The organism is Micromonospora sp. WMMA1947, from assembly GCF_027497355.1.
Classification (GTDB): domain Bacteria; phylum Actinomycetota; class Actinomycetes; order Mycobacteriales; family Micromonosporaceae; genus Micromonospora.
Map to the genome: position 1 here is coordinate 1,648,046 of NZ_CP114909.1, position 449,808 is coordinate 2,097,853.

General features: G+C 72.6%; 440 protein-coding genes, 8 tRNA genes, 5 pseudogenes and 1 riboswitch (2 of these 454 only partly in view). Of the genes and pseudogenes, 197 read left to right on the forward strand and 256 right to left on the reverse strand.

All coding sequences use genetic code 11. From position 1 onward, the window contains the following. Nucleotides 1-725, reverse strand: the 5' portion of a protein-coding gene (mqnE, locus tag O7604_RS07890; protein ID WP_269702886.1) for an aminofutalosine synthase MqnE. 445 nt of this gene lie to the left of the window's left edge; only the first 725 of its 1,170 coding nucleotides appear in the window; its start codon is at nt 723-725; its stop codon lies off the left edge, out of view. A 222-nt stretch (nt 726-947) separates the two neighbouring features. On the opposite strand from mqnE, the gene O7604_RS07895 reads away from it, so the two are divergent. The 3 genes from O7604_RS07895 to O7604_RS07905 all read left to right on the forward strand — a co-directional run bounded on the left by O7604_RS07895 (nt 948) and on the right by O7604_RS07905 (nt 6,614). Then, on the forward strand, nt 948-2,597 hold the full coding sequence (locus O7604_RS07895) for a C40 family peptidase (RefSeq protein ID WP_281579272.1): 1,650 nt from the start codon (nt 948-950) through the stop codon (nt 2,595-2,597). Nucleotides 2,598-2,706: 109 nt separating this feature from the next. Further along, nucleotides 2,707-4,440, forward strand: coding sequence for a hypothetical protein (locus tag O7604_RS07900; RefSeq protein ID WP_281579273.1), 1,734 nt, complete (start codon nt 2,707-2,709; stop codon nt 4,438-4,440). Between the two features lie 212 nt (nt 4,441-4,652). Further along, entirely contained in the window at nt 4,653-6,614 is a 1,962-nt protein-coding gene (locus tag O7604_RS07905) for a DEAD/DEAH box helicase (protein WP_281579274.1), read from the forward strand. Nucleotides 6,615-6,690: 76 nt separating this feature from the next. Here the strand turns inward: O7604_RS07905 and O7604_RS07910 are convergent, their stop codons facing one another. Both O7604_RS07910 and O7604_RS07915 read right to left on the reverse strand, forming a co-directional pair. Continuing rightward, nucleotides 6,691-6,912 carry a hypothetical protein gene (locus O7604_RS07910; protein ID WP_269702891.1) on the reverse strand — a complete coding sequence of 74 codons (222 nt, stop codon included), beginning with the start codon at nt 6,910-6,912 and terminating at the stop codon, nt 6,691-6,693. Continuing rightward, on the reverse strand, nt 6,905-7,156 hold the full coding sequence (locus tag O7604_RS07915) for a flavin reductase (RefSeq protein ID WP_269702893.1): 252 nt from the start codon (nt 7,154-7,156) through the stop codon (nt 6,905-6,907). Before O7604_RS07915 ends, O7604_RS07910 begins: the two co-directional genes overlap by 8 nt. A 187-nt stretch (nt 7,157-7,343) precedes the next feature. Here O7604_RS07915 and O7604_RS07920 point away from each other — a divergent pair, with 187 nt between their 5' ends. The 3 genes from O7604_RS07920 to O7604_RS07930 all read left to right on the forward strand — a co-directional run bounded on the left by O7604_RS07920 (nt 7,344) and on the right by O7604_RS07930 (nt 8,501). Then, nucleotides 7,344-7,559: a hypothetical protein gene (locus O7604_RS07920; RefSeq protein ID WP_281579275.1), complete on the forward strand. Its 216-nt coding sequence runs from the start codon at nt 7,344-7,346 to the stop codon at nt 7,557-7,559. Nucleotides 7,560-7,574: 15 nt separating this feature from the next. Then, the gene (locus O7604_RS07925; RefSeq protein WP_281579276.1) at nt 7,575-7,805 is read left to right on the forward strand and encodes a DNA-binding protein; all 231 of its coding nucleotides are present in this window, start codon (nt 7,575-7,577) and stop codon (nt 7,803-7,805) included. Nucleotides 7,806-7,880: 75 nt separating this feature from the next. Then, a complete protein-coding gene (locus O7604_RS07930) occupies nt 7,881-8,501 on the forward strand; it encodes a putative glycolipid-binding domain-containing protein (RefSeq protein WP_269702895.1) in 621 nt (206 codons plus the stop codon). A 9-nt stretch (nt 8,502-8,510) separates the two neighbouring features. Here O7604_RS07930 and O7604_RS07935 read toward each other — a convergent pair whose 3' ends face one another. From O7604_RS07935 to O7604_RS07945, 3 genes are read right to left on the reverse strand one after another with little or no spacing between them, the layout of a single operon-like run. Beyond that, complete coding sequence (locus O7604_RS07935) at nt 8,511-9,605, reverse strand: PLP-dependent cysteine synthase family protein (protein WP_269702896.1); 1,095 nt, start codon at nt 9,603-9,605, stop codon at nt 8,511-8,513. A 22-nt stretch (nt 9,606-9,627) separates the two neighbouring features. Further along, nucleotides 9,628-10,458, reverse strand: coding sequence for an SDR family oxidoreductase (locus O7604_RS07940; RefSeq protein WP_281579277.1), 831 nt, complete (start codon nt 10,456-10,458; stop codon nt 9,628-9,630). Between the two features lie 41 nt (nt 10,459-10,499). Then, a complete protein-coding gene (locus O7604_RS07945; RefSeq protein ID WP_018787850.1) occupies nt 10,500-10,958 on the reverse strand; it encodes an Lrp/AsnC family transcriptional regulator in 459 nt (152 codons plus the stop codon). Nucleotides 10,959-11,215: 257 nt separating this feature from the next. Here O7604_RS07945 and O7604_RS07950 point away from each other — a divergent pair, with 257 nt between their 5' ends. Continuing rightward, the gene (locus O7604_RS07950) at nt 11,216-11,482 is read left to right on the forward strand and encodes a BldC family transcriptional regulator (RefSeq protein WP_013473529.1); all 267 of its coding nucleotides are present in this window, start codon (nt 11,216-11,218) and stop codon (nt 11,480-11,482) included. 57 nt (nt 11,483-11,539) lie between these two features. Here the strand turns inward: O7604_RS07950 and O7604_RS07955 are convergent, their stop codons facing one another. Continuing rightward, the gene (locus O7604_RS07955) at nt 11,540-12,184 is read right to left on the reverse strand and encodes a UbiX family flavin prenyltransferase (RefSeq protein ID WP_281579278.1); all 645 of its coding nucleotides are present in this window, start codon (nt 12,182-12,184) and stop codon (nt 11,540-11,542) included. 144 nt (nt 12,185-12,328) lie between these two features. Between O7604_RS07955 and O7604_RS07960 the strand changes: the two genes are divergently transcribed. Beyond that, nucleotides 12,329-13,294 carry a terpene synthase gene (locus O7604_RS07960; RefSeq protein WP_281579279.1) on the forward strand — a complete coding sequence of 322 codons (966 nt, stop codon included), beginning with the start codon at nt 12,329-12,331 and terminating at the stop codon, nt 13,292-13,294. Nucleotides 13,295-13,345: 51 nt separating this feature from the next. Here the strand turns inward: O7604_RS07960 and mqnP are convergent, their stop codons facing one another. The 3 genes from mqnP to O7604_RS07975 form a co-directional block, all read right to left on the reverse strand. Next, nucleotides 13,346-14,248 carry a menaquinone biosynthesis prenyltransferase MqnP gene (gene mqnP, locus O7604_RS07965; protein WP_269702899.1) on the reverse strand — a complete coding sequence of 301 codons (903 nt, stop codon included), beginning with the start codon at nt 14,246-14,248 and terminating at the stop codon, nt 13,346-13,348. Continuing rightward, nucleotides 14,248-15,705, reverse strand: a complete 1,458-nt coding sequence (locus O7604_RS07970) for a menaquinone biosynthesis decarboxylase (RefSeq protein ID WP_281579280.1) — start codon at nt 15,703-15,705, stop codon at nt 14,248-14,250. The genes mqnP and O7604_RS07970 overlap by 1 nt, the downstream gene beginning before the upstream one ends. A 93-nt stretch (nt 15,706-15,798) precedes the next feature. Continuing rightward, complete coding sequence (locus O7604_RS07975; protein WP_281579281.1) at nt 15,799-16,353, reverse strand: carboxymuconolactone decarboxylase family protein; 555 nt, start codon at nt 16,351-16,353, stop codon at nt 15,799-15,801. 63 nt (nt 16,354-16,416) lie between these two features. Here O7604_RS07975 and O7604_RS07980 point away from each other — a divergent pair, with 63 nt between their 5' ends. Together O7604_RS07980 and O7604_RS07985 are read left to right on the forward strand one after the other, a co-directional pair. Beyond that, nucleotides 16,417-16,887 carry a MarR family winged helix-turn-helix transcriptional regulator gene (locus tag O7604_RS07980; protein ID WP_269702904.1) on the forward strand — a complete coding sequence of 157 codons (471 nt, stop codon included), beginning with the start codon at nt 16,417-16,419 and terminating at the stop codon, nt 16,885-16,887. A gap of 44 nt (nt 16,888-16,931) precedes the next feature. Next, on the forward strand, nt 16,932-17,156 hold the full coding sequence (locus O7604_RS07985; protein WP_269702905.1) for a hypothetical protein: 225 nt from the start codon (nt 16,932-16,934) through the stop codon (nt 17,154-17,156). Here the strand turns inward: O7604_RS07985 and ccsB are convergent. The 6 genes from ccsB to hemL are packed head-to-tail and all read right to left on the reverse strand — an operon-like array spanning nt 17,122 to nt 23,141. Further along, entirely contained in the window at nt 17,122-18,099 is a 978-nt protein-coding gene (gene ccsB / locus O7604_RS07990) for a c-type cytochrome biogenesis protein CcsB (RefSeq protein ID WP_269702907.1), read from the reverse strand. The genes O7604_RS07985 and ccsB overlap by 35 nt on opposite strands. Then, the gene (locus O7604_RS07995) at nt 18,099-19,718 is read right to left on the reverse strand and encodes a cytochrome c biogenesis protein ResB (protein WP_281579282.1); all 1,620 of its coding nucleotides are present in this window, start codon (nt 19,716-19,718) and stop codon (nt 18,099-18,101) included. The genes ccsB and O7604_RS07995 overlap by 1 nt, the downstream gene beginning before the upstream one ends. Further along, nucleotides 19,718-20,578, reverse strand: coding sequence for a cytochrome c biogenesis protein CcdA (locus tag O7604_RS08000; RefSeq protein ID WP_281579283.1), 861 nt, complete (start codon nt 20,576-20,578; stop codon nt 19,718-19,720). The genes O7604_RS07995 and O7604_RS08000 overlap by 1 nt, the downstream gene beginning before the upstream one ends. Beyond that, the gene (locus O7604_RS08005) at nt 20,578-21,153 is read right to left on the reverse strand and encodes a TlpA disulfide reductase family protein (RefSeq protein ID WP_281579284.1); all 576 of its coding nucleotides are present in this window, start codon (nt 21,151-21,153) and stop codon (nt 20,578-20,580) included. The genes O7604_RS08000 and O7604_RS08005 overlap by 1 nt, the downstream gene beginning before the upstream one ends. Continuing rightward, a complete protein-coding gene (locus O7604_RS08010) occupies nt 21,153-21,800 on the reverse strand; it encodes a histidine phosphatase family protein (RefSeq protein ID WP_281579285.1) in 648 nt (215 codons plus the stop codon). The genes O7604_RS08005 and O7604_RS08010 overlap by 1 nt, the downstream gene beginning before the upstream one ends. 3 nt (nt 21,801-21,803) lie before the next feature. Further along, nucleotides 21,804-23,141: a glutamate-1-semialdehyde 2,1-aminomutase gene (gene hemL / locus O7604_RS08015; protein ID WP_269702915.1), complete on the reverse strand. Its 1,338-nt coding sequence runs from the start codon at nt 23,139-23,141 to the stop codon at nt 21,804-21,806. Nucleotides 23,142-23,287: 146 nt separating this feature from the next. Here hemL and O7604_RS08020 point away from each other — a divergent pair, with 146 nt between their 5' ends. Further along, a complete protein-coding gene (locus tag O7604_RS08020; RefSeq protein WP_013283540.1) occupies nt 23,288-23,620 on the forward strand; it encodes an STAS domain-containing protein in 333 nt (110 codons plus the stop codon). A 96-nt stretch (nt 23,621-23,716) separates the two neighbouring features. On the opposite strand, the gene O7604_RS08025 is transcribed toward O7604_RS08020, so the two are convergent. Both O7604_RS08025 and O7604_RS08030 read right to left on the reverse strand, forming a co-directional pair. After that, nucleotides 23,717-25,309: an ABC transporter permease gene (locus O7604_RS08025; protein WP_281579286.1), complete on the reverse strand. Its 1,593-nt coding sequence runs from the start codon at nt 25,307-25,309 to the stop codon at nt 23,717-23,719. After that, a complete protein-coding gene (locus O7604_RS08030; RefSeq protein ID WP_269702919.1) occupies nt 25,306-26,268 on the reverse strand; it encodes an ABC transporter ATP-binding protein in 963 nt (320 codons plus the stop codon). Before O7604_RS08030 ends, O7604_RS08025 begins: the two co-directional genes overlap by 4 nt. Before the next feature lie 53 nt (nt 26,269-26,321). On the opposite strand from O7604_RS08030, the gene O7604_RS08035 reads away from it, so the two are divergent. Next, nucleotides 26,322-26,846, forward strand: coding sequence for a MarR family transcriptional regulator (locus tag O7604_RS08035; protein ID WP_269702921.1), 525 nt, complete (start codon nt 26,322-26,324; stop codon nt 26,844-26,846). Between the two features lie 4 nt (nt 26,847-26,850). Here O7604_RS08035 and O7604_RS08040 read toward each other — a convergent pair whose 3' ends face one another. Both O7604_RS08040 and O7604_RS08045 read right to left on the reverse strand, forming a co-directional pair. Continuing rightward, nucleotides 26,851-27,408 carry a response regulator gene (locus O7604_RS08040; RefSeq protein WP_269702923.1) on the reverse strand — a complete coding sequence of 186 codons (558 nt, stop codon included), beginning with the start codon at nt 27,406-27,408 and terminating at the stop codon, nt 26,851-26,853. Beyond that, entirely contained in the window at nt 27,405-31,769 is a 4,365-nt protein-coding gene (locus O7604_RS08045; protein ID WP_269702924.1) for a HAMP domain-containing protein, read from the reverse strand. Before O7604_RS08045 ends, O7604_RS08040 begins: the two co-directional genes overlap by 4 nt. A gap of 170 nt (nt 31,770-31,939) precedes the next feature. Here O7604_RS08045 and O7604_RS08050 point away from each other — a divergent pair, with 170 nt between their 5' ends. Further along, the gene (locus O7604_RS08050; protein WP_281579287.1) at nt 31,940-34,000 is read left to right on the forward strand and encodes a SpoIIE family protein phosphatase; all 2,061 of its coding nucleotides are present in this window, start codon (nt 31,940-31,942) and stop codon (nt 33,998-34,000) included. A 542-nt stretch (nt 34,001-34,542) separates the two neighbouring features. On the opposite strand, the gene O7604_RS08055 is transcribed toward O7604_RS08050, so the two are convergent. Next, the gene (locus tag O7604_RS08055; RefSeq protein WP_281579288.1) at nt 34,543-36,126 is read right to left on the reverse strand and encodes an FAD-binding oxidoreductase; all 1,584 of its coding nucleotides are present in this window, start codon (nt 36,124-36,126) and stop codon (nt 34,543-34,545) included. 100 nt (nt 36,127-36,226) lie between these two features. On the opposite strand from O7604_RS08055, the gene O7604_RS08060 reads away from it, so the two are divergent. After that, the gene (locus tag O7604_RS08060; protein ID WP_281579289.1) at nt 36,227-38,323 is read left to right on the forward strand and encodes a S9 family peptidase; all 2,097 of its coding nucleotides are present in this window, start codon (nt 36,227-36,229) and stop codon (nt 38,321-38,323) included. A 35-nt stretch (nt 38,324-38,358) separates the two neighbouring features. On the opposite strand, the gene O7604_RS08065 is transcribed toward O7604_RS08060, so the two are convergent. From O7604_RS08065 to O7604_RS08080, 4 genes are all read right to left on the reverse strand, one after another. Next, complete coding sequence (locus O7604_RS08065; RefSeq protein WP_281579290.1) at nt 38,359-39,870, reverse strand: FtsX-like permease family protein; 1,512 nt, start codon at nt 39,868-39,870, stop codon at nt 38,359-38,361. Then, complete coding sequence (locus O7604_RS08070; protein WP_269702934.1) at nt 39,867-40,568, reverse strand: ABC transporter ATP-binding protein; 702 nt, start codon at nt 40,566-40,568, stop codon at nt 39,867-39,869. The genes O7604_RS08065 and O7604_RS08070 overlap by 4 nt, the downstream gene beginning before the upstream one ends. After that, nucleotides 40,565-41,101 carry a PadR family transcriptional regulator gene (locus O7604_RS08075; RefSeq protein ID WP_269702936.1) on the reverse strand — a complete coding sequence of 179 codons (537 nt, stop codon included), beginning with the start codon at nt 41,099-41,101 and terminating at the stop codon, nt 40,565-40,567. The genes O7604_RS08070 and O7604_RS08075 overlap by 4 nt, the downstream gene beginning before the upstream one ends. Before the next feature lie 69 nt (nt 41,102-41,170). Continuing rightward, entirely contained in the window at nt 41,171-41,737 is a 567-nt protein-coding gene (locus tag O7604_RS08080; RefSeq protein WP_281579291.1) for a TIGR03086 family metal-binding protein, read from the reverse strand. A gap of 31 nt (nt 41,738-41,768) precedes the next feature. Here O7604_RS08080 and O7604_RS08085 point away from each other — a divergent pair, with 31 nt between their 5' ends. Next, the gene (locus tag O7604_RS08085; RefSeq protein ID WP_281579292.1) at nt 41,769-42,557 is read left to right on the forward strand and encodes an AraC family transcriptional regulator; all 789 of its coding nucleotides are present in this window, start codon (nt 41,769-41,771) and stop codon (nt 42,555-42,557) included. A 304-nt stretch (nt 42,558-42,861) separates the two neighbouring features. Here O7604_RS08085 and O7604_RS08090 read toward each other — a convergent pair whose 3' ends face one another. Genes O7604_RS08090 through O7604_RS08115 form a run of 6 tightly spaced genes read right to left on the reverse strand, consistent with a single transcriptional unit; the run spans nt 42,862 to nt 48,442 of the window. Further along, nucleotides 42,862-44,400, reverse strand: a complete 1,539-nt coding sequence (locus O7604_RS08090) for a SpoIIE family protein phosphatase (protein WP_269702942.1) — start codon at nt 44,398-44,400, stop codon at nt 42,862-42,864. A gap of 2 nt (nt 44,401-44,402) precedes the next feature. Then, nucleotides 44,403-45,749, reverse strand: a complete 1,347-nt coding sequence (locus O7604_RS08095; protein WP_281579293.1) for a sensor histidine kinase — start codon at nt 45,747-45,749, stop codon at nt 44,403-44,405. Further along, nucleotides 45,746-46,759 (reverse strand): SpoIIE family protein phosphatase, encoded by a 1,014-nt coding sequence (locus tag O7604_RS08100; protein WP_281579294.1) that lies wholly within the window; start codon nt 46,757-46,759, stop codon nt 45,746-45,748. Before O7604_RS08100 ends, O7604_RS08095 begins: the two co-directional genes overlap by 4 nt. Beyond that, nucleotides 46,756-47,175, reverse strand: coding sequence for an ATP-binding protein (locus tag O7604_RS08105; protein ID WP_121684395.1), 420 nt, complete (start codon nt 47,173-47,175; stop codon nt 46,756-46,758). Before O7604_RS08105 ends, O7604_RS08100 begins: the two co-directional genes overlap by 4 nt. Then, nucleotides 47,172-47,582: an STAS domain-containing protein gene (locus O7604_RS08110; protein WP_281579295.1), complete on the reverse strand. Its 411-nt coding sequence runs from the start codon at nt 47,580-47,582 to the stop codon at nt 47,172-47,174. The genes O7604_RS08105 and O7604_RS08110 overlap by 4 nt, the downstream gene beginning before the upstream one ends. After that, the gene (locus tag O7604_RS08115) at nt 47,582-48,442 is read right to left on the reverse strand and encodes an STAS domain-containing protein (protein ID WP_269702949.1); all 861 of its coding nucleotides are present in this window, start codon (nt 48,440-48,442) and stop codon (nt 47,582-47,584) included. Before O7604_RS08115 ends, O7604_RS08110 begins: the two co-directional genes overlap by 1 nt. Nucleotides 48,443-48,601: 159 nt before the next feature. On the opposite strand from O7604_RS08115, the gene O7604_RS08120 reads away from it, so the two are divergent. Then, nucleotides 48,602-48,958: an STAS domain-containing protein gene (locus O7604_RS08120; protein WP_018789120.1), complete on the forward strand. Its 357-nt coding sequence runs from the start codon at nt 48,602-48,604 to the stop codon at nt 48,956-48,958. A 10-nt stretch (nt 48,959-48,968) separates the two neighbouring features. On the opposite strand, the gene O7604_RS08125 is transcribed toward O7604_RS08120, so the two are convergent. After that, nucleotides 48,969-50,237, reverse strand: coding sequence for an MFS transporter (locus O7604_RS08125; RefSeq protein WP_281579296.1), 1,269 nt, complete (start codon nt 50,235-50,237; stop codon nt 48,969-48,971). Nucleotides 50,238-50,286: 49 nt separating this feature from the next. On the opposite strand from O7604_RS08125, the gene O7604_RS08130 reads away from it, so the two are divergent. The 4 genes from O7604_RS08130 to O7604_RS08145 all read left to right on the forward strand — a co-directional run bounded on the left by O7604_RS08130 (nt 50,287) and on the right by O7604_RS08145 (nt 52,201). Further along, a complete protein-coding gene (locus O7604_RS08130) occupies nt 50,287-50,970 on the forward strand; it encodes an FCD domain-containing protein (RefSeq protein ID WP_281579297.1) in 684 nt (227 codons plus the stop codon). Between the two features lie 40 nt (nt 50,971-51,010). Then, nucleotides 51,011-51,481 (forward strand): large conductance mechanosensitive channel protein MscL, encoded by a 471-nt coding sequence (gene mscL / locus O7604_RS08135; protein WP_187690944.1) that lies wholly within the window; start codon nt 51,011-51,013, stop codon nt 51,479-51,481. 76 nt (nt 51,482-51,557) lie between these two features. After that, a complete protein-coding gene (locus O7604_RS08140; protein ID WP_026268772.1) occupies nt 51,558-51,806 on the forward strand; it encodes a hypothetical protein in 249 nt (82 codons plus the stop codon). A gap of 29 nt (nt 51,807-51,835) precedes the next feature. Then, nucleotides 51,836-52,201 (forward strand): hypothetical protein, encoded by a 366-nt coding sequence (locus O7604_RS08145; protein WP_281579298.1) that lies wholly within the window; start codon nt 51,836-51,838, stop codon nt 52,199-52,201. Between the two features lie 4 nt (nt 52,202-52,205). Here the strand turns inward: O7604_RS08145 and O7604_RS08150 are convergent, their stop codons facing one another. After that, entirely contained in the window at nt 52,206-53,417 is a 1,212-nt protein-coding gene (locus O7604_RS08150) for a benzoate/H(+) symporter BenE family transporter (protein ID WP_281579299.1), read from the reverse strand. A 59-nt stretch (nt 53,418-53,476) separates the two neighbouring features. Here O7604_RS08150 and O7604_RS08155 point away from each other — a divergent pair, with 59 nt between their 5' ends. From O7604_RS08155 to O7604_RS08175, 5 genes are all read left to right on the forward strand, one after another. Beyond that, nucleotides 53,477-54,040 carry an XRE family transcriptional regulator gene (locus O7604_RS08155; RefSeq protein ID WP_281579300.1) on the forward strand — a complete coding sequence of 188 codons (564 nt, stop codon included), beginning with the start codon at nt 53,477-53,479 and terminating at the stop codon, nt 54,038-54,040. 93 nt (nt 54,041-54,133) lie between these two features. Beyond that, a complete protein-coding gene (locus tag O7604_RS08160; RefSeq protein ID WP_269702961.1) occupies nt 54,134-54,853 on the forward strand; it encodes a protein phosphatase 2C domain-containing protein in 720 nt (239 codons plus the stop codon). 52 nt (nt 54,854-54,905) lie between these two features. Further along, the gene (locus O7604_RS08165; protein WP_281579301.1) at nt 54,906-56,105 is read left to right on the forward strand and encodes a GNAT family N-acetyltransferase; all 1,200 of its coding nucleotides are present in this window, start codon (nt 54,906-54,908) and stop codon (nt 56,103-56,105) included. A gap of 39 nt (nt 56,106-56,144) precedes the next feature. Beyond that, a complete protein-coding gene (locus O7604_RS08170) occupies nt 56,145-56,894 on the forward strand; it encodes a ZIP family zinc transporter (RefSeq protein ID WP_269702965.1) in 750 nt (249 codons plus the stop codon). Nucleotides 56,895-57,010: 116 nt separating this feature from the next. Beyond that, on the forward strand, nt 57,011-58,159 hold the full coding sequence (locus O7604_RS08175; protein ID WP_281579932.1) for a hypothetical protein: 1,149 nt from the start codon (nt 57,011-57,013) through the stop codon (nt 58,157-58,159). Between the two features lie 441 nt (nt 58,160-58,600). Here the strand turns inward: O7604_RS08175 and O7604_RS08180 are convergent, their stop codons facing one another. Beyond that, entirely contained in the window at nt 58,601-59,683 is a 1,083-nt protein-coding gene (locus O7604_RS08180) for an NAD-dependent epimerase/dehydratase family protein (protein WP_281579302.1), read from the reverse strand. 36 nt (nt 59,684-59,719) lie between these two features. Beyond that, entirely contained in the window at nt 59,720-60,019 is a 300-nt protein-coding gene (locus tag O7604_RS08185) for a hypothetical protein (RefSeq protein WP_281579303.1), read from the reverse strand. A gap of 182 nt (nt 60,020-60,201) precedes the next feature. On the opposite strand from O7604_RS08185, the gene O7604_RS08190 reads away from it, so the two are divergent. Beyond that, nucleotides 60,202-60,585 (forward strand): DUF6223 family protein, encoded by a 384-nt coding sequence (locus tag O7604_RS08190; RefSeq protein ID WP_269702969.1) that lies wholly within the window; start codon nt 60,202-60,204, stop codon nt 60,583-60,585. 48 nt (nt 60,586-60,633) lie between these two features. Here O7604_RS08190 and O7604_RS08195 read toward each other — a convergent pair whose 3' ends face one another. Then, nucleotides 60,634-61,296 (reverse strand): response regulator transcription factor, encoded by a 663-nt coding sequence (locus O7604_RS08195; RefSeq protein ID WP_269702970.1) that lies wholly within the window; start codon nt 61,294-61,296, stop codon nt 60,634-60,636. Further along, entirely contained in the window at nt 61,293-62,459 is a 1,167-nt protein-coding gene (locus O7604_RS08200; protein WP_281579304.1) for a sensor histidine kinase, read from the reverse strand. Before O7604_RS08200 ends, O7604_RS08195 begins: the two co-directional genes overlap by 4 nt. Before the next feature lie 132 nt (nt 62,460-62,591). Between O7604_RS08200 and O7604_RS08205 the strand changes: the two genes are divergently transcribed. After that, nucleotides 62,592-62,663 (forward strand) — tRNA-Lys (locus O7604_RS08205). A 631-nt stretch (nt 62,664-63,294) separates the two neighbouring features. Here O7604_RS08205 and O7604_RS08210 read toward each other — a convergent pair. Continuing rightward, entirely contained in the window at nt 63,295-64,707 is a 1,413-nt protein-coding gene (locus O7604_RS08210) for a hypothetical protein (protein ID WP_281579305.1), read from the reverse strand. A gap of 1 nt (nt 64,708) precedes the next feature. Next, entirely contained in the window at nt 64,709-65,311 is a 603-nt protein-coding gene (locus O7604_RS08215; protein WP_281579306.1) for a hypothetical protein, read from the reverse strand. Between the two features lie 366 nt (nt 65,312-65,677). On the opposite strand from O7604_RS08215, the gene O7604_RS08220 reads away from it, so the two are divergent. Further along, nucleotides 65,678-66,244, forward strand: coding sequence for an NUDIX hydrolase (locus tag O7604_RS08220; protein ID WP_281579307.1), 567 nt, complete (start codon nt 65,678-65,680; stop codon nt 66,242-66,244). Here the strand turns inward: O7604_RS08220 and O7604_RS08225 are convergent, their stop codons facing one another. Beyond that, complete coding sequence (locus O7604_RS08225; protein WP_281579308.1) at nt 66,245-67,666, reverse strand: helix-turn-helix transcriptional regulator; 1,422 nt, start codon at nt 67,664-67,666, stop codon at nt 66,245-66,247. 228 nt (nt 67,667-67,894) lie between these two features. Here O7604_RS08225 and O7604_RS08230 point away from each other — a divergent pair, with 228 nt between their 5' ends. From O7604_RS08230 to O7604_RS08245, 5 genes and pseudogenes are all read left to right on the forward strand, one after another. Next, nucleotides 67,895-68,092 carry a hypothetical protein gene (locus O7604_RS08230; RefSeq protein ID WP_281579309.1) on the forward strand — a complete coding sequence of 66 codons (198 nt, stop codon included), beginning with the start codon at nt 67,895-67,897 and terminating at the stop codon, nt 68,090-68,092. A 91-nt stretch (nt 68,093-68,183) separates the two neighbouring features. Further along, nucleotides 68,184-68,495 (forward strand): annotated as a pseudogene (locus O7604_RS29570) (hypothetical protein); the annotation flags it as partial. Continuing rightward, a pseudogene (locus O7604_RS29575) lies at nt 68,492-68,710 on the forward strand (hypothetical protein); the annotation flags it as partial. The pseudogenes O7604_RS29570 and O7604_RS29575, both read left to right, overlap by 4 nt. Nucleotides 68,711-68,805: 95 nt before the next feature. Further along, the gene (locus O7604_RS08240; RefSeq protein WP_281579311.1) at nt 68,806-68,991 is read left to right on the forward strand and encodes a hypothetical protein; all 186 of its coding nucleotides are present in this window, start codon (nt 68,806-68,808) and stop codon (nt 68,989-68,991) included. 61 nt (nt 68,992-69,052) lie between these two features. Next, the gene (locus O7604_RS08245; RefSeq protein ID WP_281579312.1) at nt 69,053-69,571 is read left to right on the forward strand and encodes a cupin domain-containing protein; all 519 of its coding nucleotides are present in this window, start codon (nt 69,053-69,055) and stop codon (nt 69,569-69,571) included. Between the two features lie 81 nt (nt 69,572-69,652). Here O7604_RS08245 and O7604_RS08250 read toward each other — a convergent pair whose 3' ends face one another. After that, nucleotides 69,653-71,113, reverse strand: a complete 1,461-nt coding sequence (locus tag O7604_RS08250) for an endo-1,4-beta-xylanase (protein WP_281579313.1) — start codon at nt 71,111-71,113, stop codon at nt 69,653-69,655. Between the two features lie 287 nt (nt 71,114-71,400). Further along, nucleotides 71,401-71,832, reverse strand: coding sequence for a helix-turn-helix domain-containing protein (locus O7604_RS08255; protein WP_269702985.1), 432 nt, complete (start codon nt 71,830-71,832; stop codon nt 71,401-71,403). Nucleotides 71,833-71,946: 114 nt separating this feature from the next. Between O7604_RS08255 and O7604_RS08260 the strand changes: the two genes are divergently transcribed. After that, nucleotides 71,947-72,861 carry an NADP-dependent oxidoreductase gene (locus tag O7604_RS08260; RefSeq protein WP_281579314.1) on the forward strand — a complete coding sequence of 305 codons (915 nt, stop codon included), beginning with the start codon at nt 71,947-71,949 and terminating at the stop codon, nt 72,859-72,861. Between the two features lie 104 nt (nt 72,862-72,965). Here the strand turns inward: O7604_RS08260 and O7604_RS08265 are convergent, their stop codons facing one another. From O7604_RS08265 to O7604_RS08285, 5 genes are all read right to left on the reverse strand, one after another. Further along, nucleotides 72,966-73,760, reverse strand: a complete 795-nt coding sequence (locus O7604_RS08265) for an ABC transporter permease (protein WP_269702987.1) — start codon at nt 73,758-73,760, stop codon at nt 72,966-72,968. After that, nucleotides 73,757-74,662 (reverse strand): ATP-binding cassette domain-containing protein, encoded by a 906-nt coding sequence (locus tag O7604_RS08270; RefSeq protein WP_269702989.1) that lies wholly within the window; start codon nt 74,660-74,662, stop codon nt 73,757-73,759. The genes O7604_RS08265 and O7604_RS08270 overlap by 4 nt, the downstream gene beginning before the upstream one ends. Then, on the reverse strand, nt 74,659-75,030 hold the full coding sequence (locus O7604_RS08275; RefSeq protein WP_269702991.1) for a hypothetical protein: 372 nt from the start codon (nt 75,028-75,030) through the stop codon (nt 74,659-74,661). Before O7604_RS08275 ends, O7604_RS08270 begins: the two co-directional genes overlap by 4 nt. Further along, nucleotides 75,030-75,632, reverse strand: coding sequence for a helix-turn-helix domain-containing protein (locus tag O7604_RS08280; protein WP_281579315.1), 603 nt, complete (start codon nt 75,630-75,632; stop codon nt 75,030-75,032). Before O7604_RS08280 ends, O7604_RS08275 begins: the two co-directional genes overlap by 1 nt. Nucleotides 75,633-75,702: 70 nt before the next feature. Continuing rightward, nucleotides 75,703-76,164, reverse strand: a complete 462-nt coding sequence (locus tag O7604_RS08285; protein ID WP_281579316.1) for a MarR family transcriptional regulator — start codon at nt 76,162-76,164, stop codon at nt 75,703-75,705. A 93-nt stretch (nt 76,165-76,257) separates the two neighbouring features. On the opposite strand from O7604_RS08285, the gene O7604_RS08290 reads away from it, so the two are divergent. Further along, nucleotides 76,258-77,349 carry an epoxide hydrolase family protein gene (locus tag O7604_RS08290; RefSeq protein WP_281579317.1) on the forward strand — a complete coding sequence of 364 codons (1,092 nt, stop codon included), beginning with the start codon at nt 76,258-76,260 and terminating at the stop codon, nt 77,347-77,349. Nucleotides 77,350-77,358: 9 nt separating this feature from the next. On the opposite strand, the gene O7604_RS08295 is transcribed toward O7604_RS08290, so the two are convergent. Next, the gene (locus O7604_RS08295; protein ID WP_281579318.1) at nt 77,359-77,841 is read right to left on the reverse strand and encodes a carboxymuconolactone decarboxylase family protein; all 483 of its coding nucleotides are present in this window, start codon (nt 77,839-77,841) and stop codon (nt 77,359-77,361) included. Nucleotides 77,842-78,008: 167 nt separating this feature from the next. Between O7604_RS08295 and O7604_RS08300 the strand changes: the two genes are divergently transcribed. Then, a complete protein-coding gene (locus O7604_RS08300) occupies nt 78,009-78,890 on the forward strand; it encodes an RNA polymerase sigma-70 factor (protein ID WP_281579319.1) in 882 nt (293 codons plus the stop codon). 50 nt (nt 78,891-78,940) lie between these two features. On the opposite strand, the gene O7604_RS08305 is transcribed toward O7604_RS08300, so the two are convergent. Continuing rightward, on the reverse strand, nt 78,941-79,714 hold the full coding sequence (locus tag O7604_RS08305; RefSeq protein ID WP_269702998.1) for an SAM-dependent methyltransferase: 774 nt from the start codon (nt 79,712-79,714) through the stop codon (nt 78,941-78,943). A gap of 115 nt (nt 79,715-79,829) precedes the next feature. Between O7604_RS08305 and O7604_RS08310 the strand changes: the two genes are divergently transcribed. Further along, on the forward strand, nt 79,830-80,312 hold the full coding sequence (locus tag O7604_RS08310; protein WP_281579320.1) for a hypothetical protein: 483 nt from the start codon (nt 79,830-79,832) through the stop codon (nt 80,310-80,312). On the opposite strand, the gene O7604_RS08315 is transcribed toward O7604_RS08310, so the two are convergent. Continuing rightward, nucleotides 80,285-82,660 carry a glycosyl hydrolase family 65 protein gene (locus tag O7604_RS08315; RefSeq protein ID WP_281579321.1) on the reverse strand — a complete coding sequence of 792 codons (2,376 nt, stop codon included), beginning with the start codon at nt 82,658-82,660 and terminating at the stop codon, nt 80,285-80,287. The genes O7604_RS08310 and O7604_RS08315 overlap by 28 nt on opposite strands. A gap of 108 nt (nt 82,661-82,768) precedes the next feature. After that, nucleotides 82,769-83,545 carry an A24 family peptidase gene (locus tag O7604_RS08320; protein WP_281579322.1) on the reverse strand — a complete coding sequence of 259 codons (777 nt, stop codon included), beginning with the start codon at nt 83,543-83,545 and terminating at the stop codon, nt 82,769-82,771. 664 nt (nt 83,546-84,209) lie between these two features. Here O7604_RS08320 and O7604_RS08325 point away from each other — a divergent pair. From O7604_RS08325 to O7604_RS08380, 12 genes are read left to right on the forward strand one after another with little or no spacing between them, the layout of a single operon-like run. Next, a complete protein-coding gene (locus tag O7604_RS08325; RefSeq protein WP_269706945.1) occupies nt 84,210-84,671 on the forward strand; it encodes a hypothetical protein in 462 nt (153 codons plus the stop codon). Beyond that, on the forward strand, nt 84,665-85,618 hold the full coding sequence (locus O7604_RS08330) for a hypothetical protein (protein WP_281579323.1): 954 nt from the start codon (nt 84,665-84,667) through the stop codon (nt 85,616-85,618). Before O7604_RS08325 ends, O7604_RS08330 begins: the two co-directional genes overlap by 7 nt. Continuing rightward, a complete protein-coding gene (locus O7604_RS08335; protein WP_281579324.1) occupies nt 85,615-86,283 on the forward strand; it encodes an SAF domain-containing protein in 669 nt (222 codons plus the stop codon). The genes O7604_RS08330 and O7604_RS08335 overlap by 4 nt, the downstream gene beginning before the upstream one ends. After that, the gene (locus O7604_RS08340) at nt 86,283-87,116 is read left to right on the forward strand and encodes a ParA family protein (protein ID WP_269703007.1); all 834 of its coding nucleotides are present in this window, start codon (nt 86,283-86,285) and stop codon (nt 87,114-87,116) included. The genes O7604_RS08335 and O7604_RS08340 overlap by 1 nt, the downstream gene beginning before the upstream one ends. Next, on the forward strand, nt 87,106-88,644 hold the full coding sequence (locus O7604_RS08345) for a CpaF/VirB11 family protein (RefSeq protein WP_281579325.1): 1,539 nt from the start codon (nt 87,106-87,108) through the stop codon (nt 88,642-88,644). The genes O7604_RS08340 and O7604_RS08345 overlap by 11 nt, the downstream gene beginning before the upstream one ends. Next, a complete protein-coding gene (locus O7604_RS08350; protein WP_281579326.1) occupies nt 88,641-89,540 on the forward strand; it encodes a type II secretion system F family protein in 900 nt (299 codons plus the stop codon). The genes O7604_RS08345 and O7604_RS08350 overlap by 4 nt, the downstream gene beginning before the upstream one ends. Beyond that, entirely contained in the window at nt 89,537-90,400 is an 864-nt protein-coding gene (locus tag O7604_RS08355) for a type II secretion system F family protein (protein WP_281579327.1), read from the forward strand. The genes O7604_RS08350 and O7604_RS08355 overlap by 4 nt, the downstream gene beginning before the upstream one ends. Before the next feature lie 25 nt (nt 90,401-90,425). Beyond that, on the forward strand, nt 90,426-90,635 hold the full coding sequence (locus O7604_RS08360) for a hypothetical protein (protein ID WP_013283462.1): 210 nt from the start codon (nt 90,426-90,428) through the stop codon (nt 90,633-90,635). Continuing rightward, nucleotides 90,635-91,117: a TadE family protein gene (locus O7604_RS08365; protein WP_269703015.1), complete on the forward strand. Its 483-nt coding sequence runs from the start codon at nt 90,635-90,637 to the stop codon at nt 91,115-91,117. Before O7604_RS08360 ends, O7604_RS08365 begins: the two co-directional genes overlap by 1 nt. Further along, a complete protein-coding gene (locus tag O7604_RS08370; protein WP_269703016.1) occupies nt 91,114-91,587 on the forward strand; it encodes a TadE/TadG family type IV pilus assembly protein in 474 nt (157 codons plus the stop codon). The genes O7604_RS08365 and O7604_RS08370 overlap by 4 nt, the downstream gene beginning before the upstream one ends. Further along, nucleotides 91,584-92,015 (forward strand): hypothetical protein, encoded by a 432-nt coding sequence (locus O7604_RS08375; RefSeq protein ID WP_281579328.1) that lies wholly within the window; start codon nt 91,584-91,586, stop codon nt 92,013-92,015. Before O7604_RS08370 ends, O7604_RS08375 begins: the two co-directional genes overlap by 4 nt. 14 nt (nt 92,016-92,029) lie before the next feature. Next, complete coding sequence (locus O7604_RS08380; RefSeq protein ID WP_269703020.1) at nt 92,030-93,046, forward strand: LysM domain-containing protein; 1,017 nt, start codon at nt 92,030-92,032, stop codon at nt 93,044-93,046. A gap of 1 nt (nt 93,047) precedes the next feature. Here O7604_RS08380 and O7604_RS08385 read toward each other — a convergent pair whose 3' ends face one another. Then, nucleotides 93,048-93,899: a Rieske 2Fe-2S domain-containing protein gene (locus O7604_RS08385; RefSeq protein ID WP_281579329.1), complete on the reverse strand. Its 852-nt coding sequence runs from the start codon at nt 93,897-93,899 to the stop codon at nt 93,048-93,050. A gap of 83 nt (nt 93,900-93,982) precedes the next feature. On the opposite strand from O7604_RS08385, the gene O7604_RS08390 reads away from it, so the two are divergent. Then, the gene (locus tag O7604_RS08390; protein WP_281579330.1) at nt 93,983-94,747 is read left to right on the forward strand and encodes a crotonase/enoyl-CoA hydratase family protein; all 765 of its coding nucleotides are present in this window, start codon (nt 93,983-93,985) and stop codon (nt 94,745-94,747) included. A gap of 4 nt (nt 94,748-94,751) precedes the next feature. Here the strand turns inward: O7604_RS08390 and O7604_RS08395 are convergent, their stop codons facing one another. Next, nucleotides 94,752-96,236, reverse strand: coding sequence for an FAD-dependent oxidoreductase (locus tag O7604_RS08395; RefSeq protein ID WP_281579331.1), 1,485 nt, complete (start codon nt 96,234-96,236; stop codon nt 94,752-94,754). 92 nt (nt 96,237-96,328) lie between these two features. Between O7604_RS08395 and O7604_RS08400 the strand changes: the two genes are divergently transcribed. Further along, nucleotides 96,329-97,429: a serine hydrolase domain-containing protein gene (locus O7604_RS08400; RefSeq protein WP_281579332.1), complete on the forward strand. Its 1,101-nt coding sequence runs from the start codon at nt 96,329-96,331 to the stop codon at nt 97,427-97,429. 428 nt (nt 97,430-97,857) lie between these two features. On the opposite strand, the gene O7604_RS08405 is transcribed toward O7604_RS08400, so the two are convergent. After that, nucleotides 97,858-99,180 (reverse strand): deoxyribodipyrimidine photo-lyase, encoded by a 1,323-nt coding sequence (locus O7604_RS08405; RefSeq protein ID WP_281579333.1) that lies wholly within the window; start codon nt 99,178-99,180, stop codon nt 97,858-97,860. After that, nucleotides 99,177-100,103 carry a phytoene/squalene synthase family protein gene (locus O7604_RS08410; protein ID WP_281579334.1) on the reverse strand — a complete coding sequence of 309 codons (927 nt, stop codon included), beginning with the start codon at nt 100,101-100,103 and terminating at the stop codon, nt 99,177-99,179. The genes O7604_RS08405 and O7604_RS08410 overlap by 4 nt, the downstream gene beginning before the upstream one ends. A 64-nt stretch (nt 100,104-100,167) precedes the next feature. On the opposite strand from O7604_RS08410, the gene O7604_RS08415 reads away from it, so the two are divergent. The 8 genes from O7604_RS08415 (at nt 100,168) to O7604_RS08450 (ending at nt 105,695) form a co-directional block, all read left to right on the forward strand. Continuing rightward, nucleotides 100,168-101,322 carry a polyprenyl synthetase family protein gene (locus tag O7604_RS08415; protein ID WP_269703032.1) on the forward strand — a complete coding sequence of 385 codons (1,155 nt, stop codon included), beginning with the start codon at nt 100,168-100,170 and terminating at the stop codon, nt 101,320-101,322. A 29-nt stretch (nt 101,323-101,351) separates the two neighbouring features. Further along, the gene (gene crtI, locus O7604_RS08420) at nt 101,352-102,833 is read left to right on the forward strand and encodes a phytoene desaturase family protein (protein WP_281579335.1); all 1,482 of its coding nucleotides are present in this window, start codon (nt 101,352-101,354) and stop codon (nt 102,831-102,833) included. Beyond that, nucleotides 102,830-103,423: an isopentenyl-diphosphate Delta-isomerase gene (idi, locus tag O7604_RS08425; RefSeq protein ID WP_269703036.1), complete on the forward strand. Its 594-nt coding sequence runs from the start codon at nt 102,830-102,832 to the stop codon at nt 103,421-103,423. Before crtI ends, idi begins: the two co-directional genes overlap by 4 nt. Further along, a complete protein-coding gene (locus O7604_RS08430; protein ID WP_281579336.1) occupies nt 103,413-104,360 on the forward strand; it encodes a MerR family transcriptional regulator in 948 nt (315 codons plus the stop codon). The genes idi and O7604_RS08430 overlap by 11 nt, the downstream gene beginning before the upstream one ends. 76 nt (nt 104,361-104,436) lie before the next feature. After that, nucleotides 104,437-105,222 (forward strand): polysaccharide deacetylase family protein, encoded by a 786-nt coding sequence (locus O7604_RS08435; RefSeq protein ID WP_269703040.1) that lies wholly within the window; start codon nt 104,437-104,439, stop codon nt 105,220-105,222. Between the two features lie 143 nt (nt 105,223-105,365). After that, nucleotides 105,366-105,438: transfer RNA gene (locus O7604_RS08440), tRNA-Glu, on the forward strand. Nucleotides 105,439-105,471: 33 nt separating this feature from the next. Further along, nucleotides 105,472-105,545, forward strand: a tRNA-Asp gene (locus O7604_RS08445). Nucleotides 105,546-105,621: 76 nt separating this feature from the next. Beyond that, nucleotides 105,622-105,695: transfer RNA gene (locus O7604_RS08450), tRNA-Phe, on the forward strand. 63 nt (nt 105,696-105,758) lie between these two features. Here the strand turns inward: O7604_RS08450 and O7604_RS08455 are convergent. Then, a complete protein-coding gene (locus O7604_RS08455) occupies nt 105,759-106,655 on the reverse strand; it encodes a LysR family transcriptional regulator (RefSeq protein WP_281579337.1) in 897 nt (298 codons plus the stop codon). A 79-nt stretch (nt 106,656-106,734) separates the two neighbouring features. Here O7604_RS08455 and O7604_RS08460 point away from each other — a divergent pair, with 79 nt between their 5' ends. Both O7604_RS08460 and O7604_RS08465 read left to right on the forward strand, forming a co-directional pair. Continuing rightward, the gene (locus O7604_RS08460; RefSeq protein ID WP_281579338.1) at nt 106,735-107,559 is read left to right on the forward strand and encodes an NAD(P)-dependent oxidoreductase; all 825 of its coding nucleotides are present in this window, start codon (nt 106,735-106,737) and stop codon (nt 107,557-107,559) included. Continuing rightward, nucleotides 107,553-107,969 (forward strand): RidA family protein, encoded by a 417-nt coding sequence (locus O7604_RS08465; RefSeq protein WP_281579339.1) that lies wholly within the window; start codon nt 107,553-107,555, stop codon nt 107,967-107,969. The genes O7604_RS08460 and O7604_RS08465 overlap by 7 nt, the downstream gene beginning before the upstream one ends. A gap of 86 nt (nt 107,970-108,055) precedes the next feature. Here the strand turns inward: O7604_RS08465 and O7604_RS08470 are convergent, their stop codons facing one another. Next, the gene (locus tag O7604_RS08470) at nt 108,056-108,493 is read right to left on the reverse strand and encodes an ArsI/CadI family heavy metal resistance metalloenzyme (protein ID WP_269703046.1); all 438 of its coding nucleotides are present in this window, start codon (nt 108,491-108,493) and stop codon (nt 108,056-108,058) included. A 76-nt stretch (nt 108,494-108,569) separates the two neighbouring features. Here O7604_RS08470 and O7604_RS08475 point away from each other — a divergent pair, with 76 nt between their 5' ends. From O7604_RS08475 to O7604_RS08485, 3 genes are read left to right on the forward strand one after another with little or no spacing between them, the layout of a single operon-like run. Further along, the gene (locus O7604_RS08475; protein ID WP_269703049.1) at nt 108,570-108,929 is read left to right on the forward strand and encodes a metalloregulator ArsR/SmtB family transcription factor; all 360 of its coding nucleotides are present in this window, start codon (nt 108,570-108,572) and stop codon (nt 108,927-108,929) included. After that, the gene (locus O7604_RS08480) at nt 108,926-109,663 is read left to right on the forward strand and encodes an MIP/aquaporin family protein (protein ID WP_281579340.1); all 738 of its coding nucleotides are present in this window, start codon (nt 108,926-108,928) and stop codon (nt 109,661-109,663) included. The genes O7604_RS08475 and O7604_RS08480 overlap by 4 nt, the downstream gene beginning before the upstream one ends. Beyond that, nucleotides 109,660-110,070 carry an arsenate reductase ArsC gene (locus O7604_RS08485; RefSeq protein WP_281579341.1) on the forward strand — a complete coding sequence of 137 codons (411 nt, stop codon included), beginning with the start codon at nt 109,660-109,662 and terminating at the stop codon, nt 110,068-110,070. The genes O7604_RS08480 and O7604_RS08485 overlap by 4 nt, the downstream gene beginning before the upstream one ends. Nucleotides 110,071-110,190: 120 nt before the next feature. Here O7604_RS08485 and O7604_RS08490 read toward each other — a convergent pair whose 3' ends face one another. After that, nucleotides 110,191-111,102 carry a hypothetical protein gene (locus O7604_RS08490; RefSeq protein WP_281579342.1) on the reverse strand — a complete coding sequence of 304 codons (912 nt, stop codon included), beginning with the start codon at nt 111,100-111,102 and terminating at the stop codon, nt 110,191-110,193. Nucleotides 111,103-111,298: 196 nt separating this feature from the next. On the opposite strand from O7604_RS08490, the gene O7604_RS08495 reads away from it, so the two are divergent. After that, nucleotides 111,299-111,814 carry an SRPBCC family protein gene (locus O7604_RS08495; RefSeq protein ID WP_269703056.1) on the forward strand — a complete coding sequence of 172 codons (516 nt, stop codon included), beginning with the start codon at nt 111,299-111,301 and terminating at the stop codon, nt 111,812-111,814. Between the two features lie 45 nt (nt 111,815-111,859). Here O7604_RS08495 and O7604_RS08500 read toward each other — a convergent pair whose 3' ends face one another. Together O7604_RS08500 and O7604_RS08505 are read right to left on the reverse strand one after the other, a co-directional pair. After that, on the reverse strand, nt 111,860-112,564 hold the full coding sequence (locus O7604_RS08500; protein WP_281579343.1) for a DUF2786 domain-containing protein: 705 nt from the start codon (nt 112,562-112,564) through the stop codon (nt 111,860-111,862). A gap of 46 nt (nt 112,565-112,610) precedes the next feature. Continuing rightward, nucleotides 112,611-113,000 (reverse strand): hypothetical protein, encoded by a 390-nt coding sequence (locus tag O7604_RS08505; RefSeq protein WP_043327529.1) that lies wholly within the window; start codon nt 112,998-113,000, stop codon nt 112,611-112,613. Nucleotides 113,001-113,166: 166 nt separating this feature from the next. Between O7604_RS08505 and O7604_RS08510 the strand changes: the two genes are divergently transcribed. Then, on the forward strand, nt 113,167-114,504 hold the full coding sequence (locus O7604_RS08510) for an ABC transporter substrate-binding protein (protein ID WP_269703061.1): 1,338 nt from the start codon (nt 113,167-113,169) through the stop codon (nt 114,502-114,504). Nucleotides 114,505-114,561: 57 nt separating this feature from the next. On the opposite strand, the gene O7604_RS08515 is transcribed toward O7604_RS08510, so the two are convergent. Together O7604_RS08515 and O7604_RS08520 are read right to left on the reverse strand one after the other, a co-directional pair. Next, nucleotides 114,562-115,305 carry an enoyl-CoA hydratase/isomerase family protein gene (locus O7604_RS08515; RefSeq protein ID WP_281579344.1) on the reverse strand — a complete coding sequence of 248 codons (744 nt, stop codon included), beginning with the start codon at nt 115,303-115,305 and terminating at the stop codon, nt 114,562-114,564. Then, nucleotides 115,302-116,159 (reverse strand): 3-hydroxyacyl-CoA dehydrogenase family protein, encoded by an 858-nt coding sequence (locus O7604_RS08520; RefSeq protein ID WP_281579345.1) that lies wholly within the window; start codon nt 116,157-116,159, stop codon nt 115,302-115,304. The genes O7604_RS08515 and O7604_RS08520 overlap by 4 nt, the downstream gene beginning before the upstream one ends. A gap of 162 nt (nt 116,160-116,321) precedes the next feature. On the opposite strand from O7604_RS08520, the gene O7604_RS08525 reads away from it, so the two are divergent. Continuing rightward, on the forward strand, nt 116,322-116,609 hold the full coding sequence (locus O7604_RS08525; protein WP_043327533.1) for a hypothetical protein: 288 nt from the start codon (nt 116,322-116,324) through the stop codon (nt 116,607-116,609). A 53-nt stretch (nt 116,610-116,662) separates the two neighbouring features. On the opposite strand, the gene O7604_RS08530 is transcribed toward O7604_RS08525, so the two are convergent. Further along, the gene (locus tag O7604_RS08530; RefSeq protein ID WP_281579346.1) at nt 116,663-117,442 is read right to left on the reverse strand and encodes a class I SAM-dependent methyltransferase; all 780 of its coding nucleotides are present in this window, start codon (nt 117,440-117,442) and stop codon (nt 116,663-116,665) included. A gap of 54 nt (nt 117,443-117,496) precedes the next feature. On the opposite strand from O7604_RS08530, the gene O7604_RS08535 reads away from it, so the two are divergent. Beyond that, nucleotides 117,497-117,895, forward strand: coding sequence for a PPOX class F420-dependent oxidoreductase (locus tag O7604_RS08535; protein ID WP_269703065.1), 399 nt, complete (start codon nt 117,497-117,499; stop codon nt 117,893-117,895). 55 nt (nt 117,896-117,950) lie between these two features. On the opposite strand, the gene O7604_RS08540 is transcribed toward O7604_RS08535, so the two are convergent. Beyond that, nucleotides 117,951-118,160 carry a BldC family transcriptional regulator gene (locus tag O7604_RS08540; protein ID WP_007073996.1) on the reverse strand — a complete coding sequence of 70 codons (210 nt, stop codon included), beginning with the start codon at nt 118,158-118,160 and terminating at the stop codon, nt 117,951-117,953. A 256-nt stretch (nt 118,161-118,416) separates the two neighbouring features. Next, a complete protein-coding gene (locus tag O7604_RS08545; protein WP_269703066.1) occupies nt 118,417-119,256 on the reverse strand; it encodes a hypothetical protein in 840 nt (279 codons plus the stop codon). A gap of 175 nt (nt 119,257-119,431) precedes the next feature. On the opposite strand from O7604_RS08545, the gene O7604_RS08550 reads away from it, so the two are divergent. Both O7604_RS08550 and O7604_RS08555 read left to right on the forward strand, forming a co-directional pair. After that, nucleotides 119,432-120,514, forward strand: a complete 1,083-nt coding sequence (locus O7604_RS08550; RefSeq protein ID WP_281579347.1) for a Glu/Leu/Phe/Val dehydrogenase — start codon at nt 119,432-119,434, stop codon at nt 120,512-120,514. Nucleotides 120,515-120,804: 290 nt separating this feature from the next. Further along, nucleotides 120,805-121,020, forward strand: coding sequence for a DUF3073 domain-containing protein (locus tag O7604_RS08555; RefSeq protein WP_013283429.1), 216 nt, complete (start codon nt 120,805-120,807; stop codon nt 121,018-121,020). Between the two features lie 149 nt (nt 121,021-121,169). Here the strand turns inward: O7604_RS08555 and amcA are convergent, their stop codons facing one another. From amcA to O7604_RS08580, 5 genes are all read right to left on the reverse strand, one after another. After that, nucleotides 121,170-121,382: a multiple cyclophane-containing RiPP AmcA gene (gene amcA, locus O7604_RS08560; RefSeq protein WP_269703069.1), complete on the reverse strand. Its 213-nt coding sequence runs from the start codon at nt 121,380-121,382 to the stop codon at nt 121,170-121,172. After that, entirely contained in the window at nt 121,363-122,454 is a 1,092-nt protein-coding gene (gene amcB / locus O7604_RS08565) for a cyclophane-forming radical SAM peptide maturase AmcB (protein WP_269706946.1), read from the reverse strand. The genes amcA and amcB overlap by 20 nt, the downstream gene beginning before the upstream one ends. Nucleotides 122,455-122,581: 127 nt before the next feature. Continuing rightward, nucleotides 122,582-123,736, reverse strand: coding sequence for a phosphoribosylformylglycinamidine cyclo-ligase (gene purM, locus O7604_RS08570; protein ID WP_281579348.1), 1,155 nt, complete (start codon nt 123,734-123,736; stop codon nt 122,582-122,584). Nucleotides 123,737-123,793: 57 nt separating this feature from the next. Further along, nucleotides 123,794-125,311, reverse strand: a complete 1,518-nt coding sequence (gene purF, locus O7604_RS08575; protein ID WP_269703073.1) for an amidophosphoribosyltransferase — start codon at nt 125,309-125,311, stop codon at nt 123,794-123,796. A gap of 168 nt (nt 125,312-125,479) precedes the next feature. After that, the gene (locus tag O7604_RS08580) at nt 125,480-125,833 is read right to left on the reverse strand and encodes a sterol carrier family protein (RefSeq protein WP_269703075.1); all 354 of its coding nucleotides are present in this window, start codon (nt 125,831-125,833) and stop codon (nt 125,480-125,482) included. Nucleotides 125,834-125,993: 160 nt separating this feature from the next. Here O7604_RS08580 and O7604_RS08585 point away from each other — a divergent pair, with 160 nt between their 5' ends. After that, nucleotides 125,994-128,300, forward strand: a complete 2,307-nt coding sequence (locus tag O7604_RS08585; RefSeq protein WP_281579349.1) for a carboxypeptidase-like regulatory domain-containing protein — start codon at nt 125,994-125,996, stop codon at nt 128,298-128,300. A gap of 68 nt (nt 128,301-128,368) precedes the next feature. On the opposite strand, the gene O7604_RS08590 is transcribed toward O7604_RS08585, so the two are convergent. The 4 genes from O7604_RS08590 to purS all read right to left on the reverse strand — a co-directional run bounded on the left by O7604_RS08590 (nt 128,369) and on the right by purS (nt 132,830). Continuing rightward, complete coding sequence (locus tag O7604_RS08590) at nt 128,369-129,118, reverse strand: 2-phosphosulfolactate phosphatase (RefSeq protein ID WP_269706947.1); 750 nt, start codon at nt 129,116-129,118, stop codon at nt 128,369-128,371. 10 nt (nt 129,119-129,128) lie between these two features. Beyond that, the gene (purL, locus tag O7604_RS08595; protein WP_281579350.1) at nt 129,129-131,822 is read right to left on the reverse strand and encodes a phosphoribosylformylglycinamidine synthase subunit PurL; all 2,694 of its coding nucleotides are present in this window, start codon (nt 131,820-131,822) and stop codon (nt 129,129-129,131) included. A 64-nt stretch (nt 131,823-131,886) separates the two neighbouring features. Next, nucleotides 131,887-132,570, reverse strand: a complete 684-nt coding sequence (purQ, locus tag O7604_RS08600) for a phosphoribosylformylglycinamidine synthase subunit PurQ (RefSeq protein ID WP_018785472.1) — start codon at nt 132,568-132,570, stop codon at nt 131,887-131,889. Continuing rightward, nucleotides 132,567-132,830 (reverse strand): phosphoribosylformylglycinamidine synthase subunit PurS, encoded by a 264-nt coding sequence (purS, locus tag O7604_RS08605; protein WP_013473439.1) that lies wholly within the window; start codon nt 132,828-132,830, stop codon nt 132,567-132,569. Before purS ends, purQ begins: the two co-directional genes overlap by 4 nt. A 472-nt stretch (nt 132,831-133,302) precedes the next feature. Between purS and O7604_RS08610 the strand changes: the two genes are divergently transcribed. Next, a complete protein-coding gene (locus tag O7604_RS08610) occupies nt 133,303-133,986 on the forward strand; it encodes a trypsin-like serine protease (RefSeq protein WP_269703080.1) in 684 nt (227 codons plus the stop codon). 12 nt (nt 133,987-133,998) lie between these two features. Continuing rightward, nucleotides 133,999-134,574, forward strand: coding sequence for a YbjQ family protein (locus O7604_RS08615; RefSeq protein ID WP_252452122.1), 576 nt, complete (start codon nt 133,999-134,001; stop codon nt 134,572-134,574). Between the two features lie 86 nt (nt 134,575-134,660). Here the strand turns inward: O7604_RS08615 and purB are convergent, their stop codons facing one another. The 4 genes from purB to O7604_RS08635 all read right to left on the reverse strand — a co-directional run bounded on the left by purB (nt 134,661) and on the right by O7604_RS08635 (nt 138,820). Further along, a complete protein-coding gene (purB, locus tag O7604_RS08620) occupies nt 134,661-136,085 on the reverse strand; it encodes an adenylosuccinate lyase (protein ID WP_281579351.1) in 1,425 nt (474 codons plus the stop codon). 86 nt (nt 136,086-136,171) lie between these two features. Further along, on the reverse strand, nt 136,172-136,921 hold the full coding sequence (locus tag O7604_RS08625; protein ID WP_281579352.1) for a hypothetical protein: 750 nt from the start codon (nt 136,919-136,921) through the stop codon (nt 136,172-136,174). Further along, nucleotides 136,918-137,433 carry a SigE family RNA polymerase sigma factor gene (locus O7604_RS08630; protein WP_281579353.1) on the reverse strand — a complete coding sequence of 172 codons (516 nt, stop codon included), beginning with the start codon at nt 137,431-137,433 and terminating at the stop codon, nt 136,918-136,920. The genes O7604_RS08625 and O7604_RS08630 overlap by 4 nt, the downstream gene beginning before the upstream one ends. Before the next feature lie 94 nt (nt 137,434-137,527). Further along, nucleotides 137,528-138,820: an acetyl-CoA C-acetyltransferase gene (locus O7604_RS08635; RefSeq protein ID WP_269703088.1), complete on the reverse strand. Its 1,293-nt coding sequence runs from the start codon at nt 138,818-138,820 to the stop codon at nt 137,528-137,530. Nucleotides 138,821-138,875: 55 nt separating this feature from the next. On the opposite strand from O7604_RS08635, the gene O7604_RS08640 reads away from it, so the two are divergent. The 7 genes from O7604_RS08640 (at nt 138,876) to O7604_RS08670 (ending at nt 145,934) form a co-directional block, all read left to right on the forward strand. After that, entirely contained in the window at nt 138,876-140,234 is a 1,359-nt protein-coding gene (locus O7604_RS08640; protein WP_135242738.1) for a 3-oxoacyl-ACP reductase, read from the forward strand. Beyond that, complete coding sequence (locus O7604_RS08645; protein ID WP_281579354.1) at nt 140,234-141,283, forward strand: MaoC/PaaZ C-terminal domain-containing protein; 1,050 nt, start codon at nt 140,234-140,236, stop codon at nt 141,281-141,283. The genes O7604_RS08640 and O7604_RS08645 overlap by 1 nt, the downstream gene beginning before the upstream one ends. An 86-nt stretch (nt 141,284-141,369) precedes the next feature. Then, nucleotides 141,370-142,122 (forward strand): NUDIX domain-containing protein, encoded by a 753-nt coding sequence (locus O7604_RS08650; protein ID WP_121684963.1) that lies wholly within the window; start codon nt 141,370-141,372, stop codon nt 142,120-142,122. After that, entirely contained in the window at nt 142,119-143,060 is a 942-nt protein-coding gene (locus tag O7604_RS08655; protein WP_281579355.1) for a serine/threonine protein kinase, read from the forward strand. Before O7604_RS08650 ends, O7604_RS08655 begins: the two co-directional genes overlap by 4 nt. A gap of 10 nt (nt 143,061-143,070) precedes the next feature. Then, complete coding sequence (locus tag O7604_RS08660; RefSeq protein WP_281579356.1) at nt 143,071-144,030, forward strand: hypothetical protein; 960 nt, start codon at nt 143,071-143,073, stop codon at nt 144,028-144,030. Then, nucleotides 144,027-145,286, forward strand: coding sequence for an adenylosuccinate synthetase (locus O7604_RS08665; RefSeq protein ID WP_281579357.1), 1,260 nt, complete (start codon nt 144,027-144,029; stop codon nt 145,284-145,286). The genes O7604_RS08660 and O7604_RS08665 overlap by 4 nt, the downstream gene beginning before the upstream one ends. Nucleotides 145,287-145,310: 24 nt before the next feature. Beyond that, complete coding sequence (locus O7604_RS08670) at nt 145,311-145,934, forward strand: DedA family protein (RefSeq protein WP_281579358.1); 624 nt, start codon at nt 145,311-145,313, stop codon at nt 145,932-145,934. A gap of 21 nt (nt 145,935-145,955) precedes the next feature. Here O7604_RS08670 and O7604_RS08675 read toward each other — a convergent pair whose 3' ends face one another. Both O7604_RS08675 and O7604_RS08680 read right to left on the reverse strand, forming a co-directional pair. Then, entirely contained in the window at nt 145,956-146,864 is a 909-nt protein-coding gene (locus O7604_RS08675) for an IS5 family transposase (protein WP_281579359.1), read from the reverse strand. 156 nt (nt 146,865-147,020) lie between these two features. Then, entirely contained in the window at nt 147,021-147,662 is a 642-nt protein-coding gene (locus O7604_RS08680; RefSeq protein ID WP_281579360.1) for a TetR/AcrR family transcriptional regulator, read from the reverse strand. Nucleotides 147,663-147,740: 78 nt separating this feature from the next. Here O7604_RS08680 and O7604_RS08685 point away from each other — a divergent pair, with 78 nt between their 5' ends. From O7604_RS08685 to O7604_RS08700, 4 genes are all read left to right on the forward strand, one after another. After that, on the forward strand, nt 147,741-148,193 hold the full coding sequence (locus tag O7604_RS08685; protein ID WP_013283405.1) for an SCP2 sterol-binding domain-containing protein: 453 nt from the start codon (nt 147,741-147,743) through the stop codon (nt 148,191-148,193). Nucleotide 148,194: 1 nt separating this feature from the next. Then, nucleotides 148,195-149,409: an acyl-CoA dehydrogenase family protein gene (locus O7604_RS08690; protein ID WP_281579361.1), complete on the forward strand. Its 1,215-nt coding sequence runs from the start codon at nt 148,195-148,197 to the stop codon at nt 149,407-149,409. Nucleotides 149,410-149,575: 166 nt separating this feature from the next. Next, a complete protein-coding gene (locus O7604_RS08695) occupies nt 149,576-151,141 on the forward strand; it encodes an AMP-binding protein (protein WP_281579362.1) in 1,566 nt (521 codons plus the stop codon). 78 nt (nt 151,142-151,219) lie between these two features. Beyond that, entirely contained in the window at nt 151,220-152,707 is a 1,488-nt protein-coding gene (locus tag O7604_RS08700; protein ID WP_281579363.1) for a N,N-dimethylformamidase beta subunit family domain-containing protein, read from the forward strand. On the opposite strand, the gene purD is transcribed toward O7604_RS08700, so the two are convergent. The 3 genes from purD to O7604_RS08715 all read right to left on the reverse strand — a co-directional run bounded on the left by purD (nt 152,691) and on the right by O7604_RS08715 (nt 156,459). Then, nucleotides 152,691-153,938 (reverse strand): phosphoribosylamine--glycine ligase, encoded by a 1,248-nt coding sequence (gene purD, locus O7604_RS08705; protein ID WP_281579364.1) that lies wholly within the window; start codon nt 153,936-153,938, stop codon nt 152,691-152,693. The two genes, O7604_RS08700 and purD, sit on opposite strands and share 17 nt — an antisense overlap. Before the next feature lie 90 nt (nt 153,939-154,028). Then, nucleotides 154,029-154,958, reverse strand: coding sequence for a type IV toxin-antitoxin system AbiEi family antitoxin domain-containing protein (locus O7604_RS08710; RefSeq protein ID WP_281579365.1), 930 nt, complete (start codon nt 154,956-154,958; stop codon nt 154,029-154,031). 211 nt (nt 154,959-155,169) lie between these two features. Continuing rightward, the gene (locus O7604_RS08715) at nt 155,170-156,459 is read right to left on the reverse strand and encodes an adenylosuccinate synthase (RefSeq protein WP_120572356.1); all 1,290 of its coding nucleotides are present in this window, start codon (nt 156,457-156,459) and stop codon (nt 155,170-155,172) included. A 121-nt stretch (nt 156,460-156,580) separates the two neighbouring features. Between O7604_RS08715 and O7604_RS08720 the strand changes: the two genes are divergently transcribed. Continuing rightward, the gene (locus tag O7604_RS08720) at nt 156,581-157,579 is read left to right on the forward strand and encodes a diacylglycerol kinase family protein (RefSeq protein WP_281579366.1); all 999 of its coding nucleotides are present in this window, start codon (nt 156,581-156,583) and stop codon (nt 157,577-157,579) included. Between the two features lie 74 nt (nt 157,580-157,653). Then, a complete protein-coding gene (locus tag O7604_RS08725) occupies nt 157,654-159,585 on the forward strand; it encodes a chromosome partitioning protein (protein ID WP_281579367.1) in 1,932 nt (643 codons plus the stop codon). Nucleotides 159,586-159,636: 51 nt separating this feature from the next. Here O7604_RS08725 and O7604_RS08730 read toward each other — a convergent pair whose 3' ends face one another. Then, nucleotides 159,637-160,065: a DUF3151 domain-containing protein gene (locus O7604_RS08730; RefSeq protein WP_269703120.1), complete on the reverse strand. Its 429-nt coding sequence runs from the start codon at nt 160,063-160,065 to the stop codon at nt 159,637-159,639. Nucleotides 160,066-160,327: 262 nt separating this feature from the next. Here O7604_RS08730 and O7604_RS08735 point away from each other — a divergent pair, with 262 nt between their 5' ends. Continuing rightward, a complete protein-coding gene (locus O7604_RS08735) occupies nt 160,328-161,539 on the forward strand; it encodes a hypothetical protein (RefSeq protein ID WP_269703122.1) in 1,212 nt (403 codons plus the stop codon). Between the two features lie 92 nt (nt 161,540-161,631). Here the strand turns inward: O7604_RS08735 and fbaA are convergent, their stop codons facing one another. Together fbaA and O7604_RS08745 are read right to left on the reverse strand one after the other, a co-directional pair. Then, on the reverse strand, nt 161,632-162,654 hold the full coding sequence (gene fbaA, locus O7604_RS08740) for a class II fructose-bisphosphate aldolase (RefSeq protein WP_281579368.1): 1,023 nt from the start codon (nt 162,652-162,654) through the stop codon (nt 161,632-161,634). A 131-nt stretch (nt 162,655-162,785) separates the two neighbouring features. Next, nucleotides 162,786-163,169, reverse strand: a complete 384-nt coding sequence (locus tag O7604_RS08745) for a phage holin family protein (RefSeq protein ID WP_030500566.1) — start codon at nt 163,167-163,169, stop codon at nt 162,786-162,788. Nucleotides 163,170-163,306: 137 nt separating this feature from the next. Between O7604_RS08745 and O7604_RS08750 the strand changes: the two genes are divergently transcribed. Next, entirely contained in the window at nt 163,307-163,516 is a 210-nt protein-coding gene (locus O7604_RS08750) for a hypothetical protein (RefSeq protein ID WP_018785499.1), read from the forward strand. Nucleotides 163,517-163,528: 12 nt separating this feature from the next. Here O7604_RS08750 and O7604_RS08755 read toward each other — a convergent pair whose 3' ends face one another. Both O7604_RS08755 and O7604_RS08760 read right to left on the reverse strand, forming a co-directional pair. Then, nucleotides 163,529-164,584, reverse strand: coding sequence for an LCP family protein (locus O7604_RS08755; RefSeq protein ID WP_281579369.1), 1,056 nt, complete (start codon nt 164,582-164,584; stop codon nt 163,529-163,531). Next, nucleotides 164,584-165,066: a SigE family RNA polymerase sigma factor gene (locus O7604_RS08760; protein ID WP_281579370.1), complete on the reverse strand. Its 483-nt coding sequence runs from the start codon at nt 165,064-165,066 to the stop codon at nt 164,584-164,586. Before O7604_RS08760 ends, O7604_RS08755 begins: the two co-directional genes overlap by 1 nt. 166 nt (nt 165,067-165,232) lie before the next feature. Here O7604_RS08760 and O7604_RS08765 point away from each other — a divergent pair, with 166 nt between their 5' ends. The 4 genes and pseudogenes from O7604_RS08765 (at nt 165,233) to O7604_RS08780 (ending at nt 171,916) form a co-directional block, all read left to right on the forward strand. After that, on the forward strand, nt 165,233-166,807 hold the full coding sequence (locus O7604_RS08765; protein ID WP_269703127.1) for an LPXTG cell wall anchor domain-containing protein: 1,575 nt from the start codon (nt 165,233-165,235) through the stop codon (nt 166,805-166,807). Nucleotides 166,808-167,024: 217 nt separating this feature from the next. Then, the gene (locus O7604_RS08770; protein WP_281579371.1) at nt 167,025-168,545 is read left to right on the forward strand and encodes a 3' terminal RNA ribose 2'-O-methyltransferase Hen1; all 1,521 of its coding nucleotides are present in this window, start codon (nt 167,025-167,027) and stop codon (nt 168,543-168,545) included. Beyond that, a pseudogene (locus tag O7604_RS08775) lies at nt 168,542-171,059 on the forward strand (polynucleotide kinase-phosphatase). The gene O7604_RS08770 and the pseudogene O7604_RS08775 overlap by 4 nt, the downstream one beginning before the upstream one ends. A 23-nt stretch (nt 171,060-171,082) precedes the next feature. Beyond that, the gene (locus O7604_RS08780) at nt 171,083-171,916 is read left to right on the forward strand and encodes a VTT domain-containing protein (RefSeq protein ID WP_269706948.1); all 834 of its coding nucleotides are present in this window, start codon (nt 171,083-171,085) and stop codon (nt 171,914-171,916) included. A gap of 176 nt (nt 171,917-172,092) precedes the next feature. Here the strand turns inward: O7604_RS08780 and O7604_RS08785 are convergent, their stop codons facing one another. The 17 genes from O7604_RS08785 to O7604_RS08865 all read right to left on the reverse strand — a co-directional run bounded on the left by O7604_RS08785 (nt 172,093) and on the right by O7604_RS08865 (nt 186,419). Further along, nucleotides 172,093-172,470, reverse strand: coding sequence for a metalloregulator ArsR/SmtB family transcription factor (locus tag O7604_RS08785; protein ID WP_007454255.1), 378 nt, complete (start codon nt 172,468-172,470; stop codon nt 172,093-172,095). A gap of 57 nt (nt 172,471-172,527) precedes the next feature. Continuing rightward, entirely contained in the window at nt 172,528-173,067 is a 540-nt protein-coding gene (gene pyrE, locus O7604_RS08790) for an orotate phosphoribosyltransferase (RefSeq protein ID WP_091413808.1), read from the reverse strand. Nucleotides 173,068-173,230: 163 nt separating this feature from the next. Continuing rightward, a complete protein-coding gene (locus tag O7604_RS08795; protein ID WP_281579372.1) occupies nt 173,231-174,031 on the reverse strand; it encodes an SDR family NAD(P)-dependent oxidoreductase in 801 nt (266 codons plus the stop codon). Further along, the gene (locus O7604_RS08800) at nt 174,028-174,750 is read right to left on the reverse strand and encodes a hypothetical protein (protein WP_281579373.1); all 723 of its coding nucleotides are present in this window, start codon (nt 174,748-174,750) and stop codon (nt 174,028-174,030) included. The genes O7604_RS08795 and O7604_RS08800 overlap by 4 nt, the downstream gene beginning before the upstream one ends. Before the next feature lie 72 nt (nt 174,751-174,822). Then, nucleotides 174,823-175,593, reverse strand: coding sequence for a hypothetical protein (locus O7604_RS08805; RefSeq protein ID WP_281579374.1), 771 nt, complete (start codon nt 175,591-175,593; stop codon nt 174,823-174,825). 67 nt (nt 175,594-175,660) lie between these two features. Beyond that, nucleotides 175,661-176,659, reverse strand: a complete 999-nt coding sequence (locus O7604_RS08810; protein ID WP_281579933.1) for a hypothetical protein — start codon at nt 176,657-176,659, stop codon at nt 175,661-175,663. Nucleotides 176,660-176,723: 64 nt separating this feature from the next. Further along, a complete protein-coding gene (locus O7604_RS08815) occupies nt 176,724-178,292 on the reverse strand; it encodes a polyamine aminopropyltransferase (protein ID WP_281579375.1) in 1,569 nt (522 codons plus the stop codon). Then, nucleotides 178,289-179,062, reverse strand: coding sequence for a hypothetical protein (locus O7604_RS08820; RefSeq protein ID WP_281579376.1), 774 nt, complete (start codon nt 179,060-179,062; stop codon nt 178,289-178,291). Before O7604_RS08820 ends, O7604_RS08815 begins: the two co-directional genes overlap by 4 nt. After that, nucleotides 179,062-179,484: a DUF350 domain-containing protein gene (locus O7604_RS08825; protein WP_269703136.1), complete on the reverse strand. Its 423-nt coding sequence runs from the start codon at nt 179,482-179,484 to the stop codon at nt 179,062-179,064. The genes O7604_RS08820 and O7604_RS08825 overlap by 1 nt, the downstream gene beginning before the upstream one ends. A gap of 31 nt (nt 179,485-179,515) precedes the next feature. Beyond that, nucleotides 179,516-179,941 (reverse strand): DUF4247 domain-containing protein, encoded by a 426-nt coding sequence (locus O7604_RS08830; RefSeq protein ID WP_281579377.1) that lies wholly within the window; start codon nt 179,939-179,941, stop codon nt 179,516-179,518. Then, the gene (locus tag O7604_RS08835; RefSeq protein WP_281579378.1) at nt 179,938-180,432 is read right to left on the reverse strand and encodes a DUF2617 family protein; all 495 of its coding nucleotides are present in this window, start codon (nt 180,430-180,432) and stop codon (nt 179,938-179,940) included. The genes O7604_RS08830 and O7604_RS08835 overlap by 4 nt, the downstream gene beginning before the upstream one ends. Before the next feature lies 1 nt (nt 180,433). Next, on the reverse strand, nt 180,434-181,072 hold the full coding sequence (locus tag O7604_RS08840) for a DUF4178 domain-containing protein (protein ID WP_281579379.1): 639 nt from the start codon (nt 181,070-181,072) through the stop codon (nt 180,434-180,436). An 85-nt stretch (nt 181,073-181,157) separates the two neighbouring features. After that, nucleotides 181,158-181,532, reverse strand: a complete 375-nt coding sequence (locus tag O7604_RS08845) for a hypothetical protein (protein WP_281579380.1) — start codon at nt 181,530-181,532, stop codon at nt 181,158-181,160. Nucleotides 181,533-181,630: 98 nt separating this feature from the next. Beyond that, nucleotides 181,631-182,842, reverse strand: a complete 1,212-nt coding sequence (locus O7604_RS08850; protein WP_194800185.1) for an MFS transporter — start codon at nt 182,840-182,842, stop codon at nt 181,631-181,633. Between the two features lie 269 nt (nt 182,843-183,111). Continuing rightward, nucleotides 183,112-185,703 (reverse strand): ATP-dependent chaperone ClpB, encoded by a 2,592-nt coding sequence (gene clpB / locus O7604_RS08855; protein ID WP_269703143.1) that lies wholly within the window; start codon nt 185,701-185,703, stop codon nt 183,112-183,114. 159 nt (nt 185,704-185,862) lie between these two features. Then, the gene (locus O7604_RS08860) at nt 185,863-186,117 is read right to left on the reverse strand and encodes a hypothetical protein (protein ID WP_120572377.1); all 255 of its coding nucleotides are present in this window, start codon (nt 186,115-186,117) and stop codon (nt 185,863-185,865) included. Continuing rightward, nucleotides 186,114-186,419, reverse strand: a complete 306-nt coding sequence (locus O7604_RS08865; RefSeq protein WP_281579934.1) for a DivIVA domain-containing protein — start codon at nt 186,417-186,419, stop codon at nt 186,114-186,116. Before O7604_RS08865 ends, O7604_RS08860 begins: the two co-directional genes overlap by 4 nt. 264 nt (nt 186,420-186,683) lie before the next feature. Between O7604_RS08865 and O7604_RS08870 the strand changes: the two genes are divergently transcribed. The 4 genes from O7604_RS08870 (at nt 186,684) to O7604_RS08885 (ending at nt 189,300) form a co-directional block, all read left to right on the forward strand. After that, nucleotides 186,684-186,914, forward strand: a complete 231-nt coding sequence (locus tag O7604_RS08870; protein WP_281579381.1) for a winged helix-turn-helix domain-containing protein — start codon at nt 186,684-186,686, stop codon at nt 186,912-186,914. A 68-nt stretch (nt 186,915-186,982) separates the two neighbouring features. After that, nucleotides 186,983-187,483 carry a cation:proton antiporter regulatory subunit gene (locus O7604_RS08875; protein ID WP_269703145.1) on the forward strand — a complete coding sequence of 167 codons (501 nt, stop codon included), beginning with the start codon at nt 186,983-186,985 and terminating at the stop codon, nt 187,481-187,483. Nucleotides 187,484-187,488: 5 nt separating this feature from the next. After that, nucleotides 187,489-188,706 carry a cation:proton antiporter gene (locus O7604_RS08880; protein ID WP_281579382.1) on the forward strand — a complete coding sequence of 406 codons (1,218 nt, stop codon included), beginning with the start codon at nt 187,489-187,491 and terminating at the stop codon, nt 188,704-188,706. Nucleotides 188,707-188,871: 165 nt separating this feature from the next. Then, nucleotides 188,872-189,300, forward strand: coding sequence for a hypothetical protein (locus O7604_RS08885; protein ID WP_135242700.1), 429 nt, complete (start codon nt 188,872-188,874; stop codon nt 189,298-189,300). 59 nt (nt 189,301-189,359) lie between these two features. Here the strand turns inward: O7604_RS08885 and O7604_RS08890 are convergent, their stop codons facing one another. The 5 genes from O7604_RS08890 to dnaK all read right to left on the reverse strand — a co-directional run bounded on the left by O7604_RS08890 (nt 189,360) and on the right by dnaK (nt 194,127). Then, nucleotides 189,360-189,566, reverse strand: a complete 207-nt coding sequence (locus tag O7604_RS08890) for a hypothetical protein (RefSeq protein ID WP_043327580.1) — start codon at nt 189,564-189,566, stop codon at nt 189,360-189,362. Between the two features lie 177 nt (nt 189,567-189,743). Beyond that, entirely contained in the window at nt 189,744-190,184 is a 441-nt protein-coding gene (locus O7604_RS08895; RefSeq protein ID WP_120572381.1) for a MerR family transcriptional regulator, read from the reverse strand. Between the two features lie 24 nt (nt 190,185-190,208). Beyond that, nucleotides 190,209-191,396 (reverse strand): molecular chaperone DnaJ, encoded by a 1,188-nt coding sequence (gene dnaJ / locus O7604_RS08900; RefSeq protein ID WP_281579383.1) that lies wholly within the window; start codon nt 191,394-191,396, stop codon nt 190,209-190,211. Nucleotides 191,397-191,475: 79 nt separating this feature from the next. Then, nucleotides 191,476-192,210, reverse strand: coding sequence for a nucleotide exchange factor GrpE (gene grpE / locus O7604_RS08905; RefSeq protein ID WP_269703150.1), 735 nt, complete (start codon nt 192,208-192,210; stop codon nt 191,476-191,478). A gap of 48 nt (nt 192,211-192,258) precedes the next feature. Further along, nucleotides 192,259-194,127 carry a molecular chaperone DnaK gene (gene dnaK, locus O7604_RS08910; protein ID WP_216931468.1) on the reverse strand — a complete coding sequence of 623 codons (1,869 nt, stop codon included), beginning with the start codon at nt 194,125-194,127 and terminating at the stop codon, nt 192,259-192,261. 210 nt (nt 194,128-194,337) lie between these two features. On the opposite strand from dnaK, the gene O7604_RS08915 reads away from it, so the two are divergent. The 11 genes from O7604_RS08915 to O7604_RS08965 all read left to right on the forward strand — a co-directional run bounded on the left by O7604_RS08915 (nt 194,338) and on the right by O7604_RS08965 (nt 210,623). Next, nucleotides 194,338-196,158 carry an ABC transporter gene (locus O7604_RS08915; protein ID WP_281579384.1) on the forward strand — a complete coding sequence of 607 codons (1,821 nt, stop codon included), beginning with the start codon at nt 194,338-194,340 and terminating at the stop codon, nt 196,156-196,158. Between the two features lie 17 nt (nt 196,159-196,175). Continuing rightward, nucleotides 196,176-197,834, forward strand: coding sequence for a GTPase (locus tag O7604_RS08920; protein WP_281579935.1), 1,659 nt, complete (start codon nt 196,176-196,178; stop codon nt 197,832-197,834). 51 nt (nt 197,835-197,885) lie between these two features. Then, nucleotides 197,886-199,112 (forward strand): hypothetical protein, encoded by a 1,227-nt coding sequence (locus tag O7604_RS08925; protein ID WP_269703153.1) that lies wholly within the window; start codon nt 197,886-197,888, stop codon nt 199,110-199,112. A gap of 273 nt (nt 199,113-199,385) precedes the next feature. Then, complete coding sequence (locus tag O7604_RS08930) at nt 199,386-199,841, forward strand: hypothetical protein (protein ID WP_281579385.1); 456 nt, start codon at nt 199,386-199,388, stop codon at nt 199,839-199,841. Between the two features lie 609 nt (nt 199,842-200,450). Next, nucleotides 200,451-201,629 (forward strand): pyruvate dehydrogenase (acetyl-transferring) E1 component subunit alpha, encoded by a 1,179-nt coding sequence (gene pdhA / locus O7604_RS08935; protein WP_281579386.1) that lies wholly within the window; start codon nt 200,451-200,453, stop codon nt 201,627-201,629. Continuing rightward, nucleotides 201,629-202,618, forward strand: coding sequence for an alpha-ketoacid dehydrogenase subunit beta (locus O7604_RS08940; protein WP_128138856.1), 990 nt, complete (start codon nt 201,629-201,631; stop codon nt 202,616-202,618). Before pdhA ends, O7604_RS08940 begins: the two co-directional genes overlap by 1 nt. Nucleotides 202,619-202,623: 5 nt before the next feature. After that, nucleotides 202,624-204,087: a dihydrolipoamide acetyltransferase family protein gene (locus O7604_RS08945; RefSeq protein WP_281579936.1), complete on the forward strand. Its 1,464-nt coding sequence runs from the start codon at nt 202,624-202,626 to the stop codon at nt 204,085-204,087. Between the two features lie 282 nt (nt 204,088-204,369). After that, nucleotides 204,370-205,278: an IS5 family transposase gene (locus O7604_RS08950; protein WP_281579359.1), complete on the forward strand. Its 909-nt coding sequence runs from the start codon at nt 204,370-204,372 to the stop codon at nt 205,276-205,278. 76 nt (nt 205,279-205,354) lie between these two features. After that, a complete protein-coding gene (locus O7604_RS08955; protein ID WP_013283356.1) occupies nt 205,355-205,492 on the forward strand; it encodes a hypothetical protein in 138 nt (45 codons plus the stop codon). Between the two features lie 347 nt (nt 205,493-205,839). Beyond that, complete coding sequence (locus O7604_RS08960; RefSeq protein WP_281579387.1) at nt 205,840-208,671, forward strand: hypothetical protein; 2,832 nt, start codon at nt 205,840-205,842, stop codon at nt 208,669-208,671. A gap of 119 nt (nt 208,672-208,790) precedes the next feature. Continuing rightward, nucleotides 208,791-210,623 carry an NHL domain-containing thioredoxin family protein gene (locus O7604_RS08965; protein ID WP_281579388.1) on the forward strand — a complete coding sequence of 611 codons (1,833 nt, stop codon included), beginning with the start codon at nt 208,791-208,793 and terminating at the stop codon, nt 210,621-210,623. A gap of 60 nt (nt 210,624-210,683) precedes the next feature. On the opposite strand, the gene O7604_RS08970 is transcribed toward O7604_RS08965, so the two are convergent. Genes O7604_RS08970 through O7604_RS08980 form a run of 3 tightly spaced genes read right to left on the reverse strand, consistent with a single transcriptional unit; the run spans nt 210,684 to nt 212,891 of the window. Beyond that, nucleotides 210,684-211,433 carry a 5-oxoprolinase subunit PxpA gene (locus O7604_RS08970; RefSeq protein WP_281579389.1) on the reverse strand — a complete coding sequence of 250 codons (750 nt, stop codon included), beginning with the start codon at nt 211,431-211,433 and terminating at the stop codon, nt 210,684-210,686. Further along, nucleotides 211,417-212,280, reverse strand: coding sequence for a biotin-dependent carboxyltransferase family protein (locus O7604_RS08975; protein ID WP_281579390.1), 864 nt, complete (start codon nt 212,278-212,280; stop codon nt 211,417-211,419). Before O7604_RS08975 ends, O7604_RS08970 begins: the two co-directional genes overlap by 17 nt. Then, the gene (locus tag O7604_RS08980) at nt 212,277-212,891 is read right to left on the reverse strand and encodes an allophanate hydrolase subunit 1 (protein ID WP_281579391.1); all 615 of its coding nucleotides are present in this window, start codon (nt 212,889-212,891) and stop codon (nt 212,277-212,279) included. The genes O7604_RS08975 and O7604_RS08980 overlap by 4 nt, the downstream gene beginning before the upstream one ends. Before the next feature lie 75 nt (nt 212,892-212,966). On the opposite strand from O7604_RS08980, the gene O7604_RS08985 reads away from it, so the two are divergent. After that, entirely contained in the window at nt 212,967-213,644 is a 678-nt protein-coding gene (locus O7604_RS08985; protein WP_091413751.1) for a hemolysin III family protein, read from the forward strand. Between the two features lie 70 nt (nt 213,645-213,714). On the opposite strand, the gene O7604_RS08990 is transcribed toward O7604_RS08985, so the two are convergent. Next, entirely contained in the window at nt 213,715-214,005 is a 291-nt protein-coding gene (locus O7604_RS08990) for a DUF6458 family protein (protein ID WP_091413749.1), read from the reverse strand. Between the two features lie 117 nt (nt 214,006-214,122). Here O7604_RS08990 and O7604_RS08995 point away from each other — a divergent pair, with 117 nt between their 5' ends. Next, nucleotides 214,123-214,659, forward strand: coding sequence for a histidine phosphatase family protein (locus tag O7604_RS08995; protein WP_281579392.1), 537 nt, complete (start codon nt 214,123-214,125; stop codon nt 214,657-214,659). 10 nt (nt 214,660-214,669) lie between these two features. Here the strand turns inward: O7604_RS08995 and O7604_RS09000 are convergent, their stop codons facing one another. Continuing rightward, nucleotides 214,670-215,080 carry a helix-turn-helix domain-containing protein gene (locus O7604_RS09000; RefSeq protein WP_281579393.1) on the reverse strand — a complete coding sequence of 137 codons (411 nt, stop codon included), beginning with the start codon at nt 215,078-215,080 and terminating at the stop codon, nt 214,670-214,672. A 129-nt stretch (nt 215,081-215,209) separates the two neighbouring features. Between O7604_RS09000 and O7604_RS09005 the strand changes: the two genes are divergently transcribed. After that, nucleotides 215,210-216,076 carry an aldo/keto reductase family oxidoreductase gene (locus tag O7604_RS09005; RefSeq protein WP_281579394.1) on the forward strand — a complete coding sequence of 289 codons (867 nt, stop codon included), beginning with the start codon at nt 215,210-215,212 and terminating at the stop codon, nt 216,074-216,076. A 6-nt stretch (nt 216,077-216,082) separates the two neighbouring features. Here O7604_RS09005 and O7604_RS09010 read toward each other — a convergent pair whose 3' ends face one another. From O7604_RS09010 to O7604_RS09030, 5 genes are all read right to left on the reverse strand, one after another. Next, complete coding sequence (locus O7604_RS09010; RefSeq protein WP_013283345.1) at nt 216,083-216,352, reverse strand: DUF6458 family protein; 270 nt, start codon at nt 216,350-216,352, stop codon at nt 216,083-216,085. A gap of 184 nt (nt 216,353-216,536) precedes the next feature. Next, nucleotides 216,537-218,393, reverse strand: a complete 1,857-nt coding sequence (locus O7604_RS09015) for an acyl-CoA dehydrogenase (RefSeq protein WP_281579395.1) — start codon at nt 218,391-218,393, stop codon at nt 216,537-216,539. A gap of 116 nt (nt 218,394-218,509) precedes the next feature. Then, nucleotides 218,510-219,637 carry a PP2C family protein-serine/threonine phosphatase gene (locus O7604_RS09020; RefSeq protein WP_269703178.1) on the reverse strand — a complete coding sequence of 376 codons (1,128 nt, stop codon included), beginning with the start codon at nt 219,635-219,637 and terminating at the stop codon, nt 218,510-218,512. Nucleotides 219,638-219,711: 74 nt separating this feature from the next. After that, nucleotides 219,712-220,773, reverse strand: a complete 1,062-nt coding sequence (locus O7604_RS09025) for an IS110 family transposase (protein ID WP_120572001.1) — start codon at nt 220,771-220,773, stop codon at nt 219,712-219,714. A gap of 251 nt (nt 220,774-221,024) precedes the next feature. Beyond that, nucleotides 221,025-221,657: a septal ring lytic transglycosylase RlpA family protein gene (locus tag O7604_RS09030; RefSeq protein WP_281579396.1), complete on the reverse strand. Its 633-nt coding sequence runs from the start codon at nt 221,655-221,657 to the stop codon at nt 221,025-221,027. A gap of 190 nt (nt 221,658-221,847) precedes the next feature. On the opposite strand from O7604_RS09030, the gene O7604_RS09035 reads away from it, so the two are divergent. After that, complete coding sequence (locus O7604_RS09035; RefSeq protein WP_281579397.1) at nt 221,848-222,387, forward strand: phosphoribosyltransferase family protein; 540 nt, start codon at nt 221,848-221,850, stop codon at nt 222,385-222,387. Nucleotides 222,388-222,440: 53 nt separating this feature from the next. Beyond that, nucleotides 222,441-222,854, forward strand: coding sequence for an ASCH domain-containing protein (locus O7604_RS09040; protein ID WP_269703181.1), 414 nt, complete (start codon nt 222,441-222,443; stop codon nt 222,852-222,854). On the opposite strand, the gene O7604_RS09045 is transcribed toward O7604_RS09040, so the two are convergent. The 4 genes from O7604_RS09045 to O7604_RS09060 all read right to left on the reverse strand — a co-directional run bounded on the left by O7604_RS09045 (nt 222,851) and on the right by O7604_RS09060 (nt 226,404). Then, complete coding sequence (locus O7604_RS09045) at nt 222,851-223,762, reverse strand: LLM class flavin-dependent oxidoreductase (protein ID WP_269706953.1); 912 nt, start codon at nt 223,760-223,762, stop codon at nt 222,851-222,853. The two genes, O7604_RS09040 and O7604_RS09045, sit on opposite strands and share 4 nt — an antisense overlap. A gap of 20 nt (nt 223,763-223,782) precedes the next feature. Beyond that, nucleotides 223,783-224,835, reverse strand: coding sequence for a MerR family transcriptional regulator (locus O7604_RS09050; protein ID WP_281579398.1), 1,053 nt, complete (start codon nt 224,833-224,835; stop codon nt 223,783-223,785). 76 nt (nt 224,836-224,911) lie between these two features. Beyond that, complete coding sequence (locus tag O7604_RS09055; protein ID WP_281579399.1) at nt 224,912-225,478, reverse strand: NUDIX domain-containing protein; 567 nt, start codon at nt 225,476-225,478, stop codon at nt 224,912-224,914. Nucleotides 225,479-225,510: 32 nt separating this feature from the next. Next, complete coding sequence (locus tag O7604_RS09060; RefSeq protein ID WP_281579400.1) at nt 225,511-226,404, reverse strand: LysR substrate-binding domain-containing protein; 894 nt, start codon at nt 226,402-226,404, stop codon at nt 225,511-225,513. Nucleotides 226,405-226,491: 87 nt separating this feature from the next. Here O7604_RS09060 and O7604_RS09065 point away from each other — a divergent pair, with 87 nt between their 5' ends. Beyond that, complete coding sequence (locus tag O7604_RS09065) at nt 226,492-226,887, forward strand: VOC family protein (RefSeq protein ID WP_269703186.1); 396 nt, start codon at nt 226,492-226,494, stop codon at nt 226,885-226,887. A gap of 9 nt (nt 226,888-226,896) precedes the next feature. Continuing rightward, nucleotides 226,897-227,403 carry a GNAT family N-acetyltransferase gene (locus O7604_RS09070; RefSeq protein WP_269703187.1) on the forward strand — a complete coding sequence of 169 codons (507 nt, stop codon included), beginning with the start codon at nt 226,897-226,899 and terminating at the stop codon, nt 227,401-227,403. On the opposite strand, the gene O7604_RS09075 is transcribed toward O7604_RS09070, so the two are convergent. Beyond that, on the reverse strand, nt 227,382-227,993 hold the full coding sequence (locus O7604_RS09075) for a dihydrofolate reductase family protein (RefSeq protein WP_281579401.1): 612 nt from the start codon (nt 227,991-227,993) through the stop codon (nt 227,382-227,384). The genes O7604_RS09070 and O7604_RS09075 overlap by 22 nt on opposite strands. Nucleotides 227,994-228,070: 77 nt before the next feature. On the opposite strand from O7604_RS09075, the gene O7604_RS09080 reads away from it, so the two are divergent. Beyond that, a complete protein-coding gene (locus tag O7604_RS09080) occupies nt 228,071-228,373 on the forward strand; it encodes a hypothetical protein (protein WP_269703189.1) in 303 nt (100 codons plus the stop codon). Nucleotides 228,374-228,427: 54 nt separating this feature from the next. On the opposite strand, the pseudogene O7604_RS09085 reads toward O7604_RS09080, so the two are convergent. Next, nucleotides 228,428-228,732, reverse strand: a pseudogene (locus O7604_RS09085) (transposase family protein); the annotation flags it as partial. A 498-nt stretch (nt 228,733-229,230) separates the two neighbouring features. Between O7604_RS09085 and O7604_RS09090 the strand changes: the two are divergent. Continuing rightward, nucleotides 229,231-229,449 carry a hypothetical protein gene (locus O7604_RS09090; RefSeq protein WP_269703190.1) on the forward strand — a complete coding sequence of 73 codons (219 nt, stop codon included), beginning with the start codon at nt 229,231-229,233 and terminating at the stop codon, nt 229,447-229,449. A gap of 194 nt (nt 229,450-229,643) precedes the next feature. Here O7604_RS09090 and O7604_RS09095 read toward each other — a convergent pair. Next, nucleotides 229,644-229,717, reverse strand: a tRNA-Gly gene (locus O7604_RS09095). A gap of 270 nt (nt 229,718-229,987) precedes the next feature. Between O7604_RS09095 and O7604_RS09100 the strand changes: the two genes are divergently transcribed. Further along, nucleotides 229,988-230,980: a zinc metalloprotease gene (locus tag O7604_RS09100; RefSeq protein WP_269703191.1), complete on the forward strand. Its 993-nt coding sequence runs from the start codon at nt 229,988-229,990 to the stop codon at nt 230,978-230,980. Between the two features lie 67 nt (nt 230,981-231,047). Here O7604_RS09100 and O7604_RS09105 read toward each other — a convergent pair whose 3' ends face one another. Then, nucleotides 231,048-231,593 carry a pyridoxamine 5'-phosphate oxidase family protein gene (locus O7604_RS09105; RefSeq protein WP_269703192.1) on the reverse strand — a complete coding sequence of 182 codons (546 nt, stop codon included), beginning with the start codon at nt 231,591-231,593 and terminating at the stop codon, nt 231,048-231,050. Nucleotides 231,594-231,671: 78 nt separating this feature from the next. On the opposite strand from O7604_RS09105, the gene dcd reads away from it, so the two are divergent. Next, on the forward strand, nt 231,672-232,250 hold the full coding sequence (gene dcd / locus O7604_RS09110; protein ID WP_269703193.1) for a dCTP deaminase: 579 nt from the start codon (nt 231,672-231,674) through the stop codon (nt 232,248-232,250). A 64-nt stretch (nt 232,251-232,314) separates the two neighbouring features. On the opposite strand, the gene O7604_RS09115 is transcribed toward dcd, so the two are convergent. After that, the gene (locus O7604_RS09115) at nt 232,315-233,346 is read right to left on the reverse strand and encodes a C40 family peptidase (protein ID WP_269703194.1); all 1,032 of its coding nucleotides are present in this window, start codon (nt 233,344-233,346) and stop codon (nt 232,315-232,317) included. A gap of 13 nt (nt 233,347-233,359) precedes the next feature. Next, nucleotides 233,360-233,494, reverse strand: a riboswitch (cyclic di-AMP (ydaO/yuaA leader). Between the two features lie 238 nt (nt 233,495-233,732). On the opposite strand from O7604_RS09115, the gene O7604_RS09120 reads away from it, so the two are divergent. Then, nucleotides 233,733-235,766 carry a peptidoglycan recognition family protein gene (locus tag O7604_RS09120; protein WP_281579402.1) on the forward strand — a complete coding sequence of 678 codons (2,034 nt, stop codon included), beginning with the start codon at nt 233,733-233,735 and terminating at the stop codon, nt 235,764-235,766. A gap of 65 nt (nt 235,767-235,831) precedes the next feature. Here O7604_RS09120 and O7604_RS09125 read toward each other — a convergent pair whose 3' ends face one another. From O7604_RS09125 to O7604_RS09135, 3 genes are all read right to left on the reverse strand, one after another. Further along, nucleotides 235,832-236,842 carry a C40 family peptidase gene (locus tag O7604_RS09125; RefSeq protein WP_269703197.1) on the reverse strand — a complete coding sequence of 337 codons (1,011 nt, stop codon included), beginning with the start codon at nt 236,840-236,842 and terminating at the stop codon, nt 235,832-235,834. Between the two features lie 170 nt (nt 236,843-237,012). Then, entirely contained in the window at nt 237,013-238,017 is a 1,005-nt protein-coding gene (locus O7604_RS09130) for a hemolysin family protein (protein ID WP_269703199.1), read from the reverse strand. Beyond that, on the reverse strand, nt 238,010-239,317 hold the full coding sequence (locus tag O7604_RS09135) for a hemolysin family protein (RefSeq protein ID WP_281579403.1): 1,308 nt from the start codon (nt 239,315-239,317) through the stop codon (nt 238,010-238,012). Before O7604_RS09135 ends, O7604_RS09130 begins: the two co-directional genes overlap by 8 nt. A gap of 82 nt (nt 239,318-239,399) precedes the next feature. On the opposite strand from O7604_RS09135, the gene O7604_RS09140 reads away from it, so the two are divergent. Next, nucleotides 239,400-240,077, forward strand: a complete 678-nt coding sequence (locus O7604_RS09140; RefSeq protein ID WP_269703203.1) for a GPP34 family phosphoprotein — start codon at nt 239,400-239,402, stop codon at nt 240,075-240,077. 67 nt (nt 240,078-240,144) lie between these two features. Here O7604_RS09140 and O7604_RS09145 read toward each other — a convergent pair whose 3' ends face one another. Together O7604_RS09145 and O7604_RS09150 are read right to left on the reverse strand one after the other, a co-directional pair. Continuing rightward, entirely contained in the window at nt 240,145-242,343 is a 2,199-nt protein-coding gene (locus tag O7604_RS09145) for a (Fe-S)-binding protein (protein WP_269703205.1), read from the reverse strand. 179 nt (nt 242,344-242,522) lie between these two features. Beyond that, a complete protein-coding gene (locus O7604_RS09150; protein ID WP_269703207.1) occupies nt 242,523-242,786 on the reverse strand; it encodes a cell division protein CrgA in 264 nt (87 codons plus the stop codon). A 230-nt stretch (nt 242,787-243,016) separates the two neighbouring features. On the opposite strand from O7604_RS09150, the gene O7604_RS09155 reads away from it, so the two are divergent. From O7604_RS09155 to O7604_RS09170, 4 genes are read left to right on the forward strand one after another with little or no spacing between them, the layout of a single operon-like run. Further along, nucleotides 243,017-243,823, forward strand: coding sequence for a DUF881 domain-containing protein (locus tag O7604_RS09155; protein WP_269703208.1), 807 nt, complete (start codon nt 243,017-243,019; stop codon nt 243,821-243,823). Next, a complete protein-coding gene (locus O7604_RS09160; RefSeq protein ID WP_281579404.1) occupies nt 243,820-245,577 on the forward strand; it encodes a class E sortase in 1,758 nt (585 codons plus the stop codon). The genes O7604_RS09155 and O7604_RS09160 overlap by 4 nt, the downstream gene beginning before the upstream one ends. A gap of 3 nt (nt 245,578-245,580) precedes the next feature. Beyond that, nucleotides 245,581-245,853 carry a hypothetical protein gene (locus O7604_RS09165; RefSeq protein ID WP_269703211.1) on the forward strand — a complete coding sequence of 91 codons (273 nt, stop codon included), beginning with the start codon at nt 245,581-245,583 and terminating at the stop codon, nt 245,851-245,853. Between the two features lie 5 nt (nt 245,854-245,858). After that, nucleotides 245,859-246,509: an aminodeoxychorismate/anthranilate synthase component II gene (locus tag O7604_RS09170; RefSeq protein WP_281579405.1), complete on the forward strand. Its 651-nt coding sequence runs from the start codon at nt 245,859-245,861 to the stop codon at nt 246,507-246,509. 192 nt (nt 246,510-246,701) lie between these two features. Here the strand turns inward: O7604_RS09170 and pknB are convergent, their stop codons facing one another. From pknB to O7604_RS09205, 7 genes are all read right to left on the reverse strand, one after another. Further along, nucleotides 246,702-248,540: a Stk1 family PASTA domain-containing Ser/Thr kinase gene (pknB, locus tag O7604_RS09175; RefSeq protein ID WP_281579406.1), complete on the reverse strand. Its 1,839-nt coding sequence runs from the start codon at nt 248,538-248,540 to the stop codon at nt 246,702-246,704. Beyond that, on the reverse strand, nt 248,537-249,913 hold the full coding sequence (locus O7604_RS09180) for a serine/threonine-protein kinase (protein WP_269703214.1): 1,377 nt from the start codon (nt 249,911-249,913) through the stop codon (nt 248,537-248,539). The genes pknB and O7604_RS09180 overlap by 4 nt, the downstream gene beginning before the upstream one ends. A gap of 1 nt (nt 249,914) precedes the next feature. Continuing rightward, nucleotides 249,915-251,423 (reverse strand): penicillin-binding transpeptidase domain-containing protein, encoded by a 1,509-nt coding sequence (locus tag O7604_RS09185; RefSeq protein ID WP_269703216.1) that lies wholly within the window; start codon nt 251,421-251,423, stop codon nt 249,915-249,917. Beyond that, nucleotides 251,420-252,802, reverse strand: coding sequence for an FtsW/RodA/SpoVE family cell cycle protein (locus tag O7604_RS09190; protein WP_269706954.1), 1,383 nt, complete (start codon nt 252,800-252,802; stop codon nt 251,420-251,422). Before O7604_RS09190 ends, O7604_RS09185 begins: the two co-directional genes overlap by 4 nt. 139 nt (nt 252,803-252,941) lie before the next feature. Further along, entirely contained in the window at nt 252,942-254,387 is a 1,446-nt protein-coding gene (locus O7604_RS09195) for a protein phosphatase 2C domain-containing protein (RefSeq protein ID WP_269703218.1), read from the reverse strand. Beyond that, the gene (locus O7604_RS09200; RefSeq protein ID WP_269703220.1) at nt 254,384-254,869 is read right to left on the reverse strand and encodes an FHA domain-containing protein; all 486 of its coding nucleotides are present in this window, start codon (nt 254,867-254,869) and stop codon (nt 254,384-254,386) included. Before O7604_RS09200 ends, O7604_RS09195 begins: the two co-directional genes overlap by 4 nt. Nucleotides 254,870-254,875: 6 nt before the next feature. Further along, entirely contained in the window at nt 254,876-255,664 is a 789-nt protein-coding gene (locus tag O7604_RS09205; RefSeq protein ID WP_026267912.1) for a DUF3662 and FHA domain-containing protein, read from the reverse strand. 209 nt (nt 255,665-255,873) lie between these two features. Between O7604_RS09205 and O7604_RS09210 the strand changes: the two genes are divergently transcribed. From O7604_RS09210 to O7604_RS09225, 4 genes are all read left to right on the forward strand, one after another. Next, nucleotides 255,874-255,959, forward strand: a tRNA-Leu gene (locus tag O7604_RS09210). 71 nt (nt 255,960-256,030) lie between these two features. After that, nucleotides 256,031-257,140 carry an NAD-dependent epimerase/dehydratase family protein gene (locus tag O7604_RS09215; protein ID WP_269703222.1) on the forward strand — a complete coding sequence of 370 codons (1,110 nt, stop codon included), beginning with the start codon at nt 256,031-256,033 and terminating at the stop codon, nt 257,138-257,140. Then, the gene (locus tag O7604_RS09220) at nt 257,137-257,943 is read left to right on the forward strand and encodes a WecB/TagA/CpsF family glycosyltransferase (RefSeq protein ID WP_269703223.1); all 807 of its coding nucleotides are present in this window, start codon (nt 257,137-257,139) and stop codon (nt 257,941-257,943) included. The genes O7604_RS09215 and O7604_RS09220 overlap by 4 nt, the downstream gene beginning before the upstream one ends. Nucleotides 257,944-258,033: 90 nt before the next feature. Beyond that, nucleotides 258,034-258,636, forward strand: a complete 603-nt coding sequence (locus O7604_RS09225) for a hypothetical protein (protein WP_281579407.1) — start codon at nt 258,034-258,036, stop codon at nt 258,634-258,636. Here O7604_RS09225 and O7604_RS09230 read toward each other — a convergent pair. The 3 genes from O7604_RS09230 to O7604_RS09240 form a co-directional block, all read right to left on the reverse strand. Further along, nucleotides 258,604-259,002 (reverse strand): hypothetical protein, encoded by a 399-nt coding sequence (locus O7604_RS09230; protein ID WP_262012857.1) that lies wholly within the window; start codon nt 259,000-259,002, stop codon nt 258,604-258,606. The two genes, O7604_RS09225 and O7604_RS09230, sit on opposite strands and share 33 nt — an antisense overlap. Nucleotides 259,003-259,149: 147 nt before the next feature. Further along, a complete protein-coding gene (locus O7604_RS09235; protein ID WP_013283299.1) occupies nt 259,150-259,371 on the reverse strand; it encodes a DUF397 domain-containing protein in 222 nt (73 codons plus the stop codon). Then, nucleotides 259,341-260,222, reverse strand: coding sequence for a helix-turn-helix transcriptional regulator (locus O7604_RS09240; RefSeq protein WP_269703227.1), 882 nt, complete (start codon nt 260,220-260,222; stop codon nt 259,341-259,343). Before O7604_RS09240 ends, O7604_RS09235 begins: the two co-directional genes overlap by 31 nt. Before the next feature lie 731 nt (nt 260,223-260,953). On the opposite strand from O7604_RS09240, the gene O7604_RS09245 reads away from it, so the two are divergent. Both O7604_RS09245 and O7604_RS09250 read left to right on the forward strand, forming a co-directional pair. Next, a complete protein-coding gene (locus O7604_RS09245; protein WP_281579408.1) occupies nt 260,954-261,241 on the forward strand; it encodes a hypothetical protein in 288 nt (95 codons plus the stop codon). Between the two features lie 104 nt (nt 261,242-261,345). Next, on the forward strand, nt 261,346-261,822 hold the full coding sequence (locus tag O7604_RS09250; RefSeq protein ID WP_281579409.1) for a hypothetical protein: 477 nt from the start codon (nt 261,346-261,348) through the stop codon (nt 261,820-261,822). Nucleotides 261,823-261,825: 3 nt separating this feature from the next. On the opposite strand, the gene O7604_RS09255 is transcribed toward O7604_RS09250, so the two are convergent. Both O7604_RS09255 and O7604_RS09260 read right to left on the reverse strand, forming a co-directional pair. Then, a complete protein-coding gene (locus tag O7604_RS09255; RefSeq protein WP_281579410.1) occupies nt 261,826-262,629 on the reverse strand; it encodes a PASTA domain-containing protein in 804 nt (267 codons plus the stop codon). Nucleotides 262,630-262,728: 99 nt separating this feature from the next. Then, complete coding sequence (locus tag O7604_RS09260; protein WP_281579411.1) at nt 262,729-263,400, reverse strand: PASTA domain-containing protein; 672 nt, start codon at nt 263,398-263,400, stop codon at nt 262,729-262,731. Between the two features lie 103 nt (nt 263,401-263,503). On the opposite strand from O7604_RS09260, the pseudogene O7604_RS29580 reads away from it, so the two are divergent. Both O7604_RS29580 and O7604_RS09270 read left to right on the forward strand, forming a co-directional pair. After that, nucleotides 263,504-264,379: pseudogene (locus O7604_RS29580) on the forward strand (hypothetical protein); the annotation flags it as partial. A 799-nt stretch (nt 264,380-265,178) separates the two neighbouring features. After that, nucleotides 265,179-266,417 (forward strand): IS110 family transposase, encoded by a 1,239-nt coding sequence (locus O7604_RS09270; RefSeq protein WP_281578005.1) that lies wholly within the window; start codon nt 265,179-265,181, stop codon nt 266,415-266,417. A 62-nt stretch (nt 266,418-266,479) separates the two neighbouring features. Here the strand turns inward: O7604_RS09270 and O7604_RS09275 are convergent, their stop codons facing one another. Together O7604_RS09275 and O7604_RS09280 are read right to left on the reverse strand one after the other, a co-directional pair. Next, the gene (locus O7604_RS09275; RefSeq protein WP_281579413.1) at nt 266,480-267,958 is read right to left on the reverse strand and encodes a glutamate--cysteine ligase; all 1,479 of its coding nucleotides are present in this window, start codon (nt 267,956-267,958) and stop codon (nt 266,480-266,482) included. A gap of 255 nt (nt 267,959-268,213) precedes the next feature. Continuing rightward, on the reverse strand, nt 268,214-268,795 hold the full coding sequence (locus O7604_RS09280) for a YceI family protein (protein ID WP_281579414.1): 582 nt from the start codon (nt 268,793-268,795) through the stop codon (nt 268,214-268,216). A 101-nt stretch (nt 268,796-268,896) separates the two neighbouring features. Here O7604_RS09280 and O7604_RS09285 point away from each other — a divergent pair, with 101 nt between their 5' ends. Next, a complete protein-coding gene (locus O7604_RS09285; protein WP_269703237.1) occupies nt 268,897-269,388 on the forward strand; it encodes a MarR family transcriptional regulator in 492 nt (163 codons plus the stop codon). Between the two features lie 232 nt (nt 269,389-269,620). Here the strand turns inward: O7604_RS09285 and O7604_RS09290 are convergent, their stop codons facing one another. From O7604_RS09290 to O7604_RS09330, 9 genes are all read right to left on the reverse strand, one after another. Beyond that, nucleotides 269,621-272,155 carry a helix-turn-helix domain-containing protein gene (locus tag O7604_RS09290; protein WP_281579415.1) on the reverse strand — a complete coding sequence of 845 codons (2,535 nt, stop codon included), beginning with the start codon at nt 272,153-272,155 and terminating at the stop codon, nt 269,621-269,623. A gap of 100 nt (nt 272,156-272,255) precedes the next feature. Further along, the gene (locus O7604_RS09295; protein WP_269703241.1) at nt 272,256-273,404 is read right to left on the reverse strand and encodes an acyl-CoA dehydrogenase family protein; all 1,149 of its coding nucleotides are present in this window, start codon (nt 273,402-273,404) and stop codon (nt 272,256-272,258) included. A gap of 118 nt (nt 273,405-273,522) precedes the next feature. Continuing rightward, entirely contained in the window at nt 273,523-275,055 is a 1,533-nt protein-coding gene (locus O7604_RS09300; protein ID WP_269703242.1) for an acyl-CoA carboxylase subunit beta, read from the reverse strand. Between the two features lie 195 nt (nt 275,056-275,250). Next, nucleotides 275,251-276,171 (reverse strand): hydroxymethylglutaryl-CoA lyase, encoded by a 921-nt coding sequence (locus O7604_RS09305; protein WP_269703245.1) that lies wholly within the window; start codon nt 276,169-276,171, stop codon nt 275,251-275,253. Nucleotides 276,172-276,196: 25 nt separating this feature from the next. Then, nucleotides 276,197-277,534, reverse strand: coding sequence for a biotin carboxylase N-terminal domain-containing protein (locus O7604_RS09310; RefSeq protein WP_281579937.1), 1,338 nt, complete (start codon nt 277,532-277,534; stop codon nt 276,197-276,199). A gap of 77 nt (nt 277,535-277,611) precedes the next feature. Then, on the reverse strand, nt 277,612-278,226 hold the full coding sequence (locus tag O7604_RS09315; RefSeq protein ID WP_120572441.1) for a TetR/AcrR family transcriptional regulator: 615 nt from the start codon (nt 278,224-278,226) through the stop codon (nt 277,612-277,614). Between the two features lie 71 nt (nt 278,227-278,297). Next, entirely contained in the window at nt 278,298-281,141 is a 2,844-nt protein-coding gene (locus tag O7604_RS09320) for a hypothetical protein (protein ID WP_281579416.1), read from the reverse strand. Continuing rightward, a complete protein-coding gene (locus O7604_RS09325; protein WP_281579417.1) occupies nt 281,134-282,927 on the reverse strand; it encodes an HSP90 family protein in 1,794 nt (597 codons plus the stop codon). The genes O7604_RS09320 and O7604_RS09325 overlap by 8 nt, the downstream gene beginning before the upstream one ends. 164 nt (nt 282,928-283,091) lie before the next feature. Then, nucleotides 283,092-284,231: an FAD-dependent monooxygenase gene (locus tag O7604_RS09330; protein WP_281579418.1), complete on the reverse strand. Its 1,140-nt coding sequence runs from the start codon at nt 284,229-284,231 to the stop codon at nt 283,092-283,094. A 92-nt stretch (nt 284,232-284,323) separates the two neighbouring features. On the opposite strand from O7604_RS09330, the gene O7604_RS09335 reads away from it, so the two are divergent. From O7604_RS09335 to O7604_RS09345, 3 genes are read left to right on the forward strand one after another with little or no spacing between them, the layout of a single operon-like run. After that, a complete protein-coding gene (locus O7604_RS09335) occupies nt 284,324-284,923 on the forward strand; it encodes a TetR family transcriptional regulator (RefSeq protein ID WP_281579419.1) in 600 nt (199 codons plus the stop codon). Between the two features lie 15 nt (nt 284,924-284,938). Further along, a complete protein-coding gene (locus tag O7604_RS09340) occupies nt 284,939-285,469 on the forward strand; it encodes a SigE family RNA polymerase sigma factor (RefSeq protein WP_281579420.1) in 531 nt (176 codons plus the stop codon). Then, nucleotides 285,466-286,659, forward strand: a complete 1,194-nt coding sequence (locus O7604_RS09345; RefSeq protein ID WP_281579421.1) for a hypothetical protein — start codon at nt 285,466-285,468, stop codon at nt 286,657-286,659. The genes O7604_RS09340 and O7604_RS09345 overlap by 4 nt, the downstream gene beginning before the upstream one ends. Nucleotides 286,660-286,703: 44 nt before the next feature. On the opposite strand, the gene O7604_RS09350 is transcribed toward O7604_RS09345, so the two are convergent. The 4 genes from O7604_RS09350 to O7604_RS09365 form a co-directional block, all read right to left on the reverse strand. Next, nucleotides 286,704-287,606 (reverse strand): sulfurtransferase, encoded by a 903-nt coding sequence (locus O7604_RS09350; protein WP_281579422.1) that lies wholly within the window; start codon nt 287,604-287,606, stop codon nt 286,704-286,706. An 89-nt stretch (nt 287,607-287,695) separates the two neighbouring features. Continuing rightward, nucleotides 287,696-290,629, reverse strand: a complete 2,934-nt coding sequence (locus O7604_RS09355) for a hypothetical protein (protein ID WP_281579423.1) — start codon at nt 290,627-290,629, stop codon at nt 287,696-287,698. 157 nt (nt 290,630-290,786) lie between these two features. Further along, nucleotides 290,787-291,233 carry a hypothetical protein gene (locus tag O7604_RS09360; RefSeq protein WP_281579424.1) on the reverse strand — a complete coding sequence of 149 codons (447 nt, stop codon included), beginning with the start codon at nt 291,231-291,233 and terminating at the stop codon, nt 290,787-290,789. 2 nt (nt 291,234-291,235) lie between these two features. Then, nucleotides 291,236-292,006 (reverse strand): SGNH/GDSL hydrolase family protein, encoded by a 771-nt coding sequence (locus O7604_RS09365; RefSeq protein ID WP_174534630.1) that lies wholly within the window; start codon nt 292,004-292,006, stop codon nt 291,236-291,238. A 254-nt stretch (nt 292,007-292,260) separates the two neighbouring features. Between O7604_RS09365 and O7604_RS09370 the strand changes: the two genes are divergently transcribed. Beyond that, nucleotides 292,261-293,745, forward strand: a complete 1,485-nt coding sequence (locus O7604_RS09370; RefSeq protein WP_281579425.1) for a hypothetical protein — start codon at nt 292,261-292,263, stop codon at nt 293,743-293,745. A 19-nt stretch (nt 293,746-293,764) separates the two neighbouring features. Beyond that, on the forward strand, nt 293,765-295,168 hold the full coding sequence (locus O7604_RS09375; RefSeq protein WP_281579426.1) for a PQQ-binding-like beta-propeller repeat protein: 1,404 nt from the start codon (nt 293,765-293,767) through the stop codon (nt 295,166-295,168). A gap of 12 nt (nt 295,169-295,180) precedes the next feature. Here O7604_RS09375 and O7604_RS09380 read toward each other — a convergent pair whose 3' ends face one another. The 3 genes from O7604_RS09380 to O7604_RS09390 are packed head-to-tail and all read right to left on the reverse strand — an operon-like array spanning nt 295,181 to nt 296,591. Then, nucleotides 295,181-295,696 carry a putative immunity protein gene (locus O7604_RS09380; RefSeq protein WP_281579427.1) on the reverse strand — a complete coding sequence of 172 codons (516 nt, stop codon included), beginning with the start codon at nt 295,694-295,696 and terminating at the stop codon, nt 295,181-295,183. Next, nucleotides 295,693-296,250 carry a putative immunity protein gene (locus O7604_RS09385; protein ID WP_281579428.1) on the reverse strand — a complete coding sequence of 186 codons (558 nt, stop codon included), beginning with the start codon at nt 296,248-296,250 and terminating at the stop codon, nt 295,693-295,695. The genes O7604_RS09380 and O7604_RS09385 overlap by 4 nt, the downstream gene beginning before the upstream one ends. Continuing rightward, the gene (locus tag O7604_RS09390) at nt 296,247-296,591 is read right to left on the reverse strand and encodes a hypothetical protein (RefSeq protein WP_281579429.1); all 345 of its coding nucleotides are present in this window, start codon (nt 296,589-296,591) and stop codon (nt 296,247-296,249) included. The genes O7604_RS09385 and O7604_RS09390 overlap by 4 nt, the downstream gene beginning before the upstream one ends. Before the next feature lie 86 nt (nt 296,592-296,677). Here O7604_RS09390 and O7604_RS09395 point away from each other — a divergent pair, with 86 nt between their 5' ends. Then, nucleotides 296,678-297,481, forward strand: coding sequence for a helix-turn-helix transcriptional regulator (locus O7604_RS09395; protein WP_269703277.1), 804 nt, complete (start codon nt 296,678-296,680; stop codon nt 297,479-297,481). After that, nucleotides 297,472-297,666, forward strand: a complete 195-nt coding sequence (locus O7604_RS09400) for a DUF397 domain-containing protein (protein ID WP_269703279.1) — start codon at nt 297,472-297,474, stop codon at nt 297,664-297,666. Before O7604_RS09395 ends, O7604_RS09400 begins: the two co-directional genes overlap by 10 nt. On the opposite strand, the gene O7604_RS09405 is transcribed toward O7604_RS09400, so the two are convergent. Continuing rightward, the gene (locus O7604_RS09405; protein ID WP_281579430.1) at nt 297,641-298,414 is read right to left on the reverse strand and encodes a methyltransferase domain-containing protein; all 774 of its coding nucleotides are present in this window, start codon (nt 298,412-298,414) and stop codon (nt 297,641-297,643) included. The genes O7604_RS09400 and O7604_RS09405 overlap by 26 nt on opposite strands. Beyond that, nucleotides 298,411-298,788 carry a VOC family protein gene (locus tag O7604_RS09410; protein WP_281579431.1) on the reverse strand — a complete coding sequence of 126 codons (378 nt, stop codon included), beginning with the start codon at nt 298,786-298,788 and terminating at the stop codon, nt 298,411-298,413. The genes O7604_RS09405 and O7604_RS09410 overlap by 4 nt, the downstream gene beginning before the upstream one ends. A gap of 174 nt (nt 298,789-298,962) precedes the next feature. Between O7604_RS09410 and O7604_RS09415 the strand changes: the two genes are divergently transcribed. The 4 genes from O7604_RS09415 to O7604_RS09430 all read left to right on the forward strand — a co-directional run bounded on the left by O7604_RS09415 (nt 298,963) and on the right by O7604_RS09430 (nt 302,365). After that, nucleotides 298,963-300,732: a proline--tRNA ligase gene (locus O7604_RS09415; RefSeq protein ID WP_281579432.1), complete on the forward strand. Its 1,770-nt coding sequence runs from the start codon at nt 298,963-298,965 to the stop codon at nt 300,730-300,732. Between the two features lie 54 nt (nt 300,733-300,786). Continuing rightward, complete coding sequence (locus tag O7604_RS09420; protein ID WP_269703286.1) at nt 300,787-301,206, forward strand: CBS domain-containing protein; 420 nt, start codon at nt 300,787-300,789, stop codon at nt 301,204-301,206. 80 nt (nt 301,207-301,286) lie between these two features. Continuing rightward, nucleotides 301,287-301,712: a SufE family protein gene (locus O7604_RS09425; RefSeq protein WP_013283255.1), complete on the forward strand. Its 426-nt coding sequence runs from the start codon at nt 301,287-301,289 to the stop codon at nt 301,710-301,712. Between the two features lie 20 nt (nt 301,713-301,732). After that, a complete protein-coding gene (locus O7604_RS09430) occupies nt 301,733-302,365 on the forward strand; it encodes a DsbA family oxidoreductase (RefSeq protein WP_128137990.1) in 633 nt (210 codons plus the stop codon). Between the two features lie 36 nt (nt 302,366-302,401). Here O7604_RS09430 and O7604_RS09435 read toward each other — a convergent pair whose 3' ends face one another. The 4 genes from O7604_RS09435 to O7604_RS09450 all read right to left on the reverse strand — a co-directional run bounded on the left by O7604_RS09435 (nt 302,402) and on the right by O7604_RS09450 (nt 305,712). Beyond that, nucleotides 302,402-302,950 (reverse strand): YbaK/EbsC family protein, encoded by a 549-nt coding sequence (locus tag O7604_RS09435; protein WP_281579938.1) that lies wholly within the window; start codon nt 302,948-302,950, stop codon nt 302,402-302,404. A gap of 59 nt (nt 302,951-303,009) precedes the next feature. Further along, nucleotides 303,010-303,207 (reverse strand): hypothetical protein, encoded by a 198-nt coding sequence (locus O7604_RS09440; RefSeq protein WP_269703290.1) that lies wholly within the window; start codon nt 303,205-303,207, stop codon nt 303,010-303,012. 36 nt (nt 303,208-303,243) lie between these two features. Next, a complete protein-coding gene (locus O7604_RS09445) occupies nt 303,244-304,023 on the reverse strand; it encodes an NAD(P)H-binding protein (RefSeq protein ID WP_281579433.1) in 780 nt (259 codons plus the stop codon). A 312-nt stretch (nt 304,024-304,335) separates the two neighbouring features. Continuing rightward, nucleotides 304,336-305,712, reverse strand: coding sequence for an MFS transporter (locus O7604_RS09450; RefSeq protein ID WP_281579434.1), 1,377 nt, complete (start codon nt 305,710-305,712; stop codon nt 304,336-304,338). 159 nt (nt 305,713-305,871) lie between these two features. On the opposite strand from O7604_RS09450, the gene O7604_RS09455 reads away from it, so the two are divergent. Continuing rightward, nucleotides 305,872-310,383, forward strand: coding sequence for a cation-translocating P-type ATPase (locus O7604_RS09455; protein WP_281579435.1), 4,512 nt, complete (start codon nt 305,872-305,874; stop codon nt 310,381-310,383). Beyond that, nucleotides 310,373-311,161 carry an MBL fold metallo-hydrolase gene (locus tag O7604_RS09460; protein WP_281579436.1) on the forward strand — a complete coding sequence of 263 codons (789 nt, stop codon included), beginning with the start codon at nt 310,373-310,375 and terminating at the stop codon, nt 311,159-311,161. Before O7604_RS09455 ends, O7604_RS09460 begins: the two co-directional genes overlap by 11 nt. Nucleotides 311,162-311,190: 29 nt before the next feature. Here the strand turns inward: O7604_RS09460 and O7604_RS09465 are convergent, their stop codons facing one another. Further along, on the reverse strand, nt 311,191-312,138 hold the full coding sequence (locus tag O7604_RS09465) for an L-threonylcarbamoyladenylate synthase (protein ID WP_281579939.1): 948 nt from the start codon (nt 312,136-312,138) through the stop codon (nt 311,191-311,193). Between the two features lie 87 nt (nt 312,139-312,225). Beyond that, nucleotides 312,226-312,816 (reverse strand): helix-turn-helix domain-containing protein, encoded by a 591-nt coding sequence (locus O7604_RS09470; RefSeq protein ID WP_281579437.1) that lies wholly within the window; start codon nt 312,814-312,816, stop codon nt 312,226-312,228. A 65-nt stretch (nt 312,817-312,881) separates the two neighbouring features. On the opposite strand from O7604_RS09470, the gene O7604_RS09475 reads away from it, so the two are divergent. Beyond that, nucleotides 312,882-313,472: a dienelactone hydrolase family protein gene (locus O7604_RS09475; protein ID WP_281579438.1), complete on the forward strand. Its 591-nt coding sequence runs from the start codon at nt 312,882-312,884 to the stop codon at nt 313,470-313,472. A 5-nt stretch (nt 313,473-313,477) separates the two neighbouring features. Here O7604_RS09475 and O7604_RS09480 read toward each other — a convergent pair whose 3' ends face one another. Genes O7604_RS09480 through O7604_RS09495 form a run of 4 tightly spaced genes read right to left on the reverse strand, consistent with a single transcriptional unit; the run spans nt 313,478 to nt 315,450 of the window. Then, nucleotides 313,478-314,161, reverse strand: coding sequence for a PH domain-containing protein (locus O7604_RS09480; protein WP_281579439.1), 684 nt, complete (start codon nt 314,159-314,161; stop codon nt 313,478-313,480). Nucleotides 314,162-314,203: 42 nt separating this feature from the next. Continuing rightward, nucleotides 314,204-314,752 carry a hypothetical protein gene (locus O7604_RS09485; RefSeq protein ID WP_281579440.1) on the reverse strand — a complete coding sequence of 183 codons (549 nt, stop codon included), beginning with the start codon at nt 314,750-314,752 and terminating at the stop codon, nt 314,204-314,206. 9 nt (nt 314,753-314,761) lie between these two features. Continuing rightward, on the reverse strand, nt 314,762-315,148 hold the full coding sequence (locus tag O7604_RS09490) for a VOC family protein (protein ID WP_281579441.1): 387 nt from the start codon (nt 315,146-315,148) through the stop codon (nt 314,762-314,764). After that, the gene (locus O7604_RS09495) at nt 315,145-315,450 is read right to left on the reverse strand and encodes a metalloregulator ArsR/SmtB family transcription factor (protein WP_281579442.1); all 306 of its coding nucleotides are present in this window, start codon (nt 315,448-315,450) and stop codon (nt 315,145-315,147) included. The genes O7604_RS09490 and O7604_RS09495 overlap by 4 nt, the downstream gene beginning before the upstream one ends. Nucleotides 315,451-315,501: 51 nt before the next feature. On the opposite strand from O7604_RS09495, the gene O7604_RS09500 reads away from it, so the two are divergent. Then, nucleotides 315,502-316,038, forward strand: coding sequence for an ATP-binding protein (locus tag O7604_RS09500; RefSeq protein WP_281579443.1), 537 nt, complete (start codon nt 315,502-315,504; stop codon nt 316,036-316,038). A 79-nt stretch (nt 316,039-316,117) separates the two neighbouring features. Next, a complete protein-coding gene (locus tag O7604_RS09505; RefSeq protein WP_281579444.1) occupies nt 316,118-316,864 on the forward strand; it encodes an LPXTG cell wall anchor domain-containing protein in 747 nt (248 codons plus the stop codon). Between the two features lie 65 nt (nt 316,865-316,929). On the opposite strand, the gene O7604_RS09510 is transcribed toward O7604_RS09505, so the two are convergent. Next, entirely contained in the window at nt 316,930-317,322 is a 393-nt protein-coding gene (locus O7604_RS09510) for an ester cyclase (RefSeq protein ID WP_281579445.1), read from the reverse strand. A 310-nt stretch (nt 317,323-317,632) separates the two neighbouring features. Between O7604_RS09510 and O7604_RS09515 the strand changes: the two genes are divergently transcribed. Both O7604_RS09515 and O7604_RS09520 read left to right on the forward strand, forming a co-directional pair. Further along, nucleotides 317,633-318,085: an NUDIX domain-containing protein gene (locus O7604_RS09515; RefSeq protein WP_281579446.1), complete on the forward strand. Its 453-nt coding sequence runs from the start codon at nt 317,633-317,635 to the stop codon at nt 318,083-318,085. A 400-nt stretch (nt 318,086-318,485) separates the two neighbouring features. After that, nucleotides 318,486-318,863, forward strand: coding sequence for a carboxymuconolactone decarboxylase family protein (locus O7604_RS09520; RefSeq protein ID WP_281579447.1), 378 nt, complete (start codon nt 318,486-318,488; stop codon nt 318,861-318,863). Between the two features lie 47 nt (nt 318,864-318,910). Here the strand turns inward: O7604_RS09520 and O7604_RS09525 are convergent. From O7604_RS09525 to gyrB, 6 genes are all read right to left on the reverse strand, one after another. Beyond that, nucleotides 318,911-318,986: transfer RNA gene (locus tag O7604_RS09525), tRNA-Ala, on the reverse strand. A gap of 10 nt (nt 318,987-318,996) precedes the next feature. Beyond that, a complete protein-coding gene (locus tag O7604_RS09530) occupies nt 318,997-319,125 on the reverse strand; it encodes a DLW-39 family protein (RefSeq protein WP_013283222.1) in 129 nt (42 codons plus the stop codon). A gap of 43 nt (nt 319,126-319,168) precedes the next feature. Further along, nucleotides 319,169-319,242: transfer RNA gene (locus O7604_RS09535), tRNA-Ile, on the reverse strand. Between the two features lie 144 nt (nt 319,243-319,386). After that, a complete protein-coding gene (locus O7604_RS09540) occupies nt 319,387-320,316 on the reverse strand; it encodes a DUF3566 domain-containing protein (protein ID WP_281579448.1) in 930 nt (309 codons plus the stop codon). Between the two features lie 3 nt (nt 320,317-320,319). Continuing rightward, on the reverse strand, nt 320,320-324,099 hold the full coding sequence (gyrA, locus tag O7604_RS09545; protein ID WP_281579449.1) for an intein-containing DNA gyrase subunit A: 3,780 nt from the start codon (nt 324,097-324,099) through the stop codon (nt 320,320-320,322). A gap of 131 nt (nt 324,100-324,230) precedes the next feature. Then, a complete protein-coding gene (gene gyrB, locus O7604_RS09550) occupies nt 324,231-326,177 on the reverse strand; it encodes a DNA topoisomerase (ATP-hydrolyzing) subunit B (RefSeq protein WP_269703316.1) in 1,947 nt (648 codons plus the stop codon). A gap of 547 nt (nt 326,178-326,724) precedes the next feature. Between gyrB and O7604_RS09555 the strand changes: the two genes are divergently transcribed. Continuing rightward, on the forward strand, nt 326,725-327,279 hold the full coding sequence (locus tag O7604_RS09555; protein WP_269703319.1) for a hypothetical protein: 555 nt from the start codon (nt 326,725-326,727) through the stop codon (nt 327,277-327,279). Here O7604_RS09555 and O7604_RS09560 read toward each other — a convergent pair. Further along, nucleotides 327,264-327,752: a MarR family transcriptional regulator gene (locus O7604_RS09560; protein WP_269703321.1), complete on the reverse strand. Its 489-nt coding sequence runs from the start codon at nt 327,750-327,752 to the stop codon at nt 327,264-327,266. The genes O7604_RS09555 and O7604_RS09560 overlap by 16 nt on opposite strands. 82 nt (nt 327,753-327,834) lie before the next feature. Here O7604_RS09560 and O7604_RS09565 point away from each other — a divergent pair, with 82 nt between their 5' ends. Beyond that, nucleotides 327,835-328,074, forward strand: coding sequence for a hypothetical protein (locus O7604_RS09565; RefSeq protein WP_281579450.1), 240 nt, complete (start codon nt 327,835-327,837; stop codon nt 328,072-328,074). Here O7604_RS09565 and O7604_RS09570 read toward each other — a convergent pair. The 6 genes from O7604_RS09570 to dnaA form a co-directional block, all read right to left on the reverse strand. Continuing rightward, nucleotides 328,065-328,571 carry a DciA family protein gene (locus O7604_RS09570; protein ID WP_269706959.1) on the reverse strand — a complete coding sequence of 169 codons (507 nt, stop codon included), beginning with the start codon at nt 328,569-328,571 and terminating at the stop codon, nt 328,065-328,067. The genes O7604_RS09565 and O7604_RS09570 overlap by 10 nt on opposite strands. 88 nt (nt 328,572-328,659) lie before the next feature. Then, a complete protein-coding gene (gene recF, locus O7604_RS09575) occupies nt 328,660-329,793 on the reverse strand; it encodes a DNA replication/repair protein RecF (RefSeq protein WP_269703325.1) in 1,134 nt (377 codons plus the stop codon). Between the two features lie 16 nt (nt 329,794-329,809). Next, entirely contained in the window at nt 329,810-330,682 is an 873-nt protein-coding gene (gene gnd / locus O7604_RS09580; RefSeq protein ID WP_281579451.1) for a phosphogluconate dehydrogenase (NAD(+)-dependent, decarboxylating), read from the reverse strand. A 40-nt stretch (nt 330,683-330,722) separates the two neighbouring features. Then, the gene (gene dnaN / locus O7604_RS09585) at nt 330,723-331,856 is read right to left on the reverse strand and encodes a DNA polymerase III subunit beta (protein WP_281579452.1); all 1,134 of its coding nucleotides are present in this window, start codon (nt 331,854-331,856) and stop codon (nt 330,723-330,725) included. Nucleotides 331,857-332,543: 687 nt separating this feature from the next. After that, nucleotides 332,544-332,675, reverse strand: a complete 132-nt coding sequence (locus tag O7604_RS09590) for a hypothetical protein (RefSeq protein WP_281579453.1) — start codon at nt 332,673-332,675, stop codon at nt 332,544-332,546. 249 nt (nt 332,676-332,924) lie between these two features. Then, nucleotides 332,925-334,802, reverse strand: coding sequence for a chromosomal replication initiator protein DnaA (dnaA, locus tag O7604_RS09595; protein WP_281579454.1), 1,878 nt, complete (start codon nt 334,800-334,802; stop codon nt 332,925-332,927). Nucleotides 334,803-335,378: 576 nt separating this feature from the next. Between dnaA and rpmH the strand changes: the two genes are divergently transcribed. The 9 genes from rpmH to O7604_RS09640 all read left to right on the forward strand — a co-directional run bounded on the left by rpmH (nt 335,379) and on the right by O7604_RS09640 (nt 344,532). Next, nucleotides 335,379-335,516: a 50S ribosomal protein L34 gene (rpmH, locus tag O7604_RS09600; RefSeq protein WP_184680567.1), complete on the forward strand. Its 138-nt coding sequence runs from the start codon at nt 335,379-335,381 to the stop codon at nt 335,514-335,516. Nucleotides 335,517-335,550: 34 nt separating this feature from the next. Next, nucleotides 335,551-335,964: a ribonuclease P protein component gene (gene rnpA, locus O7604_RS09605; protein WP_281579455.1), complete on the forward strand. Its 414-nt coding sequence runs from the start codon at nt 335,551-335,553 to the stop codon at nt 335,962-335,964. A gap of 44 nt (nt 335,965-336,008) precedes the next feature. Beyond that, nucleotides 336,009-336,248: a membrane protein insertion efficiency factor YidD gene (gene yidD / locus O7604_RS09610; RefSeq protein WP_013477538.1), complete on the forward strand. Its 240-nt coding sequence runs from the start codon at nt 336,009-336,011 to the stop codon at nt 336,246-336,248. Continuing rightward, the gene (yidC, locus tag O7604_RS09615) at nt 336,249-337,250 is read left to right on the forward strand and encodes a membrane protein insertase YidC (RefSeq protein ID WP_269703334.1); all 1,002 of its coding nucleotides are present in this window, start codon (nt 336,249-336,251) and stop codon (nt 337,248-337,250) included. A gap of 208 nt (nt 337,251-337,458) precedes the next feature. Next, entirely contained in the window at nt 337,459-338,049 is a 591-nt protein-coding gene (locus O7604_RS09620; protein ID WP_269703336.1) for a R3H domain-containing nucleic acid-binding protein, read from the forward strand. 380 nt (nt 338,050-338,429) lie between these two features. Beyond that, nucleotides 338,430-339,143, forward strand: a complete 714-nt coding sequence (rsmG, locus tag O7604_RS09625; protein WP_281579940.1) for a 16S rRNA (guanine(527)-N(7))-methyltransferase RsmG — start codon at nt 338,430-338,432, stop codon at nt 339,141-339,143. A gap of 245 nt (nt 339,144-339,388) precedes the next feature. Further along, nucleotides 339,389-340,726, forward strand: a complete 1,338-nt coding sequence (locus O7604_RS09630) for an AAA family ATPase (protein ID WP_269703338.1) — start codon at nt 339,389-339,391, stop codon at nt 340,724-340,726. A 27-nt stretch (nt 340,727-340,753) separates the two neighbouring features. After that, nucleotides 340,754-341,794, forward strand: coding sequence for a ParB/RepB/Spo0J family partition protein (locus O7604_RS09635; RefSeq protein WP_281579456.1), 1,041 nt, complete (start codon nt 340,754-340,756; stop codon nt 341,792-341,794). A gap of 1,808 nt (nt 341,795-343,602) precedes the next feature. Beyond that, nucleotides 343,603-344,532, forward strand: a complete 930-nt coding sequence (locus O7604_RS09640) for a hypothetical protein (protein ID WP_281579457.1) — start codon at nt 343,603-343,605, stop codon at nt 344,530-344,532. A 3-nt stretch (nt 344,533-344,535) separates the two neighbouring features. Here O7604_RS09640 and O7604_RS09645 read toward each other — a convergent pair whose 3' ends face one another. Beyond that, complete coding sequence (locus O7604_RS09645; protein WP_281579458.1) at nt 344,536-345,531, reverse strand: D-alanine--D-alanine ligase; 996 nt, start codon at nt 345,529-345,531, stop codon at nt 344,536-344,538. A gap of 7 nt (nt 345,532-345,538) precedes the next feature. Then, nucleotides 345,539-346,852, reverse strand: coding sequence for a PLP-dependent aminotransferase family protein (locus O7604_RS09650; RefSeq protein ID WP_269703345.1), 1,314 nt, complete (start codon nt 346,850-346,852; stop codon nt 345,539-345,541). A 283-nt stretch (nt 346,853-347,135) separates the two neighbouring features. Here O7604_RS09650 and O7604_RS09655 point away from each other — a divergent pair, with 283 nt between their 5' ends. Continuing rightward, entirely contained in the window at nt 347,136-347,801 is a 666-nt protein-coding gene (locus O7604_RS09655) for a GNAT family N-acetyltransferase (protein WP_120572526.1), read from the forward strand. Nucleotides 347,802-347,809: 8 nt separating this feature from the next. Here the strand turns inward: O7604_RS09655 and O7604_RS09660 are convergent, their stop codons facing one another. From O7604_RS09660 to murJ, 7 genes are all read right to left on the reverse strand, one after another. After that, the gene (locus tag O7604_RS09660; RefSeq protein ID WP_281579459.1) at nt 347,810-348,970 is read right to left on the reverse strand and encodes an N-acetylmuramoyl-L-alanine amidase; all 1,161 of its coding nucleotides are present in this window, start codon (nt 348,968-348,970) and stop codon (nt 347,810-347,812) included. A gap of 163 nt (nt 348,971-349,133) precedes the next feature. Beyond that, entirely contained in the window at nt 349,134-349,457 is a 324-nt protein-coding gene (gene trxA / locus O7604_RS09665; RefSeq protein WP_013289375.1) for a thioredoxin, read from the reverse strand. Between the two features lie 38 nt (nt 349,458-349,495). Further along, nucleotides 349,496-350,449, reverse strand: coding sequence for a thioredoxin-disulfide reductase (gene trxB, locus O7604_RS09670; RefSeq protein ID WP_030499494.1), 954 nt, complete (start codon nt 350,447-350,449; stop codon nt 349,496-349,498). Between the two features lie 177 nt (nt 350,450-350,626). Further along, entirely contained in the window at nt 350,627-351,574 is a 948-nt protein-coding gene (locus tag O7604_RS09675) for a hypothetical protein (RefSeq protein WP_281579460.1), read from the reverse strand. Then, the gene (gene sigM / locus O7604_RS09680; protein ID WP_269703350.1) at nt 351,571-352,275 is read right to left on the reverse strand and encodes an RNA polymerase sigma factor SigM; all 705 of its coding nucleotides are present in this window, start codon (nt 352,273-352,275) and stop codon (nt 351,571-351,573) included. The genes O7604_RS09675 and sigM overlap by 4 nt, the downstream gene beginning before the upstream one ends. 43 nt (nt 352,276-352,318) lie before the next feature. Continuing rightward, the gene (locus O7604_RS09685) at nt 352,319-353,929 is read right to left on the reverse strand and encodes a protein kinase family protein (protein WP_269703353.1); all 1,611 of its coding nucleotides are present in this window, start codon (nt 353,927-353,929) and stop codon (nt 352,319-352,321) included. 409 nt (nt 353,930-354,338) lie between these two features. After that, entirely contained in the window at nt 354,339-356,087 is a 1,749-nt protein-coding gene (murJ, locus tag O7604_RS09690) for a murein biosynthesis integral membrane protein MurJ (protein WP_281579461.1), read from the reverse strand. A gap of 133 nt (nt 356,088-356,220) precedes the next feature. Between murJ and O7604_RS09695 the strand changes: the two genes are divergently transcribed. Next, a complete protein-coding gene (locus tag O7604_RS09695) occupies nt 356,221-357,681 on the forward strand; it encodes a CCA tRNA nucleotidyltransferase (protein WP_269703355.1) in 1,461 nt (486 codons plus the stop codon). Nucleotides 357,682-357,858: 177 nt separating this feature from the next. Continuing rightward, a complete protein-coding gene (locus O7604_RS09700; protein WP_269703357.1) occupies nt 357,859-359,895 on the forward strand; it encodes a S8 family serine peptidase in 2,037 nt (678 codons plus the stop codon). Between the two features lie 57 nt (nt 359,896-359,952). Here the strand turns inward: O7604_RS09700 and O7604_RS09705 are convergent, their stop codons facing one another. Both O7604_RS09705 and O7604_RS09710 read right to left on the reverse strand, forming a co-directional pair. Further along, nucleotides 359,953-361,461 carry a flotillin family protein gene (locus O7604_RS09705; RefSeq protein ID WP_269703359.1) on the reverse strand — a complete coding sequence of 503 codons (1,509 nt, stop codon included), beginning with the start codon at nt 361,459-361,461 and terminating at the stop codon, nt 359,953-359,955. A gap of 25 nt (nt 361,462-361,486) precedes the next feature. After that, entirely contained in the window at nt 361,487-362,029 is a 543-nt protein-coding gene (locus O7604_RS09710) for an NfeD family protein (protein ID WP_281579462.1), read from the reverse strand. 81 nt (nt 362,030-362,110) lie between these two features. On the opposite strand from O7604_RS09710, the gene O7604_RS09715 reads away from it, so the two are divergent. Continuing rightward, nucleotides 362,111-362,590: a methylated-DNA--[protein]-cysteine S-methyltransferase gene (locus O7604_RS09715; protein WP_269703362.1), complete on the forward strand. Its 480-nt coding sequence runs from the start codon at nt 362,111-362,113 to the stop codon at nt 362,588-362,590. A 65-nt stretch (nt 362,591-362,655) separates the two neighbouring features. Here the strand turns inward: O7604_RS09715 and O7604_RS09720 are convergent, their stop codons facing one another. Together O7604_RS09720 and O7604_RS09725 are read right to left on the reverse strand one after the other, a co-directional pair. Continuing rightward, nucleotides 362,656-363,735, reverse strand: coding sequence for an inositol-3-phosphate synthase (locus O7604_RS09720; protein WP_269703364.1), 1,080 nt, complete (start codon nt 363,733-363,735; stop codon nt 362,656-362,658). Nucleotides 363,736-363,758: 23 nt separating this feature from the next. Then, nucleotides 363,759-364,397 (reverse strand): PadR family transcriptional regulator, encoded by a 639-nt coding sequence (locus O7604_RS09725; protein ID WP_269703365.1) that lies wholly within the window; start codon nt 364,395-364,397, stop codon nt 363,759-363,761. Between the two features lie 175 nt (nt 364,398-364,572). Between O7604_RS09725 and O7604_RS09730 the strand changes: the two genes are divergently transcribed. From O7604_RS09730 to O7604_RS09740, 3 genes are all read left to right on the forward strand, one after another. Then, nucleotides 364,573-365,019, forward strand: coding sequence for a DUF5318 domain-containing protein (locus O7604_RS09730; protein ID WP_281579463.1), 447 nt, complete (start codon nt 364,573-364,575; stop codon nt 365,017-365,019). A gap of 194 nt (nt 365,020-365,213) precedes the next feature. Continuing rightward, complete coding sequence (locus tag O7604_RS09735; RefSeq protein WP_281579464.1) at nt 365,214-368,045, forward strand: transglycosylase domain-containing protein; 2,832 nt, start codon at nt 365,214-365,216, stop codon at nt 368,043-368,045. Nucleotides 368,046-368,165: 120 nt separating this feature from the next. After that, a complete protein-coding gene (locus O7604_RS09740; protein WP_281579465.1) occupies nt 368,166-369,722 on the forward strand; it encodes a glycosyltransferase 87 family protein in 1,557 nt (518 codons plus the stop codon). Nucleotides 369,723-369,743: 21 nt separating this feature from the next. Here O7604_RS09740 and O7604_RS09745 read toward each other — a convergent pair whose 3' ends face one another. Further along, the gene (locus O7604_RS09745) at nt 369,744-371,768 is read right to left on the reverse strand and encodes a hypothetical protein (RefSeq protein WP_281579466.1); all 2,025 of its coding nucleotides are present in this window, start codon (nt 371,766-371,768) and stop codon (nt 369,744-369,746) included. Beyond that, on the reverse strand, nt 371,765-372,547 hold the full coding sequence (locus O7604_RS09750; RefSeq protein WP_281579467.1) for a deoxyribonuclease IV: 783 nt from the start codon (nt 372,545-372,547) through the stop codon (nt 371,765-371,767). Before O7604_RS09750 ends, O7604_RS09745 begins: the two co-directional genes overlap by 4 nt. Before the next feature lie 637 nt (nt 372,548-373,184). On the opposite strand from O7604_RS09750, the gene rpsF reads away from it, so the two are divergent. The 4 genes from rpsF to rplI all read left to right on the forward strand — a co-directional run bounded on the left by rpsF (nt 373,185) and on the right by rplI (nt 374,827). Next, entirely contained in the window at nt 373,185-373,475 is a 291-nt protein-coding gene (gene rpsF / locus O7604_RS09755) for a 30S ribosomal protein S6 (protein WP_013289357.1), read from the forward strand. Nucleotides 373,476-373,557: 82 nt separating this feature from the next. After that, nucleotides 373,558-374,085 carry a single-stranded DNA-binding protein gene (locus tag O7604_RS09760; RefSeq protein ID WP_018788497.1) on the forward strand — a complete coding sequence of 176 codons (528 nt, stop codon included), beginning with the start codon at nt 373,558-373,560 and terminating at the stop codon, nt 374,083-374,085. A 41-nt stretch (nt 374,086-374,126) separates the two neighbouring features. Further along, nucleotides 374,127-374,366: a 30S ribosomal protein S18 gene (gene rpsR, locus O7604_RS09765; protein ID WP_013289355.1), complete on the forward strand. Its 240-nt coding sequence runs from the start codon at nt 374,127-374,129 to the stop codon at nt 374,364-374,366. A 14-nt stretch (nt 374,367-374,380) separates the two neighbouring features. Then, nucleotides 374,381-374,827, forward strand: a complete 447-nt coding sequence (rplI, locus tag O7604_RS09770) for a 50S ribosomal protein L9 (protein ID WP_018788496.1) — start codon at nt 374,381-374,383, stop codon at nt 374,825-374,827. 78 nt (nt 374,828-374,905) lie between these two features. Here the strand turns inward: rplI and O7604_RS09775 are convergent, their stop codons facing one another. Further along, nucleotides 374,906-375,733: a hypothetical protein gene (locus O7604_RS09775; RefSeq protein WP_269703374.1), complete on the reverse strand. Its 828-nt coding sequence runs from the start codon at nt 375,731-375,733 to the stop codon at nt 374,906-374,908. Between the two features lie 1,260 nt (nt 375,734-376,993). Here O7604_RS09775 and dnaB point away from each other — a divergent pair. Further along, entirely contained in the window at nt 376,994-379,813 is a 2,820-nt protein-coding gene (dnaB, locus tag O7604_RS09780; protein WP_281579468.1) for a replicative DNA helicase, read from the forward strand. A 6-nt stretch (nt 379,814-379,819) separates the two neighbouring features. Here dnaB and O7604_RS09785 read toward each other — a convergent pair whose 3' ends face one another. From O7604_RS09785 to O7604_RS09805, 5 genes are all read right to left on the reverse strand, one after another. Further along, nucleotides 379,820-380,500 (reverse strand): maleylpyruvate isomerase N-terminal domain-containing protein, encoded by a 681-nt coding sequence (locus O7604_RS09785; RefSeq protein ID WP_281579469.1) that lies wholly within the window; start codon nt 380,498-380,500, stop codon nt 379,820-379,822. Between the two features lie 94 nt (nt 380,501-380,594). Next, nucleotides 380,595-380,990: a zf-TFIIB domain-containing protein gene (locus O7604_RS09790; RefSeq protein WP_281579470.1), complete on the reverse strand. Its 396-nt coding sequence runs from the start codon at nt 380,988-380,990 to the stop codon at nt 380,595-380,597. Between the two features lie 23 nt (nt 380,991-381,013). Beyond that, nucleotides 381,014-381,646: a phosphoribosyltransferase gene (locus O7604_RS09795; RefSeq protein ID WP_281579471.1), complete on the reverse strand. Its 633-nt coding sequence runs from the start codon at nt 381,644-381,646 to the stop codon at nt 381,014-381,016. Then, a complete protein-coding gene (locus O7604_RS09800) occupies nt 381,643-382,986 on the reverse strand; it encodes a glycosyltransferase 87 family protein (RefSeq protein ID WP_281579472.1) in 1,344 nt (447 codons plus the stop codon). Before O7604_RS09800 ends, O7604_RS09795 begins: the two co-directional genes overlap by 4 nt. Before the next feature lie 40 nt (nt 382,987-383,026). Beyond that, the gene (locus O7604_RS09805; protein WP_281579941.1) at nt 383,027-385,513 is read right to left on the reverse strand and encodes a bifunctional diguanylate cyclase/phosphodiesterase; all 2,487 of its coding nucleotides are present in this window, start codon (nt 385,511-385,513) and stop codon (nt 383,027-383,029) included. A gap of 642 nt (nt 385,514-386,155) precedes the next feature. On the opposite strand from O7604_RS09805, the gene O7604_RS09810 reads away from it, so the two are divergent. The 5 genes from O7604_RS09810 to O7604_RS09830 are packed head-to-tail and all read left to right on the forward strand — an operon-like array spanning nt 386,156 to nt 390,039. After that, nucleotides 386,156-387,313, forward strand: a complete 1,158-nt coding sequence (locus O7604_RS09810) for a BTAD domain-containing putative transcriptional regulator (RefSeq protein WP_281579473.1) — start codon at nt 386,156-386,158, stop codon at nt 387,311-387,313. A 9-nt stretch (nt 387,314-387,322) separates the two neighbouring features. Next, a complete protein-coding gene (moaC, locus tag O7604_RS09815) occupies nt 387,323-387,814 on the forward strand; it encodes a cyclic pyranopterin monophosphate synthase MoaC (RefSeq protein WP_013289345.1) in 492 nt (163 codons plus the stop codon). Further along, nucleotides 387,811-388,281 carry a MogA/MoaB family molybdenum cofactor biosynthesis protein gene (locus O7604_RS09820; RefSeq protein WP_269703386.1) on the forward strand — a complete coding sequence of 157 codons (471 nt, stop codon included), beginning with the start codon at nt 387,811-387,813 and terminating at the stop codon, nt 388,279-388,281. Before moaC ends, O7604_RS09820 begins: the two co-directional genes overlap by 4 nt. A gap of 37 nt (nt 388,282-388,318) precedes the next feature. Next, complete coding sequence (locus O7604_RS09825; protein WP_269703388.1) at nt 388,319-389,578, forward strand: molybdopterin molybdotransferase MoeA; 1,260 nt, start codon at nt 388,319-388,321, stop codon at nt 389,576-389,578. Between the two features lie 47 nt (nt 389,579-389,625). Beyond that, complete coding sequence (locus tag O7604_RS09830) at nt 389,626-390,039, forward strand: molybdenum cofactor biosynthesis protein MoaE (protein ID WP_269706962.1); 414 nt, start codon at nt 389,626-389,628, stop codon at nt 390,037-390,039. Between the two features lie 4 nt (nt 390,040-390,043). Here O7604_RS09830 and O7604_RS09835 read toward each other — a convergent pair whose 3' ends face one another. Both O7604_RS09835 and O7604_RS09840 read right to left on the reverse strand, forming a co-directional pair. After that, nucleotides 390,044-391,468 (reverse strand): glycosyltransferase 87 family protein, encoded by a 1,425-nt coding sequence (locus O7604_RS09835; protein ID WP_269703390.1) that lies wholly within the window; start codon nt 391,466-391,468, stop codon nt 390,044-390,046. Nucleotides 391,469-391,675: 207 nt separating this feature from the next. Next, on the reverse strand, nt 391,676-392,221 hold the full coding sequence (locus O7604_RS09840; protein ID WP_281579474.1) for a DoxX family protein: 546 nt from the start codon (nt 392,219-392,221) through the stop codon (nt 391,676-391,678). A gap of 135 nt (nt 392,222-392,356) precedes the next feature. Here O7604_RS09840 and O7604_RS09845 point away from each other — a divergent pair, with 135 nt between their 5' ends. Beyond that, nucleotides 392,357-392,905, forward strand: a complete 549-nt coding sequence (locus O7604_RS09845) for an N-acetyltransferase (RefSeq protein ID WP_281579475.1) — start codon at nt 392,357-392,359, stop codon at nt 392,903-392,905. Nucleotides 392,906-392,924: 19 nt separating this feature from the next. On the opposite strand, the gene O7604_RS09850 is transcribed toward O7604_RS09845, so the two are convergent. After that, nucleotides 392,925-394,160 (reverse strand): ATP-binding protein, encoded by a 1,236-nt coding sequence (locus O7604_RS09850; protein WP_269703393.1) that lies wholly within the window; start codon nt 394,158-394,160, stop codon nt 392,925-392,927. 143 nt (nt 394,161-394,303) lie between these two features. Beyond that, nucleotides 394,304-395,149 (reverse strand): flagellar basal body protein FliL, encoded by an 846-nt coding sequence (locus tag O7604_RS09855; RefSeq protein ID WP_269703394.1) that lies wholly within the window; start codon nt 395,147-395,149, stop codon nt 394,304-394,306. An 85-nt stretch (nt 395,150-395,234) separates the two neighbouring features. On the opposite strand from O7604_RS09855, the gene O7604_RS09860 reads away from it, so the two are divergent. Beyond that, nucleotides 395,235-396,242, forward strand: coding sequence for an EamA family transporter (locus O7604_RS09860; RefSeq protein ID WP_269703396.1), 1,008 nt, complete (start codon nt 395,235-395,237; stop codon nt 396,240-396,242). Between the two features lie 10 nt (nt 396,243-396,252). Beyond that, nucleotides 396,253-396,882 (forward strand): A24 family peptidase, encoded by a 630-nt coding sequence (locus O7604_RS09865; RefSeq protein WP_281579476.1) that lies wholly within the window; start codon nt 396,253-396,255, stop codon nt 396,880-396,882. A gap of 51 nt (nt 396,883-396,933) precedes the next feature. Here O7604_RS09865 and O7604_RS09870 read toward each other — a convergent pair whose 3' ends face one another. The 5 genes from O7604_RS09870 to O7604_RS09890 form a co-directional block, all read right to left on the reverse strand. After that, a complete protein-coding gene (locus tag O7604_RS09870) occupies nt 396,934-400,119 on the reverse strand; it encodes a UvrD-helicase domain-containing protein (protein ID WP_281579477.1) in 3,186 nt (1,061 codons plus the stop codon). Nucleotides 400,120-400,213: 94 nt separating this feature from the next. Then, entirely contained in the window at nt 400,214-401,476 is a 1,263-nt protein-coding gene (locus O7604_RS09875; protein ID WP_281579478.1) for a metallophosphoesterase, read from the reverse strand. Between the two features lie 20 nt (nt 401,477-401,496). Continuing rightward, the gene (locus O7604_RS09880; RefSeq protein WP_281579479.1) at nt 401,497-401,742 is read right to left on the reverse strand and encodes a MoaD/ThiS family protein; all 246 of its coding nucleotides are present in this window, start codon (nt 401,740-401,742) and stop codon (nt 401,497-401,499) included. Between the two features lie 2 nt (nt 401,743-401,744). Next, complete coding sequence (gene moaA, locus O7604_RS09885; RefSeq protein WP_281579480.1) at nt 401,745-402,758, reverse strand: GTP 3',8-cyclase MoaA; 1,014 nt, start codon at nt 402,756-402,758, stop codon at nt 401,745-401,747. Next, nucleotides 402,755-403,669, reverse strand: coding sequence for a fructosamine kinase family protein (locus O7604_RS09890; protein WP_281579481.1), 915 nt, complete (start codon nt 403,667-403,669; stop codon nt 402,755-402,757). The genes moaA and O7604_RS09890 overlap by 4 nt, the downstream gene beginning before the upstream one ends. Nucleotides 403,670-403,821: 152 nt before the next feature. Here O7604_RS09890 and O7604_RS09895 point away from each other — a divergent pair, with 152 nt between their 5' ends. Further along, nucleotides 403,822-404,982, forward strand: a complete 1,161-nt coding sequence (locus O7604_RS09895) for a DUF4192 domain-containing protein (RefSeq protein ID WP_281579482.1) — start codon at nt 403,822-403,824, stop codon at nt 404,980-404,982. Nucleotides 404,983-405,029: 47 nt separating this feature from the next. Here the strand turns inward: O7604_RS09895 and fdhD are convergent, their stop codons facing one another. Continuing rightward, complete coding sequence (gene fdhD, locus O7604_RS09900) at nt 405,030-405,884, reverse strand: formate dehydrogenase accessory sulfurtransferase FdhD (RefSeq protein WP_269703408.1); 855 nt, start codon at nt 405,882-405,884, stop codon at nt 405,030-405,032. Nucleotides 405,885-406,151: 267 nt separating this feature from the next. Here fdhD and O7604_RS09905 point away from each other — a divergent pair, with 267 nt between their 5' ends. The 3 genes from O7604_RS09905 (at nt 406,152) to O7604_RS09915 (ending at nt 408,237) form a co-directional block, all read left to right on the forward strand. After that, on the forward strand, nt 406,152-406,790 hold the full coding sequence (locus tag O7604_RS09905; RefSeq protein WP_281579483.1) for an NTP transferase domain-containing protein: 639 nt from the start codon (nt 406,152-406,154) through the stop codon (nt 406,788-406,790). Then, entirely contained in the window at nt 406,787-407,044 is a 258-nt protein-coding gene (locus O7604_RS09910; RefSeq protein WP_091415945.1) for a DUF6457 domain-containing protein, read from the forward strand. The genes O7604_RS09905 and O7604_RS09910 overlap by 4 nt, the downstream gene beginning before the upstream one ends. A gap of 65 nt (nt 407,045-407,109) precedes the next feature. Next, a complete protein-coding gene (locus O7604_RS09915; RefSeq protein WP_281579484.1) occupies nt 407,110-408,237 on the forward strand; it encodes a hypothetical protein in 1,128 nt (375 codons plus the stop codon). Between the two features lie 7 nt (nt 408,238-408,244). Here O7604_RS09915 and O7604_RS09920 read toward each other — a convergent pair whose 3' ends face one another. Next, a complete protein-coding gene (locus tag O7604_RS09920) occupies nt 408,245-409,201 on the reverse strand; it encodes a zinc-binding dehydrogenase (protein WP_281579485.1) in 957 nt (318 codons plus the stop codon). Nucleotides 409,202-409,256: 55 nt separating this feature from the next. Next, nucleotides 409,257-409,715: an Lrp/AsnC family transcriptional regulator gene (locus O7604_RS09925; RefSeq protein WP_091413428.1), complete on the reverse strand. Its 459-nt coding sequence runs from the start codon at nt 409,713-409,715 to the stop codon at nt 409,257-409,259. A 59-nt stretch (nt 409,716-409,774) separates the two neighbouring features. Between O7604_RS09925 and ddaH the strand changes: the two genes are divergently transcribed. Then, entirely contained in the window at nt 409,775-410,608 is an 834-nt protein-coding gene (ddaH, locus tag O7604_RS09930) for a dimethylargininase (RefSeq protein WP_269703417.1), read from the forward strand. Between the two features lie 67 nt (nt 410,609-410,675). On the opposite strand, the gene O7604_RS09935 is transcribed toward ddaH, so the two are convergent. Beyond that, a complete protein-coding gene (locus O7604_RS09935; protein WP_281579486.1) occupies nt 410,676-411,896 on the reverse strand; it encodes an ABC transporter substrate-binding protein in 1,221 nt (406 codons plus the stop codon). 48 nt (nt 411,897-411,944) lie between these two features. Beyond that, a complete protein-coding gene (locus tag O7604_RS09940; protein WP_281579487.1) occupies nt 411,945-412,772 on the reverse strand; it encodes an alpha/beta hydrolase in 828 nt (275 codons plus the stop codon). A gap of 58 nt (nt 412,773-412,830) precedes the next feature. On the opposite strand from O7604_RS09940, the gene O7604_RS09945 reads away from it, so the two are divergent. Further along, nucleotides 412,831-413,421: a bacterial proteasome activator family protein gene (locus O7604_RS09945; RefSeq protein WP_269703423.1), complete on the forward strand. Its 591-nt coding sequence runs from the start codon at nt 412,831-412,833 to the stop codon at nt 413,419-413,421. Between the two features lie 37 nt (nt 413,422-413,458). On the opposite strand, the gene O7604_RS09950 is transcribed toward O7604_RS09945, so the two are convergent. From O7604_RS09950 to O7604_RS09960, 3 genes are all read right to left on the reverse strand, one after another. Continuing rightward, entirely contained in the window at nt 413,459-414,271 is an 813-nt protein-coding gene (locus O7604_RS09950) for an HAD family hydrolase (protein ID WP_269703424.1), read from the reverse strand. Further along, on the reverse strand, nt 414,271-415,092 hold the full coding sequence (locus O7604_RS09955; protein WP_269703425.1) for an HAD family hydrolase: 822 nt from the start codon (nt 415,090-415,092) through the stop codon (nt 414,271-414,273). Before O7604_RS09955 ends, O7604_RS09950 begins: the two co-directional genes overlap by 1 nt. Before the next feature lie 167 nt (nt 415,093-415,259). Then, nucleotides 415,260-415,994 (reverse strand): hypothetical protein, encoded by a 735-nt coding sequence (locus O7604_RS09960; protein WP_269703426.1) that lies wholly within the window; start codon nt 415,992-415,994, stop codon nt 415,260-415,262. Nucleotides 415,995-416,112: 118 nt separating this feature from the next. On the opposite strand from O7604_RS09960, the gene O7604_RS09965 reads away from it, so the two are divergent. The 3 genes from O7604_RS09965 (at nt 416,113) to O7604_RS09975 (ending at nt 417,789) form a co-directional block, all read left to right on the forward strand. Next, nucleotides 416,113-416,541 carry an OsmC family protein gene (locus tag O7604_RS09965; protein ID WP_013289315.1) on the forward strand — a complete coding sequence of 143 codons (429 nt, stop codon included), beginning with the start codon at nt 416,113-416,115 and terminating at the stop codon, nt 416,539-416,541. An 88-nt stretch (nt 416,542-416,629) separates the two neighbouring features. Beyond that, on the forward strand, nt 416,630-416,974 hold the full coding sequence (locus O7604_RS09970; RefSeq protein WP_181726620.1) for a metallopeptidase family protein: 345 nt from the start codon (nt 416,630-416,632) through the stop codon (nt 416,972-416,974). 95 nt (nt 416,975-417,069) lie between these two features. Next, nucleotides 417,070-417,789: an AIM24 family protein gene (locus tag O7604_RS09975; RefSeq protein WP_281579488.1), complete on the forward strand. Its 720-nt coding sequence runs from the start codon at nt 417,070-417,072 to the stop codon at nt 417,787-417,789. Between the two features lie 43 nt (nt 417,790-417,832). Here the strand turns inward: O7604_RS09975 and pheA are convergent, their stop codons facing one another. From pheA to O7604_RS09995, 4 genes are all read right to left on the reverse strand, one after another. Further along, a complete protein-coding gene (gene pheA / locus O7604_RS09980; RefSeq protein ID WP_281579489.1) occupies nt 417,833-418,789 on the reverse strand; it encodes a prephenate dehydratase in 957 nt (318 codons plus the stop codon). Between the two features lie 10 nt (nt 418,790-418,799). Then, nucleotides 418,800-419,375 carry a hypothetical protein gene (locus O7604_RS09985; RefSeq protein ID WP_281579490.1) on the reverse strand — a complete coding sequence of 192 codons (576 nt, stop codon included), beginning with the start codon at nt 419,373-419,375 and terminating at the stop codon, nt 418,800-418,802. 37 nt (nt 419,376-419,412) lie between these two features. Further along, a complete protein-coding gene (locus O7604_RS09990) occupies nt 419,413-419,862 on the reverse strand; it encodes a hypothetical protein (RefSeq protein ID WP_281579491.1) in 450 nt (149 codons plus the stop codon). Nucleotides 419,863-420,006: 144 nt separating this feature from the next. Continuing rightward, on the reverse strand, nt 420,007-420,744 hold the full coding sequence (locus O7604_RS09995; RefSeq protein ID WP_281579492.1) for a hypothetical protein: 738 nt from the start codon (nt 420,742-420,744) through the stop codon (nt 420,007-420,009). Between the two features lie 162 nt (nt 420,745-420,906). Here O7604_RS09995 and O7604_RS10000 point away from each other — a divergent pair, with 162 nt between their 5' ends. Further along, on the forward strand, nt 420,907-422,121 hold the full coding sequence (locus O7604_RS10000; protein WP_269703435.1) for an arginine deiminase: 1,215 nt from the start codon (nt 420,907-420,909) through the stop codon (nt 422,119-422,121). Between the two features lie 10 nt (nt 422,122-422,131). Here the strand turns inward: O7604_RS10000 and O7604_RS10005 are convergent, their stop codons facing one another. From O7604_RS10005 to O7604_RS10060, 12 genes are all read right to left on the reverse strand, one after another. Continuing rightward, the gene (locus O7604_RS10005) at nt 422,132-423,016 is read right to left on the reverse strand and encodes a DUF5926 family protein (protein WP_281579493.1); all 885 of its coding nucleotides are present in this window, start codon (nt 423,014-423,016) and stop codon (nt 422,132-422,134) included. A gap of 86 nt (nt 423,017-423,102) precedes the next feature. After that, complete coding sequence (locus O7604_RS10010; RefSeq protein WP_269703438.1) at nt 423,103-423,552, reverse strand: ATP-binding protein; 450 nt, start codon at nt 423,550-423,552, stop codon at nt 423,103-423,105. A 31-nt stretch (nt 423,553-423,583) separates the two neighbouring features. After that, nucleotides 423,584-425,038, reverse strand: a complete 1,455-nt coding sequence (locus O7604_RS10015) for an ATP-binding protein (RefSeq protein ID WP_269703440.1) — start codon at nt 425,036-425,038, stop codon at nt 423,584-423,586. 76 nt (nt 425,039-425,114) lie between these two features. Then, nucleotides 425,115-425,909 (reverse strand): glycerophosphodiester phosphodiesterase family protein, encoded by a 795-nt coding sequence (locus tag O7604_RS10020; RefSeq protein WP_269703441.1) that lies wholly within the window; start codon nt 425,907-425,909, stop codon nt 425,115-425,117. A gap of 16 nt (nt 425,910-425,925) precedes the next feature. Further along, a complete protein-coding gene (locus O7604_RS10025) occupies nt 425,926-426,261 on the reverse strand; it encodes a rhodanese-like domain-containing protein (RefSeq protein ID WP_013289303.1) in 336 nt (111 codons plus the stop codon). 28 nt (nt 426,262-426,289) lie between these two features. Continuing rightward, a complete protein-coding gene (locus O7604_RS10030) occupies nt 426,290-427,225 on the reverse strand; it encodes an LCP family protein (protein WP_269706964.1) in 936 nt (311 codons plus the stop codon). A 179-nt stretch (nt 427,226-427,404) separates the two neighbouring features. Continuing rightward, nucleotides 427,405-428,619 carry an LCP family protein gene (locus O7604_RS10035; RefSeq protein WP_269703443.1) on the reverse strand — a complete coding sequence of 405 codons (1,215 nt, stop codon included), beginning with the start codon at nt 428,617-428,619 and terminating at the stop codon, nt 427,405-427,407. Between the two features lie 203 nt (nt 428,620-428,822). Then, nucleotides 428,823-430,070 (reverse strand): LCP family protein, encoded by a 1,248-nt coding sequence (locus O7604_RS10040; RefSeq protein ID WP_269703444.1) that lies wholly within the window; start codon nt 430,068-430,070, stop codon nt 428,823-428,825. 74 nt (nt 430,071-430,144) lie between these two features. After that, nucleotides 430,145-431,122 (reverse strand): NAD-dependent epimerase/dehydratase family protein, encoded by a 978-nt coding sequence (locus O7604_RS10045; RefSeq protein WP_269703445.1) that lies wholly within the window; start codon nt 431,120-431,122, stop codon nt 430,145-430,147. Between the two features lie 67 nt (nt 431,123-431,189). After that, a complete protein-coding gene (locus O7604_RS10050) occupies nt 431,190-432,863 on the reverse strand; it encodes a cation acetate symporter (protein ID WP_269703447.1) in 1,674 nt (557 codons plus the stop codon). Next, on the reverse strand, nt 432,841-433,209 hold the full coding sequence (locus O7604_RS10055) for a DUF485 domain-containing protein (protein WP_269703448.1): 369 nt from the start codon (nt 433,207-433,209) through the stop codon (nt 432,841-432,843). Before O7604_RS10055 ends, O7604_RS10050 begins: the two co-directional genes overlap by 23 nt. 237 nt (nt 433,210-433,446) lie before the next feature. Continuing rightward, complete coding sequence (locus tag O7604_RS10060; RefSeq protein ID WP_332367309.1) at nt 433,447-434,034, reverse strand: flavin reductase family protein; 588 nt, start codon at nt 434,032-434,034, stop codon at nt 433,447-433,449. Between O7604_RS10060 and O7604_RS10065 the strand changes: the two genes are divergently transcribed. Beyond that, the gene (locus O7604_RS10065; protein ID WP_269703451.1) at nt 434,033-434,290 is read left to right on the forward strand and encodes a hypothetical protein; all 258 of its coding nucleotides are present in this window, start codon (nt 434,033-434,035) and stop codon (nt 434,288-434,290) included. The two genes, O7604_RS10060 and O7604_RS10065, sit on opposite strands and share 2 nt — an antisense overlap. Before the next feature lie 21 nt (nt 434,291-434,311). Here O7604_RS10065 and O7604_RS10070 read toward each other — a convergent pair whose 3' ends face one another. From O7604_RS10070 to O7604_RS10080, 3 genes are read right to left on the reverse strand one after another with little or no spacing between them, the layout of a single operon-like run. After that, entirely contained in the window at nt 434,312-434,803 is a 492-nt protein-coding gene (locus O7604_RS10070) for an SRPBCC family protein (protein WP_269703452.1), read from the reverse strand. Beyond that, a complete protein-coding gene (locus O7604_RS10075; protein WP_269703453.1) occupies nt 434,803-436,497 on the reverse strand; it encodes an ABC transporter permease in 1,695 nt (564 codons plus the stop codon). Before O7604_RS10075 ends, O7604_RS10070 begins: the two co-directional genes overlap by 1 nt. Beyond that, a complete protein-coding gene (locus O7604_RS10080) occupies nt 436,482-437,246 on the reverse strand; it encodes an ABC transporter ATP-binding protein (protein WP_269703454.1) in 765 nt (254 codons plus the stop codon). The genes O7604_RS10075 and O7604_RS10080 overlap by 16 nt, the downstream gene beginning before the upstream one ends. Nucleotides 437,247-437,397: 151 nt before the next feature. Here O7604_RS10080 and O7604_RS10085 point away from each other — a divergent pair, with 151 nt between their 5' ends. Both O7604_RS10085 and O7604_RS10090 read left to right on the forward strand, forming a co-directional pair. Continuing rightward, nucleotides 437,398-437,898: a SigE family RNA polymerase sigma factor gene (locus O7604_RS10085; RefSeq protein WP_269703455.1), complete on the forward strand. Its 501-nt coding sequence runs from the start codon at nt 437,398-437,400 to the stop codon at nt 437,896-437,898. Further along, entirely contained in the window at nt 437,891-438,748 is an 858-nt protein-coding gene (locus O7604_RS10090) for a hypothetical protein (protein ID WP_269703457.1), read from the forward strand. Before O7604_RS10085 ends, O7604_RS10090 begins: the two co-directional genes overlap by 8 nt. A 44-nt stretch (nt 438,749-438,792) precedes the next feature. Here O7604_RS10090 and O7604_RS10095 read toward each other — a convergent pair whose 3' ends face one another. After that, nucleotides 438,793-440,433 (reverse strand): cation acetate symporter, encoded by a 1,641-nt coding sequence (locus O7604_RS10095; protein WP_269703458.1) that lies wholly within the window; start codon nt 440,431-440,433, stop codon nt 438,793-438,795. After that, nucleotides 440,433-440,840: a hypothetical protein gene (locus O7604_RS10100; RefSeq protein WP_269703460.1), complete on the reverse strand. Its 408-nt coding sequence runs from the start codon at nt 440,838-440,840 to the stop codon at nt 440,433-440,435. The genes O7604_RS10095 and O7604_RS10100 overlap by 1 nt, the downstream gene beginning before the upstream one ends. A 169-nt stretch (nt 440,841-441,009) precedes the next feature. Here O7604_RS10100 and O7604_RS10105 point away from each other — a divergent pair, with 169 nt between their 5' ends. Then, entirely contained in the window at nt 441,010-441,561 is a 552-nt protein-coding gene (locus tag O7604_RS10105; protein ID WP_269703462.1) for a Uma2 family endonuclease, read from the forward strand. 22 nt (nt 441,562-441,583) lie between these two features. Here the strand turns inward: O7604_RS10105 and O7604_RS10110 are convergent, their stop codons facing one another. From O7604_RS10110 to O7604_RS10130, 5 genes are all read right to left on the reverse strand, one after another. After that, on the reverse strand, nt 441,584-442,246 hold the full coding sequence (locus O7604_RS10110; protein WP_269703463.1) for a DUF5701 family protein: 663 nt from the start codon (nt 442,244-442,246) through the stop codon (nt 441,584-441,586). 66 nt (nt 442,247-442,312) lie between these two features. Beyond that, nucleotides 442,313-443,080 carry a LytTR family DNA-binding domain-containing protein gene (locus O7604_RS10115; RefSeq protein WP_269703464.1) on the reverse strand — a complete coding sequence of 256 codons (768 nt, stop codon included), beginning with the start codon at nt 443,078-443,080 and terminating at the stop codon, nt 442,313-442,315. After that, complete coding sequence (locus tag O7604_RS10120) at nt 443,077-444,300, reverse strand: histidine kinase (RefSeq protein ID WP_269703465.1); 1,224 nt, start codon at nt 444,298-444,300, stop codon at nt 443,077-443,079. Before O7604_RS10120 ends, O7604_RS10115 begins: the two co-directional genes overlap by 4 nt. 33 nt (nt 444,301-444,333) lie before the next feature. Continuing rightward, nucleotides 444,334-445,842 carry a sugar transferase gene (locus tag O7604_RS10125; RefSeq protein WP_064448099.1) on the reverse strand — a complete coding sequence of 503 codons (1,509 nt, stop codon included), beginning with the start codon at nt 445,840-445,842 and terminating at the stop codon, nt 444,334-444,336. A 324-nt stretch (nt 445,843-446,166) separates the two neighbouring features. After that, nucleotides 446,167-447,027, reverse strand: coding sequence for a DNA-formamidopyrimidine glycosylase family protein (locus tag O7604_RS10130; protein WP_269703468.1), 861 nt, complete (start codon nt 447,025-447,027; stop codon nt 446,167-446,169). A gap of 80 nt (nt 447,028-447,107) precedes the next feature. Between O7604_RS10130 and O7604_RS10135 the strand changes: the two genes are divergently transcribed. Continuing rightward, nucleotides 447,108-448,367: a glycosyltransferase family 4 protein gene (locus O7604_RS10135; protein WP_269703470.1), complete on the forward strand. Its 1,260-nt coding sequence runs from the start codon at nt 447,108-447,110 to the stop codon at nt 448,365-448,367. A gap of 392 nt (nt 448,368-448,759) precedes the next feature. On the opposite strand, the gene O7604_RS10140 is transcribed toward O7604_RS10135, so the two are convergent. Next, on the reverse strand, nt 448,760-449,482 hold the full coding sequence (locus tag O7604_RS10140; protein ID WP_269703472.1) for a CDP-alcohol phosphatidyltransferase family protein: 723 nt from the start codon (nt 449,480-449,482) through the stop codon (nt 448,760-448,762). After that, nucleotides 449,457-449,808, reverse strand: the end of a protein-coding gene (locus O7604_RS10145) for an iron-containing alcohol dehydrogenase family protein (protein WP_269703473.1). The gene runs 716 nt beyond the window's last position; the window shows 352 of its 1,068 coding nt (coding positions 717-1,068); its start codon lies beyond the right edge, outside the window; it ends in the stop codon at nt 449,457-449,459. The genes O7604_RS10140 and O7604_RS10145 overlap by 26 nt, the downstream gene beginning before the upstream one ends.

Sequence of the window (449,808 nt, forward strand, 5' to 3'; positions counted from 1 at the left end):
CCGGTCTCGTCCTGCAGCTCACGCAGCCGCAGCACGTGGTCGACGCGGTGCCGGGGCTCCTCGATGTGGCCGTAGAGCATCGTCGACGGCGTCTTCATGCCCTTCGAGTGGGCCAGCCGGTGGATGCGCGACCAGTCCTCCCAGTGGCAGTTGTGGTCGACGATGTGCTGCCGGATCTCCCAGTCGAAGATCTCCGCGCCGCCGCCGGTGAGCGACTCCAGGCCGGCGTCCATCAGCTCGTCGAGGATCGCGTCGGCGCTGAGCCCGCTGATCTTCTCGAACCACTGCACCTCGGTCGCGGTGAACGCCTTGAGGTTGACGTTCGGCAGCGCGGCCTTCAGCTCGCGCAGCACCTTCGGGTAGTAGCGCCAGGGCAGCGTGGGGTGCAGGCCGTTGACGATGTGCAGCTCGGTGAGCTGCTCGTCCTCCATCTCCTTGGCCTTGCGGACCGCCTCGTCGATGCGCATCGTGTAGGCGTCCTTCTCGCCCGGCTTGCGCTGGAACGAGCAGTACGCGCACGACGCCGAGCAGACGTTCGTCAGGTTCAGGTGACGGTTGACGTTGAACATCACCCGGTCACCGTTGAGCTCCGTACGCCTGTGGTGGGCCAGCCGGCCCAGCCAGGTCAGGTCGTCGCTGTCGTAGAGGGCGATGCCGTCCTCGCGGGTCAGCCGCTCCCCCGCGTACACCTTCGCCTCGAGTTCGCGCTTGAGTCCGGCGTCCATCCGAAAGCCACGTCCTTCCACCTGGGTTCCCGATCGAGCGTACGTCGCGGGTCCGACCGGCCGCCGACGTGGTCACGGCGGTTCACCCGTCGTCACGCTCCGCACATCGACATCGTCGCAACCGTGAGGTAAGACAGGGTGGGGCGGAACACACACCAGGGCCGTCCTGTCCCGACACGCCCCAACCACGCGTGACGGACCCCAGACCGGACGGGGAGCGGTATGGCTCACAGCACCAAGGCCCGACGGCGACGAGGACGGCAGCCGGTGATCTCACCGATCCTGCGCCCGGCGCTCTGGTCCGCCCTGCTGGGGGCGGTCGCGGCCGCGGCGCTCGCCACACCCGCCTGGGCCGACCCGCTGCCCGACGTGGTGCCCGACACCGGCTCCCGGCCCCAGGTAACCGGCCCCCTGCAGCTCCCCGGCGCGTCCGGCTCCGGTCGCGGCGCACCCGGCACCGTTCCCGGCGTACCGGGCACCGTCCCCGGCCTGCCCGGCACCGTCCCCGGTCTGCCCGGTGTCACCGTCCCGGGTCTGCCCGGCGCGGGTGCCACCACCGGCGTGACCAACCCGGCCGACGGCCCGCTGATCGCGCAGATCAACCAGCTCGACGTCCGGGTCACCCAGCTCGGCGAGGCGCTGCTCCGGATCAAGACCGAGCGGGACGCCGCACAGACCGAGCTGACCCAGTCCGCCGCCCGCCTCAAGGAGGCCCAGGACGCGCTCGCCCGCGCCCAGGACAACGCCAAGAGCGCCGCCGCCGACGCGGTCAAGGCCGACGCGGCGCTGCCGCCGGGCGAGTTCGGCGCCAGCCTGCGTGATTTCGCCAACCTCCAGCGAATCACCCGCGGCGACAAGGCCGAGGGCGCCACCACGTCGGTCACCGGCGAACTCCTCCGCGCCACCAGCGCCGAACAGGTCGCCCGGGAGGCACACGAGTCGGCCCGGCGCCGGGCCACCGAGAAGGGCGCGGAGTACACCCGCGCCGAGGCCGACCTGCGCAAGCAGGAGACCGCGCTCGTCGCGCTGCGCAAGGAGAACGCGGCGAAGCTGCTGGAGATCGAGCGGCTGGCGGACGCCGCCGAGCAGCAGCTCGGCACCTCGTACGTCGACCAGAGCATCGACGGCCTGGTGGCGGACCCGAAGGCGCTCGCCGCCGTGCGCTACGCCCTCGCCCAGCTCGGCGACCCCTACCTGTGGGCCGCGGAGGGCCCGGACCGGTTCGACTGCTCCGGCCTGATGCTCGCCTCCTACCAGGCGGCCGGCTACCGGGGCCTGCCCCGCGTCGCCAAGGACCAGTACTTCGCCACCCGTTCCCGCACCGTCTCGCCGAACGCCCTGCTCCCCGGTGACCTGCTGTTCTTCGCCTCGGGCAGCAGCTGGACCAGCGTCCACCACGTCGCCATGTACATCGGCAACGGCAAGATGGTCGAGGCACCGCGGACCGGTGACGTCGTCAAGATCTCGGTGGTCCGCTGGTCGCGGCTCTACGCGGCGACCCGGGTGATCGGTGCGGTACCCGCCCCGGCCACTCCCGCCCCGCCGCCCACGGTGCCGGCCACGCCGAAGCCGTCGACCACCCCCAAGCCGACGCCCACCACGCCGAAGCCGTCGACCACGCCCAAGCCGACACCGACTACGCCGAAGCCCACCACGCCGACGCCGGATCCGACGACGTCCAGCCCGGCGCCCAGCTCGCCGCCGCCCAGCGAGTCGGCGGAGCCGGAGCCGAGCCAGAGCGCGAGCGCCGAGCCGGACACCAGCAGCGCCGCGCCGAGCAGCAGCAGCGTCGCCCCGAGCACCAGCAGCGCCGCCCCGTCGAACAGCACGTCCGGCAGCGGCTCCGCCAGCCCGAGCAGCAGCGCCGACTGACCCAACCGCCACTCCGGCTGTGCTCCCGGGCCGGAATATGGCACGGTGAGATCCAGGCACTTCCGGTCGACGCCACGGCCGGAGGCGAGCGTGGGTGCGGAGGGGCGAGATGGGCGAGCAGGACGTTCCGGCGGAGAAGGTCCACCCGGGACCGACGCCCGACCCCGCCGACCCGGCCGGCGACGACGACCGCGGTTCGGCCCCGGCGGTAGCCGTGGCGCGGGCACGCGTGTCGGTCGCCGGCGCGGCCGTGCCGCCGCCCTCCGGTGACGAGCAGCCGCTTCCGCAGGCCGGCCCCACGACGTACCGGGCGGCCACCCCGGCGGACACCCCACCGCCGCTGGATCGGCGCCTCCCCGGCGCCACCGTGCCACCGTCCAGTTGGTCCGCCTTCGCGGTGGCCGAACGCCAGGCGCCGCCCCAGCCCGCCACCGCGCCGCCCGCCTCGGCCGGCACGGCAGCCACGCCCGCCGCCGAGGTGAAGCCGGACGGCGACGCCTTCCCGGGTACGCCCGGCAGCGCTCCGGCGGCCATCCCGGCACCCCGCGTCTCCGGTTCCGCACGCGTGCCCGCATCCGCTCCGCCCGCCGCCCCGGACGCGGCGGTCGTGGACGCCGCCGCACCGGCCGTCACCGCCCCGGACCGCGACACCGCACCGGCCCGGCAGGCGGACGCGGCCGACGGGACGGCCTCGGAGCCGGACGACGACTCCCCGGCCGGGACCGCCGATTCGCTTCCGCGCGAGCCTGCCGACTCCCCGCCGGAAGCGGCACCGGTCTCCACCACCGACCGCCCCGCCGCGCTCACCGGCGGTACCGGAGCGGCATCCGCCCGGGCCAGCGCGTCGGTGCCCGGCCTGAGCCGCGTCTCGGCCGAGGAGGTCGCCGCCTCCGTGGTGGCCGCTCCGCCCGCCGCCGCCACCGTCTACCGGGCCGGGCCGGTGAACCCGGAACCGCCGGAGCCGGTCCAGCCGCCGGAGCCGGCGCAGCCTCCGGCGCCGAACGGCCCGGAGCCCGAGCCGGCACCCACGCCGGTGCCCGGTCCGACGCCGCCGTCGCCCGCGCCGCCGGTACCCGAACCGGAGCCTCCGCTGCGGCCCACGCCACCGCTGCCCGCGCCGCCGACGCCGACGCCCGGACCGGTGCCGCCGATCCCCGGCCCACCCGTCCCGCCGCCGGGTCCGCCCGTACCCCCGCCGCCGCCCCCGCCGGGCCCGATGCCCGCGCCGCCGTTCCCGCCGCCACCGGCGATGACCGGCGGGGCGGACCCGCTGCCCGCGCCGCTGTTCCCGGCCCCGTCGGCCGCCCCGGCGTTCCCGCCCGCGCGGGCCGCCGTCCCGAGCCCGCCGGCCGCGCCACCGCCGCCGGCCCCGCTCGTCGCACCGCCGCCGGCCCCGCTCGTCGCACCGCCGGTCGGCGCCACGCCGCCGTCGTGGGCTGCCGCGCCCGTGTCGGACCCGCCTCCGCCGGTGGTGCCGGCCCCGGCGCTGCCGACCTGGCCGCCGTCGGCCACGCCCGCCCGCGACGCCGACACGACCCGTCCGGTACGTCCGCAGCCCGCCGGCCCGGATCTCGCCACCGCCGCGTACGGCGGAACCGACGGGCCCGGTTTCGCCACCGTGTCGTTCCCGCAGGGCAACCCGCTGGAGAACTCCGGATCGCTGACCGGGCACATCCTGGCCCAGGGCTGGTCCGAGGAGAGCCCGGCGGCCCGGGGTGGCAACACCAAGGTGATCATCGTGCTGGCCGTCGCGCTGACCATGTTGATCGCGATCAGTCTGCTCGTGGTCTTCCTGGCCAACGATGCGTTGAGCGGGCTGACCGGGGCGATGCCGACCGAGTGACGGGGTGAGCCCGCCCACTACGATCTCGCGTCGCCGTGGCGGAGCGGGCTTTGCGCCGTACACTTGTCTCTGATCACTGACCTGGCGCGCCCGATGCGCGCGCCCATGGGCGATCTTGCGGGCGATTCGGCGGCGTGACAGGCCGCGGCGGGCCATCGCGAAGATGCGCCCCGCTCGAGAGGTATTTCTTGACCACCTTCGCTGAATCCAGCATGTCCCCGTCCGTCGACCCGACGCCCGAGACCGTCGACTTCGCCTCGCTCGGCCTGCCCCGGCAGCTCGTCGAGGCGCTCGCCCGGCAGGGCATCACCACCCCGTTCGAAATCCAGCGGGCCACCCTGCCCGACTCGCTCGCGGGCCGCGACGTGCTCGGCCGGGGCCAGACCGGCTCGGGCAAGACGCTCGCCTTCGGCCTGCCGGTGATCGCCCGGCTCGCCGACCGCAACCGGGCCCGGCCGCTGCACCCGCGCGCCCTGGTCCTGGTCCCCACCCGGGAACTGGCCATGCAGGTCAACGACGCGCTCGTGCCGCTCGGCAAGGCGGCGGGCGTGTTCCTGAAGACCGCCGTCGGCGGCGTGCCGTACGACAGGCAGATCGACGCGCTGCGGCGCGGCGTGGAGATCGTCGTGGCCACCCCCGGGCGGCTGGGCGACCTGATCGAGCGCGGCGTGTGCCGCCTCGACGACGTCGAGATCACCGTGCTGGACGAGGCCGACCAGATGGCCGACATGGGCTTCCTGCCCGAGGTCACCCAGCTGCTGTCGAAGACCCCGGCGGACGCGCAGCGGCTGCTGTTCTCGGCCACTCTGGACAACGACGTCGACACGCTCGTCAAGCGGTTCATGACCGACCCGGTCACCCACTCGACCGCACCGGCCACCGCCGCCGTGTCCACCATGGATCACCACATGCTGCTGATCCCGCCGCACGATAAGTTCGCTGTCGCCGCGTCCATCGCCGCCCGTGAGGGCCGCACCATGCTGTTCGCCCGTACGCAGCTCGGCGTGGACCGGCTCGTCGAGCAGCTCGCGGCCGTCGGCGTACGCGCCGGTGGGCTGCACGGCGGCAAGACGCAGCGCATGCGTACCAAGACGCTCGCCGAGTTCCGCGAGGGCCGCACGCCCGTGCTGGTCGCGACCGACGTGGCGGCCCGCGGCATCCACGTCGACGGCGTCTCGCTGGTGCTGCACGTGGACCCGCCGAAGGACCCGAAGGACTACCTGCACCGGGCCGGCCGTACGGCCCGCGCCGGCGAGTCGGGCGCGGTGGCGACACTCGTGCTGCCCAAGCAGCGCCGCACCACGCTGGCCATGATGGAGAAGGCGGGCGTCGAGCCGGCCGAGACCCGGGTCCGGGCGGGCGACGAGGCGCTGGCCGAGCTGACCGGCGCGCGTGAGCCCAGCGGCGTACCGGTGCGGGACGAGCCGGAGCCGCGACGTGGTGGCGGCTCGCGCCGCTTCGGCGACCGCGACGGCCGGGGCTTCGACCGTGGCGGGCGCGGCTTCTCCGACCGGGGCGGACGCGACTTCTCCGACCGTGGCGAGCGCCGGTTCGGCGACCGTGACGGTCGTGGCGAGCGCCGCTTCGGTGACCGGCCCACGGGCGAGCGCCGCTTCGGCGACCGGCCTGCGGGCGAGCGGTCCGGGGACCGGTTCGCGGACCGCGGCGGTGACCGCCGATTCGGCGACCGGCCGGCCGGCGAGCGCTACTCGGGCGAGCGGTCCGGCGGCGAGCGCCGCTTCGACCGGCCCGAGCGTCGCGACGACCGGAGCTACGGTGACCGGAGCTACGGTGACCGGAGCTACGGCGACCGGCGGCCCGACGACCGGCGCTTCGGCGAGCAGCGGTCCGACGACCGCGGCCAGCGCTTCGGCGGCCAGCGCGGCGACGACCGGCGCTTCGGCGACCGGGCCGACCGGCCGTACGGCGACCGGCAGCGGCCGGCGGCCGGACGCGGGTACGACCGCGACGAGCGGCGGTACGACGACCGGCCGGGCGGCTCGCGCGGCTTCGGTGACCGGCGCCAGGACGACCGCCCGCAGGCCGAGCGGCGTTTCGGTGACCGGGGCGACGCACGACCGGCCGAGCGCCGGAGCGGCGGTTTCCGGGCCGAGGGGCGAGGCCGGGACGACAGGCGTGGCTTCGGCGGGCGCCCGCCGGCACGTACCCACTGATCTGAGCGCACCCACCGCCGCCGCCGAGCATCCGCTCGGCGGCGGCGGTGCGTCTGGGGTGATGTCGGCTCCCGGTCTAGCTGCGCGGTGTGAGGACGGGATACCGCCGGGTCGGCTCATTCCACAGCGACAGGCGATGACGAGGCTGCCAGTCGGGCGGCGGCGTCGGGATGGTCTTGTCGATGGTCTGCCGCAGGCTGCGGCGAGCGGATCGGCCCCACGACCAGGCGACCCAGCAGCCGAACGCCTGGGCGATGACGGCGGCCAGCAGCAGGCCGGTGCCGATCGGGTCAGACATTGCGCACCGACCGCAGCCAGCCCAGGAACCGGATGTGCATCTCGGCGGGATCCGGCGGCTCGGAGTAAAGCCGGGTCAGGTCATGGGTTGCCTGCCGCATCAGGGCGGCCAGATCGACGGCGAGGTGACGCCGGTCGTGCTCGTAGTCAGCGACCAACTCGACCTTGGCGTTCTCGCACGGCCAGTTGAGCAGGTCTGCCGTACAGACCCAAAGGGGTTTCAGCGGAGCGTGGCGCTGGGTCACTCGGGCCTCCTGCAACGGGTTCAAGCGTCAAGGTGGCACCCCCGTCCGCCGCGAATCGCCACCGGGCGGGGGGCCTGATCCATCAGATCGCTCACTTGCCCCCCTGTCAACATTGACGGGTCCACGTAGGTGCGATTATTTGTTCGCGTCGTCGTAGGCGGGCAAGCCCGCTCCTACCTTCGAAGTCGTGACCAAGGAGACGGGACCGGGTGAACTCGTCGCGGCCGGTGAGATCTTGAAGATGCTCGGCGTGGGCAGATCGAGATTCCGCGAGATCCGGCGGCATCCCGCATTCCCCGCGCCGTATCAAGAGCTGTCCGTCGGCGCGGTCTGGCTGAAGCGGGACGTGGAGCGGTACATCCGGGAGCACCGGCCGCCCCGGCTGGCGGACGACGACGAGTAGCCCGACGAGGCCTCTGTGGCCACCCTCAAGCGAGAGCCCCGGCCGCCACGCCTGTACGGGCCCGGCGAGCTGGCCGCCCTGTTCGGCGTTTCGCGTCAGCGGGTCCTCCAGATCACCCGCCGCCCCGGGTTCCCCGAGCCGCTCGCCCGACTGATCGGCATGAACGTCTGGGACGCTGATGAGGTCGACGAGTGGGCCCGCCACAACCGGCCGCCGCGCCCCACGGAGGGCGACGAGCAGGGGTAGTCAGTGGCCATCCGGGCGGCGGCGGCGTTCGCGCATCCGCTGCCGTCGACGGCCGGGTCGCGTAACGTCCGGACCATGCCGAAGTCGCTCTTCTGGGCCCGGACCGACACCGCCGGCTCCGAGCACGTCGTGCTCGGCGACGGTCCGGGGCTGACCGCGCAGGGTGCGGCGCTCGCCGTGGATCCGATCCCGTACACGTGCCGGTACCGGCTGGAGGTCGGGCCTGACTGGTCGACGAACCGGCTTGAGGTCGAGTCCGAGGGCGCGGGCTGGTCGCGGAGCGTACGCCTGGAGCGGGGCCGGGACGGGTGGCGCGTGCGTACCGGTGAGGAGGGCGACCTGGACGCGGCGCTGAGCGCGGCGGGCCACCCACCGGCGGGCCTGCCTGGTACCGACGACCCGGGCCGGCTGGCCGAGGCGCTCGACGTGGACCTGGGCGGCTCGCCGCTGACCAACACGCTGCCGATCCGCCGGATCGGGCTGGGGCGGCTGCCCGCCGACCTGGCGACGGCCGTGAACGTGGCCTGGGTGCTGCTGCCCGGCCTGGCCGTGGTGCCCGCCGAGCAGGTCTACACCTCGCTGGGTCCGGGCCGGGTCCGGTACGCGAGCGGCACGTTCACCGCTGACCTGGAGGTCGACCCGGACGGCTTCGTGGTGCGTTACCCGGGGCTGGCTGAGCGGGTCGATCCGCGCTGACCGCCCGGTTCAGGCCGCCGGCCAGGTGCCGTCGGTCAGGAAGCGGTCGATGGTGGCGAGGTGCGGGGCGAGGTCGAGGCCCTGCGCGGCCACCCACTCGTCCGAGTAGTAGGTGTCGGCGTACCGGTCGCCCGGGTCGCAGATCAGCGTGACCACCGAGCCGGTACGCCCGGCCGCGCGCATCTGCGCGATCAGCCCGAACGCGCCCCACAGGTTGGTGCCGGTGGAGCCGCCCACGCGGCGGCCGAGCACCGCCGAGCCGGCCCGCATCGCGGCCAGCGACGCGGCGTCCGGCACCTGCACCATCCGGTCCACCACGCTGGGCAGGAAGGACGCCTCGACGGTGGGCCGCCCGATGCCCTCGATCCGGGAGCCGCGGTCGGTGCGTACCGACCAGTCACCGGCCTGCCAGGCGGGGTAGAACGCGGAGTTCTCCGGGTCCACCACGCAGAGCTTGGTGGGCAGCCGGCGATACCGGGCGTAGCGGCCGATGGTGGCGCTGGTGCCGCCGGTGCCGGCGCCGACCACGATCCAGGCGGGCACCGGGTGCCGTTCCAGCGCGAGCTGGGCGTAGATCGACTCGGCGATGTTGTTGTTGCCCCGCCAGTCGGTGGCCCGCTCGGCGTAGGTGAACTGGTCCATGAACCGGCCGCCGCTGTCCTCGGCGAGCCAGCGCGCCTCCACCACGACCTTGGACGGGTCGTCCACCAGGTGGCAGCGCCCGCCCTGGAACTCGATCTGGGCGATCTTTTCCGGCGACGTGGAGGCGGGCATGACCGCGATGAACGGCAGCCCGAGCATCCGGGCGAAGTACGCCTCGGAGACCGCCGTCGAGCCGGACGACGCCTCGACGATCGTGGTGTCCGGGCCGATCCAGCCGTTGCAGAGGCCGTAGAGGAACAGCGACCGGGCGAGCCGGTGCTTCAGCGAGCCGGTGGGGTGCACCGACTCGTCCTTGAGGTAGAGGTCGATCCCCCACTCGCGGGGCAGCGGGAACGGCAGCAGGTGGGTGTCGGCGGAACGGTTGGCGTCGGCCTCGACAGTGGCGATCGCCTCGGTCACCCAGCGCCGGCTGGCCTCGTCGCACCTGTCGAAGTGAGTCACGTCGGCAACGTTACAAGCGAGGTCAGCTCGGGTTTCCCCGGACCCGGCGGGCCTGCCGCCGCTGACCGGCCCGCCCGGTGGCCCGGATCACCGGCGTGAGGGCCAGGGCGAGCCGGGGGAATGCGTCCAGGAGCCGTACCTGGGCGCCGCGCCAGCGCGGCAGGCTGACCACCGGCCGGGGCCGCCGGGCCAGCCGGACGGCCCGCGCGGCCACCAGCTCCGGCGTGAGCAGCGCGCCGGTGAAGGACGCCAGCGCGCCCGGGTCGTCCAGCTTGTCGTGCAGCATCGGCGTCCAGATCCCGTCCGGGCACAGGCACGACACGTGTACGCCCCGAACGCCGGCCATCCGCAGGTCACTCAGGGTGCCGAGGCTGAACGCGAGCAGGGCGTGCTTGCTGGCCGCGTACACCGTCTCGCCGGGCGCGGCGATCAGCCCGGCCAGCGAGACGACGTTGAGCACGTGGCCGCGGCCCTGCTCGCGCATCACCGCGACGGCGGCGAGCGTGCCGTTCATCGCGCCGAGCGCGTTCACCTCGACCACCGTGCGGCGGGTCCGGGCGTCGTGCGCCCAGGCCGGGCCGGTGGCCAGGATGCCCGCGTTGTTCACCCAGAGCCCGAGGCCGCCGGGTGCGGCCGCCGCCTCGGCGGCGACGTCCGCGCAGGCGGCTTCGTCGCGTACGTCGAGCGGGCGGGACCAGCCACCCAGCGGCGCGGCGGCGGCCGACGCGGCCCCGGCGTCGACGTCGGTGAGCAGCACGTTCCAGCCGTCGGCGTGCAGCGCGGCGGCGATGGCCCGGCCCAGCCCGCCGGCCGCTCCGGTGACCACTGCGGCGCCGCGTCCCGAGGTCGTCATCGGCGCACGGTAACCGCAATGCCGCCGCGGGGCCAGAGGCGTCAGGCGGTGGGCGGTTCCAGCGGCTGCGGGCGGTTCTCCCACTTGGTCGACAGGGCGATGCTGGTACGGGTGGACGCCACGCCCGCCGTCCGGTTCAGCCGGACGATCAACTGCTCCAGCTCGGCGATCGTGCCGACCCGCGCCTTGAGCAGGAAGGACTCGACGCCGGCCATGAAGTAGCAGGACTCGATCTCGGGGATGCGGCGGAACGACTCCAGCACGTCGTCGGTGTCCGCGTCGGAGTCCTCGATGATGCCGATGAGTGCGGTGACCCCGAGCCCGATCGACTCCGGCTCGACCTCGGCCCGGTACGCCCGGATCACGCCGCTGGACTCCAGCTTGCCGACCCGCTCGTGCACGGCCGGGGCGGAGAGGCCGACCTGACGGGCCAGCTCGGCGTACGACAGACGGGCGTTGCCCCGCAACAGCTCCACGAGGCTCAGGTCGATCGTGTCCACGGAGAGTGACCCTATCCGTTCGGCGACCACGGAATACGGTCGGTACCCGTGGACCGGCCCTTCACAAACGTACGATCACGGGGGTTCTCCGCCGGTACCATTTCCTATCCTTCCCAGTGTGTGCGTTTTTCGCGTTTGGCGGACACGTCCGGTAGCCGGTGCTGTAATTGCCATACGTCCCTCATGACGGCTCTGGGCTCGCACCGGCCGGGGGCAGTGTGTTCAGCCGGGGGCTTCGTCGACGCGAGGAGGGGGCTGTGGACACTGGAGATCGCCTGCTGACACCGGGTGAGGTCGCTGCGCTGTTTCGGGTTGACCCGAAGACCGTGACCAGATGGGCAGCGGCCGGCCGGATCGGCAGTATCCGGACTCCAGGAGGGCACCGCCGGTTTCGGGAATCCGAGGTGCGGGCCCTGCTCGAGGGGGAGGGCATGCTGGACGAGGCGGAGGACATGGGCAAGGCCCGCAACATGGGCCCGACCGCTTCCACCGGCCCCGGACCGGCGAACGCCGGCATGTACTGAACGTGCGGGGCGCGGTCCGGTCGAGGGCCGCGCCCCCGCACGTCGGCCACGGGTCCGTCAGGCCGGATCCGCCTCCCGGCGACCGGCCGCCAGCTCACCGGACCATCGCCGGAACAGCGTGTGCTCGACGCCCAGCGCGTCGAGCACCTTTCCGGCCACGAAGTCCACGAGCTGCCCGGCGGACGCCGACGCGCCGGCGCCGTAGAAGCCCGGACTGGCCGGCAGCACCACCGCACCGGCGTCGTGCAGCGCGATGAGATGTTCCAGGTGACTGCGGGTCACCGGCGTCTCCCGGGGCACCACGACGACCGGCCGGCGCTCCTTGAGGTTCACCTCGGCGGCGCGCTGGAGCAGGTCCTTCGACAGCCCGATGGCGATGCCCGCGCACGCGGCGGTGCTCGCCGGCACCACCGCCATGCCGCGTACCGGGTAGGAGCCGCTGCTCGGGCCGGCGGCCAGGTCACCGGCCGGCCAGTGCCGGATGTCCGCGCCGGTGAGGTCGCGGTCGAGCCAGGCGGCCAGGTCCTCGGCCCAGTGCGCGTCCCGGAACGGCCGGCCGGTCTCGTCCAGCACGGTGAGCCGGGCCGCCCGGGAGACGATCAGGTCCACCGCCTGGCCGGCGTCGAGCAGGCCCCGGACGACAGCCGCCGCGTACGGCGTCCCGGACGCGCCGGAGACACCCACCACCCATGGTTCGCGCATGCCCTCCAGCGTGCCTGGTCGGCGCGGGCGGCGGGCGACGACCCCCGTTCGGTCGGCCCGCCCGGGATGTCCAGACGGTTCACGGAACGTCCCGCGGCATGAAATTCTTCGATCGGCGATCCCACTTTCACGGAGGGGCCGGTGATGACGGCGGCGGTGCTGCGGGCGCTCCGCTCCGGCTGCCCCATTCCGCCCCGCCTCTCCCCGTACGCCGACGACGTGCAGGGCTGGCTGGTGGAACACATCGACCGGCTCGGCCTGCCGGCTGACCCGGCCACCCGGCGACGGCTGGCGGCGGCCGGTTTCGCCCGGTACGCGGGCCGCCTCTACCCGGACGCCACCGAGCCCGACCTGCGGGTGCTGACCGCGCTGTTCACCTGGTTCTTCCTCGTCGACGACGCCTGCGACGGGCGGGACGGGCTGACGCCGCCGCAGATCCGCGCGTTGCGCGACGGCGCGCTCGCCCTGCTGCGCGAGGGCCCGCGCGCCCGCCACCCGGGCTTCTCCGGCCCGCTGCGCCGCCTCCTCGTGCAGGCGTGGCGGGAGCCGCGCCGCCGGATGCCGGCCCGCTGGCGGCTGCGCTTCGCCGACGCGGTCGCCGACCACCTCGACGGCGTCCACCGGGAGGCCACCGCCACCGGGTCCGGCCGTCCACCGGGCGTCGCCGAGTACGTGCGGCTGCGCCGGGCCACGTCGGCGGCCTACGTGTCGTACCCGCTGATCGAGTTCGCGTCCGGGCGTCCGCTGCCCGACGCGGTCTACCACCATCCGGCGCTGCGGCGGCTCGCCGGCCTCGCCAACGACCTGCTCTCCTGGTTCAACGACATCGCCTCGCTGGAGCGCGACCGGGCCACCGGCGGCGGGCACAACCTGGTGCTCGCGACGGCCGCCGAGCGGGGCGTGCCGGTGCCGGCGGCGGTCGACCTGGTGGCCGCGCACTGGCGTGCCGAGATGGACCGGTTCGCGGCGCTCCGGGCGGCGGCGCCGTCGTTCGGGCCCACACTCGACGACGCCGTCGCCATCCACCTCGACGGGCTGGCCGCCGCCGTGCGCGGCACCGTCGACTGGACGCTGGAGAGCGCCCGCTACCCGGTCGCCGCGGCGTCCTGACCGGGGTGCGGCCCGGCGTCCTGACCGTCACCGGCGCCCCGGCGTCCCTGCTCAGGGCCGCAGGCCGAGCCGGACCACCAGGTCGAGCAGTGCGAGGACGAACAACGCGATGCCGACGAAGCCGTTCGCGGTGAAGAACGCCCGGTTGACCTTGCTCAGGTCGGTGGGGCTGACCACCATGTGCTGATAGGCGAAGGCGACGGCGGTGAGCGCCAGCCCGATCCACCACAGCCAGCCGAAGCCGACCCAGGCGCCGAACCAGATGAACAGCGCGAACGTCACCACGTGCGCGACGGTGGAGGCGTGCAGCGCGAAGCGCCGGCCGTACCGGGCGGGGACGCTGTGCACCCCGATCTCCCGGTCGATCTCCGAGTCCTGGCAGGCGTAGATCAGGTCGAAGCCGCCGATCCACAGGCCGACGGCGGCACCGAGCAGCCAGGCCGGGCCGGAGCCGTCGAGCGTGCCGGTGACCGCCAGCCAGGCGCCGACCGGGCCGACCGCCTGGGCCACCGCGAGGATGGCGTGCGGCCAGTTGGTGAACCGCTTGCCGTACGGGTAGACCACCAGCGGCACCACGGCGAGCGGCGCGAGCACCAGGCAGAGCGGGTTGAGCAGGGCGGCGGCGGCCAGGAACACCACGAGCGCGACCGCCGCGCCGGTCCAGGCCGTCCGCACGCTCACCGCGCCGGTGACCAGTTCCCGGTTCGCGGTACGCGGGTTCCGCGCGTCGATCCGCCGGTCCAGGATCCGGTTCGCGGCCATGGCGAACGTCCGCGCGCCGACCATCGCCACGGTGATCAGCAGCAGGTCCAGCCAGCGCACCCGGCCGCCGTTGAGCTGCATCGCGGTCAGCGCCGACAGGTACGCGAACGGCAGCGCGAAGACCGAGTGCTCGATGGCGACGAGCTTGAGGAAGGACGAGACCCGGCCGGGACGTTCCTGCACCGCCGTCATCAGATTCCGTATTCCTTCCAGCGCTTGTCGACGAGCGAGACCACCTCGAGCGACATACGCATCTCCTCCGGCCAGCCCCGGGTGTAGCCCTCCTCGGGCAGCTTGCGGGTCGCGTCGATGCCCGCCTTGCCACCCCAGAACTGCTGGTACGAGGCGTGGTCGAGGTGGTCCACCGGGCCCTCGGTGAGCAGCAGGTCGCGGGCGTAGTCGACGTTGCCGAAGGCGCGGAACGCTACCTCGTTGTAGTCGTGCACGTCGCAGTCCTCGTCGACGATCACGATCAGCTTGGTCAGCGACATCATGTGCGCGCCCCAGATCGCGTTCATGACCTTCTGCGCGTGCTTCGGGTAGCGCTTGCGGATCGACACGATCGCGCAGTTGTGGAAGACACCGGCGGCGGGCAGGTCGTAGTCGACGATGTCCGGGATCAGGAAACGCAGCAGCGGCGCGAAGATCCGCTCGGTGGCCTTGCCGAGTCCGTGGTCCTCCTGCGGCGGCTGGGACGTGACGATCGAGTGGTAGACCGGGTCGCGCTGCATGGTCATGCACTCGATGTGCATGACCGGGAACGGCTCGACCGGCGTGTAGAAGCCGGTGTGGTCGCCGAAGGGCCCCTCGGGCAGTCGCTCGCCCGGCTCGATGTAGCCCTCCAGCACGATCTGCGCGTGCGCCGGCACCTGCAGCGGGACGGTCAGGCAGTCGACCATCTCGACCCGCTCACCGGCGAGGAACCCGGCGAACAGGTACTCGTCGATGTCGGCGGGCAGCGGTGCGCTGGCCGAGTACGCCACCACCGGGTCCGCGCCGATCGCGATCGCCACCGGCAGCCGCTGGCCGAGCCGCTCGGCGACCGCGTGGTGCGCGGTCGAGTTCTTGTGGATCTGCCAGTGCATGCCGATGGTGTTGTGGCTGTGCTGCTGGAGCCGGTAGAGCCCGAGGTTGCGCTTGCCGGTCTCCGGGTGCTTGGTGTGGGTCAGCCCGAAGTTGTGGAAGATCCCGCCGTCACCGGGCCACACCTGCAACCCGGGCAGCCGGTTCAGGTCGACGTCGTCGCCCCGGTAGACCACCTGCTGGCAGGGGGCGGTCTTCACCTTCTTCGGCGGCATCGACTTGAGCTGCATGACCTTGCCCAGGCCGCCCATCATCCCGGAGAAGCCCTGCGGCAGTTCCGGCTTGAGCATGTCGCCGATCCGCTCGCCGATCTCGTCGAGGTTCTCCACCCCGAGCGCCATCGCCATCCGCTTCTCGGTGCCGAACAGGTTGATCGCCACCGGCATCTCACCCCGGGTGGGGCGCTCGAACAGCAGCGCGGGCCCGCCGGCCCGTACGGTGCGGGTGACGATCTCGCTGATCTCCAGCGTGGGGTCGACCGGCGCGCTCACCCGCCGCAGCTCGCCCGCACGCTCCAGCGCCGCGAGGAAGTCCTTCAGATCGGTGTACGGGAAGCGAGCCGCCATACCGCCATCCTCCCGTACCCTCCTGCGGAGGTAAGGACGGGCCCCCTCTTAACGCCTCCGGTAGAGGAGGGGCCCCTTCTTAACACCCGCAGCTCAGGCGGCGGGCATCCAGGCGTACGCGGCCAGGGGCTCGTCGAGCGGGGCCTCGGTGAGCCGGTTGGCGAACGTGGAGATCGTGTACGTGCCGACGCCGAGCACCACGTCCAGCGCGTGCCGGCGCTGCCATCCGGCGGCCAGCAGCGCGTCCAGGTCGGCGTCGGGGACCGCGCCCCGGTGGTCGAGGACGGCGACGGTGAACCGGCGCAGCGCCTCCAGCCGGGGATCGGGCAGCGCAGCACCGGTCCGCAGCGCCTCGATCAGCTCCGGCGCGGCTCCGTGCCGGACCGACGTCGCGGTGTGCATGGCCACGCAGAGGTGGCAGCCGTTGCGGGTGGCGACGGTGAGCACGACCGCCTCCCGGGCGACCGGATCCAGGTCGGTGGCCTCGAACGCGGCGTTGGCGGCGAGGAAGCCCTTGAGCAGTTCGGGCGAGCCGGCCATCAGGCTCACGGCGGCGGGCAGGTGGCCCAGCGTGCGGCGTACTCCGGCCATGACCGGGCGGGCGGCGGCGGGTGCGGTGTCCGGCTCGTACGCGGTGAAGCGAGACATTACTGCGCCCCTCTCGTAAGGTAGTCAACGTGGTTGACAAAATAGTAAACGTGGTTGTCGAACATGGCAACGCCTGACCGCCCCGGCTTCGCGCTGCCGCTGCTCCTGCTCGCCGGTTTCCGTACGCTCGTCGACGACCTGCACGCCGAACTGGCCCGCCAGGGGCACCCCGACCTGCGCCCGGCCCACGGGTTCGTCCTGCAGGCCGTCGGCCCGGACGGCACCACCGCCTCCGACCTCGGGCAACGGCTCGGCGTCTCGAAGCAGGCCGCCGGCAAGACGGTGGACCGGCTGGTCGCGCTCGGCTACCTGGAACGCGTGGACGACCCCGCCGACGCCCGCCGCAAGCTGGTCCGGATGACCGCGAAGGGCCGCGACGGACTGCACCGGTCGGCGGTGGTCTTCGACGAGCTACGCGACCGCTGGGCGTCCACGCTCGGCGCGGACCGCGTCGCCGCCATCGAGGACGACCTGCGCCAGGTGGTCCCCGCCGACGTGTTCCGCCTCGACGTCCCCGGCTGGTTCGGCGGATGAATTCGTCACTGACAGCCACGCCGGCGGCGGTTCATCATCGACGGATGGACGACGCATACGTGGTGGGTGACCCGGACGGCCTCAGCCCGCTCCAGTCAGAGATCCGCGACGCGGTGGCCCGCGAGCTGCACGCCCAGTTCGCGCTGCGGGCGGACCGCCTCGAACTGGCCGACCTGCCGGAGGTGGCCTACCAGATCACGCGCCGGGTGGACGAGGTGCTGAGCGCGCGCCCGGTCACTCCACCCCGGCGTACGAGTGCAGACCGGTGAAGAAGAAGTTGACCCCGAACAGGTTCATCATCACGGTCAGGAAGCCCACGATGGCGATCCAGGTGGCCACGTTGCGCTTCACGCTCGGCGTGGCCCGGGCGTGCAGGTAACCCGCGTACACCACCCAGGAGATGAACGCCCAGGTCTCCTTCGGGTCCCAGCCCCAGGCGCGACCCCAGGCCGCCTCGGCCCAGATCGCCCCCGCGATCACCGCGAAGGTGAAGATCGGGAACGAGAAGGCGTGCAGCATGAAGGTCAGCCGCTCCAGCCCGGCCGCCTCCGGGAGGCGGCGGGCCAGGGTGTACGGGAAGCTGCGCCGCCCCTGCTCCCAGCCGGCCCGCATCAGGTACGCGGCGGCGGGCACCACGCCCAGCAGGAAGATGCCCGAGGCGAAGATGATCGTCGAGACGTGGATGATGAACCACCACGACTGCAGCGCCGGCATCAGCGGCTCGATCGGCACGTAGAGCTTCAGCTCGGCGAACGCCAGCAGCAGCACCATGACCAGCGTCAGGAACAGCCCGAGCCGGCGCAGCCACGGCTGCTTCCAGAGCACCACGAGCCAGGCCGCCATGCCGATCCAGGTGCCGGTCAGCACGAACTCGTACATGTTGCCCCAGGGCATCCGGTCGGCGGCGAGGCCCCGGGTGACCACGGCGCCCAAGTGCACGGCGGCGGCCAGCACGGTGAGCCAGGCGGCGATCCGGCCGGCCAGCACTGCCCGGGCGCCGGTGCGGTCCGGCCTCGGCGGCGTAGCCGCGACGGCCGGCTCGTCGACGGTGCCACCGGCGCCGCCGACGCCCGCGCCCACCAGCTCACGCGCCGGCGCGGCCGCGGGCACCCTCCGCGCGTTGCCCAGCGCGAACTCCACGGCGTGGCTGATCATCGCGATCAGGTACGCCAGGATCGCGAACGCGACCAACTGGTCGGAGAGTGCGGACATCACTCGTCTCCTTCTCGCGCCCGCCGCGCGTCCGGCGCGTCACCGCTCACCGCGGCGACGAGCTGCGCGAACTCGTCGGCGAACCCTGGGTGCTCGGTGCGCGGCAGCCCACCGGCCTCCACCAAACTACTACCGCCCGTCGGAGATCCGCCCTCGGGGGGCGAAACCCGGAACCACACCCGGCGCCGCCGGGCGAACAGCGAGCCCATCAGGCCGAGCAGCAGCGTGCCGCTCGCCACCAGCAGCAACGTCTGCCCAGGCGCGTGCCGGACCGCGAGCGTGACGTACGGCTTGGTGCCGACGAACTCCAGCGTGCTGCCGTCGTCCAGGGTCCACTTCTCCCCCGGCCGCAGCAGCTTGGTGCCGATCTCCTTGAGCTTGCCGTCGTCGATCTGGCTCCGGTCCAGCGCGTAGACCGAGCCGGGGATGCCCGCGTCCAGCCCGAGATTGCCCCGGTACGCGGTCAGGTTCACCATCGGGTTGCGCTCGGCCGGGTACTGCGACGCCACGTACGGCGCGCTCTCCGGCGCGGTGGGCAGGTAGAGCCCGTCGAAGGCGATCTGCTGGTCCGGGGCGCGCGCGCCGGTCTTCGGGTCGACGTTGGCATCCGGGAAGATCGCCACGCCCTCCTCGGTCGCGTTCGAGTCGCCGGTACGCAGGAACGGCGCCTCGCTGGTCTGGCTGCGGCCGTACTTGTCGGTGTACTTCAGCAGCGGCGCGTAGCCGTTGCCGAGCAGGTAGACGTTCGCCGAGCCGAGCCGCAGCGGCGAGTTGACCGAGAATCCGGCGGTCCGCTCCGCGCCACCCGGCTCGTCCACGGTGACGGTGGCCCAGTAGCGGGACGCCTGCCCGGACAGCAGGTAGTCGGCCTCGAACTTCTCCAGCGTCAGGCAGAACGGAGGCAGGTCGGAGCTGTCCACGCGCGGGCCGAGCGACGCCTCGGCGTACTGCTGGCGGGTGTTGCAGAACGCGTTGTCCTCGCCGGCGACCAGGATGCGGTTGCCGTGCCATCCGTACCAGGAACCGAGCGCGACCCCGAGCAGGACGGCGACCAGCGACACGTGGAAGAGCAGGTTGCCGGTCTCCTTGAGGTAGCCCTTCTCGGCGGAGACCTCGTTGCCGCGCACGGTGACCCGCCACCGGCGACGGCGCAGCACCGCCGCGATCGCCTCGGGATCGGCGGCGGCCGGGGCCTCCAGCACCGCGTGCTGCGGCAGCCGGTCGAACCGCCTCGGCGCGGCCGGCGGCCTCATCCGCAGCGCGCGGACGTGGTCCCGGGCGCGGGGCAGGATGCAGCCGATCAGCGAGGTGAACAGCAGCAGGTAGATCGCGGAGAACCAGACCGAGCCGAAGACCTCGAACGCGCCGATCTGGTCCAGCCGGGGCGCGAGGTCGGGGTGGTCGAGGAACCACTGGTTGACGCGTTCCGGGTTGACGCCGCGCTGGGGCAGCACCGAGCCGGGGATGGCCGCGATTGCGAGCAGGAACAGCAGGATCAGCGCCGTACGCATGCTGGTGAGCTGCCGCCACGAGTTGCGCAGCAGGGCCAGCACCGGGTTGACCCGCCGCCGGGGCGCCTGCGCGGGTGGGGTCGACGGCCGGTCGTCCACGGTCGTCATCAGATGCTCACCTCGCCCACGCCCACGTTCGTCTGCAGCCAGATCACCACGTTCACCCAGCCGCCGGTGATCAGCGCGAGGCCGATCGCGATCAGCAGCGCGCCGCCGATCCGGGTGACCCAGCGGCTGTTGCGCCGGACGGCGCGGAACACCCCGAGCAGGCGCTGGAAGCCCAGCCCGAAGACGACGAACGGTATCCCCAGCCCGAGGCAGTACGCCACGGCGAGCAGCACCGCGCGATCGGTGCCGCCCTCGGTGGCCGCCATGCCGAGCACCGCGCCGAGCGTCGGGCCGGTGCAGGGCAGCCAGCTGAGCGCGAAGACCGCGCCGAGCACCGGCGCGCCGAGCAGGCCGGCGGCGGGCAGCCAGCGGATGCGGAACTCGCGCTGCATGCCGGGGATCACACCGAGGTAGCCGAGGCCGAGCACCACCACCAGCGCACCGATGACGATCTCCAGCGTGCGCTCGTACCGGAAGAAGAGCTTGCCGACGCCGGAGAAGAGGATCGCGGTGGCGACGAACACGACTGTGAAGCCGGCGATGAACAGCAGCGTGCCGGCGAGCACGCGGCCCTTGACGGCGGCGGTGGTGCGCTCCGGCGCCGCCCGCTCGGCGACGCTCACGCCGCCGGTGCCGGTGTTAAGAAGGGGCCCTTCCTCTACCGGAGGCGTTAACAAGGGGCCCTTCCTTGCACCGCCCTCCAGGTCGGAGCCGGCCAAGCCCGTCACGTACGACAGGTAACCGGGCATCAGCGGGAGCACACACGGGGACAGGAAGCTGACCAGTCCGGCCAGTGCGGCCGCACCGACCGCGAGCAGCAGCGGGCCGGACTCGGCGAGCTGCCGGAACGTCTCGCCCATCAGCGGGCGCCGTTCGGCGGTGGCGACTCGGCGGCGATGTCCTCGACGATCGGCCGCAGCTCGGCCTGGGTGACGGCCCGCCGGATCACCACGGCGATCCGGCCCTCGCGGTCGAGCACAAGGGTGGCCGGGGTGGTGTTCGGCGGGATGTCGAAGTTCAGCGCCTGCCGGCTGGCCGGGTCGAAGATGCTCGGGTACGTGACCCGGCCCTCCTCGAAGGCGATCGCCTTGTCCTTGCTGTCCTGCACGTTGATGCCGAGGAACGTCACGCCGGAGCCCTTGGTGGCCTGGTAGGTGGCCTCCAGGTCGTCGGCCTCGGCGCGGCAGGGCGCGCACCAGGAGCCCCAGAAGTTGACCACGACGACCTGGCCGCGGTCCCGGGAGATGTCGTAGCTGCCGCCGGTGAGCAGGTCACCGCTCACCTTCGGCGTCTTGGAGCGCTGGTCCGGGGCGCAGGTGACGGTGGAGCCGTCGGCGGCGCACCGGCTCTCCTGGCTGTCGGAGGAGCAGCCGACCAGCGCCGTACCGGCGGCGACGGCGGCGAGCAGGGCGGCGGCGAGCCTCCGGGTGAGCATCAGGCCCCCTTGGCCGTCCGGGCGGTCGGCGAGATCGAGACGAGGTGGGCCGCCGGCTCGGAGTACCCGATACCGACGATCTTGGCGCCGTCGAAGTGGAACGAGGTGAGGCTGGCCAGGCCGCACTGGCGGCGGCGCGGGTCGTGCCAGAGCCGCTTGCGCTCGACGTGCCGGCGCAGCGTCCAGATCGGGAGCTGGTGCGACACGAGCACCGCCTCGCGCCCCTCGGCGGCGACGCGGGCGGCGTGCAGCGCGGCGAACATGCGCTCGGCGATGACCCGGTACGCCTCGCCCCAGGACGGGGTCACCGGGTCGCGCAGCACCCACCAGTTGCGCGGGTCGCGGAACGAGCCGTCACCGGGCGAGACCTTCTTGCCCTCGAACCAGTTCGCGCTCTCGATCAGGCGCTCGTCGACGCCGATGGAGAGGCCGAACTGCGCCGCGATCGGCTCGGCGGTCTGCTGGGCGCGCTCCAGCGGGCTGGCCACCACGTGCACGACGGTCCGGTCGGCGAGCGCCTGTGCCGCCGCCTTGGCCATCTGCACGCCCAGCTCGGAGAGGCGGAACCCGGGCAGGCGGCCGTAGAGGATGCCGTCCGGGTTGTGCACCTCACCGTGCCGCAGCACGTGCACCACTGTCTCCGCCATGAGTTATCCCCCGCTTCCCGCCGCTGCCGCCGCCCGCGCCGCCACCGGCAGGGCGGCGGCGATCTGCTCCCACGCCGCGTCGTCGATCGCGGTCGAGACGAACCACGACTCGAACGCGCTCGGCGGCAGGTAGACGCCGGCGGCGAGCATCGCGTGGAAGAACGCCTTGAACGCCGGCACCACCTGGGTGCGGGCGCTGTCGTAGTCGTGCACGTCCGCGTCGGTGAAGAAGACCGAGAACATGTTGCCCGCGGTGGAGAGCCGGTGCGGCACTCCCGCCGCGGACAGCGCCTCGGTGGTGAGCTTGCCGAGCGCGGCGGCGGTCTCGTCGAGCCGCCGGTAGAGCGCGTCGTCGGCCAGCCGCAGCGTGGCCAGCCCGGCCGCGCAGGCCAGCGGGTTACCGGAGAGCGTGCCGGCCTGGTAGACCGGGCCGGCCGGGGCGAGTCTCGCCATGATCTCCGCGCGCCCGCCGAACGCCGCCGCGGGCAGGCCACCACCCATGACCTTCCCGTACGTCCACAGATCCGCGTCCGACGGGTCGAGGCCGTGCCATCCGGCGCGGGACACCCGGAACCCGGTCATCACCTCGTCGACGATGAGCAGCGCGCCGTTGGCGTGGGCGATCCGGGCCAGCTCGGCGTTGAAGCCGTCGCGGGGCGCGATCACACCCATGTTGCCAGCGGCTGCCTCGGTGATGATCGCCGCGATGTGCTGCCCCTCGGCGGCGAACGCCTCCTCGACCGCGCGCAGGTCGTTGTACGGCAGCACGATGGTGTCGCCCGCTGCCGCGCCGGTCACGCCGGGCGAGTCGGGGAGGCCGAAGGTGGCCACGCCGGAACCGGCGGCGGCGAGCAGCGCGTCCGAGTGGCCGTGGTAGCAGCCGGAGAACTTGATGATCTTGGCGCGGCCGGTGAAGCCGCGGGCCAGCCGGATCGCCGACATGGTCGCCTCGGTGCCGGAGTTGACCAGGCGCACCTGCTCCACCGGCGTCCGCGCGATGATCTCCTCGGCCAGGTCGACCTCACCCGGCGTCGGCGTGCCGAAGCTGGTGCCGAGCGCCGCCGCCTCGCGCAGCGCCTCCACCACCGCCGGGTGCGCGTGGCCGAGGATCAGCGGGCCCCAGGAGCAGACCAGGTCGACGTAGCGACGACCGTCGGCGTCGAAGAGCCACGGACCCTCCCCCCGGACCATGAAGCGCGGCGTGCCGCCGACGGCACGGAACGCGCGCACGGGAGAGTTGACCCCGCCGGGCACGACGGCCTTGGCGCGGTCGAACAGGGCCTCGGAGGCCGGGGCGTCGGCCGGGTAGCGGCCGGATCCGGCGGAATGCGTCTCGGTCACGATGAGGCCATTGTGTCAGCGCCGGAGTGCTGCCTGGCAGGCACCCCGCGGCGGGGGTTACCAGGCTCACCCGCCTGAGCGGCGCGACGGGCCGACGGCGATCCGCTCGACAGGCCCGCTGGTCGAGATCGCGATAGGCTGACCGGGTGGATCGTGCCGAACTGTCCATCACCGTACACCGGACGGGTGACGAAGCCGTGCTTCGCCTGGCCGGTGAGATCGACATGCTCACGGCCGCCCAGCTCTCGACGGTGGTCAACGAGGTGCTGGCGGATCCGCCCCCGCGCATCGTGCTCGACCTGGCCGGGGTCACGTTCTGTGACTCGCAGGGCCTCGGCACGCTGGTGGTGCTCAGCCGCAAGGCCAGTCACACCCAGTGCCTGCTGATGCTCACCAACGTCGGTGACTTCCTGATCCGCGTCCTGGACATCACCGGCCTCCGCAGCGCCCTGATGATCCGCAACGAGGCCACCCCGTAGCTCCGCCCCGGCCCTCCCCCGCGATCTTGCACTTGCGGCCCTCGGCGAGGGTGATTCACCCCTTTCGCCGGGGCCACAAGTGCAAGATCAACGCGTTCAGAGGACGGGGATGTCGCGGCGGCGGAACGTCAGCAGGCCCGCTGTGGCCAGGGTCACCGCCAGGGCCGTGAGGACGTAGAGCGGGGTGGCGGTCCAGGAATCACGCAGCACCTGGGGGGTGTGCGTGAACGGGGACACGTCCAGCAGCCACTGGTCCAGCTCCAGCACGGCGCCGAGCTGCCCGAGCAGCACGCAGACCGCCAGCACCACCCACGCGGCCGACGCGAGCCGGGGCAGCAGGCCGTAGAGCAGCACGGCGAGCCCGGCCAGCACCCATGCCGCCGGCACCTGAGCCAGCCCGGCGGCGAGCATCCGGCCCAGCTGGCGGGGCACGTCGCCGGTGCTCACGCCGTACGTGAGGCCGGTCGCCAACCCGGTCACCGCGAGCACCACCACCGGGCCGAGCAGCGCGAACGTCACGTGGGAGAGCAGCCAGGTCGAGCGCCGCGTACCGGTGGCGAGCACCGGCTCCGCGTGCCCGGCGGACTCCTCCGCGCGCATCCGCAGCGCCGCCTGGATGCCGTACCCGGCGGCGGCGAGCCCGGCCAGGCTCAACGTGACCCCCAGGTACGCGTCGGCCATGCCGGACGCCCCGCCGAGCCGGGCCACGATCTCCTCCATCCGCGGGCTCCCCTCGACCGACCGGCCGGCCGCCTCGGCGGCGCCCCCGAGGATCAGCCCGAGCAGGCCGAACCCGACCGACCACCAGAGGATCTGCCCCCGGTGCAGCCGCCAGGCCAGCCCGAACGGACCGGACAACGCGCCGCCCGCGCCGGCCGGGCCGAGCCGGGGCGGCAGCACGCCCGCGCCCAGGTCGCGGCGGACCGAGATCGGGTACGCGAGCACGGCGAGCAGCACCGTCGCGGCCAGCGGCAGCAGCAGCACCCACCACCGCTCCCCCTCGTACGGCCGGACGCGCGCGGCCCAGCCCAGCGGGGACAGCCAGCTCGGCCAGTCGTTGCCGGCGGTGTCCCCGGCCAGGCGCAGCCCGAACGCGGCGCCGAGACCGGCGAGGCCGATGCCCCGCGCCCCACCCGCGGTCTCGGTGAGCTGGGCGGCCAGCCCGCCGAGCGTGGCGAAGACCACGCCGGTCAGCACGGTGACCAGCCCGTACGCGAGCGAGCCACCGACCGGCAGCCCGGTCGAGATCAGCCCGGCGGCGGTGAGCAGCCCGAGCACCAGGTCTGCGGCGTACGTGACGAGCAGCGCGGCGGTCAGCCCGGCGTGCCGCCCGAGAACGCTGCCGCCGAGCAGTTCCCGCCGCCCTGCTTCTTCCTCGGTGCGGGTGTGCCGGATGACCGTGAGCAGGCTCGCCAGCGCGACGATGAGCAGCAGGAAGCCGCTGCGCTGGGCGGTCAGCCCGCCGATGCTGTCGCCGTACGCCGGGCCGAGCAGCGCGACGATGGACGGGTTGCGGGCGGTGCCCTCCAGGTACGCGGCCCGATCGGCGGCGGTCGGGAACAGCTCGAAGTAGCTGGCCGCGTACGTCGTCGGCAGCACCGCGAGGATCAGCACCCACAGCGGCAGCAGGAGGCGGTCCCGGCGCAGGATCAGCCGGACCAGGTGACGCGTGCCGGTGAGCGTGCTCATGACCGGTCCGCCGTCTCGGGGCGCGCCACGCCGGAGGAGGGCGTCGCGTCGGAGGAGGGCGTCGCGTCGGAGGAGGACGCCGTCTCGTAGTGCCGCAGGAACAGCTCCTCGAGCGTCGGCGGCGTGCTGACCAGGCTGCGGACGCCGAGTTCGGTGAGCCGGCGCAGCGCGGCGTCGAGCGACGCGGTGTCGACGTCGAACCGGACCCGCTGCCCGTCCACCCGCAGGTCGTGCACGCCGGGCAGGTCGGCCAGGCCGTCGAGTGGCGCGGTGACCTCGGCGTCGATCGCGGTGCGGTGCAGGTGGCGCAGGTCGCCGAGCGTGCCGGACTCCACCGTCCGGCCGGCCCGGATGATCGTCACCCGGTCGCAGAGCGCCTCCACCTCGGCCAGGATGTGGCTGGACAGCAGCACCGTGCGCCCGTCCTGGACGGCCCGGCGGACCCAGTGCTGGAAGACCTCCTCCATCAACGGGTCGAGCCCGGAGGTCGGCTCGTCGAGGATGAGCAGGTCGACGTCGGAGGCCAGCGCGGCGACCAGGCCGACCTTCTGCCGGTTGCCCTTGGAGTAGGTGCGGCCCTTCTTGCGCGGGTCCAGCTCGAACGACTCCAGCAGCTCGGCGCGGCGTTTCGGGTCGAGCCCGCCGCGCAGCCGGCCGAGCAGGTCGATCACCTCGCCGCCGCTGAGGCCGGGCCAGAGCGTGACGTCGCCGGGCACGTACGCGAGGCGGCGGTGCAGCGCCACCGCGTCCCGCCAGGGGTCGCCGCCCAGCAGTCGGGCGGCCCCCGCGTCCGCCCGCAGCAGGCCGAGCAGCACCCGGATGGTGGTCGACTTGCCGGAGCCGTTCGGGCCCAGGAAGCCGTGCACCTCCCCGGTGCGGACGGTCAGGTCGAGCCCGTCGAGGGCCCGGGTGCGGCCGAAGGTCTTCACCAGGCCGGACACATCGATTGCCGTTTCCATACTTCAGAAGTTACGCTCGTTTCACAAAGTTGTGAAGACTGTAAGGTCACGGCGTGAGTGTCGAGGAGCCGACCATGAACGTGCCGTCCCGTCACGACGAGGAGGAGGTCCACCTCTTCATCGAGCGGATGGCGATGGCCTTCGCCGACGTGGGCTTCCCCCGGATGGCCGCCCGGGTCCTGTTCACGGTGATGAGCGCCGACGACCCGCTCACCGCCGGCGAGATCGCCGAGCGGCTCGGCGTCAGCGCGGCGGCGGTCAGCGGCGCGGTGCGCTACCTGACCCAGTTCGCCATGCTGGTCCGCGAGCCGGTCAAGGGCTCCCGGCGCGACCGCTACCGGATGCCGGACAACCCCTGGTACGAGGCGACGATCACCAAGACCACGCTCTACAAGAACTTCATCGACATCGCCGCCGGCGGGGTCGACGCGCTGCACGGCCGCAGCACCCCGGCCGGTGAACGGGTGGCCGAGATGCGCGACTTCTTCCTCTTCGTACAGGAGGAACTGGAGTCGCTCGGCGACCGCTGGCGTGCCCGGCGGGCCGCGACCGGGCACGGCGGCCCGGCCGGCGGCTGAACCGTCAGCGGGTGTTGCCCCAGCGCGCCTGCTCCAGCAACTCCACCGCGCGGTCCCGGGTGGACGGGTCGTCGTCGGCGCGCAGCATCGCTGTCGCCTCGTCCACCGCGTCGGTCAGGTGCCGCCACTGCAGGTCCCGCTCCCGCACCAGGTCCGACTGGGCGGCGAGCTGCCGCGTCTTCACCCACAGGTCGACGAAGACCGTCACCTTGGCCCGCAGCACCCACGGGTCGAACGGCTTGGTGAGGTAGTCGACCGCGCCGGCCGCGTAGCCGCGCAGCGCGAGCTGGGCGTCCTTGTCCGCGGCGGTCAGGAAGATGATCGGTACGTGCCGGGTCCGCTCGCGCCGCTTGATGTGGGTGGCGGTCTCGAACCCGTCCATGTCCGGCATCTGGGCGTCCAGCAGGATCACCGCGAAGTCGTCCACCAGGAGCTGCTTGAGCGCCGCCTCGCCGCTCTCCACCGCGACCGACTGCACCGGGAGGCCCTGGAGGATCGCCTCCAGGGCCATCAGGTTCTCCCGCCGGTCGTCCACCAGCAGGGCCTTGGCCGTCTGCGTCACGCGTTCTCCTCGCCTCGGCTCCGGCCGATCCAGGACGCCATCAGTTCGATCAGCTCGTCCAGGTCCACCGGCTTGGTGATGTAGTCGCTGCCGCCGGCGCCGAGCGCCGACTCCCGGTCGCCGGGCATCGCCTTGGCGGTCAGGAAGACGATCGGCAGGTCCGCGAACCGGTGGTTGCGGCGGATCTGCGCTGTCGTCTCGTACCCGTCCTGGTCCGGCATCATGGCGTCCATCAGGACGATGTCCACCTCCGGGTGCTCGGCGAGCTGGCGGACGCCGTCCGCCCCGTTGTCCGAGTACAACACGGTCATCCCGTGCAGTTCCAACGCGGACGTCAGCGCGAACACGTTCCGCACGTCGTCGTCGATGATCAACACGGTCACGCCGTCCAGGCGTCGGGTGGCGGGCGTCTCCTGCGGCTGCGGCAGCTCCATGGGCATGAGCAGCGACGACGGCAGGCCCGCGCGGCTCGGCGACGGTGGCGCCGGTGCCACCACCGCGTCCGGCGCCAGCACGTCGGGTACGAACAGAGTGAACGTCGAACCCTGACCGGGCGCGGACGAGACGGTGATCGTGCCACCGAGCAGGCGGGCCAGGTCACGGCTGATGGACAGCCCGAGACCGGTGCCGCCGTAACGCCGGCTGGTGGTGCCGTCCGCCTGCTGGAACGCCTCGAAGATCAGCGACAGCTTGTCGTCGGAGATCCCGATGCCGGTGTCTATCACGGTGAACGCGATCACCCGCTGCGCGTTCGTCAGCGCCGGCACGTCGAAGACGGCGTTCTCGGCAGCCGGACCGATCCGCAGCGTCACCGCGCCGTTGTCGGTGAACTTCACCGCGTTGGACAGCAGGTTGCGCAGGATCTGCTGCAACCGCTGGGCGTCGGTGACCAGCGCGGGCGGCAGGTCCTGGCTCACCCGTACCTGGAAGTCCAGGCCCTTCTCCTCGGCCTGCGGCGCGAACGCCTGCTCGACGTAGCTCCGGATCTCGGCGAACTGGATCTCCGTGGGCTCCACGTCCATCCGGCCCGCCTCGATCTTCGACAGGTCGAGGATGTCGTCGATCAGCGACAGCAGGTCCGACCCGGCGCCGTGGATGGTCCGGGCGAACTCGATCTGCTTCGCGCTGAGGTTGCGCTCCGGGTTCTCGGCGAGCAGCCGGGCCAGCAGGAGCAGCGAGTTCAGCGGCGTCCGCAGCTCGTGGCTCATGTTCGCCAGGAACTCCGACTTGTACGCCGACGCCCGGGTGAGCTGCTGCGCCTTCTCCTCCAGGCCGAGGCGGGCCAGCTCGATCTCCCGGTTCTGCGTCTCGATGTTGGCCTTCTGCTCGGACAGGAGCTTCGCCTTGTCCTCCAGCTCGGCGTTGGTGCGCTGCAACTCGGCCGACTGGTCCTGCATCTCGTGCGCCAGCCGCTGCGACTGCGCCAGCAGCTCCTCCGTACGCCGGTTGGCCTGGATGGTGTTCACCGCCACGCCAATGGTGAGCACCAGCCGCTCCAGGAACGCCAGGTGCAGCTCGGAGAAGGTGGCCACACCGGCGAACTCGATCACGCCGAGCAGCTCGCCCTCGAACTGGACCGGCAGCACCACCAGATCGGCCGGGGGCGTGTCGGCCAGCCCGGACCGGACGACGAGGCGCCCGTCCGGCTGCGCCTTGACCCGGATCGTCCGGCGCGACAGGGCGGCCTGCCCGACCAGCCCCTCACCCGGGCCGAACGTGACGTCGTGGCCGCGTGCCACGTAACCGTAGGAGGCGGTGAGCCGCAGCCGCATGCTGCCCTCGGAGCTGTCCGCCAGGAAGAACGCGCCGAGCTGCGCGTCCACCAGCGGCGTCACCTCCTGCATGATCATGCGGCAGACCTCGCCCAGGTCGCGCTGGCCCTGCAGTAGACCACCGATCCGGGCCAGGTTCGAGTCGAGCCAGCCCTGCTCGGCGTTCTTCTTCGTCGTCTCCCGGAGGGTGACGATCATCTGGTTGATGTTGTCCTTCAGCTCGGCGACCTCGCCCTGCGCCTTCACGTTGATCCGCTGGGTCAGGTCGCCGCGGGTCACCGACGTGGAGACCTGCGCGATCGCGCGCAACTGCGTGGTGAGGGTCGAGGCGAGCTGGTTGACGTTCTCGGTGAGGTCACGCCACGTACCGGAGACGCCCTTGACCTGGGCCTGACCACCCAGCTTGCCCTCGGTACCCACCTCGCGCGCCACGCGCGTCACCTCGTCGGCGAACGACGACAGCTGGTCCACCATCGTGTTCACGGTGTTCTTCAGCTCGAGGATCTCGCCCTGCGCGTCCACTGTGATCTTCTGACCGAGGTCGCCGTTCGCCACGGCGGTGGTGACCGAGGCGATGTTCCGCACCTGGCTGGTCAGGTTCGACGCCATCGAGTTCACGTTGTCGGTCAGATCCCGCCACGTACCCGAGACGCCCTTGACCTGGGCCTGACCACCCAGCTTGCCCTCGGTACCCACCTCGCGCGCCACCCGCGTCACCTCGTCGGCGAACGACGACAGCTGGTCCACCATCGTGTTGACAGTGGACTTCAGCTCCAGGATCTCGCCCTGCGCGTCCACGGTGATCTTCTGCGACAGGTCGCCCTTGGCGACAGCTGTCGACACCTGGGCGATGTTGCGCACCTGCGCGGTCAGGTTCGACGCCATCGAGTTCACGTTGTCGGTCAGATCCCGCCAGGTGCCGGCGACGCCGCGTACCTGGGCCTGGCCGCCGAGCTTGCCCTCGGTGCCCACCTCGCGCGCCACGCGCGTGACCTCGTCGGCGAACGACGACAGCTGGTCCACCATCGTGTTGACAGTGGACTTCAGCTCCAGGATCTCGCCCCGGGCGTCCACGGTGATCTTCTGACCGAGGTCGCCCTTCGCCACCGCCGTGGTGACCGACGCGATGTTCCGCACCTGGCTGGTCAGGTTCGACGCCATCGAGTTCACGTTGTCGGTCAGGTCACGCCACGTACCCGAGACGCCCTTGACCTGGGCCTGACCACCCAGCTTGCCCTCGGTACCCACCTCACGCGCCACCCGCGTGACCTCGTCGGCGAACGACGACAGCTGGTCCACCATCGTGTTCACGGTGTTCTTCAGCTCGAGGATCTCGCCCTGCGCGTCCACGGTGATCTTCTGCGACAGGTCGCCCTTCGCCACCGCCGTGGAGACCTGGGAGATGTTGCGGACCTGGCTGGTCAGGTTGCCGGCGAGCTGGTTGACGTTCTCGGTGAGGTCACGCCACGTGCCGGAGACGCCGCGTACCTGCGCCTGGCCGCCCAGCTTGCCCTCGATGCCCACCTCACGGGCCACCCGGGTGACCTCGTCGGCGAACGACGACAGCTGGTCCACCATCGTGTTCACGGTGTCCTTCAGCTCCAGGATCTCGCCCTGGGCCGCCACCGTGATCTTCTGCGACAGGTCGCCCTTCGCGACCGCCGTCGACACCTGGGCGATGTTGCGCACCTGCGCGGTCAGGTTCGACGCCATCGAGTTCACGTTGTCGGTCAGGTCCTTCCAGGTGCCGGCCACGCCCGGCACCTCGGCCTGCCCGCCCAGCTTGCCCTCGGTGCCCACCTCGCGGGCCACCCGGGTGACCTGCTCGGCGAACAGCCGCAGCGTGTCGGTGAGCGAGTTCATCGTGTCGGCCAGCTCGGCCACCTCGCCGCGCGCCCCGACCGTGATCTTCTGCGACAGGTCGCCCTTCGCGACGGCTGTCGCCACCTGGGAGATCGACCGCACCTGCCCGGTGAGGTTCGACGCCATGGTGTTCACCGAGTCGGTGAGGTCCTTCCAGGTGCCGGCCACCCCGCGTACGTCGGCCTGCCCGCCCAGCTTGCCCTCGGTGCCCACCTCGCGGGCCACCCGGGTCACCTCGTCGGCGAACGACGACAGCTGGTCCACCATCGTGTTCACGGTCCGGCCGATGCGCAGGTACTCACCGCGCAACGGACGCCCGTCGATCTCCAGCGCCATGTGCTGGGACAGGTCGCCGTCGGCCACCGCCACGATGACCCGGGCGATCTCGGTGGTCGGCCGGCCCAGGTCGTCGATGAGCGAGTTGACCGCCCGCTGCCCCTCCGCCCACGAGCCGTCCAGGCCCTCGTCGTCCAGGCGCTCGGTGAGCCGGCCGTCGCGGCCGACGATCCGGCTGATCCGCCGCAGGTCGAGGTGCTGCCGTTCCTGCAACGACACCACGTCGTTGAAGGCGTCGGCGACCTCACCGGGCAGACCCGCCCGCCGGGGCAGGCGCACCCGCAGATCGCCGCGCCCCACCCGGCGCAACGCCTCGACCAGTTCGCCGAGGAGCACCTCGTGGTCGGACGCGGACGGGTCAGCGGTCACCGACTGATTCACCGTGGCCATCGTTCCTCGCTCCGCTCGGGCTCGTGCGGTCACACGGGCCATCCCATCATTGTGCCGCGCGATCCGTCGAGGTCACCGCGTGTGATCGCGCGTCACGTGCGGTATCGACCCGGGTGGTGGGTTCCCCGGGACGCTTGGCACCCGGGGCAGGCGCGGTGGAGGATACGAAGGTGTCAGCGGAGGCAGGGCCGGCCAGCGGCGGCGCGGACGAGCGCGTCCGCCGGGTCCGCCTCCCCGCCGACCGCCGCACCCCCGCGGCGGCCCGCGCGCTGGTCCGCACCATGCTCCTCGAAGCGCGGCTGCCCGAACTGCTGAACGAGGCGCTGCTGCTCACCACCGAGCTGACCACGAACGCCGTCGAGCACGCGCGCACCGAACTGGACATCGAGGTCGACACCGACCGCGACGGCCTCACCGTGACCGTCACCGACTTCGCCTCCGGCCCGGTGGACGAGCTGATCGTGGGCGTGCGCAACACCACGTCCGACATCACCGAGGTCGCCGCCCGGGGGCGCGGGCTGCTGCTCGTCGACCACTTCTCCAGCCGGTGGGGCACCACATACCTGCCCACCGGCAAGGGCGTCTGGTTCCGGCTCGACCGGCCCGGTCCGGGTGGGTCCGCCCGGCCGTCGGCCGGCCCGCTGCGGGTCGTCGAACCGGAACGGGCCGGCGACGGTACGCCGAGCGCCGCGGCCATGAGCGACCTGATGCAGCTCACCCCGGACGCGTACGCCGACGAGCCGCTGCCCGAGTTCGCGGTCGGGCTGCTGACCCGGGTCGCCGAGATGGTGGGCGCCGCCGGTGGCACCGTCCGGCTCGACCGGGGCGACGGACTCGGCACCCAGGTCTTCGCCCGGTACGGCCGGCCGCCACGCGAGGGCAACGAGCTGCTGCGCGTCCCGCTCGCCGTGCACCGGCCGTACGCCGGTGAGCTGGAGCTGGACGCGGCGCCCTCGGCGTACGCCCGGCCGCTGGCCGTACTGGCCGCCGAGCGGCTGTCGCTGCACCTGGAGAACGACCGGCTGCGCCGCGCCGACGTACGCCGGTCCACCTGGCTGACGTTCCTCGCCGAGGCCAGCGAACTGCTCGCCCAGTCGCTGGACGTCGAACTGACCATGGCGCTCGTCCCGCAGCTCGTGGTGCCCCGGCTCGGCCAGTGGTGCGCCGTGCACACCACAGACGAGTGGGGCCGCCTGCGCCTCGCCGCGTCGAGTCACGCCGACGAGGCGATGCTGCCGCAGCTGCACCGGATCCTCCAGGAGACCGGCCCGGACTCGATCCAGTCGCGGCTGCGCGAGGCGTCCCGCAACGCCGCCCAGGTGCCGCTCGGCGGGCCGATGGAGGGCTTCGCCGTACCGTTGATCGCCCGTGGCCAACGGCTCGGCACCCTCGCCGTGGGCCGGCACCAGCGGCACCGGCACGACCCGGACGAGGTCTCGGTGCTGGAGGACGTGGCCCGCCGCGCCGCCCTCGCCATCGAGAACGCCCGCATCCACGCCGAGCGCCGCCGGGTCGCCCAGACGCTCCAGCAGTCCCTGCTGCCGCCGGTGCTCCCGGTGGTCGAGGGCATCGGCTTCGCCGCCGAGTACGTCCCGACCGGCGACGACGCGGAGGTCGGCGGCGACTTCTACGACGTGCTCCCGCTGCCGGACGGCCGCTGGCTCGTGGTGGTCGGCGACGTCTCCGGCAAGGGCGTGCAGGCCGCCGCCGTGACCGGGCTGGTCCGGGACGTGATCCGGGTGCTCGTCGGCGACGGCAAACCGCTGCCCGAGGTGCTCGGCCGGCTCAACGAGACGCTCGTCGAACGCGGCGGCGGACGTTACTGCACGCTGGCGCTGGCGGCTGTCGCACCCGGCGACGGCGACCAGCTCGACGTCTCGCTGCACCTGGCCGGCCACGACCGCCCGGTGCTGCTGCACGGCGGTGGCGGGGCGACGTTCGTCGGGGCGGGCGGTACGGCGCTGGGCCTGCTCGACACGATCACCACACCGACCGCCGAGCTGACGCTCAAGCCCGGCGACGCGCTGATCTTCTACACCGACGGGGTCACCGAGCGGCGGCGCGGACGGGAGCTGTTCGGCACCGAGCGGCTGCGCGAGTCGGCGGCGCCGCTGGCCGGGTACTCGGCCGACGTGGTGGCCGCACGGCTGCGCGCCGCCACCATCGCCTTCTCGGTCGAGCCCCCACGCGACGACATTGCCATCCTGGTCCTCCGAAACGACACCCCCTAGCCCTCCCGCCCGCTCCCGGCGCCCGGCCCGGCCCCCGGGCGCCCGATCTCGGTTGATCATGAAGTTGGCCGCCCAATTCGCCCGATTCCTCCCCGCCAACTTCATGATCAACCCACTCCGGCACGCCACGGACACCTCAGCCCGCCCGCAGTCGCGCTCCAGTCCGCCCTCGTCGCACTCCAGCCCGCCCATCGGCGGTGATCAAGGAGTTTGTGCTCTCTGGGGGCGCGAAATCTGACGCAAAGTCCTTGATCACCGGGGCGAGGCAGGGCGCGCGGGACGGGGCGGGGCGTGGGGCGGGACGCGCGCGGGCGGGGCGTGGGGCGGGACGCGCGCGGGCGGGGCGTGGGGCGGGACGCGCGCGGGACGCGGGGTCGGACGCGCGCGGGACGCGGGGTGGGACGCGGGGCGGCACCAGGGCTTGCGGGCCGGGTGCGCAGACTGACGAGGGCGCCCGGCCCGGCGGGCACCGCCGTCGAGCAGGGCACCGGAACGGATGCGGCCGGGCGTTGGCAGGCTGGCGCCGGGCCAGCGCGGGCTGGTCAGAGGCCGCCGGGGAGACGGCCGGGGGCCAGCCGGTGGTGCGGGTCCAGGTGGGCCTTGGCGCTGCGCAGGCGCGGCAACGCGGGCAGCTCGCCCCAGAGGTCCACGGCACGGCGTACCGCCGCGGGCGCGGCGACCACCACGCACCGGCCCCGCCGGGCGATCAGCACGCTGCGGACCGCGGTGAGGATCGAGGCGACCCGCTCCGGCGGCAGCGCGCCGGACAGTGCGGCGTGGACGGTGCCCGAGCCGGCCGAGCCGCGTACCGGCACCGGGCCGCCGGTCGCGTCGCGCAACGCGTAGACGGCCGCGTGCAGGTCGCCTATCGGCACCTCGATACGTAGCGCCGTGTCGCCGGGCGCGAACGGGTAGCGCCCCCACCATTCCGGCGCGTGGTGACTGACCATCGCCTCGGCACCGAGGACGGCGCTGAGCCGCTCGGCCCGCTCGGTCACGTCGGCCGGGCCGCCCTCCAGCAGCACCACCAGGCTGCCAGCAGCGGGTCGCCCGGTCACGGCCGGATGATCGGGGCGATTGATCACCGACGGGTGGGTCGGCGGAATGCGGCGCCGGGGCAGCGGTACCGGCACCGGCAGGTCCAGTTCGACGGCGGCCGGATCGACGCCCGCGGCCAGGACGGCCCGGACCAGGTCGTGCACCTCCAGTGGTGTCCACACCGGGCGGGACACCCAGAGCCGGCCGGCCGGGATGGCGTGCACCCGCATGGTGGCCGAGACCAGCACCCCGAGCCCGCCCTGCGAGCCGCAGAGCAGCCGGGCCACGTCCAGCCCGGGCAGGTCGCCGCGACCGAGGATCGCATCCCCGCCACCCGGAGCGTCGCCGAACGCACCACCGGCACCCCAGCCCACGCCGCCCGCCGGACCGTCCGTCGGACCACCGGGTCCAAAGCCGCCACCAGGCCCAAAGCCGCCGGCACCCCGCCCGGCAGCACTGCCACCATCGCCCGCCGGACCGCGCCCGCTCGCCTGGCCATCGCCGCTGCCCGGGGCGGCCCGGCCGAGCGCCTCCGTGCCGGACTCGCCGACGCTCACCAGCTCACCGTCGGCGTCGAGGTAGCGCACCCCGACGAGCTGGGCGCACGGGCTGCCGTGCCGATGGCGCAGCGGACCGGACTCGTCGGCGGCGAGCACCCCGCCGAGGGTCGCGCCCGGCGACGGCGCGTCGACAGGCAGCCGCCGGTTGGTACGCGCCAGCGTGGCCTGGACCGCGCGCAGTGGCGTACCGGCGCCGATCTCGGCCACCGCCGCGTCGCGCGGCTCGTGCCAGACCCCGGCGAGGCGGCCCGTGTCGAGCATGATGTCCACCTGTGCCGGAGCGGCACCCCAGTCGATTTTCGTGCCGGCGCCGCGGGGCACCACTGTCAGGTCGTACGCCGCGGCCAGCCGCAACACCTCCGCCGCGGCGTGCGGGCCGCCCGGCACCGCCACCCAGCGGGCGGTACGACCGGCCACCTCGTCGGCCGGACCGGCGAAGCGGGCGAACGGTTCGCCGCAGATCGCGGCCAGCTTCCGGGTGATGTCGAGGGCTCCGAGTCGGTCGGTGGAACGTGCCGCATCCGCCATGGCGGTTATCGTACACATGTTCGAAAGACCTGGCGGCGAGTCGCGGGATTCGGGCGGCGGGCGCGCCCGGCGGCGGCCCGCCGACCGGTAACGTGGCGCCGTGACCGAAACCCCACCGCCCGTCGCCAAGCGCGTCCCGACCGAGCGCGTCCATCACGGTGACACTGTCCTCGACGAGTACGCCTGGCTCGCCGCCAAGGACGACCCGGACACGATCGCGTACCTGGACGCCGAGAACGCGTACACCGAGGCGCGCACCGCCCACCTGGCCGGGCTGCGCGCGGAGCTGTTCGAGGAGACGCGCCGGCGCACCCAGGAGACCGACCTGTCGGTGCCGACCCGCAAGGACGGCTACTGGTACTACACCCGCACGGTCGAGGGTCAGCAGTACGGCGTGCACTGCCGGCGCGCGGTCCGGCCGGGCGAGACGGCGCCCCCGGTCAGCGCGGACGGCGCCCCGCTCGACGGCGAGGAGGTGCTGCTCGACGGCAACCAGCTCGCCGAGGGGCACGACTTCTTCTCCCTCGGCGCGTTCGACGTCAGCCCGGACGGGCGCTGGCTGGCCTACTCCACCGACTTCTCCGGCGACGAGCGCTACACGCTGCGGATCAAGGATCTGACCACCGGCGAGTCGCTGCCGGACGAGGTGCCGGACACGTTCTACGGCACGGCGTGGTCCAGCGACGCGTCCACGCTGTTCTACGTCACAGTGGACGAGGCGTGGCGGCCGAACCGGGTCTGGCGGCACACCGTCGGCACCGCGTCCACCGAGGACGTTGTGGTGTACCAGGAGGACGACGAGCGGTTCTGGGTCGGCGTCGAGCTGACCCGCTCCGAGCGCTTCGTGGTCATCGACATCCACAGCAAGATCACCAGCGAGGTCCGGGTGATCCCGGCCGCCAACCCGACCGGCGAGCCCGCCGTCGTGGCCCCGCGGCGTCAGGGCATCGAGTACGCGGTGGAGCACCACGGCCACCGCTTCCTGATCCTGCACAACGACGGCGCGGAGGACTTCGCGCTGGCGTACACCTCGGCGGACACGCCGGGCGACTGGGTGCCGCTGATCCCGCACACGCCGGGCACCCGGCTGGAGGCGGTCGACGCGTTCGAGAACCACCTCGTGGTGTCGCTGCGCACCAACGGCCTCACCGGCCTGCGGGTGCTGGCGGTGGGCAGCGACGACAGCTGGGACATCGACTTCCCCGAGCCGATCTACAGCGTCGGGCTGGACGCCAACCCGGAGTACCGGACGAACGAGGTGCGGCTGCGCTACACCTCGCTCGTCACCCCGGACTCGGTATACGACTACGACCTGGTGACCCGCGAGCTGACGTTGCGCCGGCAGAAGCCGGTCCGTCCCGGGCCGGACGGGCGGGCGTACGACCCGGCCGACTACGAACAGCACCGGGACTGGGCGCTGGCCGACGACGGAACCCGCGTACCGATCTCGCTCGTCTGCCGCCGCGGCACGCCGCGCGACGGCTCGGCGCCCGCCGTCATCTACGGCTACGGGTCGTACGAGGCGAGCATGGACCCGTGGTTCTCGATCGCCCGGCTGAGCCTGCTCGACCGCGGCGTGATCTTCGCGGTGGCGCACATCCGGGGCGGCGGTGAGCTGGGCCGGCGCTGGTACGACGAGGGCAAGATGCTGGCCAAGAAGAACACGTTCACCGACTTCGTGGCGTGCGCCCGGCACCTCGTGAAGGCGGGCTGGACGGCGAGCGACCGGCTGGTCGCCCGGGGCGCCTCGGCCGGTGGCCTGCTCATGGGCGCGGTGGCGAACCTCGCCCCGGACGCGTTCACCGGGATCGTCGCGCAGGTGCCCTTCGTGGACGCGCTCACCTCGATCCTCGACCCGTCGCTGCCGCTGACCGTGACCGAGTGGGAGGAGTGGGGCAACCCGCTCGACGACCCCGAGGTCTACGCGTACATGAAGTCGTACACGCCGTACGAGAACGTGACCACCGTCGAGTACCCGGCGATCCTGGCGGTGACCAGCCTCAACGACACCCGCGTGCTCTACCACGAGCCGGCCAAGTGGATCGCCCGGCTGCGATCGCTGGCGCCGGCCGGCGACTACCTGCTCAAGACCGAGATGGGCGCGGGCCACGGCGGTCCCAGCGGCCGGTACGACTCGTGGCGCGAGGAGGCGTTCGTCAACGCCTGGATCCTCGACCGCGTCGGTCTGGCCGTGTAAGGAAGGCTGCGCAGGGCTGCTCGGCCGCTGACCGTTCAGCCCGCGCGCAGTTCCTCCATCGAGGTCGCGGTGCGCAGGAACAGCAGGCCGGCCACGACCGTGCACAGCACCGCCGCCAACCCGCCGGCCGCGAGCCAGGCCAGCTGATCCCACGGTACGTCCGGCGGGATCGTCGTCTTCGGCACCCATTCGGTACGGGTGTACCGCGCCGCGGTGGCCGGGTCGCCGCACAGCTCCGTACCGGCGTCGCAGATCGTCCGCGTGAAGCCGCCGCTGCTCGGTGCCGGCATGACGCCACGGACCAGCAGATAGCCGACCGTCAGCGCGAGCCCGATCGCGGGTACGGCGGGTGCGAGCGCGGCCCAGAGCAGCGACCGGCCGATGGTGGCCCGTGGCACGCCGGTGGCCACCTGCGCCGCGTACGCCCGTCGCCGGCTCGTGATCCCCTCGACCACCGCCACGAGCAGCCCACCGCCGGCGATCGCCATCGCCACCACGACCGCGAGGTCGACCAGGTCCATCGCGCCGAGGTAGAAGCCCGGGTCGGCCATTCCGGATCCGGTGCGCCGGGTCAGCTCGGCCTCGGCCCGGAACTCGGCACGTAGCCCCGCGGCACCGGCGCCGAAGATCAGCGCGGCCAGCAACGCGGCGAAGGTTCGGCTGCCGGCCCACGGGTCGGCGGCGAGCCGGCGGGCGGCGAGCAGGGCGGCCGGGCCGCGCCCGTGCCGGTGCAGCAGCCGGCCGGTGTGGTACGAGATCCAGCCGGTGCCCGACACGACGCCGATCATCGCGGTCAGCCCGCCGACGACGAGCAGTGTCGGCACCAGCCAGTCGGGGGCCACGGCGCCACGCCGCTCGTACCAGAGCAGGAGCGGGCGGATCGCGGCGAAGATCGCCAGCGCGGCGAGGATGAGCACGCCCGGCCACGGCCAGGGCGCCCGGGTGCGGACCCGGCGCACGACGCCGAACGGGGTGGTGGTGACCCGCCGCAGCAGCAGCGCGCTGACCAGTGCGGCCACCAACGGCAGGCCGAGCACCACGGCGGCCACGGCGACCGGCGCCGGACGCACGTCGGTGGGCAGCGGCAGCCGCCCGTCGGCGTCGGGCCGGTGCAGCAGCCGGCACCCGGCCAGGAAGACGGCCAGGCCGACGAGGGTGCCGAGCAGGCTCGCCACGCCGGTCTCGGCGACAGCGAGCCGGGTGACCTGCCCGGGGGTGGCACCGGCCAGCCGGAGCGCGGCGAGCCGCCGGTCCCGGCCCGGCGCGCCGAGGCGGGCGCACTGCCCGGCCAGCCCCAGCACGGGTACGCAGAGCAGCAGCAACGCGAACGCCACGCCCGGGCGCAGGCCGGGTTCCCGCAGCAGCGCGTTCGTGTACTGGTCGGACTGCGTCCAGGCGTGGCCGGACGGTTTCACCACCGACAGCACTGTCAGCGCGGCCAGCCCGGCCAGCGTCGCCAGCGCGGCACTCAGCGCGGTGAGCACCACCCGGGCGACGTCGGTGCGGGTGCCGGCCAGCGCGAGCCGCAGCAGCGTGCCCGGCCTCACCGTGATCCGCCCGGCAGCGCCGGGTCGAGCCCGAGCCCGGTGTGGTCGACCATGCCGTCGCGCAGGCTCACCTCCCGGTCCGCGTACGCGGCGATGCGCGGCTCGTGCGTCACCAGCACGACTGTGGTGCGCTGCTCGCGGGCCAGCCGGACGAGTTGGGTGAGCACCTGCTCGCCGGCCAGCGTGTCGAGCGCGCCGGTCGGCTCGTCGGCGAAGATCACCCGCGGTTCGGTGACCAGGGCCCGGGACAGCGCGCACCGTTGCTGCTGCCCGCCGGACATCTCGCCGGGCCGGACGTCGGCGACGTCGGCCACACCGAGCCGGTCCAGCCAGGAGAGCGCCGCCGTCCGTGCCGCTCGCCGCCCCGTGCCGGCGAGCAACAACGGAAGGGCGACGTTCTCCGCCGCGGTCAGCTCGGCGACGAGCTGGCCGAACTGGAACAACACCCCGAATTCGGTACGGCGCAGCCGGGAGCGGGCCGCCTCCGGCCACGTGTCGATCCGTTCACCGCGCCAGGTGACCTGACCGGCGTCGGGACGCAGGATGCCTGCCAGGCAGTGCAGCAACGTGGACTTGCCGCATCCGCTCGGACCGGTGACCGCGAGGATCTCGCCTTCGGCCACGTCGAGCGTCACGCCACGCAGCGCGGGCGTGTGGCCGTACGCGCGGACCACGCCACGCGCTTGCAGGAACGTCACGAGTGCACCTCCCGGTGCCAGTCGACGACCCGGTCCAGGGTGGTGTGCAGCCACCGGAGATCGGCGTCGAGATGGACGATGGCGAAATCGGCGGCGATCACCTCGTCGAGGCGGGCACCGGGGGCGGTCTTGAGCGCTGTCAGCTCACGCAGCCGCTGCGTGTGCGCCCGGCGCTGGGCGATCAGGTAGTCGCGCGCCTGCCCGGCGTCGGCCACCAGGAGCGCGACGACCACCTTGGCGAACAGCGTGCTCGCCACGTACGGCATCGGTGGTTCGACGGTGCCCAGCCAGTGGTCGAGCGCCGCCCGCCCGTCGTCGGTGAGCGCGTAGGCGGTCCGGTCCGGGCCGCCGTCCCGCTCCTGACCGGCCGGCACGACCAGGCCGTCCCGCTGCAGGCGGGCCAGCGTCGCGTAGACCTGACCGAAGGCGAGCGGCCGGGCCCTGGGCAGTCGCTCGTCGTGCGCACGCTTCAGCTCGTAGCCGTGGCGTGGCCCGGCGGCGAGCAGCCCGAGCAGGACGTGCTGAGTGGACACTCCCTCACTATTCGCTGAATGAATAGTGCTGTCAAGAACGGCCCGCGCGGGACAACGCGGGCCGTTCGATCAGCGGGTCCAGGCCGGATCGCGACCGGCCCGGCCGAGCAGCGCGTCCATGCTGGTCGGCGCCGCCTCGGTGGGCACCGGCGGGCCGAACGCGCCCATCTTCTGGCCCATGTCGCCCATCCGGTCCATGAACTCGTGCCCCGCCGCCACCACGGCCGGGTCCACGCTCAGCTCCTGACCGGTGGCCCGGGCCAGGTCCCACCCGTGCACCGTGAGGTCGATCAGCGCCATCGACCCGACCGTCTCCTGTGGTAGCCCCATGCCAGGCGACACGCCCTCCAGCGCGGCCGGGTCGGACCACGCCTCGGTCAGCCGGGCCGTCTCGGTCGCGAACCGGTCGCGCCAGCCGTCGGTCAGGTGGTCGGTCTTGCCGGACCAGTCGACCTCCTCCCGTCGGGCCATCGCCTGAAAGTTGACCACCACGTCGAACAGGTGACCGAGCAGGTCACGCACCGTGTAGTCGGGACAGGGCGTGGGCAGGCCGAGTTGGTCGTCCGAAATTCCCCGCACCACCGCGGCCGTACGCGGCGCCGCGACGGCGAGCAGCTCACTAGTCTTCGTGCTCATAGGGGCAGCGTAGGAGGGTGGTATTGAAGAAATGCGACACGAACCGCGGGGCGACAACCGCGGCATCCTCGACCCGGGCCGATTGCGCCGGCAGGTGCGGTTCCGGCGCCGGATGGCCGCCCCGGCGCTGCGTCAGTGGGTCGAGCACTACTGGTTGATCGACTGGGATCTGGACGAGCCGTTCGAGCAACGGGTGGTGCCGCACCCGACCGTGAACGTGGTGTTCCAGGCGCAGGACGGCGCGGCCGAGCACGGTGAGATCGCCGGCGTCGACACCGGCCTGTTCGCCGTCACGCTGCACGGCGTCGGCCGGGTCTCCGGTGTCCAGTTCCGCCCGGGCGGTTTCCGGCCGTTCTGGCGGCGCCCGGTCGCGGAGCTGACCGGACGGCACGTACCGATCCCCGACGGGCCGGTCTGCCCGGGCACCGACGACGAGCGCTGCGCGCGGCTGGACGACCTGCTGACCTCGTGGTCGCCGGTCGCTGATCCGCTCGCCGCGGAGGCCACCGCGCTGGTCGAGGAGATCCGCGCCGACCGGACCGTGCTGCGGGTGGCCGACTTCGCCCGGCGGCACGCCGTCTCCACCCGCCGGCTCCAGCGCCTGTTCCTGGACCACGTCGGCGTCGGTCCGAAGTGGGTGATCCGCCGATACCGGCTCCAGGAGGCGATCGAACAGGCCGCCGCCGGGCCGCTCGACTGGTCGCGGGTCGCGGCCGATCTGGGGTACGCCGACCAGGCCCACCTGGTCCGTGAGTTCACCGCCGTCGCCGGGGTCTCGCCCGCGGCGTACGCCCGCTCGCTGGCGGCCCTGGGACAGTGACGCGGGTCCGGCCCTGCCGAGCGCGGGCCAACCTGACTCCGCAGTGACGCACGGTGACAGCCAGCCCGGGCGGCGGGCCTCGCCTCGCGCCGCCTTTGCTCTGCACCCACTGACGCAGCACACACGCACGGTGATGGTAGCTGCGCGACGCCGTCGACCATGGGCAACGGGAAGTGCCTGCTCAGCCGCCTGCTGCGCCGATGGCTGCAGAGCAAAGGCGGCGGCAAGCCCGCTCACTCGCCCGGCGGCAGCGGTGACGCAGCGTGACAGGAACCTCAGCTACGGTACGTGACGGGAGCGCGCGTCAGCGGCGGCGGACCGCCACCACCGCCACGTCGTCCTGGATCTCCGGCGGCGCCAGCTCGACGAGCAGCCGCCGGCAGAACTCGTCCAGGTCGTCGTCCACCCTGGTGGCGGCCACGCCGAGCGCTGCCATGCCGTCGTCGATCGTGGCGTCCCGCCGTTCGATCAGCCCGTCGGTGTAGAGCACGAGCGTGGCCCCGGCGGGCAGCACGAACTCCAGGTCGGGCGGGCGCGGCGCGCGTACGCCGAGCAGCGGCGCGGACTGCGTCACGAACTCGACCCGCCCGTCCCGGCTCAGCAGTGCCGGCAGGTGCCCGGCGCTGGCCAGCCGGACCAGCCCGGTCGGCGGGTGGAGCAGCAGCACGCAGATGGTGGCCAGCTCGGTCGGCAGCAGGTTGCGCATCAGTTCGTTGACGCGGTCCAGGATCACGCCCGGCTGGTGCCCCTCGACCGCGTACGCCCGCACCGCGTGCCGCAGCTCGGCCATCACGGTGGCGGCGTGCAACGAGTGCCCGGCCACGTCGCCGATCGCCACCAGCAGGTGGCCGTCGAGCATCACCAGCTCGTAGAAGTCGCCGCCCACCTCGGTCTGCGCGCTCGCCGGCTCGTACCGGACGGCCAGGTCCAGGCCGTTCACGTCGGGGAGCCGCTGCGGCAGCAGGCTGCGCTGCAACGTCACCGCGATCCGGTGCTCCTCGTCGAAGGACCGCTGCGCCTCCACCGCCGAGGCGACCGCCTGGGCGAGTTGCACCAGCACCGGAGTACGAACGGTCTGGGTGGCGGTCGGCACCACAACGTAGAGCGGGGCCCGGTCCTCGCGCAGCCGGGAGGCGGCCACCGTGACGGTGTCGCCGTCCGGCCAGCCGGTCAGCGCCCAGTTGGCCGGTTCGTCGACGCGTACCCGGGTGCCGATCGGCACTCCGGTGTCGTCCACCACCCACGGCACGATGGTGGCCGGCGTGTGCGGGTCGACCGCCACCCCGGCAAGGCAGTCCCCGTCGAACGTCTCGGCGACCACCGCCGCGGGCGCCTTGAAGATCCGCGCCGCGCCGCTCGCGGCGGCCTCCAGCAGCCGGACGAAGTTCGGCGTCGCGTGCATCTCCACAGTGGCGTCGGCGAGTGCGGCTAGCCGTTCGGCGAGCTGCTCGGCCCGCCGCCGGGCCTGGTAGTAGCGCAGCACCGCGTGGGCGGTGGCGACCAGTTCCTCCGGCTCGATCGGCTCGGCCAGGTAGGCGTCCGCGCCCCGGGTGAGGCCCTGCGCCCGGTCCACCACGTCGACGGCGTGCGCGGAGACGTGGATGACCGGGATCGACTGGTTCTCCGCCTTGATCCGCTCGCACACCTCGAAGCCGCTCATGTCGGGCAGCCGTACGTCGAGCACCACGAGGTCGATGTGTTCCCGGGCCACCCGCTCCAGCGCCGACGTGCCGTTCTCGGCCTCGACGGTGATGAAGCCGGCCCGGGTCAGCCAGTTGACCAGCAGGTATCGCTTGGGGCCGCTGTCGTCGACCACAAGCACGGTCACCGGCCCGCTGTCCACCGTCACGCTCCGCCCGCGGGGAGGACCACTGTGAACGTGCTGCCCCGGCCGGGTTCGCTGGTCAGCTCCAGCGTCCCGCCGAGCAGCGTGATCAGCCGGCGCGCGTACGGCAGGCCGAGCCCGGTGCCACCGACCCGGGTCGTGCCGGGCACCTGGTAGAACTCCTCGAAGACCCGTTCGTGCAGCTCCGGCGGGATGCCCACGCCGGTGTCGGTGACCGACAGCGTCCACTGCTCGCCCCGGTACTCGGCGCGCAGGCGCACCTCGCCTCGCTCGGTGAACTTCAACCCGTTGTGCAGCAGGTTGCGCAGCACCTGGGCGAGCAGTACCTCGTCCGAGCGCACGGTGGCCGGCGACGGCGGTTCCTCGACCACCAACTCCACCTCCGGACGGGAGGCGAGGGCCCGCAGCGTGCCGCGCAACTGCCCGAAGACGGCGCGCAGGTCGACCTCGGACCAGTCCGGCTCGATCCGGCCCGACTCCGCCTTGGCCAGGTCGAGCAGCTCGTTGACCAGCCCCAGCAGGTCGCCCGCCGAGGAGCGGATCAGCCCCACCTGGCGGGCCTGCTCACCGGTGAGCGGGTCGGAGGCGGAGTCGGCCAGCAGCCGGGCCAGGCCGATGATCGCGGTGACCGGGGCGCGCAGCTCGTGGCTGACGTTCGCCAGGAACCGGCTCTTCGACTCGCTCGCGGCCCGCAGCTGGGCCGACTTCTCGTCCAGCTCGGCGTAGAGCGCCACCACGCCGCGGTTGGTCTCCTCCAGCTCCTCGGTGAGCTGGTTGTAGAGCGCCATCACGCCCCGGTTGGTCTCCTGGAGTTCGGCGTTGAGCACCGCCAGCTCGTCGCGCTGACTGCGTACCTCGTCGAGGGCGCCGATGAGCTGCGCGTTCTGGGCGGCCAGCTCGTCCAGGGCCGAACCCGGGGCGCGCTCGGCCAGCTCGGCACGAAGCTCGGCGGCGCGCTCCGCCGTCAGCTCCCCGGCATGGTCGGGCACTCGTCGGGACATCCTGACGACCGTATCGCCCTCGACGGCCACGACCCGCAACGTGTCCACCAGACGCGCGACGGCACCGGACTGCGGCTCGTACCGTCCACCGGGCAGCGGACGCAGCGGCGACAGGTCCACCTGCAGAACCCGGCGGCCCACGCCGTCGCGGTCGAGGGCGAACGTCACGTCCGCGCCGTCGACCCCGTGCAGCAGCTCCCGCGCCACCTCGCTCAGCGCGGTGGCGATGCGTACCTGGTCCTGGTGTTCCAGCCCGACCGCCGCGGCCACCTCCCGGCCGCGCTGCCGGACCAGGAAGATGTCCTGCTCCACCCGGAGTGCGAGATGCAGGAGGGGTTCGGTCATGCCGCCCCCCGGGCCACCAGGACGCAGGCGTCGTCGCGGCGGACACCCGCGTCACGCAGCAGGGTCGCGGCGGCCAGCAGGGGGGTGCGGCCGGCGAGCCCGGGATAGTCGTCCAGGTCCCAGCGATCCACCACCCCGTCACTGTGCATGACCAGGGTGGCGTCGCGCGAGAAGGGGTAGTCGTACCCGCGGATCGCCGGACGCTGGTGCCCGGCGATGCCCGGCAGCGAGACCAGCCCGCGCCGCCGCTCGCCCGGCGCCACGATCATCGCGGCGATGTTGCCCAGCCCGGCGTAGCGGAGCACCCCGGCTGCGGGATCCGGTTCGGCCACCGCGAGTGCGGCGCCCCGGGTGTGCGAGATGGCGGCGTGCAGGTGCCGCACCACGACGTCCGGCGGCCCGTCCGGCGCCGAGCGGAACGCGGACACGGCGGCGCCGGTGGCGGCGGCGGCGAGCGGCCCGTGGCCCAGCCCGTCGGAGACGAGCACCTGCCGCCGTCCGTCGACTTCGCGGACCGCGTACCCGTCGCCGCTGCTCTGCTCGCCGGTGATCGGCCGGGCCAGCCCGGCCGCCCATTCCGGCTCCGGCGGCGTGGTGTCCCAGACCTGGACGACCAGGACCGTGCCCCGGCCCGGCGACGAGTAGCCGTCGAACCGGCTCGACTGCCGGGTGATCGCGCCGAGCCCGATGCCGAGCGTGCCGGCGGTGGAGTGGCCGTCGACCGAGGAGAGCGTCAGGTCCGCCATGCCGGGGCCGGAGTCGATCGCCACCAGCTCCACCCCGGCGTACTCGCCCCGGCGCGCCGGACGCATCAGCAGCGTGCCCTCGCGGGCGTGCTTGACCAGGTTGCTGGTGAGCTCGGCGGTGACGATGGCCAGGTCCGCGACGCGCGGCGCGCTCAGTTCGAGCTGACGGCCGAGGCGCTCGGCCGCCCGGCGTACGCTGCCGGCTGTCGCGCCGGTGTCGACCCGGAACCAGATGCCGTGGTCGGGTACCACGTCGGCGGTCATCGGGACCACTTGGTGACGGTGATCCGCGTCCCCTCGCCGACAGCCGTGCGGATGTCGAAGTCGTCGACGAGCCGGCGGGCGCCGCTCAGTCCCAGGCCCAGCCCGCCGCCGGTGGTGTACCCGTCGGTGAGCGCCAGGTCGAGGTCGGGGATGCCCGGGCCCTCGTCGGCGAAGACGATCCGCACGCCACGCCGGCGGCCGTCGGACACGGTGCTCACCTCGGCGCTGCCCCCGCCGCCGTAGATCAGCGTGTTGCGGGCCAGCTCGCTGGCGGCGGTGACGAGCTTCGTCTGGTCGACGAGGGAGAGCCGGACCGCGACGGCTGTGGTACGCACCAACTGCCGGACCCGCACCACGTCCTCGTCGCTGCGGATCGCCTGGGTCGCCGGCACACCCAGGTCGACGCCCGTGGTCATGCCGTCGCCGTCGTCTCGGTGTCCTCGTCGTCGGCCGCCTCGTCCCAGTCGTCGGCGCGGCTGGCCGCGATCAGCTCCATGCCGCGCTCGACGTTCAGCGCGGTACGGATGCCGTTGAGCGACAGTCCCAGCTCGACCAGGGTGATGGCGACGGCCGGACGCATGCCGACCACCACCGTCTCGGCGTCCAGCACCTTCGAGATGGACGCGATGGTGGACAGCATCCGGCCGACGAAGGAGTCGACGATGTCCAGCGCCGTGATGTCGATGATCACGCCGTGGCAGCCGGTGGCGACGATCCGCTCGGCCAGGTCCTCCTGCAGCTGGACGGCCGTCTGGTCGGACATGTCGACCTGGATGGAGACCAGCAGGATGTCGCCGATCTTGAGGATCGGCACGCGTTCCATCAGGACTCCCGCCGCGGGCGGCGAGCGGTGGTCTCGACCCCGGTCAGGCGCAGCACGTGGCGCAGCGCGTCGGCGAGGCTCGCCTTGGTGGCGATGTCACCGAACTCGATGCCGAGGGCGACGATCGTCTGGGCGATCTGCGGGCGGATGCCGGAGATGATGCAGTCGGCGCCCATCAGCCGGGCGGCCACCACGGTCTTGAGGATGTGCTGCGCGACCTGCGTGTCCACCGCCGGTACGCCGGTGATGTCGATGATCGCGTACGGCGAACCGGTGTCGACGAGCGTCTGCAGCAGCCGCTCCATCACCACCTGGGCGCGGGCCGAGTCCAGCGTCCCGACCAGCGGGACGGCGACCACGCCCTCCCAGAGCTTGACCACCGGGGTGGACAGCTCCAGCAGCTGCTCCGCCTGGTCGGCGATCAGACTCTCCCGGGCCCGGACGAATGTCTCGAAGGTGAACAGACCCATCTGGTCGACGAGCGCGGAGAAGGCGACGAAGTCGCGCAGGGTGTCGTCACCCTTCTCCTCCTCCATCAGCTCCAGCAGCGCGTCCTTGAACGCGAACACGCTGATCGCGGTCTCGGTGGCGGAGAATCCCTGGCGGGCCCGGTTGGTGGACAGCTCGGACAGCACCGCCCGCAGCTCACCGCCGTGCTCGTCGGCCAGATCGGCGACGCCCTGACTGCCGGCGTCGACAAGCGCGCGGTGCAGTTCCTGGACCTGCCGGGCCAGCTCGGCACGGCTCAGGCGACCGCGCAGCGAACTCGCGACGATCTCCGTCCAGCGGTTGGTCAACCGGTCCGCGTGCTGACTGAGCAGGTGAGCGAGCCGGCCACCCTGTTCGGCACTCAACGCCATGCTGACCTCCCTGATTTGGACGGGCGGACTCTATCACCGGGGCCTGACGCGGTACTTGTCGCGGAGCAAAGAATGATCGACCGCATCCGTGACCGCTCCCGTTCTGCGCGGCGCGCCCGTCGTGGGATACCGTTTCCACCGAACACAGGAGGTCGACGAATGTCCTTGACGGTGCACACGGAACAGCGCGGCGACGTGGTCGTCGTGTCGGTCGCGGGCGAGCTGGACATGGCCACGGCACCGCAGCTGCAGGACCAGATCACGGATCTGCTGGACAAGGGGCGCAGCCGCCTGGTCTTCGACCTGGCCGAGGTGTCGTTCTGCGACTCCACCGGCCTGTCGGTGTTCGTCCGGGCGAAGAACAACTGTGACGAGGCCGGCGGCGTGGTCCGGCTGGCCGCCCCGCAGCGCGGCGTGCTGCGCATCCTCGAGGTCAGCGGCCTGGTCGAGGTGCTGCACACGTACCCGACGGTCGAGCAGGCCGTCGCGGGCGACCCCACCCCGGCCTCCTCCTGACCGGTCCCGCTCAACGCTCGTCCTCGATGTAGCGGGGACGAGCGATCACCATGCCCGCCGCCGTCTGCACGGCGAGCGCCACCAGCAGGAAACCGATCGGGGCGGTCCAGCCACCGGTCGCCTCGTAGAGGATGCCCACCAGCAGCGGTCCGAGTGCGGCGATCACGTAGCCCGTGCTCTGCGCGAACGCGGACAGCGCCACGGTGCCCTCGGCGGTCCGGGCCCGCAGCCCGATCGTGGTCAGGATGAGCGGGAACGCGCCCTGGCCGAGCGCCAGCAGCAGCACCCACAGCGGCGCCAGGCCGTGCGGGGCCAGCGCCAGACCGGTGTACGCGGCGGCGGAGAAGACGGTCAGCGACAGCACCAGTGGCCGGAGCGTGGCCAGCCGGCCGGCCAGCGTCGGCATCATCAGCGCCACCGGCACGCCCAGCGCGGTCACGCCGGCGAGCAGCAGCCCGGCCGCCTCCGGCCGGTAGCCGGCGTCCCGGAAGAGCTGGGCCAGCCAGCCCATGATCGCGTACCCGCTGAGCGACTGCGCCCCGAAGTACACCGCCATGGCCCAGCCGAGCCGGGTCCGGGCCGGCTGCACCCGGGCCGGGGCGGCGACGGCCACCACCGGGGGCGCGTTCCGTCGCGCGGCGCGGGCCCGCAGCGCCAGCGGCACCCACGGGAGTACGGCCAGCGCGGCCAGCCCGGCCCAGATGCCGAGTCCGGCCCGCCAGGAGCCGAACGCGTGCGCCACCGGCACGGCGGCCGCAGCGGCCACCGTCGTGCCCACCGTCAGGGCCATCGTGTACGCCCCGGTGACGAGTCCGGTGCGGTGCGCGAAGTGCTGCTTGACGAGCATCGGCAGCAGGATGTTCGCCACCGCGATGCCGGCGAGCGCGAGCGCGCTGGTGAGCACGAAGATCGCGGCCGAGCTGGTGAGCGCGCGCAGCACCTGCCCGACGGTGAGCGCCAGCATCGCCAGCACCAGCACCCGGGGCGCGGCCCAGCGGCGGACGAGCCACGGGGTGAGCGCGCCCAACCCGGCGAACGCGATGGTGGGCAGCGTGGTGACCAGACCGGCCATCGCGCCGGAGAGCCCCAGCCCGACCCGGATCTCGTCGAGCAGCGCGCCGAGGCTGGTCACCGCGGCCCGCAGGTTCAGCGCGACGAGCAGCATCCCGGCGAGCACCAGCAGACCGCCCCGGACCGGGCCGACGGCAGGGGCGGGACCCGCTGCGGGGGTGACGCCCGGTGCGGGCACTGTCGCGGCGGGCGCAGGTGGCGGAGTCATGACCTCGAACCTACAATCATGGGATGAATTTCGGCACGAGGTGTAACCGGTGACACCCGCCCGGGATTCCGTCGCCGCGCCTCCGCGCGGTCACCGGGTCCGGCAGACGATCGAGCAGCTCCGGGAACGGATCCTCGGCGGCGAGTGGCCGGTGGGCGGGCGCATCCCCACCGAGCCCCAACTGGTCGCCGCGCTCGGCGTGGGGCGCAACACGGTCCGCGAGGCGGTCCGGGCGCTCGCGCACGCCGGGGTGCTGGAGTGCCGGCAGGGGTCCGGCACCTACGTGGTGTCGACCGACGAGTTGGCGCCGGTGGTGGCCCGCCGGCTCACCGACGACCGGATGACCGAGGTGATCGAGGTCCGGCGCGCGTTCGAGGTGGAGGCCGCCCGGCTCGCCGCGCTGAGGCGTACCCCCGAGGACCTGGCGGCGCTCGACGGCGCGCTCGCGGCCCGCGAGGCCGCGTGGCGCGGCGGCCGGGTGGACGAGTTCGTCGAGGCGGACGCCGCGCTGCACACGGCCGTGGTGGCCGCCGCGCACAACGCCATGCTCGCTGAGCTGTACGCCTCGGTCGGCGCCGCGCTGCGCAGCACCGTGGCCCAGGCGATGGGCGAGGCGCTGACCCCGGAGCGGTACGTGGATCACGGCCGGCTGGTGGAGGCGATCCGGGCCGGCGACCCGCAGCGGGCGGCGATCGAGGCCGGTGCTTTTCTCGAAGGGCCCGCCGGGGCATAGGTTGTCCCCGACGCAGACTCATCAGGGCACGGGAGTACGGATGCTCAAGGGCTTCAAAGACTTCATCATGCGCGGCAACGTCGTCGACCTGGCGGTCGGTGTCGTCATCGGCGCGGCTTTCACCGGCGTGGTGACCCAGCTCACCAAGTCGTTCCTGGAACCGCTGGTACGCGTGTTCATCGCGCTGATCACCGGCAGCAAGGACGGCCTCAGCGGCTCCACCCCGAAGTTCCGGGGCATCCCGTTCGACTGGGTGGCCTTCGTCAACGCGGCGATCACGTTCGTGCTCACCGCGGCGGCGCTGTACTTCCTGGTCGTCTACCCGATGAACAAGCTCGCCGAGCGCCGCAAGCGCGGCGAGGAGCCGCCGCCGTCGGCCCCGAGCGAGGAGGTCAAGCTGCTCACCGAGATCCGCGACGCTCTGCTCGCCGGCAACCACGGCACGCCCGGCCAGCGCAGCGCCCTGGACGACGTGCTCGGCCGCCGGCAGGAGCCGCCCGCGCCGCGCTGACGCATAGCCGATCGGCCCTCGCGGGAATCCCGCGGGGGCCGACGTGTATCGAACACATGTTCGATAGAGTCCGGGCATGGAGCAGCGCAGGCACTGGTGGAACGGGAAATGGGGACGGCTCGCCCGGCGTGACGTCTTCCTCCGGGTGGACGGCGACCGCTGGCACGTGGAGCAGCGGGCCGGCGGCGCCGAGGGGGTCTCCCGGTTCTACGAGCACGCCAGCGTCGAGGAGGCCGAGGAGACGGTCCGGGCGCTGCTGGACGGCACCGACACCTGGCGCGAGTTGTCCCCCCGCCCACCGGGCGGCTGGGCGCCCTCCGTTTAGCGCCCGCACGCCCCGGGAACCGCTTCTGCATGAGCCAGCAGCAGGACACCGTCTCCCGGGTCACCACCGGCATGCGGGTGGTCGACTCCGCAGGCGTCGAGGTGGGCACCGTCGATCTCGTGCAGCGCGGCGACCCGGCCGCGGTGACCGTGCAGGCGCCCGCCCCTGTCGACCCGGGCAGCAGCCTCGACGAGCTGATCGAGTCGGCGGCGGCCGAGGAGCCGGACGTACCGGCCGACCTGGCCGCCCGGCTGCTGCGCGACGGCTACCTCAAGGTCTCCACCGAACTGGTCCGCACCGGCGCGGTCTACGTGCCCGCCGACCGGATCGGCGCGGTGAACGACGGCGCGGTACGCCTCACCGTCCCGGCCGCGGAGCTGCCCGCCGAGGAGTGACGGGTCACCCGGTCCGGCCGGAAAGCGACGGGGCGGATTCGGTCCGGGGCGGCTCGACCGGCGGGGGCGCGGCCCGGCGGCGGAACAGCAGCAGCATCAGCCAGCCCGCTACCAGTCCCCAGAACGCGCCGCCCACCCCGAGCAGGCTCACCCCGGAGGCGGTGACCACGAACGTCACCACCGCCGCCTCCCGCGCGTCCGGCTGGGCGACCGCCGCGGTGACCGCTCCGGCGAGCGCGCCGAGCAGGGCGAGCCCGGCGACGGCCTCGACCAGCACCGGCGGGGAGAGCAGCACCAGGGCGGTGGCCACGCCGGCGCCCAGGCCGAGCAGGGCCAGGCCGATCCCGGCGGTGACCGAGGCGATCCAGCGCCGCTCCGGGTCCGGGTGGGCGTCCGGGCCGGCGGCCAGCGCGGCGGTGATCGCGGCAAGGTTCACCGCGTGCCCGCCCGCCGGGGCGCCGAGCGCGGTGGCGAGGCCGGTCACCCGCAGCGCCGAGCCCAGCGGAGCGCGGTAGCCGTACCCGGCGAGCACCGCGGTGCCGGGCACGTTCTGGGCGGCCATGGTGACCAGGAACAGCGGCAGCGCGAGCCCGACGACGGCGGGCAGCGTCCAGGCCGGGGCGGTGAGCGCGACGACCGGTGCGGCGTCCAGCCGGGCCGGGCCGGTGGCGGTGAGCGCGATCGCGACGACCGCCACGGCGAGCGCGCCGGGTACCGCCCAGCGGCGGGCGAACCGGTGCAGCAGCAGCCAGACCAGCACCACCGGCCCGGCGAGCCGGGGGACCTCGACGAGGGCGCGTACCGGAGCCGTGCACAGCGGCAGCAGCACCCCGGCGAGCATGGCGGAGGCGATCGGGGCGGGGATCGCGGCGACCGCGCGGCCGAGCGCGGGGATCAGCCCGGCCGCGATGATCAGCAGCCCGGCGATCAGGAAGGCGCCGACCGCGGCGGGCCAGCCGCCGGGGACCGGCCCGGTGGCCACGAGCAGCGCCGCGCCCGGCGTGGACCAGGCGATGGCGAGCGGCAGCCGGTGCCGCAGGCCGAGCCATACCGCGCAGGCGCCGCTGGCGACGCAGAGCGCGAGCAGGCCGGAGGCGGCCTGGTCGGGGTTGGCGCCGACCGCGCGCAGCCCGGCCAGGACGACGGTGAACGAGCTGGCGAAGCCGACCAGGGCGGTCACCACGCCGGCCAGGACGGGTTGGAGCCGACCCCCCATTGCTCTCCTCCTCCAACCGTTCCGTTTACGGAACGGCATGGTGTAGCACGATAACCCCCATGACAGCCGCCGCACCAGCCGACGACCGGGCTGCCCAGGAGGTGGGCCGGCGCATCCGCTCACTCCGTACCGAGCGGGGGATCTCCCTGTCCGAGCTGGCCCGCCTCGCGGGCGTCGGCAAGGCCACGCTCTCCGGCCTGGAGAACGGCGTGCGCAACCCCCGGCTGGAAACCCTGTACGCGATCACCGCGCAGCTCGGCGTACCGCTGACCGCCGTGCTCTCCGCGCCCGGCGAGGCGCCGACCGTACGCGGGGCAGCGGTCGGCGCCACGCTGCTGGAGGTGTTCGACGACCGGGAGGCGACCTACGAGCTGTACCGGATGCGGGTCGCGCCGGGGCCGGCGCAGCTCTCCCCCGCCCACTCCACCGGCGTGACCGAACACGTGACGGTCTTCTCCGGCGTGCTCCGCGCCGGCCCGGCCGACGCCCCGCTGACCGCCGGCCCCGGTGGCTACCTGCGGTGGACCTCGGACGTGCCGCACACCTACGCGGCGGTGGGCGGGGAGGAGGTCCACGCGAGCCTTCTGTTGCGTTATCCTCGTCCGTCCACACCGGACAGTTGACGCATACCCAGGATGCAAGCGGATGACATTTCTTTCAGCAGACCCGCGAGCGCGTGCAGACGCGGAGCCGTTCTTCTTGGCAAGCTTGTCGTCATGACGCTCATCCTCCGCTCGGCCATCCTCAACGACGTCGGCCTCGTCCGGACCAACAACGAGGACTCCGCCCTCGCCGGTGACCGCCTCGTGGCGGTGGCCGACGGCATGGGCGGGCTCCCCGCCGGCGAGGTGGCCAGCGAGATCGTCATCCGGATCCTGGACGAGCTGACGCCGCCCACCGGCGCCGACGAGGCGGCCGACGCGCTGCGCGCCGTCGTCAGCACCGCGAACCAGCGCATCCGCGCCGCCATCACCGTCGACCCGGCCCGCGACGGCATGGGTACGACGCTCACCGCCGGCCTGCTCGCCGGGGACACCCTGGTCCTGGCCCAGGTCGGCGACTCCCGCTGCTACCTGCTGCGCGACCACGAGCTGACCCAGCTCACCCGCGACGACACGTTCGTCCAGGCGCTCGTCGACCAGGGCGCGCTCTCCCGCGACCAGGCCCGGCACCACCCGCAGCGCTCCCTCGTCACCCGCGCGGTGCAGGGCTCCGACGCCCCGCCCGCGGTCGGGGCGCTCACCGTCTTCCCCGGCGACCGGCTGCTGCTGTGCAGCGACGGCCTCTCCGACTACGTGGAGGACGCCGCCATCGCCGCCGCGCTCGCCACCTACGGGGACCGCCAGCAGTGCGGCGAACAACTGGTGAAACTGGCCCACCAGGCCGGCGCGCCGGACAACGTGACGGTGGTCATCTCGGACGTCACCGAGGCGTGAGCGAGCGCCCTTTCCGGTTGCGGACCGCGCCCGGTGCGGTTGGGATGAACGGATGCACATCCGCCGGCTGGCCGCCGATGAACGACTGACCACCAGCTTCCCGCTCCAGGCGTACGCGTTCGAGGCCTCGCCGATGGTCGCCTCCCGGACCGACCAGTTCCGCGCGTACCTGCCGTACAACGCCGGGAACACGACGCTGGTGGCCGAGGAGGACGGGGTGACCGCGGCGGCCGTGTCGGCGATACCGATGCGGCAGAACCTGCGCGGCGCGGTGCTGCCGATGGCCGGTGTCGCGGGCGTGGCCACCCATCCGCTGGCCCGTCGGCGCGGCCACGTCCGCGCGCTCATGCAGCAGCTCCTCGACGGCGTACGCGACGAGGGCCACCAGCTCACCGCGCTGCACCCGTTCCGCGCCTCGTTCTACGAGCGCTTCGGCTACATCGGGTTGCCCCGGCGGCGTACCGCGATCTTCAACCCGGCGGACCTGGCGCCGCTGCTGCGCGCCGAACTGCCCGACGAGCTGGTCTGGGAGCGGATCGGCGCGGGGTATGCGCGGTGGCGCGCGTACACCGAGCGGTGCCTGCGCGAACGCCACGGCTTCGCGGTCTTCCCGGACTTCCGGGCGGTCGGGCTGCGCGACCGCGACGACCGCTGGCTGCTCAGCGTGGTGCGCGGCGGCGAGACGGTCGGCGCTGTGACCTACCGCATCGACGACCACGCCGGCACGCTGTTCGCCGACGACCTGCTGGTCGACGACGCGTACGCCCGCGCGTCGGTGCTCCAGTTCTTCGCCCGGCACGTCGACCAGGTGGCCCGGATCAGCGTCCAGGTGACCCCCGACGAGCTGCCCGAGCTGTGGCTCACCGACCTCGACGTGCAGGTGGAGGCGCGGATCGCCCGGCCCGACCCGACCGCGCCGATGGCCCGGCTGCTCAGCCTGGACGCGCTCGCCGACCAGCCCGTCGGGGTCGGCCGGGTGCTGGTCGAGCTGGTCGGTGACCGGTGGCTCGCCGGCCGCCACCTGCTCGACGGCACCACCGGCAAGCTCGCGGTGCTGCCCGCGCAGACCGCCGCCGAGGGCACCGTGCCGACCGCGCGGCTCACCGCCGCCGGGCTGTCCGCCCTGGCGTACGGGGTGCTCGACCCGGCCGAGGTGGTCGTACGCGGACTGGGCGAGGTGCCGGTGGACGCGGCCGGTGAGCTGCGCCGCCTCTTCCCGCGCGAGCTGCCGCACCTGTTCGCCGACTTCTGACCCGGTTGACGGCGCGGCGCCGGGGGTAGGGTCCAGCGCGTGCCGGAGTGGCTGGAAGCGGGATTCTGGGGCCTGCTCGCCGGGTCGGCCCTGCTGATCGGGGCGGCCGTCGGGTTCTTCGCGCGCGTACCGCGCCGGGTGACCGCCTCGGTGATGGCGTTCGGGGCGGGCGTGCTGCTGTCCGCCGTCTCGTTCGAGCTGATCGACGAGGCGCACGAGCAGGGCGGCCTGCTGCCGGTGGCGATCGGCGCGGCGGCGGGCGCGCTGCTGTACACCGGGGCGAACGTGCTCCTGGCCCGGCACGGCGCGCGGCACCGCAAGCGTTCCGGCGACGAGCAGCCCTCCGAGCGGGAACAGCCCGGCTCGGGTACGGCGATCGCGGTCGGGGCGCTGCTCGACGGCGTACCCGAATCGGTGGTGATCGGCGCGAGCCTGCTCGCCGGCGGCCCGGTCAGCCTGGTCACCGTCATCGCGGTGTTCCTCAGCAACGTGCCGGAAGGGCTCTCCAGCGCGGCCGGCATGCGGCAGGCCGGCCGGACCCGGCGCTACGTGTTCGGGCTGTGGACGGCCATCGCGTTGGTCTCCGGCGCGGCGTCGCTGGCCGGGTACACGCTGCTCGGCGGCGCGCCGCCCGAGGTGCTGGCGACGATCACCGCGCTCGCCGCCGGTGCGATCCTGGCGATGATCACCGACACCATGGTCCCGGAGGCGTTCGCAGACGCGCACCTGCTGGTCGGGCTGATCACCGTACTCGGCTTCCTGGTGGCGTTCGCGCTGTCGCACGCCTGACCGGCGCGCGGTCGCCGCGTTGCGCCTGCGCTGCCGGCTTCGGCTTAGCGGTGGGTTAAGGATCGCCTGTGGAGTCGTGCCGGGGCAGCCGGTCCTCCTAGCATCGGGCGGTGCGCGTGAAGTCCGCTGTCACCCTGCTCGCCCTCGCCCTGACGACGGCGACGCTCCCCGCCTGCGGCGGCGACGATCCGGCCCCCGCTTCCGCCCCGGCCGCCGCCGCACCGGCCGCCTCCGGCGCTGCCCCGGCGGCCTCCCCGAGCGGACGGGCCGGTCTCGGCAGCGCCCGGCCGAGCCCCGGCGCGGCCACCGTCACGTTCCGCGCCGGCAACCCGGACGGCCGGGCCGCCGTACCGGCCGAGGCGCGGGCGGTGGACACCTCGCGCCCGACCCGTACCGTCGGCAGCGGCACCCCGGCGAGCTGCACCTCGGAGGCGGTGGTGAAGGCCGTCGCGGCCGGCGGTGTCATCACCTTCGACTGCGGGCCCGCGCCGGTCACCATCACCATGAAGGCCACCGCGAAGGTGGTGAACTCGCACGGCCCGCGCGTCGTGCTGGACGGCGGCGGCACTGTCACGCTGAGCGGCGGCGGCAAACGCCGGATCCTCTACATGAACACCTGCGACGAGGCGCAGGGCTGGACCACCTCGCACTGCCAGAACCAGGACCACCCGCGGCTCACCGTGCAGAACCTGACGTTCGCCGACGGCGACTCCACCGGCGACCGGACCGAGGGCGGCGGAGGCGGCGCGATCTTCGTACGCGGTGGGCGGTTCGCCGTGATCAACTCGCGGTTCGTCGACAACCGCTGCGACCGTACCGGCCCGGACCTCGGGGGCGCCGCGCTGCGCGTGCTCAGCCAGTTCGAGAACAAACCGGTGTACGTGGTGAGCAGCACCTTCACCGGCGGTGTGTGCGCGAACGGCGGGGCGCTGAGCAGCATCGGCGTCTCCTGGACCGTGCTGAACAGCGTCTTCCGCGACAACCGCGCGGTCGGTACGGGCGCGAACCCGGCCCGGGGCGGCACGCCGGGTGGCGGCAGCGGCGGCGCGATCTACTGCGACGGCAACGAGTTCGCGGTGCGGATCGCCGGCACGGTGATCGAGGGCAACAGCGCGAACGAGGGCGGTGGCGCGATCTTCTTCGTCAGCAACAACCGCACCGGCACCCTGAAGATCGACAGCAGCACCCTGTCTCGTAACCCCAGCCGCGGCTTCGAGACAAAGGGCCACCCCGGCATCTTCTTCCTGGGCGCCCAAATCTCCTGACCCGTCCCGCCCTGCCCTGCCGCGCCCTGCCGTGCCCTGCCCGCCGTGCCCCGTCGATCATGAAGTTGGCGGTCCCCCCGTCGGCGTGTCGCGCCGTCAACCTCATGATCGCCGCCCTCATTGCCCCGCCCCACCCATCCCGCCCTGCCGATCATGAAGTTGACGGTTCCGTCATCGGCGTGTCGCCCCGCCAACTTCATGATCGCCGAGCAATCCCCGGCCGGAGAGCGGCAACTCCGCCCGCGCTCCCTCGCGCCCGCCCCCCCGGCTCGGTGATCAAGGGGTTTGTGTCCTAGTTGATCTCTGTGCGTAACACAAACTCCTTGATCAACAGGGCGAGGCAGGGCGAGGCGGGGTCGCAGCGGGCGAGGCGAGGGGGCCAGAGCCGGGCCGGGCCGACGCCGGACGGGACAGGGCAGCGCGCAGCGGCGACGGGCGGGGTCAGTAGGGGTTGGGGTGGCCGGGGAGGTCGCCTCTGGTCAGGGCGGCGGGACGGCCGGGCAGCGTCGGATCCGGGGACAGCGGCGGGGAGTCGGTGCCGGCCCGAGCAGCCATGCCGGCGAACAGCTCCTTCAGGGCGGTCACCGTGTCGATGCTCGGGCTCCAGCCGAGTTCGGTCTCGGCACGGTGGCTGGACATCAGCGGCACGTTCAGCGCCAGGTCGACCCAGCCGGTGTCGACCGGCTGCAGCCGCGCCCGCCAGGTCACCGCCGCCGCGGCGCGCAGCACCGGCACCGCCACCGGCAGCGTCCAGCCGTGGAAGTGCCGGGCCACCAGCTCCGGCGTCAGCACCGGGTCGGCCGCCACGTTGAAGGCGCCGCTCGCATCCCCGACGACCGCCCGGGCGTACGCGTCCGCGACGTCGTCGGCGTGCACCGCCTGCATCCGGAGTCGCCGGTTCGACGGCACCAGCGGAATCCGGCCGTACCGGAGCAGGCGCACCGGCACCAGCGGGCCGAGGAAGTAGCGGCTGATCTCCGTACCGGCCTCCCGCTGGAAGATCAGTCCCGGCCGCAGGCGTACCACCCGCAGATTCGGGTGCTCCCGCTGCACGCCGTCGAGCAGTGCCTCCACCTCCGCCTTGTCCCGGCTGTACGACGACGTCTCCACCCCGGTCGCCGGCCAGTTCTCGCTGACCGGGTGGTTCTTCGGGCCGGGCGCGTAGGTGCCGACCGACGAGGCGTACACCAGGGCCGGAACGCCGACGCGGACGGCGGCCTCGATCACCGCGCGGCTGCCGCCGACGTTGGTCCGGTAGAGCGTGCGCCGGTCGTGGCTGGGCTGGATCTGCCAGGCCAGGTGTACGACTGCCCGCGCCCCGGCGAAGATCCGCACGAGCTGGTCGGCGGCGCCCGGTGCGCCGATGTCGCAGGAGTGCCACTCCACGTCGTCGTACGGTTCACCGGCGTCCGGTCCGGGCAGCCGCCGGGCCACGCCGACCAGTTCGGTGCCCGCCTCCCGCCGCAGCCGGCGCAGCACCGCCGTCCCCACGTTGCCGGTCGCCCCCACGATCACGATGCGCATGGTCGTGCCGTACCCGCTGAACCGGGCAGCAACCGCTCACGGACGGGGGTTCGTCCGCACCCAGCCCTTCTCCCGGTCGCGGCGACCGGCGGTGGCGGCGAGGCAGCGCGGGCAGAGCCAGCCCTCCGGGTCGGCCTCGGTGAGCACGTCGGTGCCGGAGTAGTCGAACGGCACGTGCGGGAAGCGGCGCAGCCGGGTCCGGCTCAGCGGCAGCCCGCACAGCGTCTGGTTCTGCCCCGGCAGCCAGGCGTGCACCTCACCGCCGGGCCGGCGTACGCCGTCGTCGCCCGGCACCTCGCGGGACGCCGCCACGGCGGCGGTGCTCGTGACTCGCATGGTCGCCCAGGTTCCCCGGCCGCCGCCGTTCACGCCTGACGGGCACAACCCCTGGGGTACGCGGGCGGAGCGCGTACTCCCGTGGTGGTAGCCCGCTCGACGACTCCGGGACGACGACCGGCGGCGATGCCCGTCCATACGCTGCGGCCGTCACCACTTGTCGCGACCCGAGGGAGTCCCAGATGTCCATCCGTCACCTGCTCGCCACCACTGTCGTCGGGGAGTTCGCCCCGGCCGCGCACACCTCGCTGGCCGAAGGGGGCATCGGCGGCTCCGGCCGGGCCGGCGCCACTGCCTTCGCCGTGGTGGCCCTGGCCAGCGTGGTCGTCGGCGGGCTGGCGCTCAGCCGCTCCCGCCGCGGGGCGGGAGAGGGGCGCGTCCAGGCCCTGGTGGCTGCCGCGGCGGGAGTGGTCGGCCTGGTCCTCAGCGCGTGGCACCTGGCGCTGACCACCGAGGGTCTCGGCAGCGGTCAGGGCCGGGCCGGCGCGGTCGCGGGTGTGGCGTTCGGGCTGATCGGGGCGGTGCTGGGCGGGCTGGTGCTGGCCCGTTCCCGGCGTACCGCCTGACCGGCCGCTCGGTCCGTCCCGGCAGCTCGGTCCATCCCGGCCTCTCGGTCAGGACGCGGTGAGCCAGCCGGGCACGGTGAGCCCCGACTCGTACGCGAGCACCACCAGCTGGGCCCGGTCCCGTACCCGCGTCTTGGTCATGATCCGGCTGACGTGCGTCTTCGCGGTGGCCGGGCTCAGCACCAACCGGGCCGCGATCTCGTCGTTGGACAGGCCGGCGGCAACCAGGGCGAGCACCTCCCGCTCCCGCTCGGTCAGCGCGTTCAGTCGGGGGCACGGGTCCGGGTGCCGGGTCCGGGCGGCGAACTCGGCGATCAGCCGGCGGGTGACGGCCGGGGCGATCAACGCGTCGCCCCGCGCCACCACCCGTACGCCGTGGATCAGCTCCGCCGGCTCGGTGTCCTTGACCAGGAACCCGCTCGCGCCGGCCCGCAACGCGCCGTAGACGTAGTCGTCCAGGTCGAAGGTGGTCAGGATGATCACCCGGGCGTCGGTGCCGGCGACGATCTCCCGGGTGGCGGCAAGCCCGTCCAGCAGCGGCATCCGGATGTCCATGAGGACGACGTCCGGCCGCAGTTCCCGCGTCAGCCGTACCGCAGTGGTGCCGTCGGCTGCCTCGCCGACCACCTCGATGCCGTCCTCGCCGTCGAGGATGGAGCGGAAGCCGGCGCGTACCAAAGTCTGGTCGTCGGCGAGCAGCAACCGGATCATTTGGTCTCCCCCTGTGCCGTGCGTGGCGCCGGAACCGGCAGCGGGGCGGGCCGCAGCGGAAGGCGGGCCCGCACCAGGAACCCGCCGTCCGGGCCGGGCCCGGTGGTGAGCGAGCCGCCCAGCGCCCGGGCCCGCTCCTCCATGCCGAGGATCCCGTTCCCGGGCGGACCCGTGGGACCGGCGCCGTCGTCCGCCACCTCCACGAGCACCTCGTCGCCGTCCGGCACGACCCGGACCACCGCCGTGCGCGCGCCCGCGTGACGGCTCACGTTGGTGAGCGCCTCCTGGACGATCCGGTACGCGGACAGATCCACCTCCGGCGGGAACGGCCCGGTCTCCGTCACCTCGGTACGCACCGTCAGCCCGCATCGCCCGGCCGCCGTGACCAGCTCGTCGAGGCGTTCGAGGCCGGGTGCGGGACGGCTCGGGGACGTACCCTCCTGCCGGAGCACGCCGAGCGCCGCCCGCAGCTCGCGCAGCGTCTCCCGGCTGGTCTGCTTGATCACCGCGAGCGCCTCCGCCGAGCGATCCGGATCGGGCCGGTGCAGCGCGGCGCTCGCCTGCACGCTGATCAGCGAGAGGTGGTGGCCGAGCAGGTCGTGCAGCTCGCGGGCGATCCGCAGCCGCTCCTCGGTGGCCCGGTGGCGGGCCTCCTCCTCCTTACGCTGCTCCGCTGCGAGCACCCGGGCCTGCACCTCGGCGAGATAGGCCCGCCGGTTACGGGTCACACCGACGATGACCGCGACCAGCCAGCCGGCGTGCAGCAGCGTCGCCCCGTTCCCGCCGGCGCCGGTCCGGGTGTAGCTGTCGGCGACGGCGAAGGAGACGACCGAGGCCAGGCCGAGCCCCACCGCGACCGCGAGGTATCCCTCGTCGACGACCGTGTACAGCGCCACGACGAACACCAGCATGATCGGCCCGGGCCGGTGCAGCAGAGCCCCGTACGCGGCGACCGCGGCCAGCGCCACCAGGCCCACGCCCACCGGTTGTCGCCGGCGCAGGTAGAGCGCGGCGGAGGACGCCAGGACGACAAGCAGCGCCACGAACTCGGCGGTGGTGTCGATGCCCTCCGCCTGCACCACCAGGCCGAGCAGGGTCACCAAGGCGACGGCAGGCACCACTGCGGCTTCCGCTTTGAGGCCGTGCCGGCGCCAGCTCGACATTGCCGAAGCGTAGCGGCCCGGGGACGCAGCGGAGGGCCCCGAAGCGGCGTCGTGTCGGTGGTTGGGGCGTGCTCGGAGGGTCGGTGCGCGACGCACGCCGGGCTGATCGGGTTCGGGTAACCTGTGCCGTGCGGGCCGCTAGCTCAATGGCAGAGCTGTGGACTTTTAATCCATAGGTTCAGGGTTCGAGTCCCTGGCGGCCCACTTCGTTCCAGCTCAGCGGCCCTCCACGGGGCCGCTTTTGTTGTGCTCCAGGCCGGTACAGCGGCGAGATGCATCAGCGAAGTGCAGCAGTGAACCAACCGCCAGCCCGACCTCCGTGTCGGGGGTGCTCTCCTAAGCGGCAGCGGACCGAACAGATAGAGGTGGGCGATGCCGGACCAACCGCTCGTGCGCAATTCACGGCTGCTCGGCCTGTTCGTCGAGATCGTTCGAGGGCCAGAAGGGACCCTGCGGGCAGTCGAGACCGCCGGCCGTGGCATCACGGCAGAGGCGCGCTGCACGCTGGGCCGTGGCCGCAGACAAGATGGCGACCAACTCCGGCAGTCCGGCCGAGGCGCGTCGGCGAAGCCTCGCCTGCGCCGATCGACTCGTCGAACTTGGTGCCATCGAAGATGACCTGAGCGACTTGTGGTCCCGCCGTCGGGAAAGCGAGCTTGACGAGGTCGCGTTTGAGGCAAGCCTCCTGCGAATAGTCATGCGCCTGGAAGCGTGGCCGCAATCTTGGCCGCGCCTGCCAGCCTGAATGCCTCCTCCATATCCGGAGGGCCTAGCCGAGCCGTTCGGCGGCACCGACAGCATCCGGGAGAAGGCGCCGCTCCGGCAGGTGCCGCGATCAAATTGGGAGTTGGCCTTGGACGTAACCACCGGCGCCAGCCTCTGGCGGCAGGAGGGCCATGATGCTCTGGCGCTCCTCCTTCGTCAGGCTGAGCAGAATTGGAAGTGCATAACGAATGAAGTCCCGGAGTTCAAAGCTCGCGTTCGTGTGGCCACTGGCGCTTCCCGTCCGGAGATCACAGATGAGCCCTCTGGCAGCCCGAGCACTCACAGTTGCGGTTGTGACAACCGCGTCTGAACTATTGGCGTGCTGCGCCACCTCCCTGCGCTCCATGACGTTTTTTTCGACTGTCGATTCGAAAGTAATGGTGAGGTCAGGAGTTCCGACTCGCACATTTTTTATCACCAATCCCGCGTCTCTGGCCCTCCGCCTGACCTCCCGCACAGTTGGCGGGCGAAGATCTTGGTCGGGTGGAAGCTGGTTCTTCGAAGCTGCAAAGTAGACGCTCCACCCCCAACCGCGCAGAACCAGACAGTTACCTTCGACGAGCCATCGAGGTACGACTTCAGGCTCACCCAGGTACTTCGGACGCTCGATTACCCGTAGGCCTCGCGCCATTAATCGTTCCGCATTCGCAGCCACGATGCTTTGCAGGCCCGGAGAAAAATCCGCAACGTTCATCTCGCCGAGTTGTTCCAAGGAGATGTTGCGGCCAACGCGGTGCCAGAAGTCGATGGCCTGAGTCTCAACCACCTCCAGTAAGAGGGAAACATCTTCACCTGTCAGTGGTCCCGTGATCCCGAGGCTGCTACGGGGGAAGGAAGATGCAGTCCCTCCATGGCCTTCCCAAACCGCCTGCACTACTCGCGTCATTCGTCCGGCCTGCTCGGGATCGAGAATTTGGGCGAACAGCTCGACCGCCGCGCCAGTCTGGTCTGCGTGCAATTGCCCCGCTCCCACGAAGCCCGCAGCTGTGCGCCGGATCACGGACCGTGATCCATCCTCATCAAGTAAGCCTCGCCCGCCTCGCAGAATCGCGTGACCTAGTAGGTCAACCATAGGCTGATCGGATTGACTAATTTCTTGCACCGCGTCCGGGTCGGTCACCAGAACATCCGACCTCTGTGCTTCCCGAGCCAAGCCCTGTTCAGCATCAGCATCGCGACCGAACGCCGAGCGGAGGGACATCACAATCGGCTTGTTGGCAGAAATCCACCGCAACTCATCCGATATCCATTGCGGATTGCTACTCGGGCGAACAAATACTAGACGCTCCCGGTTCTCCTTCGGCCACGAGAGAACCATATCTGGCGCAAAGGTGTGGTTGAAATACTCGGTGAAGCGGACCTCGGACGCTGGATCCGCTTCGGTCAGGCGGTCCCCAACCATCGTCTTGATCACCCTGACACGATCGTCCGGGTTGGGATAATCAAGCAGACGATCAAGCGAGGCGGAGTGGCGATCGGGCATGTCAGGCCACCCTCTCAGCAGCTCGCATAAACTTCACAAGCTCGTCGAGATGTTCGTTGGAAACAACCAGCCGCTCCTGCTTCTCGCACAGAGTGATCAACCACAATCGCTGAGCCGCTTCAAACACGATCGACTCGTCTATAGCCTTCCTGGCCTCATCTTCGTCGCTGACACCGAAGATCACCTCTCGGTAATGGATTACCGCTTCACGGACATTATCCGGCGAGGTGTGCTGATCCCACTTCCGCGCCTGGAATGGTGCCCAGGATATCCACATCATGTGATTACACCTGGCCGGCTTCGCTTTGTAGGCGACGTAACACTTCGCCAGGAAGCTCTTGAAATGATCTGGTAGGTCAGATTCGCGCCGATAGTTCTTGACCTCTGCGACAAAGGAATTGTCTTGGAAGGCGCCGCCACGCATCTTGCCGCCAAGATCGAAGGAAAAGCCTTTTCCGCCATGTGGCCACTCGAACTCAAGCAGTTCCCGCAGTGGCTCGTCTTCGATCGTCCATGCATGCGCCACGCGTGTCGATGCATCAAGCCATTCCTTGGCTCGGCGTAGCCCATCAAACCCCGCAAGCTGCTGGATCTCTCCGGCCATGATCGCAGGCTACAGAGGCAGGGACGGAGAGTACATAGCCCCTTACGGAGATACCTGTCGCCGACTGTCGTGTTTCAGCAGAACGCCTTGCGCGATGGACGGGTTGGTCTGCAGGGCTGGTCCTAGGTTGACTGCACTCTGTCCGCCTCGGGAGGCCGTTGTACAGGGTTCCGTACACCCAGCGCGTAGGGAGGGGCGGTGACCGACCCATCCGTTAGCCCGTACTGGTCGTGCCGCTTGCGCCCTACTACTCGATGAAGAAGCCGGATGCTCCTTGGCAACCGGGGCAACCCCTTGCGGGACTGAGTCGAGTCGTCGGGGAACCGCTCGACAGCGTTTCGGCGCCACCGGTCGGATACTGGCCGAGTGACGGAGGAACCGGCTAGCAGGTCGACACGGTGGACGATTCATGGTGAGCGGGTTGTCGACGGGAGCCGGCGCTCCCGGTTGAGCATCGCAGACGTGGAGCTTCCGGACGGGGTCCGCTTCGAGCAGTACGTGATTCGGGCGCCCCGGTCGGCCATGGTTGCCGTGCTCGACGGCCAGGAGCGCCTGCTTCTGATGCGACGGCACCGGTTCGTCTTCGACCGGTGGGTGTGGGAGCTGCCGGGCGGCTACGTCGACGAGGGCGAGGATCCGGCGAAGTGCGCAGTCCGGGAGGTCGAGGAGGAGACCGGGTGGCGCCCCGAGGCAGTAGAGCCATTGCTGTCGTTTCAGCCGTGGGTGGCGACCGCGGACGCGGAGAACTTGCTGTTCCTTGCCCGCGAGGCGGAGCATATCGGCGCCCCGGTGGACGTCAACGAGACCGAGCGGGTGGCCTGGATTCCGCTGGAAGAGGCGCGGCGACTCGTGTCCGAGGGTGAAATCGTTGGTGCGGGCACGGTGATCGCGGTGCTGGAGTTGGTGGCGCGGAAGGCCCGGGGTGAGCTGTAGTCAGCGCCGTTGGCCGAGCGCCGCGTCGACCCGGGTGATGAACTGCCGTACTGCCGGCGTGCGACGGTGGGCTGTCAGGCCGGTTTGCAGGTCGCGCACGTAGCGGACGGCACGGGCCGACCGTAGCTGCGTGGTCAGGGTGAGGGCGTCAGTGCCGATGGCGCTGGCGCGTTCCGGCTCGCCGTGGCTAGCGTGGACGCTGGCCAGCAGGGCGAGGTTGAAGGCTTTGCCGCGTACGTAGCGCTCGTCCATCTTCAGTGAGCGAGCGGCGAAGCGTTCGGCTCGACGGTGTTGACCGAGCGCGTGGAAGCAGTGGCCGAACTTGGCTGACAGGTACGCCTCGTCGAAGTAGCCGAGCCATTGCGGGTCGCTGCTGCGGTCGGCGCGGTCGAGGGCTTGCTCTGCTTGGTGAAGCGCGGCGGCACAGTCCCGTTCGTGGAGGGCGACAGCGTGGGCGTGAGCTTCCATGACCATTGCTTCGGCAGTAAGCACCCTGAGGCCGGCGCGCTGTGCTGTCTGCCGGGCGGCACGGGCGAGGTCAACGCCGGTGGCGGCGTGCCCGAGGTAGGTGGCTTGGTGGCTCATCGCGGCGAGGATCTCAGCGCCCAACCCGGCGTCGCCGGCCGTTCTGGCCAGGTCCAGGGCCTGAGTGAGGTAGCGCTGGGCGAGGCCGTGCTCGGCCATGTCGTACGCCTGCCAACCGGCGAGTTGGGTCAGTTCGGCAACGGCGGTGAGCAGTCTGCGGCCGGTCGCCGTGTCGTACCGGCCCTCGACCACGAGGGGTGTGACCTCGTGGTGCAGGAAGCGGGTGACGTTGTCGCGCGCGTGCCCGCCGCCGTACTGATTGTCGAGTCGCCGATAGGTGGCGGTCATCTGGCGGATGGTGTCGATGTCGGGTTGACCGACCGTCCGGCGCCCCTCCTGCTCGACGGGCTGCGCTGTGGTGGCGGTGAACCAGCGTAGGGCGGGCAGGGTGTATGCCGTGGAGCTGAACACTGTCTGGCGAAGCATGTCTCGACGGTTCACATCGCCTTCCCATAGCTGCGCGGCGGCCTGGACGTCCTCGCGCCAGGACCGGTTGGCCGGCACGTCACTGTGCCGACCGCGGGATTGGTCCGCCATGGTCGGGCGATATGACCCCTGGCGGGGCGCGAGGCCCAGCGTCATCCGGGCGTCGTCGGGCATGCCACAACCGGTGGCGATCCGTTCCAACACGTCGATCGAGGTCACCCGTCGGCCGGCGATGATCCTGCTGACGTAGCCCTGCTCAAGCCCGACAGCCGCACCGATGCGGGTTTGGCTCGCACCCGTGTGCCGGGCGAGCAGCCGGAACAGTGCGCCTATGTCGCGGCCCGTCAGGGCGGTGTGCACGTCCTCTCGCGACCAGAGGTCGTCAGGTACCCGGAGATTCCCTACCAGCACAACGGCTCCCAGCGTTGTCGGGCGACTACCCAAGGTGCTCGGTCCGGAGCCTACGGCCGGCGTACCGGCAGGTCGAGTGTGCTCATGTCACCGTGACATGACCTCGCGACATGGTCGCCGCAGCTCAGTCGGCGGAACCGTATCCGGCATGGACCTCGATGCCGATGACCCGAATGGCCTGCCCGAGTTGGACACCGTCTCCGGATCTGAGCGGGCAGGCTCGTGACGATGCGTGGCTACCTGGACCAGTTCTTCCGGTGGCTGCTCCGGCAGCACGAGTCCCTACCACCGCCCCGGAGAGGGCAGCAGTACCAGGACGCCGAGTACGTGGCAGCCCGCCAGCGGTTGCTCGACCACGCAGCACAGCTGAGGCGATCCCAGGGCGACCGAGGGCCGGCACCGGACGTGCCGACGAAGCAGCGGTGAGCCGGATGGCCGCCGGCGGGCTCGGCCGAATGCCTCCGACCAGGCGGCACGTCTCGTACGAGGACTATCTGGTCGCCACGGCCCTCACTCTCGCCCGGCGGCATCGGCCGGTCTGGTGCTGGCGGAAATGGCGACGGACCTGCCGCTGCGGAGGCGATCTGCCCTGTCGCGCCCGGCACCGAATCCCCATCAATCGTGGCCACTGGCCCGGAGAGGACTCGCCGTGAGAGACGACCAGGAGCAGGCGATCCTGGCCGTGCATGTTCGAGGCTTCGACGGCATGTGCACCGGCTGCCGCGCCTGGTGGTCACGGCTGACTCCGTACCCCTGCTGGCAGGTGGAATGGGCGACCAGCCGGCAGGCACGGACGATCACCGCCCGGTTTCTGGAGGGTGTGCGGTGACCACCCACGGCCCGGTCATGCCGGTCTGGAGCTGTGGCGGCTGCGACCTGCCCTGGCCCTGCCCCACGCGCAAGCGGGAACTGCGCGCGGAGTACGCCGACGCTCCGGTGTCGCTGGCTCTCTACCTCGGCTCCTACCTCGTCCAAGCCACCGAGGACATGCCCTGGACGCCGGCCGGCGTGCTGCACCGCCGCTTTCTCGGCTGGACGCGGGAAACGGCTCTACCGACGCCAGGAGTACGGAACACTGACTCGTCCGCGTCACCGATGACGCGGAGGAAACGATGACTCGATCCGGCCAGGAGCCTGTGATGATCGTGCCGCCGGCGGAAGGCGGGTCGAGGGAAACCGAGTACCTCCTTCGCGACCCGAGCAACGCCGCCGCAATGCGCCGATCGATGGCAGAGCTTGAGAAGGGCGATGCCGCCGAGCGGAACCTGACCGAGTCGCACGCCGTGGCGGATCCTGACGACCGCAGCCGAGAGCGCCAGGTTTAGCGGCTTTCCTGATGGCTATGAGGGGGATCGATCCGCAGACCGACGATCGAGGAGAGAGCCGATGTCCAGCGGTGCGATCCCGTCCGACGATCCGACCCGTACCCTCGTCCACGCCCGTCCCGACGACCCCGCCCTGGCGCACCTCGCCATCGCGGGCGGCACCTACACGATCCTGGTCACCGGCGAGCAGACGGCCGGCCGATACTGCCTGATCGACATGCGGGTTCCGCCGGGTGGTGGGCCGCCTCCACACCGGCACGACTTCGAGGAGATGTTCACGGTGCTCGACGGGGCGGTGGAGTTCACGTTCCGGGGCGAGCAGACAGTCGCGCGGGCCGGGGAGACGATCAACATTCCGGCGAACGCGCCGCACTTCTTCCGCAACTCGTTCGACCAGCCCGCTCGGCTGCTCTGCATGTGCACCCCGGCGGGGCAGGACGAGTACTTCCTGCGGGTGGGCGACCGGGTGGACGGTCCCACCTCACCGCCGCCGGCCCTCACCGAGGAGGAGCAGGCCGAGCGCCGGAACCGGGCGGCGGCGCTGGCCCCCGACTACCGCACCGAGTTGCTGATCGGCTGACACCGGCAGCACGAGCACAACGCGGACGGCTCACCGTCGTGGCCGAGACCACGACGGTGAGCCGTTTTCCGTACGAGAGGATCAGCTCGTCGCGACGAGCTGGAACCGCTGGTTGGCCTGGCCGTTGCAGGCGTAGAGCTGCACCTGCTGGCCGTTGCCGGTGCCCCAGACGTCGAGGCAGCGGCCGGACTGGACTCCGGTGATGGTGCCGTTGGAGTTGACGTTCCACTGCTGGTTCGTCTGCCCGTTGCAGCTGTAGATCTGGACTGCCGAGCCGTTGCCGGAGCCGGCGGCGTCCAGGCACATCGAGCCGTACACGGTCAGCTGCCGGCTGGAGGTGTAGGTCCACCGCTGGTTGGTCTGGCCGTGGCAGTCGTAGAGCTGCACCCGGGTGCCGTTGCTCTGCGAGGAGTTCGGTACGTCGATGCACCGGCCGGACTGGCTACCGACGATGCGGCTCGCGCCGGTGGTCGGCGGCGGCGTGGTCGGCCCGGCGGTCGGCGACACGGTAGTGGTCGGCGTGGGGTTGGGCGACGCGGAGTTGAGGACGTTGAGGACCGAGTTGTACGCGGCCTTCTTGTTGCCGCCGCCGTCGAACAGCAGCGGGCTCTCGTTGGAGCGCCACGAGTCGCTGTCACGCACGCCCCAGACGGTGATGCCGATGCAGCGCGGCACGTTGATGCACGCCTGGGTCAGACCCGCGTACTGGCTGGTCGAGGAGTTCGTGACGTCGACCTCGGTCAGCGCCACGTCGACGCCGAGCGCGGCGAAGTTCTGCAGCGTGGTCTGGAAGTTGCCGGGCAGCGAGCTGCCGCCGGTGAAGTGGGTCTGCAGACCCACGCAGTCGATCGGCACGCCACGGGACTTGAAGTCCCGGATCATGTTGTACACACCCTGCGTCTTGCCGTACGACCAGTTCTCGATGTTGTAGTCGTTGTAGCAGAGCTTCGTCGACGGGTCGGCCGCCCGCGCGGTGCGGAACGCCACCTCGATCCAGTCGTTACCGGTGCCCTGCAGGTTCGAGCTGCGGCGGCTGCCGTCCTCGTTGAACGCCTCGTTCACCACGTCCCACGCGGCCAGCTTGCCCCGGTAGTGGGCCATCACGCCGTTGATGTGGTCGATCATCGCCTGACGCAGGTTGCTGCCGTTCAGGCTCTGCATCCAACCCGGCTGCTGCGCGTGCCACGCCAGCGTGTGACCACGGACCTTCAGGCCCCGCTGGGTGGCCCAGTTGTAGATCTGGTCACCGGAGGAGAAGTTGAACTGGCCCCGGTTGGGCTGGAGCGCTTCCGGCTTCATCTCGTTCTCGGCGGTGATCATGTTGAACTCACGCGCCGCGATGGTGCTGTACGTGGAGTCGTTCAGCCGGTTCGCCGCGATGGCCGTGCCGAAGTAGCGGCCCGACTGCGCGGCGGCGGCACCGAGCGTGCTCTCCGCTGCCTGGGCCAGGCTGGGCACCACGAGCGCAGCACCGGCCAGGGCCAGCGCGCTGCTGACGGCGGCCAGCACCACGCGGTGGCTGCGCCTCGGTAGATGTTTCATGACACTCCTCTGCATATCGGACGATGATGCGCTGGCGATGCCCGGCTGGACGCGGGTGGGAGCGGCGGTGCGCACACCCCCGCGTCACTGCCCTGAAACTTTTCGAAGATGTACCGGTAACTTCCCTGGGAAGATATCCGCGACGGCACGATCGGTCAATGTCGATGTCGAATCGAACATGGACTCAACCGGCTGATCAGCGCGGGAGCCCATACATGACCATGAGAGCGAAGCGCGACGAGAGGCGCGACGCGGACCGAAAGTTTCGGAGAATCCGGCGTGGCCGGTCAGTGCTGGGCGGCCGCGTCGTACCGCTCGCGGTTGGCGTGCACCTCGTCCATGTGCGCCTCGGCCCACAGCTTCATGCCGTACATCAGCCGGTGCAGCGACTGGCCGAGGTCGGTCAGCTCGTACGTGACGGTCACCGGCACGCTCGGCGTCACGGTGCGGGTGACCAGGCCGTCGCGTTCCAGTGAGCGCAACGTCTGGGTGAGCATCTTCTGGCTGACCCCGGCCAGCCGGCGGGACAACTCGGAGTAGCGCATGACCTGCGGATCCGCGTTGCGGTCCGGGCCGTCGCGGCCGAGCGCGGCCAGGATCAGCGCCACCCACTTGTCGGAGATCCGGTCCAGGAGCTGCCGGCTCGGGCAGCCGGCGAGGAACGCGTCGTACGCCTCCCGCGCCTGCGCCCGCTTCTCCGCCGCCGTCTGCGTCGGCATCGTCCGCCTCCTACTCGGGGGTACCCAACGCACTCCGAAGTGCGTACTTCCCGATGGGAAGTTACCCCTCCATCGTGGAGCAGGGAATCCCCACGAAACAAAAGGAGACACACCATGGGTACGCGTACCTTCCGCACTGCCGTCGTCCGCACCCCGGGCGGACCCGACGCCATCGAGATCATCGACGTCCCGGAGCGCGAGCCGGGGCCCGGTGAGGTCCGGGTGGACGTCGCGGCGGCTCCGGTCAACCCGGCCGACCTCGGCGTCGTCGGCGGCTTCTTCCACTCGCTGGGGCTCATCCGCCAGCCGCACCACACCGGCCTGGGCTGGGACTTCGCCGGTGTCGTCGCCGCCGCCGGGCCGGGCGTCGACCTCGCCGTGGGCACCCGGGTCGCCGGGCTCGTCGGCGGGTTCGACCGCGACTTCGGCACGTACGCCGAGCAGCTCGTCGTACCCGTGGCCGACCTGGCGGTCGTACCCGATGATCTGGATCTGGTGGCGGCGGCGACGGTGCCGCTCAACGGCCTGACCGCGGCGCAGATCGTCGACCTGCTCGGCGAGCCGCCCGCCGGCGGCCGGCTGCTGGTCACCGGCGCGGCCGGCGCGGTGGGCGGCTACGTCGTGCCGCTCGCCCGAGACCGGGGGTGGCGGGTGACCGGCCTGGCGCGGGCCGAGGACGAGGAGTTCGTGCGCGGGCTCGGCGCCGACTTCACCACCGCCGCCGAACCGGGCTGGGACGCGGTCGCCGACGCCGCGGTGCTCCAGGACCGCGGGCTCGTGCTGGTGGGTGACGGCGGCGTGTTCGTCGGGGTACGGCCGAACGCCCACCCGGCCGCCGAGCGCGACGTCACGGTGCGCGCGGTCGAGGTGCACGCCGACGGGGTACGCCTGGCCGACCTGCTCGCCCGCACCGCCGCCGGTGAGCTGCCCGCGCGGGTGCACGCGGTGGTGCCGCTCGACCGGGTGGCGGACGCCCACCGGGAGGCGGCCAAGGGCGGAGTACGCGGACGCTACGTGCTGCGCCCCTGACCGCCGCGAGCGCGGTCCAGCACCTCCTCGACGGTGAGCGGGCTGCGCGGGTGGTGGGTCAGCGAGAGCGAGGTCCCGATCGTGCGGGGGCGCCGCGGCGACACTCAGGTGATGTCGCGGCGCATCGGGACGACCACGGCGAGCGCGGCTGCGGTCAGCGCGTACGCGGTCAGCAGCAGGGCGCCGGCAGCCGGCGGCAGGAGCGCCACGGCGTCGCTGCCGAGCTGCGCGGACATCGCGTCGGCGACGTAGGTGAAGTCGGTGAGCGCGGCGGTGGCCCCGCCGGGCAGGAGCGGGTAGAGCGCGTTGACGCCGGGGATCATCATCAGGACCGGCTCGGCCAGGTACAGGTAGCCGACCACCACGCAGACCGCCGCGACCTGGTTACGGAGCAGGGCGCCCACGCCGACGCCGACGAGCAGGTAGACAGCCATCGCGACGCCGATGCGGGCGAGCAGCGCCAGCACAGTGGGGGCGGGCAGGCCCAGCGGCACGCCGCGCGCGGCGGCGACCGTGAACAGGGCTGCCGAGGCGGCGACGGCGAGCGCGAGTCCGTAGGCGAGGCCGACGACCGCGTGGGTGACGAGTTTGGCGGCGAGCACCCGCCCACGGCGCGGCGCGAACACGAACGTGACGGCGGCGGTGCCGTGCCGGTACTCGGAGGTGGCCGCGAGGGCACCGGCGGCGGCCGGCACGAAGGCGGTGAAGCCGAGGATGCCGAGGATCGACCGCAGGCCCTCCTCGGTGTGCAGGCCGGGCATCGGCGGGTCGAAGTTCTCCGGCCCGACCAGCGCCATCATCCCGACCAGGCCGCCGCCCAGCGCGACGGACGCGAGCAGCAGCGCACCCCACATCCGGGTCGCCAGCACCCGGCGCAGTTCCGCTCTGAGCAGGTTCATCGGGCCTCCGCCTTGTCGGTGGTCAGGTCGAGGAAGAGCTGTTCGAGGCTTGTGGTCTCGGTGACCAGCTCGTGGACCCGCACGCGATGGGCCGCGGCGAGGTCGGCGACGCCCGGCGCGTCCAGTCCGCGTACCCGCAGCCGGCCGGGCCCGGCGGCCTCGACGGACCCGGCGGCGGCCGCCAGCGCGGCGGCCAGAGCTGTCGCGTCCGGCGAGGTGACGAGCACCGTCGGCGGGCCGGTGAGCCGGGACCACGGCCCGGCGGCGACGAGTTCCCCGCGCCGGATGACCACCACGTCGTCCACCACCTGCTGGACCTCGTGCAGGACGTGGCTGGAGATCAGCACGGTGCGGCCCTCGTCGGCGAGGCGGCGCAGCAGCCCGCGCAGCCACGACATGCCTTCCGGGTCCAGGCCGTTCGCCGGTTCGTCGAGCAGGAGGACACGCGGGTCGCCGAGCATCGCCGTGGCGAGGCTGAGCCGTTGCCGCATGCCGGTGGAGAACCCTCGGGTACGACGGTCGGCGGCGTGGGCGAGGCCGAGCAGGTCCAGCAGTTCCGCGACCCTGCCGCCCGGGCAGCCGGCCATCGCGGCGTAGACGCCCAGGTGGTCACGGGCGGTGTGGCCGGGGTGGAACGCGTTGCCGTCGAACACCGCGCCGACGGTCCGTGCCGGCTGGGCCAGCCGGCCGTAGGGCTGCCCGCCGATGGTGGCGGTGCCGCTGGTCGGCGTCACCAGTCCGGTCAGCATGCGCATCGTGGTGGTCTTGCCGGCGCCGTTCGGGCCGAGGAAGCCGGTGACGGCGCCGGGTCGCACGGTGAAGGTCAGATCGCGTACGGCGGTCACGTCGCCGTAGCGTTTGGTCAGGCCCGACGCCTCGATCGCCAGGTGGTCGCCGGTCACGGCCGGCCCCGCGTCGCACGCCCGATCGTCTCGGCGAGGCCCGGCGCGGCCGGGTCGGAGACCACCACCTCGTCGAACTCCCCGCCGGCCGCCGCGCGGTCCAGCACCAGGTGCAGGCCGGGCTGCCCCCGCCGGGCCGCTACGAGCTGCCGGGGACCGCCGAACAGACCCCAGACGCCGATCTTGGCGAAGCCGGACACGGCGTACCCGCGCCGGGCGCCGCGGGCCAGCCGGATCGGCTCGTCCACCGGGGCGGCGTGCCGCACGGCGGCCAGGCGCAGCGCGAACCGCTCCCGCCCGACCCACATCCGTTCCCATCCGGTGAACCGGATGTCGATCACGTCGCCGTCGAGAATTACGGAGGCCATCAGTCGTCGCCCTTCGTCGTGTCGGAGTCGTGCGCTGACGTGTGCGTGTCGCCGGGGGTCGCCTGGCGATCGGCGGGCATCAGGATGGTCGCCAGCAGCCGGGGGGTCCGACCGTCGCCGGGCCCTTTGGCGAGCAACGGGCCGACCAGCGCGTTGAGCCCGGCTGCGAACTCGTGCAGCTCGGCGTCGGTCAGGTGCAGGACGAGCTGCTGGTATCCGACCCCGTCGGCGACGAAGTCGACGGACTCCCGGGCGAGGTAGCGGGAGAACTCGGACAGCAGGCTCGACACGAACGCGGTGAAGTAGCGCGCGTGGTCCTCCGGCGTCGCCGTCGCCAGGGCCGCCGGGTCCAGCGCCGCGCCGTGCGCGGGCAGCGCGTACACCCGCTCGACGGCGCCGCGCACCTTGCGCTCCTCCACCACGTCGAGCATCCCGGTCTTCACGAGCGTCGCCAGGTGCCGGTAGAGCGTGGCGTGCGGGACGTCGGGCAGCAGCTCGACCAGGTCGTGAGTGGTCACCCGGGTGCCCGCCACGGCACGCAGGACGCGGAGCCGCACCGGGTGCAGCGCCACCTCCGCCCACCGCTCCATCGACATCGCCATGGCCGAACACTATCACTATCGATAGTGATAGCAGTAGGGCGTGGAGCAACCGGGCGTGAAGGCCGGACGGTCAGACGGACGGACGGGTGTGGTGAGCAAGCACCCGCGCCAGCAGCCGGGTCAGGTCCGCGCGCTCGTCGGCCGACAGGGGCGCGAGCAGGTCGTCCTGGACGGCGGCGAGGCACTTCTCCAGCCGCCGGAGCTGCCGCCGCCCAGCCGCCGTGATGGTGACGACGTTGCGCCGCCGGTCGGCCGGGTCCGGGGCGCGGACCACGAACTCCCGCTCGGCGAGTTCGTTGAGGGCGGCCACCACGTCGCTGACGTGGATGCCGCTGCGCCGGCCGAGCGCCGCCTGGCTGGCCGGGCCGAACTCGTCGAGCGTGGCGAGCAGCCGGAAGTGGTAACCGCGCGCGTCGGCCGCCGCCAGCCCGTCACTCACCAGCCGGCCGGCGCGTACGGCGGTCTGGGTGATCAGCCAGCTCGGCAGGCCGGCCAGGCGGGTCGGTACGAGGTCCGGCTCCGGGTTCTCCACGTGCCCAGCCTATCCGGAAACGTTGGCGCCACCAACGATCTGCGCTATCGTTGGTCCCCCTAACGTTTGTGGCACCAACGAAAGGTGGCGGTCATGATCGAACCGTTCCGAGTCCACGTCCCGCAGGCCGACCTCGACGACCTGGCCGACCGCCTGGCCCGCACCCGCTGGCCCGACGAGCTACCAGGCGCCGGGTGGGACTACGGCATCCCGCTGGCCCGGGTACGCGAGCTGGCCGAGCACTGGCGCACCGCGTACGACTGGCGGGCGGCCGAAGCCGAGCTGAACCGGTATCCGCAGTTCACCACCACCATCGACGGGCAGAACATCCACTTCCTGCACGTACGGGCCGCCGACCCGGACGCGCTGCCGCTGATCCTCACCCACGGCTGGCCCGGCTCGGTCGTCGAGTTCCTCGATGTGCTCGGCCCGCTGTCCGAGCAGTTCCACCTGGTCGTACCGTCGATCCCCGGATTCGGCTTCTCCGGGCCGACCCGGGAGCGCGGCTGGAACGTCGACCGGGTCGCCCGCGCCTGGGCCGAGCTGATGCGCCGGCTCGGCTACCGGCGGTACGGCGCACAGGGCGGCGACTGGGGTTCGGTCATCTCCACCCGGCTCGGCGGCATCGACGCGGAGCACGTCGTCGGCGTGCACCTCACCTACCTGCCCACCCCGCCGCCGCCCGGCTGGACCGGGCAGGCCGGACTGTCCGAGGAGGACCGGGATCGGCTGGCCCGGATCATGCGGCTCAAGACGCAGCGGCACCCGCACCAGGTGCTCTACGCCAGCCGCCCGCAGACCGTCTCGTACGCGCTGCACGACTCACCCGTCGGTCAGCTCGCGTGGATCGCGGAGAAGTTCACCGAGTGGACCGACCCACGCTCCACGGTCAGCGTGGATCGCATCCTCACCGACGTCTCGGTCTACTGGTTCACCCGCACCGCCGCGTCGTCGGCCCGGCTGGTGCGGGAGAGCGCGTTCGGTGGCCCGCCCGCGCCCTGCCCGCCGCCGATCGGGGTAGCCGTGTTCGCGCACGACATCACCCGGTCCGTGCGTCCGATCGCCGAGCTGACGTACACGATCCGGCAGTGGAGCGAGTTCGACCGGGGCGGTCACTTCGCCGCGCTGGAGGTGCCGGACCTGTTCGTCGACGACGTCCGGTCGTTCTTCTGGAACCTGCGATGACGGCCGCGCTCAGCTCATCGCCGCCGCGAACATCCCCGGCTCGTACGAGCCGCCGCGCTGGTGCACGAGCACCGCGAACCGGTTCGCCGCGTTGATCAGCCCGAGCAGGCACACCAGCGCGGCGATCTGGTCGTCGTCGTAGTGCTTACGCACCTGCTCCCACGTCTCGTCGGACACCCCCGCAGAGGCGTCGGCGAGCCGGGTGCCCTCCTCGGCGAACGCCAGCGCCGCGCACTCGGCCTCGGTGAACACTGTCGACTCGCGCCAAGCCGCGACCAGGTTCAGGCGGACCGCGCTCTCGCCGCCGGCCACCGCCTCCTTGGTGTGCATGTCGATGCACCAGCCGCAGCCGTTGATCTGGCTGGCTCGCAGCGACACCAGCTCCTGCACCGTGCGGGGCAGCGACGACTGGTGGATCACCAGGCCCGCGCCGGCGAAGCGCTTCATGAACGTCGCGGAGACCGGGTTCTCGAACAGGTTGAATCGGGTCATGGTGGCGCCCTCTCTGCTGGGGTGGGTGTCGGACGACCACGAGATGCCGGGGACCGCCTCGGCGTGACGGCAACGCCGGGTGAGGACCGCCACAGCGGCCCGGTGTCACACGGCGGCGGCGGGCGGCGTCTGGTGGGGAACGCACCCGATCGGCGAAGGAGCCAGCCATGGCGGACCCGGCCACCGAGGACTTCCTCGCGCACCGGAACCTGCTCTTCACCGTCGCGTACGAGATGCTCGGCTCGGCCGCCGACGCGGAGGACGTGGTGCAGGAAACCTGGCTGCGCTGGGCCGGTGTCGACCTCGGCGAGATTCGGGACCGCCGCGCCTACCTGGTGCGGATCACCACCCGCCAGGCGTTGTCCCGGCTGCGCACGCTGGGCCGGCGCAAGGAGTCGTACGTCGGCTCGTGGCTCCCCGAGCCGCTGCTCACCGCGCCCGACGTCGCGGACGACGTGACGCTGGCGGAGAGCGTGTCGATGGCGATGCTGCTGGTGCTGGAGACGCTCACGCCGACCGAGCGGGCCGTGTTCGTGCTGCGGGAGGTGTTCGACGTCGGCTACGACGAGATCGCCGAGGCGGTCGAGCGGACCCCGGTCGCGGTGCGGCAGATCGCGCACCGGGCACGGGCCCACGTCGCGGCGCGCCGCCCCCGGCGTACGGTCCCGGCGGCCGAGGCCCGCGACGCCCTGGAGGCGTTCCGGCGGGCCGTCGAGACCGGCGACCTGGACAGGCTGCTCCGCGTCCTGGCCCCGGACGCGGTGCTGGTCGGCGACGGCGGCGGGATCAAGCAGGCGCTCGCCCGCCCGGTCACCGGCGGCGACAGGGTGGCCCGGCTGCTGGCCGGTGGCTGGGGCCGGATCGCCGCCGTGGCGTCGATGGAACCGACGCAGGTCAACGGGTACCCGGCGCTGCTGGTACGCCTCGACGGCGAGCTGGACACCGTCGTCGCGGTACGCCTCGACGACGGCCGGATCAGCGGCCTCTACGCGGTGCGCAACCCGGAGAAGCTGTCCCGCATGACCCGGGAAACCACACTGCACCGGTGAGCACGCGATCGTGCGACCATCGCCGGAGGACTGCGCTGGACCGACCGCGCTCAGCGGCGGACGCCCACCCCGCCGTAGCCGTGCGACACCGCGGCCTGCGGTTCCCCGTCGGGCCGCCAGTCCGCCACCCTGACCAGGCCCGGCTCGACCAGCTCGTACCCGTCGAGGAAGCGGGCCACCTCGTCGCGGGTGCGGGGCACCAGCGGGGAGCTGCTGCGGCGGTAGATCGCGGTGCCCTGCTCGGTGGGCAGCGTCGGGAGGCCGTCCAGGGTGAGGTGGGACAGCGCGAGCACGCTTCCCGGGACGGTGGCGTCGCGCAGGGTCGCCACCGCCGCGTACGGGGCGTCGGCGTCCGGCACGAAGTGCAGCACCGCGAGCAGCAGCACCGCGACCGGCTCGCTCAGGTCGATGGTGGCCCGCAGCGTCGGGTCGGCCAGCAGCTCGCCGGGCCGCCGCAGGTCGCCCCGGAGCACCACGGTACGGCCGTCGGCGGGCAGCAACCGCCGGGCGTACGCGACGGCGACCTCGTCGTGGTCGACGTAGACCACCCGGGCGTCGGGGTGGATCGCACGGACCACCTCGTGCACGTTGCCCTGGGTGGGCAGGCCGGCGCCGATGTCGAGGAACTGACGAATCCCCTGCTCGGCCGCCCAGCGCACGACCCGGCGCAGAAACGCGCGGTTGCTCTGCGCGGCGACGCCGGTGTCCGGGAAGATCCGCAGGATCTCCTCGGCGGCGGCACGGTCGGCGGCGAAGTTGTGGCAGCCGCCCAGGTAGTAGTCGTACATCCGGGCGACATTGGGTCGGTTCTCAGCCTCCGTCACGCCTCGATGTCTAGCACTCTGGGCGACACACCGCTGACCCGTCGTGTCGGTGATCCGGCCGATCCCGGCCGCCACCTGGTACGACGGTGGGACACGCCGTCGCGAGGAGGTACCGATGACAGGTGGACGGGAGACAGTGGAGGTCGAGCCGGCGGTGTTCCGCGCCGTCTACGACTCGCCCGCGTCACTGCCCGGGCGGCACCGGTGGACCACACCGGAGGCGGACGTGCGGCGGCTGGAGAAGCTGCTGAACATGCCGGCGCGCAGCATCGGCGCGCCGCTGTGGGTCAGCGGCGACGAGCCGGACTGCCCGAAGTGCGGGCGGCGGGTCACCTGGTACGACATCGTCGCGTCCGCGCTGCACGGCGTGCACGACCACACGATGATCGCGCGGGTGATCCTCGGCGAGCGCAAGTACGTGAACACCGACGTGCCGGACGCGATCCCCGGTGTCCACTGTGCCGACTGCCGCACCCCGATCACCGGGCTGCGCAGCTTCAAGTGCCACAACTGGGCGTACGCGTTCGAGGCGCTGGAGGAGGTCGTCGCCCGGATGTCCGGCCTGCCGGTTCAGTCGTCGCCGCCGGCCGTCTCCTGAGCACGCCGTTCGGGACGGCGGCCGGGCGGGGACGGCGGTTCGGGACCGGGATCGGGCACCGGCGGCATCGGCCGGGTGACCGGTCCGTCGCCGGTGACCCGGAGCGGTTCGCCGTGGTGCCACAGCTCCACCGCGTCGCCCGACCCGCCCTCCGGCAACTCGTAGCGGGCCTCGTGCTCGGTGAGCGTGACCCGGAGCCGGTGCCCGTGCCGGCGCAGGTGGAACACGAGCCGGGTGATCGGCGCGGGTAGCCGCGGCTCGAACGCGAGCTCGCCCCGGTCGTCGCGCAGCCCGCCGAAACCCTGCGCCACCACCAGCCAGGCGCCGGCCAGGGACGCCAGGTGCAGCCCGTCGGCGGTCTTGTCGCCGAGGTCGGCGAGGTCCTGGAGCGCCGTCTCGGCGAACAGGTCGTACGCCAGGTCGAGGTGCCCGACCTCGGCGGCGAGGATCGCCTGCGCGGACGCCGACAGCGACGAGTCCCGGACGGTCCGCGCCTCGTAGTAGGCGACGTTGCGCGTCTTCTCCTCGGCGGTGAACTCCCCCGGGCAGCGCAGCATGGCCAGCACCAGGTCGGCCTGCTTGACCACCTGTTTGCGGTACAGCTCCTGGTAGGGGAAGTGCAGCAGCAGCGGGTAGTCGTCCTCGCCGGTGCCGGCGAAGTCCCACTCCGGCTGCGCGGTGAAACCGGCCGACTGCTCGTGCACGCCGCGCTTGCCGTCGTACGGGACGAACATCGCGTCGGCGGCGGCCCGCCAGCCGGCCACCTCGGCGGCGTCGACGCCCAACCGGGCGGCCACCTCCGGGCAGCGCTCGGCGGCGTCGGCGGCGCCGCGCAGGTTGCGCCGGGCCATCAGGTTGGTGAAGACGTTGTCGTCGACGAGCGCGGAGTACTCGTCCGGGCCGGTGACGCCGGTCAGGTGGAACGCGCCGCCGTCGTCGAAGTGGCCGTAGCCGTGCCACAGCCGGGCGGTTTCGATCAGCACCTCGGCGCCGCACTCGGCGAGGAACGCGGTGTCGCCGGTGGCCGCGACGTACCGCAGGATCGCGTCGGCGATGTCGGCGTTGACGTGCAGGCCCGCGCTGCCCGCCGGCCAGTAGCCGGAGCACTCCCGGCCGCTGAGCGTCCGCCACGGGTAGGTGGCGCCGGTGAGGCGCAGCTCCGCCGCGCGGTCGCGCGCCTCGGGCAGGTGGGCGTGCCGCCAGCGCAGCGCCGAGCGGGCCAGCTCCGGCGCCAGGTACGTCAGCACCGGCAGGACGTAGCCCTCGGTGTCCCAGAGCACGTGCCCGTCGTAGCCGTTGCCGGTCAGCCCCTTGGCCGGGATGGTCCGGGCACCGTCGGCGCGGCCGGACTGGAGCAGGTGGAACACCGAGAACCGGACCGCGAGCTGCAGTTCCGGGTCGCCGTCCAGCTCGACGTCGGCGGTGGCCCACGCGGCGTCGAGCGCGGCGCGCTGCTCGGCGAGCAGGGCGTCGAACCCGTCGGCCCGGGCCGTGTCCGCCTCCGCGACGACCAGGTCGGCCAGCTCACCGGCCGGGGTGCCGTCGACGTCCGCGCACTCGTACGCGGCGAACCGGGTGACCCGGATCCGCTCGCCGGGGCGTACCGGGCCGGACAGCGCCAGCCGGAACCGGTCGGCGGTCAGCTCGGTGTCGGTGGCGATCTCGTCGGGCGCCCCGACCCGGTGCGCGACGGCGACGGCGACCCGCTGGCCGCTGCGCCCGGTCCGGTGCACGAGCACGCCGTCGAGGCCGTCGTGGCGGCGGAGTTCACCGGTGAGCGGGTCGTGGATCACCGAGGCGGCCCGGGGGTCGTCGGCGCGTTCCGGCACCCGCTGGTTGGCGAGCAGGTCGGCGCCGACACGCAACCGGACCGGCTCGTCCAGCGGCTCGACCGTCCAGTCGAGCGCGGCGACCGGGCGGCGGGTCAGCGACACCAGGCGGGTGCTGCGGATCCGGACGCCCCGGCCGCCCGGCGAGACCCAATCGGTCTCCCGGCGGACCACCCCGGCGCGCAGGTCCAGCTCCTGGTGGTGCTGCCGGATCGTGCCGGTGCCCAGGTCCAGCGGCTCGTCGTCGACCCAGAGCCGGATCAGGGCCGCGTTCGGCGCGCTGATCACGGTGTCGCTGCGTTCCGGGAACGCGTACCCGCTCTCCGGGTAGCTCAGCTCGTGCTGCTCGTGGAACCCGTTGAGGTAGCTGCCGGGCATGCCGCAGGGCTCGCCCTCGTCGAGGGTGCCCCGCCAGCCCACCCAGCCGTTCGCGAGCGCGAAGACCGACTCGGTTTCGCCCAGCCGGTCCAGGTCCGCGCTCGTGCGCCGGATCCGCCAACCGTCGTCGCCCTGCGGCACGTGCCCTCCCGAGTCCGAAGCCTGGACCGCCACCGAACCAGACCCGGCTGGGAGGCGGCTGGGACTCGATACCCCTGGGATTGCCCGCCCGCACCTGCGGGTGGCCGATCACACGGTGACGAGCACCAGCGTGGCGGCGGCGCCCAGCACCAGGAACGGCCCGAACGGCAGGTGCCCGGACCAGCGGACCCGCCGGGCGGCGAGCAGCACCACCCCGGCCAGTCCGGCGAGGGTCACCGCGAGCATCAGCCCGGCCACCAGCACCGGCCAGCCGTACCAGCCGAGCAGCGCGCCCGCGCCGAGCGCCAGCTTCGCGTCGCCGAGGCCGAAGCCCCGCCGCCCGAACAGCAGCGTGGTCGCGGCGAAGCCGCCGCCGAGCGCCAGACCGGCCAGGACGGCGCGTACCAGCGGGTCGGCGCCCGGACCGGTCAGCGCGGCCACCCCGAGCAGCGCCCACGCGCCGGCGGCGGCCGGCCAGGTGAGCCGGTCGGGCAGCCGGTGCGCCATCGCGTCCACGATCGTCATCGGTACCGACCACACCAGCCACCACGCCAGCGCCAGGCGCGCGGCGGGCGCGCCGCCGGCGACCACCGGCACCGCCACCGCGAGCAGCAGCGCCACCTCCACCACCGCGGGCGCCGCGCCGACCCGGGCCCGGCAGGCCGGGCAGCGGGCCGCGGGGCTGAGCGCCGGCAGCGGCCGGTCCAGCCCGATCGGGGCGCCGCAGCCGTCGCACGCCGTCCGGTCCGCAGACCCCGGCGGTACGGCGTAGCGCGCCACCGCCAACCGGAGCAGCGGTACGACCGCCAGGGCGGCGGCCAGCCGGGCGCCCGGACGGCGGACATCGACCACCGGTCCGGTACGCCGCACCCGTTCGGCCGTCATGCCGGCTCCCCCGTCCGGTCGCCGTGTGTTCCATCGTGGAGCACGCAGAGTGATTTCCCGTTCGCCCACGTGTGACGGGGGAGGCCCGTGGCGGCGTGTGGCGCGACGCGCGACCGGCCGGGACGAGCCACGGCGTGACCCCCGGCGGAGCGGCGGGACGGATCGGACGAGCGGCACGCTCCCCACCCATACCGACGGCCCGTCGACACCGCCGCGGGGCGTACGGGTGAGCACACGCCCGCCGGCCCGGAGCGCCGCGGAAGCCCGCTCGTCATCGTGGTGACACACACCGGCCACCACCTCCCGTCTTCACTCACCGTGTTCACGTGAATTGCCTCTGTTGCATCGGCGGACGTGAGCCTATGCTCGCCCCTTGGGTACGACGCAACCCCCGATCAATTGGCGTCGGAGGAGTCAGGGCACCGAATCCGCAGCGATCAGTACAGGTCAATACAAGTGATGGCGACGGGGGCCCGGAGTGACAGATCCGGGCGCGCTTCCGCATGCCCGGAGCGGGTCGGCGTGATCGCCCCGGGCCGGCACCGAGGAGGGATCGGCGTTGCGCACACGGCAATCCCGCCGATGGGAAATCTTCCTGCTCAGCGTCGTGCTGGTGGTCGGCACGGCCGGCTGCGGCACCGAACCGGAGGCGGCCACCGGTCCGCTGACCGGCCGCACCGTCGCACCCGCCGGCCATTCCAGCGCCGAGGAGAACGCCGCCGGAAAAGCGGCGCTGGCCGCCTATTCCGGCTATCTCGACGCGTCCCGGGCAGCCAGTGCGCGCAGCGATCCGTCCCATCCCGCTCTGACCCGATTTCTGGCTGACCCGCTGCTGACTCGGGTGCGAATGGCGATTCTCGACGCGAAGGAGCACGGCGCGATGCGTACCGGGAAACTGATCTCCAACCCTGAGGTCGTCTCGGTCGACCTGACCGCGAGCCCACCCACCGTCGAGATCCAGGACTGCCTGGACGCCAGCGGCTACCGGCTCGTCTACGCCAAGAACCGCAAGGCCGTGCCCGGCACCCGCGGCGGGCGCTACCTCGCCACCGCCACAGCGGTCCGCTTCCCGGACGGCCGGTGGCTGGTCAACGGCGGCGCCGCGCACCAGGACCAGCCGTGCTGACCTGGGGAGGAAGGGGTGTCCCGGCCCATCCGACCCGGGCCGGGACGCCCCGCCGGCTGCTCCTCGCCGCCGGCCTGGCCGCGCTGCTGACGCTCACCGGCGCACCCGCCCGCGCCGCCGACCCGGGCGGCTCCTGCCCACCGGAGCAGACCGACTGCGACGTCTGGGACGACGACCCCGGCACCCCGGGTGGTCCGGGCGGACCGGGTGGCGGCGGGGACAACGGCGGCGGGGGCGGCAACGGAGGCGCCGCGCCGAAGTGTCAGTGGAACGGCCGCGTCATCCCCTGCTACCACGAGGTGCTCGGCTGGTTCAACAACGCCGACGGCTGCTACTACAAGCTCGCCGAGCCGCAGGACGAGGCGCCCGAAGGCCAGCAGTGGTACGTCGCCACCTGCAACGGCGGCGACCTGGGCCAGCAGGAACTCGTACTGCGCGACGCCCCGCCGCCCGGCTACGGCGCGCCGCCGGACCCGGAGGAGCTGGCCCGCCGCGCGCTGGCCTCGATCTCCCTGCTCCCGCCCCGGGCGTCGGTGGCGCCCCGGCGCAGCCAGGGCCCCGGCCTGGTCGGGCTGCCGGTCTGGATGTGGGCCAGCCCGGGCGAGGCGTACTTCGGGCCGCTGAGCGCGTCCGCCTCGGACCGTGGGCTGACCGTGGAGATCACCGCGAAGGTGACCCGGATCGTCTGGCACATGTCCGACGACATCGACGTCACCTGCGACGGTCCGGGCACGCCGTACCGGGCCGACGGGCCGCGGGCCGGCTCCACCTCGCCCGACTGCGGTCTCGACGCGGGTTATCCGAGGGCCGACACCTACCAGGTGAGCGCCACGACGTTCTGGACCGTCGAGTGGTCCGGCGGCGGGGAGAGCGGCGTGATCGCCCAGAGCCGGTCCAGCGGCGTCATCCCGGTACAGATCAACGAGCTTCAGGTGGTGACCCGATGAGTGTCGTGGCAGCCCGCAACGGAACCCCGGTGGAGGCCCCGGTCGCGCCGCCGAAGGTGGTCCGGCAACGACGCGTCCGCCCCGGCCTGCTCGGCCTGGCGGTCCTGCTGATCGCCCTCGGCGGACTGGGCGCCGCGTTCGCTGTCACCTCGGTCCGCTCCACCGGCACGTACCTGGCGGTGGCCCGGCAGGTCGACGTGGGACAGCAGCTCACCGCCGACGACCTGGTGCCGGTACGCGTCTCCGGCGGCCGGGAACTCCGGCCGGTGCCCGCCGACCGGATGAACGAGGTGCTGGGGTTGCGGGCGGCCGTCCGGCTCACCCCGGGCACGCTGCTCACCGCGGCGCAGCTCACCGAGGCCCCGCTGCTCGGCGCCGGTCAGCAGCAGATCGCGCTGGGGCTGGAGCCCGAGCAGGTGCCGGCCCGCAAGCTGAACCCCGGCGACAAGGTGCTGCTGGTCAGCACACCCTCCAACGCCAACGGAGGCGGCTCGGAGGCGTCCCGTGGCGGCGGCACCCGGTTCGAGGGCACCGTGATCGACACCGCCACGCCGCAGAACGGCGACGTGGTGGTCTACCTGGCGCTGGCCGTACGGGACGTGCCGGCCGTCGTGGCGCTCGCCGCCGACGACCGGATCGCGCTCGTGCTCACCGAGGCGGCCTGATGGCGATCATCGCCCTGGTCTCGGCGAAGGGCTCGCCGGGCGTCACCACCGCCGCGCTCGCCGCCGCGCTGAGCTGGCACCGGCGGCTCGTGCTGGCCGAGTGCGACCCGGCGGGCGGCTCGATCCTCGCCGGTTACCTCGGCGGCGCGCTGGACGGTCCGCGCGGCATCGGCGAACTGGCGGTGGGTGAGCTGCGCGACGGCAGCCTGGAGCACGCGTTCTGGTCGCAGCTGGTCGACCTGGACGCCCCCCGCCGCGAGCGGCTGCTGCTGCCGGGCGTGGTCGACCCGGCCCAGGCCGGCAGCGTCATCCCGCTCTGGCAGCGCTTCGCCGACTACTTCACCGGGCTGGAGCGGGGCGAACCGCCGTACGACGTGCTCGTCGACTGTGGCCGGCTGGCGGTGGGCGGTCCACCGTGGCCGCTGCTGCGGGCCGCCGCTGTGGTGCTGCTCGTCACCCGCGCGCACCTGCCCGACCTCTCCGCCACCCGGGCCACCGCCCGCGCGATCGAACGGGACCTCACCGAGCACCGCGTACCGCCGGGCACGCTGCGGCTGCTCGTGGTCGGGGACGGGCACGGCACCAGCGAGATCAGCAAGGCGCTCCGGCTGCCGGTGATCGCCCGCCTGCCGCTCGACCCGCGTACCGCCGAGGTGCTCGCCCACGGCGGCACCGTACGCGCGAACCGGCCGCTGATGCGCGCGGCCGGAGCCCTGGAGGTGCCGGTCCGGGCGCTGCTGGACCGGCGGCGCGCCCGGCTGGCCTGGCCCGGGGCGACGACACCGCGCGCGGTGACCGCGCCGAGCCTGCCGGGGGTGTCCGGTGCGGTTTGAGCCGGTCTCCCACGACCCGCGCGTCCAGCAGCCGAGCGTCGTCTCCACTGTCCCCCCGCTGGCCCCGCCGAACGGGCGGCACCACGTACCCGGCCCGCTGCCCGCCGCGCCGGCGGCGCCGCCACGCCCCCGGGTCGACTTCGCGGTGGTCCGCGAGCTGCGGCGGGAGCTGAGCGAGCGGCTCACCCACTGGCAGCGCGGACGCGAGTTCGACGCCGACGCCGAGGAGGTCGAGCGCGCCCGGCTGGCCGTGGCGGTGGTCTCCGCGTACGCCGACTCGGTACGCCGGTCCGGCACCCCGATGGCAGCCGACTCCGAACGGCTGCTGCTCGACCAGGTGACAGCCGAACTCGTCGGGCTGGGCCGGCTTCAGACGCTGCTCGTCGACGACAGCATCGAGGAGGTGCACATCCTCGGCTGCGACCAGGTACGCATCACCCGGCACGGCGGCGGCGTCGACTGGGCCGAGCCGATCGCCGAGACCGACGACGAACTGGTGGAGATCCTCCAGGCGGCGGCCCGCCGGGCCGGTGCCACCGAACGCTCGCTGTCCACGTCTAAGCCCACGCTCGACCTGCAACTTCCCGACGGCAGCCGCCTCGCCGCCGTGTTCCTGGTCAGCCACCGCCCGTACGCGGTGATCCGCAAGCACAACACGCTCGAGGTGAGCCTGGAGGACATCGCGGGCGGCCGGCCCGACCTGGACGAGATGATCGATCCGCTGCTGCGCGACTTCCTCCGCGCGTCCATGCGGGCCGGGCTGAACATCATGGTGGCCGGGCTCGCCGGGGCCGGGAAGACCACTGTCATCCGCGCGCTGATGGACGAGATCCCGGCCGACGAGCCGTACGTGCTGCTGGAGGAGAGCCGGGAACTGCTGCCGGCCCGGCGCGGGCACAAGCACCGCGCGGTGATGAGCTTCGAGTCCCGGGAGGGGCACGGCGAGCGCGGTGCGGACGGGCGGCCGGCGGGTGAGGTCAGCATCGCCGACCTGATCCCGGTGTCGCTGCGCATGGGCGTGCTGCGGATCATCGTCGGCGAGGTGCGGTCCCGGGAGATCGTGCCGATGCTCCAGGCGATGACCACCAGCCGCGGGTCGATGTGCACCATCCACGCGCGTACCCCCTCGGGGGTGAGCGAACGCATCATCGAGCTGGCGCTGTCCCACGGCCGGGAGATGACTGTCGACCAGGCCCGCCGGATGGCCGGCAACGCGCTCGACCTGATCGTCTACGTGACGGTCGAGGACGAGACAGCGATCGGTGGGCGCAAGCACCGGTTCGTCTCGCACGTCGAGGAGGTCATCGGCGTCGGTGAGGGCAACCGGATCACCACGACGACCGTCTTCGGCCCCGGCCCGGACGGCCGGGCGGTCCCCCGCCACCTGCCCGAACGCGTCCGCGACCAGCTGCTGCGCGTCGGCTACGACGCCCGCCTGCTCACCCGGTTCGTCGAGGCCGGGGTGGGCGCGTGGCGGCGACCCCGGCACACCCGCCTCGGGGCGCGGCCGAGCGGAGGCCCGTCGTGACGCAGATCGAACTGATCGCCCTGGTCTCCGGTGCGGCCTGCGTGGCCGGGCTGGTGCTGACGGTGGTCGCGCTGGTCGGCACCCGCCGCCCGCCGGGTCCGGCGCCCGGCTCCGGGCCGGGTCTGAGCCGGCTCTGGACCGGGTCCGGCGCGAGCCGCGCCGACCAGCGCCGCTACCAGCTCCTGCTCGGCGCCGCTGTGGTCGCCGGGGCGGCGGCGTTCCTGCTCACCGGACTGCCGGTGGTCGGCCTGCTGGTGGCGCTCGCGGTACCGGGCGTGCCGTGGCTGTTCGCGGTGGGCCGGGCCGAGCAGCGGGCCATCGCCCGGGTCGAAGCCGTAGGCGAGTGGACCCGCCGGCTCAAGGACATCTCCGCCACCGGCCAGGGGCTCCAGCAGGCGATCATCGGCACCATCGCCACCGCGCCGGAGGAGATCCAGGAGGAGGTACGCACGCTCGCCGCCCGCCTCCAGGCCGGCTGGCTGGCCCGCTCCGCCCTGCTCGCCTTCGCCGACGAGATCGCCGACCCGGTCGCCGACCAGGTGGTGGCCGCGCTGATCCTGCACCTCACCGACCGGGGCGAGCGCCTCGGCGACGTGCTCGGGTCGATCGCCGGCGCCGCCTCGGCCGAGGTGGCGACGCGGCGCGAGGTCGAGGCCAAACGCACCCAGCCCCGGTTCGCGGTCCGCTTCCTCACCGGCATGACGCTGGCGACGCTCGCGTACGGGCTGGTGAACAGCGACTACATCCGTCCGTACGGGACGGTCACCGGTCAGCTCGTGATGGCGGTGCTCGGTGCGGCGTTCGTCGGCCTGCTGGTCTGGGTGCGCTCGATGAGCCAGCCGCCCCGGCCGGCGCGGTTCCTGCCGGCGCCCGACCTGGACGAGGCGATCGCATGATCCTCAACTGGCAGATGGCGATCGCGGTGCTCGGCGGGTGCGCGGTCGGGCTCGGGCTGTTCCTTGTCGTCCGCGAGACGCTGCCGGCCACCCCGGCGCTCGGCCCGGCGCTGCGCCGCCTGCACCAGCCGCCCGGCCAGCCCTCGGCCGCCGGCGCCGGGCCGGACTGGCTCGGCGGGTTCGCCCGCTGGCTGCGCCCGCCGCACCGGCAACTCGCCCTGCTCGACCGCACCCCCGAGCAGTACGCCCTGTCCGTGCTGCTCTCCGCGCTCGTCGGGTTCGCCACCCCGGCGGTCGCCTCGGCAGTGCTCTTCGTCGGCGGGGTGGCGCTGCCGGTGGCCGTACCGGTGGTGGCCAGCCTGGGCCTTGCGCTCGGCGCCGGTCTGCTGGCGCACCGCGCGGTCCTGGCCAAGGCCGACGCCGCCCGGGACGAGTTCCGGCAGGCCGTCTGCACCTACCTCGACCTGGTGGCGTTGCAACTGTCCGCCGCGCACGGCCCGGTCCAGTCGCTGGAACGCGCGGCGGCGGTCTGCGACGGCTGGGTGTTCGACCGCATCCGGGAGGCGCTGCGGCTCGCCCAGCTCCAGATGCACTCGCCCTGGGACGAGTTGCAGGAGCTGGCCGACCGGATCGGCATCCCGGAGCTCGGCGACGTGGGCGCCATCATGCGCTCCTCCGGCAGCGAAGGCGCCCAGGTGCACGAGACGTTGCGGTCCCGCGCCGACTCGCTGCGCGACCAGATCCGTACCGACAACCTGGCGCGGGCCGAGGGGGTGACCAGCAAGTTGGACATCCCCGGCTCACTGCTGGTGTTCGTCCTGCTCGGCTTCGCCGTCTATCCGTTCCTCGCCCGCCTGTGAACCCACCTTCGAGAAGGAGACGACCATGCACCTCTACGCCTACCTGTACGTGGCGGTGAGCACCCGCCTCGCCGAGCTGCGCCGGGACTCCGAGCGCGGCGACAGCCCCGTACCGACCGCGGTGATCATCTTCGGGCTGGTCGCGGTGGCCATGGCGGTCACCGGGCTCGCCCTGGCCAAGGCGAACAACTGGATGAACGCCATCCCGAACAACACGGCGCCGCAGGCCCCGTGATGCCGCGCCCCGCCCGTACGGTCCGGAGCCGGCCGGCGTCTGCCGGCCGGCCCGCCGGCCCGCCCGGTCGGGGGCGGTTCGCCGCTGCCCTGCGCGCCCGCCTGGCCGAGGGTGAGCGGGGCGCCAACCCGGTCGAGCTGGCCGTGGTGATGCCGGTGATCCTGGTGATGCTGTTCGGCTCGATCCAGGTCGCCGTCTGGTTCGTGGCCCGGTCCACAGCGCTCAACGCCGCGCAGACCGCGGTGAACGCCCAGCGCACGATCGACGCCGGGCCGGACGCCGGCCGCCAGCGGGCGATCAGCTTCCTGCAGCAGTCCGGGGACTGGCTGGTCGGCTGGGAGCAGACCGGCCCGACCTGCGTCGAGACGGCCACCGACGTCACCTGCACGGTGCGGGGACGCTCCCTGTCGGTCATCCCGGGCGTGTCGTTCGAGGTCACGCAGACCGCGCACGGCCCGGCCGAACGGTGGACCACCGGATGAGCGCCGGGGCGCGGCGGGACCGGGGTTCCGTCTCGATCGAGGTGGCGGTGCTCGCGCCCGCCTTCATCGGACTGATGGTGCTGGCCGGCGTCGCCGGGCGGACCGCTGTCGCGGACGAGGCGGTGGAGTCGGCGGCCCACGACGCCGCCCGGGCCGCCTCGCTCGCCCGCACCGCCGACGACGGTGCGGAGGCCGCCGAGGAGGCCGCACTCGACCAGCTCGGCTGGGCGGGGCTGAACTGCACCGGCCCGCCCCGGATCGACCTCGCGGGCTCGGTGGCCGGGACGACGACGAGCTTCGCCGCCGCGTACCAGAGCGCCGCAGGCGTGCCGGCGACCGTGACGGTCACCGTGACCTGCACCGTCTCCTTCGACGACCTGAGCGCGCCCGGCCTGCCGGGCGTGCCGGGCGGCAAGACCGTTTCGGCGAGATTCACCTCGCCGCTGGACACCTACCGGAGCCGCGGATGACCGGGCGACGCGCGGCGGAGAACGGCCGGGTGAGTCTCTTCCTGGCCGTGGCGATGACCGGCGTGCTGGCGATCATCAGCCTCGCCTACGACGGCGCCGGTCAACTGCGCACGCTGCAGCGCGCGGACAACCTGGCCGCCGAGGCGGCCCGCGCGGGCGGCCAGATGATCGACCGCGCGCGGGCCATCGAGGGCGGTCCGAAGCGGATCGACCAGGTCGCCGCCCGCGCCGCGGTCGCCGCCTACCTCGACGCCGCGGGCGGCGTCCGGGACCACGAGGTCGACTTCCCCGTGGTCGGCGCCGAAACCCGGATCCGGGTACGCGTGCAGATCACCTACAGCCGGGACCTGCTGGGTCTGTTCGGCGTGCAGAACACCGCCATCGTCTCCGGTGAGGCCACCGCTCGGGCGCTCACCGGCCCACCGTAGGAAGGAAGGCCGCCATGCGTGCACCCCGACGCTCCCCCGTCCGCCGCGCCGGCCAGGTCCTCACCGGGCTCGGCGCCCTCGTCGTGCTCGTCGGGGTGCTGGCCGGCGGGCCGGTCGCGTTGCTGGCGTTCGCCGGCAATCCACTGCCGGATCACCTGCCCACGTTCGCCGAGATCGGTACGGCGTTGACCAGCCGCGACGACGGCCAGCTGTTCCTGCGCGCGCTGGCGGTGGTGGGCTGGTTCGGCTGGGCCACGTTCGCGTTCTCCGTCGTGGTGGAACTGCTCGCGGCGGCGGTACGGCGGCCGGCACCGAAGCTGCCCGGCATGCACCGCCAGCAGAAGGCCGCCGCCGCGCTCGTCGGGTCAGTGGCGCTGATCCTGGTCGCGAGCCCGGCCGCGGCGAGCGCCGCCGCGCTGACCGCCCCGCAACCGGCGGTCGCCGCCGTCACCTCACCGGCGGTGGCCGCGAGTCAGGTCGCGGCCCCGGCCCCGGTCGCGCCGAAGGTGGGCGACCCGGCCGTGTACCGGGTGGCGAAGGGCGACTACCTGGGCGAGGTGGCGGACCGCTACCTGGACGACTTCGACAGGTACAAGGAGCTGGCGCGATTGAACCGGCTCGCCGACCCGGACCGGATCCGCCCCGGTCAGCTCATCACGCTGCCGGACGGCGCGACGGATTCGGGTGCCCGGCGACACGCCGCCGGACGGATCGTGGTCACCAAGCCGGCCGAGACGGCACCGGCGAAGCCGGGCGGTGGTGGCGCCTCGTCGACCACCCCGAAGGCCAAGCCGAAGCCCACGCCGCGCGACGCGACGCCCACGGTGGAGGCACCTGTCGCGCAGCCGCCGGCCATGTCGGCGGGCGCGTCCCGGGCCACCGCCGAGGAGGGCATCAACCGTCCGCTGGCCATCTCGGCGGTGCTGGCCGTGGCGAGCATCGTGGGTGCGCAGATCGGCGCGCTGCTCGGGCTGCGCAAGCGGCCGGTACCCGCGCGGGCGCTGTCCAGCGGTCGGCACCGGCGGGACTGACTCAGGGCAGCCGGGCCTCGACCCGGCCGGCGACCACGCGGCTGGGCAGCACGATCTGGTCGTTCGCGGCCGGGCCGTGCACCACCTCGCCGCCGTCGAGCCGGAACGCGCTGCCGTGCCAGGGGCAGACCACGCAGGCGTGGCCGTCGATCTGCTCGACCGTGCCCTCGCCGAGCGGGCCGCTCTGGTGCGGGCAGCGCTCCAGCATGACGCTGACGTCGTCGCCGTCCCGGTAGAGGATCACCGAGACCTCGTCGATCTTCTTGGTGACCAGTTCGTGCCGGGGCAGGCTGCTCAGGTCGCCGACCCGGTGCCAGCCGTCGCTGATCAGGTGCAGCTCGGAGACGCTCTGGCTGGCCTGGGCGCCCTGCTTGTACGCGAGGTGCCCGCCCAGGTACGCCCCACCGCTCGCGGCGGACAGCCCCAGGTAGGACAGCGCCCGGCCGAGGCCGTGCCGTCCGTTGAGCCGGGCCGCGAGCGAGCCGGCGAACAATGCCAGACCGACCGTGTTGGCGGCGGCGTGCACCAGCCCGACCCGGCGCTGGTCACGGGAGAGCGAGGCCCAGTCGTTGAGCCCGGCGACCGCGGCGGGCAGCGCGCTGACCGTACCGAGACCCACCAGCGCGGTGGCGGCCCGGCGCTGACCGGGCAGCAGGTCCACCACGGCGGCGGAGATCCAGGCGCCGACCGGCACCTGCACCATCGCGGGGTGCAGCGGATGGCCGAGCCACACGCCGTGCAACGCGTCGCGTACCCGCTGCGAGCGCAGCGTGCCCTGGACGGCGCGCTGCAACCGGTCACCCACCCGGTCGAGAACGGTGGCCTGTTCGATCTTCGTCAGTAGTTCGCGCACCCGTTCCGACTTCCCGGCAGGAGAGCCCCCAAACCGGACGCCCCGGAATTCCCTCACAGGTGCGTCGCGGGCATGCTGAGCCCATGGGGGTACGCGTCGAGCACGCCGGTGCCGTGACCACTGTGATCCTGGACCGGCCCGAGGCGCGTAACGCCGTGGACGGGCCGACCGCACGAGCGCTGGCCGACGCGTTCCGCGCGTTCGACGCCGACCCGGACGCGGCGGTCGCCGTGCTCTGGGGCGCGGGCGGCACGTTCTGCTCCGGCGCCGACCTGAAGGCCGTCGGCACGCCCCGCGGCAACCGGGTCGAGCCCGACGGCGACGGGCCGATGGGCCCGACCCGGATGCGGCTGTCCAAGCCGGTGATCGCCGCGATCTCCGGGTACGCGGTGGCGGGCGGGCTGGAGCTGGCGCTCTGGTGCGATCTGCGGGTCGCCGAGTCGGACGCGACGCTGGGCGTGTTCTGCCGCCGGTGGGGCGTACCGCTGATCGACGGCGGGACGGTCCGGCTGCCCCGGCTGATCGGGGAGAGCCGCGCGATGGACCTGATCCTCACCGGCCGGCCGGTGGGCGCCGCCGAGGCGTACGCGATGGGTCTGGTCAACCGGCTGGTCGCGCCGGGTGAGGCCCGCGCGGCGGCCGAGGAACTGGCCGCCGCGATCGCCCGGTCTCCGCAGACGTGCCTGCGCAACGACCGGGCGGCGGTGCTGGACGGCGCGGGGCTGCCCGAGCCGGAGGCGATGGCGACCGAGCTGGCCTACGGCCTGGAGTCGCTGGCCGTGGACGGGGTACGCGGCGCAGGCCGGTTCGCCGACGGCGCCGGCCGGCACGGCGTGCCGGCCGGCTGAGGCGTCACTTCAGCGCGCGCAGCGCGTCCTCGATGGCCCTGTGGAACGTCGGGTACGCGTAGATCATGTGCCGGAGCTGGCTGATCGGCACCGCCGCGTGCACCGCCACGACGAGCGCGGAGAGCACCTCGCCGCCGGCCGGTCCGGCCGAGGTGGCGCCGACGAGGACGCCCTGGTCGGCGTCGGCGATCAGCTTGATGAACCCGGCGTTGCCGGTCTTGTGGATCCAGCCGCGGGCCGACGAGGTGAGGTCGGCGTACCCGACCTGGACGTTGACGCCGCGCTCGCGGGCCTGCTGCTCGGTGAGGCCGACCGCGCCGACCTCGGGGTCGGTGAACGTGACCCGGGGCAGCGCCCGGTAGTCGGCGACCGGGACGCTGCCCGGCGCGGCAGTCGACCCGCCCGCGCTCATCGCGCCGCCGACCGAACTGACCACCCCGGCCGCGCCGCCGACGACACTCGCGGTGCCGCTGGCGTCCGGGCCGCCCTTGGTACGCCGCATGTGGTCGAGCACGTCCGCCACCACGATGCCGGCCTGGTACATGGCGATGTGGGTGAACGCGCCCTCGCCGGTGAGGTCGCCGACCGCCCAAATCCCGTCGGTGACGTGCATCCGGTCGTTCACCGGCAGGTAGCGCTGCCCGGCGTCCACCCCGACGGTGTCCAGGCCCAGCTCCTCCAGGTGTGCCTTGCGGCCGGTCACCACGAGCAGCTTCTCGCCGGTGAACTCGGCGCCGTCGGCGTACACGGTGAACGCGCCGCCGTCGTGGCCGACCCGGCCGGCTTTGACCCCGGTGTGGATCTCCACCCCGTCGGCGCGCAGCGCGTCGGCGGCGAGCGCGGACGCCTCCGGCTCCTCGACCGCGAGCACCCGGTCGGCCGCCTCGATCACCGTCACCCGCACGCCGAACCGGGCGAAGACCTGCGCCAGTTCCAGCCCGATCGCGCCGCCGCCGAGCACCAGCAGCGACGCGGGCAGTTCCTCCACCTCGATGGCCTGGTGATTGGTCCAGTACGGCGTGTCGGCCAGCCCGTCGATCGGCGGGACCGAGGGCCGGGTGCCGGTACCGAGCACCACGCCGTAGCGCGCCTGGAACACCTGGTCGCCGACGCGTACCCGGTTCGGGCCGTCGAGCCGTCCGCTGCCCCGGACGAACCGGCCGCCCTTGCCGGTGAACCGGTCCACCGCCACCTTGTCGTCCCAGGTGTCGGTGGCCTCGGCCCGGATCCGCTTCGCCACCGGTGCCCAGTCGGGCCGCACCTGGGCGGACCCCGCCAGCTCGTTGACCCGGTGCGCCTCGGCCAGCGCGTTCGCCGCCCGGATCATCATCTTGCTGGGCACGCACCCCCAGTAGGGGCATTCGCCGCCGACCAGATCCCGTTCGATGCCGACCACGGTGAGGCCGGCCTCGGCGAGCCGCCCGGCCACCTCCTCGCCGCCGACTCCGAGCCCGACCACCACTACGTCCACCAGTTCCGGCTCCGCCATTCCGCAAGCATTCCGCACCTTCGGGACACCGACCACCGCACCGGGCCGGAATTCCCGCGCTCGTCACGAACGTGACCGCCTACCGTGGCCGCATGCACACGCGCTTCACGCCGGTCCGGGACTGTTTCCACGACCTGTTCGCCACCGGCCGGGAGACGGGTGCGTCGCTGGCGGTGTGGCACGACGGCGTACCGGTGATCGAGCTGGTGGGCGGCACCACCGCGGCGGTCCCGCCCGGCGTGGTCGTACCGGTTTCCGGGGCGGACCGGCCGTGGCGGCCGGACACGCTCGTCGACGTCTACTCGGTCGGCAAGCCGGTGGTCGCGCTCTGTCTGCTGCTGCTCGTCGACCGGGGCCGGGTCGACCTGGACGCGCCGGTCTCGGCGTATTGGCCGGGGTTCCGCGCCCCGGCCACCGTGCGGCAGGTGCTCGCCCACACCGCCGGGCTGCCCGCCTTCCCGGTGCCCCGGCCCGCCGCCGCCATCGCGGACTGGGACCTGCTCTGCGCCGACCTGGCCACCGCCGACCCCGAGTGGACGCCGGGCGCCGTCGCGGCCGAGCACGCCTGGACGTACGGGCACCTGGTGGGCGAGGTGGTCCGCCGGGTGGACGGACGCTCGGTGGGCCGGTTCCTTGCCGAGGAGATCGCCGGACCGTGGCGCCTGGACGTCGCCTTCGGACTGGACGAGGCCGGCCGGCGGCGGTGCGCCGACCTGTCGTACGCCGATCCGGCCTGGCCGGACGCGATGCGCGGCGAGCCGGGCTCGTTGCGGGCGTGGGCGCTGGACAACCCGCCGGGTGGGCGCGACGTCGCTATGTTGAACAGCGACCTGTGGCGGGCCGCCGAGATCCCGGCGGTGAACCTGCACGCCACCGCCGCCGGGCTCGCCCGCCTGTACGCGGGTCTGCTCGCCGGCGGCACGCTGGACGGGGTACGCCTGTTCAGCCCGGAACTGGTCACCGAGGCGACGCGGGTGCAGTATTCCGGCCCGGACCTGCTGCTGGACCGGCCGGTGGACTGGACACTCGGCATGCAGTGGGAGCCGGACGGCAGCTGGGGCATGGGCGGGATCGGCGGCAGCAGCGCCTGGGCCGACCCGGAACGCGGTTACACCTTCGCGTACGCCACCGCCCGGCTGGCCGACCACGATCGGGTGGAGGACCTGGTCGAGGCGCTGCACTCCTGCCTCTGACCGACCGTCACAGTCGGTGACTGCCGGGCGTTGTCACGCAGCGCATTCGGCCGGCCGGGCAGCCCGGACTCCCCTTTCCGCCTTTGCTCTGCAGCCATCGGCGCAGCATCGCGTTGAGCAGGCATTTCCTCGCAGGTCCGAAAACCGCGCAAGGCCGGGACGGTCACTTTCGGCAACCGATGCGGATATGGCTGCAGAGCAAAGGGGACCAGAGGTGAACGGTGTCGGCGGGGCACCCGATCACCGAAGGTAACCGAGGAGCCGGCCCGCGACGCGCGGGAGGTCAGCGCCGGCGGGGTTCGTGACCGTGCGCGGGCGACGCATCTGGCGCGACCGCCCGCGCGTCCCCGCAAGCCGGCGCGCGGCGGGTCGGCGGGCAGCGGGTCGGCGGGCGGCGAGGCGGCGGGGCGGCGGGGCGGCGGGCGGCGTCAGCGGAGCCAGACCGGGTCGGCGCCCGGCACCTCCAGCGGTGGCGGGTAGTCGAGCGTGCGGCGCACCTCGCCTGGAAGCCGCCACGGCTGGTGGACCGCCTTGCCCGCCACCGACGCGAGCTCGGGCACCCAGCGCCGCACGTACGCGCCGTCGGGGTCGTAGCGCTCGGCCTGCCGTACCGGGTTGAAGCCGCGGTACGGCCGGGTGTCGTTGCCGGTGCCGGCCACCCACTGCCAGTTGCCCGAGTTGTTGACCCGGTCGCCGTCGAGCAGCCGGCGGAAGAAGACCTCCAGGCCGGGCCGCCAGTCCAGTCCGAGGTGCTTGGTCAGGTAGCCGGCGGTGATCAGCCGCGCCCGGTTGTGCATCCACCCCTCGGCGCGCAACTGGCGCATGCCGGCGTCCACGATCGGCATGCCGGTACGCCCCTCGGTCCAGGCGTCGAGCGCGTGCGCGTCTTCGCGCCACTCCTCGCGGGCGCCGCGCCGGTAGGCGACAGTGGACAGGTCGGGGAAACCGGCCACCACCTGGTGGTAGAAGTCGCGCCAGCAGAGCTGCCGGACGAAGGGTCCGTCCCGGTCACCCGCCCGGTTCGCCACGGCCAGCGGCGACACGCAGCCGAAGCGCAGGTACGGGCTGAGCCGCGAGGTCTCGTCGCCGGCCATGTCGTCGTGGATGTCGCCGTACCGATGGAGGGTGGGCAGCCAGGCGGTGAGCCGGCGCCTGGCGACGGCCTCGCCGCCGATGGCGGCATCCGGGCTGTCGCCAGTCGGCGGGTCCGGCAGGCGGCCGGGGTCGACGCCGTCGGGCAGCCGAACCCGCTTCGGCGCGGCCAGCTCGTCCCGCCACCGGGCGCCCTGCCAGACGCGGAAGTAGGGGCTGAAGACGCGGTAGTGGTCGCCGCCGCCGGGGCGCAGCGCGCCGGGCTCGACGACGGTCAGGCCGGGGAACAGGCGCAGGAACATCCGGTGCCGCTCGCACTCGGCGCGCAGCCGGCGTTCCCGGCGGTGTGCGTAGCGGCTCACGTCGGCCGAGAGCCCGACGCCCTCGGCGCCCACCTTCCGGGCCAGCTCGACCGTTTCGGCCACCGGGTCGCCACGCCGGATCACCAGGTCCCCGCCGCGTGTGCGGAGCGCCTCACGCAGGTCGGCCAGGCTCTGGTGCAGGAACCGGGTGCGGTTCGGCGAGAGCTTCTGCAACGCCGGATCGAGCACGTAGAGCGGCACCACCCGGTCGAACGCGGAGCAGGCGGCGGCGAGCGCCGGGTGGTCGTGCACCCGCAGGTCACGGGTGAACAGCACGACCGCCGTGCGGCCGGTCATCCGGCCAGGGCCGGTTCCAGTGCCGGGCCGGGCACCCGCACCGGCGTGCCCGACGGGGTGAGCAGCGCCCGCGCGGCCACCGCCATCCGGCGCCGCTGCGGCACCAGGGCCCGGCGGACGAAGACGTCGTAGTCCTGCGCGGCCACCTCGTCGAGGATGCCGCCGTAGAGCGCGTACGCGGTGCGCATGCACGCCTGCGAGGCGGGGTGAAGCAGCGGGATGCCGGGCGCGGCGGCCACGTAGTGGGCCTGGGCGCGGGTCACCTCGTACTCGATCAGCTCGCGGATGCGCGGCGTGGTGCGGCCGGCGGCCTTGGCGGCGAGCAGGTCGTCGCGGGTGAGGTCGAACTTGGCCAGGTCCTCGTCGGGCAGGTAGGTCCGGCCCCGGTCGAGGTCCTCGGCGACATCGCGGATGAAGTTGGTGAGCTGGAACGCGAAGCCGAGCTGGCGGGCGGGCTCGCGGGCGGCGGCCGGGTCGGAGCTGCCGAGGATCGGCAGCATCATGGTGCCGATGACCGCGGCCGAGCCCTCCATGTAGTCGAGCAGGTCGTCGTAGGTCGGGTACGACATGACCGTCAGGTCCATCGCCATGCTGCGCAGGAACGACGCGAAGTCGTCGCGGTCCAGGTCGAACACGGCGATGGTGTGCAGCACCGCGGGGAGCAGCGGGTCGTCGACCGACGCGCCGTGCAGCCCGGCGACGAATCGATCCGACCACTCGCACAGCCGGGCCGCGCGCTCGGCCGGCGGCAGGTCCTCGGTGCGGTCGACGATCTCGTCCGCGTAGCGGGTGAAGCCGTACAAGGCGTGCACATGCCGCCGTTTCCAGGCGGGAAGCAGCCGGGTGGCGAGATAGTAGGTACGGCCGTGACGCCGGTGCAGCTCGCGGCAACGGTCATAGGCAGCGGTCAGATCCGTGTCCATCGGCCCTCCTCAGTTTCGACGCAGCAATCGACGCAACTCGTAACCCTAGGGTACGCTCGCCCACATGGCCAACGACGCAGTTGCGGGTAATGCGCTCCGCGTCGCGCCGGCTCAGCCCGGGGCGACGGACGATCCGGTCCGCGGCGTACTGGCCGCGTTCACGAAAGACCTGATCAAAGGGGTCGATGAGACGCTGGTGGCGTTCCTGGCCGCGGAAGTCGACTCGCTCACCGAGATCGACGCAGCGATGGGTGGTTTCGCCGCGACGGCACGCGACAGCGTGCTGGCCGGCGGCAAACGGGTCCGCCCCACGTTCGCGTACTGGGGATGGCGAGGTGTGGTCGGCGGTGAGGAACCGCTGTGCTCGGTGCTCCCCGCGCTGTCCGCGCTGGAACTGCTGCACACGTTCGCGCTTGTGCACGACGACGTGATGGACGCCTCCGACACGCGGCGAGGGCTGCCCACCGCACACCGGGCCGCCGCCGCCCGGCACCGGGCCGCCGGGCACACCGGCGACCCCGACCGGTACGGCGAAGCCGTCGCCGTCCTCATCGGCGACCTGTGCATGGTGTGGGCCGACCGGCTCATGGCACACGCGGCGGTCCCGGCGGACCGGCTGCTCGACGTACGCCGCTGCTACGACCAGATGCGGGTGGAGACGGTCGCCGGGCAGTTCCTGGACGTGCTCGGCGAGAACGACTCGGCGAACTGGACCGTCGACCGGGCGCTACGGGTGGCCCGCTACAAGACGGCCAGCTACACCGTCCAGCGTCCGCTGCTGTTCGGCGCCTGCCTGGCCGGCGCCGACGCGGACGGCCCGCTCATCGCCGCGTACACCCGGTACGGGCTGGCCGTCGGCGAGGCGTTCCAGCTCCGCGACGACCTGCTGGGCGTCTACGGCGACCCGGAGACCACCGGCAAGCCGGCCGGGGACGACCTGCGTACCGGCAAGCCGACCGCGCTGCTGATGCTGGCCCGGCAACTCGCCGACCCGGCGCAGCGCCGCGTCCTGGAGCGGGCCGGCTCGGTCACGTCGGCACACGAGGTGGACCGGCTGGCCGACGTGGTCCGGGACACCGGGGCCGCGGCCCGGGTGGAAAGGATGATCTCCGAGCGGGTGACCGAGGCGCTCGCCGCGCTCGGCACCGCACCGATCGACGAGACCGCGCGCACCGCGCTGACCGGCCTCGCCACCGCCGCCACGGCGCGGCGGGCATGATGAGCAACTTCGCGAGCAAGGGGGCCGGAATGCGTACCGTCAAGGGACGGACCGACCGGGTGGTCGTGGTCGGCGCCGGGCTGGGTGGGCTGGCCTGCGCGCTGCACCTGGCCGGCAGTGGCCGGCAGGTGACAGTGCTGGAACGCGAGCCGGTGCCGGGCGGACGCGCCGGGCGGCTGAGCGTCGACGGGTACGAGTTCGACACCGGCCCGACCGTCCTCACCATGCCCGACCTGATCGCCGAGGCGCTCGGCGCGGTGGGCGAGGAACTGACCGACTGGCTCGACCTGACCCCGCTCGACCCGGCGTACCGCGCCTACTACCCGGACGGGTCGACGCTGGACGTCATCACCGACACCACCCGGATGGCGGCCGAGATCGCCCGCGTCTGCGGCCCCCGGGAGGCGGACGGCTACCTGCGTTTCGTCGACTACGCCCGCAACCTGTGGCAGTGGGAACGGGCCGACTTCATCGAGCGCAACCTCGACGCGCCGACCGACCTGCTCACCGGCAACCTGCTGAAGCTGTTCGCGAGCGGCGCCTTCCGGCGGCTCCAGACGAAGATCAACCAATTCTTCCGCGACCCGCGTACCCAGCGGATCTTCTCCTTCCAGGCCATGTACGCGGGCCTGTCGCCGCACGACGCGCTGGCCATCTACGCGGTCATCGCGTACCTCGACTCGGTGGCCGGGGTGTGCTTCCCGCGCGGCGGCATCCACGCGGTCTCGCGCGGCATGGCCGGCGCGGCCGAGAAGCACGGCGTGCAGATCCGGTACGGCACCACGGTGACCCGGGTGGAAACCGCCAACGGCCGCGCGACCGGCGTCGTCACCGCGGACGGCGACTTCGTCCCCGCCGACACGGTCGTGCTCAACCCTGACCTGCCGGTCGCCTACCAGGACCTGCTGCCGCCCAGCCGCCAGCGCAAGCTCACCTACTCGCCGTCCTGCGTGGTGCTGCACATCGGTTCGACGCAGGGCTATGGCAAGATCGCCCACCACAACATTCACTTCGGGCGGTCCTGGAAGGGCACGTTCGACGAGGTGATCCGCCGAGGCGAGCTGATGACCGACCCGTCGCTGCTGGTGACGAACCCGAGCCGCACCGACCCGTCGGTGGCGCCGGCCGGCAAGCACACCTACTACGTGCTGGCGCCGGTGCCGAACCTGGAGCGCGCGCCGTTCGACTGGACGGGCGACCTCACCCAGCGGTACGCCGACCAGCTCGTGAGCACGCTCGAGGAGCGCGGCTACGTCGGCTTCGGCGACGGCATCGAGGTGATGCGGGCGGTCACCCCGGCCGACTGGGCAGCACAGGGCATGGCCGCCGGCACCCCGTTCGCCGCCGCGCACAGCCTCTTCCAGACCGGCCCGTTCCGCCCCTCCAACCTGCACCGGACGCTGGACAACGTGGTGTTCGTCGGCTCCGGCACGCAGCCGGGCGTCGGGGTGCCGATGGTGCTGATCAGCGGCAAGATCGCCGCCGCCCGGATCACCGGGACGATGTCGTGAGCGAGCGGGAGACACATCTCGTCGAGCTGGTCGGCGACGACGGCCGGGTGCTCGGCGAGACCACAGTGGCGAGCGCCCATCAGCCACCCGGGCGGCTGCACCGTGCCTTCTCGGTGCTCCTCGTCGACCCCGAGGGGCGGGTGCTGCTGCAGCAGCGGGCCGCGGTCAAGACGCGGTTCCCGCTGCGCTGGGCGAACTCCTGCTGCGGGCACCCGCTGCCCGGCCAGTCGCCGGCCGAGGCCGCCAACCGGCGGCTCGCCGAGGAACTCGGCGTCGACCCGGTCGACCTCACCGAGGTCGGCGTCTACCTCTACTACGCCGAGGACCCGGCGACCGGACGGGTCGAGTTCGAGTACGACCACGTGCTGCGCGCCGACGTACCCGCCGACCTGGTGACGCGGCCCGACCCGGACGAGGTGGCCGACCTGCGCTGGGTCGACCCCGGCGCGGTGGTGGCCGACCTGGACGCCCACCCCCGCGAGTACGCCCCGTGGCTCGGCGGCGTGGTCAACCGGCTGCTGCACCCGACCGACGCGTCCCGGCCGGGCGTACCGGCCACCGAGGCACCGGAGCGGTCGGGTGGCCGATGAGGCGCTGAGCGCGGGGGCCGTCGCACGCCGACTCGGCGTGGCGGTCACCACGCTGCGTACCTGGCACCAGCGCTACGGTCTCGGTCCCAGCGAGCACGTACCGGGCCATCACCGGCGGTACACGCCGGCCGACCTCGCCCGCCTGGAGATCATGCGCCGGCTGACCACCGAGGGGGTGGCGCCCGCCGAGGCGGCCCGCTGGGCGCGGCAGGCACCGGCCGTGCTGCCGCCCGAGCGGCTCGGCCTCAAGGCACGGGTCTCGACGGTACGCGACGGGGGCGGCACCACCATCCCGGTCGGCCGGGCCGGACCGGCGGCGCGCGGGCTGGCCCGTGCCGCCATGCGACTGGACTCGGTGACCATCGGCCGGACCATCGCCGACGCGCTGGCGGCCGACGGCGTGGTGGCGACCTGGGAGGGTCTGCTGCGCCCGGTGCTCGCCGGCATCGGGGAGCGGCACGCCGCCACCTCCGCGCTGATCGAGGTGGAACACCTCATGTCCCGGTGCGTCTCCGAGGCGTTCGCCACAGTGGCGCAGTCCCATCCGACCAACGGCCCGCCCCGGATCCTGCTCTCCTGCGCCGACGAGGAGCAGCACTCGCTGCCGCTGGAGGCGCTCGCCGCCGCGCTGGCCGAGGTCGGTGTGAGTTACCGCATGCTCGGCGCCCGCGTACCGGTGCCGGCCCTGGTCGAGGCGGTCAACCGGACCGGACCGGCGGCGGTGGTGCTGTGGTCGCACATCCGCGCGACGGCCGACCCGTGCCAGCTCACCGCGCTGCTGGCGGTACCGCGCCGGCCGCTGCTGGTGCTCGCCGCCGGGCCCGGCTGGCGGGCCGACTCGCTGCCGGCCGGGGTGGTTCGGCCGGTGGACCTGGCCGAGGCGTTGTCGCTGGCCGTGGCGGTACGGGACTCGCTGGACCAGTCGACGACGAGCTGAGCCCCTCTCCCGTTCCGGGTCGACGTCCACTACGGTCGGAAAGTCCGTCTGACCCCGACCCCTCCGGGAGCGACGAATGCGTCCACGCGCCCTGTCGGCGCTCGCCCTGGGCCTGGTGCTCCTCGTCACCGGCTGCGGCGAACCCGGCAAGTCACCCGAGAAGGCCGCCGCACCGCCGTCGGCCTCGGCGTCGCCGTCCCCGACGCCGGTGACGAAGCCCTCACCGACCACCACCCCCGCGAAGCCGAAGCTGCGCCCGGTGCCGAAGAAGCTGCCGGCGGGCCTGCACCGGGCCAGCGGGAGCAACGGCGTGGCGCTCACCTTCGACGACGGTCCGGATCCCCGCTTCACCCCGCAGATCCTGGCCCAGCTCCGGGCGGCCCGCGTGAAGGCCACCTTCTGCGTCGTCGGCAAGCAGGCCAAGCGCTACCCGGAGCTGGTGGCCCGGATCGTCCGGGAGGGGCACCAGCTCTGCAACCACAGCTGGCACCACGACGTGAACCTGGGCCGGCGGTCCGCCGCCGAGATCCGATCCGACCTGGAACGGACGAACGAGGCCATTCACGCCGCCGCGCCGAAGGCGCCGATCACCTGGTTCCGCCAGCCCGGCGGCCGCTGGACGGCCGAGGAGGTCGTGGTCGCCAAGCAGATGGGCCTGCGCCCGCTGCACTGGAGCGTGGACCCGCAGGACTGGGACCACCCGCCGGCGAAGACGATCATCAAGCGGGTGAAGGGGGCCACCCGGCACGGTTCGGTCGTGCTGATGCACGACGCGGGCGGCGACCGGGCCCAGACGATGGCGGCGTGCCGGCACCTGATTCCGGACATCAAGCGCCGGTTCGGCATCGCCCTACCGCGCTGACCTGCGGTTTTGTCCGGCTCCACGGTCATGCCCATACCGGTTTGGCCGTCCGTGCAGGCATGACATATGCTTCTCCTGCCTCCGGCGGGGCCGGATGGGAGCAAGTCCGCTTGAAGTTGCGAGTGTGCAATGATGGCGGGGCCGCCCTCATCGTCTAGCGGCCCAGGACGCCGCCCTTTCAAGGCGGTAGCACGGGTTCGAATCCCGTTGGGGGCACGGTCCGGCTCGCGCCGGATGCAACACCAGCCAGGTCCTGTGGAGCAGTTGGAGTGCTCGCCGCCCTGTCAAGGCGGAGGTCGCGGGTTCAAGTCCCGTCAGGACCGCAAGCGCTGACGCCGCGCAGCTCGATGCGCGGCGTTCTGCGTATCGGCTCGTGCGGTAGCATGTGCCGAGCACCACGGCCAGGTAGCTCAGTTGGTACGAGCGTCCGACTGAAAATCGGAAGGTCGGCGGTTCGACCCCGCCCCTGGCCACATAGCCTTTCGCCGGGCTACAGGAACGCCGACCAGCGGGAACGCAGGTCGGCGTTCTGCTTTTCAGCCCAGGTGGGCCGCCTCCGCCCGCAGATGCTCGAGAAACCGCGTGACCGTCGGCGACGGCGTCCTGCCCCGCACGGTCGCCGCGAATATCTGCCGTACCGACTCGTCGTCCGGATGCAGGCGTAGCAGGGCGATGTCCGGCGGGGTTCCGCGTACCGCCAGGGCCGGGACCAGAGCCACCCCCAGCCCGGCGGCGACGCATCCCAGCTTGCCGGTCCACTCGGCCGCGACGATGTCGATGCGCGGTGAGAAGCCGCTGGGCAGGCTTGCCCGGAGCAGGCTGTTCTCCGCGGTGGCCGAGCCCACGACGAACGCGTCCTGAGCGAGGTCCGACAGGCGCACCGAGCGGCGGCGCGCGAGCCGGTGGTCACGGGCGACCGCGACCAGGAGCCGCTCGTCGAGCAGATGTCGCAGGTCGAATCGTTCGCGGTCCAGCTCTCCCGTGGGCGAGGCGCTGACCACTGCCACATCCGCCTCCTCCGCGAGCAGGCGCTCCAGCAGCCGCGGCGTCACGCCCTCGACCAGCGACAGCGAGATCTCGGGATGGGACGAGCGGAACGACGCCATCGCCCGGGGTACGAGAGCCGCGACAGCGGTCGGGAAGGCACCCACACGCAGCCGCCCTCGGCCGAGCCCGCGCAGGTCCTCAAGGTCACGCCGGGCCGCGTCGAGCCGGTCGAGGACCGCCTCGGCGTGCGGGAGCAGCTCTCGTCCCTCCTCGGTCAGGGTGACGCCGCGGGGCAGCCGGTCGAAGAGCCGAGCGCCGATGTCGGCCTCGAGCGCGGCGATCTGCCGGGAGACAGCCGACTGGGTGAAGCTGAGGGCGCGTGCGGCGGTGGTGATCGAGCCGTGCCGCGCGACGGTGCGGAACACCTCCAGCAGCTGAGTCTCCATGGCAGGCATGGTAATCACGCATGGCAGGCATGCGAGACATTCGTTGGTCGCATTGCTCTCACCGTCCTAGCGTTACCGCGTGAAGATCATCGCGGTCCTCGGGACAGGACACATGGGTACGCCGATCGCGCGTCGCCTCCTTGCCGGTGGCAACCGGGTCAGAGTGTGGAACCGCAGCCCGGAGCGTTCGGAGCCGCTCGCCGCGGTCGGCGCGACGGTGGCCGTGAGCCCGTCCGCCGCGGTCGACGGAGCCGACGTCGTCGTCGTCATGCTCGCCGACGCCGGCGCGGTCGAGACGGTGCTGTTCGGGCCGGACGGCGCCGCCACCGCGCTCCGGCCCGGGACGGTCGTGGTACAGATGTCGACGATCGGGCCGGACGAGGTACGAGCGGTGGCCGACCGGCTTCCGGCGGGCGTCTCCCTCCTCGACGCCCCCGTCGGCGGCAGCGTCAACGCCGCCGAGGCCGGCACGCTGGTGATCTTCGCGGGCGGCCCTGCCGATGCCGTGGAGAGTGCGGCTCCGGTGCTGGGGCAACTCGGGACGGTCCGCCACTGCGGTCCGATCGGCGCAGGCGCCGCCGTCAAGCTCGTCGCGAACACGGGCTTGGTGACTGCTGTCGCCGCGCTGCACGACGCGCTCGCTGTCGCCACGGCGCTCGGTGTCGACAGGCAGACCGCCCTCGACGTCCTCGGCCGTGGGGCCCTTGCCGGCGCGGTCGGACGGGCCACAGCCCCAAGCGCCTCGTTCGCAGTCGCGTTAGCGGCGAAGGACGCGCGGCTGGCGCTGCGCCACCCGGTGCCGGCGCCCGTGCTGGAGGCCGCCCTCGACCTGATGCAGGCCGTACCGGACCAGGACGCGGACCTGTCCTCCCTCGTCTCAGCCGATTTCCTGAAGGGATGCTGATGCGCCTCACCCTGGACAACCCCGCATCCGTCGCGACGCCGTTCGGCGACCGCTTCGCGCACGTCGCCCGGATCGATGTCGGCGGCGGCGCGCTGCTGATGCTCGCCGGACAGGTCGCCGTCGACGACGAGGGCAAGGTGGTGGCCCCCGGAGACCCTGGCGCCCAGGCCGAACGGATCTTCGAGATCGTGAGCGGCGTGCTCGCGGCGCACGGCTCGTGCTTCGACGACGTGCTGCACATCCGCACGTTCATGACGGACCTGGCTGACCTTCCGGCGTACGCGGCCGTCCGGCGCCGGATCTTCACGGGCACACCGCCGCCGGCGAGCACGACTGTCGAGATCAGCAGGCTCTTCCTACCGGGCGCTGTGCTCGAGGTCGAGGTCACGGCGGTGGTCCGGTCCCGCTAGGGCTCGGCACTCAGGCGGCGTAGCTGAACCGTCGGGAAGGATCCCCACCGGCGGACACTCCGATGGGGATCCTTGCCGTATCCGGGTCAGACCGCGGCGGGCTGCTCCGCGGTGTCCGAGGCGCAGCAGGCGCTCTCGGTCACCTTCTCCAACTGCGGCGAGTCGGCCTTGACCGTGTAGACCTCCCACGGCTCGTCGCCGGGACCGCGCACCCACACCTTGTCCTGGAGCGCGTAGCAGCACTCGGTGTCGTTCTCCTCCAGCGTGATCAGGCCGGACTCGGTGAGCCGGCTGGTCGCGGCGTTCACCTCGTCGGTGGTGGCCACCTCGACCCCGAGGTGGTCCATCACCGTCGGCAGGCCGGGCTCACCTTCGAGGAGTACGAGCTTCAGCGGCGGGTTCTCCACCGCGAAGTTGGCGTAGCCGGGGCGGCGCTTGGCCGGCTCGACGCCGAACAGCTTGCTGTAGAAGGCGACGGAGCCTTCGAGGTCGGACACGCGCAGGGCGAGCTGGACGCGGGACATGTGAACTCCCTGTCTAGATGATTATCGAAGCAGGACCAACCTTGCCGCCTGTTTTGAAGTCTGTCAACCTAGAGGAATGTCGAAACAAGCGCTGCCGCTGGTGGACGTCAACGCGGTCGCCTGCTGCCCGCCGATGTCCGTACGCCCGATGGAGCCGGACCAGGCGGCGGTGGTGGCGCCGATGTTCAAGGCGCTCGGCGACCCGGTCCGGCTGCGCCTGATGTCGATGATCGCCTCGGCGCCGGAGATCTGCGTCTGCGACCTGACCCCGGCGTTCGACCTGTCCGGGCCGACCATCTCGCACCATCTCAAGGTGCTGCGGGACGCCGGGCTGGTCGACTCCGAGCGGCGCGGCACCTGGGTCTGGTACCGCGTCCGCCCCGAGGTGTTCCGCCAGCTCGGCGCGCTGCTCCAGATCCCCGCCCACGACTCGTGACGCTCGCCCTGCCCCGGCGCGCCTCGGCGGAGTTCGCCGGCACCGCGCTGCTGGTCACCGCCGTGGTCGGCTCCGGGATCGCGGCCGCCCGGCTCTCCCCGGCCGACACCGGGCTGCAGCTGCTGGAGAACGCGATCGCCACCGCGCTCGCGCTGGGCGCGCTCATCCTGACCTTCGGCCCGGTGTCCGGCGCCCACTTCAACCCGGTGGTGTCCGCCGTCGACTGGTGGCTGGGCCGGCGCGCGGGCACCGGCCTCACCGGGCGGGACCTCGTCGCGTACGCCGTGGCGCAGGTCGGCGGCGCGATCACCGGAGCCGTCCTCGCCCACCTGATGTTCGGCCTGCCGGCCGTGACCTGGTCCCGCACCGCACGCGGCGGAGGCCACCTCCTGCTGGCCGAGGTGGTCGCCACCGCGGGCCTGGTGGTGCTGGTGTTCGCGCTCGCCCGGTCCGGCCGTACCGCCGCCGCGCCGGCCGCCGTCGGCGCCTGGATCGGCGCGGCCTACTGGTTCACGTCGTCGACCTCGTTCGCCAACCCCGCCGTCACCGTCGGCCGGGCCCTCACCGACACGTTCGCGGGCATCGCGCCCGCCTCGGTGCCCGGCTTCGTCGCCGCCCAACTGGCCGGCGGCGTGGTCGCCGTCGCCGCCCTCGCCCTCTGGTACCCGCACGCCGCCGACACCGCGGACGACGTGGTGGTACCGCACCCCACCCGGGAGACCGAAGCGCGATGAGTGACAAGCCGAGCGTCCTGTTCGTCTGCGTGCACAACGCCGGCCGCTCCCAGATGGCCGCCGCGTGGCTCCGCCACCTGGCGGGCGACTTCGTCGAGGTCCGCTCCGCCGGGAGCGAGCCCGCCGACCGGATCAACCCGGTCGCGGTCGAGGCCATGCGGGAGGTGGGCATCGACCTCACCGGTCAGACGCCGGCCCGGCTGACCTGGGACGCCGCCGAGGCCAGCGACGTCATCGTCACCATGGGCTGCGGCGACGCCTGCCCGGTCTTCCCCGGGAAACGGTACGAGGACTGGAAACTCACCGACCCCGCCGGCCAGTCCCTCGACGTGGCGCGAGGCGTACGCGACGAGATCCGGGCCCGGGTCGAGGCCCTGCTCGCCGACCTCGGCCGCGATCTCAGCTGAAGCACAGACACCCGGTTGATCAAGGAGTTGGTGTCATCCAGGGCGGGTGAACCGGACACAAACTCCTTGATCAACGGGCTGGGGGCGGGCTGGGCGAGGGCGAGGGCGAGGGCGGGCGGGTCAGGGTTTGGGCGGGCGGCGGTTCTGGGTGGGGCTGCCCTGGATCGCCTCCCAGACGCTTCGACCTGCCTGCCGGAGCGCCTGTCCGGCCTGTCCCGCCAGCTGCGCCGCCTCGGCTGCGGCGCTCGCCGGCTGGCCGGTTCGCTCCGAACCGCGGCCCTTCTCGCCGGACCGGTCGGCCGACGAGCCCGCGCCGGCGCCCCGCTCCGAGCCGGCAGCGCGCTCGGACTTCGCCTTGCTCTCCCGCCCGGCACCAGGCGGCGGTGGCGGCTCAGTCCGCCCGGCACCGGGCGCCGGTGACGGCTTCGGCCGATCGCCACCAGCCGGTGGGGACTCCGTCCGGGCCGGGCGCTGGGGCGGTTCGGGTGCCTCGATCGGGCCGGACACCGCCGGACCCGCCCGATCGACCACCTCACCGGCCGCCGGCGCCGCTCGATTGACCGCCGCAGGAGCGGTGCGCTCGACCACCTCGCCGGCCGCGGCCACCGTACGCCCGGTCTGGTCCACGACCGGCGCGGCGAGCCGGTGCACGTCGTCCAGGGCGACCCCGGCCGAGCGGGCCAGCGCGTCGATCAGCTGCGGGTTGCGGTCGATGGTGGTCAGCGCCCGGTCGAGGATCTGCACCAGCTTCTCCAGCCGCACCTTGAGCAGCGCCTCGGCGCGCACCCCGGTGATGTCCAGCTCGACGCCTTCCAGGTGCACCCGGACCCCGGCATCGAGTTGGAGCAGGTTGGCCAGCCGGGCGCGCAGCGACAGGTCGGCGTCGAGCCCGTCCACCGCGAGCCGGATCTCGTCGACGGTCAACTCCGGGACGTCGAGCAGGACGTCCGGCTCCGACTCGGGATCGACCGGCTTGGCGGGCGGCTCGTAGCCGGGGTCCGGCACTGGTTCGGTGGCTCGCCTGTCGCTCATGCGCTCCGCTCTCCCATCGGTCCGGTCGGCGGCGCTTACCCGCTTTCCGGTACGGCATCCGTCACCCGCCCTGCCGGGCCTTGCGCCGAGCGCCTGTCCCGCCACTCAGTGTTGTCGGGAACCGGTGTTCCCGGTGTCCGGAAGCGGGCGGAACGGAAGCTGCGCACCGAGACATGAGCCGGTATGGTCCGGACCTATGGGACAGGAGATGGCCGATCCGGATGAGGTCCGGCAGGAATCCGACCGGTTCTCCCTCCGCAGCAATCTGCTCGCCCCGGCGTCCGCCGAGCGGGCGTACGCCGTGTTCACCGAAGCGCTCGCCGACTGGTGGGTGCGGGAGTACACCTGGTCCGGCCCGGAGGCGCTCGCCGCGATCGGCATCGAGCCCCGGGCGGGCGGCATGCTCTACGAGATCGGGCCGTACGGCTTTCGCAACGACTGGGGTCGCGTGCTGACCTGGGATCCGCCCCGGCGCCTGGTCTTCACCTGGCAGATCGGCCCGGACCGGGTGCCTGTGCCCGATCCGGCACGGGCCAGTGAGGTGGAGGTCCTGTTCCACGCCGACGGTCCGGAACAGACCCGGGTGGACGTCGAGCACCGTTACTTCGACCGGCACGGCACGGCGGCCGAGGGCTACCGCGAGGCGCTCACCGCGGGCTGGCACGAACTGCTCTGCCGCTACCTGGCGACCGTCGCCCGCACCGCCGCCTGACCGCGCCGAGGCGAGCGCCCGGGCCGGCAGGCCCCGCGGGCCCGGTCAGCCGCCGATGCCGGGCGCCGCGCCGGTTCCTCCCACGCCGGGGCCGCCGAGGTCGGCCCGGCGGCCGGCGTCCGCGCCGGAACCGAAGCCGCCGCCCGCCAGCCGTCGTCGCGGGGCGGTGCGCAACCGGGGGTACGCCTCGGCGACCCGGCGCTGGACGCGATCGGATCGGTCGGTCAGCACCAGTGCGGTCGAGGGTCCACCCGACTCCGCCACCGCCTTGCTCTCGGCCGCGCGCAGTCGTTCCGCGACGACGTACGCGAAGCCGGCCAGCCAGGTACGCCGGAACGCCGCCGGGTGCTCCCCAGCCGGTACGACAGCACCTGCCAACCCGTGCGCGGCCTGCACCAGCAGCGAGGTGAACAGCAGCTCTACCCGTTCCAGGTCGCTGGCGAAGCCGAACATGTGCATGACGAAACCGCTGCCCTCGCGGCGGCGTACGCATCGGCAGCGCAACGGTTCGGCGACCGACGCGAGCAGGCCGGCCTTGTCCCGGGCGTACGGCGCGACCACCTCGACGGTCCGGTCGCCCACCGGATCGGCGGCCGGGTCGCGTGCGGCGAGCAGCGCCCGGTCGACGCCGTAGCGGGCGATCAGCTCGGTGGCCTTGGCCATGAAGGCGGCCGACTCGGCGGGCGTGCAGGCCGGGTCCTCGGCCTGGGCGAGCAGCTTGCGCACCTTGCTGAGCATCGCCTCGGACATGCACCCACAGCTACCACAGCCGGGGCGTTGTGCCACGCGGCGGGGTTCAGTCCGACCGGCTGCGCAGCGTGGCGATTGTCGATCCGGCGAGGGTGAGCAGGCAGTCGGGCAGCAGGCCGTCGGCGGCCGCCGCCCCGAACAGCGCCTCGCCGGTGTCGGCGTCGTCGTTGGCGCACGCGCTGACGAAGCGGGCCACCCAGCGGGTGTCGTAGTCGGCCTGGTCGATGCCGGGGAAGTCGAGGGCGGCCCCGCCGGCCGGTGCGTCGTCGCCGAGCATGGTGGCGGCGAGGCACCACGCCACTCCGTACGCCCCGGCGAGGCCGGAGCGGTCCACCACCGCGTCGAACGTGCCCACCACGCCTGCGCCGTCCCCGGCGAGGGCCGAACGGAGCACGGCGGTCGCGTCGTCGAGCGTCTGCTGTGCTTCGTCGTTCACCCGCGGAACAGTATCGCCGGGGGTCAAGCCGTGACCCGCGAACAGCACTTTGACCACGCAGAGTGATACCCGCAGTCGGGGTGCCGACGGAGCCGACTCCACAGTCCCGCCTGCCGCGCGAGCACGCTAAGGTGCGCAGCGGACCTTCGCCGGAGGAAGGACGACCATGCTGAGAACACGCACGTCGCGCGCTGCCCTGTCCATGGCTTGCGCGGCGCTTCTGCTCGCCACGAGCGCTTGCGGGAGCGACGAGCCGGAGGAAACGCCTGCCACCCAGGTTCGCCTCTACGGCACCGACGGCAACATGCTCAATTCGTACCCCACGGAGCTCAAGGACCGGGCGGACCTGGTGAACGGGATGAAGGGCACCACGCCCCTCACTCCGCTGGCCGACAGCTTCAAGGAGCGACTACTCGCCGTAGACCCGAAGCTGGGTGACTTCCTCTACTCCGCCGAGTCGTACGACGCGGTCGTGATCAGCGCGCTGGCCGCCCAGCTCGCCGGCACCACGGCGCCGGCCGAGATCGCCGAGCAGATCGTCGGGGTGACCACCGGCGGCGAGCGCTGCGACGACGTGTCGGCCTGCCTGGAGCTCGCCCGCGCCGGCCGTGACATCGAGTACCGGGGCGTGTCGCTGACCCGCGCCGGGTTCACCGACACCGGCGAGCCGGCCACCGCGAGCTACGGCACCATGCACTTCGACAACCAGAAGATCGACGACAGCAAGACCGAGTTCGTCGGTGCCGGTGAGGAGTCCGGGGCGAGCACCAAGACCCCGCCGCGGGGCCGCAAGCTGCGCGACGGGAAGGCGAAGGACGCCCCGCTGGTCCTCGGCGGGCTGCTGCCGAAGACCGGTGACCTGGCGCTGGCCAACCCGCCGCTGGCCGCCGGCGCGGCACTCGCGATCCGGGAGGTCAACGCCGCCGGTGGGGTGCTCGGTGAGCCGGTGAAGTGGATCGAGGGCGACGACGGCACCAACCCCGAGGTCGCCAAGGCCACTGTCGCCTCGCACGTCAGCAAGGGCGTCCACGTCATCATCGGCGCGGGCGGCTCCGGCATCTCGCGGGCCGTGCTGCCGGACGTGGTGGCCGCCGGCCGGATCCTGTTCTCCCCGTCGAACACCGACGCGGGGCTGAGCGCGGTGGACGACAAGGGCCTGTACTTCCGTACCGCCCCGCCGGACAGCCTCCAGGGTCGCGCGCTGGCCGACGTGATGCTCCGGGACGGGCCGCGCAAGATCGCCATCCTGGCCCGTAAGGACTCGTACGGCGAGGGCCTCCAGGAGAACGTCCGCTCGGAGCTGGAGAAGGCCGGCATCGGCGCGGACCGGATCAAGCTGCTCACCTACGAGCCGCCGGCCGACCCGAAGACGCCCGTCGACTTCAGCGGCACCGCCAAGGAGATCAAGGCGTTCGGGCCGGAGGCGCTGCTGCTCATCGGCTTCGCCGAGTCCGCGCCGGCGATCACCGCGCTGGACGACGCGGGAGTCGACATCAAGAACTGACGCGTACCGACGCGAAGGGCCGCACCGGGAACACCGGTGCGGCCCTCGTCGTCCGGCTCAGCGGGTCCGGCGCCGGTCCAGGAACTCGGTCATCCGCCGGTGCTTCTCCTCGTCCTCGAAGAGCACCGCCTGGCTCAGCAGGTCGAGCTGCGGGTGCGCGGCCGCCGGGGCGTCCACCGCCATCTTGGTCAGCCGCAGCGCCAGCGCGGAACCCTTCGCCATCTCGTCGAGCAGGCCGTGCGCGGTGGGCAGCAGCTCCGCCGGGTCGGCGACCACCCGGTTCACCAGCCCGATCCGCAGCGCCTCCTCGGCGTCCACCCGCCGGCCGGTGAACAGCAGTTCCTTGGCCCGGGCCTCACCGATCAGCGCCGGCAGCCGGTAGGTCGCGCCGGCGCCGGCCAGGATGCCCAGCCGCACCTCGGGCTGGCCGAACACCGCGCGGTCCGTGCACACCCGGAGATCGCAGGCGTACGCGAGTTCGGCGCCGCCGCCCAGCGCCGGCCCGTCGACTGCCGCCACGGTGGGCATCGGCAGGGCCCGGATCCGGGCGAAGACGCCCTGGTTGATGGCGGCCAACGCGTCCAGCCGGCCGCGCTCGCGGAGCTGGGCGATGTCGGCGCCCCCGGCGAAGATGCCCGCCGTCCCGCCGGTGAGCAACAGCAGCCGGGGACGCGCCTCCAGGTCGGCGCAGACCGCGTGCAGCTCACCCACCAGGTCGGCGTCGATCGCGTTGCGCTTCTCCGGCCGGTCCAGCGTGACCACCAGCCGGTCCGGCAGCTCCTCGATCCGCAGCCCCTTCATTGCTTGACACCGTCCTTCCAGGTGTAGAAGCCCTGACCGGACTTCTTGCCCAGCTTCCCGGCGGCGACCATCTCGACCAGCAGCGGCGGCGGCGCGAAGCGTTCGCCGTACGCGGCCTGGAGCGTGCGCGCGATGTCGAGCCGCACGTCCAGCCCGACCAGGTCGGTCAGCTCCAGCGGGCCGATCGGGTGCCGGTAGCCGAGCACCATCGCCTTGTCGATGTCGGCCGGGCTCGCCACCTCGTCGGCCACCATCCGGATCGCCTCCAGGCCGAGCGTGACGCCGAGGCGGGAGGTGGCGAAGCCGGGCATGTCGCGTACGACGACGGGGTCCTTGCCCAGCCGGGCGGCGAGCGCGACGGCCGCCTCGGTGGTCTCCGGCGCGGTGGCCGGGCCGACCACGACCTCGAGCAGCGCCATCGCCCACACCGGATTGAAGAAGTGCAACCCGACGAAGCCGGCGGGCCGGTCCAGCCCGGCGGCCAGTTCGGCGATCGGGATGCTGGACGTGTTGCTGCCCAGCAGCACCGGCCGGCGGCTCTCCGCCTCGCGCAGGACGGCGCGCTTGAGGTCGGGCCGCTCGGGCACCGCCTCCACGATCACGTCGGCGCCCTCGGCCACCTCGGCGAGGCCGGCCCGGAGCGTGACGCGCTCACGGTTGGCGGCGGCGGCCTCCTCGGTCAGCTTGCCGCGCCGCACCCCCCGGTCCCAGAGTTCGCCGAGCCGGCGCAGGGCCTCGGCGCCCCGGGCGGGGTCGACCTCGACCAGTTCGACCGCGTACCCGGCGCCGGCCGCCACGTACGCGATGCCGAGGCCCATGGTGCCGGCCCCGACGACCACAAAACGACCACTCATCGGTGTCCCCTCGCCGCGGCGGGGGCGCGCGGGGTCTCCGCCGCCGGGCCCGTCCGCTCGCTCGTTCCTGCGTGCGACCCTATGCAGGGCCGGGCCGCCGAGATGCGTGGGGGCGGAGCGGACGGGGTAAGGACGGCCGTCAACGCCGAAGGAAGGAACGAGATGAGCCAGGCACCGGAGAGCGCGGAGAACACCGAGACGGTCGAGACCCGCGGCGACGAGCGGGTGGACCTGCTCCGCGCGGACACCAACAACGACGGCAAGACCGACGTGTGGGTGGTGGACACCGACGGCGACGGCAAGGCCGACCTGTTCCAGTTCGACACCGACGGTGACGGCAAGGTGGACATCACCATGGTGGACATCGACGAGGACGGCACGCCGGACGAGGTGGTCGACGGCGACGGCGGGCTGCCCCCGGAGCAGACCACCCCCACCGTCCAGGTCTGAGCATGTAAGGAAGGGCCCCTTCTTAACGCGTAGGCGCTTGAAAGGGGCCCTTCCTAACGTCGCAGCTCCAGCGTGGCGAGGTAGTAGGGATGGTCGGTGTCGTCCACGTCGGCCAGTCGCCACGGAGAGCCGTGAACCAGCTCGGCGAACTCCTCCGGCGAGCAGACCAGGTAGTCGAACCACTCGGTGCCGAGCAGCCGGTAGCGCAACCGCAGCCGCAGCTGCCCGCCGAGCCGGCCCCGCTGCCGGTTGCGCTCGTGGTAGGCGGTGTGCACCGGGTCGGTGGTCCCGTACGGGTCGGTGCCGTGGGCGATCACCCGCGCGCCGGGGCGGGCCAGCGCGGCGAGCGCGGCGAGCATCGCCGGGGCGCGTTCCCGCCCCTCGAACAGTCCCAGGTTGTTGCCGAGCAGCAGGAACGTGTCGTACCGGTGGCCGTCGGCGGCGTGCTCGTCGATGGTGCCGTGCACCAGGTCGCGTACGCCCCGGTGCCGGCTGACCCGCAGCGCGCCGATGGAGGTGTCCAGCCCGGTGACCGGTACGCCCCGCTCCTGGAGGTGCAGCGCGATCCGGCCGGCGCCGACGCCGACGTCGAGCACGTGCCCGCGTACCCGGTCCACGGCCCGGTGGTCGTGCGGCTGCCACCGCTGCGGCGGGTCCAGGTAGTGCCCGGCGGGCGCGCCGTTGATCAGCCCGTCGTCGCGCTCGATGATCTCGATGACCGGGCGGGGCAGGCGACCGCCGGCCATCGGGCGCGGTCCGATCCCGGTGGCGACCGCGTACGCGTCGCGGATCATCTCGCCGAACACGTCGCCGATCTCGGGTTCCCCGGTCATGTGAGCACGCTATCCGGCGGTCGGCGGCGCCGTGGCGGCCGTATCCTTGGCGTCGTGACCGACCTGGACCGCCTGGCGGCGGAGAAGTACGTCCTGCTCACCACGTTCCGCAAGGACGGCCGGGCGGTGCCGACTCCGGTGTGGGCGGTACGCGACGGCGACGGGCTGGCGGTGTGGACGGTGGCCGACTCCGGCAAGGTGAAGCGCATCCGGCGCGACGGCCGGGTCACCGTGGCGCCGTGCGACGTACGCGGCCGGCCGCACGGCGAGGCGGTGCCGGGTCACGCGACGATCGCCGACCCGGAGAGCACGAACCGGGTCCGGGGGCTACTCAAGCAGAAGTACCGGCTGATCGGGCGGCTGAGCCTGCTCGGTAGCCGGCTGCGCCGGGGCGAGCGCGGCACGGTGGGGCTGCGGATCGTGCTGGACGGACCGGGCTCCGGACACGACTAAGGGCGGCGCCGTGACGGCACCGCCCTTGATCGGAACGCCGGAGAACGCCGGTTCGTCAGTCTCCCTGGCGCTGCTGGGGGATCTGCCCCTGCAGCAGGGCCCGAACCTCCGACTCGCGGTAGCGGCGGTGGCCACCAAGGGTCCGGATGGCACTGAGCTTGCCAGCCTTCGCCCACCGGGTCACCGTCTTCGGGTCGACACGGAACATCGACGCCACCTCGGCCGGTGTGAGTAGCGGCTCAGGTTCGTGCGTTCGCGATGCCATCGGGGTCACTCCTCCACATGTATAGACATCGGCCGGGGTCCCGCCGGCCGACGCGTCTCCCATGGTCCGGCTAGTCCCCGATGTCCGACATGGGCCGAACGGCTGAAGGTCCCTAGACGGACGGATGAACCATGCCCGATTTTTACTACTTTTATGCCGCAGAAAGTACCTTATTCGGACTCATGATCACGGTTCGTGACGCATCAGCTACGAGACACTCTCGTGTCCAAGGCCACTTAGCGGGGCAAACCGGGCGTCAGTTGCAGCGCTCCAGCAGCTGCACCGCGCGCCAGCGGGCGACCAGCTTGTCGTACGCGGCGGACGCCTCCTCGGCCTCGCCCCGGCCCAGTCCGGACAGTCCGGTGGCCACCAGATCGGTCGAGTCGTCGGCCTCGAGCGTCTCGTCCGGCAGAAGTTGCACCAGACCGCCGTAGTCCAGTTCGACCACCGAACGCGGGTGGAACTCCTCCAGCCACCGGGCCGCCTCCTCGACCGCCTCGGTGATCGGCGCCTCCCCGATCGACTTGCGCAGCACCGACAGCGCGCGCGACGCCCGGCGGCGCGCCTTGGAGATCTCGGTGCGGTAGCGCAGCGCCCGCCGCTCCGGCTCGGTCACCAGATGCCGCTCGCCGGCCTCGAACAGCACGAACCAGCGCAGCGGCACTCCCCAGGTGGCGATCTGCTCGTGCACCCGGGGCACCCCGTGCTCCAGCACCCGGGCCCCGCTGCGCCAGTCCTCCACCACGGCCCTCGCCTGCCCGGCGAGCACCGGCGGCACGAACGCGTCGGCGAGTACCGAGGGCACGCCGTCGCGGGCGCTCAGCGCCGCCTCGGCGACCCGGATACGCAGGTTCCAGGGGCAGACCAGCAGCGCGTCGTCGGACTCCAGGACGTACGCCTCGTCGGGCAGGTCCGGCAGCCGGGTCCAGCCGGCGCCGAGCGCCTCGATCACCGCGGTCCGCTGCCGCACCGGACCCTCCAGCGGAGCGATCGCGCGGCCCTCGCTGACGTACCGGCGCCAGTACGACTGCCGGTCCCGGTCGAAGGCGGTGAGCGGCTCGTACACGCGCAGGTATGAAGCGAAGAGCGACGGCACGGCGCGATCCTCCCACGAGACGGGACCGCCCGTCGCCGCCCTCGGGCCCGTGGCGTGACATGCGCGACAGTACGGTTCGGGCCGATATTAGGCTCTACGACACCGGCAGCATCCCGCCGGCGTGCCACCCGGGTTCCGCGCCCCACAAGGGCGCACACCGACACAGGAGTCAGCCATGGGCGTATTCGCCAGTACCGACGAGCCCGTTTCCACGGGGCATGAGCAGGTCGTGTTCTGCCAGGACAAGCAGTCCGGCCTGAAGGCGATCATCGGGATCTACTCGACCGCGCTGGGCCCCGCGCTCGGCGGCACCCGGTTCTACCCGTACGCCAGCGAGGCCGACGCCCTAGCCGACGTGCTCGACCTCTCGCGCGGCATGGCCTACAAGAACGCCCTGGCGAACCTCGACCTCGGTGGTGGCAAGGCGGTCATCTGGGGTGACCCCGAGCAGATCAAGAGCGAAGCGCTGCTGCGCGCGTACGGCCGCTTCGTCGAGTCGCTGAACGGCCGCTACTACACCGCCTGCGACGTGGGCACCTACGTGGCGGACATGGACGTGATCGCCCGCGAGACCCGCTACGTGACCGGCCGCAGCGTGGAGCACGGCGGCGCGGGGGACTCCTCGATCCTCACCGCCTGGGGCGTGTTCCAGGGCATGCGGGCGGCAGCCGAGCACGTGTGGGGCAGCCCGACGCTGGCCGGCCGGCGGGTCGGCGTGGCCGGGCTGGGCAAGGTCGGCAAGTACCTGACCGCACACCTGCTCGACGACGGCGCCGAGGTCGTGGCGACCGACGTCAACCCGCGCGCCCAGGAGTGGGCGCGCACCACCCACCCGCAGGTCACCCTGGTCGACGACACCGTGGCGCTGGTCAGCTCCGACATCGACGTGTACGCGCCGTGCGCGCTCGGCGGCGCGCTGAACGACGACACCGTGCCGGTGCTGCGGGCGAAGGTGGTCACCGGGGCGGCGAACAACCAGCTCGCCCACCCGGGCATCGAGAAGGTGCTGGCCGACCGGGGCATCCTCTACACGCCGGACTACGTGGTGAACGCGGGCGGCGTGATCCAGGTCGCCGACGAGATCGAGGGCTTCAACTTCGACCGCGCCAAGCTGCGCGCGACCCGGATCTTCGACACCACCCGGCAGATCCTCCAGCTCGCCGACGACGAGGGCGTGCCGCCGGCGGTCGCCGCGGACCGGCTCGCCGAGCGGCGGATGGCCGAGGTCGGCCGGCTGCGCACGATCCATCTGCGGTGAAGCTCACTCCGGGGGCGGAGCGGCGCTCCACCCCCGGAGGCCGCGCGCGTTAAGCTGAATCTCGGGCTTGTTCGTACGCATTTGTCCGGTGTCACGGCCAGCCCCGGGCCTTACCCCTTACCCGGTACACTTTGTGACGGCGGGACCACAGCGACGCGCAGGTCCAGCCGACGGTGACCCGAGGTGCCGAACGATGGCATCCCCATGTACCGTAAGAGCCACGAGAGATGCCTGACGTCATCGGGGCCCGCCTTCGGGCTGCCCCGCATTCTGTGCGAGGGGGTCGAGCCATGGGGCGCGGCCGTGCTAAGGCCAAGCAGACGAAGGTGGCCCGGGAGTTGAAGTACCACTCCCCGAACACCGACCTAACCGCCTTGCAGCGCGAACTGGCGGGTAGTGGTAAGTCTGAGCACAACTTCGACGACGACTACAAAGAGTATGTCGACGACGATGACGAGGACCACGCGGACGACGACCCGGACACCTGGGCTCGTCCGACCCGCTGACCTCCGGTCACATCTGAGCACGCGGCAACCCCCGCGTGCTCACGCATGTGCTCTGCTGAGCCGGCTCACGACCGACGATCAGGGACCTGCCGGCGCTCCGGGCGTCCGCTCCGACGCGCCGGCAGGTCCTTGATCGCGGAACCGTCCCCTCAGCGCGGCCGGTTGTTCCAGTTGTAGAACGTCGGGATGTTCTCGAAGTGGTTCCACGCGCACACCGCGTTGGCGCCGTCGCCTCCCGGCACCTCCGCCCGCAGCAGCCGTGCCGCCTCCGCCTCACGGAGCAGAGCGGTAAGCCCCGCAGCGGCGTCCCGCACCCGGTCGGCAACCGCCTCCCGGTCGGTGTCACTGATGGTCTCGGGCATGCTCCAACACTCCCTCCAGTAGGCGGATCTTGCTGTTGCGGCAGTGCTCGGTCTCCGTACCGTCGAAACGCCCCAGCTCGAAGTAACGGTTGGCGGCGTGCCCACCGCCACAGAACCCGAAGTACGCGCAGGACGTCCGGCACGCCTCCACGCCGGTGAGGAACTCGTCCACCCACGGCGTGCCGGCCGCGCCGGCGAGGATGTCGCCCAGCGGCGTGGTGAGCACGTTCCCGCTGGCGAAGTCGCCGTACCGGGCGTCGGTGAAGCCGGCCAGCTCGGGCGAGAGCACCACCACCGAGCCGTCGTGCCCGACCGTCGGGATCGGGTCGAGGCTGCGGGGCAGCAGGTCGTCCGCGGTGCCGGCCAGCACCGCGCCCGCGTACCGCAGCGACCACTCCACCTCACGCAGGTGAATCCGGGGATCCCGGCGCCAGGCCGCGACCAACTCCGCCCAGAACCCGGTGACCGCGCCCTCGTCGCGCGCGTTCGTCCGCGTGTTGACGCCTTCGGTCTCCTCGATGTTGACGCCGAGCACGTCGCAGCCCAGGTCGAGGAAGTAGTCGTACAGCTCGGTCGCCAGGCCCGGCTCCGGCCGCGAAACCACCGCGAGCGCCGAGAAGGGCAGGCCGTGGCGGCGCAGCGCCGCCACACCCGCCACGATCCGGTCGTACGCGGGCCGCCCGCCCCGGGTGACCCGCTCGCCGTTGCGCGCCCGTGGCCCGTCCACGCTGACGCTGACCCGCACCCCGTGCTCGGCGAAGAACGCGCACCAGGCGTCGTCGATCAGCGTGGCGTTCGTCTGCACGTGGTGCTCGACGTCCGGCCCGAAGGGCGCCAGCAGCGCGGCCAGGTGCTCCCGGCCGGCCGCGAGCGGCTCGCCACCGTGCCAGACCACGGAGAAGCGGCCGCCCGCCGCCCACGGGTTCACCGACGCCGCCACCGCCTCGGCGACGGCCACCGGCATCCGCCTGTCGGCCGCCCGGAAGGGGAGGTAGCAGTAGGCGCAGTCGAGGTTGCACAGCGTCGTCGGCTGCATCACCACGTACGACGGGACGGCGGCGATGCCCCGCATCCCTTCGGGCGCGCGCGCAGCCATCAGCACCTCCCCCGCCTGCCTGAAAACCGAACCTCCAGGCTAGGCCGCGGCGACCGCTCGGGTGAACCCCCGATCACGTGCCCGGCCGATCGGCGCAGGGTGATCAGCCTCGGGTGTGCTGCCCGACCATCTGCACGTTGCCGGACCCCTCGATGATCTCGCCGGCCTGCCAGGCGTCCACGCCCCGGCCGGTCAGGGTGGCCAGCGCGCGGTCGGCGTCCTCGGCGGAGACGATGGCGAACATGCCGACGCCCATGTTGAACGTCGCCTCCATCTCCGGGTCCTCGATCCGGCCCTTGGACTGGATCAGGTCGAAGATCGGCTGCGGCTTCCAGGTGGAGCGGTTGACCACGGCGTCGACGTTCTCGGGCAGCACCCGGACCAGGTTGCCGGGGATGCCGCCGCCGGTGACGTGGGCCAGCGCCCGCACCTCGGCCTCGGCGATCAGCTTCAGGCAGTCCTGCGCGTAGATCTTGGTCGGGGTGAGCAGCTCCTCGCCGAGCGTCCGCTGGCGGCCGAAGTCGTCGATCACCACGTCCAGCCGCATCCGGCCGGCGCCGAGCAGCACGTGCCGGACCAGGGAGTAGCCGTTGGAATGCAGGCCGGACGAGCGCATGGCGATCACGACGTCGCCCACCTCGACCCGATCCGGGCTGAGGATCTCGCTCTCCTCCACCACACCGACGCCGGTGGCGGAGATGTCGTACTCGTCGGGGCGCAGCACGCCCGGGTGCTCGGCGGTCTCGCCACCCAGCAGCGCGCAGCCGGCGTACCGGCAGCCGTCCGCGATGCCGGCGCCGATCTCGGCGACCTTGTCCGGTACGACCTCGCCGGTGGCGATGTAGTCGAGCAGGAACAGCGGCTCGGCGCCGCAGGCCACCAGGTCGTCGACGACCATGGCGACCAGGTCGATGCCGACCGTGTCGTGGATGTCGAGCTGCTGGGCGATCACCAGCTTGGTGCCCACGCCGTCGGTCGAGGAGGCCAGGATCGGGTTCTTGTACTTCTTCGTGTCCAGCCGGAACAGGCCGGCGAAGCCGCCCAGGTCACCCATGACCTCGGGGCGCCGGGTCTCCTTGACCTTGGACTTGAGCAGCTCGACGGCGCGGTCGCCCGCCTCGATCGACACCCCGGCGTCGGCGTACGAGACCGAGCGTTTGCGCTGCGTCCGGCCGGACCCCGCCGACCAGGGCTGGCGGTCGCCGCCGGCGCCCGTCGGGCTGGATCCTGCGCCGCTGCGCTCGGACACGTGCGTCACGGTTCTCCCCTTTGTGGTTCCCGCGAGCCCGGAGCGGCCGGACCCGCGTCGGTGGTGCTACGGGTGATGGGTCGGTGTGGCGACGAGCGGACCGGTCGGCCCGGTCGCCTCGGCGGCGACCCGGCGTCCCACTCCTTCGAGCACGTGCTTGCCGATCAGGTTCCCGGCCGGCAGTTCGATCGGGTACTCCCCATCGAAGCACGCCCGGCAGAGCCGGCTCTTCGGCTGCTCGGTCGCGGCGATGAGACCGGGCAGCGATACGTAACCGAGCGAGTCGGCGCCGATGGACCGCCGGATGCCCTCGTTGTCCAGCCCGTTCGCGAGCAACTCGGCGCGGGTGGCGAAGTCGATGCCGTAGAAGCAGGGCCAGCTCACCGGCGGCGAGGAGATCCGGACGTGGACCTCCAGGGCGCCCGCCTCGCGCAGCAGCCGGACGATCGCCCGCTGGGTGGTGCCCCGCACGATCGAGTCGTCCACCACGACCAGGCGCTTGCCGCGGACGTTCTGCCGCAGCGGGTTCAGCTTCAGCCGGACGCCGAGCGCGCGCAGCGTCTGCGAGGGCTGGATGAACGTGCGCCCGACGTACGGGTTCTTCATCAGGCCCTGGCCGTACGTGATGCCGGATTCCTCGGCGTAGCCGATCGCGGCCGGCGTGCCGGACTCCGGCACCGGGATCACCAGGTCGGCCTCGACCGGGTGCTCCTTGGCGAGCTGGCGGCCGATCTGCACCCGCGCGGCGTGCACGTTGCGGCCGGCGATGGTGGCGTCCGGCCGGGCGATGTACACGTACTCGAAGAGACAGCCCTTGGGCTCGGGCGAGGCGAACCGGCTGGACCGCAGCCCGTTCTCGTCGATGGCGATCAGCTCGCCCGGCTCGACCTCGCGGACCACGCTCGCGCCGACGATGTCCAGCGCGGCGGTCTCGCTCGCCACCACCCAGCCGCGTTCGAGCCGGCCGAGCACCAACGGGCGTACGCCGTGCGCGTCACGCGCCGCGTAGAGCGTCGACTCGTCCATGAAGACGAAGCTGAACGCGCCGCGCAGCTGCGGCAGCACCTCGAGCGCGGCCGCCTCGACCGACAGGTCGGGCCGGCTCGCCAGCAGCATGGTCACCAGCGAGGTGTCGTTCGTCGAGCCGTCGGAGTCGAGCCCGCGCACGGCGGCCTCGCGCTGCAACTCGGCGGTGTTGACCAGGTTGCCGTTGTGCGCCAGCGCGATAGTGGTGCCGGCACTCGTGGCCCGGATGGTCGGCTGGGCGTTCTCCCAGGTCGAGCCGCCGGTGGTGGAGTAGCGCGCGTGCCCGATCGCGACGTGCCCGCGCAGGCTCGCCAGCGTCGGCTCGTCGAACACCTGGGCGACCAGGCCGAGGTCCTTGTAGACCACGACACCGGAACCGTCGCTGACCGCGATGCCCGCGGCCTCCTGACCCCGGTGCTGGAGGGCGTAGAGCCCGAAGTAGGTGAGGTTGGCGACCTCTTCACCCGGCGCCCAGACGCCGAAGACGCCGCACGCGTCCTGTGGGCCGGGTCGCTGGGGGTCAAGGTCGTGGCTCAGCCGGCCATCGCCTCGGGGCACCTGCCGCTCCCTCGCAGTGGGGTCTGGACTGGCCTGGCGGAGTCAGGGGGGCAGCTCCGCACGCATGGGCCGGGACCGTCGTCGGCTCTCAGTGTACGCGACCAGCAGTCGACACCGACAGTCACGGAGTCTCCGCTCAGCGTGAGCAGGGTTTGCGCTGCCCGACGCCTAAATCGGGAGGTACGGGGAGAGGTCAGCCCGGTTTCCGGAAACCCGGATGCGACCCTCCGTGACCGTTTCCGCCCACCCCTGTCGCCCGGTGGCAACCGCCAGCCAGGTCGCCGGATCCATCTCGACCACGTTCGGCGGCGTACCGCGGGTGTGTCGTGGACCACTCACGCACTGGACCGCACCGTAGGGTGGGACGCGCACCTCCACCGATCGGCCGGGGGCGCGATCCGCGAGGGCAGCCAAGAGGGTCCGGACCGCCTCCCGGAGCACCGGCCGTTCGGGCGTACGCCCCTCGTCCAGCGCCGCCAGCGCGGCGAGTACCGCTTCGGAATAAGCGTGCGGAGAGGACACGACGGGACGATACGACCCGGCAGAAGGCCGCCCGACGGCGGCCCTGGGTAGAGATGATCCGGTCAGACAAGGCATAGTTGCCGACGGCGTTATTCGTACCGTGAGTGATCAACCCCGGCCGAGCGGCCGGTGGGGAGGTCAGACCCGGAAGGCGGTGGACGTGTCAACACACCGACGTGCCTGGAAGCAGCGGGCCGGTGTGGTCGTAGCGCTGGTCTTCGGCGCCCTGCTCACCGTCCCCGCAGCTCCCGCCTTCGCCGCCAACGTCAGCGTCTCCCCGGGATCGATTACGGTCAACGCCGGTAGCGACGCGACCGTGAGCGTCCAGGTCACTCCCGGCGACGGCGACGAGAGCGCGGAGATCGGCCTGACCGGCCTTCCGTCCGGTGTCAGCTGCGCCTCGGGCTGCGGCCAGATCAACTTCCCGCCGGGGAACAACAGGCCGCGGACGCAACTGCTCACCATCCGCGCCAGCGACAACGCGCAGGACGCCAACGCCTCGGTCACGGTGCAGGTCCGGCCCAGCAACTCCGACCCGGCCACCGGCAACTTCCAGCTGGCGGTCAAGGGCAAGGTCGAGGCGCCGCAGCAGCCGCAGACCGTCAAGACGGTCTCCGGCAAGGTGGTCAACGCCGACGGCGACCCGATCGAGGGCGCCCTGGTCATGCTCCGTGACAGCGCGGGCAAGGAGCGCCGCACCAACACCAGCGGCAACGGCAACTTCAGCTTCAGCGGCTCCGACTCCAACCCGATCGCGCCCGGCCGGATCGACCTCGGCGCCTCCACCGACGGCGCCTCGCCCGTCGCCCGGTCGATAAACGCGAACGCCGGCCAGTCGGTGACCGGCGTACGGCTCAGCATCCAGCTGCGGGCGTCGGCTAGCCCGAGCGCCACCCCGTCGGCGAGTGAGTCCGCTCCGCCGTCCGAGGAGCCGCTCGACGAGGAGGCGACCGACACCCCGTCGGCGGAGGCGCCCGCCGCGCAGCAGCCGGCCGCGAACGAGGACTCCGGCGGCTTCGGCTCCTGGCTGCTCATCCTGCTCGGCGGCCTCTTCGTCGCCGTCGGCGTGGGCACCATCGTGCTGCTCTACATGCGCCGCAAGAACGAGGGCGACGACGACGGCGACGGTCCTGGTGGGCCGACCGGTCCGGGTGGCCCGGGTGGCGCCGCTGCGGCCGGCGCGATCCCGGCGGCCCGGGGCGCGTACCACGGCACCGACGACCAGACCCGGGTGGTGAACGGCATGGGCGCCGGGCCGTCCGCGACGATGGTCGGCGGCCCCTCGATCAGCGACGCCCCCACCATGCTCCAGCGGCCGGTGGTGGACGACGTCCCGCCGGACCCGTACGGCGCCCCGCCCGGCCCGTCCTACGGCGTCGGCGGTGGCCAGGGCGGTTACGGCTACGGCGACGACGCACCGGGCCAGGGTGGTTACGGCGGCGCGGGCGGCTACGGCAACGCGCCCTCCTCGGGCGGCGGCTACGGCAACGGCCCCTCCTCCGGTGCCGGCTACGGCAGCCCGGACTACGCCGCCGGTGCCGGGGCGGCCGGCGCGGCCGGTTACGCGGCTCAGGGCGGCGGCTACGGCAACGAACGCTTCGACGAGCCGACCGGCCGCTACACCGGTGACAGCACGCAGTACGCGCCGGCGGCCGACCCGTACCCGACCAGCACCTACCAGCCGGAGCAGGAGCGCGGCTACGACCAGGCCGGCTCGGCCCCGTACGGCCGTGGCGCGGAGCAGGGCGACGGCTACGGCGCGGCCGGTGGCTACGGCGGCGCCGCCTCGGGCGGCTACGACAACGGCGCGACCGGCGGGTACGACAACGGTGGTCAGCGGGGCGGATACGGCGAGCCCACCGGCGCCTACGGCAACGCCGCGGGCGGTGGCTACGGCGACAACCCGACCGGTGGCTACGGCGACGCCCCTGCGTACGGCGGCGGCCGGACGGCGGGCGGCGGCTACGGCGACGCGCCGGCCAGCGGGTACGACAACGCCCCCGCGGGTGGCTACGGCGACGCCCCGGCCGGCGGCTACGACGGCGGTCGCGCGGCAGGCGGCGGATACGGCGACGCGCCCGCAGGCGGCTACGACAACCCCGGTGGCTACGACAGCCGGTCGCAGGGTGGCTACGACAGCAACGCGACCGGTGGCTACGACAACGGTCGTCAGCAGGGCGGCTACGGCGACGCGCCGGCCGGTGGATACGGCAACGCCGGTGGCGGTTACGACGGCGGTCACCAGTCGGGCGGCTACGGCCAGCAGGGCGGCGGGTACGGCGACGGCTACGGCCAGGCCCCGCAGGGTGGTTACGGCCAGCAGGGCGGCTACGGTCAGGAGCCGCCGCAGCAGCGCGGGGGCGGCTACGACAACGGCTACCCCAACGACCCGGCGCAGGCGGGTCGCGCCCGCCCGGACGGGCAGGCGGACCGGGGCGGGCGACGCCTCGACTGGCTGGACGACTGACCGGCACCAGACGTGAGAACTGTGGCCGCCCGCGAACAGCGGGCGGCCACAGTTGTCAGCAGGGGGAATCAGGCGGGGGCGAAGTAGCCCTGGCGGAGCACCGGCACCACGTCGGAGACGCCCACCTCGGTCGCGACCGCGACGTCCTCGGCGAAGCCGCCCTCGACGAGTTCCCGCCCGGAGACACATCCCCGGACCGCCGCCGGCACGTCCGGCGTGCTCGCCAGCGCGGCGAGCGCCATCGCGGCCTCCACCGACAGCCCGCCGGGCACCCCGGCCAGCGCGTCGAGCACGCAGGCCGCCCCGAGCTGGTCCTCCACGCACGGCCGCAGTGACCCGTCGGGCCAGCGCTCACCGGCCGCCACCACACCCACCGGGGCGTCCTTCGAGCCGTACCCCTCGGCGCGCAGCCAGCGCCCGACGGCGGGTGCGTTACGCAGGCACGCCGCGACCACCGGCACGCCGGTGGCGCTCGCGGCGGCGCTGATCGCCGAACCGTTCGGAGAGGGAAGCACCAGGTCGGCGACGACCGGCGCGGTCCGCAACGCCGCCGGGGAGAGCGACCACGGATGCTCCGCGGTCGTCTTCCGGCGGCCCACTGCGGCCACGGCCCCCACCCGGCGGGCGTAGTCGGCGGCCTGCTCACCCCACGGGAACGGGTGCACCCGCATGCCGCGGCTCACCGCCACCTCCACGGCGGTGGTGAACGACAGCACGTCCACCACCACCAGGGCGGCGCAGACCCGGCCGAGTTCCGCCGCCCCGGTCAGCCCCCAGTCGAACCGGGCACCGGCGCCGGGTTGGGTGAAGACGGCCAAGGCGAGCGCCTCAGCGCTGACCCGGCGCCGGCTCACCGGAAGCCGGACCGTCGGACCCGTCGGCAGGCGCCGACTCGTCCTGGGCCGGGGCTTCGTCGACGGTCGGCGTCGCGTCGGCCTGCGCGGCCTCGTCCGGCGCGTCGGAGGCCGCCTCGACAGCGGGCGCGGACGCCTCGGCGTCGGCCGGCGGGGTGTCCCGACCGGCCTTGGCGATCGGCTCGGCGTCGACAGCGGCCGGGTCCACCCCGACCGGCTGCTCGGCCGTGGCCGGAAGCACAGTGGTGGTCCCGGTACGGGTCGCCGCCACCTCCACCCGGGCCGCCTCGGCGGCGCCGAACAGGCGCGGGAGCGTATCGGTGTGCGCCTCGCGCAGCTCGTCGAGGCCGATCCGGAACTGGCCGTGCACCTCGAGCGCGCCGGAGGCCGGGTCGGTGACGCCGATGAACTCCCACGGCACGCCGCGCTCGCCGCAGAGGGCGGTGAACGCCTTCTCGTGGCCACGCGGCACCGACACCAGCACGCGGCCGGCGGACTCGCTGAACAGGAAGACGAACGGCATCGAGCCACCGGCGAAGTGCTCCGGCACCACGACCCGGGCGCCCACGCCGCGGCGCAGGGCCGACTCGACCAGGCTCTGCGCCAGACCGCCGTCGGACAGGTCGTGCGCGGAGCTGAGGTGCCCGACCCGGGCCGCCTCGGCCAGCAGCTCGGCGAGCTGCCGCTCACGGGCCAGGTCGACCTGCGGCGGGATGCCGCCAAGGTGCTCGTGCGTCACCCAGGCCCACTCCGAGCCGGACAGCTCGACGTGCGTCTCGCCCAGCAGGAACAGCTGGTCGTGGTCGCCGGCCGGGCGCGGTACGAAGCCCATCGGCACGCGGTCGGCGACGTCGTCGAGCACGCCCAGCACGCCGACCACCGGGGTCGGGTGGATGGCCGCGGCGCCGGTCTGGTTGTAGAAGCTGACGTTGCCGCCGGTCACCGGGATGCCCAGCTCCAGGCAGCCGTCCGCCAGGCCGCGCACGGCCTCGGCGAACTGCCACATCACGCCCGGGTCCTCCGGCGAGCCGAAGTTCAGGCAGTTGGTCACCGCGATCGGCTTCGCGCCGGTCACCGCCACGTTCCGGTACGCCTCGGCCAGCGCCAGCTTCGTCCCGTGGTAGGGGTCGAGGCGGGCGTACCGGCCGTTGCCGTCGACGGAGAGCGCGACACCGAGGCCGCTGCGCTCGTCGATCCGGATCACGCCGGAGTCCTCCGGCTGGGCGAGGACGGTGTTGCCGAGCACGTACCTGTCGTACTGCTCGGTGACCCAGGTCTTGTCGGCCAGGTTCGGCGACGCGATCATGCGCAGCACGGTCTCCCGGAGCGCCTCCGGGGTGCTCGGCCGGGGCAGCGTCTCGGCGCGGTCGGCCTGGAGCAGGATCAGGTCGGCCGGCTCACGCATCGGCCGGGCGTACACCGGACCGTCGTCGACGAGCGAGCCCGGCGGCACGTCCACCACGAGCTGATCGCGCCAGGTGACGACCAGGCGGCCCGGCTGGCCGTCCGGCGACGGCGCGGTGACCTCGCCGATGGCGGTGGCCCAGACGCCCCACTTCTCGGCGGTCTTGAGCACCGCGTCGAGCTTGTCCGGCGAGACGACGAGCAGCATCCGCTCCTGGGACTCGCTGGCCAGGATCTCGTGCGGCTCCATCGACGGCTCGCGCAGCGGCACCCGCTCCAGCCACACCCGCATGCCGGTGCCGGCGGAGGCGGCGGTCTCGGTGAGGGCGCAGGTCAGGCCGGCGCCGCCGAGGTCCTGGATGCCGACGACCAGTTCGGCGTCGTACAGCTCCAGGCACGCCTCGATGAGCAGCTTCTCCATGAAGGGGTCGCCCACCTGCACGGACGGGCGGCGCTGCTCGCTGCCCTCGTCGAAGGTGGCGCTCGCCAGCACGGACACGCCGCCGATGCCGTCGCGGCCGGTCTTGGCGCCCATCAGCACCACGATGTTGCCGGGGCCGGTGGCGTCCTTCTTCTGCAGCCGGTCGACCGGCAGCACGCCCAGGCAGAGCGCGTTCACCAGCGGGTTGCCCTGGTAGCAAGGGTCGAAGACGACCTCGCCGCCGATGTTGGGCAGGCCCAGGCAGTTGCCGTAGCCGCCGACACCGGCGACCACGCCGGGCAGGACGCGGGCGGTGTCCGGGTGGTCGGCCGCGCCGAAGCGCAGCGGGTCCATCACGGCGACCGGGCGGGCGCCCATGGCGAGGATGTCGCGGACGATGCCGCCGACGCCGGTCGCCGCACCCTGGTACGGCTCGACGAAGCTCGGGTGGTTGTGCGACTCGACCTTGAAGGTCACCGCCAGCTCGTCGGAGACCTGAACCACGCCGGCGTTCTCTCCGATGCCGGCGAGCAGCCGGTCGCTCGGCGGTGCCTTCTCGCCGAACTGGCGCAGGTGCACCTTGCTCGACTTGTAGGAGCAGTGCTCGCTCCACATGATCGAGTACATGGCCAGCTCGGCCTGGGTGGGCCGGCGGCCGAGGATGTGCCGGATCCGGTCGTACTCGTCGTCGCGGAGGCCCAGCTCGGCGTACGGCTGAAGCTCCTCCGGGGTGTCGGCGGCCCGGGGAACGGTGTCCACGCCCAGCGCCCAGTCGTCGGTCGGGCCGGCCTGCGGCACCACGCCCTGCGCTTCGCGCAGGGCCGGGTCCGGATGGGTGGTCATGACGTCTCCTTGCTGCGCTCGCCGCCGGTGCGGCGGGTGAGCCGACCGTTGTTCCCGGCCACCATCACGCCGGCGCTCCCACCAGATGCTTGAGCACCGAGGTGAAGAAGCCGAGGCCGTCCAGGGAGGGGCCGGTGAGCGCCTCCACCGCGTGCTCGGGGTGCGGCATGATGCCGACGACGTTGCCGGCCTCGTTGGTGATCGCCGCGATGTCGCGCTGCGATCCGTTGGGGTTGCCGCCGACGTAGCGGGCGACGACGCGGCCCTCGCCCTCCAGCCGATCGAGCGTCGCGGGGTCGGCGACGTAGCAACCCTCGCCGTTCTTGACCGGGATGAGCACCTCCTGGCCCGGCTGGAACGCGTTCGTCCAGGCGGTGCCGGTGCTCTCGATCCGCAGGACCTGGTCCCGGTTGCGGAAGTGCAGGTGCTGGTTGCGGGTGAGCGCGCCGGGCAGCAGGTGCGCCTCGCAGAGGATCTGGAAGCCGTTGCAGATGCCGAGGACCGGCAGGCCACCGCGCGCGGCCTGGACGATCGTCTCCATCACCGGGGCGAACCGGGCGATGGCGCCGCAGCGCAGGTAGTCGCCGTAGGAGAAGCCGCCGGGCAGGACGACCGCGTCCACCCCGTGCAGGTCCGGGTCGCCGTGCCAGAGCCGGACCGCCTCGGCGCCGGCGATCCGTACGGCCCGGGCCGCGTCCCCGTCGTCGAGCGAGCCGGGGAAGGTGACCACACCGACCCGGGCGGTCACGACTGCGCGCCCGCGGTCTCGTCGGCGGTGACCACGCGGACGGTGAAGTCCTCGATGACCGGGTTGGCCAGCAGCTTGTCGGCGATCTCCCGGGCCCGGTCCAGGTCCGGTTCGCCGGTGAACTCGATCTCGATCCGCCTGCCGATCCGAACCGAGGCGACGTCACTGACGCCGAGGCGAGGCAGCGCGTTTGCGACGGCCTGGCCCTGCGGATCGAGGATCTCGGGCTTGAGCATGACGTCGACTACGACGCGAGGCACTGGGCACTCCTGACTGTGTACGCAGTTGGGTGCCGGCCCAACAATCGGGCGAGCGCAGCCAGCCTACCTGGCAGATACCGCCCGGCCCGCACCGGCCGGGGGCAGTTCCGGCACCGATCGGCCCCACCGGCGGGACCGGACGGGCACCGTTGCCCGTTCGTTGCGGCGTCGATGCGAATTCGTTGCGCTCCGCGCTTGTGGACGCCCCTCGGCACCACCTCCTACCAGGCATTCTGCCGTGAAACACCCCACCTTGGACCGGTATCCGACAGCACACCCGGGCGGTACGCGGCGCGCGTCACGCCATCGGCGCGATTCGATCCGCACCTTGTGACAGAGGGTGTCGCGGTCGTAGCATGCATCGTCAGATGTCGATGAGTTAGATCGATGTCCCTCGCCGGCCCACCCCAAGCCGGCGGGTGTCACCCCCTGCCCGGCAACCCCCGGGCGTCCGCGCAGAAGGAGCCCCGACATGCGCCTCCGTCCCCTGCTCGCCGTGCTGACCACCGCGCTGGCCGGCGTCCTGGTCGCCGCCTCCGGCGCCACCGCCGCGCCAGCCGGCCCCCAGCCGATCATCGGCGGCGGCACCGTCTCGTCCGCGCCGTGGGCCGCCGCCGTCTTCAGCAACGGCTCGTTCACCTGCTCCGGCAGCGTCATCGCACCCCAGTGGGTGCTCACCGCCCGGCACTGCGTCAGTGGCACCATGTCCGTCCGGGTCGGCAGCGTCTACCGCGCCTCGGGCGGCGTGACCCGCACCGTGAGTGCCTCCTACACCCGCTACGACCTGGCCCTGCTGCGCCTGTCCAGCACGGTCAGCACCTCCGCCGTGTCGCTGGCCACCAGCAACCCGCCGGTCGGCTCCACGAACACCATCTACGGCTGGGGCATGACCTGCTACAGCGGGTGCAGCGCTTCGTCGCAGCTCAAGACCGCCAGCGTACGGGTGACCAGCACCAGCGTCACCGACGCGTACGGCGGCCAGGCGATCCGGAGCACCCGGGTCAACGGCAACGCGTGGCGGGGCGACTCGGGCGGCCCGCAGTTCTACAACGGCCGGCAGGTCGGTGTCGCCTCCACCGCCGACGGCCAGAGCATCCAGAACTACGGCAGTGTTGCGTACAACCGGTCCTGGATCACCTCGACGGCCGGTGTCTGACGGTTGATGCCGATGCGGCGCGGATCGGCCGGGTGTGGCCCGGCCGTCCGCGCCGCGCCGTTTTTCAGCATCCGATCAGCTGAACACGGCTCGCGAACCACCCGGCCGGGGACTGACAGCATCGGAAGCGTGCTGGTCGTGACGACGGATCAACTGCCCGGCTACGAGATCCGCCAGATCCTCGGCGAAGTGGTCTCCTCGATGGCGAGGACCCGAAACCCGTACCGCGAGGGGGTCAAGAACCTGCGCGGTGGCGCCTACGACCCGTTGGCGCCGGACAACCTGACGCGGTGGCGTACCGACTCGGTGGCCCGCCTCGGCGAGGAGGCGCGCCGCCTGGGCGCGAACGCGGTGATCGGCATGCGCTTCGACAGCCGGGACTGCGGCGAGATGTGGATGGAGATCTGCGCGTACGGCACGGCGGTGATCGTCGCGCCGAAGATGCCTGATGTCATGCCGCCGGACCAGCCGGCGATCGCGGCCGAGACCGCCCACGACCCGGAGATCGCCTCCGCCCCGGGCGGCATCGCCGAACCGGCCAGCGCCCCCAACCTGAGTTCGGCGGCCGAGACCCCCACCGGCCCCTGACCGGCCCGTTCCCCGGGTCGATCATGAGGTTGACGGCAGGAATGATCTCCCTGAGTGCCGCCAACCTCATGATCGACCAGAAAAGGTCAGAGGATGGGGGGCGGGGAGTAGGTGGCGGCCTGGGGGTGGGTTTCGACGACCCTGGTGATTCTGGCGGTTACGCGGGTGACCTGGTCGGTGGCGGCGCCTACGAAGGCGTTGCGGTCCGCGACCAGGGTGTCGATCTCGGCCCGGGTGAGGCCCAGCCGGCCGTCGGCGGCCAAGCGGTCGAACAGGTCGTTCTCGGCCGCGCCCTTCTCCCGCATGGCGAGCGCCACGGCGACCGCGTGCTCCTTGATCACCTCGTGCGCGACCTCCCGGCCGACACCTCGGCGTACGGCGGCCACGAGGATCTTCGTGGTGGCGAGGAACGGCAGGAAACGCTCCAGCTCCCGGTTGATCACCGCCGGGTACGGGCCGAACTCGTCCAGCACGGTGAGGAACGTCTGGAACAGCCCGTCGGCGGCGAAGAAAGCGTCCGGCAGCGCGACCCGGCGCACCACCGAGCAGGAGACGTCACCCTCGTTCCACTGGTCACCGGCCAGCTCGCCGACCATCGACAGGTAACCCCGGATGATCACCGCGAAGCCGTTCACCCGCTCCGACGAGCGGGTGTTCATCTTGTGCGGCATCGCGCTGGAACCGACCTGGCCCGGCTTGAAGCCCTCGGTGACCAGTTCCTGGCCCACCATGAGCCGGATCGTGGTCGCCAGCGAGGACGGCGCGGCGGCCACCTGGGCCAGCGCGGAGAGCACGTCGAAATCCAGCGAGCGCGGGTAGACCTGGCCCACGCTGTCCAGCACCCGGCGGAAGCCCAGGTGCCCGGCCACCCGCTGCTCCAGCTCGGCCACCTTGCCGGCGTCGCCGTCGAACAGGTCGAGCTGGTCGGCGGCGGTGCCCACCGGACCCTTGATCCCGCGCAGCGGGTAGCGGCCGATCAGGTCCTCCAGCCGCTCGTACGCGATGAGCAGTTCCTCGGCCGCCGACGCGAAGCGCTTGCCCAGCGTGGTGGCCTGCGCGGCGACGTTGTGCGACCGGCCGGTCATCACCAGCGCGGAGTACTCGCCCGCGTGCCATCCCAGCCGGGCCAGCGTGGCGACCACCCGGTCCCGGATCAGCTCCAGCGAGGCCCGGATCTGGAGCTGCTCGACGTTCTCGGTGAGGTCGCGGGAGGTCATCCCCTTGTGCACGTGCTCGTGCCCGGCGAGCGCGCTGAACTCCTCGATCCGGGCCTTCACGTCGTGCCGGGTGACCCGCTCGCGCGCCGCGATCGAGGCCAGGTCGACCTGGTCGACCACCCGCTCGTACGCCTCGACGACCCCGTCCGGCACCGGCACGCCGAGGTCACGCTGGGCCTTGAGCACCGCAAGCCAGAGCCGGCGCTCCATCCGGACCTTCTCCTCCGGCGACCAGAGGGCGACCAGTTCGGGCGAGGCGTACCGGTTGGCGAGCACGTTCGGGATCGTCGTCACGTACCTCAGTCTTTCACGACGCCCTGGCCGGCCCCGGCGACGCCGGTACCCGGTCCGGCCGGTGGGCGGGCCGGACCGGGACAGCGTCAGCCCAGCCGGATCTCCGGGTCGAGCGCGACCGCGGCCATCTCCTCGACTGTCATCAGGTGCCGGTCGGTGGACGAGACCGTCTGCACCGACACGTTGGTGCCGTCGGCCCGCTCGACGGTCACGGTACGCAGGACCGTGCGCTTGGTCACCGGCCCTGCCAGGTTCCTGCCCTCCGCGTCGTGCGCCACCACCAGCTCCCCCGCGGGGCCGGCGAAGGACCGGCACCTGACCTGGCCGGGAGTGCAGTCGCCCGGGCCCGTGTGGCCGGGGCGCACCCGGCCCACGTCGATGTTCAGGTACGACCGGACCTCGCCCCGGGCGGCGATACCCACCGCGAACCAGCCGGTCATGGACTCCCACTGGAACGGCTTCACCGTCCACGGCGGCGTGTCGGTGACCGGGCCGTCCCAGGTCTCGCGGTCGGCGGTCGAACCGCCCTGCACCCACCGCAGGTCCGGCGCCTCCCGGTGGAACGCGGTCAGGATCGCCGCTTGCAGGCGCTCCGGCTCGGATCGGGCGGAGGCGGAGGCCGACGCGACCGGGAGGGTGGGCGCCGGGCCGCCTGACGCACCCGGCTGCACAACCACGCCGACGCCGAGCGCCAGCGCCAGCACCGCTGTCGCCGAGGCGTACGCGCCCACCCGACGCCGGCGACGCCGGCCCTCCCGCGCCACCAGGGCGTCCACGTCCACCGCCGTCGGCGGCGCGTCGCCGATCGCCGCGTCGAAGATCTGCCGGTACGTCATCGCTGCCTCCCGCTCTCCACTGCCGAATGGTGCGAGGCGAGCAGCCGCAACGTCTCCAGCGCGCGGGCGGCCTGACTCTTCACGGTGCCGGTGCTGACGCCCAGGATCTGCGCGGTCTCCTCGACGGACAGGTCGCAGTAGAACCGGAGCACCACCACCGCCCGTCGCCGCGGCGCGAGCCGGCCCAGCATGTCCAGCAGCATCTCCCGCTCACCGACCGACGGCTCCCCGGCCGCCAGGTCCGCCCGGTCCGGCACCTCGTCGGTGCTGTGCTCCCGCCGCCACGGGCGGCGCCGCTCGTCCAGCCAAGCGTTGGTGAGCATCCCCCGGACGTACGCGTCAAGGTTGTTCGCGCCGAGCGCCCGCCGCCAGTTGCGGTAGAGCTTGCCCAGCGTGATCGACACCAGGTCGTCCGCCGTGTGCCAGTCCCGGCAGAGCAGGTACGCCGTCCGGCGCAGCGGCTCCAGCCGGGCGGTCACGTAGTCGCGGAACTCCTCGTCACGCCCGGTCACGGGGCGCCGCTTCTCGTTCGCCTCATGCCCAGGGGACGGAACGGGCCGGCAGGCGGGTTGCCCGCCCGGTGGAGAACCGGGCGGGACGCCGTCGTCAGCGCTCCAGGATCGCCGTCACGCCCTGCCCGCCTGCCGCACAGATGGAGATCAGGCCGCGCCCGCTCCCCTTCTGATCGAGCAGCTTGGCGAGCGTGGCGACGATGCGGCCGCCGGTGGCGGCGAAGGGGTGCCCGGCCGCGAGCGACGAGCCGTTGACGTTGAGCTTGTCCCTGTCGATCGAGCCGAGCGGGGCGTCCAGGCCGAGGCGCTCCTTGCAGAACTCCGGCGACTCCCAGGCGGCGAGCGTGGCCAGCACCTGCGAGGCGAACGCCTCGTGGATCTCGTAGAAGTCGAAGTCCTGGAGGCTCAGCCCGGCGCGGGCCAGCATCCGGGGTACGGCGTACGCGGGGGCCATCAGCAGGCCCTCGTCGCCGTGCACGAAGTCGACGGCGGCGGCCTCGGACCAGGAGAACCAGGCCAGCACCGGCAGGTTGTGCGCCTTGGCCCACTCCTCGGAGGCGAGCAGCACCGTCGACGCGCCGTCGGTGAGCGGCGAGGAGTTGCCGGCGGTCATGGTGGCCCGCTCGGCGTCCGCGCCGGAGGCGCCGAAGACCGGCTTGAGCGAGCCGAGCTTCTCCAGGCTGGTGTCCGGCCGCAGGTTCTGGTCGCGGGTCAGCCCCAGGTAGGGGGTCATCAGGTCGTCGAAGAACCCCTTGTCGTACGCGGCGGCGAGCCGCTGGTGCGAACGCAGCGCGAGTTCGTCCTGCGCGGTCCGGTCGACGTTCCAGCGCAGCGCGGTGCGGGCCGCGTGCTCACCCATGGACAGCCCGGTACGCGGTTCGGCGTTGCGCGGGATGTCCGGCTTGAACGGCTGGTGCGGGCGCAGCTTCGCCGCGATCTTGAGCCGTTCGCCGAGCGTACGGGCCGAGTTGAGCTGGAGCAGCGTGCGCCGCATGTCCTCGTTGACGGCGAGCGGCGCGTCCGAGGTGGTGTCGACGCCACCGGCGATGCCGACCTCGATCTGCCCGAGGGCGATCTTGTTGGCGACCAGGATGGCCGCTTCCAGCCCGGTGCCGCAGGCCTGCTGGATGTCGTACGCGGGGGTGTGCGGGTCGAGCCGGGAGCCGAGCACCACCTCACGGGTGAGGTTGAAGTCGCGGGAGTGCTTGAGCACCGCGCCGGCCACCACCTCGCCGACCCGCTCGCCGGCCAGCCCGAACCGGGCGACCAGCCCGTCGAGCGCCGCACCGAGCATGTCCGCGTTCGACGCCTGCGCGTAGCGCGAGTTGGACCGGGCGAAGGGGATGCGATTGCCCCCGATGACCGCGACCCGCCGGACACTCTGCACGATCGGCCTCCCTCGAAACTGTTGCCCGAACCCTACTCGCCAGTAGGCTACGCCTATGACCGACAGGTACGCGAGCTTCGTCCAGACGGGGGCCGGTCGCGCGCTGGTCAAGCGCCTCGGGCTGCCCGACCCGCCCCGACTGCGCCGACACACGCCGGGTGACCCGCTCGTTCCCGGGCCGGTCCTGCTCGGCTCCTCGGCCGGTGGCCGGATCGCCGAGCCGGCCGGGAAGATCCTGACCGCCGCCGGGGTCGAGCTGGCCGATCCGGTCGCCGCCCACGACGCCGACCGCCGCTTCGCGGCCCTGGTGTACGACGCCAGCGGCATCACCGACTCCGCCGGGCTGCGCCAGCTCTACGACTTCTTCCACCCGCAGGCCCGTTCGCTGCTGCCGAGCGGCCGGGTGATCGTGCTGGGCACGCCGCCGGCCGAGTGCGGCTCCCCCCGGGAGGCTACCGCCCAGCGTGCGCTGGAGGGCCTGACCCGCAGCATCGGCAAGGAGTTCGGCCGGGGCGTGACCGCCCAGCTGGTCTACGTGACACGCGAGGGTGACGCCGGCACCCCGGTGAGCCTGGAGTCCACGCTCCGGTTCCTGCTCTCCGGCCGGTCCGCGTACGTCTCGGGCCAGGTGATCCGGGTCGGCGCCGGCACCGCCGTCGCGCCGGCCGACTGGGACCGGCCGCTCGACGGGCAGGTGGTGCTGGTGACCGGCGCGGCCCGGGGCATCGGCGCGGCGCTGGCGAAGGTGCTGGCGCGCGACGGTGCCCAGGTGGTGGCGCTGGACATCCCGGCGGCCGGGGACGAGCTGGCCGCCGTCGCCAACGACATCGGCGGCAGCGCGGTGCAGCTCGACCTGACCGCGCCGGATGCGCCGACCCGGCTGGCGGAGCACCTGGCGTCCCGGCACGGGCGGGTCGACGTGGTGGTGCACAACGCGGGCATCACCCGGGACAAGACGCTGGGCCGGATGGACGCCGACCGGTGGGACTCGGTGATCGACGTGAACCTGTCCAGCCAGGAGCGCATCAACGACGTGCTGCTGGAACGCGACCTGATCCCGGCCGGCGGCCGGATCGTGTCGGTCTCGTCGATCGCCGGGATCGCCGGCAACCGGGGGCAGACCAACTACGCGACCAGCAAGGCCGGCGTGATCGGCCTTGTCGACTCGCTCTCCCCGGTGCTGCGCGAGCGCGGGATCAGCCTGAACGCTGTGGCGCCGGGCTTCATCGAGACCCGGCTGACCGCGCGTATCCCGCTGACCATCCGCGAGGCTGGACGCCGGATGAACAGCATGGCCCAGGGCGGCCTGCCGGTGGACGTGGCCGAGACGATCGGGTGGCTCTCCTGGCCGGCGAGCGGCGCGGTCAGCGGCAACGTGGTCCGGGTCTGCGGCCAGAGCCTCCTGGGGGCGTGATGCCGAAGGACCACGAGGACGACGACCTGACCCTGCATGACCTGATCGAGGGCCCCACCCGCGACCTCACGGCAGCCCGGGCCGCCGCCCTCGCCCAGTCCCGCACCCGCCCGACCTCCGTCGATCATGAAGTTGACGGCACGTCTGGAGATCCACAAGGCAGCCAACCTCATGATCGACGGGGTGAAGGGGTGGCGGGACGGCGGCGGGTGGAGTTGGACGGGCTGCCTGCCAGTTCGGCGTTGTATCGGCGGGCGCTACTTGGGGTGGTGCCTGGGGTTGGGGGGCGGCGCGGAGCGGACGTGCCGGCGGTCGAACTGGCCGTCTCGGGAGTCGTCGTGGATCAGCGGCATCTGGCGGACTACGACCGGGTGTGCGGGTTCCGGCTGACCGACCGGCTGCCGGCCACGTACCTGCACGTGCTCGGATTCCCGCTGTCGCTGCGGCTGATGACGGGTCCGGGCTTTCCCATCCCGCTCACCGGCGTGGTGCACGTCGCCAACCGGATCACCGTGCACCGTCCGGTCGAGGCCGGCGAGAGCGTCGACTTCCACACGTACGCGGAGAACCTGCGCCCGCACGAGCGCGGCCGCCAGCTCGACGTGGTGCTGGTCGGCTCGATCGGCGGCGAGGAGGTGTGGCGCGGCGTGTCCACGTACCTCGGGAAGGCGCGCGGCGGCCCGCGGCGCGACCGGGGTGACCGCCCGGCGCCGCCGGCCTTCTCCGCGCGGTGGCGGGTGACGCCCCGCGTGGGTACTGATTACGCACGCGTCTCCGGCGACCACAACCCGATCCACACCTCGAAGCTGGGCGCGCGGCTGTTCGGTTTCCCGCGCCCGATCGCGCACGGCATGTGGAGCAAGGCCCGATGCCTGGCCGCGCTGGAACCCCGGCTACCAGAGGCGTACACGGTGGACGTGGCGTTCAAGCTGCCGGTGCCGCTGCCGTCGACTGTGGCGTTCAGCGCCTCGCCGAACGGCGCGGGCTGGGACTTCGCGCTGCACAGCGCCCGGGACGGGAGGCCGCACCTGACCGGTTCGGTGCGCTGAGCGAAAGAGGGGACTTGCCGTCCCCTCTTTTCGGCGCTAAGTTGTTCTCAGATTGAGTTGTTCTCAACCTGAGAGAGTGAGTAACAGTGAACGAGCAGGAGTTCCTCGCCGGATACGACCCCCGGGACTATCCGGCGGTCGCGGTCACCGTCGACGTGGTCGCCCTGACCATCCGCGAGGGCGCGCTGCACCTGCTCCTGATCCGCCGGGGCGCGCCGCCCTACGCGGGGCACTGGGCCCTGCCCGGCGGCTTCGTCCAGCCGGACGAGGACCTGTCCGCCGGTGCCCGGCGCGAGCTGGCCGAGGAGACCGGCCTCGGCGGCGAGCGGCTGCGCCGGGTGCACCTGGAACAGCTCGGCAGCTACGGCGCCCCGGACCGCGATCCGCGCATGCGGGTGGTCTCGGTCGCGCACCTGGCGTTCGCCCCCGACCTGCCCGACCCGGTCGCCGACACCGACGCCGACGAGGCGATCTGGCTGCCGGTCACCGCGCTCACCAGCCGGCAACTCGCCTTCGACCACGGTCGGATCATCGACGACGGGCTGGAGCGGGCCCGCTCCAAGCTGGAGTACACGCCGCTCGCCACCCGGTTCCTCGCCCCCGAGTTCACGATCACCGAGCTGCGCGAGGTCTACGAGACGGTCTGGGGCCACCCGCTGCACGCCGGCAACTTCCACCGCAAGGTGCTCTCCGTGCCCGGCTTCGTGGAGAGCACCGGCGCCAGCACCGAACGCGGCGGCGCGCGCGGCGGCCCCCGGGCCAAGCTCTACCGCGCCGGAGACGCCCGGCTGCTGCACCCGGCGCTGCTGCGCCCCGCCCGGGAGGAGACGGTGCGGTGAGGACCGAGGAGGCGATCCGGCTGGTCACGGCCGCGCGTACCGACGACGACCTGTTCGGCACGCAGGAGCCGGCCCGCCGCTACCGCGAGCTGGTCGGCGCGCTGCACCCCGACCGGCTGGGCGCGGCCGACCCGCGGGTACGCGCCGCCGCGGCCGAAGCGCTCGTCACCGTCACCACCCGGTGGCGCACTCCCGCCCCCGCGTACACCGGCGACGTCGCCGACCTGCACGACCACGGGGACGGACGGCTGCTCAAGGTGGCCCGGCACCCCGGCGACAACGACCTGATGGCCCGCGAGGCGCGCGCGTTACGCCGGATCGCCGAGCGCGGCGACGCCAAGCACCTGGCGTACGTGCCCCGGCTCATCGACTCCTACCCGGCGCGCGACCCGTCCACAGGCGTGCAACGGCAGGTCAACGAGCTGGTGACCGTACCCGGGCTGCGCAGCCTGGACGACGTACGCCGCGCGTACCCGGACGGGCTGGACCCCCGCGACGCGGCCTGGATGTGGCGGCGGCTGCTCGTGGCGCTCGGCCTGGCCCACCGGGCCGGCGTCGTGCACGGCGCGGTGCTGCCCCGGCACGTGCTGATCGAGCCGGACGCGCACGGCCTGGTCCTCGTCGACTGGTGCTTCTCGGCCGAACCGGGTGGGCTCGTGCCGGCGCTGGTGCCCGGCCACGAGGACTGGTACCCGCCGGAGGTCGCCGCGAAGCGGCAGTGCGGGCCGGGCACCGACATCGCGCTCGCCGCCCGCTGCATGACCTGGCTGATGGGCGACCGCGCGCCGCGCGAGCTGCGCGCCTTCGCCGACGGCTGCCAGGGCACCGCGCTCGCCACCCGGCCCGACGACGCCTGGCGGCTGCTGCGCGAACTGGACGAGGTGCTGCACCGGCTGTACGGGCCGCGCACCTTCCGACCCTTCACCCTCAACCCGTAGGGAGGCTGCCATGGGCAGTGGAATCTGGTCCACCGACGTGTACGACGCCGCCGACCGTTACCGGCGCCGCACCGGCAAGAGCGCGTTCTCGTACAGCGACAGCGGCGCCCGCAAGGTGCACCCGGCGCTCGATCCGCGCGACGCGCTGCGGGAGAGCCGCGACTCCGCCGAGCACCCCCAGTCGACGCCGATCGCCGTGCTGTTCGACGTCACCGGCTCGATGGGACACGTGCCCCGGGTGCTGCAGAGCAAGCTGCCGCAGCTGCTCGGCCTGCTGCTGCGCCAGGGGTACGCGACGGACCCGCAGGTCATGTTCGGCGCGATCGGCGACGCCACCTGCGACCGGGTGCCGTTGCAGATCGGGCAGTTCGAGTCCGACAACCGGATGGACGACGACCTCGGCCGGATCGTGCTGGAGGGCGGCGGTGGCGGCCAGATGATGGAGTCGTACGAGCTGGCGCTCTACTTCATGGCCCGGCACACGGCCACCGACAGCTGGGACAAGCGCGGCCGGCGCGGCTACCTGTTCATCATCGGCGACGAACTGGCGTACCCGGCCGTGAAGACCGCTGAGGTGGCCCGGCTGATCGGCGACGACCTGCGCGAGGACATGCCGGTCCGGCAGATCGTGGACGAGGTGACCGCGCGCTGGGACACCTACTACCTGCTGCCCGCCGGCAGCCACTACGCGGGCAACCGCAAGGTGCTCGACTTCTGGCGCGGCCTGCTCGGGCAGAACGCCGTCGAACTGGACGACCTGGACGCGGTCTGCGAGACGATCGCGCTCACCGTCGGCCTGGGCGAGCAGGCCATCGACCTGGACGCCGGGCTGCGCGACCTGGACCGGGCCGGCTCCACCGCCACCCGTACCGTCTCGAAGGCCCTGGCCCGGCTCGGCTCGGGCCGGCGCGCGGTGGCGACGCTGCCGTTCAGCCCCGCCGACGGCGGAAGCGGGGTCACCCGGCTGTGAACCACGTGATGGTGGTCGACCTCGGCTACGGCGACGCCGGCAAGGGCACCGTGGTGGACCTGCTCTGCGCCACCCGGCAGGTGCACACGGTGATCCGGTTCAACGGGGGCGCGCAGGCGGCGCACAACGTCGTCCTGCGCGACGGGAGGCACCACACGTTCGCGCAGTTCGGCGCCGGAACGTTCCGACCCGGCGTACGGACACACCTGGCGCGGCACGTCGTGGTGGACCCGCTGGCGCTGGCCGCCGAGGCCGACCACCTCGCGTCGGTCGGCGTGCCAGACGCGCTCGACCGTCTGACAGTGGACGGGGAGGCGCTGCTCGCCACCCCGTACCACCGGGCCGCGAATCGCGCCCGGGAGATCGCCCGGGGAGCCGACCGGCACGGCTCCTGCGGGCTCGGGGTGGGCGAGGCTGTCGCGTACGGCCTCGCCCACCCCGACGAGGCACCCCGGGTGGCGGACTGCCGCCGCCCGGCGGTGCTGCGCCGGCGGCTGACCGCGCTGCGCGACCGGCTCACCGCCGAGCTGGGGCCGCTGGACGCGCCGCCGGTCCAGGACTGCCTGCCCGCGTACGCGGCCTTCGCGCGCCGGGTCGCGATCGTCGACCGGACCTGGCTGGCATCGGCGCTGCGCGAGGGCACCTGCGTCTTCGAGGGCGCCCAGGGGGTGCTGCTGGACGAGTGGCACGGCTTCCACCCGTACACGACGTGGAGCACCACGACGTTCGCCAACGCCGAGACGCTGCTCGCCGAGGCGGGCATGGCCGGTACCGCGCAGCGGCTCGGCGTGCTGCGGACCACCACCACGCGGCACGGTCCCGGGCCGTTGGTCACCGAGGACGCGGCGCTGCCGTTCACCGACCGCCACAACGGGACGAACCCCTGGCAGGGGCGGTTCCGGTTCGGGCACTTCGACGCGGTCGCCCACCGGTACGCGCTGGAGGTGGCCGGTGGGGTGGACGGGCTGGCGCTGACCCACCTCGACCTGGCCGGTCCGGAGCTGCGGATCTGCCGCCGGTACGAGGGCATCGACCGGCTCGTCCCCGGCCCGGCCGGTGACCTGGACCGGCAGGCGGCGCTCACGCAGCGGCTGCTGCGTGCCCGGCCGGTGCTCGGCGAGTCACCGGCCGACTGGACGGCGGCCGTCTCGGAGGCGCTGGGCGCGCCGGTGGTGCTCACATCGCGCGGGCCGACGGCCGAGGAGAAGGAAGGGCCCCTTGTTAACGCCTTTTGCATGGGAAGGGCCCCTGCTTAACACCGCACCCCCGAGCATGGGTGCATGGGGGACGTGCTCGACCTGCTGCACCAGACGGTGACCTCGCCGTGGGTGTACCTGCTGATCATCGCGGTCACCGCGGTCGACGCGTTCTTCCCGGCGGTCCCCGGCGAGACCGTGGTGATCACCGCCGGGGTCTTCGCGGCCGGCGGCGAACCGAACCTGGTGCTGGTGATCGTGACCGCCGCGGTGGGCGCGCTCGTGGGCGACCACATCTCGTACGCGATCGGGCGCGGCGGCGGCGCGCACCGGCTGACCCGCTTCCCGGCGGACAGCAGGCGGCGGGCCAGCTCGGAGTGGGCCCGCCGGGCGGTCGACAGGCGCGGCGGGATGATCCTGACCACCGCCCGGTACGTCCCCGGCGGCCGGACCGCGGTCACGCTGACCATGGGCGCGGTCCGCTACCCGGCGCGCACGTTCCTGCTGTACGACGGCCTGGCGTGCACCACCTGGGGGGTCTACTGCGGGCTGCTCGGCTACTTCGGTGGCCTGGCGTTCGAGCACAACCCGCTGTCCGGGCTGCTCGCCGGCGTCGCCATCTCGCTGGCGGTCACCGGCCTGTTCGAGGCCGTCCGCTGGGGCCGGCGGCGGGCGCGCCGGCGGGCTGCCGCCCGGCGCGACTGTTAAGTGAGTGTTTGAGATTCCGGCTCAGGTGTGGGTTGCCTGGGCCGGTTTCGTGTGTCGGGCCAGGCGGGTGACCATGACGTGGATCATGGCCCAGGTAACGAAGGCGGCGTGGCTGGCCGGTAGGCGTTCGTAGTCGCGGACGCAGCGGCGTTTCTTGCTGATCCAGGCGAAGGTGCGTTCGACGACCCAGCGGCGGGGCAGCACGACGAAGGTGTGTTGTCCGGGGAGTTTGCGGACCAGGTGCACGGTGAGGTCGAGGGCGTGGCGGGCCCAGGTGCTCAGGGTGCCGATGTAGCCGCCGTCTGCCCAGAGCAGGCGTAGGCGGGGGTGGAACAGCCGGGTGCGCCAGAGCAGGTCCCGGGCGATGCTGCGGTCGTTGACGTGCGCGCCGGTGACCATGACGGCCAGGAGTAGGCCCATGGTGTCCACGACGATGTGGCGTTTACGGCCGTTGACCTTCTTCGCCACGTCGAAACCGCGGCTGTGTCGGGGCACGGTGTCCGCGGCGCGCACCGACTGAGAATCGATCGCTCCGGCGCTGGGATGCGCGTGCCGTCCGGCGGCGGTACGGCACTGCTCCCGCAACCGGTCGTGCAGACGCATCAACGTGTGGTCATCGCGCCATCGAGCGAACCACCAGTACACCGTCCCCGGGGGCGGGAACTCCCGCGGCAGGGCCCGCCACGGACAACCGGTGCAGGCCACATACAAGATCGCCGTGACGATCGCCCGCATCGGATGCGACGGCGGCCGCCCCCGCCGACCGACCGACACCGGCGTGACCAGCGGCGCGATCAACGCCCACTGCGCATCGGTCAGATCACCGGGATACCGCCGCCGCACCGCCCGTTCCCGTTCCCGCCGCACCCGCTGCGACGGATAACGGCGGGGCGACGCGGACGGCGTGACAGTGATCGGGTACAACGTCATCAGAAGGCCCTCGGTATGGAAACGGTTGGCTCGACACCACCGGACCTACCGAGGGCCTTCCCTCACCTCAACCCAACACGCCGCCGCACCCCAAATCTCAAACACTCACTAAAAGGGGGCCCTTGTACTACCGGAGGCGTTATAAGGGGCCCTTCCTTACCCCGCACCCGGTGGATGCCACGTCACACCACGCAGCAGTTGGCCGGCGCCCAGCCAGGCGGCGTTCATCATCCGGGTCGCAGTCTTCTCCGCGTCCGCCTCCGGATGGTCGGCCAGCCAGTCGGCGAGCGACTCGGTGGCCCCGACCAGGGCGTACGAGACGACCTCCAGGTCGGTCGCGCCGACCTCGCGCCCCTCGGCCCGCAGCGCGTGGTCGAGCATTCCGGCGACCACCTCGACCAGCCGGCCGCGCATGGCGGCGAGTTCGGCGGCGAACGGCTGGGAGCCGCGGGCCTGCCGGTAGAGCACCGCCCAGCCGTCGCGGTGTGCGCCGACGAAGCCGAAGAACGCGCGCAGCCCGCGCCAGAGCCGCTCGTCGGCGGGCAGGTCGGGGGCGGCGGCGCCGGCGATCGCCTCCATCATCCGGGTGCTCTCCCGGTGCAGGCAGGCGATGAAGAGTTCCTCCTTGGTGCCGAGGTAGGCGTAGACCATCGGCTTGGAGATGCCGGCGTCGTCGGCGATCTCGTCCATGCTGGCGGCGTGGAAGCCGCGGCGGGAGAACACCTTCACCGCCGCGTCGAGCATCTGCTGCTCGCGTACGGCCCGGGGGAGGCGCTTGAAGGTCGGCGTGCTGGACACCCTTGCGAGCATACCTACCCGTGCGTAAGGTTACGCCAGAGTAACCAAAGTGGCCCCGCCCGAGAGGTGCAATCCCCCATGACTGACTTCGACCCGGCCAACTTCGCGAACGTCGGCCCGAAGGAGTTCGCGCAGCTGGTCAAGTCCACGCCGGACGCCAAGATCAACGAGATCATGTCCGGTGAGGCGCGCGGCAAGATCCTCAGCGAGGTCTTCAACCGGATGCCCACGCTGTTCCGCGCCGACCGCGCCGGTGCCACCAACGCGGTCATCCACTGGAACATCACCGGCCGTCCGGACGGTGGCACCGACACCTACGAGATCGTCATCGAGAACGGCACCTGCACCGTCTCGGAGACCGCGACCCGTGACCCGAAGCTGAGCCTCACCATGGGCCCGGTCGAGTTCCTGAAGATCGTCTCCGGTGGCGCCAACCCGGTGATGATGTTCATGACCGGCAAGCTGAAGGCCAAGGGCGACCTGGGCCTGGCCGCCAACATCGCCAACCTGTTCGACATCCCCAAGGCCTGACATGGCCGAGTTCTCGCTCGACCTGAACGAGGAACAGCGGGACCTTCGCGACTGGGTGCACGGCTTCGCAGCCGAGGTCGTGCGCCCGGCCGCGGCCGAGTGGGACGCCCGGGAGGAGACCCCCTGGCCGATCATCCAGGAGGCCGCGAAGGTCGGCCTGTACGGGTTCGAGTTCCTCGCCACCTGCTGGGCCGACCCCACCGGCCTCTCCCTGCCGATCGCCAGCGAGGAACTCTTCTGGGGTGACGCCGGCATCGGCCTGAGCATCTTCGGCACCTCCCTCGCGGTCGCCGCGATCTACGGCGCCGGCACCCCCGACCAGCTCGTCGAGTGGGTGCCGCAGTGCTTCGGCGACGTCGACTCCCCGGCCGTCGCCGCGTTCTGCACGAGTGAGCCGGAAGCCGGTTCCGACGTCGGCTCGATGCGTACCCGCGCCGTCTACGACGAGGCCACCGACGAGTGGGTGCTCAACGGGCAGAAGGCGTACGCCACGAACGGCGGCATCGCCGGCGTGCACGTGGTGACCGCCTCGATCGACCCCGAGCTGGGCTCGCGCGGGCAGGCCGCGTTCGTCGTACCCCCGGGCACGCCCGGTCTGGCCGCCACCCGCAAGCTGCGCAAGCTGGGCCTGCGCGCCTCGCACACCGCCGACGTCTTCCTCGACGACGTCCGGGTGCCCGGCCGCTGCCTGCTCGGCGGCAAGGACGCGCTCGACGAGCGCCTGGCCCGCGCCCGGTCCGGGCAGCGCGCCTCCGGCCAGGCGGCGATGCGGACGTTCGAACTGTCCCGTCCGACGGTCGGCGCGCAGGCGCTCGGCGTGGCCCGCGCCGCCTACGAGTACGCCCTGGACTACGCCAAGGAGCGGGTCCAGTTCGGACGGCCGATCATCGAGAACCAGGCGGTCGCGTTCGCGCTCGCCGACATGAAGATGGAGATCGACGCGGCCCGGCTGCTGGTCTGGCGCGCCTCCTGGATGGGCCGCAACAACCGGCCGTTCACCGCCGGCGAGGGCTCGATGTCCAAGCTCAAGGCCGGCGAGGTGGCCGTCTCGGTGACCGACAAGGCGGTCCAGCTCCTCGGCGGCGCCGGCTTCCTGCGCGACCACCCGGTCGAGCGGTGGTACCGCGATGCCAAGATCTACACCATCTTCGAAGGCACCTCCGAGATCCAGCGGCTGGTCATCTCCCGGGCCATCTCCGGGATGCAGATCCGCTGACCGCCGGCGGGCCGCGGCCCGACCCGTGACGGCACGAGAGTCGTCGCGGGCCGGGCCGCCGCTCCCGGGCCGACCCGAACCGCGATCGGGCACAAGATCACGCCGAACCGGGCGGCCGACCGTCCGGAGCCTGGTCGACGAACCACGAACGCGAAGGAGTTGCGCCGTGGACCTGCCGTTCATCGCCGCCACGCTGACCCGACGTGGACTGCTCGCCCCGGGCGGACCGATCCGGGTGGTCTCCCAGCTGAACGCGCTGCGCCGGTGGGGCTGGAGCCTCGCCGGGGAGCTGCGCCAGGCCGCCGCCCGCGACCCCGGCCGCGTCGCCGTGGTCGACGAACGCGGCGCCACAATGACGTACCAGGAACTGCTCGACCGCTCCGAGCGGCTGGCCCGGTCGCTGCGGTCCCACCTCGGCGTCCAGACCGGCGACCGGGTGGGGGTGCTCTGCCGCAACCATCACGGCCTGATCGAGGCGATAGTGGCCACGATGCTGCTCGGCGCGGACGCCGTCCTGGTCAACACCGGGCTGTCCGCCGCGCAACTGGTGACCGTGGCCGAGGAACAGGGCCTGCGCGTCCTCGTGCACGACGGCGAGTTCACCGAGCGCGTCCTCGGCCTCCCGGCCGAGCTGCACCGGGTCGACGAGCGGCGGCAGGAGGAGCTGATCGCCGCCGCGGTCCCCGGCGAGAAGCTCCAGCCGCCGGAGCGCGAGGGCCGCACCATAGTGCTGACCTCCGGCACCACAGGCGCGCCCAAGGGCGCCCGGCGGCCCACCCCGCACGGCTTCGGCCCGCTGGTGTCCATCATCGACCGCATCCCGCTGCACGCGAAGAACACCGTGATGATCGCCGCGCCGGTCTTCCACACCTGGGGGTACGCCGCACTGCAGGTCTCGTTCGCGCTGCGCGCCACAGTCGTGCTGCACCGCCGCTTCGACCCGGCCGCCACGCTCGCCGCGCTGGTCGACCAGCGGTGCGACGCGATGTTCGCCGTACCGGTGATGCTGCAACGGCTGATGGAGGTGGCGCCGCCGCAGCCCCGGCCGGCGCTCAAGGTGGTGGCGGTCAGCGGTTCCGCGCTGCCCGGCAACCTGGCCGTCGCGTTCATGGACCGGTACGGCGACGTGCTCTACAACCTGTACGGCTCGACCGAGGTCTCCTGGGCCTCCATCGCCGGCCCGCGCGAGCTGCGCGCCGCGCCCACCACCGCCGGCCGGCCGCCGCACGGCACCCGGCTGGCCATCCTGGACGAGACCGGCCGGGCGGTCCGCGACGGCGAGGTCGGGCGGATCTTCGTGGGCAACGAGATGCTGTTCGAGGGCTACACCTCGGGCGCCGGCCGGGAGAGCCGCGACGGCCTGCTCGACACCGGCGACCTGGGCCGGCTGAACGCCGACGGGCTGCTCTTCGTCGACGGCCGGGCCGACGACATGATCGTCTCGGGTGGGGAGAACGTCTTCCCGTCCGAGGTGGAGGATCTGATCGCCCGGTTGCCGCAGGTCCGCGAGGTCGCCGTGATCGGCGTACCGGACCCCGACTACGGCCAGCGGCTGGCCGCGTTCCTGGCGCTGCACACCGGCGAGACGCTCGACCCGGAGGCGGTCCGCGAGTACGTCCGCCGCTACCTGGCCCGCTTCTCCGTGCCCCGCGACGTGGTGTTCGTGAAATACCTGCCGCGCAACGCCACCGGCAAGGTGCTCACCCGGGAGCTGCGCCGCTACTTCGACTGATCGACATCGGACAGACAGCCCTGACCGCCCGGTGCTACGTTCTCCCCCGATCGGACGGGGACAACGGGGAGCACCACAATGGACCGGTTTCGGCGGCGTACCGCGCTCGGCCTTTTCGTCGGCGGCGCGTCCGCCGCCGCGCTCGGCTCGTTCGAGCCGGTCCACGGCAGCCGGCCCGACGACGCACCCACCCGGTGGCCGGTTCCGCCCGTCGAACGGGAGAACCGCGCCGCCGGCGAGCCGTGGTGGCCCGCGCACGGCGGCCCGGCCGCCGACGACAGGCGGCGTCAGATCCAGGGGTACGCCTCGACGACGAGCGTCGCCCCCGGCGAGGTGATCGATTTCCACGTCGCCGTCAATCCCGGCGGCCGGTTCCGGATCAGCGTGCACCGCATCGGCTGGTACGACGGCGCGGGCGCCCGCACGATGCTGACCAGCCCCGAGCTGAGGGGCAAGCCGCAGCCGGTGCCGGTCGCCGACCCGGAAGGTGTGCTCGACTGCCGGTGGCCGGTGTCCTGGCGCCTGCCCGTCCCGCACGGCTGGACCTCCGGCCTCTACCAGGCGGTCTTCACCTCGGCCGGCGGCTGGCGGGCCTGCACGCCGTTCGTGGTGCGCGACGACAGGCGCCCGGCCGCGCTCTGCGTGGTGCTGCCGGTGACCACCTGGCAGGCGTACAACCAGTGGCCGCGCGACCGGCGGGTCGGCAAGAGCCTCTACAACGGCTACCGGCCCAGTGGGCGGCGCGACCCGGCGCTGCGGGCGCGCGCCGTCTCGTTCGACCGCCCGTACGCCGACGCGGGCCTGCCCACCCACTTCGACCGCGACGAGGCAGCGGTCCGGTGGCTGGAACGCAACCGCTACGACGTCAGCTACGCCACCAGCTTCGACCTGCACTCCGGGCGACTCGCCCCGGCCCGGTACCGGGGTCTGGTGTTCTGCGGGCACGACGAGTACTGGTCGGCCGAGATGCGCAGCGCCACCGAGGTCGGCCTGGACGGGGGCACCAGCCTCGCGTTCCTCGGCGCGAACAGCGTCTACTGGCACGCCCGCGTACGCCCCGCCGCCGACGGCCGCCCCGAACGCGTCCTCGAGTGCGCCAAGACACTGCCCGACCCGGGCGCCGGCACCGGCGACCCGACAGTGACCTGGCGCGACCTGGACCGGCCGGAACAGGCGCTGCTCGGCGTGCAGTACAACGGCATCGTGCTGACCCCGCAGCCGCTCGTGGTGCGCGCCGCCGACCACTGGGTGTGGGCCGGCACCGGCGTCGCCGACGGCGACCGCATCCCGGGCGTGGTCGCGGGCGAGGCGGACGGGCTGCACGCCGCCCTCCCCCGGCCCGCCGGAACCGCGCTCAGCTCGTCGCCGTACCCGGCCCAGCAGGGCGGGCGGCGACTCCAGAGCAGCCACCTCCACGAGACGGCACGCGGAGCTGTCGTCTTCGCCAGCGGCACGCTCGGCTGGACACTGGCACTGGACCGGCAGGGGCACCGTGACCCGCGCATCGAGCGGGCCACGGCGAACGTGCTCGACCGGATGGTCGGGCCGGTCAGCCCGGGATCGTGATCCGGCCGTCCACAGCCGCCGCCGCGATGTCGGTGCGGTGGTGGGAACCGGCCAGCTCCACGTCGCGTACCAGGGCGTAGGCGGCGTCGCGCGCGGCGGCCAGGTCCGGCCCGGTCGCCGTACCGCAGAGGACCCGGCCGCCGGCGGAGCGCAACGTGCCGTCGGCGTCCCGGCGGGTCCCGGCGTGGATGATCCCGGCGCGGTCCGCGCCGGTGATCACATCACCGGTACGCGGGCCCGCCGGATAGCCGTCAGCCGCCACCACGACCGTGACCGCCGCACCGTCGCGCCAGCGCAGCGGCGGGTGCGCGCCGAGCGTGCCGGTGGCGGCGGCGTGCAGCAGCCCACCCAGCGGCGTCTCCAACAGGGCGAGCACGACCTGCGTCTCCGGGTCGCCGAAGCGCGCGTTGAACTCGATCACCCGCGGGCCGGACGGCGTGATGGCCAGGCCCACGTAGAGCAGGCCGGCGAACGGCGTGCCCCGGCGGCGCAGCTCCGCCAGCGTCGGGTGCACCACGTCGCGCATCACGTCGTCGACCAGGCCGGGCGGGGCCCACGGCAGCGGCGCGTACGCGCCCATCCCGCCGGTGTTCGGCCCGGTGTCGCCGTCGCCGACGCGCTTGAAGTCCTGCGCGGGCAGCAGCGGCACCGCCGCCTCGCCGTCGGTGACCACGAACAGGGAGACCTCGGGACCGGACAGGTACTCCTCGATCACCACCCGGCCGCACTCCGCGGCGTGCCGCTCGGCAGCCGCCCGGTCGTCGGTGACCACCACGCCCTTGCCGGCGGCGAGCCCGTCGTCCTTCACCACGTACGGCGCGCCGAACTCGTCGAGCGCGCGCGCCACCGCCGACGCGTCCTCGCAGGTGTACGCGCGGGCGGTCGGCACACCGGCAGCGGTCATCACGTCCTTGGCGAACGTCTTCGAGCCCTCCAGCCGGGCCGCCTCCGCGCTCGGGCCGAACACGGCGATGCCCTTGGCGCGTACCGCGTCGGCGACGCCCGCCACCAGCGGCGCCTCCGGCCCGATGACCACCAGGTCGGCCGCGACCTCGACGGCGAGGGCCGCCACCGCCGCCGGGTCGGTGGGTGTCACCTCCCGCAACTGCGCCACCGCAGCGATCCCCGGATTCCCCGGAGCCGCGAACAGCGCCTCGACGGCCGGATCCCCGGCGAGTCCGAGCGCGAGAGCGTGCTCCCGCCCACCACCACCCACAAGAAGTACGCGCACGACCGGCATCCTACTGACCGCCCCACCCCACCCCGTCGATCATGAAGTTGACGGCAGGATGTGAGATCGACATCGCCGTCAACTTCATGGTCAACGCCGGGTCCTCGCGGCCAGTGCCTGGCGGATCACCTGGGGGATGTAGTCGGGACGGAGGGTGTCGGGCCAGGTGAACCTGAGGACGGTCCAGCCGGCGTTGGTCAGACGGTTCTGCCGCTGCCTGTCGTCGAAGAGCGCATCGGGCGTGGAGTGCGGACCACTTCCGTCCGCCTCGGCGATCACCCGGGCGGTCCGCCAGCCCATGTCGCCGATGCCGAGCAGGTAGCCGTCGGCGTCCCGCACCTCGACCTGGAGTGCGTCCGGCGGGACGCCGCCGTCGACGCACCGGAGACGGGTACGCGTCTCCAGCGGCGACTGGGCGCCGCCGTTCGCCTCGGCCAGGTAACGACGTGCGTTCACCACGCCCCGGCGGCCCGCGATCAGGGCGGGGATGGCCGCGAACTCGTCCTCACTGATCCGTCCCTGGTTGAGCGCCGAGTCGAGCAGGGCCACCGCGACGTAGCGACGTACCCGGAGGACGAGTTCCGCGAGCGTGTGCGTGGGAGCCGTCACCGGAATGCCGTCGACAGTCGTCAGCGCCTGCTCGGGATGCTCGAACTGGTGCAACGCCACGGCGGGATCCCTGACACGGGCCGGCCGCGCCGCGTGCCCCGGCACCGCGACGTGAATCGTGCCCGTCCTCGGCAGCCCCGCGATCCCGTGCAGCTCGGCTGCCGTGCCGAGAACGGCGTGCGCCTCCGGACCCAGCGACAGGACCGCCGCCCGGATCTGACGGCGTCGCTCCGCGCCGTCGGGTCCGGGGCGGTCGACGGCGTACGTCGCGCGAGCCAGCCGCCGCCACCGACGCGAGGTGAGAAGATTGTCGATCTCGTGCCGGCTGAAGCCGGCCCGGAGCGCCTGTGCACGGGTGACGACGCCACCCTGGTCACTCGCGATCTGCCGGATCACCCAAGCCCGTTCCACCCACCGAGCGTCCCCGCGCACGCCACCCACGCGAGACCCCTGTGGATAACCCACCCAACCCTGTGGACAACCCCGACCGGCCTTCGCCGTCGCCCCGTTGATCATGAAGTTAGCGGCAATGTGGATCTACAAAACGGCCGTCAACTTCATGATCAACCGGGTGGGTCCGGGCGGGGACCGGGGGCCCCGGGGGGTGGGGACGGGGTGGGGGTTAGGGGAGGAGGGGGTGGCGGAGGACGTTTTCCTCTCGGCCTGGGCCTACGCCTACCACGCTCACCCGGGTGCCGGTCAGCTCCTCGATGCGGGCGATGTAGCGCCGCGCGTTCTCCGGGAGCTCGTCCTCGGTGCGAGCCTTGGTGATGTCCTCCCACCAGCCGTCGAGCTCTTCGTAGATCGGCGTGGCGTGGTGGAAGTCGGTCTGCGTCATCGGCATGTCGTCGAAACGCTCACCGTTGATCTCGTACCCGACGCAGATCGGCACCTTCGCGAGGCCGGTCAGCACGTCCAGCTTCGTGACCACCAGGTCGGTGACGCCGTTGAGGCGGCACGCGTACCGGGCCACCACGGCGTCGAACCAGCCGCAGCGGCGCTCCCGGCCGGTGGTGGTGCCGTACTCGTGGCCGACCTTGCGCAGGTGCTGCCCGTTGTCGTCGAACAGCTCGGTCGGGAACGGACCGGAACCCACCCGCGTCGTGTACGCCTTGCTCACCGCGATGACCTTGGTGATCGCGGTCGGCGGGATGCCCGCGCCCACGCACGCCCCGCCGGCCGTCGGGTTCGACGAGGTGACGAAGGGGTAGGTGCCGTGGTCCATGTCGAGCATGGTGGCCTGGGCGCCCTCCAGCAGCACGGTCTCGCCGCGGTCGAGCGCGTCCCAGAGCATCACCCGGGTCTCGGCGATGTACGGGCGCAGCCGCTCGGCGTACTGGAGGTACTCCTCGACGGTCTCCTCGACGTCGATCGCCTTGCGGTTGTAGATCTTGAACAGCAGCTGGTTCTTCTCGCGGAGCGCCAGTTCCAGCTTCTTGCGCAGGATGCCCGGGTCGAGCAGGTCCTGCAGGCGGATGCCCATCCGGGCGACCTTGTCGCCGTACGCAGGGCCGATGCCCCGGCCGGTGGTGCCGATGCGGGAGCTGCCGAGGTAGCGCTCCACCACCCGGTCCAGCGCCCGGTGGTGCGGCATGATCAGGTGTGCGTCACCGGAGATGCGCAGGCGGGACACGTCCACGCCGCGCTCGGCGAGGCCGTCGATCTCCTGCAGCAGCACCTTCGGGTCGACCACCACGCCGTTGCCGATCACGATCATCGCGCTCGGTGACAGCGCACCCGACGGCATGAGGTGCAGCGCGTACTTCTGGCCGTCCGGCGTGATCACCGTGTGGCCTGCGTTGTTGCCGCCGGAGTAGCGCACGACGTAGTCGACCCGCTCACCCAGCAGGTCGGTAACCTTGCCCTTGCCCTCGTCGCCCCACTGGGCGCCGAGCAGCACGATCGCTGGCATCTTCTCGCCTCCAGAAGGCTCGGGTGCCAGGCGGCGACCGGTCAGCGAGCCCGGGGTGTCAGGCTAACAAGTAGTGACGGTGGGACCAGCAGGGGTTGGTCGAGAAGCAGGAGGCTCCTTCGTGTACGACGTGGTGCTGCTCACCCTCGGCTCGGACCGGGACGCTCCCGGTGGTGGCTGCGGCAGCGGCGGCGCCTGCTGCGGCGGCGCGGACGACACCGCTGCCGAGAGCGGCGAGGAGCGCTGCGAGACGCCGCGCGTACCGGTGCTGGCCTGCGCGGACGAGCTGACCGCCCGCGGCGCCCGGGTGACCACGGTGACCGCGCGATCGGACCGGGAGATCGACGAGGTGCTGGCCCGGCTCGACGGCCCGCCGCGCGCCGACGGCCTCACCTGGCCCGACTCCGACGGCAAGACCCGGCTGGTCGTCGCCACGGCGAGTGACGGCCAGTTGCGCGCCGTCCTGCGCCGGCTGGTCCGCCGGTACGCTCCGCCGCCGAGCCGCCGCCCCGCGGACCTCGCAGACAACCGTACGGTGCCCGACCTGCCCCCGGTGGGCGTACTCCCGCTCGATCCGGCCCGGTCCGGGACGGCGCGGGACCTGGCCGCGCAGCTCGGGTTGCCCCGGGATCCGGCGGGTGTGGCCGCCGCGGTGCTGGACGGCACCGCCCGGCGGCTGGACCTGCTGCGCAACGACGGCGGCTCGGTGACGCTGGACGGCGCGCTGCTCGGCGCCGCCGACGACGCCGGTCGCCCGCTGCACTGGCGGGCCCGGGTCGAGGTCGACGGCACTGTGCTCAGCGACGGTACCGAGCCGATCACGGCGTGCGCGATCGGCAACGCGGGCGGGTACGCGCGCCTGGGTGAGGTGGACCTGCTGGGCGGTCCGGATCCGGCCGACGGCCGGGTGACGGTGGGCGTCGCCGTACCGGTGGTGAGCCGGTCGGCGTTGGGCCGGAAGAAGGTCCGGCTGGAGGTGCGCCGGGCGCGGGGCCGTGCGGTGGCGGTGGTGCCCCGCGACGAGAAGGTGCCCTTCCTCGACGACGGCGTCGAGGGCGAGCTGAGCCGCAAGCGCTCCTGGTGGACCGAGCCGGGCGCCTGGGCGGTCTGGACGGGCTGACCTCGGTCGATTCCCTCCCGGCTCGCGGCGCTGGCCGGACCGCCTATCCTCGGCGGAAGGAATGGGGAGGAACCGTGGTGCACGAGAACGACGACCGGGCCCACGTACCGGGCCGGCCGCAGGTGCCGCAGCGGGACGTCGAGCCGCTCTGGCCGCCGGAGGAGACCGACGCGGCGGCGGCCACGATCCCGCCGTGGGCGTCGGTGCCCTGGCCGCTCCCGTCGGCCGACGCTCCGACACCGCCGGCGGCGGACGTCCCGGCACCACCGGCGGCGGACGTTCCGACGCCGCCGGCGCCCGCGGTCGACCTGGACCTGCCGTTCACGCTCGACCAGGCGACGTCCGGCCCGTCACCGGCCCAGCCGGCACCGGCGACCACGACCGCCCCGGACACGACCGCCACCCGGGAGACCTCCGACGCGGACGACGAGGGCGCCGGGAACGGACGGGCCACCTCGCCGTGGGCACAGCCGCCGCAGCGGGCCGGGTCGGACTCCACCACCACGCCGGTCCCCGCCGACGCCACGGCCGCGGAGCCCGAGGCAGCGGAGGCCGACGGCACCGCGTCCGGCCGCGCCACCGTGGTGCCGCCGTCGCCGTCCGACGCTCGCTCCGAAGACGGCACGGTTTCCGGCCGCGCCACTGTCACCGCGGTACCGCCCGCACCGTCCGACGCCCTCCCCGCCGACGGCACCGTCGCGGGCCGGGCCACTGTCGCCGGTACGCCGGCCCCGCCGTCGCCGGACACCGGCTCCGGAGCGACAGGGCCCGGCGGTCCCGCGCCGGAGCCGCCGCGCCTCGGGCCGTTCCCGCCGTCGCCGGGCGTGCCGGCGCAGCCGTCCCCCTACGGCAACGGCTACCCGCCGCCCGGCTACCAGCCACAACCCGGCCAGCCCGGGTATCAGCCGCAACCCGGCCAGCCCGGCTGGTACCCGCCGACCGGCTGGACGCCCCAGACCGGCGTGCCACAGCCGGGCGGTCCGATGCCCCCGCAGGCGCCCGTGTCCGGCCCGGTGGCACCCCCGCCGGCGCATCAGCCCCCGGCCCACCCGGAGCAGGGCTGGACGGCGCAGCAGGCGGTGCCCCCGACCGCCGAGGACTTCGCCCGCCGCCGCCAGGCCCGGCCGGTCGACCCGGTGGCCACCATGGGCGTACGCGCGGTGGTCAACAAGATCGGGCTGGTCCGGCTCGCGCCCGGGCGGCACGAGCAGGAGATGAAGCGCGACATCGAGATGGTCCGCCGCAACTTCGGCGGGCTGCGCCAGGTGACAGTGGTCAACCCGAAGGGCGGCGCCGGCAAGACGGTGGCGATCCTGCTGCTCGCCATGACGTTCGGCCAGAAACGCGGCGGCTACGTGCTGGCCTGGGACAACAACGAGACCCAGGGCACCCTCGGCATGCGGGCGCAGCAGGACTTCCACGCCCGTACGGTGCGGGACATGCTGCGGGACCTGGCCCAGTTCCAGGGGCCGCACGGCCGGGTCGGCGACCTGTCGCAGTACGTCCGCTCGCAGGGCGAGGGCATGTTCGACGTACTCGCCTCGGACGAGTCCGCGACCGGCGGCGAGATGCTCACCGCCGCCGCGTTCGCGGAGATCCGTGAGGTGGTCAGCCGCTTCTACAAGCTGATCTTCGTGGACACCGGGAACAACGTCCGGGCGCAGAACTGGCAGGCCGCCATGGACGCCACCGACCAGCTCGTGGTGACCATGTCGGCCCGTAACGACTCGGCCGAGACCGCCGCCCGGATGCTCGACCACCTGGAGCAGAGCGGCCGGCAGCGGCTGGTGCGGCAGGCGGTGACGGTGGTCTCGATGCCGCCGTCACGCAAGGAGATCGACCTGCCCGCGATCCAGGCCCACTTCGCGGCGCGGACCCGGGCGGTGCTGCTGGCGCCGTACGAGCGGCTCATCGACACCGGCGAGCCGCTGCGGTACGGGCAGCTCTCCTCCGCCACCCGGGACGCCTGGCTGAAGATCGCCGCGTCGGTGGCGGAAGGGCTGTAGGACGGGCGCGACGGCCGGCCCCCGGATCGGGACCGGCCGTCGCGGCAGTGGTCAGTCGCCGGAGAGCGCGTCTCCGGCGGCCGGGTCGCAGTCGCGGAGGAACTGGGCGCACCGGGCCGCCTCGTCCGCCTCGCCGATCTCCCCCGCGGCGCGGGACAGCACGTAGAGGCAGCGGAGGAAGCCCCGGTTGGGCTTGTGCGACCAGGGCACCGGGCCGTGACCCTTCCAGCCGCTGCGGCGCAGCTGGTCCAGGCCCCGGTGGTAGCCGGTGCGGGCGTACGCGTACGCCGCCACGACCTGACCCGCGGCGAGCGAGCGGCCGGCCAGCGCGGCCCACGCCGCGCTGTGGGTCGGGAATCGGGCCGCGACCTCGGCGTACGCCTCGTCGGTGCCCTGCTCGGCCGCCGCCGCCAGCGCGGCGTCGGCCTCCTCGTGGGCCGGGAGCAGGGTGGCCGGTGGCTCAGGCAACAGGTTCTGCATCGCCCCATTCAACCCGCTTCGCCCACGGGTACGCGAGGGGCCTCGCCCGTACGGTTGGCTGAACGGCTGAGGGTTTCGTCACGCCTGCGGCGGGAGCACACGTACCCGCGGCCCATGCCGCCGCCGTGGTTCTTGCACTACAAATACAGATCCGGAGCCTCCCCAGGACCCGGTTACGCAGGAGCCCGGCGGCGTGCCCGCCGGGCTCCTGTCGTTCCCGCCCCCGGTTTCGGCACTTGCCGCGCGGGGGCAGGATGGCCTGGTGCCGACCCCACCACCCGCGGACGTCATCGAGCCGCACGCGCCCCACGTCAACGAGATCGAGACCCGCACCGCGTTCGAGCAGCGGCTGGCCGGGGGAACCCTGGCCGGTCTGACCGTGCAGGGCCTGCGCCTCGACCTCGACCCCGTACCCGACCTGCGCGGGATCGACGTCACCGGCACGCTCTTCGTGGGCTGCCGGTTCGCCGGCCGCGAGGTGGGCGCGGACCTGGTCCGCCGGGGCGCCAACGTGGTCCCGCCGTTCTCCGGGCTGCCCTACCCGACCCAGCCGTCGCACCTCTACACCGCCGACGAGCTGGCCGCCGGGTTCGCCGAGGGCGGGTTCGCCGAGATGTACGACACCCGGGTGTACGCGCACTTCCGGGCGCACGGCGGCGCGCTGCCGGACGTACGCGAGGCGCTCGGGCAGCGACTGCACGACCACGGCGTGGACAACGCGCTGGCCGACGCCACCCGGTCGTGGCTGGCCGCGCACGGGCCGCAGTCGGTCGTCGGGGTGATGGGCGGGCACGCGGTGCCGCGCGGCAGCGTCGCGTACCGGATGGCCGCCGTGCTGGGCTGGGAGCTGGCGCGGGCCGACCGCCTGGTGGTCACCGGCGGCGGTCCGGGCGTGATGGAGGCGGCGAACCTCGGCGCGTTCCTCGCGGCCTGGCCGGCCGAGGAGCTGTCCGCCGCGATCGACGTGCTCGCCGTCGCGCCGGACTTCACCGACCACGACCGGTACACGGCGGCGGCGCTGGCGGTGCGCAAGCGGTACGCGGACGGTCCGTCGCTGCCCTCGCCCCGCCCGTCGGCACCCGGCGCCGAGTGGGCCCGTTCCGGCGGGCTGGCCATCCCCACCTGGCTGTACGGCCACGAGCCGGCGAACCTGTTCGCGGGCCGGATCGCGAAGTACTTCTCCAACGCCATCCGGGAGGACACGATCCTGCGGCTGGCCCGGGGCGGGATCGTGTTCGCGCCCGGCAAGGCCGGCACCGTGCAGGAGGTGTTCCAGGCGGCCACCAAGACGTTCTACGGCACCGACGGGGCGAGCGGGGCGTACGTGTTCCTGGACCGCACGTACTGGACCACCGAGCTGCCGGTGGAGTCGTTGCTGCGGCCGCTGTTCGCCGCGTCGCCGTTCGGCGACCTGTCGCACACGATCCACCTGACCGACGACGTGCACGACGCCATCCGCCTGCTGGTGCAGTGAAAGGAAGGGCCCCCTCTTAACGCCTCCGGTAGAGGAAGGGCCCCTTGTCAACCATAGTGGTTGACAAGGGGCCCTTCCTTACCCGCGAGGGGTCACTTCATGGTGGTGCCGGTGGAGCGCAGGTGCTCGCAGGCCTCGACCACGCGGGCGGCCATGCCGGCCTCGGCGGCCTTGCCCCAGACGCGCGGGTCGTACATCTTCTTGTTGCCGACCTCGCCGTCGACCTTCAGCACGCCGTCGTAGTTGCGGAACATGTGGTCCGCGACCGGGCGGGTGAAGGTGTACTGGGTGTCGGTGTCGATGTTCATCTTCACCACGCCGTAGTCCAGGGCCTCCCGGATCTCCGACAGTAGCGAGCCGGAGCCGCCGTGGAAGACCAGGCTCAGCGGCTTGTCCTTGCCGTACTTGGCGCCGACCGCCACCTGGATGTCGTGCAGCACCGAGGGGCGCAGCTTGACGTTGCCCGGCTTGTAGACGCCGTGCACGTTGCCGAAGGTCAGCGCCGCCATGTAGCGGCCCTTCTCGCCCAGGCCGAGCGCGTCGACCATGGCCAGGCCGTCCTCGACGGTGGTGTAGAGCTTGTCGTTGATGGCGTTCTCGACGCCGTCCTCCTCGCCGCCGACGACGCCGACCTCGATCTCGAGGACGATCTTGCCCTTGGCGGCCTCGGCGAGCAGCTGCTCGGCGATCTCCAGGTTCTCCGCCACCGGCACGGCCGAGCCGTCCCACATGTGCGACTGGAACAGCGGCTCCTGGCCGGCCTTGACGCGCTCCTGCGAGATGGCCATCAGCGGCCGGACGAACTTGTCCAGCTTGTCCTTCGGGCAGTGGTCGGTGTGCAGCGCGATGTTCACCGGGTACTTCTTGGCGACCTCGTGCGCGTACGCGGCGAACGCCACGGCGCCGGTCACCATGTCCTTCACGGACGGGCCGGACAGGTACTCCGCGCCGCCGGTGGAGACCTGGATGATGCCGTCGCTCTCCGCATCGGCGAAGCCCTTGAGCGCCGCGTTCAGCGTCTGCGAGGAGGTCACGTTGATCGCGGGGTACGCGTACCGGCCGGCCTTGGCCCGGTCCAGCATCTCCGCGTAAGCCTCAGGGGAAGCGATGGGCATGTCGAACGCTCCTTACTTACCGCTCTCGGCCGTGCAGGCCGCTGTCTTCCATGGGTGCGCCGGACCGCGCTGTCCACCGCGGGCAGTATCCCGCAGGAGCGCGAGCGGGGCGCAACCGGCCCGGACGCCGCTCACCGATTCTCCAGCCGGTCCGGTACGACGACGCTGATCAGCCAGCTCACCACCGCGACCACGATGGCGCCCCAGAAGGCGGCCCAGAAGCCGTCCACGTGGAACGGGAGCTTCAGCACGCCGGCGATCCAGTCGGTCAGCATGAACAGCAGCGCGTTCACCACGAGCGCGAACAGACCGAGCGTGAGCAGGTAGAACACGCAGCCGAACACCTTGATGAGCGGCTTGAGCACCGCGTTGACCACGCCGAAGACCAGTGCCACCACGATCAGGGTGAGCACGTTGTTGCCGGTGTTGCGGCCGCTCACCTCCACCCCGGGCACGATCAGCGTCGCGATCCACAACGCGACCGCGGTGATCGCCAGTCGGATCAGGAAGCCCATGGCAACCATCCTGGCACCGGCCGCGCTCCCGGAGCGGGACAATCGCCGACTCCGCGTTCCGCCCGCCACCCAGCGGCGGCCCGGAGCAGCCCGTACGGTGGTGGGGACGATGCCCGCACGGAGATCAGGGAGGGACGATGGGTCAGCCCGACGAGGACTTCGCGCCCAGTGACCACCTCGCCCCGGAGGAGCGGGATCTGGAGGCCGAACCGGCCGACGCGGTGGAGCAGGCCACCACGGTGACCGACGACACCGACGGCGAGCCGCACCGCGGCATGGAGGTCGACGACTGGGACGCCATGGAGCAGGCCCGCGTCGTCACCGCTGACGAGGACGACTACCGCTGACGCGGCGCCGGGTCACCGCAGGGCGGTGGCCCGGGCCGGGTGGGCGGCGGCCCACTCCGCCAGTCGGTCGGCTCGCAGCGCGTCCAGGAACCCGGGGCTGAGTGCCGGGTCCGGCTCGAATCCGTGCCCCTTCTCCTCTGCGATGCGCACCGGAAGACTCAGCGCGACCGGCTCGGCGCCACCGGCCCGGCTGGTCGCGCCCACCAGCGCCGGCAGCGACAGGTCGCCGGTGTCGACCGTGACGGCCGATCCGACCCGCAGGAGCAGCCGGCCGAGTTGTGCCGGGTCCGTCGCCGTGCCCTGCTCCCGAAGCTGGTGGAGCAGGCCGGCGGCGTAGCGCGCCGCGTTGCGGTCGCGGTCCAGTCCGCCGTCGCGCAGGCCGTACCGCTGCCGCAGCAGGTCCACCGCCGCCGCGCCGCCCAGCCGCTGGCACCCGGCCGGGAACCGTCGCTCGGTGTGCACCGAGCGCACCGGCTCCGGCAGGCAGACCGGTACGCCGCCGACCGCGTCGGTCAGCTCCCGTGCCCCCGGGTACGTGAGCACGGCGCCGGCGTCGACGCGTACCCCGGTCAGCCGGGCGACCGCCTGGCGGGTCGTCCGGTAGCCGGCGGCCAGGTCGGTGCCCGCCCCGGGGGCGCGGGAGAAGGTCGCGTTGAGTTGCTCCGACCCTCCGCGCGCCGGTATCGGCACCAGCAGGTCGCGCGGGAGCGACACGAGGTAGAGCCGGCTCCGGTCGGCCGGCACGTGCACCAGCAGGATCGAGTCGGCACGGCGGCTGCCGGCGTCCTGGTCGACGCCGAGCAGCAGCACGTTCAGCGCGCCGCCGGGTTCCGGCTCCGGCGTGGCGTGCAGGGGCGCCGCTGTCGGTGCCGGCGGCCGGGGCGCCATCGCGGTGAAACCGACCAGCGCGACGGCGGCGACCGCCAGCGCGGTGCCGGCCAGGCGTACGCGCCGACGGCGCCGACGGCGCATGACGACCGCCCGGTCGACGGCGGCCCGGACCGGGCCGACGGGCGGGGTGGACTCCTCGAGGCGGGCGAACGCGGCCCGCAGTTCGTCCTCGATCATCAGCAGACCTCCACGAGTTCGGCTCGGAGGGTGGCCAGCGCGCGCGAGATGCTGGACCGGACGGTGCCCACAGCGCAGCCGAGGATTTCGGCGATCTCCCCGTCCGGCAGGTCCTCGTAGTAGCGCAGCACCAGGGCGGCGCGCTGCCGCCGGGGCAATCGGGACAGCCAGGACCGGATCTGGTCCCGGTCGACGGTGGACTGGGCGTGGTCGGCAGCGGCGGGCACCGAGTCGTCGACCTCGCCGCGCAGCAGCACCCGTCGCGCCCACGAGCCGCGCCGCCAGTCGATGAACTGGTTGGTGAGCATGCGGCGCACGTACCGCTCCGGGACGTCGCTGCGAGCCACCCTCCGCCAGTGGAGCTGGACCCGGACCATGGTCTCCTGCACCAGGTCCTGGGCCTGGTGTGGGTCGCCCGTCAGCATGACCGCGTACCGCAGCAGGGCGCCCAGCCGCGCGTCGGCGAACTCCTCGTACGTCACTGCACCTCCCGGTGTCCGATTGATGGACGGTCCCGGGCAGCTGGAACATTGCGGTGGCGCCGATCATCCGTTCGGTCAATATTCATGATGTGGGACAACGCGATCCTTTAAGGAATCTTTAAGCTCCGTGGGCTCCACCTGAACACCCCCACGGGAGGACCCCCACATGCTCAGCAACTCCAGCCGGCGTTGGCTCGCCGGGTTGGGCGTCGCAGGCGCGTTCGTCGCCGCCTCCGCCACCCCCGGCTACGCCGCGGACTCCGAGGTCAAGCTCGGTGTCTTCTTCGGCGACACCACGATCGCCACCGATTCGGACGGCAAGATCGAGTCCAGCACCGTCCACAGCTCGGCCCCGGTCGTGCTGCACGACGTCACCGTCCGCTACGAGCTCACCGGCCTCGCCGGCAAGGTGACTGTCGGCAAGGATGAGGACACCTCCGCCGACTGCACCTCGCCGTCGGCGAACGTGCTCGTGTGCACGTTGCCCTGGGAGGTGGAGGTCGACGAGTGGGGCCACGGCGGGCTCTTCCCGGTGCAGATCAAGGCCACCGACAAGGCCGCGGACGGCGACGCCGGCACGATCAAGGTGACGCTGTCGGCGAACGGCTTCGACGGCGTCTCGCACGAGGCCAAGGTGCGCGTCGGTGAGGGCGTCGACCTGGCGGCCGGCCCGGAAACCACGGTGTCTGCCGCCCCCGGCAAGAGCTTCACCGCGCCGCTGAAGGTGACGAACGTCGGCGAGACCACCGCCAAGGGCGCCGCCGTCATCTTCTACAACGACTACGGCCTGAACTCCACCAAGCACTACAGCAACTGCACGTACGTCGGCGACGAGCTGCGCACCTGCCGGTTCGACGAGGAGCTTCCCGCCGGCGGCACGTTCGGCGCGACGCTGCCGTACGCGCTCGGCGCGGACACCATGGCGCCGGGCTCCCGGTACGGCGAGATCATCTGGATGACGCCGAACGAGTTCGAGGACTTCGAGGGCTACCTCGGCAACTACGACGTGACCATCGGCGAGCCGGGCACCGACGGCAAGCTGACGCTGGCCGAGGCCGCCGGCAAGGCCGCGGCGCGGGGCTTCCAGGCCGACCCCCGGCCGGAGAACAACGGCACGTACCTCGAGGTGAAGGTCACCGGCAACAACAGCACCGACCTGGAGGCGCTCGGCGCCGCCGTGACCGGCAAGGCCGGCGCGACGGTCAAGGCGGCCATCGGTCTGCGCAACAACGGCCCGGCCACCCTGGACTACAGCCGCTCCGGCAGCTCGGTCACGTACCTGACCTTCGACGTGCCGAAGGGCACCACCACGACGGCGGTTCCGGAGAACTGCGCGCCGGTCAAGGGTGACGAGTGGGGTGAGCCCGGCCAGCCGGGTGGGCGTCACTACCGCTGCTACTTCGGCTCGCAGCTGAAGGTCGGCGAGACCGTCACGCTCGACTTCGGCCTGAAGATCGACAAGGTGATCGCCAACGACACCGGCCTCGTGAAGATCAACGTGCCGTGCGAGTGCGACGGTGGCTTCTACCGCGACGTGAAGCCGGCCAACGACACCGCCAAGGTAGTCGTCAACGCGGCGGCGGGTGGCGGCGACGGTGGACAGGGCGGCGGTGACGGCGGCACGCTGCCGATCACCGGTTCCTCCACCGGCCTGATCGCCGGCATCGGCGCGCTGCTGCTCGGTGCCGGCGCGGTCGGCTACGTGCTGACCCGCCGCCGCCGGACCCGCTTCGTAGCCTGACCCGAAGCACCCCAGGTGCCCCGCCGACCCAAGGTCGGCGGGGCACCGCCACATAGAAAGCAAAGACACCCAGCAGCACGCCCGTCGACGAAGCCGGACCACGTCAGGTTTCCGGGGAGCCCGGCCCGCGCAGGGATCAAGCCTGACCGCCCGGAGCGGGTCGGGCTCCCCGGAAACCCCCACGACACGGACCAACAAACCAAGAGATCATCGACAAGTGCTGCTGACCCTCACCACGACCCACCGCCCCGCGACCGACCTCGGCCACCTCCTGGTGAAGCACCCGGACCGCGTACAGACCTTCGATCTGCCCGCCGGTGCCGCGCATGTGTTCTACCCGGAGGCGGACAAGGCGCGCTGCACGGCGGCGCTGCTGGTCGAGATCGATCCGCTCAAGCTGGGCGGCGGCCACCGGAACCGGGCACCGGAGGGCTTCGCGCTCGGGCAGTACGTCAACGACCGTCCGTACGCCGCCTCCAGCCTGCTCTCGTCAGCGCTGTCGAAGGTGTTCCGCTCCGCCCTGCGCGGCGAGTCGCGCGACCGTCCCGAGCTGGCGGCGAGCGCGATCCCGCTGGCCGTACGGGTGCCGGTGCTGCGCTGCCGGGGCGGCGCCGAGCTGGCGGTACGGATCTTCACCCCGCTGGGCTGGACCGTGACTGCGACCCCGATCCCGCTCGACGAGACGTACCCGGAATGGGGCGACAGCCGGTACGTCGACCTGACGCTGACCGGCACGCTGCGGCTCGCGGACGCGCTCAACCACCTGTACGTGCTGCTGCCGGTGCTCGACGACGCCAAGCACTACTGGGTGGCGCCGGACGAGGTGGACAAGCTGCTGCGCGCCGGTGCCGGCTGGCTGGCCGGGCACCCGGAGCGGGGCCTGATCACGCGCCGCTACCTGGCGCACCGCCGCGCGCTCGCGGGCGAGGCGATGGCGCGCCTGACCGAGCTGCGACTTGCCGACGAGCCCTCCGCCGACGACAGCATCGAGCCGTCGACCGGAGAGCCGGCCGAGTCGCCGGGCGGCGGGGCCGGGACGGCGGAGGACGTCCGCCGCGCCTCCCTCGCGGTACGGCGTCGGGAGGCGGTGCTCGCCGCGCTGCGGGACAGCGGCGCGAGCCGGGTGCTGGACCTGGGTTGCGGTGGCGGCGCGCTGCTCACCGCGCTCGTCGCCGACCGGCGGTTCACCGAGGTGGTGGGCGTCGACGTGTCCGACCGGTCGCTGGCCGTGGCGGCCCGGCGGCTGCGGCTGGACCGGCTGCCGGAGCGGCAGCGGGACCGGATCCGGCTGTGGCAGTCCGCGCTGACCTACCGGGACGACCGGCTCCGGGGGTACGACGCGGCGGTGCTGATGGAGGTCGTCGAGCACCTCGACCCGCCGCGCCTGCCGGCGCTGGAGGACGCGGTGTTCGGTCACGCGCGGCCGGGCACGGTGGTGGTGACCACCCCGAACGTCGAGTACAACGTGCGCTACGAGGGGCTCGAGCCGGGCCGGTTCCGGCACGCGGACCACCGGTTCGAGTGGACCCGGGCCGAGTTCGCCGCCTGGGTGGACCGGGTGGCGGCGGCCCACGGCTACACGGCGGTGCTCGGCGGCGTCGGCGACGACGACCCGGAGGTGGGCACGCCGACCCAGATCGCGGTGCTCACCCGCGACGAGCGCGCCGGCCAGCGCGGCCGGGCCGACAACAACGACAGCAACGACAGCACCGACCGGAAGGAGGCGACGAACCGATGACCGTCCTGGACATCCCCGAGCTGGCACTGGTGGCGCTCGTCGGCGTCTCCGGCTCCGGCAAGTCCACGTTCGCCCGGCGGCACTTCGCGCCCAGCCAGGTGCTCTCCTCGGACACGTTCCGCGGCCTGGTGGCCGACGACGAGAACGACCAGTCCGCGTCGGCCGACGCGTTCGACGCGCTGCACCACGTCGCCGCCATCCGGCTGCGCCGGGGACTGCTCACCGTGGTCGACGCGACGAACCTCCAGCCGCACGCCCGCGCCGGGCTGATCCGGGTGGCCCGGGAGCACGACGTGCTGCCGGTGGCGATCGTGCTGGACGTGCCGGAGGCGGTGGCCTGGGAGCGTACGGAGGCGCGCGCCGACCGCACGCACGGTCGCCAGGTGCTCAACCGGATGCGCCGCGACCTGCGGCAGTCGTACGGGCGACTGGCCCGGGAGGGCTTCCGCAAGGTGCACGTGCTGCGCGGCGTGGAGGAGATCGACGCCGCGGAGATCCGCTACGAGAAGCTGTTCAACGACCGGCGTGACCTGACCGGCCCGTTCGACGTGATCGGGGACGTGCACGGCTGCCGTGCCGAACTGGAGGCGCTGCTGTCCCGGCTCGGCTACGTGCTGCGGCACGACGACGCGGGCCGCCCGGTGGACGCGGCGCACCCGTCGGGGCGTACCGCGGTGTTCGTCGGTGACCTGGTGGACCGCGGCCCGGACTCGCCCGGCGTGCTCCGCCTGGTGATGGGCATGGTGGCGGCCGGCCACGCGATCTGCGTGCCTGGTAACCACGAGCAGAAGCTGCTGCGCAAGCTGCGCGGCCGGGACGTCCGGCTGACCCACGGCCTGGCCGAGACGATGGAGCAGCTCGCCGCCGAGTCGCCGGAGTTCGTCGCCGGGGTGGAGACGTTCATCGACGGCCTGGTCAGCCACTTCGTGCTCGACGGCGGCCGGCTGGTGGTGGCGCACGCCGGGCTGAAGGAGGCGTACCACGGGCGGGCGTCCGGCCGGGTGCGGTCGTTCGCGCTCTACGGCGAGACCACCGGCGAGACCGACGAGTACGGCCTGCCGGTGCGCTACCCGTGGGCGCGGGACTACCGGGGCTCGGCGATGGTCGTGTACGGGCACACGCCGACGCCCGAGCCGGAGTGGGTGAACAACACCATCTGCCTGGACACCGGTTGCGTGTTCGGCGGGAAGCTCACCGCGCTGCGCTACCCGGAGAAGGAGCTGGTCGCGGTCCCGGCGGTGAAGGAGTGGTACGCCCCGGCGCGTCCGCTGGTCCCGGTCGCGCCCGCGCGTCCGGACACCGTGCTGGACCTGGCCGACGTGACCGGGCGACGGCACGTCACCCACGCGTACGGTTCGCTCACGGTGCCCGCCGAGAACGCCGCCGCCGCGCTGGAGGTGATGAGCCGGTTCGCGGTCGACCCGGGCCGGCTGGTGTGGCTGCCGCCGACCATGGCGCCCTGCTCCACGTCGACTGTCGAAGGGTTCCTGGAGCACCCGGCCCAAGCCTTCGCCGACTACCGGGCCGCCGGTGTCGACCGGGTGGTCTGCGAGGAGAAGCACATGGGCTCGCGGGCGGTGGTGCTCGTGGAACGCGAGCCGGGCCGGTTCGACGGCGGGGTGGTGCACACCCGTACCGGTAGGCCGTTCTTCGGCCCCCCGCTCGACGGCGAGCTGCTGGCCCGGGTGCGCGCGGCGGTCACCGCCGCCGGTCTCTGGGCCGAGCTGGGCACCGACTGGCTGCTGCTCGACACCGAGCTGCTGCCCTGGTCGGCGAAGGCGGGCGGGCTGATCCGCGAGCAGTACGCCGGGGTCGGCGCGGCCGGGCGGGCCGCGTTGCCGGCGGTGCTCGGGGCGCTGGACACGGCCGCCGGGCGCGGGCTGCCGGTGGCCGGGCTGCGCGACCGGATGGCCGGGCGGGCCGCCGAGGTCACCGCCTACTCGGCGGCCTACCGGGCGTACGTCCGGCCGACCGACGGGCTGCGCGGGGTGACGCTGGCGCCGTTCGCGGTGCTGGCGGGGGCCGGGGCGAGCTACGCCGACCGGGACCACGGCTGGCACCTGGCGCTGGCCGACCGGCTCTGCGCCGCCGACCCGGAGTTCTTCACCCCGACCCGGCGGCGGGAGGTGGACCTGGCCGACGAGGCGGCGGTGGCGGACGCGACGCAGTGGTGGCTGACGCTCACCGCGGCCGGCGGCGAGGGCATGGTGGTCAAGCCGTACGCGGGCCTGGCCGCCCGGACGCCGAAGGGCTCGCTGCTCCAGCCGGGAATCAAGTGCCGGGGCCGGGGAGTACCTGCGGATCATCTACGGTCCCGGGTACACCGAGGCGGCGCAGCTCGCCGCGTTGCGCCGCCGGTCGCTGGGCCGCAAGCGCGGGCTCGCCCTGCGCGAGCACGGTCTGGGCCTGGCCGCCCTGGACGCACTGGCCGAGGACGCCCCGCTCTGGCGCCGCCACGAGCTGGTGTTCGCGATCCTCGCCTGCGAGTCCGAGCCGGTCGATCCCCGCCTCTGACGACCATGCCCGGTCCGGCCGAAATGCCGGACCGGGCCGGGGTACCCTGTGTGGCCGTGGACACAGCAGAGAAGACCCGGATGTTCTCCGAGAGCGTGGCGTTGAACCCGCTCGACCCGAAGGACCTCATCCACACCTTCGGCATGATCGGCGTCTGGGTGATCCTCTTCGCCGAGACCGGGCTGCTGGTCGGCTTCTTCTTCCCGGGTGACTCGCTGCTGTTCCTGGCCGGGGTGGCCGCCTCCCCGGTGGCCGACGCCATCTTCGGCGACGGCACCCGCGTGTCCCTGGCCGGGCTGCTGATCGGCGGTCCGCTCTGCGCCATCGTCGGCGCCCAGCTCGGGCACTGGCTCGGCGCCCGGTTCGGCCGCCGCATGTTCGACAAGCCCAACTCCCGGCTGTTCAAGCGGGAGTACGTGGAGAAGGCGGAGTACTACTTCCAGAAGTTCGGCCCGGCGAAGGCCGTGGTGCTGGCCCGGTTCATCCCGATCGTGCGGACGTTCCTCAACCCGGTGGCCGGGGTGCTGGGCATGTCGTCCCGCCAGTTCTTCGTGTGGAACGTGGTGGGCGCGATCCTCTGGGTGGACGGCATCCTGCTGATCGGCTACCTGCTGGCCCGCCAGATCTACGACGCCATCGGCGACAAGATCGACAGGTACATCCTGCCGGTGGTCGCGCTGATCATCGTGATCTCGGTGCTGCCGATCTTCTTCGAGTTCCTGCGGGACCGGCGGGCACGCAAGCGCGGCGAGGCGGTCGCGGTGATCACCGCGGCGACCGTGGCGGGCACTGTGGAGGCGGCCCGTGAGGGCATCCACGAGCACGGTGACGGGCACGACGGTTCGCACCGCCGCTGAGCGGCCGTGTAAAGACAGCGAAGGCCGGCCCTCGGGCGAGGACCGGCCTTCGACGTCACTGCTCCAGCCGGGTCACACGGACGACGACAGCCGTCACCGTGCGCTGATGGCGCCACCCCTCGCACGCCACCGGTCACCCGGTCGGGACGACCCTCGTTCGGGTCGGCCCGAAGGTTTCAGCGAGCCTTCTTGGTGGCCCGCTTCCGCGGCGGGGTGAGCAGATCCGCGATCGTGGCGATCGCGGACGGCACCAGCCGGTAGTACGCCCAGACCCCGCGCTTCTCCCGCTCCAGCAAGCCGGCCTCGGTGAGGATTCGCAGGTGGTGGCTGACCGTCGGCTGCGAGAGGCCGAGCGGCGCGGTGAGGTCACACACGCACGCCTCCCCCTCGGGAGCCGACTGGATCAGGCTGAGCAGCCGCAGCCGTGCGGGGTCAGCGAGGGCCTTGAGGACCCCCGCAAGCCGCTCGGCGTCGGCGCGTTCGATCGGCTCGCCGGCAAGCGGCGAGATCTGAGGCATGGTCATTTCAGCCAACGCAGTTCCCACGTATTCCATCCTTCCACCAGCAGCATCGATCCGCCTGCATATCAGCAGATCCGAATCGGCAAACTTTTACGCCACAAGGCCGAGGTCAGCCAACGTATAGGCCGCCCGATAGGGCAATCCGGCGGCTCGCACCGTGTCGCCGGCACCTCGATCAACAATAACCGCCACACCCACCACCTCGGCCCCTGCCTCACGCAATGCCTCGACAGCCGTCAACACACTTCCACCGGTCGTGGAGGTGTCCTCGACCGCCAGCACCCGCCGCCCGGAGACGTCCGGCCCCTCGATCCGGCGCTGAAGACCGTGAGCCTTGCCCTCCTTGCGGACCACGAAGGCGTCGACAGCGCGGCCGGTGCCCGCCGAGGCGTGCAGCATGGCGGCGGCCACCGGATCGGCGCCCAGGGTCAGCCCACCGACCGCGTCGTACGCCCAGTCGGCGGTGAGGTCACGCATGACCCGACCGATCAACGGAGCCGCCTCGTGATGGAGCGTGACGCGACGCAGATCCACGTACCAGTCCGCCTCGCGGCCCGACGAGAGCACCACCCGGCCATGCACCACAGCGAGGTCAGTGATGAATTTGCGCAGGTCGTCGTGGTCGCCCATGGCCCAAGAGCGTACTTCGCAAGTCTGAGCGCCGTGCTTCGGGTCTGCCCTGGTCAACCCTGCGGGCGACGGACGGGTGGCGATGAGCGGCTACGCTGTGCGACCGTCCATCCCGGCCGGCCGTCGCACCGGCTCGCCGACGGTCGGCCACCGGTGCGCCGCGCTACCGGCCGACAGTCCCCCGGGTGTCCCGCCGGAAGCCACGCAGCAGGCGTTTCGGCGCGTGTCGCAGTCCGGCCGCCGCCACCTTGTACTTCCAGTCCGGGACACTCACGGACTTGCCTTTATGCAGGTCACGAAGCCCTTCGGCGACCACATCGTCGGCTCGCAGCCAGGCCCAGGCGGGCAGGCGGGACATGTCGATGCCCGCGCGTTCGTGATTTCCGGTTCGTGTGTAGCCGGGGCAGAGCGCCATCACGCGTACGCCGAGCGGCGCGACGGACTGGCCGATCGATTCACTGAAATTCGTCACCCACGCCTTGCTGGCGGAGTACGTGGATCCCGGCATGGGGACACCGAAGCCCGCGACGGAAGAGACATTTATCACTGCCCCGTGGCCTCGTTCGATCATCGGACCGAGGGCGGCATGGGTCAGACGCAGCACCGCGAGCACGTTGAGCCGGACGAGTCGCGCCTCGTCCGCCACCGACGAACGGACGAACGAGGTGTTCAGACTGATGCCGGCGTTGTTGACGAGCAGCTCGATCGGCGTACCGGCGGCCAGCCGGTGTTCGACAGCCGGACAACCGTCCTCGGTGGACAGATCGGCGGCGATCGTCTCGGCGTCGCCGCCGTGCCGGCCGGTCAGCTCGGCCGCCAGCGCGTCGAGCCGAGCCGCGTCCCGGGCCACCAGGACGAGGTCCCAGCCGTCGGCGGCGAGCCGCCGGGCGAACGCCTCGCCGATGCCGAGGCTGGCGCCGGTGACCAGGGCGCGGCGCCGGGAGGGGTGGGTGTCACCGGTCATCGGCGGTCCTCGGGGGGTGGCGGGAACCCGCCCGGCTGAGCGGGCGGGGCGGACGGCTGGTGCAGACCGGGCGGCGGTCCCCAGGGCGTCGGCCCGGTGTTCGGCGCGCCGGACACCGTCGCGCCGTAGCCGGACAGCCGCAGCGGTGCGGTGCGGCGGCGCAGGAACGCCCCGGACGACGGCAACGTGAGCAGCGCAGCGACCACCAGGTAGCCGAGGATCTGCGTCACCGACACCGTCGCGTTCACCGGGATCCACCACGAGGGGTAGGCGTCACCGACCAGTCCCAGCAGCTCGGCGGTGATCCGGTCGTCCGCGCCGAGCCGCAGCGGGGCGGCCCGCTGGCCGACCAGCACCGCCAGCCCGCAGCATCCGCAGAGCAGGCCCGTACCGGCGACCACCCAGGTCGCCGTGCGGGCGGCGGGACGGCCGGCGAGCAGGCCGAACGCGAGCCCGGCCAGCAGGAGGGCGGCGAGCACACCGAGGACGGCGGCCAGCACCGTGGAACCGCGCAGCAGGCCGGCCACCTGGTCGATGTCGCCGCCGCTCGCGCCGGTCCGTTGCGCCGCCGCGTTCCGGAACCGGTCCACCGTGCCGCCGCCGACGGCCAGGTTGGCCACCGCGTACGCCACGGCGCCCACCGCCATCGCCAGCAGCAGCGCCGCCGCGGCGAGGACCGTGCCGGGCCGGCGGGGTGCGGCCCGATCGGGGTACGACACGACTGATCCCTCCGGTAGGCGTCGGCTTGCAACCTACTCGGAGGGATCGTCGGCGTCGCGTCAATCCGGACGTCAACTTCCGGATGGCGGCTCCGGGTCGCGGCGCTCGCCCGGCTGACCGCCCGGCGCGGACGGCGGCTGACCGCCCGGCGCGGACGGCGGCTGACCGCCGGGCGTCGACGGCGGGGTGCCGGGAGCCGGCGGGTACGACGGGTACGCCGGGTCGCCGGACTGGCCCGGGTACGCCGGGTAGGCGCCACCCGGCACCGGCGGCTCCCAGCCGGCCTTGGGCTTGCGGAAGAACTCGTTCGCCTTCGGCAGCGCCAGCAGGATCAGCGCGGCCAGCAGGGCGAGCAGCGCGATCAGACCCAGCAGCAGGTTGACCGGGGTGTACCAGGACGGCAGCGCGTCGTCCAGCCGGCGCTGGATCTCCTCGGCGCTGGGCATGTCACCGCTGGTGGTGCCGCTGCCCGTCATGCCGCCGGTGAGACCGGTCAGCAGCCCGCCGCCGGTGCAGCAGAACAGGATGCCGCCCAGCACCCAGGTGGTGATCCGGGAGCCGTTCTTGCCCCGGTTGTTCAGCAGCGCGAGGACGACGAGCCCGGCCGCGATCAGCAGCGACACGACCGCCGTGATGAGGCTGAACGCGTACGCGATGTCGGCGGCCCCCTCGGCCGAGGTGCCGGCGTACGCGTCGGTGAGAACGTCTCGGATCTTGCCGACGACGGCCAGCGCGACGATCAGGTTCACCACCTGGATCGCGGCGACGAGGATGAGCAGCCAACTGGAGAGCGTCACCACGCCGGGACGCGTGCGGGGCGGGGTGCCCGGAGCATCGACCATGATTCTCCCTTCCTGGATCAGATGCCCACCGTAGCGATCTTCCACCAGCTCAGCACGCCGGAATGGCTCACCTCTCGGCGGCGCGCCGCAACCGGCGGTGCTCGGCGGTGACCACGCCGAGCAGCGCGAGGTCGAGCGCGACGGCGGAGACCGCGCCGAACTGGTTGACGGTGAAGTTGAATACCTGCCCGAACAGCAGGTCGACGAGCAGCGCCAGCTTGAACAGGCGGAACGCCTCGGCCCGGTTGCGCCGCAGCAGCCAGGCGGCCCAGATACCGAGCACCGCGGTGACGAGCGCGGTGGCGCTGACGCCGAGCACCGCGCCCCACTCCCGTTCCTGGTCCAGGTGCCCGGTCACGCCGTCGAGGAACACCGCCACCACCGTCAGCACCGGCTCGACGACCAGGTAGACCACCACCGGCCAGACCAGCCAGCGGCGTCCGGCCGCCCAGACGGCGAGGCGCCGGGCCCGGTCCGCCGCCCGCTGCCAGAGCGGCACCGGCGGCGGCTCCCGGTGGGGCACCGCGTCCAGCAGGTGCGCCACCGCCGTCTCGGTGTCCGGCCCGGTGCCCTGCACGAGCCGCAGCACGGCGATCCGGCGCCTGTCGGTCAGCCCGCCCGGGAGACCGCTGAGCACCATGTCCAGCGCGTTCGCGGTGCGCTCGGCGGGCGTCAGCCGGGACCGGCCGGTGCGTCCGCGTACGGCCTGGGTGAGCAGGACCAGCAGCGCGAACGCGACGTAGATGATGGCGGCGGCGGGGGCGTAGAAGTAGTCGGTGCCGGTGGTGACGAACTTGCCCACCTCGTCGATGAACAGCCCGAACCCGATGCCGCCGACGATCGCCCCGCCGGTGCGGGCGCCGCCGCCGAGGAAGACGAGCGGGATGCCCAGGCCGACGGCGAGCAGCAGGCCGCCCCAGAGCACGTGCGCGATGTGCAGCCCGCCGCCGCCGAGCTGCGGATAGTCGGTGGCCTTCAGGTACGCGCGGACGGCGAGCACGGTGACCACGCCGGAGAGCACGAACGCCTGGAGGTAGGACGCCGCCTCGACCGCCCGGGTCGGCAGCCGGCGGACCAGCCAGCCGATCCCCGGTCGGTGGCGCGGCGATTCGGGTGGCATGCCCCGAAACCTAGTAGCCGCGCCACTCCTCGCGGGCGTAGTCCAGCACCCTGGGCCGCAACAGCGTGGAGGCCGGCACGTCCAGCCGGGCCCGGTCGGCGGGGAACGTGGCGGCGGCGGCGAGCACGTCGGGCGTGAGGAAACGCAGCGGCGGCGGGTCGGCCGGCAGCGCCAGCTCCGGCGCGACGTCGCCCGGCGCGGCGAGCACGAACCCCCAGTCGCCGAAGCTCGGCACGTCGACGTGGTACGGCACGGTGGCGAAGCCCGCCTCGCGGATCGACCGCTCGATCGACCAGTACGACCGGGGCGCGAAGTAGGGCGACCCGGACTGCACGACCAGCCGCCCGCCGGGGGCCAGCACCGGCCGGATCAGCGTGTAGAACTCGATCGTGTAGAGCTTCGCGGTGGCCGTCTCGTCCGGGTCGGGCAGGTCGGCGATCACCACGTCGAAGCGGTCCGTGGCGGTACGCAGCCAGGCGAACGCGTCCAGGTTGAGCACCCGTACCCGGGGGTCGGTGAGCGACTCCCGGTTCAGCTCGCGCAGCTGCGGCTCGCGGCGGGCCAGCTCCACCACGGCCGGGTCGAGGTCGACGAGCGTCACCGACCGCACGTCCGGGTACTTGAGGATCTCCCGCGCGGCCAGCCCGTCCCCGGCCCCGAGCACCAGCACGTCACCGTGTGCCCCGCGCATCGCCGGGTGCACGAGCGCCTCGTGGTAGCGGTACTCGTCGATCGAGCTGAACTGGAGGTCGCCGTTGAGGAACAGCCGTAGGTCGGTGGCGGATTGGCCGGGTTCGCGCACCGAGCGGGTCAGCACGATCTCCTGGTAGCGGCTGCGCTCGGCGTGCACCACCGGGTCGCGGTAGAGCTGCTGGCGGGTGGTCACCTCGAAGTCGTGGGCGGTCACCCACGCGTACCCGAGGAGCAGACCGACCACGACGGTGGCGGCGCCCAGCGCGGCCCGCGCCCGGCGGCTGAGGTCGGCCCGGAACACGGTGAAGACGAGCACCACCCCGGCGACCGCGTTCACCGCGCCCACCACGAGCGCGCCCTTGAGCTGGCCGAAGACCGGGATCAGCAGGAACGGGAAGGCCAGCCCGCCGAGCAGCGCGCCCACGTAGTCGGCGGCGAACAGGTCGGCCACCGCGCTGCCCGCGGACTGCTCCCGGATGCGTTGCAGCATCACCATGAGCAGCGGGATCTCCGCGCCGATCAGCAGGCCGAGCACGAACGCGGTGCCGACGAGCGCTGGCCCGTACAGGTCGAGCCAGGCGAACGCGGCGTAGAGACCGAGCACGGACAGGCCGCCGAGCAGCGCCAGCGTCAGCTCGATCACCGCGAACGAGACCACCGCCCGGGACTGCAACGGCTTCGCCACCAGCGCGCCGACGCCCATCGCGAAGACCATCACGCCGAGCACGATCGACGCCTGGCCGACCGTGTCGCCGATCAGGTAGCTGCCGAGCGCCACAAGCGCCAGCTCGTACACCAGGCCGCAGGCCGCGCACACGAAGACCGCGAGCAGGACCGCCGCGCGGGCCAGGCGCCACCGCGGCCGTGCGGCCACGTCGACGGTCACTGTCTGCTCCGGGTACGTCCGGCGGCTCCCGCCCCGGCGCGCTGCGCGGGCACCCGTGCCCGGTGGTTGCGGCGCTGTCGCACGCCCACGGCGAGGAACAGCGCGGCGAGCAGGAACAGGCCGACCGAGCTGAGCACGTAGATCCAGCGGTCCCGCCAGAAGTCGTTGCCGGCGTCCGGCAGCGGAGCGGCGGCTGTCGACGGCGCGGCGGTGGGTGTCGCGGCCGGCTCGGCGAGCCCGCGCTCGGCGGCGAGCAGCGGCAGGATCGTGGCGGCCCGGGTGACGGCCCAGCCCGGGTCGTCGACGAACGCCTCCTCGTCCAGCCCGAACCGGCCCAGCCGGGTCTCGATCGCGGCGAGGTCGGCGAACTCGATGTCGTCCGAGCCCTTGATCCGGATCGTGGCGGAGTCCTCCGACTCGCTGCTGGACGAGGTGTACCTGACGTTCGCGGAGACCGCGAGCCAGCGCGCGCAGCCGGGCGCGTCGATGACTGTGGTGCCGTCGCCGAGGTTGGAGCCGACGCTCACCTCGTCGTACACGTCGAGCAGTTCCCAGCCGTAGCAGATGCCCTGGCTGTCGGCGGCGGCGCGGAGGATCGGCACGGTGCCGGACCGCTCGTCGGCGATCGGTGCGGGGACGGAGGTGTCCGAGTCGCCGCTGAACACGCCGATGGCGCAGACGACGACCACGATCCCCACGACCACGGACCAGATCACCGTCTGCGTGCGCTTGTCCTTCCCCACCGAGTGCTTGGCGGGCCTGCCGCTCATCAGATGATCGCGGCCGCGATGATCGCACCGGTGGCGAGGTGCACGGTGGCGGAGACCCAGACGGCCGGGTGCGGCTGCGGGTCGACGAGCAGCTCACCGAGCTTGCCCGGGGTGGCCACGTCGAGCAGCACGAACGCCGCCGCCATGATCACCAGGCCGAGGATGCCGTACGCGGCGGCGCCGATCAGCCCCAGCGTGAAGTCGTCGTCGCTGGCGACGATCGCGGCGACCACGATCGTGCCCACCCCGAGCAGGTTCGACGAGAGCAGCAGCGCCGCGTTGCGGTTGCGCTCGGCCCAGATCAGCTCGTGGAGCTTGCCGGGGGTGGCCAGATCGACCAGCACGTAGCCGATCGCCATCAGGACGACGCCGACCGCGCCGTACGCGAGGGTGACCAGCAGGTCGGTGACGAGATGCTGCACAGAGGACTCCAGGATGAGGGGATCGACAGGGCTACTTGCCGGAGCCGGGGCCGCCGCCCCGGACCGTGCTGCCTCGGCCCCAGCCCCAGCTGTTGCCGACGACGCTGTGGTACCGGGGGTAGGCGGTGGTCATCCTCTCCAGCAGGATCACCGAGCCGACGGCGAGCGGGAGGATCACCACCGAGTCGTCGTCGTAGCGCAGGTAGACGCCGCTGCCGTCGACGTACTGGTCGGCCGGCCGCCAGGCGTCGGTGATCTGCTTGGACACCTCGCTCGGCGCCTTGTTCGAGGTGTACGCGATCGCGTTCGAGCCGATGTCCCGCCCGGAGGCGCGGGAGAAGTTGTCCTCCACGTAGCCCCGGGGCGAGAAGTTGCCGTAGAAGATCGCGAAGGCGGCGATGAGCGCGCCGATGACGGCGACCGCCACGCCCACCACGAACCACCGTCGGTACGTCACAGCTCCTCCACCACGGTCTCGGTCAGAACCAGCTCGTTCGTCTGCGGGTAGACGTGCCAGGTACGCCAGGCGAGCGCACCGTCCGGCGGCCGGGGCCGGACGGAGAGCGCGGTGACCGCGTCCTCGTCGCCGGGGAAGACCCCGATCAGCGCGTACGGATCCTCGGCGAGCTCGGCGCGCAGCGCCGCGACCCGGGTACGCAGGCCGTCGCCGTCCGGCCGGAGCACGGTGGCCATGAACCGGTAACCGGTCGTAGCGTCGTGCAGCGCGTCCGGCAGGTGCGGCGGGCGGCCGGGCAGGCAGGCGACCGTCTCGGTGAGCCCACCGAGCACCACCTGGTGCGAGGCGCCGAGCAGGCGCAGCCGCAGCCGGGGCAGGCCGGGCAGGTCGATGTCGCGTACGGCGAGCGCCGGCAGCTCCGGGCCGCCGAGGGCCAGGCTCAGGTCGGCGGCGCTGGTGTCGACGTAGGGCGTGTGCAGGGAGACGAGCACGTCAGCGCACCGTCTCCGGTCCACCCTGCGGGTAGATCATCACCTCGGCGCGGCGCAGCTCCTCACCGAGGTTGACCTCCCAGCCGGCCTCGCCGTACGCCTCGAACGACAGGCGTGCGCCGCCGGGCGCCTGGTAGTCGTAGTAGCGCATGGTGCCGTGCGGGTCGAGGCCGGTGCCCTCGGTCGCGGTGTACCGGGCCTGGCCCGACTCGTCCCAGTTGTAGCGGCGGCCGGCCATCTCCAGCGTCGGGGCACCAGGCGTGACGGTGGCCCCCGGCTCGCTGGTCCAGAGCACCAGTTCCAGGTCCGGGTCGGTCTCGACGGAGAGCCAGCGCTTCACCCCACCCGCGTCGTCGAGCAGGTGCTCCGCCCAGCTCCACCCGCCCTCGACCAGGTGCACCGAGCCGCGCACGGTGTACGGCACCGAGCGGATCTCGACGATGTCACCGGGCTTGAGCGCGCGCGGGTCGCCACGCAGCGCGTCCGCGTCCCGGTCCCGGAACGGGTCACCCGGTGCCGCCTTCGCCTTCGGGCCGGACGCCGACCGGGACCTCCGCAGCGCGATCACGGCGATCACCACACCGGCCACCCCGACGAGGCACCCCAGCGTGGTCACCACGTACGCCAACGAACCGTTCACTACCGCCTCCCCCAACCCGCTCGGCGGGAACGGTAACAACCGCACGCACGCCTTCTGAAGTCCTGTTCGCTGAGTGTGCGGTCAGCTACCGCTCGCCGCCGGCGAGCCGGTCGGCGGCGTACTCGCGCAGCGTGGCGCGGCCCATGAGGCAGCCGGAGAACGTGGTGAACTCGCCGTCGTCGCCGCGCAGCCGGGTCCACGCCGCCCGCCCGGCGGCCGGGTCGACCGCCTCCAGCAGCGTCGCCGCGTACGCCCGCCCGGCCGGTGAACCCTTGCGGAGCAGCTTGTCGACCCGCTTGCGGGCCGCCTCCGGGTGCTCCCGCAGCCCCTGCTCCAGCCGCCGGTACGCCTCGGTCGCGGGCAGCACCTGACCCGCCAGCCCCACCCCGCCGAAGGCGAGGGTGTCCGCGCCGTCGAGTTCGCGCGCCGCCTCGTCCAGTTCCCGCTCCCACGCACTCATGCCCCACTATGTGCCCACCCCACCACCCCCTCCAACCACAAGGAAGGGCCCCCTGTTAACGCCTCCGGTAGAGGAAGGGCCCCTTGTTAACCACAGGGTCAGGTCAGCCGGGTCGCGTCGCGCAACGGACGCCAGGCGAACACGGCGATCGCCGCCATAGCCCCCGCCGCGGCCCAGAACGGTGTGGTGATCCGCCAGGTCCCGGCCAGCAGACCGCCGAGGAGCGCACCGAGCGCGGCTCCGCCGAGATCGAGCAGCGCATACACGCTGCCAACCCGCCCGCGCAGGTGGGACGGCACGATTCGCTGCCGGACCGACGCGGCGGTGATGCCCCAGACCATGGCGTGGACGCTGAAGACGATCAGGACAGCGGCGGCGATCCAGGGCGCCGTCGTGACGGCCAGGGTCACGTGTGTGACGACCTCGACGACCAGGCCGCCACGCAGCACCGTACCGGCGCCGAGCGCCCGGGTGAGTGCGCCGGCAACCGTCGTGCCGAACAGGCCCCCGACAGCGAACGAGGTCAGCAGGAAGCCGTACCCGACGTCGGACAGGCCCAGTCGCTGCCGGCAGTAGAGCACGAACACCGCGAATGCGGCACCGAACGCTACGTTGCCCAGGCCCATGCTCACGGCGAGCGTCCGCAACAGGCGGTGCCGCCACAGCCAGCGCACACCCTGGCGTATCTCGCCGCGCAGCGAGCCGCGCGGACGGGCCTCGTCCGGCACGGGCGCCCGTCGGATGCCGGCGATCAGGGCCGCCGCAGCCGCGAAGGTCAGCGCGTCGAGCCCGAACGGCACAGCGGCGGAGACGACGAACAGCCACGCGCCCAGCGGCTTGGCGACGAACTGGTTGCCGATGGTGAACGTCGCGTACAGCCGGGCGTTGGCGGCGGGCAGCCTCTCGGATGCGACCACCGCCGGGAGCAGAGCGCCCATCGCGGTGTCCACGAGGGTTTCACCGACGCCGAGCAGGAACAGCACCACGTAGATGACCGCCACGGTGACCGTGCCGGTGGCGACGGTGAGCGTCAGCCCGGCCAGCGCCGCGGCGCGGAACAGATTGACGACGACGACCAGCAGACGTCTGTCGAGCCGGTCCACGTATGCGCCGCTGACCAGCGCGAACAGCAGCCAAGGCAGTTGTTGGGCGAAGACGGCGCCGGCGATCAGGGCCGGATCGTTGCTGACGGCGGCCACCAGCAGCGGGCCGGCGGCCATGGTGACACCGTCACCGATGTTGGAGACCGCCGAAGCGGTCCACAGTCTGGTGAAGTCCGCGCCGAGACGCGCGGGTGGAAGGGCACGCAAGAAGAGCTCCTCGAGCCAGGAGGGAAACGGTCATGAGGGACCGCTTCGCGGCGAGGAGCACCGCCGCCGGGATCCGGCGGCGAAGCGTCAGCGAGCGGTGTGCTCTCGCGGCGAAGCGGGGACCGCCGGCAGGCTGAGGCGCATCTGCGGCTCCTTAACTGTCGATTGACGTTCCGGGCAGGATATTCGGCTGTCGCCCGCTGCGCCGCCCGTCCCACCGGACGGCGAAGGCCCGGCCTGGGCGGCCGGGCCTTCGCGGGTGGGGCGGGTCAGGCGGCGGTGACCGCGAGGGACTCCTTGGTGTCGGACAGGTCGACGCGGACCGTGTCGCCGTCGCGGATCTCACCGGCCAGCAGCGCCTTGGCGAGCTGGTCGCCGATCGCCGACTGCACCAGCCGGCGCAGCGGGCGGGCGCCGTAGATCGGGTCGTACCCGTGCTCGGCCAGCCACGTCCGGGCCGCGTCGGTGATCTCCAGGCCCAGCCGGCGGTCCGCGAGACGGGTACGCATCCGGTCGAGCTGGATGTCCACGATCGAGCGCAGGTCCTCGCCCTGGAGCGCGGCGAACACCACGATGTCGTCGAGCCGGTTGAGGAACTCCGGCTTGAAGTGCGACCGGACCACCGCGAGCACGCCCTCCCGGCGCTCGTTCTCGCTGAGCGTCAGGTCGCTGATCACCGACGAACCCAGGTTCGAGGTGAGGATCAGGATCGCGTTGCGGAAGTCCACGGTACGGCCCTGACCGTCGGTGAGCCGGCCGTCGTCGAGCACCTGGAGCAGCACGTCGAAGACGTCCGGGTGGGCCTTCTCCACCTCGTCCAGCAGGATCACCGAGTACGGCCGGCGGCGTACCGCCTCGGTGAGCTGGCCGCCCTCCTCGTAGCCGACGTATCCGGGCGGGGCACCGACCAGGCGGGCCACCGAGTGCTTCTCGCCGTACTCGCTCATGTCGATGCGGACCATGGCCCGCTCGTCGTCGAAGAGGAACTCGGCGAGCGCCTTGGCGAGCTCGGTCTTGCCGACGCCGGTCGGGCCGAGGAACAGGAAGCTGCCGGTCGGGCGGTCCGGGTCGGCGACGCCGGCCCGGGCGCGGCGCACCGCGTCGGAGACCGCGCCCACCGCCTCGGCCTGGCCGACGACGCGGGCCCGCAGCGACTCCTCCATCCGGAGCAGCTTGGCGGTCTCGCCTTCGAGCAGCCGGCCGGCGGGGATGCCGGTCCAGGAGGCGACCACGGCGGCGATGTCGTCCGCGCCGACCTCCTCCTTGAGCATCGCGCCGTCGGCCTGGAGCCGGGCCAGCTCCTCCTCGGCCTGCTTCAGCTCGGTCCGCAGCGCGGGGATCCGGCCGTACCGCAGCTCGGCGGCGCGTTCCAGCTCGCCGTCGCGCTCGGCCCGCTCGGCCTCGCCGCCGAGGCGCTCCAGCTCCTCCTTGGCGGTGGAGAGCTTGGTGATGTGGCTCTTCTCGGTCTGCCAGCGTTCGGAGAGCGCGGTGAGCTGCTCGCGCTTGTCGGCCAGCTCCTTGCGCAGCCGCTCCAGACGCTCGGCGGACGCGGCGTCCGGCTCCTTCGCCAGCGCCATCTCCTCGATCTCCAGGCGGCGTACCGCCCGCTCGATCTCGTCCACCTCGACCGGGCGCGAGTCGATCTCCATGCGCAGCCGGGACGCGGACTCGTCCACCAGGTCGATCGCCTTGTCCGGCAGGAAGCGGTCGGTGATGTACCGGTCGGAGAGCGCGGCGGCGGCGACCAGGGCGGCGTCGGTGATGCGTACGCCGTGGTGCACCTCGTAGCGCTCCTTGAGCCCGCGCAGGATGCCGATGGTGTCCTCGATGGTCGGCTCGCCGACCAGCACCGGCTGGAAGCGGCGCTCCAGCGCGGGGTCCTTCTCGATGTGCTCGCGGTACTCGTCGAGCGTCGTCGCGCCGACCATCCGCAGCTCACCGCGCGCCAGCATCGGCTTGAGCATGTTGCCGGCGTCCATCGAGCCCTCGCCCTTGCCGGCGCCGACCACGGTGTGCAGCTCGTCGAGGAACGTGATGACCTGGCCGTCGGAGTTCTTGATCTCCTCCAGCACGGACTTCAGCCGCTCCTCGAACTGACCGCGGTAGGACGCGCCGGCGACCATCGCGCCGAGGTCGAGCGAGACCAGCTTCTTGTCCCGCAGCGACTCCGGCACGTCGCCGGCCACGATCCGCTGGGCCAGGCCCTCCACGATCGCGGTCTTGCCGACGCCCGGCTCGCCGATCAGCACCGGGTTGTTCTTGGTACGCCGGGACAGCACCTGGATCACCCGGCGGATCTCCGAGTCTCGGCCGATCACCGGGTCGATCTTGCCGTCGCGGGCGCTGGCGGTGAGGTCCACGCCGTACTTGGCCAGGGCCTGGTAGGTCTGCTCCGGGTCGGCGGTGGTGACCCGGCGGTCCCCGCCCCGGACGGTCGGGAACGCGGCGACCAGGTTCTCCTCGGTGGCGCCGGAGTTCTTCAGCGCGACCGAGACGGCGCCGCCGACCCGGGCGAGCCCGGCCAGCAGGTGCTCGGTGGAGGTGTACTCGTCGCCCAGCGGCCGCGCGATCTGTTCGGCGGCGCCGATGGCGTTGACGAACTCGCGGGCCAGCGTCGGCTCGGCGATGCTCGACCCGCGCGCGGCGGGCAGCGCGTCGACCGAGCGCTGGGCGACGCGGCGCAGCTCGGCGGGGTCGGCCCCGACGGCGCGCAGCAGGCCCGCGGCGGTCGAGCCCTCGGTGTCCAGCAGTGACAGCAGCAGGTGCCAGGGCTCCACGGTGGCGTGACCGCGCTGGTTCGCCAGCGCGACGGCACCGGTGATGGCCTCGCGGCTCTTGGTGGTGAGACGTTCCGTGTTCATGGGCTCCCCCGGATCGGCGTGTCCACTGGACATGACACAACCAGAGTTGAGTCTATTCCGCTCAACTCCACCCCTGTGACCTGAGTCACCGCCCTCCGGTCCGGCCGGAGAGATCTTGGTACGAAACGGCCCCTCCGAGGGCCCTTTCGTACCAAGATCTCAGCGACGTGGCAGGCGCGCGAGGCACGGGGTCTCGTGGTCGGCGCGCAGCACGCAACGCCGGCCGCCGTCCAGCTTGCGGTCGCAGAACACCCAATGGCGTACGGCCTGGTCGTCCTCGGCCGAGACGGTGATGCCACCCAGCTCCACCACCGCGAGGAACGCCAACGACCGTCCGGCCGTGCGACCGAGCATCTTCGCCCGAGCCAGATCGGCCGCACGCACCGGCAGGTGGATCACGTACCGCCCGGTCACGGCCGCCCGGCCAGGTCGCGCATCGACGGGGCCTGCCGGGACTGCCACTCACGCAGGGCGCCCTTGATCCGGGCCGTCTCCTCACGACTCCGGGCGACTTCGGCGTACGCGGCGGCGAGGTCCCCGGCGACGCGATCGAGGAACGCGGCGACCTCGGCGGGGTCCAGCCCTCGGCGGCGCGTCGCGAAGCGGCGGCCCCGCACCTGCCAGGGCCGGAGCGGAAGGTACGACGCGGAGCGGTAGGCACCGACCGGCGCGGAGTTGGGCGGGGTGAGGCTCCGCCGCTTCGGACGTATTCGCAGGAGATTGCGCACGACGCTGTCCCTTCTTCCAGGCCAAGGAGACGGGTGAGGCGACACGACTGGCCGCGCACGACCAGTCGCGCCGACCACGGGTGCCAACCGGAGGGCCGGTTTGCCTACCAGGCGTTCCGCCGAAGGCATCCGCACGAGGAACATACAATGCAAAGCATTGCATGACAAGGAGTGAGCATGCTTAGCACGCGAAGTGTTGGCTGACCGGTCTGACTCGTGGGAAGATCTCGGGGCCTACCAGGAGTTGCCGCCATGCCCCGAGTTTCGGACCGTCAGAGAATCGCGCAGGACATCAGAGACAAGATCGCTTCGGGTGAGTACGGCCCTGGCGACAAACTCCCCTCCCTGCGTGAACTGATCGCGCACTACCAGGTGTCCGCGGAGCCGGTCCGCTCGGCGCTGTTGATCCTTCAGGCCGAAGGTCTGGTCGAGGGACATCAGGGCAAGGGCACCTATGTCACCGCTCGCGACGACACCCCCTGATCACGCAGCGCCGAGCGACTGATCCACCCCGGACGCGGCAGGTGCGCGCCCGGAGTAGCCTCACCCGCGTGCGAGTACGTGTCGAGCAGACCTCCCTGCCCGGGATCGGCGTACGTCATGATCTGATGACGGAGTCCGGCCGCCGGCTCGGTGTGGTCTCCCACCGCAATGGCCGTCGCGACCTGGTCCTCTACGACCCGGACGATCCCGACTCCTGCCAACATGACATACCCCTGACCGACGACGAGGCGGAGGCGCTCGCCGACATCCTCGGCGCGTCGCTGATGCTGGGTCAGCTCTCCGGTCTGCGCGAGCAGGCCGCCGGGCTGCTGACCGAGCAGGTGGCCATCCCGGCGGGGTCGAAGTACGTCGGCAAGCGGCTCGGGGACACCAAGGCGCGCACCCGGACCAGCGCGTCCATCGTGGCCGTGCTGCGTCAGGGCGCCGTGAACGTCTCGCCCGAACCCACCTTCCGGTTCGAGGCCGGCGATGTGGTCGTCGTGGTCGGCACCCGTCAGGGGCTCGACGGCGTGACCGCGATTCTCGCCGAGACCGATCCGGACGGCTGACGCGTATGCACGAAACCACAATCCTGCTCATCGAAGTCGGTGCGCTGCTGCTCCTGCTCGGCCTGCTCGGCCGGCTGAGCCGTCGCTTCGGCGTCTCGCCCATCCCGCTGTACCTGCTCGCCGGCCTGGCGTTCGGGCACGGCGGGCTGCTGCCGCTCAACGCCAGCGAGGAGTTCTTCGCCGTCGGCGCCGAGATCGGCGTGATCCTGCTGCTGGTCATGCTCGGTCTGGAGTACAGCGCCAACGAACTGGTGGGCAACCTCCGGTCGGCCGCGCCGGCCGGCGTGATCGACGCGGTCTTCAACGCGCTGCCCGGTTTCGCCTTCGCGCTCCTGCTCGGCTGGGGCTGGGTGGCGGCGGTGGTGCTCGCGGGCGTCACGTGGGTGTCGTCGTCCGGCGTGATCGCCAAGGTGCTCGGCGACCTGGGCCGGGTGGGTAACCGGGAGACGCCGGTGATCCTGTCCGTCCTGGTGATCGAGGACCTGGCCATGGCCCTCTACCTGCCGTTGGTCACCGCGCTGCTCGCCGGGGTCGGCCTGATGAAGGGCGGCATCGCGCTCGCCATCGCGGTGTTCACCGTGGTCGTCGTGCTGGCCGTGGCGATCCGGTACGGCCACCTGATCTCCGCCGCGCTCTCCGCCAAGGATCCGGAGGCGCTCCTGCTCGGGGTACTCGGCCTCACCCTGCTGGTCGCGGGCGTCGCGGCCAAGCTCCAGGTCTCCGCGGCGGTCGGCGCGTTCCTGGTGGGCATCGCGCTGTCCGGGCCGGTCGCGCACCACGCCACCGAACTGCTCTCCCCGCTGCGTGATCTCTTCGCCGCGGTCTTCTTCGTGTTCTTCGGGCTGGTCACCAATCCGCTGGACATGCCGCCGGTGCTGGTGCCCGCGCTGCTGCTCGCAGTGGTCACCATGGCGACGAAGGTGGCCACCGGCTACCTGGCCGCCCGCCGGGTCGGGATCGCCGAGCCCGGGCGCTGGCGGGCCGGTCTGGCGCTGACCCCGCGTGGCGAGTTCTCCATCGTCATCGCCGGGCTGGCCGTCTCGGCCATCTACCCGGTGGAACCGAAGCTCGCCGCGCTCGCCACCGCGTACGTGTTGATCACGGTGGTGACCGGGCCGCTGCTCGCCCGGCTGCCCGACACCCGATGGTTCAAGCAGTGGCTGCGCAGCCGCGCCGTCGCCGCACGGCCGCCCGCGCCGCTGCCCCTGGGCTCCGGCGACTGACACGGCGCCGGGCCGGATCAGCCGAGGGCAGATCCGGCCCGGCGTTGTCAAATTGATCCCGGGAAGGTCTACCACTGCTCCGCCCAACCGCGTTAACGTTTCGGCCCAGCAGCCAGGGTCCGCGGGTGGCCTGCGCCCCCGCCAGCGCAAGCGGAAGGTCGGCCGGTGAGCGTGCAGGAAGAGACGTTCCGCGGCTTCGCCAACCCGGTCGATCCCTCGCCCGCCGAGCTCCGCTCGTGGGCGTATCAGCCGGATTCGGTGCCGCTGACCTCGATGCCGCCCGACTGGGATCTGCTCGTCGCCGGTGACCACCTGGTGCAGACGCTGTTCGACCTGGCGATGGACCAGGGCTGCCCGGCGCGGCGGTTCGCGCTGCACTGCCTCTACATCTACGCCGCCGACGGCATCCGGACGAACTTCCGCGCCCACCCCAAGCGCCGGTTCCGCAAGCTGGTCGAGCAGGCCGAGAAGTCCGGCGACGACCTGATGCGCAACTGGGCGCACAACAGCCGGGTGCTGCTCGCCCGGCCGGACCTCTTCGTCTACCGGGACTGGTGCGAGGGCGGCCTGGTCCGCGAGAACCGCCGCCTCTGACACGAACGACGAACGGGCCGGGATCCCCCGTGGATCCCGGCCCGCACGTCGGCGGATCGTCAGGTCGATCCGCCCTGCTTCTTGCGCCGCTCGTCGTCCCGTGCCCGGTCCACACCGTGGTCCGTCTGGTCGGCGAAGCGCCCTTCCTTGACCTTGTCGCTGAAGCGTCCCTCGGTGACCCGGTCGAACCGCTCGCGGACGTTCTCGGCCACCTTCTCCAGCCGTTCCTCCGCGCGCTCGGCCACCTTCTTCGCCGGTTCCGCCATGGCTCCCCCCGCCAGCCCGGAGTCCGCTATGAGGCTTTTGCCCCTGAGGAAAAGCCTAATCGACAGTGCCCCGCCGTACCCCGGATTCCCCTGACCCGGGCCGCGAACCGGCCCGGGAAAGGACGAAGGCCGGCGCGGCCCCGGGGGAGCGGGGCGCGCCGGCCTTCCGGTACGAGGTCAGCGGTCGGGAGCGCGGCGCGGACGCCAGACGACGAGCGCGGTGGACGTGCGGTTGGTGGGCACGAGGTCGCCGCGGGGGAAGCCACCGAGCGACTCCAGCTCGGCGATCCGCCGGTACGCGGCGTCCAGTTCCGCCTCCAGCCGGGCCACCCGCTGCTGCGCCTCTTCGAGCAGGCGCTCCAACCCGATGATCCGCTTGACCCCGGCCAGGTTGATCCCGTCGTCCTGGCTGAGGCGCTGCACCTCGCGGAGCAGCACCACGTCCCGGACGCTGTACCGGCGACCGCCGCCGGACGCCCGGCCGGCCTGCACCAGGCCCAGCCGGTCGTACTGGCGCAGCGTCTGGGGGTGCATCCCCGCCATTCGCGCGGCCACCGAGATCATCAAGACCTTGGCCTCGTAGGCCGGGTCACCCGAGCCGACGTACTCCTCCGACATGCCCGCTCACCTCCGCTGCCGACCTCAACTGAATCGACGTACCCGCGCGTCGAGATGTTCCCGCGCGGCGGGCGGAGTCTGCGCCGCGAAGGTCTCCAGCGCCGCCCGCGCCTCGTCCGACACCTTCGCCGGGACCACCACGTCGAGCGTGACCAGCAGGTCACCGGCGCGGCCGTCCTTGCGTACGACGCCCTTGCCGCGGGCGCGCAGCACCCGCCCACCGGGCGTACCCGGTGGCACCCGCAGGGTCACCGTCCCGTCCAGGGTCGGTACGCGCAGGTCCGTGCCGAGAACCGCCTCGGCGTACGTGATCGGGACGGTCAGGGTCAGGTCGTCCCCGGTACGCCCGAACAGCTCGTCCGGGCGGACCTTCACCTGCACGAACAGGTCACCGGCCGGGCCGCCCCGCTCGCCGGGCTCGCCCCGGCCGGCCAGGCGGATCCGCTGCCCGTCGGCCACACCGGCCGGGAAGCGCACGTTGAGTGTGCGGGTCTTGGTGACCCCGCCGGTGCCGTGGCACTCCGGGCACTTCTCCTCGACGATCGTGCCGACGCCCTGGCAGTTGCGGCACGGCTCGGAGAAGCTGAACGACCCCTGGTTGCGGGTAGTCACCCCGGCGCCGTGACAGACCGGGCAGGCCACCGGCTGGGTGCCGGGCTTCGCGCCGTTGCCGTGGCAGGTGTCGCAGACTCCGGGGGCGCGCAGCGTCAGCGGCAGCGTGACGCCACGTACCGCGTCGGTGAAGTCGAGCGCGACCTCGGTCTCGACGTCCCGCCCGCGGGCCGGGCCACGCGGGCGTGCCGGACCGCCGGCGCCCCCGCCACCGGAGAAGATCGAGCTGAACAGGTCGGTGAAGCCACCACCGCTGAACCGGGTGTCGCCACCGCCCGCGCCGCCGCCGAACAGGTCGGAGACGTCGAACGGCATGCCGCCCGGCTGGCCCCCGCCGCGGGCGTTGCGCCGGAAGGCACCGGAGCCGAACAGCGAGCGCATCTCGTCGTACTCGCGGCGCTTCTTCTCGTCACCGAGCACCGCGTACGCCTCGGAGACGGTCTTGAACCGCTCCTCGGCACCGGTGTCGCCGGGGTTGTGGTCCGGGTGCGACTCCCGGGCCAACTTGCGGTACGCCTTCTTGATCTCGTCCGAGGAGGCGGACTTGTCCACGCCCAACGCGGCGTAGTAGTCCTTCTCGATCCAGTCCTTGGAACTCACCGGTCCACCCCCTTCCACGGGTCGAATCCCGGTCGTCCCGCCCGCCCGGTGCGGGCGGGCGGGACGTCACGGGTCGGCACTACTCCGGGTCCGCGACCGCGACCATGGCGGGCCGCAGCAGCCGCTCGCCGAGCTGGTAACCGCGCCGCATGACCTGTACGCAGGTCGGCTCGGTCACGTCGGCGGAGGTCTGGTGCGCCACCGCCTCGTGCCGGGTCGGGTCGAACGGGTCACCGGTCTCGCCGAACGCGGTCAGGCCGAACTTGGCCAGCGCGCCGGTGAGCTGCTCGGCCACACTGCCGAACGGGCCCACCAGGTCGCCGTGCTCGCGCGCCCGGTCCAGGTCGTCGAGGATCGGCAGCAGCGCGGTGAGCACCGCCCCGGTTGCCTGCTCCTGCACCAGGTTGCGGTCCCGGTCGACCCGCTTGCGGTAGTTGGCGTACTCCGCCGTGACCCGCTGGAGGTCGCGGGTGCGCTCCTCCAGGTCGGTGCGGAGCGACTCCAGCTCGGCACCGAGCGGCGCGTCCGTGCCGGTCCCGCCCTTCGGCTCGGCGGGCGCGTCGACCACGGCCGGACCGCTGACCTCGGCCTCGCCGCCGATCTCGTCGACCACGACCTCGGCCTCCTCGACCAGCCCTTCGGCGGGCGCGTCGGCGGCCGCGTCGGCCGCCGAGGCGTCGTTCGCGGGCTGCTCGGTCACCTTGCCGAGCTTGCGCTTGTCACGGATGACGACCCGGGGTTCGTCGCCGGCGTCCTTGCCGGCGCCCGCCGACCCGGTGGCACCCGGGTCGGCCGCGCGTGGCTTGTCCGTCATGCGGTTACCTCATCCCTCTGCCGTGCGAATCGTGTCCGGGACCGGATGTCACTTCTTGTCCTCGTCCACGATCTCCGCGTCGACCACGTCGTCGTCGCCACCGGCCTTCGGGCCACCGGCCGCACCGGCACCGGCACCCGCACCCGGCCCGGCAGCGCCCGGGGCGGTCTGCTCGCCCTCCTGCTGCTGGGCGTAGAGCAGCGAGCCCGCCTGCTGGGAGACCTGCGCCAGCTTCTCGTGCGCGGACTTGATCTTCTCGATGTCCTGCCCGCCGAGGGCGCTACGCAGCTCGCCGAGCGCCTCGTTGAGCTGGTCGCGGTTCTCGCCGGGCAGCTTGTCGCCGCTCTCGGCGAGGAACTTCTCGGTCTGCCACTGAAGCGCCTCGGCCACGTTGCGGGTCTCGGCCTCCTCACGGCGACGCTTGTCCTCGTCGGCGTGCTCCTCGGCGTCCCGGCGCATCCGCTCGATGTCGTCCTTCGGCAGCGAGGAGCCGCCGGTGATCGTCATCTTCTGCTCCTTGCCGGTGCCCAGGTCCTTGGCGTGCACGTTCACGATGCCGTTGGCGTCGATGTCGAACGTGACCTCGATCTGGGGCACGCCGCGCGGGGCCGGCGGGAGACCGGTCAGCTCGAAGGTGCCGAGCTTCTTGTTGTAGGCGGCGATGTCCCGCTCGCCCTGGAACACCTGGATCAGCACCGACGGCTGGTTGTCGTCGGCGGTGGTGAACACCTCGGAGCGCTTGGTCGGGATGGTGGTGTTGCGCTCGATGAGCTTGGTGAAGATGCCGCCCTTGGTCTCGATGCCCAGGCTCAGCGGGGTCACGTCGAGCAGCAGGACGTCCTTGACCTCGCCCTTGAGCACACCGGCCTGCAGGGCGGCGCCGACGGCGACGACCTCGTCCGGGTTGACGCCCTTGTTCGGGTCGCGGCCGGTGAGCTGCTTGACCAGGTCGGTCACGGCCGGCATCCGGGTCGAGCCGCCGACCAGGATGACGTGGTCGACGTCGGAGATCTTGATGCCGGCGTCCTTGACGGCCTGCTCGAACGGGCCCTTGCAGCGGTCCAGCAGGTCCTGCGTCATGCGCTGGAACTCGGCGCGGCTGAGCGTCACGTCGAGGTGCAGCGGGCCGGCCGAACCGGCGGTGATGTACGGCAGGTTGATGTTGCTGGTGGTCGCGGCGGACAGCTCGATCTTGGCCTTCTCGGCGGCCTCCTTGAGCCGCTGCATGGCCATCTTGTCCTGCGAGAGGTCGATGCCGTGCTCGCCGCGGAACGTCTTCACCAGGTGGTCGATGATGCGCTGGTCCCAGTCGTCACCACCGAGCTGGTTGTCACCGCTGGTGGACTTGACCTCCACCACGCCCTCGGCCAGCTCCAGCAGCGACACGTCGAAGGTGCCGCCGCCGAGGTCGAAGACCAGGACGGTCTGCTCCTTGGAGCCCTTGTCCAGGCCGTACGCCAGGGCCGCCGCGGTCGGCTCGTTCACGATCCGCAGCACGTTGAAGCCGGCGATCTCACCGGCCTCCTTGGTGGCCTGACGCTGCCCGTCGTTGAAGTAGGCCGGGACGGTGATCACCGCGTCGGTGATCTGCTCGCCCAGGTACGCCTCGGCGTCCCGCTTGAGCTTCATCAGCGTGCGCGCCGAGATCTCCTGCGGGGTGTACTTCTTGCCGTCGATGTCGACGGTCCAGTTGGTGCCGATCTCACGCTTGACCGACCGGATGGTCCGGTCGGGGTTGGTCACCGCCTGGCGCTTGGCGACCTCACCGACGAGCACCTCGCCGTTGCGGGCGAACGCGACGATCGAGGGAGTCGTACGCGAGCCCTCGGCGTTGGCGATGACGGTGGGCTCACCGCCCTCGAGAACGCTGACGCAGGAGTTCGTCGTGCCGAGGTCGATGCCGACCGCACGTGCCATGTTCGCTTCCTCGCTTCGTAACGGGTGAGCAGGTCAGACGGCCTGCCCGGCGGGTCGCCCGGAAGCGACCGCACCATAAGTTGAGTGAACTTGACTCAATAGTGCCACGCGATCGCCAATCCGCAAGTCGAGGTTGAGCCGACCCGGCGCAACCCGACCGTTACTACTGTCCGGTTGTCTTACCTTGCGTCGGTCGGGCACGCTTTAGCGGTGACGACGCATGGCGATTCCGCCACCCGTGCCGGCGCGCCCGCCGTCGCAGCCCGCACCGGAGCCACCACCGGCGACGACCAGCCTGCTCACGCCGCCGACGGCCTGCCCGCCGCGCTCTCCGGCCTGCGGGCGGCGATCGATGCGGCCCGCTTCCCGCTCGCCCTCCCCTCGGCCGAGCCGGCCCGGCACGCCGCGGCGAGCGTCACCGACCAGCTCGACGACTACCTGCTGCCCCGGCTGGCCCGGCTCGACGCCCCGCTCCTGGTGGTCGTCGGCGGCTCCACCGGCGCCGGCAAGTCGACGCTCGTCAACAGCCTGGTCAAGGCGCGGGTCAGCGCGGCGGGCGTGCTCCGCCCCACCACCCGCTCCCCGGTGCTGGTGTGCAGCCCGACCGACGCGGCCTGGTTCCGGCAGGGCGACCTGCTGCCCGGCCTGACCCGGACCACCGAGCCCAGCGAGCAGCCGGGCACCCTGCACCTGGTCACCGCGCCGGCACTGCCGCCCGGCCTGGCCTTCCTCGACGCGCCGGACATCGACTCGGTGGTCGACGCCAACCGGGCGCTCGCCGGTCAGCTGCTCGCCGCCGCCGACCTCTGGCTGTTCGTCACCACCGCCGCCCGGTACGCCGACGCCGTCCCCTGGGAGCTGCTGCGCAGCGCCCGCGCCCGGGGCACCGCCGTGGCGATGGTGCTGGACCGGGTCCCCCCGGAGGCAGCCGACGAGGTCGCCGCCCACCTGTCCGAGATGCTCGCCGAGCAGGAGCTGGGTGCCGCGCCGCTGTTCGTGCTGCCGGAGACCTGGGTGGACGGGCAGGGGCTGCTGCCGGACCGGATCACCGCACCGCTCAGCGACTGGTTCTCCCGGCTCGCCGCCGATGCCGAGGCCCGCGCCGCGGTGGTCCGGCAGACGCTCGACGGCGCGCTGGCCGCGCTGCACCCGGTGGTGGAGGCGCTGGCCGAGGCCGCCGACGAGCAGGTCACCGCCGCCGACGCGCTGGACGAGCGGGTCCAGGCCGCGTACCGCAGCGCGGAGCGCAGCGTCGACCAGGGGCTCAAGGACGGCCGGCTGCTGCGCGGTGAGGTGCTGGCGCGCTGGCAGGAGTTCATCGGCACCGGCGACTTCTTCCGCGGGCTGGAGGCCCGCATCGGGCGGCTGCGCGACCGGGTGGTCGCGGCGGTCACCGGACGGCCCGCTCCCGCCGCGGAACTGCGTACCGCGATCGAGTCCCAGCTCGTCACGCTGCTGCGCGGGGTGGCGGCCGAGGCGGCGGAGAACGCGTACACGGGCTGGAAGGCGCACCCGGCGGGCGCGGCGCTGCTGGAGCCGGACCTGGCGCACCCCTCGGCCGACCTGCCGGAGCGGGCCGAGCAGCTGGTCCGCGACTGGCAGCGCGGCGTGCTGGAGCTGGTCCGGGTCGAGGGCGGCGACCGGCGGTTCGTGGCGCGCACCGCCGCGTACGCGGTGAACGCCACCGGCCTCGCCGTCATGATCGGTGTGTTCGCCTCCACCGCGTTCATCCCCACCGGGCTGGAGGTCGCCGCGGGCACCGGCACGGCGGTCGCCGGGCAGACGGTGCTCCAGGCGATCTTCGGCGACCAGGCGGTCCGCAACCTGGCCCGCAAGGCCCGCGTCGACCTGCTCGACCGGGTGGGCAAGCTGCTGGCCGAGGAGGCCGAGCGCTTCCTGAGCCGCACCGAGGCCGAGCGCCCGGCCGCGAACGCCGGTGCGGCGCTGCGCTGGTCCGCCGTCGAGGTCGAGCGGGCCCGGCACCGCAGCGGTCTGTTCCCGACGAACACCGAGCAGGACGGTCGCCAGTGAGCAACGTCGTCGGACGGATGCGTGACGCGCTGCGCGGCGAGCAGCGGGTCGACCCGGACGTGCTGATCGAGCGCCTCCAGGCGATCCAGCGGTTCCTGGCCGCGGTGGACGGCGACGTGCCCGACGCTCAACTGGTCGCCGCGCACACGGTGGTCGAGCGCGCCGGTGACCGGCTCGCGCTCTCCGGCCGACACACGGTGGTCGCGCTCGCCGGCGCGACGGGCAGCGGCAAGTCGAGCCTGTTCAACTCGCTGGCGCGGCTCGACCTCTCCCCGGTGGGCGTACGCCGCCCCACCACGGGTGTCGCGCACGCGTGCGTGTGGGGCCCGCTGGACGGCGCGGTCCGGCTGCTCGACTGGATCGGGGTGCTGCCCCGGCACCGGTTCGTCCGGGAGAGCCCGCTGGACGCCGACGACGAGTCGAACCTGCACGGCCTGGTCCTGCTCGACCTGCCCGACTTCGACTCGGTGCAGCACGGCCACCGGCTGGAGGTGGACCGCCTGCTCGGCCTGGTCGACCTGGTGGTCTGGGTGGTCGACCCGCAGAAGTACGCCGACCGCGTGATCCACACGAGCTACCTGCGCGAGTTCCACAGACACAAGGACGTCACGGTCGTGGTGCTCAACCAGGCCGACCGGCTGCACCCGACCGAGCTGCCCAGGGTCCTGGACGACCTGCGCCGGCTGCTCGATGACGACGGGCTGGGCGGGGTGCCGCTGCTGCCGACCGTCGCGGTGGACCCGAACGGGCTGGACGGGCTGCGGGCCGAACTGGAGCGTACGGTCGCCGAACGGCAGGCCGCGCTGCGCCGGCTCTCCGGCGACGTGGACGCCGTGGTGGACGATCTCGAACCGCTCGTCGGGCCGGAGCCACCGCGCACCCGGCCCGGTGACGCCTCGGCGCAGGAGCTGACCCGGGCCCTCGCCGGCGCGGCCGGGGTGCCGACGGTGGCGGCGGCGGTCGAGGGGGCGTACCGGCACCGGGCGGTCGGCAACACCGGCTGGCCGCTGCTGCGGAGCTGGCGCAAGCTGCGGCCGGATCCGCTGCGCCGGCTGCACCTGTCCGGGCGGGATCCGGACGCGCCGGCGGAGAGCCTGGTCGCGGCCACCTCCGTACCCGATCCGACGGCCGCGCAGCGCTCGGCGGTCACGCTGGCGATCCGCGCGGTTGCCGAGCGGGCCGGTGGCGGTCTGCCCGCGCCGTGGCCCGCCGCGGTGACCGCCGCGGCCCGGGGCCGGCAGGCCGACCTGCCGGGCGCGCTCGACCACGCGGTCGCCGCGACCGACCTGGGCATGGACCGCCGGCCCGCCTGGTGGCGGGTGGTCGGCGCGCTGCAGTGGGTGGTCACCCTCGCCGCGCTGGCCGGCCTGGTCTGGCTGATCATCGGGTACGCGGTGCGCCTGCTCGGCCTGCCGCCGCTGGAGCACCCGACGCTCGGTGTGGTGCCCTGGCCCACCGTCCTGCTGCTCGGCGGCCTGCTGGCCGGGCTGCTGATCGCGGCACTCACCCGGCCGGTGGTCGGGTGGGCGGCCCGGCGGGCCCGGGCGCGGGCCGAGCAACGCCTGCTCACATCCGTGGGCAGCGTCTCCGAGAAGTACGTGCTGGACCCGGTCTGGGCGGTGCTGACGCGCTACGGCACGGCCCGGGACGCGCTGCGCGAGGCGGGACGGCGCTAGACCGGCGTGCTGACCGGTGTGGGGGCGGCCGGTGCGGCGTAGGGTCGATACATGGCCACGCCACAGACCCCCTACGACGCGGTGCTGCACGCCGCGCGCGACGTGACGAGGCTCGACTCGGCCCTGGACGCGGAGATGCTCGGCGCCGCGTTGCTGGGCAGCGTCTACGCCGTCGCGGAGCACGACCGGGAGCAGGCCGTCCGCGACTTCGTCACCGGTTTCCTCGCCGCCACGTCCCGGCGCCGCAGCGCCGCCGCGACCACCCTGCGGGCCGTCTTCGCCGCCCTGGTGCCCGACGCCGAGGGCGCCGCCCGGGTCCGGCCCGGCGCGTACGCCCCGTCGTGGGCCGGTCAGCTGGGCCGGGTGCGCGTCACCGGCGCCTGGGCCTACGGCGACGTGTACGGCGACCAGACCTCCTACCTCGCCACGTTCGCGTACGACGACGAGGAGGAGGGCGGCCCGGAGCACGCGCTGGTGGCCCTGGTCGACCACAACATCGGCATCACCAAGGACGTCTTCGTCGGCGGCCCGGCCGGGCGGATCGTCGAGCAGGCCCGGGAGATCTGCACCGAGGACGAGTTCACCTGGTTCCGCACCGAGGACCCGGCCCGGATGCACGCCGAGGTGAGCCGTCACCTGGCGGTCACCGACGACCTGGCCGAACTGCCCGCGCAGGGCTCGCTCGCCACCGACCGGGCGCTCGTGGGCGCGCGGCTGGCCGCACTCCCGGGGCCGACACCGCCGGCCGGTCCGGCCGTGATGCCGGCGCCCACCGACGAGGAGCGCACCCGCCTGGTCCGCGCGTTCCTCGACTCGCCGGAGGCGGCCCGCTTCGGCCTGCCCGAGGTGGCCGACGGCGAGCTGGCCTCGCTGCACTTCTGCCTCGGCCTGCTGCTCGACCACGCGGCCAGCTTCCCGGACGCCGACCCGATGCGGTGGAGCCCGATGGTGGCCGAGCTGTTCCTGCTCGACTGGGTGCACCGCCGTGCCGTGCTGGACATGGACGACGCGGCGATGCTGCCCCGGGTGCTGCGCGCCTGGGCGGCGTACGCGGCCCGGCAGCGCGGGCTGTCGCAGTCGGCCGCCGCCCGGACGGACGAGGCGATCACCGAGATGGTCCCGGAGTTCGCCCGGCTCTACAGCACCGGCGAGCGGCGCAGCCCCGCCACCGCGGCGGTGGCCCAGCTCATGGCGGACGGGGTGGACCCGGACGACCCGGAGGCGCTGAACGCCTGGATCGAGGCGAACCGCCACCGCCTGACCGACGACCCGGCCTAGGCATTCACGCCCGCATGATCGGCACCACCTCGGCGAGGTGGCTGCATCGGGCCGGGTGGGATCGCACCACTACGGCGAAGTGGTGTCGATCATGAGGTGTGGGACACCGATGGCCGGGCCGGGCCGGACGGAACAGAGGTGGCGGACGGTCCGGCGGAACCCGGCGGATCGGCGGGGCCTGACGGATCGACAGGACCGGACGTACCCGATGGGCCGGAGGGCTCGGACGTCGGTTCCGACGAGGGCTCGGAGGTGGGCGTCGGCTCGGCCGTCGTGACCGACGGCTCGGGGCTCGGGCTCGGCTCGGGCGTCGGCGTGGCCGGGTCGGACGGCGAGTGTGACGGCGACGGTGAGGGCACCGGCGACGGGCGGGGCGGGCGGACCGGGGTGGGCCGGACGGGCGCGGCCGGCGGCGGGGGCGCGGCGACCGGGCGGGACCGGTGCCGGGAGCCGAGGTCGCTGTCGTCGGGCAGGGCCGGTGCCGCCGGGAGCACCGGCCGCGCCGGGGGCACCGAGGTCACGTCGACGGCGGGCGTGGGCGTGGACGGCACCGGGGCCTGGGTGCCCTGGGGCATCGGGATGACCACCGGGCCGACCGAGGGGGTCGGCAGGAACGGGGTGCTGGTGTCGGGGAGGGCGCTGTTGCCGACGGTGGCGGATCCGGTGCTGATGGCGGCGAGGATCGGCATGGAGGCGGTGCCGGCGAGCAGCGCCACGGTGAGCAGGTAGCCGCGGCTGGGACCGCCCGTTCCGGGGGCGCGGTGGGCGCCCACGACCCGGCGGTACGGGGAGGCGGGCAGGGCCCGGTGGCGGCCGAGGAAGGGCGTACCGGGCGGACCCTCTGGTTCGGACACCGGCACACTCCTCACGCACGGACGGGACGAAGAGCAGCGCGAATATCAGGACAAATGCCGCGCCGTGGCTCATCGCAAGCTTGACCCAGTGACGCTCAGTTCACCAGTCGCAACCGCGTGTCGACACACATTTTGTGCGTCGCCCGCTCCCGCCACTGGGGACAAAAGCGCTCATCCGTCATGAACCCGATGGAACCTCACCGGCGAGGGAGGCCATACTGTGGGCCCGCTCACCTCCTCTGCAATCATTCAGACACGACGGCAACGCAGCCGCCACTTCCGCGTACCCCGCGGCTGGTGCGGAACGGTGCCGGCGCTCCCGGGCCTGGGTCTGTCCCGACGGACTCCGGCTCACACCGCGCGGCAACCCCTACCGGGGTCAGGCGCGGTCGCCAGGGACCGACCCGGCACCAGCCGGGCGGGCGCACGAGGTGCGCGGCTCGGGTAACCCCCGGCGCCGGCGCAGACAGACAGGGAGAGACGGATGGCAAAGGGCGACCCCGGGGCCGCCACCCGCAGTAAGCGGGCCGCACCCCGTACCAGACGCGCCGCCGCGACCGGTGAAGCCGAACTCGTACAGCTGCTCACCCCCGAGGGTGAGCGGATCGAGAGCGCGCTCGGCCCGGACGGGACCGAGTACCGCGTCGACTTCACCGACGAGGAGTACCGCGGGCTCTACCGCGACCTCGTGCTGGTCCGCAAGCTGGACGCCGAGGCCACCGCTCTGCAGCGCCAGGGCGAACTGGGCCTGTGGGCCAGCCTGCTGGGCCAGGAGGCCGCGCAGGTCGGCTCCGGCCGGGCGCTGCGGAAGCAGGACATGGCTTTCCCGACCTACCGCGAGCACGGCGTGCTCTACTGCCGCGGCATCGACCCGATCATGCCGCTGGGCCTGTTCCGCGGCGTCGACCAGGGCGGCTGGGACCCGAACGAGTTCAAGTTCAACATGTACACGATCGTGATCGGGGCGCAGACCCTGCACGCGACCGGGTACGCCATGGGTGTCGCCATGGACGGCAAGACCGGCGGCGAGGACGGCGAGGCGGTCATCGCCTACTTCGGCGACGGCGCCACCAGCCAGGGCGACGTCAACGAGTCGTTCGTCTGGGCCAGCGTCTTCAACGCCCCGCTGGTGTTCTTCTGCCAGAACAACCAGTACGCCATCTCCGAGCCGCTGGAGCGGCAGACCCGCGTGCCGCTGTACCGGCGGGCCGGCGGGTTCGGCTTCCCGGGTGTCCGGGTGGACGGCAACGACGTGCTCGCGTCGTACGCGGTGACCCGGCACGCGCTGGACAACGCGCGCAACGGCCAGGGCCCGAGCCTGATCGAGGCGTACACCTACCGGATGGGCGCGCACACCACCTCCGACGACCCGACCCGCTACCGCATCGCCAGCGAGGTCGAGGCGTGGCAGGCGAAGGACCCGATCGCCCGGATGAAGGCGTTCCTGACCAAGCAGAAGATCGCCGACGAGTCGTTCTTCACCGCTGTCGACGAGCAGGCCCGCACCGAGTCGGTGCACCTGCGCGAGCGCGTGCTCGCCATGCCCGACCCGCAGCCGACGACCATGTTCGACCACGTCTACCCCAACGGCTCTCCCGAACTGGACGAGCAGCGGGCCCGGTTCACGCAGTACATGGAGTCCTTCGAGGGGAGCGCGCACTGATGGCCACGGAGACGCTCACCCTCGGCAAGGCACTCAACACCGGTCTGCGGCGGGCCCTGGAGAACGACCCGAAGGTCGTCATCATGGGCGAGGACGTCGGCAAGCTCGGCGGCGTGTTCCGGATCACCGACGGCCTCCAGAAGGACTTCGGCGACCAGCGCGTGATCGACACCCCGCTGGCCGAGTCCGGCATCATCGGCACCGCCGTCGGCCTGGCCATCCGTGGCTTCCGGCCGGTCTGCGAGATCCAGTTCGACGGCTTCGTCTACCCCGCGTACGACCAGATCGTGTCGCAGGTGGCGAAGATGCACTACCGCTCGCAGGGCAAGGTGCGGATCCCGATGGTCATCCGCATCCCGTTCGGCGGCGGCATCGGCGCCGTCGAGCACCACTCCGAGTCGCCCGAGGCGTACTTCGCGCACACCGCCGGTCTCAAGGTGGTGAGCTGCGCGAACCCGCAGGACGCGTACGTGATGATCCAGCAGGCGATCGCCTCGGACGACCCGATCGTGTTCCTGGAGCCGAAGCGGCGCTACTGGGAGAAGGGTCCGGTGGACCTGGAGGCGCCGATCGCCGACGCGTACCCGCTGCACTCGGCCCGGGTCGCGCGGCCCGGCACCGACGCGACGGTGCTGGCGTACGGCCCGATGGTCCGCACCGCGCTCGACGCGGCCACCGCCGCCGCCGAGGACGGCCGCGAGCTGGAGGTCATCGACCTGCGGACGATCTCGCCGCTGGACCTGACCGCCGCGTACGAGTCGGTGCGGCGCACCGGCCGCTGCGTGGTCGTACACGAGGCCCCGGGCAACCTGGGTCTCGGGTCGGAGATCGCGGCCCGGATCACCGAGGAGTGCTTCTACTCCCTGGAGTCCCCGGTGCTGCGGGTGACCGGCTTCGACACCCCCTACCCGGCCGCCCGGGTGGAGGAGGAGTACCTGCCCGACCTGGACCGGGTGCTCGACGCCGTCGACCGCACGTTCGGCTGGTGAGCGGCATGTCCCGGATCAAGGAGTTCAACCTTCCCGACCTGGGCGAGGGCCTGACCGAGGGCGAGATCCTCGCCTGGTTGGTCAAGGTCGGCGACGACATCGAGCTGAACCAGCCGATCGTCGAGGTGGAGACCGCCAAGGCGGCGGTCGAGATCCCGGCGAAGTGGGCCGGACGGGTGCAGGCGATCTTCCACCCGGAGGGGTCCACCGTCGAGGTCGGCGTGCCGATCATCGCGATCGACACCGACCCGAACGCCGGGCCGATCGAGGAGTCCACCACCGCGACTCCCGCGTCGGACCTGCCGGCCCCGTCGGCCGCGTCGCTGGCCGCGGTCCAGGTCGCGCCGGCCGAGGGCATGGTCGAGCCGGGCCTGATCGGTGGTGTGGCCCCGGGTGGGCGTACCGCCGTGCTGGTCGGCTACGGCCCGCGCAACGCCCCGGCCAAGCGCCGTCCCCGCAAGGGCGACGCGCCGGCGGCGGCACCGGCTCAGGCCGCCGCTCCGGTGGCACCCGCGCCTGTCGCGCCCGCGCCGGTGGCGCCCGCTCCGGCGGTGAACGGCAACGGCCGGGTCACCGGCCCGGTGCTGGCCAAGCCGCCGGTCCGCAAGCTGGCGAAGGATCTCGGCATCGACCTGGCCACGCTCACCGGCTCGGGTCCGCTCGGCTCGATCACCCGTGAGGACGTACAGCGGGCGGCGAGCGCGACCCCGGCGGCGGCCGAGCCGCTGACGGTCGCGGCACCGGCCGCGTCGGCCGCGAGCTTCGGCGCGGACCGCGAGCAGCGCATCCCGGTCAAGGGGGTACGCAAGCTCACCGCGGAGAACATGGCCCGATCGGCGTTCACCGCCCCGCACGTGACGGAGTTCCTGACCGTCGACGTGACCCGGGCGATGAAGGCGCTGGACCGGCTGCGTGACCGGCGCGAGTGGCGCGACGTGCGGGTCTCGCCGCTGCTGCTGGTCGCCAAGGCGGTGCTGCTGGCGGTCAAGCGGCACCCGATGGTCAACTCGACCTGGGCCGGCGACGAGATCGTGGTGAAGGAGTACGTCAACCTCGGCATCGCGGCGGCCACCGAGCGCGGCCTGATCGTGCCGAACATCAAGGACGCCGGGCGGCTCTCGCTGCGCGAGCTGGCGGACGCGATGACGCAGCTGGTGCAGACCGCGAAGTCGGGGAAGACGTCCCCGGCGGACATGTCCGGCGGCACGCTCACCATCACCAACGTCGGCGTCTTCGGCGTCGACACCGGTACGCCGATCCTGCCCCCGGGCGAGTCGGCGATCCTCGCCTTCGGCGCGGTACGGGAGCAGCCCTGGGTGCACAAGGGCAAGGTGAAGCCGCGCCTGGTGACCACGCTGGGCCTGTCCTTCGACCACCGGATCATCGACGGCGAGCTGGGCTCGAAGTTCCTCCGCGACATCGGTGAGTTCCTGGTCGACCCGGAGGCGGCGCTGCTCGCCTGGACCTGACGTACCGATCGCTCCGGTCACGGCCGGTGTGCCACGGGTGAACACCCGGCACACCGGCCGTGACCGTTTTGGGAACGGAATCATAGGATCTGAGGGCGCGTCGACCTACGATCCGTAGGTACGTGGTTCAGCTCACCTAATAATCGATGGCGATGGGCGGCCCGGTGCGCTTAGTGAGTGTTTGAGATTTGGGGTGCGGCGGCGTGTTGGGTTGAGGTGAGGGAAGGCCCTCGGTAGGTCCGGTGGTGTCGAGCCAACCGTTTCCATACCGAGGGCCTTCTGATGACGTTGTACCCGATCACTGTCACGCCGTCCGCGTCGCCCCGCCGTTATCCGTCGCAGCGGGTGCGGCGGGAACGGGAACGGGCGGTGCGGCGGCGGTATCCCGGTGATCTGACCGATGCGCAGTGGGCGTTGATCGCGCCGCTGGTCACGCCGGTGTCGGTCGGTCGGCGGGGGCGGCCGCCGTCGCATCCGATGCGGGCGATCGTCACGGCGATCTTGTATGTGGCCTGCACCGGTTGTCCGTGGCGGGCCCTGCCGCGGGAGTTCCCGCCCCCGGGGACGGTGTACTGGTGGTTCGCTCGATGGCGCGATGACCACACGTTGATGCGTCTGCACGACCGGTTGCGGGAGCAGTGCCGTACCGCCGCCGGACGGCACGCGCATCCCAGCGCCGGAGCGATCGATTCTCAGTCGGTGCGCGCCGCGGACACCGTGCCCCGACACAGCCGCGGTTTCGACGTGGCGAAGAAGGTCAACGGCCGTAAACGCCACATCGTCGTGGACACCATGGGCCTACTCCTGGCCGTCATGGTCACCGGCGCGCACGTCAACGACCGCAGCATCGCCCGGGACCTGCTCTGGCGCACCCGGCTGTTCCACCCCCGCCTACGCCTGCTCTGGGCAGACGGCGGCTACATCGGCACCCTGAGCACCTGGGCCCGCCACGCCCTCGACCTCACCGTGCACCTGGTCCGCAAACTCCCCGGACAACACACCTTCGTCGTGCTGCCCCGCCGCTGGGTCGTCGAACGCACCTTCGCCTGGATCAGCAAGAAACGCCGCTGCGTCCGCGACTACGAACGCCTACCGGCCAGCCACGCCGCCTTCGTTACCTGGGCCATGATCCACGTCATGGTCACCCGCCTGGCCCGACACACGAAACCGGCCCAGGCAACCCACACCTGAGCCGGAATCTCAAACACTCACTTAAATAGAGACATCAAGGGGCTGACAACCGAATAGCCAGGAGGAGAGACCCAAGATGAGCATGATCGAGCGAATCCGCACCCGCCGCGACGCCAACCGCCGCGCCCGCGCCATCGAGCACGCGCTGCGTTCCGCGAACTCGCCCGCGGTCCGCGAGGAGCTTCTCGCCATCGCCCAGCGTCACATGAGCTGACGTCACAGACCTTTCTCACCTCCTCCAGTCCGAAGACCCGCCCGACACCGGGCGGGTCTTCGGCGTATCGGCATCGGTCGGCACCGGGATTCCACCTCGCTCCACCGCCCGGTACGGTTGGCACGGTCGCCAACCGGTTGGTTCCGGGCCGACGCGGGCAAGTGAAACCCATCGACGTCGTCCGGTGACTGACGGTGACGGCTGATGCTCCCCCGGGCGGCTCCGGGCGACCACCGGATACGGTGCGGGGAGCCCGCACGGCCGGTACCCGCCGGCGACGCCGGTAGCCATGCCGACGGTTCCCCGACCGGCATCGGCGGCCGACCTGTGATGGAGGAGGCGCACCCATGACGTCCGAGGCTCCGCACCGCCCCGGCCAGGAGCCGGGCGAGGTGTCGCCGGGCACCGGCGGACCGGTGCCGTACGGCGATCAGCCGGCGCAGCAGGACAACGGGTACAACGGCGCACCCGACCTCGGCTGGGCACCGCCCCCGCCGGCCGGTCGGCCCGCGCAGCCGGCCCCGGCCTGGGCCGCGAACGACGACCAGCCACCCGCGTGGGCCCCGCCCGCCGGGCAGCCGGTGACCGGGCGGGCGACCGCCCAGGTCCCGCAGCCCGCCTGGGGCGGCAACGACCAGGGCAACCCCGCCTGGTCCGGTTCCGGTGGCCCGGCCTGGGGCAACCAGGAGCAGTCCGGCCCGGACCGCGGCGCCGAGCAGGCACCGCCCGCCTGGGCCGCCACGCCGCCGGGCAGCCCGGCCGAGCCGTCGCAGGCCCCCTGGGCCGCCGCCGAGCAGAACCGTCCCGGATGGAACGCCGGCGAGCAGCAGCAGGGCTGGTCGCCGTCCGGTGACCCGGCCGCCCGCGGCACCGGCTACGTGCCCGCCCCGGCCACCGTGCCGAACGAGACCTGGGTCACGCCCGCCCCCGCGGACGACCCGCATCGCTCCGGCGGCTTCGCGCCCACCGCCGGGCAGCACGAGGACGCCTCCGGTCGCGCCGGTGGCTGGGCCGCCGCGCAGCAGCAGCAGGACGACCCGAACCGCTCCGGCGGCTGGAACCCGCGCGACGAGCAGCCCGCCGCGTCCGACGACCCGAACCGCTCGGGCGGCTGGAACCCGCGAGAGAGCCAGCCGGCCTGGGCGCCGGGTCAGCAGACCGGCGCCACCTGGCCGCCGGCCGACCCGCCCGCCCGGGCCGCCGCAGCGGTCTCGGTACCCGGTGCCGCCCGGCCGGACCACGCCTGGTCCACTCCGGAGCAGTCCGATCAGGACAACCGCCCGGCCGAGGACAGCGGCGGCTGGCGCGCGACCGGTGGGCCGCAGCACGACGAGGGACAGCGTTCCGGCGGCTGGCCCGCCCCGCAGGGCGAGAACCGGTCCGGCGGCTGGGACGAGCCGGCCCGCGCCGAGGACCCGGACCGCTCGGGCGGCTGGGCTGCCGGGCGCGCCGCGAACCCGGCCGAGGCGGCGCAGCCGGGTGGCTGGGAGCCGAACCGGCAGTCCGGCGACTGGGGTGACGGCGCCGCCGTACCGCAGCAGCGTGACTCCGGCGAGCAGGCCGGCGCCTGGAGCGGCGCGGCCGCCGTACCGCAGCAGCACGAGCCCGCGCGGCCGGCGGACGAGCCGGCGCAGCCCGCCTGGGGCGCCGCCGCGCCGGCCGAGGCGTCGGCCCGCGCCAGCGTGTCCGTGCCGTCGACCGACGCACCCGCCGGCTGGGGCGGCAACCAGGACGAGCGTCCGGCCGCACCGTCGCCCGAGCCGTGGCCGCAGGCCGAGGCGTGGGGCCGGTCCGAGGACTCCGCCCCGGCCTACCAGCCCGCCCCCGCGCCGGGCATCTCCCCCGGCAACGCGGTGCCGCTGCCGGCGCAGCAGCAGCGGGTGCCGGGCGCCGCGCTGGCCGCGTCGTCGCCCACCGACCACCCGGGCAACGAACCCCAGGGGTACGAGCCGGAGCGCGGCGACGGTGGCTGGAACGCGTCCCGCCCCGAGGAGCCGCAGTCGCCCGCCGTTCCCGCACCGCGTACCTCCCCGGAGGGCGGCCCGGTTTCGGCGAGCGCGTCGGTGCCGGTGGCCAGCCGGGTCACCCCGCCGTCCGACCAGCCGCTGCCGACCGGCGGCCCCACGCCGCAGCCCCGGGTGTACGGCCGTCCCGCCCGCCCGGAGCCCGAGGACGCCCCCGAGCCGGACGAGCCCGGGTTCCCCGGCCAGGACGGGCCGCACGGCAACGGCTTCCCCGGCCCCGGCCCGCAGTCGCGGTCCGAGGACGCCGACGGCCCGCAGGGGTACGCCGGCGCGCCCTCCTCGCCCGCCGCGCCGCCGTCGTTCCCGGTCGGTATGCCGTCCTTCGCGGACGCGCCCGGCAACACCCGTCCCGCCAACGGCGTGCACCCGGGCGGCGAGCAGCCCGGCACGGGTCGCGACCCGTTCGGTGGCCCGCAGAGCCCGTACGGCAACCCCGGCGGCCAGGACCCGTTCGGCGGTCCCGGCGGTCGGCCGGAACCGTTCGGCCCCGGCGGTCAGCAGGAGTCGTTCGGCGGCCCCGGCGGTCAGCCCGACCCGTTCGGCGGTCCCGGCGGTCAGCCCGACCCGTTCGGCGGTCCGGGTGGGCAGCAGGCGGCGTTCGGCAGCCCGGCCGGGCGGCCCGAGCCGTTCGGCGAGCCGGACCGGTTCGGCCCGCCCGCCGGAGGACGCGCCTCGGTGGCGGTGCCCGGCCAGGGCCCGGCCGGTGGCGGCAACGCCTTCCCGCCGCCTCAGCAGGCCCCGCCGGCCTGGTCGCAGGACGGGCCCGGCACCGAGCCGGAGCAGGGCCGCTTCGACGCGTTCAAGCCGGATGCCACCGAGTCGCAGACCGAGGCGCCCCCGCCGAAGGTGCGCAACGGCCGGGTGCTCGCCGCCGTGCTGATCGCCGCGGTGCTCATCCTCGCCGTACCGCTCGGCCTGCTGACGCTGCTCGGCAAGGTCGGCGACAAGTCGGACGGCTTCGACCCGGCGGTCGGCTCCTGCGTGAAGCAGTCCGGCACGAGCGCCGTGGCCGCCGACTGCGGCGAGCCGGGCGCGTTCAGCGTGGTGTCGAAGGTGGACAACAAGGACAAGTGCGCCGACCTGTCGCAGCCCTCGGTCTCGGTCGAGGGCGGCGGGACCACCCGGGTGCTCTGCCTGAAGCCCGCCGGCCAGTAACCACACGTACGCGGAGCGCCCATCCCTCGCCGGGGTGGGCGCTCTGCGCCGTTCCGGTGTGCGTCTGTTCACCCCGGGATCGCCGGGAGCCCGCCCGGCCGGTGCGGCACGATGGGGGCATGAGCGCACGCGTACGGGCACCGGAACTGCGGGGTCGGGCCTGGCTGAACACCGGCGGCAAGGCCGTCACACTGGCCGACCTGCGCGGCAAGATCGTCCTGCTCGACTTCTGGACGTTCTGCTGCATCAACTGCCTGCACGTGCTGGACGAGTTGCGTCCGCTCGAGGAGAAGTACGGCGACGTCCTGGTCGTGATCGGGGTGCACTCGCCGAAGTTCGAGCACGAGAAGGACCCGGCGGCGCTGGCCGCGGCCGTCGAGCGGTACGGCGTGCACCACCCGGTGCTCGACGACGCCGAGATGGACATGTGGCAGCAGTACGCGGCCAAGGCGTGGCCGACGCTCGCCGTGGTCGACCCCGAGGGGTACGTGGTCGCCACCATGGCCGGCGAGGGGCACGCCGAAGGACTGGCCCGCCTCATCGACGACCTGATCGACACCCACGAGGCGAAGGGCACGCTGCACCGGGGCGAAGGCCCGTACGTGCCGCCCGCCGAGCCGGACACGGTGCTGCGGTTCCCCGGCAAGGCGCTGCCGCTGGACGGTGGAAACCTGCTGGTCAGCGACTCGGCCCGGCACTCACTGGTCGAGCTGGCCGCCGACGGCGAGACGGTGGTCCGCCGCATCGGCGCCGGTTCCCGGGGGCGTACGGACGGCCCGGCCTCCGCCGCCACGTTCGCCGAGCCGCAGGGGCTCTGCCTGCTGCCGCCGCACGTGGCCGAGGTCGCCGGTTACGACGTGGTGGTCGCGGACACGGTCAACCACCTGCTGCGCGGCGTACGGCTGTCCTCCGGCGAGGTGGTCACCGTGGCCGGTACCGGACGGCAGTGGCGCTCGACAGTCGACGACCACGCGCACGACGCCCGCGCGGTCGACCTGTCCTCCCCTTGGGACGTGGCCTGGTACGACGACCGGGTGATCGTCGCGATGGCCGGCATCCACCAGCTCTGGTGGTTCGACCCGATCAAGCGGACCGCCGGCATGTACGCCGGGACCACTGTCGAGGCGCTGCGCGACGGCCCGCTGCCGGACGTGTGGATGGCCCAGCCGTCCGGGTTGTCGGTCTCGGCCGACGGCGCCCGCCTGTGGGTGGCCGACAGCGAGACCAGCGCGATCCGGTGGGTCTCCGGCGGCGAGATGCACACCGCTGTCGGTCAGGGCCTGTTCGACTTCGGGCACGTCGACGGCCCGGCCGACCAGGCGTTGCTCCAGCATCCGCTGGGCGTATGCGCGTTGCCCGACGGCTCGGTGCTGATCGCCGACACGTACAACGGGGCGGTGCGCCGCTTCGACCCGGAGACCGGCCAGGTGGGCACCGTGGCGGACGGGCTGGCCGAGCCGAGCGACCTGGTGCTCACCGGGGAGGGCGAGGTGCTGGTGGTCGAGTCGGCCGCGCACCGGCTGACCCGGCTGGCCCCGGGTGCGCTGACGTCGGCCGGCGCGAACACGGTGGACGGCCCCCGGCACCGGCTGGAACGCAAACCCACCGACGTGGCGGCCGGTGAACTGGCCCTGGACGTGATCTTCACGCCGGCGTCGGGGCAGAAGCTCGACGAGACGTACGGGCCCTCAACCCGGCTGGTGGTCTCGGCGTCCCCGCCGGAGCTGCTGGTCGAGGGCGCGGGCACGACCACCGAGCTGTCCCGCAGGCTGGTGGTCAGCGGCGACGTGGCGCAGGGGGTACTCCAGGTGACCGCCCAAGCGGCGACCTGCGACGCCGACGTCGAGCACGCGGCCTGCCACCTGACGCGGCAGGACTGGGGCGTACCGGTGCGGGTGGTCACCGGCGGCGCGACTCGCGTACCGCTGGTCCTGCGGGGGATGGACGCCTGACCGGAGGTGTTAAGAAGGGCCCCTTCCTCTACCGGAGGCGTTAAGAAGGGGCCCTTCCTTTCACGCGAACGGAGTGAGCGTCACCCCCGCGTCGACAAGCGCGGCCCGCACCAGCTCCGCGCACCGCACCGCACCGGGCGTGTCGCCGTGCAGGCAGATCGACTCGACCGGGGCGGGGATCACCGTCCCGTCGACGGCGACCAGCGTCCGCTCGACGGCCATCCGTACCGCCCGGACGGCCACCTGCTCCGGGTCGGTCACGAGCGCGTCGGGTGAGCTGCGCGGCACGAGCGTGCCGTTGGGGAGGTAGTTGCGGTCGGCGAACCCCTCGGCCACCACCCGCAGTCCGGCGCCCGCGGCGAGCTGGGCCAGCACGGTGCCGGGCTGGCAGAGCACCGGCAGCTCGTGGTCGTATCCGCTGATCGCCGCCACCAGCGCGGCGGCCTGACCCTCGTCGTGGGCCGCCGCGTGGTAGAGCGCCCCGTGCGGCTTGAGGTAGCGGACCCGGGTGCGGTACAGGCGGCAGAAGGCGTCGAGCGCCCCGAGCTGGTAGATGGTCTCGTCGCGCAGCTCGGCGAAGTCGTACGCGATGTGCCGCCGGCCGAAGCCGGCGAGGTCCCGGTAGCCGACCTGCGCGCCCACCGCGACGCCGCGTTCGGCGGCACCGGCGCAGACGCGGTGCATGGTGGCCGCGTCGCCGGCGTGGAAACCGCAGGCGACGTTCGCGGAGCTGATCAGGTCGAGCAGTGCGTGGTCGTCGCCGAGCCGCCAGCTTCCGAATCCCTCGCCGAGGTCAGCGTTGAGGTCCATGGAACGTCACCGTAGTGCCTGGCCGGGCCTGGGCGAGCGCTGTCACGTCGTCCACCACTCCGATGACCGGGTACCCGCCGGTGGTGGGGTGGTCGGCCAGGAAGACCAGCGGTTGACCCGACGGCGGCACCTGCACCGCGCCGAGCACCAGACCCTCGCTCGGGAGTTCGCCGGCCACCGCGCGGGTCAGCGCCGCGCCGGCCAGCCGCGCGCCGACCCGGTTGCTGTCCGGGCTCACCGTGTACGCGTCGCGGCACAGCAGGTCCAGCGCCTCGGGCGTGAACCAGTCCTGCCGGGGGCCGGGACGCACGCTCAGCCGTAGCTCGTCCGGGACCGGCCCGGTGACGGGGACGTCGACGGGTGCGGGTGGGCCGGCCGGGGTGCCGAGCGGCAGCCGGTCCCCGTCGCGCAGCGGCGGCGGTCCGAGGCCGGAGAGTGTGTCGGTGGCGCGGCTGCCGAGCACCGGTTCGACGGCGATCCCGCCGCTGACCGCGAGCCAGGTCCGTACTCCGGCGTGGGCCGGTCCGACGCGCAGCACCGCGCCCGCCGGGAGCGAGAGCGGCCGTCCCACGTCGCCCGGCCGGATGTCCCCGGTCCGCCACTCGACGACCACGTCGGCCGGGGCGCCGATGAGCGCGACGGCGACGGCCCGGGTGAACCGCAGGGCACAGCCGGTCATGGTGATCTCCAGCCCGGCGGCGTGCTCGTCGTTGCCGACGAGCCGGTTGGCCAGGCGCAGGGCGGCCGGGTCGAGGGCTCCGGAGCGGGGTACGCCGAGGTGCGCCCACCCGGACCGGCCCTGGTCCTGAACGGTGGTGAGCGCCCCGGCCCGCAGCACCTCGATCACGACGCGTCGACCAGCCGGACGCGGGTGCCGGGGGTGAGCCGGGCCGGCGGGTCGGCGTGCACGTCGAACAGCGGCAGGTCGGTGCGGCCGACGAGCAGCCAGCCACCGGGTGACGCGGCGGGGTAGATGCCCGCGTACGGGCCGGCGAGCGCGACCGAGCCGGCCGGCACCCGGGTACGCGGCGTGGCGAGCCGGGGGACGGCGAGCTCGGGCGGCAGCCCGGTCAGGTACGCGAACCCGGGCGCGAAGCCGCAGAACGCGACCCGGAACTCGGTGCGCCGCAGCCGGTCGACGACGGCGGGCACGTCGGTGTCCCAGTGGCCGGCGACGCGCGGCAGGTCCTCCCCGTCGTACACGACTGGGACCCGGACCTCGGCGGTGGCCGGGCCGGAGACGGCGGTGCGGGGCCGCCAGCCGGCGATCCGCGCGGCGGCCGTCTCCGGGTCCGGTACGCCGTCGAGCAGCACGGTGACCGCGCCCGGGACGATCTCGGTGGCGGTCAGTTCGCCTGCCTCGCGCCGGTGCCACAGTTCGGCCCGCCACGCCTGCGCCTGCTCCGCGTCGTCGCAGTCGAGGAGAAGGGCGTACGCCCCGACCGGCCGGATCCGCATCCGGTCATCCTCCCGCCGGGTGAGGTGACGGTCCACACTACTTGCAAGTAACCTACGCTGTCGTAACCTAATGACGTGACGACCTCCGCACCGTTCCGGCTCCGGCCGGCCGACATCGGGAAGCCGCGTATGCGCGGCTGGCTGCACGCGTACGCGTTCTTCGCCGCTCTCGTCTGCGGCATCGTGCTCTGTTCGATCGCCGCCGGTCGTCCCGGCTGGGCACCGCTGGTGAGCTGCCTGATCTACAGCTTCACGGTGTGCGGGCTGTTCGGCACCAGCGCGCTCTACCACCGGCGGGTCTGGTCCGAACGCGGCTATCAGATCATGCGCCGGATGGACCACTCGATGATCTTCGTGTTCATCGCCGGGACCTACACACCGTTCTGCGCGCTGCTGCTGGACACCCGGCAGGCCACGATCATGCTGAGCCTGGTCTGGGGCGGCGCGATCGCGGGCGTGGCGGTCAAGCTGATCTGGCCGCACGCGCCGCGCTGGGTCTCCGCCCCGCTCTATCTGGCGCTCGGCTGGGTCGCGGTGGCCATGCTGCCGCAGATCCTGCACGCAGGTGGCGTGACCGCGCTGGTGCTGCTGAGCGTGGGCGGCGCGATCTACAGCGTGGGCGCGGTGTTCTACGCGCTGCGCCGGCCGAACCCGTGGCCCACCGTCTTCGGGCACCACGAGTTCTTCCACGCCTGCACGCTCGTCGCGGCGATCTGCCACCACATCGCGATCTACTTCGCGTTGTTCGCCTGAGCCGAGCCGGACCGGCCCCGGACATGCGCGAGGGCCCCGCACCGTTGCGGGGCCCTCGGGTTCTGGGGGGTCAGGCCGGGTAGCCCGAGCCCGGACGGCGCACCTCGCGGTACTCCTCGCGTACGACGCGGTCGTCGCGCACCGGCACCACCGGCTCGGCCACGACCTGCTCGCGTACCGGAGCGGCCACCACACGGCGGCGGCTGTTCCAGAAGTAGAGCGTGGTGAGCAGGCCGGCGACGCCGGCGAGCATGAGCACCCAGCCCACCACGTTGAGGTTCAGCCATCCGAGATTGGCGTCGACGGCGAACGCGAAGATCGCGCCGAGCGCGATGAGGAAGATGCTGGCACCGATGCCCATGACGTCGCCTCCTTGGCGTCCTGCTGGCGTTTCCTGCCCGCCGCGGCCATGGATGAGGTAGCGGCACTCATCGACATACCCAGGCGCTTTGATCGTCAATCAGGCAAGCTGGGCGGTATGACGGATGGCAGGAACGGGCAGCGGACGCTGGTGCTGCTGCGGCACGCCAAGGCCGAGCAGTCCGGGGACCTCCCGGACGCGGAACGGTCGCTCACCGCGCGGGGGCACGCCGACGCCGCCACCGCGGGCGCCTGGCTGGCCCGGCACGCGCTGCTCCCCGACGTGGTCCTCTGCTCGCCCGCCCGGCGCACCCGGCAGACCTGGCACGACGTGGCGATGGGCATGAGCGGTGCCCCGCCGGAGGGCGGTCCCGCGGGCCCGGCTCCCGCGGTGCGATACGAGGTGACCGCGTACGACGCGCTTCCGGATCAGCTGCTGGAGCTGCTGTGGACGGTCGAGCCGACGGCCGGGACGGTGCTGCTGGTCGCCCACAACCCGGGGATCTCCCTGCTGTCGGCGCTGCTCGATCCGCAGCGGGCCGACCCGGACGGGCTGCGGACCACCGACCTGGTGGTGCACCGGCCGACGACCCGCTGGGCCGACCTCGCGCCGGGGAACGCGCCGATCACCGGCCGCCACACCGCGCGCGCCTGAGCGGCCGGGCTCAGCCGACGCGGGTGTCGTACGCCGCCCGGTTGGCGAGCACGTCGTCCATGTGCGCCTCCGCCCAGGACTTCAAGCCGCGGATCATCTCGTGCAAGGAGTACCCGAGGTCGGTCAGCTCGTAGGTGACAGTGACCGGCACCGTCGGCTCCACGGTGCGGGTGATCATGCCGTCGCGTTCCAGGGCGCGCAGCGTCTGGGTGAGCATCTTCTGGCTGACCCCGGGGAGCGTGCGGAACAGCTCGGAGTACCGCCTCGGCCGCGGGTCGCCGGCGCAGTCCGCGCCGAACCGGTGCGAGCCGTCGCTGCGCAACGCGGCCAGCACCAGCGTGACCCACTTGTCGGTGATCCGGTCGAGCAGTTGCCGGCTGGGGCACCCGGCCAGGAACGCGTCGTACTCGGCCTTGCTCATCTCTGCTCCTGCCGCCTCGGTGAGCTACGCACTTTGAGGTGCCTACTTCCCGATGGAAAGTTACACCTCGATAGTGGAAGCCGGCCGCCCCGATCCGGCGGCGTCGCGAAAACGACGAGAGGTACACGCATGGCCCGCACCACCCTTCCCGGCGGCACCTGGACGCTGGGCGACCTGACCGTCACCCGGTTCGGCTACGGCGCGATGCAACTCGCCGGCCCCTGGGTCATGGGACCACCGGCCGACCACGAGGGCGCCCTGGCCGTGCTGCGTGAGGCGGTCGCGCTCGGCATCACCCACATCGACACCAGCGCGGCGTACGGGCCGCACGTCACCAACCGGCTGATCCGGGAGGCGCTGCACCCGTACCCGGAGACGCTGCACATCGTCACGAAGGTCGGCGCGGACCGGGACGAGCAGGGCGGCTGGCCCACGGCCCGGGATCCGCAGAGCCTGCGCCGACAGGTCCGGGAGAACCTGGAGACGCTCGGCGTGGACGCGCTCGGCCTGGTCAACCTGCGGCTCGGCGACGCCGAGGGGCCGAAGCCCGGCTCGCTCGCCGAGGCGCTGGAGACGCTCGTCGCGCTCCAGCAGGAGGGCGTGATCCGCCACCTGGGCCTGAGCAACGTGACGCCGGAACAGGTCGCCGAGGCACGGACCATCGCACCGATCGCCTGCGTGCAGAACCGGTACAACCTGGCCCACCGCGACGACGACGACCTGATCGACGAACTGGCCCGGCAGGGTGTCGCCTACGTGCCGTTCTTCCCGCTCGGCGGGTTCACCCCGGTGCAGTCCTCGGCGTTGTCGGCGGTGGCCGAGCGCCTGGGGGCGACACCGATGGGCGTCGCCCTGGCCTGGCTGCTGCGGCGCTCGCCGAACATCCTGCTGATCCCCGGCACCAAGTCCGTCGCGCACCTGCGCGAGAACATCGCCGGCGCCGGGCTGGCGCTCTCCGGCGACGACCTCGCCGAGCTGGACCGGATCGGCCGCTGAGACGCGTCAGGACGGAGGGGCCGTCGGCGGCGGCGGGTCGGGCGGCGGCGGCATCATCGCGGTCGGATGCGACAGCCGGTTCTCCTCCACGATGAGCGTGCGGGCCCGCTTGCGGCGGTCCTGCCAGAACCACAGCGTGGTCAGCAGGACGCCCAGCCCGGCCAGGATGAACACCCAGCCGACCGCGCGCAGGTCGATCCACCAGACGTTGGCTCGGATGGCGAAGGTCATGATCGCGCCGAGCGCGATGAGAAAGATGGCGCTACCAATGCCCATGTGCGCTGCACTCCCCCGTGCGATGGCCTTGGGCGTACTCGGTCGTGGTCCGCGACGGTTACCCGCCACCGGCCCGCCTATCCACCCGTGGCGCACGCACGACGACGGCCGGCGGGCTGGTGCCCGCCGGCCGTCGTCATGAGGGGGAGAGTGACGCTTCAGGGGTGAAAGCCCCCGGAAGGGCTCAGAAAGCCTCCTCCGGGAGGTCCATGATCTCCAGGTCGGTGCCCTCGATGATCCGCCGGTCGGCGCCGATGCGGGGCAGCACCTCGCGGGCGAAGAACCGGGCGGCGGCGACCTTGCCGGTGTAGAAGGACTTGTCGGCCGCGGAGACCTCGCCGGCCAGCGCCTTCAGCGCCACGTCCGCCTGCTTCTGGAGCAGCCAGCCGACCACCAGGTCACCGATCGCCAGCAGGAACCGGCGGCTGCTCAGGCCGACCTTGTAGAGCGCGCGGGTGTCGCCGCCCTGGGCCTCGCCCAGCCAGCCGGTCATCACGCCGAGGATGTTCTGGATCTCGGCGAGCGCCTTGCCGAGCGCCTGACGCTCCTCCTTGAGCTGGCCGTTGCCGGCCTCGGAGGCGATGTGCTCCTGGATCTCGGCGGCGACAGCCATCAGGGCCTTGCCGTTGTCCCGGACGATCTTCCGGAAGATCAGGTCGAGGCTCTGGATCGCGGTGGTGCCCTCGTACAGGGTGTCGATCTTGGCGTCGCGGACGTACTGCTCCAGCGGGTAGTCCTGGAGGAAGCCGGAACCGCCGTAGGTCTGCAGCGACTCGTGGCCGAGCAGCTCGTACGCACGCTCCGAGCCGACGCCCTTGACCAGCGGCAGCAGCAGGTCGTTGACCCGCTTGGCCAGCTTGGTGGCCTTCTCGTCACCGGCCGCCTCGGCGATCGCGACCTTGTCCTGCCAGCTCGCGGTGTAGCAGACCAGCGCGCGCAGGCCCTCGGCGTACGACTTCTGCAGCAGCAGCGAGCGGCGCACGTCCGGGTGGTTGGTGATGGTCACCCGCGGGGCGGTCTTGTCGGCCATCTGGGTGAGGTCGGCGCCCTGCACCCGGTTCTTGGCGTACTCCAGCGCGTTCAGGTAACCGGTGGAGAGCGTGGCGATGGCCTTGGTGCCGACCAGCATCCGGGCGTACTCGATGATCATGAACATCTGGCGGATGCCGTCGTGCTTCTCGCCCAGCAGCCAGCCCTTGGCCGGTACGCCGTGCTCGCCGAAGGTCACCTCGCAGGTGTTCGAGACCTTCAGGCCCATCTTGTGCTCGACGTTGGTGGCGTAGACGCCGTTGCGCTCGCCCAGCTCGCCGGTCTCGGGGTCGAAGTGGTACTTCGGCACGACGAACAGCGACAGGCCCTTGGTGCCCGGGCCGCCGACGCCCTCGACGCCGACCGGACGGGCCAGCACGTAGTGGACGATGTTGTCGCTCAGGTCGTGCTCACCGGAGGTGATGAAGCGCTTCACGCCCTCGATGTGCCACGAGCCGTCCGGCTGCTGGATCGCGCGGGTACGGCCGGCGCCCACGTCCGAGCCGGCGTCCGGCTCGGTGAGGACCATGGTCGAGCCCCACTGCTTGTCGATGAACAGCCGGGCCCACTTCTTCTGCTCCTCGGTGCCCTCGACGTGCAGCACGTGGGCGAAGGACGGGCCGGAGGCGTACATCCAGATCGGGGCGTTGGCGCCGAGCACCAGCTCGGCGAGCGACCACCAGAGGGCGCGCGGGGCGTTGGTGCCGCCCAGGACCTCCGGCAGGTCCAGGCGCCAGAACTCGGAGTCCATGAACGCCTTGTACGACTTCTTGAACGACTCCGGCAGCGGCGCGGTGAACGTCGCCGGGTCGAAGACCGGCGGGTTGCGGTCGCTGTCCGAGTAGCTGGCAGCCAGGTCCTCGCGGGCGAGACGGTCGACCTCGCCGAGGAAGCTGCGGGCGGTGTCGACGTCCAGGTCCGTGAACGGAGCCTGGCCGAGCGTCCGGTCCGCCCCGAATACCTCGAACAGGTTGAACTCGAGGTCCCGCACATTGCTCTTGTAGTGGGTCATGCTCGCTGGCCCCGCTTCCGGACAGGTGTTACCGATCAGTAACTCCAGACTGTATTACTCGCCGGTAGGCAACGACAAGCGGATCTCGGAAGTGACAGCGATTACACACTTCCCGTTCATCCGTCGGCGGCGCCGACCTCCCAGCTCGGAACCGGGGCGGCGGTGGCGCTGCGCGGGCCGACGTACTCCATCAGGACCAGCGCGATGTCGTCGTCGAGCCGGCCGTGCACCCACTCGACAAGGGCGGTCTCCAGCGAGGCCAGCCCGTCGGCGACGGTGCCGTGACCGAGCAGCCGCCAGGCGCGGTCGGCGGTGGGGAAGAATTCGCCGTCCCGGCGCGCCTCGCCCAGCCCGTCGGTGAACAGCAGCAGCCGGTCACCCGGCTCCAGCCGCTCCACCCGGGGCCGGACCACGGGCATGAAGCCGAGCGGTGGCGCGGGCGCGGGCGGCTCCAGCGGTATCACCGCGCCCCGGCGCAGCAGCAACGGTGACGGGTGCCCGCAGTTGACGATGGTGAGCGTGCCGCCGCGCTCCTCGACCAGGGCCGCGGTGACGAAGTCCTCGTCGCCGACGTTGCGGGCCACCGCCCGGTCCAGGTCGGTGACCACCGCACGCAGGTCGGCCCGCTCGTACGCGACGTGCCGGTAGGAGCCGAGCACGATGCTGGCCAGGCGAACGGCGTCCAGCCCTTTGCCCCGTACGTCACCGATGATCATGCGGACGCCGTACGGGGTGTCCATCACCTCGTACAGGTCCCCGCCGATCTCGGCCGTAGCGGTGGAGGAGATGTACCGGGCGGCCACTGCCAGCGTGCCGACCTGCGGGCCGAGCGGTCGCAGCACCGCCTGCTGGGCGACCGAGGCGAGCCGGGACAGCTCGGCGATCCGGTCCACCTGACGCTGGCGCATCGCCGCCGTGGCCGCCGCGATCGCGGTGGCCACCCCGACCGCTGTCACGTTGACGACTGTCACCAGCGGGCTGCCCCGCTCCGCGACCGCGAAGCCGATGCCGAGGGCGATGGCCAGCCCGCCCACCGCGAGCACCACTCGCCAGGACGCCAGCGCCGCCGCGATGAACGGCGCGACAACCATCAGCGCGAGGTAGTGCGCCGGACGGCCGTCGGCCAGTTCCACGGCGACCACGATCGCGAGCAGCGCAAGGGCCGCGCCGAGGCCGGCGCGGGATCCGGGACTCAGCGGGCCTCGGCCCGGCTGGAAGGGTTGCGTGCGTACATCGGACAGCATGCCTGATGGACGTGAGCGGGAGAATGAACCTGGCCCGTCGGTCGTGGAAGTTCTGCCCGAGTGGCCGGACGCTCCTATGGCGCGTCAAGTGGCTGGGGTGGGCTTTCGAGGCGTCGGTAGAGGTCTCTTGCGATGTATCGCTTGAGGCAGCGTTTGATCTCTCGGTCGGTTTTGCCTTGGGCGCGGCGGCGGTCGGCGTAGGCGCGGGTGGGCTCGTCGTAGCGCAGTCGGGACAGGGCGACGGTGTGCAGGGCGCGGTTGAGTTGCCGGTCGCCTGAGCGGTTGAGCCGGTAGCGGATGGTTTTGCCGGATGAAGCAGGGATCGGGGCGGCGCCGGCGAGCATGGCGAACGCGGCGTCGTTGCGGCAGCGTCCGGGGTGGGACCAGGCGGTCAGGACGGTGGCGGCGACGATGGGTCCGACGCCAGTGAGGTCGAGCAGGTCGGGGCGCCAGGAGCGCACGATCATGCGGATGGCTGTCTCGTGGCTGGCTGCCTCCGTTTCCAAGGTCCGAATGCGTCGGGCGAGATCACGTAACACTGCCAGCGCGGTGGCGGCCTCGATGTCGCCACCGGCCGTGGTCGGTCGCAGCCGGCCAGCCGTGGTGATCATCGTTCGGGTGCGCTGCCCGCGAAAGCGGGTTCGCACCGCTTCGGGAGCGGTGATGACCATCGCGTGCAGCTGCCGCTGGGCGGCGGTGGCAGCCTCGACGGCCGCCCGGCGGGCGGTCAGCCGCATCTGCAGCGCTGCCCGCTGAGGCCCGGTCTTGGGCTGCGTCAGCCGGGTGCGGGCCAGGGCATCACGGGCGGCGCGTTCGGCGTCGATCGGGTCGGACTTCGCCCCGGCCCGGCGAGTCGGCCGCTTGGGGCGGTCCAGCTCGACAACCAGCTCACCGGCATCGGCCAGATAACGGTGAAGGCCGGCGCCGTAGCCGCCGGTGCCCTCCAGCGCCCAGGCCCGCAACCCTGACTGCTCATCGGCCAGGGCTACCAGCTCGGCGTAGCCGTCCGGGTCGGTGTTCACCCTGACCCGTGCCAGCACGGCACCGGTGCGGGCATCGAGGACCGCGGCGGTGTGGGTGTCTTTGTGCGTGTCGACGCCGATGACGACCTCGACCAGATCTGCCAGCATGGACATGCGTTCTCTCCTCACCGTGGGGGACGCGAGGTCCGGTCCGGCGCGGAGATGGCAGGACTGTGATGAGACACGCCAGCCGCTAACTGGCGGTCAAGCTCCTGATCAGGCCAAACGTCTCCCGCCGGGCCGGCGCTGGCAGCAGCAGACGGACAAGTCCCGCCAAGGGCACAAAGCCAGTCAGACGAAGGGTCACGCCTGCCACTGCCAGCCATCAGCTCATCACTACTGAACCGACCCCGCCATGCTCACAGTCAGCCGAGCACCTCGTACCGGACGTCGACGTGACCGAGGCTCGTGGCGGCGATGGTCGCGAACGCGGCGCGGGACAGGTCCAGGCACCGGCCCTCGATGAACGGACCGCGGTCGTTGATCCGCACCACCACCGACTTGCCGTTGGCCGGGTTGGTCACCCGGACCTTCGTGTTGAACGGCAGCGTCTTGTGCGCGGCGGTCAGCGCGTTCGGGTTGAACGTCTCGCCGTTCGCCGTCATCTGACCCTCGGCGTAGAAGGAGGCGCCGCAGGAGCCGCTGTCCACGACCTTCGGGCTGCTCGTCTTCTTCGCCGTCGGCGACGGGGAGGCGGTCCTGGCCTTGCTCCGGGAGGCCGCCTGCGTACGGCTCGCCTTCGGGCTGGCGGTGGCCTTCGGCGACGGGCTGAGGCTCGCGCTGGGCGAGGCCGACGCGCTCGGCGAGGGAGAGGCCGACGTGGGGGCGGGCGTGCTGGGCAGCGTCTCGACCACGGCCGGCTCGGCGGGCGGCTCGGCGGAGGTGAGCCGCACGGCGCCGACGGTACCGCCGACCGCGAGGGCCACACCGACCGCCGCGGTCGCGGCGATGGCGGCGGGCGAGGAGAACTTGCGGGTACGAAGGTGCCTAGCAGCCACCGGCCCGGTCCTTTCGTCAACTGACAAACCGGCCCGGACCGTAACGAGAGAAGCACTTCCGAAGTCAACGTGATCATGGTGCTATGCCCGCATTTACCCTGGTACGTGTAGCCGATCACGCCACCGTCGATCGGCCGAACGGCCCACCGATCCGCCAGGACGGAAACCGTGGATCCGCCAGGATGGAAACGTGCTGAACCGTCGCCTGGTCGAGCTGTTCCGGTGGGTCGACCCCGGGCCGGGCAGCACCCACCTGGTCAGTGACATCTCCGGCTGGTGGCGCGACCCCGACGTGCTGGCCCAGGTCGGGCCGGCGCTGGCCGGGCTGTTTCCGGACGCCCGCCCGACCGTCGTGATCGCACCCGAGGTGACCGGGCTGCTGCTCGGCCCGCTCGTCGCGGTCGCCACCGGAGCCGGTTTCCTGCCCGCGTACAAGGACGGTGGCGAGCGACGCCGGGTCGGGCCGACGCGCTGGGCCGACACACCCTCCGACTACCGGGGACGGCAACTGCGGGTCGGCGTGGACGGCCGGCGGCTGGGCCCCGGCGACCGGGTGCTGCTGGTCGACGACTGGGTCGACACCGGCGCGCAACTGGACGCGCTGTGCCAGGTCGTGGCGGACGCCGGGGCCGAACTGATCGGCGCCGCCGCCCTCGTCGCGACCTGCCCGCCCGAGGTCGCCGGGCGGCTGAGGCTGCGTGCCCTGCTCACCGGCGACCAGTTGCCGTGAGACGCCGGCAAACCGGATGAGCCACGGCGGTACGGTGCCGTAGCGTCGACGGCATGTGGCCCCGCATCGGTGGATTGCGCGCACTCGCCCTCGGCACGCCCGGCGAGCTGCGCACCCGGCTCAACACCCTCGTGCTCTCCGGCGTGAAGACCGCCACCGCCGGCCTCGTGCAGGAATACGACGAGGACGGCGAGGAACTGGAGTACGTCGGCGAGCGGCAGGTGCTCGTCGACGACAACGACCAGTTCCTCGCCGTGATCGAGGTGACGGGCGTCGAGGTGGTGCGCTTCGCCGACGTGCCGTGGGACTTCGCCCGCGCCGAGGGCGAGGGCGACCGGTCGATCGAGGAGTGGCGCGAGGGCCACGGCGCCTACTGGGCCCGGCAGGGCACCCCGGTCACCGACGACACCCGGATCGTCTGCCTCCGCTTCCGGCTGGTCTCCACCGAGGGCAGCGTCGGCACCTAGCCGGCCCGGCGCAGCTCCGGCAGCAGCGCCGCCGCCTCCACCAGCACCGCCTCGTCGCCGGCGTACCAGCTGCTGGCCCGGGGCCAGTGCGTCACCACGTCGGTGAAGCCCAGCCGGGCCGCCCGGGCCACCTGCTCGGCGAGAAAGTCGGCACTGGTCAGCGAGAACACCGGAGCCGAGTCGAGCGACAGGTAGCGGTCGAGCGTCGCCGGGTCACGGCCGGCCTGCTCCAGCGTCCGCGTCATCCGGTCGGACAGCTCCGCCACAGTGCCCCACCAGGCCTCGATGTCGTCGCCGCCGAGCCCGGTGGTGACCCAGCCCTGCCCGAACCGGGCGACCAGCCGCATCGAGCGGGGCCCGTTCGCGGCCACCACGAACGGCACCCGGGGCTGCTGGACGCACCCCGGGTTGTTGCGGGCGTCCACAGCGGTGAACCACTCCCCGCGCCAGGTCGTGCCGTCCTCCCGCAGGATCGCGTCGAGCAGCTCGGTGAACTCGGCGAACCGGTCGACGCGCTGCCGGGGCGGCAGCGTCTCGCCGCCGAGCACCGCCGAGTCGAAGCCGATGCCGCCCGCGCCCAGGCCGAGCAGCACCCGACCGTCGGACACGTCATCCAGCGCCGTCACCTGCCGGGCGAACGCCGCCGGGTGCCGGAAGTTCGGCGACGCGACGAGCGTGCCGAGCTTCACCCGGGAGGTCACGCCGGCCGCCGCGGTCAACGTCGTCCACGAGTCGAACCACGGCCCGTCGACCAGGTCACGCCAGCCCAGGTGGTCGTAGGTCCAGGCGTGGTCGAAGCCCCACTCGTCCACCTGCGCCCACCGCCGACGCGCTTCCGACCAGCGCTGGTCGGGCAGGATCACGATGCCGATTCGCATGATCGCCAGGGTACGACCCGGGTCGGACATGCCGACCCGGGTCGCGGGGATCACGCCGCCAGGTCGGCGACCACGCAGGCGATGTTGTCCGGCGCGCCGGCCGCGTACGCCAGCTCGACCAGGCGCTCGACGGCGGTCTCCGGATCGTCCGCCTCCGCCAGCGCGGCGTGCAGCGCGCCCGGGTCCACCACGGCGGAGAGACCGTCGGAGCAGAGCAGGTAGCGGTCGCCGGGCAGCGCGGTCCGCAGCGCCAGGTCGGCCTCCACCTCCGCACCCGCGCCGAGCGCCCGGGCCAGCAGCGCCCGCTGCGGATGCGCCCCGGCCTCGGCCGGGGTGAGCCGTCCCTGGTCGACGAGCGTCTGCACGTACGTGTGGTCCTGCGTGAGCCGGGACAGCTCGCCGCCGCGCAGCAGGTACGCCCGGCTGTCCCCGACGTGCACGAGCGCGAGCCGGGTGCCGCGCCGTACGAGCGCGGTGAGCGTGGTGGCGGGCTGGTCGGCGTCGGTGGCGTGCGCGCGTACCGCCCGGTCGGCCCGGGTCGCCGCGTCGGCCAGCGCGGCGAGCAGATCGGCCTGCGGCGCGTCGGCCTGCTCCAACGGGTGCAGCGCGTCCACCGCGGCGGTGCTCGCGGCGGCACCGGCCGGACCGCGTACGCCGTCGGCGACCGCGAGCAGCGTGGCGCTCGCGTACGCGGTGTCCTCGTTGGAATCGCGGACCGTGCCGGTCTCGCAGCGCGTCGCGTACCGGAAGGTGGTCTCGGACATGGTGGTGCCCCTCTCGCTGAGCGTGTCGACGAGGAGCGCGACGGCCCGGCCGCGTGCTGCCGTGTCCGCGCTGACCCGCCGCCACCAGGCGTCGAGCGCCTCGGCGGCGGCAGCGGACGGCAGGCCGCAGACGGTACGGATCTCGGCCAGCGGCATCCCGGCCCGGCGCAGCCCGGCGATCAGCCGCGCCCGGTCCGCCTGCTCCGGCGCGTAGTAGCGGTAGCCCGAGTGCGGGTCCACCGCGGCCGGGGGCAGCAGCCCGCAGTCGTCGTAGATGCGCAGCGCCTTGGCGCTCAGGCCGGTCGCGCGGGCGAACGCGCCGATGGTCAGCAGTCGCACCGTGCCTCCCTCGCGCTCCTCGTGCCGGTCACCGCGACCGGCACCGACCACGCTGGGCCTTGCCGCAGGGGACGGGTCAAGGCGTCGCTGCCGCCAGTTTGGTCAGCATCCGGCCCAGGTGCGGCTCGATCGTGCCGGCCGGCGCCTCGGTCACCTCGGCCGGCGTCCACCAGCGGGTGCCGGCGAACTCCACCGGATCGGGCGTGAACCGCTGGTCGCGGTGGGCGGACAGCACGTACCAGAGGCTCACGTCGGTGTGCCGCAGCTCCGGCGGGCCGACCGTCTCGGTGACGGTCAGGAACGCCGGGCGCTCGCCGAACGGCGGCGCGAAGACCGCCGCCACGCCCAGTTCCTCCCGCAGCTCGCGGCGCACCGTGTCGGCCGGGTGCTCGCCCGGCTCGACGTGACCGCCGCTGGGCAGCCACATCCCGGCGAGGCGGTGGTCGACCAGCAGCACCGCGCCATCGGCCGGGTCGCGGAGCAGGAAGTACGCGACCAGGTGCGGCGACGGCGTACGCGGCTTGGCCCGGCGGAAGATGTCCTCCGTGCCGGCCAGCCAGGTCAGTGCGGCCTCCCGGTGCCGCGCCTCCAGATCGTCCCCCGGTGGTAGCTCCTCGACCAGTGCCCGGATCTCGTCCCGCATCTCGCCGATGCTGCCAGCCGGGTACGACGGGATCAGTCCTCCGGCAGCGGGTTGGCGTCGGCAGCCGCGCGGACGAACTCGCGTACCCGGGACGTGGTATTCCCGGCCGGCCACACCGGACCGCGACAGATCGGCGGCGCGTCGTGGATCGGCACGTAGGCCACGTCGGGGCGGGCGTAGAACTGGCGGGTCTGCTCGCCCACCGGCAGCACCCCCCGGCCCAGCGCGACGAGCGCCAGCATCTCGGAGAAGCTGCCGCCCACCGGCCCCTTCGGCACCGGCCGGCCCGCGGGCGTGCGGTCCGGCGTGCGGTCCTGCTTGAACGCGGCCGACGTCACCGCCGGGTACTGCACCACCGGATGGTCGCCCAGCACCTCCAGGGACACCGACTCCTCGGCCGCGAGCGGATGGCCCGCGGCCACCGCGAGCACCCGGCGCTCGCGCAGCAGCACCGGGCCGTTCGCCATGCCGTCGAAGGGGTACGAGGCGATCAGCACGTCGATGGTGCCGTCCACCAGGCTCGACCGGGTGCTGGCCAGCGGCGCCTCGTGCACGTGCACCTCGCAGTCCGGGTGACGCGCGGTGAACAGGGCCACCGCGCGCAGCAGCGCCGGGGCTGCCGACTCACCGACGTACGCCACCCGCAGCTCGCCGGTGAGCCCGCGACCGGCGTCGACGGCCCGCTGGACCGCCGCCTCGATGCCAGCCACCAGCGGGCGCATCTCCTCGGCCAGGCGGGCGCCGATCGGGGTGAGCCGGACGACCCGGCTGGTGCGCTCGAACAGCGGCGCGCCGATCCGGCGTTCCAGCTTGCGCACCACGTGGCTGACCCGCCCGGTGCTCACCCGCAGCCGCTCGGCGGTCCGCCCGAAGTGCAGCTCCTCGGCCAGGGTCAGGAACGTCTCGACCTCGTACCGCTCCAGCACCGGGCACCTCCGTCGTTGCCTGCGGGTCAACGATCGTAGTCCGGATCGGGCTTGGTCCGGCTCACCCGGCGGACCAGGGTTGACGGCATGCAGAACCATCTCGTGACGGTGACCGGGTTCGACCACCTCGTGCTTTCGGTGAGCGACGTCGAGCGCTCCCTCGACTTCTACTGCGGCACGCTCGGCCTGGCCCCGGTGCGGGTCGACAGGTGGCGGGCCGGCGAGGTGCCCTTCCCGTCCGTACGTGTCGACGCCGGCACCATCATCGACCTTCTACGCGGCGGCTCGGACCAGTCCAACGTGGATCACTTCTGCCTCGTGGTGGAGCCGGTCGACTGGCAGCGGGTGATCGACTCCGGGGTGTTCACCGTGCTGACCGGCCCGGTACCGCGCTTCGGGGCGCGCGGCACAGCCACCTCGATCTACGTCAGCGACCCGGACGGCAACACAATCGAACTGCGCTGCTACCCGGCCGGCGCCTAGCCTGAGCCGATGCCGCAGCTGGAACGACTCGCCGCCCACCACGCGCCCGCCGTACTGCGGTTCGAGCGGGAGAACCGGGCCTACTTCGCCCGGTACGTCCCCGACCGGGGCGACGACTTCTTCACCGGGTACGCCGCCCGGCACGCGGCCCTGCTGGACGAGCAGGAACGCGGCACCTGCCACTTCCACGTGCTGGTCGGCGACCACGGCACCGTGCTCGGCCGGTTCAACCTGGTCGACGTCGCAGACGGCAGCGCCGAGCTGGGCTACCGGGTGGCCGAACGCGCCGCCGGGCGCGGGCTCGCGAGTGAAGGAGTACGGCGCGTCTGCGAACTGGCCCGCACCGAGTACGGGCTGCGCCGGCTGGTCGCCTCGGCGGCGCTGGCGAACCCGGCCTCGCTGGCGGTGCTCCGGCGTGCCGGATTCGTACCCGACGGTCCGGTGGTGCTGGCCGCGGAGCCCGGCCTGCGGCACGTCCTCGACCTCCGCGCGCCCTACGCGGCCGCGTCCCCGTAGGTGGGAGCGCCGGCCGGCTCGTACGTCAGCTGGAGCGTGCCGTGGGCGTGGGTGACCGACTCGGTGAGCCGCAGCGCGGTCGGCACCGTCCCCTCGCCGAACAGCCGCTTGCCGGTGCCGAGCACCACCGGGTACACCCACAGGTTGAGCCGGTCCACGAGACCGGCGCGCAGCAGCGACTGCGCCAGGTCCAAGCTGCCGATCACGTGCACCTCGTCGTGGCGGGCCTTCATCTCGGTGACGCGCTCGGCGAGGTCACCGGACACCAGCGACGAGTTCGCCCAGGCCAGCGGCTCGGTGAGGGTACGGCTGACCACGTACTTCGGCACGCCGTTGAGCAGGCCGGTGAAGGGGATGTCCGCGGGCGCCTTCGGCCAGTAGCCGGCGAAGATGTCGTACGTCTTGCGGCCCAGCAGCAGCGCGTCCATGCTGCTCGCCTGCTGGAACATCACCGCGCCGGACGCGTCGTCGAGCAGTGGCATCTGCCATCCGCCGTGGCTGAAGCCGCCCTCGCGGTCCTCGTCGGGCTCGCCGGGCGCCTGCGCCACGCCGTCAACGGTCAGGAACTCGGTCACGATCAGCTTGCCCATGGGTCTGCTCCTCCGGTTTCCGCTCTTTCCCCGTCAGACCCGTCAACGACCCGCAACTCATCGCCGAGGTGTACGTGATGGATTTCGTGGAACTGGTCATCGACGGGCAGATCGACATCGATCGCGACGACCTCGAAGATGCCCTCAACGAGGCTCTCGTCGGGCGCGGCGAGGTGACCGGTGCCGGAACAAGCGAGCACGGCTCGCACCTCGACGTCGACGTCCTTGTGACGGCGGACCGACGAGCCGTCCTGGACGCCGTCTTCGGGGTGCTCGCCGCCTTGAACCTGGGCGACTCGGTGCGGGTCCGGCCCGCCGACGGCCAGACCTGGATCCGCCTGAGCCAGTGGACCCGTTCTACTCGTCCCGGAACAACCTGAAGGGCGCACCCTCGATCTCCGTCACGTAACCGATCACCGCCACCGGGTTCCTCAGTCCAGGATCGCGTGCGCCAGCCGGCGGATCCGGTCCATGGAGGTGCCAGGTCGTTTGGCGGCCGTCGCGAGCAGGGTTATCGCTTCCTGCACGTAGCGCCAGGCGGTGGCCACGCCAATCTCGAAGCCGGCCGCGAGTCGGGTGTGGGGGTAGCCGTTGCGCAGGTGGGCGAGAGCCAGTAGCGCCTGTCGACCGGGGCGAGGCGCCGCCACCGGAATCGGCGCTGCTTGCGGTGTCCGCGGATGCGGCCGGCGAGTGGTTCAGGGTGGCTGGATAACGGAATCGTGACGGGGTAGGACAGCATGGCGAGGCTCCCGGTCGGAGCTTCGAGTCTTGGTCGACAGCTGTCCTACCGGGAGCCTCGCACCCATCGATCACCGGGGTCAGCCCTACTCCCCCCGAGCTGCAAGATCAGTTGGCGGCCCGGCGCAAGCCGAGGCGGGCCGCCGAGGGTGGCCGACCGGCTGCAGAAGCGAGCTAGAGCTCGCAGGTCACGGCTCGGGGTGCTTCTAAAGCGTTCCTTAAGTCTGGGAGGCGATTGCCCTGGTGTGTCCGTTTCGGATGGTAATGGGCGGGTGCGATGAGGCGCTCCTGTCCGGTCGGCCCACTACAGTGCTCAGAGTCCGGAGCACGCGAGATTGCGACCCCAGGTCAAGCTCATCGCGTGGACCCAGTTCCAGGCCCCGGACAACGTGCAGGGTCAACCGACACCGGCACATACGAAAGGCGGGCACCCGGGCGGCTACCCGGGCGCCCGCCGAAGCGCAACACCAATCGCCATCCGTGCGGAAAGGGTCAACGCATGAGGAGCAGGGTACGTCATGCTGCTGCACAGTTGCAGCAGTCGGAGCCGCAGGTTACGCCACGGGAGCGCTCAATTCCGCTCCGCACTCTCGGCTTCCTGGGCATCTCGGCCGCCGTCGGGGTCAGCGCGCAGTACCTTCCCGAGATGGCCACGCCGGTGAGTCTGGCCTTGGCCACGTTTCTCACCTTGGACCGGGTGAACCGGCAGATCCTCTGAGCCAGGACGGCCCTCGCGCCAGTGTCGGTCCGGGGGCCGTCCTGCAGGCCGAACCCACCCGCCGGGGTCAGCGTCGAACCGGTCGGCCATGTCGCTCGGCCGCTCCCGCGACACAGGCCCTATGGCCCGCTTCGGCTCCCTGACAACGCGGAAGCCCTGGTTGGGACTCTCGTCCTGACCAGGGCTTCCATGCGTGGAGCGGGTGACGGGAATCGAACCCGCACTGTCAGCTTGGGAAGCTGATGTTCTGCCATTGAACTACACCCGCAGGCGGCACCACTCTACCTGAAGCCCCCCACCCCCGTGCAGTCAGGTGCCCGCGCGCCACCTCGGCGAGGTGGCGGCATCGGGGGGCGGTTGCCCCCACCGCCTCCCCGAACTGGAGTGGATCAAGCACGCTCCGGAGCCGGCAGGCGCGAAGTTGCACGTCGGAAACGTATGGGCGTTCTCAAATGCGTCGATGGGATGTAACGTCTGCCACACGTTTCCGCACCGGCGTGACACACCCCCTGCCACGCCGTCAGAAAGAGGTGGGCCCATGGGACTTCGTCCCAACCTGCTGACCCGGCGTACCGCCGGTGTCGCGACGTCGACCCTCGCGCTGCTGCTCAGCACCGCCGCCGTCGGCGTCGTCCCCGCTGCTTCGGCCTTCTCGGCCGCCCCGGCCGACGTGTGTGCCGAGCCTGCTGACGCCCACGCCGACGAGCACTCGAACGCGCGCGTCGCCAAGGGTGGCAACGCCAAGCTCGACCCCAACCACCTGACCGCCAAGCAGGTCCAGGACCGGGAGGCCGACCTCGCCGCCGCGCAGCGCGAGCGCGCCAACTTCCGGACCGGCGCCGTCACCCCGCTGGCCACCGTGACGATCCCGGTCGTCGTGCACGTCATCCAGGAGAACAGCACCCGGGCCGGCGGCAACATCACCGACTCGATGATCAACCAGCAGATCACCGTGCTGAACCAGGCGTACGCGGGCTCGACCGGCGGCGCCGCCACCGCCTTCGGGTTCCAGCTCACGAAGATCAACCGGGTGACGAACCCGTCGTGGTACCCGATCGTGCAGGGCTCCTCCGCCGAGCGTTCAATGAAGACGTCGCTGCGTGTGGGCGGCAAGAACACGCTGAACATCTACCTCGGCGAGCTGAGCGACAGCCTGCTGGGCTGGGCGACGTTCCCGAAGCGCACGCTGGACAAGATGGACGGCGTGGTGGTGCTGAACGAGTCGCTGCCCGGCGGCACCGCGACCAACTACAACCAGGGTGACACCGGCACCCACGAGGTCGGCCACTGGCTGAACCTCTACCACACCTTCCAGGGCGGCTGCTCCGGCTCGGGCGACAGCGTCTCCGACACCCCGGCCGAGGCGTCGCCGGCGTACCAGTGCCCGACCGGCCGCGACACCTGCTCGACCGCCGGCAAGGACCCGATCACCAACTTCATGGACTACACGTACGACTCCTGCATGTACCAGTTCACCGCCGGCCAGGCGAGCCGCATGCTCACCGCGTGGAACGCCTACCGCGCAGCCTGACCGTCGTACCGCGTACCGGTGCCGGCCCTGTCCTCGGACGGGCCGGCACCGTTCGTCGTGGGCCGGGTCAGGCGGCCGGGCGGCGGGTGTCGAAGCCGTGCCGGCCCCGCCGGCCCTCGGCGGCGAGCGGGTCGCGCCGGGCCGGCGCGTCGCCGCGCGGGTCGAGCCACACCCGGACCTGCGGCGGGGCGGCGCCGGGCTGGGCCACCGGGTCGCGCCGGGTCAGCATCGCCACCTCGACCGTGAACTCGAACAGCCGCCAGTCGCCCCGCGGCGACGCGCGGGCGATCCGGGCCAGCCGCGTCACCGTGGCCGGGTCGGTCACCGGCCGCGCGCGCCCCGCGATGTACGCCTCGTCGTCGCTCTCCTCCGGCGGGAACGAGTGCAGCGCGTAGCGACCGTCGCGTTCGAGGTCGCGGCGCTTCGGTGAGTCGATGACGAAGCACCAGAGCCCGTCGGCGGTGATCACCGGAGAGACCGGATGGACTCGGGGGCCGCCGTCGGCGCGGACCGTGGCGAGGTAGCCGAAGCCCGGCCCGTACTGCTGCATCAGGAGGCGGATCTCGTCGGCGAGGCGGGGCTCGTCGGCGGCGAATTCGGACCAGGAAGCCATGTGGACACTCTATCGAACACGTGTACGAAGATGTAGTGCGACACGCAGGTCACCCATACCGGTCGCTATGGTGTTCCGATGCTGCTCTCCGACCGCGACCTGGTCTCCGAGATCAAGGCCGGCACGCTCGCACTGGAGCCCTTCGAGCCCACGCTGGTGCAGCCGTCGAGCATCGACGTACGCCTGGACCGGCTGTTCCGGGTCTTCAACAACCACCTCTACACGCACATCGACCCGTCGATCCAGCAGGACGACCTGACTTCGATGGTGGAGGTGCCGGAGGGGCAGCCGTTCGTGCTGCACCCGGGCGAGTTCGTGCTCGCCTCCACGCTCGAGGTGATCTCGCTCGGTGACCAGCTCGCCGGCCGGCTGGAGGGCAAGTCGAGCCTGGGGCGGCTGGGGCTGCTGACGCACTCGACCGCCGGCTTCATCGACCCGGGCTTCTCCGGCCACGTCACGCTGGAGCTGTCGAACGTGGCGAACCTGCCGATCACGCTCTGGCCGGGCATGAAGATCGGCCAGCTCTGCATCTTCCGGCTCTCCTCGCCGGCCGAGCACCCGTACGGTTCGGCCGTCTACGGCTCGCGTTACCAGGGGCAGCGCGGACCGACGCCGAGCCGGTCCTGGCAGAACTGGCGTACCTGGCCGACGCGCTGACGGCGCCCGCAGTTGTTAACAAGGGCCCCCTCCTCTACCGGAGGCGTTAAGAGGGGGCCCTTCCTTACACGCGGCCGAAGCTGTTGATGTCGCCGTCGTCGACGCGCTTCATCGTGATGGGCTTGCCGGACTGGGAGGCGTGCACCACCCAGCCGTCACCCACGTACATCGCCACGTGGTGCAGGTCGCTGTAGTAGAAGACAAGGTCACCGGCGCGCAGCTCGGCGCGGCTGATCCGCTTCGTCATCCCGTGCTGCTGGCGTGCGTTGTGCGGCAGCGAGACGCCGCCCTTGGCCCAGGCCGCCATGGTCAGACCGGAGCAGTCGAAGTGGTCGGGCCCGGCCGCGCCCCAGACGTAGATCTTGCCGATCTGGGCGCAGGCGAACTTGACCGCCGCTCCGGCCGCGCCACCGGGGTAGCCGGCCGGGCAGGGCGCCGGGCGCAGCGGACCGCCGCCGCCCTTGCCGTACACCTTGAGCCGCAGCTTCTGCAGCCGGGCGATCTCGGCGTCGATCTGCTTCTTCTTCGCCGCGAGCTGGGCCTCGGTACGGGCCAGCCCGGCGATCATCTCGTCCAGCGGCTTCTTCTTCGCCGCCAGTTCGTCGCGCAGCGCGGCGACGGAGCGCACCTGCTCGTGCTGGCGGTGCGCGAAGCGGTCGAGCAGTTCCAGGCCGTTCACCAGGTCACCCGGCGAGCGGCTGCCCAGCAGCGCGTTGACGGTGGAGAGGTTGTCGCCCTTGTAGGCGTCGGCGGCGAGCCCGCCGACCTGGCCGAGGGCGGCGTCCACCCGCGCCTGGAGGGGTGCGATCTGCCGGCCGAGTGCGTCGGCCTGCTTGCGCCGCGCGGCGAGCTGCTCGCGTACGGCGTTCACCTGTTCGATGACCGGTTCGAGCTTGTTCCAGTCGCGGTCGATCTGGGCCTCGATCTCGGCGACCGAGGGTTCGGCGTGTGCCGCAGTCGCGCCGCCGGTCAGAACGACGGCGGTGCCGACCAGCGCGGCGAGGGCGGTGGTGAAGCGGGACCAGCGGGAACGCGGCGCGACGCTGGACCGGTCGGTGGACCGGTTCGACGACGGCCGCGGGGCATGGAGTGCCACCGGGCGTCCGTACTCCTTCTTCCGTACCGCCTACCGGGTTAGCTGACGGATTCGGGCGGGAAGGGAGCCGCCCTACCGCATCGCTGCGGATTCACCCCAGGTACCTGGTTCCCCGGCTCGCCCGTGGGCGACTCGGCGGTGTCGGACCGTCACCGACCGGGTTGGACGGTGAGACGTGCGGCCGACGATTCACCAGAGTAGGGACCACCGTTATCGATCCGCAACTTCCAGCGCGGTGACACTCCGTACGCGATGACGGGCCGCATCCCGGGCAGAGGTGAAGTTTTCTTTCAAAGCTGATTACTCAGTGGAAAGGTATTGACCCCTGCGGGTGTACGGAGTGAGGGTGGAGACGCAGTGACCCCCATCCCTGTCCAGGAGGTTCGATGCTCCTCTCCGCCCCGCCGTCGGGCAGACGGATACTGCTCGCCGCCGCCGTGGCGACAGCCACCGCGCTGGCGACGACCGGCCCGGTGACAGCCGCGCCGGACACGTCCGCGCCCGCGAGCGACAGGCAACAACAATACGCCGCCGCCGCGGCCGAGTACGGCGTACCGCAGAACGTGCTGCTCGGTGTCTCCTATCTGGAATCCCGCTGGGACACCCACCCGGGGCAGCCGAGCACCAGCGGCGGCTACGGCCCGATGCACCTGACCGACGCCGCCCACATCCTCGCCACACCGGGCAGCGCCCACGTCGACGAGGACGAGGACCCGCGCGGCGACGACGCCCGCCCACTGAAGCTCGACCCGGCCACCGCGGCCGCGCCGAAGCGGGAGACCCCGCTGCCGAACGCCTCGCTCCAGACGCTCGACGCGGCAGCCGCGCTCACCGGGCTCGACGCGCGCACGCTGCGGACCGACCCGGCCGCGAACATCCGCGGTGGCGCGGCGCTGCTGGCGTCGTACCAGAAGGCTCTGGGTGGGCCGGTCGGTGCCGGCACCGACCCGGCGGCCTGGTACGGCGCGGTGGCCCGGTACTCCGGCGCGGACACCTCCGACGCCGCGGCGGCCTTCGCCGACGAGGTGTACGACCAGCTCGGCCAGGGCGCGAGCCGGACCACGGACGACGGCCAGCGGGTGACGCTCGCCGCCACCGCCGCGACGCCGGACCGCTTTAGGCTGGCCCGCCTCGGCCTGCGCAACGCGCAGCGGCCGGACGGACTGGAGTGCCCCGTCCGGCTCGCCTGCGAGTGGATTCCGGCGCCCTACGAGCAACTCAGCGACGACCCGGGTGACTACGGCAACCACGACCTGGCCGACCGGCCGAAGCAGCAGAAGATCGAGTACATCGTCATCCACGACACCGAGGGCTACTTCGGCCCGAGCGTCGACCTGGTCAAGCGCGCCGACTACCTGGGCTGGCACTACACGCTGCGCTCGGTGGACGGCTACATCGCCCAGCACATCAAGACCAAGGACGTCGGCTGGCACGCCGGCAACTGGTACGTCAACGCGAAGTCCATCGGCCTGGAGCACGAGGGCTTCGCCGGTCAGGGCACCTGGTACACCGAGGCGATGTACCGCACCTCCGCCAAGCTGGTGCGTCACCTGGCGCTGAAGTTCGGCATCCCGATGGACCGGCAGCACATCATCGGCCACGACAACGTGCCCGGCATCACCGCCGCCAACGTGGGCGGCATGCACTGGGACCCGGGACCGTACTGGGACTGGTCGCACTACTTCGACCTGATGAAGGCGCCGTTCCGCAACACCGGCACGCCCCGTACCGGCCTGGTCACCATCGACCCGGACTTCGCCACCAACCGGCCGGCGTTCACCGGCTGCAACCAGCAGCCGCCGGGCGTCCCGACGCCCCGGCCGCCGGCGCAGCCGTGCCCGTCACGCGGTTCCTCGTCGGTGATCCTGCGGACCGCGCCGAGCCCGGACGCCCCGCTCGTCAACGACCTCGGGCTGCGCCCGGACGGCACGCCGGACACGATGTACATCTCCGACCACGGCGCCCGCGCCTCCGCCGGCCAGACGTACGCGCTCGCCGGCCGGCAGGGCGACTGGACGGCGATCTGGTACCTCGGCCAGAAGGCGTGGTTCCTCAACCCGGCCTCCGCGCCGACCGCCAAGTGGGCCACCGGCTTCGTGGTGACGCCGCGGCCCGGCAAGGCCACCATCCCGGTGTACGGGCGGGCCTACCCGGAGCAGGCCGCCTACCCGGACACCATCCCGTACCAGACCATCTCACCGCTGCAGTACACGTTCGCCGCCGGCCAGCGGTACGCGGTGGGCGGGGTGCTGCCCGGCGAGTACTACCGGGCGGTCTCGTTCGACGGTTCGGCACCGGGTGACCGGACCGTGGTCCGCGGCAAGAACAAGTACGTGCAGGTCCAGTTCGGTCACCGGATCATGTTCGTGAACCTGGACGACGTGCTTGTGCTGCCGTCCCCGGTCGGCACGCCGCGCTGACCTTTCCACGAGAACGCGAAGGCCCCCGGTCCCTGCGGACCGGGGGCCTTTCGGTGTGACCGCTGTCAGCTGACCCGGACGAAACCGGCCAGTGGCTGGGTGTTGATGCTCGACACCTGGACCGGTTTACCGGTACGGGGCGCGTGCACCATCACCCCGTTGCCGAGATAGAGCCCGACGTGATGCAGGTCGGAGCCGAAGAACACCAGGTCACCGGGGCGTGCCTCGGAACGGGAGACCCTGCGGCCCTCGTTCCACTGGGCGCCGGTGAAGTGGGTCAGCGAGATGCCGGCCGCCTTGTACGCGTACTGGGTGAGGCCGGAGCAGTCGAACGAATTCGGGCCGGTGGCGCCCCACACGTACGGGTCGCCGACCTGGGCGCACGCCGTCTTGATGGCGGTCCGCGCGGCGCTGCTCACCACGCCGTCGATCTTGGGGCAGCCCGCCGGGCGGATCGAGGTCACCGGGAGCATGGCGGTCAGCCGCTTGATCTCCGAGTCGATCTGCTTCTTCTTCGCCGCGAGGTCGTTCTGCTGCTTGATCTCCAGCGCGATCAGCGCGTCGAGCTTTTCCTTCTGCTTGTTGTACTCGTCGCGCACCTTGAGCACACCGGCGATCTGGCGGCGCTGGTCGTCGGCGATCCGGTCCAGCATGACCAGCTGCTCGGCCAGCGTGCCCGGCTTGGTGTTCACCAGCAGCGCGCCCAGCTCCTGCGACGGGCCCTGGATGTAGTACCGGGCCGCGATGTCGCCGACCTTGTTCATGGCGAGCGTGGAGGCGAGCTCCAGCGGCACCATCTTGTCCTTCAGCGCCTTGGACTTCTTCTGGTTGGCGCGGAGCTGCGAGCGGACCTTGTTGAACTGCTCGATGGTGGGTTCGAGCTGCTCCCACTGCTTGTCGATCTGCGCGTCGATCTCGTCCACCGACGGCGCCGCGTGCGCCGGGGCCGTCAGCATGCCGGCGCCGACCGCGGCGGCCGCGACCAGGGTGACCAGACGGCGTACCACCCGTTGGAACCCGGCCCGCCGGCCGGGTGGAGCGCTCGGGGCGTGACGTTGAGGGGGCGTGGTTGCCACCGGCACGGACTCCTTTGCAACCGACCGCCGGGCGCCTCGCGAGAGGGAAGGTCGAGGCAGACGACCCACAGCGGTCGGTGCCCCACATTAGGGAAGGCGCCCGATGGAATCAAGGCGACCGTTTGTTCAATCACGTATCCGCAATCGGTTGCACACCAAGGGTATTCAATTCATCTTCCGACGATGGCTGTCAATACGTCGTCGAGCGTCACCACACCCATCGGCCGGCGTCCGTCGCTGACCAGCACCATGTGGCGGCGTTCGCGGCGCATCGCGAGCAGCAGATCGGCGAGCGTACGGTCCGGTGGCACCACCGCCAGCGGCCGGTAGATGTCGGCCGGCACCGGTGCCCGGCGGCTCGCCCCGGCGTACCCGAGCACGTCCTTCACGTGCACGAAACCGAGCACCCGGCGGGTGGCCCGCTGCACCACCGGGAAGCGGGACCGGCCGGTACGGGTCGCCAGCACCTCCAGCGACGCCGGTGAGACGTCCTCGGCCACCGTGGTCACCGTGGACCAGGGCTGCAGCGCGTCCGCCGCGGTACGGCTGTGCAGGGCCAGCGCGCCGGTGATCCGGGCGTGCTCCTCGGCGTCCAGCAACCCCTCGGTACGCGCCTGCGACACCAGGCCGGCCAGTTCCTCGGCCGTGAACACGGTCTTCACCGCGTCGGTCGCCTCCACCCGCCACCACCGCAGCACCTGCCGGGACGCCCACTTCATCGTCAGCAGCAGCGGTTTGGTGGCCAGGCAGAACGCCAGCATGGCCGGGCCGAGCCAGAGCGCCGACGGCTCCGGACCGGCCAGGGTGATGTTCTTCGGCACCATCTCGCCGACCACGGTGTGCAGGAACACCACCACCGCCAGCGCGATGACGAACGACACCGGGTGCACCGCCGAGGCGGGCAGCGCGATAGCGGCGAACGCCGGCTCCAGCAGGTGGGCGAGTGCCGGCTCGGCGATCGCGCCGAGGCCGAGTGAGCACACGGTGATGCCGAGCTGCGCCCCGGCGATCATCAGCGGGATCTGGTTCATCGCCGCCAGCGCCAGCCGGGCCCGCTTCGACGTCGCCGCCAGCGGTTCGATCACCGTACGCCGGGAGGCGATCAGCGCGAACTCGCTGCCCACGAAGAAGGCGTTGCCGAGCAGCAGAACCACTGCCAGGAGGAGTTCAGGCACCGTCGTCGGGCTCCTCGGGGCGTACCACCCGCACCTGCTCGATCCGGTGCCGGTCGACCTCCACCACAGTGAACTCGTAGCCGGCCTCGTCGACCGTCTCGCCGGGCAGCGGGATGTGGCCGAGCCGCGCCATGAGGAACCCGCCGAGCGTCTCGTACGGCCCGTCGGGCAGCCGGAACCCGGTCTGCTCGACCAGCTCGTCGGCGCGCAGCACACCGTCGGTCAGGACCGTTCGCTCGCCGCCGGGCACTGTCAGCTCCGCCGGCCCGAAGCCGTCCACCGCGTCCGGGTCGAACTCGTCGGCGATCTCCCCGACCAGCTCCTCCACGAGGTCTTCCACAGTCACCACGCCGTCGGTGCCGCCGTACTCGTCCACCACTATCGCCAGGTCCGCCCCGGCGGCCTTCAGCGCGGCCAGCACCCCGTTCAGGTTCAGGCTCTCCGGGACGTACACCGGTTCCCGGGCCACCGAGGCGACGGTGGTGGCGGCCCGGTGGGCCAGCGGCACCCCCAGCGCGTCGGGTACCCCGGCGACGCCGGTGACGAGGTCGAGCGTCTCCTCGTAGACCGGGAACCGGGTCCGGCCGGTCAGCCGGGACGCCTCCAGCAACTCCGCCACCGTCGCGGTGGCGCGCAGCGCGGTGACGTCCACCCGGGGTGTCATCGCCTCGGCCGCCCGCTTGTCGCCGAAACGGATGGTGCGGCGCAGCAGCATCGCGGTGTCCGGCGGCAGCGCGCCGGCCCGGGCCGAGATGGCGGCGAGCAACCCCAACTCCTCCGGGGAACGGGCGCTCGCCAGCTCCTCCTGCGGCTCCACGCCGAGGCGGCGCACCAGCCGGTTCGCGGATTCGTTCAGCAGCCGGATCAGCCAGCCGAACGTGCGGGAGAAGGCTCGCATCGGCGCGGCGGTGGCGAGCGCCGCGGGCATCGGGCGGGCCAGCGCCAGGTTCTTCGGCACCAGCTCGCCGAACAGCATCGAGATGAGCGTGGCCAGCGCCAGCGCGAGCAGGCCGGAGAAGCGTTCCGCGCCGCCGAGCGGATGCAGCAGCGGCGCGAAGATCCGGGCCAGGGCGGGCTCGGCCAGGTAGCCGGTGAGCAACGCGGTGAGCGTGATCCCGAGCTGCGCGCCGGAGAGCTGAAAGGACAACTCACGCAGCGCGCGGCGGACCGTGACGGCCCGGCCGTCGCCTTCGTCGGCCCGCCTGTCGATCTCCGCCCGGTCGACGGTGACCAGGGCGAACTCGGCCGCGACGAAGAAGGCGTTGCCGGCGGTCAGCAGCACGAAACCGACCAGTGGCAACAGCGTCAGAAGCAGAAGGCCGTCGATGCGCGTGATTGTGGCACGCGCGCGCCGATGGCGGGCCCCCCGTAGCGTGGGACGCATGGACGGCCTGCTGCTCACCGACGAACTGGTCCTGCTCGCCTACGACGACGACGGCGCGAACCGGCTCGGCAGTCCGCACCTCGGCTACGGCCTCGCCGGGGCGGTGCTGCTGGAACTGGCTCTGGCCGGCCGGGTGGAGGTGGTGGACAAGCGGCTCGTGGTCACCGATCCCGCGCCGACCGGCGTACCGCTGCTGGACGAGGCGCTGGCGACTGTGGGGTCCGGCCGCCCCCGCAAGCCGAAGGACTGGATCGGCAAGCTCGCCAGGGGCCTACCGGACCGGGTGCTCGGCGGGCTCGTCGACGCCGGAATCCTGCGCCGGGAGTCCGACCGGGTGCTGCTGGTCTTCCCGCGTACCCGCTATCCCTCGCCGACCGGCGCGGAGCCGGCGGTGGAGACCGCGGCCCGGGAGCGGATGGCGACGGCGCTCACCACCGACGGCCCGGTCGACGCCCGGACCGCCGCGCTGCTCACGCTGACCCGCGCGGTCGGCCTCGACCGCAAGATCTTCCGCGAGATGCCGAAGGAGCGGGTCAAGGCGCGCATCGAGGAGATCGCCGCCGGTGACTGGGCGTCGGCCGCCACCAGGAAGGCGATCGAGGAGATGCAGGCCGCGCTGATGGTCGCGATGACGGCCGGGACGAGCGCCGCCATCATGACCACCACGACCAGCTGAACGCGACGGCGGCGGCACCGCTCGGGTGCCGCCGCCGTCGTGGTCCGGCTTCCGCCGGGTGTACGCCTCAGCTCGCGGTCGGCGCGACCTCCGGCTCACCGGCCGGGGCCTCGGGCTTGACCGAGCGCAGCAGCACGCTCGCCACGTCGACCACCTCGACGTCCTCGCCGGCGCCCTTGCCGTTCACGCCGTCGTTGAGCATCGTCGAGCAGAACGGGCAGCCGACCGCGATGGTCTTCGCACCGGTGGCCATGGCCTCCTCGACCCGGTCCACGTTGATCCGCTTGCCGATCTTCTCCTCCATCCACATCCGGGCACCGCCGGCGCCGCAGCAGAAGGAGCGCTCGCTGTTGCGCGGCATCTCGGTCAGCTCGCCCTGGATCGAATCGCCGAGCACCTCACGCGGAGCGGCGAAGATCCGGTTGTGACGGCCCAGGTAGCACGGGTCGTGGTAGGTCACGCCGCCGTCGACCGGCTGGACCGGGGTGAGCTTGCCGGCGCTGACCAGGTGGGCCAGCAGCTGGGTGTGGTGGACCACCTCGAACTCGCCGCCGAGCTGGCCGTACTCGTTGCCCAGGGTGTTGAAGCAGTGCGGGCAGGTGGCGACGATCTTGCGCTTGCTCTTCTCCCGGCCCTCGAACGCCTCGTTGAGCGTCTCGACGTTCTGCTGGGCGAGCATCTGGAAGACGAACTCGTTGCCGATCCGCCGGGCCGGGTCACCGGAGCAGGTCTCGCCCTCACCGAGGATGGCGAACTTGACGCCCGCCTCGTTGAGCAGCGTGGCGACCGCGCGGGTGGTCTTCTTGGCCCGGTCCTCGAACGCGCCGGCGCAGCCGACCCAGAACAGGTACTCGAAGTCGTCGACCTCGCCGACGCGCGGCACCTCGAACCCGAGGCCCTTGGTCCAGTCCTCGCGGGTGTTCTGCGGGGCACCCCACGGGTTGCCCTTGTTCTCGAGGTTGCGGAGCATGACGCCGGCCTCGGACGGGAAGCTCGACTCGATCAGCACCTGGTAGCGGCGCATGTCGACGATGTGGTCCACGTGCTCGATGTCGACCGGGCACTGCTCGACGCAGGCGCCGCAGGTGGTGCAGGACCAGAGCACGTCCGGGTCGATGACACCGCCCTCCTCGGCGGTGCCGATCAGCGGCCGGTCCGCCTCGGCCAGGGCCAGCACGTCCATGTGGGCGAGCTGCGCCTCGGTGGCCTTCTCCTCGCCGGTGAGGTCCTTGCCGCCACCGGCCAGCAGGTACGGCGCCTTGGCGTACGCGTGGTCGCGCAGGCTCAGCACCAGCAGCTTCGGCGACAGCGGCTTGCCGGTGTTCCAGGCGGGGCACTGCGACTGGCAGCGGCCGCACTCGGTGCAGGTGCTGAAGTCGAGCAGGCCCTTCCAGCTGAACTGCTCGACCTGGGCGACACCGAACTGGTCCTTCTCCGGGTCGGCCTCCTCGAAGTCGAGCGGCTTGCCCTCGCTGGTCATCGGGCGCAGCGGGCCGAGACCGGAGCCGGCCGCCTTCTCCGGGTCGCGCTTGAAGAAGATGTTCGGGAAGGCCAGGAAGCGGTGCCAGGCCACGCCCATGGTGACGTTCAGCGAGATCACGATGAGCCAGGTCATCGAAATGCAGATCTTGATGAGGGCGGCCACACTGACGCCGGCCTCCCAGTTCGGGAGCACCGAACCGACCGCATGGCTGAGCGGGGCGGCCCAGACCGGGTACTCGAAGTGGTCGGTGGCGACCTTGAAGCCCCGGATCACGAACCCGAAGATCAGGACCAGCAGGACGACCCACTCGACGAAGTAGCCCTGCCACATGGTCGAGCCGGTGAACCGGGACCGGTTCTCCGCGCGGCCCGGCCGGTTGCGCAGCCGGATCGCCATCAGCACCAGAATCCCGACCAGGCCGAGGATGCCGATCCACTCGGTGACCAGACCGAAGATCGTCCAGTGCCCGATGATCGGCAGGCCGCCGCCGGTGGAGACCACTTCGAAGTAGGCCTCCAGCACCAGCAGCGACAGCACGATGAAGCCGACCATCACGAACCAGTGGGCCGCGCCGACCACGCTCCACTTGAGCATGCGGGTGTGACCGGCGGTCTCCACCAGCATCTTCTTCGTACGCGCGCCCTTGTCGCCGAACCGTTCCGGCGCAGGTTGGCCGAGCCGGATGACGGCGGTCATCTGCATGACCGCGCGTACCGCGAGCCACACCGCAACGGCGGTGATGGCGGCCGCGAGGATCGTGGTGACGATCTGGACGCTGCCCATCGAGTTGGCCTCCCGGTCTGCTGCTTGTCCGTGCAGCCTACGCGCAAGGTTACCCAGCAGTAACGTGAGTCTTCTCGCACCAGGCCACGCCGCCCTGCGCACACCTTAGGTGGAGCGGCGTCGAAGCGCCGGGCAGGGGCGGCGTGGCGTGACCTACGCCGGGGTGGGGCAGCGCCGGATCAGCGCCAGCGGGAGAGCAGGATCAGCGACGAGACCATCGCGCCGAAGCCCACGGCGAGGTTCCAGTAACCCCAACTGGCGACCGGGTACGCCTGCTCGGACAGGTAGTAGACCACCAGCCAGCCGATGCCCACCACGATCAACGAGACCGCCGTGAACGGCAGCCAGATCGGGCTAGGCTTGCGCGTCGACGCCGTCGCCGTCGGACGTACGTCCGTCGGCGGGGTGTACACCTTCTTCTTGCGGACCTGAGACTTGGGCACGACGCTCTCCAGAGGGGGGTACGACCTCGTCCGGCCTGACAACCGGGCGCGAGGGCGACGGTCCATGGCCAATAATGTTCGACAGCTAGCGTAGTCCCGACGGACCGTCCAGGCCATGAATGGGGCCAGGACGGTGCACTCAGTAACCGGAAAGAGCGGACTTTCCGGGTCGAGCAGGTCGGCTCGCACCGGCGCGGGCCGGAACGAGACGACGGGAAAGGGAACGCCCGGTGGAGTACACGTCCGGCGCCGCCTCCTGGCAGAAGGTCCTCCGCCGCGCGGCAGCCGCCCTGCTGCCCCGGCGCGCACGCCAGCGCCGCGCGGGCTGGTCCGTCGGCGTACCCCTGATCGCCGCCGCGGCCGGTCTGCTCTTCACCACGACCGCCACCACCGCTGGTGGCACCTCCCTGCGTGAGGACCGCCGGCCCCAGCTCACCCAGCTGATCGAGGACCGCCGTGAGGAGGTCGCCGCCAGCGAGGCGAAGGCCGCCCGGCTCCGCGCCGAGGTGGAGGAGCAGACCGCCGCGCTCGCCGGTGCCGACGGGCCGATCAAGACCGAACGGGACCGGGCCGCCGCGAGCCGGCAGGGCGCCGGCTTCACCGCGCTGACCGGCAACGGCGTGACAGTCGAGCTGAACGACGCCGACCGCCGGCCCGACCAGCCGCTGCCGAAGGGCGCCAGCAACGACGACCTGGTGGTGCACCAAGGCGACGTGCAGGCGGTCGTCAACGCGCTCTGGGCCGGTGGCGCCGAGGCCATGTCAATCATGAACGTCCGCGTCCTGAGCACCAGCGCGGTACGCTGCGTCGGTAACACCCTGCTGCTGCACGGCCGGGTGTACTCCCCTCCTTTCAAGATCGTGGCAATCGGCGATCCCGCGGAACTCCAGCGGGCGCTCGCCGCCTCTGAGGGAGTGCGGGTGTTCAAGGAAGTGGCCGAGCACTACCAGCTCGGGTATGTCGAGCGCGTCTCCACAGTCACCGTGCCGGCGTTCGAGGACTCCACCGCGTTGCAGTCGGCGACGGTGCCCCGGTGACCGGCGGCGACCCCCGGGAACGCGCCGGCCACGACCGCCGGGAGGAGGAGCCGACCGCGTTCCTGTCCCGGGTCGAGCGCCCGGCCCCGGCGTCGCCACCCCCGCTCGACCTGCCCTGGCCCGACGCCGGTCCGGCACACACCGCCCCGGCCCGACGCGGCCCGGACACCCGGCCGCCCGTTCCACCGCCCTCCGCCCCGCCGCCCTCCGCCCCGCCACGGACCGGCACGCCGGTCGCTCCGCCGCCGCCGTGGCCGGGCAGTCAGGCGCACCAGCAGACGAGCGCCTCCCGCGCCGAGGCCGCCCCCCGGTTCCGCCCGCAGGCCGGCGAGCTTCCCCCCAGGGGTACGCCCCACCCGGCCGGCCCCGCGCACCAGGGGCCGGCGCACCAGGGGGCCGGGCACCACGGGCCGGCGCAGAACGGCCCAGCGCAGCACAGTCCCGCGCAGAACGGTCCCGCACAGCACAGTCCCGCGCGTCATCGGCCGGCGCAGAACGGTCCCGCACCCCAGGGGCCGGCACCCCGGGGCGGCAGCGCCCCCGGGATGCGCCCGGCCGCACCCGGCGACGTTCCGACCCTGCCGGGTGACCGTCCGGCGGGACCGGGGCCCTACGGGCCGGCACCGCACAACGCCGTCCGCCACTTCACCGGTGGGGCGATCCCGCCCGAACGCGGTGGCCGTGGTGGACAACCACCACAGGCAGGCGCCCGCCCGGGGGAGACCGGCGGACGCCCGCCGGAGGCCGGTCGCCGACCGGCGGGGGGTGAGGAACGGCCGCCCGGCGTACCCCGTTTCGGTGGACCGGCCGGCGCGGACCGGAATCCTCCGGTCGATCCCGGAGCCACCACGGTGCTGCCCGCCGTCACCCGGCCGCCGAGGGACCCTCACCTGGACGCCACCGGGCTGATGGGCGCGGTGCCCCCGCCGCCGGACGACGGCGGTGGTGGCGGTGGTGGCGGTGAGCCGCCCGCCGAGCCGCCTCGCCCCCGGCGCGGCGAGCGGGTGGTGCAACTGCGACCCGAGCAGACCGGCGACGGATACCGCAGCGTCTACTCCGAGCTGACCCGCCCCACCGTCGGCTCCCGGCTGCGCACTGTCGTCCGCGGCACCGGTGAACTGCTGATCACGTTCGGCTTGGTGGTGCTCCTCTTCGCCGGGTACGAGATCTGGGGCAAGGCGGTCATCGTCGAGGCCCACCAGAACGACCTGAGCAGCCAGCTCGCCCAGGAGTGGGACGCGGCGGCGGACCCGACGGTCGGCCCGACCACCGGGCCGACGGTGAAGCCGAAGCCACCGGCCGAGGGCAGGCCGGTCGCCGGCCTCTACATCCCCAAGTTCGACAAGCACTGGGTGGTGGTCGAGGGGGTCAGCCCGGACGACATCCGGTACGCGCCGGGCCGCTACCCGGACAGTGCCATGCCCGGCGAGGTGGGCAACTTCTCCGTCGCCGGCCACCGGATCCGCTCCACGTTCTGGCGGCTGGACGAGATGGCCACCGGCGACCCGATTGTGGTCGAGACCAAGACGGAGTGGCTCGTCTACCGGGTCTACCAGCAGCGGATCGTCAAGCCGTCCCAGGTGGAGGTGGTCGCGCCGGTGCCCGGCAAGCCGGGTCAGAAGCCCACCGAGAAGCTGCTCACGCTCACCACCTGCAACCCGAAGTTCGACAACTACCAGCGGCTGATCATCCACGCCCGGCTGGACCACACCCAGGCCAAGTCGGCGGGCCGCCCGGCCGAACTGGAGGCGTGAGCCGTGTACTCGTGGATCTGGCGCAAGCTGCCGTTCGGGCTGCCCGGCAAGCTGATCGGCTCGCTGGTGCTGGCCACCGCCACCGTCGCGCTGCTCTGGTTCGTGGTGTTCCCGTGGGCCGAGCCGCTGCTGCCCTTCGACGACGTGCAGGTCACCCAGGACTCCGGCGTACCCGGGGACGGTGGGATCACCGAACCGACCGGGCTGCCCGGCGAGGAGGAGCTGCCGTACAGCACCGAGACGAACAACGCCCCACCCCCCACCCCGAACAGGTGACAGCGATGCGCGTACTGGTGATCGACAACTACGACTCGTTCGTCTTCAACCTCGTGCAGTATCTCGGCCAGCTCGGGGCCGACTGCGAGGTGCGGCGCAACGACGAGATCGACGTCGCCGAGGTGGGCCGGGCCGGTGCCGCCGGTGTCCTGCTGTCGCCCGGTCCCGGCAGCCCGGACCGCGCCGGCATCTGCCTGGACGTGATCCGCGAGTATGCCGGCAAGCTCCCGATCTTCGGCGTCTGCCTCGGTCACCAGGCGATCGGCGAGGCGTTCGGCGCGACTGTGGCCCGCGCGCCGGAACTGCTGCACGGCAAGACCTCTGAGGTACGCCACGACGGTGTGGGCGTGCTCGCCGGCCTGCCCGACCCGTTCACCGCCACCCGCTACCACTCGCTGGCCGTCCTGCCCGAGACGCTGCCCGACGAGCTGGAGGTCACCGGCCGCACCGCTTCCGGCGTGGTGATGGCGATGCGGCACCGCACGCTGCCGATCGAGGGCGTGCAGTTCCACCCGGAGTCGGTGCTGACCGAGGGCGGCCACCTGATGCTGGCGAACTGGCTGGCCGCCTGCGGCTACCCCACGGCGCTGGAGCGGGCCCCGGAGCTGGCCGCCGAGGTGGACGCCCGCCGCCAGGCCGCCTTCTCCCCGGCCTGACCCACCGCACCCCGCGCCTCCCCGCCCCGTTGCTCCGTCGATCATGAAGTTGACGGGGACAAATCGGACGCCGAATGCCGTCAACTTCATGATCGACGGGGAAATGGGGGCGGCGGAATGGGGGCCGCGAGAATGGGTGCGGCGGCGGCCCCGGGGATCGGGGACGCCGCCGCGTCGTGCGTCAGGTGGTGGTCAGCGGTCGGTACGCGTCGGCGCCACGGGCGGGAACGGAAAGCCGCTGCCGCCGCCGTTGCCGCCACCGTTGCCCGGCGTGCTCGGGGACGTGCTGGGGGAGCCGCTCGGCGTCGGGCTGGTCGGCTCCTCCTCCTCGCGCGGCACGTCGACCTCGATGGTCACCCGCTCGCCCTTGGCCAGGCTGGTCCCGGCGGACGGCGACTGGCTGCTCACCTTGCCCGCCTGGGACGGCTCGACCTCGTTGCCCTCCCGGACCCGGACCTCGTAGCCGGCCTCCTTGAGCCGCTGCCTCGCCTGCTCCTCGGTGTAACCGCGGACGTTCGGCACCTCGCTGACGTTGCCCCGAGAGACCTTGAGCGTCACCTTGCTGCCCTCGGCGACCGCACTGCCTTCCTTCGGTGAGACGTCGACGACCTGGCCCTTCTGCGCGCTGTTGTTGACGTCCTCGCGCACCGGGATCAGCTTGAGTTCGGTCAGACGGTCGCTCGCGGCGTCGTACGTGCCACCCGTCAGGTTGGTGGGGATGGTCACCTGGCCGGGGCCGGTGCAGACGTTGACGGTGACCTCGGTGTCCTTCTCGACCCGCTGGCCGAACGACGGGCTCTGGTCGACCACCGAGCCCTTCTGGCAGTCGGTGTTCTGCACCGGGTCACCCGTGGCGAACCGCAGCCCGGCCTGGGTGAGCGCCGCCTGCGCCTCGGCCTGCGTGCGGCCCACCACCTGCGGCACCGACACCTTCTCGTTGCCGGCCTGGTTGAGCCAGAGCGCGGTGCCGAGCGCGATCACCGCCAGCACGCCGAGCGCGGCGAACGCGGCGATGACCCAGGACGAGCTCTTGCGCTTGCCCGGGTCACCGACCCGCGCCACCGGCTGCTGGCGGGTCTGCGGGCCCATCATCTGGGTCTGCTGCGCCTGGTGGTAGCCACCACCCGCGGCGGCGCCCATCGGCATGGTCTCGTCGGCCGGCATCACCGGGGTGGCGAGCACCGGCCGCCCGGCGGCGGCGCGGAGCAGATCGGCCCGCATCTCGCCGGCGCTCTGGTAGCGGTTGAGCGGGTTCTTCGACAGCGCCTTGAGCACGATGGCGTCAACAGCGGGGTTGACGTCCGGGTTGATCGTGCTCGGCGTCGGCGGCTGCTCCCGCACGTGCTGGTACGCGACGCTGACCGGGCTGTCCCCGACGAACGGCGGGTGGCCGCAGAGCAGCTCGAACAGCACGCAGCCGGCCGCGTAGACGTCGGAGCGGGCGTCGACCGCCTCACCGCGCGCCTGCTCGGGAGACAGGTATTGCGCGGTGCCGATGACCGCGCTGGTCTGCGTCATCGTGGTGGCGCCGCTGGCCAGCGCCCGGGCGATGCCGAAGTCCATCACCTTGACCTGGCCGGTCTGGGTGAGCATCACGTTTCCGGGCTTGATGTCCCGGTGGATGATCCCGTGCCGGTGGCTGAACTCCAGCGCCGCGCACATGTCGGCGCAGATCTCCAGCGCCCGGCGCGGCTGGAGCCGCCCCTCGACGCCCAGGACCTCCTTGAGGGTCCGGCCGTTGACGAACTCCATCACGATGAACGGCAGGGTCTCGCCCGTGGGGCCGGTTTCCTCACCGGTGTCGTAGACGGCGACGATGGCCGGGTGGTTGAGGGAGGCGGCGTTCTGCGCCTCACGGCGGAACCGCATCTGGAAGGTGGCATCCCGGGCCAGATCGGCACGGAGCATCTTGATCGCGACATCCCGCCCGAGCCGGAGGTCACGGCCGCGGTGCACCTCGGCCATGCCGCCGTAGCCCAGCAGCTCGCCGACCTGATACCTGCCACCGAGCAGGCGGGCCTGCGCTGTCATCGCGTCTCTCGTCCTTCGCTCGTCGTCGTACCGCCGCCGGCCGGCAGGAGGCGTACCTCACGACGGTACGACGTGCGGACCGGATAGTCGCCTCCGTACGCCCGCACCGCGCCGGAGGTCACGCTCACACTCGCCGGGGCGGCTGCGGTATCACCGTATTTCCGGTACAGGAACGAAATCACGCCCGAACAGAGGATGACCAGCACGGCCACCACGATCGCCGTCGTCCACAGCCCGGACCGGGAGCGCCGGGGCGGCGCGGCGACGGGCGGTCGGGCGTACCCCATGGGGTTGTGCGGCGGCACCGGGCGTGGCTGCGGGACGGGGGCCGCGCCGCGCGGCGCCACCGGCGGACGTGGGGCGGGGTGTGCGACCACGGCCGGGTGCGGCATGACAGGCGGGCGCGCCGGGGACACCGGCGGCCGGGGCTGCGGGCGCGGGGCGGCGGCCGGCGGCTGCGGACGCGGCACGGCGGTCGGCACCTGCGCCCGCGCGACGGGCGCGGCCGGCGAGGCGGGTACGCCGGAGATCGGGTGCCCGGAGCGGGCCGCCTGGGAGAGCGCGAGCTTGGCCTGCCGGGCGATGCTCGCCAGCGCGGCGGCGCTGGGCCAGCGCGCGGCCGGGTCCTTCGCCATGGCCCGCTCCACGATCGCCCGGACCTGGGGCGGGATGTCGGCCGGAAGCGCCCGCGGAGTGTCCCGCACGTGCTTCATGGCGATCTCGAGCGGGTTGTCCCCTTCGAACGGGCGGCGGCCGGCCAGGCACTGGTACGCCACGACACCCAGCGCGTAGACGTCCGAGGCGGGGGTGGCGACCGCGCCGGTGGCCTGCTCCGGCGAGATGTACGAGGCGGTGCCGAGCACCGAGCCGGCCGCGGTGAGCTGGCCGACCAGCTCCGAGCGGGCGATGCCGAAGTCGGTGAGCACGAGCGTGCCGTTCGGCCGGACCAGCAGGTTGCCGGGCTTCACGTCGCGGTGCACGATGCCCTTCTCGTGCGCCGCGTGCAACGCGTCGGCGGCCTGGGCCATCAGTGCCATCGTGCGGGCTGGGGTGAGCCGGCCGACCCGGCTGAGCGTGGCGGAGAGCGCGTCGCCCTCGACGTACTCCATCACCAGGAACGCGATGTGCTGGTCGCTGCCGAAGTCGTAGACGTCGACCACGCCCGGGTGGTTGATGGTGGCCATGGTCCGCGCCTCGCCGCGGAACCGCTCGGCGAAGCCGGGTTCGTCCAGAAGGGCCGGGAGCAGGCTCTTGACCGCGACGGTACGGCCCAGCACCTGGTCGGTGCCGCGCCACACGTCGCCCATGCCACCGCTGGCGATCCGCTCGTCGAGGCGGTAGCGGTTGCCGAGCTTCACTCCCGGACCGAGCACGTCAGCGCCTCCCGGAGTCGGCGATCGCCGCCGCCATGATCCGGCCGGCGATACGGGCCGCCTCGGCGCTGCCGCCGTTGCCCGCCTGCTCCAGCTCGACGCAGACCGCGGAGAGCGGCGTGCCGTCCTTGTCCAGCGCGAAGCCGATGAACCAGCCGTGGTCCGGGGTGTTCGGGCCGGACTGGGCGGTACCGGTCTTGCCGCCGACGACGTAGCCGTCGATGGCGGCCCGGCGACCGGTGCCCTCCTTCACCACGTTCTGCATCATGTCGCGCAGGTCGGCGGCGACCTGACCGCTGATCGGGCGGCGCAGCTCGCGCGGCTGGGCGGCGTCGTAGACGGTGGTGCGGTCCGGCCCGAGCAGCTGCTTGACGAGGTAGGGACGCATCTGCTTGCCGTCCTTGTTGGCCACCGCGGCGGCGATCATCGCGCCCTGCAACGGGGTCATCCGCACGTTGTTCTGGCCGATCGAGGACTGCGCCAGCGCGGCCTGGTCGGTGCTGCCGTCCGGGTTCTGCATGTCGCCGGTGCGGCTGGCCGCCACCGACAGGCCGCCCTCGCCGAGCTGGCCGACGTTGAGGTCCTCCTGCTCGAAGCCGAACTGCTTCGCCTTCTCCTTGACCTTGTCGGCGCCGAGGCGGACGCCGAGCTGGGCGAAGCCGGTGTTGCAGGACTCGGTCACCGCCTCCCGCAAAGTGACCTGCGACTCGGGGCAGATCGACGGCGCGGCGTTGCGGATCGGCTGGCCGGCACCGGGCGCGGTGTAGCTGGAGCCGGCCGGGATGCGGGTCTGCTGCCCGACGCCGTTCTCCAGCGCCGCCGCGGCCATGATGATCTTGAAGGTGGAGCCCGGGGGCAGCGTCTCGGACAGTGCCCGGTTCGCCAGCGGGCGGTCCTTGTCCTTCTCCAGCGTGTTGTACGCCCGGTCCGCCTCGGTGCTGTTGTGGCTGGCCAGCGGGTTCGGGTCGAAGCTCGGCATGGAGACGAGCGCCTGCACCGCGCCGGTACGCGGGTCGATCGCGATGGCCGCGCCCTTGGTCGCGCCGACCTGGTTGTCGTTCAGCTGCTTGAACGCCGTCTCCTGGGCCCGCTTGGAGAGCGTCAGCAGCACGTTGCCGCCACCGGTCTCGTCACCGGTGAACATGTCCTTGATCCGGCTGGCGATGAGCGCGTCGCTGGTGCCGGCCAGGAAGTCGTTCTCCACCCGCTCGATGCCGCTCGCGCTGCCGTTGACCGGCTTCCAGCCGAGCACGTGCGCGTACATCGCCCCGCCCGGGTAGGTGCGCTGGTACTTCAGCTCACCGCCGGTCTCCTTGCTGACCGCGTACGCGGTGCCGCCGACCTCGATGTTGCCGCGCTTGCGGTCGTACTCGGCGACCTGGACCCGGCCGTTGTAGTCGCTGTTGCGGTACTCGTCGGCCTTGTAGGCCTGGATCCAGTTCAGGTTCGCGAACAGCAGCCCGAACAGGACCATCACGACCACGCCGACGCGGCGCAGGGGGGCGTTCACGGCCGGATCACCTCCGTCTGGGCGCCGTGCAACTGCTCGGGCGGACCGCCGGCGGGCCGGGCGGCCGGACCACGGCCGCCGGTCACCGGGCGGCGGGCGCCGTCGGAGACCCGCAGCAGCACCGCGATGAGCAGCCAGTTCGCCATCAGCGAGGAGCCACCGGCGGACAGGAACGGGGTGGTCTGACCGGTCAGCGGGATGAGCTTGCTGATGCCGCCGACGATGACGAAGACCTGCAGGCCCAGCGTGAACGCCAGACCACCGGCGAGCAGCTTGCCGAACGAGTCCCGCACCGCCAGCGCGGCCCGCAGGCCCCGCTCCACGATCAGCAGGTAGATCACGAGCAGCGCGGAGAGACCGAACAGGCCGATCTCCTCACCGATGCCGGCGAAGATGAAGTCGGTCTGCACCTCGGGCAGCAGCGCCGGCTGGCCGCCGCCCGGCCCGGCCCCGAACAGGCCGCCGGTGCCGAGCGTGAGCAGCCCCTGCACCAGCTGGTAACCCCTGTCGTACGGCTCGGCGAACGGGTCCAGCCAGATCTGCGCCCGGTCGTAGAAGTTCGCGAACGGGCCGCCCACGGTGCTGCCCAGCACGTACGCCAGGTAGGCGCCGCCGAAGAACAGGATCAGACCGATGAGCAGCCAGCTCACCCGCTCGGTGGCGATGTAGAGCGTCACCACGAACATGCCGAAGTAGAGCAGCGACGTGCCCAGGTCCTTCTCGAAGATCAGGACCAGGAGGCTGACCAGCCACACCACGAGCACCGGGCCGAGGTCGCGCCCCCGCGGGAAGTCGATGCCCAGCACCCGCCGGCTCGCGAGCGAGAGCACCTCGCGCTTGCGCACCAGGTAGTAGGCGAAGAACGTCAGCAGGGTCAGCTTGGCGAACTCACCCGGCTGGATCTGCCCCAGGCCGGGCACGATGATCCAGAGTTTGGCGCCGTTGATCTCGGAGAACCGCGACGGCAGCAACGCCGGGATCATCACCAGCACGATGCCGGCCAGGCCCAGGGTGTACGCGTACCGGGACAGCGAACGGTGGTCGCGCAGGATCGCCAGCAGCCCGGCCGCCAGCACCACGGCGGCCAGCGTCCAGGCGAGCTGCCGGCCACCGGTGCCGGCGAAGATGGCCAGGTCCTCCCGCTCTGCGGGCGTGGCCTTGGCCAGGTCGTACCGGCGCAGGAAGCCGACCCCGATGCCGTTGAGCAGCGCCACCGCCGGCAGCAGCGCCGGATCGGCGTACGGCGCCAGCCAGCGGATCACCAGGTGCAGGCCGAGGAAGACCAGCCCCAGCGCGGCGGCCGGGATCCAGAAGTCGGGCGTGATCGTGTCCAGCGCCTTCGCCTCGACCATCGCCGCGTACGCCGCCACGAGCACCATGGCGAGCAGGAGCAGGGACAGCTCGGCGTTACGCCGGGACCGGGCCAGGCGTACGCCGGACTGCTCGCCCGTCGAAGCGGGCGAGGCGGCCGGTACGGCGGCTGCGGTCACGGATACGTCCTCGGGATCGAGCCGGCACTCACTCCGGCGACCGGCAACCCGCCGGGTCGGCCGGCGGAACGGTGTCGGAGGGTACGGCGTCGGGCGTGATGGGCGACGTCGGCGACGGGGCGCCGGGGGTCGGTGAGCCGGCGACCGGCGGCGACGGTACGGCGCTGCCGCCCGCCGACGGGGTCGGCGCACCCGCCGTCGCCACCGGAGTCGGGCTGGTGGACAGGCCGGGCGACGGGTCGGGCGGGCAGAGCGGCTTGAGGTTCGGGTTCGCCGGGTCGTCGCTGGTCAGCTCCGCCAGCCGGCGCTCCGCGTCCGGCTCGTTGCGGGCCTGGATGCCCTGCTTCACCCGCTCCTGGGCGGCCAGGGTGAGGTCGTCGAGCCGGGCGCCGCTGCGCGCGTGCACGTTCGACAGGTCCAGCCCGGCCACCTGGCCGGGCACCCCGCGGAAGACCGCGAGCTGGCCGTCGTCGGTGGCGCCGACGTAGTACTGCCGCTGGGTGTACGTCCAGCCGCCGAACACGCCACCGCCGACGATCACCGCGAGCGCCAGCACCATGGCGACGGTACGCAGCGGCCGGCGGCGACGCCCCTCGGGCTCGTCGTCGCGGTTGTCCACCGGCTCCTCCGGCGCGGGCGGCCGGGGGGCGGACAGCGCCGAGGCGCGGGCCGCCGGGGTGGAGTCGTCGGCCGAGGTCGCCATGCCCCGGTCGCGGGCGGCGGCGCCGCCGACGATCGGGGACGCCTCGACGATGTCCTGGTCGGTGGCGTCGGCGATGATCACGGTGATGTTGTCCGGGCCGCCGCCGCGCAGCGCGAGCTGCACCAGGCGTTCCACGCACCGCTGCGGGTCGGGGTACTCCCGCATGGTGTCCGCGATGGTCTCCGCGCTCACCACGCCGGAGAGCCCGTCGGAGCAGATCAGGTAGCGGTCGCCGGGCAACACCTGGCGGACGCTGTACTCCGGGTCGATGTCGCGGCCGTCGAGCGCCCGGGTGAGCAGCGAGCGCTGGGGGTGGCTGCTCGCCTCCTCCGCGCTGATCCGGCCCTCGTCGACGAGCATCTGGACGTACGTGTCGTCCTTGGTGATCTGCGCGAACTCGCCGTTGCGCAGGAGATAGGCCCGCGAGTCACCGATGTGGACCATCCCGAGCTTGCTGCCGGAGAAGAGGGTCGCGGTGAGCGTGGTGCCCATCCCCTCCAGCTGCGGGTTGGCGTCCACGGTGTCGCGGAGCTGCTGGTTGGCGGTGCCCACGGCGGAGCGGAGCGCGTCGACCAGGGCGTCACCGGGGACGTCCTCGTCGAGGGGCGCCATGGCACCGATGACGATGTTGCTGGCGACGTCACCGGCGGCCATGCCGCCCATGCCGTCGGCCACGGCGAGCAGCCGCGGTCCGGCGTAGACGGAATCCTGATTGCCGTCTCGGATCAGACCGCGGTCGCTGTGGGCCGCGTAGCGCAGGGTCAGAGTCATGGCCGTAATTCGAGGGAAGTGCGGCCGATCCGGATCGGCACGCCGAGGGGGACGGGGGTTGGTCCGGTGACCTTAGCGCGATCGAGATAGGTGCCGTTAGTCGATCCGAGGTCCTCGACGTACCACTGCCCTTCGCGGGGCACCAGCCGGGCGTGTCGCGCCGAGGCGTAGTCGTCGGTGATCACCAGGGTCGAGTCCTCCGCCCGACCGATGGTGATCTGGGCCTCTCCGAGCGTGATCCGGGTGCCGGCGAGCTGACCGGCGGTGACCACCAACTGGTGGGCGGCCCGGCCGCGCTTGGCCTTCGCCGGCTTCCCCGGCTGCCCGGTCGACGCGCCGATCCCCCGCGGCGCGGCCACCAGCTTGCCCGACCGGGCACCGGCGAAGAGGTCCCGGCGGATCACGCCGACCACCGTGAACACGAAGATCCACAGCAGGATCAGGAACCCGAACCGCGCGACGGTGATGACCAGTTCCGGCAACGCGGGTCAGCCGTCCACGCGGAAGGTCAGCGTCGTGGTGCCGAGCTGGATCATGTCGCCGGGGTTGAGGGCGACCGCCGAGACCCGCTGGCCGTTGACCATCGTGCCGTTGGTGGAGCCCAGGTCGGTCAGCACCACCTGGCCGCCGTCGAAGTCCAGCCGGGCGTGGCGCCGGGAGATGCCGACGTCGGGCAGGCGCAGGTTGGCCTGGTCACCGCGGCCGATCACGGTCGAGCCCATCTGGAGCGGGTAGGTGCGGCCGTCGCCGGAGACCAGGCGGACGTTGCGGCCACCGCCGTGACCGGGCGGAGGGCCGTAGCCGCCACCCTGGTCGTACGCCGGGTACGCCGGGCCGGCGTCGTAGCCGCCGGGCGCGGAGACCGGGGCGACGTCCCCGCCGGTGTAGACCTCGGCGGTGACCCGGAACATGCCGGTGTCCAGGCCCTCACCGCGTTCGACCTCGACGATCACGTCGCCGTAGACCGTCCAGGCCTGCTCGCCGATGAACTCGGCCTGCGACTGGGCCAGCTCCTGGGCCAGCGCGGCGGCGTACGGCGCCAGACGACTGTGGTCGTAGGGCGAGAGATCGATCACGTAGCGGTTGGGCACAAGGGTGCGCCCACCGGCCAGGATCGCCTTGTGCGCCTCGGCCTCCCGCTGCATGGCGTTGAGGATCTCCACGGGGTGGACCACCCCTTTGAAGACCTTGGCGAAGGCCCCCTCGACCAGGCCTTCCAGACGCTTCTCGAAGCGTTGCAGCACGCTCACCGGCTCCTCCTCGGGTCCCGAGGCAATGATGGTATCCGGACACCGCCTCCGCAGCTCACACGCCGCTCGGCCGGCTGCCGTCGGCCCGTTCGTGACCAGGCCCGCGGACGTGCTAAAGTTTCGCCCGCCACGAGCGGTGATCGTTCGTGGCGTGACCAGTGGACAGCGTAATATGTCCCGGCACCCGCCGCAGATGGCGGGCGCGGGATGCGATATGGTGTTCCGGGTCGTGCCACGGGGATGTGGCGGAATGGCAGACGCGCACGGTTCAGGTCCGTGTGTCCGAAAGGACGTGGGGGTTCAACTCCCCCCATCCCCACCAGGACAAGGGCTCCGCACTTCGCGGGGCCCTTGCTTCGTATCGGGGCGTTCCGGACGTCACGCTATGCTCCGATGGTTTCCCTGCCTCCCATGGACCAGGAGTGGCGTGTGACTGTCGCGTTGGTGACCGGTTCCGGCGGTCTGATCGGCTCCGAGGCGGCCCGGCACTTCGCCGGACTGGGTCTCGACGTGGTCGGCATCGACAACGACATGCGGCGGTACTTCTTCGGCGAGGACGGCTCGACCGCCTGGAGCCTCGACCGGCTCGCCGCCGACCTCGGCTCCGCGTACACCCACCACGCCGTCGACATCCGGGACCGGGACGGCCTGGAGCAGGTCTTCAAGCGGTACGGCAAGGACATCGCCGTGGTGATCCACAGCGCCGCCCAGCCGAGCCACGACTGGGCCGCCAAGGAGCCGTTCACCGACTTCGACGTGAACGCCGGCGGCACGCTCAACGTGCTGGAGAACACCCGGCGGCACGCGATCGACGCGCCGTTCATCCACTGTTCCACGAACAAGGTGTACGGCGACCGGCCGAACTCGCTCCCGCTGATCGAGCTGGAGACCCGGTACGAACTGCCCGAGGACCACCGCTGGTACGACGGCATCACCGAGGACATGTCGATCGACGAGTCGCTGCACTCGATCTTCGGCGCCTCGAAGGTCGCCGCCGACGTGATGGTCCAGGAGTACGGCCGCTACTTCGACATGCGGACCGCCTGCTTCCGGGGCGGCACGCTGACCGGCCCGGCGCACTCCGCCGCCGAACTGCACGGGTTCCTGGCGTACCTGATGCGGTGCGTGATGGAGGGCCGGACGTACAACCTCTTCGGTTACAAGGGGAAGATGGTCCGGGACGCGATCCACTCGCACGACGTGCTGACCGCGTTCGAGGCGTTCTTCCGTGAGCCGCGCTCGGCCCAGGTCTACAACCTCGGCGGCGGCCGGCACTCGAACACCTCGCACATCGAGGCGTTCCGGATCGCCCAGGAGATCACCGGCCGCGAGGCCCGGATCAACTACGTCGAGCAGGCCCGCACCGGCGACCACCAGTGGTACGTCAGCAGCATGGCCCGGTTCGAGGAGCACTACCCGTCCTGGAAGATCACGTACGACGTGCCGATGATCCTCCGCGAGATCTACGAGGCCAACGCCGACAAGTGGGTGCCGAAGGCATGAGCGCCGGGACCAAGCGCAACGTGCTCGGCGTCGGGGTCGACGCCACCGACTACGCCCGGGCCACCGAGGCCGTGGTGGCGGCCGCGCACGAGCGCCGCCCGCTGGCGCTCACCGCGCTGGCGGTGCACGGCGTGATGACCGGCGTGCTCGACCCGGCGCACAACGCCCGGCTCAACTCGTTCGACGTGGTCACCCCCGACGGGCAGCCGGTGCGCTGGGCGCTCAACCTGCTGCACGGCGCCGGGCTCACCGACCGCGTCTACGGCCCGGAGCTGACCCTGCGGGTGCTCGCCCGGTTCGCCGAGGAAGGGCTGCCGGTCTACCTCTACGGCTCCACCGAGGAGACGCTGTCCCGGCTCGTCCCGGCGCTGGAGAGCAAGTTCCCCGCGCTGAAGATCGCCGGGGTCGAGCCGTCCAAGTTCCGCGCCGTCACGCCGGGCGAGGACGCCGAGATCGCCGACCGGATCCGGGCCAGCGGCGCCCGCCTCGTCCTGGTCGGGCTCGGCTGCCCGCGCCAGGAGGTCTTCGCGTACGCCATGCGCCCGCTGCTGGACATGCCGCTGATGGCTGTCGGCGCGGCCTTCGACTACCACGCCGGCCTGCTCCGCAACCCACCACCGTGGATGCAGCGCGCCGGACTGGAGTGGTTCTGGCGGCTCGGCCTGGAGCCCAAGCGCCTGTGGCGCCGGTACGTCATCCTCAACCCGGCCTACCTGGCCCGGCTCGCGGCCCAGAAGACCGGCCTGTGGAAGGCCACTCCGCCGGCGCCGGCCACCGGACGTCCCGCCACGTTCGACGTCTGAGCCCGCACCACCCCTACGGGCACAGGTACGGGACGAACCGGGGTGCCGTCCCGGATTCGGCGGGCGTCGAAACGGGCAAGGCTAGGGGGCATGGATGACCGTCTCGCCCTGCTGCTCCCCGTCGCCGCCGTCTGGCTCGCCGCCGGACTCGTCGCGGAGGGCCTGCCCGGGCTGGACCGTGCCCGCGCGCTGCGCCGGCGTACCGGATGGTTGTCCGCCCTGGTGCTGACCGGCCTCGCGCTCACCGCGGCGGTCCTCGCCGCGGGCCTGCAGAGCGCCGGTGACACCACCGTGGACCGGGCCGCCGCCGCGCTCGGTCTCGCGGCGGTGCCGGCAGCAGTGGTGGCGGTCTGCACGGTACGGCGGGTCCGGCGGCTGCGGTCCGGCGCGGGCGCGTTCGCGGCGGCGCCGGGAACGCCCGCACCGCACGGGCTGCGGGCTGCGGCGGCGCACCCGCTGATCGCGCTGCCGCTCCAGGCGACGGCGATCGCCGTGCTCGTGGCGGTGCTGCCGGCGTTCGGGGTCGACCTGTTCGCCGCGCCGGGCGTCGCCGGCCCGGCGATCACCGTCGGGGTGCTCGGGGTGTGCGCGATCGGGGTACGCCACGCGCTGCGGCACAACCGGCTCGCCGAGCGGGCGATGCCGGCCGCCGAGACGGTGTCAGCGCGACCGGCTCGCGCCCTGCACGTATAGCAGTTCCAGGATCGCGCGGGTCGCCTCGAACCAGCGGTCCAGCCAGCCGGGCGGGGGCACGCTGCCCTTCGGGGGCAACTCCATCAGCAGGCCGCGCAGCAGCGGGTGATCCACCAGGGACTCCTGCTGCTCGACCGGCCAGCCGCTCGGCGGGAAGGACGGCTCGGTCAGCGGGTTGGGGTCCAGCGACGGCAGGGACAGCGGCGCCGCGGCCTGCTCGGGAACACCACCCTCGCGGGCGTCGTCGCCGTCACCGGAGACCACCTCGGTGAGGACGGTGTCCCGGCGGGCACCCCGGTACTTGCCACCGAACCGCTCGGGCTTGCCCGGGCCGCTGGTGAGGTTCTCTGAACCGATCGTCGTCATCCGTCTCGCCTGCCTTGTTCGGTTGCCGATCCGTGCGGTTCAACGAGGCGGATCGGAACTGGCGACGGGTGCCGCCGCCGCACGGGCACCGGACGCGAAAGGTCCCGCCCGGCGGCGCTGCCGGGCGGGACCACACTTCGGTGCCGGTCAGCTCCGGCCGAACACGCCGTTTCGGGCGCGGGCGACGAAGGCGTGCCAGTCACCCGGAGCGAAGACCAGGGCCGGGCCGGTCTTGTCCTTCGAGTCCCGCACTCCGACCGCCCCGGTCACGTACGCGACCTCGACGCAGTTGTCGCAGTTCGGCCCGCTCTTCGAGCTCTTGAACCACGTCGCCTGCGTCAGGTCCACGGGGAACTCCTTGGTCGCCATTTCCACAGTGGCTCCTCTGCCAGTTTCGCGATGTGTGCGACGGACTCCTCCGGGCGCATGGCCGCTGCTCGAATGTGATCGAAGATGAAGCTGTACTTCTGCAGTTCGTCACTCTTCTCCAGGAAGAGCCCACCCGTGGCGTTCTCCGCGTACACGACATCGGGATCACTCGGCTCCGGGAAGCTGAGAATCGTGAAGGTCCCGTCCATGCCGGCGTGCGCTCCCACCTCGAAGGGCAGGACCTGCACTGTCACGTTCGGCAGTTCGGCGACCTCCACCAACCGGTTGAGCTGACCACGCATCACCGCGTCGCCGCCAACCGGCCGGCTCAGCACCGCTTCATCGAGCACCACCCACAGATCGACCGGATCGTCCTGCGTCAACAACGACTGACGGCCCAGACGGACACGCACCCGTTGGTCGACCTGATCGTCGGTGAAGTCCGGCCGGGCCGCCCGGATCATCGCGCCGGCGTACTCCTCGGTCTCCAGCAGGCCGGGTACGACCTGCTGCTCGTACGCCCGGATGGAGCTGGCCGCGGCCTCCAGGCCGACGTAGGCACCGACCAGCACCGTGCTGTACGGATGCCACCAGCCCTTCTGCCGGGCCTCCCGGGCGATCTGCACCAGCTCGTCGCTCTCCGCGCCGACCACCCCGTAGATACGGAGCATGTCGCGTACGTCGCGCGGGGTCGCTGTGGTGTGGCCGGTCTCGATCCGGGAGATCTTGGACGCCGAGCACTCCAGCTGCTCGGCGACGACTTCGATGGTGATGCCCGCCGCCTCCCGCTGCCGGCGGAGTTCCGCCCCCAGCCGGCGCCGCCGGATGGTGGGGCTGCGCCGTTCGCTCACGGGGTCACCTCAGTTCGCGACTGCGGGGCTCGCAGAACCGGCTCACTCCTCGCGCTCACGACGCCACCTCAGTTCGCGACTGCGGGGCTCGCAGGACCGGCTCGCTCCTCGCGCTCACGGCGCCGTCCATCGGCTTGCGGGACCACGCTTCACAGTCACCCGGCTACCTCCGGTCGGTCGCGCCCCGGCCTGGCTCCCACCGCTGGCGCGACCAGCGGGCGGCGGGTGTTCGTTCGCGGCAGGGGTGATGCCGGTCGTCGACCGGCCGCGACGGGCGAAACCGGCGTCCAGTGTGCCGCTCCGATACCTGACGCTTCAAGTTTCGGCGTTTGCGTGTCCGACTCACCTATCAGCAAAACTCGACGTGCAACTTGCATGTCGCACGTCCCTGATGCAGTCTGTCCGTATGGCACGGGTTACTCACCGTCTTCGCTTGATCTCCGGGCGTGGTGGCACCACGGTCCGCGGGACGGCCGGAGGGGAGCCGTCCCGCGCCGAGCGACCTGCCCCGGAATGAAGACCCCGTCGCTGCACGCCAGCTTGGCTGCGGCGGCGGGAGCGGTAACCGGGAGCAGCCGGGTGATGGTCGGGTGGCGGTCCGCCACCGCGGGTACGGCCCGACCAGCACCGACCCACCGACCGCCGGTCCACGAGGCAGACCCCCCGTCACCGGACCAGCAACGACCCCCGTTCAGCGCCGGTCCCACCGGCCGACCCTCCCAGGAGCCCATGTGCTTCCCCGCTCCGGTGACGTACTGCACGTGACGCGCGCGGCGAGTGTCCAGTTCCTCCGACCGATCATGTTCCGGGTGATCCGGGTGCTCGACTGGCCGACCTATGACGGTTGGCTCTGGCTCGACGGCTACGAGTTGAACGCGGCGGGGGACGCGGTCAACCGGAGGTCGATCTTCGTACTCCAGGAGGGGTTGCGGCAGCTCCAGGCCGCGCCGGCTCCCCGACAGCACACGGTGCGGACGGCCCGCCGCCCGGTGGTCCGGACTCCGGCCCGGGTCGGCTGACCTGACGATTCCCGGTCGGGAGGGCGTGCCGTCGCCATAGAATCGGTACGCCCACCCCGGCACGTTCCACCCCGCGCGCCACGGACCCTGAACCTGGGATGGTCATGGTCAATCTGCCCGCCGCGCGGCGGCACCACCGGTCCCGTATCGGCTATGCCCTCGGGCTCTTCCTCTTCCTCGTCACCGCGACGGTGCTCGCGCTCGCGGTACGGCATCCCGCCTTCTCCGCCACCCACCAGCTCGCCGAACCCGTTCCGGCCCCGGAGATCACCGTGGCCGGCGAGGACGGCCGGTCCGAGTCCAACGCGGCCGGTTCCGATGACGCCGACTCGGACACTGCCGATTCGGACGCGAGGGACGACGAGGACGACTGGGCCGATGCCGATCCGGTGGAGGACGCGGACGATCCGGCGGGCACCGGAGGTGGGCAGGGCACCGCGAGCGGCGCGGACGCGCTCGCCGAGCGGCCGACCGGCGCCACCGACAACCTCAGCCGGTCGCTGTTCTACTCCGGGCTGCTCGGGCTCGCCATCTCGCTGGCCGGGCTGGGTCTGGTCGGCACGCGCCGACGCCAGTGGTGACCGTCAAGGCGTCGCGGTCGTCGCCGGGGCGGAGCCGGCGGTGGTCGGGCCGCTCGTCGGCGGAGCGGGTACGGCCACCACGATCGTGACCCGGTCGTCCTCGCCCACCGGGTAGCCGGCCTCGGGATCGGTGGAGATCACCGTGCCGGCCGGGCGGTCCGACGCCCGCCGCTGCACCCGGTACTCCAGGTCCAGCCGGTCGAGCGCCGCCCGGGCGGCGGCCTCCGGCAGCCCCACCAGCGGCGGCATCGGCACCTCGACCGGCTCGGTCGAGGGCGGCGGCGTACTCGGCGGTGAACTGCTCGGCGTCGTCGGCGCGGCGGTCGTCGGGGCGGCGCTCGTCTGCGCCGAGATGCTCGGCACCGGCGGGCCCGGATCGGAGTCCCGGTCGGCGGCGCGCAGCGCCAGCCACACCCCCACCCCGATCAGCCCGAGCAGGAGCAGCGCCAGGACGCCGAGCAGGATCGGCATCCACCAGCGGCGTCCGGCCTGCTCGTCGCCGTACCAATCGCTCCCCGGCTCGGGATAGCCCGCCGGTCGAGGTGGCGGCACGCCGGCCCGGCCGGACCAGGCACCCACCGGCGCCTGCGGGGTGGTCGCGTCGAGCGGCCCGCCCGGTTCCGCCGGTCCGCCGGGCAGCGGACGGGTGGCGTCACCCGCGTCCCGCGGCATCGCGCGGGTCGCCTCCACGTCCTCCTCGGCTGCGTTCCTCGGCATCGCCCGGGTGGCGTCGGCGTCCGGATCCGGAGGCAGCGCCCGGGTCGCGTCCGCGTCACCGGCGGGTGGTTCCTGACGGTCGTCGCTCATCGCACGTCCTTTCCCCACCGGGACGGGGGCGCACGGCCCTCGATCGTCCACCGTAGCGGTCCCCGGCCACGGCGGCCGGGATCAGCGCGCCCGCGCTCGTCAGGGAGTCGGCGAGGGGGAGCCCGTCGGCGGCGTGGACGCCTGGCCGCCACAGGTGATCGTCACCTGGTCGTTCCACCGGGCGGTGCTTCCGGCCACCGGCGCCTGCGCCGTGACCGGACCCTGGCGGCCGGTGGCGTACCGGGGATAGAGCCCCGCCTCCACCAGATCGTCCGCGGCGTCGGAGCAGGACTGCGAGCCCACGTCGGGCACGCTGACGGCCGGCGCCGGCCCGGAGACCCACACGGTGACCGTGGTGCCGCGCTTCACCGGGGTGCCGGGGGACGGGGAGGCACGCTCCACTGTGCGTCCGGTGCCCGTACCGAACACCAGTCGCCAGCCGAGCCGGCGCTCGCGCAGGTCCCGGCGGACCTGCTCGAAGTCGACGCCGACCACCTCGGGCACCGTGAGCCCGGCCGGGGCGCTGGTGCGCGTACCCGTCGGCGGGGCGGCGGTGGTCGGCGGCGCCGTGCTCGCGGAGGCCGATGTGGACGCGGCGTCGGCCGGTGCGGAGGCGCCCGGCACGGCGGTGCGCTCCGGGTCACCGGCCAGGATCCACCCGACGCTGGCGCCGATCACCGCCAGCAGGATCACGGCCAGACCACCGCCGAGGAACAGCCTGGCCCGCCCTGGTCCGGTGTCGTCGCCCGCCGGTTGCCGCTCGTCCGTCATGCTTCCCGCCCCGATCATCGACGACCGTGTTCATTGCTGCCGTACGGTCACGGCCCGTCGCTACGACTCGCCGCGCCGACCTCGGGACGTTACGCTCCCCCGCATGGTCAGACGGGGCTGGGGAGGATCGACAGCCGCCGCGCTCGGCGTCGCCGCCGGCGCGGGCGCCGCGCAGCTCGGTTTCGGGTACGGGCTGGGCATCATCGACTGGTCGCCGGCCGGTGCGGTACGGGACGAGGCCGCCTGGGTGGCGAGCCTCGCCTGGGCCACCTGGATCGCGGCGACCTCGGTCATCGTCGGGGCGGTCTGCGCCCAGCGCCTGCGCGGCCACGACGACGAGCCGCAGGGCGCGCTGCCCCGGCTCGGCCTGGCGCTCGCCGCCGGTGCCGGCGCGCTCGTCACCGTCCTGCTGGTGGCGGTTCCGGCGCGGGCCGCCCGGGTACCGGACGTCTCCGCGCCGCAGGCCGTCGCCGCCGCGTACGCGGGCGCGGGGCTGCTGCTCGGCGTGCTGCTGGCCGTCTGGGCGCTGCACACCCGTGCCGCCGCCACCAACCTGATCGCCACCACCGGCTGGCTCTGGCTGCTCGCCGTGGTGTCGGTGGTCGACGGGGTGGTCGCCGGCCGTGGCCTGACCACCGCCCAGCTCGGCATCTGGCAGATCAGCGCGGACCGTGGCGCGTTCTGGATCCGCGACTACTTCTACTGGCCCGGGGCGCTGCTGTCGGTGCTCTCCGCTCTGGTGATCGGCCTGGTGGCGGCCCGGCGAGCCGCCCGCGCACCGGAGATCCGGGTCGGCGCGGCGGCCTCCGGTGCGGCCGGACCGCTGCTCGTCGCGCTGGCGTACCTGCTCGCCGTGCCGCGCCTGGCCGGGATCGCCGCGGAACAGTTGTCGGCCCACCTGATCGCCCCGTACGCGGTGATCGCCGGCGTCGGCGGCTCGATGGTGATGGCCGCGCTGGCCCAGCGCGCCGAGCGTCGCGGCGTCGAGCGGGTGACCGTGCCCCGTCAGCGCACCGGCGAGCCGGACGCCGTGGACGGGGAGCCTGCGTCGAGCGGCGAGAACACGGCCGAGCCGGGCGGCGAGCCGACCCCTGACGACGTGACCCGGCCGATTGGGTCGGCGTCGGCGATCTCGGGCACGTCGGCGTCCGGCAAGTCGTCCAGGTCGGCGCCGGACCGACCCGCGTCCGGCCGGTCGACGTCGGACGCTTCGGGCCTCGCGACCGGACCGGAGAAGGCGCCGGACCCGTTGGCCGGTTCCTTACGGGACGGGGTGACGGAGGGCGAACCAGGCGCGGCATCGGGTCGGACGGAGACGGAGCGGGGTCGCGCCACGCGGTCCACCACCGGCCGCCGTGGACGCGCCGTGCCACCGCAGCGGCAGCCCGACGCATCCGAGCAGGCCGTCTCCGCAGGCCCGCGCGACAAGGGCGCGAACGCCAACGAGACGAGCCCACGGAGCACGACGCCGGGCGACTCCGCATCCCCGGCCGGCGCGCCCGACCAGGCCGACCCACCCTCGACCGAGAGCACCCCTCGCCGACGCCGCTGAGCCGACCCGCACCGCCCTGGCTCGGCTCGTCGATCTTGCAGTTATGGTCCCTCGGATGTCCTAAAAGGGAGGTTTGCGGGGGCCACAAGTGCAAGACGCTTCTATGTGTGTGGTGATCGGTTCGGCTGGTTGCCGTTAGGGTTCGGCATCGATGATCACTTGGGTGACTCTTCGTCGATCCGGCTGCCCGTGGTGTGGGTGTGCCTTGTGCAAGACCTGTCCCCGGGTGATCGTCGGCGCCGGCCCGGCCCACCCTGCTGGCCTGATCAGAAGCCTGCCCGTGCGAGCACACGTGGCCCATCACAGATCTGCCGCCGTGGTGACTGCTTCCCGAGCCGACGCCGACTGTCCCGGTCGTCGCTGGCTAAAGGAGCAACAATCCGAGATGACAAGGATCGTAGAGCGAGTCGCGGATCGCTACGACGTGGTGGTAGGGGTCGATACTCACACCGACACGCACACCGCCGCCGTGGTCGACCGTCTCGGCGCCGTGCTGGCGCAGGTCACCGTGCCCACCGACCCGGACGGGTTGGCCCGGCTGCTGGCCTTCGCCGTCGCGCACACCCCACCGCAGGGGCGCCGGTTGTGGGCGGTGGAAGGAACCCGGGCGCACGGTCAAGGGCTGTGCCGGGTGCTGACCGCTGCCGGTGAAGCGGTCAGCGAGGCACCCAAACCCGCCGCCGCGTCACGCCGGCGGGGCGGCAAGTCCGACCACCTGGATGCGGTCGCCGCCGCCCATACGGTGCTTGCCCTGCCCGCTGAGCGCATCGCCGTGCCCCGAAGCGACGGACCACGCGAGGCACTGCGTCTGCTGCTGATCTGCCGCCGACACCACAGCGACACCCGCACCGCCACGATCAACCTGGTCAAAGCGTTGATCCTGACCGCCGACGACACCCTGCGCGAGGCGCTACGCGGGCTGTCCACCACCACCCAGATCGCCCGCCTGGCCGCCCTCGACCTACCCGAAACCACCGACCTGCCCTGCGAGGAACACACCCGCCGCCGCGAACTGACCACCCTCGCCCGGCACATCCAAACCCTCGACGCCACCCTCGCCGACAACCACCGGCGCCTCCGAACCCTCGTCACACACCTGTGCCCACCCCTGCTCGACCAACCCGGCATCGGACCCGTCACCGCCGCGATCGCCCTCACCGCCTGGTCCCACCCCGGCCGCGTCCGATCAGAAGCCGCCTACGCCACCCTCGCCGGCACCGCCCCCATCCCCGCAGCCAGCGGCCGCACCAACCGCCACCGCCTCAACCGCGGCGGCGACAGAACCCTCAACAGCGCCCTACACACCATCGCCCTCACCCGCCGCCGCATCCACCCCGAAACCCGCGACTACATCACCCGACGCCGCACCGAAGGCCGCACCACCAAAGAAATCACCCGCTGCCTCAAGCGCTACATCGCCCGACAGATCTACCGCACCATCACCAACCACCACCGCACCACTTGACAACCCCCACTCACAGATCGACGGGGCGAGGCGGGCGGGGCGCGGGGCGGGAACGCGAGGGCTCAGTCGATGGGCCAGGTGTGGACCGGCTCGTTGGCGCGCTGCAACTCGGCGTACCGCTGGACCATGTGGCGCAGTGCTGCCTCCCGGTCCAGGCCCCGGTGCCGCTCGGCCGTCCAGACCGTCTCCGTCTGCCAGACCGCACCGTTGCGGCCGGTACGGCAGCGGCCCTCGATCACGCCGAGCAGGCGGTCCCGCTCGGCCGGGGCGACACCGAACCGGTCCAGGCCCTCCGCGGCCACCGGCAGCAGCGTGTCCAGCACGAGGGTGGTCACCGGCACGTCACCGAGCCGGGGCCAGTGCAGGACCGCCTCGATGCCGCGCCGGGCGGCGGCGTGGAAGTTCTCCTCCGCCGAGCTGAACGTCAGCTGGCTCCAGATCGGACGGTCCGACTCGGCGAGACCCCGGGCCAGCCCGAAGTAGAACGCCGCGTTGGCGAGCATGTCCACCACTGTCGGGCCGGCGGGCAGCACCCGGTTCTCCACCCGCAGGTGCGGGCGGTCGTTCATGATGTCGTAGACGGGCCGGTTCCAGCGGTAGACGGTGCCGTTGTGCAGCCGCAGCTCACCGAGCCGGGGCACGCCACCGGCGTGCAGCACCTCGACCGGGTCCTCCTCCTCGCAGATGGGCAGCAGCGGCGGGAAGTAGCGGACGTTCTCCTCGAACAGGTCGAAGATCGAGGTGATCCAGCGTTCGCCGAACCACACCCGGGGGCGTACGCCCTGGGCCTTCAGCTCGTCCGGACGCGTGTCGGTGGCCTGCTGGAACAGCGCGATCCGGGTCTCCGCCCAGAGCTGCCGGCCGTAGAGGAACGGCGAGTTGGCGCCGACGGCGACCTGCACGCCGGCGATCGCCTGGGAGGCGTTCCAGTAGTCGGCGAAGCTGTCCGGCGCGACCTGGAGGTGGAACTGGAGGCTGGTGCAGGCGGCCTCCGGCGCGATCGAGTCGGTGTGCGTCCGCAGCCGCTCGACGCCGTTGATGTCCAGCTCGATGTCCTCGCCCCGGGCACCGACGATCTGGTCGTTGAGGACGCGGTACCGCTCGTTCGTGGAGAGGTTGTCGGCGACCAGGTGGCGCTCGGTGAGCGTGGGCAGGATGCCGACCATCATGATCGTCGCGTCGGACTTGGCGGCCCGCTCGTCGGCACGGCTGAGGCTGCTGCGGAGGTCCTGCTCGTAGTCGGCGAAGCCGCTGCCCTCGATCAGCCGGGGCGAGGCGTTCAGTTCGAGGTTGAACTGTCCCAGCTCGGTCTGGAACAGCGGGTCGGCGATGTCGGCCAGGATCTGGTCGTTGCGCATGGCCGGTTGGGCGACGGCGTCGATCAGGTTCAGCTCGATCTCCAGCCCGGTCATCGGGCGGTCGGCGTCGAAGCCGAAGTCGTCGAGCATCAGCGCGAAGACGTCCAGACATCGCCGGACCTTCTGCCGGTAGCGGACCCGATCCTCGCGGGAGAAGGCGCCCTGCTCGACGTCTCTGCCCATGTGTCCTCCCGGCGCTGGTGCGACGGAACCGTACCGTTCCGCAACGCATTGTGAACCATTCGCGTGGTGGGCGTAAGTGCGCCCGTCCCGCCACCCGGCTGGACGGGCGACAGGTCTGCACCTGTACCCCGTCGCCGCCCCCACCAGCGCTTCCGTACCGGAGAACTTCACGTGACGAGGCGCACCGCCGGGGCGTACGCGAGAAGGGCCCGCACCGTCGGCGGACGGTGCGGGCCCTTCGGGCCGGTGCCGGGCTCAGCCCTGGCGGATGCCCTCACCCTCGATCTCGATCTTGACCTTGCGGCCGACCAGGACGCCGCCGGTCTCCAGCGCCACGTTCCAGGTCAGACCGAAGTCCTCCCGGTCGATCTCGGTGGAGGCGGAGAAGCCGAAGATGTCCTGCCCGAACGGGCTGCGGCCGACGCCCTCGAACTCCACCTCGAGCTCGACCTGACGGGTGACGCCCTTGATGGTCAGCTCGCCCACGAGCACGAACTCGTTGCCGTCGCGGGACTTCACCTCGGTGCTGCGGAACTCCAGCGTCGGGAACTGCTCGGCGTCGAGGAACTCCGGGCTGCGCAGGTGCGCGTCGCGGTCGGCCTGAGCGGTGTTGATGCTGGCCGCCTGGATGCTGGCGGTGACCGAGGACTGCATCGGGTCGTCGGCGACGGTGATGGTGGCGGTGGCCTCAGCGAACTCACCGCGTACCTTGCTGACCATCATGTGCCGCGCGACGAAACCGACACGCTTGTGCGCGGCGTCCAGCACGTAGGTGCCGGGGGCGGGGATGGTGAGACCCTCCCAGTCGCGGGTAGTCGCCTCGGTGCTGCTGGTCATGATGTTCTCCTCCGGAGAAGAATGTTTAGGTGCCCAACGACTGACTGAGCAACTATAGCTACGACAATATTCCCCGTGTCAAGTGTTGCTAGGATGGTGGCGTGGACCAGAACGTGTTCGACGACCCCCGGATCACTGCCGTCGGCCTGCTCGTCGAGGCGCACGCCGGGCTCGCCGCCCGGTTCGCCGCCCAGTTCGAGGAGCACGGCCTCTCCCCGGTCGAGTTCGAGGTGCTGACCCGGCTCGCCCGCTCACCCAACAACCAGCTGCGGATGACCGACCTCGCCGCACAGACCTCGCTCTCCACCAGCGGTGTGACACGCGTGGTGGACCGGATGGAACGGGACGGGCTGATCTGCCGGCGCGCCTGCCCGTCCGACCGGCGCAGTTCCTTCGCCGTGGTGACCACCGCCGGTCTGAGCCGCCTGGACGACGTCCTTCCCGGCCATCTGCGGATCATCGAGCAGTGGTTCACCAGCCAGCTCGACCCGGCGCAGCTCGCCGGGCTGCTGGACGGACTGCGCCGGGTCCGCGACGCGGTACATCCGGGAGCCACCGCCGGCAGCACCGAGCCGGCCGAGGACGCCGCCTGACGGTTCGACCCGCCGTCCGCTACCCGCCGGTCACCGGCAGAATGACCGGCAGAACCGCCAAACCGACCGGACAAAGCCGTCCGCATATACCTGAATCGGTCGTCGCGCCTCGGTAGTCTTCCGGCAGCGGGGGGCACCGGGGGGTGCTGGCGCGAGCGTAGAGCGAGGGGCAGCACCAGGGGGCTACTTCGCTCGCGCCACCCCCGCGCCCTCCGCCTCCATGGAAGATCGCTCATCGCCCGCGCCGGGCCGACAGCGAGAACAACAACTCCTCCTCCGGCGGCAGCAGGCTGACGCCGGTGACGCGCCGGGCCGCGTCCAGCCGGTCCAGCACCGCCGGGTCCCCGGTGCTGACAGCCAGCCCCACGAGCGCCTCGACCAGATCCCGTCGGTCGGCGACACCCTCCGCCGCGTCGGCCGCCGCGGCGAACCACTCCGCCGCCAGATCCCGGTCGCCCCGGTGCAGCGCCACGTGCCCCTCGATCAACCCGCGCAGCGCGTCCTCGGTGCGGGCGTCCCCACCGGCGCCGGGCGGGTCGAGCCGCTCCGCCGCCGGTGGCCGCCGCCGGCCCGGCACCGCGCCCGATGGCCACAGTCCGGCTGCGGTGGCCATCGCCTCGTCGGTTCGCCCGGCGTGCGCGAGCGCCAACCCGACCGCGCCGATCGTGCGGCGCCGCCGCCCGGGATCGCCCAGCTCCGCGAGCGCGGCCGCGACCCGGCGCCCCTGCTCGACCGCCTCGGCGTACCGGCCCTCCAGGCGGGTCAGCTCGGCCTGATCGGCCCGCGCCAGCACCCGCAGGCGCTGGTCACCGCACTGCGCGGCCAGGCGGTCGACGGTGGCCAGCCGCCGCCGGGCGCCGGCCAGCCGACCCTCGCGTACGTCGTGCCAGATGAGATGGGCCTGCGCGACGGCCATCTCGCGTACCCGGTGATGCCGGGTGGCCGACGCCAGCGCCGCCTCGGCCTGCCCGCGTGCCTCGTCGTGCTCGCCGAGCGCGCGCAACAGTGTGCAGAGAACGGACCGGGCGGACAGCTCCCCGGTCACGTCACCCGCCTCGGTGAAGGTGACCAGGGCGGCCCGGGCCGTCGGCAGCTCCTCCGCCCCCGCGCCGTGTTCGGCCGCCAGCCGGGCCGCCCCGAGCATGGCCCAGGCCCGCAGCGTGGGCCGGGCACCCGCGACACGCGGATCGGCGAGCAACCGCCGCAGCAGGTGCCGCCCGGAGACGTCGCGCCCACGCAGCCGCCACCATCGGGGCAGCGAGGCGGCGAGCAGCAGCGCCGTCTCCGGCGCGTGCTCGGCGGCGTACGCCAGCGCGGCGGTGATGTCGCTCGTCGCCTCGTCGAGCACGTGCACCGCGTCGGGCATCTGCGCGCCCACCAGCCCCGGTGCGGCGCGGTGGACCAGACCGGCGATCACCGACGCGTGCCGCAACCGGATCCGGGCGGTCTCGCCCTCGACGTCGGCCTGCTCGGCGGCGAAGTCACGGACCGCGTCCAGCAGACGGAACCGGAACGGCGCGGTGCCCCGGACGCTGAGCAGGCCCAGCTCGCGCAGCCGGTCCAGCATCGGCGCGGCGTCCCACCGCCGGCCGCCGTCGGCGAGCAGTTCCTCGGCCAGTTCCACGGACCAGCGGTTCCGGAACGCGGACAGCCGCCGCAGCGCCGCGCGGTCGGCGGGAGCGAGCAGGTGATAGCTGGTCGCCACCGCCTCGCGCAACGTCACCGTGCCGGCGGACGGGTCGGCGGGTTCCCAGCCGGGGCGTACGCCGGTCAGGTCCAGGACCCGGTCGCCGTAGCGGTCGAGCAGCTCGGTCACGTCGAGGATGCGTCCCCGAGCCGCCATCAGCTCGATGGCCAGCGGCAGTCCGCCGAGCCGGCGCACCAGCGCGGCGAGCGCCGGCAACTCGGCCGCGGTGGGTGGTTCCCGGCGGGCCTGGGCGAGCCGGGCGGCGAACAGCGCGGCCGCGGGCCAGCGGTCCAGGTCGGCCGGGTCGGCGGGTTCGGCGCCGGCCGGCGGTACGTCGAGCGGCGCGACCGGCCGGACCAGTTCCCCGGGCAGCCCGACCGGGCGGCGGCCGGTCACCAGCACCCGCAGCGTCGGAGCGGCGTCGGTCAGGACGCGGAGCGCCTCGGCCACCGGCTCGGGTGCCCGGTCGACGGCGTCGACGAGCAGCAACGCCTGCCGGTCGCCGATCCGGCAGGTCAGGTCGGCAAGACGGTTCACGCCGAACATCGACGCCGACGCGGCGAGCACGTCGGCGGTGTCCGAGCCCTCGCCCACGAGCACCCCGGCCACGCCCGCCGGGTGGCGGGCCGCCACCGCGTGCGCGACTGTGACGGCAAGCGCCGTCTTGCCCACCCCGGCGAGCCCCACCAGGCTCACCACCGGGTACGCGTCGAGCAGGCCGGACACCTCCGCCACGTCCCGCTCGCGGCCGAGCAGCGGTACGGGCTGGGGCAGTGCGATCGGCGGACCGTCGGCGGCACCGGTGGCGGGAAGGCGTGGTGCCGCGGGGCGGGCGGTGCCGACGAACTCCCGCCGCTCCTCACCGCTGAGGCCGAGCGCGTCGGCCAGCAGGTCGACTGTGGTGCGCTGGGGCCGGGTGGCCCGCCCTCGTTCCAGATCGCGGACCGTCCGTACGCCCACGCCGGCCCGGCCCGCCAGCTCGGCCTGGGTCAGGCCGACGGCGAGCCGGTGCCCGCGCAGCAGTTCGGACAGACCGGTACGACCGCCTGGGCCCCGCGCACGGTCATGATCCGGAGTCATGGGCACGAAGATTACGGATGGACTCCGACGCTCCACAGCCCATCGTCAACCACCCGACCGTCCACTGCCGATATCCGACAGGGCGCCGTGTGGGGCGTTCTCACATGCCGAGGTCGCGCGCGATGATCATGCGCTGCACCTCGCTGGTGCCCTCGCCGATCTCGAGGATCTTGGAGTCGCGCCAGAAGCGGGCCACCGGGTACTCGTTCATGAAGCCGTAGCCGCCGTGGATCTGCGTCGCCTCCCGGGCGTTGTCCACCGCGACGGTGCTGGCGTGCAGCTTGGCGATCGCTGCCTGGCGCTTGAACGGCTCACCGGCGAGCATCCGCGCGGCCGCGTCGTAGTACGCCAGCCGGGCCGTGTGCGCCTTCATCTCCATGTCCGCGATCTTGAACTGGATGGCCTGGTAGTTGCCGATCGGCTGACCGAACGCCTGGCGCTCCTTGGCGTACTTGATCGACTCGTCGACGCAGCCCTGCGCCAGGCCGACGGCGAGCGCCGCGATGGCGATCCGGCCCTCGTCCAGGATGCGCAGGAACTGGGCGAAGCCCCGGCCGCGCTCGCCGAGCAGGTTGGCCGCCGGCACCCGGCAGTCGTCGAACGTCAGCTCGTGGGTGTCCGACGCGGTCCAGCCGACCTTCGAGTAGCCGGGCGCGACGGTGAAGCCGGGCGTCCCGGACGGCACGATGATGGTGGACAGTTCCTTGCCGCCGTCCGGCCGCGTACCGGTGACGGCGGTGACGGTGACCAGCGCGGTGATGTCGGTGCCGGAGTTGGTGATGAACGCCTTCGAGCCGTTGATCACCCACTCGTCGCCGTCGAGGACCGCCCGCGTCCGGGTGCCGCCCGCGTCCGACCCGGTGCCCGGCTCGGTGAGCCCGAACCCGGCCAGCGCCTCACCGCTGAGCAGCTTCGGCAGCCACTGCGCCTTCTGCTCCTCGGTGCCGAAGCGGTAGATCGGCATCGCGCCGAGCGACACCGCCGCCTCCAGCGTGATCGCCACGCTGGAGTCGACCCGGGCCAGCTCCTCCAGCGCCAGGCACAGCGCGAAGTAGTTGCCGCCCATGCCGCCGTGCTCCTCCGCGAAGGGCAGCCCGAACAGGCCCATCTTGCCCATCTGACGGACGATCTCGTACGGGAAGGTGTGCTGCTCGTAGTGCTCGGCGATGGTGGGCGCGACCACCTCGCGGGCGAATTCCCGGACGCTCTCCCGCAGCGCCTGCTGCTCCTCGTCGAGCCGGAAGTCCATGTCGATCCTCCTGGAAAGGGCGGGCCGCCGGGCGCTCGTGACGCCGGGAGCGGCTGAAGCGTTAGGAGGGGCCCCTTTACATGCACCAGGCGTTAAGAGGGGGCCCTTCCTTACCGGGTCAGACGGGGGTGACGCCGTGCCGGCGCCGGGAGAAGTGCCGTTCCTTGCCGCGCGCGGCGGCGAACCTGCGTACCAGCTCGGCGCGCAGTTCGTGCGGCTCGACGATCGCGTCCACCACCAGCTCGCTGGCGAGGCGCACCACGTCGATGTCGCGCTCGTACTCCTCGCGCTTCGCGGCCACGAACGCGGCCCGCTCGGCCTCGTCGGAGATGGCGGCGATCTTGTTGGCGTAGACCGCGTTGACGGCGGCCTCCGCGCCCATCACCGCGATCTTCGCGGTGGGCAGCGCGATCGTGGCGTCCGGTTCGAAGCCGGGACCGGCCATCGCGTAGAGACCGGCGCCGTACGCCTTGCGGACCACCACACAGATCTTGGGTACGGTCGCCTCGGAGATCGCCGTGATCATCTTGGCGCCGTGCCGGATGATGCCCTGCCTTTCCACCGCGCTGCCGACCATGAACCCGGGTACGTCGCTGAGGAACAGCAGCGGCACGTTGAACGCGTCGCAGAGCTGCACGAACCGGGTCGCCTTGTCGGCCGAGTCGACGAAGAGCACGCCGCCCTTGAACATCGAGTTGTTGCCGACCACGCCGACGACCTCGCCGTTCAGCCGGCCGAACCCGATGGTCAGCTCCTTGGCCCACAGCGCCTGGATCTCGAAGAAGCTGCCGGAGTCGAGCAGACCCTTGACGTACCGGCGCATGTCGAACGCCTGCCGCTCGCTGGCCGGGACCAGCGCGGCCAGGTCGGCCTTCTCCGGCGCGGCCACCGCCTCGGCGGCCGGTGGGTCCTGCTTCCAGTTCGACGGCAGGTAGGACAGGTAGGTCCGCACCACGTCGAGCGCGTCGTTCTCGGTCTTGCAGAGGAAGTGACCCACGCCGGACTCGGCGCAGTGCACCTTCGCGCCGCCCATCGCCTCCAGCGTGGTCTTCTCGCCGGTGACCATCTCGACCATGCGGTCGGAGCCGAGGTACATGCTGGCGTTGCCGTCCACCATGGCGACCACGTCACAGAACGCCGGGATGTACGCCCCACCCGCCGCGCTCGGCCCGAACAGCGCGCAGACCTGCGGGATCGAGCCGGAGGCGCGGACCTGGTTCCAGAAGATCTTGCCGGCGCCGCGGCGGCCCGGGAACAGGTCGACCTGGTCGGTGATCCGGGCGCCGGCCGAGTCGACCAGGTAGACCATCGGCACACCGGTCGCGTACGCCCGCTCGATGATCCGGATGATCTTCTCGACGGTACGCGCGCCCCAGCTGCCGGCCTTGACCGTGGAGTCGTTCGCCATCAGGCAGACCTGGCGGCCGTCGATGGTCGCGGTGCCGGTGACCACGCCGTCGGCGGGCAGCCCGTCGGCCATGGCGTTGGCGTAGAGACCGTCCTCGACGAAGGAGCCCTCGTCGACCAGGTACGCCACGCGCTCGCGGGCGAACAGCTTCCCCTTCGCCGCGTTGGCCGCGTGGTACTTGTCCGCACCACCGGCGCGGGCGCGCTTGCGCAGCTGCTCCAGTGCCTCACCGTCGAGCGTCACGCCGACTCCCGTTGCCACCGCCCGCGCAGGGCGCCACCGACCTGAACGATCGTTAGGCTACCCCACCCGCACCACCTCCGGCACCCCGCCACACCCCCGCGCCCCATTCACCTTCGTGATCAAGGAGTTCGTGTCCTCGGTCGGGCTCCCGGAGGACACCAACTCCTTGATCAACGGGGCGGGCACGGGACGGGGTCAGGACGGGAGGGGGGTCAGGCGGGAGCGCGGGCCGGCCCGGAGGACTCCGGACGGGAGCTTCTTGCCCACCAGGGACTCGGCCAGCTCGGCGGCAGCGATCAGGGCGTCCAGGTCGATGCCGGTGTCGATGCCCATGTCGTGCAGCATGTGCACCGCCTCCTCGGTGGCCAGGTTGCCGCTGGCACCCGGGGCGTACGGGCAGCCGCCGAGGCCGCCGACGCTGGCGTCGAACTCGGTGACGCCCAGTTCCATTGCGGTGAGCATGTTCGCCAGGGCGGTACCCCGGGTGTTGTGGAAGTGCAGCAGCACCGGCAGGTGGGCGTTGCGGTCCCGGACCGCCGTCACCAGTTCGCGGACGCGCCGGGGCGTACCCATGCCGGTGGTGTCGCCGAAGGCGACGCGGTCCGCGCCGTCGCGGGCGACCCGGTCGACGATCGCGGCCACCCGGCGGGGGTCCACGTCGCCCTCGTAGGGGCAGCCGAAGCTGGTCGCCACGATCACCTCGGCGGTCGCGCCCGCGCCGTGCAGCAGGTCGATCAGCTCGGCGATGTCGTCGAGCGACTCGTCGGTGGAGCGGTTGACGTTGCGGCGGTTGTGCGTGTCGCTGGCCGAGACCACCACCTCGATCTCGGTGAAGCCCGCCGCCAGCGCCCGCTGCGCGCCACGGGTGTTCGGCACCAGGGCCGAGTAGCGCACCCCGCCGACCTTCTCCGCCCGCTGCCACACCTCGTCGGCGTCGGCCATCTGCGGGATCGCCTTCGGGTGGACGAAGGAGACGGCCTCGATGCGCCGCACCCCGGTGCGGGACAACGCGTCGAGCAGCCGCACCTTGGCGTCGGTGGGGATGGGCTCCTCGTTCTGGAGCCCGTCCCGTGGACCGACCTCACGGATGCTCACGGAGTCCGGGAGTTCCGCCATCAGATTCACCTCACTGGGTCGAAGGTCAGCGCATCCGGGAGACGATGCCGGTGTCGTAGTCGCCGGAGAGGAACTCCGGGTTCTCCAGCAGCTCGGCGAAGAACGGCAGGTTGCACTTGGGGCCGGCGATCTCGAACTGGGCCACCGCCGCCCGCGCCCGCCCGACCGCCTCCTCGCGGGTGTCCCCGGTGAGGATCAGCTTGGCCATCAGGCTGTCGTAGAACGGCGTGACGGTGTTGCCGGCGACGTAGCCGGAGTCGACGCGTACGCCGGTGCCGGACGGCTCGTTCCAGGTGGTGATCGCGCCCGGGCCGGGCAGGAAACGCTTCGGGTCCTCGGCGTTGATCCGCAGCTCGATGGCGTGCCCGCGCGGGGTCAGCGCGTCCGGGTCGAACGTCGGCGCCAGGCCGGCCGCCACCCGCAGCTGCTCCTCGACCAGGTCGACGCCGTAGACGTACTCGGTGACCGGATGCTCGACCTGCAGCCGCGTGTTCATCTCCAGGAAGAAGAACTCCTGCGTGGACGGGTCGAGCAGACATTCCACGGTGCCGGCGTTGCGGTAGTTCACCGCCTCGCCCGCGCGTACCGCGGCGGCCAGGAAGCGCTCGCGCAGCTCGGGCGAGACCGCCGGGGACGGCGACTCCTCGACCAGCTTCTGGTTGCGCCGCTGCACCGAGCACTCCCGCTCGCCGAGCGCCACCACCCGGCCGTCGGCCAGGCCGAGGATCTGCACCTCGACGTGGCGTACCCGGGGGAAGTACCGCTCGATCAGCACCGAGCCGTCGCCGAACATCCGCTCGGCGAACGCGCGGACCTTGTCGTACTCGGTGCGCAGCGCCGCCTCGTCGGCGGCCACGCCCATGCCCATGCCGCCGCCACCGGCGGCGGCCTTGACCATCACCGGGTAGCCGATCTCCGCGGCGGCCGCGACCGCCGCGTCCAGGTCGCTCGCCGGTTCGGTGGTGCCGGGCGCGACCGGCACGCCCGCGGCCGCCATCAGGTTCCGGGCGTTGATCTTGTCGCCCATCGCGGTGATCGCGTCGGCGCCGGGTCCGACCCAGATCAGGCCGGCCCCTTCGACGGTACGGGCGAAGTCCGCGTTCTCGGACAGGAAGCCGTAGCCGGGGTGGATCGCCTGCGCCCCGGTGCTCCGGGCGGCGTCGAGGATCGCTTCGACGTTCCGGTAGCTCTGCGCCGGGTTCGCCGGGCCGACACAGACCGCCTCGTCGGCCTCGGTCACGAACGGCAGCGCGCCGTCGGCCTCCGAGTGCACCGCGATCGTCCGGATCCCGAGCCGCCTACCGGTACGGATGATCCGCCGCGCGATCTCCCCCCGATTCGCGACCAACAACGATTCGATCATCTTCTGCACGGACGTGACCCCTTCTCGACGTGAAGCCGGGGTCCCTTCTTAACACGCGTTAAGGTGCGCGCGGCGTGTCAGGTCGGGTCGGTGGGCGCGAGCAGGGCCGCAAGAGTCGCGCCGCGCAGCAGTTCGGCCCGGCGCCGGCGATCCACCTCGCCACCGAGGAACGGGGTCGAGTTCATCAGACCGAACGCCGCGTGGGCGAGCACCCGGGCCTCGCCGTCGGGCAGGCCGGGGTGCAGCGCGGTCAGCACGGTGACCCATTCCTCGACATACATCCGCTGGAGCCGGCGGATCCGGCGGCGCGGCTCGTCCGGGAGGCGGTCCAGTTCGTGCAGGTGCAACGCGATCACGGCCGGGTTGGCCAGCGCGAAGTCGACGTGGAAGTCGATCAGCGACTCCAGCGCGGCACGCGGATCGCCCGGGTGACCGGCGGCGCGTTCCCGCCCGCCCGCGAGCAACCCCTCGCTCACCGGGATCAGCGCGGCGACGAGCATCGCCTCCTTGCCGGCGAAGTGGTGGTAGAGCGCCGGCCCGGTGACCCCGGCCGCCGCGCCGATGTCGTCCATCGACACACCGTGGTAGCCGCGCGCCGCGAAGAGGCCGACCGCGATCTCCAGGATCTCGTCCCGCCGGGACCGGCGCCGGGCCGCGCCCGCCGCCCCCCGTGCCTGCTGTTCCACCGCCACCGGGCCAGCCTAGACCTCGTGTTCGCGCTGGGGCAGCCGCGGTTACCCAACGGTTGCCCCAGCCCGCCGCGTCAGTCCTCCTCGATGCCGTGGTCGGCGCGGATCTTCGCCGCCTCGGCCTCCCGGCCCTGCTCGTCGAGCGCACGGGCCAGCAGCCAGGCGGCCTGCGTGGCCGGACGGGAACCGCTGGGCAGCCCGCCGAGGACCGGGCGCAGCAGCCCTTCGGCCTGCTCCGGGCGCCCGTCGCGCAGCAGCAACTCGCCGGTCAGCACCTCGACCTGCGCCGCCTCGCCGAACGCCTCGATCGACCGCAGGCGCTCCGGTACGCCGGCCACCCGGTCCAGCGCGGCGGTGAGCCGGTCCTCGCCGATCAGCACCCGGGCCACCGCGTCGTCGGCCATCGCCCGCTCGTACGTCACCACGGGACGCTCGTCGGCCCCGGCCGGGAGCGCGGCCGCCGCCTCGTCCACCCGCTCGATCGCGGCGACCGCGGCCGGCAGGTCACCGGACCAGTGCAGGGCGAGCAGTTCCCGCCGCCGGGCCCGCAGCTCGTCGACCTGGAAACCGGCCAGCCGCCAGGCGGTCGCCGCCGCCGCGAACCGCTGCGCGGCCAGGGCGTCCCGGTCGGCGTCGTAGAGCAGGCCGCCGGACTCCTCCAGCACCTGCGCGCGGTGGGGGAGATTGTCGGGCCCGTCCAGGTTGTCGGCGAGCGTGTCGAGCACCGCGAGCGCCAGATCCGTCTCGCCGAGACCCGCGTAGATGCCGGACAGCATGTGCCGGCAGCGGTCCGCCTCGGCCTGCGCCCCTGCCCGGTCGAGCCCGAGCACCGCCTCCTCGGCCACCTCGGCGGCCTCCGCCAGCCGCCCGGCGACCCGGTACGCGTCGGCCAGCTCCCAGCGCAGCAGCGCGTCGCCCTCCAGCCCCTGCTCGACGCAGAGGGTGACCGCCTCGGCGAGATCCTCCACCGCCTCACCGGCCCGGTCGGCGGCCATCAGCGCCCGGCCCCGGGTCACCCGCAGCGGCAGGTACGCGCCGGCCGGCGCGACCGACAGCGCCTCGTCGCAGGCGGCCACCGCGTCGGCCGCGTCGTCGGTGGCCCGGGCGTACGCCAGGCAGGCGCCGGTGAGCATCTCGGCGTCGCCCAGCTCGCCCGCCAGCCGACGGGACCGCACCGCCGCCTCCCGGAACTCCTCGGCCCGCTCCAACTGCTCCAGCACGTGAGTGCGGTGCAGCGCGACCCGCCCCGCCAGCCACGGATCGGCGTCGGCCTCCGCCTCGGCCCGGTCCAGCGCGTCGAGCGCCTCCGCCCACCGCTCGCCGTGCACGTGGGCCAGGGCGAGCCGGTCCCAGCCGGCCGCCCGGTCACGGGGTCCGCCGTGCTCGCTCAGGTAGTCGGCCGACTCCCGGGCCAGGGCCAGCCCTTCGTCGGCGCTCTCCTCGACCATGCTGAGCAGCACACCGAGCCGGCCGGCCACGACCTGGGCGTGCAGCGGGTCCGGCACCTCCCGCCACGCGGCCAGCGCCTCCCGGTTCACCTCGATCGCCGCCGGTACGCTGTCGTCGTCCTGGGACAGCTCACCGGCCCGCAGCTCCAGCCGCCAGGCCCGGGTGGTCGGGGGCAGGTCGGCGTCGCCGAACCGCTCGTCGTACGCGTGCAACGCCGCGACCAGGCCGTCCCGGCGGTTGGTGCGCCAGCACTCCTCGGCCAACGCGAGCAGCTCGTCGGCACCGGCGTCGGCGGGCACCGTCACCGGCTGCGGAGAGGTCGCCGGGCCGTCCGGCCCGGTACGCGGCGCGGGCACCGTCGGGCGGCGCAGGCTCGCCGACAGCGGCAGGTGCTCACCGACCGGCCCGGCCGCCAGCTTGCGGGCGATCAGGCCCGACTGGTGCGTGGTGCCGTTGCGGGCGTCGAAGCGCTCGGCCAGCGCGATCGCCGTACCGGCCAGCTCGTCGGCGAGCACGCCCACCGACACGTCGGCCGCCGGTCGCTCGCCGGAGGCGCGGCGGTGCACTGTCAACTCGGCCGGCACCTGACGCAGCGCGGCCGAGGCGGCGGCCGCGAAGTGCATCGCGGCGGCCGGGGTGGGCGCCCGGTCCAGCCAGTCCAGGTGCCGCTCGACCAGTTCCAGCGCGCGGGCCTCGTTGCCGGTCACCGTGCAGAACTCGACGTGCTCGCCGATGTCCCACAGGTCGGCGAGGTGCCCGCGCACCCGCCGGTACGCCTCCCGGTGCGCGTCCCGCGCCGCGTCGGTCCGGCCGGTCTCGCGGTAGGGCGTGAGCAGCGCGGTGAGGATCCCCTGCGGCTGCTCGCTACAGGTCAGCCGCCCGGCGAGCACCGGCTCGGCCAGCGCCACCGCCTCCTCGTGCCGGCCGTGCCGCGCCAGGTGCGCGACCTGCGTGGTCGGGTCACACCCGGCGCAGTCGGACAGCGCGTCCCGGGGCGTGGTCATCCACTTGCGGTACCACTGCTCCGCCGCCTCGTCGTCGCCCAGGTGCGCGGCCACCAGGTAGCGGTGCTTGTAGACGGCCTGCAGCGAGTGCCCGGAGTCGCGGTAGCGCCGTTCCATGTCGTCGAGCACCGCGTACGTCCGGTCCAGCGGCAGCTCCGGGAACTTCACCATCGCGTTGACCATGTACTTGAAGAACCAGAGCAGCTGGTGCGTGTAGCGCTGGTGGTAGGGCTGCGGATCCTTGTCGTACTCGGCGAGGCACCAGGAGAACGTGACGAAGGACTTCGCCGGTTCGCCGCCGTAGACGTACGCGGTGGTGCCGGTGACCCGGGCGGCGAAGGCGAGGTGCCGGTCGTCGCCCGCGTCGGCGCGCCGCAGCAGCTGTTCCAGCGCGGCGATCTGCCCCGGCCCGTACGGCATGGATTCGATCTCGTGGTGCATCCGCCAGAGGTCGTCGTCAGTCACGGATCTCTCCCGGTACGGCCCGGCCGAGCAGGCCGAGGAAGGAACTGTTCAGCAGTGCGGCGTCGGCCGCCCGGATCGGGTGGTGCCCGAGCAGCAGGGCCTGCCCGTAGAGCGCCTCGACGGCCAGCCCGACCAGTTCCGGGTCGGCGAGCGTGGTGACCCGGCGGACCAGCGGGTTGCGGTGGTTGAGCACCAGTTGCGGGCGGTCCGGCGGGGCGGAGGCGGCGAGCGCGTCGAGCACCCCGCCCCACAGCTCGTCGGCCCGGTCCCGGCTGGCGGCGAGCTGGTCGTGGAACGCGGCCGAGCGGGACACCAGGTAGAGCGCCGGCAGCGAGACCGGGTCGTACGCGCGGATCACGACCTCGCAGCCGAGCCGTTCCAGGGCCCGCTGCGCGGCGGCGCGGAACGGCCGCAGGGCCAGCTCGGTCGCCGGGTCGAGGATCTCGAACCGGGTGGTCAGGTCGCTCGGCTCCAGCCGCTCGATCAGCACCGAGCGGTCCACCGCGGGCAGTCGCTCGATCAGCTCGGTGTCGTACGTGTAGCCGCCGTTGACGACTGCCAGGTCCTGCGCGGCGGCCACGGCGGCGAGCTGGCGGAACTCGTCCAGGCTGGCGGCGTACCGGAGCACGCCGTGCCGCTGCCGGAACTCGGCGAGCGTCATCGTGCCGACGTTGGTGTCCATCGGCCACCACTGGTCGACCAGCCGCAGCATCTCGTCGTCGTGGATCGCGAGCGCCTTGACCCCGAGGTGGTGCACCTGGAGGAACTCGCCGAGCCGGCGCGGGTCGTGCTTGGCGAGCCGGACCAGCCACCCGCGGATCTGGTCGCCGAGCGCGTCCCGGACGGAGGTGAGCAGCGTGTCCTCGTAGAGCGCCTCGCGGCTGGCGGTGGGCCGCAGCTCGCTGGCGTCGATCACGCAGTGGGCGAAGAAGGCCCACTCCGGCAGCAGCCCGTCGGCGTGCTCGCTGAGCAGCATCCGCTTGAGGTAGACCCGGTGCCCGGCCCGGGCGGCCGGGTTCACCGCGGCGGGCAGGATGAACGCCACCCCGGTGAGGCCGGCCTCGGGCACCGACAGCGGCACCACGTCGAACGGGGCGAAGCCGAGCAGTTCCTGCGCGTACCGCTGGAGCGCGGCCCGGTCGACAGGTGCCCCGGGTGTGGTCGGCCACGGCGGCGGGCCGCTGGTGGTCGGCGTGTCACCGACCCGGACGTCGACCGGCAGCAGGCTGCCGTAGAGACGGGCCAGTTCGGTGACGGTGGGTACGCCGAGCCACTGGTCGGCGTCGCGCCGGGGCACCAGCGTCACTGTGGTGCCCGGCTCGTCGCGGGTCTGTTCCGGGTCGGCGAGCCGCACCGCGTACCGCCCGTCGGACCAGCCCGTCCAGAGCACTGTGGGCTCGTCGGCGTGCCGGGTGACCACCCGGATCTCGTCCGCGACCAGGAAGCAGGAGAGCAGGCCGATGCCGAACTGGCCGAGGAACTCGTGCCGGGAGAAGCCCAGCTCGTCGCGCTTGGAGCTGCGGCCGATGGTGGCGAGCAGCTCGTGCACCTGCGCCTCGGTCAGGCCGATGCCGGTGTCGTACACGCGCAGCGTCCCGTCGCCGGTCAGCTCGGGCGGCTCGATGCGGACCCGGGCCGGGGCGTTCGGCTCGGTGGACCGGCGCGCGGTGATCGCGTCGACGGCGTTTTGCAGCAGCTCGCGCACGTAGACCCGCGGACTGCCGTAGAGGTGATGACTGAGCAGGTCGACCACGCCACGGAGGTCCACCTGGAAGGTGCGGTCCAATCGCGCTCCCGGTTCGGATTTTCGGCGCTCACCGTACCGGTCAGCGCCGACAGTGTCCGTCCCGTTTCATCCCTCCCCCTCCCGCCCACCTCCCCGCCGATCTTGCACCTTCCGCCCGGGCGAACGCGCACAAAGTGGACCCGCCGAGGGCCGCAACTGCAAGATCAGCGGGGTGGTGGCTCGAAGCCCGCGAGGCGGGTGGCGATGCGGTGCCGGGCCGGGGGGAGGGTCGAGACCAGGCGGAGCAGCACGTTGCGCAGGGGGCGCGCGAAAGGTGGGGCGGCGGCCAGGCGGGTCAGGCCGGCGGCGAAGCCGAGCACCTCCTCGGCGCGGGGGCGGCGGTCGGCGGCGTACCCGTCGAGGGCCTGCCCTCCGGCGGCGAGCGCGTCGCCGAGGGCGACCGCGTCCCGCAGGCCGAGGTTCATCCCCTGCCCGCCGGCCGGACTGTGCACGTGCGCGGCGTCCCCGGCGAGCAGCACCGGCCCGCGACGGTAGGTGCTCGCGATCCGGTGGTGGATCCGGAACCGGGACGACCACGCCATGCCTGTCACCCGGTCCGGTCGGCGCGCCGGACCGCGCTCGTCGAGCAGCGCCTGGAAGTGGTGCGCCTGCGGGTCGCGCGGCGCATCATCCACGGTGGCCACCAGCCGGACCGTGCCGTCGGGCAGCGGCGCCCAGACCAGCGGGCCGCGCCGGGAGAGGAAGAGGCTCACCTGGTCGCGCGGGAGCGTGCTGTCCACGCGGACGTCGGCCAGCAGGAAGGACTCCCCGGGGTCGGCCGGGCCGCCGAATCCGATGCCGGCGAGTTCGCGGACCCGGCTGTGCATCCCGTCCGCGCCGACGACCCAGCGCGCCCGGACCGCGCGGCCGCCGTCGAAGCGCGCGACGGCGCCGTCGCCGTCGAGGTCCAGCCCGGTCATCTCGTACGGCCGCAGCACGCGCCCGCCGAGCGCGGCGAGCCGGTCGGTGAGCACCGCCTCGGTGTCGGCCTGCGAGATCAGCAGCGCGTACGGGTAGCGCGACGGCAACCTGTCGAAGGGGACGGTGACCAGCACCCGGTCCCGGTCGCGGACGCTGAACCGGGCCGAGTGCAGCCCGCGCGCGGCCAGCGGTTCGGCGATCCCGATCCGGTCGAGCACCTCGAGGGTGCCGGCGTGCACGACGGCGGCGCGCGACGTGACGGGTGGCTCGGCGAGCCGGTCGACAACCGTCGCGGCGATCCCGTGCCCGGCCAGTGTCACCGCCACCGCCAGGCCGGTCGGCCCGGCTCCCACCACGAGGACGTCGGTGCGTTCGGGCAGCATCGCTTCCACCTCCGAGCTCCGGTCAACAACTGTTTGCCAACGCTTGTTGACTTCACTGTAGAGCCGATGTCAACACGTGTTGGCCTACAGTCGTGGACGTGACCGAACCCGCCACCCGCACCCGCCGCTCGGACGCCACCCGGGCGGCCATCCTGCGCGCCGCCCGGGAACGCTTCGCCGCCGACGGCTACGACCGGGCCACCATCCGGGCCATCGCCGCCGACGCCCGCATCGACCCCTCGATGGTCATGCGCTACTACGGCAGCAAGGAGGGTCTGTTCGCCGCGGCGGCCGAGTTCGACCTGCGCCTGCCCGACCTGGCCGAGGTGCCGCCGGACCGGCTCGGCGAGACACTGACCCGGCACTTCGTCCGCCGCTGGGAGGCGGACGGGACACTCGTCGCCCTGCTCCGGGCCGCCGCCACCAACCCCGGTGCGGCCGACCGGATGCGCGGGATCTTCGCCGGCCAGCTCGCCACCGCGGTGGCCCGGTCCGGTGCCGACCCGGCAACCGCCGACCGCCGGGCCGGTCTGGTGGCCAGCCAGATCCTCGGCCTCGCGCTCACCCGGTACGTCGTCCGGCTGCCACCAGTGGTGGACCTCGGCCCGGAGGAACTGGCCGCCTGGGTCGGCCCGACGATTCAGCGCTACCTGACCCAACCTTTACCCCCGTCCCGCGCGTCTGGCCGGTGACGGAGGAGGAGCCGGATGGGGCGTGACGCGGACGACGGGCGGGCGGACTACCTCGCCTTCGTCGAGTCGCACCAGCACCGGTTGCTGCGCGCCGCGTACCTGATCTGCGGCAACCGGCACCAGGCCGAGGATCTGCTCCAGGATGCGCTGCTCAAGCTGGCGCTGCGCTGGCCGTCGGTGCGCGACGGCGACCCGGCCGCGTACGTGCGCGCCATCCTCTACCGCGACGCCGTCTCCTGGTGGCGACGCCGGCGGCGGGAGTGGCTCAGCGCGTACCCACCGGACCGGCCGGGTTCGGACGCCGACGCGGCGCTGCGGCTCACCGTGCGCGCGGCGCTGGACCGGCTGCCGCCACGCCAGCGGGCCGTCGTGGTGCTGCGCTACTTCGAGGACCTGACCGAGGTCGCCACCGCCGAGGCGCTCGGCGTCACCGTCGGCACCGTCAAGAGCCAGTGCCACGACGCGCTGCGCCGGCTGCGCGACGTCGTACCCGCCCCCGGCACGTCCGGAGACGACCTGGTGACCGGGATGGAGGCGAACTCGTGAACGAGCCCGAGCTGACCCGGCTGCTGACCCGGACCGCCGAGGAGATCCGGCCGACCCGGCCCGCCGAGGCCGGATGGGACCGGGCCGGGCGGGTCCGCCGCGCCCGCCGGGCCGCCGGTGCCGCGGCCGTCGCCGTGGTCCTGCTCGGCGGCGGTACGACGGCACTGCTGCACCGCCCCGGCCCGCCCCCGGCGGCACCGCCCCGCCCGACTGTGACGTCGGCGCCGAGCGCCCCGGTGGTGCAGCGGCCCCCGGACCGGCTCGGACAGGCGGGTGACCCGCTGGGCCGGCTCGGCGACCGGATCGCCTACGGCCTCTCCGACCGGCCGGTGAGCCGGGCGCTGGCGCTGTACCAGCCGATCGACCCGGAGACCGGCGACGCCGGCCCGGTCCGGGTGCTGGGTGACGACGGCATGGTCCGGGAACTCGACGTGGTGACGCTCGCGCCCACCCGCGACGCCGGCGGCAACGAGGCCGCTCCGCTCAAGCCGGGCAGCCTGTCCCCGGACGGCCGGACCGCCGCGTTCGCGCAGACCGACGAGGTGATCGTGATCGGCCTGACCGACGGTGCGGTCCGCCGCTACCCGCTCACCGGCTACCTGGAACACGTGGTCTGGGCCGGGGACCGGCTGGTCGTCGGGGACAACGACACCGCGTACGAGCTGGACCGGCGCACCGGGTCGGCACGGAAGCTCCCGGTCGACCCCTGGACGCTCGTCGTACCCGAGCCGGCCCGGCCCGGTGACCTGTTCACAGTGGGCGGCTGGGCCGGGGACGGCGGCCTGGCCGTACGCCGGTTCCCCGCCTCCGGCGGCGCGCCGGAGCGACGGCCGGTGACCACCGGGGAGCTGCCCCCCGGTTACCAGCTGAACGAGGTCTACGGGCGAGGCTGGCAGCGCGGCGACCGGATCGGCCAGGCCGGGTGGACCACCACCGCGGGCCCCGCCGGCACGATGAGCGGCGCCGAGGGCGTGGCGGTGCTGGACGCCCGTACCGGGGCGGTGACCCGACTGCTCGACCTCGGGCGCGAGGACCGCGCGAAGGGCTGCTGCGAGGTGCACGGCTGGACCGCCGACGGCGACCTGCTGTTCCGCTACGACGACGGACTGGCCCGGTGGCGGCCGGAGACCGGCGCCGTCGACTGGGTGGCGAGCAACGTCCCCGGGCGCCTGTCGATAGCCGCCCGCTGACCGGCCGGTCCCGCCGACGGGTGCGGCGGGACCGGCCGGGACGCTCAGCGGGTCAGGCCGCCGGGCTGGTCGCCCTTCACGACGGGGGCCCGGACCAGGTTGCCCCACTCGGTCCACGAGCCGTCGTAGTTGCGCACCTGCGGGAATCCGAGCAGGTGGTGCAGCACGAACCAGGTGTGGCTGGACCGCTCGCCGATCCGGCAGTACGCCACCACGTCGTCGGACGGGCTCAGCCCGAGCTGGTCGGCGTAGATGGCGCGCAGCTCGTCGGCGGACTTGAACGTGCCGTCGTCGTTCGCGGCGGACTTCCACGGCTTGCTCACCGCGCCCGGGATGTGCCCGCCACGCAGCGCGCCCTCCTGCGGGTAGTCCGGCATGTGCAGCATCTCGCCGGTGTACTCGCCGGGCGAACGCACGTCCACCAGCGGCCGGCCGGCCGCCACGTGCGCCATGACCTGCTCCCGGTACGCGCGGATCGGCGCGTCGTTGCGCTCCGGCACCGGGTACGAGGCGCGGGGCCGGCTCACCTTGTCCCGGGTCAGCTCCCGGCCCTCGGCGATCCACTTCTGCCGGCCGCCGTCGAGCAGCCGCACGTCCTGGTGACCGAAGAGGGAGAAGACCCAGAGGGCGTACGCGGCCCACCAGTTGAAGTTGTCGCCGTAGAAGACGACGGTGTCGTCCCGCCCGATGCCCTTCGCCGCGCACAGCTCGGCGAAGCTCGCGGCGTCCAGGTAGTCGCGGGTGACCTGGTCGTTGAGTTCGGTGTGCCAGTCGACCTTGACGGCGCCGGGGATGTGGCCGGTGTCATAGAGGAGCACGTCCTCGTCGGACTCGACCACCACGAGCCCTTCGTCGCCCAGGTGCTCGGCCAGCCACTCGGTGGTGACCAGGCGCTGCGGGTCGGCGTACGACTGGAGGTGGGGATGCGGATCGCTCGGCACAGGCATGATCCCCAAGGTACGCCGGATCCGGGGCGGCGGATGTGACACCGGCCCCACCACCTCGGAAAGGTGGTGGGGCCGGTGCGATCAGATGCTCAGCCCTCGACGACGAACCACTGGTACGTGGGGTCCGACTGGTTGCCGGCCTTGTCGATCGCGTACACGGTCAGGGTGTGCCAGCCGGCCTCGGCCGGCGTGAGGGTGACCGAGGCGGAGCCGTCCGCACCCGCCGGCACGGTGACCTCCGGCGCGTAGTCGAACTGGTAGACGTACCTGTCCACGTCCGGCATGCCGGGGGTGAACGTGAAGACACCCGGCACGCCCGGACCGCCACCGGACCCGCCGATCGGGTAGGTCGTCGAGCTGACGCCCGGCGCGCTGCTGACCAGGAACGAGTAGCTCGTCTCCGGGGACAGCTCGCCGGACGCCGAGCGGGCCCGGACGGTGAGCGTGTTCCGGAAGGCCCGGTCCGGGGTGACGGTCAGCTCGGCGGCGGTGCCGTCGTTCACGTCGACGGTCTGCTCCGGCCCGCCGTTGAGCCGGTAGACGAACGCCACGGTGTCCGGCAGGTCGGAGTGGAAGCGGAAGCCACCGGGCACACCGATGCCGCCGCTCGAACCCCACTCGCTGTACAGGTACGAGATGACCTGCGGCTGCGGATCCCGGACGGTGAACTGGTATTCGCGCTGCTCACTACGGGTGCCGTCGGCGGTCTCCGCGATCACCGTCAACTGGTGCCAGCCGGCCTGCTCCGGGGCCCAGGTGACGACGGCGGTCCCGTCGGCCCTCGCGTCGACAGTCGTCGTCTCCGCGCCCTGGAACGAGTAGTGGTACCGGACCACGTTCGACCGCTGCGGCGTGAAGGTGAAGGTCCCGGCGACGCCGGGCAGGCCGCTGCTGCCGTTCTCCGGATACTCCGCCGACTGGACCAGCGGGGCGTCGTTCACCAGGAACGTCCAGACCTGTTCCGGCGAGCGGGTGCCGTCCGCGGTGACCCCGACGACAGTGAGCGTGTGCTCCCCGCCCTCGGTGGGCGTCCAGCTCACCGTCGCCCGGTTGCCCGTCTCGACGCGCTGCTCGGCACCGTCGTCGAACCGGTAGAGGAAGGCCACCGTCTCCTCGACCTCCGAGGTGAACCGGAACTCGCCCGGCTGGCCCGGGCCCCCCATGGGCCAGTCACCCCGGTACGGGTCGCCGGAGACCGCGGGGCGCAGGTCCCGCACCCGGAAGGACCAGGTCGCCGGCTCGGACTCGGTGCCGTCGCGGCTCACGCTCCACACGGCGAGGTCGACCCAGCCCTCTTCGGTCGGGGTCCAGGTCACCGACGCGGTGCCGTCGCCGTTCGCGGCCACCGTGCCGGACTCGCCGTCGAAGTGGTAGCGGTAGCTGACCGTGTCGGGCAGGCGTGGGGTGAACGTGAAGACGCCTGGGATGCCCTGTCCGCCGCCGGAAATCCACTCCTCGTAGACGGTGGCCGTGATCTTCGGCTCGGTCAGCAGCTGGAACTCCCGGATGCCGGTGGCCTCCACGCCGCCGGCCGTCACGCTGGTGACGGTCAGGGTGCGGGAGCCGCCCCGGGTCGCGGTGACGGTGATCGCGGCGGAGCCGTCGGCGGCGGCCTCGACCGTCCGCTCCGGGTCGCCGTCCAGGCCGTAGCGGTAGCGCACCACCCCGTCCATCTGCGGACGCAGCTGGAACGTGGCAGGCACCCCGATCTCGCTCAGCCGTCCCTCGATGACCGGCGACACGTCCGCGGCGAGGAAGTCGTACACGGTGGTCGTCGAGCGGTTGCCGACCGCGTCCAGGCTCCACACCCGCAGGGTGTTCGGGCCGCTGCCCGGGGTGAGCGTGACGGTGGCCGTACCGCCCGTCCGGTCCGCGTCGATCGTCTTCTCACCGCCGGAGTCCAGCGAGTAGCCGTACCGCACCACGTCAGCGGCGCCGTTGGCGGTGAAGGTGAACTCGCCGGGCAGGGCCGGGTGCCACGCGCCGTCGTCGGGGAAGTCGGCCGACGTCACGGTGGGCGGCGTGGCCGGGCCACGGACGTCGAGGCGGAAGTAGCAGACCGGGCTCCACTCGCCGGTGGCCCGGCTGTCCGCCGCCCGCATCTGCCAGGCGTACGTCCGGTCGTGCTCGAACGGTGACGGATAGATGTGATCGAAGCGGCCGACGGCCCGCTGGCCGTCACGCGCGTAGTCGGTCTGCTCGATGCGTGCCTCCGGCTCGTCGACCGGCCAGACCGCGAAGGAGACGGTGAGATGGTCCGTGCCGCCGCCGTCGTTGCGGTCCCGGTCGTGCACCACTCCCGAAGGGACGGGATAGCGGATCACCTGGTACGGCTCGGCGGTGGTGCACGCCGTGCCGTCGGTGCTCTGCAGGTCGGTGGGCACGCCGGGGCGGAAGTTGTAGTCGATCGAGATGCCGACCGTGGTGGCGTACTTCCGGGCCAGTGCCGGATCCCGCTCGGCGTCGGCGGGCAGCCGCAGGGAGAGGGTCAGCGTCGACCGGCCCTCGGCGAGCGCCTGGCGCAGCCCGTCGATCGCGTCGAACTCCACCCGGGGCGCCGGGCAGACGGTCTGGTCGGTGAGCCGGCGGCTGTCGACCAGGCCCAGGTCGGCCGGCGGCTTCTGCCAGCTCGACTTGCCGGTGTACGCGGCGGTACGCCGCAACTCGATCTCCGGGCGCTTGGTGCAGTCTCCGCCGGCCGTCTCCTTCACGTCGAGGACGGCCGACCGGACGTCGGCTCCCCGGTAGCGGGAGATGTCGAACGTGAAGTAGGCGCGCGACGTGTGCGGGCGGCCCTTCGCGTCCGTCCAGGTGCCGACCGGCATGTCACCGGGCCGATCGATGTTGATCTTAGTGGGTGAGTGCGAGTCGGTCCAAGCCCAGGAGGTGTTTCGCTCGTAGCGGATGTCGTACGCGGCCGCCGGCGCCGCGGTGGCGGCCACCGCCCCGGCCGCGACCACGATCGACAGCGCGGCGGCGAGCAGGCTTCGCCGACCGGTCCGACGTGGATTTCTGTCAGGCATGAGGATCAAACCCCATCCACCTTTCCCGATGTCGCCCCGTGCTCGATCGACGGGGGCAGCGGATGCTACCCAGACGGGCGGACATCGGGCGATCCCGATTTGGGACCGACGGAGCACATCGGACGATCGGCGGTGCAGGTCGAGCCGTCCGGCGGGGTCAGGCGCGGCGGTGCACCAGGCGGCCGGCGACCACTGTGGCCAGGCAGGAGCCGTCCGCGTCGAACACGGCGAGGTCGGCCCGCCCGCCGGTCACCATTGCGGGTGGCCGGGCGGCAGGCAGCACCGCCACGTCGTTGCGAGCGGCGGCGGACCGCAGCGCCGGATCGGCCACGTGCTCCTCGACCACCACGGCGACGCCGAGCCGGAACAGCGCGTGCACCCGCTCGCGGGGCGTGGGCGCCGGAGGCAACGGGCCGTCGTGCACGAGCGCCGGCCCGAGCGTGCCGGCCCACCGCCGCACCCGCACCCCCGGGTACGCGCCGGGAAGCTCGTCGGTCGGCACGATCGCCTCGACGCGGTCACCGTCGACCACGACGGCCAGCCCGGCGCGGGGCGGATCGTCGACTGTCAGCCGCAGCAGGTCGGCGGCGTGGACGGTACGCACGCTCAGTCGCGCTCGACCGGCCCGAGCACCGGCCGCTTCGCGGTGACGAAGTCGCCGGAGGACCGCCCGGTCAGCCGGCGCCTGATCCACGGTGCCAGGTGCTTGCCGGCCCAGCGCAGGTCGGCCGCGCGCGCGGCGAGCCACGGGCTGGGCGCCGGGTGCGGCGGGACCAGCAGCCACTCTTCGTCGCAGCCGACGCCGAGCGCGGTGAGCACCTGCGCGGCGACCCGGCGGTGGCCCGCCGCCGACAGGTGAATCCGGTCGGTGCTCCAAAGGAGCGGGTTGAGGTAGGTGTCGTCGGAGTAGAGGTCGACCAGGATCGCGCCGTGCCGCTCGGCCACCTCGCCGACCACCCGGTTGAGCAGCGTCACGCGCGGCGCCATCAGCCGCTGGCCGGGCAGCCGGGACATCACGTCGGCGAACCGGAACAGCACCACGTCGCTGCCGCCGGAGCGCAGCCGTTGCACCACCGAGTCGAAGCGGGGGACGAACGCGTCCGGGTCGAAGCTGCGGCGCAGCACGTCGTTGCCGCCGGCCGCGAAGCTGATCAGGTCGGGCTTCATGGCCAGCGCGGACGGCACCTGCTCGGCCACCACGTTCGGGAACAGCCGGCCGCGGATGGCCAGGTTGGCGTACCCGAAGTCGGGCCCGGCCTCGACGGCGAGGCGGGTGGCGACCAGGTCGGCCCAGCCCCGGTAGCTGCCGTCCGGATATGCGTCGTCCATGCCCTCGGTGAAGCTGTCGCCCACCGCCACGTAGCTGCGCCAGCGCACGGCGCCCCCCTCAGACGTTCCGGCAGAAGTGCGTCGCACAGTCTGTCACCGCGCGGACCGGTCCCGCTGGCCCTGAACCCCCGACGTGGCGGATGTCTCGACGTCCTGTTCACGACAGCCGCCCCACGGGACAAAAGCCCCGACACGTCCGGGCGGGCCACAATCCGTCGGCCGGAACGGGGATGATGGCTGCCGTCATCCGGCTGTGCGAAACCGTCCGGCCGGTCCCGCACCCGGCACGAGCGAGGAACCACATGACGCAGGGGCACCCACCGGCAGCAGGCTGGCCACCGCCCGGCAATGCCGATCCCCGGTACGGCGCGGCACCGCCGCCCGGGCAGCCGACGCCGTGGGGGCCGCCGCCCCCGGCGCCGAAGTCCCGCCGTGGGCTCTGGATCGGCCTCGCGGCGGGCGCGCTCGCGCTGGCGCTCTGCGCCGGCACTGCGGTCGGCGTCGGGCTGGGCCTGCGCGGTGACGACGAGGACGGCCCGGCGCCGAAGGCGGCAGCCGGAGCGAACGGTGTCACCGTCACGGACGCCGAGCTGGCCGCCCTGCTCGACCGGCACAGCAAGGCGCTCGCGGCGAAGGACCTGGACGGCTACCTGGCCGCGTTCGACCCGGACCGCAAGGATCTGATCGCCGGGCAGACCCAGCTCTTCCGCAACCTCATGAAGTTGCCGCTGTCGGTGGCCCGCTACGAGATGCTCGAGAAGCAGGGCCGGGTGAGCGACGCCTTCGGGCAGGGCGTCACGTTCCAGCTCGACGTCTCGTTCGTGCACCAGCTGGACGGCTTCGACCTGGCACCGGTCGCCGAGTGGTACCGGTGGACGATCGTCCGCGCCGGCAAGGACGCGCCGATCCGGGTCGTGGCGGTCACCGGAGCGTCGGCCGGTGGCAACGGCGACTCGAAGACCGTCTACTACCCCGGGCCGTGGGACAAGTGGCGGGACATTCATGTCGAGCGGACCGCGTACGCCCTGATCATCACCGACGCGGCCCGGGCCGACCTGGCGGTGCGGTACGCCCTCGCCGTCGACAGGTCGGTGACGGACAGCCTCGCCGTGTGGCGGGCCAACGCGCCGCCCGAGCCGATGACTGACAAGTTCGTCGTCACGTTCGCCGCGGGCAAGGACGAGATGACCTCGCTCTACCGGATCGGCACCGAGAAGGCCACCGAGGCGGGCTACTCGGTGGGCATGGTCGCGGCCGAGCGCAAGAACGGCAAGGCCACGATCGGCGGGACCCGCATCGTGGTGGACACCACCGATCGCTACTTCACCCGCTCCGGTGGCGACAACGACGCCCGCATGGTGTTGCGGCACGAGATGGCGCACTCGCTGATGACGCTCCGCACCGACCTGACCGCCGTGGACGAGTTCAGCAAGCTCGACGAGTGGGTGGTCGAAGGCTTCGCCGAGTACATCGCCTTCAGCGGCCGTCCGCTGACCGCCAGCGCGCGCACCGCGCCGTCCCTGCAGTTGGTCCGCAACGGCTGGAACGGCAAGCTGCCCGGCAACAGCGACTGGGACAACCCCGGAATGCTGACCTTCCACTACTGGCTCGGGCACACCGCCATGACCCACCTCGCCGACAAGCACGGTGAGCCGAAACTGTTCCGCTTCGTCGAGGCGGTCTACGCCGGCACCCCGACCGACCGTGCCGCCCGGGACGTGCTCGGCGTGTCGCTCGACGACTTCCAGGCCGGCTGGGCCGACTACGTCCGCGCGCAGGCGGGCTGACGGGAACGGGAGACGACCGATGACCTATCAGCACCAGCAGTACCCGCCGCCCGCGTACCCGCCGGTGGTCCGGCCGGGTCCGGCCGGTGCGCCGCCGACGGCGCCGAAGCGGCGCGGGCGCGTCGCGTTGCTGGTGGCCGGTGGCCTGGTGGCGGTGCTCGCGGTCGCGGCCGGTACCGCCTACGGCGTGTCCCGGCTGGTCGGCGGCGGTGACGACGACGGGCGGAAGCTGCGCACCGCGTGGGTGCTCGACTTCCCGGAACTCCAGCGCAACGGGCTGAAGACGTACGACGGGCAGGACATGTTCGGCGCCTGGCTGGTCGGTGACGCGGTGGTCCGGGCCCAGCCGGACGGCATCATCGCCTACCGGCTCGGCGACGGCGGCCAGGTGTGGGGCGTGCCCGCGCCGCAGGCGTCCTCGCTGTGCGCGGCCGCGCAGACGCTCGCCGAAGGGCGGGGCGTGGTGGCGCTCGGTTCCGCCGACTCCTGCGACACGCTCGTCGGTTTCGACGCGGCCGGCGGCACGCAGACGTGGCGGGCGACGTTCCCTGTCGAACGCCGGACGGGCCGGTCCGAGATCGTCGCCCCGGACCTGTCCGTGGCCGCCGGGCAGGTGGTCGTGCGCAGCGGCGAGAGCGTCCTCGGCTACGCGCTGGCCGACGGCAAGCGGCTGTGGCAGACCGACGCCGACCGGCTGCTGCCCGGCCGCGACTGCCGCCTGACCGACGCGCAGGCCGCCGGGGACCAGGCGGTGGTCACCGCGCTGTGCGACGGCGACCGGGGTGCGCTGCTCGGCCTGGACCCGGCCACCGGCAAGCCGCGCTGGCAGCAGCAACTGCCGGCCACGCAGCAGAGCGACGGGGTGCTGAGCGTCGACCCGCTGGTCAGCTTGCCCGGCCTCAACACCGAGACGTTCGTCGCGCGCGACGCCACCGGCAAGGCGCGGGCCACGTTCGGCAACCCCGTCGACGGTACGCGGTTCAGCGACCTGCCGGTCAACCGCTCCAACACGGTGAGCGGCCCGGGGATCAGGCCGTACCTGGCCGACGCGGACACGCTGTACCTGCCCACCGAGGCTTCTCCGGTGGGCGACAAGATGCGCCAGGCCAACCAGGTGGTGGCGATCGACCTGGCCACCGGGAAGCGGCGCTGGGTGTCGGCCGGGCACACCGACAGCGAGGTGGAACTCGTCCGCCTCGACGGGCAGGGCCTGCTGGCGTGGGAGGTGGGCGACCGGCGGGACCTCGCCCCGCGGCTGGTCCGGATCGACCCGGCCACCGGCGCGGTGACGGTGGTGGCCGAGGCGCCGCTGTCGGCCGGCACCGAGGGCAGCGACGCGAAGGTGCTGGAGCGCGACGGCACCGTGGTGCTGGTGCCGTGGAAGCAGGTCACCGCGGACGCGGCGATCACCGTGCTGCGCTGAGCAGCGGCGGCGTCAGCAGTCGAAGACCGACCAGCAGATGTCGTTGCGCAGCCGCTGGTCGTCCAGGACCAGCTCGCGGATCTCGGCCGGGAGCTGGTCGCGCTGCCACCGGCACTCGGCCCGCCCGGCCGCCTCGCCGAGGCCGGCGGGCGCCGCCGCGCGTACCGCCTTGATCGCGTACGCGGCGGCGCCGAGTTCGTGGGCGGCCACGTGGGCCACGACGGCGGCCTGACCGGCGGCGTACGCGGCGTTGCGCGCTGCCCCGCGCAGGTCACGGGCCGCGCCCATGGCGTGCCCGCCCGCCGCACGCGCCTCCATCATGCGGACCTCGCCCCGCACCCAGGCACGGGCGTGCGCGATCGCCTCACGCGGGCGGTTGTCGTCCGGCCGGACCGCCTCGAACAGGCCGAGGACGTGCTCGGCGCAGGTGGCGGCCCAGAGCGCCAGCAGGTGGTGGTGCTCGTCGGTGAGCGTGCCGCCCCGGCGGATCGTGACGAACCGGGGATCGCGGACCTTCGGCAGGATCACGAGGTGGCCTCCGGTCCGGCGGCGCCCCGGCGCAGGTCGTGGTCCAGTGTGCTCATCAGCCGGGCGACCCGGCTGCCGCCGCCGGTCAGCGGCGGATAGCGGCGCAGCACGTCGACCAGCACTGGCGTGGCGAGTCGCCGGTACCGGTCCAGCGTCGCCTGCCCGACGGTCTCGTCACCGCCGGCCTCCAGTTCGGCGACGCGCGCGGCGTTGGCGGCGGCCCGCAGGATGTGCCCGACCTGGGTGGCCTTCGCGATCGGGTGCAGGTACGCGGCTGCGGCGGCGTCACCGGCGGCCCGGGCGGCCAGGCGCGCGGGCTCGGTGGGCGCGGCCCGGGCGGCCCGGTGCGCGTCGAGCGACGCGACCCGCTGGAGTTTCGTCCGGGCGGCCCCACGCGCGAACGTCCACGCCGCGTCGACAGCCGCGCGGGGACGCGGATCGCCGGGAACCGCCCGCTCGTAGACCGGGAGGACGTCCTCCGCGTGCCGGACCGCGTACCGCGCCACCTCGCGCAACTCGTCCGTCGTCAGGTCGAAGTCCCCGGGCGCAGTCATGTCGCGGGCATCGTATCGGTGATGCCCCGCCGGTACGGGCCCCAGCCGACGAACCGCTCGAACAGCTCGCGCGGGGTCGGCCCGTCGTGCGGATTGAGGCGGAACAGGTCGTGCGTGGCCTCGTGGTAGAGCCCGGACAGGTAGACAGCCAGGTCGACGGGGTGGTCCGCGTACTCGACCTTGAGCAGCAGGCGCGCCTGGGCACAGGGCCACGGTCCGCCACAGGCGCGGCACAGCCAGAGCGGCCGGATCGGCAGGTGGGCCGGGTGGTCCGGCGGGTAGGGGCGGGGCCGATCGGGGTACGGCCCGAGCCGCGGTACGGGAAGGTTCATGCGTGACATTCTGCTGACCACACCACTACGCTCGGAAGCCGTCGCGGCCGGTCCGGGAACCGGCCGGGGGACCGGCGGCGGACTGGGGAGGACGTGTGGAGAACGAGCCGACCGCCGAGCTGATCCGCGCGCAACTGCGGCGGCTGCGAGTGCGGGCCGAGCTGAGCCAGGAGGAGTTCGGGAGGCTCGTGCACTTCTCCGGCTCCCAGGTGTCGGCGGTGGAGCTGGGCCACCGGCCGCTCGACCGGTTCTTCCTCGCCCGGGCCGACGAGGTGCTCGGCACCGGCGGGCTGTTGATGTCGCTGCTCAAGCTCGCGGAGCGCGACGGCCAGCCGAGCTGGTTCCGCCCGTGGCTGGAAGCCGAACGCCAGGCCCAGCAGTTGCGCACCTACCAACCGACCCTGGTGCCCGGACTGCTCCAGACCGAGAACTACGCCCGCGCGATGATCCGCACCGATGATCTGATCAGCGACGACGAGGTGGAGCGGCGGCTTGGAGTACGGCTCGACCGACAGTCCATCCTGTCCGACCCGGGTCGCCCGAAGTACATCGCCGTCATCGAGGAGGCCATCCTGCGCCGCGCCGACGAGGGCTGTCGCGGACTCATGGCCGAGCAGATCGCGCACCTCGTCGAGTGCGCCGAGCGCCCGCACGTCGACATCCACATCGTGCCGGCCTCGGTCACCATGCACGTCGGCCTGGTCGGACCGTTCGCACTGGCCCGGGGAACAGACGGCGGCTGGGTCGGTCACCTGGAGAACCAACTCGGCGGCGTCGTGGTCGACAAGGACGAGGACGTGGCTATCCTGCTGTCCAGATGGGAGAGTGTCCGCAGCGAGGCACTACCGCGCCGACAGTCGGTCGAGCTGATGAAGGACGTGATGACCTCGTGGAGCTGACCGGAGCGATCTGGCGGAAGTCCACACGCAGCGGCACCCAGGGCGACTGTGTCGAGGTGGCGGACAATCTGGCCGGGGTGGTCGGGGTGCGGGACAGCAAGGACCCGGCCGGGCCGGTGCTCACCTTCACGCCCGATGCCTGGCGCACCTTCGTCCGGGTCAGCGGGAGCCGCGCGTCGCGCTGATCAGCACGGTGTGCTTGCGTACCCGGAAGGCGCCGTCGGCGTCGATGCGGGCCTCGATCGCCGCGCGCGCGGCCAACTCCTCCGCCACTGTGAGCGGCCCGATCATGCTGGCGACGTACGCCAGGATCGGCTCCGCGGCGGGCACCACCAGCTCGTCCGGGTAGCGCTCGACGGTCACGTCGTCGAAGTGGGCGGCGACCCGGGCCGGTGTCGCCTCGGCGGTGACGTCGTTCCGGTGGTGGAACCGGACGGCCAGGTCGGGGCACCCGATCACCGGGCCGAGCGTGTTCAGCTCGGCCATGTGGTCGCGGCCGTTCACGGCGACAGCCAGCCGGCCGCCGGGGCGCAGCACCCGGGCGAACTCGCGCAGCGCGGCGTCCGGGTCGTCCAGGTGGTAGAGCATGCTGTTGGCTATCACCGCGTCGACCGTGCCGGCGCGGAACGGCAGGTACGTGGCGTCGCACCGCAGCACCCGAGCGCCGGGCACCTCGCGCAGCCGCGCGCACATGGCGGGCGAGAAGTCGGTGACTGTGAGCCGGCCGCTATGACTCACCCGGTGCCACAGCTCGCCGGTGCCGGCGCCGACCTCCAGGACGTCCCCGGCCAGTGGAAGCCGCTCGCCCAGCCAGCCGAACCAGCCCTGGGGGTTGGTGCCGTACGAGTGCAGTGCCATGCGCGCGGTCAGGTTGCCGGTCGTCGTCGCGTACTGGCTGGTGGCGAGCGCCGACGCGATGACGTCGCCCGTCATGAGAGGTAGAAGCAGAACGGGTGACCGGCCGGGTCGAGGAGCACCCGGACGTCGTCCTGCGGCTGGAAGTCGGGCAGCGTCGCACCGACCGACACCGCGTACGCCACGGCCGCCTCCAGGTCGTCGACCTTGATGTCCAGGTGGACCGACATCTGCTGGTCACCGGGACCGGCCGGCCACACGGGCCGCACGTAGGCCGACTCGTCCTGGAACGCCAGCCAGTGGCCGCCCTCCGGCGGGGCGAGGACGACCCACTCGGGCTCCTCCTCGCGTCGGGTCCAGCCGAGCAGCCGCTCGTAGAACGCGGCCAGGTCCTCTGCGGACGGCGCGTCCAGCACCGTGGTCGTCAGCTTCATCAGCGGTCGCTCAGCCATGCCGCATTCCTACCGGACCCCCGCGACATTTACCGGCCCGTCCGCGCCGGCTCGGCGGGGTGGCGGCATCCGGCTGGTATCGATACCGCCACCTCGCCGAACTGGCGGCGATCGGTCCCCACCCGACACCGAAAGGGGTCGCACGGCCGTCCGCTCGCGCCATAAGCTGCGGCAATGCTGCTGCGCATGTCGACCCTGCTGCTTCGGACCCTGCGCGAGGACCCGGCCGACGCGGAGGTGCCGAGCCACCGGCTGCTGCTGCGCGCCGGATACGTCCGCCGGGCCGCGCCGGGCGGCTACACGTGGCTGCCGCTGGGCAAGCTCGTACTGGACCGGATCACCGCGATCGTGCGGGACGAGATGACCGCGATCGGCGACCAGGAGGTGCACTTCCCGGCGCTGCTCCCGGCCGAGCCGTACCGGACCAGCGGGCGGTGGACCGAGTACGGGGACGACATCTTCACGCTCGCCGACCGCAAGGGTGCCGACCACCTGCTCGCGCCGACCCACGAGGAGTTGGCCGCGCTGCTGGTGAAAGACCTGTTCACGTCGTACCGGGATTTCCCGGTGACGCTGTTCCAGATCCAGACCAAGTTCCGCGACGAGGCCCGCCCCCGGGCCGGTCTGCTGCGCGGGCGCGAGTTCCTGATGAAGGACGCCTACTCGTTCGACCTGGACGAGGCCGGGCTCCAGGCGGCGTACGACAGGCACCGCGCCGCCTACGAACGCGTCTTCACCCGCCTCGCGCTGGAATTCGCCACCGTCCACGCGATGTCCGGCGCGATGGGTGGGTCCGCGTCGGAGGAGTTCCTGGCCGCCACGCCGGTCGGCGAGGACACGTTCGTCGGCTGCACCGCCTGCGACTACGCGGCGAACACCGAGGCGGTCGTGACCCGCGCCCCGGACGCCGGCGACCCGGACGCGCACCCGCCCACCGAGGTGCACGACACCCCGGAGACGCCGACCATCGCCGCCCTGGTCGAGCTGGCCGAGGCCCGGAAACTGGGCGGGCGCACCGGCTGGACCGCCGCCGACACGTTGAAGAACGTGGTCCTCACCGTCCGCCGCCCCGGCGCCGAGCGGGCCGAGCCGTTGGTGATCGGCCTGCCCGGCGACCGCGAGGTGGACCTCAAGCGGGTCGAGGCGGTGCTCGCCCCGGCCACAGTGGCGGTCTTCGAGGACTGGGACGCGCACCCCGAGCTGATCCGCGGCTACATCGGGCCGCAGATCCTCGCCAAGCACGGCATCCGCTACCTGGTCGACCCCCGCGTGGTGCCCGGCACGGCGTGGCTGACCGGCGCGAACGAGCCGGGCCGGCACGCCACCGACGTGGTGTGCGGGCGGGACTTCGTACCCGACGGCACGATCGAGGCCGCCGAGGTGCGGCCCGGCGACCCCTGCCCGGCCTGCGCCGACGGCGAGCTGACCATCCGGCGGGGCATCGAGGTCGGGCACATCTTCCAGCTCGGACGCCGCTACACCGACGCGTTCGCGGTCGACGTGCTCGGCCCCGAGGGCAAGCCGGTCCGGCCCACCATGGGCTGCTACGGCATCGGCGTTTCCCGGGCGGTCGCCGCCGTGGCCGAGCAGCACCACGACGACCGAGGGCTGGTCTGGCCGGCCGCTGTGGCGCCGTGCGACGTACACCTGGTCGCCGCCGGGAAGGGGCCGCAACTCGACGCGGCGCTCGACCTCGGCGGGCGCCTCGCCGCCGCCGGCCTGCGCGTGCTGGTCGACGACCGCACGAACGTGTCCGCCGGGGTGAAGTTCACCGACGCCGAGCTGATCGGCATCCCGCGCGCCGTCGTGGTCGGCCGTCGCCTGGCTGACGGGTACGTGGAACTGCGCGACCGGGCCACCGGCGAGCGCACCGAGCTACCGGTGGAGGCCATCGTGGAGCGCCTGCGCGCCGATGTGGGCGCGACGCGCCGCGACGGGGTGTAGCGAACGCGCCACCGGGTACCGCAAACGGATCGACCGAGGCGTTCGGAGGCTCTCATGTACCGCGTCAGTGACGTGATGACCAGGCAGGTGATCTACCTCTCCGCGGAGACCCCGCTGGACGAGGCGGCCCGGGTGATGAAGGAGTCGGACATCGGCGACGTGGTGGTGACCGACGGCGCCACGCTGGCCGGCATGCTGACCGACCGCGACATCGTGGTGCGGGCGGTGGCCGAGCGGGCCGACCCCGGCACCACCACGATCGGCTCGATCATCACCCGCGAGGTGGTGATGATCGAGCAGCACTGCACGGCGAGCGAGGCGGCGGCGCTGATGCGCGAGCGCAACATCCGCCGGGTGCTGGTGTGCGACAGCGACCGCAAGCTCGTCGGCATCGTCTCCCTCGGCGACCTCGCCATGCAGCTCGACCCCCAGTCGGCGCTCAGCGACATCAGCGAGGCCGCGCCGAACGTGTGAGTGCGGGCCCCGCACGCCTGCGGCGGGGCCCCGCCCGGCACCGCCGGGTGACGACGCGCCACGGCGGATAGCCTCGACCCATGCCCGAGATGCCGACCAAGCTGGCCGAGATCGTCGACGAGTTCGCCGCCGCGCCCCGCGACGTCGTCCTGGAGATGCTGCTGGAGTTCGCGGACGTGATCCCGCCCCTGCCCGAGGGTGTGAACCGGGAGGAGCTGGAGCAGGTCCCCGAGTGCCAGACCGCGTTCTTCCTGCGCGCCGAGGTGAACGCCGACAAGACGGTGAGCACTGTCTTCGACTGCCCGCCGGAGGCGCCCACCACCCGGGCGTTCGCCGGCATCCTCGCCGAAGGGCTGGCCGGGGCGAGCGCCGAGGAGGTGCTCGCCGTACCGGACGACCTGTACCAGCGGATGGGCCTGGCGCAGGCGATCAGCCCGCTGCGGGTACGCGGCGGCACCGCCATCCTGGCCCGGCTCAAGCGCCAGGTCCGGGAACAGATCTCCTGACCCGCGGGTTGTCGCTGGTCATGGACATCGAGATCTACGCCGACGTGGTCTGCCCCTGGTGCTGGATCGGCAAGCGCCGACTGGAACAGGCTCTGGAGTCGTACGACGGCGAGGTGACTGTCCGGTTCCGGCCGTTCCAGCTGGACCCGACGCCGGTCACCGAGCCGAAGCCGCTGCTGGAGGCGCTCGGCGACAAGTTCGGCGGCCGGGACAAGGCCGAGGGCATGGCCGCGCACGTCACCGGCGTCGCCGCGGGCGCGGGTCTCGACCTGCGGTTCGACCGGGCGGTGGCCGCGAACACGTTCGACGCGCACCGGCTGGTGCGTTTCGCCACTGAGCACGGGCGCTCCGCCGAGATGGTCGAGCGGCTCTACCGGGCGCACTTCCACGACGGCGTCGACGTCGGCTCGATCGACGCGCTGGTCACGCTGGCCGGCGAGGCCGGGCTGGACGAGACCGAGGCGCGGCAGTACCTGGAGTCGAACCTGGGTCGCCGGGAGGTCGCCGCCGACCTGAGCACCGCGCACCAGCTCGGCGTCTCCAGCGTGCCGACGTTCGTGCTGGCCGGGAAGTACGCGGTCACCGGTGCGCAGGAGCCGGAGACGCTGCTGGCCGCGCTGCGCGAGGTGGCGCAGCGCGAAGCGGCAGCCTGATGTTTCACGTGGAACAAGATCGATGCGGATGAGGACCTAGGCCGGCTTGGCCAGGTCCTCCACCACCCTCGCCCCGGGCAGTGCGCCGAGCGCCGGCCCGGGCAGGGCGATCTTGCTGTGCCGTACGCCCGATCCGATGATCACGTGCGGTGTGGCGATCACCCGGGAGTCGACGCCGATCGGCCAGTCCGCCGGCAGGCCGATCGGCGTGATGCCGCCGTACTCCATGCCGCTGCGCTCGACCGCCTCGGCCATCGGCGCGAAGCTCGCCTTACGCACGTCGAGCAGCTTGCGGACCACGCCGTTCACGTCGGCGCGGGTGGTGGCGAGCACGACACAGGCCGCGTACCGGGTCTCGCCGCCACGCTTGCCGGCGACCACCACGCAGTTGGCCGACTCCTCCAGCCCCACCTCGTACGCCTCACAGAAGGCAGCGGTGTCGGCCAGGTCGGCGTCGATCGGGGCGACCAGCACCTCGTCCACGTCCACCGGAGCCTCGGCCGGCCACTCCTGCAGCGCCGCGGCGACCGGCGGGGCCAGCAGGTCGAGCCGCGTGCGGGCCGGCTCCGTCTTCAGCGTCCCCATCATGCCGCGATCCTCGCACCCACCCGGCGGATCGACCGGCCGGACCCCGCCCCCACCCTTCAGTTGGGATTGGTGAGGAACGCGTTCTCCTGGGCGAAGTCCCGGTTCTCGGTGGTGGTGAGCTGCCGGCGGCGCAGCACCTCGGGACGGTTCGCCTCGGCGTCCTCGATGCCGTGCCGGACGCCGACCCGGATCACGCCGTAGAGGAAGACGAAACCGAAGACGTAGAGGAGCACTGTGGCGACGAAGACCAGCATGCGGTCACCGTAGGCCGGTGCGGACCCGACCGGTTCTCATCTTCCGCCGGTTCCCCCGTACGTGTCCGCCAGGTAGTCGGCCCAGGTCCGGCTGCCGGTCGGCGTGGCGGTCGTGGTGAGCCCACCCGCACGCAGTTCCCGCCCGAGCCGGCCGGGGATCCGGACCGGCAGCAGCGGACGGCGGACCCGCCGGGCCGCCAGCCAGGCGCGGGCCGCGTCGTCGTAGCGCAGCACCTCCGGTCCGCCGAAGTCCTCCACCCGGTGCGACGGCCCAGCCAGCAGCAGCACCGCGAGCCGGTCCGCGACGTCGACCGGGTCGACCGGCTGGGCGAGCACGGCCCGGTCCCCGATCACCGGGCCGAGCCGGCTCGCGCCGCTCAGCAGCCCTTCCAGGAATTCCGGGAACTGGGTCGCCCGCAGCACGCTCCACGGCACCGGCCCGGCGGCCACCACCTGCTCGGCCGCGAGCTTGTGCCGGTAGTAGGCCAGCGGCACCCGGTCGACGCCGACGATCGAGACGAACACCAGGTGACGCACCCCGGCGTGACCCGCGGCCACCGCCAGGCGGCGGGTGCCGAGCACGTCGACGTCGTGGGTGCGCCGGTTGGGCGACGAGGCCAGGTGCAGCACCGCGTCCACCCCGGCGACCGCTTCCGCCAGCCCGGCGCCGGTGGCCAGATCGGCGCTCACCCATTCGACCCCGTCTCCGGTACGCGGCCGGCGGCTGACCGCCCGCAGCGTGAAGCCCTCGTCCCGCAGCCGCGGCACCGCCACCCGCCCGAGCCGTCCGGTCGCCCCGGTCACCAGTACCCGCATCGCCACTCCTCCCGCACACGCGCAGCCGCCACACCGCGGCTCCAGGGTGGGACGGGACGCCGACCCGGATCGTGACAGCTACCCGCTCGACGCCACCCACCCGATCCTGCGCCACCCGACGGCCCTCACGACCCGGATCGCTCCACCCAGCCTGCACACCGGCCTTCCGCTCCACCCACCCGCCCCCACCAAGTTGACCAAGGAGTTTGTGTCGGATGACGGCCCCTCGTCGGACACAAACTCCTTGATCAACGGCAGAGGCACGGGCGGGCGCCGGGCGGGCGAGTGGGCCGAGGGTGGGCGGGGTGAGGGTCAGGGGGTGGGGCGGGGGACCACGCGGCCGGCCACGACCAGGCCGAGCAGGCCGCAGGCGGCTGCCACGGCCAGCGTGGTCGCGTAGCCGGCCGGGCCGGGGGACGCACCGGCGGCCAGGACCGCACCGGTGAGCGCCAGCACGGTGGCGGCGGCGAGCGAGTCGCCCAACTGCAGCGCGGAGCTGTTGCGGCCCTGCTCGGCCGGGGCGGACTGCTCCAGGGTGAGCACCGACAGCGACGGATAGAGCAGCCCCATGCCCAGCCCGGCCACCGACCAGCTCAGCACGGCCGGCAGCACCGGCAGGCCGGGCACCAGCGCCGACGCCACGCCCGCCGTACCGATCGTGATGCAGGCCAGCCCGGCCCGGGGCAGCGTCGCCGCCGAGCGGGGCGAGCCGATGCGGCCCTGGATCCACGAGCCCACCGACCAGGACAGCGCGCCGACGGTCAGCACCAGGCCGGCGCCGGTGGGCGAGAAACCGCGCTCCCGGGACAGCATCAGCGGGATCACCACCTCGGCGGCCACGAACGCCGCCGACGCCAGCGCGCGCAGCCCGATCACCGTCGGCAGTCCCCGTGCCGCGCGCAGGAAACCGGCAGGCAGCAGGTGCGGTACGCAGACGAGCAGCCCGGCCAGTGCCGCGGTGATCAGGCCGGCGGCGAGAACGCCGCGCTGCTGCCCCCCGTAGTGCAGCAGTGCGGCGCTCGCCCCCGCCCCGCAGGCCCAGCCGATCCGGGCCAGGGCGCCGGCCGGCGGCCGGGTCGCCACGGTGGCGGTCAGCGCGCGCAGTCCCGGCTGGACCAGCAGCGCCGCCGGGATCGCCACCGCCGGCACCGCAAGGAACACCCATCGCCAGCCCAGGTGTTCCACGATCAGCCCGGCCAGCGCCGGGCCGACGAGCGACGGCGCCACCCAGGCCGCGGCGAACGCGGCGAAGATCCGCCGCCGCAACTGCTCCGGGTACGCCTGACCGACGACCACGTACAGCGCCACGGAAACCAGTCCGGAGCCGAAGCCCTGCACCACCCGCCCGACGACCAGCACCTCCATGGTTGTCGCGGCGCCGGCCACCACCAGCCCGGCGACGAACCAGACGACCCCGTGCCACATGGCCTGGCGTGGTCCGCGCGCGTCGCACCAGATGCCGGAGGCGACCATCGCCACCACGCCGGAGGCGAACGGGCCGCCGAACGCCAGCGCGTACAGGCCGAGTCCGTCGAGGCTGCGCGCCACGGTCGGCATGGCGGTGCCCACCGCCAGCGCCTCGAACGCGAGCAGGGACACCAGGGCGACACTGCCCACAGTCATCGCCCGCAGGCGCGGCGACCAGAGGTCGACGGGTGGGTCAGCCGGTACGGCGGTGGTACTGGTCATGGCGTTCAGCCTGGGACCTCACCCCTGGTTGAGGTCAACTGTGGCGCGTGTCTCGTCCGGCGGAAGCAGCGGCGCACGCCCGGAAACTTCCGCCGTCGGGGTGGCATAACGGACGCCGCGCCGGGAAGTCGGGCCGCCGGGACGAGACCGGGAGGCGAGATGGCGCTGGGACGGTTCGCCGGCCTCCTGCTGTCACCGACGGTCGTACCGGAAGCCGCCGCGCGTGTCGCGCGTACCGTCGGCTCGGCCCTGCCCACTGATGCCGTGCCGGCCCGGGTCAGCGAGGTGGCGGGCAGCGTCGGTACGGCCGCGGCCCGGCTGGCCCGCCTCACCGGGCTGACCAGCCGCCGGGTGTGGTCGCAGGACGGCCGCCACCACATCGAGGTGCACGGCGTCTGCCAGGACGGCGGCGACCGGCTGGCCCGTCAGGTCGAGGCGGCGCTGGAGTCGACGCCGGGGGTGACCTGGGCGCGGGTGAACGCGCCGTCGGGCCGGGTGGTGGTGGCGACCGGTGAACCGGCGCCGAAGCTGCGCGACCTGATCGCCACTGTGGCGCGCGTCGAGCGGACCTGCCCGTACGAGCCGGACCCGGAGATCGAGCCGCCGCAGCCGCCCGAGGACGGACCGCGTACCGCGCGGACGTTCGGTGCGCTGCTGTCCGACGTGCTCGGGCTGAGCATCTCCGCGGCTACCCGGGTGCTGCCGCTCACCCCCATTCCGGCCGAGGTCGCCGGGCTGCTCGGCGCGGTCGACCTGCACCCGAAGCTGCACGCGCTGGCTGGTCTGGGCATCCGCGCGGACCCGCGCGCCGAGGTGCTGTTCCCGCTGGCCGAGGCGGTGGTGCAGGGTCTCACCGGCGGCTGGGCCGGCATCGTGCTGGACGGCGCGCAGCGCGTGGTGCAGTGGGGCGAGGGTGCCGCGCAACTGGCCGCGTGGCGGCGGGCCGAGCCGCACCTGACCGGTGACCCGGAGCGGGCGGTGGCCCGGGTGCCGGACGGCGAACGGCCCTGCCCGGTGCCGGACGGTCAGCCCGAGCGGTACGCCAAGCGGGTACTTCCGGCCGGCGCGGTCGCCGGGGCGGCGGCGCTGCCGGTGCTGGGGCCGAAGCGGGCCGCCGCGCTGGCGCTGTCCTCGCTGCCGAAGGCGCCCGGCTCCGGCCGCGAGGGGTACGGCGCCCAGCTCGGCCGGATGCTCGCCCGGCGCGGCGTGATCGCGATGGACCGCAGCGTGCTGCGTGAGCTGGACCGGATCGACACGGTGGTGCTCGACGCGGCGGTGCTCGGGTCGGACCGGGGCGTCCTGGCCGACCTCGCGCCGCTGGCCGACGCCGACACCGGGCAGGTCGCCGCCCGGGCGTTCGCGTTGTTCGACCCGGCCGAGCCAGACGCGGTACGCGCCGCCGACGGCTGGCGGATCGGCCCGCTCGACCGGCTCGGCGCCGACGATCCCGGGGACACGCCGGACAGCGCCCGGCTGCGCGCCGACGGTGGACGGCTGCTCGGGCTGGCCGCGAACGGCCGGCTGGCCGCCGTCCTGCGGGTCGAGCCGGAGCCCGCGCCCGGCGTGGACGCGCTCGCGTCGGCCGCCCGGCAGGCGGGCCTGCGGCTCGTGGTCGGCGGCGCGGACGACGGCCGGTACGACTTCGCCGACCTGCTCGTACCCGGCGGCCCCGACCTCGCCGACGCGGTGCACGACCTGCAACGCGAGGGCGCGACGGTGATGGTGGTCTCCGGTGAGCGGTCGGCGCTCGCCGCGTCGGACTGCGGCCTCGGCGTGTACGGCCCGGACGACCTGCCGCCGTGGGGCGCGCACCTGCTGGTCGGTGACGACCTGCGGGTACCCGCACTGCTCATCGACGCCGCCGGGGTGGCCCGCCGGATGACCGCGCAGAACGTCCGGATCTCCATGGCCGGCAGCGGGCTCGGCGCGCTCGCCGCGTTCACCGCCGACCGGCGACGGCTGCCCCGCCCGACCCTGGCGGCGGTGAACGGCGCGGCGGCGCTCGCGTTCGCGCACGGCGTGTTCCGGGCGCACCGGCTGCCGGACCGGACCGGCGCACCGATGCCCTCGCTCACCGCGTGGCATCTCATGCCGGTGCAGACCGTCCTGGACCAGCTCGCCACCGACCCGTCCGGGCTGGCCGAGGACGAGGCGGCCCGGCGCCGGCGCGTCGAGGTCGGGGACGAGCACGGTCCGGCCGGGCTGCTCCGCGCGTTCGTGGAGGAGCTGTCCAATCCGCTCACCCCGGTGCTGGCCGCCGGTGCGGTGCTCTCCGCCGCGTTCGGCTCGCTGGTCGACGCCGCGCTGGTGGGTGGCGTGGTGGGCGGGTCCGCCCTGGTCGGCGCCGTGCACCAGCGCAACACCGAACGGTCCCTGGCCGAGCTGCTGTCCCGCTCGGCGGTCACCGCCCGGGTGCTGCGCGACGGCACCGAGCGGGTGGTCCCCGCCGAGGAGCTGGTACGCGGCGACGTGATCACCGTCAGTTCCGGGGACGCCGTACCGGCCGACTGCCGGGTGCTGACGAGCGACGGGCTGGAGGCCGACGAGTCGTCCCTGACCGGCGAGTCGCTGCCGGTGGCGAAGGGCCCGGAACCGGTGGTGGCGGCGGCCATCGCCGAACGACACTCGATGCTGTTCGAGGGCACCACTGTCGCCGCCGGACTCGGCACCGCGGTGGTGGTGGCGACCGGTGCGGAGACCGAGGCCGGGCGGAGCCTCGCCATGGCCCGGCAGGCCCCGCCCGCCAGTGGCGTGGAGGCCCGGCTCGGCAAGCTGACCAGCAGTGCCGTACCCCTGGCGGCCGCCTCGGCGATCGCGGTCGCCGGGGCGGGGCTGCTTCGGGGCGTACCCCTTGCCGAAACGGCGGCGACCGCCGCGAACCTGGCCGTGGCGTCGGTGCCGGAGGGGTTGCCGTTCCTGGTCAGTGCCGCGCAGCTGGCGGCGGCGCGGCGGCTGGCCGAGCACGGCGCCCTGGTCCGCAACCCCCGGACCATCGAGGCGCTGGGCCGGGTCGACGTGCTCTGCTTCGACAAGACCGGCACGCTCACCGAGGGCAAGCTGCTGCTGGCCGGGGTGGGTACCGGTGACGGCCGGTACGCCGTGCTGGACGAACTGGACGAGCCGCTCCGGTCGACGCTGGGCGCCGCAGTGCGGGCCACCCCGTCCGCCGCCGACCCGGACGAGTTGCCGCAGCAGACCGACCGGGCGGTACGCCACGGCGCGGACGCCGCCGGGGTGGACGAGCGGACCGGCGCGACGGACTGGACCGCCACGGCCGGGCTGCCGTTCGAGCCGTCCCGGGGCTACAGCGCCGCTGTCGGCCGCACCGCCGGCGGGCTGCTGCTGAGCGTGAAGGGCGCCCCCGAGTCGGTGCTGCCGCGCTGCGCGTCCCGGCGCACCGCCGAAGGCGACCGGCCGCTCGACGCGGCCGGACGCGAGGAGGTGCAGGCCATGCTGGCCGGGCGGGCCGGCGCCGGGCACCGCATCCTCGCCGTGGCCGAGTGCCCGGTCTCCACCGAGCAGGTCAGCGACGAGCAGGTCGACGGGCTGGTCTTCGTGGGTTTCCTGACGCTCGCCGACGGGGTGCGGGACAGCGCCCGGCCGGCGGTGGCCCGGATCCGGGCCGCGGGCGTGCACACCGTCATGATCACCGGCGACCACCCGGCCACGGCCGAGGCGATCGCCGCCACGATCAGCCCGGACGACGGCGGGCAGCGCGTGGTCACCGCCAGCGACCTGGACCGGCTGGACGACGCCGCGCTCGCCGAGCGCCTGATGGCCACCGACGTGGTGGCGCGCTGCACGCCCGCCCACAAGGTACGGATCATCCAGGCGTTGCAGCGCCAGGACCGCACCGTCGCGATGACCGGTGACGGCGCGAACGACGCCCCGGCGATCCGGCTGGCCGACGTCGGCATCGCGCTCGGTCAGCGCGGCACCCCCGCCGCCCGCGCCGCCGCCGACCTGGTGGTCACCGACGACCGGCTGGAGACGATCATCGCCACGCTGGTCGAGGGGCGGGCCATGTGGTCGTCCGTCCGGCACGCGCTGAGCATCCTGGTCGGCGGCAACCTCGGCGAGATCGCGTTCAGCGTGCTGACCGCCGCCGCGACCGGCCGGTCCGCCCTCACCGGCCGGCAACTGCTGCTGGTCAACCTGCTCACCGACCTGGCGCCCGCGCTCGCCATCGCGGTCCGCCCGCCGGCCGACGACAGCGCCGACCATCTGCTGCGGGAGGGGCCGGACTCCTCACTCGGCGTCACCATGACCCGGGAGATCGGGCTGCGCGCGGCGGCGACCACGCTGGGCGCGACCGCCGGCTGGACGATCGCCAGGTGGACCGGCACCCAGCGGCGGGCCGGCACCGTCGCGCTGGCCTCGCTGATAGGCACGCAGCTCGGGCAGACAGTGCTGGCCGGCGGCACCAGCCCCAGCGTGCTCGTCGCCACCGCCGCGTCGGTGGGCGTGCTCGTGGCGGTGGTGCAGACGCCCGGGGTCAGCCAGTTCTTCGGCTGCACCCCGCTCGGCCCGGTGGGCTGGACCATCGCCACCGGCTCGGCGCTCGGCGCGACGTTCGCCAACGGCGCGCTGACCAAGCTTGTGGACCGTCTGCCGCAGCCCGGCTCGCATGGGCGTCCCGATCAGGGGTACGGCGAAGGGCATGACGCCTGAGGTCACGTTCGTCGGTACGGCCACCACTGTGCTGCGAATCGGCGGCTTCACGCTGCTCACCGATCCGAACTTCCTGCACCGGGGGCAGCGCGCGTACCTGGGCCGGGGCCTGTGGTCGAAGCGCAGCACCGACCCGGCGCTGACCATCCCCGAACTGCCCGCGCTGGACGCGGTGGTCCTGTCCCACCTGCACGGCGACCACTTCGACCGGGTCGCCCGGCGTGGCCTGGACAAGGCGCTGCCGATCCTCACCACGCCGCAGGCGGAACGGAAGCTGCGCCGCTGGGGCTTCGGCGCGGCGGAGGGGCTGCCCACCTGGCGGGCGTACGAGCTGCACCGGGGCGACGAGACGCTGCGCCTGACCGCGCTGCCCGGCCAACACGGGCCGGGCCTGCTCGACCGTGCGCTCCCCGACGTGATGGGCAGCCTGATCGACCTGGAACAGGGCGGCGAGCGGCGCTTCCGTCTCTATGTCACCGGGGACACGCTGCGGCGCCCGCAGCTCGCCGAGATCCCCGCCCGCTTCCCGGACATCGACGCCATGCTGATCCACCTCGGCGGCACCCGCATCGCCGGCCTCCTGCTCACCATGGACGCCCGCCAGGGCGCCGACGTGGTCGAGCTGATCCGGCCGCGGCTGACCGTGCCGATCCACTACGACGACTATCCGGTGTTCCGGTCCCCGCTGCGGCACTTCGTCGAGGAGGCGAGGCGGCGCGGCTTCGCCGGCCAGGTCCGTACCGTCCTGCGCGGCGAGACGGTCCCGCTGACGCCCTGACCGGCGGGTCGCGGGCGGCTGACCGCTGCTCAGTGCCAGGTGGCGGCGGCGCGGCGCAGCCGGTCGTTTATCGCCCGGCCCACGCCGGTCTCCGGTACCGGCTCGGCGACGATCTCGGTAACCCCGGCCGCGTCGAGCCGGTGCAGCGCATCGAACAGGCGCGCCGCCGCCGCCGTCACGTCGCCGTCGGGCGAAAGCACCTCCACCGCCGCCCAGTCGCCGTCCGCCGGTGGTTCCCGGAAGGCCAGGAAGCCCCGCCGGCCTTCGCCGGGCTCGGTCGCCGCGCCCAACCGCAACGGGGTACGCGGGGCGTAGTGCGCGGCCAGCGTCCCGGGCGCGACCGGCTGACCGGAGCTGTCCTGGCGCACCTCGACCGGCCCGACCGCCTCGACGAGCGCCTCGATCGGCAGCGCGCCCAGCCGCAGCACCACCGGCCGGTCGCCGCGGGCGTCCACGATCGTCGACTCGATGCCGCACCGGGTGGGCCCACCGTCGAGCACGACGTCCACCGCGCCGCCCAGTCCGGCCACCACGTGCTCGGCGCGGGTGGGGCTGAGCTGACCGAAACGGTTGGCGCTCGGCGCCGCCACCGGCACGCCGGCGGCGGCGATCAGCGCCCGCGCCGACGGCTCGTCCGGTACGCGTACCGCCATGGTGTCCAGGCCGGAGGTGACGATCGGCGGGATGATCTCCGGCCGGTCCACGATCAGGGTGAGCGGGCCGGGCCAGAACCGCTTCGCCAGTTCGGCCACCGCCGCGGGCACCTCGCCCACGAGCGCGGCCAGGTCGGCGGCGTCGGCGAGGTGGCTGATCAGCGGGTCGAAGCTGGGCCGGGCCTTCGCCTCGAAGATCCGCGCGGCGGCCCGGGCGTCCAGCGCGTTCGCGCCGAGCCCGTAGACCGTCTCGGTGGGGAAGGCGACCAGCCCGCCGGCGCGCAGGACGGCGGCTGCCTCGTCGATGCCGCTCTCGGCCGGCAGGACGCGCGGGGATCCGGTGCTCACGCGTCCGACGCTAGCCTGCCCGGGGCGCCGCCCCGGCACGACCCTGCCGTCCCGGGGTGGCCGTCAATCGCGCGGGTCGGTGGCCGGGTCCGTGTCGGGGAGCGTGGGCGCGTCGGTCGGGTAGAGGCCGGCGGCGAAGCCGTACACCTGGTCCCCGGCTCGGGGGATCTGCGCGAACCGCCGGGCCAGCGCCTGCACCTCGGCCCAGAACTCGCGCACGTCCTCGATCGGGATGCGCGCGTGCACGAGCGTGCACCGCAGCTCGTCGGCGGCGTGTGCGGCTGCCGATTCGGCGGCTGCCTCGGCGAGCCCGTTGATCCGGGACACCACCTGCTTGTCCTCCGCGCGGGTGAGCGCGCCGACGTAGTAGGTGCGGGCCACCCGCCCGTAGAAGCGCTCCTCGATGGCGCGTACCCGCCGGGTCCGCACCACGCGCAGCAGACCGGCGTCCACCAGTTGGTTCACGTGGTACGCCACGCTGCTCTTGGGCCGGTCGACGGCGCGGGCCATCTCGTTCACCGTGGCGGCGCGCTCCAGGAGCAGTTCGAGCAGCGTGCTCCGCAGGGGGTCGGCGAGCGCACGCAGCTGCTCCGGAGCGGTGACCACGAGCAGATCGTCGAGGTCGTAGTCCGGGACTCGCTCATTGACCGACATTTCTCGACCGTTCTAAGATTCTGGTTCGTTCGATAACTCTGGTCTGACAACTCAGGAGTGTAGTGATGGCCGAGATCGTGCTCTTCCACCACATTCAAGGGCTCACGGACGGCGTCCGCGCCCTCGCCGACTCCCTCCGGTCCGGCGGGCACACCGTGCACGTCCCCGACTTATTCGACGGCGAACGGCCCCGCACCATCTCCGACGGCGCCGCGCTCACCAAGCAGATCGGCGGCGACGTCCTCGACCAGCGCGCCGACGCGTACGTCGCCGGGATGCCCGCCGATCTCGTCTACGCGGGCGTCTCCTGGGGCGCCGCCATCGCCCAGCGGCTCGCCCAGACCCGGGCCGGCGCCCGGGCTGCCCTGCTCTACGAGGCCTGCCTGCCGGTGACCGGCGAATGGGCGATCGGCCCCTGGCCCGACGGGGTGGCGGTGCAGGTGCACGGCATGGAGCAGGACCCGTTCTTCGGGCTGGAAGGCGACGTGGACGCCGCCCGCGAGCTGGTGTCCATCGTCGGTCCCGAGCGCGGCGAGCTGTACGTCTACCCCGGCGACCGGCACCTGTTCACCGACAGCTCGCTGCCCTCGTACGACCCGGAGGCGACAGCGCTGGTGGTGAGCCGCAGCCACGAACTGCTCGACCGGCTCGGCTGACGCGCCTACCCGTCACCGCGCAGCCGCGCCAACTCGGCCGCGTACTCGGCGTCGGTCAGCACCCCACGCTCGTACTGTCTGGTGAGCGCGTGGATGTCGCGCCGCTGGGCGGCGCTCGGAGCGGGCCGCCGGACCTGCTCCGGCGGGTCCGGACGGCCGGCGCGGACCGGATCCGGGCTCGCCGGACCGCGCTGCTCCGCGGGCCGGGCATTCCGGTGGCACTCCCGCAGGTTCGCGAGGATCTCGTCGTAGTGCTCCGGCCAGGTAACCAGCCGGGTCAGCTCCAGGCGGAACGGCCGGACGATGGCGCCGGACTGGATCGGCGTCTGCACCGGCTCGCCGTCGATCCGCTCGATGACGATCGCGTCGCGTCCCATGTCCAGACCCGCTATCGAAGCCGTACCGCTGTGGATCTCCACGACCGACGCCCACGGCACTGTGGTCGTGCGGAGCAGCGAGCGCGCGCGTACGCCGACGGGGCTCACCCAGACGCCGAGCATCGCGCGGCGGACCGCGACGGCGAGGACCCCGGCGTTCCACACTCCGAGGACCACCGCCTCCCCTTCCAGGAGTCTGCCGCTGCGGAACCCGAACACGATGAGCACGAAGAAGCCGACCGCCAGCCCCGCCACGACCATGAAGCCGGCGGTGGTCAGGTCCAACGCGTACGGGCGCCGCCACACCGTCATGCCGTCAGAGTGACCGATCGTGTCCAGCGGTTCCGCGTGGAGTTAACGCCCTCGCGCCAACTCTGCGACCTCGGCGAGGCTCGCGACCCGGTCGCACTCGTCGTCGGTCAACGTGTTGACGAGTGCCTTGGCGGCCTGGGCCTGGGGAGTCGTCGGCAGGGCACCGGCCAGCAGGTCCGGCAGGACCAGCTCGTAGCCGACCCGCGCCCGGGGTGAGTAGCGGTGGCGGCTGCGAGTCACCGCCGTGGCGACGCGCAGCGCGTGCTCGTTGCCGGGCGGCACGTGCGGGCGGTCGCGCTCGCGGGCGCCGAACCGCATGCGGTGGCGGAATTCGCACGTCTCACACGTCGCCGGTCCGGCGGTCAGCCGCGCCCCGCAATCCGGGCAGGTCAGCCGGTCCACCGCGCCGTCCACGGTCCGCCAGTCGTACCCCCCGGGGTCGTCGACGACGAGCCAGGCAAGCTCTCGCTCCTCTGGCGAATCCGGTGCCACGTCCAGCTCACCGCGCAGCCGCGCCCAGGCGTCCCGGATCTCGTCCTCCAGGCGCTCCACCGCGGCGGACAGCGCCGGGCTGCGCCACGGTCCCTCCACTGCGACCCGCTACCGGTACTGTGCGATCTGGATCAGGTTGCCGCAGGTGTCGTCGAACACCGCGGTGGTCACCGGGCCCATGTCGACCGGCTCCTGGGTGAACAGCACGCCGAGGCTCCGCAGCCGGTCGTGCTCGGCGGCCACGTCGTCCACCGCGAACTGCGTCAGCGGGATCCCGTCGCCCGCGAGCGCCTCCTTGAACGCCTTGGCGGCCGGATGCGCGTCGGGCTCCAGCAGCAGCTCCACGCCGTCCGGGGCGTCGGGCGAGACCACAGTCAGCCAGCGGTACTCCCCGGTCGGCACGTCGGTCTTCTTCACGAAGCCCAGCACCTCGGTGTAGAAGCGCAACGCCTTGGTCTGGTCGTCGACGTACACGCTGGTGAGGTTGATTCTCATGGGTTCTCCTGGGTGGGTGCGTCGGGCCTGAGCCATCGCTCGGCGATGGACCGCAGCGGCCGGGTGTCGAGGTGGTGGAACTTGTAGCGACCCTGCCGCCGCGTGACGACGAGGCCGGCGGCCTCCAGGACGTCGAGGTGCTGCGAGATCGCCTGCCGGGACGAGCCGACCTGGTGCTTCGTGGCCAGCCGGCCGCAGATCTCGAACAGGGTCTGACCGTCGCGCTCGGTCAACTCGTCGAGGATCAGGCGGCGCGTGGAATCGGCCAGCGCCTGGTACAGATCGCCCACGTCACCCACCATAGGCAAGTACCTGCTTGCCTATCAAGAGCGTTGCCCGCATCGGAGGACGTCATGCCCGGATACATCCTCACCGGCGCTCCCGGCTCCGGTAAGACAGCGATCCTGCGCCGGTTGGAGATCGACGGTCACCCCGTCGTGGAGGAGGCCGCGACCGACGTGATCGCCCTTCAGCAAGCGCTCGGGCGGCCCGAGCCGTGGCGGGAGCCGGACTTCGCCGAGCAGGTGCTGGATCTCCAGCGGAGACGTCGGCGCCGAGCCGAGATGTTCGGCGGCGACGTGGTGTTCCACGACCGCTCGCCCGTCTGCACGCTCGCGTTGTGCCGCCATCTGGGGCTGACGCCGCCACCCGCGCTGGTCGACGAGATCGAGCGCATGACGACCGAGCGAACCGTCTTCTTCGTACGGAATCAAGGCTTCGTCGAGTCGACAGCCGCGCGTCGGATCAGCTTCGAGGAGTCACTCGTCTTCGAACGGATTCACGCGCTGACCTATCGCGAGGCCGGATTCGACCTCGTCGACGTGCCGGCGGACCCACTGGCAAACCGGGTGGCATCGATAAAAGAGGTGGTTGATCGACTGCGTCGTTAGCGCAATCAATGCCCCTTGCTTTTCGGACCGACGCCGGTAACATCTGCATGTTTTGATCTACACGGGGAGGAAAGTCCACATGCAATGGAAGATCCCGGCCGGTGCCCTGGTGGCGCTGGCCTTTTTGATTCCGGCGGCGCCGGCGGCCGCGGCGGCGCAAACCGCAGCGCTCGGGCTCAACGAGTCCTGCCAGACGGTCGAACGCAAGGTGTACAAGGACTTCCGCGAACTTGTCACCATCGATCTGGACACCGCCACCGTTGCCGAACTGCGGCTGCTCGCGTACCGGCTGCTGGACGAGGCGCAGGCCGAATCGTTGCCCGTTCTGCCGGGCGAAGTCGAGGAGCGACTGAAAGGCACCTCGGACGACCTTCGCGCCTACCTCAAGAACGTGCAGGATCGCTGGGCGACGGCTCTGCGCGTCAGGATCGGCCAGACGATGACGGGCGCCGGCCCCAACGTGCGGGCCGCCGCGCAGAAGGTGCTCGACAGCCCGTCCGTCGAGGCCTACCTCGCCTACCTGAACATCGGCCTGTACGAGGCTCGTGCGCTCGACTGCGCGTCCCAGCCGACGGCGACTCCGACACCGTCTCAGCCCACGACCACGCCGACCGCGACGCCCAGCGCCACGTCGACAGTCGTACCGCCCGTCACCCCCTCCGCCGGCGTGGGCGCGCCCGGCGGCGACGGTGGTGGCGAGGGCGGCGGGCTGCCCGTGACCGGCGCTGACACCGCGACCGTGGCCAGCATCGGCGGGGCGCTCCTGCTCATCGGCGGCGCCAGCTACGTCATCGGACGCCGGCGTCGTTCCCGCTTCGTCGCATAGTTCCCTGTGGCGCGCCCAGCTCGATGCCTCATCGGGCTGGGCGCGCCGCGGTTTCCGGATCCCCGTCAGCCGGCGAGCTGCCGCCGCACCGAGTCGGTGTCCATCAGGTACGACATGAACTTGAACTTGCCGTCCTGCACCCGGTAGAAGGCGGTCTCGGTGAACGACACCGACCTGCCGGTGGGCGCCAGGCCGTTCCACTCCTTGACCGGGGTGCCCGTGTCGACGAGCCGGGCGGCGATCCGGTCGCCCTCGACGACGAGCTCCTGGATCTCCCAGTGGAGGTCCGGCACCGCCTCCACGTGCTTGTAGAACTCGGCCACCATGTCCGCCATCTTGACTGGGGTGCCGTTCATGATGACCTCGTCGTGGGCGAAGTCGGCCATGCGGGCGAACTCCCGCTTGTTCGCCAGATCGACGTACCGCAGGTAGAAGTCCCGCAGCTCCTGAGTGGACATGCCTGACTGCGTCGCGACGGAGCTCATGATCGTTGTCCCTCATCTGTGTGCGCCGGCCCGTATCCCCGGGCCGGTCGTCGACGCGAGCGAATTTTTGTACCGCTCGGTTCTGGCACGAGCGTATCAGGATTCTGTACCGATCGGTTCATGATCCGGATCATGTTCTGTACCGATCGGTAGGTGGCCCTGGGCCCGACACCCTCGCCTGGCCTGCCCGCCGTTCGGCTGCTCACCGGCCGACACCTGGCGCTTCAGTTTCCCCGCAGGCGATACGTCACGCCCTGACGCAAGGCTTCGATACCCTCCACGGATGCCGTCGATCCGCCCGGTTGCCCTGGCCGTACCGCGGCGCGGCGCGGACGTGCTCGTGTTCGAGTACCGCGACTCCACGAAGGACGAGACCTTCTACCGTCCCCTGGGCGGGGGAATCGAGTTCGGCGAGACGGCCGAGGCAGCCGTCCGGCGCGAACTGCGCGAGGAACTCGACGCCGACCTTCTCGACGTACGCCTCCTGGGCGTACTGGAGAACCTCTTCCACGCGTTCGGCTGCGACGGGCACGAGATCGTCTTCGTCTTCGACTGCCGGCTCGCCGACCAGTCCCTCTACGAGCGGGACGCCGTCGGCGAGATACGCGACGACGCCGGCACGAAGGTGATGTGGCGCCCGCTGAACAGCTTCGACGCCGGCAGTCCGCTCTACCCCGCCGGTCTCACCGAGTTGCTCCACGCAGAATCCGCTGTCACTGATGATCGGGCGACGTGATGTGCTGGAGTCCGTAGGACTCGAACGCCTGACCCCTGCCGCTTGAGGAGCAGGGCTGCTGGGGTACGGAGCATTGGACTCTGACCCCGAACGGGCGGATCAACGAAACCAGGTACGCGTTCCGCCGCCCCGGGGAAACGTCGTCAGAATTGCTGGCTGACGTCAGTTGGCTGCTGGGAGGAGGGGAGACGCTTGACGACCGCGCTGCTGCGGCGGATCTCTGAGGAGAGCCGGAGTTAGTTCGGGACGGAACCCGCGATCTTCTGATCGTGTCGTCTCGACGTGTGGCCGGCTGTCGCGATTACCGGTTTCCCGGAACGGGCGACCGAACGGCCGGGGTGGGCGCGATGCTGGAACCGGACGGCAGTCGATCGGCTGACACGCGCGGAGGTGGCAACGCATGCCCGACGATCCCCGATACCAGCAGGCCCTCGACACCGCGGAGCGCCTCCTCGGCCAACCGTTGACCCTCCCGCTGGCCGACGGGGAACCCGCAGTCGGTCAGGACTTCCGGCGGCTGGCGACCGAGCACACCTTCGGCGACTCGTGGCCGCGACCGGGCCTGGACCTGCGGAGCCGCTGCCTGATCTCGGTGGCCGTCGCGGCGGCGCTGGGCACCCACGAGCCGCTGCGGGGGCAGTTGCGCATCGCGCTGACGTCCGGCGTGACCAAGGAGGAGATCGTCGAACTCTTCATCCACCTGGAGGCGTACGCCGGGGCGGCCCGGGCCTTCGACAGCTACCAGGTGGCCACGGCGGTCTTCGGCGAGCACCGCTGACGACGCTGCCGGCACCCGTCAACGGGTCGTGAACTGGCCGGATGATGTGGTGGAGCCCAGGGGACTCGAACCCCTAACCCCTGCCTTGCAAAGGCAGTGCTCTGCCAGTTGAGCTAGGGCCCCGTGACGGCGTTCAGCGCAGGTCGGGCGCCGTGGTCGCCTCGTGCCACAGGGCGCGCTCGTCGTTCGAGGCCTTGACCTTCTTGGCCACGACGGCGGCCACACCGACGATGCCGGCCAGGATCAGGAGCTTCTTGAACATGTGCTTGACCCCTCGCGCTCGACTACCGTCGGACGATGTGCGGTGGGGCTAGCTGGAATCGAACCAGCGACCTCAGAGTTATCAGCTCTGCGCTCTAACCGACTGAGCTATAGCCCCGCGTAGCGACGAGCTAGGTTAACCCATCGCCTCCACCGCGCCCAAATCGGGGGTACGTGGTGGAAGCACCCGCGCCATCTCGAACCTACCCGGACGCACGACGCCGGGGCGACCGCTTTACGCGGTGCCCCGGCGTCGGGTTGATCAGTCCCGCTCGGCGAGCGTCAGCTCGATCCCGCCGACCAGGTCGGCGCAGACGTTGTAGACGAATGCGCTGAGCGTGGCCAGCGCGGTGAACAGCACGACGTTCACCAGGCCGATCAGCGACGACGTCAGGATCACGCCCTTCGCGGTGATCCGGAAGCCACCGCCACCCTGGCCGCCGCCGGCGTTCACCAGGTCGGTCAGGCTGTCGTTGACGCTCTTGAACACGCCCATCGCGTCGAGCGCCAGGTAGAGCACCGACGTCGCCACGACGACCACGATGAAGAGCACCACGGAGACCGCGAAGGCGAACTTCATCACCGACCACGGGTCGATCCGCTTCAGGTTCAGCCGGGCCCGTCGCGGTCCGCGCGACGCGGCCGAGCTGACCGAGGTACGCGCGGAGCGTACCGCCTCACCCACGCGCGCGGCCCCGACCGCTGCCGCGCCGCTGATGCCCGGCGGCAGGCCGCCGCCGTTGGCGGGCCGGGACTGACCGGCGGTGCCGGTGCCGCCCGGGCGCGAGCCGTCCGGCGAAGCCTTCGGGGCGGTGCCCAGGCCGGCGCCGATCCGTGGCTGCGTGCCGGTCGTCCCGGTGGAGGCCCGGCCGGTGGCCGGCGGCGTCTTGATCGACTGTGCGCTCGTGGCGTTCGCGGGCTTGCCGGCCGGAGCGGCCAGACCGTCGGCCGACGTCGGTGCGTCCACCTTGGTCTCGGCCGAATCCCGGGAACCGGAGTCCTCGGACGGCTTGTCCGGAGGCGGGGCCATGCCGGGAGCCCGGGTGAACTTCGGGGCAGGCGCGTCGGCGGGAACCGTGGCCCGGCCCACAGCCGCGCGGCCGGTCGCTGGTGTGCCGCCCTGTGCGGCCTCCTCCTCGACCGGGGTGGCCGAGGTCCCCTTGTTCCCCGACTTCGCCTGTGTCTCCGTCATCAACTAGTCCTGTTCGTCAGGCTCGTCGGCATTGCGAGCAATCGCCACGATAGTCACGCCGTCCGGGAGGTCCATCAGCTTGACCCCCATTGTGTTCCGGTCACGCGTACGGCGTACAGGCTTCACCGGAGTCCGGATGACGCCGCCGTTGCTCGTGATGGCGAACAGCTCGTCCTCCGGATCGATCACGACCGCGCCGACCAGGCCACCGCGTCGCTCGGTGATCTTCGCGGTCAGCACGCCCTTACCTCCCCGGCCCTGGACCGGGTATTCCTCGATCGGGGTACGTTTCGCGTAACCCCCGTTCGTCGCGACCAGAACGTCCAGACCCTCTCGCACCACCTCGACGGCGAGCAACTCGTCCTCGCCGCTGAAGCGCATGCCGATCACCCCGGAAGTCGCCCGGCCCATCGGGCGCAGCGCCTCGTCGGTGGCGTTGAAGCGGATCGCCTGGGCGTTCTTCGACACGAGCAGCAGGTCGTCCTCCGGAGCGACCAGTACCGCACCGACCAGTTCGTCCTCATCGCGCAGGTTGACCGCGATGATGCCGCCGGAACGGTTGGAGTCGAACTCCTCGAGCCGCGTCTTCTTCACCAGGCCGTTCTTCGTGGCCAGTACCAGGTAGGGGGCCACCTGGTAGTTCGGGATTTCAATGATCTGCGCGATCTGCTCGTCGGGCTGGAACGCGAGCAGGTTGGCCACGTGCTGGCCCTTGGCCACCCTACTGGCCTCGGGAAGCTCGTACGCCTTCGCCCGGTAGACCCGACCCTTGTTCGTGAAGAACAGGATCCAGTCGTGGGTAGAGCATACGAAGAAGTGGCTGACGATGTCGTCCTGCCGGAGCGTCGCCCCGCTGACGCCCTTCCCGCCGCGCCGCTGTGACCGGTAGAGATCGACCTTGGTCCGCTTCGCGTAGCCGGTGCGAGTGATCGTCACCACCACGTCCTCGCGGGCGATGAGGTCCTCCATCGAGACCTCGCCGTCGAACGGGACGATCTTCGTACGCCGGTCGTCGCCCCACTTCGCGACGATCTCGCCCAGCTCCTCCGAGACGATCCGCCGCTGCCGCTCCGGCTTGGCCAGGATGTCCTTGAGGTCGGCGATCTCCAGCTCGAGCTTCACCAGGTCGTCCAGGATCCGCTGCCGCTCCAGGGCAGCCAGCCGGCGCAGCTGCATGTCCAGGATCGCGGTCGCCTGGACCTCGTCGATGTCCAGCAGCCGGATCAGGCCCTGCCGGGCGTCCTCGACGGTGGGCGAGCGCCGGATCAGGGCGATCACCTCGTCCAGGGCGTCCAGCGCCTTGGACAGACCACGCAGGATGTGCGCCCGCTCCTCGGCCTTGCGCAGCCGGAACGCGGTCCGCCGCCGGATCACCTCGATCTGGTGCTCGACGTAGTAGCGGATGAACTGGGCCAGGTTGAGCGTGCGCGGCACGCCGTCGACGAGCGCCAGCATGTTGGCGCCGAACGTCTCCTGGAGCTGGGTGTGCTTGTAGAGGTTGTTCAGCACCACCTTGGCGACCGCGTCGCGCTTGAGCACGAGCACGATCCGCATGCCGGTACGCCCGGAGGACTCGTCGCGGATGTCGGCGATGCCGGCGAGCTTGCCCTCCTTGATCAGCTCGGCGATGCGCTCGGCGAGGTTGTCCGGGTTGACCTGGTACGGCAGCTCGCTGACCACGAGCGCCGGCCGGCCCCGCTTGTCCTCCTCGACCTCGACCACGGCGCGCATCCGGATCGAGCCGCGCCCGGTCCGGTACGCGTCCTGGATGCCCGCCTGGCCGACGATCAGACCGTGGGTCGGGAAATCCGGGCCCTTGACGATCTCGAGGAGAGCTTCCAGCGTGGTGGCCTCGTCGGCCTCCGGGTGCTCCAGGCACCACTGCACCGCAGCGCCGATCTCGCGCAGGTTGTGCGGCGGGATCTTGGTGGCCATGCCGACCGCGATGCCCTCGGAGCCGTTGATCAGCAGGTTCGGGATACGCGACGGCAGGATGGTGGGCTCCTTGGCCCGGCCGTCGTAGTTGTCCTGAAGGTCGACGGTGTCCTCGTCGATGTCCCGCAGCATCTCCATCGCCAGCGGGTCGAGCTTGCACTCGGTGTTGTGGCTGACGAAGCCGTCGGAGACGAACGAGTGGTCCTCGGTGTCGACCCGGATGCTGTAGACCGGCCGCACACCGGCGTCGGTGATCTCGGTCACCTCGGCGTAGTAGAAGCGCCCGTCGACGAGCGGCTCGACCACGTCGAGGACGCCCGGCTCGGTGATCCGGGCCGCGATCTCGTCGCGGTCCCGCTCCCAGCGCTCGATCCGATCCACGTTGTGCCGGCGCAGCCAGTCGCGCTCGGTCCAGCGGCTCGCGCCGTGCTCGCGGACGAAGTCGCCCACGAACGGCACGTGATCGCCGGAGAGCGCGGTGCTGCTCGCCGGCACCTGGGCCAGCTCGGACTCCAGCTTCGCCTGCTTACGGCCGAGGAATCCGATGTGCGCGGCGAAGATCCGGGCGTCCCGACGGTTGGTGACGACGACCTTGATCTCGCCGTTGTCGTACCGGCACTGCCGGCTGACCACGCCGAACTCCAGCAGCAACTGCTGGACCTCGCGGGCCAGCCGCTCGCTGCGGGTCGAGTAGGAGACCTGGATCGTGTGGCGGGGCAGCAGCGACGACGAACCGTCACCCTCGAACAGCGCCTGGAGGAAGGCCCGCTTGACCGCTGCCGGACCGCGCCAGACGAACTCCGGCACGAACTTGTCGGCGCTCCGCGCGCCCACCATCTCGCCGAGCACGCTCGCCCGGAGCGCGGTGAGGTCCTGGACGTCGAGCTCGTGCAGCTTGCTGCCGGAGGCGATGACCCGCTCGGAGACGTACCGGGGGCCGCCGACCGCGAGGTCGTAGGCGGTGAGGACCCGGACGAAGAACTCACGGTCCACGTTGTTGAAGCCGGCCCGGTGCTCCGACACCCAGCCCTCGGCCACGAAGGCGCCGGCCAGCACAGCGGCCTCGACGTGCTCCAGCATCGGGTAGCCGATCTCGTCCGGCACGGTGCGCTGGAGGACCACCCGGTCGCCCGGGGAGATCTCGGCGAGCAGCTTCCACAGCAGGGTCGGCACGCCGACCACGTTCACCAGGCAGAGCACCGGGTGGTTGTGGGTGCCGGTCAGCTCGTACCCCTCGCGGGTGCGCAGCCGCAACGTGGGGTGCTCGCCGGAGTGGAAGAACTTGCTGGCACGGACCAGGTCGCCGTTGCGGTCACGGACCTTGAGGTCGACGTCGGTCTCGCTGCTCGGCGCGGCGTCCGGCACGACGTCGCCGATCCGGACGGTGCCGTCGACGGTACGAACCCGGACATCTGCCGTAACACAGTACCGCATGGCGGCAGCGGGATCATTACCCGGCGAACCGAAGTTGCCGTTGCCGTCGACCAGCGGGTAGCGCAGCGACCACGGCTGCGCCATCCGGACGAGCGCGTCGTAGATGGCCGAGTCGCCGTGCGGGTGGAACTGGCCCATCACGTCACCGACGACGCGGGAGCACTTCACGTACCCGCGGTCCGGCCGGTAGCCGGAGTCGAACATGGCGTAGAGGATCTTGCGGTGGACCGGCTTGAGCCCGTCCCGGACGTCCGGCAGGGCCCGCCCGACGATGACGCTCATCGCGTAGTCGAGGTACGAGCGCTGCATCTCGACCTCGAGGCCGACCGGCTCGATCCGGTCGTGCTGGACGACCGCGGCCAGTGTCTCCGGGGTCTCCGGCTCGTTCGGGGTGGACTCGGGAGTATCGGTCACTGTTAACCCTTATCAGACTCTTCAGTCGTGGTCTCGCTGTGGATAACGGCTGTGGAAAGCGTTCAGGCTGTGGATAACTCTGTGGACTTCCGGGCCGGCCGGTGGATGTCCGGCCGGCCCGGGTGCGTCCGTCAGATATCCAGGAACCGCACGTCCTTGGCGTTGCGCTGGATGAACGACCGGCGGGCCTCGACGTCCTCGCCCATCAGGACGCTGAACAGCTCGTCCGCGGTGGCGGCGTCGTCGAGCGTGACCTGGCGAAGCGTACGGGTGGCCGGGTTCATCGTGGTCTCCCACAGCTCGGGGTAGTTCATCTCGCCGAGACCCTTGAACCGCTGGATGTCGTCCGGGCGGGCGTTGGGCTTCTTCTGCTGGCGCAGGGCGATCAGCCCGTCGCGTTCCCGGTCCGAGTACGCGTACTGGGCGTCGTCGCCCTTCTTGTTCCACTTGATCTTGTAGAGCGGCGGGGCGGCCAGGTAGACGTGGCCCAGCTCGACCAGCGGTCGCATGAAGCGGAACAGCAGGGTGAGCAGCAGCGTCTGGATGTGCTGGCCGTCCACGTCGGCGTCGGCCATCAGCACGATCTTGTGGTAGCGCAGCTTCTCGATGTCGAAGTCGTCGTGGATGCCGGTGCCGAGCGCGGTGATCAGCGCCTGCACCTCGTTGTTCTTCAGCACCCGGTCGATCCGGGCCTTCTCCACGTTGAGGATCTTGCCGCGGATCGGCAGGATCGCCTGGACGCGCGGGTCGCGGCCCTGCTTGGCCGAGCCGCCGGCCGAGTCGCCCTCGACGATGAAGACCTCGGACTCGCGCGGGTCGGTGGACTGGCAGTCGGCCAGCTTGCCGGGCATCGAGCCGGACTCCAGCAGCGACTTGCGCCGGGCGAGCTTGCGCGCCTGCTGCGCGGCGATCCGGGCCCGCGCCGCCTGGGACGCCTTCTGGATGATGATCTTCGCCTCGGCCGGGTTGCGGTCGAACCAGTCGACGAGCGACTCGTTGCAGACCCGCTGCACGAAGCCCTTCACCGGGGTGTTGCCCAGCTTGGTCTTGGTCTGACCCTCGAACTGCGGGTCGGTGAGCTTGACCGAGATGATCGCGGCCAGGCCCTCGCGAATGTCCTCACCCGAGAGGCGCTCGTCGCCCTTGAGCAGCTTCTTCTCGGCGCCGTAGCGGTTGACGACGCTCGTCAGCGCGGCCCGGAAGCCCTCCTCGTGGGTGCCGCCCTCATGGGTGTTGATGTTGTTGGCGAAGGTGTAGACCGACTCGCCGTACGACTCGTTCCACTGCATGGCGATCTCGACCGACATGCCCGTCTCCTCGGCCCCGAACTCGACCACCGTCTTGTGGATCGGGCTCTTGGAGGCGTTGAGGTGCCGGACGAAGTCGGCGATGCCGCCCTCGTAGTGGAAGGTGACCTCGCGGGTCTTGCCGTCCTCGTCCTCCGGTACCCGCTCGTCGAGCAGGTGGATGGTGAGACCGCGGGTGAGGAAGGCCATCTCCTGCAGACGCCGGTAGATGGTGTGGAAGTCGAAGTCGACGGTCTCGAAGACGTCCGGGTCGGGCCAGAAGGAGACGGCCGAACCGGTGCGGTCGGTCGCCTCGCCCTTCTCCAGCGGGGTCGGCTTGGAGTGGTCGTACTGCTGGCGCCAGACGAAGCCGTCCTTGTGGATCTCCACGGCCATCCTGGTGGACAGCGCGTTCACCACGGAGACGCCGACGCCGTGCAGGCCGCCGGAGACGGCGTACGCCTTGCCGTCGAACTTGCCGCCCGCGTGCAGCACGGTCAGGGCGACCTCGACACCCGGCTTCTTCAGCTTGGGGTGCAGGTCGACCGGGAAGCCACGGCCGTTGTCGGTCACCCGGACGCCGCCGTCGGCCAGCAGCACCACGTCGATGGTGTCGCAGTGCCCGGCCAGCGCCTCGTCCACCGCGTTGTCGACAACCTCCCACACCAGGTGGTGCAGACCGCGCTCACCGGTGGACCCGATGTACATACCGGGCCGCTTCCGGACCGCTTCCAGGCCCTCGAGCACGGTGATCGACTCGGCACCGTACTTCTTGTTGTCCTCCGCTGCCACGCTCGGCCACTTTCTCGCACCGGCCGCGCGTGGGCGCGGGGCGCGGGTTCGGCGGACAGGACGCGACGTCGGCGCGCATGGTCCGCCCCTGGGGTCGCCAGGCTCGGATCACGTGCGCCGGGCGCCGCGGTTGCCCGCGGATCGCGATCGGCTCGGACCCGGTACGGGACTATGATCGAGGGCTCATGAGGGCCCTGGTCCGTCGCTCCGTCTCGGGTCTTTCGTCTCGCCCTCAATCTTACTGTGCGGAGCCGACCAAACCGCCACTCGGCACCCTCTCCGGGGCGGCTGAGAATGCCGTAGCCGGACGAACCGCGCTGCCCACGACTCCCCCTACACGCCAACGGGGCGGTACCGCGCCACCGGCCACCGTGAGCCGCGACGGTCATCCGACCGGTGATCGGCAGCTGCCCCTACCGGGGGTCGCGGCCGGGCCCGGCGTGCCGTAGCTTTTGCGGCGCCGCCGTTGCGGTCTTGATCTTTTGCGCCCGGAACCGGGACGATCGTCGGAGATGGTCCGAAAACGCTTGGTGAGAGGTGACGCCAGATGGGGCTGGACAACGTCGCGGTGCACTGGCCGCGGACCGGCCGCTTCTACGATCCGGTCGCGCCGGCTGAGTTCGTGGACTTCGGCGAGATCGTGGACATGCCCCGGATCTCTGCGCCGACAGCGGCGCTCGCCGAGCTGATCGCGAAGACCGGCACGGTACGCGCGACCGCGTACACCGAGCTGGTCGACCTGATCCTCGGGCTGGAGAATGTGCTCTACGCCACGGAGAACGCGGTCGAGGACGAGGATCCGGTGATCGACCCGGACGGCTGCTCCTGGATCGCCGAGGGTGTGGAGAAGTTCGTCGCCCGGCACCGGCCGTACGGCGAGTCGGTCACGTTCGAGTCGGTGAGCGAGGTGCTGCGCGCGCTGCTCGGCGACGGGCGGCTGGCCGAGCAGCAGCTCCGCTGGCTGGACAGCCGCCTCGACCGGCTGCGGGACGAGAGCGGCGATCCGCCGCAGTGGAACTTCACCTGCGCCGAGCTGAGCGTGCTGGCGGCCTTCTACCGGCGCTGCGCGGAGCGGGGTTTCGCGGTCTACGCCGACGCCTGACCGGGTGCCGCAGCGCCGGGAGAGGACGTGGCCTGGTTGGCGGCCGCGATCACCTCGGTCAGCGCGGCGTGCAGGTGCCGCAGGTCGGCCGGCGGCAGGCCGAGGCGCTGCACGATGGCCGGCGGGATCCGCTCGGCCTGCGCACGCAGCGCCTGCCCGGCGGCGGTGAGCGAGACGGCCAGGCTGCGCTCGTCGGCGGCGTCGCGCTCCCGCCGGATGTAGCCGGCCGCCTCCAGGCGCTTGAGCAGCGGTGACAGCGTGCCGGGGTCGAGCTGGAGCAGCCGGCTCAGATCCCGGCCGGACAGCGGCGCGTGCTGCCAGAGCGCCAGCATCACCAGGTATTGCGGGTGGGTGAGCCCCATCGGCTCCAGCAGCGGCCGGTAGACCGCGACGACGCTCCGGGCGGCGACGGAGAGCGCGAAGCAGACCTGTTGCTCCAGCGCCAGCGGGTCCTCCTCGATGCCGTCGGCCACTCGCGTCCTCCTTGTCGTCGTTGCGATCGTCGCAATGGTTGGTGTACCAATTGTTTGTACACCAACCAGGAGGGGCGGCGGGATGAGCGACGACGAGCAGGTGGGCGACGCCGCCGGCAAGGGTGGCCGCCTGTTGGGTTGGGTGTTCCGCAACCTCGCCGGCCCGTCCCAGGTGCAGGGTGCCGTGCAGGGCGGCTCGAAGCTGGCCCGCGACGCGTGGAAGGAAGACCTGGAACGCCGCAAGCAGTGGAGCCGCGAGCAGCGCGAACTCAAGCGCGCCCGGCGCGAGGCGCGGCGCTCGGGGGGCGTCGGTCAGCCGTAGGTGTCGCGGGGCCCGCGCCCGCGTACCCGTCGAGGGCCGCGCGACCACGACGGCGCCGCCGGCCCGTGGATGTGCAGCTTGCGCACCACGTTGTGGCCGACCTCCCGGGCGATCTGCTTCAACAGCGAGCCCGCCAGCAGGCGCAACTGGGTCGCCCAGGCCGTCGACCGGGCCTCCACCGTCAGCTCGCCGTCCTCCAGCTTGACCGGGCGGCTGTGCTGCGCGACCTCCGGGCCGACCACCTTCTCCCAGGCGCCGAACACGGTCGCCTCGGCCGCCGGCTGCTGCCAGCCCCGCGCCTTCATCAGCTTGTCCAGCACCGCGCCGAGCGGCTGCGGGTCGCGCGGATCCGGACCCGGGCCGGAGTAGCCGCGCAGCCGCTTCTCGCCGTCGCCGCGGACCGCGCCGCGCCGTCGCGGGGCCGCCGCCTGCCGCCGGGCCTTCGCCGCGTCGAGCACCGCCCGGGCCAGTTCCGGCCCGCTCGTGCCCTCCGGCAGGCTCGCGCCCGGCTCACCGTCCGCGGGCTTTCCGGGGGTACGCGCGTCGCGTCCCGGCCCGAGCCGTGCGGGCGGGAGCTGCACCTCGTCATCCGGCACGCCGCACCGTCCCCTCGCCCACCGCGTACCGGGTGCCGCGCAGCGTCGCCGGCACGTCGTCGTCCACCGCGCAGGTGACCAGGAGCTGGCTCGCGCCGCCGACCAGCTCGGCCAGCCGTTCCCGCCGGCCGGTGTCCAGTTCGGCGAAGACGTCGTCGAGCACCAGCACCGGCTCGATCCCGTCGGCGCGCAGCAGGTCGTACCCGGCCAGCCGCAGCGCCAGCGCGTACGACCAGGACTCGCCGTGGCTCGCGTACCCCTTGGCGGGCAGCGGGCCGAGCGTCAGCGCCAGGTCGTCGCGGTGCGGGCCGACGAGCGTGGTGCCGCGCTCGATCTCGGCGGCGCGGTTCGCGGTGAGCGCGGCGGCGAGCGCCTCCGCCAGCGCCGCGCGGTCGGCGCCGGGTTCGGGCAGCTCCACCGAGGGCCGGTACGCGATGCCCGCCGCGCCGCGACCGGCCGCCACCGCGTCGTACGCCTTGGCCACGTGCGGGGTCAGCGCGGCCACCAGCTCCAGGCGCCCGGCGAGGAGGTCCGCGCCGTGCTGCGCCAGGTGCGCGTCCCACACGGCCAGCGTCGACAGGTCACCGCCGCGCGAGCCACCGGTCTTGCGAGCCAGGTACGAGGTACGCAGCAGCGCGTTGCGTTGTTTGACCACACGCTCGTAGTCGGCGCGGACACCCGCGTAGCGGGGCTGGCGGGTGACCAGCAGGTCGTCCAGGTAGCGGCGGCGTTCCGAGGGGTCGCCACGGACCAGTTCCAGGTCCTCCGGCGCGAACAGCACCAGGCGCAGCGCGCCGAGCACGTCCCGGGCGCGCCGGGCCGGGGACCGGCCGAGCCGGGCCCGGTTGGCCTTGCCCGGGACGATCTCCAGCTCGACGAGCAGCTCCCGGCCCTCGTGCACCACGGCGCAGCGGATCACCGCCGAAGTGGCGCCCATCCGCACCAGCGGGGCGTCGGTGGCGACCCGGTGCGAGTCCAGGGTCGCCACGTAGCCGAGCGCCTCGACCAGGTTGGTCTTGCCGACGCCGTTGGCGCCGACGAGCACGTTCGGCCCCGGCTCCAGGTCGACGCCGACGCGCTCGTACGAGCGGAAGTCGACCAGTTCGAGCCGGCGGACGTACACAGCCTGTGGATACCGGTCAGCGCTTGTGGACGGCGTGGCCGCCGAACTGCTGGCGCAGCGCGGCGACGGCCTTCATCGCGGGTGAATCGTCCTGCCGGGAGGCGAACCGGGCGAACAGCGACGCGGTGATGACGTTGAGCGGTACGGCGAGCCGGACCGCCTCGTCCACGGTCCACCGGCCCTCGCCGGTGTCCTCGGTGTAACCGCTCAGCTCGGCCAGTTCCGGGTCCTCGTCGAGTGCCCGGTCCAGCAGGTCGAGCAGCCAGGAGCGGACCACGGTGCCCTCGCGCCACGACTTGAACACACCGGGCACGTTCGTCACCAGCTCGGAGGCGGCCAGCAGCTCGTAGCCCTCGGCGTAGGCGTGCATCAGGCCGTACTCGATGCCGTTGTGCACCATCTTGGCGTAGTGGCCGGCGCCGACCGGGCCGGCGTGCACGAAGCCGAACTCGCCCTCGGGCTTGAGCGCCTCGAAGACCGGCATCAGGCGCTCGACGTGCTCCTGCGCGCCGCCGACCATCAGCGCGTACCCGTTCTGCCGGCCCCAGACGCCGCCGGAGACACCGACGTCGATGTAGCCGATGCCCTGCTCGTTGAGCCGCTCGGCGCGCGGGGCGTCGTCGCTGAACCGGGAGTTGCCGCCGTCGATGATGATGTCGCCCTCGCCGAGCACACCGGCGAGCTCGTCGATGGTGGCGTCGGTGACGCCGGCCGGAACCATGACCCAGACCGCGCGGGGCGACTGGAGCTTCTCGGCAAGCTCGGCCAGGCTCGCGGCGTCGCTGATCTCCGGGTTGTGGTCGTAGCCGACCACCTCGTGCCCGGCGGCGCGCAACCGCTCCCGCATGTTGCCGCCCATGCGGCCGAGTCCTACCAGGCCGAGCTGCATCTGCTCCTACCTCCGTACGTCAAGGGTCGTGCTGCTGCGATCAGCGGGACACGCGGATCGGCATGATGAGGTACCGGTACCCCGGAATGACCTCGCCATCCTCGCCTGCCGGGGAGATGACCGCGGGCTTGAACGCGTCGACGAACCGGAGCAGGGCGTGCTGGGCGCCCAGGTTGGCCAGGCCGTCGATGAGGTACTGCGGGTTGAACCCGATGGTCAGCGGCTCGCCGGTGAAGGTGGCCTCCATGGCCTCGCTGGCCCGGGCCTCCTCGGTGCCGCCCGCCTCGACCACGAGACCGTCGGCGCTGAAGCTGAGCAGGACCGGGGTGGTGCGCTCGGCGACCAGCGCGACGCGCTTGACCACCTCGATGAGCGAGGAGACGGCGACGCGCGCCTCGGCGTTGTGGTCGGCCGGGAACAGCGAGCGCACCGGCAGGTAGTTGGCGCCGTCGAGCAGTCGGCTGGTGGTCCGGCGGGTGCCGCCGGAGAAACCGATCATGCCCTCACCGGCGCCGCCGGAGGAGAGCGCCATGGTGACGTGGCCGCCGAGCGGGCCGAGTGCCTTCGCGGTGTCGTGCAGCGTACGGGCCGGCACCAGCGCGTTGAGGCTGATCTCCGGGTCGTCCGGGTTCCACTCCATCTCGCGCAGCGCGAGGCGGTAGCGGTCGGTCGCCAGCATGGCCATCGTGCCGCCGCTAAGCTCGACGCGCACACCGGTCATCATCGGCAGCGTCTCGTCGCGGCCGGCGGCCACCGCCACCTGGGCCACGGCGGCGGCGAAGGCGGCGGCGTCCACGGTCCCCGCGCTCTCTGGCATTTCCGGGAGCGTCGGGTAGTCCTCCACCGGCATGGTGGGCAGCGTGAACCGGGCGCTGCCGCAGACCAGTTCGAGGTGGGCGCCGACGGCGGCGATGTCCACCGGCTTGGCCGGCAGGGCCTTGGTGATCTCGGCGAGCAGCCGGCCGGAGACCAGGGCGGCGCCGTCCGCGTCGCCCTGCACCTCGACTGTCACCTGGCTGGAGACCTCGTAGTCGAAGCCGGAGACCTGGAGGTTGCCGTCGGTGACCCGGAGCATCACTCCGGCCAGCACCGGTACGGAGGGTCGGTTGGGCAGGCTCTTGGCGGTCCACGCGACCGCCTCGGCGAGCGCGTCGCGCTCCACTCGGAACTTCATCAATGCCTCCGCGTCGACGTCAGCGACAACTCTCTCATGCCGACCGCTGCCACCCGTCCCGCCCGACCGTGCGGGTACCCATCGCACCTTAAGGCGCTGGGGCATCGGCTGTGCGCCCGACCCCGTGGATCCAGGTGCCCGGGGCGACTGCCGACGGCAGTGCTTCGGCCCGATCCACAGGAAGTCCAACGGTGATGATTGGTTTTTGTTGTTTAGAAGAGATAACTCATCGTCTTCATCGCACCTGTGTAAACTGTGGAGAACCGGCGTCCGCGCAGGTCAGACACGTTATCCATCGGTGGTTTGGCTGTGGAGAACCAGGGGTAAAACTCGTGTCCCGGTCCACAGCCCTCGCCAGCCGCCGGGTTTTCCACGGCTGTCCACCGGTTGTCCACCGCTAATCCACCGGTTTTCTCCCCAGCGCTGTGGACAGCGCCGCAGAGGTCCACAGCCGTCGTCCCCAGAACCTTCAACAGCCCGCCCACAGGCGACCCGCTGTCTGGGGACAACGGGACCGTCATCCCCAGGCGTCCACAGCGTCGTCCCCAGGAGTTGTCCACAGTCTGTGGGTAACCGGGCGAGTGCACAGTGTGGTTGTCCACCGCCTGTGACACAGGGGCTGTGGACAACGGGTACGAGCTGTGGACGAGCACAGGACAAATCCTGGGCCCTCTACCGGCTCGAGGGTCAACCGTCGCCGCTGTCGGCAACTTGCCACCCGCCGGCCGAGCCCTCCCGCAGCACCCGCGCCAGGCCCTCGCCCTCGCCGTTGCTCGCGTTGATCATGAAGTTGGCGGCATTTGGCGTCCGGTTTGTCACCGTCAACCTCATGATCGTCGGGGTCGAGGGTGCTCGCCTGACTGCGGCCGGTCCATCCTGAGGCTTGACGTTGAGCTTCCAAGATCTGCGGTGGTGTCCGCGCTGGCCAGGAGTCGGCCGAGGCGAGCGCCCCGCCCTCCTTGTTGACCAAGGAGTTTGGGGTGGGGATGACGTGTCTCCCGGACACAAACTCCTTGATCACCGCCGGGAGCAGCCGGAGCGTGGAGGGGAGCGCAGAGGGAGGGAGAGTCAGGTGTTCTGCTTGATGCGGTTCGTCAGCTCGGCGATCTGGTTGTAGAGCGAGCGCCGCTCCGCCATCTGCTGACGGATCTTGCGGTCCGCGTGCATCACTGTGGTGTGGTCCCGGCCGCCGAACGCCTGCCCGATCCGGGGCAGCGACAGGTCGGTCAGCTCACGGCACAGGTACATGGCCACCTGACGCGCGTTCACCAGCACCCGGGAGCGGGAGTGGCCGCGCAGGTCCTCGAGGCTCACGCCGAAGTAGTCGGCCGTGGACACCATGATCTGGTCCGCGGTGATCTCCGGGCCGGCGCCGTCCGGGATGAAGTCCCGCAGCACCTCCTCGGCCAGCGACAGCTCTACCGAGGACCGGGTGAGGCTGGCGAAAGCGGTGACGCGGATCAGCGCCCCCTCCAGTTCGCGGATCGAGTTCGACACCCGCGAGGCGATGAACTCCAGCACGTCCGGCGGCGCGTACAGCCGCTCCTGCGCCGCCTTCTTCTGCAGGATCGCGATCCGCGTCTCCAGGTCCGGCGGCTGGATGTCGGCCAGCAGACCCCACTCGAAGCGCGTACGGAGCCGGTCCTCCAGCGTCGCCAGCTGCTTCGGCGAGCGGTCGGACGTGATCACGATCTGCTTGTTCGCGTTGTGCAGCGTGTTGAAGGTGTGGAAGAACTCCTCCTGCGTCCGTTCCCGGTTCTCCAGGAACTGGATGTCGTCGATCAGGAGGATGTCCACGTCCCGGTAGCGGCGCTGGAACGCGCTCGTCTTGTCGTCGCGAAGCGAGTTGATGAAGTCGTTCGTGAATTCCTCGGTCGAGACGTACCGGACCGAGCGCGCGTTGCCGAGCGTCGTGGCGTAGTGCCCGATGGCGTGCAGCAGGTGCGTCTTGCCCAGCCCCGAACTGCCGTAGATGAACAGCGGGTTGTACGCCTTCGCCGGCGACTCGGCCACCGCCACGCTCGCGGCGTGCGCGAACCGGTTCGACGAGCCGATGACGAACGTCTCGAACATGTACTTCGGGTTGAGCCGGTTGCCGCCGCTCTCCGTACCGCCGGGGAGCCTGCGGTCGGCCTGGCCGCCGCCGGGACGGTGGTGGTCGGCGCCACCGCGGCCGGGGCCACCCCGACCGGGGCCGCTGTCGGTGGCGCCGTCGCGGGGCAGGCCGCGCATCGGCGCGGGATCGGCGGGGCCGGGGCTCTCCCGGTAGCGGGGCTCGTATCCCCCGGAGTCGGGGGCGGGCGGCTCGACCCGGCGCTCATCGAAGGCGCGGCGCTCGGGCGCGGCGCGCAGCGGCTCGGCGAACGCGGCGCTGAAGAGCGTGTCCTGCGCGTCCCGCCCGGACGGGATCAGATGGGGGCGACCGCCGTCCGCGGTCCGCTGCCGCGGCGCCGGTTCGTCCGCCTGCTGCTCGGTGCGGGGATCCGCGTAGCCGGGCTCGGCGTACCCAGGCTCGGCGTAGCCGGACTCGGCATAGCCGGGCTCCGGGCGAGGAGACGGAAAGGGCGGGTTGGCCGTGGCCGGGCCGGGCTGGTCGAAACCGGGCAGCGGGGCGGCGCCGTCGTGCTCGGGCAGCGGCTCGGGGCTGCTGCGGTAGACGGTGCCGGACGGGCGGGCACCGGGGTCGTCGGCGACCCGTACGGTGACTGCCACCTGGATGGGCCGGCCGAGCCGACGGCTCAACGCCTCGGTGATGGCCGGGCGGAGCCGGGACTCGATCACGTCCCGGGTGAAGGCGTCCGGCACCGAGAGCAGCGCCGTGTCCTCGACGATCGCCCGTAGCCGGGTCAGCCGGAGGTACGCCCGTTGCTGCGCGGAGATGATCTCGTCGGCGAGTTCGTCGGTGGTCGCCGTCCACACCGCGGCAAGGTCGGTCGCTCCGGTCACCGTCGTGCCACCCCCTCGCCTGCTCCTTCTCACGCCCGCCCGGACGGCTGACCGGTCGTCATCCACAAGTTATCCACAGCCTGTGTACCGACCGATTGTGGCCGCCCACCGGACGCGGGTCGGACCTGCCCCCCTCGATCCACGGAGGCGTTGAAGCGGGTTCACCGTGCCGAACGATTCAACAGCGTGTCCGGTCTTGCCGATCGGCGACAAACCCCGGACCCCCGACGCCGACCGCAATCGCGCACGCTAACAGCGCGGACCCCACAGCATCAACCGGCGACACCCAGACGACCTTGGCAACATCAGTGAAAACCGCCCCTTCGGTCGCGCTTGCCCGCAGGTCGGACGCCGGAGTGTGACGTTTGACGGTCATTGCGCCCCTGCGTAGGCTGGAGCGGCTGCTCTCTCGCCCTCTGCTAGGGTGATTGATGCTTGCTGTCCGTGGCTGTCACTCCGCATCGCCGGGGAGCGTGTCACGGCAGCGCCGATCGGAGGTCACCGGCAGGTGATCTGGACCAGCACACGACCCCGGGCGATCCGCCGCGCGGGGCGTACGACAACGGAGAGCCTGACGTGAGCAAGCGCACCTACCAGCCGAACAACCGCCGGCGCGCGAAGACCCACGGCTTCCGGCTGCGCATGCGCACCCGTGCCGGCCGCGCCATCATCGCGACCCGTCGCTCCAAGGGCCGCACCCGCCTGTCGGCCTGACGCCGACAGGTCCGGTCCGGGGACGTGGGCAGTCGTGCTGGCCGCCGCGCAACGACTGCGGCGCAGTAGCGACTTCGCCGCAGCGGTCCGCGGTGGCCGACGCGTCGGCCGCGGTGCCGTCGTGGTCCACCTGACCCTCCCCGGATCGATCGGCACGACCGCGACACCCTCGCCGGAGCCGGCGCGAAGCAGCGGTGCGGAGATCTCCGCACCGAGCCGCGCCGGCTTCGTCGTGTCCAAGGCCGTCGGCGGGGCGGTGGTCCGCAACAAGGTCCGCCGCCGGCTCCGGCACCTGGTCCGCGAGCGGCTGGACGCGCTGCCCGCCGGGACCACCCTCGTGGTACGCGCGCTGCCCGCAGCGGCCGACGCGACGTACGCCCGGCTCGGCGCCGACCTGGACGCCGCCCTCGCCGCCGCGCGGTCCCCCCGGGGACGGCGGTCGCGGTGAACGGCCCGACGACGGCGACTCCGCCGCCCACAACCGGTGCCCGCATGCTGCTGGCGCCCATCATCGCGTACCGTCGGTGGATAAGTCCGGCACTGCCGGCCCGCTGTCGGTTCTACCCGTCGTGCAGTGCCTACGCCGTGGAGGCGGTGTCCCGGCACGGTGCGCTGCGGGGAGCCTGGCTGACGGTCCGTCGGCTGTCGCGCTGCCATCCCTTCCACCCTGGTGGACACGACCCGGTTCCGGAGCCGGGCGACCGCCGCCGTTCCGACGTGACTGGAGCCTGAGTGTTTAGTCTCGACTGGATCTACTACGCGATCTCGTGGATCCTGCTGGCCTGGCACTCGGCCTGGGACGCCATCGGAGTTCCGGTCGGGGCCGTACTCGGTACGAACTGGGCCTGGATCCTCGCCATCATCTTCCTGGTGGTGACGGTCCGGGTGATCCTGTTCCCGGTCTTCGTCAAGCAGATCAAGTCGCAGCGTGCCATGCAGGCGCTCCAGCCCAAGGTGAAGGAGCTCCAGGAGAAGCACAAGGGTGACCGGGAGACGCTCCAGAAGGAAATGATGGAGCTCTATCGGAAGGAAAAGGCCAACCCGCTCATGGGCTGCCTTCCGATGTTCCTCCAGATCCCTGTCTTCCTCGGCCTGTTCCACACGCTGCGCCGCCTCAGCCCGGACAACCAGGGCAAGACCCTGTACGGCTGGACTGTCGACCAGTTCAACAGCGCCTCGAACGCGACGCTCTTCACCGCGCCGATCTCCGGCAAGTTCGGCTCCACCGCCGAGGAACTGAGCCGGCTGGGCGCGAACACCGGCACGGTCAAGGTCGTCGCCGGCATCCTGGTGATCATCATGATCGCCACCACCTACCTGACCAGCCGTCAGATGATCCTCAAGACCGGGTGGGCCGAGGACCCGCAGCAGCGCATGGTGCAGCGACTGATGCTCTACGGCATCCCGCTGTCGCTGCTGATCTCGGGCGCGATCTTCCCGATCGGTGTGATCATCTACTGGGTCACGAACAACCTCTTCACGCTCGGCCAGCAGCAGTGGGTGCTGCGGAAGTTCCCGCCGCCGCCGACCGCGAAGAGCACCACCGCCGGCAAGAGCACCGCCGGCAAGGGCCCGGTGCAGCCGGCCAAGACCGGTGGCCTGTTCGGCCGCAAGGCGGCCCAGCCGCCGGCGAAGGCTCCGGCCGCCGCGCCGAAGGTGGCCGGCCCGAAGCCGGGCGCCAAGCCGGTCAACCCGAAGAAGGGTGGCAGCCGGCCCGCCAAGCGACAGGGCTGAGCCCACGGGCCACCGTCGCGCGCCGGCGGTGGCCCGTTCCGGCCGCGTGCTGCCATCCGAGGAGTCGGCGCCGGGCTGGAATCGCCGCGCGAAGCGCGGACACGGGCGAAACTGGCCCGTACAGACGTGCCCGAGGGCACCCGGCGAACCTCCCGCCGGCCCCGGGAGACCAGCGGACCCCCGACGGTCCGGCCGAGCGAGTACGGAGATGAGACCCGTGACCGAGACCAGCATCCCCAGCGCCGACCAGTCCCTGGACGAGGAGACCCCCGTTACCGCCGCCACCGAGACCGAGGACGCCCCGGGCGAGGCTCGGGAGAAGAAGGCCCCGGCCGACAGCGACCTGTTCCGGCAGAGCGAGATCGCCGCCGACTACGTCGAGGGCCTGCTGGACATCCTCGACTACGACGGCGACATCGACGAGCTGGTCTCCGGTGGCCGCCCCGTTGTCGAGGTGGTCGGTGGCCGGCTCCAGAACCTGGTCGGCCAGCGCGGCGCGACCCTGGAGGCGCTCCAGGAACTGACCCGGCTGGCCGTGTTCCGTCAGACCGGTACGCCGAGCCGCCTGCTGCTCGACGTCGGCGGCTACCGTGCCGCCCGGCGCAAGGAACTGGCCGCCGTGGCGAAGAACGCGGTCGAGAAGGTCAAGGAGCACGGCGAGCCGGTGCGCCTGGAGCCGATGTCCGCGTTCGAGCGCAAGTGCGTGCACGACGTGGTGAACGCGATGAGCGGGGTGGAGAGCGAGTCGGAGGGCGTCGAGCCCAACCGCCGCATCGTCGTCCGGCCGGTGGCGGACTGAGGTCCGTGATCTCCGACGAGACGACGGCAGGAGCCGTGACCGGCCCGGGCGGTACGCCGCCCGGGCCGTCGGCTGTGCGCCCCGACCCCACTGTCGACCCGGTCTTCTCCGACGACGACGGACCGGCCGACCCGGCGTACCCGGGAAGCGCCGTGACCGACCCCGGAGAGCCCGCCTTCTCCGCCGAGCCGACGGTGGTGACCGGGATCGAGCCCGCCGATCCGGCGGCCGACGTGACCCCCGCCTTCTCCGGTGAGCAGGCGGCGGACGAGACGCCCGCCGCTCCGGCCGTGGCGGCCGACCCGGTCTTCGCGGAGCCGTCGGAGGAACCACCATCCCTAGTGGACGGTGCCGGGGCGCCCGACCCGGCGACGGCGACGCTGCCGCCCGAGCTGGCGGAGGCCGCTCGCGCGCTGTTCGGTGACCGGCTCGACCTGGCCGCCGCGTACGCCGAACTGCTCGCCACCGACGGCGTGGTCCGCGGCCTGATCGGCCCCCGCGAGACGCCGCGGCTCTGGGAGCGGCACCTGCTCAACTGCGCGGTGGTGGCGGAGCGGATCCCGGAGGGGGCCCGCGTGATCGACGTCGGCTCCGGTGCCGGGCTGCCCGGCCTGGTGCTGGCAATCGCGCGTCCCGACCTCACCGTGACGCTCGTGGAGCCGCTGGCTCGGCGGACCGCCTTCCTGATCGAGGCGATCCAGCGCCTCGGCCTGACGAGGGACGTGCGTGTGTTCCGTGGCCGGGCCGAGGAGGCGGCGGCCGGCTCGCGCGACCGGGAACCGCTCAGCGCCGACATCGTGACGGCCCGCGCGGTGGCGCCGCTGGACCGGCTCGCCTCCTGGTGCCTGCCGCTGGTGGCGCCCGGCGGCCGTCTGGTCGCGCTCAAGGGCGCGTCGGCCGCCGACGAGATCACCGAGCACACCGAGGCCGTGATCCGCCTGGGCGGCGGGACGCCGGAACTGCACCGCTGCGGCGAAGGGGTGATCGAACCCCCGGCGACGGTGGTCGAGGTGGTCCGGGAGCGTGTGGTCAACCCGCGCCGTCCGAAGAAGCCGAAGCGGTCGCGTGGCGGTCGCCGTCGCGGCGACCGCTGAGGCGGTACGCCATTCCGCACGCCCGATCCGGTCGTTGGACCGGTGGGCGTGACGTGATCGATCACAACCCGACATGGACCCACCGCGCCCGTCGGCCGTAGGCTGACCGCGCGTCGATAGTGTGGAACGGCGGTGCCGGGCGGCACCCGAACCCGATGGTTCCCGCCGATCCGACGGCGCCGTGCGAGGCGCGGACGCGATTCGACGGGTGCGGACCGACCATCCGGAGCGGGTAGGGATGACAGGTGCATGACGACGGCAGGTACGACGATCCACGGTTGACCGGACCAGGAGGGCAGCCCTCCGCCGACCCCGTTTCACGTGAAACCAACGACCAGGAGTGGACGGTGAACGAGTCCGGCGAGCCGTCCTCCCCGTACCCGGCCCGGCCGTCGAAGCGACGGGAGTCGTCGGCCGGCGGGCCCGTGCGGCCCGTCTCGTCGGTGCCGGCGAACGTACCGCCGGCCCGTGATCCGCTCGACCCGGCCGACGGCCCGGTGAACGCGCCGACCCCGCGCCCGCCCGCGGTGCGGGCGAACGCCGCGGTGCCCACTCGCTACGAACCCCAGCCGCCCGTCTCGGCCGTGCCGCATCAGGCCGTCCCCGAGGTGACGGTGGCGCCGTCCGACACGCCACAGGCCGACGGGTACGGGGACGAGGTAGACGCCAGCACGTACGTTTCACGTGAAACCCCGACGCGCGAAGAGGATGATCCACCGTTGGCTATGGAGGCGATGCGCGCCGTGCAGATCCTGAATCCCAGTGGCGAGGTCACCATGCCCCGCCCCGACCGGACCCGGGTGATGTGCGTCGCCAACCAGAAGGGCGGCGTGGGCAAGACGACCACCACCGTGAACCTCGCCGTGGCGCTCGCGCTGCACGGCAACCGGGTGCTCGTGGTCGACCTTGACCCCCAGGGCAACGCCTCCACCGGTCTGAACGTCCCGCACCACACGGGCGTGCCCGACGTGTACGACTGCCTGATCGACAGCGTGCCGCTCGAGGAGGTCGCCCAGGCGGTCGAGGGCATCCCGAACCTGTGGTGCGTACCTGCGACCATCGACCTGGCCGGCGCCGAGATCGAGCTGGTCTCCGTGGTGGCCCGGGAGTCCCGCCTGGCGCGGGCCATCGCCGCGTACCCGGGGCACTTCGACTACGTCTTCATAGACTGCCCGCCGTCGCTCGGCCTGCTCACCGTCAACGCGCTCGTGGCCGCGCAGGAGGTGCTGATTCCGATCCAGTGCGAGTACTACGCGCTGGAGGGCCTCAACCAGCTGATAAACAACATCAACCTGGTCCGGCAGCACCTCAACCCGAAGCTCGAGGTCTCCACGATCCTGCTCACCATGTACGACAGGCGTACCCGGCTGGCGGACGCGGTGGAGCAGGACGTCCGGAACCACTTCGGGGACAAGGTCCTCCAGGCCGTCATCCCGCGTAACGTGCGTGTCTCCGAGGCGCCGAGCTACGGCCAGTCGGTGATGACCTACGATCCCGGTTCGCGGGGAGCCACGAGTTACTTCGAGGCCGCCCAGGAGATCGCGGAGCGAGGCGTCAAGGAGCCGGTGAGCCGGAATGCGTAATGCGGAGATGTCGCTGGGAGGCGTCGCATGAAGAACCGTCCCCGCGGCGGACTGGGCCGAGGGCTCGGTGCCCTCATTCCCACCGGACCGGTGCCTGGCGCCGAACCGGCGGCCGCTGAGCCGGAGTCGTCGGCCGCAGCCGTGTCGCCGTCGGCACCGGTCGCCGATGCGACAGCCGCCATCACCGGCAGCGTCGGAAGTAGCCCGCTGCCGACCGCAGAGCCCGAGCCGCATCTGAGCCCGGTGCCCGGCGCCCGCTTCGCGGAGATCCCGGTCGACGCCATCGTGCCGAACCCGAAGCAGCCGCGGCACGTCTTCGACGAGGAGGCGCTGGAGGAGCTGAAGACCTCGATCCAGGAGGTCGGCTTCCTCCAGCCGATCGTGGTCCGCCAGCTCGACCCCGAGAAGTTCGAACTCGTGATGGGCGAGCGGCGCTGGCGTGCCGCCCAGGCGGTCGGGCGGGAGACGATCCCCGCCATCGTCCGGGACACCAAGGACGACGCGATGCTCCGGGACGCGCTCCTGGAGAACATCCACCGCGCCAACCTCAACCCGCTCGAAGAGGCGGCGGCGTACCAGCAACTGCTCGAGGAGTTCGGTGCCACGCACGAGGAGCTGGCCCGGCGGATCGGCCGCAGCCGCCCGCAGATCTCCAACACCATCCGGCTGATGAACCTGCCGCCCGCAGTGCAGCGCCGCGTCGCCGCCGGCGTGCTCTCCGCCGGTCACGCCCGGGCGCTGCTCAGCCTCGACAACGCCGAGGCGCAGGAGGCACTCGCGGAGCGGATCGTCCGCGAGGGCATCACGGTCCGCGGCGCCGAGGAGCTGGTGCACCTGGCGCTCGCCGAGGAACCGGCAAAGGCCGCAGCCGCCAAGCGCCGGCCGAAGCCGCACGCCCCGGCCCTCACCGATCTCGCGGACCGGCTCTCCGACCGCTTCGACACGCGGGTGAAGGTCGACATCGGCCGCAGCAAGGGCAAGATCACGATCGAGTTCGCCACCGTGGACGACCTGGAACGGATCGTCGGCATCATCGGCGTGGGCGAGGACGGTCAGCCCGAGGCGTAGTCCGCTCCTCCGATCTGCCATCCGGCCGCACCGCTCGACGAGGGGTGCGGCCGGATTCGTGTCCGGGGCACCCTCGGCGCTGCACGAGTCGGCCGAAGGGTGGCGGGTCGATTCCCGCTTGCATCGGCCGATGGCGGCAGGCTCCCTGCCGTGTTTCACGTGAAACGTGGTGGCGGCCGGTTGACGGTGGACCGGCCCTGCGGGGATCCGGTTTCAGCAGCGGACCGTGCCGTTGAGAGCAGGCGGGGCAGGTGCGCCCGTGTCCGTCGCCCCCATGGCGAGGGAAGTCAGGGCGGCTCTCTATGGGATCTCCCAGAGGTCGTCGCCCGGTCCACGCAGTTGCCGGTTGGTGGTCGGCTTGACTCGGTCCGATCCGGCGCGTGGCCGCCTGCGCAGGCTGCCCTTCAGGACTGTGGCAAACCGAGCCCGCCGTCCGAGAACCGAACGTAGGACCGTCGACCCGCTCCCCGGTTGGGCTTTGGACCCATTTCCGGAAGCGTGGCGGCATGCCGCTCCGGCCACCCGTCCTGGACGGCCAGGCTCAGGTGCGGGGTCCGGCTCTGCCGAGGCGGGGCCGTCCGGGTGCCGGGCGTGGCCTGGACGTCGGATCCGGGCGGTCTGGACCGCGTTCCGGAACGGGCGAGGCCTGACGTCGGAGCCGGCCCGAGGTGGGGCACGGGGGATTCGGAACGGGCGCCGCGCGGACCGGCTCGGCGGGGCGGCCGGACCCTGGATCGTGCCGGCGCCGGATCGGGCCGCCTTCGCCGTGTGGCTCGGCGGGGTCATCGCCGGGTCGAGGCCGGGTTCGCCGTGTGACGTGGTTGGTGTGAGCGCCGGGGCGCGACCGGGCTCGCCGTGTGCCTTGATGGTGTCATCGCCGGATCGGGGCGCGGGCTCGTCGTGTGGCTCGGCCGTATCAGCGGCTGGCCGGGACCGGGCTCGCCGGGTGGATCGGCCGCGCCAAGCCGGGTCGGGGATCCCGCTCGTCGTGCTCGGCCGTGCCGATGCCGGGTTGGGACCCCGCTCGTCGGCCCGACCGTGCCAGCGCCAGCTCGAGACCCCGCTCGCCGCCTAACCGTGCCAGCGCCGAGTCGAGACCCCGCTCGCCGCTTCTGGACCGCCGGTCGACGCCGCACCAGCCGCCAGAGGTCCATGCGGGTGAGCCGGGCGCGTGGCCACTGAAAGGCCGCCGCACACGCACCGCCTAGGCGCAACCGCCGGAACCTCCCGGGGCAGCCCAAGGAACCAGGCCGCCGAGTCGAAGCTGCCCCACTGCTGGGGCGCGGGAACACGACCCAGTCCGGACATCTCCCGAGCCGACGCGGCCAGCCAGCTCATCGCGCCGTTTCACGTGAAACGGCGCCTCCTGACCGACCGACGCCGGTCACCCGGGCTCGGAGCAGTGCGGGAGTCGGAGTCCGAGGAACGTCGGTCGATCAGTCGGCGACGCCCGGACCCGCCGGATCGCCGTTCGGGGCGAGGCGGCCTGCACCGGGCCGGGAGGTGCCCCCTCGGTCCGTACCACCGTTTCACGTGAAACAGGCACCAGAGGAGCCGCCGACGCCCGGTGCGGATCGGCCGCCGGATCGTTGAGAGAACGGGCACGGAGCCACCCGAGGTTATCCACAGCGGTTGTCCACAGGCACTCCTCGTTTCACGTGAAACAAAGCGCGGAAACCCTTGCTGAGCAGTGCATGACGCGCTGTGCTGGTGATCTCGGCAGCCTGTGGACAACGCGGTGGACAACCTGTGCGCGGCACATGGAACAGGTAGGGACAGGCGTCGCCAACTCGGTTAGGGTCAGCGTCGTGCCGGACACCCCTCCCTCAGTTCCAGACTTCACCCAGTGGCCGTCCTTCCCCTTCGAGGGCGATCTTCGTGTCAAGCAGCTCGACGACCCCGTACCGTTCGAACCTCCCCGCCGTGGCGAGGCGGACCGGGAGTGCACCGCCTGCAACGCGCCCGACGAGGCGTACATCTGGGTCGGTGAGCGGTGGCGCGTCCGCGCCATGGACCGGCCCACCGGCCTGCCGATGGTCCTGATCCTGGAGTCCCGCTCCCACCTGGATCTGGGCGACCTGCCGAACCTGCTCGCCGCCGAGCTGGGCGTGATGACCGTTCGCCTGGAGCGGGCCGTCCGCTCGCTCGACGGGGTGGCCCGCGTCCACGTGAACCGGTGGGGCGACGGGTCGGCGCACCTGCACCTGTGGTTCCTGGCCCGGCCGTATGGACGGCTGCAACTGCGGGGCACGTTCCTGTCGCTGTGGGACTCGATCCTGCCGCCGATCTCCGAGGAGCAGTGGCGGGAGAACCTGGCCATGGTGGCCGCGTGGCTCGCCGAGTTCGGTGGCCGCCCACTGGCCGAGCCGCCGCGCATCCAGTGGCAGGCGCCGTCGAGTCTCTCGTCGCCCTCGCCCGAGATCGCCGCTGAGGAGCCCGAGGAGGAATCCGTATCGGTGATCGAGGCCGCGGACGAGATCCCGGAGTCCGACGCGGCAGCGGACCTCTCAGACCCCTCTGCGGGCCCGTCGGAGCCCGACCCGGCACCAGAGGCCGGCGAGCTGCCGCAGGGCGGCCAGGCCGACGCACAGGACAGCGCGCCGAGCGACGCGGCGATCGGTGCCCAGGGCGGCACGCCGAACGACGGGCCGGACGACAGCCCGGCGGACGCGACGGCCGGCGAGGACCAGGGCGAGCGGGAGAACGTCCCGGGCGCGGCCCGTACCCCGGAGAGCTGAGGTTCAGCGGCGGGCGGCGGCCCGGGTCACGAGCGTGCCGAGGACCCGGCCGAAGTCCAGCCCGGCGGCCTGGATCGCCAGCGGCAGGAGCGACGTCTCGGTCATGCCCGGTGAGACGTTGACCTCCAGCACGTGCGGGTCGCCCTCGGCGTCGACGATCAGGTCGACCCGGGACACGTCGCGCAGCCCGAGCGCGGTGTGCGCGGCGAGCGCCACCTCGGTCACCCGGGCGGTGGTCGCGGCGTCGAGCCGGGCGGGCGCGTGCCAGGTGGTGCGCCCGGCGGTGTAGCGGGCCGCGTAGTCGTAGACGCCGTTGCGCGGCACGATCTCGACCGGGGGCAGGGCCTGCGGGCCCTTGCCGAGGTCGAGCACGGAGACCGCCACGTCCATCCCGGGGACGTAGCGCTCCACGAGCGCGGTCTGGTCGTACGCGAAACAACCCACCATCGCGGCCGGCAGCGACGCCGCCTCCCGGACCACGGCGGCGCCCAGTCCGGAACCGCCCTGCGCCGGCTTGACCATCAGCGGCAGCCCGAGGCGCTCGACGATCCGGTCCAGGACGGCCACGGCGCCCAGCTCGGAGAAGCGGTCGTGCGGCAGCGCCACCCAGTCGGGCGTCGGGATGCCCGCCTCACGCAGCACCGCCTTCGCGGACGGCTTGTCCCAGGCGAGGCGGGACGACCGGGCGTCGCAGCCGACGTAGGGCACGTCCCAGAGGTCGAGGACGCCGCGCAGCGAGCCGTCCTCGCCGGTGGCGCCGTGCAGGGCGATCACCACCGCGTCCGGCGGGTCGGCGGTCAGGGCGGGCAGCAGCGCCACGTCCGCGTCGCGCAGTTCCGCCTCGACGCCCACCGCGCGCAGCGCGTCGAGCACCCGGCGGCCCGACCGCAAGGAGACGTCCCGTTCGTAGGAGAGGCCGCCCGCGAGTACGAGCACGTGCAGCTCGTCGTCGGCGGCGGATCCGGTCACGGGAGGCGGTGCGGCAGGGCTGTCGGACATGCGGGCATCATGCCAAGTCGGGGCCGGGCGCGTCCGAGCCGCCCTGGCGACGGCGGGGTCCGGCACCGCCGACCGCGCCGAAGACCTTGCGCATGGCGATCTCCTGCTCCATCACCCCGGCCAGCCGGCGGACACCCTCGCGGATCCGTTCCGGCGTGGGGAAGGAGAAGTTCAGCCGCATGTTCCCGGCGCCGGTGCCGTCGGCGTAGAAGCCGGTCCCCGGCACGTACGCGACCCGGGCGGCCACGGCCCGCGGCATCATCGCCTTGGAGTCGAGCCCGTCGGGCAGCGTCGCCCAGACGAACAGCCCGCCCTGCGGCCTGGTCCAGGTGGTGCCCTCGGGCATCAGGTCGGCCATCGCGTCGAGCAGCGCGTCCCGGCGCTCGCGGTAGACCTCGCGGTAGACCTTGAGCTGCTGCCGCCACGGCATGGTGCCGAGGTACGTCGAGACGGCCGACTGCGCGTAGGCGCTCGGGCAGAGGATCTGCGCCTCGCTGGCGATGACCAGCTTGTCGCGGACCGCGTGCGGGGCCAGGATCCAGCCCACCCGCAGGCCCGGCGCGAACGTCTTGGAGAACGTGCTCAGGTAGAAGACCCCGTCGCGCCGCCGGGCCCGCAGCGGCCGGGGCGCCTCACCCTCAAAACCGAGCTGACCGTACGGGTCGTCCTCCACCACCAGCAGCCCGGCGCGCTCGCAGATGTCGAGCACCCGTTCGCGCCGTTCCTCGCTCAGCGTCACGCCGGCCGGGTTCTGGTAGGTGGGGATGGTGTAGAGGAACTTCACCCGGCGGCCGGCCCGGGCCAGGTCGGCGATGGCCACCTCCAGCGCCTCCGGGATGAGCCCTTCGTCGTCCATCGGCACGTGGGCCACCTGGGCCTGGGCGGCCTGGAACACCCCGAGCGCGCCGACGTACGTCGGGCCTTCGGCGAGCACCACGTCACCCGGGTCCAGGAAGAGACGGGCCACCAGGTCGAGGGCCTGCTGGCCGCCGACCGTCACCACCACGTCCTCCGGGGAGGCGCCGCAGGAGGCGTCGATCCCGGACAGGGACATCACCTCGCAGATCCGCTCGCGCAGCTCCGGGGTGCCCTGGCCGATGCCGTACTGCAGGGTGGTGGCGCCGTGCTCGGAGCCGAGCCGGCCGAGCATCTCGCCGACCGCGTCCAGCGGCAGCGCCGCGATGTACGGTGCCCCACCGGCGAGCGAGACGACCTCCGGCCGGCTGGCCACCGCGAAGAGTGCCCGGATCTCCGAGGCGGTCATCCCGCGGACGCGCCGGGCGTACCGGTCGGTGTAGTCGTCGAGCGTCGTGCCGGTCATGGACATCACCTCGATCGGGTGTCGGCGGGGCTGCCGCCCGGTGTGGTACCCGCGATGCCGACATCCATTGGCGGCGGGGGCCGGTTGGTCGATCGTAGTCCCCGGTGACGGTAGCGGCACCGGCCGTGTGGACACGTCCACATCCCGGACCCGCCACTCGGCCGTCCGGGCGGGGGTTCGCGCGTTCCCTCCCGTACCGCCGGACAGGGGCGTACGATCGCTCGTCGGGAGCAGGAGGGCGCGGGAGGAACCGGCGCTCCGAGCCTATTGGTGGGGTGCGCTCATGTCGCGACGTCTGGTCAGCCTGACCCTGGACACGCTGGAGGACCTGCCTCGATCCTGCCGGCAGTGCGTCTACTGGGAGCTGGATCCGGTCTCCGCCGAGCGGGCCTGCGCGGCAGGTGACCCGGGCCTGGAGAAGGAGGCGTGGGTCTCCCAGACGCTGCTGGAGTGGGGTTCCTGCGGCAAGCTCGTCTACGTCGACGGCATGCCGGCCGGTTTCGTCATGTACGCCCCGCCGGCGTACGTCCCGCGCTCGATGGCGTTTCCCACCTCGCCGGTCTCGGCGGACGCGGCGCTGCTGATGACCGCGCACGTGGTGCCCGCCTTCGCCGACGGCGGGCTGGGCCGGATGCTGGTGCAGGGCGTGGCCCGCGACCTGACCAAGCGCGGCATCAAGGCGATCGAGGCGTTCGGCGACGCGAAGTTCGGCGACGACGCGGACGACCCGGCCCGCGCCTGCGTGGCACCCGCGGACTTCTTCCTCTCGGTGGGCTTCAAGACGGTCCGGCCGCACCCGCGCTACCCGCGCCTGCGCCTGGAGTTGCGGACGGCGCTGAGCTGGAAGTCGGACGTCGAGTACGCGCTGGAGAAGCTGCTCGGCTCGATGAGCCCGGAGACGCTGCTGCGGCCGGTCCGCCCGGCGCCCGCCACCCGCTCGACGAGCTGAGCCGCGGCTCAGTCGACCACGGTGCCGGCGGCGACGATCGCCCGCAGTTCGCTGACGTCGATCGACCCGGTCGGCACGTCCCGCTCGATCGGCAGGTACATCCGCTGCACCCCGGCCACGATGGCCTCGACCACCCGGTCCCGGAAACGCGGGTCGACGAGACGAGCCCGGTCTTCCGGCGAGGTGAGGTAGCCGACCTCGACGCGTACCGCGGGCATCCGGGTGAGCCGGAGCAACTCCCACGCCTTGGCGTGGGTACGGCAGTCGCGCAGCCCGGTGCGGGCCACGATCTCCCGCTGCACCAGCCCGGCCAGACGCTCGCCGGTCGCCGACGTGACGCCGTTGTCGGTGCCGTAGTGGTACGTGGCCACCCCCTCGGCCTCCGGGTTGGCGTGCCCGTCGGTGTGCAGCGAGATGAACACGTCGGCGCCGAGGGAGTTGGCGAGCTGGGCCCGGTCCGCGTCCGGCAGGCAGTCGCCCGGCGACGGACCCCGGGTGAGCTGTACCCGCACGCCGGCGGCGGCGAGCCGCCCCTCCAACCGGCTGGCGAGGTCGTGCACGAGGTCCGCCTCGCTCCAGCGCAGCGTGCCGTCGGGCACCACCACGCCCGGGTCGGTGCCTCCGTGCCCCGGGTCGATCACCACGGTCCGGCCGACGAGCGTGGGACCGGCCTGCCGGATGGCGTCGGACTCGCGCAGCCACTGCGGGCGGCCACCGACCACCTTGCGGCCGAGGCGGCGCAACGCGTTGACGGTGTGCGGCCCGCACGAGCCGTCCGGTTTGAGGCCCATCTCCCGCTGGAACTGCGCCACCGCGCGGGAGGTACGGATGCCGTAGATGGCGTCGGCGCGGCCCACGTCGTACCCCATCTCCAGCAGGCGTTCCTGGAGAGAGCGGACGTCCTCGCCGGTCAGCGGCTCGGGTACGGCGTGGTAGAGCGCGCGGGCGCCGAACCGCCAGCGGGCCGCGTCGAGTGCCCGCCAGGTCTCGGCGCCGACCCGCCCGTCGACGCTGAGGCCGCGGGACTGCTGGAAGGCCCGTACCGCGCGTTCGGTCTGGGCGTCGTAGTCGTCGCCTCCGGCCTCGGCGGGGAGAAGTTCCAGGCTGGCGAGGACGGTACGGATCTCGGCCACCGCCGGTCCCTGGTCACCGGGTCGGATCGGACGCACGACGACCCCCTCTGCACGGACGTTGGCGGACCGGAACTCCGACGGAATGCTTACGGAGCGTACCGTGGCCGATACCCAACGGGTTCGTGTTCATGCAGGTCAGGAAAGCCGCAACCCCCGCCACCGGGTGTGGTGACGGGGGTTGCGGCGGTGTCGGTACGGCTCAGAGCGCCGACTCGATGAGCTTGACCAGCTCGCCCTTCGGCTTGGCGCCGGCGATCGACTGCACCGGCTGGCCGTTCTTGAAGATGGTCAGCGTCGGCACCGACATCACCCGGTAGGCGCGGGCCGTCTCCGGGTTCTCGTCGATGTTGAGCTTGACGATGGTGACCTGGTCCTTCATCTCGCCGGCGATCTCCTCCAGCAGCGGCGAGACCTTGCGGCAGGGGCCGCACCACTCCGCCCAGAAGTCGACCAGCACCGGCTTGTCGGACTGCAGCACGTCACTGACGAAGCTGGCGTCCGTGACCGCCTTGGTTGCTCCCACTATGAACTCTCCTCCTCCGAACCTTGCTCGTGGAACTCTCAGCCCTGGATGGTGGCGATGAACCGCTCGGCGTCCAGCGCGGCGGCGCAGCCGGTGCCGGCCGCCGTGATGGCCTGCCGGTAGGTGTGGTCGACGACGTCACCCGCCGCGAACACACCGGGCACGCTGGTACGGGTGCTGGGGGCCTCCACCTTCACGTACCCCTCGTCGTCCAGCTCCACCTGGCCGCGGAACAGCTCGCTGCGCGGGTCGTGCCCGATCGCCACGAACACGCCCGTGACGTCGAGCACCTTGCTCTCGCCGGTGTGCACGTTGCGCACCCGTACGCCGTTGACCTTGCCGTCGTCGCCGAGGATCTCCTCGACCACGGAGTTCCACTCGACCTTGATCTTCTCGTTGCCCAGCGCCCGGTCGGCCATGATCTTGCTGGCGCGGAACGAGTCGCGGCGGTGGATGATCGTCACCGACTCGGCGAAGCGGGTGAGGAAGCTCGCCTCCTCCATCGCCGAGTCGCCGCCGCCGACCACCACGATGTGCTGGTTGCGGAAGAAGAAGCCGTCACAGGTGGCGCAGGACGACACGCCGTGGCCCAGGTATTCCTGCTCGCCCGGCACACCCAGCGGACGCCAGGCCGAGCCGGTGGAGAGGATGACGGCGCGGGCGCGGTACGCGGTCTCGCCCACCCACACGGTGCTCACCGCGTCGGACCCGATCTCGCCGGTGTCCTTCAGCTCGACGCGCGTCACGTCGTCGGTGAGGAACTCGGCGCCGAAACGCTCGGCCTGCTTGCGCATGTTGTCCATCAGCTCGGGGCCGAGGATGCCGTCGGCGAAGCCGGGGAAGTTCTCCACCTCGGTGGTGGTCATCAGCGCGCCACCCGACTGAACGCCCTCGATCACCAAGGGCTTCAGGTTGGCGCGGGCCGCGTAGACCGCCGCCGTGTAGCCGGCCGGACCGGAGCCGATGATGATCAGGTTGCGGACCTCGTCCACTGCCGTCTCCCGATGTGTGTGTTCGTCACCGGCCGCACCGATGTCGATCCCGAGTGCCGACGGCTCTGGGGGCGCCGGCGCCTGACTTGCAGAACGTCATCGTACGAAGCGGGGATTCCCGAGCCGGTCATCCGGTGGGTCAGGTCACGTGACGGGACAAGCGTCGTGACCGCGTTTTCACCCTACCCGCGTCCGGAACCGCGTGTCCGCGCCGGACCCGGGTACCCCGCACTCCGGCCCGCTCACCCAGCCCCAGCGGGCGCCGGTCGCGTCCGCGAACGTCACCACGAGCGCCGGGGTGCCCTGGTAGCGGGCGTAGTCGACCATGGTCACGGTGAGCGGCCCGGCGCCGTGCTCGGCGCCGATCGCGGTCAGGCACGCGGCGAGCGTCTCCGGCCGGGCCAGCCGGTCCAGCCCGCCGGCGGCGCCGAGGCGTTGGCCCTCGCTGTACAGGGGCGTCTCCGCGCCGTCCTTCGCCGCGCCGGACGGCCCGGCCATGTCCCCCGTGCTCGACTTCGTCCCGGCCAGTGCCCCGCCCGCGGCGAGGCGCTCCGGCGTCCAGTCGGTGCCGCTGCGCACTGCCGGTCCGGTGGTCCGGTAGGGCGCGGCGGCCATCGGTGCCGCCTCCCCGCCCGCCCGGTCGGCGGTGCTGACGCCGCCGTCGCCCGAGTCGGCCATCCGGCCCACACCGAGCCCCACCGCGGCGACCGAGGCCGCGGCCAGCGCCACCGGCCCGGCGATACGGGCCCAGCGCCGAGGGCGGCGACCGGGTCCGCTGTGCCGGTCGGGACGGGGGGCAGTACCGGGTGGCCGGCTCGCGCCGCCGGGCTGCGCCGGCACGACCGGCGTACCGTCGCGCAGCGCGGGACCGGCCCCGGCGAGCGCCGCGGTGATCCGGTCGGCCACCGCCTGCGGCATCTCCGGCGCGGGGTCCGCGGCCCAGGCGGCCAGATCCGCGCCGACCAGGCCGACCGCGTCGGCGAGATCCTCGTACGCGGCACGCCACGCCGGGTCCTGCTCGACCAGCCGCGCCACGGTGGCCTGCTCGGGGGTGCCGTCCAGCGCCCCGCCGAGGTAGTCGGCGAGCAGGTCGTGGTCGACCTCGCTGAACTCCCGGGAAGTCACGGCTCCTCCTGGCTGACGGCCTGACGGGACGATCCCGACGAGGATCCGACGCCCTCGGGGCGCCTACGGTTCCCGGAGGTGAGCCGCGGCACGTCGCCGGCCGGGGCGTCGGTGCCGGTCCGCAGGTGCCCGAGAAGCACGGCGAGGCGGGCCCGCCCACGGGCGCACCGGCTCTTGACTGTTCCCTCGGCGACGCCGAGCATGGCGGCGACCTCGGCCACCGGATAGCCCTGCACGTCGACCAGGACCAGCGCGGCCCGCTGTTCGGCGGGCAGTGCCTCGAGCGCCTGCCGGACCACGAGCGCGGTGTCGTGGTCGCGCGCGGGCGCGGCCGGTTCCGGACCGCCGGTGTGCCGGCCCGGTTCGCCGTCGGTGTGCACCCCGTCGGGCAGCGGGACGGTGGCGTGGGTCTGCCGCCGCCGGATCCGGTCCAGGCAGGCGTTCACCACGATGCGGTGCAGCCAGGTGGTGACCGCCGAGTCGCCCCGGAATCGGGCCGCCGCGCGGTGCGCCGACAGCATGGCGTCCTGGAGGGCGTCGGCGGCCTCCTCACGGTCGCCGATCGTCCGCAGCGCGACCGCCCAGAGGCGGTCCCGGTGCCGCTGGAACAGCTCGGTGAAGGCATCCCGGTCGCCGGCCGCGTGCGCCCGCAGCAGCTCCAGGTCGGAGCGGCCGGGACGCGTGCCGTCGCGGTCCGCCATCACCACATCCGGCGGCGGTGGCGCGGCGGGGACGGCGGCCGGGTCACGAGCCCTGGACCACGATCTCCTGGACGCCGAGCTTCCAGGTGTTGCCGTTGTCCTTCACCGGCAGCTTGGTGATCCAGAACAGCAGGTACTGGTACTTCTGGTCCGGCTCGAAGGCGTTGAAGATCATCTTTGTGCCGCCGTCCTCGTTCGCCGGCCCGATCATCGTCGAGTAGGCGTTGACGAGCTGCTTGTCACCGGAGGACGTGGACGGGAAGTCGCCGCGGGTGCCGGCGCGCAACTCGACGGTGGCGCCGGTGGCCGAGAGCGTGGCCTCCAACTGCTTGACCGAGTGCGGGGCGCCCAGGTCGATCCAGACGCCCATGCCCTTCTTGATGCCGCCGAACTTGGCGTTCGTCCGGTAGGTGTTGGTCTCCCAGCCCTCGTCGTCGTCCCCGTCGATGACCTTCTCGGCGTTGCGCACCTCGGCGCGGTCGCCGTCCGGGTCGATGATCCGTACGGCCTCGATGGTGAGCTTGCGGACCTGCGCGGCGGGTTCGGTCCCGCCCCCGGTCGCCGGCGCGCTGTTCGACGGCTGGGCGACCGGCTCCTTGTCGCCGTCGTCGCCACCACCGAGCGCGTTGATGCCGATGAGCAGCCCGACCAGGGCCACCGCCAGCAGGCCGGCGATGCCGATGGCGACCTTGCGGCCGCCGGCCGCGGCCAGCGGGGAGGGCTCCTCGCCGGGGTCGGCGGCGAAGCGCAGCGGGCCGGCCTGCTCCAGGAACTGCTCGTCCGCCGGGATGTCGAGCCGGCTCAACTCGGCGGCCAGCACGTCCGACGACGGCGGGGGGATCTCCGAGTCGAGCAGATCCATGGTGAGGTCGTCGAGGTAGGCCGGCACACCGGCGCGCATCTGCCGGGGCGCGGCGATGGCACCGCCGGCGTCCCGTACGGCGTCCGGCAGAGCGGCGCGGCCGTGCCCGGCGGTGGCGCCGTGCAGCGGGGCCTCGCCGTGCGGCCAGTGCCCGGTGAGGGCGAAGTAGAGCACCCCGCCGACCGCCCGCAGGTCGTTCTCCTGGCTGTCCGCCCCGTCGGTACGCGCGTCGGCGAGCACCACCCGGCCGTCGTCGCTGATCATGACGGTGCCGGGGTGGAGGTTGCCGTGCACCATGCCGGTGGCGTGCACGGCGGCGAGGGCACTGGCGACGGCGTTGCCGATCGCGGTGGCCCGGGCCGGGTCCAGCGGCCCGTCGGCGGCGACCATCTCGCGCAGCGACTGCCCGTCGACCCACTCGCGGACCACGTAGGCCCGGTCGTCCTCGTCGATCGCGTCGTAGACGCCGACCAGGTTCGGGTGGATGACGCGGCTCGCGGCGACCGCGGCCTGGAGCATCTCGGTGGCGGAGTCGCCACCCGGGTAGCGGAGGACCACGGCGACGGGACGGCGGAGCACCACGTCGACACCGCGCCAGACCAGCCGGCCCGCGCTGTCGTTGTTGATGTGCTCGACCAGTTCGTACCGCTCGGCGAGCAGCTCACCGACCGTGGGAGCACCGAAGGTCACGACCGCAGGAGAGGTCTCCTCCGCTTCCTGACCCTCGCCGACCTGGGTCACCCGTCCTCCCTCGGTGATCGCGTCGATCGATGGACCCGTGCTGCTGGGCATGTGGCTTCCCGCTCTGCCTTCGGTGGAACGGCCGCGGTGTCGACACCCGCGTCGATCCCGGTCGTACCCGTCGAGAGCGACCTTACCCGGGATGCCCGGTTCTCCGACATGTCATCTTCCCGCTGTGACCGGCCGGAAGGCCAGTCGCCGCGGGCCCCGGCCGGGTCACCCGCCCACCCGGCGGGCGAGCCGGACACGCACCGCCAATCTAGAGGTTGACGGCAAGGAGGCGGCACAGGGGCGTACCGGTGCGGCGGCGGGGAGGTTTTCCCCGCCCCGGCCTGCGCTCCCTCGTCCGTACGGTTGGTTGTCCACAGGCCGAGAGGCCCAGTGGACGGGGAAATTCCAAGTTATCCACAGCCGTATCCCCAGCCTGGTGATCCTCGTTCACCGTCGGTCACCGAGGCGGTCAACGCCCGAGGCGCCGCCGGACCATCCCGACCACCTCGGTGATCTCGCCGATCCGCAGCACCATCGCGAGCCCGAGGTAGGTCGCGCCGATCGCCGCTCCGCCGATCACCAACTGGACCGCGGCGGCGAGCCAGCTCAGGTCCGCCGGGTCGCCGGGGAGCACCGCGACCACGAGCAGGCCGACCAGCGCGGCGCCGATCGCCGCCACGACCACCCGGCCGAGCGTCCGCATGATCCCGCCGAGCCCGATCCGGCCCACCCGGGGCCGCAGCAGCATCGCCGAGATGATCGCCGCCGCCAGGTACGACACGGCGTTGCCGAGCATCATCCCGGCCGCCGCGAACGTGTTCGAGAAGATCAGGAACAGGCCCACCTGGAGCAGGACGCGCAGCGCCACCACCGGAATGTTGATCAGAGCCGGGGTACGGGTGTCCGGCAGCGCGTAGAACGCGAAGGTGAACAGCTGGCTGACCGCGAACGGCACCAGGCCGATCGCCGCCACCAGCAGCACCGTCGAGGTGGCCACCGCGTTGTCGCCGGTGAACGCGCCGTACCGGAACACCACCACCGAGATCGGGGCGGCCAGCACCGCGTAGCAGACCGCGATGGGCGCGAGCACCGCGGTGACCATCCGGGTGCCCCGGGACAGGTCGGCGGTGACGTCGTGGAAGCGGTTCTCGGCCGCGGCCGCGCTCATCCGCGGCATCAGCGCGGTGATGATCGAGACGGCGATGATGCCGTGCGCCATCATCAGCAGCAGGAAGACGTTGTTGTAGATCAGCAGGCCGGCGTTCTCGCCGTCCCCGCCGGTGGCCCGGTTGAGCAGGTTGACCACCACGAAGAGGCCGAGCTGGTTGACCGCGACGTAGCAGAACATCCAGGCGCCGAGCCGGGCCAGCTCGCGCAGCCCCAGCTCGCGGAAGTCGAACCGCGCCTTCCACCGGAAGCCGACCTTGCGCAGCGCGGGCAGCAGGCCGATCGCCTGCACCGCCACGCCCAGCAGGGTGCCGCCGCCGACCAGCAGGATCCGGTCCCAGCCCACCTCGCCGGGCGGCAGCGCCTTCGCGCTGTAGACGACGATGTACAGGCCGAACGTGCAGATGGACACGATGTTGTTGAGGATCGGCGCCCACATGGGGGCGGCGAAGTGCCCTCGGGTGTTCAGCACCGCGGCGATCAGCGCGCTGATGCCGGTGAAGAACAGCATCGGCAGCATCAGGTACGACAGCCGGGTGACGAGCGTGGTGTACGCCGGGTCGTCGCTGCCGGCCGCGTACAGGGCGGTAAGTACCGGCGCCAGCACCACAGCGATCAGCGCGGTGGCGGCGAGGGCCAGCACCGCGAGGGTCAGCAGGCGCTGCGCGTACGCCTCACCCCGGTCCGCGTCGATCTTGCGCCGGCGGACCAGCACCGGCACCAGGACGCTCGTCAGCACGCCGCCGAGCAGGAACTCGTAGACCTGGTTGGGCAGGAACTGCGCGGTGGTGAACGCGTCGCCGACCATGGTGCCGAGCGCGGCGCCGATCATCAGGTTGCGGATGAACCCCGTACCCCGGCTCACCAGGCTGCCGATGGCCATCACCGCGCTGTTCGCCGCGGCGCTGGTCTCGGCGACCACCTCCTGCGGCGGCGCGACGGCCTCGACGCCGGGCTGGTTCAGCGGCTCGGCGGAGATGAAGGTGGCGCCGTCGTCCGGCGGCAGGCCGCCGCCGTGCGCGTTCGCGCTGCGGTAGAGCCCGCCGCTCATCTACCAGCCTCCAAGGGGTACGTGGCAAACCGGGCCCGGCCGGCCCCGCCCAACCGGAACCTTAGTCAACCCGGGCCCGTTACCCGCGCCCGGCGCGGTCGATCCACCTCCGGCCCGATAGGCTGGCGATCCCATGTCCGAAGCCTCCGCCTCCCACGCCGCCGACCGCCGCGAACTGACCGCCGCGCAGCGCAACGCCGTCGCCGAACTGCTCCGAGTCTCGCCGGTCGCCGACGAGCTGGGCCGGCGCTTCGCCCGGGCCGGTCACGAACTGCACCTGGTGGGCGGATCCGTCCGCGACGCGCTGCTCGGCCGGCTCGGCAACGACCTCGACTTCTGCACCGACGCCCACCCGGACGACACCATCAAGGTCATTCGCGGCTGGGCGGAGTCGATCTGGGAGACCGGACGCGAGTTCGGCACCATCGCCTGCCAGCGCGACGGCCTCAACCTGGAGATCACCACGTTCCGCGCGGAGGTCTACGACCAGGTCAGCCGCAACCCGGTGGTGCAGTACGGCACGAGCCTGACCGAAGACCTCAAGCGCCGCGACTTCACCGTCAACGCGATGGCGGTCAGCCTTCCCGACCACCGGTTCACCGACCCGTACGGCGGGCTGGCCGACCTGGCCGCCAAGATCATTCGTACCCCCGGGACGCCGCAGGAGTCGTTCCGCGACGACCCCCTGCGGATGCTGCGCGCGGCCCGGTTCGCCGCCCAGCTCCGCTTCGCCGTCCACCCGGACGTCCGCGCGGCGATGACCGAGATGGCCACGGACCTGGACCGGATCACGGCCGAGCGGATCCGGGACGAGTTCACCAAGCTGCTCTGCGGCGCCGACCCGATCACCGGGCTGCGCCTGCTCGTCGACACCGGGCTGGCCGAGCGCTTCCTGCCCGAGCTGACCGGCCTGAAGCTCACCATCGACGAGCACGCCCAGCACAAGGACGTCTACGAGCACACGCTCACAGTGGTCAGCAACGCCATGTCGCTGGAGTCCGACGGCTGCGACTTCGTGCTGCGGATGGCCGCGCTCATGCACGACGTCGGCAAGCCGGCCACCAAGGCGGTCGGCGCGGACGGCCGGGTCAGCTTCCACCACCACGAGGTGGTCGGCGCCCGGCTGACCAAGAACCGGATGAAGGCGATGCGCTACTCCAAGGAGATCACCTCCCAGGTGGTCAAGCTGGTCGGGCTGCACCTGCGCTTCTACGGGTACGGCCGGGGCGAGTGGACCGACTCGGCGGTGCGCCGGTACGTCACCGACGCCGGTGACCTGCTGTCCCGGCTGCACAAGCTGACCCGGTCCGACTGCACCACCCGCAACCGGCGCAAGGCCGCGCAGCTCGCGGCCGACTACGACGCGCTGGAGGAGCGGATCGCCCGGATCGCCGCCGAGGAGGACCTGGCCCGGGTACGGCCCGACCTGGACGGCAACGCGATCATGGAGCTGCTCGGCGTACCGCCGGGGCCGGTGGTCGGTCGCGCCTGGCAGTACCTCAAGGAGTTGCGCCTGGAGCGCGGGCCGCTGGACCGCGACGAGGCCGAGGCGGAGCTGCTGCGCTGGGCGCGCGACGAGGGCATCACCGGCTGAGACCGGCGTCCTTGATCTGACGACGATACGGCGGCGTGTCGACCGAACGGGTGACCCGTTCCGGTCGATGTCTCCCGCATGATGAGTCATCGGCAGCCGCCGAATCGACAGATGCGGCTGGTCCGATCTCATCCGCCCGTCCGCTCCGGACGGTCGCTTGACACGGGGAGTCAATTCATGACACGTCACGGCGGCCTGCGCCGCTCCGCGCTGGTGGGGATCGCCCTCACCAGCGCCACCTCCATCCTCTGCGCCACAGTCGCCGGGCCGGCCCTCGCCGACCCGAAGCGACCGTCGGTCCGCGGCGCCGGCACGGCCGAGGCGGTGCCCGGCCGGTACATCGTGGTCCTCAAGAAGGGCAAGACCCCTCCGGCCAAGGTGAAGTCCGCCGCGTCCGCGCTGGCCGGCGAGCACGGCGGCACCGTCCGCCGGGTCTTCGGCAAGGCGCTGAACGGCTACTCGGCCACCATGGACGCCCGGCAGGCCGCGCGGCTCGCCGCCGACCCGGACGTCGAGTACGTCCAGCAGGTCCAGCGCTGGAGCACCGCCGGCACCCAGACCACCCCGCCGTGGGGCCTGGACCGGATCGACCAGCTCAAGACCCGGACCGACGGCAAGTACACCTACCCGGCCACCGGCGCCGGGGTGACCGCGTACGTGATCGACACCGGCATCGACATCGACCACCAGGACTTCGACGGGCGGGCCCGCAACGGCTACGACGCGGTCGAGCAGGACAACGTCGCGCAGGACTGCGACGGGCACGGCACCCACGTGGCGGGCACTATCGGCGGCACGACGTACGGCGTCGCCAAGGGCGTCGACCTGGTCGCCGTCCGGGTGCTCAACTGCGACGGCGCGGGCGACACCGAGCAGGTGATCGCCGGCATCGAGTGGGTCACCGCCAACGCCACCGGGCCGTCCGTGGCGAACATGAGCCTCGGCGTCGACCGGGTCGACCAGGCCGTGAACGACGCGGTCACCCGCTCGATCGCCTCCGGCATCACCTACGCGGTCGCCGCCGGCAACAGCATGCAGGACGCCTGCGCCTCCTCCCCGGCGAGCGTGCCCGCCGCCATCACCGTCGGCGCCACCGACCGGGTCGACATGCGCGCCTGGTTCTCCAACTACGGCCGCTGCCTGGACCTGTTCGCCCCCGGCACCGGCATCGTCTCGGCCAAGGCCGGCACCAGCGCCGGCACCGAGTCGATGAGCGGCACGTCGATGGCGTCCCCGCACGTGGCGGGCGCCGCCGCACTGCTGCTGGAGGAGCACCCGGGCTGGTCGCCGCAGCAGGTGCGGGACTCGGTCGTGACCACCGGCATCGGCGGCGCGGTGCACGACATCATGGGCTCCACCGACCGGCTGCTGCACATCGGCTCGGCCGTGACGGCGCGCGGCTCGTACGGGCTCAAGGCCCGGGTCAACGGCCGGTACGTCACCGCGGAGAGTGCCGGGACGAAGCCGCTGATCGCCCGGGGCACCGCCATCGGCGCCTGGGAGAAGTACGACGTGGTCGACGCCGGCGGAGGGCTGTTCGGCCTGCGGGCGCGGGTCACGAACAAGTTCGTCACGGCGGAGAGTGCCGGCGCGAAGCCGCTGATCGCCCGCGCGGCCACCATCGGCGCCTGGGAGAAGTTCCAGATCATCGACAACACCGACGGCACGATCAGCCTGAAGGCGGCGATCAACGGCAGGTACGTCACCGCGCCGAGCGCCACCTCCCCGCTGATCGCGAGCAAGACCGCGATCGGCACCGCCGAGAAGTTCGACTTCGACGCACCGGCGCCGCTCGTGAGCATCAAGTCGGTGGCCAGCGGCAAGTTCGTGACGGCGGAGAGCGCCGGGGCGAAGCCGCTGATCGCCCGCGCGGCGACGGTCGGCGCCTGGGAGAAGTACGAGCTGGTGAACGTCGGCGACGGTTTCGGCACCTTCGGCCTGAAGGCCCAGATCAACGGCAAGTTCGTGACGGCGGAGAGCGCCGGGGCGAAGCCGCTGATCGCCCGGGGCGCCTCGATCGGCGCGTGGGAGGGGATGTCGTTCCTCGACTACAACGCCGACGGCTCGGTCTACCTGTACGCGAACATCAACGAGAAGGCGGTCACCGCCGGCAGCGCCGGCACCAGCCAGCTCATCGCCGGCCGGACCATCGACTGGAACAGCCCGACCCTCGGTCTGGGTGCCGGCGAGAAGTTCGTCGTCGCCGTGCTCTGACCCGTACCACAGCGCGACGCCCGCCGGCTCCCCGAGGGGAACCGGCGGGCGTCGTCGTCACGGGGTGACGGTGGTGCCGTCCACGGTGGTCTTGCCGTTGTTCTGCGCGCTGCTGCCCAGCCGGGCCAGCAGGCCGGCCAGGTCGATGCCGGTCAGGTCGCTGCCGAGCTGCAGCCCCTGGGCGACGTTTCCGGCCACCGACTTGGTCAGCGACGACGCGCCGTCGGTGGAGATCACCGTCATCTTGTCGATCGCGCCGATCGGGGCGCTGGCCGCGCCGACCACCTCGGGCAGCACCTTGACCAGCAGGTCCAGCACGGCCGCCTCGCCGTACGCGGCGAACGCCTCGGCCTTGCGGGCCATCGCGTCGGCCTCGGCCTGACCCTTGGCGAGGATGGCCGCGGCCTCGGCCTGGCCCTCCCGCTCGACCGCCTCGGCGATCGCAGAACGGCGACGCTGCTCGGCCTCACCCTCCTTGGCGCCCTCGATCGCGTTCGCCTCGGCCAGCGCGGCCCGGCGGGCCCGCTCGCCCTCACCGGTGAGGCGGGCCTGCTCGGCGGAGGCCTGCGCGGCCGCGATCGTAGCTTGGCGCTGCGCGTCGGCGTTGAGCACCGCCGCGTTACGGTTCGCCTCGGCCTCCTGCTCGACCTTGTACCGGGCGGCGTCGGCCGGCTTGCGCACCTCGGTGTCGAGCTGGCGCTGCTTCAGCTCGGCGTTGCGCTCGGCCACCTTCTGCTGCTCCGAGAGGATCGCCTGGTCCCGCTCGGCCTGCGCGAGCGGACCGGCCGCGGCCGACTTCGCCTTCGCCGCGTCGATCTCGGCCTGGATGCCGGCCTGCTTGAGCGCAAGGTTCCGGTTCGCCTCGGCGATCGCCTCCTCGGCGAGCAGCCGCTCCTGCTCGGCCTGCTGGCGGGCCCGCGCCTCGGCGATGGCCGCGTCCTTGAGCACCCGGGCCGCCTCCGGGCGGCCCAGGTCCTGGAGGTAGGAACCCTCGGCCAGGATGTCCTGGAGCTGGAACGTGTCGAGCACCAGGCCCTGGTTGGTCATCGAGTGCTCGGCCTCCTCGGCGACCGCGCTGGCGAACGCCGCCCGGTCCCGGATGATCTCCTCGACGGTGAGCCGCCCGACGATCGAGCGCAGCGCGCCGGCGAGCACCTCGCGGGTGAAGTTGTCGATCTCCTCCTGCTGGTTCAGGAAGCGCTGGGCGGCGGCGCGGATCGCGTCCTCGGTGCCGCCGACCTTCACGATCGCCACGCCGTGCAGCTCGGTGCGGATGCCCTGCTTGCTCACCGCGCCGCGGATGCTGACGTCGATCCGGCGGCTGGACAGGTCGAGCGACTGGAGCTTCTGCACCACCGGCAGCACGAACACCGAGGCGCCGAGCACGACCTTCTGCCCGGACATGTCGGTGGAGCGGGCTCCGTCGGCGGACTGGGTGGTGCGGCCCTTGCGGCCGGTGACGATGAACGCCTGGTTCGGCCCGGCCACCTTGATCCGGGACAACACGAAGAGGACGAGGACGACGGCGAGGAGGACCGCGCCGCCGATGGCGACGAGCAGGGGCATGGGGGTTCCCGTCTGTGTGGTGGTGTCAGTAGGTCTCGACGTGCACGCTGGTCTCGCTCAGGGCTTCGACCACGAAGATGCGGGTGCCGACCGGGATCGGCCCGTCGGCGCGAGCGTTGAGCTTCACCGGCTGGCCGGCGAGGCGTACCCGCACCTCGCCGTAGCCGCCGCTGGGGATCGGCGTCACCACCAGGCCGATCGCGCCGGCCAGGTGGTCGCGGGTGGGTGTGGCGTCGGTGCGCATGGTGCGGGCCGCGCGGCTGAGCCGGGCCGCCAGCCAGCCGGTGGGCACGGCGGCGAGCGCGCCGCCGGCCACCGCCGCCGCGATCATTCCGGGGGTACGACCGCCGAGCAGTTCGTTGACGATCGCGCCGCCGAACCCGAACGCCCCGGTGAAACCGGCGGCCGCCTCCAGCGACACCGGCCCGTCGACGTCCGGCTGGCCGAAATGGAGCACGCCCGAGCCGAGCAGGGCGAGGGTCAGCACGCCGACACCGATCCCGCCGATGATCAGGAAGATGAGCGTCCCGGGTGCCATGACCTGCACGGTATCGGCGCCGTGCAACATCGACTTCGCTCAGCGCTCGCCCAGTCCGCCCTCAGAGAGCCCGGCCGGGGAAATGTCGGCGGGCGAGCGACAATGGGTGGCATGCGCTGGACCGTGCTCGACTCACCGATCGGGGAGTTCTCCGTCGGCACCGACGACGACGCGGTGCGCGGCGCGCACTTCGGCCGGGTGGACGGGGCGGCCGACGAGCCCGGCGACGCGGTGGCCCGGCTGGCGGTGGCGGAGCTGCGGGCGTACTTCGCCGGTGAGCTGACCGAGTTCACGGTGCCGGTGTCCGCGCCCCGCGGCTCGGAGTTCGAGCGCGCCGTCTGGCGGGAGATGACCCGCATCCCCTACGGCGAGACGACTACCTACGGCGAGGTGGCGAAGGCGGTCGGCGACCCGGGTGGCGCCCGGGCGGTCGGGGTGGCCTGCAACCGCAATCCGGTGCCGGTGATCGTGCCATGTCACCGGATCGTCGGCGCGGGCGGCAAGCTGGTCGGCTTCGGCGGCGGGCTGCCGCGCAAGGTGACGCTGCTGGAGCTGGAGGCGTCAGTGGCGTTGCGGCGCGCCTGGTCCTGACGTACGCGAAGAAGGAAGGCCGGGTCCGCGCGGACCCGGCCTTCCTTCTCGTGCGTGTCAGCGCGTCAGCGCTCGACCTCGCCGGCGATGAACGCCTCGACGGCGGCGTGCGCGTCGTGGTCGGCGTACTGCTCCGGCGGGGACTTCATGAAGTACGAGGAGGCGGAGAGGATCGGGCCACCGATCTTCCGGTCCAGCGCGATCTTCGCGGCGCGGACGGCGTCGATGATGACACCGGCCGAGTTCGGCGAGTCCCACACCTCGAGCTTCAGCTCCGCGTTGAGCGGGGTGTCGCCGAAGGAGCGGCCCTCCAGGCGGATGTACGCCCACTTGCGGTCGTCCAGCCACGGCACGTGGTCGGACGGGCCGATGTGCACGTCGCTCTTGCTCATCTCGTGCGGGATCTGGGAGGTCACCGACTGGGTCTTCGAGATCTTCTTCGAGACCAGGCGGTTGCGCTCCAGCATGTTCATGAAGTCCATGTTGCCGCCGAAGTTGAGCTGGTACGTGCGCAGCAGCTCGACCCCGCGGTCCTCGAAGAGCTTCGCCAGGGCGCGGTGCACGATGGTGGCGCCGACCTGGCTCTTGATGTCGTCGCCGACGATCGGCAGGCCGGCGTCGGTGAACTTCTGCGCCCACTCCGGGTCGGAGGCGATGAAGACCGGCAGGGCGTTCACGAACGCGCAACCGGCGTCGATCGCGGCCTGGGCGTAGAACTTGTCGGCCTCCTCGGAGCCCACCGGGAGGTAGGAGACGACCACGTCGACCTGGGCGTCGCGCAGCGCCTGCGCCACGTCGACCGGCTTGGCGTCCGACTCCTCGACGATCTCGCGGTAGTACTGGCCCAGACCGTCGAAGGTCGGGCCGCGCTGCACGGTGACGCCGGTCGGCGGCACGTCGCACAGCTTGATCGTGTTGTTCTCGCTGGCGACGATCGCCTCCGCGAGGTCCATGCCCACCTTCTTGGCGTCCACGTCGAACGCCGCGACGAACTTCACGTCGGAAACGTGGTAGTCGCCGAAGGTGACGTGCATGAGACCCGGGACGCGGTCGTTCGGGTCGGCGTTCCGGTAGTACTCCACGCCCTGTACGAGGGACGAGGCGCAGTTACCCACACCGACGATGGCGACGCGGACGGAGCCCATAGCGTCTGCCTCCTTCTTCTTCATCACGGCCGCTCTTTCCTGGACGTTCCAGGCGTGGGCGGGCTGTCGTTGTCTCCTCGGCCACCGGCCGTCCCGGGTCGCGGGTCGGCCGGGGCCCGGCCGGAGCGCTCGTTGGCGATGAGCTCCTCCAGCCAGCGGACCTCGCGCTCACAGGCGTCGAGCCCGTGGCGTTGCAGTTCCAGGGTGTACGCGTCGAGTCGCTCGGCTGCCCGGCCGAGCACGTCACGAAGACCTTCGCGACGTTCCTCGATCTTGCGACGACGACCTTCCAGGATCCGGAGCCGGGTGGCCTGGTCGGTCCGGGCGAAGAACGCGAAGTGCACGCCGAAGCCCGTGTCGTCGTACGTCTCGGGTCCAGCCTGCGCTATGAGCTGGGCGAAGCGTTCCTTGCCCTCCGCGGTAATGGTGTAGACCACCCGACCGCGTCGGCTGGTCAGCGCGGGAACCTCCTCGGCGGTCGCGGGCGTCTCGGCGGCTTCGGTGATCCATCCCGCCGCCTGCAGCCGGCGCAGGGTCGGGTAGAGAGAGCCGTAGCTGATCGCCGCCCGGATGGCGCCGAGCTTGGCGGTCAGCTCCTTGCGCAGCTCGTAGCCGTGCATCGGCGCCTCCTGCAGGAGGCCGAGGATGGCGAGCTCGAGCACGGGCCATCCCTTCTTTTCCCCCTGCGCGGAGTGCTAACCACCGCGATGTATCGGACCGATACATCGCACGTTAGCGGAGAGGGGAGGGTGGGGCAAACCCCTGCTTACGCGACGCGCTCATCACGCATCGTGACCATGGTCGCCTGGGTTCGCCGGAGCGCGTACCCTTTCCCGCATGCGTACGCAGCGCCAGGTCGTCGACTACTCGCTTCAGAAGCGGGCTGTGCTGCGTGAACTGCTCGCCGGGCGGATCGGCACGTACGACGTCTGCGACGCCTCGCCGTACCTGAAGAACGCTGCTCGTTTCCACGGCGAGCCGACCGACCACCGCTGCCCGATCTGCCGCAGCGAGAACCTGATCCACGTCCACTACATTTACGGTGACGAACTCAAGCAGTCGGCCGGCCAGGCGCGTACCCGGGCCGAGTTGCCCGTCCTGGCCATGACGCTGCGTGAGTTCCAGGTGTTCGTGGTGGAGGTCTGCCCCGGCTGCGACTGGAACCATCTCGTCGAGCAGTTCCTGCTCGGCCGGGACGGCCTCGCGGGCGAGGCGGAGGGCGCGGACGAATCGGTCGCGGCCAACGGCTCCACCCCTCGGCGAAGGCGAGAGGCGCAACGGTGAACGCGGCTGTCCCGATCGCTGCCGGCCCATTCCCCGGGCGGCAGGATCGACAGCCTTTACGCGTAATTGGTCCGAATAGGTCGGATTTGACGGGCGCGCGCCGGTACCGCCGGCGGGTAACGTCCCGTGTTCCAGCTCACGGCAACCCGGTGGCGGCGCCCCCGCGCCCCACCGCGACCGGCAGGGTGTGAGGAATGAACTACGGCGATCCCAGTTCTTCGCGTGGGCGGGCCCAGATCCCGGGCCCGAACGGCGACCCCGGTTCCGAAGGGAGCCGGGGAAGGAACGGTTGGTCCGGCGCGGCGGACGGCGGCGCCTCGGCGCGCGCCTCCGCGACACCGTACGGCGCGGGTGGCCGGGCCTCGGTCAGTGGCGCCGCTCCGGCGCCGCGCGGAGCGGCAGGCTCGGCCTCGGTCGGCCGGGCCGGCGCAGGCGGACGCGCCTCGGTGCCCGTCTCGCCGGCGCCCGGCGCCTCCGGGCGCGCCGGCGCCGGCCGGGCGTCGGTGCCGGTCTCCCCGGCCGCTCCGGCCGGGCGGGCCTCGGTGGGCGCGGCGAGCGTGGGCGCGGCAAGCGTCGGCGGGCGGGCGAGCGTGGGCGGACGTGCGAGCGTCGGCGCGGCGGCCGTGGGTGGCCGCGCCCGGGTGCCCGGCGCCTCCGGCGGCGGTCCCGGTGGTCCCGGCGGTCCGACCGGCCCGGGCCGGCGTGGCCGCGGCGAGGACCCGGCGCGGGCAAAGAAGCGCCGCCGGATCAACATGCTGATCGCCGGCTTCGCCGTGTTCATCATGCTCGCCGGCATCGGTGTGGTGAGCTTCACCTGGTACTCCACCAAGGTGGTGCTCCCGGAGGACACCATCCCGCCGCTGTCCACCACCATCTACGACTCGACCGGCAAGACCGCCGTCGCCCGGATCGGCGACCAGAACCGCCAGCTGGTCACCATCGACCAGATCCCGGAGCACGTCCAGCACGCGGTCGCCGCGGCGGAGGACCGGAACTTCTACGAGCACTCCGGTGTGGACTACAAGGGCATCGCCCGGGCCGCGTGGAACAACCTCACCGGCGGCGACAAGCAGGGTGCCTCGACCATCACCCAGCAGTACGCGCGCAACGCGTTCGAGAACCTGAACCAGGACACGTACGGCCGCAAGGTCAAGGAGGCGATCCTCGCCTCCAAGCTGAACGACACGTACGACAAGCGCGTGATCATGCAGCACTACCTGAACATCATCTACTTCGGCCGGGGCGCGTACGGTATCCAGGCGGCGGCGCAGACGTACTTCAAGAAGAACGTCAAGGACCTGAACGTGGCGGAGGCCGCGGTGCTCGCCGCGCTGATCAAGCAGCCGGAGCCGAGCGCCACCCACCAGGGCTACGACCCGGCGATCAACCCGACCGCCGCGCTGGACCGGTGGAACTACGTGATCAACGGCATGATCACGGAGAAGTGGCTCGATGCGCCGAACAAGCCGAACCACCCCACCGAGTACCCGAAGAACATCCAGAAGCCGTCGAAGAACAGCGGTGGCGGCTTCGGCATCGACACCCCGTACGGCAACATCGTCAACTACGTCTCGCAGGAACTGCGCGAGATGAAGCTCTGCACCGACAACGAGGCCGAGGCGACCGAGAAGAAGCCGCTGTGCGCCAAGGCGCTGAGCCGGGGTGGTTACAAGATCACCACCACGATCAACCGGAAGATGCAGGAGGCGGCGCTCGACGCGGCCCAGCGGGCCCGGAAGGGCTCCGAACTCGCCGGCCAGCCGCCGAACCTGATGGCCGCCGTGGTGGCCATCGACCCGAAGACCGGCCGGGTGCTCGCCTACTACGGCGGCGACAACGGCACCGGCACCGACTACGCCGGGAAGAACGTCGACAACGGCGTGGTCAGCGGCGGGCACTCGCCGGGTTCGAGCTTCAAGATCTACACGCTCGCGGCGGCGCTGAAGGAAGGCATCTCGCTGAAGTCCCGGTGGAAGGGCTCGGCGTTCACGCCGAAGGGCACCAAGTTCAAGGTCAGCAACGCCGGCGCGGACCGGGTCACCTGCGGTGACTCCTGCACGCTCGAACAGTCGACGCTGAAGTCGCTGAACGTGCCGTTCTACTACATCACCGAGCAGATCGGCCCGGACAAGGTGCTCGACATGGCCAAGCGGGCCGGTGTGACCACCATGTGGCAGACCGACACCAACCCGGCCAAGGCGCACGACCTGACCAAGGCCGACCCGAAGGACCTCGCGCCGTCGCCGTTCTTCCACGTCATCGGCTACGGCCAGTACCCGATCACCGTGCTCGACCACGCCAACGGCGTCGCCACCTTCGCCAACCAGGGCATGTACCACAAGGCGCACTTCGTGCTGAAGGTGCAGAAGCAGAATCCGGACACCGGCCAGTGGGACACGCTCGGCGGGGAGAAGCTCAAGGGGGAGCAGCGGATCGACAAGGAGGTCGCCGCCGACGTCACCTCAGTGCTGAAGCAGTACCCGGGCCAGATCAACAAGCGCCTCGAGGAGGGCCGGCAGGTCGCCGAGAAGACCGGTACCTGGGAACTCGGCGACAAGACCACCCGCAACGGTGACGCCTGGATGATCGGCTACACGCCGCAACTCGCCACCGCGGTCTGGGTCGGCAACGTCAAGGACCGCAAGGCGATCAAATACAAGGACGGCCGGGACATCAGTGGCGCCCGGATGCCGGGTGACATCTTCCAGCGCTTCATGAACGACGCGCTCAAGGGCAAGGACAAGGAAGAGTTCCCGCCCGCGGCGAACATCGGCAAGGACGACACCGGCAACGGCGAGGCGCCCCCGCCGACGAACGAGCCCGGCCAGCCCGGCGGCCCGAACTGCGACCCGCTCGGCCTGTTCTGCCCCGGCGGCACGCCCGGCGGCGGCACCCCGGGTGGTGGCGGCGACCAGGGTGGCACCAACCCCGGTGGAGGCGGGCTCCCCGGCGGTGGTGGACGGCCCGGTGGCGGCGGTGGCGGCGGTGGGTTGCTACCGAGCACACCACCGACACGACAGAACTGACGCGTACCACCTGACGACGGCGGCCGGACCTCGGGTCCGGCCGCCGCCGCGTTTCGCGTACCGGAATTTCTCCGCGCGCGACGGGACGGCGACCCCCGGTGTACGGCAGGATGCCTCACCATGAGCACCCAGTCGCCCGCAGGCATCGATGAGCCCGGCGCGTCCGAGGCGGCGCCGCGATCGGCAGAGACGATCGACCATCCGTCCCGCTCGGACTGGTTCGTCCGCGGCGCCTCCGGACTGATCGGCGGTCCGCTCGGCGACCACGCCGCAGCCCTGGACCGGCCCGCCGGCCGGGAGAGCCGGTTCTGGACCGCCGGCCGGATCGTGCTGGCGCTGGTGTGCCTGACGCTGGCCCTGCACTGGGTGCAGAAGTCGCCCTGCCAGGACGGCGCCTGGCAGAACAACATCCAGTACACCCGGATGTGCTACACCGACGTGCTGGCGCTCTACTACGCCGAAGGGCTCAACGAGGGCAAGGTCCCCTACGCCGACCACCCGGTGGAGTACCCGGTGCTGACCGGCTACTTCATGGGCGCCCTCGGCCTCCCGGTGCACGCCCTCGGCTCCGACAACCCCGCCATCAACCAGGGCCAGTGGTTCTACAACCTGAACGCGCTGGTGCTCGGCGCGCTCGCCGTCGCCACCGTCGCGGTGATCCTCAGCCTGCGCCGACGACGACCGTGGGACGCCGCGTTGTTCGCGCTCTCCCCGGCTCTGGTGCTCACCGCCACCGTCAACTGGGACCTGCTCGCCATCGGCCTGGCCGCGTTCGGCCTGCTGGCCTGGGCACGCGCCCGGCCCGACCGGTACGCGCTGCTGCTGCCCGGAGTAGCAGGAGTCCTCATCGGACTGGGCGGGGCGGCCAAGATGTGGCCGCTGTTCCTCCTCGGGCCGATCCTGGTCCTCGCGTTGCGCGCCGGCAAGATGCTGGCCGGGCTGGTCGCCACGGCGACCGCGCTGGTGACCCTCGTGGCGGTGAACCTGCCGGTGGCGATCCCGTACCGGGAGAACTGGGAACGCTTCTTCGACCTGAACACCACGCGCCCCATCGACTGGGGCACGCTCTGGTACATCGGCCGCTACCTGGACGGCCGGATCAGCCCGTCCGCACCCGGCGAACTCGGGCCCTTCGAGTGGCTGAACGCGAACATCCCCACCCTCAACTGGCTGTCGTACCTGCTGTTCGGGCTGGCCTGCCTCGGCGTGGCCGGGCTGGCCCTGCTCGCGCCGCGCCGGCCCCGGCTGGCCCAGCTCGCCTTCCTTGTGGTCGCCGCGTTCCTCATCTTCAGCAAGGTGTGGTCCCAGCAGTTCGTGCTCTGGCTGCTGCCGCTCGCGGTGCTCGCCCGGCCGCGCTGGGGCGCGTTCCTCGCCTGGCAGGTCGCCGAGGTCGGCTACTTCGCCGCCTTCTACGGCGAACTGCTCGGCACTGCCATGTCCCGGCCGGTCTTCCCCGAGGGCGTCTTCGTGCTGGCGTCGAGCCTGCGCCTGATCACCGTGGTGGTGCTCTGCGGGTTCGTCATCCGGGACATCGTGCGGCCCGAACTGGACGTGATCCGGCACACCTACGCCGACGACCCGGACGGCGGGGTGCTCGACGGCGCACCCGACGCGCCCTGGCATCAGCGCTGGCGGGCACGAGCCGCCGAACGGCCCGCCGAACCCGTTCCGGTGTGACCGAGCCGGTCGTGTTCCGGTCTACAGCCGGAACACGACCGCCTCGCCGACCTGCTCCCGGGTCACGCCCGGCGCGTCGACCGGCCGGTCGAGCATCCCCTCCCACGGGGTGCCCGCCAGCTCGTCGCGCAACACGACCACGTTCTTCACGCCGATCTGCCGCAGGTAGTCGACGCTCGCGTAGTCCGGGAAGCTGACGGTCGCCTCGCGGATCTGGGCCTGCGAGCGCGGCGTGAAACCGCTGCCGCCGTTCACCATCGGCTGGAACCGGTCGGTGGACCAGAGCATCACCGGCTGGTCGAGGTTCTGGCTGCTCGGCAGCACCAGCATCGGGCCGTCCACGGTCCGCATCGCCGCCGGCTGGAGCGGCACCACCGGCTGCGGCGTCGCGTTCAGCCCTTCCACGAGCACCAGCGCCAACGGCAGCAGCGTGGCCAGGCGCAGCCACGGGCCCGGCCACGGCGGCACCCGCTCGGCGGCCAGCTCGCGTACCCGCATGCAGAACGCGGTGATCGCGCCGGCCGCGAGCAGGCCCAGCAGCAGCGTGGTCCAGAGCATCATCCGGCCCGGCGTCCGCAACCCGCTCCAGCCCGGCAGGTAGTCGAACAACGGCACGTAGGTGAACCGGCCGCCGAAGAACCGGGTGCCCATCGCCAGCGCCATCGTCACGAGCACCCCGGCGAGCAGGAAGACCCGGTGCCGGACCCGCCAGACCGAGAAGAACAGGCCACCGGCGGCGAGCGCGTAGAGCACGAAGCCCGGCAGCAGCGTCATCTCCGGATGCCAGGGCAGCACGGCGCGGGCGCCCTCGTGCAGCCCGCCCCAGACCCGGGACTCGGCCGGAGCGGTGAAGAACCCGCTCGCCGGTGGCGAGTAGAGCCCGATGTCGCCGAGCGTCCGCTCCGCGTTCGGGTGCAGCTCGGCCACCCTGAAGTAGGGCACCGCCAGCGCCGCACCCACCGCGGCGAAGGCCAGCCCGCCGAACACGTCGGCCAGGAACAGCCGCCGCCCGAACGGACGCCGCACCCGGCGCCGCCGCACGAACCACAGCACCACCGCGACCAGACCGGTCCCGGCCAGCATGTACGCGAACGGCAGCCCGATGCCGAACCCCAGGCTGAGCTGCCACGCGGCCACCAGCCACCCGGCGAACGCCCAGCCCGCGTGCCGGCGACGCGGCCGGTAGCCGTACCGCAGGGACCAGCCGTGACCCCGGGCCAGCATGGCCAGCGCCAGCGGGATGCCGCCGTTGGAGATGATGTGCAGGTGCCCCGCCTGGGCCAGCAGCCATGGCGCGTAGGCGAAGCTCGCCCCGGCCACCGCGCCGCCGATGCGACCCGCGCCGAGCTGCCGGGCCAGCACGTACGCACCGAACGCGGCGAGCGCGTGCGCCAGCACGAACATGATGTTGTAGCGCAGCACGGCGTGCTCGGGACCGACCCCGATCAGGCCGGCCGGGGCGTACCCGAGGAGCGTGTCGGAGAACGCGAAGCTCCAGTTCTCCGGATAGAACGTGTTCGCGTGCCACAGCATCGCCGGGTCGGTGCGCAGGATGTAGCCGGACCATGCCATCTGCCACGCCTGCAGGCTCGGATCCCAGTAGTCCTGCGGCAGCGTGTGCCGCGGATAGCGCAGCGTCGGCCAGGTCATCGCCGCGGCCAGCGCCAGCGCGGCGACGGCGGCGAGCGTCCACTCGTGCACCAGGAACCGGCCGACCGCGCGCACGGCCCGGCGGGCCCGGCCGAGCACCGGCTCCGGCGCGGGGCCGAACGCGGACCAGGGGTCGGCGGGCTGGTCGCCGGCCGTACCCGTTGCGCTCTTGTCCCCGCCCTCGGCCTTGTCCCCGGCTGCCTCGTCCCGGGCCTGCGCCGCCTTTGCGGCGGCCTCGTCCGCGGTGCCGGTCCCGGGCCCGGCGCTCCCGGCCCCGCCGGAAGGGGGCGCGCCAGCCTTCTTCGTCTCGTCCGGCCGGCTCTGCGCGCCCGTCCCGTCCGGCCGGGGCTCGGCGCCGGGCCGGCGGCCGGTCGTGCCGGACTGCTCGGTCGTCACGCCGCCGCGCCCAGCTGCCCGCGCAGGAACGCGATGTCGGCGGCCTGACCCTCGACGCCGCCGGGGGTCTCCACGATCACCGGTGCGCCGGCCGCGCGGATCACCGCCACCAGAAGCTCCGGGTCGATGGCGCCGCCGGTGAGGTTGTCGTGCCGGTCCTGGCCGGAGTTGAACGCGCCCTTGGAGTTGTTCGCGTGGATCAGGTCGATCCGGCCGGTGATCGCCTTCACGCGGTCGACCAGGCCCAGCAGTTCCTCGCCGCCCGCGTACGCGTGGCAGGTGTCCAGGCAGAAACCGACCTCGTGGTCGCCGAGCGCGTCCCAGAGCCGGGCCAGCGCGTCGAGGTGCCGGGCACAGGCGTTGTCACCGCCGGCGGTGTTCTCGATCAGCACCGGCAGCGGGAAGCCGCCGGAGTCCGCCGCGTACGCGAAGGTCTTGCGCCAGTTGTCGAAGCCGACGGCGACGTCGTGGCCGGCGTTGACGTGGCCGCCGTGCACGATCAGGCCCTTGGCCCCGACGTCCGCCGCGGCGGTGGCGTGGGCGAGCAGCAGCTTGCGGCTGGGGATGCGGATCCGGTTGTTCAGCGTGGCCACATTGATCACGTACGGCGCGTGCACGTAGAGGTCGACGTCGGCGCCGCGCAGGCGCTCGGCGTCCTCGCGCGGCTTCGGGGCCTTCCAGCCCTGCGGGTCGGCCAGGAAGAACTGGACCGCCTCGGCCTGCCGGGCGGCCGCCTCGGCCAGCGGGTCGGTCGGGTCGACGTGGGCTCCGATTCGCATGCAGGGCAGCCTACGTCGCGCCTGCGACGGTCGGCGCGCTCGCGCGAGGCACCCGGCGGGTCGAACGCGTCACCACCCGGCCCGGCGGTCGTTGTCCGAGGTGGGATCGATGGTCGACGCTCCGCCCGCACGTGGTCCACAGCACGGACGGGCGAGGGTGGACCCCCGGTGACGGGACGCCCCGCCGTGCGGCCCGGCACGACGGGGCGGGATCCGCTCGTCGTCCCGGTACGGGTGGTCGGCAGTAGGAGCAATTCCTCCATTTACCCCAAGTGGTGACGAGAGCCATTGTATGGTCATAGCAGGTGACAACACGATAAAGCTCCGCGGGGCGTCTTCGATCCAACCTCATCGGTGTGGTCGTTCCTCCCCAGGTCCCACCCAAGGAATGCGGACGGGACGCCCCGCGGTCCCGTGGACAGGGGTCCACCTGCCGGCTCGCGCCGGAGGTGGGCCCCTGTCGCCGCTCCCGGCTCGCCCGGGCCACCGGCCCGGCCATGATCGTCCGGACCGGCTATCCTGGTCCGGTTGTCCGTGTGTCCGACCGGGTTCCCCCGGCACCGGCCACGGGCGACGACGCACGACCTCCTGCCACGGAAGGACCGTGGCCGCTTAGCCCACAGGAGGTGAGCACGTCTTGCGTCATTATGAAGTCATGGTGATCCTCGATCCCAGCCTCGAGGAGCGCACCGTCGCCCCGTCGCTCGACACGTACCTGAACGTGATCCGGACCGCGGGTGGCTCGGTGGAGAAGACCGACGTGTGGGGCCGCCGGCGCCTCGCGTACGAGATCAACAAGAAGGCCGAGGGCATCTACGCCGTCATCGACCTCCAGGCGACGCCGGAGGCCGTTGGCGAGCTGGACCGTCAGCTCCGACTCAACGAGTCGGTGCTGCGCACCAAGGTCATCCGCCCGGAGATGCGCTGAGCATCTAGACCCGGCACGTCCGGATCACAAGCCTCATCCACGCTGTCGTACGGCTCTGAGAGCCTGTACGGCACAAAGATGAGTGCGCGAGGAGATGGTCATGGCAGGAGACACCACCATCACGGTCATCGGCAACCTGACCGATGACCCCGAGTTGCGATTCACCCCCTCCGGTGCGGCGGTCGCCAAGTTCCGGGTCGCTTCGACGCCCCGCTTCATGGACAAGGCCTCCGGCGAGTGGAAGGACGGCGAGCCGCTGTTCCTCTCGTGCACGGTCTGGCGCCAGGCCGCCGAGAACGTCGCCGAGTCGCTGCAGCGCGGCGCTCGCGTGATCGTGTCCGGCCGGCTGCGCCAGCGGTCGTACGAGACCCGCGAGGGTGAGAAGCGCACCGTCATCGAGCTGGAGGTCGACGAGATCGGCCCGTCGCTGCGCTACGCCACGGCGAAGGTGCAGAAGATGTCCCGCTCCGGTGGCGGTGGCGGCGGCTTCGGTGGTGGTGGCGGCCAGGGCGGCGGCGGAGGCAACTTCGACGACCCCTGGGCCTCTGCTGCCCCCGCCCCCTCCCGCGGTGGTTCGGGCGGCAACTTCGACGAGGAGCCTCCGTTCTAATGGCGCCGAGCGCCCGCGATCGCAAACCAGGAGCACGAGCAATGGCTAAGGCTGCGGCCCTTCGCAAGCCGAAGAAGAAGGTGAACCCGCTCGACAAGGACGGGATCACCTACATCGATTACAAGGACACCGCGCTGCTGCGCAAGTTCATCTCCGACCGCGGCAAGATCCGCGCTCGGCGGGTGACCGGCGTCACCTCGCAGCAGCAGCGGCAGATCGCCCGTGCGGTCAAGAACGCCCGCGAGATGGCGCTCCTGCCGTACACGGCCACGACCCGCTGAGAGGAGGCACGGACATGAAGATCATCCTGACTCAGGAGGTGTCCGGCCTCGGCTCTCCGGGCGACATCGTCGAGGTGAAGGACGGCTTCGGCCGTAACTACCTGCTGCCGCAGGGCTTCGCGATCGCCTGGACCAAGGGCGCGGAGAAGCAGGTCACGGTCATCAAGCGGGCCCGCTCGGCCCGCGAGATCCGCGACCTGGGCCACGCCACCGAGGTCAAGACCCAGGTCGAGGGTCTGAAGGTCAACCTGAAGGCCCGCGCCGGCGACGGCGGGCGGCTCTTCGGCTCGGTCACCCCGGCCGAGATCGTCGACGCCGTCAAGGCCGCCGGCGGCCCGACCCTGGACCGCCGCCGGCTGGAGCTGCCCGGCCACATCAAGGCGCTCGGCTCCTACCCGGTCAGCATCCGGCTGCACCCCGAGGTGACCGCCAAGTTCGACCTGAACGTGGTCAAGGGCTGACACCCGAAGCACGACGCGAAAGGCCCGCACCAGTTCCGGTGCGGGCCTTTTCGTATCCCCGCCGATCCACCGCCGGACTCAGCCGAGCGGATTGCCCGTCACCGCGCTGATCACCACGGTGGACAGCCCGCCACCCACGACCGCCGCCGCCAGCGCCACGGTCGCCGACCGCCACGTCGTCCCGACCTGCCGCAGCAGCACCGCCACCACCAGGCTGCTCACCATCGCCAACCCGAACCGCGGCGCCGCCGACACCAACGAATCCAGCGCGTGCGCACGCTGCGAGTCGCATCCCCCGCCGGTGATGTCCGTGACGCACCCCGCCGGAGGCTGACCACTCAGGAACAGCAGACCGACCATGAGCAGTACCGCCGGCACCAGATAACACGCCGCCGTGTAGACGAGCGGCCGCAACGGACCACCCGGATCCGGGTCCAGCAGGTCGTCTTCCAGCCGGCGGCCCCACGAACCGCCGCCGATCGTCTCCACCCGCCGCCGCAACGTCGACGGCGCGGGTTCCACGGGGCGACGGCGAGGCACCGCACGCGGACGCGGCGCCGAGTACGCCACCGCGGGCGAACGCGGAGCCGTCGACGGCGTCTCCATCCACCGCGGATCGTCACCCGACAGCCGGGTACCGGACCAGAACGCCTCGGCCCGTTCCGGCGACGCCCAGCCCTCCCGTACCGGCGGCGCCGTACGGTCCCACGGGTCGGCCGCCGGGTACCGGTCGTCGGTGTCCCGCACCGGCTCCAGGAAACCGGTGTCCGTGAACCGGTCCCACTCGCCCGTGTGCTCCGTACGGTCCCACCGACCCTCCGCCCGCTCCCAGCGGCTCGCGGGCACCGGTCGGTCCCAGGCGTGCACCCCCGACGCGTCCCACGGATCGACAGCCGGCGGCTCCACCCGTTCACGCTCGGCCGCTCGGCGGCGCTGCCACGGATCCGCACCCGGCCGCGCCGGCTCCGACGGCGCCGCCGCCCGCCCCCAGGCCGGCTCCGACTCGGACGCCCTTGCCCGCCCCCAGGTCGGCTCCGGCTCCACGGCCGGCGACGGCGACCGGCCCGCATCCGCCGCCGGCCACTCCGCATCCGTCCCCGAGCGGGACCACGCGTCGTCCGAGGCGGCCGGCCGCGACCACGAGGATTCCGACCCCGCGGGTGGCGGCCAGGAGGAGGAAGCCGACCGTCGCGGCCGACCCGCCGGCCGTTCGCCGTCCGACCCAACCGGCCCTTCGCCCGAACCCGTCGACTCCGGCAGCCCCGACCAGATCACCTGCGGCCGGCGCGTCGCCGCCCGGCGCGGACGGCTCCGGGGTGCCGCCCCCGACACCGGCACGTCGTCCTCGTCCGCCCGCCGGTTGCCCACGTACCCCCGCTCCTGCGGGGCGTCCATCGTCCACTCGGCGGTGTGGTCCGACAACGGACCCGCACCGATAGCGCGCAGATCCCGCCGGTCGTCGTCGCGCCGGCCGGCCGCCGCCCGCCACCCACCGCCGGACGAGGGCGTCTCCACCTCGTCGTCGTCCGGCGCGGCGTGCCGCCCGCCGCCGTCCGCGCGACTCACACCGGATTCGAGCGCCCAACGGGGAAGGTACGTCTCCACCGGCTCGTCCTGGCCACGTTCGACCGCCCGCCGCCGGCTCGCCGTGCGGTAACCCTCCGGGGCGTACGAGCCGGCCCGGCGCGACCCGGCGGGCTCGTCCCAGGAACCGCTCGGCCGTCGCTCGCGCGGGCTGTCCTCCCCGCTTCCCCAGTCCCGGTGTCTCACGGCCGGAGCGTGACCTCTCTCAACCCGAAAGTAAACCCGCTGTCCCAGGTGTCGCCGTTCGCAGCGATAGTACGGGACGAACGACGACAAAGCTTGGCCGGAAATCTTCCGTCCACAGGGTGGGGAAAGGAAAAGCCCAGGTCAGAGGGGATACGCCCGGAATTCCCCATCACTTTTCCACACCCTGTGCACACCCTGCGCACATGCCTGTCCCCAGACGTCCACAGGTTGTCCCGAGGCTCATCCACCGGCCTTGTTGAGCGGCTGACCTCGGGTTCCGTATCGTGGTCCCCCGACCGCCGGGCGATGACCCCCGATCGACCGGAGGGTCGGCGGAGAGTTGTCATACCCCGGCGATAGAGCTGGACTCGATCCGACGCAGCGAGGGGGGAACCCGTGTCGGTCACCGACGAGACGCGTGCGGAACGGACCGGGGGATCCTCACCCGAGCCGCCGCCGCGCGATGCGCCCTTCGAGAAGACACCACCTCAGGACGTCGCCGCCGAGCAGTGCGTGCTCGGCGGCATGCTGCTCTCCAAGGACGCCATCGCGGACGTCGTGGAGATCCTGAAGACGAACGACTTCTACCGGCCGGTCCACGCCACCATCTTCGACGCGATCCTGGACATCTACGGGCGCGGCGAGCCCGCCGACCCGATCACCGTGGCCGCCGCGCTCGCCGACTCCGGCGATCTGGCCCGCATCGGTGGCGCCCCCTACCTGCACACGCTGATCGCCAGCGTGCCCACCGCCGCGAACGCCGCGTACTACGCCCGAATCGTCGGCGAGCGGGCCGTGCTCCGCCGGCTGGTCGAGGCCGGTACCCGGATCGTGCAGCTCGGCTACGGCACCGGCCAGGGCGGCAGCCGCGACGTTGACGACGTCGTCGACCTCGCCCAGCAGGCCGTCTACGAGGTCACCGAGAAGCGCGTCAGCGAGGACTTCGCCGTCCTGGCCGACATGCTCCAGCCGACGCTCGACGAGATCGAGGCGGTCGGCGCCCAGGGCGGGGTGATGACCGGCGTGCCGACCGGGTTCACCGACCTCGACCGCCTGCTCAACGGCCTGCACGCCGGCCAGCTCATCATCGTGGCCGGCCGGCCCGGTCTCGGCAAGGCGCTCGCACTCGACACCCCGCTGCCCACCCCACAGGGCTGGACCACCATGGGTGAGGTGCGCGTCGGCGAGCAGCTCCTCGCCGCGGACGGCACTCCGACGACGATCACCAACGTCTTCGACGTGATGGACGACCGCCCCTGCTACGAGGTCGAGTTCTCCGACGGAAGCGTCATCGTGGCGGACGCCGAGCACCTGTGGAAGACCACCACCCGGGCCAGCCGACGCCCGCCGGAGGCACGCCGGCGGCACCACTGGGCCGAGCCGGCGTTGGCGAAGGTGCGGGCGGCCGAGGCGGCCGCGTCCGCCGCACCGCACCGCCTGGTCACTCTCGCGGAAACCCTGGAACAGGTCGGCCCGGAATTCCGGAACGTGCTTCACACGGTGGCGCAGACGGTGGGTTCCAACGGCCGGGTCGCCCGACCGGTGACCCGGGCCGGCAAGACACGCAACTGGACGGCTCCGGGCTACCCGGTGGGCGCGTTGATCTCCGGCCTCCGTGCACGCGCGGAACGACCGGTGAACGCCGGCAGTCGCGCCGAGCACGACGGGATCGTCACGACGGCGCAGATCGCGGCCACGCTCCGCACCTCGACGGCCGACCGCCGTCTCAACCACGCCGTGCGAAACTGCGCGCCGCTCCGACTTCCGGAACGCGACCTGGCCGTCCCGCCGTACACCCTCGGGGTGTGGCTCGGCGACGGGCACACCGGGGCCAGCCGCTTCACCACCGCGGACGCCGAAATGGTCGACCTCGTGACCCGGGACGGCTTCCTGGTGCGCCCGAGCGGTCCCATGGTCTACAGCGTGCATCTGCCCACGCCGGCCAGGGCGGTGGACCGCACCTGCGTCGACTGCGGCGGCTCCACTCGTGCCCTGCGGGAGAACCCCGGAACCCGCCGCTGCGCCGAGTGTCACGAGCGCAACGGCTCCTTCCTGGCCCTGCTCCGCCACCTCGGGGTGGCTTACGACAAGCACATTCCGCAGGACTACCTGCGCGCCTCCGAGAACCAGCGCCGGGCGTTGCTCGCCGGTCTCATGGACACCGACGGCACGGTGGCGCCGACCGGGAACCTTCAGTACACGTCCACCTCGCGGCGCTTGATCGACGGCGTGCGGGAACTCGTCGTGAGCCTGGGCTACCGGTGCACCATGACCGAGCGCAAGGTGCGTGGCCGTACCGAGGAGTCGTCGGTCGCGTACACGCTGAACTTCTCCACGCCGGACACGGTCTTCCGGCTGGATCGGAAGCGGACCGCCCACGCGGCCCGACGCCGGACGTCCTCGGACGTCCGCTCCCACTCCCGCTTCATCGTGGACGTCCGTCCGGTGCCGAGCGTTCCGGTGCGCTGCGTGACCGTCGACAATCCCGACCATCTGTATCTGGCGGGCCGCTCGATGATCCCGACGCACAACAGCACGGCGAGCATGGACTTCGCCCGCAACGCGGCTATTCGCGCCAACCAGGCGGCAGCGATCTTCTCGCTGGAAATGAGCAAGGTCGAGATCGTCATGCGGCTCCTCTCGGCCGAGGCACGCGTACCGCTGCACGTGCTGCGGAGCGGGCAGCTCTCCGACGACGACTGGACCAAGCTCGCCCGCTGCATGGGCGAGATCAGCGAGGCACCCCTCTTCGTCGACGACACGCCGAGCATGAACCTCATGGAGATCCGGGCGAAGGCGCGACGGCTCAAGCAGAGGCACGACCTGAAGCTGATCGTCGTCGACTATCTCCAGCTGATGACCTCGCCCAAGCGCACCGAGAGCCGGCAGCAGGAGGTCGCGGACCTGTCCCGTGGCCTGAAGCTGCTCGCCAAGGAGGTCGAGTGCCCGGTGATCGCGGTGAGTCAGCTGAACCGTGGTCCCGAGCAGCGAACCGACAAGCGGCCACAATTGTCCGACTTGCGGGAATCTGGTTCGATTGAGCAGGATGCGGACGTAGTCATCCTGTTGCACCGCGACGACTACTACGACAAGGAGTCGCCGCGAGCGGGCGAGGCGGACTTCATAGTCGCCAAGCACCGGAATGGGCCGACGGACACGGTGACTGTCGCGGCCCAGCTGCACCTGTCGCGCTTCGTGGACATGGCGATCGTCTGAGCGGCGTCAGCCGAGCAGCGGGAACCAGCCGGCGGCCTCGCCCAGCTCCAGCCGGTCCCGGTCGGTGAGCGGCACCCGCCCGGCGGCCTTCAGCAGGTAGTCGTGGTCGTCCCAACCGGCCGGCCGTACCGCGTCGTCGCTGAGCAGGCCGTCCATCGTGGTCACCGCGACCCGCGTCGGGTCCGCCGCCGGCCGCGGCGCGTCCGGCAGGTCCACCACCAGGTCCAGGTGATGGATGACCGCCTCGGTGGTCAGGGTGGCGAGCAGATGAGGTACGCGCAGCACATGCCCCTGCGTGGTCACGTACCCGTCGGGGTCCGCGGCGGTGGCCGCGCGGACGGCGGCGGGTGCGGTGTCGGCCCAGAGGCGGACCACGCTCGTCGGCCGGTCGAAGGCGGCGGCGGAGCGGCGTGCCCACCAGGCGTGCCGGGCGCCCGCGTCGTCGTCGTCGGGGGTGAAGGCGCGCCAGTAGCTGACGTCGTCCACGTCGGCCGGTCCGGGCGCGGGGCTGGCCAGGGCGACGAGCGCGCGCTGGGCGTCGCAGAGCACGTGGAAGAGCAGGTCGGCGACGACCCAGCCACGGCATCGGGTGGGCCGTTGCAGGCCGGCGTCGTCCAGCGGTGCGACCACTGCGGTGATGCCGTCGTACGCCTGGGCCAGCGCCTCGTGCTGCCGGATCGGGCTCATGCCGTGCAGCCTGCCACGGTGGGGCGGGTGCGGCACGGCGACGAGCGCGCCGGGTCGATGCGGTGCACCGGCCCGGCGTGCGCGTGCCCGGCGGTCAGTCGAACAGTTCGCCGAGGAAGCCGTGCTTCTTCTTCCGCCGGTAGTGGCCGTGGTAGCCGTAGTGCTGCTGCTGGCTGTGGCCGTACGCGGGCTGCGCGTAGCCGTGGCCGGGCGGCGGCGGAGGAGGGGGCGGGGGGACGGCGCCGTAGCCGGGCTGGTGCGGCGCGGCGGCGGGCGGGGGCGGCGGGGGCGGCGGGTAGCCGGCACCGGACGGGGCGGGCTGCCGGGCGCCGCCGTGCTGCTGGTTCCAGTTGGCCTCGGCATCGAACAGCTTTTCCAGCTCGCCGCGGTCGAGGAAGATGCCCCGGCATTCGCCGCACTGGTCGATGACTACTCCGCTGCGCTCGTACTGGCGCATTTCTCCGCGGCACTTGGGACAGGTCATCTGCATGACAACGACGGTACCGGGTGTTTTCACGCAGTGGCGGTCAGCGCCTGCGTGACCTCGTCGTCGGAGACCTCGTGGAAGTCCTCGTAGTACCCGCCGACGGCGGCGAAGTCGTGCGGGAGTTGGCAGCTCACGACCGTGTCGGCCGCGGCGGCGAGCATGTCGTACGCCTGCTCGGAACCGACGGGGACGGCGACCAGGACGCGGGTGGCGCCGAGGTGGCGGGCGACCTGGACGGCGGCGCGGGCGGTGGCGCCGGTGGCGAGTCCGTCGTCCACGATGACGGCGGTGCGCCCGGTGAGGTCGAGCGGTGGGCGGCCGCCGCGGTAGCGCTGTTCGCGGCGGTCCAGTTCGGCCTGTTCGCGGCGGCGGACCTGGGCCCTGTCGTTCTCGCTGATCCGGCCGGCGACCATGTCGTTGAGGACCTGCACGCCGCCGGGGCCGAGCGCGCCGTACGCGACCTCGGGCGCCCAGGGCACGCCGAGTTTGCGGACGACGAGCACGTCCAGGGGTGCGCCGAGCCGGTCGGCGACCACCCGGGCGACGGGTACGCCGCCGCGGACCAGGCCGAGCACGAGGACGTCGGGCCGGCCGGCGAGGTCGGCGAGTCGCTCGGCGAGTTCACGTCCCGCCTCGGTCCGGTCGCGGTAGGTGGTCATTCCTCAGGTGTACGCCTTCCGGCCGGGTCGCGCGGGGCGGTTGCCGGGAATGTCGCCCTGTCGTCCGGTCGGGTGAGCGCCAGCGCGGGGGCGAGGACGAGCAGGGCGGCCGGGTAGAGCAGGTAGCCGAAGCGGGTGGAGGGCATCAGCAGGATCGCGGCGAGCAGCCCGTACCCGCAGATGAGGGCCGTGGCGGCGGCGGTGCGGGGCGGGCGGCGCAGCAGCCGGACGGCGATGGCTGCTCCGGCGGCGACGAGCAGCGCGGCGGCGACGGCGCGGCCGGCCGGGAGTGTCTCGGCGATGAGGTGTCCGGGGAAGGGCGACTGGGCGGGGCTGGTGACGAGGCCGTGGCCGAGCGGGAAGCGCAGGACGTTCTCGACGAGGGCGTCGCGGTCGACGAGCAGGACCGGGACCAGGGCGAGGACGGGCAGGCCGACGGCGCCGAGGGCGGTGCGGGTCGCGGACCGGCGGGTGGCGGCCCAGCAGATCAGCACGACGGCGATCGGCCAGGCGAAGAGTTTGAGGGCGCCGGCGGCGCCGACCGCGAGGCCGGCCCGGCCGGGCCGGCCGGCGGCGGCGAGCGCGAGGGCGAGGAGGCAGAGCGCGAGTACGGGGAGGTCGTCGCCGCCGGTGGCGAGGGTGAGCGCGCAGACGGGCAGGACGGTGGCGGCCTGGACGGCGCGCAGGACGGCGGCGTCGCGGCGGGGTGCGTCCGGGCCGCCGCCGGTGCGCAGCGTGGCGACGAGGGCGACGACTGTGAGTGCGGTGACCACGGCGAACCAGACGCGGGAGTCGGTCCACCAGGTGTCCAGGGCGGCGCGGGGCAGCCCGAACAGCGCCATGCCGGGCTGGTACGGGGTGTAGCCGAGGAGTTGTTCGCCGGGTGGCAGGGCAGCGATGGCGTCGGGTCCGAGGTAGGGGGTGCCGTGTTCGGCGAGGCGGGCGCCGGCGTGTTCGACGACGATCACCTCCTCCTGGGCGCGGTCGGTGCGTCCGCCGGCGCGTTCGATGCTCTGCGTGACGACCGGCAGGAGCGCGGTGGCGGCCCAGGTGAGACCGGCGACGGTCCAGCGTGCGGGCAGCCCGGCCAAGGGGGTGCCGGGGTGGCGGCGGCGGGCGAGCAGTTGGGTGGTGGCGGCGAGCGTGGCGAGGGCGTACCCGATGGTGGCGACGGCGCCCCAGGCGCGGTGCGGGGGGAGTGTTGAGGTGGCGGCGGTGATCGCGGCGAAGACGGTGGCGGCGGCGTAGAGGCCCAGGTCGAGGGCGAGGCCGCCGGCGGCGGTGTCGAGTGCCGACCAGCGGCGGGAGACGGGGGTTGCCGGGTCGGCGTGGGCGGTCACGCGGGCCAGTGTGGCAGACCGGCGGGGTGCCCCGGCCGGGTCAGGGTTGCCGGGCGTCGGTGGCGGTGGGGGGTGCCGGGCGGGTGCGGCCGGTGCGGCGGCCGGGGAGGCGGATGACGGCGCCGGTGTCGTGCAGCGCGGGTGCGAGCGCGCCGGTCCGGCCGCCGTGGCCGCGTTGGAGGGTGGCGAGCAGCGCGGCGGCGGGTAGCGGGCGGGCGAACAGGTGGCCCTGTCCGGCGGCGCAGCCGAGTTCCCAGAGAGCGCGGCGTTGCGGTTCGCTCTCCACGCCTTCGGCGACGACGGTGAGGTCGAGGCTGCGGCCGAGGTCGAGGGTGGAGCGGATGACGGCGGCGGCTTCGGGGGCGGTCTCCATGGCGCCGGCGAAGCTGCGGTCGATCTTCAGTTCGTGTACGGGGATGCGGGAGAGCAGGGAGAGCGACGAGTATCCGGTGCCGAAGTCGTCGAGTGCGAGCCGGACGCCGGAGTCGCGTAGCCGGCTGAGGACGCGGTCGACGACGTCGAGTTGGCTGAGTGTGAGTGTCTCGGTCAGTTCCAGCACGAGGCGGTCGGGCGGGAGGTCGTGGGCGCGCAGCCGGGCCAGGACGGCGCCGGGGAAGCGGGCGTCGAGGAGGCTGCGTGGGGACACGTTCACCGAGACGGGCAGGTCGAAGCCGGCGTCGCGCCAGGAGCCGGCGGCGATGAGCGCCTGGTCGAGGATCGCCTCGGCGAACGCGGGGAGGAGCCCGGACCGTTCGACGGCTTCGAGGAAGCGCAGCGGGTCGATGAGCCCGTGGGTGGGGTGGTGCCAGCGGGCCAGGGCCTCGGCGCCGATCACCTCGCCGCTCGCCAGGTCGACGATGGGCTGGAAGTTGACGGTGAACTCGTGGTCGGCGACGGCGCGGGGCAGTTCGCCGCCGAGGGTGAGCCGGCTCAGGTCGGCGGTGTCGCGGGCCGGTGCGTAGGTGGCGACGCGTTGCCCGGCGCGTTTGGCCTGGTACATGGCCACGTCGGCGCGTCGCAGCAGTTCCGCCATGCCGCCGGTGGCGGGGGCGACAGCGATGCCGCCGCTGGCCTCCACGCTGATCCGCATGCCGTCGAGGTCGAGCGGGTCGTGCAGTGCCGCGAGCAGGGCTTCGGCGCGGTGGGCGGCGACGGCCGGGGCGGGCAGGCCGCGCAGGAGGACGGCGAACTCGTCGCCGCCGAGCCGGGCGACCAGGTCGTCGGGGTTCGCGGCGTCGCGCAGCCGCTCGGCGACCTGGATCAGTACCCGGTCACCGGCGCCGTGCCCGAGGGTGTCGTTGACCTCCTTGAAGTGGTTGAGGTCGATCAGCACCAGGGCGGTGACGCCGTCGGCGTGCCGGGTGGTGAGCTGGGCGCTGCCCTCGTCGAGCAGGTGCCGGCGGTTGGACAGGCCGGTGAGGGCGTCGTGGGTGGCGGCGTAGGCGTGGTCCTCGGCGATGCGGGCGAGTTCGGCGTACGCCTGGGCGTTGCGGACCGCGGTGCACAGGGCGGAGGCGAAGGTACGCAGGGTGTACTGCTCCCGCTCGGAGAGTTCCACCGGACCGGCGAACCGCAGCCGCAGGACGCCGACGTCGTCGGTCCGGTCGTGGCCCTCCAGGGCGACCGGCATGACCTGACCGTCGACGGCGCTGGGCTGGGGGGCGACTCCGTCGTACGCGATGTTCGTGCTGTTGCCCCGGATGGTGCGTCCGCCGTCGCGCAGCTCGATCTCGACCTCGTCGGCGGAGAAGAGTTCGCTGGCTTCGGTGACCGCCGTGGTGAGCACCTGGTCGAGGTCGACCACGTTGAGGGCGTCGGTGGTCCGGGCCAGGCGCTGCCATGCCTGTTGCTCGGTGCGGGTGCGGATCCGGGCGGAGTAGGCCAGGTGCAGGCTGAGGACCAGCGGAGGCACGGCGAGCAGTAAACGGGGGTCGGCCCGCAGGATGAGGACGGTGCACGCGGCCACGAGGAAGCGGACAGCGAACCCGGCGACCCGCAGGTCGAGGTCGGTACGGAACTGGCGGGCGATGGGCGTCCCGGACGCGAGGGCGATGACCGGCATGGCCAGGAGATCGTCGAGTAGCGCCGCTACCAGGTAGACGACCCCCAGCAGCAGCAGGATGTGGAGCGGCTCATGGGGTGGCCAGATCCCGCCGAACAGCAGTGTGACGAGCGCGCTGCCGCCGGCGACCAGCGTGTGCTTCGCGACGGCGAACGTCGTCTTGATGGGCGCCAACCGAGTGACTGATCCGCAGCCCACACCGACGCCGGTTGCCAGGATTACCCAGGAGGCCGGGGCGACGGCGAGACCGATGACGATCGCGGTCTCGACCCAGGCGAAGGCCAAGGTGGTCGACCGTATGCGCAACGGGGTCTTGATCACCGTGGCCAAGGCGACCGTCACCACCAAAGCTGTGACGGTCACGAGATCACGGACCGAATCGGGCGGCTGGTTCCGGACGGTGAGCAGGGCGGCGAGCACGACGAACGCCGCGCAGCCGCTCACGCTGTACACGAGCAGGCGCAGAGGCGGTTCGACAACCCTTCGACTGTCCGCCGTTCGGCTCAACCGGCATCACCCGCCGCTCACCGTCGGAATGCGATGAGCGGCAGCCTACCTCTTCGCCGGGGCCGTGAGAACCTTCAGGTCCATTCGGTGCTACGCATTGATCGCCCCTCCTCAGATATCAATTGGATCGTGATTGCAGATGGCCGGAGTTCTCTCAGGTCCATTCGGTGCTGCGCATTGTCACGACCCTCCTCGGATATCTCTGTTTGGGCGGTTGAGGCGCCCCCTGTTCCCTTGAAGAGCAGGTTAGAGCGAGGTGAGGCTGATAAGAAAGCATTAATGTCGGTATGCGCAATATAAGTAACTATTGCGGATTAAATGACGTTCTGTCCATGCGCTGTAAGCGGAGCGGAGCCGACCGTATGCTTCACGTACCCGCCCAGTCGCTCAGCGCCATGGGAAAGGCCAAAGCCTCTCTCGTCGCCTGTAGCGTCGCCGTGACGGCTGGACATTACAACCGTTGCTCGGGCGGCTTTCATCGTCGGGACGGATGAGGAGTGGCGGTGCGTGGCCCCCCTGGATGGGGCAACGGCCTTGCGGCCGATCGATTACGCTGCGGCCTGGGCGTGGACGGGAGCCGACTGAGGCTGGAACAGCACCATGGAAATCCAAGTTGTCGGTGGTTTGGCGGTGCGGCTCGGCACGGCCGACCTTTCGCTCGGGACACCCAAACAGCAGTTGGTGTTGGCGCTACTGATTGTGCGGGCCAACCAGTTGGTCCCGGTGCACGAACTGGTTGACGAGCTGTGGCCCGACGGCCCACCCCGCTCCGCGATCGCCAACGCGCGGACCTACGCCGCCAACCTGCGGCGAGGCCTCGACTCGTCCGGGGTCGAGAGGCTCAGGATTGTCCGTGAACAAGGTGGCTACCGCCTTGTCGCCGACGAGAATCTGATCGACCTGCACCGGCGGACCGCGCGCTGGCGCCAGGGCCGGGAGCTGATGCGTGCGGGAGAACCGGCGCAGGCGATCACGTTGCTGAAGGATGCGGTTGATGCTGCAGATCCACTGCTCGCGGGGTTGACGCTGGGGCCGGTGCTGACCGTCCGGCGGGAAGCGATGAACCAGGAACGCCGTGCAACGCTGGAGCTGCTGGCGGAGGCCCACCTCAGCATGGGGAATCCGGAATCGGCGGTGTCGTTTCTGCGGGATCAGGTCCCGCGCGAGCCGCTTTGGGAACGAGCACAGTGTCTCCTGATGCGTGCCCTCATCGGGGCCGGTGACGCAGGTGGCGCCCTCGCCGTCTACCGCGCCACTCGCGAAGCGTTGTCCGACCAGCTCGGGGTGGCACCCAGCGCGGAGATGGAGCGACTTCGGATGGCGGCGACCCAGGCTCGACGCCGGATTCCGGAATCGGCGCGCGAGGTGGAGCCCATCCGGAGTGGTGCTCATAAGCGCAATTGGTTGCCACGAACGGTGATGAATTTCGTCGGCCGGGAGGAAACGGTCGATCGATTGTTGTACGAAGTGGGCGAGGCTTCCGGGCAAGGTCCGACGATCCGGGTGATCGACGGCATGGCGGGCTGCGGCAAGACGACTCTCGCCCTGCACGTGGCCTCCCGGTCGGCCGAGCGCTTCCCCGACGGGCAACTCTTCGTCGACCTGCGGGGACACAGCGCGCGAACACGGACGAACGAGGCCCCCACCGTCAATTTCCCCCCAGCGAATCGACGGTGGGGCGTCGTGCATCGGCACCCGAAACGGCGCTCCTCCCCGCCGCCGGCCGCCTCACCCCGCGGCGTCGTACCCGGCGGATAGGGTCGGGCCGTGACCGAACCCGCGCAGCTCACCCACGTCGACCCGGCCGGTGCGGCCCGGATGGTCGACGTCTCCGCCAAGCCGGTCTCGGGCCGGCTCGCGGTCGCCGCCGGCCGCCTGCGCACCACCGCCGAGGTGGTGGAGTTGCTGCGCCGCGACGGCCTGCCCAAGGGCGACGCGCTCGCCGTCGGCCGGCTCGCCGGCATCATGGGCGCCAAGCGCACACCGGACCTGATCCCGCTCTGCCACCCGATCGCGCTGCACGGCGTCACCGTCGACCTCGACCTCACCGCCGACACGGTGGAGATCACCGCCACCGCGAAGACCGCCGACCGCACCGGCGTGGAGATGGAGGCCCTGACCGCCGTGGCGGTCGCCGGGCTCGCCCTGGTCGACATGGTGAAGGCCGTCGACCCGGCCGCCTCGGTGGACGCCGTCCGGGTGCTCCGCAAGGAGGGCGGCAAGACCGGCGAGTGGGTCCGGCCGGAGGACCGGCCGTGATCCGGGCCCGGGTGATCGTGGCGTCCAACCGGGCCGCCGCCGGGGTGTACGAGGACACCAGCGGCCCGCTGCTCGTGACCGGGCTGCGCGAGCTGGGCTGCGAGGTCGACGCCCCGGTGGTGGTGCCGGACGGCGAACCGGTCGGCGACGCCCTGCGTGCCGCCCGCGCCGACGGCGTCGACGTGGTGCTGACCAGCGGCGGCACCGGCATCACGCCGACCGACCGCACGCCCGAGGTGACCCGGGCGCTGCTCGACTACGAGATCCCCGGCATCGCCGAGGCGATCCGCGCGCACAGCCGCGACGCAGTGCCGACCGCGGCGCTGTCCCGCGGGCTGGCCGGGGTGACCGGCCGGACGCTCGTGGTCAACCTGCCCGGTTCACGCGGCGGCGCCCGGGACGGCCTGGCCGTGCTCGGGCCGATCCTGCGGCACGCCGTCGACCAGCTTCGCGGCGGCGACCACTGAACCCGCGAGGCACGTGCTCCGGCGTTAGGCTCGCCGGATGAGCACGGAAACCGAAGCCGCCGCGGCCGAGGCGGCCACGCCACCCCCGGCCGGGTGGGAGGAGGCCCGCTCCCGGGTGTACGCGGTGGGCCTGTCCGCCGCGCTCCCCGCTGTCGCCCGTCCGCTGGCCGAGGCCGACGGGCACACGCTGGCCGAGCCGCTGACCACGCGTACCGACCTGCCCGCGTTCCCCACCTCCAGCGTGGACGGCTGGGCGGTGCGCGGCCCGGGGCCGTGGCGGGTCGTCGGGCGGGTGCTCGCCGGGCACACCGCACCGCCGCTGGAGGCGGACGGCAGCACCGTCGAGATCGCCACCGGCGCGATGGTGCCCGAGGGCACGACGGCGATCCTGCGGATCGAGGAGTCGGCGCGTACGGCGGACGGCCTGGTGTCCGGCACGCCCCGACCAGCACCGGAGTGGCGGGAGCCGGGTGAGGAGGCGCACCTCGGGGAGGAGCTGCTGCCCGCCGGCACGCCCGTCGACCCGGCGGTGATCGGCCTGGCCGCCTCCTGCGGGCACGACACGCTGCGGGTCCGCCGCCCACCCCGGGCCGCGCTGCTGGTCTTCGGCGACGAACTGCTCACCTCGGGTCCGCCCGGCGCGGGCCGGGTCCGGGACGCGCTCGGCCCGTCGGTGCCGGCATGGCTGCGTCGCTACGGCTGCCAGATGCGCGCCGCCGACGTGGTCGGGCCGGTCGCCGACACGCTGCCCGCGCACGTGGCGGCGTTGCGCGGCGCGCTCGCCAACGCCGACCTGGTGTGCACCACCGGCGGCACCATGCACGGCCCGGTCGACCACCTGCACCCGACGCTGGAGGCGCTCGGCGCCGACTACGTGGTGAACACCGTCGCGGTGCGCCCGGGTTTTCCGATGCTGCTCGCCCGCCTGGTGGACGGCGACGGCCGGGTGCGGTTCGTGGCCGGCCTGCCCGGCAATCCGCAGTCGGCGGTGGTGGCGCTCGTGTCGCTCGTCGCGCCCCTGCTCGCCGGTCTCACCGGCCGGCCGATGCCGGTGCTGCCGCACGTGACGCTCGCCGAGCCCATTCCCGGGCGCGGTGACTACACCCACCTGGCACTCGCCCGCCGGGACCGCGTCGCCGGCACCGCGTACCCGGTGCGGCACGTCGGCTCGGCGATGCTGCGCGGACTGGCCGGCGCGGACGGGTTCGCGGTGATCCGGCCCGGCACCAGCGGCGCGGCCGGTGACCGCGTGCCGTTCGTGCCGCTGCCACTGACCCCCGGGGAGCGATTCGGGTGAGCGCGACGAACGAACCGACGGGAGACGTCGTGACAGTGGACGCAGGCATGGTGCTCGGCACGGTGACCGACCGGCCGCTCGACCTGGCCGAACACGAGGCGGCGGTGGCCGACCGCCGGGCCGGTGCGGTGGTGTCCTTCCAGGGCGTGGTCCGCGACCACGACCACGGGCGGGCGGTCACCCGGCTGGAGTACGAGGGCCACCCCACCGCCGAGGCGGTGCTGCGCGAGGTGGCGGCCGAGGTCGCGGCCGACCCGCAGGTGTACGCGGTGGCGGTGTCGCATCGGATCGGCCCGCTGGAGATCGGGGACGTGGCGCTGGTGGCGGCGGTCAGCACGGCGCACCGGGCCGCCGCGTTCGCGGCCTGCGCACGGCTGGTCGACGAGGTGAAGGCCCGGCTGCCGATCTGGAAGCGCCAGGTTTTCGACGACGGCACCGAGGAGTGGGTGAACTGCCCCTGAGGGCTCAGCGCCGGGCGGCGAGCGCGGCGGTACGGCCCCACCGGTCGTGGTAGAACGCCGGCTCCGCGCCGGGTCGCCACGGCAGCGCCGCCACGAGCACGATCAGTGCGATGGCCAGGGAGTTCTCCATCAGCGCGCCGAACAGGCCGTCCTGGTAGTGGGACACCTCGGGGAGCTGGTGCTCGTACGGCCAGATCGGTGAGATCAGGAACAGCAGGTAGAGCCCGAGCGCGCCGACGCCGTGGCGGAGCCCGGTGAGCGTCGGGTACCAGATCGGCGGACGCAGTGCCGGCACCCCGTTGGCCGACGGGCCGCCGGTGCCGCGCAGCGGCAGGCCACGGCTGGCGTCGCGGCGGCGGACCGCGGCGTCGGCCAGCACGATGATCGCCGGGATGACCCAGATCAGGTGATGCGACCAGGAGATCGGGCTGATCACGTTGGCGGTGAGCCCGACCAGCGTGAACGCGGTCAGCTCGTCGCCGTCGGCGCGGGCGCTCATCGCGCGGGAGAGGCCCAGCGCCAGGATCAGCACCGAGAACGCCAGCCAGAGCAGGCCGGGCGTCTCGATCGAGTCGTAGAGCCGCGCCAGCAGACCGGCGAGGGACTGGTTGGCGGTCATGTCCGCCGCGCCGACCCGTTCGGTCTGCCAGAGCACACCGGCGAAGTACGCGCGGGACTCCTCACCGACCACACCGAACGTCGCGACTGTCACGCCGGTCGTGGTGGCGACAGCGGTGAGCGCGGCCCGCCACTGCCGGGTCAGCATCAGGTAGGCCACGAACAGCGCCGGGGTGAGCTTGACCGCGGTGGCGAGCCCGATCCCGACACCGGCCCAGGCGCCGCTGTAGACGAACCGGGCCAGCGGCGAATCGGCGGTCTCGTAGTGGGTGCCCCGCTTGGCCCGCCAGCGCAGGCCCACCATGTCCGCCATGATCAGCGCGAACAGCAGCAGGTTGACCTGCCCGTAGCCGAGCGTCTCCCGGGACGGCTCGATGGCGACGGCGAGCGGGGTGGCGATGCCGACCGTGAACCAGAGCGGCCAGCCGAGCCGATCCACGACGGGACGCAGCAGCGCCGCGAGGACGACGGCGAGTGCGCCGATGCTGGCGAGCGCGTTGACGAAGCCGGCGCCGTCGACCGGCAGCCAGGACATCGGCAGCATGACCAGGGCGGCGAACGGCGGGTAGGTGAAGCCCAGCGTGGTCGAGGGCGCGACGAAGTCGTACAGCTCGTTGCCGCCGGCCCACCACAGCACGGCGCCGTGGTAGATCTTCATGTCGAAGAAGTTGTACGGCCGTCCGAAGGCGCCGATGGCGAGCCACGCGGCGTACGACACGGCGGCGACGACGCCGAGACGCACGACGATCCGGCGGTCGACGCGGGAGGTCGGAGCGAGGCGGTTGGTCCGTCTACCGACTGTCGTCGGCATGGCGTGGCCACCCCCGTACCAAGGTCGTCGTACCCGTCCAGGTCCAGCACGGAGCCTAGAACGGCGCCTCACGTTGCTGCCTCCCGCGTTACGCGACCGTGTCCGATCCCACACGTGTTTGCGACATTTCCACCGCGTTAACGGGTCTCGGACGGTTCAGGTGATTGGTGGCCTTGCGGGGGGTGGTGGGCCGTACGAAATGCCTGGTCAGCCGGGCATGCGGCGGGCGGTGGCCGCGGAGCGTACCGCGATCTTCGCCTCGCGACGCGCGGTACGGACCGCGCGCTTGACCGACCGGCGCGAGTGGTCGATCCGGTGGCCGGCGCGCCAGCGCAGGCCCGGCTTGCCCTCGGTGTCGGCGGCGGCGAGGAGGAGGCCACCGAGCAGGCCGACGTTCTTCAGGAAGTGAACCTGGTTGTTGTTGCGGGCGGCCGGGTCGTCGTTGGTCCAGAAGGGGTGACCGGCGGCGGTCGTCGGAACCAGCGTGCCCGCGAGCACCAGCGCGGCCGGGCGGGTGAACCGGCCGGTCGCGAGCATCAGGCCGCCGACGAGCTGGGTGGCGGCGTTGGCCCGGATGAGCGAGACCGTGTCGGTGGGGATGCGGGGGTGCACGTTCCGGATGAGCGGAGCGACCTTCCCGGTGACCGGTTCCGCAGCCTGCACCAGACGTTCCGGGTTGCGCAGGTTGCGGGCGCCGCTGACCACGAAGATGCCGCTCAACATGACTCGGGCGAGGGAGCGCACGGGCTTCATGGCTCAGTCTTACCCCGTCGAGGGCGTCGTCATCCCCGCAACACACGAAAGGTATCGGCCGACGTGGACGTCCGAACGGTATCGATTTCAGCGACCGTCGCGGATGGACCGGTCGCGTTCGGTAAGGTCGCGCGGGTGACGACGCTGCGACTGCGCCCGGAGGGCCCCGCCGACGAGGCGCCGGTGGCCCGGGTGCTGGCCGCCGCCTTCGCCCGCCCCGACGTGGCCACCCCACCGGAGGTCGGCCTGGTCGAGGAGCTGCGGCACAGCCCGGCGTGGGTCCCGGAGCTGGCCATGGTCGCCGAGTACGGCGGCGAGGTGGTGGCGTACGCGCTGCTCACGCGCGTGGGCGTACGCACCGACGACGGTCGTACGTGGCCGGCGCTGGCCCTGGGTCCGGTGGCGGCGGCACGGCACCGGCAGCGGCTGGGGCACGGCACGGCGGCGGTGCAGGCGGCGCTGGACGCGGCAGCCGAGTTGGGCGAGCGGCTGGTGGTGGTGCTGGGGGATCCGGCGTACTACCGGCGGTTCGGGTTCGGCCCGGCGGACCGGCTGGGCCTGACCAGCCCCTGGTCCGGGCTGGGTGAGCCGTGGCAGGCGCTGGTGCTGCCGCCGACGGTGAGCGAGGAGCCGCCACCGCCGGCCGGCGAGGTGGTCTTCCCGCCACCGTGGTCGCGCGTCTGAGGCCGTTTCAGAGCAGCCGTCAGGCGGGCTGGGTGCGCAGGTAGCGGCCGAAGTGCGGCACGGTGAACGCCACCGTCCCCCGCTCGCCGGAGTAGATCAGCCCCTTCTTGATCAGCGCGTCCCGGGCCGGGGACAGGCTGGCCGGCTTGCGGCCGAGCGCGCGGGCGATCTCGGCGGTCGGCACCGCCGCGTCCATGTCGTCCCGGCCGCCCTCCTCGCCGTCGACCAGCGCCAGCGTGGCCATCGCGCGCATGTACTCGCGTTCGGCCGGCGTGGCCCGCTCGAACCGGGAACCGAAGAACCCCACCGCCAGCTCGGCCTCCGCCTCGGGCGCGGCGACCCGGACGTCCGCCGCGGTGATCGGCGAGCGGGGCGCGTGGTCCCAGGTTGCCTTGCCGTACGCCTGGACGAAGTAGGGATAGCCGCCGGACTTCTCGTAGAGCAGGTCGAGGGCTTTCTGCTCGTACTCGACCTCCTCCCGCTCGGCCGGGGCGCAGAGTGCCTGGTCGGCGGCGATCCGGTCGAGCCGGTCGATGCGCTGGTAGCGGTAGAGCCGCTCGGAGTAGGACTTGGCGGCGCTGAGGACCGCGGGCAGGTGCGGCAGGCCCGCGCCCACGACGATGAGCGGCGCGCCGAGCTGGGACAGCTCGTGGCAGGCGGCGCAGAGCGCGGAGACGTCCTCGGCGCCGACGTCCTGCATCTCGTCGATGAAGATCGCGATGCCGGTGCCGACGTCGGTGGCGACCGCCGCCGCGTCGCTGAGCAGTTCGACCAGGTCGATCTCGATGTCGCCGGAGTCGGCGCGCCCGCTGCTCGCCGGTACGTCGATGCCGGGCTGCCAGCGGTCGCGCAGCTTGGGCGCCGCGCTGCCGCGCCCGGTGGGGGCGGAGCGTTGCGCGAACGCCTTGAGGACGCCGAGGAACGCGTCGATCCGGTCCGGGGCGCGGTGCCGGGGTGCCAGTTCGCGGACCGCCATGTGGAGCGCGGCGGCGATCGGGCGGCGCAGCGACTGGTCCGGCCGGGCCTCGATCTTGCCGGTGCCCCAGAGGTGGCTGATCGCCTCGGAGCGCAGCGTGTTGAGCAGGACCGTCTTGCCCACCCCACGCAGGCCGGTGAGCATCAGGCTGCGTTCGGGCCGGCCGCGGGCGATCCGTTCCAGCACCACGTCGAAGACGTCCAGTTCCCGCCCCCGCCCGGCGAGTTCGGGCGGGCGCTGGCCGGCGCCCGGTGCGTACGGGTTGCGGACCGGATCCACGAATCGCACAGTATCGGGTTCTCTAGCGACCAGGCTAGATGCGCGTAGAGGCGGCTACCGCGTGTCGGCCTCGATACAAAACTAGGGCTGTCTAGCATCCACGCTAGACAGCCCTAGTTTTGGTTACCGACAGGCGGACAGGGTCAGCGGCGCTTCAGGCAGAGCACGAAGTCGAGCGTGTCCAGCTCGCTGTCGAAGAAGTACCAGTCGGTGTAACCGGCCACCTTCCCGCACTTGGCCTCCGCGTCCTTCTTGCCGCTCGTCGCGCCGTCGATGCGGCGCAGCACCTCGTACGTCTTCGGGGCGCAGTCGGCGATCACCAGCTTCGGCTGGCCGCCGCCGCCCTCGTTGGCGACGCACTGGCCCGCCTTGACGAAGCGCGGATCGGTCGAGGAGGCCGGGGCCGCCGTCGTGGGCGTCGTGTCGGCCGGCTCGCTCGGCGCGGCCTCACCGGTCGGATCCGCGGCCGGCGCGGTGGCAGCGGTCGTGCCGCCGGTCGGGGTCTGCTCGTCCCGGCCCAGCATCCAGTACGCCCCGGCGCCGCCCAGCAGCAGCACGGCCAGCACGACCACCACCACCACCAGCGGGCCCTTGCCCCGCTTCGGCGGCGGCGTCGGCTCGGCGTACGGCGGAAGCCCACCGCCGTACTGCGGTCCGGCGTAGGGGTCACCCGGTTGGCCCTGCTGCGGGGACCAGGCCGAACCCGGCTCGAAGCGCTGCGTCGGCGGCCCGTACTGATCGGCCGGCGGCCCGTACCGGTCGGCGGGCCCGTACTGGTCGGGCGGCCCGTACTGGTCGGCGGGGCCGTACTGGTCGGCAGGGCCGTACGGCCGCGCGCCCGGCGGCGGGCCGTACCGCGGATCCGGCTGCGGGGCGTAACGCGGGTCGCCCTGCGGGGCGTAGCGGGGGTCGGGCTGCGGGGCGTAGCCGTCGTCGGGCCGTCCCCACGGCTCGGGAGAGCCGCCACCCGGTGGACCGAAGTTCGACATGAACGCCTCCTGCGTACGCCAGTGCTGAGAGGCCGGCCACCAACTGGGGACGCCGACGCCGTGGCCACCGTAGCGTGGTCAGACGATGAGCTCACGCCCCACGAGTGCGACGAACGTTGTCGATTCCGCGACGCCGCCCGCCCGCACCGCCCTGATCTGGACCGCACTCGTGCTGGTCTACCTGCTCTGGGGCTCGACGTACCTGGGCATCCGGGTCGCTGTCGAGTCGTTGCCGCCGCTCATTTCGGCGGCGATGCGGTTCGCCGCCGCCGCGGTGGTGCTCGCCGTGGTGCTGCGCCTGCGACGCGGACCCGGTGCGTTGCGGGTGCCCGCGCGCCGCGTCGGCTCCGCCGCGCTCATCGGCGTGCTGCTGCTGGCGGGCGGCAACGGACTGGTGGTGCTCGCCGAGTCCGGCCCGCCCGGGACCGCCGTACCGTCCGGTGTCGCGGCGTTGCTCGTCGCCACCGTGCCGCTGCTCGTGGTGCTGCTGCGCACGGCGGGTGGCGACCGGCCACGACCGTGGACGTTCGCCGGGGTGGCCCTCGGCTTCGCCGGTCTGGTCCTGCTCGTGCTGCCCCGGGACGGTGTCGACGGTGTGCCGGTGGCCGGTGCGCTCACAGTGGTCGCCGCCGCGACGAGCTGGTCGGTCGGCTCGTACCTGTCCGGCAGGATCGCGATGCCCGCCGACCCGTTCGTGGCCACCGTCTACGAGATGGTCGCCGGTGCGACGGTGCTCGCGCTCGTCGGGGTGGCCCGCGGGGAGCTGCGCGGCTTCTCCTTCGCCGACGTGACCGGGCGGTCCTGGGCGGCGATGGCCTACCTGATGGTGGCCGGATCGCTCGTCGCCTTCACCGCGTACGTCTGGCTGCTCGCCCACGCGCCGATCTCCCTGGTCTCCACGTACGCGTACGTGAATCCGGTGGTCGCGGTGGCGCTCGGCGCGTTGTTCGTCGCGGAACCGATCACCTCGCAGGTGCTGATGGGCGGCGCGGTCATCGTGGTCGGCGTGGCGGTGGTGGTGAGCACCGAGCGGCCCCGCCGGTCCCCGCCACCAGCCGTCGACGGGACGGCCGGGGAGCCGGCCGGGCGGTAGCGTCCCGGCCGTGTCGGCGCTGCTGGTGACGGGGATCGCGCTGCTCGGCGCACCAGCCGGGTGGGCGGCGGTGCCGGTCGGCCGGTCGCTCGTCCCAGTGCCCCCTGGCGACGCTCCGCGCCGGAGCGCGCTCGCCCTGGTCGGTGTCGTGGTGTTCGGCGGGCTCGCCGCCACCAGGGGCACCGACCCGGCGCTGCCCGCGCTGCTGCTGGTCGCCGCCGTCGGGCTGGTTCTCGCCGTCACCGACGTGACGGCGCTGCGGCTGCCCGACCCGCTGGTCGGCGTGGTCGCGCTCGGCGGCGGGCTCGGCCTGATCGCGGCCACGGCGGCGACCGGCGAACCGCGCCGCCTGGCCGTCGCGGTGGGCGGGGCCGCGCTCTCCTTCGTCGGGTACGCGCTGCTGGCCCTGCTGCCCCGCGCCCGGCTCGGCTTCGGCGACGTGAAGCTCGCCGCCGCGCTCGGGCTGCCGCTGGGCTGGCTCGGCTGGCCGGCACTGCGGCTCGGCCTGTTCCTGCCGCACGTGCTCGCCGGAGTGGCGGTGCTCGTCCTGCTCGCCGCCGGCCGGGTACGCCGGGACACGCCGGTGCCGTTCGGCCCGGCGCTGCTCGGCGGCGCGTGGCTCGCCGCCGTCCTCACCTGATCGCCGCCGGCCGGCCCGGCCCGTGTTCGTGGCCCGCCGGACCCGCCGCCGTCAGATCAGCCGGAGCTGGTGGTCCTTCGGGCGGCGGGGTTCGGTCGCGTCCAGGCGCTCGAACAGCGCCGGGTCGATCACGTCGAGGAACGGCGACGGGCGGGTGTCGCGTTCCGCGCCGTGCCGGGCGCGGCGGCCCGCGTGGCTGACGTAGAGCCGGTCCTGCGCCCGGGTCAGCCCGACGAAGAACAGCCGTCGCTCCTCGGCCACCGCGTCGTCGTCCGGCTCGGAGCCGGGCCAGCGCAGCGGCAGCAGGCCGTCCTCGGCGCCGACCAGGAACACCACCGGGAACTCCAGGCCCTTCGCTGCATGCAGCGTGAGCAGCGTGACCGCTTCGGCGCGCGGGTCGAGCGCGTCCACCTCCGCGCCGGTGGCGAGCTGGTTGAGGAACAGCTCCAGGTCGTCGCCGCACCGCCGGGCCAGCGGGGTGAGCAGGTCCACCGCGGTGCGGACGTCCTCGGGGCGTACCGCGCCGGAGCCGTCGAGCGTGGGCACCGCGAACCGCTCGGCGAGGATCTGCCCGGCCTGGCGTACCCGGGCGGTGAGCGAGCCGTCGAGTCCGGCGTGGCGCAGTTCGCGGGCGATCGCCGGTACGCCGGGACGGTCGCGCAGCCGGTCGTGCGAGCGCTTCTGCACCGGGATGTTCGCCCGGGCCAGCGCGTCCACGATCGGTGCGGCCTGCGCGTCGGTGCGGTACAGCACCGCGATGTCGGAGAAGGACAGCGAGGTGGCCCGCCCGTCGATCCGCCCCGAGTCGAGCGAGCGGTGGGACAGGCCGCCGACCAGTTCGTCCACGGTACGGACCACGAAGTCGGCCTCGTCGTGGGGAGAACTCGCCGCGTACCGGCCGACGAGCGGCGCCTCCGGGTCGAGCCGGGCCGGGTCGAGGCGCCGGCCGCGCACCAGCGACGACGGCGCGATGGCCTGCACGGCAGCGGCCAGGATCGGCGCCGAGGAACGGTAGTTGCGGTTCAGCCGGACCAGCCGGGCGTCGGTGAAGTCCTGCGAGAAGCGCAGGAAGTAACCCACGTCCGCACCCCGGAACGAGTAGATCGCCTGGTCCGGGTCACCGATCGCGCACAGGTTGCCGTCCGGCGGGCTGAGCAGCCGCAGCAGGTCGTACTGCACGGCGTCGACGTCCTGGTACTCGTCGACGAAGATCCACTTCCACCGCTCGCGGTACTCCCGCACCAGCTTCCGGTCCCCCTTGAGCAGGGCCACCGGCAGCGTCAGCAGCTCGTCCAGGTCGACCAGGTCCCGCTTGCGCAGCAGTGCCACGTACCGCTCGTCGTCGTCACCGGCCTCGGCGCGCGCCGCCGCCCGGTCCGCGTCGTCGGCGATCCGGAAGTCCGCCGGCAGCCCGGCCGCCGCCGCGTTCTCCCGCAGCACGGTCAGGCCGAGCGAGTGGAACGTGCCGACCGTGACGTCCTCGGCGACCGGGCCGAGCAGCCCGTCCAGCCGGTGCCGCAGCTCCTCGGCCGCCCGCCGGGTGAACGTGATCGCCAGGCACTGGTCGGGGAAGACGTTCAGCTCCGCGCAGAGGTACGCGATCCGGTGGGTGAGCGTCCGCGTCTTGCCGGTGCCCGGACCGGCCACGATGAGCAGCGGACCACCCGGCGCCGACGCGGCCACCCGCTGCATCGCGTCCAGCCGGTCCAGCAGGCCGGTGCCGACCTCCTCCATCCCGGCGAGCATCGGCTCGAACGGTTCGTGCGGAGACGGCGGCGGCGCGATCGGAGGCGCGGGCGGCGGCGTGCGCTTCGGCTCCGGCCGGGCCGCCGCCGGGCGTTTGGCCTTCGGCTTCGGTGCCGGCTCCGCGGGCCGCCGCTGCGCGGGCACCGGTACGTCGAACAGCGTCTCCTGCCCGGCCCGGCCACCCGAGGCGCCCAGTTCCGCCGGATCGAACAGCGTGATCACGCCGTACTCGCCGTCGTAGCCCGGCACCCGGCGCACGTCGCCGCGGCGCAGCCGGCCGATGCCCTCCGCGAGCAGCTCGCCGCCGACCCGGCCGATCTCCTCGACCGGGGTACGCGTCAGGATCTCCAGCTCCGGGCCGAGCGCGGCGATCAGCTCGTTGAGCTTGCCCTCGACCTTCTTCGACCGCGCGCCGACCCGGTTCAGCTCACCCAGGATCTCGGCCAGCGGCACCAGGTGCGCCACCTCGCGCGCGTGCGCCGGACGGTGACCCACCGGCCGGTCCGCCAGCTCCTCGACCCGGCTGAGTACGCCCACGGTGAGCGGTTTGCCGCACTCCGGGCAGCGTCCGCCCGCCTCGCGGGTCCGCTCCGGCGACCAGTTCACCCCGCACAGGCGGTGCCCGTCGGCGTGGTACTTGCCCTCCTCCGGGAAGAACTCCACGGTGCCCGCGAGCCCGTCGCCGGTCCGCAGCGCCTCCCGGATGGCGAAGTAGTCGCGCGCGGCGGTGAGGACCGTGGCCTCCCGGGCCAGCGCGGGCGGCGAGTGCGCGTCCGAGTTCGACACCAGCTGGTAGCGGTCCAGGCTGCCGACCCGCCAGTTCATCTCCGGGTCGGACGACAGACCGGTCTCCACCGCGAAGATGTGCTCGGCCAGGTCGGCGTAGCAGTCCGCGATCGCGTCGAAGCCGGACTTCGAACCGAGCGCGGAGAACCAGGGCGTCCAGATGTGCGCGGGCACCAGGTAGCCGTCCGGGCTCGCCTCCAGCGTGATCTCCAGCAGGTCGCGGGAGTCCAGCCCGAGGATCGGCCGGCCGTCCGAGCCGAGGTTGCCGATCCGGCCCAGCGCGGTGTTGAACCGGGCCACCGCGTCCAGGTCCGGCAGGTAGATCAGGTGGTGCACCTTGCGGGTGCGGTCGTCACGCTTGTAGATCGTGGAGATCTCCACGCTCAGCATGTACCGGACCGGGTCGGCCTCCGCCTCACTCGCGAGGCGGGGCGGCAGCCGCCGGGCCACGTCCCGCTCCGCCTCGGGCGAGAGCCGGTACAGGCCCGGCTCGGCCGGGTGCAGCGTCTCGCGCAGGTGGTCGTACCAGGCGGGATGGGTGAAGTCGCCGGTGCCGAGCACGCCGATGCCCTTGCGCCGGGCCCACCAGGCCAGGTTCGGCAGGGTCAGGTCGCGGCTGCACGCGCGGGAGTACTTCGAGTGGATGTGCAGATCCGCGACGTACGGCGGGAGGCCACCGGGGGGTGCGGCGCTGAACGGAGGCACGCCGCATCCTGTCACGTCCGGTCCACCGCCCGCCCGTCGCCACGCGTACGGGTGACCTGAGCAATGCGGTGCTGGACTCGGCGGCCCCGGCACGCTATTGCGCGCGCAGCTCGACGAGCGTCACCTGGGGAGGCGCACCCACCCGTACCGGCGGGCCCCAGAAACCGGCGCCGTTCGTGACGTACACCTTCGTGCCGTCGACCTCGCCGAGACCGGAGACCACCGGCTGTTCGAGCTTCACCGCCAGGTTGAACGGCACCATCTGGCCGCCGTGGGTGTGCCCGGAGAGCTGGAGGTCGACGCCGAACTTCGCCGCCTCCTGCGCGGCCACCGGCTGGTGCGCCAGCAGCACCACCGGCCGGCTCGGGTCACGGTCGCCGAGGGCGGCGGCGTAGTCGGCGGGCCCGGCCACTCCGGTCCCGGCGGCGCTCACGTCGTTCACCCCGGCCAGATCCAGCACGCCACCCCGGGCCTGGATCTCCTGCCGCTCGTTCTGGAGCACCCGCAGGCCGAGCCGGTCCACCTCGCGGACCCACTCCTCCACGCCCGAGTAGTACTCGTGGTTGCCGGTGACGAAGAAGTTGCCGTACCGGGACCGCAGGTCGCGCAGCGGCTCGGCGGCCTCGCCCAGCTCGGCCACCGTGCCGTCGACCAGGTCACCGACCACGGCGACCAGGTCGGCGTCCATCCGGTTGATCATCGCGACGATCCGCTCGGTGTGCGCCCGGCCGCGCAACGGCCCGAGGTGGATGTCGGAGACGGTGGCGATACGCAGGCCGTCCATGCTCCGGGGCAGCTTCGCCAGCGGGATCTGCACCCGGTCGAGCTGCGGCGGACCCATCGCGGTGCGGACGCCGTACCCGGTGACGCCGGCGGCGGTGAGCCCGGCGAAGATCGCCGCCCCGCGGGCGAGCAGCAACCGCCGGGAGGGGTCGTGGTCCGGCGCGGGGGTGCCGGCCGGCGGCGCGTCGGCGTTGTCGACCGGCGGCGTCGTCGCACCCTCCGCCGTCGCCGCGCCCACGAGTGCGGGCTCGGGCTCCGGGCCGGCGGCGACCGCCGAGCGGGCCCGGCGGCGCAGCACGAGCCGGACCACCGCGGTCGGCACTTCGAGCACCAGCAGCAGCACCAGCAGGTAGAACATCAGCGCGACCCAGAGGTAGCCGGGCCAGGCGAGCCAGTACCAGCCGTTGCGCGTGCCGGCCATGGTCACCGGTACGAGCACCGCCAGCGCCGCGATCGCCACCGTGCCCGCCCGGCGCCACCGCCCCGGGCGCGTGGTGTCCCGGACCAGCCGCTTCCACAGGTAGAAGTGGATCAGGCCGATCACGAGCACGACGAAGCCCAGGAATGCCGCCATGGCCAGCACGTGTGCCCCCCTCAGCCGCCCGCGAAGGGCGGCAGCACGTCCACCGTCACCCCGGCCGGCAACAGTGCCTGTCGATCATGACAGGCCACGCCGTCGACCAGAAAACTCGCCGCCTTCAGCACCACCGCGAGGCGTTCGCCGTGCCGGGCGGTCAGGTCATCGAGGAGTTCGTCCAGAGAGCGGCCGGCGGATGCGGTCTCCTCGGAGCGACCGGCGGCAGCCCGGGCGCCGGCGAAATAGCGGACCGTGAGTTCCATCCTCAGCCTCCGATCGCCGACATCGAGCGCGCGGGCTGGAGGAACGTCGGATCGTCGATGCCGTGCCCGGCCCGCTTGGCCCACATCGCGGCGCGCCAGCGGCGGGCCAATTCCTCGTCGTCGGCGCCGTCGCGCAACGCGCCGCGCAGGTCCGACTCCTCGGTGGCGAACAGGCAGTTGCGCACCTGGCCGTCGGCGGTGAGCCGGGTGCGGTCGCAGTCGCCGCAGAACGGCCGGGTCACGCTGGCGATCACCCCGACCCGGGCCGGCCCACCGTCCACCAGCCACGTCTCGGCCGGTGCCGCGCCCCGCTCGGACGGGTCCGGCGTCAGCGCGAACGCGGCCTGCAGGGAGGCCAGGATCTCGTCGGCGGTGACCATCGTCGAGCGGTCCCAGCCGTGCTGCGCGTCGAGCGGCATCTGCTCGATGAACCGCAGCTCGTAGCCGTGCGCGAGCGCGAACCGGAGCAGCGCGGGTGCCTCGTCGTCGTTCGTGCCGCGCATGAGCACCGAATTGATCTTCACAGGGGTCAGCCCGGCCTCCGCCGCGCCGGCCAGCCCGGCGAGTACGTCGGCGAGCCGGTCCCGGCGGGTCAGCGCGGTGAACCGGTCCCGGTCCAGCGTGTCGAGCGAGACGTTGACGCGGTCCAGCCCGGCTTCGCGCAGCGCGGACGCCATCCGGGCCAGGCCGATGCCGTTCGTGGTCAGCGAGATGCGCGGCCGGGGCGTGAGCGCGGCGACCGCCGCCACGATGCCGGGCAGGCCGGGCCGGATGAGCGGCTCACCGCCGGTGAAGCGCACCTCGGTGATGCCGAGCCGGGACACCGCGACACCCACCAGCCGGACGATCTCGTCGTCGGTGAGCAGTTGCGGATTGGCCAGCCAGGGCAGACCCTCCGCCGGCATGCAGTAGGTGCAGCGCAGGTTGCACTTGTCGGTGAGCGAGACCCGCAGGTCCCGGGCGACACGGCCATACCGGTCGGCGAGGACGCCGTCGGCCGTCCGGGGGGCGCTCATCTGTCGACCGTAGCGCGGTCGGGCCCCCGGAGGGCGGCACGGGCGGTGGAGCGTACGGCGTCCGCGTACGCGGCACCGAAGATCGCGGTGTGCACGAGCAGCAGATGCAGCTGATGCAGCGGCACCCGTTCCAGCCACCCGTCGGCCGGTGGCCACGCCTCCCGGTAGGCGGCCATGATCCGATCCAGGTGCGGTGGGCCGCCGAACAGCGCGAGCTGCGCCAGGTCGGTCTCGCGGTGGCCGCCGTGCGCGGCCGGGTCGACCAGCCACACCCGGCCGTCGGCGCCCCAGAGCAGGTTGCCCGGCCAGAGATCGCCGTGCAGCCGGGCGGGCGGCTCGTCACCGCCGAACTCGCCGATCCGGTCGACGACCTGCTCGACGAGCGCCGCCCCGGCGCCGTCGAGCGCGCCGTCGTCGACCGACATGCGCAGGTAGGGAAGGAGTCGGCGCCGGGCGAACCAGTCCGGCCAGGGACCGGGGTCGGGCGTGTTGTCCTGCGGCAGCGCGCCGATGAACCCGGCCCGGTCCGCGCCGAACGCGGGCGCCCCGGCGCGGTGCAGCCCGGCCAGGTCGCGGCCGAACGCCTCCGCGGCCTCCGGCGTGGGCTCGCCGGGCTCCACCCAGTCGAGCGCCAGCAGGTCGGGCAACGCGACCAGCACGTCCGGTACGGGCACCGAGCCGGCCTCGCGCAGCCAGCGCAGCCCGGCCGCCTCGGCGGCGAAGAAGCCCTCCGGCAGCGGACGCGCGGCCCGTTCCGGCCACGTCTTCGCGAACACCGAGTGCCCGTCGTCGAGCGTGAGCCGGGAGGCGGCGCAGATGTCACCACCGGAGACCGGCGTCTCCCGGATCCGCTGGTGGGTCAGGAAGGTCGGCAGGTGCTCCGGGTGTGCCCGCAGGTATGCCAGGTCCATGTGCGCAAGGTAGCGGTTACCTCGGACATCCGTGTGCCGAGAAGCGCCGCCGATTGCCGCTGACCTGGACCGATACGCTCCGTATCTGTGGACGAACCGCGTGTCGTCCACAGGGGCGGACACGGTGGTCCGCCACCGCCCACGCTCCCGGCATGAACTCCACCGAGCCAGCGCGCCTCTCCGTCCGCTCACCGGCCGACATGGTCGCGGCCGTGCCCTACCTGCTCGGCTTCCATCCCGCCGACAGCGTCGTGGTGGTCGCGGTACGCGGCCGGCGCGTCGTCTTCGCCGCCCGCGGCGACCTGCCCGCACCCGGCGCCGACCCCGGCCCGGCGGCCCGGCACCTGGCACAGGTGGTGGCCCGGCAGGACGCCGACGCCGCCACGGTCGTCGGCTACGGTCCGGCCGCCCGGGTGACAGGGATCGTGGACGCGATCGGCGACGCGCTGACCGCCACCGGGCTGGTCGTGCTCGACGCGCTGCGCGTCACCGAGGGCCGCTGGTTCTCGTACCTCTGCGCCGAGCCGTCCTGCTGCCCGCCCGAGGGCACCCCGTACGACCCGGCCGCCAGCCAGGTCAGCGCGGCTGCCGTGTTCGCCGGTCAGGTCGCGCTGCCCGACCGGGCCGCGCTGGTCGCGCAGGTGTCCCCGCTCGACGGGCCGGTCCGGCTCGCCATGCGCCGGGCCACCGGCCGGGCGCGCCTCCGCCTGGCCGCGCTCACCGGCCCTCCGTCCGCGTCGTCGGGCGGCCCGGTGGGCGGCGCGCCGATCGACGGCTCCGAGCCGGGCAAACAGTCGCCGGTCCCGGCGGACGGCCCGGCGACGGACGGACAGTCGCCGGTTCCGGCCGACGGCCCCGCATCGGGTGCGGCGCCGCGTGCGGTGCGGACGGCGGGCACGGCGGCAGTGCGTGCCGCCTTTCGCCGGCAGCGGCGCGGCGAGCGGCTGGACGACGACGAGGTGGCCTGGCTGACGGTGCTCCTCGTCCACGTGGCCGTACGCGACCACGCCTGGTCCCGCACCGACGGCCGGGACGAGGACATCAGCCTCTGGACGGACGTGCTGCGACGCGCCGAGCCGGACCTGATCGCCGCGCCGGGCTGCCTGCTCGCGTTCGCCGCCTGGCGCTGTGGGCACGGGGCACTGGCCGCTGTCGCCCTGGAGCGGGTGCTGTCCGCCCACCCCGGCTACTCGCTCGCGGTGCTGCTCGACGAGGCGCTCCGGCGCGGCCTCGCCCCGGCCGCGCTGGACGGGTGGCCCGGTCCGGACGACGGCGCGGTGCTGCGGCGCCGCCGACGCCGACCCCGCCGGTGACCGCTCACCCGTCCGCCGGGACGGCCACGTCCGCGACGCCGGTGCCGTCAGCTGCCGACGCGCGCCGCCCCGGTGTAGACGTTCATGGTCGGCCCGCGCAGGAAACCGACAAGCGTCATCCCGGCCTCCTCGGCCAGCTCGACCGCGAGCGTGCTGGGTGCGGACACCGCCGCGAGCAGCGGCACCCCCGCCATCCACGCCTTCTGGGTGAGTTCGAAACTGGCCCGCCCGGAGACCAGCAGCACGTGCCCGGCCAGCGGCAGCCGCCCCTCCCGGGCGGCCCAGCCGAGCACCTTGTCCACCGCGTTGTGCCGCCCGACGTCCTCGCGCAGCACGACCAGCTCCCCGTCGGGGGTGAAGAGGCCGGCGGCGTGCAGGCCGCCGGTGCGGTCGAAGGCGCGCTGCGCGGCGCGCAGCCGGTCCGGCAGCGCGGCCAGCAGTTCGGCGGTGACCACCAGCGGGTCGTCCCGCACCGCGAACTGGGAGCGGGTCCGTACGGAGTCGATGCTGGCCTTGCCGCAGACGCCGCACGAGCTGGTGGTGTAGAAGTTGCGCGACGGGTCGGTGACGGGCTCCGGCACACCGGGCGAGAGCACCACGTCGACCACGTTGTACGTGTTCGGCGTCTCCGCCCCGGCGCACAGCTGCGCGGTGTGCACGTCCTCCGCCGACCGGATCAGCCCTTCGGTGAGCAGGAAGCCGATCGCCAGGTCGAGATCGTCGCCGGGCGTACGCATGGTCACCGCCAGCGGCCGGCGTCGGCCCGGACCGGCCGCGCCGACGCGGATCTCCAGCGGCTCCTCCACGGCCAGAGTGTCCTGCCGTCGGATCCGCCCCCGGCCGTCCCCGGCCGCGTCGAGGTCGATCCGCAGCACACCACGCCGATCAGTCGCCCGTCCCATGCCGCCATCCTCCCCGGGCGTCCCACCGCCCGGCACGTCACCCCACACCTTCCCGCCCTCATCCGCCCCGCCCTCGGCCCCCGGCCCCGGCCCCTGGCCCCCAGGCCCGATGATCGTCACCAGTTCGGCGAAGTGGCGGTGTCGGAGGGCCATGGATGCCACCACTTCGCCGAGAAGCAGTCGATCAACGTCGGATAACCGCCGAAAAATGCCGGACGCCCGCCCGAGCCGGGATGCGGCGGTCGTGACTGTGGCTACTGTGAGGCGATGACGGGGTACGCGGCGGTCCTGCTCGCCGGTGGTGCGGCCCGGCGGATGCGCGGCGTGGACAAGCCGGCCCGTGCGGTCGGCGGCCGGCCGATGCTGCACCGGGTGCTGGACGCGGTGGCCGACGCGGACCAGCGGATCGTGGTCGGCTCGTCCGGCCCGGTGCCGCAGGGGGCCCGGACGACGCGGGAGGAGCCGCCCGGAGGTGGTCCGGTGGCCGCCACGGCGGCCGGGCTGGCGCTGCTCGACCCCGGTACGACGACTGTCGCGGTGCTCGCCGCCGACCTGCCACTGCTCACCCCCGCCGCGGTGGCCGAGCTGCGACGCGCCCTCGCCGCAGGGCCGGCCGACGCTCATCCCGCCGGCCGATCCGACGTACCGACGCCCGCGCTCTCCTGTTACGTGGACGGGGACGGCCGCCGCCAGCACCTCTGCGCCGTCTGGCGGGTACCGGCCCTGCGGACCGCCCTCGACCGGCTCGCCGCGGCGCGGGGCGGCTCGCTCGACGGGGCGCCGGTACGCGGGCTGCTGGCCGGCGTCGCCGTACGCGAGGTGTCCTGGTCCGCGTCCGGGCCGCCGCCCTGGTTCGACTGCGACACTGACGAGGACGTACGCCGGGCGGAGGAGTGGACGAGATGACGGTGCTGGACGACTGGGTCACGGCGGTGTGCGCCGAACTGGACCTGGACCCGGCGGGGGTGCCCGTGCCGACAGTGCTCGACGTGGCCCGGGACGTGGCCCACCAGGTGGTCCGGCCGGGCGCGCCGGTCACCGCGTACCTGCTGGGGCTGGCGGTGGGGCGCGGCGCGGACCCGGCCGCGGCGGCCGAGCGGCTCAGCGCGCTGGCCGGTTCCTGGCCGGTGGATCTGGGTGGTTCCACACCTGGGGATTAGCGCCTCGCGCGGGATTCGGTCCCCCTCGCGCGTGGGTAGGGTGGCGGGAACGGACGGAGGCGATCATGACGGCAGACCACCCCTCGGCGCCGGTCGACAAGCCTGCCGGCGGCACGCCGGAGCACCACGCCACCGGCGGTACGCCGGAGCACCACGAGTCGATCCTGCTCGACGAGCCGACCACAGCCGATCTGCGGGCCAAGGTCACCGAGGCGTGGCGGGAGTTCGCCCGGGCGCTCGCCGACCAGCTCCGCGCCCTGCCCGCCGGTGGGCACCTGGAGGTCACGCTCGACCCGACCGCCTCGGGCACCGGGGACGCCGTCTACTCGGTGAGCGTGGACGCGGGCGAGGAGGGGCGCCTCTCGGCCCGCGCGGTCGGCAACGCCACGCTGCCGCAGGGCTACCGGCTGGACCGGGCGGCGGTGGCCGACATGGTGGCGCTCGGCTGGTCGCCGCCGGGCGTGGTCCCGGGTTCCGGGGAGCAGTTCGGGCTGGACTGCGGCACCGACGAGGCGACCCGGCTGGCCGCCGTGCTCTCCCGGACGCTGCGTGACGTCTACGGGGCGCCGCATCCGGCCTTCCTCGTCTACCTGGTGCACGACACCGAGGGCGAGCCGTTGCCGGCGGAACCGCTCGGTACCGCGCGCAGCGAGTTCGGCCCGGACCGGGACGTCGAGGCCGACCTGGACGAGGCGCTGGCCGCGGCGGCGGCCGCGCAGTCGGGCGAGAACGACGTGCTGGCCCTGGAGGAGCGGGTCCGCACCGTCGTGTCGACCATGCTGAAGTCCGCGTCCGACCAGCTTCAGGTCGACTCCGACGGGGACATCAACATCCGGGCCGGCTCGGCCATGGTCTTCGTGCGGGTGCGGGACAACCCGCCGCTCGTGGACGTCTTCTCGCCGGTGCTGACCGAGGTGGAGCCGACCGAGCGCCTCTACGTGAAGCTCTCCGAGCTGACCAACCGGATGCCGATCGGCCGGCTCTACTGCGCCGACGACACGGTGTGGGCCTCGATCCCGGTTTTCGGCCGCAACTTCCAGCCCACCCACCTGATGCTCGCGGTGCAGGTGATGACCGGTCTCGCCGACGAGCTGGACGACCGTCTGCACGGCGAGTTCGGCGGCAAGCGCTTCTTCGGCGAGGGCGACAAGCCGGCCCGGGCCGAGGAGCACCGCACCGGCATGTACCTCTGAGCGCTGCTCAGCGTACGTCGAGCAGGGTCTTGCCCAGGGTTTCCCGGGCCTCGATCGCGGCGTGCGCGGCGGCGGCCCGTTCCAGCGGGAAGCGCTGCCCGATCAGCGGCCGCAGCCGCCCGGCCGCGCCCTCGGCGAGCGCCGCCTCGGTGAGGGCGCGCAGCTCGTCCGGGCCGGGCCGGGGGCTCAGCAGCGTCACCCCGCGTGCGGCTGCCGACTCGGCCGGGATGTCCGCCCAGGTGCCGCCGGCCAGCCCGAAGCTGAGCATCCGTCCGCCAGGATCCAGCAGGTCGAACGCCTCCCGGGCGAGCGGCCCGCCGACGCCGTCGAACACCACGTCGACGGCGCCGACGGCGTCCCGGACCCGGTCGGTCCAGCCCGCCTGCCGGTAGTCGACGACGACGTCGAGGCCGGCGGCACGGAGCACGGCCACCTTGCGGGAGCCGCCGGCGGCGGCCACCACCGTGGCGCCGGCCCGTGCGGCGAGTTGGACAAGCAGCGATCCGACGCCGCCGGCCGCCGCCTCCACCAGGACCCGGTCGCCTCGGCGCAGCCCGGCCGCCCGGGCCAGCATCAGGGCGGTCCGGCCGTCGGCCATCAGCGCCACCGCCGCGTCCAGCGGCAACCCCGGGGGTACGGGGACAGGCGCACCCTGGTCGACCACGACGCGCTCGGCGTACCCGCCGGTGCCGCCGGTGGCGGTGACCACGACGCGGCCGGCGAGCGCCGGATCGACGCCGGGTCCGAGTTCGGTGATGGTGCCGCCGACCCCGTTACCGGGGATCACCGGCAGTTCGGCGCCGAACGGCCCGAAGCCGCTGGCCCGGAACATCGTCTCGACGAACGTGATGTTCGCGTGTGCCACGTCGACGAGCACCTGGCCCGGTCCGGGTGCCGGGTCGGGTGCCGTTCCGGGCACGAGCACCTCCGGTCCGCCGAACTCCCGCAGCCACACCGCACGCATACCGCCTCCTCGCTTCACGCCGGTCACCAGTGCACGACATGAAGCCGGGTTGAGGTCAAACCGTTGACGGTCCGACGCCGGGGGACTCGACCAGCCGGGAGAGCACGATGGTGCTGCGGGACGAGGTGACGAACGATTCGGCGCGCAGCCGTTCCAGCGCCTCCTCCAGGTGGGAGATGTCCGCGGCGCGCAGGTGCACGAGCGCGTCGGCCTCGCCGGAGACGGTGTACGCGCCCACCACCTCGGGGTGCCGGCGGGCGGCGGCGCCGATCTGCGCCGGGGTGGTCCGGCCGGCGCAGAACAGCTCGACGAACGCCTCGGTGGTCCAGCCGACGGCGGCCGGGTCGACGACGGCGGTGAACCCGCGGATCACCCCGGCGGATCGGAGTCGGTCGACCCGTCGCTTGACGGCGGGGGCGGAGAGTGACACCCGGCTGCCGATGTCCGCGTACGAGGCGCGGGCATCTGCCACGAGTAACGCAATGATTCGTTGGTCGACCGCGTCTATCTGCAACGTTCTGCTCCTGGGAAGCAATGCTTGTGGCTGTTACCAAAGTTGTACCGTACCTACTCTTGGTGACCGTGAACCAGCAGCGAGTCTCGCGAAAGCGGACATATCTCATGTGCTCGCCCGAGCACTTCACGGTCGAGTACGCGATCAACCCGTGGATGGACGTGACCACGCCGGTCGACGCCGACCTGGCGGTCAAGCAGTGGGACCGGCTGCGGGAGACGCTCGTCGGGCTGGGGCACGAGGTGCACCTGCTGACTCCCGAGGCGGGCCTGCCGGACATGGTGTACGCCGCAAACGGCGCGTTCGTGGTCGACGGCACCGCCTACGGCGCCCGGTTCAAGCACGAGCAGCGGTCCGCCGAGGCCGCCGCGCACCGGGCGTTCTACGAACAGCAGGGCTGGCGGTTCATCGCGCCGAGCGAGACCAACGAGGGTGAGGGCGACTTCGCGTACCTGCCGGAGGCGCACGGCGGGCTGGTCCTCGCCGGGTACGGCTTCCGGACCGAGCCGGCCGCGCACGCCGAGGCGCAGGAGGCGCTCGGGCGGCCGGTGGTCTCGCTGCACCTGGTCGACCCGCGCTTCTACCACCTCGACGTCGCGCTGGCCTCGATCGATGACGAGAACGTCGTCTACTACCCGGGAGCCTTCTCCGCCGCCAGCCAGAAGGTGCTGGCCCAGCTCTTCCCGGACGCGATCGTCGCGGACGACGAGGACGCGCTGGCGTTCGGCCTGAACCTGGTCAGCGACGGGCTCAACGTGGTGCTGAACAACGAGGCGACACGGCTCGCCGGCAGGCTCAAGGCGGCCGGCTACCACCCGGTCCCGGTGGAGCTGGCCGAGCTGAAGAAGGGCGGTGGCAGCGTGAAGTGCTGCATCGCCGAACTGCGGCACTGAGCCACGCCTCGACGCGAAGGGCGGCCTCCCGGTGGGGAGACCGCCCTTGCGCGTGTACGAGGGCCGGTCAGCCCAGCGTCGCCAGCTCGTTGATCACGACGTTGGAGAGCAGCCGGCCGTCGGTCTGCACCCGGCGCAGGTACCACTTCTGCTGCGGGGTACGGGTCTGGTTGAACTGCCAGGTGCCGCGCGGGCTGTCCACCTGGCCGACCTTGCCGAGTGCCAGGTTGACCTGCTGCGGCGAGGGGTTCCCCCCGGCCAGCCGGATCGCCTTGTCCAGCACCAGCGCGGCGTCGTAGGAGGCCATCGCGTACGTGGTGGGCGCCGAGTTGAACGTCTTCCGGTACGCCGATGCGAAGATCCGGTTCGCGGTGTTGTTGAGGTCGGCCGAGTAGTTCAGCGCGGTCTCGATGCCGTACGACTCGATGAGCTTGCGCTCGCGGCCCTTCTCCCCGTCGTCGAGCTGGTCGAGCGCGGTGCCCTCGGTGAGGAAGCCGGGGGCGTAGATCGGCCCCCGGTAGCCCTGGGCGTAGAGCTGCTTGACGAACTGCACGGCCTGCGCGCCGGAGTAGTGGCAGAACACCGCGTCCGGCTTGCGCCCGAGCGCCTTGCGGATGGGCCCGGAGTAGAGCGACCGGGACGGGTTGGGGTCGTCCTCGGTGAAGATCGGGTCCTCGGTGAGCCGGCGGCCCCGCTCGTACGCGCGCCGCAGCCCTTCGATGACGTCCTGGCTGCCCGTGCCGCGGGTGCCGAAGATGGCGATCCGGCTGGAGGCGTCCAGCTTCTGGCGCAGGTACTCGCCGAGCGCCTCGCCGGGCTCGGTCAGCACGTACGACGTGCGCCAGATGTAGACGACGCCCTGGAGCGTCGCCGGGGAGGCGTTGGAGCCCAGCAGGGGCACCCGGGCCTCCTCGACCGCGTCCTTGATGCCGGTCATCACGGTCGGGCTGACCACGCCGGTGAGCGCGAGCACGCCCTCCTTGAGCAGCCGGTCGACGGCGGCCTTGCCGGTGGCGGCGGTGTCGCCCTCCTCGGCGGTCACGAGCGTGACCGGGTGGCCGGCGATCTGCTGACCGCGCATGCTGAGGAAGAGCTGGAAGCCGTTGGTGATCTCGTCGCCGATGGCCTTGTTCGCCCCGCTGCCGGGCACGATCAGTCCGACTTTGATCGGGCTGCCGGATCCGGTCTGCTCCCCGGAGTCGTCCCCCGAGCCGCACCCCGCCGCCAGTCCGGTGGTGCCCAGCGCGGCCAGCAGTTGCAGGGCCCGCCTGCGGTTCATCTGTGCCACCGACTTCCTTCCCGACGGGGCGGCCATGGTGCACGCCCCTTCGGCGTTCTACCTGGTCGACGACGCTGCGTCAATGCCCGGAAGATCATCGTGAAGCGACCGCAACGCCTCGACGACCTGCGGCCATGCGGTGGAGCCGGGTGCGATCAGCCCGAAATGCTCGCATTCGGGCAGCTCAACAAGCGTGGCGGAGCCGCCGGCGGCCCGATCGGCCGCTACCCAGGACCTGCTGATCGTGACCGGGACCTGTATATCTTGATCACCGTGAATGACTACTGTACGTGTTTGGATGGGTACCAATACCGATGGATCGGCCGCCGCGTACCGGTCCGGCACGTCGTCCGGGCCGCCGCCGAGCAACGCGGCCACCGCCCCCTCGTCCAGGTCCAGCCGGTACGCCTGCGCGAGGTCCGCCACCGGCGCGAGCGCGAGCACCCCGCCGACCGTTTCCGGGGCGTGCGCCGCCACGTACAGGGCCAGGTGCCCGCCCGCCGAATGACCGACCAGGATCGGCGGCACGGGCGCCACCCGGCCGGGCAGCGCGGCGGCGGCGAGTTCCGGCAGCGCGGCGATCCCGGCGCGGACGTCGGTGAGCGTGTGCGGCCATCCTCCGCCCGGCCGGCCGGTCCGGCGGTACTCGATCTGCGCGACCGGGTGGCCGAGCGCGGCGAACGCCGCCGCCATCGGGCCGGTGTGCCTCCGGTCGTACTCCGCCCGCCAGAAACCGCCGTGCACCACCACCACGAGCGGCCGGGGCGGTCCGTCGCCGGCCGGCAGGCGCAGGTCGGCGAGCTGGTCCGGGTGGTCGCCGTAGGGGACCGTGGCATCCGGGGGCGGGGACGGGCGGGTCAGCACCTCGCGCGGGTCGGAGAGCATGCGGCGACGGTAGCGTCCCGGAGGTCCGGCCGCGTGCGCATGGTCGGCGTGGGTAAAGATGGGTGCCATGACCGAAGCGCACTCCGCCGGACACGACGACGAACAGGGCAACGATGGCATCCCCGGCACCGTGGTGGTGGTCGGGCCGGACGGCCGCCCGGTCGGCACGGTGCAGACCGAGGAGGGCAAGGGCGAGGACCCGACCCGCCTGGTCGAGCAGCCGGCCAAGGTGATGCGGATCGGCAGCATGATCAAGCAGCTGCTGGAGGAGGTGAAGGCGGCGCCGCTGGACGACGCGAGCCGGAACCGGATGCGGGAGATCCACGAGCGCTCGATCGTCGAGCTGAAGGAGGGCCTCGCACCCGAGCTGCGCGAGGAGCTGGAGCGGATCTCGCTGCCGTTCACCGAGCAGCAGACGCCGAGCGAGGGCGAGCTGCGCATCGCGCATGCCCAGCTCGTGGGCTGGCTGGAGGGCCTGTTCCACGGCATCCAGGCCGCGCTGGTGGCCCAGCAGATGGCCGCCCGCGTCCAGCTGGAGCAGATGCGCTCGGGCCGTCAGGCGCTGCCCAGCGGCCCCGGCGGCGTGATTCCGGGCATGCCCGGGATGCCCGGCGGCGGCGAGGGCCACGCGCCCGGCCAGTACCTGTGACCCGTCGGCCGGGGCGCGCCGCACGCGCCCCGGCCGCTCAGTCCAGCTCGAAGACCTTCTCCAGGTACGCCGCGACGCCGTCCTCGGTGTTCGGCCCGGTGACCTCGTGGGCGATCTCCCGTACCGCCGGGTGGGCGTTGGCGACGGCCACCGCACGCCCGGCCCAGGCCAGCATCGGCACGTCGTTGGGCATGTCGCCGAAGGCCACCACGTCCCGCTCGTCGACGCCCAGCCGCTCCGCGTACCAGGCCAGGCCGGCCGCCTTCGTCACGCCGGCGGCCGAGATCTCGATCAAACCGCTGTACGACGAGTGGGTCGCCTCGGCCAGCCCTTCCAGCGCGCCCGCCACCACCCGCACGAACACGTCCGGATCCTGCTCACCGGCCCGCGCCAGCAGCTTCACCGCGGGCGCGGCCAGCAGCTCCTCGGGCGACTCGACGGCCCGGATCGCGTCGAGGTCGGCGTCCCAGCGCAGCGGATAGTGCGCCTCGTGCCGCATCTGCCGGCTGTCCACGATCTCCACGGCGAGACTCACGCCGGGTACCTCGGCGCGCAGTCGCCGGGCCACCTCCGCCAGCAGTTCCGGGGCGAGCGGATCGGCCCGCAGCACCTGGTCGGTGACCGGGTCGTACACCACCGCGCCGTTGGCGCAGATCGCCGGCAGCGGCGCGGCGAGCTGCTCGTACACGAGTTGGAGCCAGCGGATCGGACGGCCGGTGACCAGGACCACCGGAGTGCCGGCGGCGGCGATGCGGGCCAGCACCGCGGCGGTACGCGGGCTGAGCGTCCGATCGTCGCGCAGCAGCGTGCCGTCGATGTCGGAGGCGACGAGCCGAGGTGGATCTTCCATCACCGCGAGAGTAGCCGGTCCAGGTAGACCGCGACGCCGTCGTCGTCGTTGCGCAAGGTCACCTCGTCCGCCGCGGCGCGCACCTCCGGGTGGGCGTTCGCCACCGCCACCCGGGCCCATCCGGCCCAGTCGAACATCGGCAGGTCGTTCGGCTGGTCGCCGAAGACCAGCACGTCGGCCGGGTCCACCCCGAGCCGTTCGGCGACGACGCTCAGCCCGCTGGCCTTGTCGGTGCGGGGCGGGCAGATCTCGATGAACCCCAGCCCGGCCTGGGTGAGCGTGGCCACCTCCGGCGGCACGATCGCCCGTGCCGCCGCCAGCAGCTCGTCCACGTGGTGGTCGGCGGTCCGGGCGAACGCCTTGATCACGTCGCAGGACAGGCATTCCGTCCGGCTGCGCGCCTCGAACCGGTCCGGGTAGGGCCAGCTCGGGTGGTAGTCGCCCCACAGCGGCGCGTCGTGCTCGTCCGACGCCTCCACCATCACTGTCAGCGGGCCGACCGCCTCCTCCAGGTCCGTGAGGAGCCGGGCCAGCACCTCGCCGGGCAGCCGCTCGTCGCGCAGCACCAGCGGCCCGTCGGGGTCGCTCTGGTCCACCACCCGGCCGCCACCGGCCATCACCAGGAAGTCGGCGGCCCGGATGTCGTTGCGGGTGAGCTCGGTCAGGCGCGGTCCGCGTCCGGTCGCGCCGACCACCGGAATCCCGGCGGACCGCACCCGGTCCAGCACCCGATGGGTGTACGCGGAGACGGTCTCGTCGCTGCGGACGAGCGTCCCGTCGAGGTCGGTGGCGATCAGCTTGGGCAGTCCCGGGCGGGTCATGGTTCCTCCTTCGCCCGCCGCCGTCACGCCGGCCGTCCAGGTCTTCGGTGCCGCGACCATGGGACGGCGGGCAGCAACCGTATCTCGCGGAACAGGCGGCAACCACGGCTTTCCGGCGAATCGGCGGCGAAGCTCCGGTGGCCGTCGTCCGCGCTGCCGGAGCTGGATCAGTACGACCGTTCGGGGCCGGCGAACGGCACCGTGGGCTGCACCGTCAGGTCCGCCGGGGCCGGGGGCAGGTCGTCCTCGTCCACCCGGCGGCGACGGTCCGGCCGGTCGTCGTCCGGCTCCTTGTCGACGGGCGACCCGCCGGCCGCCCGGCCGGCCAGGTGCAGCGCGGCCGCCAGCAGCGCGACGGCGAGGAACGCGCTGACCAGGCCGCGGCCGTGCTCGACCTCCAGGCGCTGCTCGCCGACGAAGAACAGGATGCGCCGGGCCAGCTGTTCGAGGGAGGCGGCGGTCGCGACGAGCAACCCGAGCACACCGGCGGCGAGACCCAGCCCCGCCAGCCGGGCGTGCTGCCGCACCGCCGGGGCGCCGCGCAGCGCCAGCACCACCGCCACCGACAGCCCGAGCAGACCCATCAGGTACGCCGTCCCGAAGCCGCCGATCTCGGAGATGCCGCTGGTCAGCCGGGCCGGCGCGTCGTCGCCCCGGGTGTCGGCCGGCACCGTGATGGTCAGCCACTCGCCGATCAGCGAGGCGATCGCGGCCACCGCGCCCAGCCCGGTGAGCACTGTCGGCAGGCGGCGGTCCCGGCCCAGCGCGGCGAGCGAGCGCGCGGCCCGGCCGGACGGCTCCGGCTCGGCGTCGCCCCACTCGACGATCGTGGTGTCGTCGGACCGGTTGTCCTGCAGGGGGATTCGCTTGTCCTGCCGGGGAACGGGGAGATCCTGCGACATGGCCACCCTTCCCGTGCGCGGGCCTGGGTCGAATCATGGCACAGCCCGCTCCCGCCGGCCGGGATCGCGACCCCGAGGTGCGGTGCGGGGCGGCGCGCTTTCGGTTAGCGTCGGTGCCATGCCTATCCGTACCGCATCCGCTCGCTGGCAGGGCAACCTCACCGAGGGGTCCGGCACCGTCCGCACCGGCAAGGGCGGCCTGTCCGGCAACTACTCCTTCAAGTCGCGCTTCGAGGAGGGCGAGGGGACCAACCCCGAGGAGCTGATCGGCGCCGCGCACGCCGGCTGCTTCTCGATGGCGCTCTCCAAGCAGCTCGCCGACGCCGGCGCCCAGGAGACCGCGGTGGAGACCACCGCCAAGGTGCACTTCGACAAGACCGACGCCGGCATGACCGTGACCCGCATCGACCTGGAGACCGTGGGTCAGGTTCCGGGCATCGACCAGGCCGAGTTCACCAAGCTCGCCGAGGCGGCCAAGGAGAACTGCCCGATCTCCCGGCTGCTGTCGCCGGGCGCGCAGATCACGCTGAACGCCCGTCTGGCCTGACATCGCGTACGCCACGGCGGGGGTGTCCTGCGGGACGCCCTCGCCGTGCGGCGTGCCCACCGGGAGGGAGTGACCGGGCCGCGTGGCCGTGGAGATGAGCCGGGACCGGTTCGAGGAACTGGTCGGCGAGGCACTCGACGAGGTGCCCGAGGAACTGCTCGGGTTGATGAGCAACGTGGTCATCCTGGTGGAGGACGACCCGCCGCCGGGTGAGGACCTGCTCGGCCTGTACGAGGGGCACTCGCTCACCTCGCGCGGCTGGGACTACTCCGGCGTGCTGCCCGACCGCATCCTGATCTACCGCAACCCGATCCTGGCGATCTGCGACACCGACGACGACGTCGTCGACGAGGTCGCGATCACCGTGGTGCACGAGATCGCCCACCACTTCGGCATCGACGACGAGCGCCTGCACGCCCTGGGCTGGGGCTGACCGGCCCTCGGCGCGTCCCCGCTCGGCTGATCCCGGCGGTTGCGCAGGTCCCCTAACCTGCGGATCAGGCAGAACCCGATGCAGGAGGAAGACCCATGCGTAGCGCGCTGTTCTCCGCGGAGAACCTCGAGAAGGAGTCCCAGCAGCCGGGCATGCGGTTGCAGAACTCCAAGATGCTGAAGATCGAGCTGAACGGCGAGGCCATGGCCCGGGTCGGGTCGATGGTCGCCTACCAGGGGCAGGTGCAGTTCCAGGCACTCGGCTCCGGCGGCATCGGCAAGTTCATCAAGCAGCGGCTCACCGGCGAGGGCGTGCCGCTGATGAAGGTCTCCGGGCGCGGCGACGTCTTCCTCGCCGACTTCGCCAAGGACGTGCACGTCATCGACCTGGAGCCGGGCGACGCGCTGTCCATCAACGGCTCCAGCGTGCTGGCGTTCGACTCGACGCTCCAGTACGACATCAAGATGGTCGGCGGCGCCGGTTTCGCGTCCTCATCCGGCCTGTTCAACTGCGTCTTCACCGGGTACGGCCGGATCGCCATCACCACCAACGGCACCCCGGTGGTGCTCAACGTGGACGCGCCGACGTACGTGGACCCGCAGGCGGCGGTGTGCTGGTCGGCGAACCTCCAGACCGGCTACCACCGGGCCGAGCAGCTCGGCCTCGGCACGCTGCTCGGCCGCAGCACCGGTGAGGCGTTCACGATGAGCTTCGCCGGTCAGGGCTTCGTGGTGGTCCAGCCCTCGGAGGAGCCTCCGGTGGCCGGCAGCGGCTCCCAGCAGCAGGGCGGCGTGCTCGGCGGCCTGCTGCAGTGACCTTCCGGTGCCCGGGGCGTCCGCCGAGGTCGCCCCGGGCCGGTCAGGTCAGCTCGCCGGACCGCAGCCGGGCCACCCAGGCCGCCGCGTCGGCGTAGTCGGCGTCGGTGAGCCCGGGCGGCACCGGCGTCTGCTGGTCACCCGCCGCCGTGCTCCAGCGGTGCCGGGGGTACGACCCCAGGAACCGCACGTCGGCGCAGACCCGGCGCAGCCCCTGCAACGCCTCGCCGAGGCGTACGTCGGCGACGTGTCCGGCGCAGTCCAGGAAGAACACGTAGCGGCCGAGCGCCTCGCCGGTCGGGCGGGACTCGATCCGGGTCATGTTCACGCCGCGTACCGCCAGCTCCATCAGCACCGCCAGCAGGGCGCCCACCCGGTCGTGCGCGAGGCACACCGCGAGCGAGGTGAGATCGTCCCCGGTGGGCGGCGGGGGCGGCCCGGGGCGGGACACCAGCGCGAAGCGGGTCACCGCGTCCGGGTGGTCGGCGATCTTGTCGGCGAGCACCGCCAGCCGGTGCCGGGTCGCGCCGATCGGGGCGCAGATGGCGGCGTCGTACTCGCCGCTGGCCGCACCGGCCGCGGCGGCGCCGTTGGAGAGCACGTCGACCACTGTGGCGTCGGGCAGGTGCTCCCGCAGCCAGCCGCGGCACTGGGTGGACGCCTGCGGGTGTGCCGCGACGGAGCGGACGTCGGACAGCGTGGTGCCGGCGCGGGCGGCGAGCACGAAGTCCACCGGGAGGACCACCTCGCGGGTGATCACCAGCGGGTCGCCCTCGACCAGTTCGTCGAGCGTCACGCCGACCGCGCCGCCGATGGAGTTCTCCAGCGGCACCAGCGCCGCGTCCGCCTCCCCGGCGCGTACCGCGTCGAGCGCCTCACCGACGCTGCGGGCCGGTGTACGGTCCCCGCGCTCGGCGGCGGGCACCGTACGCAGGGCCTGCTCGGCGAAGGTGCCCTCGGGGCCCAGGTAGACGAAGCGGGTCGGCGGTGTTCCGGGCATGTCGACCAGCCTACGCACCTGGCGTGCCGTCGCAGGCCAGGGTACGGATGCCGACCGGCGCCAGGGTCCGCACCTCGACGCCGCACACGTCGGTGCCGGCGGTGACCAGCCTCGGCGTGCCGGTCTCGCCGCGCGTGACCACCTGCAACTCCTCGTGCCCGGTGACCGTCAGCACGGTGTACTGCCAGCCCTCGGCGCAGAGCGGACCGGTCGCCACGGTGACCCGGACGTCGCGGGGCAGTACGCCGGCGGATCCGCGCAGCAGCGCGACGATCCGGTCGCCGGACGGCCGTCCCCGGCAGGGCGCCGCCGACACCGGCACGGCCGGCGAGAGCGTGGGTGCCGGCGGTGGCACGGGTGCGGCCGAGGTCGCGCTCGGCGTGGGCGTGGCGGACACCGACGGGACCGGGAGTGGCGTGGCGGCGGCGGACGGCGCGCGCAGCTCGGGCGGGGCGCCGCAGGCGGTGAGGGCGAGCAGCGTCAGCAGCGCCAGCGGGCGGTGGCGGCGCCGGGGGTGTGGGGTGCGGGGCACGGGGGCGTCCTCGGGGCATCGAGGGATGTCGTCGTACGGTGGGGCCGAGGCCATCGTAGGAGCAGGACCGGCCGGGGTGAAGCGCGCCGGGTCAGACGGCGGAGAGGAAGGTGAGCGAGCCGGCCACCGCGCCGTCGGTGAGCACCGGCGTGGAGATGGCGTCGACCGTCCGGCCGGCGTCGGAGCCGGGCCCCTGCACCCGCAGCAGGCCGCGGGCGAGCCGCCCGGAGTGCAGCGCCAGCAACGGCGGGATCTTGTCGGTCTCCTGCTCGGTCAGCTCGCTGGGGCTCGCCGTGAAGTCGACCAGGCGCAGGCCGCCCTCCAGCAGCGGCAGACCGATCACGTCGTCCGGAGCGCCCAGGCAGAGCAGGTCGCAGCCGGACGAGGAGATCGCCACGACAGTGGTGCCGGCGTCGATCAGCAGGCACGGTTCGGCGGCCCGGGAGACCATGCCGGACCACTGCCCGAAGTTGTCGGACTCCTGCTCGGTGGATGCCGCGGGCGCGAACACTTCCGAGAGTGAGAGTTCGACGTGGGCCACCGCGCCTCCTATGTACACCGACGGTCTGTCCACGCTAGCCGGTCGGTGCGGCGGAAGCATCGGCTGCCGGGCGGCCGGCGACGGCGCGGACCGACGGAACCAGTCGGGGGCGGTGCCGTGGGCCGCGTGGCGTCGCCGGAGACGTTACCGGCGGGCGGCCCGCTTGTCAGCGGCCGTTCGGCCCTCGTCATACCACCGGTAGTCGGCGGTTGGACGGTACGTGCCGTTGAACCACGTGGCCGGCGCCTGGGCGACGCGGGAGAGCTTCTCGGCGGTGGCCGGGCTGATCCGGTTCCCGCCGGCCACGAGCAGGCGATCCAGCTCGCGGTGGGTGGCCATGAGGCAGTCCTTCGGCAGGCCGTAGACGCTGATCACCCCGGAGCCGACGAACGTCAGCACCGGGCTGACCGGGATCGGCAGGCCGACCGCGTCGGAGAGCGCCTTGCTGGCCCGCTTGGCGTCCCGGCGCGCCTCCGCCACGTACGGCGGGCGCTTGCCGTTGATCTGCACCACGTCTCCGGCGACGAGCACGCGGGCGCGGCCGTGGTCGGCGATGGTGACGGCGAACAGACCGCTCGGGCCGATCGCCAGGAAACCGGCCCGGTCGTCCCGGACGCGGTCGAACAGCATGTCGGCGGGATCCGTCCGGGGCCACTCGATGACGTGCCAGGCGGGACCGAGGTGGTCGAGTTGGCCCAGGGCGCGGGCCCCTGCTGCTTCCAACCGGCGGGCCCCCCGCTCCGCCCGGCGACGCCGGGCCCACTCCAATGGAGTCGGTCGGGCCGGCTCGAGCACCGAAGTGGCCTCGACCCGGGAGTGCGGCACCGTGCGGGGCGGCAGTGCCCTGCTCGGTACGGCCTGGCGAGCGGGAAAGACAGTCATCGCGACCTCCGGCAAAAGGTCTCTCGAAGTTATGTCTCCACTACCCTACGTTGCGCCCCCGGGGGCTCGGCAAGTTGGACCGCCGGAGTGAGTGCGGATGAATGCCATATTCATTCACACTTCTTTTCCGGATGGTGCGCAAGCCTGCCCTAGGCTGCGGAGGTGACCCACTATGTGGACAGCGAAGTCGCCCGACTCGGGACGGTACTGCTGCACCGCCCGGGACCGGAACTGGCCCGCCTCACCCCACGCAACAACGACAGTCTCCTGTTCGACGCTATCCCATGGGTGGGACGCGCGCAGGAGGAGCACGACGCGTTCGCGGCGGCGCTGCGCTCCCGCGGGGTGGAGGTGCTCTACCTGGCCGACCTGCTGGTCGAGACGCTCGCCGTGGCGGACGCCCGGGCCGAGCTGACCGAGCAGGTGCTGCGGTCCCGCCGGCTCGGCCACACCCTGCGGCGCCGGGTCGCCGACCATCTGACGTACCTCGACCCGGCCGGGCTGGCCGACGTGCTCACCGCCGGGCTCGCCCACGAGGAACTGCGCATCGGCGCGGACCGGCCCGGCGGTCTGGTCTGGACGCTGATGGACCGGCACGACTTCGTCATCGACCCGCTGCCCAACCTGCTGTTCACCCGGGACTCGTCGGTCTGGATCGGCGACCGGGTCGGCGTGACCAGCCTGGCCATGCCGGCCCGGCGGCGGGAGACCACGCTCACCGACGCGATCTACCGCTACCACCCGCGCTTCGTCGGCACCGAGTTCGTCTACCACCCCCGGCTGGAGCACCTGGAGGGCGGCGACGTGCTGCTGCTCGCCCCGGGGGTGCTCGCCGTCGGCGTCGGCGAACGCACCACCCCGGCCGGCGCGGAACGGCTGGCCCGGCAGGTGTTCGCGGCCGGCCTGGCACACACCATCCTGGTGGTGCCGATCGCGCAGGAACGCGCCACCATGCACCTGGACACGATCTGCACGATGGTCGACGTCGACGCCGTGCTGATGTACCCGAACGTCGCCCACGAGCTGTCCGCGTACACGGTCATCGCCGGCGCGGACGGCGACGACCTGCGGGTCGACGGCCCGGCGCCGTTCCTGCGGGCCGCCGCCGACGCGATGGACATCGACCAGCTCCGGGTGATCGACACCGGCCTCGACCCGGTCACCGCCGAACGCGAGCAGTGGGACGACGGCAACAACACGCTCGCGATCGCGCCCCGGCTGTGCGTGGGCTACGAGCGCAACGTGGAGACGAACGCGCACCTGGAGCGGGCGGGCATCGAGGTGATCGCGATTGCCGGGTCCGAGCTGGGGTCCGGGCGGGGCGGCCCGCGCTGCATGTCCTGCCCGCTGGTGCGGGAGAAGGGCGGGGCCGCCTGACCCGGAGACGTCAGCGCAGCGTCAGCTGGCGGCCGAGCAGACCCTGGCGGGCCCGGCGGCCGGCGGCGTCGAGCGGCTCCTTGTCCGCGACCGCCTCGGCGTAGCGCTTGGCGAACTCCGCCACCGGCGCCTCCCAGTCGGCGGCCGGGGTGTCCTCCGGCAGGTCCCAGACCGGCGCCAGCCGTCCGTGCGCCCGGAACATGCCCGCGAACTTCGTGTCGTCGCCGAGCGTCAGGGCCCCGGCCGCGGCGAGGCGGGACAGCGCGTCCAGCGCGGTGTCCTCGTCCTCCGGCAGGACCAGGCGCACGTGGGCCTTCTCCGGCACCTGGCACCAGTACGCGGCCCGCGCGGCGGCCAGCTTCACGGTCGGGTAGATCGCCGAGTTGGCCCGCTCCAGGGACGCCTGCACGTTCGGGTCGTCGGCGGCGCCCGGGTCCAGCCAGAAGTCGAACCCGTCGTGCATGGTGATCTCCAGCGGGCCGTCCACCAGGATGTCCTGGAGGCGGGGGCCCGGCCCGGGCAGCGGCGGCACGCTCACCTGGCCGCCCGGCTCGGTCCGCAGCGCGGAGATCAGCGCGTCGGCCAGGTCACGGGAGACGTCGCCGGACTGCTGGTGCCGCTGCAGGCCGATGAAGACCCGGCCGTCCGGCTTGGTCATCGCCGGGGCGGCCATCGGCAGCACGGTGGCCAGCGTGACCGGGCGGTCGCCGTACTCCTCGATCAGCTCCGGGGTCAGCCGCAGCGGCGCGGACGCGGCCGGGACCAGCTCGCGCAGGGCGATCCACTCCGGCTCGTCGGCCAGGCCCTCGAACGGCCGGGGGACGAAGACGTCGCGCACCTTCTCCCGCTTCGGGGTGGCCTCGCCGGCCCGCTGGTTCTTCCGACGCTTGCTCATGCGCCCGCTCCGCTCCGCTCGCCCATGGCGAGACAGCCTAGATGCCGGGCCTCGGCGGCGGGGGCCGGACCCGCCCGCCGCGTCGGTCAGCCGGCGGTGACCAGGTCCGGCCGGTGCGCCGGGACCGGGTCGAACCGGGCCCACACGCTCTGGCCCAGGCCGTCGCGCTCCACGCCCCAGCCGCTGGCGAGCCCGGCGACGATGTGCAGTCCGCGCCCGTCGGCGGCGTCCGGCGCGGCGGTACGCATGCACGGGCCGGCACCGGATCCGCCGTCGGTGACCCGGAGCTCGACGCTCGGCCCCTGCCCGGTCGGGTGCAACCGCCAGGCGACCCGCACCACGCCGCCGGGCAGGGCGTCGGCGTGCCGGACCGCGTTGCCCACCAGTTCGGCGAGGACCGCGACCAGGTCGGCCAGCAGGACCGGGGGTACGACACCGGTCAGCTCGTCGGCGAGCCGGTGCCGGGCCAGACGCGCGCCGGTGGGGTCGTGGGGCACCACCACGCACCACGACCGTTCGGCCGAACCAGTCGACACGTCGTTCCTTTCCCGCCCGTGAGCGCCCCGGTCAACCCCGGGGCAGCCGCACCTCTGCGACCGTACCGCCACCGGCTCTGGGCCGGAGGGATACCCATCCGTTCTGCTGTTCAACGATCTGGCGGACGAGATAGAGACCGAGTCCGGCGCCGGGGTAGCGCCGGCGGTCGCCGGACTCCCCCTGCCAGAACCGGTCGAAGGCCCGCTCGACGTGTTCCGGACGGATGCCGATGCCCCGGTCGGCCACCCGGAACGAGACGGTCCGTTCGTTCGCCTCGGCGGTGATCTCGATCGGCGTGTCCGGCAGCGAGTACTTTCCGGCGTTGGTGCCCAGTTCGGTGAGCACCGTGGCGAGGCTGTGCCGGTCGCCGAGCGCCTTGGGCAGGTCGGTGGGCAGGTCGAGGGCGACCCGGTGCCGGACGTCCGCCGGCAGGTCGGCGACCGCCGCGCGCAGCGCGTCGACCAGGTCGAAGGGCGCGGCCGGCTCGCCGCCGGGACGGTTCTCGGTGGCGGCGGTCAGCAGCCGGTCGACCAGGCGGGCCAGTTCGTTCGCCCGTTGGCCGATGATCCGGGCGGCCTGCCTCCGGTCGCTGTCGCTCAGCGAGTCCCAGTGGTCGGTGAGCGTGTCCGCGTACCCCTTGATCACGGTGACCGGGGTGCGCAGCTCGTGGCTGGTCACCGCGACGAACAGATCGCGGTCGTGGTCGCGGCGCTGCTGGTCGGTGGTGTCGCGGAAGCTGACCACCCGCAGCGCGTTCGGGCCGGGCAGTTCGCCGGAGGTGATCCGCAGCCAGCGGCCGTCCGGCAGCCGGTGGTCGAGCACCTGGCCGGGAGGCGGCAGCGGGAACGGCAGCGGACGGCTCAGCGCCTCGTCCGCGGGCCGGCCGGTCACCTCGACCGCGGCCGGGTTCCAGAGCCGGACCCGCCCGTCCCGGTCCACCACCGCCAGTCCGTCGGCGAGCGCCGCCACCACCGGGCCGTCCCCGTGTACGGGCAGGCCGGTCTGATCGCCGTACATGTGGGCGATGCACGCGGCGACGTAGCCGATGACGGCGCGTTGCGCCGGCTGCGGCGGCTCATCGAGCGGGTAGAGCGCGTGCAGGCTGCCGACGGTGAGCCCGCCGATCTCGGCGCGCGCCACGATCATCCGGCAGAGGCCACGGCCGACGACCTCGTCGGCGAGCGCGCCGGGGATCGCGTCGACCCGGACCTCCCGCACCGGCGGACCGGCGAGCAGGCAGACGGTGGCCGGGTCGCTGGGGGGCAGCGGACGGCCCAGCACGAACTCGGCTCTGCCGGTCGCCGCGATCACCCGGCCCCCGGCCGGGGTGAACTCCACGAAGACCAGGCCGGCCGCGCCGACCGCCGGTTCGACCTCGCGGAGCAGGCGGGTGAGCACGGCGAGACCGGACTCGCCCGAGTTGATCATGTTGATCACTGCGGTGTGGCCGGCGATGAAGGCGGGGTAGTCGGTTCGCTCCGGCATGTCCCGAGTGTGCCGCGCCGTCCGCGTCCGGGACACCCCCGGCCGGTCGACCGTTCCCGGTACCGATCGACGGGACTCACCGGCCCAACCGGGCCAACGCGTGGGCCGGCCGGTCCGTGATCACCCCGTCCACGCCCGCTTCCAGCACGAGTTCCAGATCCTCCGGCTCGTTGACGGTCCAGACGTACACCGCGTTGCCGGCGGCGCGCAGCGCGGGCACCAGGCGCGGGCGGGCCCGGACCAGGTCCACGCCGGGGCCGGCGATCCGGGTGCCGAACGGCAGCCGGCCCAGCGGCAGCAGGAGGCGCGGCAGCACCTCCAGCAGCAGCACCGTGGGCAGGGCCGGGGCGAGTTCCCGGATCCGGCGTACGGCGAGCGGCGAGAACGACATCACCGTCACCTGGACCGGATGGTCCGGGCGGGGCTCGGCCAGCCCGTACCGGCGCAGCATCTCGACCAGGCGGCGCTCGACCTCGCCCCGGTAGCGGGACGGGTGCTTGGTCTCGATCAGCAGCCGGACCGGCCGCCCGGCGCCCAGCACCGCGTCGAGCAGCCGCTCCAGCGTGAGCAGCCGGGTGTGCGACTCGTCCAGCGGCGCGTCGTCCTCGGCGAGCGTCGCGGCGCGGTGCCAGGAGCCGAAGTCCAGCGCCTCCAGCTCGGCGAGCGTCCGCGCGCTGACCAGCCCACGGCCGTTGCTGGTGCGGTCCAGCCGACGGTCGTGCACGCAGACCAGATGCCCGTCGCGGGTCAGCCGGACGTCGCACTCCAGCCCGTCCGCGCCCTCGTCGAGAGCGCGCAGGTAGGCGGCGAGCGTGTGCTCCGGCAGGTCGTACGAGGCGCCGCGGTGGGCGAAGACCAGGGGGACGGTCATGGCCGCGTCACCCGGCTCAGGCGACCCGGCCCGGCTGCCCGTCGTCGGTGACCACCGGACGGCCGGCGGCGGCCCAGTCGCCCATCCCGCCGTCGACGTTGCGGACCTGGTCCCAGCCGTTGCGCATGAGGTAACCGACCACCTGGGCGGACCGGCCGCCGGAGCGGCAGATCACCGCCACGTCGCGGTCCTGCGGGATCTCGGCGATCCGGGCGGGCAGCTCGGTCATCGGCAGGTGGTGGGCGGCCGGCGCGTGGCCGGCGGCCCACTCGTCGTCCTCGCGGACGTCGAGCAGGTAGACGTCGTCGGGCACGGCCGACGCGGGGACGCTGGGTAGTGAGGCTCCGAACACGGTGACCAAGCCTAGTCGCACACGCCGCTCACAGCCGGTTGACCCAGCGCGGGTTGGCGCCGGCCCATTCCGGCACGCGCGTGTCGCGCAGCGCGGTGAACAGCCCGCCGCCGCCGTTGTCCAGGACCACGTACGAGACGCCGTCGATGGTCTGCGGGTAGGAAGGCACCTGGACCCCGCGCAGGGCGTCCGCGGGCAGGCCGCGCAGCGCGAACAGCAGCTCGTCCAGGGGTACGCCGTTGGTGTCGACAGTCAGCGCCCCGCCTGCCGCGCGCAGCACCCGGTCCAGCTTGACCGGGTCGCTGCGCAGTCGCGTCTCGCCCGCCCGGTCGAGCATCGCCCGCAGCATCTGCTGCTGGTGCCGCTGCCTGTCGAAGTCGCCGCCGGGCAGGTCGTAGCGCTGTCGCACGTAGTCGAGCGTCCGCGCGCCGTCCATCTGCTGGCAGCCGGTGTCGAACTGATGCCGGGTGTGGATCGAGCGCACCGGCGTGTCCACGCACATCCGGATGCCGCCGAGCTGGTCGATCACCTGCTTGAAGCCGGAGAAGTCGACGAGCGCGGCGCCGTCGAAGCGGACCCCGGTGAGCCGGCTCAGGGTGGCGCTGAGCAGCCGCGCGCCGCCCTCGCCGCCGCCGCCGTGCTCGTACGCGGCGTTGACCTTGTCCTGGCCGCCGGGGAAGCCTGGCGCCGGGGGGAGCGCCACCAGCAGGTCGCGCGGTACGGAGATCAGGTACGCCTGCCGCATCCCGGCCGGTACGTGCACGATCAGGATGCTGTCGGAGCGCTGGTCCTCCGGGTTCGCGCCGGGCCGGTGGTCCGAGCCGATCAACAGGTAGTTGAGCGCGCCGTCCAGGTCTGTCCGCTTCTTCCGGGCGGCCGGGTCGAGCAGTTGCTCCTTGGCGACGGTGCTGTCGTAGCGCGAGGTGAGCCAGTGCAGCCCGGCGACGCCGAGCGTGGCGAGCAGGACCAGCACGAGGCCGGTGCCGAGCAGGAACCGGGCCCAGCGGGCGGGTCCACCCCGCCCGCGTCGGTTCCGTGCTGGCCTGGACGTGACGATCCCCCCGTAGCCGCGACATGAGACCCGCTCACGTCAGGCTACGGGGGGATCGGCCGACCGTTACCGCTTTCGCGCAGGTCAGCGGGTCATTTCCGGGTGGAGAGGACGTCCGGGTTGTTCACCACGAAGTCGGCCAGCTTGTCGTTCTTGACCGCCTTGAACATGTCCATCGTCGTCTCGTTGAACGTCTCCCGGCCGTTGTCGTTGCCCGCGAAGGTGCCGCCGTTGGTCCGCAGGGTGACCAGGTCGTTCCCGTTGAGGTTCTTGAGCGTGAAGATGAAGTTGGCGATCGGCACGCCGCCGGTGTCCAGGACGAACGCCTTGCCCGCTGCCTTCATCAGCGAGTTCAGCTTCAGCGGGTTGGTCAGCATGCCGCCCTCGGTGGCCTTCTTGGCCATCGCCTTGATCAGCTGCTGCTGGTTCTGCTGCCTGTCGTAGTCGCTGTTCGGCAGGCCGTAGCGCTGGCGGGAGTAGTCGAGCGCCTCCCAGCCCTCCATCTCCCGGCAGCCCTTCTTGTGCACCACTGCCTTGTACGGCTTGCCGGTCTTCTTCGCGTCGGCGTTCCACATCGGCTTGCCGTCGACGTACGACATGTGGTGCGACTTGACCTCGTGGCTCACGCAGATCCGCACCGAGCCGAGCGCGTCGATCACGCTCTTGAAGCCGCCGAAGTTGATGATCGCGGCGCCGTCGAAGCCGATCCCGGTCATCGACTTGATCGTCTTGGCCATCAGCTGCGCGCCGCCCTCCCAGCCGCCGCCGTTCTGGGCGCCGTGGAAGAAGGCCGCGTTGATCTTGTCGGTGCCGCCCTTGTAACCGCTCTTCTCGAACGCCGGGATACGCGCCTCGGTGTCCCGGGGGATCGAGATCAGGTACGCCTGGTCGTGGCTGGCCGGGATGTGCAGGATGATGATCGTGTCCGACCGGACGTCGTCGGCGGCCCAGCGCTCGCGGGCGTCCACACCGAGCAGCAGCATGTCGATCGGGCCTTCGAGGCTGTTGCCGCCCTCGGCCTCGCTCTTGCCCGCCCCGCCGAGCAGGTTGCGCTGGGCGATGTTGTCCGTGGCCTGGCCGATGACCGCCTTGCTGCCGACGATCGCGACGCCACTGGTCACCATCAGCACGGCGCCGAGCACGAGCGTGAGCTTCGCCCAGAGCGGGTCCTTGCGCTTGGTGCGCTTCTTCTTGCCACCGCCGGGACCGCGACCGCCGGAACCAGGCTGTGTGGGGATGACCGGAGGGACCCGCCCGGATGATCCGGGTGCCGGTGACTGCGGGCGACGGCTGGTCTGGACCGACATGCGTGCTCCAGCTCGGTGATCGGGGGCGGGACCACTTTACGTATCTGTTCCCGTTCTCGCGACCTCGTAGGCTCGCAATTCCCGTCAATACCGGCCACCGTTCCCGGGTTGTGGCCGAACGGGCAGGGGTAAGGAGCCGGTCGGCGGTTGGCCTCCGTGGTGGCGAGGCTCTAACGCGCGGTACCGGTCGTGTCGTGCCGGCGTCAGCCGCCCGCGTTGTCGCCCGAACCCTTCTTGTTGGCCTGCATCCACTCGGCCATCCGGTCCGCGGCGATCGCCTTGTACATCGCCAGCGCCTTCTCCCGGTCGGAGACCACCACCGACTGGCCGTCGATGGTCTGGCCGCCCAGGTGCGGGCTGGTGACGAACGTCAGGTTGTCGCCCCGCAGGCTGCGGAACTGCACTGCCATGTCGGTCAACGAGAATCCCTGGTCGACCGTGACGGCGGCGGTCACCGCCTTGAGGAAGTCGTTCAGCTTCTTCGGGTTGGTCAGCGTCCCGGTGCTGGCCGCCTTGTCCATCAGCGCCTTCAGGAACTCCTGCTGGTGCCGCATCCGGGCGAAGTCGCCGTCCGGGAACTGCTTGCGCTGCCGGACCCAGTCCAGCGCCTCGGCGCCGTTCATGTGGTTCACGCCCTTGGTGAACGTCCGGTACGGCTTGTGGATCGAGGTGATGGTCCGCTCCACCTTGAGGTCGACCCCGCCCAGGGCGTCGGTGACCTCCTTGAAACCGCCGAAGTCGATGGCCATGACGTGGTCGATCCGTACGTCGGTGAAGCACTCCACGGTCTTCACCGCGAGCGGCAGGCCGCCGAACGCGAACGCCGCGTTGATCTTGTTGCGTGACCCGGAGTCACAGGACGCGCCGGCGCTCTCCGGGATCGGCACGTACAGGTCACGCGGCACCGACACCAGGTAGGCGCTCTTGTGGTCGGACGGGATGTGCATGACGATCACGGTGTCCGCGCGCCACTTGCCGGAGCCGTCGACAGGGGCGTCCGGATCGCGCGAGTCGCTGCCGACGAGAAGGATGTTGAACGCGCCGTCGACCTGCTTGGCCGGCCGTCCCCCGGTGATCCCGGCGAACGGGTCGGTGCGGGCCAGGTCGTCGTCCAGGTTGCGGGCGTAGAACCAGGCGCCGAGGCCGCCGAGCAGCGCCAGCACCAGCACCGCCACCCCGGCCACCAGGCCGATGCGCCCCCAGCGCGGCCGAGGTCCACGCCGCCCGGACCCGCCCGGCCCACCGCCACCCGGGCCACCGGGACCGATCGGGCCGGCCGGGCCGCCGGGACCGCCGGAGCGGGGCGCCTCGTCGTGTGCGGGGTACCACCTGGCTTCCGAGGGGCGGGCGCGCCCGGTGGCGGCCCGGTCGGAGCCGGGAACCGAGGCGCGGCCCGCGCCCCGGCTGAGGTGTCGGGGGATCGGGGCGCCGGCAGACGAGGTCGCTGACATGTAACCGAGGGTAGGTCGGCCGGGCCACCGACGCCCTCGTACGCGCGCCGATGTCAGCCGCGTCCCCGGCGGGTTCAGTACCCGAGACGCCCGCGGAAGTACTCGATCGTGCGCCGGAGGCCGTCTTCGGGCGTGACGCTCGGCTCGTATCCCAGCAGTTCGCGGGCGAGGGTCAGGTCCGGGCGCCGCATCTCCGGGTCATCGGAAGCACGCGTGATGTAGCTCACCTCGGACGTGCTTCCGGTGAGTGACACGATCGTCTCGGCGAGTTGTCGCATCGACATCTCGTGCTCGGTGCCGCAGTTGATCGGCCCGGTCTGGGTCGAGTCGAGCAGCAGCAGGATGCCGCGCACCAGATCGTCGACGTAGCAGATCGAGCGGGTCTGGTTGCCGGTGCCGTGCACCGTGATCGGCTCGCCGCGCAGCGCCTGGGAGATGAACGTCGGGATGGCCCGGCCGTCGTCCGGGCGCATCCGCGGGCCGTACGTGTTGAAGATCCGCACGATCGCGGTGTCGGTGCCCCGGCTGCGGTGGTACGCCATGGTGGCCGCCTCGGAGAAGCGCTTCGCCTCGTCGTAGACGCTCCGGATGCCGATCGGGTTGACGTTGCCCCAGTACGTCTCGCGCTGCGGGTGCTCCTTCGGGTCCCCGTACGCCTCGGACGTGGAGGCCATCAGGAACCGCGCGCCGTCGTCGGTGGCCCGCTCCAGCAGCGCCAGCGTGGCCACCGAGCCGACCCGGAGGATCTCCACCGGCAGCTTCTCGAAGTCGGTGGGGCTGGCCGGGGACGCCATGTGCAGGATCGCGTCGAACCGCTCGGCCATCGCCGGGTGCTGCGGCAGGCCGTCGGAGATGTCCGCCTCGACGAGCGTGAAGGTCGGCTTGTCCAGCAGGTGGGCCACGTTGTCCTTGGACCCGGTGACGAAGTTGTCCAGCACCACGACCGTGCAACCGCGCTCGACGAGCCGGTCGACCAGGTGGGACGGGACGAAACCGGCGCCGCCGGTGACGAGGATGCGGTGTCCGGTACCGAAGCGGGGAGCGACCTTCATGGCGGTCAGCCTATACACGCGAGGCGGGGCCCCCGCGCAAGGCAGGGGCCCCGGTCGAGCGTGGTGATCAGTGCGCGCCGGCTCCGGTGAGCGAGCGCACCTCCAGCTCCGCGTACTTCTCCTCGTCGCTCTCCTTGGACAGGATCGTGCCGAGCCAGCCGCACAGGAAGCCGAACGGGATCGAGATGATGCCCGGGTTCGACAGCGGGAACCACTGCCAGTCGTGGTCGGGGAACATCGCCGTCGGCGCGCCGGAGACGACCGGCGAGAAGAAGACGAGCACCACGGCGGCGAGCAGGCCGCCGTAGATCGCCCAGACCGCGCCCGAGGTGTTGAACCGCTTCCAGAACAGGCTGTAGAGGATCGCCGGCAGGTTGCCCGAGGCGGCGACCGCGAACGCCAGCGCGACCAGGAACGCCACGTTCAGGTTCTGCGCGAAGATCGACAGGACGATCGAGACCGCGCCGATCACCAGCGCGGAGATCCGGGCGACGTTCACCTCCTGCCGCTCCGACGCCTCACCCTTCTTCATCACGTTGGCGTAGAAGTCGTGCGCCAGGCTCGACGACGACGCCAACGTCAACCCGGCGACCACGGCGAGGATCGTGGCGAACGCGACCGCCGCGATGATCGCCAGCAGTGTCGCGCCGCCCAGGTTCCCGCCGAGGAAGTCCACGCCCAGCGCCTCGGCCAGCTGTGGCGCCGCCGTGTTGCCGGCCTTGTCCTGCTCGGTGATCGCCTGCCCGCCGACGATGGCCGCCGCGCCGAAGCCGAGCGCCAGGGTGAGCAGGTAGAACGAGCCGATGATGCCGATCGCCCAGAGCACGCTCTTACGGGCCGCCCGCGCGGTCGGCACGGTGTAGAAGCGGATCAGGATGTGCGGCAGGCCGGCCGTGCCGAGGACCAGCGCGATGCCCAGCGAGAGCAGGTCCATCTTGCTGTAGAACGTCTTCAGCGCGTCGCCGGGTGTCTCCACGCCGTAGCGCAGCCCGGGTTCGAGGAACGCCGCTCCCTTGCCGGAGGCGCTGGCCGCGTCGCCGAGCAGCGAGGACAGGTTGAACTTGTACTTGGCGAGCACCAGCAGCGTCATCACCAGCGCGCCGCCCATCAGCAGGAACGCCTTGACGATCTGCACGTAGGTGGTGCCCTTCATGCCACCGACCGTCACGTAGATGATCATCAGGGCGCCGACCAGGATGATGGTGGCGACCTTGGCGGTGTCGGCGTCCATGCCGAGGAAGGTGGTGCCCGGCTTGATGCCGAGCAGCAGCGCGACGAGCGCGCCGGCGCCGACCATCTGGGCCAGCAGGTAGAAGATCGACACGGTGATGGTGGAGACCGCCGCCGCGGTCCGGACGGGCCGCTGCCGCATCCGGAACGCCAGGACGTCCGCCATCGTGTACCGGCCGGAGTTGCGCAGCAGCTCGGCCACCAGCAGCAGCGCCACCAGCCAGGCGACCAGGAAGCCGATCGAGTAGAGGAAGCCGTCGTAGCCGTAGAGCGCGATGATGCCGGCGATGCCCAGGAAGGACGCCGCCGACATGTAGTCGCCGCCGATCGCCATGCCGTTCTGGAAACCGGAGAACGACCGGCCGCCGGCGTAGAAGTCGGTGGCGGTCTTGGTCTGCCGGCTGGCCCAGACGGTGATCGCCAGCGTGATCGCCACGAAGACCAGGAACAGCGTGATGGTGAGGTTCCGGGCGGTGGTGCTGCCCGCCTCAGCCGCGAGGACCGTGTTCATGGGTCACCTCCCCGATCTCGTCACGGATCTTGTCGGCGACCGGGTCGATCCGGCGGTTGGCGAACCGGGAGTAGAGCCAGGCGATGACGAACGTGGAGACGAACTGGAGCAGGCCGAAGACCAGGGCGACGTTGATGTTGCCGATCAGCTTCGTGCCCATGAATCCCCGCGCGTACGCGGAGAGGATGACGTAGAGCGCGTACCACAGGAAGAACGCGACGGTCATCGGGAAGACGAAGCCGCGCAGCGCGCGACGCAACCCGGCGAACTCGTCCGACCGCTGGACGGCGAGGTACCGTTCCGCCGCCGACTCGGCGGGTGCGGACGCGGGTGTGTCCGTGGACATCTGTGGATCACCACCTTCGCAAGGCGTGGGGGAGTTTCGCGCACGGTAGAGAGGGCGCTCCCGGCCCGGGAAGGCTCCGCCGAGGGCCGGTCGACGCTTGCGCCGAACGGCACCCCCACTGCGCCCAGTGACCCACGTCACTCCGCTAACCGGTCACCCCAACCCCGTTGATCATGAAGTTGACGGCGACAAATCGGACGCCGAATGCGGCCAACTTCATGATCGTCGGAGCAGGGGTCAGCCGGGGAGGTTGTGGTAGCGGCCGCGGTAGTGCAGCAACGGAGGGGTGTCCGCAGGTAGGGCCACCGACTCGATGGTGGCCTCGACCAGCAGGGCCCAGCCGTACTCGCGGGCGGTGTCCAGGCGGCACCCCGCCCACCCGCCGGCGTCCGCCGGCACCGGGCCGTACGGCGTCTCGGTCCAGGCGTCGAGCGCGAACAGGCCGCCGGGCGACGGGAACAGCCCGGCGAAGCGGTCGGCGAGCTGGCGGTGCTGCGGGCCCAGCGGGGCCACCGCGAACCGTCCGGCCTCCTCGATCGCCGCCCACAGGTCCGACTCCGGATCGATCAGGCCGAGCAGCCGGTCCGGCTCGCCCTCGGCCACGAGCGTGGACGAGACGGTCAGCCCGGCCGGTCCGGGCGCGGTCCAGAGCGTCACCGGTGCGGCCAGCCGGCCGCGCAGCCGCCGCACCGGCGAGCGTTGCCCGGCCGGCGCCGCGAACGGATCGGTGGAGTGGATCTGCGCGCCCGGATCTGGATTCACGTGAAACATTGTGCCGCCCGCCGTCGGGCGAGGTTCGACGGAACGCCCTACCCTGCCGGGCATGAATCTCATCCCCCCGCAGCAGCTCGCCCAGGAACGGGTGGTCGCCGCCGACGCCGTCCTCGGCGGCCAGGTCGACCTGCGCGCCTATCCACACCGGCACCTGCTGGTGCGGGCGAACAACACCTGGGGTCGCCGGGCGTTCCAGCCGCTGATGGAAGCGGTCGAGCACCTGTCCAACTACGGTTGGGAGCTGGTCACCATGACCAGCGTCGGCGACGGCCACCACGTCTACGCGGCGATGCGCCGCACCGCCTGACGGCGGGCCGGGACGCGCGGATCAGTCGTCGGCGAGCAACCGGCGGGCGGCGGCCAGCACCTCCGGATCGGCGCAGCCGGCCGCGTACCCGGCGATCCGGCGCCGGATGTCGCGCCCGAGCAACCACCCCCCGATCCGCTCGGCGACCGGGCGCAGAAACGCGGGCCGGCAGCGGAAGTTGTACCGCCACGTCGCGATCGTGGTGTCCGGCTCCGGACCGGGCGCGAAGCGCCAGCCGCCGCCGAACCGTTCGAAGAACCACGGTCCGCGCACCATCTTCATGCCGACGTTCGTCGGCGGCGACCAGGAGACGTACTCGCTCACCATGACCAGGCCGTGCCGGGACCGGGTGAAGGTGCGTACGCCCCGGCCGGGCCGCGTCGCACCGTCGACGAAGTGCTGCTCACGGACGAACGGGTCCCAGCGGTACCGCACCGGTGCGGTGGTCTGGGAGACGGCGAACGCCAGCTCCGGGGGAACGGGGACGGTGGTGACCGCCTCGACGACAGGCATCAGCGCCTCGGGGTGACGTTCGCCAGCAGCTCCGGCTGCCGGTGATCCAGTGTGTCCCCGGCCATGTACGCGCCGAGCAGCGCCGCGCCCCCGCCGTACGCCAGGCCGAGCGGCAGCGCCAGCCAGAGCCACACGTCGCCGAGCAGCGCGGCGGCCAGCACGAACGGCACCGCCACCACCGCCGAGCCGACCATGGAGACCAGGGTGAGCAGGCCCTTGGTGAAGCCCGCGCCGCTGTTCAGGGCGAACGGGTTGCTGGACTCGGGCAGCGAGTACGCGCCGAGCACGGAGACGAACGCGTTGATCGCCAGCCCGCAGCCGTACGCGGCGAACAACGCGCCACCCATGACACCGAGCCATGCGGGCCGGCCGAGGACGACGGCGAGGGCGACCGCGATCACGAGGAGCATCGGCACCACGTAGATCGAGAACGCGGCCATCCGGGCCCGCAGCTCCACCCGCCCGGGCACCCCGGCGACCACGTTCGCGGCGTACGAGCTGCCGTCGAAGCCGAACTGGTTGGCGAGCGTCAACGACGCGAGCGCCCCGACGAAGATCATGGTGAGGCTGACCATCGCCGGTGAGGAGTCGGCGGTGGCCTGGTCGAACGCGGCACCGCCCTCGGACAGGAACGCCGGGCCACCCAGGTTGACCATCAGCGGCACGAACACGCCGACCACGGCGACGGTGATCAGGTTCGCCCGGCGACGGGCGTCCCGCCACCAGTAGCGGCACTCCCGGGCGACGATCGCGCCGAACCGGTCCCGCCGGGCCCAGCCCACCGCGCGGGGGAAGAGCTGCGTCACCGCGCCGCCGGCCACCCCGCGTGGCGCCCGCGCGGGGCCGCTGCTCGCCGCGCCCACCATCGCCGTCTCCAGCGACCGGGACCACCAGAACAGGAGTACGCCGAGCGTCGCGACCGCGATCAGCAGCTTCACCACCGCGGCGCCGGCCCGGCCCTGGGCCACGTCCACACCGACGGTCCACGGTGCGCCGAACGGCGTCCAGCCGACCACCCGGGCCACACCGTCCAGCCGGTCCCAGTCGGTCTGCCGTACCGCGGCGAGCACCAGCAACTGCAACGGCCCGAGCAGTGCGGCCAGCACCGCGAGCAGCACGGCGGCCAGGTCACGGACCCGGCGGGAGCGCAGCATCGTCGCGAACGCGCTCGTCAGCGCGCGGGCGCCGGCCAGGCAGACGAGCAGCCCGACGACCACGCCGACCACGCCGACGAGGGCGGCCGGCCATCCACCGAGCGCGCCGGCGGTGACCACCAGCCCGGCCGCCGTGATCGCCGTCGCCAGCGCCGGCACGCTCACCAGCGCGGCGGCGAGCAGGCCGGTGACCAGGGTGCGGCGGGACAGCGGCAGCAGCGCGAACCGGGCCGGGTCGAGCGTCTCGTCCACGCCGAAGAAGACGAGCGGCAGGAGCAGCCAGCCGAGCGTGAGCAGGCCACCGCCGAAGGCGGCGATCATCAGCGCGTACCGGGACTCGCCGGCCAGCCCGGGCGCGGCCAGCAGGAAGAACCCGACGGCGGCGAACCAGAGCCCCAACAGCAGGCCGAGCACGAACAGCGCGACCCGCCACTTCTGGCCGCGGAAGTTGTTGCCGAGCACCCGCAGCTTGAGACGGACGAAGTGCCACGGCGACACGCGCCGGGCGGGCCGCTCGGGGACGGTCACCGGGACAGCCACGACAGCTCCTCGCCGGTGGCGGTCCGGCCGCCGACCACCTCCACGAAGACCTCCTCGAGCGACCGGTCGCCGCGCACCTCGGTGAGCGTGCCCACCCGCTTGATCCGGCCCTCGGCCAGGATCGCCACGTGCGAGCAGAGCCGCTCGACCACCTCCATCACGTGGCTGGAGAAGATCACCGTGCCGCCGCCGCTGACGTACCGGTGCAGGATGTCGCGGATCAGCGCCGCCGAGACCGGGTCGACCGCCTCGAACGGCTCGTCCAGCACCAGCAGGCGCGGACCGTGCAGCAGCGCGCAGGCCAGCCCGATCTTCTTCTTCATGCCCGCCGAGTAGTCGACCACGAGCGTGCGGCCGGCGTCGGAGAGCGCCAGCACGTCGAGCAGCTCCGCCGCCCGCTGGTCGACCACCGCCGGGTCCATACCGCGCAGCAGACCGTGGTACGCCAGCAGCTCCGCCCCGCTCAGCCGGTCGAAGAGGCGTACGCCGTCCGGCATCACGCCGAGCAGGCTCTTGGCGCGTACCGGGTCGGCCCAGACGTCGTACCCGAGGACCCGCGCCTCACCGGCGTCGGGCCGCAGCAGGCCGACGGCCATGGAGAGGGTGGTGGTCTTGCCCGCGCCGTTCGGTCCGAGCAGGCCGTAGAACGAGCCGGTCGGCACGGCGAGGTCGACGCCCGCCACCGCGACCTTGGTGTCGAAGCGCTTGGCCAGACCACGAAGGGAGAGTGCCGGCTGCTGATCGGTCATGGTCCGACCGTATCGGGCCCCGGCGAACGGCCGCTCGGACGGCAGGATGATCTCGCATCATCCCTGAGAGCTACGAGTCGCATTGCCGACGGCCTGCAACCGACGACCGGGTCGGTGGGTGTCAGTCCCAGGGACGGCAGCGGGGAGAGACATGGATGCGGACAGTGCGTTCGAGGAGTTCTACCGGAGCAGCAGACAACGCGTGGTGACGGTGCTGTACGCGCTCGGCGGTGACCGGGCCGAGGCGCAGGACGCCGCCCAGGAGGCGTACGCGCGGGCCTGGCAGCGCTGGTCGCAGGTCAGCGAGTACGACGATCCGGAGGCGTGGGTCCGTACCGTCGGTCACCGCCTGCTGGTCAACCGGTGGCGCAAGGTGCGCAACAGCGTCGTCGCCTACCGGAGGCACGGGCCACCACCACCGGTGCGGCCCCCCTCGGAGAACACAGTGGCTCTGGTCGCCGCACTGCGGCAGCTCTCCTCGGACCAGCGGCAGGCCGTCGTCCTCTATCACCTGGCCGACCTGTCGGTCGCGGAGATCGCCGCGCAGACCGGCGTACCCAGCGGCACGGTCAAGGCTCGCCTCTCCCGGGGTCGCAAGGCCCTCGCCGCCCTGCTCGACATGACCCTGCCGGAGGAGATCCGCAATGCCTGATCCGATCTTCTCGGACCTGTACCGGGACACCGATGACCTCGTCTGGCCACCCACCGAGCAGGTGCGGCGCCGAGGTCGGCAGCGGACGCGGCGTACCCAGATCGCCGCCGGCCTGGCCACGGTGGTCGCGGTGGGTGTCGTCGCGTCGGGTGTGGCGCTGGCCCGTCCGGACGTCGCGCCGCCACCCGTGCCCCCGGCGACCGTCGAGCCCACCACGCCGACTCCCACGCCCACGCCGAGTTCCACGCCGTCGGCCGAGCCGTCCGCGAGCGGGGCGGCGACACCGAGTCGCACCACCGGGCGGCCCGTAGGCAGCACCGGCGGCGGGTCGACCAGCCGTGCGCCGAGCCGGACGATTCCGGCGGCGGCGATGCTCCAGCTCGCCGACCTCCCGTCGGGCTTCACGATCGAGACGGAAGGGGTGGAGGGTGACTGGTCCCTGGAGTCCGTGACCCTCTTCTGCAAGAACGAGTCGCCGACGCTGGCCGACGGGCAGATCGCCACCCGGTCGGTGACGTTCGACTCGCCCACCGACTGGCTGACCCAGCGGGTGACCCGGCACTCGGGCACCTCCGCCACCACGGTGATGAAGAATCTCCGCAAGTTTGTCGCGGGCTGCGAGATGGAGCAGCCGGACGACTCATTGTCGATCATGGCCGAGTCGCTCGGTGGCGACGACGGGGTGCTGGTGGGCAGCGACATCGGGGGGAAGCCCGGCCGCTGGCTCTTCGTCCGGCAGGGCGATCTGGTGGCGCAGCTACGCCTCGACTCCCAGACCACGCCCACCGAGGCACGTCGGCTGGCCCGGTCGGTGGCGAACCGGCTGTGCGCCGGCACGGACACCTGCTGACGGGTGCTCGGGTGTGCGGCGGGGCCGAGCGGGCGGGCCCCGCCTCACAGGCGCAGCGACTCCGGGGTGTGCAGACGGAGCATGGTGGCGCGGACGTCGCGGGGCAGCCGCCGCCGGCTCGCCATCGACACGACCACCATCACGGTGAACGCCAGCGGCACCGTCCACGCGGCCGGCTGCGTGGTGAGCGTCGCCGGCCACCCGGTCAGCGGCGGGCCGAGCACGGTGAGCAGCACCGCGCCGACCGCCGCGCCGCCGCCGACCAGCACCCCGGCGGCGGCGCCCAGGTCGGTCAGGCCGCGCCACCAGATGCCGAGCACCAGCAGCGGGCAGAAGCTGGACGCGGCCACCGCGAACGCCAGCCCGACCACCTGCGACACGTCCAGCCCGGAGACGTTCAGGGAGAGCACCGCCGGCACGCCGCCGGCGATCACCGTGGCGAGCCGGAAGCCGCGTACCGATCCGCGGCCCAGCACGTCCGTGGAGATCACCCCGGCCACGCTGGTGAGCAGGCCGGACGAGGTGGACAGGAACGCCGCGAACGCGCCGGCCGCGACGAGGGCGGCGAGCAGCCGTCCGGTGGTGCCGTCGCCGAGCGCCGCCCCGGGCAGCAGCACCACCACCGCGTCGGTCTGGCCGCTGACCAGCAGTTGCGGGGTGTAGATGCGGCCCAGCACGCCGTAGACGGTGGGCAGCAGGTAGAAGACGCCCACGAGCGCCAACACCACGAGCGTGGTGCGGCGGGCGGCGGCGCCGTCGGGGTTGGTGTAGAAGCGGACCAGCACGTGCGGCAGGCCCATGGTGCCGAGGAACGTGGCCAGGATCAGCGAGTACGTGGCGAACAGTCCCCTGTCGTCCTCGCCGGCGGTGTCCGGCAGCAGCCATTCGGTGGCGCCGGTCGCCGCGCCGGACACCTCCGGCACCGGGTCACCGGCGGCGAACTCGAGGCGGTCGCCGGGGCGTACCTCCCGGATGTCGCCGTCGGGCAGGGTGAGCGTCGCGCGGTGCTCGACCACGACGGTGGTCGCGGTCCGGAACGTCGGTCCGTCGGGCGGGGTCACCGCGGGGCGGGCGTCGGCCTGCCACTGCAACGCCAGGAAGATCGCGGGTACGGCGAGCGCGGTGAGCTTCAGCCAGTACTGGAACGCCTGCACGAACGTGATCGCCCGCATGCCGCCCAGCGCCACGTTCGCGGTCACCACCACGGCGACCAGCAGTGCGCCGAGCGGGTACGGCGAGCCGGTGAGCGTGGCGAGCGTCAGCCCGGCACCCTGGAGCTGCGGCACCAGGTAGAGCCAGCCGATGAAGATCACGAAGACGGTGGCGAGCGTGCGCAGCCGGCGCGAGCCGAGCCGTACCTCGCAGAAGTCGGGCAGCGTGAACGCGCCGGAGCGGCGCAGCGGCGCAGCCACGAACAGCAGCAGCGCGAGGTATCCGGCTGCGAACCCGACCGGGTACCAGAGCACGTCCACGCCGTACTTGAGGATCAGGCCGGCGACGCCGAGGAAGCTCGCCGCCGACAGGTACTCCCCACCGATCGCGGCGGCGTTCCAGGTCGGGCTGACCGCCCGGGACGCGACCAGGAAGTCCGAGGTCGTGCGGGCCAGCCGCAGCCCGTAGAAGCCGATGCCGACGGTGACCAGGGTGACGGCGACGATCGCCGGGACCACGTAGCCGTTGGACATCAGCGTTCCGGCCGTCGGATCAGGTCGACGAAGTCCTGCTCGTTGCGTTCGGCCAGGCGCACGTACGCCCAGCCGACCACGATCAGGAACGGGAACGACACCACACCGAGCAGCAGCCACGGCAGGTTGACCCCGAGCACGGTGACCCGGCCGACGGTGGGTGCGATGGCGAACAGCCACGGCAGACCGCCGAGCGCGACCAGCACCAGCAGGCTGAGCCGCAGCGCGAGCGAGAGCTGGGCACGCATCAGCCCCTGCACGAGCGTCTCGCCGACCGGGGTCTGCTGGGTCAGCTCGGAGCGGGTGCGGTCGGCCGGGCTGCCGGAGCGGGAGACCTCGGCCAGCACGATCCGGGTCCGCTGCGGCGCAGGCTGCCCCGGTGGATGCTGTTCCTCGGCTCCGGTCACCCCCGGGAGTCTCGTTCGCTCAGCGGGATTGTCAAGAGCACGGTCTCAGGCCCTGTGCACAACCTGTGGATAACGCTTCATGCCTGTGGAAAACCCGGTGGACGGCGCGGAGTCGTTGTGGACAACCGAACGGGGTGTCACTGTGAGCCGGTAGAGAGGAGGTGTGACAGTGACCAGCCCGGCACGGCCCGGCACCGGCGACGTCTGGACTGTGGACGACCTCCAGGACCTCCCCGAGGACGGCCAGGACTACGAGATCTTCGACGGGAGCCTGCTCGTGTCCCCACACGCCGACGTCCGGCACGGCGCGATCGCCAACCGTCTCCGCCGGCTCCTCGACCGGCAGGCTCCGGCCGGTCTGCTCGTCGGGCAGGACGTCGGCGTCAGCGCGAAGCGCTCCTCCTACTTCGTGCCGGACGTCTTCGTCGCCCGCGAGGAGGCACTGGAGCGGGGTGGCCCGGCCCTCGCCCCGGCCGACGTGCTGCTCGTGGTCGAGGTCGTCTCGCCCGGCAACGCCGGTCGTGACCTGGTCCTCAAACGCCACGAGTACGGCGTGGCCGGCATCGCGCGTTACTGGCTCGTCGAGCCGCGCAAGGAGACCCTGACGGTGCTGGAGAACGTCGGCGGCCGCTACCGCGAGGCCGCGGTGCTGTCCACGGCCGACGTGTACCGCGCCGACCAGCCGTTCGCGCTCGTCCTGCCGGTCGCCGAAATCTTCTGAGCGCCCTGCCCCAGCCCCGGCTTCAGCCGAGTCCCACCCGTACCGGGTTCGCTGTCGCCGAGCCGAGCCAGGTGTGCGGGTTGCCGAACCAGCACCAGCCGAGCTTCGGCGCGCCCTGGCTGATCCAGAGCGCGGGCACCCGCCGGTCGCCGCAGCGTGACCCGACGAGCGAGAAGCACCTGTTGCTCGCCAGCGCCGCCGGGTGCAGCGTGACGAACGCCAGTCCTTCGTCGATGGTGATCGGCAGTCGGTCCTTCGTCGTCATGTCCTCCAGCGCGGCCGACGGCGGCACGTTGCGGTACTCCTCGCCCCGGTCCACGTCGAAGAGCAGGTACGCGGGCCCGGCGGGCACCTCCAGCTCCTTGATCGGATCGAAGGTGGGCAGGTCGCCGACGGGGAAGTTCCGGTCGAGGACGCCGGTCCTGCGCTTGCCGGCGAGCGTGGTGAGCGCGATCCGCTCCGGCACCGGCACCAGCTCCCGCGTGGTCACCAGCAGGAACGGCACCCGCGCGTCGGTGGGGCCGGCCAGCTCGGCGGCACCGGTCACCGCCGCGTCGCGCAGTGGGGTGAGCAGCGCCCGGAACTCCTCCTCGGTCTGCCCGGCCAGCGCCGGGTAGCCGAGCTGGACGAGGCGGTCGAGCTGGCGGTCGAATTCGGTAGCGGCGTCGAAGCGGTCGTCGGACATGCGGTCCCCCACCCTGTCGTACGGTCTGCCGTACATTGTACGTCAGGGTTTTCGGTGGCCCCTCCCTCAGCGGCTCCAGTCCTGCTTCGCGGCGCGCACCAGCTTGTCCTTCAGCTCCCGGGTGTGCCGGCGGCTCACCGGCAGCTCCGATCCGTCGATCACCACCACGTAACCTGAGTTGACCAGCCGCAGCTCGGCGATGAGCCGCAGCTGCACCAGGTACGAGCGGTGGATCCGGACGAACCCGGCATCAGCCCAGCGCTCGGCCAGCGTGGCGAGCGAGACCCGGACCAGGTGCGAGCCCTCCGCGGTGTGCAGCCGCGCGTAGTCGCCCTGCGCCTCCACCCACCGCACCGCCGAGCGGGGCAACATCCGGGTGGTGCCGGCCAGCTCGATCGGAATGCTCGGGTCCTCCTCCGCCCGGGCCAGCGCGGCCGGGTGCGACGGCACCACCCGGGAGCCGATCACCCGGCGCAGCGACTCGGCCAGCCGCTCGGCGCGTACCGGCTTGCGCACGTAGTCGGTGGCGCCCAGGTCGAACGCGTCCACCGCGCCGTCGTCGTACGCGGTGACGAACACGATCGCCGGGGGCCGGGCGAAGCGGCGCAGGACGCGGGCCAGCTCCATGCCGTCCAGCCCGGGCATCCGGATGTCGAGGAACACCACGTCCACGTCGTCGTCGCGCAGCACGCGCAGCGCCTCGGTCGCGTCCCCGGCCGTGTGCAGCCGGGCCACCCGGGGATCGGTGCGCAGGTGGTACGCCAGCTCGTCCAGGGCGGGCGGCTCGTCGTCCACCGCCAGCACCCGGAGGAATCCGGTGCCGGTGACTGTCACGACGTCGCCCGGACGCCGGGGTGGAACTTCGGCACGCGCATGCTGACCTTCGTACCCGAACCCAGGCCCGTCTCCACGACCAGGCCGAACCCGTCCCCGAAGACCGACCGGAGCCGTTCGTCGACGTTCGAGAGGCCGACGTGCTGCCCCGGGTCGTCGGCCGGGTCGGCGGCCGCGCCGGACACCTCGGCGATGCCGGCGGTAAGCGTCGTCGGATCCATCCCCACTCCGTCGTCCTCCACCGTGATGTGACACTCCGCGCCCGCGTCCCGGGCCTCGATGCTCACCATGCCGGTGCCCGGCTTGCGGGACAACCCGTGGCGGACGGCGTTCTCCACGAGCGGCTGGAGGCAGAGGAAGGGCAACGTCACCGGCAGCACCTCGGGTGCGATCTGGAGGCGCACCTGGAGCCGCTCGCCGAAGCGCGCCCGCTCGATGGTCAGGTAGCGGTCGATCGAGCGCAGCTCCTCGGCGAGCGTGGTGAACTCGCCGTGCGCCCGGAACGAGTAGCGGGTGAACTCGGCGAACTCCAGGATCAGCTCCCGCGCCCGTTCCGGGTCGGTGCGCACGAACGAGCCGATCGCGGTCAGCGCGTTGTAGATGAAGTGCGGGCTGATCTGGGCGCGCAGCGCGCGTACCTCGGCCCGGGCGAGCCGTTCCCGCGACGACTCCAGCTCGGCCAGGGCGAGCTGGTCACCCGCCCAGTGCGCGGTCTCCAGCGTGGCCTGCACCAGACCCGGGGCCGGCCGCTCGCCAGCCACCGCCACCAGCGCGCCGACCACCCGGCCGTCCGCGCGCAGCGGCGCCACCACCGCGCCGCGGACCGGGCAGTCGACCAGGTCGCAGCGCAGCTCCGACTCGCCCAGCACGGTGGAACGCCCGCTGCCGACCGCGCGCCGGGCCGCCGCGACCAGTTGATCGCCGTGGTGCGCGCCCTGCCCGTCGACGGCGAGCAGCGTGTCCCGGTCCGTCAGCGCCAGCCCGGCCGCGCCCACCAGGGCCCGCAGATGGCGTACGGCCTTCGCCGCGTCCGCGGCGGTCAGCCCGGCGCGCAGCGGCTCGGCGGCGAGCCCGGCGGTGTGCAGCACCTCGTACGTGGCGCGCTGCGTCGCCGTGGCGATGCCCCGTCGGCCACGCAGCCGCAGCACCGCCCAGAGCGCCGCCGCCAACGCGGTCACGAGCGAGACGACGGCGAAGACGGCGGAGAGGTTGCCACCCACGCAGCGATCCTGCCGGGTGCCGGCCCGGTAGCGCTAGTACGCGCCCTTGCGGGCCAGCACCACGCCCACGGTCCGCCACAGGATGCTCAGGTCGTACGCCAGCGACCAGTTGTCGACGTAGTAGAGGTCGAGCCGGACCGCCTCGTCCCAGGACAGGTCGGAGCGGCCGGACACCTGCCACAGCCCGGTCATGCCCGGCCGGACCAGCAGCCGGCGGCGTACGTCGCCCAGGAAGTCGCCGTCGTCGGCGGGCAGCGGGCGCGGGCCGACGAGCGACATCTCGCCCCACAGCACGTTGATCAGCTGGGGCAGCTCGTCCAGCGACGTGGCCCGCAGAAAGCGGCCCACCGGGAAGACCCGGGGGTCCTGCTTCATCTTGAACAGCATGCCGTCGGTCTCGTTCCGGTCGACCAGACCGGCGAGCCGCTCCTCGGCGTCGACGTACATGGTCCGGAACTTCCAGACCCGGAACGTCCGCCCCTCGTGCCCGACGCGGGGCTGGCGGAAGAAGACCGGCCCGGGGTCCGAGATCCGGATGGCCAGGGCGATGGCGGCGAAGAGCGGGACCAGCATCAGCAGGCCCAGGCCGGCGGCCACCCGGTCCATCAGGTTCTTGACCAGCAGCGCCGGCCCGGACAGGGTCGGCTCCTCGACGTGCAGCAGCGGCAGGCCCTCGATCGGGCGGATGTGCACCCGGGGACCGGCGATGTCGGTGAGCTGGGGCGCGACCACCAGGTCGACGCCGGAGCCCTCCAGCTGCCAGGCCAGGCGGCGCAGCTCGCCCGGCTCGGCGCTGGCCGAGCCGCAGACCGCGATGGTGTCGCCGCCGACCTCACGTACCAGGGCGAGCACGTCGCGGCCCGCGTACACCGGCACCGGGGTCTCCAGGCCGCGGGCGGCGGCGTACCCGTCGGTGAGGTGGATGGCCACCGGGATCAGGCCGACCGACGGGTGCCGGGTGACCGTGGTGTAGACCTCCAGGCACTCGGGCAGCGTGCCGACGAGCACCATCCGGTGCCCGGCGTGCCCGAACCGGCGGCGCAGCCCGTGCAGGGCGGCCCGGGCGATCATGCGGCCGAGCACGATCAGCAACATCGCGCCGAGCAGCGCGAAGCCGACCGTCCACCGGGACAGGGAGTAGGTCTTCGTGGCGAAGGCGATGAACGAGACCGCCGCCGCCACCGCCACGCCGGCCCGGATCACCCGCTTGAATTCGTCCGGGCCGAGCCCCAGGTAGCGCCGGTCGTAGGCCCGGTTGCCCCAGAGGAAGAGCAGCCAGCCGAGCGGCAGGAGCACGAACGCCACGGTGTAGAACCAGGCTTGCGGGGAGTTGCGGAAGCCCGAGTCGGCCTGCTCGAAGATCTGCACGGCCAGGAAGCTGGCCAGAGCCGCCGCGCCGAAGTCGAGCAGCAGCAGGAACAGGATGTAGGGCCGGTGCCACCGGGAGACCCGGCGCCGGGCGCGGGCCCACGCCGACCGGGGTACGCCGTTGTGCGACGGCGGAGTCGGCGGCTGGATCTCAAAGCTGTCGACGTGCCGCACGCTCTTGCTCCGGCCTCTGTCGGTTACCGGGCGCTGGAGGCTTGTCGTCACCTCAACCCATGTCCTCCCGCATGACCCGCACCCTCACTCGCCGTGAGGATCCGGGTCGCTCACCGTCCCAGTCTCCCACGCGGGCCCGGCCCGGACCGGCCCCCGCGAAGAAGCCGTGCCGCTGGTGCTCGGTGAGATCTGGCCGGCTCCGAATCAGTTGTGAAGCCGGGGACCGAGCCACTATACCGATGGATGACGGCTCGGGTAGAGGGGCGGACCGGACCTTCGGCGATCGCCGGTCGATTCCGCTCGGTAACCGGCGAATGCCATTACTCACCGTACGAGACGGGACAACCTTCGGTCAGCCAGCGGCTTCCCGCCGGTCTGACATGTGGGGCAGTACTGGAGGCTCGAATCGGCGAACGAGACCTCACGCACCGTGTCGCCGCAGACCGGACACGGCAGCCCTTTGCGGGCGTGCACCTTCAGGCCCGAGCGCTTCTCGCCCTTCAGCTCCGCGGCCCGTTGCCCCATGGACCGGCGTACCGCGTCGCCGAGCACCGTCCGCGTGGCCGCGTGCAGGCCGGCGAGCTGGTCGTCGGTGAGCCGGTCGGTGATCGCGAACGGCGAGAGCCGCGCCGTGTGCAGGATCTCGTCGGAGTACGCGTTACCCACCCCGGCGAGCACCGACTGGTCGGTCAGCACGCCCTTCACCTGGCCCCGGCGACTGCGCAGCCGCTCGGCGAAGGTCGGCAGATCCGCCTCCAGCGCGTCCGGCCCGAGCTTCGCCACACCCGGCACCAGCGCCGGGTCGGTGACCAGATAGGCGGCCAGCTTCTTCTGGGTGCCCGCCTCGGTCAGGTCGAAGCCGGAGCCGTCGTCGAGGCGTACCCGCACCGCGATCGGGCCCTTGCCGGGCCGCAGCGGGGTCGCCGCCGGGAACGCCTCCCGGTAGTGCAGCCAGCCTGCCCGGGCCAGGTGGACCACCAGGTGCAGGCCCTCGTCGAACCGGACGTCCAGGAACTTGCCGTACCGGCCGGCGCCGGTCACGGCGCGGCCGGCGACCGCGCTCGGCGGCGGGTCGTACGTCTTGAGCGCGCTGATCGCGGCGACCTCGAACCGCTCGACGCGGCGGCCCACCGCACGCTCGCGCAGGTAACCGGCGAGCGCTTCCACCTCCGGTAGTTCGGGCATCGTCCAACGGTAGCCTTCTTTCCCGTGAGCGCGAGGAATGAGCTTGCGAGTCCCGCAGTCGCGAACGAAAGGCGAGCTCTGTGAGAATCGTGGTGGCGCACAACCGGTATCGGGAAGCCCAGCCCTCCGGCGAGAACACCATCGTCGACGCGGAGATCGCCCAGCTCACCGCCGCCGGCGTGGAGGTGCTGCCGTTCCTGCGCAGCTCCGACGAGATTCCGTCGATGTCCAAGCCGGCCAAGGCGCTGCTGCCGATCTCGCCGATCTGGGCGCCGAAGGCCCAGCACGACCTCGACCGCCTGCTCACCGAGCACCGGCCGGACGTGCTGCACCTGCACAACCCGTACCCCCTGCTCTCGCCCTGGGTGGTGCGGACCGCGCACAGGCGCGGGGTGCCGGTGGTGCAGACGGTGCACAACTACCGGCAGGTCTGTTCCTCGGGCCTGTACTTCCGCGACGGCGTGATCTGCCAGGACTGCCGGGGCCGGGCGCTGGGCGTGCCGGCGATCGTGCACCGCTGCTACCGCAACTCCCGGGCGCAGAGCGCGCTGATGGCCACCACGCTCGCCGTGCACCGCCCGACCTGGAAGTCGGTGGACCGGTACATCGCGCTCACCACGGCGGTCGCTGATCATCTGCGCGACTACGGCATCCCGGACGAGCGGATCGTGGTCAAGCCGAACGCGGTACCCGACCCGGGCACCCCGGCGCCGGCCGGGAACGGCTTCCTCTTCATGGGGCGGCTCAGCCCGGAGAAGGGCCTGGACCTGCTGCTCTCGGCGTGGCGGCGGCACCCGGTGGGCGCGCTCGGCCCGCTGCGCATCGCCGGTGACGGCGAGCTGCGTCCGCTCGCCGAGGCGGCCGCCGCCGAACGGCCCGACGTGCACTACCTGGGCCAGCTCGACCGCTCCGGGGTACGCGCCGTGCTGGCCGACAGCTCCGTGGTGCTGGCCACCTCCACCTGGCACGACGTGCTGCCCACGGTGATCATCGAGGCGCTGGCGTCCGGGCGGCCGGTGCTCGGCACCGCGCTCGGCGGCATCCCGTATCTGGTGGGCGCGGACGGCCCGCGCGAGCCCGCCGGCACCGGCCCGGCCGAGGTGGCCACCGCGGCGCCGGGCGACGGGCGGGTCGCGTTGCCGGCCGGGGTGCAGCGCGGCGAAGCCGGCTGGGTGGTGGCGCCGGAGGTGGACGCGCTGGCCGCAGCGTTGCCGCTGGCCGCCGCCGAGGCGGGAATGCTCGCTGGTCCGGCCCGGTCCCGCTACGAGCGCACCTTCCACCCCGACGTGATCACCAAGCGCCTGATCGACATCTACGCGGGCTTGCAGAGCCGCGCCTGACGCGATCTGACCACTTTGCGTTACTGGTAGGTGCGCATCTGCGTCGGTCACCATCTGTGACGGGCGGTTTCTCGTCGATCCGTGCCCTCGATCATCGATCATGGCTCGAGCTGCTCGAATGCCTAGAAGCCGGCTTCGCCGGTAGATGCCCGTCCGCCCCCTTTGCTCTGCAGCCATCGACGCGGCAGTGACCGAGAGTTCCTGGTGCGCTTATGGCTGCAGAGCAAAGGCGCCGAAGGCGAACCGCCCGCCCTCGCAGGGGCATCACTATCAGTGACCGACGTCCGGTGCGGCGACAGAAGGGATCGGCCGCGCGGGGCCATCGGCGCGTCCGCCATGGTGGCCTTCTCACTGACCACGATGGCGGAGCGGGGCGAGGGCGGGAGAAGGCTTCAGCGTAGGGAGGCGCGGGCGGAGAAGGCGATGCTCGCCAGCAGGAAGCCGCCGTTGACGACGGTGAACGCCACCATCACCCAGAACGCCAGCGCGGGCGCGAAGGCCAGCACCAGACCGGCCACGAAGATCACCGCACCGTAGTCGCGGACCAGCTTCACGAGGCGTACCGGGAGCGAGGTCGAGGTGACCATGCTCGCCGCGTTAGGCCCGGACTGCATCACCGACGTCACCAGGTTGACCATCCAGGTGCCCGCGAACACCGCCACCAGCCACACCGGCGTGGACGGGCGCTGTGCCACGGCTGTCGCGCCGATGGCGGCCACCAGCGCGATCTGGGCGGCCACGTCGCAGAGCACGTCGATCCGGGCGCCGGCCGTGCTGCGCTGATCGGTCACCCGGGCGAGCTGCCCGTCGGCGCAGTCCAGCGCGTACGCGATCTGCCACGCGACCAGCGCGAACAGCCCGACTGCCCAGGCCGGTACGGTGCCGGCGGCCACGTCGTCGGCGAGCGCCACCACGGTGATCGAGGCGGCCAGCCCCAGCACCAGGTTGGTCAGCGTCAGCGCGGTCGGGCGCAACCCCAGGCGCTGGGCGGCGAGCGCGAAGGCAGCCCCGATCCACTGGCTGATCGACTCGCTGAACAGGCCGCCTCCCCGGTTGACCCGGTGGAAGTCGGCGACGGTGGGGCGGGGCTCAGCCAATGTGGTCGCGGAGGGCACCGGCGTAGTCTGCCAGCCGCTCCCGCGTCTCGGTAGCCGACATCGTGAGGTGTTCGAGGATGGTGTAGCGGTCCGGCCGGGTGGCCGGCGCGAACTGCACCGCCTCGACGAACTGGTCGTCGGTCAGCTCGACCTCGGCGGGCAGCCGGGGCAGTCCGTGCCGGGTCAGGCAGGCCGCCATGTCGGCGAACCGCCGCTCGTCGCCGCGCAGGTACGTGCAGAACAGCGCGCCGAGCCCGGCCAGCTCGCCGTGCGAGGCGGTGCCGGGGAACAGCGCGTCGACCGCGTGCATGATCTCGTGGCAGCCGCCGCTGCACGGCCGGCTG

Excerpts from the sequence above, each read along its gene's own strand:
- O7604_RS07895 (WP_281579272.1), top strand. The coding sequence starts at position 948 with ATGGCTCACAGCACCAAGGCCCGACGGCGACGAGGACGGCAGCCGGTG.
- O7604_RS07900 (WP_281579273.1), top strand. The coding sequence starts at position 2,707 with ATGGGCGAGCAGGACGTTCCGGCGGAGAAGGTCCACCCGGGACCGACG.
- O7604_RS07905 (WP_281579274.1), top strand. The coding sequence starts at position 4,653 with ATGTCCCCGTCCGTCGACCCGACGCCCGAGACCGTCGACTTCGCCTCG.
- O7604_RS07910 (WP_269702891.1), bottom strand. The coding sequence starts at position 6,912 with ATGTCTGACCCGATCGGCACCGGCCTGCTGCTGGCCGCCGTCATCGCC.
- O7604_RS07930 (WP_269702895.1), top strand. The coding sequence starts at position 7,881 with ATGCCGAAGTCGCTCTTCTGGGCCCGGACCGACACCGCCGGCTCCGAG.
- O7604_RS07940 (WP_281579277.1), bottom strand. The coding sequence starts at position 10,458 with ATGACGACCTCGGGACGCGGCGCCGCAGTGGTCACCGGAGCGGCCGGC.
- O7604_RS07955 (WP_281579278.1), bottom strand. The coding sequence starts at position 12,184 with ATGCGCGAACCATGGGTGGTGGGTGTCTCCGGCGCGTCCGGGACGCCG.
- O7604_RS07960 (WP_281579279.1), top strand. The coding sequence starts at position 12,329 with ATGACGGCGGCGGTGCTGCGGGCGCTCCGCTCCGGCTGCCCCATTCCG.
- mqnP (WP_269702899.1), bottom strand. The coding sequence starts at position 14,248 with ATGACGGCGGTGCAGGAACGTCCCGGCCGGGTCTCGTCCTTCCTCAAG.
- O7604_RS07970 (WP_281579280.1), bottom strand. The coding sequence starts at position 15,705 with ATGGCGGCTCGCTTCCCGTACACCGATCTGAAGGACTTCCTCGCGGCG.
- O7604_RS07975 (WP_281579281.1), bottom strand. The coding sequence starts at position 16,353 with ATGTCTCGCTTCACCGCGTACGAGCCGGACACCGCACCCGCCGCCGCC.
- O7604_RS07980 (WP_269702904.1), top strand. The coding sequence starts at position 16,417 with ATGGCAACGCCTGACCGCCCCGGCTTCGCGCTGCCGCTGCTCCTGCTC.
- O7604_RS07985 (WP_269702905.1), top strand. The coding sequence starts at position 16,932 with ATGGACGACGCATACGTGGTGGGTGACCCGGACGGCCTCAGCCCGCTC.
- ccsB (WP_269702907.1), bottom strand. The coding sequence starts at position 18,099 with ATGTCCGCACTCTCCGACCAGTTGGTCGCGTTCGCGATCCTGGCGTAC.
- O7604_RS07995 (WP_281579282.1), bottom strand. The coding sequence starts at position 19,718 with ATGACGACCGTGGACGACCGGCCGTCGACCCCACCCGCGCAGGCGCCC.
- O7604_RS08000 (WP_281579283.1), bottom strand. The coding sequence starts at position 20,578 with ATGGGCGAGACGTTCCGGCAGCTCGCCGAGTCCGGCCCGCTGCTGCTC.
- O7604_RS08005 (WP_281579284.1), bottom strand. The coding sequence starts at position 21,153 with ATGCTCACCCGGAGGCTCGCCGCCGCCCTGCTCGCCGCCGTCGCCGCC.
- O7604_RS08010 (WP_281579285.1), bottom strand. The coding sequence starts at position 21,800 with ATGGCGGAGACAGTGGTGCACGTGCTGCGGCACGGTGAGGTGCACAAC.
- O7604_RS08025 (WP_281579286.1), bottom strand. The coding sequence starts at position 25,309 with ATGAGCACGCTCACCGGCACGCGTCACCTGGTCCGGCTGATCCTGCGC.
- O7604_RS08030 (WP_269702919.1), bottom strand. The coding sequence starts at position 26,268 with ATGGAAACGGCAATCGATGTGTCCGGCCTGGTGAAGACCTTCGGCCGC.
- O7604_RS08045 (WP_269702924.1), bottom strand. The coding sequence starts at position 31,769 with ATGGCCACGGTGAATCAGTCGGTGACCGCTGACCCGTCCGCGTCCGAC.
- O7604_RS08055 (WP_281579288.1), bottom strand. The coding sequence starts at position 36,126 with ATGGCGGATGCGGCACGTTCCACCGACCGACTCGGAGCCCTCGACATC.
- O7604_RS08080 (WP_281579291.1), bottom strand. The coding sequence starts at position 41,737 with ATGAGCACGAAGACTAGTGAGCTGCTCGCCGTCGCGGCGCCGCGTACG.
- O7604_RS08085 (WP_281579292.1), top strand. The coding sequence starts at position 41,769 with ATGCGACACGAACCGCGGGGCGACAACCGCGGCATCCTCGACCCGGGC.
- O7604_RS08095 (WP_281579293.1), bottom strand. The coding sequence starts at position 45,749 with ATGACCGAACCCCTCCTGCATCTCGCACTCCGGGTGGAGCAGGACATC.
- O7604_RS08100 (WP_281579294.1), bottom strand. The coding sequence starts at position 46,759 with ATGACCGCCGACGTGGTACCCGACCACGGCATCTGGTTCCGGGTCGAC.
- O7604_RS08105 (WP_121684395.1), bottom strand. The coding sequence starts at position 47,175 with ATGACCACGGGCGTCGACCTGGGTGTGCCGGCGACCCAGGCGATCCGC.
- O7604_RS08110 (WP_281579295.1), bottom strand. The coding sequence starts at position 47,582 with ATGGAACGCGTGCCGATCCTCAAGATCGGCGACATCCTGCTGGTCTCC.
- O7604_RS08115 (WP_269702949.1), bottom strand. The coding sequence starts at position 48,442 with ATGGCGTTGAGTGCCGAACAGGGTGGCCGGCTCGCTCACCTGCTCAGT.
- O7604_RS08120 (WP_018789120.1), top strand. The coding sequence starts at position 48,602 with ATGTCCTTGACGGTGCACACGGAACAGCGCGGCGACGTGGTCGTCGTG.
- O7604_RS08125 (WP_281579296.1), bottom strand. The coding sequence starts at position 50,237 with ATGACTCCGCCACCTGCGCCCGCCGCGACAGTGCCCGCACCGGGCGTC.
- mscL (WP_187690944.1), top strand. The coding sequence starts at position 51,011 with ATGCTCAAGGGCTTCAAAGACTTCATCATGCGCGGCAACGTCGTCGAC.
- O7604_RS08140 (WP_026268772.1), top strand. The coding sequence starts at position 51,558 with ATGGAGCAGCGCAGGCACTGGTGGAACGGGAAATGGGGACGGCTCGCC.
- O7604_RS08145 (WP_281579298.1), top strand. The coding sequence starts at position 51,836 with ATGAGCCAGCAGCAGGACACCGTCTCCCGGGTCACCACCGGCATGCGG.
- O7604_RS08150 (WP_281579299.1), bottom strand. The coding sequence starts at position 53,417 with ATGGGGGGTCGGCTCCAACCCGTCCTGGCCGGCGTGGTGACCGCCCTG.
- O7604_RS08155 (WP_281579300.1), top strand. The coding sequence starts at position 53,477 with ATGACAGCCGCCGCACCAGCCGACGACCGGGCTGCCCAGGAGGTGGGC.
- O7604_RS08160 (WP_269702961.1), top strand. The coding sequence starts at position 54,134 with ATGACGCTCATCCTCCGCTCGGCCATCCTCAACGACGTCGGCCTCGTC.
- O7604_RS08165 (WP_281579301.1), top strand. The coding sequence starts at position 54,906 with ATGCACATCCGCCGGCTGGCCGCCGATGAACGACTGACCACCAGCTTC.
- O7604_RS08180 (WP_281579302.1), bottom strand. The coding sequence starts at position 59,683 with ATGCGCATCGTGATCGTGGGGGCGACCGGCAACGTGGGGACGGCGGTG.
- O7604_RS08185 (WP_281579303.1), bottom strand. The coding sequence starts at position 60,019 with ATGCGAGTCACGAGCACCGCCGCCGTGGCGGCGTCCCGCGAGGTGCCG.
- O7604_RS08190 (WP_269702969.1), top strand. The coding sequence starts at position 60,202 with ATGTCCATCCGTCACCTGCTCGCCACCACTGTCGTCGGGGAGTTCGCC.
- O7604_RS08195 (WP_269702970.1), bottom strand. The coding sequence starts at position 61,296 with ATGATCCGGTTGCTGCTCGCCGACGACCAGACTTTGGTACGCGCCGGC.
- O7604_RS08200 (WP_281579304.1), bottom strand. The coding sequence starts at position 62,459 with ATGTCGAGCTGGCGCCGGCACGGCCTCAAAGCGGAAGCCGCAGTGGTG.
- O7604_RS08210 (WP_281579305.1), bottom strand. The coding sequence starts at position 64,707 with ATGCCCGATCGCCACTCCGCCTCGCTTGATCGTCTGCTTGATTATCCC.
- O7604_RS08215 (WP_281579306.1), bottom strand. The coding sequence starts at position 65,311 with ATGGCCGGAGAGATCCAGCAGCTTGCGGGGTTTGATGGGCTACGCCGA.
- O7604_RS08230 (WP_281579309.1), top strand. The coding sequence starts at position 67,895 with ATGCGTGGCTACCTGGACCAGTTCTTCCGGTGGCTGCTCCGGCAGCAC.
- O7604_RS08240 (WP_281579311.1), top strand. The coding sequence starts at position 68,806 with ATGATCGTGCCGCCGGCGGAAGGCGGGTCGAGGGAAACCGAGTACCTC.
- O7604_RS08245 (WP_281579312.1), top strand. The coding sequence starts at position 69,053 with ATGTCCAGCGGTGCGATCCCGTCCGACGATCCGACCCGTACCCTCGTC.
- O7604_RS08250 (WP_281579313.1), bottom strand. The coding sequence starts at position 71,113 with ATGAAACATCTACCGAGGCGCAGCCACCGCGTGGTGCTGGCCGCCGTC.
- O7604_RS08255 (WP_269702985.1), bottom strand. The coding sequence starts at position 71,832 with ATGCCGACGCAGACGGCGGCGGAGAAGCGGGCGCAGGCGCGGGAGGCG.
- O7604_RS08260 (WP_281579314.1), top strand. The coding sequence starts at position 71,947 with ATGGGTACGCGTACCTTCCGCACTGCCGTCGTCCGCACCCCGGGCGGA.
- O7604_RS08265 (WP_269702987.1), bottom strand. The coding sequence starts at position 73,760 with ATGAACCTGCTCAGAGCGGAACTGCGCCGGGTGCTGGCGACCCGGATG.
- O7604_RS08275 (WP_269702991.1), bottom strand. The coding sequence starts at position 75,030 with ATGGCCTCCGTAATTCTCGACGGCGACGTGATCGACATCCGGTTCACC.
- O7604_RS08280 (WP_281579315.1), bottom strand. The coding sequence starts at position 75,632 with ATGGCGATGTCGATGGAGCGGTGGGCGGAGGTGGCGCTGCACCCGGTG.
- O7604_RS08290 (WP_281579317.1), top strand. The coding sequence starts at position 76,258 with ATGATCGAACCGTTCCGAGTCCACGTCCCGCAGGCCGACCTCGACGAC.
- O7604_RS08295 (WP_281579318.1), bottom strand. The coding sequence starts at position 77,841 with ATGACCCGATTCAACCTGTTCGAGAACCCGGTCTCCGCGACGTTCATG.
- O7604_RS08300 (WP_281579319.1), top strand. The coding sequence starts at position 78,009 with ATGGCGGACCCGGCCACCGAGGACTTCCTCGCGCACCGGAACCTGCTC.
- O7604_RS08310 (WP_281579320.1), top strand. The coding sequence starts at position 79,830 with ATGACAGGTGGACGGGAGACAGTGGAGGTCGAGCCGGCGGTGTTCCGC.
- O7604_RS08320 (WP_281579322.1), bottom strand. The coding sequence starts at position 83,545 with ATGACGGCCGAACGGGTGCGGCGTACCGGACCGGTGGTCGATGTCCGC.
- O7604_RS08335 (WP_281579324.1), top strand. The coding sequence starts at position 85,615 with ATGAGTGTCGTGGCAGCCCGCAACGGAACCCCGGTGGAGGCCCCGGTC.
- O7604_RS08340 (WP_269703007.1), top strand. The coding sequence starts at position 86,283 with ATGGCGATCATCGCCCTGGTCTCGGCGAAGGGCTCGCCGGGCGTCACC.
- O7604_RS08355 (WP_281579327.1), top strand. The coding sequence starts at position 89,537 with ATGATCCTCAACTGGCAGATGGCGATCGCGGTGCTCGGCGGGTGCGCG.
- O7604_RS08360 (WP_013283462.1), top strand. The coding sequence starts at position 90,426 with ATGCACCTCTACGCCTACCTGTACGTGGCGGTGAGCACCCGCCTCGCC.
- O7604_RS08365 (WP_269703015.1), top strand. The coding sequence starts at position 90,635 with ATGCCGCGCCCCGCCCGTACGGTCCGGAGCCGGCCGGCGTCTGCCGGC.
- O7604_RS08370 (WP_269703016.1), top strand. The coding sequence starts at position 91,114 with ATGAGCGCCGGGGCGCGGCGGGACCGGGGTTCCGTCTCGATCGAGGTG.
- O7604_RS08375 (WP_281579328.1), top strand. The coding sequence starts at position 91,584 with ATGACCGGGCGACGCGCGGCGGAGAACGGCCGGGTGAGTCTCTTCCTG.
- O7604_RS08380 (WP_269703020.1), top strand. The coding sequence starts at position 92,030 with ATGCGTGCACCCCGACGCTCCCCCGTCCGCCGCGCCGGCCAGGTCCTC.
- O7604_RS08390 (WP_281579330.1), top strand. The coding sequence starts at position 93,983 with ATGGGGGTACGCGTCGAGCACGCCGGTGCCGTGACCACTGTGATCCTG.
- O7604_RS08395 (WP_281579331.1), bottom strand. The coding sequence starts at position 96,236 with ATGGCGGAGCCGGAACTGGTGGACGTAGTGGTGGTCGGGCTCGGAGTC.
- O7604_RS08400 (WP_281579332.1), top strand. The coding sequence starts at position 96,329 with ATGCACACGCGCTTCACGCCGGTCCGGGACTGTTTCCACGACCTGTTC.
- O7604_RS08405 (WP_281579333.1), bottom strand. The coding sequence starts at position 99,180 with ATGACCGGCCGCACGGCGGTCGTGCTGTTCACCCGTGACCTGCGGGTG.
- O7604_RS08410 (WP_281579334.1), bottom strand. The coding sequence starts at position 100,103 with ATGGACACGGATCTGACCGCTGCCTATGACCGTTGCCGCGAGCTGCAC.
- O7604_RS08415 (WP_269703032.1), top strand. The coding sequence starts at position 100,168 with ATGGCCAACGACGCAGTTGCGGGTAATGCGCTCCGCGTCGCGCCGGCT.
- crtI (WP_281579335.1), top strand. The coding sequence starts at position 101,352 with ATGCGTACCGTCAAGGGACGGACCGACCGGGTGGTCGTGGTCGGCGCC.
- O7604_RS08435 (WP_269703040.1), top strand. The coding sequence starts at position 104,437 with ATGCGTCCACGCGCCCTGTCGGCGCTCGCCCTGGGCCTGGTGCTCCTC.
- O7604_RS08455 (WP_281579337.1), bottom strand. The coding sequence starts at position 106,655 with ATGGAGACTCAGCTGCTGGAGGTGTTCCGCACCGTCGCGCGGCACGGC.
- O7604_RS08465 (WP_281579339.1), top strand. The coding sequence starts at position 107,553 with ATGCTGATGCGCCTCACCCTGGACAACCCCGCATCCGTCGCGACGCCG.
- O7604_RS08470 (WP_269703046.1), bottom strand. The coding sequence starts at position 108,493 with ATGTCCCGCGTCCAGCTCGCCCTGCGCGTGTCCGACCTCGAAGGCTCC.
- O7604_RS08475 (WP_269703049.1), top strand. The coding sequence starts at position 108,570 with ATGTCGAAACAAGCGCTGCCGCTGGTGGACGTCAACGCGGTCGCCTGC.
- O7604_RS08485 (WP_281579341.1), top strand. The coding sequence starts at position 109,660 with ATGAGTGACAAGCCGAGCGTCCTGTTCGTCTGCGTGCACAACGCCGGC.
- O7604_RS08490 (WP_281579342.1), bottom strand. The coding sequence starts at position 111,102 with ATGAGCGACAGGCGAGCCACCGAACCAGTGCCGGACCCCGGCTACGAG.
- O7604_RS08495 (WP_269703056.1), top strand. The coding sequence starts at position 111,299 with ATGGGACAGGAGATGGCCGATCCGGATGAGGTCCGGCAGGAATCCGAC.
- O7604_RS08500 (WP_281579343.1), bottom strand. The coding sequence starts at position 112,564 with ATGTCCGAGGCGATGCTCAGCAAGGTGCGCAAGCTGCTCGCCCAGGCC.
- O7604_RS08510 (WP_269703061.1), top strand. The coding sequence starts at position 113,167 with ATGCTGAGAACACGCACGTCGCGCGCTGCCCTGTCCATGGCTTGCGCG.
- O7604_RS08515 (WP_281579344.1), bottom strand. The coding sequence starts at position 115,305 with ATGAAGGGGCTGCGGATCGAGGAGCTGCCGGACCGGCTGGTGGTCACG.
- O7604_RS08520 (WP_281579345.1), bottom strand. The coding sequence starts at position 116,159 with ATGAGTGGTCGTTTTGTGGTCGTCGGGGCCGGCACCATGGGCCTCGGC.
- O7604_RS08525 (WP_043327533.1), top strand. The coding sequence starts at position 116,322 with ATGAGCCAGGCACCGGAGAGCGCGGAGAACACCGAGACGGTCGAGACC.
- O7604_RS08530 (WP_281579346.1), bottom strand. The coding sequence starts at position 117,442 with ATGACCGGGGAACCCGAGATCGGCGACGTGTTCGGCGAGATGATCCGC.
- O7604_RS08540 (WP_007073996.1), bottom strand. The coding sequence starts at position 118,160 with ATGGCATCGCGAACGCACGAACCTGAGCCGCTACTCACACCGGCCGAG.
- O7604_RS08550 (WP_281579347.1), top strand. The coding sequence starts at position 119,432 with ATGGGCGTATTCGCCAGTACCGACGAGCCCGTTTCCACGGGGCATGAG.
- O7604_RS08555 (WP_013283429.1), top strand. The coding sequence starts at position 120,805 with ATGGGGCGCGGCCGTGCTAAGGCCAAGCAGACGAAGGTGGCCCGGGAG.
- amcA (WP_269703069.1), bottom strand. The coding sequence starts at position 121,382 with ATGCCCGAGACCATCAGTGACACCGACCGGGAGGCGGTTGCCGACCGG.
- amcB (WP_269706946.1), bottom strand. The coding sequence starts at position 122,454 with ATGCGGGGCATCGCCGCCGTCCCGTCGTACGTGGTGATGCAGCCGACG.
- purL (WP_281579350.1), bottom strand. The coding sequence starts at position 131,822 with ATGACCACCCATCCGGACCCGGCCCTGCGCGAAGCGCAGGGCGTGGTG.
- O7604_RS08610 (WP_269703080.1), top strand. The coding sequence starts at position 133,303 with ATGCGCCTCCGTCCCCTGCTCGCCGTGCTGACCACCGCGCTGGCCGGC.
- O7604_RS08615 (WP_252452122.1), top strand. The coding sequence starts at position 133,999 with ATGCGGCGCGGATCGGCCGGGTGTGGCCCGGCCGTCCGCGCCGCGCCG.
- O7604_RS08625 (WP_281579352.1), bottom strand. The coding sequence starts at position 136,921 with ATGACGTACCGGCAGATCTTCGACGCGGCGATCGGCGACGCGCCGCCG.
- O7604_RS08640 (WP_135242738.1), top strand. The coding sequence starts at position 138,876 with ATGACCGACAGGTACGCGAGCTTCGTCCAGACGGGGGCCGGTCGCGCG.
- O7604_RS08645 (WP_281579354.1), top strand. The coding sequence starts at position 140,234 with ATGCCGAAGGACCACGAGGACGACGACCTGACCCTGCATGACCTGATC.
- O7604_RS08660 (WP_281579356.1), top strand. The coding sequence starts at position 143,071 with ATGGGCAGTGGAATCTGGTCCACCGACGTGTACGACGCCGCCGACCGT.
- O7604_RS08670 (WP_281579358.1), top strand. The coding sequence starts at position 145,311 with ATGGGGGACGTGCTCGACCTGCTGCACCAGACGGTGACCTCGCCGTGG.
- O7604_RS08675 (WP_281579359.1), bottom strand. The coding sequence starts at position 146,864 with ATGACGTTGTACCCGATCACTGTCACGCCGTCCGCGTCGCCCCGCCGT.
- O7604_RS08685 (WP_013283405.1), top strand. The coding sequence starts at position 147,741 with ATGACTGACTTCGACCCGGCCAACTTCGCGAACGTCGGCCCGAAGGAG.
- O7604_RS08690 (WP_281579361.1), top strand. The coding sequence starts at position 148,195 with ATGGCCGAGTTCTCGCTCGACCTGAACGAGGAACAGCGGGACCTTCGC.
- O7604_RS08700 (WP_281579363.1), top strand. The coding sequence starts at position 151,220 with ATGGACCGGTTTCGGCGGCGTACCGCGCTCGGCCTTTTCGTCGGCGGC.
- O7604_RS08715 (WP_120572356.1), bottom strand. The coding sequence starts at position 156,459 with ATGCCAGCGATCGTGCTGCTCGGCGCCCAGTGGGGCGACGAGGGCAAG.
- O7604_RS08730 (WP_269703120.1), bottom strand. The coding sequence starts at position 160,065 with ATGCAGAACCTGTTGCCTGAGCCACCGGCCACCCTGCTCCCGGCCCAC.
- fbaA (WP_281579368.1), bottom strand. The coding sequence starts at position 162,654 with ATGCCCATCGCTTCCCCTGAGGCTTACGCGGAGATGCTGGACCGGGCC.
- O7604_RS08745 (WP_030500566.1), bottom strand. The coding sequence starts at position 163,169 with ATGGGCTTCCTGATCCGACTGGCGATCACCGCGGTCGCGTTGTGGATC.
- O7604_RS08750 (WP_018785499.1), top strand. The coding sequence starts at position 163,307 with ATGGGTCAGCCCGACGAGGACTTCGCGCCCAGTGACCACCTCGCCCCG.
- O7604_RS08755 (WP_281579369.1), bottom strand. The coding sequence starts at position 164,584 with ATGATCGAGGACGAACTGCGGGCCGCGTTCGCCCGCCTCGAGGAGTCC.
- O7604_RS08765 (WP_269703127.1), top strand. The coding sequence starts at position 165,233 with ATGCTCAGCAACTCCAGCCGGCGTTGGCTCGCCGGGTTGGGCGTCGCA.
- O7604_RS08780 (WP_269706948.1), top strand. The coding sequence starts at position 171,083 with ATGCCGGACCGGGCCGGGGTACCCTGTGTGGCCGTGGACACAGCAGAG.
- O7604_RS08785 (WP_007454255.1), bottom strand. The coding sequence starts at position 172,470 with ATGGAATACGTGGGAACTGCGTTGGCTGAAATGACCATGCCTCAGATC.
- pyrE (WP_091413808.1), bottom strand. The coding sequence starts at position 173,067 with ATGGGCGACCACGACGACCTGCGCAAATTCATCACTGACCTCGCTGTG.
- O7604_RS08795 (WP_281579372.1), bottom strand. The coding sequence starts at position 174,031 with ATGACCGGTGACACCCACCCCTCCCGGCGCCGCGCCCTGGTCACCGGC.
- O7604_RS08805 (WP_281579374.1), bottom strand. The coding sequence starts at position 175,593 with ATGGTCGATGCTCCGGGCACCCCGCCCCGCACGCGTCCCGGCGTGGTG.
- O7604_RS08820 (WP_281579376.1), bottom strand. The coding sequence starts at position 179,062 with ATGAGCGGCAGGCCCGCCAAGCACTCGGTGGGGAAGGACAAGCGCACG.
- O7604_RS08845 (WP_281579380.1), bottom strand. The coding sequence starts at position 181,532 with ATGAGTGCGTGGGAGCGGGAACTGGACGAGGCGGCGCGCGAACTCGAC.
- clpB (WP_269703143.1), bottom strand. The coding sequence starts at position 185,703 with ATGAACACGGAACGTCTCACCACCAAGAGCCGCGAGGCCATCACCGGT.
- O7604_RS08870 (WP_281579381.1), top strand. The coding sequence starts at position 186,684 with ATGCCCCGAGTTTCGGACCGTCAGAGAATCGCGCAGGACATCAGAGAC.
- O7604_RS08880 (WP_281579382.1), top strand. The coding sequence starts at position 187,489 with ATGCACGAAACCACAATCCTGCTCATCGAAGTCGGTGCGCTGCTGCTC.
- O7604_RS08890 (WP_043327580.1), bottom strand. The coding sequence starts at position 189,566 with ATGGCGGAACCGGCGAAGAAGGTGGCCGAGCGCGCGGAGGAACGGCTG.
- O7604_RS08895 (WP_120572381.1), bottom strand. The coding sequence starts at position 190,184 with ATGTCGGAGGAGTACGTCGGCTCGGGTGACCCGGCCTACGAGGCCAAG.
- grpE (WP_269703150.1), bottom strand. The coding sequence starts at position 192,210 with ATGACGGACAAGCCACGCGCGGCCGACCCGGGTGCCACCGGGTCGGCG.
- dnaK (WP_216931468.1), bottom strand. The coding sequence starts at position 194,127 with ATGGCACGTGCGGTCGGCATCGACCTCGGCACGACGAACTCCTGCGTC.
- O7604_RS08920 (WP_281579935.1), top strand. The coding sequence starts at position 196,176 with ATGCGTGACGCGCTGCGCGGCGAGCAGCGGGTCGACCCGGACGTGCTG.
- O7604_RS08925 (WP_269703153.1), top strand. The coding sequence starts at position 197,886 with ATGGCCACGCCACAGACCCCCTACGACGCGGTGCTGCACGCCGCGCGC.
- pdhA (WP_281579386.1), top strand. The coding sequence starts at position 200,451 with ATGGCAAAGGGCGACCCCGGGGCCGCCACCCGCAGTAAGCGGGCCGCA.
- O7604_RS08940 (WP_128138856.1), top strand. The coding sequence starts at position 201,629 with ATGGCCACGGAGACGCTCACCCTCGGCAAGGCACTCAACACCGGTCTG.
- O7604_RS08945 (WP_281579936.1), top strand. The coding sequence starts at position 202,624 with ATGTCCCGGATCAAGGAGTTCAACCTTCCCGACCTGGGCGAGGGCCTG.
- O7604_RS08950 (WP_281579359.1), top strand. The coding sequence starts at position 204,370 with ATGACGTTGTACCCGATCACTGTCACGCCGTCCGCGTCGCCCCGCCGT.
- O7604_RS08955 (WP_013283356.1), top strand. The coding sequence starts at position 205,355 with ATGAGCATGATCGAGCGAATCCGCACCCGCCGCGACGCCAACCGCCGC.
- O7604_RS08960 (WP_281579387.1), top strand. The coding sequence starts at position 205,840 with ATGACGTCCGAGGCTCCGCACCGCCCCGGCCAGGAGCCGGGCGAGGTG.
- O7604_RS08965 (WP_281579388.1), top strand. The coding sequence starts at position 208,791 with ATGAGCGCACGCGTACGGGCACCGGAACTGCGGGGTCGGGCCTGGCTG.
- O7604_RS08970 (WP_281579389.1), bottom strand. The coding sequence starts at position 211,433 with ATGGACCTCAACGCTGACCTCGGCGAGGGATTCGGAAGCTGGCGGCTC.
- O7604_RS08980 (WP_281579391.1), bottom strand. The coding sequence starts at position 212,891 with ATGCGGATCCGGCCGGTCGGGGCGTACGCCCTTCTCCTCGACTGCGAC.
- O7604_RS08990 (WP_091413749.1), bottom strand. The coding sequence starts at position 214,005 with ATGGGCATCGGTGCCAGCATCTTCCTCATCGCGCTCGGCGCGATCTTC.
- O7604_RS08995 (WP_281579392.1), top strand. The coding sequence starts at position 214,123 with ATGACGGATGGCAGGAACGGGCAGCGGACGCTGGTGCTGCTGCGGCAC.
- O7604_RS09000 (WP_281579393.1), bottom strand. The coding sequence starts at position 215,080 with ATGAGCAAGGCCGAGTACGACGCGTTCCTGGCCGGGTGCCCCAGCCGG.
- O7604_RS09005 (WP_281579394.1), top strand. The coding sequence starts at position 215,210 with ATGGCCCGCACCACCCTTCCCGGCGGCACCTGGACGCTGGGCGACCTG.
- O7604_RS09010 (WP_013283345.1), bottom strand. The coding sequence starts at position 216,352 with ATGGGCATTGGTAGCGCCATCTTTCTCATCGCGCTCGGCGCGATCATG.
- O7604_RS09015 (WP_281579395.1), bottom strand. The coding sequence starts at position 218,393 with ATGACCCACTACAAGAGCAATGTGCGGGACCTCGAGTTCAACCTGTTC.
- O7604_RS09020 (WP_269703178.1), bottom strand. The coding sequence starts at position 219,637 with ATGCTGTCCGATGTACGCACGCAACCCTTCCAGCCGGGCCGAGGCCCG.
- O7604_RS09025 (WP_120572001.1), bottom strand. The coding sequence starts at position 220,773 with ATGTCCATGCTGGCAGATCTGGTCGAGGTCGTCATCGGCGTCGACACG.
- O7604_RS09040 (WP_269703181.1), top strand. The coding sequence starts at position 222,441 with ATGTGGCCCCGCATCGGTGGATTGCGCGCACTCGCCCTCGGCACGCCC.
- O7604_RS09045 (WP_269706953.1), bottom strand. The coding sequence starts at position 223,762 with ATGTCCGACCCGGGTCGTACCCTGGCGATCATGCGAATCGGCATCGTG.
- O7604_RS09055 (WP_281579399.1), bottom strand. The coding sequence starts at position 225,478 with ATGCGGGACGAGATCCGGGCACTGGTCGAGGAGCTACCACCGGGGGAC.
- O7604_RS09065 (WP_269703186.1), top strand. The coding sequence starts at position 226,492 with ATGCAGAACCATCTCGTGACGGTGACCGGGTTCGACCACCTCGTGCTT.
- O7604_RS09070 (WP_269703187.1), top strand. The coding sequence starts at position 226,897 with ATGCCGCAGCTGGAACGACTCGCCGCCCACCACGCGCCCGCCGTACTG.
- O7604_RS09075 (WP_281579401.1), bottom strand. The coding sequence starts at position 227,993 with ATGGGCAAGCTGATCGTGACCGAGTTCCTGACCGTTGACGGCGTGGCG.
- O7604_RS09080 (WP_269703189.1), top strand. The coding sequence starts at position 228,071 with ATGGATTTCGTGGAACTGGTCATCGACGGGCAGATCGACATCGATCGC.
- O7604_RS09090 (WP_269703190.1), top strand. The coding sequence starts at position 229,231 with ATGAGGAGCAGGGTACGTCATGCTGCTGCACAGTTGCAGCAGTCGGAG.
- O7604_RS09100 (WP_269703191.1), top strand. The coding sequence starts at position 229,988 with ATGGGACTTCGTCCCAACCTGCTGACCCGGCGTACCGCCGGTGTCGCG.
- O7604_RS09105 (WP_269703192.1), bottom strand. The coding sequence starts at position 231,593 with ATGGCTTCCTGGTCCGAATTCGCCGCCGACGAGCCCCGCCTCGCCGAC.
- dcd (WP_269703193.1), top strand. The coding sequence starts at position 231,672 with ATGCTGCTCTCCGACCGCGACCTGGTCTCCGAGATCAAGGCCGGCACG.
- O7604_RS09120 (WP_281579402.1), top strand. The coding sequence starts at position 233,733 with ATGCTCCTCTCCGCCCCGCCGTCGGGCAGACGGATACTGCTCGCCGCC.
- O7604_RS09140 (WP_269703203.1), top strand. The coding sequence starts at position 239,400 with ATGGACGGCCTGCTGCTCACCGACGAACTGGTCCTGCTCGCCTACGAC.
- O7604_RS09145 (WP_269703205.1), bottom strand. The coding sequence starts at position 242,343 with ATGGGCAGCGTCCAGATCGTCACCACGATCCTCGCGGCCGCCATCACC.
- O7604_RS09170 (WP_281579405.1), top strand. The coding sequence starts at position 245,859 with ATGCGCGTACTGGTGATCGACAACTACGACTCGTTCGTCTTCAACCTC.
- pknB (WP_281579406.1), bottom strand. The coding sequence starts at position 248,540 with ATGACAGCGCAGGCCCGCCTGCTCGGTGGCAGGTATCAGGTCGGCGAG.
- O7604_RS09190 (WP_269706954.1), bottom strand. The coding sequence starts at position 252,802 with ATGGTGCTCGTGGCGGCGTACGCGGCGATGGTCGAGGCGAAGGCGCTG.
- O7604_RS09195 (WP_269703218.1), bottom strand. The coding sequence starts at position 254,387 with ATGACTCTGACCCTGCGCTACGCGGCCCACAGCGACCGCGGTCTGATC.
- O7604_RS09215 (WP_269703222.1), top strand. The coding sequence starts at position 256,031 with ATGGTTTCCCTGCCTCCCATGGACCAGGAGTGGCGTGTGACTGTCGCG.
- O7604_RS09220 (WP_269703223.1), top strand. The coding sequence starts at position 257,137 with ATGAGCGCCGGGACCAAGCGCAACGTGCTCGGCGTCGGGGTCGACGCC.
- O7604_RS09225 (WP_281579407.1), top strand. The coding sequence starts at position 258,034 with ATGGATGACCGTCTCGCCCTGCTGCTCCCCGTCGCCGCCGTCTGGCTC.
- O7604_RS09230 (WP_262012857.1), bottom strand. The coding sequence starts at position 259,002 with ATGACGACGATCGGTTCAGAGAACCTCACCAGCGGCCCGGGCAAGCCC.
- O7604_RS09235 (WP_013283299.1), bottom strand. The coding sequence starts at position 259,371 with ATGGCGACCAAGGAGTTCCCCGTGGACCTGACGCAGGCGACGTGGTTC.
- O7604_RS09250 (WP_281579409.1), top strand. The coding sequence starts at position 261,346 with ATGGTCAATCTGCCCGCCGCGCGGCGGCACCACCGGTCCCGTATCGGC.
- O7604_RS09255 (WP_281579410.1), bottom strand. The coding sequence starts at position 262,629 with ATGAGCGACGACCGTCAGGAACCACCCGCCGGTGACGCGGACGCGACC.
- O7604_RS09260 (WP_281579411.1), bottom strand. The coding sequence starts at position 263,400 with ATGACGGACGAGCGGCAACCGGCGGGCGACGACACCGGACCAGGGCGG.
- O7604_RS09275 (WP_281579413.1), bottom strand. The coding sequence starts at position 267,958 with ATGGGCAGAGACGTCGAGCAGGGCGCCTTCTCCCGCGAGGATCGGGTC.
- O7604_RS09280 (WP_281579414.1), bottom strand. The coding sequence starts at position 268,795 with ATGACCAGCAGCACCGAGGCGACTACCCGCGACTGGGAGGGTCTCACC.
- O7604_RS09290 (WP_281579415.1), bottom strand. The coding sequence starts at position 272,155 with ATGACTCCGGATCATGACCGTGCGCGGGGCCCAGGCGGTCGTACCGGT.
- O7604_RS09295 (WP_269703241.1), bottom strand. The coding sequence starts at position 273,404 with ATGGACTTCCGGCTCGACGAGGAGCAGCAGGCGCTGCGGGAGAGCGTC.
- O7604_RS09305 (WP_269703245.1), bottom strand. The coding sequence starts at position 276,171 with ATGGCGGAACTCCCGGACTCCGTGAGCATCCGTGAGGTCGGTCCACGG.
- O7604_RS09310 (WP_281579937.1), bottom strand. The coding sequence starts at position 277,534 with ATGATCGAATCGTTGTTGGTCGCGAATCGGGGGGAGATCGCGCGGCGG.
- O7604_RS09330 (WP_281579418.1), bottom strand. The coding sequence starts at position 284,231 with ATGCTGCCCGAACGCACCGACGTCCTCGTGGTGGGAGCCGGGCCGACC.
- O7604_RS09340 (WP_281579420.1), top strand. The coding sequence starts at position 284,939 with ATGGGGCGTGACGCGGACGACGGGCGGGCGGACTACCTCGCCTTCGTC.
- O7604_RS09350 (WP_281579422.1), bottom strand. The coding sequence starts at position 287,606 with ATGCCTGTGCCGAGCGATCCGCATCCCCACCTCCAGTCGTACGCCGAC.
- O7604_RS09355 (WP_281579423.1), bottom strand. The coding sequence starts at position 290,629 with ATGCCTGACAGAAATCCACGTCGGACCGGTCGGCGAAGCCTGCTCGCC.
- O7604_RS09370 (WP_281579425.1), top strand. The coding sequence starts at position 292,261 with ATGACGCAGGGGCACCCACCGGCAGCAGGCTGGCCACCGCCCGGCAAT.
- O7604_RS09375 (WP_281579426.1), top strand. The coding sequence starts at position 293,765 with ATGACCTATCAGCACCAGCAGTACCCGCCGCCCGCGTACCCGCCGGTG.
- O7604_RS09385 (WP_281579428.1), bottom strand. The coding sequence starts at position 296,250 with ATGACTGCGCCCGGGGACTTCGACCTGACGACGGACGAGTTGCGCGAG.
- O7604_RS09390 (WP_281579429.1), bottom strand. The coding sequence starts at position 296,591 with ATGTCACGCATGAACCTTCCCGTACCGCGGCTCGGGCCGTACCCCGAT.
- O7604_RS09405 (WP_281579430.1), bottom strand. The coding sequence starts at position 298,414 with ATGACGGGCGACGTCATCGCGTCGGCGCTCGCCACCAGCCAGTACGCG.
- O7604_RS09410 (WP_281579431.1), bottom strand. The coding sequence starts at position 298,788 with ATGGCTGAGCGACCGCTGATGAAGCTGACGACCACGGTGCTGGACGCG.
- O7604_RS09415 (WP_281579432.1), top strand. The coding sequence starts at position 298,963 with ATGCTGCTGCGCATGTCGACCCTGCTGCTTCGGACCCTGCGCGAGGAC.
- O7604_RS09420 (WP_269703286.1), top strand. The coding sequence starts at position 300,787 with ATGTACCGCGTCAGTGACGTGATGACCAGGCAGGTGATCTACCTCTCC.
- O7604_RS09425 (WP_013283255.1), top strand. The coding sequence starts at position 301,287 with ATGCCCGAGATGCCGACCAAGCTGGCCGAGATCGTCGACGAGTTCGCC.
- O7604_RS09430 (WP_128137990.1), top strand. The coding sequence starts at position 301,733 with ATGGACATCGAGATCTACGCCGACGTGGTCTGCCCCTGGTGCTGGATC.
- O7604_RS09435 (WP_281579938.1), bottom strand. The coding sequence starts at position 302,950 with ATGGGGACGCTGAAGACGGAGCCGGCCCGCACGCGGCTCGACCTGCTG.
- O7604_RS09440 (WP_269703290.1), bottom strand. The coding sequence starts at position 303,207 with ATGCTGGTCTTCGTCGCCACAGTGCTCCTCTACGTCTTCGGTTTCGTC.
- O7604_RS09445 (WP_281579433.1), bottom strand. The coding sequence starts at position 304,023 with ATGCGGGTACTGGTGACCGGGGCGACCGGACGGCTCGGGCGGGTGGCG.
- O7604_RS09450 (WP_281579434.1), bottom strand. The coding sequence starts at position 305,712 with ATGACCAGTACCACCGCCGTACCGGCTGACCCACCCGTCGACCTCTGG.
- O7604_RS09455 (WP_281579435.1), top strand. The coding sequence starts at position 305,872 with ATGGCGCTGGGACGGTTCGCCGGCCTCCTGCTGTCACCGACGGTCGTA.
- O7604_RS09460 (WP_281579436.1), top strand. The coding sequence starts at position 310,373 with ATGACGCCTGAGGTCACGTTCGTCGGTACGGCCACCACTGTGCTGCGA.
- O7604_RS09470 (WP_281579437.1), bottom strand. The coding sequence starts at position 312,816 with ATGTCGGTCAATGAGCGAGTCCCGGACTACGACCTCGACGATCTGCTC.
- O7604_RS09475 (WP_281579438.1), top strand. The coding sequence starts at position 312,882 with ATGGCCGAGATCGTGCTCTTCCACCACATTCAAGGGCTCACGGACGGC.
- O7604_RS09480 (WP_281579439.1), bottom strand. The coding sequence starts at position 314,161 with ATGACGGTGTGGCGGCGCCCGTACGCGTTGGACCTGACCACCGCCGGC.
- O7604_RS09490 (WP_281579441.1), bottom strand. The coding sequence starts at position 315,148 with ATGAGAATCAACCTCACCAGCGTGTACGTCGACGACCAGACCAAGGCG.
- O7604_RS09495 (WP_281579442.1), bottom strand. The coding sequence starts at position 315,450 with ATGGTGGGTGACGTGGGCGATCTGTACCAGGCGCTGGCCGATTCCACG.
- O7604_RS09500 (WP_281579443.1), top strand. The coding sequence starts at position 315,502 with ATGCCCGGATACATCCTCACCGGCGCTCCCGGCTCCGGTAAGACAGCG.
- O7604_RS09505 (WP_281579444.1), top strand. The coding sequence starts at position 316,118 with ATGCAATGGAAGATCCCGGCCGGTGCCCTGGTGGCGCTGGCCTTTTTG.
- O7604_RS09510 (WP_281579445.1), bottom strand. The coding sequence starts at position 317,322 with ATGTCCACTCAGGAGCTGCGGGACTTCTACCTGCGGTACGTCGATCTG.
- O7604_RS09515 (WP_281579446.1), top strand. The coding sequence starts at position 317,633 with ATGCCGTCGATCCGCCCGGTTGCCCTGGCCGTACCGCGGCGCGGCGCG.
- O7604_RS09520 (WP_281579447.1), top strand. The coding sequence starts at position 318,486 with ATGCCCGACGATCCCCGATACCAGCAGGCCCTCGACACCGCGGAGCGC.
- O7604_RS09530 (WP_013283222.1), bottom strand. The coding sequence starts at position 319,125 with ATGTTCAAGAAGCTCCTGATCCTGGCCGGCATCGTCGGTGTGGCCGCC.
- O7604_RS09540 (WP_281579448.1), bottom strand. The coding sequence starts at position 320,316 with ATGACGGAGACACAGGCGAAGTCGGGGAACAAGGGGACCTCGGCCACC.
- O7604_RS09555 (WP_269703319.1), top strand. The coding sequence starts at position 326,725 with ATGGGGCTGGACAACGTCGCGGTGCACTGGCCGCGGACCGGCCGCTTC.
- O7604_RS09565 (WP_281579450.1), top strand. The coding sequence starts at position 327,835 with ATGAGCGACGACGAGCAGGTGGGCGACGCCGCCGGCAAGGGTGGCCGC.
- gnd (WP_281579451.1), bottom strand. The coding sequence starts at position 330,682 with ATGCAGCTCGGCCTGGTAGGACTCGGCCGCATGGGCGGCAACATGCGG.
- dnaN (WP_281579452.1), bottom strand. The coding sequence starts at position 331,856 with ATGAAGTTCCGAGTGGAGCGCGACGCGCTCGCCGAGGCGGTCGCGTGG.
- yidD (WP_013477538.1), top strand. The coding sequence starts at position 336,009 with ATGCTGCTGGCGCCCATCATCGCGTACCGTCGGTGGATAAGTCCGGCA.
- O7604_RS09620 (WP_269703336.1), top strand. The coding sequence starts at position 337,459 with ATGAGACCCGTGACCGAGACCAGCATCCCCAGCGCCGACCAGTCCCTG.
- O7604_RS09635 (WP_281579456.1), top strand. The coding sequence starts at position 340,754 with ATGAAGAACCGTCCCCGCGGCGGACTGGGCCGAGGGCTCGGTGCCCTC.
- O7604_RS09645 (WP_281579458.1), bottom strand. The coding sequence starts at position 345,531 with ATGTCCGACAGCCCTGCCGCACCGCCTCCCGTGACCGGATCCGCCGCC.
- O7604_RS09650 (WP_269703345.1), bottom strand. The coding sequence starts at position 346,852 with ATGACCGGCACGACGCTCGACGACTACACCGACCGGTACGCCCGGCGC.
- O7604_RS09655 (WP_120572526.1), top strand. The coding sequence starts at position 347,136 with ATGTCGCGACGTCTGGTCAGCCTGACCCTGGACACGCTGGAGGACCTG.
- sigM (WP_269703350.1), bottom strand. The coding sequence starts at position 352,275 with ATGGCGGACCGCGACGGCACGCGTCCCGGCCGCTCCGACCTGGAGCTG.
- O7604_RS09685 (WP_269703353.1), bottom strand. The coding sequence starts at position 353,929 with ATGCCCAGCAGCACGGGTCCATCGATCGACGCGATCACCGAGGGAGGA.
- murJ (WP_281579461.1), bottom strand. The coding sequence starts at position 356,087 with ATGAGCGGCGGGCTCTACCGCAGCGCGAACGCGCACGGCGGCGGCCTG.
- O7604_RS09695 (WP_269703355.1), top strand. The coding sequence starts at position 356,221 with ATGTCCGAAGCCTCCGCCTCCCACGCCGCCGACCGCCGCGAACTGACC.
- O7604_RS09700 (WP_269703357.1), top strand. The coding sequence starts at position 357,859 with ATGACACGTCACGGCGGCCTGCGCCGCTCCGCGCTGGTGGGGATCGCC.
- O7604_RS09705 (WP_269703359.1), bottom strand. The coding sequence starts at position 361,461 with ATGCCCCTGCTCGTCGCCATCGGCGGCGCGGTCCTCCTCGCCGTCGTC.
- O7604_RS09710 (WP_281579462.1), bottom strand. The coding sequence starts at position 362,029 with ATGTTGCACGGCGCCGATACCGTGCAGGTCATGGCACCCGGGACGCTC.
- O7604_RS09715 (WP_269703362.1), top strand. The coding sequence starts at position 362,111 with ATGCGCTGGACCGTGCTCGACTCACCGATCGGGGAGTTCTCCGTCGGC.
- O7604_RS09720 (WP_269703364.1), bottom strand. The coding sequence starts at position 363,735 with ATGGGCTCCGTCCGCGTCGCCATCGTCGGTGTGGGTAACTGCGCCTCG.
- O7604_RS09730 (WP_281579463.1), top strand. The coding sequence starts at position 364,573 with ATGCGTACGCAGCGCCAGGTCGTCGACTACTCGCTTCAGAAGCGGGCT.
- O7604_RS09735 (WP_281579464.1), top strand. The coding sequence starts at position 365,214 with ATGAACTACGGCGATCCCAGTTCTTCGCGTGGGCGGGCCCAGATCCCG.
- O7604_RS09740 (WP_281579465.1), top strand. The coding sequence starts at position 368,166 with ATGAGCACCCAGTCGCCCGCAGGCATCGATGAGCCCGGCGCGTCCGAG.
- O7604_RS09750 (WP_281579467.1), bottom strand. The coding sequence starts at position 372,547 with ATGCGAATCGGAGCCCACGTCGACCCGACCGACCCGCTGGCCGAGGCG.
- rpsR (WP_013289355.1), top strand. The coding sequence starts at position 374,127 with ATGGCTAAGGCTGCGGCCCTTCGCAAGCCGAAGAAGAAGGTGAACCCG.
- rplI (WP_018788496.1), top strand. The coding sequence starts at position 374,381 with ATGAAGATCATCCTGACTCAGGAGGTGTCCGGCCTCGGCTCTCCGGGC.
- O7604_RS09785 (WP_281579469.1), bottom strand. The coding sequence starts at position 380,500 with ATGAGCCCGATCCGGCAGCACGAGGCGCTGGCCCAGGCGTACGACGGC.
- O7604_RS09790 (WP_281579470.1), bottom strand. The coding sequence starts at position 380,990 with ATGCAGATGACCTGTCCCAAGTGCCGCGGAGAAATGCGCCAGTACGAG.
- O7604_RS09795 (WP_281579471.1), bottom strand. The coding sequence starts at position 381,646 with ATGACCACCTACCGCGACCGGACCGAGGCGGGACGTGAACTCGCCGAG.
- O7604_RS09810 (WP_281579473.1), top strand. The coding sequence starts at position 386,156 with ATGGAAATCCAAGTTGTCGGTGGTTTGGCGGTGCGGCTCGGCACGGCC.
- O7604_RS09825 (WP_269703388.1), top strand. The coding sequence starts at position 388,319 with ATGAGCACGGAAACCGAAGCCGCCGCGGCCGAGGCGGCCACGCCACCC.
- O7604_RS09830 (WP_269706962.1), top strand. The coding sequence starts at position 389,626 with ATGGTGCTCGGCACGGTGACCGACCGGCCGCTCGACCTGGCCGAACAC.
- O7604_RS09835 (WP_269703390.1), bottom strand. The coding sequence starts at position 391,468 with ATGCCGACGACAGTCGGTAGACGGACCAACCGCCTCGCTCCGACCTCC.
- O7604_RS09840 (WP_281579474.1), bottom strand. The coding sequence starts at position 392,221 with ATGAAGCCCGTGCGCTCCCTCGCCCGAGTCATGTTGAGCGGCATCTTC.
- O7604_RS09855 (WP_269703394.1), bottom strand. The coding sequence starts at position 395,149 with ATGTCGAACTTCGGTCCACCGGGTGGCGGCTCTCCCGAGCCGTGGGGA.
- O7604_RS09860 (WP_269703396.1), top strand. The coding sequence starts at position 395,235 with ATGAGCTCACGCCCCACGAGTGCGACGAACGTTGTCGATTCCGCGACG.
- O7604_RS09875 (WP_281579478.1), bottom strand. The coding sequence starts at position 401,476 with ATGGCGGCATTCCTGGGCTTCGTCGTGCTCGTGATCGGCCTGATCCAC.
- O7604_RS09880 (WP_281579479.1), bottom strand. The coding sequence starts at position 401,742 with ATGGAACTCACGGTCCGCTATTTCGCCGGCGCCCGGGCTGCCGCCGGT.
- moaA (WP_281579480.1), bottom strand. The coding sequence starts at position 402,758 with ATGAGCGCCCCCCGGACGGCCGACGGCGTCCTCGCCGACCGGTATGGC.
- O7604_RS09890 (WP_281579481.1), bottom strand. The coding sequence starts at position 403,669 with ATGGACCTGGCATACCTGCGGGCACACCCGGAGCACCTGCCGACCTTC.
- O7604_RS09895 (WP_281579482.1), top strand. The coding sequence starts at position 403,822 with ATGAACTCCACCGAGCCAGCGCGCCTCTCCGTCCGCTCACCGGCCGAC.
- fdhD (WP_269703408.1), bottom strand. The coding sequence starts at position 405,884 with ATGGGACGGGCGACTGATCGGCGTGGTGTGCTGCGGATCGACCTCGAC.
- O7604_RS09905 (WP_281579483.1), top strand. The coding sequence starts at position 406,152 with ATGACGGGGTACGCGGCGGTCCTGCTCGCCGGTGGTGCGGCCCGGCGG.
- O7604_RS09910 (WP_091415945.1), top strand. The coding sequence starts at position 406,787 with ATGACGGTGCTGGACGACTGGGTCACGGCGGTGTGCGCCGAACTGGAC.
- O7604_RS09915 (WP_281579484.1), top strand. The coding sequence starts at position 407,110 with ATGACGGCAGACCACCCCTCGGCGCCGGTCGACAAGCCTGCCGGCGGC.
- O7604_RS09920 (WP_281579485.1), bottom strand. The coding sequence starts at position 409,201 with ATGCGTGCGGTGTGGCTGCGGGAGTTCGGCGGACCGGAGGTGCTCGTG.
- O7604_RS09940 (WP_281579487.1), bottom strand. The coding sequence starts at position 412,772 with ATGCTCTCCGACCCGCGCGAGGTGCTGACCCGCCCGTCCCCGCCCCCG.
- O7604_RS09945 (WP_269703423.1), top strand. The coding sequence starts at position 412,831 with ATGGGTGCCATGACCGAAGCGCACTCCGCCGGACACGACGACGAACAG.
- O7604_RS09950 (WP_269703424.1), bottom strand. The coding sequence starts at position 414,271 with ATGGAAGATCCACCTCGGCTCGTCGCCTCCGACATCGACGGCACGCTG.
- O7604_RS09955 (WP_269703425.1), bottom strand. The coding sequence starts at position 415,092 with ATGACCCGCCCGGGACTGCCCAAGCTGATCGCCACCGACCTCGACGGG.
- O7604_RS09960 (WP_269703426.1), bottom strand. The coding sequence starts at position 415,994 with ATGTCGCAGGATCTCCCCGTTCCCCGGCAGGACAAGCGAATCCCCCTG.
- O7604_RS09965 (WP_013289315.1), top strand. The coding sequence starts at position 416,113 with ATGCCTATCCGTACCGCATCCGCTCGCTGGCAGGGCAACCTCACCGAG.
- O7604_RS09975 (WP_281579488.1), top strand. The coding sequence starts at position 417,070 with ATGCGTAGCGCGCTGTTCTCCGCGGAGAACCTCGAGAAGGAGTCCCAG.
- pheA (WP_281579489.1), bottom strand. The coding sequence starts at position 418,789 with ATGCCCGGAACACCGCCGACCCGCTTCGTCTACCTGGGCCCCGAGGGC.
- O7604_RS09985 (WP_281579490.1), bottom strand. The coding sequence starts at position 419,375 with ATGGCCTCGGCCCCACCGTACGACGACATCCCTCGATGCCCCGAGGAC.
- O7604_RS09995 (WP_281579492.1), bottom strand. The coding sequence starts at position 420,744 with ATGACTGTCTTTCCCGCTCGCCAGGCCGTACCGAGCAGGGCACTGCCG.
- O7604_RS10005 (WP_281579493.1), bottom strand. The coding sequence starts at position 423,016 with ATGAGCAAGCGTCGGAAGAACCAGCGGGCCGGCGAGGCCACCCCGAAG.
- O7604_RS10015 (WP_269703440.1), bottom strand. The coding sequence starts at position 425,038 with ATGCCGGAGCGAACCGACTACCCCGCCTTCATCGCCGGCCACACCGCA.
- O7604_RS10020 (WP_269703441.1), bottom strand. The coding sequence starts at position 425,909 with ATGACCGTCCCCCTGGTCTTCGCCCACCGCGGCGCCTCGTACGACCTG.
- O7604_RS10035 (WP_269703443.1), bottom strand. The coding sequence starts at position 428,619 with ATGTCGGTCCAGACCAGCCGTCGCCCGCAGTCACCGGCACCCGGATCA.
- O7604_RS10040 (WP_269703444.1), bottom strand. The coding sequence starts at position 430,070 with ATGTCAGCGACCTCGTCTGCCGGCGCCCCGATCCCCCGACACCTCAGC.
- O7604_RS10045 (WP_269703445.1), bottom strand. The coding sequence starts at position 431,122 with ATGAAGGTCGCTCCCCGCTTCGGTACCGGACACCGCATCCTCGTCACC.
- O7604_RS10050 (WP_269703447.1), bottom strand. The coding sequence starts at position 432,863 with ATGAACACGGTCCTCGCGGCTGAGGCGGGCAGCACCACCGCCCGGAAC.
- O7604_RS10055 (WP_269703448.1), bottom strand. The coding sequence starts at position 433,209 with ATGTCCACGGACACACCCGCGTCCGCACCCGCCGAGTCGGCGGCGGAA.
- O7604_RS10065 (WP_269703451.1), top strand. The coding sequence starts at position 434,033 with ATGAATCTCATCCCCCCGCAGCAGCTCGCCCAGGAACGGGTGGTCGCC.
- O7604_RS10060 (WP_332367309.1), bottom strand. The coding sequence starts at position 434,034 with ATGCCCGGCAGGGTAGGGCGTTCCGTCGAACCTCGCCCGACGGCGGGC.
- O7604_RS10070 (WP_269703452.1), bottom strand. The coding sequence starts at position 434,803 with ATGCCTGTCGTCGAGGCGGTCACCACCGTCCCCGTTCCCCCGGAGCTG.
- O7604_RS10080 (WP_269703454.1), bottom strand. The coding sequence starts at position 437,246 with ATGACCGATCAGCAGCCGGCACTCTCCCTTCGTGGTCTGGCCAAGCGC.
- O7604_RS10085 (WP_269703455.1), top strand. The coding sequence starts at position 437,398 with ATGGATGCGGACAGTGCGTTCGAGGAGTTCTACCGGAGCAGCAGACAA.
- O7604_RS10090 (WP_269703457.1), top strand. The coding sequence starts at position 437,891 with ATGCCTGATCCGATCTTCTCGGACCTGTACCGGGACACCGATGACCTC.
- O7604_RS10095 (WP_269703458.1), bottom strand. The coding sequence starts at position 440,433 with ATGTCCAACGGCTACGTGGTCCCGGCGATCGTCGCCGTCACCCTGGTC.
- O7604_RS10110 (WP_269703463.1), bottom strand. The coding sequence starts at position 442,246 with ATGTCCGACGACCGCTTCGACGCCGCTACCGAATTCGACCGCCAGCTC.
- O7604_RS10130 (WP_269703468.1), bottom strand. The coding sequence starts at position 447,027 with ATGCCCGAACTACCGGAGGTGGAAGCGCTCGCCGGTTACCTGCGCGAG.